Raw genomic sequence first — 325,226 nt, forward strand, 5'->3', positions numbered from 1 at the left:
AAACAACACACGCACATCCGAATTAACCGCACCAAGTAAGGAGCGACAGCATCAGAGGCTGATATTGCTAACAAGTTTGTTTCTTTGGCAGGTCACCCACTCTATCACCTACTGGTGAGAGCTTGGTTCGTGACCCCCTGTGTCAGGCTCCGCTCCGGTCTGACCGGCTCGTTCCGCGCTGACTTGGATAAAGTTACACGGGGCCAAACCTGGGGTCAAATCGCACCCCCAGGGACCCATCACGGGCGGAAACCGCAGGTCACCGCCCCCGTGTGGGCTCTGAAACCAACGTAACCCACCCGATCTCCGGTGTGAATGTGACGGCGATCACACATACTTTCTTTCGGATCGCCGGTATCTGGCCTCTGAGCTGCGGAAACACCGATGGCCGCCGACCCCAGGGGGATCGACGGCCATCAGGAGACCAACTCGGACGGGCTAGACCTGCACCTCGACACCCGCGGTGTTGCGCTTGCCCCGGCGCAGGACCAGCCACTTCCCGTGCAGCAGGTCTTCCTTGGACGGCGTCCACGCCTCGTCGGTGACCTTGCCGTTGTTCACGTACGCGCCGCCCTCCGTGACCGCGCGCCGCGCCGCTCCCCTGCTCTCGGCGAGCCCGCAAGCAAGGAACAGGTCAATGATCGTGGGCTCGTCGGACAACCGGGCGGTTCCGGTGGGCGCCTCGGACATGGCTGCTTCCAGCGTCCCCAGGTCCAGGCCGCCGAACTCGCCGCGGCCGAACAGCGCCTGGCTGGCCGCCACGACCTGGTCGGTCTGGTGTTGGCCGTGCACCAGCGTCGTGAACTCCTCGGCCAGCCGCTTCTGCGCGGCCCGCAGGTGCGGACGCTCCGCGGTGTCGCGCTCCAGCGCCTCGATCTCCTCCCGGTCGAGGAAGGTGAACAGGCGCAGGTAGCGGATGACGTCGGCGTCGCCCACGTTCACGAAGTACTGGTACCAGGCGAACGGCGAGGTCATCTCCGGGTCGAGCCAGACGTTGCCACCGCCGGTGGATTTGCCGAACTTGCGTCCCTCCGCGTCGGTGACCAGCGGGGCGGTCAGCGCGTGCACCGACTCGCCGTCGACCCGGCGGACCAGGTCGACGCCGCCGATGATGTTGCCCCACTGGTCGGAACCGCCCAGTTGGAGCTTGCATCCGTGCGCCCGGTGCAGCTGCAGGTAGTCGTGGGACTGCAAGAGCAGGTAGCTGAATTCGGTGTACGACATGCCGTCGCCTTCGAGGCGGCGCTTGACCGTCTCGCGGGAGAGCATCACGTTGATCGAGAAGTGCTTGCCGACGTCGCGCAGGAACTCCAGGACCGACATCCCGCCGGTCCAGTCGAGGTTGTTGGCCAGGACGGCGCCCGTGCCCTCCCCGTGCGAGTCGTCGAAGTCGACGAAGCGCTCCAGCTGGCCGCGGATCCGGTCGGCCCACTCCGCCACCACGTCGGTGGTGTTCAGGGTGCGCTCACCGCTGTCACGCGGGTCGCCGATCATGCCCGTGGCCCCGCCCGCGAGGACGATCGGCCGGTGCCCGGCGCGCTGGAAGCGGCGCAGCATGAGCAGCGGGACCAGGTTTCCGGCGTGCAGGCTGGGGGCGGTCGGGTCGAATCCGCAATAGAGGGTGAGCGGCCCGGAGTCGAGATCCCGGCGCAGGGCGTCGAGGTCGGTGGACTGCGCGATCAGGCCGCGCCAGGACAGCTCGTCGAGAATGTGCTCACTCACGGGGCCATCCTCCCGCACGTCCCCCACCTGGGCGCGAGCGGATTGCCCGGCACCGGTTGTTCGCCTGACCTTCGCCGTCCACTTAGGCAACACCTATGCACGAATAGCGATACAGGTGCAGGATGCCGAAATCCGTGTTCCACCGACTGGAGGCGACCCCGTGCCAGGTGCAAGACCAGTTCTCCGCTACGCCATGCCCGTCGCGCTCGCCGCGGCCGTCATGGTCGCGATCCCGCTGACCTCACCGTCCAGCGGTCCCCAGGCCGAGGCGTGGACCCCCATGTCGCCGGTCGCGGTCGACTACGCGGCGGAATCGGCCGCGGGCACCGCGCGGGGCAGGCTGTTGGGCTTCAACGACTTCCATGGCGCGCTTGAGCCGCCCGTCGGCAGCGGCGGCCTGGTGAACGGCAACCCCGCCGGTGGCGTGGAGTACCTCGCGACCTACGTGGAGCGGCTGCGCGATCAGGGCAAGGCCAACGGTGAGAAGGTGCTGACCGTCGGCGCGGGCGACCTCGTCGGCGCGACCCCGCTGATCAGCGCCGCGTTCCACGACGAGCCGTCGATCGAGGTGCTCAGCGCACTCGGTCTGAACATCGCCTCGGTCGGCAACCACGAGTTCGACGAGGGTGTCGACGAGCTCAAGCGGCTGCAGAAAGGCGGCTGCCACCCGGTCGACGGCTGCCAGGACGGCGACGGCTTCGAGGGGGCGGACTTCCGCTACCTGTCGGCGAACGTGGTCGACAAGCAGACCCGCAAGCCGATCCTGCGCCCCTACGAGATCAAGATGGTCCAGGGTGTCCCGGTGGCGTTCGTCGGCATGACGCTTGAGGGCACACCCGCCATCGTCAACCCGGCGGGGATCTCGACCGTGGACTTCCTCGACGAGGTGGAGACCGCGAACTCCTACGCCGACCAGCTGAGCAGGCTCGGCATCAAGTCGATGGTGCTGCTGATCCACGAGGGCGGCCAGCAGAACTCCCCGCCCACGCCGCAGGACCCGTCGAGCTGCGCGAACTTCGCGGGGCCGATCACCAACATCGTCGCCGGGCTGCGGCCGGAGTTCGGTCTGGTGGTCTCCGGGCACACGCACCGCTTCTACAGCTGCGCGCTGCCGAACTCCTCGGGCGCGAACAGCGTGGTCACCAGCGCGGGCTCCAACGGCACGCTGGTCACCGACATCGGTGTCAAGCTGGACCGCAAGACCCGCAAGTTCACCAACATCTCCGCGCGCAACGTGATCGTGGAGAACGGCGTCAAGAACGCGGACGGCACCTGGGCGAAGGACGCGCAGGGCAACTTCGTCCGCAACCCGGACCTGGTGAACGCGGCGGCGAAGGCCATCGTGGACAAGTACCGGGCGGCTGTCGCGCCGCTGGCGAACAAGGTGGTCGGGTCGATCACCGCCGACATCACGCGAGTCGCCTCCGCGGCGGGTGAGACCGCGCTCGGCGACGTGATCGCGGACGCTCAGCTGGCGTACACCACCTCGCAGCAGGCGCAGATCGCGCTGATGAACCCGGGCGGCATCCGCGCGGACCTCAGCTACGCGTTCTCGCCGGGCGGTGAGCAGCCGGGCCAGGTCACCTACGGCGAGGCGTTCACGGTGCAGCCGTTCAACAACCTGGTAGTGACGCAGACGCTGACGGGCGCGCAGCTCAAGGAGGTCCTCGAACAGCAGTTCACTGGGTACGCGGGCCAGACGACGACGAAGTTCCTGCAGGTGTCGGCCGGTTTCGCGTACTCCTACGACACCACGCAGACTCTCGGGTCGCGGGTGACGCAGATGTCGCTGAACGGGGTTCCGATCGATCTGGCCGCGAGCTTCAAGGTGACATCGAACGACTTCCTCGCCAACGGTGGGGACGGGTTCACGAAGCTGTCGCTGGGCACGGGCCGGGTCTACGCACCCGGGTTCGACGTGGACGCGCTGGTCGCGCACCTGACGAACGCGGCGCCGGTGGCTCCTGGGCCGCGGGACCGGATCACCAAGATCGCTTGATAGTCGCTGTTCGAACGTGCCCGGCTCGGCCCACCGAGCCGGGCACGTTCGTCTTCAGGTGCGGGTGCGGGCGGCTTTGCCGCCTCGGCGGTAGCCGCTGACGGCGGGTGAGCCGTCGACCCAGAAGCGCCATGGCACGTCCATCGCGACTGCCACGCCGACTCGCGGGCCCGCCTGGATGGAGTCGGCGGGCAGTGGGTCGGCGGCGAGGACGCGGACGGGTGAGGCCGGGTCGGTGAGGTCGACGCCGTTGTGGGGGCGGTGCAGCCCCAGGGCCGTGGTGAGCCTGGCCGGGCCTTTCGCCAGTTCCGCGTCGGTGCGGGCGGTGGGGCGGCGCAGGCGGGCGAGTTCCACCCCGGACACGACTTCCCCGGCGCGCAGGAGGACGGCGCCGGGGACGCCGTCGGTGAGGGAGACGATGTTGGCGCAGAAGTGCATGCCGTAGACGAAGTAGACGTAGAGGTGGCCCGCCGGGCCGAACATGACGTCGTTGCGTGGGGTTCGGCCGCGGTAGCAGTGTGAGGCCGGGTCGTCGCCGCCGCGGTAGGCCTCCACCTCGACCAGGCGGATGGCGACGTTGCCCTCGTCCGTGCGTGATTCCAGGACGCAGCCCAACAGGCGTTGGGCTGCGACGACCGGGTCTACGGCGAGTTCGGCTCGCGTCAGGACGCGGTCGGTGCCTGTTCCGCCCAACTCCGGTGCTCCTCGATCCGCCGCACGACACGGTCACGCTGTTCCGCGACCCGTTGGGGCGCGGTTCCACCGTACGCATCGCGCGAGGCGATGGAGCCGGTGACGGTGAGGACCTCACGGACCTTCGGCGTGAGCGCCGGGTTGACCTCGGCGAGTTCGGCGTCGGTCAGGTCGGCCAAGCCGACTCCCCTGTCCTCGGCGCGGCGGACGCAGTCGCCCGCGGCTTCGTGGGCGACGCGGAACGGGACGCCTTCGCGGACCAGCCACTCGGCGATGTCGGTGGCGAGGGTGAAGCCCGCGGGGGCCAGTTCGGCGAGGCGGTCGGTGTGGAAGGTCAGGGTGGAGAGCATCCCGGCGATCGCGGGAAGCAGGAGCTTGAGCTGGTCGACGGAGTCGAAGACCGGTTCCTTGTCTTCCTGGAGATCACGGTTGTAGGCAAGCGGTTGCGCCTTGAGCGTGGCGAGCAGGCCGGTGAGGTTGCCGATGAGCCGTCCGGACTTGCCGCGGGTCAGTTCGGCGACATCGGGGTTCTTCTTCTGCGGCATGATCGAGCTGCCGGTGGCCCAGGCGTCGTCGAGGGTGGCATAGGCGAACTCGGCGGTGGTCCAGATGATCACTTCTTCGGCGATCCTGGACAGGTTGACGCCGAGCATGGCCACGGCGAAGGCGAACTCGGCGGCGAAGTCACGCGAGGCGGTGCCGTCGATGGAGTTCTCGGCGGGCGCGTCGAACCCGAGTTCGGTGGCGATGGCGGCCGGGTCGAGGCCCAGCGAGGACCCGGCGAGAGCGCCGGAGCCGTAGGGCGAGACGGCGGCGCGTTTGTCCCAGTCGCGCAGGCGGTCGACGTCACGCAGCAGGGACTGGGTGTGGGCCAGCAGGTGGTGTGCGAGCAGCACGGGCTGGGCGTGCTGCAGGTGGGTGCGGCCGGGCATGGCGGCGTCGGGGTGGCGCTGCGCCTGGAAGAGCAGGGCTTCGACGACGTCGAGGACGCCACCGGCGATGAACCGGGCGGCGTCGCGCAGGTACATGCGGAACAGGGTGGCGATCTGGTCGTTGCGGGACCGGCCCGCGCGAAGTTTGCCGCCGAGGTCTTTGCCCGCGCGGTCCATGAGACCGCGTTCGAGAGCGGTGTGGACGTCCTCGTCGGCGAGGACGGGGGTGAACGCCCCGGAGACCACGTCGGCCTCCAGGACGTCCAGCGCCTCGATCATGCCGTGGAGTTCGTCCGCGGTGAGCAGGTTCGCGCCGTGCAGGACGCGGGCGTGGGCTCGGGACCCGGCGATGTCGTAGCGGGCCAGGCGCCAGTCGAAGTGGGTCGACAGGCTCAGGGCCGCCATGGCTTCGGCCGGTCCGGAACTGAACCGCCCACCCCACAGTGCGGTGGGTTCCTGCTCGCTCACGAAAGTGCCTCTCTGCAACGGATTGACGGTCCCGCGCCCGTTCGTCACGAACGCGGGTCCGCCTCGATTTTCGCCGCCTAGTCCAGATAGACAACCCCCACCCGCCCTGGGGGGCTGCCCTTGGCCAGTCTATCGGCGCTGGGGCGGCTGTGGGGCGGTTGAGTGTCGCCTGTGGACAGTTGGGGCGGGGTGTGGACAAGTCGGCGGGTTTGGGTGCGCCGACTTGCCTTCTAGTGCTGTGCGCGCTTGGCGGCGATCTTGCTGGGGAGGCCCCAGAGCTGGACGAAGCCCTTGGCGAGGCCCTGGTCGAAGGTGTCGCCCTCGTCGTAGGTGGCCAGGTTGAAGTCGTACAGCGAGACGTCCGACTTGCGGCCGGTGACGGTGGCGCGGCCGCCGTGCATGGTCATGCGGACGTCGCCGGAGACGTATTCCTGGGTCTCGGCGATGAAGGCGTCCAGGGCGTACTTCAGCGGGGAGAACCAGAGGCCGTCGTAGACGAGTTCGGCCCAGCGCTGGGCGACGGTCTTCTTGAAGCGGGCCAGGTCGCGCTCGACGGTGACGTTCTCGAGTTCCTGGTGCGCGGTGATCAGCGCCATCGCGCCGGGGGCCTCGTAGACCTCGCGGCTCTTGATGCCGACCAGGCGGTCCTCGACGATGTCGATGCGGCCGATGCCCTGGGCGCCCGCGCGCCGGTTGAGCTCCTGGATGGCCTGCAGCATGGTGACGGTCTGGCCGTCGATGGCGACCGGGATGCCCTTGTCGAAGGTGATGACCACCTCGTCGGCGTCGCGCGGCTCGGCCGGGTTCGAGGTGTACTCGTAGACGTCCTCGATCGGGGAGTTCCAGATGTCCTCGAGGAAGCCGGTCTCGACGGCGCGGCCCCAGACGTTCTGGTCGATGGAGTACGGCGACTTCTTCGACACGTCGATGGGCAGGTTGCGGTCCTCGGCCCAGGCGATGGCCTTCTCCCGAGTCCACGCGAAGTCGCGGACCGGGGCGATGACCTTCAGGTCGGGGGCGAGGGCGCCGATGCCGACCTCGAAGCGGACCTGGTCGTTGCCCTTGCCGGTGCAGCCGTGGGAGACCGTGGTGGCGCCGTGGTACTTGGCGGCCTCGACGAGGTGCTTGACGATCACCGGGCGCGAGATGGCCGAGACCAGCGGGTAGCGGTCCATGTAGAGCGCGTTGGCCTGCAGCGTGGGCAGGCAGTACTGCTCCGCGAACTCGTCGCGGGCGTCGGCGACGACCGCTTCGACGGCGCCGCACTCGAGGGCGCGCTTGCGGATCGTGTCGAGGTCCTCGCCGCCCTGGCCGACGTCCACCGCGACCGCGACTACCTCAGCACCGGTCTCCTCGGCGATCCAGCCGATGGCCACCGACGTGTCCAGCCCACCCGAGTAGGCCAACACCACCCTGTCACTCATTGCTCTCTCCTTGTTTTGGCAAGTCTGGGGATCCAGCGGATCCATTGCTGCTGGTGCGTGCGGCCATGGCGGTGAACCGCTCGGCCAGGTCCTGGCCGCACAGCGGCGGGCGGACGATCACCATGAGGGTGTCGTCGCCCGCGATCGTGCCGACGATGTCGATGAGGGCGGCGCGGTCGATGGCGCTGGCGAGGAAGCCCGCCGCGCCGGGTGGGGTGCGCAGGACGGCGAGGTTCGCGGAGCTGTCCGCGGAGACCAGCAGCTCGCTGAGCAGCCGGATCAGCCGGGCGGTGCCGCCCTGGACGCCGCGGACCGGGTTGCCGTCCTCCGGAATGACGTAGACCGGCGCGCCGCCGTCGGCCCCGCGCAGCTTCACGGCGCCGAGTTCGTCGAGGTCGCGCGACAGCGTGGCCTGGGTGACGTCGATGCCTTCGGCGCCGAGCAGGGTGGCCAGTTCGGTCTGGCTGCGGATGGCGCGCTCGGAGACCAGTTCGACGATGCGAGCCTGGCGGGCGGCGCGGGTGGAGGCGGAGGCGGTCATCGTTGCGCCACCAGCCAGGCCATGAGCGCTTTCTGTGCGTGCAGCCGGTTCTCCGCTTCGTCCCACACCGCGCTGGCGGGGCCGTCGATGACCTCGTCGGTGATCTCCCAGCCACGGTGCGCGGGCAGGCAATGCAGCACGATCGCGCCGGGGGCGGCCCGCTCCAGCAGGTCGGTGTTGATCTGCAGCTTGCGGAACGGGGTGACCCGGTCCTTGCCGTCGTTCTCCTGGCCCATCGACGTCCATGTGTCGGTGACGAGCACGTCGGAGCCGTCGACCGCGGCGTGCGGGTCGGTGAGCAGGGTGACGCTGCCACCGGTCTCGGCCGCGCGGCGCTTGGCGTCGAGCACGACCTCCGAGAGCGGCAGGAAGCCTTCGGGGGCGACGACCCGCACGTGCATGCCCGCGGTCGCGCCGCCGAGCAGCATCGAGTGGGACATGTTGTTGGCGCCGTCGCCGAGGTAGGTGGCGGTGAGCCCGGCGAGCTTGCCGTGGCGTTCCTCGATGGTCTGCAGATCGGCGAGGACCTGGCAGGGGTGGAACTCGTCGGACAGCGCGTTGATCACGGGGATGCTCGCGCCCGCGGCCATGGCCTCGATGCGTTTCTGCGCGTAGGTCCGCCAGGCGACCATGTCGACGTAGCGGGACAGCACCCGCGAGGTGTCCTCGATGGTCTCTTCGCGACCCAGCTGCATGGTGCGGCCGTCGACGACGATGGGCTGGCCGCCGAGTTGCTGGATGCCGACCTCGAAGGACAGCCGGGTGCGGGTGGAGTTCTTCTCGAAGATCGTCGCCACCGACAGGCCTTCGAGCGGCCGTTGGGCCAGTGGAGCGCCCTTGAGTTCCTTCGCGAGGGTGAGAACCTCGCGCTGGTCCTCGGGTGAGAGATCGTCGTCGCGCAGGAAGTGCCTGATCATGGTTCAGCTCTCCTGGGCGGTATCGAGGATGCCGGGAAGCGCCGAGAGGAACTCGTCGGCCTCGACGTCGGTGAGGATCAGCGGCGGGGCGAGCCGCAGCGCGTCGGGCTGGACGTTGTTCACAAGGAATCCCTTGTCCAGTGCGGCGGCGGACACGGCGGCGGAGACCGGCTTGGTCAGGCCGACGCCGAGGAGCAGGCCGCGGCCGCGCACGCCGGAGACCAGTGGGTGGTGCAGGTCCTCGATCCCGGCGGTGAGGTGCTTGCCGAGAGCGGCGACGTGGTCGAGCAGGCCGTCGGCGGCGATGGTGCGCAGCACCGCGAGACCGGCGGCGCAGGCGACCGGGTTGCCGCCGAAGGTGGTGCCGTGGTGGCCGGGGGCGAACAGGTCGGCCACCGCGCCGATGCCGACGCAGGCGCCGAGCGGCAGGCCGCCGCCGAGGCCCTTGGCGAGGGTGATGATGTCCGGGGTGATGCCCGCCTGCTGGAAGGCGAACCACTGGCCGAGCCTGCCGACGCCGGTCTGCACCTCGTCGAGGACGAGCAGCGCGCCCGCCTTCGCGGTGATCTCGCGGGCGGCCTGGAGGTAGCCGTCCGGGGCGACGACAACGCCGCCCTCGCCGAGGATCGGCTCGATGAAGACCGCCGCGGTGTCACTGTCCACAGCGGACCGCAGCGCTTCGATGTCGCCGAACGGGATGTGCGTGACGCCGGCGTCGAGCGGCAAGAACGGCGTGCGCTTGGCGGGCTGGCCGGTGAGCGCGAGCGCGCCCATGGTGCGGCCGTGGAAAGCGCCCTCACACGCGATGATCTTGGTCTTGCCGGTGAGGCGGGTGAGCTTGAACGCGGCCTCGTTGGCCTCGGCGCCGGAGTTGCAGAACAGCACCTTGGCCTGGCCGGTCAGGCCCGCGACGTCGAGGATCGCGTCGGCCAATTCCACCGACCGCTGGTTGATGTAGAGGTTCGACGTGTGGCCGAGGGTGGCGATCTGGCTGGTCACGGCCTCGACGACGGCCGGGTGCGCGTGGCCGAGCGCGTTGGTCGCGATGCCGCTGAGCAGGTCGAGGTAGCGGTTGCCGTCGGCGTCCCACACGTGCGAGCCCTCGCCGCGCACGATGGTCAGCTTCGGTGTGCCGTAGTTGTCCATCAGCGCGGACTTCCACCGCGCCTGGCCATCCACATTGGATTCGATCATGACTCCCCCTCGTCCGGCAGCACCATGGTCCCCACACCGCTGGTGGTGAACACCTCGAGCAGCACCGAGTGCGCCAGCCGCCCATCGATGACGTGCGCCTTGGGCACGCCGCCGACGACCGCGCGCAGGCACGCCTCCATCTTCGGCACCATGCCGCTTTCCAGGCGTGGCAACAGTTTTTCGAGTTCGGTCGCGCGGACCTCATGCAGCAGCGACGACTTGTCCGGCCAGTCGGCGTAGAGGCCCTCGACGTCGGTCAACACGACGAGCTTCTCGGCTTCCAGCGCGATGGCGAGCGCGGCGGCGGCAGTATCGGCGTTGACGTTGTGCGGCAAGCCGTCGCGGTCGGGCGCGACGGTCGAGACGACCGGGATGCGGCCCGCGTTGACGATGTCCATCACGGCTTCGGGGTTCACATGCACGACGTCGCCGACCTGGCCGAGGTCGACCTCGACGCCGTCGACCGTCGCGGTGCGGCGCTCGGCGGTGAACAGGTGCGCGTCCTCGCCGGAGATGCCGACCGCGTACGGGCCGTGCTGGTTGATCAGGCCGACCAGCTCGCGGCTGACCTGGCCGGTGAGGACCATCCGGACGACGTCCATCGTCTCGGCGTTGGTGACCCGCAGGCCCGCCTGGAACTCGCCTTCGATGCCGAGCCTGTTGAGCATGGCGCTGATCTGCGGGCCGCCGCCGTGCACGACGACCGGGCGCAGGCCCGCGAGCCGCAGGAACACCATGTCCTCGGCGAACGCGCGCTTGAGCGATTCGTCGACCATGGCGTTGCCGCCGTACTTGATCACCACGAGCGCGCCGTGGAAGCGCTGCAGCCATGGCAACGCCTCAACCAGGACATTTGCCTTTGCTTTCGCTGTGTCAATTCCTATCGCGCTGTTCATGACGAATACGCGCTGTTCTCTTCGACGTACGCGTGGGACAGGTCGGTGGTGAGAATCGTCCCGCTGCCCTCGCCCGCGTGCAGGTCGATCACCACGTCGATGTCGCGGCCGGTCAGGTCGGCGGCGGAGCGGTCCTCGCCCCGGCCGCCCGCGCGGCACACGGTGACACCGTTGATGGTGATGTCGAGCTTCTGCTGGTCGAAGTCGGTCGGCGCGTTGCCCACGGCCATCGCGATGCGGCCCCAGTTGGGGTCGGAGGCGAAGAACGCGGTCTTGCACAGGTTGTCCTGGGCGACGATCCGCGCGGCGGCAAGCGCTTCGCTGTCGTTCGCTGCGCCGTTGACCGTGATCGTGACGTGCTTGGTGACGCCCTCGGCGTCGGCCTGCAACTGCGCGACCAGGTCGGCGCAGACCGCGCTGAGAGCCTCGCTGAACTCGACCTCGGACACCGCGACACCGGACGCGCCGGAGACCAGGAGCAGGACCGTGTCGTTGGTGGAGGTGCCGCCGTCGACGTCGAGCCGGTTGAACGTGAACTCGACCGCGGAGCGCAGTGCGGGCTCGACGGCGGCCGGGTCGATCTGGACATCGGTGGTGATGACCGAGAGCATCGTGGCCATGTTGGGCGCGCACATGCCCGCGCCCTTCGCGAAGCCGCCGATGACCCAGCCGTCCGGGTGGGTGAACGCGGTCGTCTTCGGGACCGTGTCGGTGGTCATCACGGCAGTGGCGGCGGCGAGACCGGCTTCCGCGCCGGGAGCCAGTTCCTTGGCGGCGAGGTCGATGCCGCAGCGGACGGCGTCCATGGGCAGCCGCTCGCCGATCAGGCCGGTGGAGCAGACGGCGACGTCGATCGCGCCGACGCCGAGGACGTCGGCGACCTTCTCGGCGGTGGCGTGGCTGTCCTGGAAGCCCTCGGGGCCGGTGCACGCGTTCGCGCCGCCGGAGTTGAGGACGACGGCCTTGAGCTTGCCGGTGGTCAGGACCTGCTGGGACCAGAGGACGGGCGCGGCCTTGACCTTGTTGCGGGTGAACACACCGGCAGCGTGGGTCGCGGGACCGTCGTTGACGACCAGGGTCAGGTCGGGCTTGCCGTTGGCCTTGATCCCGGCGGCGACACCCGCCGCGCGAAATCCCTGCGCCGACGCGACACCCTGGGCACGGTCGATGGTCACGGTGCGACTCCCACAGTGGACAGGCCGGTGGTCTCCGGCAGGCCGAGCGCGATGTTCATGGATTGCACGGCGGCACCCGCCGTGCCCTTGGTGAGGTTGTCGATGGCGGCGACGACCACGAGCCTGCCGAGGTCGGCGTCGACGGTGACCTGCAACTGCACGGCGTTGGAGCCGAGCACCGCGGCCGTGGTGGGCCAGCGGCCCTCGGGGAGCAGGTGGACGAACGGCTCGTCGGCGTACGCCTTCTCGTAGGCGCCGCGCACGTCGGCGGCCGGGTCGATCAGCTGGGCTGAGCAGGTGGCGAGGATGCCGCGCGGGAGTGGGGCCAGGACCGGGGTGAACGAGACGGCGACCGGCTTGCCCGCGGCGGCGCTGAGGTTCTGGGTGATCTCCGGGGTGTGCCGGTGGGCGCCGCCGACGCCGTACGCGCTCAGCGAGCCCATGACCTCGGAGCCGAGCAGGTTGGGTTTGAGGCTCTTGCCCGCGCCGGACGTGCCGGACACGGCGACCACGACGACTTCGGGCTCGACCAGCGCCATGGCGGGGGCGAGGGCGAGGGAGCTGACGGTCGGGTAGCAGCCGGGGACGGCGACCCTGGTCGCGTGCCGCAGGTTCTCGCGCGCGCCCGGGAGTTCGGGCAGACCGTAGGGCCAGTGGCCTGCGTAGTCGCCGCCGTACCAGCGGTCCCAGGCGTCGGAGTCGGTCAGTCGGTGGTCGGCGCCGCAGTCGACGACGAGGACACCCGCGTCGAGCTGGGCGGCGATGGCGGCGGAGTGGCCGTGGGGCAGGGCGAGGAAGACGACGTCGTGGCCCGCGAGGATCTCGGCAGTGGTCTCCTCGAGGACCCGGTCGGCCAGCGGCAGCAGGTGTGGCTGGTGTTCACCGAGCTTGGAACCCGCGTTGCCGCCCGCCGTGAGCGCGCCGATCTCGACGTCGGGGTGCGCGAGCAGGAGCCGCAGGAGCTCTCCCCCGGCGTATCCGCTGGCGCCCGCGACGGCGATCCGAACCTTCATACGGATGATTATGCACTCTCATGCAAACTCACTCAATCCGTTTCACTCGACCGTGGCGACGGCCACAGCAGGACCGTTCGGGCGAGCCCAGCGAAATCGCGCTCGACCAGGGCACGGAGTCGAAAGTTGGGAGGAGTGAGACGGTCTGCCTGCGGTGAATCAGGGTCCGAACCCGGGCCTGGTCAGCAGGCCGTGGTCGTGATGCCGCACCCGGGCGGACGGCACTGCTCGTGACGACGCGGTCCTGCGCGAGATGGTGCGGGAGTTGGTCTCAGAGCAGGCTCAACTGGAGGGGCGGATGCGGTTTTCGGGGTTGTCGTCGACCGGCGGGTCCAGGTGGAACCGGAGTTTGCTTCGGGCGTGACGGTCGCCTTGTCGTGCGCGGTCCGCGAGTTCGGTGAAGAGGCCCCGCTCCAGGAGGACTTCGGCCAGTCGCCACTGGCCGCGGCCGGTGCGGTCGACGAAGTCGCGCAGTTCGTCGTCCCTGCCCGCTTCGGCGAGGTGGTCGGTCCAGGCGTCCGCGGCGAAGGGGATGTCGGCCTCGGCGCGGGCGCGGAGTTCGTCTTCGCGCCCCATCGCCGACAGGAGCCAGCCGAAGCGCTGGCGGGCGTGATCGTGGTCGAGATCGCGGAATTGGTCTATGTCCTGGCGTTTGGCCAGTCGGTCCATCCACTGGTGCAGCGCGGTGAGGTCCCCTGCCTTCGCTCGGGCGCGGAGGGTGTCGTCGTCGGGGATGGTGGCGGCGAGGAAGCTCGCGGCGTAGGTGTCCCCGGCCTCCGCACGGGCGCGCAGGGACTCGTGCCTGCCTTGGGTGTGCAGCAAGTGGTCGAGTTTGCGCGCGGCGGTGTCGTCGCCCGCGTCCGCGCGAGCGCGGAGGGCGTCCTCGTCGCGGGTGGCCAGGATCTCCGCCAGTTTGCTCGCGGCGTATCCGTTGCCCGAGTCGGCCAGCGCGGCGAGTTCGCTTTCCTGACCCAGGCTGACGTGCAGATCCACCAGTTCGCGACGGGCCCTGGAGTCGCCCGCTTCGGCGAGGGCGCGCAGTTCTTCCGCGCGGCCGAGGACGCCGAGCAGGTCGATCACGCGGATGCGGGCGAGTTCGCCGTCGACCGCACGCAGGTCGTCCACGCGGCGCTGGTTGTAGAGGAGCGTGATCAGGCCGTCGCGGGCTTCCTCTTCGCCGGCGGCGAGGCGTTGGCGGAGTTCGGCTTCCAACCCCTGCTTCGCGAGGAGGGATGCCAGGCGTTCCCGGATGCGGCGGTAAGCGAAGCCTGGTCGCGCGCCCGCGCGGGCGATGTCGGTGGCGGCGTCGAGGTCACCGGTGTCGACCAGGACTGTGATCAGCTGCTCGGTCGCGTACCGGTCTTCGGTGAGCGTGCGGAGTTCGGAGACCTCGGAGTCCTCGGAGTCCTCGGAGACCTCGGAGTCCTCGGAGACCTCGGAGTGTCGGACGAGGTGGTCGACCAGCAGGCGGCGGGAGCGGAAGTCGCCCGCGGTCGCGCGGGCCCGCAACTCGTCGACGAGACCGTGGTCTGCCAGGAGTTGCGGCAACGCCCCGATCGCGGGCGCGTGACCCGCGTCGGCGAGTAGGCGCACCTCGTCCACATGGTCGCGCGCGACCAGCATGCCGACAAGGGCAGGCATCGCGTGCTGAGACTCGGCGGCGAGCGCGCGAAGGTCGTCCAGCCTGCCGTGTTTCGCCAGGACCCGGGACAGCGCGCCCGCGCCTTGCGAGCCCCAGGCGCGGAGGTCCTCGGTTCGGTCGAGGAGTTCGAGGAACTTGATCCACAGCCGGGCGGACGACGGGTCACCGTCCTCCGCCCGGTCCCGGAGTTCGTCGAAGAGGCCGTGGGTGATCAGCAGGCCGGGCAGTTCGCGCTGGGCGGCCCAGTCGCCCGCGTCAGCTCGCCCGCGTATCTCGTCGATCACTTCTTGCGGGCGAGGGTCACGCCGTCGCGCAGGGGGAGCATGACGCTGTCGACGCGGTCGTCGGCGACGACGATGTCATTGATGCGGCGGATCGCGATATCGGCGGGCTCTTGGGCCGAGTCATCGACGACACGGCCGGAGCGCAGGACGTTGTCGAGGGCGATGACGCCGCCGGGGCGCAGGCGCGGGACCAGCTCGGCGTAGTAATCCGGGTAGCCCTCCTTGTCGGCGTCGACGAAAGCGAAGTCGATCACCGGGTCGGTGGGCAGGGCGCGCAGGGTCTCGATGGCGGGAGCGATGCGCAGGTCGATGCGGTCGGTGAGGCCCGCGCGCTCCCAGTACTTGCGGGCGATCGACGTCCATTCCTCGCTGACGTCGCAGGCGATCAGCTTGCCGCCCTCGGCGAGGCCGCGGGCCACGCAGATCGAGGAGTAGCCGGTGAAGACGCCGACCTCGACAGCGTTCTTGGCGCCGAGGATGCGCACGAGCATGGTGAAGAACTCGCCCTCGTCGTGCGAGATCTGCATGACGGCGGCGTCCGGGTACGCCTCGACTGTCTCGGCGGCGAGGTCCCGCAGGATGTCGTCCGCCTGCGTGGAGTGGGCCAGCAGGTAGTCGCTGATGGCGGGATTGAGAATGTCCATTCCGCTATTCAACTACCGATAGAGCTCGAATGTCGCGGCGATTCGGTCGTGGTCGGCGCCGTCGGCGAGGAGCAGTTGCAGCAGGATCCGGGCCTTCGCCGGGTCGAGGAAGCCGCCGTGGATGAGGCCGCGGTCGAACAGGTCGCGCTCGGAGCCCGGGTAGCCGTAGGTGGCGCGCAGGACGGAGCCTGAGCCGGTTCGCGAAGCAAGCACCACAGGGACGCGCTGCGCGAATTCGGCGACCAGCGGGACCATCCCCGCGGGCACGTGGCCCGCGCCGAGGCCCGCGATCACGATGCCGTCGAAGGCGTCCCCGGCGCGGCGCAGGAGTTCGCCGTCGTCGCCGAGGGTCACGGTGACCAGGCCGACGCGCCGGGCGGAGATCTTGTCCGTGGCGGGCAGGACCAGGTTGATCCGCGGAGTGCCGCGCAGCCGCGGTTCGCCCTCGACGATGAGGCCGAGGGGGCCGAAACCTGGGGAGACGAACGCGCCGGTGCTGCTGGTGTGGCTCTTGCGGACGAAGCGAGCGCCGTGGACCTCGTCGGACATCACGACCAAACAGCCGAGCGCGCGCGCGTCATCGGACAGCGCGACGCGGATGGCGGCGTAGAGGTTGGCCGGACCGTCCGCGCCCGCCGAGGCGGGGGCGCGCATGGCGCCGGTGACGACGACGGGGGCCGGGCTGTCGACGGTGAGGTCGAGGAAGAGGGCGGTCTCCTCGATGGTGTCGGTGCCGTGGGTGACCACGACGCCGGTGGCGCCGTTGGCGATCTCCTCGCGGACGGCGTGGCTCAGGGCGGTGAGGTCGTCGAAGCCGAGCGACGGGCTGGGCAGGGAGCGCAGGGTGCTGGCGGTGAGGTCGACGCCGAGGTCGGCCAGGCCGGGGACTGCGGCGATGAGGTCGTCGGCGCCGAGGGCGGGGACGACACCGCCGTCGGCGCTGGGGGCCATGGCGATGGTCCCGCCCATGGCGATGATGGCCACACGAGGCCGCACGATTCCTCCACGTATGTCGAACTCACTTGCCTGACGGGGCGACTCACTTGCCTGAACGGGCGACTCGCGGGTCGAGGAGGTCGAGGAGTGGGGTCCAGGGGTCAGCCACACCGGCGTCGGAAATATAGGCGCCCGCGCTCTGGAGGGTGTCGAGGTGGGACTGCCAGCGGGGGTGGGCGCGCTGGGCCGGGTCGGCTTGGGGGCGGATGACCACGCGGACACCGGGGGTGCCGAGGGCTTCACCCAGTGCGGTGAGGGCCTGGTTGTCGGCGATGCCCAACGCGAGTTTGGCGAGGGAGTTGGCCGTCGCGGGGACGAAGAGGAACGCGTCCGGTGTCGGGTACGGCTTCGGTTGCGACGGGAGACGGCCGGTGCTGCGCAGTGGCAGCTCGGTCAGTGCCCGCAACCGCGGGGTCTCCCCCGCCGCGTCCATCCAGCGGGCCGCGGTCGGGGTCAGCGTGATCGCGAGCCGCCAGCCCGCCTCGGCGGCGGGCTCGGCGATCTCGACCCGCAACCGCTGGTCGACGCCGTAGCCCGCCGCCGCGACCAGGCCGAGCGTCCTCATCGTCGGAGGAGGGCGCAGAACATGGCGTCGGTGCCGTGGCGGTGCGGCCAGAGCTGCACGTACGGGCCGTCGCCGAGGTCCGGGACGTCCGGGAAGTACTCGCGCGCGTCGATGGGGGTCACACCGGTTCGACGGACCACGTCGGAGACGACGCCGATGGTCTCGGCGAGGTGCGGGGAACACACCACGTAGGCCACGACTCCGCCGGGGCGGACCAGGTTGAGCGCGCTGGTCAGCAGAGCGCTCTGCAGGCGCGTCAGGTCCCCGACATCCGACGGCTGCCTGCGCCAGCGGGCCTCCGGCCTGCGCCGCAGGGCACCGAGACCGGTGCACGGGGCGTCGACGAGGACACGGTCGTAGGAGCCCAGTTCCAGGCCCGGGGAGCGGCCGTCGGCGACGTGGATCTTGACCGGCAGACCCGAGGTGATGCGCTCGATGAGCTTCGCGCGGTGCGGAGCCTTCTCGACGGCGTCGAGGGTTCCCGCGTTGATCGCGGCGAGGGCGCCCAGGAGCGCCGCCTTGCCGCCGGGGCCCGCGCACAGGTCGAGCCAGCGCAGGTCGGAGCCCTCGACCTCGGGCCGGGTCAGGGCGAGCGCGCACAGCTGGCTGCCCTCGTCCTGCACGCCCGCGAGCTTCTCCTTGACCGCGTCGAGGTCGCCGGGGTCGCCCGCGCCCGCGTCGAGGCGGACGCCGTAGGGCGAGTACGGCGCGACGTCGCCGCCGGTCATCGCGGCCAACTCTTCCGCGCTGACCTCGCCCGGGCGGGCGACCAAGTGCACGGCGGGGCGCTCGTCGTCGGCGCGCAGGGCGTCCGACAGCTCTTCGCCCGTGGTGCCGAGGGCGTCGGCGAAGGCGCGGGCGATCCAGCGCGGGTGGGCGTTGCGGGCGGCGAGGTTGCCGACCGGGTCCTCGCCCGCGTCGGGGGCGAGCTGGTCGAGCCAGGCGCTCTCGTCCTTCTCCGACACCTTGCGCAGCACGGCGTTGACGAAGCCCGTGGGCCGCGGACCCTGGTCCGCGCGCACCATGTCCACAGTGGACGCGACGGCGGCGTGGGCCGGGATTCGGGTGCGCAGCAGCTGGTAGGCGCCCAGTCGCAGGGAGTCGAGCAGGTACGGCTCCACTTTGGACAGCGGCCGGTCGATGCACTCGGCGAGGATGTCGTCGATGAGGCCCATGGCGCGGCAGGTGCCGTAGGTCAGTTCCGTGGCCAGCGCGGCGTCGCGGCCGGAGATGCGGCGCTCACGCAGCAGCTTGGGCAGCACGAGGTTGGCGTAGGCGTCGTCGGCGCGTACCGCGCGCAGCGTGTCGAGCGCGGCCCGGCGGGCGGGGTCGTCGGTCGGCGGACGGTCGGGCGTGTCCGGCCTGCGCGGCGGTCGCGCGCGGCCCGGTCGTGATGGCCGATGCGCTCGTTTGCCTGGCTGCGTCACGTCAACCGCTCCCCTGCTTCGATGCGGATGCCGCGCGCCCAGTCGGTCGCCTGCATGCGTTTTTTCCCTTGTGCCTGTACTTCGCCCAGCCGCAACGGCCACGTGGCCGTCCCGACCAGGATGCGCTTGCGCTCGACGAGCAGCTCACCCGGGGCGAGTTCGCCTTCGGCCCTCGTCATCGGGCCGAGCTTGATCCGCTCGCCGCGGAACTCCGTCCACGCGCCGGGCTCGGGCGTGACCGCGCGGACGCGGCGGTCGACGGCGAGACCCGGGAGGGTGAAGTCGACCTTCGCGTCCTCGACGGTGATCTTGTGGGCGTAGCTGACGCCGTCGGCGGGTTGCTCGCGCGCGACCAGTTTGCCGTCTTCGATGCCGTCCAGTGTGGACAGCAGCAGACCGGCGCCCGCGACCGCGAGCCGGTCTAGCAGCGCGCCGGAGGTGTCATCGGGCCGGATCGGCTCGGTGAGCACACCGAAGACCGGACCCGCGTCGAGTTCCTTGACGATCTGGAACGTGGTGGCGCCGGTGATCTCGTCGCCGTGGTAGACCGCTGCCTGAACAGGTGCCGCGCCGCGCCACGCGGGCAGCACCGAGAAGTGCAGGTTGACCCAGCCGCGGCGGGGAATGTCCAAAGCGGACTGCGGCAGCATGGCGCCGTAGGCCACGACCGGGCAGCAGTCCGGCTCGATCTCACGCAGCCGGGCCTGGAAAGACTTGCTCGACGCCTTGGCCGGGCTCAGCACCTCGATGCCGTGCTCATCGGCCAGCGCCGCGACAGGCGAGCGGACCAGCTTGCGACCGCGGCCCGCGGGGGCGTCCGGCCGGGTGACGACGGCGGCGACCTCATGGCGGCCGGACTCCAGCAGCGCCCGCAGCGACGGGACGGCGACCTCGGGCGTGCCCGCGAACACCAGCCGCATCAGTGAGCACCGAACAGCGGGTGCGGGCTCTGCTTGAGCGTCGGCACCGCGCCGTCGAACCAGGGCGCGTCGCGGATCTCGCGCATCGCGAGCTTGCGAGTGGCCTCGTCGAGCCGGTCGACGAACAGCACACCGTCGAGATGGTCGGTCTCGTGCTGGATGCAGCGGGCCAGCAGGTCGGTGCCCTCGATCTCGATGGGCTCACCGTGCATGTTGAACCCGCGCGCGACCACGTTGCTGTGGCGGCGGCAGTCCCAGGAGAAGCCGGGGATCGACAGGCAGCCCTCGGGGCCTTCCTGGTAGTCCTCGCCGACCGAGGTCCACACCGGGTTGATCATGTGCCCGGCGAACCCGTCGCAGTGGTAGGTGAACACCCGCAGCCCGACCCCGAGCTGCGGCGCGGCGATCCCGGCGCCACCCTGGGACTCCATCGTGTCCCAGAGGTCCTTGACGAGGTTGTGCAGCTCTCGGTCGAAGTCGACCACCTCGGCGGCGGGCGTGCGCAGCACGGGATCCCCGAAGAGCCGGATCGGCTGAACGGTCACAAAGCTCCTTCGACGTGCGGGCGGTCGTCCCAGTGTATTCAGCTCCGATGCAACGCTTCACGCCGGAGCGGACACCTACCGTCGTGACTACCATCGCGCGATCAAGCTGGGGGGCGGGAGCGCTGGACATCGTTGTGGCCGCTGACAGCGACGCGGTCTTGTGGAGAAAGGCCGCGGACGGCGACCGATCCGCGTTCGGTCTGCTGTTCGAACGGCATGTCCAGGCGGTGTGGAACCACGCATACCGGCTCACCGGGTCATGGGCCCAGGCCGAGGACGTGACGTCGGCCGCGTTCATGACCGGCTGGTCGAGGCGGCGCGAGGTGACCTTGGTCCGGGACAGCGCACTGCCCTGGCTCTACGCGGTGGCGGGCAACCTCGCGCGCACCGAGTACCGGCGCTCGACCAGGTTCCTGCGGGCCGTGCGGAAGGTTCCGGTGGAGCACACCGCCGCCGACCACGCCGACGCCGTCGTCCAGCGGGTCGACGACGACCGGCGCACCAGGGAGGTCGCCGAAGCCGTGCGCTCGCTGCCGAAGGCGGAGCGGGAAGCGGTCGAGCTGTGTCTGTTGGGGGAAGTGTCGACCGCGGACGCGGCCGCGCTGCTCGGGGTCGCGGAGGTCAGCGTGCGATCCCGGCTGTCGCGGGCGCGGGCCCGGCTGCGCACTGTGCTGGAGGAGAGGGCATGACCGAGGAATGGAGGCCGTACGTCGCGCCCCGGCGCGACCTGCCGGACGCGGTCCGCGACCGCATCCGGACCCACGCGCTGGGCGAGGTGAAAGCACCTGGCGGCAGGCGGCGCACACCGTTGGCCGTGGCCGCGGGAGTGGCGCTGCTCGTCGCCGCCGGTTCTTTGGCGGTGGACTCGCTGGCCGGTGTCCAGGCACCCGCGAACGGCCTGCCTGGACCGGAGATCGACATGACCCGCGCGCAGGCCGAGTTGGACCGCTGTTGGGCCGCCGTCGTGGACGCGGGGAAGGCGATGCGGTTCCCACATCGGGCGACCTGGCGGCCGGTGATCGGCTGGCAGGTCGAGGGCCGGTGGATCGTCGCGGCCCGGTCGGATGAGACGCCGATCATCTGCGAGACGACCACGACGTCGGTGACGGTGTCGGACCCGAAGGGCCTGGCGCCTGCCGCGTCGGGGACGGGGACGGCCGCGCTGCTGTTCACCCCTGCGGGCTCCATCGCGGGTGTGGCCGACCCTGCTTGGTCGACGTTGCACGTCAGCTCAGACTCGCCGGGAGGTCCAGCAACGGCGGCCATCGTGAAGGATGGTTTGTGGGTAGGGATGAACCCGCTGCCGCGGGGACAGTTGCGCGTCAGCGCCAATTTCCCCGGTCAAGGCACCTCCGGGCCTGATTTCCGCGATCTTCCCGCGCCCGCGACTCCCGCGGTCTCGGTGGTCGACCGTCCACTTCCGGCAGGCGAACGAGCTTCCCACGAAGGACGCTTCCTGGGCGAATGCCTTAGTTCCGTGGAAACCCCTGTTTCCGATCCTGACGCGTGGCAGCCGGGTGCGATGGCGTCAGTCGGTGCGGACCAGACGGTCATGGCACGGCTCGGTGAGTTGGTCGCGTACTGCACCGGCGACTTCCACCCGTCCGGGGGTGAGCGCCGGTTCTTCTTCACCTTCATCCGGGATGAGGTGATGCTCGCCCGGCCGGTCCAGTTCGTCACCGTAATCAAAGCTGAGCCCGGCGAGGGCGCATGGGCGGTCGGCGCGGTCCAGCCGGAGGTCGCTGCCATGACGATGACCGCGAAGCCCGGGGATGCCCCGGTCTCCGTGCCGATCGTCAGATCGACCTTCGCGGTGCCCATTCCCGAGGAACTGGTCCCAGACCTTCAGTCTGTGCCCTTGGGGATCAACGTGGTGCTGACCGATCGGGACGGAAAACAAATCCGCTCCGGGCAGTTGTTCCCGGGGTGAAGGTCAGATCATTTCCAGCGGATCGAGCTGGACGCGCAGGGGGTCTGGTTCCTTGCGGGCGGTGCGGATGGCTTGGGCCTTGGCCAGGGCGGTGGCAAGGGCCCGGCCTTCGACGCGGGTCACGCGGATCAGGGCGCGCTCGCGGGCCGCCTGGCCGTCGGCGTCCAACTCGCCCAGGGGGACTGGGCCGAGGACTTCGCCCGTCGGGGGCAGGGGGAGGTCGTCCAGGAATGCGGCGAGGGCGCTGGGGGTGCCGTCGACGGAGGCCATGCGGACGGCCGGGGGGAAGCCGAGTTCGGCGCGGGCGGCGAGTTCGCGGGACGCGTGCCAGACCGGGTCCCAGCGGACGAGGGCCTGGACTGTGGGGGCGGCCGAGTCGGCCATCACGACGACTCGGCCGCCTTCGCTCGCTGGTCTGACCAGGGCGGACGCGGTCATCCAGCGGCGGAGGGCCTCCTCGGTGGCGCGCAGGTCGGCGCGGTTGAGCAGGGCCCAGGCGTCGAGGAGGAGGGCGGCGCCGTAGCCGTGCTCGGCCACAGGTTCGGCGCCGGGGGTGGCGACGACCAGGGCGGGTTCGGGGCCGACGGCGGCAAGGACCTCTGGGCCGCCGGAGGTGCGAACGGGGACTCCGGCGAAGGCCCGGCCCAGCTCCTCGGCGGTGCGTTTCGCGCCGATGACGACGGCGCGGAGTTTGCGGGAGCCGCAGGTGGGGCAGCGGTAGTTGGCGTCGGCGGCGGCGCACCAGCGGCAGGCGGGGGGTTTGTTCTCGCCCTGGCTGAGCGGGCCGGCGCAGCGGCGGCAGCGGGCAGGGGTGCGGCATTCCTGGCAAGTCAGGGCGGGGACGTAGCCGCGGCGCGGGACCTGCACGAGGACGGGGTGGCCCGCCTTGAGTGCGGCCCGGGCGGCGTCGAACGCGACGGAGGGGACGCGGGCGGTGCGGGCGGCCGGGTCGCGGGCGAGTTGGGACTCGTGCTCCCCGATGGCGGTGACACGCGGGGCGGCGTCGCGGACGGCTTCTCGGGTGGCGACGATCTCCGGGGCCCAGCCCGAGTCGACGAGGACCTGGGCCTCGGCGGTGCGGGCGAAACCGGCGACGAGAACGCTTGCGTGCCCGAGTGCCCCGCGCTGGATCAGAACGTCGCGGACGTGTGGGTACGGGGAGCGAAGGTCGGAGTGCTGGTCGTCGCCGTCGTCCCAGACGACGAGGATGCCCGGGTTCTCGACCGGGGCGTACGCGCTCGCGCGGGTGCCGACCACGATCCGCGCGCGACCGCGCCGCAGGGAGAGCCAGGCGCGATAGCGCTTCGCGGGACCTTGGTCGGCCGACAACGCGACCACTGCGTCCGCACCCGCGAGTGCCACGCAGGCGCCGTGGACCCGGGTCACGTCACGGTGGTCCGGGACGACGAGGACCGCGCCCCGGCCTGCGGAGGCGGCGGTGGCGGCGAGTTCGGCGAGCCGGGTGGGCCAGTCCTCCCCCGGCAGGGCCTGCCAGACGGCGTGGGCCTGCCTGCCGGTGCGGACGGCGTCGAGGAAGGCGTTGCCGCGCGGGTAACGCGACCAGCCCGCCGAGTCGGGGGCGGCGGGCGGCGGGACGGGTTCGGCGGGGTCCTCGGCTTCGACCCGGCCGTGCCGCGGCGGGATGGCGAGGCGAAGGACGTCGATCATGGTGCCGCCGTACCGGTCGGCGACAGCGCGGCAGAGGCGGGCGATCTCGGGGGCCAGCACCGGTTCGGGTGAGACCACCCGGTCGAGGAACTGGAGGGTGCCGGGGTGGTCGGACTCGGCGATCCGCTCGATCAGGAACCCGTCGACGAGCTGTCCGGCGAAGCGGACCCGGATGCGGCAGCCGGGGACGGCGTCGGGGCTGAGTTTGTCGGGAACGAGGTAGTCGTAGGTGCGGTCGAGGTGCGCGAGGGGCACGTCGACGTAGACCTTGGCCACGGGGAGGTCGGCGGCGGGTTGTTGCTTGCCCTTGGGTGGGGCAGGTTTTTTGGGTGCGGCGACCTCGAACAGGGCGTCGGGGTCGGAGGGCATGTGCGCTGGTTTACCAGAGAGGGCCGACGATCACCCGGTGCGGGCCAGCAGGTGCGGCGCCCAAGAGGAGGCGGGGACGCGGAGGATTCCCCCATCCGGGTTCTTGGAATCACGCACGTGGACCTCCGTGGAATACGACACCTCGACACAGTCCTGGGCACCACTGCCGCTGAAGCTCGACTTCCGCCACTCGCTGTACATGCGTTTCAGCCCCGTTCATGATCGGCCGCCATCCTGGCCATGAAGTTCACCGAATCGGTGGACCCAAGCGCGACCTTCACGAGGGTGGCCGCAACCCCACGGAACGATTCTATGTCGGCCGGGTCGTCGTGGAACCCCGCCGTGCGGTCGAGCTCGGTGTAGACGATGGGCGATGAGCGAGGGAACTGCAGCAGCGAGAAGTAGCCGGGGTTGCGGTATCCGCCGTGGCGGAACGGGATCACATGGATGGTGATGTTGGGGCGCTTGGCCAACTCGATCAGCCAGTGGATCTGCTCGACCATCGCCGCCGAGCCACCATAAGCCCGGCGCAGGGTGGCCTCATCGAGGATGGCCAGGTAGTCGGGGGCAAGCAGTTTGGCGAGCACCTGCTGCCGAGCGAGGCGGGCGGCGACCAGGGCATCGTGGCGGGGTTGGGGGAATTCGCTCGTGGCGGTGATTGCCTGCACATAGGCGGGGGTCTGCAACAGACCCGGCAGGGTTGACGGCGCGAAATTCAGGATCGAGCTGGCTTCCTCTTCGAAGTTCGCCAAGGCGGGGCGGCCACGGGTGAGCGGCACGCCGAGCCAGCCGGGGGCGTTGACCTCTTCCACCATTTCCATGATCCGCTTGCGCTCCGGGCCGGTCACGCCGTAGATCGCCAACAGGGCGGACACGTTGGCCACGCCTGCCATGCGCTTGGCGTTCTCGATGCGATTGAGGGTGGCGATGGAGGTGCCCAGGCGGGCTGCCGCCTGCCGGGTGGTGAGGCCCGCCTTCTCACGGAGGGCCGTAAGTTCCGTTGCCAGCGCTCGCATTCTGGCGGGCAGTCGTTCGCTCATGTGTTCATGAGATCAGCTTCCACCCACGCCGCAAGCGCCACGAATGGCTGAGGTTTCTCAGGGGTCGTAACGCTCATCGTGGAAGGCCGCGTACATCGCGACCACTTCCGCCCGGTCGTGCGGCTCCGCCTCTTCGCGAATCCGGCGATTCAAACCCGCCGGGTATCCGTGCTTCACCAACCGTCGCTCCGACGCGTGCTCCATAAAGGACATCGCGAAGTACAAACCCGTGATATATGCCAGCGCCACCATCGACAACCGCAGCGACAACGGCCCGGGCACGAACATCAACAGCCACCACGGCGCCAACAGCACCAGCGACCTTGCCAGGTGCCGGAAAACCCACGTCTGACAACTCAGGTCCCACAGCACCCAGTGCCGAAACCGGTCGGGCAGCCTGCCCCCGATGGCATACCAGAGCCACCGCAAGGGGCCAGGACGGTCTCGGACCACACCGGACATGCTAAGCGGCCGGTGTCCAGGTGGCTTGATCACCCTGAACACCGGCCGCTTAAGAGAGAACTAGTTACCGACGGCCTGCTTGAGGTCGTCAGCGCGGTCCGTGCGCTCCCACGGCAGGTCCAGCTCCGGGCGACCGAAGTGGCCGTACGCCGCCGTCGGCGCGTAGATGGGCCGCAGCAGGTCCAGGTCGCGGATGATCGCGGCCGGACGGAGGTCGAAGACCTCGCGGATCGCCTGCTGGATCTTCAGCGGGTCGGCGTTCTCGGTGCCGAAGGTCTCGACGAACAGGCCCACGGGCGCGGCCTTGCCGATCGCGTACGCGACCTGCACCTCGATACGCGAGGCAAGGCCCGCCGCGACGGCGTTCTTCGCGACCCAGCGCATCGCGTAGGCAGCCGAACGGTCGACCTTCGACGGGTCCTTGCCGGAGAACGCGCCGCCACCGTGGCGAGACATGCCGCCGTAGGTGTCGACGATGATCTTGCGGCCGGTCAGGCCCGCGTCGCCCATCGGGCCGCCGATGACGAACCGGCCGGTCGGGTTGACCAGGAGCCGCACGTTCTCGGTGTCGAGGTCGAGGTCGGCCAACTCGGGCAGCACGACCTGCTCGCGCACGTCGACGCCGAGCAGCTTCTCCAGGTCGACGCCCTCGGCGTGCTGGCTGGACACGACCACGGTGTCGAGCCGGACGGCGCGGTCGCCGTCGTACTCGATGGTGACCTGGGTCTTGCCGTCCGGACGCAGGTACGGCAGCACACCGTCCTTGCGGACCTTGGTGAGCCGCTTCGCGAGCCGGTGCGCGAGCGCGATCGGCAGCGGCATGAGCTCCGGGGTGTCCGTGCAGGCGTAGCCGAACATCAGACCCTGGTCGCCCGCGCCCTGGCGGTCGATCTCGTCCTCGGCGTGGTCCACCCGCGACTCGTACGCGGTGTCGACACCCTGGGCGATGTCCGGGGACTGCGACCCGATGGCGATGTTCACGCCACACGAGTTGCCGTCGAAGCCCTTGGCGGAGGAGTCATACCCGATCTTGAGGATGACGTCGCGCACGATCGACGGAATGTCCGCGTACGCCTCGGTGGTCACCTCGCCGGCGACATGCACCTGGCCGGTGGTCACCAGCGTCTCGACCGCGACCCGCGAACGCGGGTCCTTGGACAGCAGAGCGTCCAGAACGGAGTCACTGATGGCGTCGCAGATCTTGTCCGGGTGGCCCTCAGTGACCGACTCCGAAGTGAACAGTCGGCGGCTACCTGTCTCACTCACGACTAACCCCACCTCATCCGAAGACTTAACGTCTTCACCTTATCCAGGCGGCGGTTCGCGCCGCGACCGGCTGATTGTGCTCACTACGGCATCCCAGACTTCGGACGCCACTTGCGCTTTTGAGCCGAAGGCGATAGCTCGCTCGGTGCCGTCCGCACTGAGCAACCACCCTTCATTGTCCTCGGTCTCGAACGCTTTGCCTTCTCCCACCCTGTTGACCACCAGCAAGTCGCATCCCTTGCGGGCGAGCTTGGCGCGCGCGTGGTCAAGGACGTCGGACCCGTTGTCGCCGGTCTCGGCGGCGAACCCGACGATGACCTGGTTGGCGACCTGGTCGGAACCCGGTTCGCGGCGGTTCTCGACCAGCTCGGCCAGCACGTCGGCGTTGCGGGTGAGCGCGACCGCGTCCGGGTCCGCTTCGGTCTTCTTGATTTTGAACTCGGCCCGGTGCGTGGGCCGGAAGTCGGCTACCGCGGCGGCCATGACCACCACATCGGCGTCGGCGGCCGCTTTGTGAACAGCGTCGCGCAATTCGGCCGCTGTTGCGGCGTTGACGATGTCCGCGCCCGCGGGCTCGGGCAGTGCGGCGGTGTGCGCGGAGACCAACGTCACCCGCGCGCCGCGCTGCACGGCCGTGCGCGCGAGGGCGTAGCCCTGCTTTCCGGACGAGCGGTTGCCCAGGAAGCGGACCGGGTCGAGCGGCTCACGGGTGCCGCCCGCCGAGACGACGACATGCAAGCCCTCCATGTCGCGCGGGAGGGCGTCGGAGCGGGCCAGCAGGAGCCGGGCCAGGTCGACGATCTCGGCCGGGTCGGCGAGCCTGCCCTTGCCGGTGTCGGCTCCAGTGAGCCTGCCGCTGGCGGGCTCGCTCACCACAACCCCGCGCGAGCGCAGGGTGGCGACGTTGGCCCGCGTGGCCGCGTGCTCCCACATCTCGGTGTGCATGGCCGGGACCATCAGCACCGGGCAGCGCGCTGTCAGCAGGGTGTTCGTGAGCAAGTCGTCGGCCAGGCCGTGGGCGGCCTTGGCCAGCAGGTCGGCCGTCGAGGGCACGACCACCACGATGTCGGCCTCTTGACCGAGGCGGACGTGCGGCACCTCTGGCACATCGGAGAACACACCGGTGTGGGCCTTGTTGCCGGACAGGGCCTCGAAGGTCGCCGCACCGACGAACCGCAGAGCGGCCTCGGTGGGCACCACCCGCACGTCGTGACCGGACTCGGTCAGTCGGCGCAGGACCTCACAGGCCTTGTAGGCGGCGATGCCGCCGCCTACGCCCAGGACGACCCGAGGCCGGGACGTCACTCGCCCTCGGTGTGCTCAAGCAGACCGGAGTGGATTTCGCGCAGCGCGATGGAAAGGGGCTTCTCGCGCGGGCCCGGCTCGACGAGCGGTCCGACGTACTCGAGAAGGCCCTCGCCCAGCTGGGCGTAGTAGTCGTTGATCTGGCGCGCGCGCTTGGCCGCGTAGATCACCAGGGCGTACTTGGAGCTGACCTTGTCGAGCAGGTCATCGATCGGCGGGTTGGTGATGCCTTCGAGGGCAGTCGACGGCTCGCCCAGTGCGCCCAGCTCGGTAGGGGTGATCACTCGCAACAGCTCCAGGTCAATCCGATGATGGCGTGAGTACCAAGGTTAGCAACTCGGTGGCGGCTTGCCGTACATCGGCATTCACCACGACCGCGTCGAACTCCTTCTTCGCGGCGAGTTCCTCCTCCGCGATGGCGAGCCTGCGGGCGACCACGGCCTCCTCCTCGGTGCCACGGCCGGTGAGCCTGCTCACCAGCGTGTCCCAGGACGGCGGCACCAGCATGACCAGCTGGGCCTCCGGCATGGCCGCGCGCACCTGGCGCGCGCCCTGCAGCTCGATCTCCAGCACAGCGGGCTTTCCCGAGGCCAGAGCGGCCTCGACCGGCCCGCGCGGGGTGCCGTAGTGGTTGCCCGCGAACTCCGCGTGCTCCAGCAACTCGCCCGCGGTGACCATGCGGTCGAACTCGGCGCGGGTGACGAAGTGGTAGTGCGCGCCGTCGATCTCGCCGGGGCGCGGGGCCCTGGTCGTGACCGAGACACTGAAGTAGAGGTCGGGGTGGAGCCTGCGCAGTTCGCCGACCACGCTCGACTTGCCCACACCCGACGGACCCGACACGACAGTGAGCCGGGACCGGGTAGCGACACCCGGGCCCGGCTCACGGCCGTTCAAACTGTCATTCACTCGCTGGGGAACTCGGCGAGCAGGGCCTTGCGCTGACGGTCTCCAAGACCGCGCAGACGGCGGCTCGGGGCGATCTCAAGGCGCTCGATGATCTGCTGAGCACGCACCTTGCCGACGCCTGGGAGGGCCTCCAGCAGAGCGGTGACCTTCATCTTGCCGAGGATCTCGTCGTTGTCCGACTGAGTCAGCACGTCCTTGAGGGTGGTGCCACCTCGCTTCAGGCGCTCCTTGAGCTCAGCCCGGACGCGACGGGCGGCAGCCGCCTTCTCCAGCGCTGCGGCCCGCTGCTCCTCGGTCAGCTGGGGAAGGGCCACGATTTCCTCCGTGGGGATTGGTTCTCCGGATCGGTGCCGCGACGTTACCGAGCCCTGGCCTGCGAAGACAACGCGGGTCCCGTCTGTGCGCACGGTGACGACGTGCTAGAAGTTGATCAACGTCCACACCCGGGTGGGGCTGTGACCTGCGTCAATCGTTCCGACGGGGCCGATAAGCCGTTGGTGACGGAGCGCGATCGGCTGCCCACGCGAGGAGAAAGTGTCATTTCCACCACTTTCCGAGTTGTTCTGAACACACCCAGTCAGACCACCCGCCGCCACCTGGGCGAACAGAATCGCGATGACTTGATAGGCCGAATGGCGTAGCGGCAACGATTCGGCGTCCGATTCTCGCGGCGGCGCGCTGTCGTGATGTCGGCGAAACCACCGTGGATCGGGCCCGGGAGCCGAACGCGACGACGGCGCCGTGAGGTTCCACGGCGCCGTCTTGTCTTGTGATGGGTTCAGCGGGCGGCTAGCTCGTCCCTGGCACGCAGCGCGGCGGTCCGCAGTGCGGTGGCGTCCGGGCCGTGTTTGAGGACGTCCCTGGAGCTCGTGGGCAGCACGTGGGCCAGTGGACCGAACACCCGGTCCAAATCCGCCGCGCCCGCGCCCTGGGCGCCCACGCCGGGGGCCAGGATGGGGCCGTTGAGCCTGGACAGGTCCAGGCCCGTCTCCCCCACCGTCGCGCCGATGACCAAGCCGACCGACCCCATGGGGTCGGCGTCCGCGTTTCGCAAAGCCGCTTCGTCAACGACCGTCTGCGCGACGAGCTTGCCGTCGCCGACGGCGCGCTGGACCGACGCGCCCTCCTTGTTCGACGTCAGCGCGAGGACGAACACGCCTCGCCCTGTCCGCTCCGCCTCGTCGATCGCCGGAGCCAGCGAGCCGAACCCCAGGAAGGGCGACAGCGTCACCGCGTCCGCGGCGAGGGGAGAACCCTCACCGAGGTACGCGGCGGCGTAGGCGGCCATCGTGGAGCCGATGTCGCCCCGCTTCACGTCGAGCAGCACGAGGGCGCCCGCGGCCTGGGACTCGGCGATCACGCGTTCCAGGACGGCGACTCCGCGCGACCCGTAGGCCTCGAAGAAAGCCGACTGCGGCTTGAGCACCGAGATCTCCCCCGCCAGCGCCTCGACGCAGGTCAGCGCGAACCGCTCCAGGCCACTGACGTCCTGGGGCAGGCCCCACGCGTCGAGCAGGCCGGGGTGGGGGTCGATGCCGACGCACAGGCGCCCGCGCGCGGCGACCGACTCGGCCAGGCGCTTGCCGAACGGGGCCCTCACTGGCGGCCCTGGGCGGCCACGTCGGCCCGCAGCGACGCCTGCAGCTCCTGCAGGGACCGCACGCCGATGTCGTCGCGGATCAGAGCCTCGATCCCGTGCACCGCCGCGGCAGCGCCCTGGATCGTGGTGATGCACGGGATGTCGCGCGAAACGGCGGCCGTGCGGATCTCGTAGCCGTCGACCCGGGGGCCGGGGTTGCCGTACGGGGTGTTGATCACCATCTCGACGCCGCCGTCGCGGATGATGCCGACGATGTCGACCTCGCCCGGGACCGCCTCGGTGTGCTTGCCGACGACCGAGCATGCGATCCCGTTGCGCCGCAACACCTCCGCCGTGCCCGAGGTCGCCAGGATCTCGAACCCGAGGTCGGCGAGGCGCTTGACCGGGAAGACCATCGCGCGCTTGTCGCGGTTGGCGACGGAGACGAACACCCGGCCCGAGGTGGGCAGCGAGCCGTAGGACGCGGTCTGCGACTTGGCGAACGCCTTGCCGAAGGACACGTCGATGCCCATGACCTCGCCGGTGGACTTCATCTCCGGGCCGAGCAGCGAGTCGACGCCGTGGCCTTCCTTGGTGCGGAAGCGGTGGAAGGGCAGGACCGCCTCCTTGACCGCGACCGGCGCCCCCGGGGGCAGCTGGGCGCCGTCGCCGAACGCGGGAAGCATGCCTTCCTCGCGCAGCTCCGCGATGGTCGCGCCGAGCATGATCCGCGCGGCGGCCTTCGCGAGCGGGGCCGCGGTCGCCTTGGAGACGAACGGGACCGTGCGGCTCGCGCGCGGGTTGGCTTCCAGGACATAAAGCACGTCGTCCTTGAGCGCGTACTGCACGTTGAGCAGGCCGCGCACGCCCACGCCCTTGGCGATCGCCTCCGTGGAGCGGCGGACCGCCTCCAGGTCGGTGCGGCCCAGGGTGATCGGCGGCAGCGCGCACGAGGAGTCGCCGGAGTGGATGCCCGCTTCCTCGATGTGCTCCATCACGCCGCCGAGGTAGACCTCGTCGCCGTCGCACAGGGCGTCGACGTCGATCTCGATGGCGTCGTCGAGGAACCGGTCGACCAGCACCGGGTGCTCCGGGCTGACCTCGGTGGCCCGCTCGATGTAGCCGGCGAGGGTGGCCTCGTCGTAGACGATCTCCATGCCGCGGCCGCCGAGCACGTAGGACGGGCGGACCAGGACCGGGTAGCCGATCTCGTCGGCGATGCGCTTGGCGCCTGCGAACGACGTGGCGGTGCCGTACTTCGGCGCGGGCAGCCCGGCCGAGGTCAGCACCTCGCCGAACGCGCCACGGTCCTCGGCGAGGTGGATCGCCTCGGGCTGGGTGCCCACGATCGGCACGCCCGCGTCGGCCAGCCGCTGCGCAAGGCCCAGCGGGGTCTGGCCGCCGAGCTGGACGATGACGCCGGCCACGGTGCCGGAGCGCTGCTCGGAGTGCACGACCTCCAGGACGTCCTCGAACGTCAGCGGCTCGAAGTACAGCCGGTCGGAGGTGTCGTAGTCGGTGGACACCGTCTCCGGGTTGCAGTTGACCATGACGGTCTCGAACCCGGCTTCGCGCAGGGCCATCGCGGCGTGCACGCACGAGTAGTCGAACTCGATGCCCTGGCCGATGCGGTTCGGGCCGGAGCCCAGGATCAGCACCTTGGGCTTGTCGTGCTGCGGCGCGACCTCGTTCTCGGCTTCGGGGTCGAGCTCGTAGGACGAGTAGTGGTACGGCGTGTTCGCGGCGAACTCGGCGGCGCAGGTGTCGACCGTCTTGTAGACCGGGCGGACGCCGAGGCGGTGGCGCAGCGAGCGGACACCGTCCTCACCGGCGAGTTCGGGGCGCAGCGCGGCGACCTGGCGGTCGGAGAAGCCCGAGCGCTTGACCCGGCGCAGCAGCTGCTCGTCGAGCACGGGCGCGTCCATGACCTCGTCGCGCAGCTCGATCAGCGAGACGATCTGGTCGATGAACCACGGGTCGATGCCGCTGGCCTGGTGCACCGCGTCGACGCTCGCGCCCATCCGCAGCGCGCGCTCGACGGTGTAGAGCCTGCCGTCGTGCGCGGTCCGCAGGGCGTCGAGCGCGGTCTCCTGGGTCATGGTCTCCGGGTCGGGCCGGGTCCAGAAGCTGGCGTCCTTGGTCTCCATCGACCGCAGGGCCTTGCCCAGCGCCTCGACGAAGTTGCGGCCGATCGACATGGCCTCGCCGACGCTCTTCATCGTCGTGGTCAGCGTGGCGTCGGCGCCGGGGAACTTCTCGAACGCGAAGCGCGGGACCTTGACCACGACATAGTCGAGCGTGGGCTCGAACGACGCCGGGGTCTCGCCGGTGATGTCGTTGGTGATCTCGTCGAGCGTGTAGCCGATGGCCAGCTTCGCGGCGATCTTGGCGATCGGGAAGCCGGTCGCCTTCGACGCCAGCGCGCTGGAGCGCGACACCCGCGGGTTCATCTCGATGACGACCATGCGGCCGTTGCCCGGGTGGATGGCGAACTGGATGTTGCAGCCGCCGGTGTCCACGCCGACCGCGCGCAGCACGTCGATGCCGACGTCGCGCATGTGCTGGAACTCGCGGTCGGTGAGCGTCATCGCGGGGGCGACGGTGACCGAGTCGCCGGTGTGCACGCCCATCGGATCGATGTTCTCGATCGAGCAGATGACGACGACGTTGTCCTTGCGGTCGCGCATCAGCTCGAGCTCGTACTCCTTCCAGCCGAGCACGCTCTCCTCGATGAGCACCTCGGTGACCGGGCTCTCGGTGAGGCCGCTGGAAGCGAGCCGCTCCAACTCGTCGTGCGTGTGCGCCATGCCGGAGCCCAGTCCGCCCATGGTGAACGAGGGGCGGATGACGACCGGCAGGCCCAGCTCGGCGACGGTCTCGCGGACCTCCTCCATCGAATGGCACACCCGGCTGCGCGGGGTCTCGGCGCCGATGTCGGCGACGATGTTCTTGAACTTCTGCCGGTCCTCGCCGCGCTGGATGGCCTCGATGTCGGCGCCGATCAGCTCGACGCCGAACTTCTCCAGCACACCCTTCTCGTGCAGGGCGACCGCGGTGTTGAGCGCCGTCTGGCCGCCGAGGGTGGCGAGCACCGAGTCGACGGGGTGGCCCGCGTCGAGCTCGGCCTGTAGGACCTTCTCCACGAACTCGGCCGTGATCGGCTCGATGTAGGTGGCGTCGGCGAACTCCGGATCGGTCATGATCGTCGCCGGGTTGGAGTTGACGAGGCTGACCCGCAGGCCCTCCTCGCGCAGCACGCGGCAGGCCTGGGTGCCGGAGTAGTCGAACTCGCACGCCTGGCCGATGACGATCGGGCCGGACCCGATCACCAGCACGTGCTTGATGTCTTCGCGCTTAGGCATTGTCCTTACCGCCCATCAGGGTCACGAACTGGTCGAACAGGTCGGCGGCGTCGTGGGGACCGGCCGCCGCCTCGGGGTGGTACTGCACGGAGAACGCGGGCACGTCGAGCGCGCGCACACCCTCCACACAGCCGTCGTTGGGGCAGTAGTGGCTGACCTCGGCGGCGCCGAACGGGGTGTCGAAGCGCTCCCCCGCCTCGCCTTCGAGGGCGAAGCCGTGGTTCTGCGAGGTGATCGCGACGCGGCCGGTGGCGACGTCGATGACCGGGATGTTGATGCCGCGGTGGCCGTACTGCATCTTGTAAGTCCCGCGGCCGAGCGCGCGTCCGAGGATCTGGTTACCGAAGCAGATGCCGAACAGCGGGATCCGCCGCTCCAGCACCGACTTGGTCAGCGCGACCGCATGGTCCTGGGTGGCCGGGTCGCCCGGGCCGTTGGACAGGAAGACGCCGTCGGCCTCGATGGCCAGGATGTCGTCGAGCGTGGCGGAGGCGGGCAGCACGTGGGTCTCGATGCCGCGCGCGGCCATCATCCGCGGGGTGTTGGACTTGATGCCCAGGTCGAGGGCGGCGACCCGGAAGCGGCGCTCACCGTCGGCCTTGACCACGTAGGTCTCTTTGGTCGTGACGTCGCGGGCGAGGTCGGCGCCCTTCATCTGCTCGATCTCGCGGACCCGGCCGACCATGTGGTCGACGTCGGCCAGGTCGGCGCCGGAGAACACTCCGGCGCGCATCGCGCCGCGCTCGCGGATGTGCCTGGTCAAAGAGCGGGTGTCGACTCCGCTGATGCCGACGACGGCCTGCTCGACCAGGACCTCGTCGAGGCTGCGGGTCGAACGCCAGTTGGAGGCGATGCGGGCGGGGTCGCGCACGACGTAGCCCGACACCCACACCTTCGTCGACTCGTCGTCCTCGTCGTTCCAGCCGGTGTTGCCGATCTGCGGGGCGGTGGCCACCACGATCTGCCGGTGGTACGACGGGTCGGTCAGGGTCTCCTGGTAGCCGCTCATCGCGGTGCAGAACACCACCTCGCCGAACGTGGTGCCGGTGGCGCCGAAGGATTCGCCGCGGAAGACCCGGCCGTCCTCCAGCACCAACGCGGCGGCAGTCCGCGTGCTCTTACTCACCGTGCGGTACCTCCATGTCGTTCTGCACAGCATCGGTCGCGTTCGTCTGTGCCAGAGTGCGTACAGCTGGCACCCAGGTGTCGTAATCGGTCTTCTCGTCGGCCCGGAAGCCGGTGTCGAACTGGCTGTCGCCGATCGCCCAGCGGATCACGAGCAGGCCGTCGCCACCCATGATCTTTCCAGCGATGCCCGCCTCGGTGCGCGCGTCGACGACCGAGTCGGCGGGGATCCACACGGGACTCGCGCCGATCCGGTCAAAGAGCACGCCCTCGGTAAGCAAGTGGGCGGTCGCGTCGGCGCGGAAGCCGACATCGCCCACGGCGACCCGGTCCTGCCAGCTCTTGTCCGTCACGGTGCTCACGTAGACGCCCGTGCTCGGCGGTAGGAGTTCCTCGGTCTCACACGAACGCACGCGCTCAAGCAAGCCCGCGGGAACCTGGGGGAAAGCGGGGAGCACTGCGGCCTGGCGGCGGCCGCGGTTGCGGTAGCCCCACAGCATCAGGCCGACGAGCAGCAGGAAGATCGCCAGGAAAAGCAGGGACAGTCCAAGCCTGCTCATCGGACCGCCTTCCCGTCGCGCGCGGTGACCTCGCCGCGCAGCAGCGTGGCGACCACGGTGCCCGGCAGCTCCATGCCCTCGTACGGGGTGTTGGCGGCGATGCTGGCCAGGTCGGCGCCGTGGACCGTCCAGCGGCCCGCGGGGTCGACCAGCGTCAGGTTGGCTGGCTCGCCCATCGCGATCGGGCGGCCCTGGTCGGGCAGCCCGGCGATCTCGGCGGGACGCTCGCTCATCACCCGGGCGACACCGCGCCAGTCCAGCAGGCCCGGCTCGACCATGGTCGCCACCACGATCGGCAGCGCGGTCTGCAGACCGAGCATGCCGGGGCGGGCGGCGGACCACTCGCAGTCCTTGTCCTGGTGGGCGTGCGGGGCGTGGTCGGTGGCGACACAGTCGACCGTGCCGTCCGCGAGCGCCGCGCGCAGCGACTTGGCGTCGTTGGCGGTGCGCAGCGGCGGGTTGACCTTGTTGACCGGGTCGTAGGTGTTGAGCCGGTCGTCGTCGAGGAGCAGGTGGTGCGGGGTGACCTCGGCGCTGACCTGGGTGCCGCGGCCCTTGGCCCAGCGCAGGACCTCCGCGGTGCCCTCGGTGGAGACGTGGCAGACGTGCAGCCTGGCGCCCGCGTGCAGGGCCAGCAGGCAGTCGCGGGCGACGATCGACTCCTCGGCGACCGCGGGCCAGCCGGTGAGGCCCAGCCGCGCGGCGGTCTCACCCTCGTGGGCCTGCGCGCCGACGGTCAGCCGCGGCTCCTCGGCGTGCTGGGCGATGACCGCGCCCAGCGCCTTCGTGTATTCCAGGGCGCGGCGCATGATCAGCGGGTCGGCGACGCAGAGGCCGTCGTCGGAGAAAATCCGCACCCCGGCCTTGGCCATGGTGCCCAACTCGGCGAGCTTCTCGCCCTTGAGGCCCACGGTGACCGCTCCGACCGGGTAGACGTCGACGAGGCCGACCTCCTGGCCGCGGCGCCACACGTGCTCGACGATGACCGCGTTGTCGGCGACCGGGTCGGTGTTGGCCATGGCGAACACGGCCGTGTAGCCGCCGAGGGCGGCGGCTCGGGAACCGGTCTCAATGGTTTCGGTGTCTTCGCGACCCGGCTCACGCAAGTGGGTGTGCAGGTCGACGAACCCGGGCAGTGCGACCAGGCCGTCCGCCTCGATGACCTCGTCGCCTTCGAGGCTGCCTATTGCCGCGATGTCGGTAATGACACCGTCACTGATCAACAGGTCTACGGGATCGCCTTCGCCATAGGGCTTGGCGCCGCGGATGACCAGGGTCATGAACCGTCTTCCTCTCCGGCCAGCAGGTGGTACAGCACGGCCATTCGGACATGCACCCCGTTGGCGACCTGTTCGGTGATGGCCGCGCGCGCCGAGTCGGCGACCGCCGGGGCGATCTCCATCCCGCGCAGCATCGGACCGGGGTGCAGCACGACCGCGTGCTCGGGCAGCAACCGTGCCCGGGCTTCGCTTAGGCCATAGGTGATCGAGTACTCCTTGGCGGACGGGAAGAAGCCGCCGTGCATGCGCTCGGCCTGCACCCGCAGCATCATGACCGCGTCCAGCGTCGGCAACTCGGCGTCGAGTTCGTGGCTCACCTGGACCGGCCAGTTCTCGACACCGGCGGGCAGCAGCGTGGGCGGCGCGACGAGGACGACCTCGGCACCGAGCGCGGTGAGCAGGTGCACGTTGGATCGCGCGACCCGGCTGTGCAGAACGTCACCCACGATCGCGACGCGCCTGCCGTCGATCCCGCCGAGCCGGTCGCGCAGCGTCGCCGCGTCGAGCAGGGCCTGCGTCGGGTGCTCGTGGGTTCCGTCACCCGCGTTGATGACGCTCGTGCCCGCCTCGGCGAGCCAGCCCGCGAGACGGTGCGCGGCGCCCGAAGCCGGGTGGCGCACGATCACGCAGTCGGCGCCCGCGGCGGCCAGCGTCAGGCCGGTGTCGCGAAGGGACTCGCCCTTGCCCACAGAGGACCCGCCGGAGGAGACGTTGACCACGTCGGCGCTCATCCACTTCCCCGCGATCTCGAACGAGACGCGGGTGCGGGTGGAGTTCTCGTAGAACATGGTGATCACCGTGCGGCCGCGCAGCGTCGGCAGCTTGCGGACCTCGCGGCCCAGCAGGGTCTTCTTCAGACCGTCGGCGGTGTCCAGAATGGCCAGCGCGGTCGCCGGGTCGAGCCCGTCGGTGCTCAGGAGGTGTTTCACTCGGACTCCTCCGGCCTGCGCAGCAGCACGGCGTCGTGACCGTCGATCTCGGCGAGCAGGACGGCGACCTCCTCGGATCGGGCGGTGGGCACGTTCTTGCCCACGTAGTCGGCACGGATGGGGAGTTCGCGGTGGCCGCGGTCGACAAGGACGGCGAGCTGGACCGCGCGGGGGCGGCCCGCGTCGCGCAGCGCGTCGAGTGCGGCGCGGATGGTGCGGCCGGAGAACAGCACATCGTCGACCAGGATGACCAGAGCGTCATCGATCCCGCCGGGCGGCAGCGCGGTCGCGCCGAGCGGGCGGGTGGGCTTGCGGCGCAGGTCGTCGCGGTAAAGGGTCACGTCCAGCGTGCCCACCGGGACCCGCACATCGACGAATTCGGCGATCTTCGCGGCCAGCCGCTCGGCCAGCGGGCCGCCACGGGTGGGTACGCCCAGCAACACGACCGGGCTCGCCCCGGACGCGCCGAGGGCGGTCTTCTCGATGACCTGATGGGCCATTCGAGCGATGGTGCGCGCGACATCGCCGGCCGAAAGCAGCTCGCGCTGCCCAGCCGGGTCTGCCGCGTCGCGGTCTCGCGACGCCACAGTGGACTCCTTCCCCGCCTCACTGGACGGGCTTTAAAGGATGTCGATCAGCCCAGTTGACCTGGGCTCACGTCGACCGTATCAGGCCGATTCCGGTCACTTTGCGGGTGGTCCGGGCCATGTTCCCCAGGTCTCCTGGTCCGATCAGCTTGACCTGGTGACAACTCTGGGTAACCATTACTCAGCGTGTTGATTTGAAGCTACCCGAGGCTGTCGCTTAGCGCCGTCGGGGCGAACGAACGGAGAACCGCCGCATGGGCGACTACGCCAAGGCGCTAGGAGCCAAGCTCCGCGCCATCCGCCAGCAGCAGGGGCTGTCGCTGCATGGCGTCGAGCAGAAGTCCGGCGGCCGCTGGAAGGCCGTCGTGGTCGGCTCCTACGAACGCGGCGATCGAGCGGTCACCGTGCAGAAGCTGGCCGAACTGGCGGACTTCTACGGCGTGCCGGTGGTGGAACTCCTGCCTGAGGGCCGGGTGCCATCCGGCGCCGAGCCCGCCACGAAGATCGTGATCAACCTGGAGCGGCTGCAGCAGCTGCCCGCGGAGAAGGTCGGCCCACTGGCCCGATACGCGGCGACCATCCAGAGCCAGCGTGGCGACTACAACGGCAAGGTGCTCTCGATCCGCACCGAGGACCTGCGGTCGCTGGCGATCATCTACGACATGACCCCCGGCGAGCTGACCGAGCAGCTCATCGACTGGGGCGTGCTGCCCCCGGAGGCCCGTCCGTCCAAAGAAGATTGATTCGGGACAGTAAAACACCCGACAGCGCGCAGACGGGGATGCTGCGCGGTCGGGTGTTTTTCATTACTGCCTTTGATTACTGCCTTTGATTACTGCCTAGCGGGAAGCGCGGAGCCGGTCGGCGATACCGCCGATGCGGCCCAGCACACCGTTGACGAACCGCGGTGAGTCGTCCGTCGAGAGCGTCTTGGCCAGTTGCACGGCCTCGTCGATCGCGACGGCGTCGGGCACGTCGTCGGCCCAGAGGATCTCGTAGAGGCCCAGCCGCAGGACCGCGAGGTCCACGGCGGGCATCCGATCGAGCGTCCAGCCCTCGGCGTGTTCGGTGAGCAACTCATCGATGCGGGCCTGGTTGGCGCACACGCCCTCGACGAGCGTGATCGTGTAGTCGTTCACCGGGGCGACGTCCGGCGAGCCGACCCGGGTCGCCATCAGGGTGACTGGGTCGTCGCCTCGCAGGGCCGCCTCGAAGAGGAGGTCGACCGCGCGCTTGCGTGCCTTGCTTCGGGCTCCCACGTCAGCTGCTGACCCGGCCGAGGTAGCGCCCGTCGCGGGTGTCGACCTTGACCTTCTCGCCCGTGGTGACGAACAGCGGCACCTGGATCTCGGCGCCGGTCTCCAGCTTGGCGGGCTTGGTGCCGCCGGTGGAACGGTCGCCCTGCAGGCCCGGGTCGGTGTGCTCGATGACGAGCTCGACCGAGACCGGGAGCTCGATGAACAGCGGCGTGCCCTCGTGCGAGGAGACGTTCGCGCTGCTGTTCTCCAGCATGTACTTCGCGGCGTCGCCGACGACCTCGGGCGAGATCGAGATCTGCTCGAAGGTGTCGCCGTCCATGAAGACGTACTCGGAGCCGTCGTTGTACAGGTAGGTCATGTCGCGGCGGTCGACGGTGGCGGTCTCGACCTTGACGCCCGCGTTGAACGTCTTGTCGACCACCTTGCCGGTCATCACGTGCTTGAGCTTGGTCCGCACGAAGGCAGGGCCCTTACCCGGCTTGACGTGCTGGAACTCGGTGACGGTCCAGAGCTGACCCTCGAGGTTGAGCACCAGGCCGTTCTTCAGGTCGTTGGTCGAAGCCACGAGCTAGATCTCCTGTGTTTCGCGCATGGGTGATCGTCCTAGACGACCATGAGCTGCTTGGTGGTCAAGGTGAGGAGCTCGGGTCGGCCATCCCGCACGACCAGCGTGTCCTCGATGCGGACACCGCCCTTGCCGGACAGGTAGACCCCCGGCTCGACCGTGACCGCCATGCCGGCGGAAAGTGTACCTTCACCGGTCTTGGCCAGGGCGGGTGCCTCGTGGATCTCGAGTCCGACGCCGTGACCGAGGCCGTGGAGGAACTCCGCGCCGCGACCCGCGTTCTCGATCACCTCGCGGGCGGCTGCGTCGACGTCCTGTACCCGGGCTCCCGGTTTAAGAGCGGCGCGCCCGGCGGCCTGTGCGGCGGCGACCAGGTCATAGACCTCGCGCTGCCAGTCGGCGGGCCGGCCGAGCACCAGAGTGCGCGTCATGTCGGAGTGGTAGCCGTCGATCAGGGCACCGAAGTCGAGTTTGACGAAGTCGCCCTGGTGCAGGACGGCGTCGGTCGGGCGGTGGTGCGGGACCGCCGAGTTGGCGCCGGTCGCCACGATCGAGTCGAACGCGGGCTTGGTGGCGCCGTGGTCGAGCATCCGGTTCTCCAGGTCGCGGGCCACCTCACGCTCGGTGCGGCCCGCGGTGAGCCCGCCGTGTTCGATCAGGTCGGCGAGCGCCCGGTCGGCCGCGGCGCAGGCCATCCGCAGCGCCTCGACCTCGGTGTCGTCCTTGACCATGCGCAGCCGCTCGACCAGGTTCGGCGCCCGGGTGAACTTGAGCGAGGGGGCGGCCTCGGTCAGGGCGTCGAGGCCGTCGACGGAGACGTGCTGGCTTTCGAATCCGGTGCGGCGGTAGGCGGCGTCCTTGTCCGCCTTCGCGGCGAGGGCCAGTGCGCCGGCGCGGTCGATGAGGTGCTCCAACTCGGGGACCTGCAGGCCCGCCTGCTCCACGTAGCGGCCGTCGGTGCAGAAGACCGTGCGCTCCTCGCCGTCGGCGTGCACGAGCAGCGCGCCGTTGGACCCGGTGAAACCGGTGAGGTAGCGCAGGTTGAGCAGGTCGGCGACCAGCACCGCGTCGAGTCCCTGCTCCCGCAGCAACTCCCGCAGGGTTGCGCGACGGCGAACGTGGGCGTCAGGCATGAAGTGAGCTTACGGCTCACCAGCCTCCCTCGTCGGGTCGTCACGTCCTACTCTGCAGTAATGCAGACGTGGGTTATTCGGGGCGTGGTGTTGGCCGTCGTCCACGCGGTGGCGGCGGTCCTGGTGGCGATGCTCAAGGCGTCCGAGCCGACCGGGCGGACGTTTGTCGAGGCGCTGGTCCTGGGCGTGCTGGTGGGCGTCGCGGCGACCTGGGCGGCGGTGGACGCCTGGCGTGGCGTGGCCGACCGCGCTCGTGCGTGGGTCATCGCGGCCCTGATCGCCGGGTGGGGCTCGGCGGTGCTCACCATCATCGGACGGGCCGTGCTGGTGGACCAGACGGGCACCAGTTCCCTGGGCTCGGCCCTGACCGGCGGCGCCGCCTTCACCGCCTTGCTGGTCCTGATACCCGCGGGCCTGGGCCTGATCGTCGGCACGAAACTCGAACGCCCCTCCCCCACAGCAGGCAAACGCCGCAAGTCCGGCACCTAACTCCGCGAGTCGGTTAGGGGCCCAGGGCGGGGGCGTCGGCGTAGTCGCGCCAGCGGCGTGCGGTGATGGGGGTCGGGACCGACGAGTTCAGGGTGGCCAGCGTGGGGTCGGTGAACGGCCACAGGTGTTCGTCGAGCACGAAGGCCAGGCGGCTGTCTGCGGTGACGACCTTCGCGGCGGCGTCGAGGCGGGCGCGGACCGGCAGGGATTCGAGCGCGGGGACGCGGTGGTCCAGGACGCGGATGGCGAGCCTCTCCGCCACCGCCCGGCGCTCGACCCGCAGCAGCCCGCCCTCGACCACCACGTCGATGGTTCGCTGCGGGGACGGCATCGCGAAGCCCCGCAGCGCCCCGGGAGCGCGGGCGGGGTCGTCGCAGGCGCCCGCGTTGTTGATGTCGGCGCCGAAGTGGACCAGGTCGGTCGGGGCGTGCCCGGTGCGGGTCGCGCGAACCAGGTCGACGGGGACGCGATCACACGGGTCCTCGACCGAGCGGACGGCGTGCCCCTCCGGGTCGCGCACCAGGCCGGGGCCTTCCCGCCACGGGCCCGGGATGTGGATGGGCCGCGCGGGTGACCGGCGGAAGTCCTTGTCCCAGAAGGTGATCGTCGTGCCGTGCTCGGTCTCGTGGGCGATGGCGAACGCACCCAGGGTCGGCACCCACATCAGGTCCGCGCTGAACGCGTCGACCACGGAACGCATCCGGGCGGCGGTACTGCTGAACTCGCGGAAACCGCCTGGGGACAGCGTTTCCACGTCGACGGTGAAGGCCGGGTCCTTGGCGCGCAGCAGGAACTGGCCCGCGCCGTTCCACCCCGCGTCGCTGCCGGTGGTGTCGGTGAACATCAGGTAGAACCAGCCGTCGACGTGCACCGCCGCGGGCTGGCCCGCGCCGTAGATGTTGTCGCGCAGCACATTGCGGGCGGCGGTGACGATCGGCCTGCCGCCGTTGCCTCGGCTCCAGACGCGACCGTCGGGGCTGGTGGCGACCCCGATCGAGTTGCCGTTGGCGTGGTCGCCCGCCGCGCCGGTGTAGTACATGTAGTAGATGCCGCGGACCTTGATCACCGATGGGTCGCAGGTGTGCATGCCGTCGAAACCCGTTGTGCTGCCGGAGAAAACCGGTGTCGCCGGGCTGCCGTCAGGTCCGACGAACCTGCTGTCCAGGGAGGTCGACTCGGCCAGGAGGATGTCGTCGCCCGGCGGGTTGGCCACACCGAGCTGGCTGCACCACCACATGCGGTAGCGGTTGCCGTCGAGCATCAGCGTCGGACCGTAGTTGTACGGGGCGTCACCGCCGCCCGCCGCGACCACGCCCGGGCTCTGCCGCGGGCGGTCGGTGCGCAGGGTCAGCTGCGCGGGCGGCGGCTCCTCCGACGGGGTCACCGACGTCGTGGTGGGCTGGGACGGGCCTGCCTCCCCCACGGCTGCCGTGCAACCTGTGAGGAGACCGCCGATCAGCAGAATCGACGCGGCCCTTCGGCGCGGACTCGACATGCGGGCGTGATCGGCCTTCCGGGCGGGTGACGGGAGGGCCCAGTGTAGGGGTGCCGCGTCGCCCGGATGAGGGAATCGGACGATCAAGGTTTGGCGTTGTCCGCCAACCACCGCAGGGCCAGGGCGTATCCGTCGACACCGAGTCCGACGATCACCCCGGCGGCCAGCGCGGAGAGGTAGCTGTGGTGCCGGAAATCCTCGCGCTTGTGCACATTGGAGATGTGCACCTCGATCAGCGGCGCGGTGAGCTGCGCGGCGGCGTCGCGGACGGCGATCGAGTAGTGCGTCCAGGCGGCGGCGTTGAGCACGACCGGAACCTTGTTCTCGGCGGCCTCGTGCAGCCAGCCGAGCATCTCGCCCTCGTGGTCGGTCTGGCGCACCTCGACGTCGAGACCGAGGTCGGCGCCGGTCTCGACGCAGAGCCGGACCAGGTCGGCGTGAGTGGTGCTGCCGTAGATCTCGGGCTCGCGCGTGCCCAGCCTGCCCAGGTTGGGCCCGTTGAGGACGAGCACCTTCACAGCATCACCCCGGTCGATCCGGTCGGCTCCGCCGCGATCGCCGAGTACGCCGCCGCGAGGAGCGACGGGTCCGGTCCCTCCAGCCTGCTCGGCTTGGCGAGACCGTCGAGGACGACGAACCGCAGGACGCCGGACTTGGTCTTCTTGTCGCTCAGCATGCCCTCGATGAGCTGCGGCAGCGCGTCGGCGTCGTAGGTGACCGGCAGGCCGATGCTGGTCAGGATGCTGCGGTGGCGGTCGGCGGTGGCGTCGTCGAGCTTGCCCGCCAGCCGCGCCAGTTCGGCGACGAAGACCATGCCGACGCTGACCGCGGCGCCGTGGCGCCACTTGTAGCGCTCGCGGCGCTCGATGGCGTGGGCCAGGGTGTGACCGTAGTTGAGGAACTCGCGCAGGTCCGACTCACGCAGGTCGGCGGCGACGATGTCGGCCTTGATCTGGATCTTGCGCCGGACCAGCTCGCCGATGACCTCGCCCTCGGGGTCGAGCGCGGCGGCCGGGTCGGCCTCGATCAGGTCGAGGATGACCGGGTCGGCGATGAAGCCGCCCTTGATCACCTCGGCCATGCCCGCGACCAGCTCCCAGCGCGGCAGGGTGGCGAGGGTGGCGAGGTCGACCAGGACCGCGGACGGCTCGTGGAACGCGCCGACGAGGTTCTTGCCCGCCTCGGTGTTGATGCCGGTCTTGCCGCCGACGGCGGCGTCGACCATGCCGAGCAGCGTGGTCGGGACGTTGACCAGCTTCACGCCGCGCATCCAGGTGGCGGCGACGAAGCCCGCGAGGTCGGTCACCGCGCCGCCGCCGAGGGCGACGACGGTGCCCTGGCGGTCCAGGCCGATGCGGCCCAGCACCTCCCAGCAGAACGCGGCCACGGACAGTGCCTTGCCGTCCTCGGCGTCGGGGATCTCGATCCGGTGCGCGTCGATCCCGGCGGCGACCAACTCGTCGCGGGTCGCCTCCGCCGTGGCGGCGAGGGTGGGCTGGTGGATGATCGCGACCTTGGAGGCGCCCTTGACGGCTTCGACCAGGTCGTCGAGCAGCCCCTTGCCGATGACGACGTCGTAGGGCTTCTCGGTGGCGACCCGGATACGCACCGGCTGCACGGTCATTCTCCTCGGTTCAGGACGGTGGCGAGCTGGGAGACGATCTCGTCCGGCGACTTGGTGTCGGTGTCGACCTCGACGCTCGCTATCTCACGGTAGAGCGGGAGCCGGGCGTCGAGCAGCTCTTTGAACTTGGCGCGCGGGTTGACCCCGGCGAGCAGCGGCCGGGCGGTGGACAGCCCGGTGCGGCGCACGCCTTCGGCCATGCCGACGTTGAGGAACACCACGGTGTGCTCGGCAAGCAGCTTGCGCGACTTCTCCGAGAGGACCGCTCCCCCGCCGAGCGAGAGGACACCGTCGTGCTCACGCAGCGCGACCGCGACGGCCTCCTCCTCGGCGGCGCGGAACGCCGCTTCGCCGCCGTCGGTGAAGATGTCGCTGATCGACTTGCCCACGGTCTCGACGATGTCGGCGTCGGTGTCACGGAACGCGACCCCGAGTGCTTCGGCGAGGGCCGTGCCGATGGTGGTCTTGCCCGCACCCGGCGGGCCGACCACGACGGCGACCGGGCTCACCAGCGGTTCCGGAGCGCTTCGAGGTAGCCCTCGACGTTGCGCTTGGTCTCGGCGAGCGAGTCGCCGCCGAACTTCTCCAGGGCCGCCTCGGCGAGGACGAGCGCGAAGACGGATTCGAGAACTACGCCCGCCCGGGGCACCGCGCACACGTCGGAACGCTGGTGAATGGCGACTGCCGGTTCCCCGGTGACGACGTCGACGGTCGACAGCGCGCGCGGCACGGTCGAAATCGGCTTCATCGCCACCCGGGCGCGCAGCGGCTCGCCGTTGGTGATGCCGCCTTCGAGCCCGCCGGCCCGGTTGGACCGCCTGGTGACGCCCGCGACGGTGCCTTCGGCCCGGTCGATCTCGTCGTGCGCCTGGCTGCCCCACCGGCGGGCGGTGGTGAAGCCGTCGCCGATCTCGACGCCCTTCATGGCCTGCACGCCCATGAGCGCGCCCGCCAGCCGCGCGTCGAGCCTGCGGTCCCAGTGCACGTGCGAGCCGAGGCCCGGGGGCAGGCCGTAGGCGATGACCTCGATGACCCCGCCGACGGTGTCGCCCGCCTTCTTGACGGCCTCCACCTCGGCGACCATGGCCTCGGTGGCGGCCGCGTCGAACGCCCGCACGGGACTCTCGTCGATGGCCGCGAGGTCACCCGGTCCCGGGGTCGGGCCGTCCGGCGAAGCCTCGGCCCCGCCGATGGACACGACGTGGCTGATGACCTCGACGCCGAGGAGCTGGCGCAGGAAGGCCTTCGCCACCGTGCCCAGGGCGGTGCGCCCCGCGGTCTCCCGAGCGCTGGCGCGCTCCAGGACCGGGCGGGCCTCGTCGAAGCCGTACTTCTGCATGCCGGGCAGGTCGGCGTGGCCGGGTCGGGGCCTGGTCAGGGGCTCGTTGCGGCCCAGCTCGGCCAGCTCGGCCGGGTCCACTGGGTCGGCGGACATGACCTTCTCCCACTTGGGCCACTCCGCGTTGTCGATGTGCACCGCGATCGGACCGCCCTGGGTCAGCCCGTGGCGCACCCCGCCGAGAAACTCGACCTTGTCGGTCTCGAAACCCATGCGCGGGCTACGCCCGAACCCAAGCCTGCGGCGAGCAAGCTGCTCGCTCAGGTCCGATGTGGTGACCTCGACCCCCGCCACCATGCCTTCCAGCACGGCGACGAGCGCGGGTCCGTGTGACTCTCCGGCGGTAATCCAACGCAGCACGGCCTGATCCTGTCATGGGACCCCGAACCCCGACCGCCCGGATGGGACGAAGGGAACAGTGACGGATCCGACGAAACGGCTGGTGGAAGGGCTCTGGGTGATCACCTCCTGGTCGCGTTCGGGGAGCGGACACGTTGATTTCGGCGTTCGGACGTTGTCTTGACTGTCGCGGCTGGTGCTGATGTTGCGGGTGTTGGCGTTGAGCGGTGGCGGCGCTCGGCGGGTGAAATGGCTCGTTGGGCTGACAAAGGCCGGGGTGCGGACCAGCGGGTTGACGGATTGCGCGGAGGTAGTGGGGCGGCTAACTGGTGTGGGTTGACCGCTCACGGGGTGGGCGAGCCGGCGGGCTGCCGGGGCTGGTGGGGTTGGCGGGTTTACCGCTCGCGGGGGGTGCGGCGACTGGCGGGGTTGGTGGACTGGCGTGCCGGCGGTTGGCCGCTGACGGTCGGCCGCCGGTGGGCTGGTGGATGGGCGGGGTTGGCGGGATGACCGCTTGAGCCGGTTGACGGGATACCACTGGCGGTCGGCGGCGGTGGGCAGGCGGGCCGCCGGGCAGCCGGGGTCGACAGGCCGGCAGGGCAGCGACGAGGTGGCGGGTCAGTGAGGGGCGGGGCAGTGCGTTCAGAGAACGAACAAGGCCGTGGCCGCGAGCATGCCAGGGGCGTGGGGAATGCCGGATCGCCAACGGGTTCTGAGGGTCCGTGGGGCGGCGACGGCAAGTGCGAGGGTGATGACAGCGGCGAGCGTCAGGGCTAAGGGGAGGGCAATCAGGTCCACCGCGCCGAGGAGTGCGCCGAGGGGCACCGAGAGCTTGACGTCTCCCGCGCCCAGTGAGGGTGGGTGAACCAGGTGGATGGTTGCGTGGATCGCCAGGAAAGCCGTGGCTCCGAGGATCGCGTTCCACACAAGGGGTTTCCATGAGTGTCCCGAGGCCGCGACGGCAACGGCCGCCAAGGTCAGCGTGCAGCCGAACACGGGATAGCCTGCCAGGGTGATCACGTCTGGCACCCGACGCTCTCGGAAGTCGACCACGGCGAGGCTGACGGCGAACCAGGCGTACAGGGCCGCGGTGGGTAGCCACCACGTCGGCAGGTCGCCGATATGCCAGCGCCAGGCGATGAGGCCCCAAAGAATCGCCGTCGGTACTTCACAGCACCCGGCGCGCGCCCTGGTGCCTCTGGGGTGACGGGCGAGAAAACGGCGGGCGACCATTCCCGCCAGGATTCCCGCGGTGGCCGACACCGAAATCAGGATCACAGGGCCTGGCGGACCGAGGAAGTTGTTCAGCATCAACGGTGTCAGCACGAACAAAGGCAACGCGAACAGTGCGATGCGGACAGGGATCGGGCGTGTCGTGGATTTGACGAGCATGTGACCTCCGGTTTCGCTTTCAGGTTAGCGAGCGGGAGGTTGGGTGTCATTTACCCGATAGCATGGGGATGGCCGTTTGACGGGTTTGTTGATTTGTGCTTATCGCGGCGAAAGCGAGTCCTCGACGAGGATCATGGAAGAAGCCACCCAGCAGCGGCGACCGATCGTATTGTTGGCGATCCTGTACCAAGCGGAATTCGGTTGTGGCGCCGTGAAACAGTGCGCGGTGACACCGCGACTGCGGTATCCCAGCCCCACGATCCCGTCATCAATGCCGGGGCCGGTCCGAATGCGGACGCCGTCCTCCCGGAATTCCGCGTGAGCCGAGGGACCGACACCACCACTGCTCGAAGCCTGCGAATACGTGGTGGCACCGACAGTTCCGGCGGTGGCGAACCCCATGACGCAAGCCATTACGGCGATCATGAGACCGCTGGGAATAAATCCAACCATTGGTACACCCCCATGTAACGAAAACAATTCGTAATCCCACCGTGCCGACGGTCAGCGGCATGATCAAGCGCCGGTGACCGGGCTACAGCAGTACGCCGCCCGTGGCCATTCGCAGCGCGTCGCGCATTTCGAGGCGGGGTGCGGGGTGTCCAGTGAAGTGCTCCACCTGCGTGAAAGCCTGGTGCAGCAGCATGTCGAGGCCGGTCGCGAGTCTGCCGCCTGCCGCTGACACCGCTTTGGCCACCGGCGTGGGCCACGGGTGGTAGATGACGTCCAAGACGCACGGCGCCTGCGCCATGGCCCGAGCCAGTGGCGCGACGGCCGAGGCGGGGGCGGTGTTGACGACAACCGCGGCCGACCTCGCCAGGTCCGCGAGGTCCACTGTGGACCAGTCGGCCAACCGCAGTGCCAACGAAAGCCCTGCGGCGCAAGCGATCGCATCGGTAGCGCGCGCTGGATCGCGGACGACGAGAGTCACCTCTTCGACGCCGAGTTCCCTCAGACCCGCCAGGGCGGCGCGGGCCGTGCCCCCCGCGCCGAGGACGACCGCTGTGGGGCCAGCCTCGTATCCCGCGGCACGGAGGGCTCCGGTCACACCGTCGATGTCGGTGCAGTCGGCGTGCCAGGTTCCGTCGGGGCGGTGGATCAACGTGTTCGCGGCGCCGACCGCGAGCGCACGGGCGGTGGCCGTCGTGGCGAAGGTCAACGCCGCGTGCTTTCCGGGCATGGTGACCGACAGGCCCGCCCACTCCGGGCCCATCGACGCGACCAAGCCCGGCAGGCGGGCTTCGTCGCACTCGATTCGTTCGTAGGTCCAATCGGTCAGGCCGAGCGCCGCGTAGGCGGCGTTGTGCAGCACCGGGGAGAGCGAGTGATCGACAGGTGAGCCGAGGACGGCCGCACGTCGGTCAGTACGCACCGTTGGCCTTGGCCTGCTTGATGTTGTCCTCGTGTTGGGCGTAGGTGTCGCCGAAGCAGGAGGTGCCGTTCTTCTGGCACTTCACGAAGAACAGCCACGTGCCCTCGGCCGGGTTCGCCGCCGCCGCCAGGGCCGCCTTGCTGGCCGCCGCGATCGGGGTCGGGGTGAGTCCCGTGTTGAGGTAGCTGTTGTACGGCCCGGGCGTCGCGCGGTCCTCGGCCCTCGTCGTGATCGCGGGGCGGGTCAGCACGTAGTTGATCGTCGAGTCGTACTTCAGCTCCATCGCCTTGACGAGCCGGTTGTACGTGACCCTGGAGACCTTCTTGAAGTCCGCCTCGATGGCCTCGCGCTCGATCAGGGAGGCGATGACCAGGACCTGGTACGGCGTGAACCCGGTGCTCTCGGCCAGCTTCGGCATCCCGTAGCTCTGCAGCCGCGCCGACGACTCGGTGACGAGCTTCGTCCACAGCTCCTCGGCGGTCGACCCCGGCTTGACGTCGTAGACGTCCGGGGCGATCAGGCCTTCGAGCCTGCGCTTGGGCTCCGGCGCGCGGGAGGCGTCGGGGATCGCCCACTCGGGGACACCGAGGGCCTTCAGGTCACCCGTCTCGGCGACCTTGAGCAGCTCCTCGACCGGCACGCAGGTCTTCTTGCCGTCCAGCGTCGCGCACGAAGCGGCGGACAGCTGCGAGATGATGCCGGGGACGACGGTCGCGCCGTTGGCCAGGTCGTCGAGCTGGGTACCGGCCCTGATCTGCAGGTGCCCGACCTTCGAGGTGGGTGTGACGATCTTCTGGACCGCCGCCTCGCCCGAGATCTTCGTCCGCATCACGTAGTAGCCGGGCTGGATCGACCGGACCTTCGTTTCCTTCTGCGCCGCCGCAAGGAACGCCTTGCCGCTCGCGACGATGCCGTCCTCGGCCAGCCGCCCGGCGATGGCTCCCGTGGAGTCGCCGCCCTTGACCTCGAAGATGACGTCACGCTCGCCCGCGCCGGAGAAGTCGTCGTAGCCGCCGAGGCCCGAGAGCTGGCGGAAGCCGAACCACACACCGCCGCCGATCAGCAGCGCCACGACGATACCGAACACGGCGAGCCGGTTGCGGCGCTTCTTTCGCAGTTGCTTGGCCCTGCGCGCGGCCGCCGAAGCGGCGGTGGGCCGTCGTGGTCGCTCCCGGCTGGGGCGTTCCTCGAACAAACCGAGATCGTCGGTCATGAGTCCTCCGCGGATCGAGCGAGTGCCGCGGACCGGGCGTCTAGCCACGACTGCAGGATCTCCACTGCCGCCGCCTGGTCCACCACCGCTCGCTGGCGTTTGCCCTTGACCCCCTGCTTGCTGAGCATGCGTGACGCGGACACCGTGGTCAGCCGCTCGTCGGCGAGCCGCACCGGGACCGGCGCGATCCGCCGCGCCAGCTCCGTGGCGTACGCGTGCGCGCTTTCGGCCGCCGCGCCGTGCCGCGAGGCCAGCGTCCTCGGCAATCCGACCACCACTTCGACCACCTCGTGCTCGGCGACGAGCTCGGTGAGCCGGTCGAGGTCCCCACCCGACCGTTCGTCCCGAGACAGCGTAACGAGCGGTGTGGCGAGGATCGGACCCGGATCGCTCACAGCGACCCCGACCCGGACGGAACCGACGTCCACGGCGAGCCTGCGGCCACGTCCTGGGTCGTCGGTTCCCGGCCGGTCGAATGCGGGAGTCACGATCCGCCCAACGCCCTGCGCAGGGCGTTCACCGCCTCGCCGATACCGTCGGCGTTCGCGCCGCCACCTTGGGCGAGGTCGGGCTTGCCGCCACCGCGCGCGTCGATGGCCGCGGCGAACGACGGGACGAGCTTGCCCGCGGCGAGCCCGTTGTCCCGCGCGGCGGACGTGGTGGCCACGACGAAGGCGACCTTGCCGTCGACCACGGAGAACAGCGCGACCACGCCGGGCCGGGAGCCGAGCCGGTTGCGGACCTCGCCCGCGAGGGAGCGCAGGTCGTTGCCGCCGACGCCGTCGGGCACCTTGAGCGCGATCAGCGCGGTCCCGCCGATGTCCTGTGCCTGGTCGACGAGGGTGCCCGCCGAGGCGAGCAGTTGTCCCGCGCGGAGCCGCTCCAGCTCCTTCTCCGCGCCGCGCAGCCGCTCGATGAGCGCTTCCACACGTGCGGGCACCTCGTTATCGGGCACTTTAAGCATCGAGGCGAGGTTCTGGACCAGGGCGCGCTCCTTGGCGAGGTAGCGCATGGCGTCCATGCCGACGTAGGCCTCCAGGCGCCTGCTGCCGGAGCCGACCGAGGACTCGCCGAGCACGGTGATCGGGCCGATCTGCGAGGAGTGCTCGACGTGCGTGCCACCGCACAGCTCGCGCGACCACGGCCCGCCGATCTCGACCACGCGGACCTGCTCGTCGTAGGTCTCGCCGAACAGCGCGACCGCGCCCATCTCCTGCGCGCCGCCCATGTCGGTGTAGACCACGCGGACCGGCAGGTCCTTGCGGACGGCGAGGTTGGAGACCTCCTCGATCTCGCTCTTGGTCTCCTCGGAGAGCCCACCGGACCAGGCGAAGTCGAGCCGCAGGTAGCCGGGCTTGTTGTACGACCCGCTCTGCAGCGCGGTCGGGCCGAGCACCTGACGCAGCGCGGCGTGCACGACGTGGGTGCCGGAGTGGCCCTGACGTGCGCCGATGCGCCATTCCTGGTCGACCTGGGCTTCCACGTGCTGGCCTTCGCGGACCTCGCCGCTGCGCACGCGCACCTGGTGGACCCACAGCTTGCGGGCGATCTTCTGGACGTCGAGGACCTCCATCTCGACACCCTCGCCGGTGATCGTCCCGGCGTCGCTCTCCTGGCCGCCGGACTCCGCGTAGAGCGGGGTGCGGTCGAGCACGACCTCGACGATGTCGCCCTCGGCCGCGCCGCTGACGCGCTTGCCGTCGAGGACCAGGCCGCGGATGACGGACTCGGACGCGAGGTCGGTGTAGCCGGTGAACTCGGTGCCGCCGAGCGCGAGGAGGTCGCGGTAGACGGACTGGTCGCCGTGGCCGGTCTTACGCGAAGCGGCGTCGGCCTTGGCGCGGGCGCGCTGCTGGGCCATCAGCTCGCGGAAGCCGTTCTCGTCGACCGACAGCCCCTTCTCGGCGGCCATCTCCAGGGTCAGGTCGATCGGGAAGCCGTAGGTGTCGTGCAGCTGGAAGGCCTGGTCGCCGGGCAGCATCGCGCGACCCTCGGCCTTGATCTTGTCCGCGGCGAGGTCGAAGATCTTCGACCCGCTGACCAGGGTCGCGAGGAAGGTCTCCTCTTCCTTGCGCATGACCGACTCGATCCGCGCGAAGTCGCTCGCGAGGTCGGGGTAGGACGGGGACATGGTGTCGCGCACGACCTTGGCGAACTCGCCGAGCACCGGCTCCTGCACGCCGAGCAGGCGCACGGAGCGCACGATGCGGCGCAGCAGGCGGCGCAGGACGTAGCCGCGGGCCTCGTTGCCGGGGGTGACACCGTCGCCGATGATCATCATGCCGGAACGGGCGTGGTCGGCGATGACGCGGAAGCGCACGTCGTCGACGGCGTTGCCCGCGCCGTAGCGGCGGCCGGACATCTCCTCGGCCTTGCTGATCACCGGGCGGACCAGGTCGGTCTCGTAGACGTTGTCGACGCCTTGGAGCAGGTAGGCGACGCGCTCGATGCCCATGCCGGTGTCGATGTTTTTGCGCGGCAGCGAGCCGACCGGCGGGTGGCCCTTCTTCGGGCTCAGCTCGCCGCGCTCGTCCTGCATGAAGACGAGGTTCCAGATTTCGAGGTAGCGGTCCTCGTCGGCCTCGGGCCCACCGTCGCGGCCGTGCTCGGGGCCGCGGTCGTAGTAGATCTCCGAGCAGGGGCCCCCGGGGCCGGGCACGCCCATGTCCCAGTAGTTGTCCTCGCCGCCGCGGCGCTGGATGCGGTCCAGCGGCAGGCCGGCGATCTTCTGCCACAGCTCGAGGGCTTCGTCGTCGTCGTTGTAGACCGTCGCCCAGAGGCGGTCCGGGTCGAAGCCGTAGCCGCCGTCGGCGACGCTGTTGGTCAGCAGCGTCCAGGCGTGCTCGATCGCCCCGGCCTTGAAGTAGTCGCCGAAGGAGAAGTTGCCCGCCATCTGGAAGAACGTGTTGTGGCGGGTCGTCTTGCCGACCTCGTCGATGTCGCCGGTGCGCACGCACTTCTGCACGCTGGTGGCGCGCGGGTACGGGGCCGGGGCGTCGCCGAGGAAGTACGGCTTGAACTGCACCATCCCCGCGTTGACGAACAGCAGGTTGGGGTCTTCGAGGATCAGCGACGCGCTGGCGACCTTGGTGTGGTCGTTGGCGACGAAGTACTCGGTGAAGCGCTTGGAGATCTCGTGGGTCTGCACGGTCTTGGTTCCTAGGGAATCAGTGGGTTCGACGGGCGGTCGGCGCGGCGAACGGCGAAGGCTCGGCTCAGCCGTTCGCCCTGCGCGCTCGCGCGGCGGGTCGGGCGCCCGGGCGGACACCGGAGCGGCGCTCGACGACGTCGGTGAGTTCCTCTTCGCGTTCGACCATGCCCGCGCGCACGTCCGCGCCGAAGGCGCCGATGGCGCCCGCGAGCTCACGCACGGCGTCGCCGACGTTGCCCGCGATGCCCGCGGGGGTCACCGCGTGCGCGGTCTGCTTGGCCTTGCGGGACAGGGCGACACCGGTGGCGACGCCGAGGCCGAGCCAGAAGATCCGCTTCATGCGCGGACTCCCTTGCGCTTGCGGCGGGAGTGCTTGCCCTCGATCTCACCCTTGGCACGGCGGCGGGCCTTGATCGCCTTGCTCACGCCGTAGGACACCGCGGCGAACTTGACCAGGGGACCGCCGAGCGTGGCGGTGAACACCGAGGTCAGGGCGGAGACGTTGCCGGTGACGGCCTGGGCGTTCGAGGTGATGCCGTCGACCCGCTCGAGCTGGGCGTTGACGTGCGTCAGCGTGGTGTTCGCGCCGTTGAAGAGCGGGTCGCTGTTCTCGTGCGCCTTGCGGATCGCGATGGTGGCCTCGTCCAGCGTGCGCCCAAGCTTGAACAGCATGATGCCCAGCAGCACTACCAGCAGCACGAACGCGCCTGCGGCGATCAGCGCGGCGATCTGCCCTGCTGTCACGGGCCCTCCTCGTCAACGGGGTTTTGATCGGCGTCAGGCTACCGCGCCCCGGGCTTCACCTCGGGACAGGCACACCACAGACGGTGATCCCGCCGCTCGGCGCACCGAAACCGAGAACATGGGTGACGGAAACGGTAAGCGCCTTTGCGCCGGGCGGCACTTCTTTATCCAGGGTGATCACGCCACGTCGGGTCTGACCGGCCGGGACATCGGATGACCAGCCGAGCTGGACCGCTTGGTGCGCGCTCAGTCGCCGCGGATGACTCTGCGCAGCTTGGGGACGCGGTCGGCGAGTTGGCGTTCGGCGCCGCGGGCGGTGGGTTCGTAGTAGTCGCGGCCGACTAGTTCCTCCGGCGGGTACTGCTGGGTGAGGACGCCGTCGGGGACGTCGTGGGGGTAGCGGTAGCCGGTGGCGTTGCCGAGCTTCTTGGCGCCCTGGTAGTGCCCGTCGCGCAGGTGGGCGGGGACCAGGCCCGCGCCGCCCGCGCGGACGTCGGCCATGGCGCTGTCGATGGCGTTGATGACGGCGTTGGACTTCGGCGCCGTGGCCAGGTGCACCGTGGCCTGGGCGAGTGCCAGCCGGGCCTCCGGCATGCCGATGAGCTGCACGGCCTGGGCGGCGGCGGTGGCGGTCAACAGGGCCGTCGGGTCGGCCATGCCGATGTCCTCGCTGGCGTGCACGACGAGCCTGCGGGCGATGAAGCGCGCGTCCTCCCCCGCCTCGATCATCCGGGCCAGATAGTGCAGCGCGGCGTCCACGTCGGAGCCGCGGATGGACTTGATGAACGCGCTGATGACGTCGTAGTGCTGGTCGCCGGAGCGGTCGTAGCGCACCGCCGCCTTGTCGACGGTCGCCTCGACGGTGGCCAGGTCGATCGAGCCGTCCCGGGTGGCGACGGCCGTGTCGGCGGCGGCTTCCAGCGCGGTCAGGGCGCGGCGGGCGTCGCCGCTCGCGAGGCGGACGAGGTGGTCCTCGGCGTCGGGATCGAGGGTGACAGCGCCCGCGAGGCCGCGTTCGTCGGCGATCGCGCGGCGGATGAGGTCGCGCAGGTCGGTGTCGGTGAGCGGCTGCAGCTGCAGCACCAGGGAGCGCGACAGGAGCGGGGACACGACGGAGAAGAAGGGGTTCTCGGTGGTCGCGGCGACGAGCAGGACGATGCGGTCTTCGACGGCGCCGAGGAGGGCGTCCTGCTGGGTGCGGGAGAAGCGGTGCACCTCGTCGATGAACAGGACCGTGGACTCGCCGGAGTGGCTGAGCCTGCGTTTCGCGTCGTCGATGACCGCGCGCACCTCTTTGACGCCGGCGGACAGCGCCGACAGGGCGACGAAGCGGCGGCCGATCGCGGAGGAGACCAGGGTGGCCAGCGTCGTCTTTCCGGTGCCGGGCGGGCCGTAGAGCAGGATCGATGCCGGGGCGGCACCTTCGACGAGCCTGCGCAGCGGGGCGCCGGGGCCGAGGAGGTGGTCTTGGCCGACCACCTCGTCGAGGGTCGCCGGGCGCATCCGCACGGCGAGGGGCGCGTTCGGGCGCCGCGCCGAGGCGGTGGGCGCGGCGAACAGATCCAGATCGAACTCCTGTTCCACAGGTATCGACGCTACCCGTTCCGCGCGTGCGACAATTTCCAGCCGTGACCCCGTCTGCGCGTGTCGTGCTGCTCGCGGGCCCTTCGGGCTCTGGGAAATCGACGTTGGCGGCCCGGGCTGGTGTCCCGGTCCTGCGTCTGGACGACTTCTACCGCGAGGGCGACGACCCACTGCTCCCCCGCGACGCGACCGGCCGGGTCGACTGGGATCTGCCCGCCGCCTGGCACGCCGCGGACGCGCTCGACGCGATCGTTCGGCTCGCCACGACGGGGAAGATACACGCGCCGCACTACGAGCTTGGGGCGGACCGGCGGATCGGTGGCTACGACCTCGACCTCGCCGGTTCCCCGGTGTTCGTCGCGGAGGGTCTGTTCGCGGACCGGATCGTCGAGGGCTGCCGCGCCGCGGGTGTGCTCGCCGAAGCCGTGGTGCTCGCGCCGACCGGTGGACGGACGTTCGCACGACGGCTGGTGCGGGATGTGGCGGAGTCCCGGAAGGCGACGCACGTCCTGGTGCGGCGCGGGTTGCGGCTGTGGCGCGAGCACGCGGCGGTTGTTCGGCGGTGTGAGTCGGCGGGGATGCGGCGGCGGACGTCGGCTGAGGTGTTGCGGCTGTTGGAGGAGTTGTCGCGATCGGTTCAAGGCCGCACGGCGGCGAGATAGCGCTGTCCCAGCACCCGTACGTGCTCGACCAGTTCCGGGGGGCCGTCGAGCCGGAAGTCCATTCCCAGCATGCCGACGTAGATCGCGATGGTCTCCAGGGTGTCCGCGCCCGTCACCAGGACGCTGGTGTGTTCATCGACGGCTTCCACGATCCCGACGGTGGGGTTGATCCGCGCGACGACCACCGAGGCGGGGGCAAGGACCGTGATCCGGGCGTGGACTTTCCAGCCCGTCGAGGCGATCTCGCGAAGCACGAACGCGACCAGGTCGTCGTCGGGCAGCAGTCGGGGTGCGAAGCGGCGTTCGCCGGGGACCGCCGTCGTCACCGGTAGGGCGCGCCACGTGTGATCGTCGAGGTCGTAGGCGACGAGGTACCACCGGCGCTGCCAGCTGATCAGGCGGTACGGCTCGACCTCGGTGCCGCCTATCCGCAGGGTCTTGCCGTCGCGCACGGCGGCGGCGATGGTGTCGAGGACCGCGGCGGCGACCGGGGCGTCGGGCTCGCGCGAGCCCGTGACCGCCGGGCCGACCGCGGTGGCGTTCCGGAGAGCTTTCACCTTGCGCTGCAAGCGTTTGGGCATGATCTGGGTGAGCTTGGCCAGCGCCCGGGACGTGCTCTCCCTGATGTCGGCGATGCCCGTCGCCCCCTCCTCGGCGAGGCCGATCGCGACCGCGACCGCCACGGCTTCGTCGTCATCGAGCAGCAGCGGCGGCATGGTGGCGCCCTGGCCGAGGCGGTAGCCGCCGATGGAGCCGCGCTCAGCGTGGATGGGGTAACCGAGTTCGCGCAGTCGCGCGATGTCGTGGCGGAGCGTGCGGTCGGTGACGCCGAGGTGATCGGCCAGGTCACGGCCGGTTCGCGCCCGCTGGTCCTGCAACAGGGACAACAGGCGCAGCAGTCTGGTCGCGGTCTCCGCCACGGTCCTCCGTTCAATTAGGAACGAAAGCAGCCTAATACGGCTTTAGGCTTCAGGTACAGCCCGAACAGCGAGAGGAACGACCATGACGAACACCGCCCCGCGACTCACCTGGCGCCAGACCCTTGCCGAGTCCCACCGGATCCTCGAAGCCGCCGTCGCGGGCGTCGGCGACGACCAGTGGACGCTGCCGACTCCGTGTTCGCAGTGGACGGTCACGCAGGTCGTGCAGCACGCGGCGGGCGACCAGCTGGCTTACGCGTCCACCCTCGGTTTCGGCAGCGGGCCGGACTTCGACCCGTTCGCCCCGTCCGGGTCGGTCGACGGCAGCCCGGTCGCCCTGGTCCGGGACGCCGTGGAGCGCACGGCCGAGGCCTGGGCGCGAACCGACTCGGACACCGCGCCGACGCCCCTCCCCCACGGCGAGTTGCCGATCGCGGTGGCGGCGGGCGCGTGCGCGATGGACGCGGCGGTGCACGCGTGGGACATCGCCGTCGCGACGGGCAGGCCGTCGCCGCTGAGCGAGCCGTTGTGCGTCGAGTTGCTTGAGGTGGCGCACGCGATCGTCGAGCCGCTGAGGCAGTGGGGCGCGTTCGCCGCCGCCGGCGCGACCGAGGCAGGCGACAGCGCGGAGACCCGGCTGCTTCGCTACCTCGGCCGCGAGGTCACGGTCGCAGCAGGGGCTTGATCACCTCTCGGGCGTCCATCGCGGTGTACGCCTCGGCGACCCGGTCCAGCGAGTACTCCGCGTCGAAGACCAACCCGGGGTTGATCTTCCCGTCGAGCACGTCCGCGAGCAGTTCGCTGATATATCCCCGAACCGGCGCCACACCGCCGGCGACAGCGATGTTGTTGCCGAACATCTGACCGACGGGAAGCTCCGGGCCGCCCGCGGGGACGCCGACGTAGCCCACGCGGCCCCCGGGGCGGACCGAGTCGAGCGCCTGCCGCATGGATTCCTTGGTGCCCACGCATTCCAGGACGGCGTCCGCGCCGATGCCGCCGAGCAGCTCGATCACCTTCGCGGCGCCCTCGTCGCCGCGCTCGGTGACGACGTCGTTGGCGCCGAACTCCTTCGCCACCCGCTGGCGGGCGCCATGGCGGGACATGACGATGATCCGTTGCGCGCCCAGGCGGTTGGCGGCGAGGACCGCGCACAGGCCGACCGCGCCGTCGCCGACGACGGCCACCGTGTCGCCCGGCCCGACCCCGGCGGCGATCGCGGCGTGGTGGCCGGTGCCCATGACGTCGGACAGGCTCAGCATGCTCGTCAGGAGGCTCTCGTCGGGCACGCCTGCGGTGGCGACGAGCGTGCCGTCGGCGAACGGGGAGACGACGTACTGCGCCTGCGCGCCATCGATCGGGTCGCCCGCCTTGTCGGTGCTTCCCCAATAACCGCCGCGCAGGCAGGAGGTGTAGACGCCGTTGCGGCAGTGCACGCAGTCGCCGTCGCTGACCGCGAAGGGAGCGATCACGAAGTCGCCCGCCTTGACCGTTCGGACCTCGGAGCCGACTTCCTCGACGATCCCGACGTACTCGTGGCCGATGCGGCGCGGCCTCTCGGTCGGCGAGACCCCGCGGTAGCCCCACAGGTCCGAGCCGCAGACGCACGCCGCGACGACGCGGACGATCGCGTCGGTCGGGTTGCGCAAGGCGGGTTCGGCCACGTCCTCGAGCCGGATGTCACCAGGACCATGCAGGACCGTCGCACGCATCTATCCGAACTCCTATCGGCCGAGGACCCGGCGCAGCGCGCCGAGGACGAGTTCCACCCGGTCGAGCCGGGCGTTGTGGCCCATCAAGCCGATGCGCCACACACTGGTGGCGAACGCGCCCGCACCCGCGCCTATTTCCAGGTTGTATTCCGAGAGCAGGATGTGCCGGATCTTGGCGGAGTCGACGCCGTCCGGGACGCGCACGGTCGTCAGCTCCGGAAGCCGGTGGCCTTCGGCGGCGAACAGCTCCAAGCCGAGCTCGCCGAGTCCTTCCCGCAGCCGCTCCCCCGCGACCCGGTGCCGCTCGAAGACCGCCTCCAAGCCTTCCTCCAGCACCCGCCCGAGCGCGGCGTGCAGCGACGCGATCATGGCCACCGGCGCGGTGTGATGATAAGTCCGTCCGCCGTTGCTTCCGTCGACGTAAGCGCCGATCAGGTTCAAGTCCAAATACCAGGTAGGCGGCTTCGGCAGGCGCCGCTCCCACGCGCGCTCGGACACCGTGAACGGCGCCAGACCCGGCGCGACGCCGAGGCACTTCTGGGTGCCGGAGTAGGCGACGTCCACACCCCAGTGGTCGATGCTGACCGGGATACCGGCCAGCGAGGTCACGCAGTCGGCGACCACGAGCGCACCCGGGTCGCGCGTGTGCACCGCGACGGCGAGGGTGCCGATGTCGCTGCGCACGCCGGTCGAGGTCTCCGCGTGCACCGCGGCGACCATCGTGGGCGCGGGATGCGCGGCGAGGACCCGCTCGACGTCGACGGGCTGTCCCCATTCGTGATCGACCCGCACGACCTCGCCGCCGTAGCGACCGGCGACGTCGACCATCCGCTCACCGAAGAGCCCGTTCACCGCCACCACAACCACGTCGCCGGGCCGGACGAAGTTCGCGAACGCGGCCTCCATGCCGATCGAGCCGGTGCCCGACAGGGGCAGGGTGCGGGCGTTCTGGGTGCCCCACACGACCCGCAAGCGCGCGCATGTCTCGTCGAGCACGCGCAGGAACGCCGGGTCGAGGTGCCCGAGCAGCGGCGCGCCGAGCGCGGCGGTCGCCTCCGGGTACGGGTTCGACGGTCCGGGTCCGAGCAGTACACGGTCAACCAGTGCCATGCCTGCACCTTACGGACGCGCCGGGGCCTCCGCCGGTACGGGCTCGGCGCGGCCCAGCAGGGAGCGCACCATGATCCCGGTGGCGTAGGGCACGAGGTCGCGGCCGCGCCGCCACAGCCACGGGATGCCCTTGATGATCAGCCACGCGAAGTGTTCGACCTTGTTGGCGGGCCTGCCGCCCTCGCAGACCAGGCTGACCGGGTTCGGCACGGCGCAACCCGCGGTTTCCAGCAGGTCGCCGAAACCGGCGGCGAGCATGCGGTGGCCCAACTCGGAGGGGTGCAGCCGGTCGACCGCCCAGACATCGGGGCCGTACGCGCCGGGCATGCGGTCAAGGTCCAGGCAGGGGGCGCCGGTCTCGGCGACGACGTCGTCGATCACCTCGTTGAGGCGGTCGATGCGGTCCTTGAGGGCGCGGCGCAGCGAACCGGGAAGACGGAACACACGGCTGTGGTCGTGGTAGCGGGCGAGCAGGACCATCGCGCCCTGACCGTTGAGCGCGGTCACCACGCGGATGAGGTGTGCGCGCATCTGTTCTGGGTCGAAGTCCGACCGGAGGGTGTCGTTCATCCCGGCGATCACGATGGCCGTGTCCGGCCTTGCTTTGAGCGCGGCCGGGAGTTGCCGGTCGTGGACGCACGCTATGCGCGCGCCGGTGAAGGAGAAGTTGTCGACTTGGGCGCCTAGGGCCTTGCCCAGGAGGGGGCCGACACCGCGCCAGCCGCCTCTGGGGAGAGGGTCGCCTACGCCGAAGGTCGTCGAGTCACCGAGAACGGCGAGCCTGTTCGCCGTCCAAGCCGTGGAAATCGCCACCGCTGTCACGAGGTCAACAATCGGGGGTGCTCGCGCACGGGCGGTGAGGTTGGGGTGTCCGTGGAGGGGCGTGTCAGCGAAGTCTCGGTGCTTCGTGCTCACGCTGCCCGGAACTGTTGTGCGGGGTGCCTAATGAGATCTGTCTAGGTGGTTCGCCTTGATTCGGGGACGCCGGAGAGGGACCTGCTCGGGTAAAGCGGGCAGGGTGAGGAAACTGCCCCGCACCGCGAAGTTCAGGTTGGTGGGCGCTTGAATGTCGTGGGACCGCTCGCCTAACGGAACGCTGGGTAGAGGTCCAAGGTTCCGTCGCCGAACCGTGTCCTCATCGCCACCGCCACGGTTTCGGCGTGGTCTGCGATGGCGGTTGCGCCTGCTCGTTTGGCTGCCTTTGCCAGGTCTGCCCAGCGGGCCACCAAAACCTCGCTCTGGTGTGGGGTGTCCACCGCTCCGCCGGACCCGAGTTGGTCGATGTCCGGAACGGTCAGGTACTGCCACGTCGTCAACCAGACCCAGAAGACCTGGGCGTCCAGCAGCCTGGGGAGCAACACCTCGTCGTCGTCCAGGTCCGGCCACATGACTCGGACCTCCGCCCGCCAGGCGGCCAGCATGGCGTCGGTCATGCCGGGGGGCAGCGCGTAGGCGCACCAGCAGGACGGGAACGGGACCGTCAGGTAGGCGGCGTCGAACATCATGTTTCGGACGCAACCGCCCTCGAAGTCGAGGAAACGGACGCCGCGGTTGGTGATCAGGTTGTTGTCGGGGCAGGAGTCCGACGGGCTGAACGCTCGGTGCCTGCTGTTGTCCAGCAGCGCGACGGTGCCCTGGGCGAACTCGGCGGCGGCGGGGGTTGTCTCGACGCCGAACTCCGCGGCGAGCAAAGCGGGTAGGGCTGCCACGGCGGTGGGGCCGTGTTCGGCCAGGGGGTCCTTGGCGCTCGGAGGGCTCTGCCTGCGCAGCAGGGCGTCGAAGTCGGCTTCACGACCCGCTGTCGTGGCGTGCAGGCGGCCCAGTGAGCGGGCCCAGGACAGCAGCGCGCCCTCGGCGGCGCGCGCGTCGGTGCCGTGCAACTTGCCCGCGAGGGTCGGGGCGCGGCCCAGATCTTCCATGACCAGCAGGCGGCTGTCGCCGTCGTGGGCGAACAGCTCCGGGCACATGCGGTCTTCGGCGGTCAGCGCGGTGAAGAGCTGGTAGCTCACGGCCTCGCGGATCCAGCTGTCGCGCGGCGTGGTGCCCGGCGGCTGGACGTAGCGCTTGACGGCGAGGGTTCGCGGGAGGGAGAAGGGGCTCGACGCCACCTTCACGCGTAAGACGATGGAGCGTTCGCTGCCGCCGAGGTCCTCTGGCTCGCCGAGCTGGATCCGGGCCCCGAACCGCTTGGTGAGCACTGACTCCGCTGCGACGACGGTCGCCAGTACCTCCGCCTGCTGGTCCGGTGACGTCACGGTGTCGTTTGTCTCCGGTGGGTCGGCGGCGATCTCCACACTCATCTCCTCTGACCCTACTCCCGATCGTAGGTCCCCAAGACCGGGCCTTGGGTGTCCCCGAGGACCGTAGTGGTACGCGACGATCCAGAGGGAGGGGGCGGTCGAGAAATCACGGCGCGAAGCCAGAACGGGTGTCGTGCTCCCAGAGCGTGAGACCTAGGTTTAAAACTCAGCCAGGCGATAGCGGGCGTGCCGCGTCGTCGGCGAATCGCCTGCTCCGGCGCACCATGAGCACCGCCGAGGCGGCCAGCACGATGCCCAGCAGGTTGATCGTCAGCTGACCGGCCGAGTCGAGCACCTTCTGCCATTCGCCGAGGATCGCCGCGACCGCGATGTAGCCCGCGGCGGGGACGGTGGTGACCGAGATGAACACGCCGACCAGGGCCGCGGACTTCGCCGACGTCATCGACAGCATGCCCGCGGCGCCCGCCAGCACGGCCACGATCAGCGACCACGGCCCGACCTTGTAGACGAAGTCGACCTGGTGGTCGCCCACGATGACGCTCGCGTCGAACAGCCCGGCCGTCCACCCCAGCCACGTGCCGGCCGCGGTGACCGCGATGGCCACCACGAAGCCCAGTCCCAGCGCCAGGCTCGCGCGCCGCACGAGGTCCCACCGCCCGCGGACCAGTCCGACAGCGATCGCGGCGAGCGGCCCGAACTCCGGTCCGACCACCATCGCGCCGACGATCGTGATCGGCGAGTCGGTGATCACGCCAACGGCGGCGAGCAGACACGCGATGATGAGAAAGGCCAGGTAGGTGACGTTGAGACGGGACTCCTCGCCGGTGCGGGCGACCAGTTCCTCCCACACCACCGCGTCCGCCGCCTCGCCGGGCGAGGCGTGCTCGGCGAGGTCGGCGGCGTCGGACATCACGGTGTCGATCACGTCGAGGGTGATTCCCCCGGTGTGGTCGACGCCCAGCGCGCAGAACACGGCCAGGATCTCGTCCGCCGCCTCGCGGGCGATGTCGGCCTCGATGACATCACCCGCGGGCTGGATCGCGGCGCCCGGGAACAGCACGACATGGGTCGCGCCGACGTGCTCTTGCAGCACGTCGAGCGCGGCCTTGCTGGTCTCGGGCGGACAGACCGCCCGAAGATGGAGCACTTACGCCTCTTCGGGCTTGCCTGCCTGAAGAGTCTCCGCCTTCGCGGGCTTGTCCACGATTTTGAAGTCGACGCCCGCCTCCTTGCGCTGCTCCGGGGTGATCGGCGCGGGCGCGGCCGTCAGCGGGTCGTAGCCGCCGCCGGACTTCGGGAAGGCGATGACCTCGCGGATCGACGGCTCACCGGCGAGCAGGGCCACGATGCGGTCCCAGCCGTAGGCGATGCCGCCGTGCGGGGGTGGGCCGTAGGCGAAGGCGTCGAGCAGGAAGCCGAACTTCTCCCGCGCGTCCTCCTCGCTGATGCCCATCATCTTGAAGACGCGCTCCTGCACGGTCTTGCTGTGGATACGGATCGAGCCGCCGCCGATCTCGTTGCCGTTGCAGACCATGTCGTAGGCGTAGGCCAGGGCGTTGCCCGGGTCTTCCTCGAAGCGGTCGATCCACTCGGGGTTCGGCGAGGTGAAGGCGTGGTGCACGGCCGTCCACTGGCCGGAGCCGACCGCGACGTCGCCGGCGTTGACCGCGGCGGAGGCCTCCTCGAACAGCGGGGCGTCGACGACCCAGACGAACGACCAGGCCGACTCGTCGATCAGACCGCAGCGCTTGCCGATCTCCAGGCGGGCGGCGCCCAGCAGGGCCCGCGCCTCGGACTTGACGCCCGCGCCGAAGAAGATGCAGTCGCCCGGCTCGGCGCCCGCGGCCTTGGCCAGGCCCTCACGCTCGGCGTCGGACAGGTTCTTGGCGACCGGGCCGCCGAGCGTGCCGTCCTCGTTGACCAGCACGTAGCCCAGGCCACGGGCGCCGCGCTGCTTGGCCCACTCCTGCCAGGCGTCGAGCTGCTTGCGGGGCTGGCTCGCGCCGCCCGGCATGACCACGGAGCCGACGTACGGCGCCTGGAACACGCGGAACGGGGTGTCGGCGAAGAACTCGGTCAGCTCGGTGAGCTCGAGGTCGAAGCGCAGGTCGGGCTTGTCGGTGCCGTAGCGGGCCATCGACTCCAGGTACGGGATGCGCTGGATGGGCTTGGGGATCTCGTAGTCCGCCAGTTCCTTCCACAGCGCGGAGATGATCCGCTCGCCGAGGGCGATGACGTCGTCCTGCTCGACGAAGGACATCTCGATGTCGAGCTGGGTGAACTCCGGCTGCCGGTCGGCGCGGAAGTCCTCGTCGCGGTAGCAGCGGGCGAGCTGGTAGTACCGCTCCATGCCGCCGACCATGAGCAGCTGCTTGAACAGCTGCGGGGACTGCGGCAGCGCGTACCAGGAGCCGGGGGCCAGCCGGGCCGGGACGAGGAAGTCGCGGGCTCCCTCGGGGGTGGAGCGGGTCAGCGTCGGGGTCTCGATCTCGAGGAAGTTCTCCTCGTGCAGGACCGTGCGCGCGATGCGGTTGGCCTCGCTGCGCATGCGCATCGCGCGGGCCGGGCCGCTGCGGCGCAGGTCGAGGTAGCGGTGGCGCAGGCGCACCTCTTCGCCGACGGTGACGTTGTCGTCGAGCGGGAAGGGCAGCGGCGCGGACTCGCTGAGCACCACGAGTTCGGTCGCGAGGACCTCGATGGCGCCGGTCGGAAGTTCCGGGTTGTCGTTGCCCTCGGGGCGCGCGGCGACCTCGCCGACGACCTTGACGCAGAACTCCGCGCGCAGGCGGTGTGCGCGCTCGGCCATCTCGCCCTCGCGGAAGACGACCTGGGCCACGCCGGAGCCGTCGCGGAGATCGATGAAGATCACGCCGCCGTGATCGCGCCTGCGGGCCACCCAGCCGCTCAGGGTGATGGTCTGCCCAGCGTGCTCGGCGCGGAGTGTTCCGGCCTCGTGCGTGCGGATCACGGGTGACGCGCTCCTGTCCAGATGGTGGGACGCCGCCAGGCGAATTTTCGACCGGGGCAGCATGTGTAGAGGTCAGGCTAGCCAATGGGCGCCTGGTTCTGTCGAGCAGGTTTCCACCTGGGACTTGACTGCCTTAGCAGTCAACAGAGCGCTATGGCGCGCGACCATCGTAGTCAACCGTTCAGTGGCAGATATTAACCCATTCGGATGCATAGTAGTGGGACCAATAGGCCTATCTAGTCACTGAAGGCAGCGAAACGGTTACCCACGAATTAACACTGTGGCTACCAATGGGGACGCCTACGACGTACTGTGACCACCAGGGCGTAAGGGGTAACCCAGGGAGTGAACATGGGTAGCGGTATCACCCGCGAGCCAGTTCGTGAACTTCACCAGAACGGGAGTGTCCGCCATGCGATGACGGCCGAGCCGGATTCTTTGGCGGCTGACGCGTTCCCCACGGCACTGCGGTCTGCGATCCAGGCCAGCGGTCTCAGTCTGGACCGTATTCAGTACCGACTGCGGGCACGCGGAGTCTCGATCAGCGTGACGGCACTAAGCTACTGGCAGTCGGGAAGACGCAGGCCCGAGCGCGCCGAGTCACTCGCCGCTCTCGGCCATCTCGAAGACGTGCTGTGCGTGCCGACCGGGTCGCTTATCGCCCTGCTCGGACCGCCCCGCCCGCGTGGCCGAGTCAACCGCGAGTCGTCGAGACTGACCGTCGAGGCGCTATGGGGCAACAGCGAGCCCGTCTCGCAGTTGCTCAAGCGCATCGACTTCACGACCGACGCCGCCATGACCAAGCTCAGCCAGCACGACCGCATGGTGATCGCGGCCGACCGCGGCGAGAAGTCGATCAACATCCGCCAGGTCTTCCGCGCCGAACACGATGGCGCGGACCGGACCGTGATGGTCTACGACCTGGAGCGGCCAGGCAGGCCGTTCCCGACGATCACCGCCGGTGAGAGCTGCCGACTGGGCCGATCCGCCCAGGACGCGGGCGCGGGCCTGGTCGCCGCGGAGTTCCTGCTGGACCAACCGCTGAGCCGCGGTGAGACGGCGATCGTCGAATACGAACTGAAGCACCCCGGCCCGCCGTACTCCCGTGGCGACGACAGCTACTGCCGCAAGTTCACCACGCCGGTGCGCGAGTTCGTCCTCGAACTGCGCTTCGACCCGGCCGCGCTGCCCGCGTACCTCGAGCAGTACACCGTCGACAGCGACGACCATGTGACGAACCGACGCAAGCTGGAGTGCACGCCCGACGGGAAGGCGCACACGGTGGCCCTGGACTTCGGTCCCGGGATCCTCTGTGTCCGCTGGGAGTGGCCGGACTAGTCCGCCTCCCCGGAAATTCAAGGTGTTGGTCACCTACCGTGCGACAAGTGCGGATTGGCGGTCACCGTGGTCAATTGCCGTCACGGTCCCCCTAGGTGGCGGCAGGTCGCGGTGAGGGCACGGAGAGCGGGCCGGGGAATGTGCCTCGGCCCGCCGAGTCAGCTCCAGGTCGCTACGTCCAGGGTGAACACGGCCGTGCCTGACTGACCGCGGGCGTTGGTTGCCGAAATGGTGATCGGGTAGCGCCCTGGCGGTGTGTCGGGGGCGGTGAAGATCCAGACCACGGCGCGGCCGCCCTCGTAGACCACCGTGGGGCTGAAGGTCACGCGCGATCCCGCGGGGGCGTCCCGCACCGCCAACCGCACGGCTCCGCCGCCGGTCACCGTCACGCGGGTCTCGGTGGCGAAGCCCGCCTGCGCCCTCTCGCCTGCCGGGTGCAGCCACACCCTCGCGCCGCCAGGCTCACGTTCCGGGGCCGCCACGGTCAGCGAGAAGAAGCAACTGGCCGCCTCCCCGTCGATGTTCGTCGCCGTGATCGTGACCGGGTGGATCCCACCGGGCGTCCAGCTTCCGCACACCAGGGTGAGCCTGCTGGAACCGCCCGCGGCCAGGAGCGGGGGCGAGAAGGTCGCGGTCACCCCGTCCGGCAGCCCGACCGCGGCCATCGTGAGCGTCTGGGGCCGCGATCCCGACGTCGTGCCGACAATCACCGTGACGCTGTCGCGCGCATCCACCTCCACCGACAGGGAGTCGACGGACACGGCGAAGTCGCCCCTGGTGAGACGGGCGGGAAAGATCGACACTGGCTGGGAGTCTCCTGGGCTGGGCGGAGACCCACGATCGGGGCGGGCGGCCCGCTAAACAATCCGTACCTCGGCAGGTATGGGTACGGATTGTTTGATCAACACGTGCCGCGCGCCACCTTCCGACACTTCCTGTCCAATCACGGCCGGCCATTCAGAGCAGGGTCAACTGTTCCCGCACCAAGGGCGCCTCCGTTGGCGAGGAGGGCAGGCTTCCGCGCGGCCAGGAGGGCTCGGCCGAGTCTCGGCCAGCGAAGCCGTGCGCACGCAGCAGCGGGCCGACTCGGACGCCGAGCGCGCGGCGGTAGGCGAGGTCCGCGGTGCTCCTGGTGCCGTAGATACGCCGGTATAACGGGACCAGCCCCGGATGATCACGGGCCAGCCACTTCGCGAACCATTCCTTCGCACCTGGGCGCAGATGCAAAGGAAGCACCGTCACTCCGGTTGCCCCCGCCGCGGCGATCTCCGCGAGGAGGGCGTCGAGTTGTTCCCTGGTGTCGGTGAGGCCGGGCAAAACCGGCGCGACGAAGACCGCGCAGGGCAGGCCCGCGTCGGTGATCCGGCGGACGAGTTCGAGGCGGGCCCGCGGGGACGCGGTGCCGGGTTCCAGCCCGCGCTGCAGTTCGCGGTCGAGCAAGGCGATGGAGACACCGATCCCGACCGGGACGTCGGCGCTCACCGCGCTCAGCAGCGGGAGGTCTCGGAACAGGACCGTGCCCTTGGTGAGGATGGAGAACGGAGTGCCCGAATCCGCCAGCGCGCCGATGATCGCGGGCATCAGCCCATAGCGCCCCTCAGCGCGTTGGTAGGGATCAGTGTTGGTACCCATCGCGACGTGCTCGCGCGCCCAACGTGGGGCGCTGAGTTGATTGGCGAGCACCTCTGCGGCATTGACCTTGACCACGATCTGGCTGTCGAAGTCGTGGCCGGCGTCGAGGTCGAGGTAGGTGTGGGTCTTGCGGGCGAAGCAGTTGTGGCTGACCACGCCGTCGGCGATGAAGTCGCCGGTGCCGGTGGTGATGTCGAACAGCGGCAGGTCGATGCCCAGCGCCTGGACCTCGACCACGCCCAGGCGGGCGGCGGATTTGATCGCGGCGTCGTCGATCGTGCGTTTGGCCGACACGGCGGGTCCGATGGTGTGGAACAGCCGCAGGTGCTCGGCAAGTCCGCCGTCGACGCGCACGCAGCAGCGACCCTCCGGGACCCGGCGCTCTTCCACCGCGTGCTGGAAACCGAAGCGCGTCAACGCTTCGAGGACCGCGGTGGCGGCCTTCGCGCCGAGGTTGCGGAACCGGACGATCCGGTTGGCGAAGGTGCCGTCGCTGTCGAACACACCCGCCAGGACACCTTTGCGCCACTCGTCGGTCGGGGTGTGCGGCCACGGGACCGGCAGGCTCTGCGCCAGGTCGCCGGTCAGGTATTCCCTGACGCGGGCGTGGATCTCGGCGTCGGGCGCTCCCCCGCCGCCGTCGCCGCGGGCGATTCCGCATAAGTAGCCGCGGCGGTAGTCGGCGGTGTCCTTGGGTGGCGCGGCGAAGCGGCCGGTTCCCATGAGCTTGTTGCCCACCGTCAGGTGCGGGCGCCTGCCGGGGCCCGCGACGGTGCCGGTGACGTGCTTCCAGCCGCGTTCGGTGAGGAACCGGTGGTCGCCGCTGGCGATCAGGGACGTCCCGTCCTCCAGGGTGACCCGGTAGGCGGGTTTGACCGTGGACCAGTGGTCGCGCACCTCGGTGGGCACGTAGTGCCGGTAGCTGCCGCGACGCCGCGTGCCGTAGACACGGTCTCCGATCCGCAGTGCCGAGATCGGCTTGGTGGAGCCGTCGGCCATCAGGATCGGGGTGTCGCCGTGCAGGCAGTAGCTGCACGCGTGCGAACACCCGCGATACGGGTTGACCGTCCACTGGAACGGCATCGGCGAGCCGTCCGGAACCCGGTTGAGCACGGACTTGGCCAGCACCTCGTGGAAGACCATGCCCGCGAACTCGGGAGTGCGCACGCTGCGCACCAGACCGGGCAGGCCGGGCAGGGCCTGCTCGTCCGCGCTCTCGACTCGCTGCCCGTCCCATCGCACGGCGTTAGTCGAACACATGTTCGAACATGGTGTCAACGACCCGATCGAAGGTTTACAAAAGCGCAACCCTTGTCAAACTGTCTTTACAAAAGCTATGGTTTTGTCCAATCAGCACCGGGAGGCGAGGGCAATGAGGCCAGGACAGGACACTGGGACCGTTTCGCAGAGCTCGACCGAGACGTGGACCGACCGCAAGCGCTACCTCTGGCTGATCGGCCTGGTGGTGCCGTCGCTGGCCTTCGTCGCGATCGCGATGCACCAGCTCACGGACTGGGCCGTCTGGCTGTGGCTGGGGCCGGTGGTGATCCTGGTGATCGTCCCCGCGATCGACCTCATCGCCGGTCTCGACCGTTCGAACCCGCCCGACGACGTGATCGAGGCACTGGAGAAGGACAAGTACTACCGCTGGATCACCTACGCGTTCCTGCCGATCCAGTACGCGGGTTTCATCACCGCGTTCTACCTCATCAGCGGGGACACCCTGTCGGTGTTCGAGAAGGTCGGCCTGGCGATCTCCATCGGGTGCATCGGCGGCATCGGCATCAACACCGCGCACGAGCTGGGCCACAAGAAGGAGAGTCACGAGCGCTGGCTGTCCAAGATCGCCCTCGCGCAGAGCTTCTACGGCCACTTCTACATCGAGCACAACCGCGGCCACCACGTGCGGGTCGCGACGCCGGAGGACCCGGCGAGCAGCCGGATGGGCGAGAACCTCTACCAGTTCTGGCCGCGCACGGTGTTCGGCTCGGTCAAGAGCGCCTGGCACCTGGAGAAGAAGCGCTACGCCCGCCGCGACCAGCACCCGTTCCGCCTGGGCAACGACGTCCTCAACGCCTGGTTGATGTCCGCGGTGCTGTGGGGCGCGATGATCGTCGCCTTCGGGGTCGGGATCCTCCCCTACCTGCTCATCCAGGCCGTGGTCGGCTTCTCGCTGCTGGAGGTCGTGAACTACCTGGAGCACTACGGGATGCTGCGCCAGCAGGTCGGCCCGCCGGACCGCCGCCGCTACGAGCGGGTCGCCCCGAGCCACAGCTGGAACTCCAACAACATCGCCACCAACGTGCTGCTCTATCATCTGCAGCGGCACAGCGACCACCACGCGAACCCGACTCGGCGCTACCAGACGCTGCGCGACTTCGAGGAGTCCCCGGTGCTGCCGACCGGCTACGCGGGCATGATCGTGCTCGCCATGATCCCGCCCGTGTGGCGCCGGGTCATGGACCCGCGAGTGGTCGCCCACTTCGGCGGCGACCTCACCAAGGCCAACATCTCCCCCCGCAAGCGCGACAAGATCCTCGCGAAGTACGGCACGGCCGCCACGGCGCCGAGCGCGGAGGTTCCCGCCGACACCGCGGTCCGCACACCCGCGAACCTGATCCACGTCGGCAAGTGCCCGGGCTGCGGCTACGTCTACGACGAAGCTGTCGGCGACCCGCGCGAAGGCTTCCCCGCGGGCACACCGTGGAGCGCGGTACCGGACAACTGGTGCTGCCCGGACTGCGGTGTCCGCGAGAAGATCGATTTCCTGCCGGTGACGAAGGTCGGTGTCTGATGCGGATCGTGGCCGATCGAGCCCGCTGCGAGGGCCTGGGCATGTGCGAGGCGATGGCGCCGGATTTCTTCGAGGTCGGCGACGACGGGACCGTGACGATCCTGGATGAGACTCCGGGCGAGGAGCACCGTGCGGCGGTACTCGCCGCGGTGGACGCCTGCCCGGTCCTCGCGCTGAGCCTGGACGGCTGACCCGTGGACCTCGTCGTGGTCGGCGCCTCGCTCGCGGGCCTGCGCGCCGTGGAGTCGGCGCGCCGGGCCGGGCACACCGGGCCGATCACGCTGATCGGCGCCGAACCACACCTGCCCTATGACCGACCGCCGCTGTCCAAGGCGTTCCTTTGCGCCGGCGGGCCCGCGCAGGTCCGGCCATTTCGCGGCGAGGCCGAGCTGCGCGACGAACTGGGCGTGCGGCTGCTGCTGGGCACGCCCGCGCAAACGCTCGACACGGTGGCGTGCGAGGTGTCGGTAGGAGACCAGGCTGTCCCGTACGACGCGCTGATCATCGCGACCGGCGCGTCCCCGCGGCCGTTCCCGGGCACGTCCGGCATCGCGGGGGTGCACCAGTTGCGCACCAGCGACGACGCCGTGGCGATCCGGTCGGCACTCGACGGGGGTGCGCGGACAGTGGTGGTCGGCGCGGGCTTCATCGGCTCGGAAGTGGCCTCGGCGGCTCGGGCTCGCGGGCACGAGGTGACCGTCGTGGAGGCCGCGTCGCTGCCCCTGAGCCGCTCGATCGGCGTGGACGCGGGCACGGTGTGCGCGGACTTGCATCGTGCGAACGGGACGGACCTGCGGTTGGGTGTCGGCGTCGCGGCGATCGAGTCGTCCGACGGCCGGGTGACCGGGGTCCGGCTGGACGACGGGACGGTGCTGGCGGCGGACCTGGTCGTGGTCGGAACCGGGGTGGCGCCCGCGACCGGGTGGCTGCGCGGGAGCGGTGTGCCCCTGCACGAGCGCGACGGCGGGGTGCTCTGCGACGAGACGCTGTGGACCGGTGTGCCGGGCGTGTACGCGGCGGGCGATGTCGCGCACGTCCCCAACCCACTCTTCGACGGCGACCTCATGCGGCTCGAACACTGGACCAGCGCCGCCGAACAGGGCGCGGCCGCTGCCCGGCACGCCCTCGACCCGGCGTCGGCCCGCGGGCTCGCGCCGGTCCCCTACTTCTGGTCGGACTGGTACGGCCACCGCATCCAGTTCGTCGGCACCCCGGACTGCGACGAGGTCCAGGTGGTGGACACCGATACGTTCACGGCTCTCTATCGCCGGGGAGATCGGATCGTGGGTGCGCTGACAGTTGACCGCCCGCGCGAAGTCATGAAGTTCCGCAAGCGCATAGCCGAGCGCGGCGACTGGTCGGAGGCGCTCGCTTTCGCCGGTGTCAGCGCGCGGGAAGGTGCCGCATAACATGAACGTCGTGACGATGGCCGATTCGACCGACGTCGCGGCCGGTGGCCCGCAGCGAGAGCGCATCATCGCGGCCGCGGCCGCCCTCACCACCCGTTCGGGCTGGGCGTCGGTGACGATGTCGCGGCTCGCCGACGAGGTCGGGGTGAGCCGCCAGACGGTGTACAACGAGATCGGGACCAAGCCCGCCCTGGCCAAGGCCATGGTGCACGACGAGTTGGGGCGATTCCTCTCGGTCGTCGACAAGGCCTTCGACGAGCACCCCGACGACCTGATCGCCGCGATCACCGCGGCGGTGCGCGGCGTCCTGGAACTGGCCGAGGGCAACACCCTGCTGCACGCCATCGTCTCCGCGACCCACGGCGCCGATACCGAACTGCTGCCGCTGATCACGACCCACGCGGAGTCGCTGTTGAGCACCGCGAAGGCCGTCGTGGCCGACCGGATGCGTCCGTTCCGGCTCTCCTTCACCGCGTGGGAGTTCGACGCGGCGATCGACACGGTCGTGCGGGTGGTGCTCAGCCATGTGATGCAGCCGTCGGGCAGCCCGGAGGAGACCGCCGCCGACATCGCCTGGATCGCCCGGCGCGTGCTGTTCCCCTGATCCGCGCGGGCCGAACAGTCCTGAGAGGATTGGGCGGTGGATGACTGGGAGACGCGGCCGATCCCGCGCGTGCGCGCGGACGACGAGCCTGAGCGCGCCTCCAGGGGGCGGCACACCGCGGGCCGTGCCCCCGAACCGGATGGCACGGGCCGACGCCGTCGTCGCGATCCCGATGACGACGTCGCGGTGACCGGCCACGGGCACGGACACGGGCCCGCTGCTCCGGCTTCGGCGCCAGTGCGGCGGCTCCTCACGTTCCTGGTGTCGCCGTTCGCCTTGGCCGCGGTCATCGGGATGGTGCTGCTGTTCCCCACCGGCGACGGGCCTGAGGGCGTCGGCTCCGGCCAGGAGCCGGTGCTCGGCACGGTCACCGCGGCGGAGGCCGGATCGTGCCAGTTCGGCGGTCAACCGGGGGCCGAGCCGAGCCCCGACCAATGTCTGACGGTCACGGTCGAGATGACCGACGGGCAGGCCAAGGGCAGTGAGATCCGCACCGCCGTCCCGGTGGAACCGAGCACCCCGCGTTTCGCGGTGGGCGACGACGTCGTGCTCAGCTACGGCGGCGGGGACCCGCTCAGCGGCGGGTCCTACCAACTCGTCGACTTCCAGCGCGGGATGCCGCTCGCCGTGCTCGCCCTCCTGTTCGCCGCCGCGGTGTTGCTCCTCGGACGGTGGCAGGGACTCAAGGCACTGGCGGGCTTGGGGCTGACGTTCGCGGTCCTGCTGCTGTTCGTGCTCCCCGCCATCCTCGGTGGGGAGAACCCGCTGCTGGTGGCGATCGCGGGCGCGGGCGTGATCATGTTCGCGGTTCTCTACCTGACCCACGGCTTCTCCGCGCGGACCACCACCGCGGTCCTGGGGACGATGGTCAGCCTGGCGCTCATCGGCGTGCTGAGCGCGGTCTTCGCGGCGGTGTCGCGGCTGACTGGCTTGGACGAGGAAACAGCGAACCTCGTGGGGGCGCTCGGCACCGGCATAGACACGCGCGGGCTGCTGCTGGCAGGCATCGTGATCGGCGCGCTCGGTGTGCTCGACGACGTGACCGTCACCCAGACCAGCGCCGTGTGGGAACTGCGGGCCGCCAACCCGACCCTGACCTGGCGCGAGTTGTACGCGGCGGGCCTGCGGATCGGCCGCGACCACGTGTCGTCGGCGGTCAACACCCTGGTGATGGCCTACGCGGGCGCGGCCCTGCCGGTGTTGCTGTACTCGTCCCTGTCGGACGTGGGCCTGGGCGCGCTGCTGGGGTCGCAGTCGATCGCGCAGGAGATCGTGCGGACGCTGGTGGGCAGCATCGGTCTGGTGGCGGCGGTTCCGGTCACCACAGCGCTGGCCGCGTTGGTGGCGGTTCGGGAGGAGTGAGTCTGCCGCTACGGCAGATTCGCCACGAACTTGGTGATCGCTTCAGTGCGCAACCGCTGAGCCAACTTCCCCTGCGGCGCAACCGAAGCGAGCTGGAACAGCGGCCGCTCCGGTGCGGCTTCGCCCCGTGCCTCCGCTCGCAGCTGGGCCACAAGCAATTGTGAGAAAACCAATCCGCTGGTGTTCTCGCTCCCGGCGAGCGCGTCCGCCAACCGCCGCAGGGCGAGGATGCCGAGTTCCCGCCCACCCGTGCCCGAGTAGGCCGCGAGCGCGATGTTGATGGACTTTCCCTTGGCCCCGACCAGAAGCCCGACCGTGCGCACACCGCGCACATCCGTCACCAGCAAGTCGAGGCGTTCGACGACGCGGAGGTCGACGATCTTGCTGCCGATCGTCTCCGCCACCACGCGGGTGCCCTGCAGCCAGATCCGGCGACGGGCGGTCATCCAGGTCAGCAGGGCGAGTGTTCCGGCGACCACGGCCGCGGTGACCAAGCCAGGGGTCTGCCCGAAGATCAGCCCGACGACACCGCCGACGGCCGCGCCGAAGAGCAGGGCGACCGCGACGGTCACGCAGCCCCGGCGGCGGGATGGGTCGGCCAGGGTCAGTGGGATCCGCTCCGGCTCGGCCGGAGGCTGGGGGTCGGTCATGGTCAGATGCCTCGCCCGCGGCCGCGGTGCGCCGACGCGGGGTCGGTCAGGTCGACCATCCCGGTGAGGAACGGGTTGCTGACCCGCTCGCGGCCGATCGTCGTGGTCGGGCCGTGTCCCGGGAGCACCACGGTCTCGTCGTCGAGCGGCAGGATCTTCGAGCGCAGCGACGCCGTCATCCGGTCCATCGACCCGCCGGGCAGGTCGGTGCGGCCGATCGATCCCGCGAAGAGGGTGTCGCCGGAGAACAGCAGCAGGCCGCCCTCCTCGGTGGCCGAGCGGAACGCCACCGAGCCCTCGGTGTGGCCGGGGGTGTGGTCGACGGTCAGCTTCAGGCCCGCGAGATCGAGTTCGACCCCGTCGGTCATCTCCTTGACCTCACGCGGCTCGCGCATCTCGAGGCCGCCGAAGAAGGACGCCGACTCGCGGCTCAGGCCGCGCAGCGGGTCGCTGAGCATGTAGCGGTCGTCCGGGTGGATCCACGCGGGCACGTCGTTGCCGTCGCAGACCGGGGTCACCGAATAGGTGTGGTCGAGGTGCCCGTGCGTCAAGAGCACCGCGACGGGCGAGAGCCGGTGCTTGCGCAGCGCCTCGGCGATGGGCTCCTCAGCGTCCTGACCAGGGTCGATGATCACACACTGGCCACCCTCCTCGGGCGCGATGAGGAAGCAGTTGGCCTGGAAGGCCCCAGTCGGAAAGCCGACGACAAGCACAGTGGACCTCCGGTCGGCGGATTCTTGGCAGGTTCTCAGACTATCTGGCAGTACCACCACACGGTTCTTACCGGGGGTCCCCATAGACTGCGCGCCTGCCAGGAACGTGTAGGTCAGGGAGGGTGCCAGGTGCCGACTAACGAGCAGCGCAGAGAGGCGGCCAAGCGCAAGCTGGAACGTCAGCTGGCGAACAGGGCCGAGCGCGCGCGCAAGCGCCGGATCTTCGGTGTGGTGGGCACCGTGGTGGCCGTCGTGGCCGTCGTGGGAGTTGTCTACTGGCTTGCCAACCGCAGTGACGACCCCGTGACCCCGGCGGACGCCTCCACCTCGCCGAGCGCCGAGGCCGACGCGCCGGTGGACACGCCTGCGAACATCCCGACCGAACTCGCGCCCGCGCCCAAGCGGCCACAGCCGCTGCCCGCGAAGGTCACCTGCGAGTACCCGGCCGAGGCGGGCAAGCCCGCCGCCAAGCCCGCGCAGGCGCCGCCCACGGCCGACATCTCCGCCGAGGGCACCGTCGTGGCCACCGCGAACATCGCGGGCGGCGACGTCAAGCTGACCCTGGACCGCGCGCTCGCGCCGTGCGCGGTGAACAGCTTCGTGAGCCTGGCCAAGCAGGGCTACTTCAACGACACCCGCTGCCACCGCCTCACCACCAGCGACGGCCTGCAGGTCCTGCAGTGCGGCGACCCCTCGGCCAGCGGCAGCGGCGGTCCCGGCTACAGCTTCGACGACGAGGTCTTCCCCGAGCTGAAGTACGGCCGCGGCATCCTCGCCATGGCCAACGCCGGCAAGAACCCGCAGACGAACAAGGGCACCAACGGCAGCCAGTTCTTCATCGTCTACGGCACCGCCGAACTGCCCCCGAACTACAGCGCCTTCGGCACGATCGACGCCGAGAGCCTCAAGAAGATCGACGAGATCGCCAAGGCGGGCACCACCCGCAAGGGCTCGCCGGGCGACGGCTCGCCGAAGAACCCGGTCACCATCAGCACCGTGACGGTGGCCTGAGCATGAAGCGCACCGCCACGACCGGGCTGCTCCTCGCCTGCCTGACCCTGACCGCCTGCGGGTCGACGGTGTCGGGCAGCCCGGTCGGGGCGGAGTCCGCCCCAACCACGTCGGAGAAGTCGTCCGCCGCCGCGCCCACGACCTCCGCCGCCGACGGGACGCCCTGCCGGTACAAGACCAGCACCGGCCAGCCCGCCCCCGAGGGCAAGGACGTCGGCAAACCGGCCGAGCGGGCGAAGGACAAGCCCGCCACTGTGACCCTGACGACCAACCTGGGCCCGGTGACGATCGAACTGGCCACCGATACCGCGCCGTGCACCGCACGCAGCTTCGTGCACCTGGCGAGCGAGAAGTACTTCGACGACTCCCCCTGCCACCGCCTCACCGCCGCCGACAGCCTGTCGGTCCTGCAGTGCGGGGACCCGACCGGCCAGGGCACCGGCGGCCCGGGATACACGGTGCAGGACGAGAACCCGGGCAACCTGAAGCCTTCCGGCGCGGGCGAGACGGTGGTCTACCCACGCGGGACGGTCGCGATGGCCAACACCGGTAGGCCGAACAGCGGCGGCAGCCAGTTCTTCCTCGTCTACCGCGATTCGATGCTGCCGCCCACATACGCGGTGCTGGGCACCATCGACGAGGCGGGTCTGGCCACCCTGGACAAGATCGCGGCGGGCGGCATCACCCCGCAGATGGGCGAACAGGACGGCGCGCCGACCGTGCCGGTCAAGATCCAGAAGGCCACGGTCGCGGACTAGCCGGTGACCGACCGCTGGGAGCAGTATCTCTACGAACAGCACTCCGCCGAACAACTCGCCGCGTGGGCGCTCAGCCTGCGCTATTTCCGGTTCTGCCGGGCGGTCGGCGGCCATGCGGGCGACGGAGACCAGCTCAGGGTCGCCCTCGCTGTCGACTCCCGGGACGACCTGGAAACGGTCCTCGCCGCGCTTGGCATCCCGCTGACCATCCTCCCGGCGGACGAGCCGCGACCGGTCACGGGCCAGTCCTACACCGGGGACGAGTACGCCCGGTTCCGGGACGCGATCGGCCGGTTCCCCGACGTCGCCCAGCCCAGCCACGTGCGGCTGGCCGGCGAAAAGGCGTTCGCCTGGGTCGGCACCGACCGGCTCACCGTGTCGATCTCGGATGAGAAAGACATCTGGTCGGTCAGCGATGCGGCTGTCGAGGTGGCGCGGCGGGTGGAGCCGATGATCGACCCGATCGCCCACCACGTGATCGACCCGCCGGGGAAAGACCGACACTGCGTCTGCCCGACGTACTATCCGGAATTCTGGGCGAGCTGACTGTCATACCCCGCCGGCACACTCGGTGGATGACCTACCGTGAGTGGCCCGTCGACCGTCCAGGCATCGCCTGTGTGTGGTCGCGGACCGTTGCGGAGGCAGGAACCCAGCGGGTCGTGCCGGACGGGTGTGCCGACGTCATCTGGCATCAGGTGACCGGCAGGCTGTTCGTGGCGGGACCGGACACTGAGGGGCAGGTGGGTGCCGCGGAACCAGGGACCATGGTCGGGCTGCGGTTCGAGCCCGGAGCCATCGCCTTGGGCGTGCCCGCCGACGAGTTACGGGACGGGCGGATCGACCTTGACGCCTTTCGCCCGGATGGCCGGGAGTTGGCCCAGCGGCTGGCGGAGGCCGAGGATCCGCGTCAGGTCTTGCTCGACGCGTTCCCCGCCCAGGTCGACCCGGTGATCGACCAGGTTCGGGAACTGGCCGGGCACACGGGATCCGTGCGGGCCATCGCGGACACCGTGGGGCTTGGGGAACGTCAGCTCCGGCGGCGCAGTCTCGCCGCTTTCGGCTACGGGCCCAAGGTCCTGCACCGTGTTCTGCGCTTCGACCGGGCGGTGCGGCGGGCCAGAACGGGAATGCCGTTCGCCGAGGTCGCCTACCGCGAGGGCTACACCGACCAGGCGCACCTGGCGCGTGAGGTGAAGGTGCTGGCCGGGACCACGCTCACCGCGTTGACCGGCCGTAGGTCTCCAACGTCCTGAGCGCGTTGACCGTCAGCACCCCGGCCCACTCGAACTCCGTCACCGGCGTCCAGATCGCCCACTTCGGCCGCCACCCGCCGTCCTCGTGCTGGGCCATCTCCAGGGCGTCGAGGCTCACCTCAAGCTCGGCGGAGGTGAACCAGCGGGCCGCGAGACTGTCCGGCGTGGACGCGTAGTCGTGCGGTTCGTGCAGTTCCCCCTCGGCGAAGCCGGGCGGGACGATCCCGGTGCCGCCGAGTCGCACGAGCCCGTTGTCGCGGACCATCGTCCCGATGTGCTCGGCCGCCTTCTCGGCCCGGGCCCGATCCGGGGCGTGGTCGAGGAACTCCACGCAGGCCAGGGCCTCATACGGGTGCGTCGCCGTCAGACCCTCGATGCGGGGCCAGCAGAACTCCGCAGCACGATCTACCCATGGGTGCTCGACACCGGCGCGCCAGAGGGCTCCGACGAGGTTGGCCGTGGGAAGCAGCGAACCAGCGTAGGTCTCCGGGACCTCCCACCACGGCGCCCTCGGGTAGTCGCGGGCATTGGGGTGGACGAACGGGACGCCCCCGTCCGGGGCGCTGATGGACTCCAGGTAGTCCGCGACGCCGTCAGGCCAGGCGCCGACCTCATGCAGGATGTTCAACGCCGACAGGACGGTCACCGGCTGGCTGCCAGGGCCACGGCCGTCGGGCTCCAGCGCGTTGCCGTAGCCACCGTCTGGGTTTCGGTACGCCTCCAGTGCCGCGACGACGGCCTGTGCGTCGCCGGAGCCGAAGAGGAACTCGAACCGCCTGCGGTCGAGCAGCCGGGCGTTGAGGAGGATGAACTTTTCGGCTCGGTCGAAGGAAGTCACCGAACCAACGTAACTCCGCGCGCGCGTCCGGTCTTGTACGAAGCGGACACCGCTACGACGCTGAGGTCACCCGGTAGACGTCGTAGACGCCCTCGATGCTGCGGACCGCCTTGAGCACGTGCCCGAGGTGCTTCGGGTCGCCCATCTCGAACGAGAAGCGCGACACCGCCACCCGGTCACGCGATGTCGTCACCGAGGCGGAGAGGATGTTGACCTTCTCGTCGGCCAGCACCTTCGTCACGTCGGACAGCAGCCGGTGCCGGTCGAGCGCCTCCACCTGGATGGCGACAAGGAACACCGACGACTCCGACGGCGCCCACTCGACCTCCAGCAGCCGCTCCGGGGAGCCCAGCAGGTCGTCGGCGTTGGTGCAGTCCGTGCGGTGGACGCTGACGCCGCCGCCGCGGGTCACGAAGCCGAGGATGTCGTCGCCGGGCACCGGGGTGCAGCAGCGGGCCAGCTTGACCCACACGTCGCTGGCGTCCTTGACCAGCACGCCCGCGTCGCCCGAGCTGCGGCGCCGGGTGATCGTGGACGGCGTCGCGCGCTCGGCCAGCTCCTCCTCGGCGTGCTCGACCCCGCCGAGCAGCGCCACGAGCCGCTGCACGACGTGGCGGGCCGAGGTGTGGCCCTCCCCCACCGCCGCGTACAGGGCGCTGACCTCGGGATAGCGCAGCTCACGAGCCAGGGCGTTCACCGATTCGGCCGACACGAGCCGCTGCATGGGCAGGCCGACCCGGCGCACCTCCTTGGTGATCGCGTCCTTGCCCGCCTCGATCGCCTCTTCCTTGCGCTCCTTGGCGAACCACTGCTTGATCTTCGCCCGCGCACGCGGCGACCCGGCGAAAGCCAGCCAGTCACGCGACGGGCCCGCACCCTCGGCCTTCGAGGTGAAGATCTCGATGACCTCGCCGTTCTCCAGCTTCCGCTCGAGCGCGACGAGCCTGCCGTTGACCCGCGCGCCGATGCACCGGTGTCCGACCTCGGTGTGCACGGCGTAGGCGAAGTCGACGGGCGTGGACCCGGCTGGCAGCGTGACGACGTCGCCCTTCGGGGTGAAGACGAAGATCTCGCGGGCGGCCAGGTCGTAGCGCAGCGACTCCAGGAACTCCCCCGGGTCGGCCGCCTCCCGCTGCCAGTCGAGCAGCTGGCGCATCCAGGCCATCTCGTCGACGTCGGCGCCGCTGTGGGTGCCCCGGGTCTCCTTGTAGCGCCAGTGCGCGGCGATGCCGTACTCGGCGGTGCGGTGCATCTCGTGCGTGCGGATCTGCACTTCCAGCGGCTTGCCGTCGGGGCCGATCACCGTCGTGTGCAGCGACTGGTAGACGCCGAAGCGCGGCTGGGCGATGTAGTCCTTGAACCGGCCCGGCATCGGCTGCCACAGCGCGTGGACCACGCCCATCGCGGCGTAGCAGTCGCGCACGTCGTCGACCAGGATGCGCACGCCGACCAGGTCGTGGATGTCGTCGAAGTCGCGGCCGCGGACGATCATCTTCTGGTGGATCGAGTAGTAGTGCTTGGGCCTGCCCTCGACCTTCGCGGTGATCCGCGAGCCCTGCAGGTCGGCGCCGAGCTGCTCCACCACGGTGCGCAGGTACGTGTCGCGCGAGGGCGCCCGGTTCGCCACGAGCCGAACGATCTCGTCGTACTTCTTGGGCTGCAGGATGGCGAACGCCAGGTCCTCCAGCTCCCACTTGACCGTGGCCATGCCCAGGCGGTGGGCCAGCGGGGCCAGCACCTCGAGGGTCTCGCGGGCCTTCTTGGCCTGCTTCTCCGGCGGCAGGAACCGCATGGTGCGCATGTTGTGCAGCCGGTCGGCCAGCTTGATGACCAGCACGCGCGGGTCCCGCGCCATGGCGATGACCATCTTGCGGATGGTCTCGGCCTCGGCGGCGGAGCCCAGCTGCACCTTGTCGAGCTTGGTGACTCCGTCGACCAGGTGCGCGACCTCGTCGCCGAAGTCGGCGCGCAGGCTGTCGATGGAGTAGTCGGTGTCCTCGACCGTGTCGTGCAGCAGCGCCGCGACCAGTGTCGTGGTGTCCATGCCCAGCTCGGCCAGGATCGTCGCCACAGCCAGCGGGTGGGTGATGTACGGGTCGCCGGACTTGCGCCGCTGACTGCGGTGCGCCTCCTCGGCGACGTCGTAGGCGTGCTGCAACAGCGCCAGGTCGGCCTTGGGGTGCAGCTCGCGGTGGACGGCGGCCAGCGGCTCCAGGACCTGCTTGACCGGGGCGGCGCGCTGTGCGGTGATGCGGCGGGCCAGGCGCGCCCGGACTCGGCGCGTGGCGGACGGCTCCCGTCCTGCGGGCGTCAGCGGCTCATGGGCCCCTGGGGCCGCGCTGTCTACCTCATGGGACAACCGTGCTCCCGGCAAGTTCGGTCGCCAGCGGCGAACGACTCCCGGGTCACTCGTGTGACCCGGATACCGAGGATAACGCCGGAACGGGTGACGAGTTTCCGCTGGGGCGGCGAACAGCCCATGTCAGACGACGAGCAACGACCGCAAGTTGTGCCCTGCAAGTCGCTCGCGACCGCCCAGCGCGGCGATTTCCACGACGACCGTCACCGCCGCGACCTTCGCGCCCGCCCGGTCGACCAGGCCCGCGGCGGCCTCGATCGTGCCGCCGGTGGCCAGCACGTCGTCGATGATGACGACGTTCGCCCCAGGCTCGATGACACCTTCGGGCAGCTCGAAGGTGGCCGTGCCGTACTCGAGGGAGTAGGTGGCGCTGTCGGCCACGACCGGCAGCTTGCCTGGCTTGCGCACCGTGACCAGCCCGAATCCGTGCACGGCGGCCAGCGCGGCGCCGAACAGGAAGCCGCGGGCCTCCAGCGCGACCACCGTGCTGACGCCGTCGGGGATCTCGGCGGCGAAAGCGTCGGTGACCGCGCGGAACGCGTCCGCGTCCGCCAGCAGCGGACTCAGGTCACGGAAGAGCACCCCTGGTTCCGGGAAGTCGGGGACTTCCCGGACCAGGGTGAGCGCGTCTTCCAGGCGCACGTCAGCGCCGCTTCTTGCCCGTCGGCCTGCCGGAGGGCTTGCGCCGAGCGTCGGAGGCCTTCGGTGTGCGAGAGGGGACGCCCGCCGCGATCGCCATGGCCTTCTCGCGGCGCAGTTCGGCGTTGAGCGCCTCGTCGTCGGAGACGTCGGTCTCGGCCTCATCGCCCTCGGCCGTGTCAGCCTTGCGGGCGACGTTCGCGCGGCGCTGGGCCACGCGCTCGGCCTGCTGCTTGAACTTCGGCTCGGTCATCTTCAGGTCGACCAGGAGCGGGGTCGCCAGGAAGATCGACGACAGCACACCCGCGAGCATGCCCGCGGCCATGACGAGCGCCAGGTCGCCGAGGGTGCCGACACCGAGCAGGCCGACACCGATCACCAGCAGCCCCAGGACCGGGAGCAGCGCGATGATCGAGGTGTTGATCGAGCGCATCAGCACCTGGTTCAGGGCCAGGTTCGCGGTTTCGGCGTAGGTGCGCCGGGTCAGTCCGAGCAGGCCGCGGGTGTTCTCCTTGACCTTGTCGAACACCACGACCGTGTCGTAGAGCGAGAAGCCGAGAATGGTCAGCAGACCGATCACCGTCGCGGGCGTGACCTCGAAGCCGACGATCGAGTAGATGCCCGCCGCCACGATGATGTCGTGGAACAGCGCGACGAGCGCCGCGACCGCCATCCACTTCTCGAAATACAGCGCCAGGAAGACCGTCACCAATACGAGGAACACCGCGAGCGCCCACAGCGCCTGCCGCGAGATCTCGCCGCCCCAGGTGCCTGAGACCGCGCTGTCGCTGATCTGCGCGACTGTGGACTCACCATTGGGCGACTGCGGCTTGAGCTGTTCGAACAGCGCGTTCTTGACCAGCCGGACCTCGTCGACGGTCAACGCCTCCGACTTGATCTGGATGGTCTGGTTGGCGCCGGTGCCGACCAACTGGACCGCGGCGGGCTCCTTGTTGATCGCCTCGGTGAAGACGGTCTCCACGCGCTCGACCGAGATCTGGCCGGAAGCGCTCGACGACGGCAACTGGATCTTGGTGCCGCCCTTGAAGTCGATGCCGAAGTTGAATCCGCGCAAGACGATCGACGCGAGGCAGATAAGCATCAGGCCGCCGAAGATCAGGTACCAGCGCTTGCGCTTGCCGACGATGTCGAACGCGCCGTTGCCGATGTAGAGCCGCTCGAAGATGCTCTGCTTCTTGGGGGTGGACACGTCACACTTCCTTCGCGGCGGTGCCCGCGCCGACCCGCGCCGCGCGCAGGGTCTGCTGGTTCCGCTGGACGGCTCCGAGGCCGGAGAGCTTCGAGTTGGACAGCCACTTGGACTTCGAGGCGAGCGCCACCAGCGGGTGGGTCACCAGGAAGACCACGATCAGGTCGAGCACAGTTGCCATGCCCAGGGTGAACGCGAAGCCCTTCACCTGGCCGACGGCCAGGATGTAGAGCACCGCGGCGGCCAGGAACTGGACCGCGTCGGCGGAGAGGATCGTGCGCCGGGCGCGGACCCAGGCCCGCGGCACGCCCGACCGGAACGACCGGCCTTCGCGCACCTCGTCCTTGAGCCGTTCGAAGAAGACGACGAACGAGTCCGCGGTGATGCCGATCGCCACGATGAACCCGGCGATGCCCGCGAGGTCGAGGGTGAACCCGACCCAACGCCCCAGCAGCACGAGGACGCCGTAGACGATCACCGCTGAGAGAACCAGCGACAGGATCGTCAGCACACCGAGCAGGCGGTAGTAGATCAGGCAGTAGATGAAGACCAGCAGCAGACCGATGCCGCCCGCGATCAGACCGGCCTGCATCGAGGCCAGACCCAGCGTCGCGGAGACCGTCTCGGCCTCCGAGGACTCGAAGGACAGCGGCAGCGAGCCGAACTTCAGCACGTTGGCCAGCTTCTGTGCCTCGGCGGTCTTGAAGCCGCCCTCGCCGCCGGTGATCTGGGTGTCGCCGTTGATGGCGCCCTGGATCGTCGGCGCGGAGACGACCGCGGTGTCGAGCACGAACGCGGCGCGCTGCTGGACGTGGCTGGCGGTGTACTCCGACCAGATCCGCGCGCCCTCGCTCTTGAAGCTGACGCTGACGACGTTGCCGACACCCTGCGGGTCCGGCTGCGAGATGGCGTTGTCGATCTGGTTGCCCTCGAGGAACGACGGGCCGAGGATGAACTTCTCGATTCCGTCCTGGTCACACGTGGCCAGCGGGAGCTTCGGGTCGTCGTTGCCGATCAGCGGGTCTTTCTTGCCGCAGTCGAGCGTGGCCAACGCGGCCTGCTGCAGCGCGGCGTCCGCGGGCACCTCCGCGTTGTCGGGGCCCTTGCTCGGCGCGAGCTTCGGGTCCTGGCGGCAGGCCTTGGCAGCGGTGATGAGCTGCCCGACCGGCGTCTTCTGGTCGTTGAGCAGCGCGGTGTACTTGGTGCAGGCGTTGTCCGCGGCGGGCGGCGGCGCGGGCTGCGACGGCGGCGCGGGCTGCGCGGCCGGAGCCGGACGGCCCTGCGGCGCACCCGAGGTGGGCGCACCGGCCGACGGCGCGGGCGCCGACGTCGGGGCACCGCTCGCGGGCGGCTGCACGGTCCCGGAGGCAGGCGGCTGCTGCACGCCTGAGGACGGCGGCGGAGCCTGCTCCGCGGGGGCGGCGGGAAGCGCGCCGATCACGGGACGGAACCGCAGCTGCGCGGGCTGCGCGAGATCCTTGGCCTTCTCACCCTGCTCACCGGGGACGGTGATGACGATGTTGTTGCCATCGAGGACGATCTCGGCGCCACTGACACCGGTGCCGTTGACCCGCTCCTCGATGATCTCGCGAGCCAGGTCGAGCGACTCCTTGGACGGCTCGCCGGTCTCGGTGCGCGCGGTCAGCGAGACACGAGTACCACCCTGCAGGTCGATGCCCAGTTTGGGCTTCGCCTGATGGTCGCCGGTGGCGAACACCAGGGCATACAGGACAACGACGATTGCTATGAAGAACGCCAAATAGCGTCCTGGGCGGATCTGCCCGGCCGGTGGTGCCACGGTCGGTCCGTCTCCTCGGCTAGCTTCGGATGTGAACGCATGACTCCCGCGCGCTGGGGGCCAAGCGAAGTGCGGCTGACCAGTGTGTTTGGTCATGACACTGCGCCCGCACCCGAGTCACACATGTGGGTGAGGGCGCAGCGTACCTCTTGCGGCGTGAACCCAGTGTTGCGCGGGTCACTGTCCGCCTGCGTCGGGTTCCGGGCCGTGACCCGGAACCCGAGGTCGGCTTACTTCTTGTGGTCGAGCGGCGGCGCGACCTGGGCCGTGGAGCCCGAGACCTCAGTGGCCTCGACGGCCTCGTCCGAGTCCTCGACCGTTTCGTCGTCCGCATCGTCTTCCATGTCCGGGCCGACCTTCTCGCGGACGGCCTGGCGCAGCCAGCTGGTCTCCACGCCGGGCGCGATCTCGATGCCGATCGTCGCGTCGTCGGAGATGTCGGAAACCGTGCCGTAGAGACCGGAGGTCGTCATCACCCGGTCGCCGACGGCGAGCGAGTTCTGCAGCTCCTGCTGCTGCGCCACCATCTTCTTCTGCCTGCGCGAGCCGAGGATCAGAGGGATCGCGAGCACCGCCACGAGCAGCAGCGGGAGCAGAGCCTGGTTCATTTCACTCCGTTTCGGGAACGTTCCCCGATGCGGGAAAAGTCCGATTGTTCGGGGTTTGCCTCACCCGAGTGTGCCAGGTGCCAGCCGCTTCATCACAGCTCACACGTGGTCGATCACTCATCGAACAGGGTAGGCCCCGCCTGGCCGAAGGCTTCGATCGGGGCAGGCAGGCCCAGATGCGTCCAAGCCGCCGCCGTCGCCACGCGCCCGCGCGGTGTGCGCGCGAGCATCCCCGCGCGGACCAGGAACGGCTCGCACACTTCTTCGACCGTCGTCGATTCCTCCCCGACCGCCACCGCCAGGGTGGAGACGCCGACCGGCCCGCCGCCGAAGGACTTCACCAGGGCGCCGAGGACCGCGCGGTCGAGCCGATCGAGCCCCAGCTCGTCGACGTCGTAGACCTTCAGCGCGGCCTGGGCGACCTCGCGGGTGACCGCGCCGTCGGCCCGGACCTCGGCGTAGTCGCGGACCCGGCGCAGCAGCCGGTTCGCGATACGGGGTGTTCCCCGAGAGCGGCCCGCGATCTCCTCGGCGCCGTCCTCGTGCAGGTCGACGCCCAGGATGACCGCCGAGCGCCGCAGCACCCGCTCCAGTTCGTGCGGCTCGTAGAACTCCATGTGCGCGGTGAAGCCGAAGCGGTCGCGCAGCGGGCCGGTGAGCGCGCCGGAGCGGGTGGTGGCGCCGACCAGGGTGAACGGCGCGATCTCCAGCGGGATGCTGGTGGCGCCGGGGCCCTTGCCGACGACGACGTCGACTCGGAAGTCCTCCATCGCCAGGTACAGCATCTCCTCGGCGGGCCGGGCGATGCGGTGGATCTCGTCGATGAACATGACCTCGCCATCGACGAGGTTCGACAGCATCGCGGCGAGGTCGCCCGCGCGTTCCAGGGCGGGACCGGAGGTGATCCGGATCGGCCTGCCCAGTTCGGCGGCGATGATCATCGCGAGGCTGGTCTTGCCCAGGCCGGGCGGGCCGGACAGCAACACATGGTCGGGCGGTGAGCCGCGCCGGGTCGCGCCCTGCAAAACCAGATCGAGCTGCTCGCGCACGCGGGGCTGGCCGACGAACTCGGAGAGCCGCTTGGGGCGCAGGGTCGCCTCGTCCTCGCGTTCCTCCGGTTCGGCCACCGGGGACAGCTGGGACTCCCATTCCTCCATGTCGGGCTCCATCAGCGCTTGCGGCCCAAAGTGGCCAACGCCTTGCGCAACACCGCCGAGGTGTCGCTGACGCCGTTCTCCGCGAGCACGCCGTCGACGGCCTGCTCGGCCTGTTTGGCGGCGAAGCCAAGACCGACGAGGGCCTCGACGACCGAGTTGCGGACCTGGCCCGCGGGCGCGGCGGGTGACTCACCGGACGGCACTGTCCCGACCTTGTCGCGCAGTTCGATGATCAGCCGCTCCGCGCCCTTGCGGCCGATGCCGGGGACCTGGGTGAGGATGGTGATGTTGCCGTCGGCCAGCGCGGCGCGCAGCTGGTCGGGTTCGAGGACGGCGAGGGTGGCCAGCGCGAGCCGCGGTCCGATGCCGGACACGGTCTGCAGCAGGCGGAACAGGTCGCGCGCCTCGGTGTCGGCGAAGCCGAACAGGGTCAGCGAGTCCTCGCGCACGACCAGGGCCGTGGCCAGCGAGGTCTCCTCGCCGCGGCGCAGCGTCGCCAGGGTGTGCGGGGTGGACTGCACGGCGAGCCCGACGCCGCCGACCTCGATGACCGCGTGGTCGAGTCCGACCGCTGCCACTGTGCCTCGCACCGAGGAGATCACTTCGTCACCGTCCTGATTTTGGTTGCCTTGGCCGCGGCGGCCAGCCTCGCACGGTGGGTGCGGGCGATCTCCGCCGCCCTCGCCTCGGCCTGCGCCATCCGGTCGCGCATCGGCGCGCGCCACAGGTGGCAGATCGCCAGGGCCAGCGCGTCGGCGGCGTCGGCGGGTTTCGGCGCGACCGTGAGCCCGAGGAGCTTGGTGACCATCACGGTGACCTGGGCTTTGTCGGCTCGACCCGAGCCGGTGACAGCCGCTTTGACCTCGCTCGGGGTGTGGAACATGACCGGGAGCCCGCGGCGCGCGGCCGACAGCGCGACGACACCGGCGGCCTGGGCGGTGCCCATGGCCGTGCGGACGTTGTGCTGGCTGAAGACCCGCTCGATGGCGACGACCTCCGGGCGGTGCTCGTCGAGCCAGGCCTCCACGCCGTCGGCGACCTTGAGCAGGCGCACGGCGAGATCGTCGTCGACCGGGGTGCGGATCACGTCGACCGCGACCGCGCGGACCGCCCGCCCGGCGCCGCCGTCGACCACCGCGATGCCGAGGCGGGTCAGGCCCGGGTCGACTCCCAGCACGCGCACAGCCGCCGCTCCCTAGCTCGCCTTGAACACTCGTTCGAGAGCGTAGGCGGTCAGGGGCGGGCGTCCGCGGTCGACACGCGGGCTACGGTGATCGGCTCTTCGATGAGCTCCGGGCGCAGCGGGTCGCCCTCGGGCTTGAGCCACGGGAGGTGCCGCGCGGCGTCGGGATCGGGGACCCAGGCCCGGCAGGTGGTCTCGACCTTGACCGGGAAGATCGTCAGGCGGCCCTGGTCGTCTATGCGCAGGCGCAGGAAACCCTTGTAGTCCTCGATGCTCTGGCCCGCCATGACCTCGTTGAGGTTGATCCCGAAGCGGCTGGCGATCATCAGGTACACGGCGACGAGTTCGGCGTCGACGAACCCGATCAGCAGTGGGGTGCCACCCATGACGATCACCAGGGTCGCCCAGTCGCCGACCGGTCCGTCGGGCAGGACGGAGCTGTAGAGCCAGATGACGACGAACGACCAGGCGACGCTGAGCAGGATGTGCCCGATGGCGTGCAGGACACCGGCGACGGTCGCGGACAGGCCGCGTTTGGGGTCCTCGATTCTGGCGAACGCCAGGGCGCCGAGAACCAGGCCGAAGCCGACCAGGATCGCGGGGGTCCAGCTCGCGACGAGCCCGAAGAACCCGGACGCGCCGTGGCTGCCGAGGGTCTGCACGAGTCCATAGAGGACAGCCAGGGTCATGAGGGTCTGGAAGATGCCGGTCATCGCCCAGAAACCCGGGTTGCGCCAGGGCAGCCGGACGATCCCGGCGGCGAACCGCTCCGAGGTCCAGCGGTCGGGGTAACGCTCGGCCATCTCGTAGTCCGTGCACGCCGAGGGCTCCCGCACCCGGGAGGTCGGGGGTGGCAGGACCAGCTTCTCGGGGAGTTCGTGGGTGGCGGCCAGGTAGGCGCCCCCGAGGCCGCAGGTGATCCGCTGGCGGTCGCCACCGTTCTCGGCGTAGCGGACGTAGTGGTGGCGGTCGCCGGAGAGCATCACGCGCACCTGCGCGCCCTGCGAGCGGACGATCTCGCGGTCGAAGAACTCGAAGGTGTCGTAGGTCTTGGTGTTCCCGCCCGCGCCCGCGTCGACCCAGGCGGGCGCGGAGGTGCAGAGGATGACGCCGTCGCCGGGTCGCAACTCGGCCGACGCCCGGCGGAAGTACTCCAGCTGCGGGGCGTCGATGTAGTCGTCGAACTGGGTATCGATGGCGAAGAGCCACCAGCGGTGCGGCAGTTCGATGGCGAAGTAGGAGCGGGTCTGCTCGGTGTCCCAGCCGCCGAAGTTGCGCTTCTGCGCGAAGACGCGGAGGAAGGAGGTGAGGCCGTCGTACCAGTCGTGGTTGCCGGGCAGGGCGAACAGCGTGGGGGCGTCGCCGTTGAGCGCGGGGAAGGCGGCACGGTAGACGCCTTTGGTGCGGTCCTCGTAGTTGCGGGTCGACGCGGACGGGTAGACCTGGTCGCCGCCCATGATCAGCAATCGGCCGCGGGGCAGCTCGTGCCCGCCGATGTCGAGCTTCTCGGCGGCCAGAAGGGTGGCGATGGAGTAGGTGGCGTCGAAACCGTCACCGACATCGGCGACGAAGTCGATCCACAGTTCGTCATCGTCGTCGTAGCGGTGGATGGTCGCGGGGAGGCTGCCCTGGAGCTCGCGCTTGTCGGCGTAGGACCCGAAGATGGTCGCGATCACCGACTGGATGCCGGTGCTGACCAGCACCTTGGGCGCGAGCCAGCGGACCGCGGGCTGCGGTTGGAAGCCGAGTTCGGTCTCAGCGCACGTGCGTGGGCGGGGGCGGGACCGGGGTGGTGGAGTCATCGGCCTCCTCTCACTTCGAGGGAAGCCTAGCGACGTGATCACTATCGGGTGACGGCTGTTCGGGCAGAATCCGCGAATGGCCTACCGCCCGGATGAAATTCGCAAGACAACCCTGCGCGAGGCGGTGCGTTCCCGGCCTCGGATGTACTTCGGGGCAGACAGAGACGACCCCGCACTGCCCGGGCTCGTGCTCCGACTGGTGGTGGACGACGCGCGTTGCGATGGGGCGGTTCGGGTGGAGATCCAGGGAGATCCGGACTTCACGGTCACCGATGACGGGGTCGGCATGCCGCTGGTGACGCCTGACGGTCGAGCTTGGCCGCCGGTGGCTGTCCCGGGATCTTTGTCTTGGTGTTCCGGTGATTGACCGGCGGTGAGCTTCGGGGCTCATGGTCGGTCGGCCGCCCCGTGGTTCGCGGACGCGATGGGCTGGTGATTGGCTGATTGGCGGCGCGGGTGTCTGAAGAGAAATACGGCCCGCGCGACCGACCGCGACCTGCCGGCCACATGAGGTCTCATTTCCCAAGATCACGCCGACCCTCCAGGGTCCCCGACGGCTGTTTGGGTGGTTCGCCTCGTTTGGCCAAGGTCGCTCGTTGGGCGACGCCGCCTTGTCGCCTCTCCCCTTAAGGACCGTCGATGCCGGGGCGCCAGCTTTCGGGGCGGCCGGATTCGGTCAGGACGGGTTGCCAGTTCGCGAATCCCGCGGGGGCGTCGGGGCTCCAGGGCCAGTGGCCTTTGGGGGTGGCGACGATGAGTTGCAGGGCCGGGAATTCGCCCGAGGGATACAGGAGGAACGCGCTTCCCAGGTATTCCGGGTAAAAAGCGCGGTGGATGCGTTCGACGACCACGGGTACGCCGTCGAAGAAGTCGAGGTAAGGCAGGCCGGGGAAAAAGCGCTCCCCCGATGCGGCGCGGCGGACGTAGAGATCGATGAGGGGCTGGGCCATGTCCACCGGCAGACCGATGACGACGGCCTCCGGCGCTCCGAAGCGGCGCCAGGCGCCTACGGAGAAGGCGTAGGGGGCGCCGTTCTCGTCGCCTTCGATTTCTATGACGGCGTGGCCGTCCTGGTCCGCCGTGCGCAGCAGCCACTCGCGGAGGTTGTTGTCTTCGGCGGTGATGCCGTCCAGGGCCATGCGCACTCCTCGCCGGTGGGGAACGACTCGGAAACAAAGCGGCCCGGGCAGCGCACCCGCCCGGGCCGTTCAGTTCAGCTTGCCACGGTCTCAGGCGTCCACGGCGGCCATGACGTCGTCGGAAACGTCAAAGTTCGCGTAGACGTTCTGGACGTCGTCGGAATCCTCGAGCGCGTCGATCAGCTTGAAGATCTTGCGGGCGCCCTCGGCCTCCAGCTCCACCGTCACCGACGGCACGAAGCTCGCGTCCGCCGACTCGTAGTCGTAGCCCGCTTCCTGTAGCGCCTTGCGCACGGCGACGAGATCGGTGGCCTCGGAGATGATCTCGTAGCTCTCGCCGAGGTCGTTGACCTCTTCGGCGCCCGCGTCCAGGACCGCCATGAGGACGTCGTCCTCGGACAGGCCGTTCTTCGGCAGGACCACGACACCCTTGCGGTTGAACATGTACGCCACCGAACCCGGGTCGGCCATCGAGCCGCCGTTGCGGGTCATCGCGATGCGCACCTCGCCCGCGGCGCGGTTGCGGTTGTCGGTGAGGCACTCGATCAGCACGGCCACGCCGTTGGGGCCGTAGCCCTCGTACATGATCGTCTGCCAGTCCGCGCCGCCCGCCTCCTCGCCACCGCCGCGCTTGCGGGCGCGCTCGATGTTGTCCTGCGGGACCGAGTTCTTCTTCGCCTTCTGGATCGCGTCGAACAGCGTGGGGTTGCCGTCCGGGTCACCCCCGCCGGTGCGGGCGGCGACCTCGATGTTCTTGATCAGCTTCGCGAAGAGCTTGCCACGCTTGGCGTCGAGGGCGGCCTTCTTGTGCTTGGTTGTCGCCCACTTGGAGTGGCCGCTCATCTCTCCTCCGTCATGATTTCCGAACGATGTCCACGAACAGGCGGTGCACACGGTGGTCGCCGCCCAGTTCCGGGTGGAACGCGGTGGCCAGCACATCGCCCTGCCGAACGGCGACGATCCTACCGGCGGCGGCACCGGCGGCAGGCGTATCCGGAACCGTAGCCAACACCTCGACGGCGGGCGACGCGGACTCCACCCAAGGCGCACGGATGAACACCGCGTGCATCGGCCCGCCGTCGACCCCGGCGACGTCGAGGTCCTCCTCGAAGGAGTCGACCTGCCTGCCGAAGGCGTTGCGGCGCACGATCATGTCGAGACCGCCGAGCTGGTGCTGGTCGGGGCGGCCGTCGAGGACCTTCTCGGCGAGCAGGATCATTCCGGCGCACGAGCCGTAGGTCGGCATGCCCTCGGCGATCCGGGCGCGCAGCGGCTCCAGGAGCTCGAAGGTCTCCAGCAGGCGGGAGATCGTGGTGGACTCCCCGCCGGGCAGCACGAGCCCGTCGACCTCGGCCAGCTCCGACTGCCTGCGCACGGAGATCACCCGGGCGCCGCCCTCGGTCAGGGCGGCGGTGTGCTCCCGAACGTCGCCCTGCAGCGCGAGGACACCGATCAGCGGACGGTCAACGGACATCGAACCCTCTCCCACGTGTGGTTTTCCAGCTTAGTCTCATGCCACCCCGGCGAGCCGGAGCAGCGCGGCGGTCGCGGCCGCGGCGGCCACGACGACGACGAACGGCGCTTTGCGCCAGGCGAGCACGCCACCGACGAGGACCCCCGCGGGCAGCGCCCACCCGGCGAAGGACGGCCCCTTGGCCAGCGACGACGTCGCCACCAGGGCGACGAGCAGGACGATCGCGGCGGTGGAGAGCAACTCGCGGACGTGCTCGGGCATGGTGATCCGCTCGCGCAGCAGGACGCCGCCGAAGCGGAAGGCGAAGGTGCCCAGCGCGAGAACGAGAATCGGGATGAGCGTCATGCGGGCACCTGACCTTTCCGAGGCGGGAAAGCGGGCGCATCGACACAGCGGTCGAACTCGGTTGCCGGACGGCGCGACTCGCGTGTCGGTCGGGGGACGACGACGGGGCGAAGCGGCACGGTGGTCATGCGGGGGCCTCCACTTTGTTCCGGCGCGGCACGGCCAGCAGGCCGAGCAGCGAGAGCAGCACCGGAACCCCGGCGGGCAGGAACGGCGTGGCGGCCAGGGCGATCACCGCGCCGATCAGCGCGGGGCGCAGCTTGCCCGTGTCCTTGAGCGCGGGCAGGACCAGCGCGAGCATCACCGCGGGGAAGACCGCGTCGAGGCCGAGCACCTCCGGGTCGCTGACCAGCTGCCCGGCGAGCGCGCCGCCGAACACTCCGAGGTTCCACGCCAGGAACAGCGACGCCCCGCAGGCCCAGTAGGCGGCGCGGGCGCGCCGGGCGTCGGTCTGGGCCATGGCGAACGCGACCGACTCATCGATCAGCAGGTGGCTGCCCAGGATCCGGGCGGGCCAGGTCCGGCCGATGACGTCGCCGACCGCCAGACCGAACGGCAGGTGCCGCGCGTTGAGGACCAGGCCGCCGAGCACCGCCGCGATCGGACTTCCGCCCGCGGCGACCACACCGATCGCCATGTACTGCGAGCCGCCCGCGAAGATCAGCAGGGACATCACCACCGGAACCCACAGCGGGGTCCCGGCCGCGACCGAGATGGCGCCGAAGGACGCCCCGTTGACCGCCGCGGCGAGGGCGATCGCCAGCACGCCGCGCCACAGCTCGGCATCGAGTGTTCGCCATATCGAACGCATGTGTTTTATCCTGAACCCAGGCCGAAGTGTTCGTCAAGGCGAACACGACGACCGTCACACCGAACGGAGAGCAATGAACCAGCGCGGCGCGCCGTTGGAGGTCATCGCCTACTCGCTGCGGCGGGAGCGGGAGCGGATCGGCCTGTCCCTGTCGGAGCTGGCCAAGCGCGCGGGCATCGCGAAATCCACGCTCTCGCAGCTCGAAGCGGGTGCGGGCAATCCCAGCGTCGAGACCCTGTGGGCACTCGGCGTGGCGCTCGGCGTCCCGTTCAGCAGGCTGGTCGAGCCGCCCACGCCCAAAGTCCAGGTGATCCGGGCGGGCGAAGGGCCGATCGTCTACTCCGAGCGTGCGGACTACACCGCGACCCTGCTGGCGTCCTGTCCCCCGCACGCGCGGCGCGACATCTACCTGATCACCGCCGAACCGGGCAGCAAGCGCGAGTCCGACCCGCACATGCCCGGCGTCATCGAACACGTCGTGATCGCCTCGGGCCGGGCACTGGTCGGCCTGACCGACGAACCGATCGAGGTCGGCCCCGGGGACTACGTCGCCTATCCGGGTGATCTTCCGCATGTGTTCGAGGCCCTCGAAGCGGGCACTACGGCCTGCATGGTCTCCGAACACGTCTGACGGGTGGCCCGAACTCCGGACCACCCGCCCACGGAAGTCACCAGCCGCGCTGGGCCAGGCGGTGCGGCTCCGGAACTTCCTCGACGTTGATGCCGACCATGGCCTCGCCCAGACCGCGGGAGACCTTGGCGATCACGTCGGGGTCGTCGTGGAAGGTGGTGGCCTTCACGATGGCCTCGGCGCGCTGGGCCGGGTTGCCGGACTTGAAGATGCCGGAGCCGACGAACACGCCCTCGGCGCCGAGCTGCATCATCATCGCGGCGTCGGCCGGGGTGGCGATGCCGCCCGCGGTGAACAGCACGACCGGCAGCTTGCCCGCCTGGGCGACCTCGCGAACCAACTCGTACGGCGCCTGCAGCTCCTTGGCCGCGACGTAGAGCTCGTCCTCGGCCAGGTTCTGCAGACGGCGGATCTCGCCGAGGATCTTGCGCATGTGGGTGGTGGCGTTGGAGACGTCGCCGGTGCCCGCCTCACCCTTGGAGCGGATCATCGCCGCGCCCTCGGTGATGCGGCGCAGCGCCTCGCCCAGGTTGGTCGCGCCACAGACGAAGGGCACGGTGAACTGCCACTTGTCGATGTGGTTGGCGTAGTCGGCCGGAGTGAGGACCTCGGACTCGTCGATGTAGTCGACACCGAGCGACTGCAGCACGCGGGCCTCGACGAAGTGGCCGATGCGGGCCTTGGCCATGACCGGGATCGAGACGGCCTCGATGATGCCGTCGATCAGGTCGGGGTCGCTCATCCGGGCCACGCCGCCCTGCGCGCGGATGTCGGCCGGGACGCGCTCGAGCGCCATGACGGCCACGGCGCCCGCGTCCTCGGCGATCTTGGCCTGCTTGGCGTCGACCACGTCCATGATCACGCCGCCCTTGAGCATCTCGGCCATGCCGCGCTTGACGCGGGTGGTGCCGGTCTCGGCGACGGGAGTGGTGGTCTGTGCGTCGGACACGATGTGGGGCCTTTCGAACGTCGGAGCTGGTGCTTTACCCAGCGTACGTCCGATGTGGCCCGCTCCCACATGCCAATCCCGGGCGATCTCGAAAGGCCACTTTCGCCCGCATGGCTGGCCAGTGGCCACATGGGGTTGTCCCGACCGGAGAACAGGTGTGAGATCGAACACAAAGTGCCGATCGGGAGCCCCGGCGGCTCCCCGACGAGTGGGAGGTGGGCGACATGGGAAGCAAGCACTCCGAGAACGGCCAAGCCGAGTCAGGTGTCGCGGCGGACGACCCGGCAAAGGTGCGCAACATCGTCCTCGTCGGTCCATCCGGCTCGGGCAAGACGACACTCACCGAGGCCCTGCTCACGGCGACGGGTGTGCTGCCGCGCGCGGGCTCGGTCACCGAGGGGACGACGGTGTGCGACCACGACCCGGCCGCGGTGCGCCAACAGCGCTCGGTGGGTCTCGCGGTGGCGCCGTTCCTGCACGACGGGATCAAGGTCAACCTGATCGACACCCCGGGGTACGCCGACTTCGTCGGTGAGCTGCGCGCGGGTCTGCGCGCCGCCGACGCCGCCCTGTTCGTGGTGTGCGCCGCGGAGGGCGTCGACTCGGCCACAACCACGCTGTGGGCGGAGTGCGCCGCCGTCGGCATGCCGCGCGCGGTAGTCATCGCGCGTCTCGACCACCCGCGGGCGGACTTCGACGGCGAGTTGGCCCAGTGCCAGGCCGCGTTCGGCCCCAACGTCCTGCCGCTGTACCTGCCCACCGAAACCACCGGCTCCACTGTTGATGACGGCCTGATCGGGCTGATCACCCAGCGCGTGTTCGACGGCCACCCGCCCGCGGTGCGCGACGCCACGCGGGCCGAGTTGGAGCAGATCTCCGACGCCCGCGACGCGCTGTTGGAAGGGATCATCGCCGAGAGCGAGGACGAGTCCCTGATGGACCGCTACCTCGCGGGCGAGTCGATCGACACCGAGACGATCATCGCCGACCTGGAGACCGCCGTCGCGCGCGGCTCGTTCCACCCGGTGATTCCGTTCTGCGCCCAGACCGGTGTCGGCATCCAGCCGCTGCTGGAGGCCCTGACCAGGGCTTTCCCGTCTCCGCTTGAGCACCCGGTGCCGATGGTCACCGACCCGCAGGGCAAGCCGCACGCACCGCTGACCGCCGACCCGAACGGTCCCCTGGCCGCCGAGGTCGTGCGCACGGCCGTCGACTCCTACGTCGGCCGGGTATCACTGGTGCGGGTCTTCTCCGGCACGTTGCGCCCCGAACGGCAGGTGCATGTCTCCGGGCACGGCCTCGCCGACCGCGGCCACGACGACCACGACATCGATGAGCGCGTCGCCCACATCTACTCACCGCTCGGCGCCACCCTGCGCGAAGTCCCCTACTGCGTCGCGGGCGACCTCTGCGCGCTGACGAAGGTCAGCTCGGCCGAGACCGGCGACACGGTGTCCGCGCCGGAGGACCCGATCCTCATGCGGCCGTGGCAGATGCCGGAACCGCTGCTGCCGGTGGCAGTGATCGCGAAGACGCGCAGCGACGAGGACGCGTTGTCGCGCAACCTGTCTCGCCTCGTGGCCGGGGATCCGACGCTGCGGATGGACCGCAATCCGGAGACCCACCAGTTGGTGCTGTGGTGCATGGGCGAGGCGCACGCGGACGTCGTCCTGGCTCGGCTGCGCGCCGGTGGGGCCGAGGTGGAGACCGAGCCGGTGAAGGTGTCGCTGCGGGAGACCTTCGCGGCACCCGCGCGGGGACACGGGCGGCATGTGAAGCAGTCCGGCGGGCACGGGCAGTACGCCGTGTGCGACATCGAGGTCGAACCGCTGCCGACGGGATCGGGGTTCGAGTTCGTGGACAGGGTGGTGGGCGGGGCGGTGCCGCACCAGTTCATCTCGTCGGTGGAGAAAGGCGTGCGGGCTCAGTTGACCCGCGGTGTGCAAGGGCATCCGATGGTGGACATCCGGGTGACGCTGGTCGACGGGAAGTCGCACAGTGTGGACTCCTCGGATGCCGCTTTCCAGACCGCTGGGGCGTTGGCTTTGAAGGACGCCGCGTCGAACGGGCGGATCTCGTTGCTGGAGCCGGTGGACACGGTGGAGATTCGGCTGCCGGACGAGTATTTGGGGACGGTGCTCGGTGATCTGTCGTCGCGCCGCGGTCGCGTGCTCGGCACCGAATCGGACAGCGACGGGTACACGGTGATCCATTCCGAGGTGCCTGCTGCCGCTCTGCCCCGGTATTTGATCGAGCTGCGGTCGATGACGTCCGGGTCGGCGTCGTTCAGCCGCGGATTCGCCCGGTTCGACCCGGTTCCGGAGTCGCTGTCGGCACAGTTCGCGTGATCAGCGGACCGCGCGGAGGGTGCCGTCCCAGGTCGTCGCCGTAGGGAGGAGTTCGGCCAGCTGGACCGGGTACACGGTCTCCTTGGTCTCCTTGAGATCCGCGCACGACCACCACCGGTGTTCGCCGATGGTGCGGGCTTCCAGGTCCGTGAAGCCTGCGGTGTCGATCACCGCGTCGGTCGGGAGCCGGGCGAGGAAGAACCACTCCTCGCCGTCGTAGTTGCGGCCCTCGAAACTGAACGCGACCCTCCGGCGCCACAGCGGGCCTTCGAGGGCGTCCGGCTCGATCTTGACCCCGGTCTCCTCGCACAGTTCGCGCGCGGCCGCCGTGCGCAGGTCCTCCCCCGGCTCGACGCCGCCGCCCGCGGTGAACCAGAACTTGTCCTCGGCGCGGTTGGGGTCGTGCCCGTGGAACAGCAGCACCCGGTCATCGGCGTCCAGCAGGACCACCCGTGCCGACGGCCGCGGCCTGGGGAACTCGTCGAGGGTTGGTTCGGCGATCTCCAGGTAGCCGGGCTCCGGGGCGGTTCCCGCGAGCTTGAACCACCGCACCACGCGCCGTCTGCGCTGGGTCAGGGTGTCCCGGACGGCGTCGCCGTGGACACGGCGGGCGATGACCATGCGGTGTTCGGCGTCGATCAGTTCGGCGGCCAGGGCCAGCGCCAGGGTGGGCCGGTCGACCTCGGCGAGGACCCGGGTGAGTTCGTTCTCCGCGGTCTCACGGTCGGTGCGCGAGGCGCGTTCGGCGCGTTCGGCCACCACCCGCAGGCGGTCGCCGAGGGCGTGGTCGACCACGCCGGACACGGCCCGGGCCACCACCGCTCGGCGCGCGAGGGCGGCGTCGAGGGCGGCCCAGGCCGCGTCGGTGCGCACATGGAGCCGGTCCAGGCGGTTGGCGGTGCCGACGAACCAGACGCCGATGATGACGACCAGCGACAGCACAACGACCAGCGTGGTGAGTTCCCAGCCGGTCATGACACCTCGCCGACCCGGCGCGGGTTGGCGGCCACGGCCTGCTCGTAGACCCGCAGCACCTGGTTCGCCACGACAGACCAGTCGAACGCGGCGACCCGGCGGTCGCCCTCGGCCACCAGCAGCGACCGCCGCGACGGGTCGGTCAGGACCGAGCGGAGGCCGTCGGCCAGCGACACCGGGTCGTTGACGGCGGTGAGCACACCCGCCCGGCCGTCGTCGAGGACGCGGCGGAAGGCGTCGAGGTCGCTGGCGACCACGGCCGTCTCGGCGGACATCGCCTCGGTGAGGATGATGCCGAAGCTCTCGCCGCCGGTGTTCGGCGCGCAGTACACGTCGACGCTGCGCAGGGCGCGGGCCTTGGTCTTGTCGTCGACCTGGCCGAGCAGGTCGAGCCTGCCCGCCAACTCGGGACCGGCCATCCGGCGCAGCTCGTCCTCGTCGCCACGGCCGACCACGAGCAGCCGCACCTCCGGCAAATCCAAGTGCCGCATGGCATCCAGGAGCACCGGCATGCCCTTGCGGGGCTCGGTGTAGCGGCCGACGAAGCCGATCGTGCCGCCCGGGCGCGGGTAGCCGTCGAGCGGTTCGGCGTCACGGAAGAAGTCGACGTCGACCCCGTTGGGGATCTCCACCGCGTCGCCGCCGAGGTGCTCCACCTGCACCCGCCGCGCCAGGGCCGACACGGCGATGCGCGCGGTGACCTTCTCCAGGAACGGCTGCAGCACCCCCTGGAACGCGCTGAGCGTGCGCGAACGCGGGGTCGAGGTGTGGAAGGTCGCCACGATCGGGCCGTCGGCGATCATCAGAGCCAGCATCGCCAGGCTCGGCGCCGTCGGCTCATGCAGGTGCAGGACGTCGAAGTCGTGGTCGCGGATCCAGCGGCGCACCCGGGCGTAGGACACCGGGCCGAACGACAGGCGGGCGACCGAGCCGTTGTACGGGATGCCCACCGCGCGGCCCGCGGGCCGGACGAACTCGGGCAGCGGCGTGTCCTCGTCGGCGGGGGCGAGCACGTCGACGTCGTGGCCGAGGCCGCGCAGCGCCCTGGCCAGGTCCACGACGTGGGCCTGCACTCCTCCGGGTACCTCGAAGGAGTACGGGCAGACAATCCCGATTCTCAACTGACGGTCTCCCCACTGGCCCAGACGTCGATCTATTCGCGCAGCGCTTTCTGGCGGCCGGCAGGCAGGTCGGCGACCCAGAGTTTCTGCAGCATGTGCCAGTCTGCGGGATGCGCGGCGATATCGGCGGCCAAAACGTCGGCGAGGGCCTGCGTGGCGGCCTGGACGCCGTCGGCGCCGCTGACCCGGATCGGCGGGTGCAGGCGCAGGCCCCAGCCGTCCTCGGTGAACCACAGGCCCGCCGGGATCAGCGCGGCGCCGGTCTTCGCGGCCAGATAGGCCGGTCCTGCGGGCATCCGCGTCCGCTCGCCGAAGAAGGTCACCGGAATCCCCGCCGTGGTCAGGTCACGGTCGGCGAGCAGGCAGACGATCCCGTTGGCGCGCAAGCGTTCCGCCAGCACCTCCGACGGCAGCCGACTGCCGCCGGACGACGCCAGGATCTCGAAGCCGAGGGACTCGCGGTACGCCACGAACCGGTGGTACAGCGAGTCGGGCTTGAGCCGCTCGGCGACGGTCGCGAACTTGCCATGCGTGCCGACGAGCCACACGCCCGCCGCGTCCCAGTTGCCCGAGTGGGGCAGCGCGAGAATCACCCCGTTGCCCTCGGCGAGGGCGGCGCTCAGGTTCTCCTTGCCGGTCATCTCGGCGTCGATCGCGGCGTGGACCTCGCTGTGGTCCATCGACGGCAGCCGGAAGGCCTCCATCCAGTACCGCGCGTACGAGCGCAGCGCCTGGCGGACCAGCTCGTCGAGCTCGGACGGGCCGGCCTGGGGCACGACGCGGGCCAGGTTGGCCCGCAGCTGAAGGGTCCCCGGCCCCCCACGGCGGGCGGCGAGGTCGGCGCCGAAGCGGAACAGCCCGCGCGCGATCCCCTCGGGCAGGACGCGGACCAGCCGCCATCCCGCGGCGTAGCCCCAGTCCGCGAGGCGGTGGCCGAAACTCATGCGCTCTCCTCCTTGGCCGCGCGGCGCACCGCGAGCAGCCGCTGGGTGACCGTCGCGACCGACCCCACGGCCAGCAGCCACAGTGCGACGGGCAGCGCGTGCGGGACGCCGAGGCCTGCGAGCATGGCCCCGACGAGAGTGATGATCAGCCGCTCGGCGCGTTCGACGAACCCGCCGTCGGCACTGAGCCCGGTCGCCTCGGCGCGGGCCTTGACATAGGAGATGACCTGGCCGGACACCAGGCAGATCAGCGCGGCCGCGGCCGACGAGCGGTCACCACCGGAGAAGGCGTACCAGGCGATCGCGCTGAACAGGGCGCCGTCGGCGATCCGGTCGCACGTCGCGTCGAGCACCACCCCGAACCGGGTGCCACCGCCCTGCGCCCTGGCCATGGCGCCGTCGAAGAGGTCGAAGAGGACGAACACGGTGACCACGAGGGCGCCGGCGATCAACTGCCCAGTGGAGAACAGCCAGACCGACGCGGCTACCGCGCCCGCCGTGCCGATGAGGGTGACGGCGTCGGGAGTGAGGCCGAGTCGAAGCAGCCACTTGCCGATGGGATCGGTGACGCGCGAGACCGAGGCGCGAGCGAAGAGGTTCAGCATGAGGGCGTCGGTTGCACCTAACAGGTGGGGCTTACAGGCGGGCTCTACAGCGGTAATTGCGGCCCGGGCAGCCTAACTGTCCGCGCCGCACGAGGCCTACCTGGCCTGCGCCGGTGGCGCGGATCAGCAGTCCGTTTCGCGGCAGCCGGGAAGTTGCTTGTCCGGGTCGAGGCCTTCGAGGACCGCCTTGCTGATCTCTCCGAGTGCCTTGACCTGCTCGGGGGTCAGGCGATCGAACAGCTTCTCCCGGACCGCCGTCACGTGGCCTGGGGCGGCGGCGGCCAGGGCGGCGAAGCCCTCGTCGGTGAGGACGGCCAGCGAGCCGCGCTTGTCGGTCGGGCATTCCTGCCTGCGTACCCAGCCCGCCTGCTCCAGCCGGGCGACCGCGTGCGACAACCTGCTTCGCGACGAACCGCGCAGGCCCGCCAACTCGCTCATCCGCATCGAGCGGTCGGGGGCGTGGGAGAGGACGACGAGGATCTCGTAATAGGTGTAAGGCATCTCGGAGTCGCGCTGGAGTTGGCGGTCCAACTGGTCGTTGAGTGCGCCGCTCATGGTGATGAAGGCGCGCCAAACCTCCTGTTCGCCATCGTCCAACCAGCGCGTGTCATCCGTCATGTCTCCCATCGTACCCCATAGTTGAACCCTCAACGGTTCTCGTGTAGGGTCTGCGATTGAGAGTTCAACAACTCAAAGTTCAACTACTTCGCACTCAGGAGACGAACCGCATGAGCACCACCAGCCTCACCGCGATCCCCGGTTTCATCGCGGGCACGTGGGACATCGACGCGTCGCACTCCGATGTCGCCTTCACCGTCCGCCACCTGGTCATCACCAAGGTCCGCGGCCGCTTCGACGACGTGACTGGCTCCATCGTCACCACCGACGACCTGGCCACCGCGGGCGTCGAGGTCGTCATCGGCCTGAACAGCATCAACACGAACAGCGAGCAGCGGGACGGACACCTGAAGTCCGCCGACTTCTTCGAGACCGAGACCTACCCGGAGATGACCTACAAGGCGACCGGCGTCCGCCCGGACGGCGACAAGTACGTCCTCGACGGCGAACTGTCCCTCAAGGGCGTCACGAGGACCGTGCCGGTGACCTTCGAGCTCAATGGCTTCTCCCCCGACCCGTGGGGCGGCACCCGCATCGGCCTGTCCGGCGACGCGTCGATCAACCGCAGGGACTTCGGGGTGAACTTCGAGGGCGTGCAGAACGGCCTCGCCGTGGTCGCCGACAAGATCGACATCCACCTGGAGATCGAGGCCGTGCTGCGTCAGGGCTGAGCCCAGGCCGCCGCGAGCAGAGCGCGGGTTTCGCCGAGCAACTGCGGCAGCACCTTGGTGTGACCGACGACCGGCATGAAGTTGGCGTCGCCGCCCCAGCGCGGCACCAGGTGTTGATGCAGGTGGGCGGCGATACCCGCGCCCGCGACCACTCCCTGGTTCATCCCGATGTTGAACCCGTGCGGCGCCGCCACCCGGCGCGCGACCCGCATCGCCCGTTGGGTGAACTCCCCCAGCTCGACGGTCTCGGGCGCGGTCAGCTCCGTGTAGTCGGCGACGTGCCGGTACGGGACGACCATCAGGTGTCCCGGGTTGTACGGGTAGAGGTTGAGCACCGCGTAGACCAGCTCACCGCGCGCGATGATCAGCGCGTCGGCGTCGTCGAGGTCGACCAGCCCGCAGAACGGGCAGCCGTCCTCCTCGTCGTGCTCGGGCTTGTTCTCGCCGCGGATGTAGGCCATCCGGTGCGGCGTCCACAGCCGTTGGAGGGCGTCCGGCACCCCCACCCCGTTCTGGGCGACGAGCTCGGGCTCTCCGGAGCCAACGGCAGCGGCCATGTCCACGATCCTAGTGGCGGCCGGTTCTCCTGGATTGGCCATGGTCGCGACACCGCACGGTTCCATAAGGTCGGGCGCGTGAGCCTGCTGATCAAATCCCCCGCCGACGTCGAGCGCCTGCGCGCGGTCGTCGGCGAGTACCGAGTCCTGCTGTCTGGCGCCGACACCGGCGGCAGGCTCGCGGTCGTCGAACAGATCCTCCCGCCGGGCGCGCTCGGGGCGGCCCCGCATGTGCACCACGGGCACGAGGAGGACTTCATAGTCACCGCGGGCGCCATCACGTTCGACACCGCGACCGAGGCTCGCGTGGTCGCCGCGGGCGGGGTGGTGTCGGTGCCCAGGGGCGCGGCGCACGGCTTCGGCAACGACTCGGCCGAGACCGCTCGGTGCATCGTGACGTTCACACCCGCCGGGTACGAGGACTACTTCCGCCTGATCGACGAACTGGTCCGGGCGGGCACGTCGCCCGACGCCGACACCCTGGCCCGACTGCGCGCCCGGTTCGCGACCGAGTCAGCGACTCATTAGCGCCCGAATGTAGGCGTTGGCTTCGGCGCGGAACATGAGGACCGTCCCGACGACAGCGGCCGCGGCGACAAGCGTCATCGCCATGAACTCGATTCCGGGGCCGGTGCCGACGAAAGTGCTCGCGGCGAGGTAGAGAAAAAGGGCGGCGATGAGGGCCAGCACGATTCTCGGGCCTCGCCAGCCTTTTCGGAGGTTGCCCGCGCAGAGGACGATCACTATGCCGAAGAAGAAGACCAGGCCGTGGCTGGGGACCGGGTTGGTGTTGAGGATGATGGTGATCAGGACGAAGAGCAGGAGGGCAATGCCCAGGGACAGCCAGACGACATAGGCCTGATCCAGGCACTTCGGGCGCTCGGTCTCCTCCATGAGCCCATGTTATCGATTGTCGCTGCCTTCGGCGTTTCGAGCGCCTGATCGAGTGATCGCCGTACCGGCGTCTTGGTCTCGATGCGCCTGTTTCGACGCATTCGCGCTGATTCAAAGGGGAACCACCCAAAACCGCCCGTCGGGCTCGGCCGGCTATGTTCTTGCCGCGGCCCCGTTCCCGACATGTGGCCTTGACCGGACCCTTGCGGTTTGCCTGCGGCGGGGGCGAACAAGAGAAACGGGCCGTTCTGCTGAACGGCCCGTTTCTTATGGTTGCTTGGTCCTTATTCGGCGGCGACCTTGAAGGTTTCCGCCGACGGGGACGTGTTGTCCCTGCGGGCGATCCATTCGTGGACCGCCTCCACCGCGCGGTCCACGGGGATGCCGTTGACCTGAGATCCGTCCCTGAAGCGGAACGACACCGAGCCGGACTCGACGTCCTTGGCGCCTGCCACCAGGAGGAAGGGCACCTTCTGCAGGGTGTGGTTGCGGATCTTCTTCTGCATCCGGTCGTCGGAGGTGTCGACGTCCACGCGGATGCCCTTGGCGCGCAGGGCTTTGGCTACCTGCTGGAGGTGTTCGACGTGGTCTTCGGCGATGGGGATGCCGACGGCCTGCACTGGGGAGAGCCAAGCCGGGAAGGCGCCCGCGTAGTGCTCGGTCAGAACGCCGAAGAACCGTTCGATGGAGCCGAACAGCGCGCGGTGGATCATGACCGGGCGCTTGCGGGAGCCGTCGTTGGCGGTGTACTCCAGTTCGAAGCGCTCCGGCAGGTTGAAGTCGACCTGGATGGTCGACATCTGCCAGGTGCGGCCGAGGGCGTCCTTGGCCTGCACGGAGATCTTCGGGCCGTAGAAGGCCGCGCCGCCCGGGTCGGGGACGAGCTCGAGGCCGGAGCTCTCCGCGGCGACGCGCAACGCTTCCGTGGCCTGTTCCCAGACCTCGTCGGAGCCGACGTACTTCTCGTCGTTGCGGGTGGACAGCTCCAGGTAGAAGTCGTCCAGGCCGTAGTCGCGCAGCAGGTTGAGCACGAACGACAGCAGCGACTTCAGCTCGTCCTGGACCTGTTCGGGCGAGCAGAAGATGTGCGCGTCGTCCTGCGTCATGCCGCGGACGCGGGTCAGGCCGTGGATCACGCCGGACTTCTCGTAGCGGTACACCGAGCCGAACTCGAACATGCGCAGCGGCAGCTCGCGATAGGACCGGCCGCGCGACCGGAAGATCAGGTCGTGGAACGGGCAGTTCATCGGCTTGAGGTAGTAGTCCTGGCCGGGCTTGCGCAGCACGCCGTTCTCGTCGTACTCGGCGTCGAGGTGCATCGCCGGGTACATGCCGTCGCGGTACCAGTCCAGGTGGCCCGAGGTCTCGAACAGGCCGCCCTTGGTGATGTGCGGCGAGTAGACGAACTCGTAGCCCTCCTCGGTGTGCCTGCGCCGCGAGTAGTCCTCCATCTCCTGGCGGATGATCCCGCCCTTGGGGTGGAAGACCGCCAGGCCGGAGCCGATCTCGTCGGGGAAGCTGAACAGGTCGAGCTCGACGCCGAGCTTGCGGTGGTCGCGGCGCTCGGCCTCGGCGATCAGCTCCAGGTGCGCGTCGAGCGCCTCCTGCGACTCCCACGCCGTGCCGTAGACGCGCTGCAGCTGGGGGTTCTTCTCGTTGCCGCGCCAGTACGCCGCCGCCACCCTGGTCAGCTTGAACGCCGGGATGTGCTTGGTCGTGGGCACGTGCGGCCCGCGGCACAGGTCGCCCCAGACCTGCTCGCCGCTGCGGGGGTCGAGGTTGTCGTAGATCGTCAGCTCGCCGCCGCCGACCTCCATCACCTCGTCGGTGTCGACATCGGACTTGAGGTCGACCAGCTCCAGCTTGAACGGCTCGGCCGCCAGCTCCCGCTTCGCCGCCTCGACCGACTCCACGACGCGCCGGGAGAACCGCTGCGACCCCTTGATGATCGCCTTCATGCGCTTCTCCAGCGCCTGCAGGTCCTCCGGGGTGAACGGCTTGTCCACCGAGAAGTCGTAGTAGAAGCCGTCGCGGACCGGCGGGCCGATGCCGAGCTTGGCCTCGGGGAACTGCTGCTGCACGGCCTGCGCGAGCACGTGCGCGCAGGAGTGGCGGATGACCGCGCGGCCGTCGTCGCTGTTCGCGGCGACCGGCTCGACCGTCGCGTCGGCCTCCGGGGTCCACGACAGGTCGCGGAGATGACCGGCGGAGTCGCGCACGACGACGATCGCGTCCGCGCCCTTGCCCGGGAATCCGGCTTCGCGCACGGCAGCGCCCGCGGTAGTGCCCGCCTGCACCACCACGCTCGTGGCGGGTGCGACGGCTACGGGCTGCTCGGACACGATGACTCCTCGGTTCAGGACACGGGTTGACGAGGAGTGATGTTACTAGTCCGCCTCCCCGGAATTTTTAAGGTTGGTCACCAAGGAGCGAGACCCGCGGACGGTGGGTGACCGTGGTCGGCCGCCGTCACGGTGCCCCTTGGCATCGGTTGGTCGACGCGATGGATTCAGGACCGTGGCCGTCAGGCCCCGAGCATCTGCTGCATGCGGCGGATCTCCGCGGACTGAGAGGCGGTGACGTCGTCGGCCATCTCCTGCACCCGCACGTCAGCGCCCGTGGTCTTCACGGCGTCGGCCATCGTGAGCGCGCCCTGGTGGTGGGCGATCATCAGCCGCAGGAACAGCTTGTCGAACTCGGCGCCCTTGGCCGCCTTGAGCTGGTCCATCTGCTCCGGGGTGGCCATGCCCGGCATGCCCGCATGGGCGTTGTGGCCGCCATGACCGGCCGGGGGCACGGGCGCCTTGTTGTGCTTCTTCAGCCAGGCGTCCATCATCTCGATCTCCGGGCCCTGCGCGTCCGCGATACGCGAAGCGAGCCCCTTGACCTGCCCGTCCGCGCCGCGATCGGGGACCAGCACGGCCATCTCGATGGCCTGCCGGTGGTGCACGATCATTTCGCGCACGTAGGTGACGTCAGCGTCGTTCGGCGGTGTCTCAGGACGCGCGCTGCCCGCTTCCTCAGGGGACAGCGTCCGGTTCGACTCCCCCGGCTTGCCCGGCTGGAGCACCGGCGCGGTCGGCTTCGCGCCGATGGGCTCTTCGCTCCCACTGCACGCGGTCAGCCCCAGCAGTGCGCCGAGCACCACGATTCCGCCCGCCATCCGCCGCAACCTCATCAAGAGCACGCCCTCTCCCGTCCAGCAGCACAACGACCGCAAGGTACTACGACATCCGTTGCCGTTCACTCCTCGACTGGGAAAAAGCCAGGCCAGGAAACGCTTCTGCGAAAGCGTTCACCAGCCAAATAATGTCTTGACCCCACTTCCTGCAGCGAGGGGATCTTCCGTGACCCACTCCAAACGCCGTCTGGCTTGCGCGGCCGCGGCGGGTGTAGCCGTCGCCGCCGTCGTCTCCGTCGTCTCCGTCGGCACTTCCACCGCGGCCGCGGCGCCGCCGCCGCCCGGTCCGGGCGTCGACCAGATCGTCAGCAGCCCGAACATGAAGCAGCTGGCGAACGTCCCCGCCACCGCCCCGCTATCGGGCGCGAGCTCCACCGGCACCGACCTGGCGTTCACCGGCAATTACGCCATCCAGGGCAACTACCTGGGCTTCACCGTCTACGACATCACCACGCCGAGCGCGCCGAGGATCGCCGGCCAGGTGCTGTGCCCCGGCGCGCAGAACGACGTCTCGGTGCACGGGAACCTGCTCTTCCTGTCCACCGACTCGCGGCGCTCGAACGACACGTGTGAGTCGACGTCCTCCTCCAGCGGCACCGTCTACTGGGAGGGGATCAAGATCTTCGACATCGCCGACAAGGCGAACCCCCGCTACATCAAGAGCGTCGAGACGGCCTGCGGGTCGCACACGCACACCCTCGTCCCGGACAAGGCGGGCACGGACGTCTACCTCTATGTCTCCTCTTACAGCCCGTCGACCACGCTGTCGAAGTGCCAGCCGCCGCACGACAAGATCTCGATCGTGAAGGTGCCGCTCGCGGCACCGACCACGGCGTCGGTGGTGGCGACCCCGGTGCTGTTCCCGGACGGCGGCAACGCGGGGAGCAGCAAGACCTCGGCCACCACCGGCTGCCACGACATCACCGCGTACCCGTCGAAAGACCTCGCCGCGGGCGCGTGCATGGGAGACGGTGTCCTGCTCGACATCGCCGACCGGGGCAACCCCCGGGTTATCGACCGCGTCCAGGACAACGCCAACTTCGCGTTCTGGCACTCGGCGACGTTCAACAACGCGGGCACCAAGGTGATCTTCACCGACGAGCTCGGCGGCGGCGGCGCGGCCACCTGCAACAAGAAGACCGGTCCGACCCGCGGCGCGGACGGCATCTACGACATCACCGGCGCGGGCGACACCCGTGACCTGGTGTTCCGCAGTTACTTCAAGATCCCGCGGTATCAGACCAACACCGAGAACTGCGTCGCCCACAACGGCTCGCTGGTCCCGGTCGCGGGCAAGGACATCATGGTCCAGTCCTGGTACCAGGGCGGCGTGTCGGTGTGGGACTTCACCGACTCGGCCGGCCCGCGCGAAATCGCCTTCTGGGAGCGCGGCCCGCTGCCCGACGGTGGCTCGGGCGGCACCTGGTCGGCGTACTACTACAACGGCCACATCTACTCGTCCGACCTGGTGAAGGGCCTCGACGTGCTCGACATCAGCGACCCGGCGACCGACGGCGCGAAGAGCGTGCGGTTCACCGAGCTCAACGTGCAGACGCAGGGCTCCTACGCGGGCTGACCCGGCCGGGTGGTGGTCCTCTCGGATCCCGGGAGGGCCTTCACCCAGGTGCGCCAGATTACCGGTTAAACGGCAAATGGGAAAAATAATCACTGTTTGGAAGTAGATCCACGGGAGAGACTGCGCGGATAGACGTCCCATGAATGAGGGGAACAGCGTGAGGGCGACACGTTTCGGTTCTACATCCAGATACGTCACGGCCGCGGTCATCGGCGCGACCACCATCTCTCTCTCCCTCTGGGGAACCGCGTCCGCGGCAGCCCAGAACGGGCCCGACCTCGGCCAGGAGAACTTCGTCACCAGCCCGAACGTGCGGCAGGTCGCGAACGTTGCGGCCACCGCACCGCTGCTCGGCGGCGGCGCCAGGTCCTCGGACCTCGCGTTCACCGGTGACTACGCCATCGGCGGCAACTACAACGGCTTCACGATCTACGACATCAAGCACCCGAAGAAGCCCACGATCGTCAGCCAGGTGCTCTGCCCCGGCTCGCAGGGCGACGTGAGCGTGCACGGCGACCTGCTCTTCTACTCGGTCGACGCCCGACGCAGCGACGACTCCTGCAACTCCGTGTCCCAGAACGACGGAAGCAAGCCGTACTGGGAGGGCGTGCGGATCTTCGACATCAGCGACAAGGCGAACCCGAAGTACATCAAGGCGGTCGAGACCGACTGCGGCTCGCACACGCACACGATGGTGCCGGACAAGGCGGGCACCGACGTCTACCTCTACGTCTCGTCCTACGCACCGTCGGCCTCGCTGCCGAAGTGCCAGCCGCCGCACGACAAGATCTCCGTCATCAAGGTCCCGCTGGCGAACCCGAGCGCGGCCGCGGTCAACTCCACGCCGGTGCTGTTCCCGGACGGCGGCAACGCCGGAACCCCCGGCAGCTTCCCGAACCACTACGTGCGCCAGACCAGTGGTTGCCACGACATCACCGCGTTCCCCGAGAAGGACCTCGCCGCGGGCGCCTGCATGGGTGACGGCGTGCTGTTCGACATCTCCGACCGCGCGGCTCCCCGCGTGATCGAGAAGATCCAGGACAACGTGAACTTCGCGTTCTGGCACTCGGCGACCTTCAACAACGACGGCACCAAGGTGGTCTTCACCGACGAGCTCGGCGGCGGCGGCGCGGCCACCTGCAAGCCGGAGATCGGCCAGACGCGCGGCGCGAACGGCGTGTACGACATCACGGGCACCGACCTCGGCTTCAAGAGCTACTTCAAGATCCCGCGGCACGACAGCGAGATCTGCGTGGCGCACAACGGCTCGCTGATCCCGGTGGCGGGCAAGGACATCATGGTCCAGTCCTGGTACAAGGGCGGGGTCTCGATCTGGGACTTCACCGACTCGGCCAACCCGCGCGAGATCGGGCACTTCGACCCGCTGCCCTCGCGCATCGGCCCGTCGGGCACGTGGTCGGCGTACTACTACAACGGCTACATCTACTCGAACGACGGCCAGCAGGGCCTTGACGTGCTGCAGATCAACGATCCGCTGACCGATGAGGCGAAGTCGGTTCACCAGAAGGTGTTCAACGCCCAGACCCAGTACTCGCTGCGTCACGGCAACAACTGATCCAGCCACCGTTCTCGGGCTCGTGGATGGCGAAGATCACACCGCCCCGAGATACTGCGTGGTACAGACCTGCAGGTAATGAAGGGAAAAGAGTGAAGTCAATTCACTTCGACAAGAGGTCTCGCAGAGCAGCGCTCGCGGTGCTCGGTGTGGCCGCGGCGGGTCTGTCCGTCGTGGGCGGGCCGGCCGCCGCCGCACAGGACTTCCCCGCCAATGACGAGATCGTCACCAGCGCCAACGTCTCCCATGTCGTCAACGTCGCGCCGACCGGTCCGCTGTCCGGGCCCGCCTCGGTGGGCACGGACCTCGCCTTCAGCGGGGACCACGCCATCGTCGGCAACTACCTCGGATTCACGATCTACGACATCAAGAACCCGAAGAGCCCGACGATCACCAGCCAGGTGCTCTGCCCAGGCGCGCAGAACGACATCTCGGTGAGCGGGAACCTCGTGTTCCTGTCCACCGACGCGCGTCGCAGCGACAACTCGTGCAACTCGACCTCCCAGAACGACGGCACAAAGCCGTACTGGGAGGGCATGAAGATCTTCGACATCACCGACAAGAAGAACCCGAAGTACGTCGCCGCTGTCGAGACCGACTGCGGGTCGCACACCCACACGCTGGTGCCGGACAAGAAGGGCAAGGACGTCTACCTGTACGTCTCGTCCTACGGTCCGTCGGCCGCGCTGCCGAAGTGCCAGCCGCCGCACGACAAGATCACGATCATCAAGGTCCCGGTCAAGAACCCGGCGGCCGCGGCGATCGTGTCCACCCCGGTGCTGTTCCCGGACGGCGGCCACCCGGGCAAGCCCGGCACCGTCGACACCGGCTACGTCGTGCCCACCAGCGGCTGCCACGACATCACCGTGTTCCCGGCCAAGAACCTGGCCGCGGGCGCGTGCATGGGTGAAGGCGTGCTGATGGACATCTCCGACCGGGAGAAGCCGCGGGTGATCAACACCGTGCGCGACGACGATCACTTCGCGTTCTGGCACTCGGCGACGTTCAACAACGCGGGCACCAAGGTCGTCTTCACCGACGAACTCGGCGGCGGCGGCGCGGCGACGTGCAACGCCAAGATCGGCCCGACCCGCGGCGCCAACGGCATCTACGACATCACCGGCCGCGGCGACGAGCGCAAACTCGAGTTCCGCAGCCTGTTCAAGATCGACCGTCACCAGACCGACTCGGAGAACTGCGTCGCGCACAACGGCTCGCTGATCCCCGTTCCCGGCAAGGACATCATGGTCCAGGCCTGGTACATGGGCGGCGTGCAGGTGTTCGACTTCACCGACTCGCGGGCGCCGAAGAAGATCGGCTTCTTCGAGCGGGGCCCGGCCGCCGACCCGAACACCGGTGGCGGAATCTGGTCGTCGTACTACTACAACGGCTACATCTACGCCTCGGACATCGGCAAGGGCTTTGATGTCATCGACATCAACGACCCGGCGACGAACGTGGCGCGCGGTCACAAGTGGACTGAGCTGAACGTCCAGACGCAGTACGGCTACGGCAAGTAGCCTGCTTCACGACGAAAGGGTCCGCGGTCACCCGCGGGCCCTTTTCGTCGGCTCAGACGGTCTCCACGACCTGGTCGTACTCCAGGCGCGGGCCGCGCGGGAAGGCGGCGTTCACACCGGGGTTGCCGATGTTGACCACGACAAGCGAGCGCCTGCGGCCGTCGGGGAAGAACTCGCGGTCGACAGCGGCGGCGTCGAAGCCCGCCATCGGCCCGGCGGCCAGCCCGGCGGCGCGCACCCCGAGCACGAAGTACCCGACCTGCAGCGCGGCGTTGAACCTGGCGTTGTCGGTCCGGTGGGTCTCGTCGGCGTAGTAGTCCTTGGCGCCCGGCAGGTGCGGGAAGAGAGTGGACAGGTGCTCGTGGAAGTCCACGTCGGCGGCCAGGATCGCGACGAGGGGCGCGGCCGCGGTCTTGGCGCGGTTGTTCTCGGAAAGCAGCGGCAGCAGTCGCTCGCGCGCCTCGTCGGACCGCACCAGCGTCACACGCAGCGGCTGACCGTTCATCGCGGTGGGAGCCCACTTGACCAGGTCGTAGATCGCGCGGATCTGGTCGTCGGTCACCGGCTCGGCGGAGAAGGTGTTCGCGGTGCGGGCCTCGCGGAACAGCAGGTCCTGGGCGTCCTGCGGGAGGACGAGGGTGTCGTTCAGGGTGGCGGTCATCAGGTCCCCTAGGTCGGGCGGGAGGTTCACTGATGGCCAACTTGATTGAGAGCTTAACTATTCCAGTTGAGAGCTTGACTATTTGGTGAGCCGCGCCACTCCCTACGTGCGGAGCTTGTAGGGCACCACGTCGGCGAGGAAGTCGTCCGCGATCTTGTCCGCGACCAGCCCCGGATCCAGCGGGCTGCCAAGTCGCTCGGTCAACGCCTGGATCTCCGCCGCCCGCTTCTCGAGGATCTTGGTCAGCGTGCGCTTGCCGCGCAGCCACAGCACGGGAGCGACGAGCGGCCTGAGCAGACCTTTGCCCCGCACGTCCGCCTCGACGTCGACCGTCCAACCGGGACGGACCCAGGCCCTGACATCACCGACCACCCGGTCGTGCTCGATCGAGCCGACCACCTGTGGTTCGGCCCCACGCGGCCCGTCGAGGTCAAGGGCGACGGTTCCCCGCACGGCACCGCCGATGCCCTCGACGCTCCCGTCGAACGTCGCGTCGACCTTGGCGGCACCTTTGGCGACCGTGGCCTCGATCGGCACGTCATCCGCCTGCTCGACCCGCACGCGCACCTCGCCGGGGCTGTCGGCGAGCACCTCGGCGACGTAATGCCCGGGCCGCTCCCCCGCGGTCACGACCTCGTAGCGCGCGCCCGGCTTGGCATGCTCGCCCGCCACCAGCGCCAACCCCTCCCGCCGCCGCCCGTCGACGAGCACGACACCGTCGTCGTCGAACACCGACTCCTGCCACCGTTTCACCAGCAACGGCACGACCTGCGCGATGGAGTCGTCCACTCCGAGCAACGTGACGGCACTTTTGATCCGCATCCGCGCAGCGTAAAGCCGCTCACGCCCACGCGCTCGGGATGATCAGGCCCCGTGCGGACGCGCGACGTCAGAGCTTTCCAGACCATGCCGGAACTCGCCTCCCGACCGGCGGAGCCGGATCGCGCGGCTGACCAAGACGGGCAGCGGACCGACTGCCGAGTTCACCGTCAGCTGGTAGCCGTCTCCCTCGTCCCCCTGCCCGAGCCGGGCAGGGGGACGGGCCGCGCCAGCCGCCTGATTGCTCCGGTTTCGCGTGCTTGCCGAGGTCGGAAGTGCTCACGGCCGCCAATGATCGGCAACCCATGTCGGTGCGCCACCAGTTGGTTGTAGCTTCCGTGGCAGCGGCACGTGTCGGCGATGCCGAGTCGAGTGAAAGGGGGGCCTCGATGCGAGGCATCCTCGTCCGCCTGCCCGCCATCGGCTGCGCCCTGCTCCTCGCCGTCCTCGCCGCACCCGCGGACGCGGTCGCCGCCGCGTCGGATACGCCGGGCACGGTGATCAGCGCGAAGCCACTCGCCGAGTCGGGGTGGTCCAAGCTGAAGCCGGAGGCGACGGCCGCCCAGCACGTCACCTACTGGTCGACCCAGCGGGTGGCGGGCAGGCCGACCACGGTTGCGGTGACCGGTGCGGTGTTCCGACCCGCGGGCACACCGCCGCCGGACGGCTGGCCGGTGGTCGCCTGGGCGCATGGCACGGTCGGCATCGGCGACGGCTGCGCGCCGTCGGCGGGCGAGCGCTCCGACCGGGACGCGGCCTACCTCAAGCACTGGCTCGCGCAGGGCTACGCGGTGGTCGCCACCGACTACGCGGGCCTCGGCACTGCGGGCGTGCACGCGTACCTGGACGGCGCCACGGCCGCGTACAACACGGTGGACATGGTGCGCGCCGCGCAGGACGTCGAGCCGTCGCTGGCGGACAAATGGGTGGTGATCGGCCAGTCTCAGGGCGGCCACGCGGCGCTGTTCACCACCAACCTGGCCGCCGAGTACGCCCCGGAGAGCGACTTCCGCGGTGGCGTGGCGACCGGACCGCCGTCGAACCTGGAGTCCGTGGTCAGCCTGGCGAACCCGCTGCTGCCGGACCTCCAGCAGCCAGGGCTCACCACGTTCCTTGCCTACATCCTGGCCGGTCTGCCGACCGCGCGACCGGACATCGATGTGAACAGCTACCTGACCGAGCTGGGCCGGGCGGTCGTCGCGGACGCGGCGGAACTCTGCTACCCCGAGATGGTCGAGCGGGTGCGTGGCGTGTCCATCGGCAGCCTGTTCGGCAAGCCGTTGACCGATCCGCAGTTCCACAGCGCCATCAGCAGCGTGATGAAGGTGCCCGTGCGCGGCTACGACCAGCCGTTCTTCATCGGCCAGGGCACGTTCGACACCGTGGTCTGGGCGCCGCTGACGGCGAAGCTCGCCGCCGAACTCACTCTCAACTGGCAGCCGTTCACGGTGAAGACCTACCCCGCCGACCATGGCGGGACGATGGCCGCGTCCCTGCCGGACACGACGCCCTACGTGGCGAAGCTGTTGAGGTAGCCGCTCTGGACGCACGTGTGGCCGACGAGCGTGCTGCTCACTTCCACATCCTTGGGTCGTGCGTGGGGTCGGCGTACATGGGTGGGCAGCCGTGTTCGACGGCTTCGGGGCGCAGTTCGTAGTGCCAGGGTTCGTTGGCGTAGATCTGGCACAGCCCGTACCCGGCACCGTGCTCGGACAGCCACGCCCTGGCGGCGGAGGGCCCGAGGTCGACCGCGTCGCCCGACACGTGGGCGGACGTGTCGGGGGTGGCCACCCAGCGGGCGGCCTCCTCGGCTGAGCCGTACTTGGATACCGCCTGACGCAACAGCTGTCGCTGGTATTCCGGGGAACGCCAGCCACCGTTGACGACGAACTCGACCCCGTCCGCCGCGGCATCCTTCGCTGCCCGGCGCAGGGCATCGAGCAGTTCTGGATCGAGGTTGGCCACGGCCGGTGTGTCGTCGTCGAAGACGCTCACGGGCTCGGGGACGGCGCCGTGTGCCTTGCCGAGAGTGCGCGGGACAGTCCAGGTGGTCGAGGACACTACCGATCGGGTGGGTCGGGTCGCTGTTTGTGCTGGTTCGCTGTAGGACATGGCCCCAGCCAAGACAGCGCGGTGTTGCGGGCACGTACGTGGTTTTCGATAAGCCGACGATATGGGTGGGCTCGTAACATCAGGGCATGCGTGTGCTGATCGTCGAGGACGAGCCCTATATGGCCGAGGCCATCCGCGATGGGCTGAGGCTGGAGGCGATCGCCGCCGACATCGCCGGTGACGGCGACACCGCGCTGGAGCTGTTGAGCGTCAACGCCTACGACATCGCCGTCCTCGACCGCGACATTCCCGGGCCCTCCGGTGACGAGGTCGCCGAAAGCATCGTCGCCTCCGGCAGCGGCATGCCGATCCTGATGCTCACCGCCGCCGACCGAATCGACGACAAGGCCACCGGGTTCGGACTCGGCGCCGACGACTACCTCACCAAGCCCTTCGCGCTGCAGGAACTCGTGCTCAGGCTCAGGGCACTCGACCGCAGGCGGGCTCACAACAGGCCACCCGTGCGGGAGATCGCGGGTCTGCGGCTGGATCCGTTCCGCCGCGAGGTCTTCCGTGACGGGCGCTACGTCGCGCTCACCCGCAAACAGTTCGCTGTGCTTGAGGTCCTCGTCGCGGCCGAAGGCGGGGTTGTCAGCGCCGAGGACCTCCTGGAGCGGGCGTGGGACGAGAACGCCGACCCCTTCACCAACGCCGTGCGCATCACCGTCTCGGCGCTGCGCAAACGCCTCGGAGAACCGTGGGTCATCGCCACCGTGGCCGGGTCCGGCTATCGAATCGACATCGGACGTGAGGACGGGGACCGTGGATAGGGAGCCCGGTCTGAGCGTTCGCCTCAAACTCACGCTCAGCTATGCCGGGTTCCTCATGGTCGCGGGCGTCATGCTGCTCGCGGTCGTGTGGCTGTTCCTGCTGCGCTACGTGCCCGAGGAGCTCTACACACCACCGGCTTCCACCGGACCGCCGTCGTGGCCGGGTCCGTTGTTCGTCCCCGACCGCTCCGACCTGCTGGAAGCTTTCGTCCCGAAGGCCGCCGCGATGCTGGCGTTCCTGCTGATGTTCAGCCTGGTGGGCGGGTGGGTCCTCGCGGGCAGCATGCTCGCGCCCCTGACGCGCATCACCAACGCCACCCGCCTGACCGCGAACGGGTCGCTCTCCCACCGGATCCAGCTGGAAGGCCGCCAGGACGAGTTCCGCGAGCTCGCCGACGCCTTCGACACCATGCTCGCGCGGCTGGAAGCACACGACGCCGAACAGCAGAGGTTCGCGGCCAACGCCTCCCACGAACTGCGCACGCCGCTGGCGATCATGCAGACGTTGCTCGACGTGGCACGCAACGATCTGAACCGCGACACCGGCGAACTCGTCGACCGACTCCATCTGATCAACACCCGGGCGATCGACCTCACCGAAGCGCTGCTCCTGCTCAGCCGCGCCAACCAGGGGTCCTTCGCCCGGGAACACGTCGACCTGTCCCTGGCGGCGGAAGAAGCGACCGAGACGCTCCTCCCGCTCGCCGAGAAACACGGCGTCACCATCGAGACCGCAGGCGACCAGGCCCCCACCGTCGGCTCACACGCGCTCCTGCTGCAGCTGACCACGAACCTGGTGCACAACGCGATCGTCCACAATCTGCCCGAACAGGGCACTGTGTGGGTGACGACCAGCGCTCACTCGACGGCGGTGGTGCTCACTGTCGAGAACACCGGCCAGAAACTGGCCCCCCGAATGGCTTCCACGCTTGTCGAGCCGTTCCAACGCGGCACCGGACGCACCCGCACCGACCACGCGGGGGTCGGCCTTGGGCTGGCGATCGTCAAGAGCATCGCCCAGGCGCACGACGGAACCCTCACCCTCACCCCCCGGCCCGGCGGCGGCCTCCGCGTCACGGTGCGGCTGCCCGCCGCGTCACCGCAGTGACCTAGGTGATGGGGAAATCAAAGTAGTCAGCTGGATATGGTTCGTCTTCCAGCGTGTAATGCCACCACTCGCACTCGTATGAGCTGAAACCGCACGCCTCCATGATGGAGCGGAGGTGGCGCCGGTTTCGCGCCTCGCCTTGCGTGATTCCCTCGGCTCCATGATGCGAGAGTGGATCCATCAGGTCATGGCCACCACCCATGGAAGCAAGCTCGCCGGTGGCCAGGTGGTAGAGCGTCAAGTCGACCGTGCTGCCCCGGCTGTGGCCCGACCTGGTGGCCACATACCCCTTTTCGAACATCTCGGCTCTGTCGATATTCGGATAGTGCCGCGGTTTCGTCAGACCATCCTCGGGCAGCTCTGACCAGCGCAGAAAGGCCTCGACGGCGCGTTGCGGGCGGTACCCGTCCCAGAGGAGCAGACCGAAACCCTGGGACGCGGCCTTCTCGCCCGCTTGTTCCAGGGCCACGCACAGAGCCTTCGTGCCGACGATCCGGTTGGCCAGGTAGCCGTCCACGGGCTTGCCGGTGAAGTTGTCCCAGGTGGCGTATTTGGCGTCCCAGCGGATGCCGGGAACGAGCTCGTCCACAAAGGCGAAGTCGTCCTTCATCGGACCTTCCCGGTCACTGCCAGCGACACGAGTTGGTCGATCACCTCGGCGAGGGGCAAGCCCGCCGCCGCCATCATTCTCGGGTACCGGCTGTACGAGGTCAGGCCAGGCAAAGTGTTGACCTCGTTGAGGACCACGGTGCCGTCGTCGGTCAGGAACAGGTCCACTCGCGCCAGTCCCCCGCACCCCAGAGCGCCATAGACCGCCTTCGCCGTCTCCTGGACGAGCAAGCGCGACTCCGCCGAAATCTCGGCGGGAACGGTGATGGTCGAGTTCTCGGAACCGCTCTCCGGGTCTTCCTCCTGATGGATTCTGAAGATGCCGTGAGACAGCGTGATCTGATCCGGCTCGCCCGCGATCAGCTCCAGACCGTTCCCCAAGATCGCGCATCCGACCTCGCCCGCGACGACACCCTCTTCAATCAAGACCTTCGAGTCGTACTGCCGTGCGATCTCCACCGCGCTCCGCAGTTCCTCTCGGCCGGACACCTTGGTGACGCCGAAAGACGACCCCGAGCGGGCCGGCTTGACATAGACCGGATAGGCGAACCGGTCGGGGTCAAGATTCTCGTCCTCCGCGACAACCCAGAAATTGGGCGTGGCGATCCCCGCGCTGCCCGCGACGAGGTAAGTAAGCGACTTGTCCATGCACAGAGCGGAACTCTGGACATCGCAGCCGACATAGGGGATGCCGGAAAGCTCCAACAAGCCCTGGATCGCGCCGTCCTCCCCAAGCTTGCCGTGCAGCACGGGCAACACGACGTCCAACTCGATCGCTTCGTATCGCCCCTGGTCCAGGACAAGCAGTCCCTGGACGTTCCTGTCCGGTGACAGCACGACCGGAGGGCAGCTTTCCAGCTCCGCGGCGGGGCCGTCGCACAGCTTCCAGGCTCCGCTCTTCGTGATCCCGACCCAGAACGGCTCGTACTTCTCGACATCGAGGTGTTTCGCGACCTCCAGCGCGGATTTGACGGAAATCGGGTGCTCTTCGGACGAGCCACCGAATATGATTCCGACCTTCAGCCTACCCATACTGCTTCTCGCCTTCGAATTTCAGACAGTTGATGATGGAGTTCTCGACCGTGTCCCAGAGGGCATGATCCGTGTAGTAGGCCGTGTGCGGGCTGATCAGCACATTCGGCATCTCCTGCAGCCGCAACAGCGACTTGCTTTCGATGACCCTGTTCCTGCAGTCGGCGTAAAATATTCCTTCCTCGCCTTCGAGGACGTCCAACGCCGCACCACCCAGCGCGCCGCTTTCCAGCGCCGAAACAAGAGCGTCGGTATCGAGAAGTGCCCCGCGCCCGGTGTTGACAACGAACGCTCCGTACTTCATCCGCGCGAGACGTTGCCGATTCAAAAGATGACGTGTGTCCGCGTTGAGCGGCGTATGGAGCGTGACAATGTCGCTCAGCCGCAGCACTTCATCAAGAGGAACATGGTCGGCGGAAGTCTCGGGACGGCGGTCACAAGCCACGATGTGACAGCCGAACCCCCGCAGCCTGTCCATGACCGCCGCGCCGATGCGCCCTGTCCCGACCACCCCCACAGTCAGGTCGCGCAGTTCCTTCCCGCGTACGGCGTGCAGTCTGTAATCGTGGACATCCGCCCGCCTGATGGTGGATTTGGCGTTTCGCACCGCCATCAGCATCAGCATTACCGTGTAGTCGGCCACACTGTCGGGCGAATAGGACACATTCCCGACGGTAATGCCAACGCTCTCCGCGTACCGCACATCGATGTGGTTGTACCCGATGCTTCTTGTCGAGAGATACTCCACACCGACGCGACTCAGCGCAAGAAGAGTGGAATTTTCGATGCAGGCCTTATGACCGACACTGACGCATCGGTTTCCCCGGGCCAGTTCGCTATTGGCTTCAGATACCGCGTCCTCGGTGATGGTCGGCACAACGCCACGGCGAGGCGCCAGCTCGCGGAACACCGCGGCCTCGTCCTGTCCGCAGCCATAGACCGTGATTCCGGTTTTCAGGACGGCCGAGGAGGACGGCGGTCGCGTGCGGCGGACAGCTGTTGCCTGCTCGCTGTAGGTCATGCCCCCAGTCAAGCCACAGCGGTGTTGCCAGCACGTATCCGGTTTTCGATATGCCGACAATATGTTGTCGGCAGTCGACGATCTGGGCGGAAGCCCCGGCGTCGGGTCGAGCGATTGTCAGAGGCGCAACTCAGCCGACTGATACGGATAGAGCAGACAGCCGCGGCGCCGTTTGGCGTCGAGCGTGCCGTACCCGTACGACACCTGGGTGACGCCTTTGGCCGGGGCCAGTTCGGCGGGCTGGTAGAACATGGCCGAGAAGTAGCCGTAGTCGGCGTTGGGCTCACCGTAGGCCGTGCCCGTGAGCATCACTGTCCACTCGCGACCGTCCTGGATGAACAGGCTGAAGCTGACCAGCCGGTCGCCGTCGCTGACCGTGAACACCGTGATGTCCTCTGGGGCGACGTACTCCCGGATCATGTCGAAGATCGCCGCCTGATCGGCCCGATTCACCCCGCCGTCGTATTTGGCGATCAACCTGCAGCGCAGGTCCAGCAGTTCCGGTTCGTCGTCGGCAAGCGCCCGGGTGCCGGTGACGAGGCCGCGTTCCCGCATCCGGTTGAGCTCGCGTTTCACCTCGTCGCGGTACTTCTTCGGAAGCGTGGCGAGGTACCCGGGGAAGTCCGACCACGTGACCGGCATGTCGCACCGTTGCCCCATGGCGGCTGTGGCGAACCCGGCCTCGGCCAGCGCGGCAACCAAAGGATCGGCGGGGGGAGTCAGATAGAGCACCGTGATCGACGCGATGTGCTCCGACTTCGCCCAAGCCACCAGCTCGTCGGCGAATTCGCGCAGCCCCGCCGGGTCCGCCGCCTCCGATCCGACCGGGAATGTGCCGTAGTACGGGTACATCAGCATCAGGCACGGGTACACGGCGTCCGGGTCGAGGTCGCCCGGCCACGGATGATCGTCGGCGGTGAACAGGCCGAGGTCCGCGGTCCGCCCGGTCAGGATGTGCCAAGGGTCGCGGCGTGGAACCGCGGCGGGCTCGGGCAGCACCGCGCCGCCCATCGCCACCCGGCACGTCCCGTCCGGGGCGCGCAGCGCAAACGTTTGGTACGGACCGGGAAACCAGGATTGACCGAAGTTGATCCACCGCGCCCGGCCCACCGCGGGACAGTCACCTGCCGCGATGTCCCAGTCGTCGGGGAGACCTGGCGTGACGACGAACTCGCCCATCAGACATCCACCACGTAGGCGTTGAGTTCCTGCGGCACCAGGCCATAGCGCATCTTGAAGTCGCCGTTGCGCCTGCCCGCCTCCAGCCGCGGCAGCCCGAGCTCGTAGCCGAGCTTCATGAATGAGCCCCACATCAGGTAGTACGGGCTGAACGACAGCTTGGTCTCCCGGTCGTATCCCAAAGCCCAGGCGTGCAAACGAGTGTCGTCGGTGAAAAGGATGGCGAATCCGAGGAGCGCGTCGTCGAGGGTGATCTCGATGATCCGCGCGTTGGGCGTCTCGCCGAGGAACGCCGCGAGCTTCTCGGCGTCGTAGTAGCCCGCCGAGCCGACCCGGACCATGGTGACCTCGAGCAGGTTGAGCTTCTCGACGTCCTCGTCGGGCATCGCCATCCGGGACACGATTTTCACCCCGGCCTCGGTCGCGCGGCGCCAGTGGCGGTTGTACTCGCGGCGGTCCGCGGACTTGATCGACGCCAGCAGCCCTTCCTCGCTGCCGTGCGCGGCGAAGTCCAGCCAGTACCTGGTGTCCAGGTGGATGCCTTCGACGCCCGCCGCGGTCAGCGCCTCGGCGCTCGGGGAGCCGTCGGCGATGTTGATGAATCCGGTCCGGGGCAGGTTCAGTGACCGCGCGACCTCCTTCATCGCGTCCAGGAGTTCCGCCGCGATCGCGGGCGTGGTCTCCGCGGCCGCCAGTCGTGTGTCGGAGCAGTGCCACACGTTGCTGAGCAACGCGTGTTCGCCCGCCCGCAAACCAAGAGCGCCCAGCGGATCTCCCTGGACGAAACAGGGCGCGAACGCGACGACGGTGTCGTCATCGTCGAGTAGTTCGATGTAATAGCACCCGTGCACCGGCTGGATCGGGAACCTCTCGTACGCCCGCATGAACTCGATCGAGTAGTTCATGTTGGCCCCGGACGCCGCGATGACGGCGGGGGTGCCCGCGCTCAGGTCATCGACGGTACGCACCACCCGTCTGCGGTAGCGGTCAGAACGTGCCGAAGTACTCACGGTGCTCCCATTCGGTGACGTCGTCGTCCTGGGTCGGCTCCACTTTAGCGAGCCACTGTTCATATCGTGCCCACTCGCTCGCTTTGAGTGCCGACAGGCAGCGGTGCAGCTCAGAGCCGAGAACAGTCTGGTAGAAGCGGCTTTCCGCGAAGGTCTCCAGCGCCTCGTCCAACTGCCGCGGCAGGGCGGCCGCGGTACCCGCGTGCGGGTCGGCCGCGGGCGGACCGGGATCGAGGGTGCGGTCCACGCCGTCCACCCCGGCACTGACCTGCCCGACCAGGTAGAGATACGGGTTGGCGGTGGGTTCACCGATGCGGTTCTCCACGTGGCTGGCCGCGTCGCCGTGAGCGCCCAGCACCCGCAGGAAAGCCCCGCGGTTCTCGGTGCACCACGCGACCCGGTCCGGCGAGAGCGAGAAGCCTTCGCGCATCCGGCGATACCCGTTGACCGTGGGCACGCACAGCAAGCTCGACGCCCCAGCGTGCTCGATCAGTCCACCGAGGTAGGCCATGCCCATCGGTGAGAGCGCCGACCCGCCCGGCTCCGCGGTGAACAGGTTCCGGCCGGTCGACCGCTGGGCGAGTGACTGGTGCAGGTGCCAGCCACTGGGGTCGAACCCGTCGAGCGCGGGCAGCGCCATGAACGACGCGTGGTGGCCAGAGCGGGCCAGGACCTGTTTGGTGATCGTGCGCAGCAGCAACATCGCGTCGGCCGCGGCCAGGCCGGGCATCGGGTTGAAGGTGAACTCTAGCTGCCCAGGACCGGACTCGTGCTCGATGCCGCGCAACGGCAAACCCAGAGCTACCAGCGCTTCCAGGACTGGGTCGATGACCGGCATCACCGCGTCGAGCAGGCTGTCGGAGTTGAACTGGTAGCCGCCGTTGACCGCCTCCACGGTCGGCGGCTCACCCTGCACGCCGAAGCCGCCGATCCGCTTGGGCCTGCCGCCGTCGGTGAAGCGGGTCAGGTACCACTCGACTTCCAGACCGACCACGAATTCCAGGTCGCGCGCGGCGAGCGCGTCGACCTGGCGGCGCAGCGCGGCGCGGCTGGACAGCGGGTGCGGGGTGCCGTCGCGCAAGTATTCGTCGCCGATCACCCAGCCGGTCGGGCGCCCGGTGTGCGGAAGGACGCGGAAGGTCGTCGGGTCGGGCACGACGATGAAGTCGCCCGCCCCGGTCAGTTCGTCGACGCCGATGCCGCCGCCCGAGGCGAAGAAGTCGATCGCGACCGCGTGCCCGGTGTCGAAGACGAACGGGCCGGGGCTGAAGTCCATTCCGTTGCGCAGGACCGTGGCGAACACGGGGGCGCTGATCACCTTCGATCGGGCGATGCCGTGCGGGTCGCCGAAGACCACGCGCACGAACTCCAGCGACTCCAGGCGCGCGAGCACCTCGGCGGCGGCCTCGCGCTGGGCATCGGTCCAGAGTCCGTGTCTGGCAACGAAATCGACGCTGCCGGTCGCGGAGGTCAGGTATGTCTCGCTCACCGTCGCACCTTGTCCTTTCGGGGATCGCGGCCACGCCATGGCCGGTCTGCTTCGAACTGCTCGGCCACTCGCAGGAGGTCTTCGTCCGCGCCGCGCCGCGCCACGAGTTGGAGGCCGACCGGATATCCGGCCGTGGTGAATCCGGCGGGCAGGGAGATGGCGGGATGCCCGGTGAGGTTGAAGGGATACGCGGCCCGGCACCAGGCCAGCCAACCCAGGTCGTCGCCGGGATCGGGGCGCCACGCGTCGACCGGGAAAGGCTCGATCCACACGGTCGGCATGGCCAGGATGTCGAACTCGGCCAGCAGTCGGTCCACCGCCTGGCACAGAACAGTTCGCCGCGATATCGCCCGAGCGAGGTCGGCCGCGGTCAGCGTTCGCCCGTGGGCGACCACGCGCATCCGGTGCGGGTCCGACAGCGCGTCGTCGGCTTCGTCCTGACCGGCATCGAAGCCTGCCAGGATGGTCACCAGAACGTCGTACGGGTCCGCGAACGGGATGTCCACTTCGGACATGTCCCCGGCCAGCGCGGACGCCGCGGCGTGGGCGACGCGTTCGGGCTCGGTGGAGTCCACCGGCCAGCGCAGCCAGGCCACCCTGGCCGTGTCGGAGAAAGCCGCGGGGACCGGCGGCACGGTCGAGAGCGGATCGTCCGGATGCGGACCGCTGATCACCCTGGCGACCAGGCCCGCCGTGGCCACGTCGCGGGCGAGCGGTCCGATGTGCGACAGGCCCTCGGGACTGACCGGAACATAGGGTGCCCGGCCGAATGTCGGCTTGTACCCGACCACGCCGCAGAACGCGGCGGGCACCCGGATCGACCCGGCGCCGTCGGTGCCCAGGGCGGCGACGCCGATCCCGGCCGCGGTGGCCGCGGCCGCGCCCCCGCTTGAGCCGCCCGCGCTGCGGGTGGGATCCCACGGGTTGGCCGCGGCCGGCCCGACCTGGTTCACCGTGCCCGCGCTCCAGCCGCCCTCGGACGTGGTGGTCTTGCCCACCAGCACCGCGCCCGCGTCCTTGAGCCGGGTGACCGCGGGGGCGTCGACCTCGGGAATCCACCGCGCCGTGCGGAGCGAACCGCGCGTCGTGCGCACTCCGGCGGTCGGCGTGAGGTCCTTGACCGACACGGGGACGCCCAGCAGCGGACGGCGGTCCCACGCCGCCGCCCCGAGTTCGCGGATCCGCCGCTCGGCGCGACGGGCCTGGTCCATGGCCAGGTCGGCCGTGACCGTCACGAACGCGTGCAGCACGGGTTCGCGCTCCGCCAGCAGGGCAAGGGTCGCACGGGTGAACTCGGTAGGGGAAAGCTCACCGGCGGCATACCACGCCCTGATCTCGGCCGCCGTGGCGTGCCGCAGTGCCTCATCCATGGACGCGCTGATACCAGTCCTTCCCGAAGTCCGTCACGATCGGCTCGTAGCGGGCCATCGCCTGGTACAGGCCGCGCAGCACGTCGGCGGCCGCGATCGCGCCGCGCAGGTCGGCCACGGTGAACGCGGGCGCGGTGGTGCGCATGAGCCGCAGGTCGTAGAGCCCGGGCAGCGCGCGGCCGTCATAGGTGATGCCGAACGGCGCGCGGATGGCATAGCGCACACCGAAGACGACGTGTCCGGTGTGGTGCTGGTCGGACCACTCGGTGACGTCCGGCATCGTCGGGGCGAAGAACCAGTCGTCGCGCCCAGGCTCGCGCTCCACGATGCCCAGGGTGTGCGGGAGGTAGTGCCACGTGTTGAACCGCATCCGCGCGCTGTAGGCGGCCAGCGCCTTGGCCAGGCCGGCGCGGTCCTGGCCGAACCGGTCCACGAAGGCCTTGCGCGGTGTCACGCAGCAGTAGAAGGCGCCGGTTCCCAGGCCCAGCGGATCGACATCGCCATGGTCGACCCGCAGGGGGTCGAACCGCTGCGGCCCCCGGCTCATCGACACGTCCGCGTCGAACGCCTCCGCCGTGGCGGTCAGCAGACCGTGCAGGGCGCACTCCAGCGCCGTGCCGAACGGCTCGACGGTGGGCGCGCCGACCAGGCTCGCGGCGAAGTCGCTCCACAGTGGACCCAGCGCGTCGATCCGCTCGGGAAGCGGGTCGCGCAGCAGGTCCGCCAGGTGGGCGCGCAGGCGGTCGGGCAAGTCGGCCAGCAGGGCGGGGGTGTCCATCAGGTGCTCGACCTTGTGCAAGGTCAGACCATTGATGACCCGGTACGGCCGCTTTCCCTGGGCGATCGCGTCCTGCCGCGATCCCGCGCATTCCCGGGCGCGGGACTCCAGCTCGGTCAGGTCGGCGGCGGGGGCGGCGGGCGCGGCACAGCCGTACGCCTCGATCCGGGCCCGGAGGAACGCGTCCACAAGGGACGGGAGCAACTGGGCTCCGTTGAACTCCTCGGCCCGCACGGGCGGACCGGACTGCAGCACAGCGGCGAGACAGGCGACGAAGCACGCGTCCTCCGGCGCCCACTCGGCCACCGGGACCCCCCGCAGCCGGTTGAACAGCGAGTTCTCATCTCCGATGCCCATGGACTTGCCCGGCAGGGTGCCGCGCTTGCCGAGGTTGGTGTACACGCGGTCGTTGACGTGGATCAACACCGGCGCCATGTGCACGAGGCAGTACTCGATGCGGTCGACGCGTTCGAGAACCTCCTCGCGCGGGAGCGCCGCGAGTTGCCGGTGGACCGCGGCCACGCTCGCCGCGACGGCTTGCGCCTGAACCTGAGCAGCCGCCTTGACGGCGGGCGCATCCAGCGCGCCCCAACGTAATGCGCCCAGCGGGTGGAGGTCGGCGGGTTCCTCCGCGCCGTCGAGCCGCACCGCGACCCGGCCACTGCCGGTCAGCACCAGTCGGTCGGGGCCGTTCTCGCCGACCGCCACCGCCACCGATCCGGCGCGCACGAGGTCGAGCACGATCCGGTCGGCCGAGGTGACGGCCAACAAGCCGACCCGCTCGTCGAGCCGGTCATCGAGGGTCAACGCGATTCGCACGAGTTTGCTGCCATCACTGGCTAATCGCGCACGGTCCGCGACGTCGGCGACAAGGCCGACGAAGCCTTCGGTCTTCAGCGAAAGCATGGCGTCCTGTTCGGAAAGGTAGCTGGAGCGAGGCGGACGGCCTCAGCGGGGAGACGGGTTCGAGACCCGGGTGATGAACGAGATACCGGCGACGGCCCGCTGCGCCAAGCCAACCGCGTCCGGCGCGGTGTCGGCGACGCATCGGGCGGACGCGGGTCGCGAGTAGGAGCTGACCAGGCCTTGGAACACCGCGCCGGGTAGCACGGAGACACCGATGACGGCATCGGACCCGGACTCGGGCTGGATCACCTCGACCAGCTCGCCGATCGGTGGCGGGGTGGCGAACCAGATCGCGGCCGCCTTCGGCGGTCGCGGCTCGGCCAGCGCCGCCCGGACCTCGGGCAGGACCTTGTGGCCGAGGGACTGTCGCAGCTGCGCTTCGATCAGGTCGACGCCGACGGCGTCGTGCACCAGTTCCCAGATCTCGTCGCCGCCCATGCGCACGTGGGTCTCGATGATCCTCGGCCCGCCGGGGGTGAGGATCATCTCGGTGTGCGAGGCACCGGTCCGGACGCCGATCGCGTCGAGCACTCGCAGGGCAAGGGCTTCGCACTCGACCCGGACGTCGTCGGCCAGCGGGGCCGGGATGACGTGACCGAGTTCCACGCGGGTCGCCGGGTCGGTGTACTTGGCCGTGACCGCGAGGACCACGTGTTCCCCATCTTCCGACAGGGCCTCGACGCTGTACTCCGGACCGTCCAGATAGGACTCGGCGAACACGCCAAGGCTGCGGTGCCACCCGTGGTCGGACGCGTTGTGGGCCCGGTCGAACGCGCCCTCGACGGCGGCCTCGTCGCGCACGACGGACACGCCGAAGCTGGCCAGGCCCCCGACCGGCTTGACCACGACCGGGAAGCCGTGTCGCTTGGCGAAGTGCCGCAACGCATCGACGTCCTGGACGATCTCGGCAGGCGTGTCATCGATGCCCGCCTCGGCCAACCGCAGCCGCATCGCGTCCTTGTGGTGGGCCAGCCGCACGGTCTGCACGCTGTGGGTGGCCACACCGAGCGCCTCGCCGACCGCGGCCGCGCGATCCTGGTCGTGTTCCCCAAGTGTCGCGATATGGGTCACCGGGTCGCCGCGGTGCACGACTTCGGCCAGCCCCACGCACTCCTCAGTGGTCAGATCAGCCGACAGCACCAGCAGGCGCGCGTGGTGCTCCGGGTCGACGAGCCGGTGCAGATGGTCGGGTCGGCACACCAGAGTGGTGCGCACGCCCTCTTCGAGGCCGCGGATTCGGCTGGGTAAGTCTCCGTTGCCGCTGCCGAAGATCATGACGTGTTTGGTCATGTCGATGCCTTTTCGTCGTCGTGATCGGGTACATAACCCTTGACAGCCACCGAGGTGACCACGGCCGCCGCGACGAAGAGGCCGATGACGACCAGCACGCCGGGCATGCCCCACGGCAGCACCACAGCCGTCATGAGGACCGGTCCCACGATGTGCTGGCCGGTGTAGCCGAGGCTGAACAGGCTGAGGTACTGCGCGCGCTTCTCCGGATCGGACAACAGGAACGACAGCTCCCAGCCCGCGACCGCGTGCAGGTTCTCGCCGACCGTGAGCAACGCGACCGCGCCCGCCAGCAGAGCGATCAACTGCCATTTCTCACCGTCGTCGGTCAACCCGAGCAACAGCCCCGCGGCCGCCAGCGCCACGATCGACCACCGCAACATCCGCATCGCGCCGTTGATGCCCCTGGCGTACTTGGCCACGTGCACCTGGACGAGCACGGTGATCACGGTGTTGAGCACGAGCAGTGTCGAACTCGTCGTCGCCGACAGCCCGCTGCGCTGCACCACCCACAAGGGAATGAGGATGAACAACATCGAGTCGTGCATCATCAGGACCGCGTTGGCTATGGCCACGGTGATGAAACGGCCGTCCCGGTAGACGGAACTCGCGCGCCGCTCCCGGATCGGGGCGCTGACGTCCTTGCTCACCGCTCCCTTGGTCGCGCGCACCGTCACCACCGCGACCAGAGCGAAAGCCGCGCCGCACAACGTGAACAGCACCAGGTACCCGGCGTGGGTGTGCATCATCTGCACGAGGCCCGCGACCAGGAAGCCCAACGCGAGACCGATGTTGTTCACCGTCCGCATCGAAGCCATCGTCCTGGTGCGATCCGCCTCGCCCTCCATCTGCCCGATGAGGACCTGCAGCAGCGGCAGCGCCGCCCGGCTCGCCATCGTGAACACACACGTCACGACCAAATAGCGCCAATAGTCGTCGGCCAGGACGTAGGCGGCCATCCCGACGCCGCGAACGGCGAGCAGGGCGATGTAGACGCGCGTCACGCCCAGCGACTGGGTCAGGCGGGCCACCGGCATCGGGACCAGCAGGCCGAATATGTTGGCGATCGCGATGGCCACACCCACCGAGGTCGCCGGAATCCGGACGTACTCGACGAAATAGAGCGTGGCGACGGCGAGGTACACACCGGTGGCGCCCGCGTCGATCAGGGCGCCCAGCGCCAGGACCCGGCCGCGGCGGCTGTGCGGGAGCAGTGCCTTCAACATCGGGCACCCGCCGCGTGGACGAACGCCTTGAACAGGCGGGAATCGCCACCCACCTCGGGGTGCCACTGCACACCGACGACGAAGTCGCGCGTGCTGTGCTGCACGCTCTCCACACCGCCGTCCGCGCACCAACCCGTCGCGACCAGGCCCGCGCCCAACCGCTCGACGCCCTGGTGGTGGTAACAGGAGACCTCGGTGGCCGCGCCCATGAGCGCGCCCGGCATCAGCCGCTCGTCGAGGGTGACCTCGACCGAGCCGAACCTGCTGCCCTCGGGCTGGTGACCTGGCCTGCCGATCTCCTGCCGCAATGTCCCGCCACACACCACGTTCAGCAGCTGAAGTCCCCGACACACGCCCAGAACCGCCAGATCCGCGTCGAGCGCGGCATCGGCGAGGGCGATCTCCCACGAGTCACGGTCGCCCTGCGCGTCGCCGGTCCCGCTTTCCCGTTCGCGGCCGTAGCGCCCCGGGTCGACGTCCGGACCACCGACGAGCAGCAGCCCGTCGAGCCACGCGACCAGATCGTGCGCCGCGGCCCGGTCGCCGTCCGGCGGCAGCAGGATCGGCAGTCCGCCCGCGTCGGCGATGGGATCGAGAAAGTCCCGCGGCACCAGGGAAGCCCGACGGTTCCACCCACGCCAGGACGCGTCCTCCTGGTAGGTGGTCACGCCGATCCTGGGGGCTCGCGAGACCCGTACCGGTGTGCTCATGGGGTCAGCGCATCCATGACCCAGGCCGAGTTGTGCCTGGTGAACCCGATGTGCGGGTAGTAGTCGACCGCGGCGGGCGCCGACAGCAGCACGATCTTGGCGCGCGGGTGGGCCTGGCGGGTCGCCTCGATCAGGTCCCGCCCGATGCCCTGCCGCTGGAACTCCAGATCCACGGCGATGTCCGACAGGTAGGTCACGTACGCGCCGTCGGTGATCGACCGGGAAATGCCGACCATGCGGTCGTCGATCCTGGCCACGACGACGAGGTTGGCGTTGCGCACCATGTCGGCGAACCGCTCGGCGTCGTCCACCGGACGGCGCTCGGCGAGAGTCGAGGCGCGATAGAGCGCGGTGACCTCGGCGACGTCGAGCGCCGCGCCATCGACGATCTCACATTTCCACATCGAACATCTTCTCCATTCGGTCGCGCACCACGTGCGCGCGGGACAGGAACCGGGCGGGCCGGAACTGGTCGTCGGTGGTCGCCACATCTCGGTCGGCGAGCGTCTCGCTCAGGTGCCTGCCGGTCTCGGCCGTCTCGGCCGCGGCGTCCTGCACCACGCGGTATGCCTTCTCCCGGTCCATCCCGCCGTCGACGAGATCGAGCAGGATGTCGGCGCTGTAGATCAGCCCGCGCGTTGATTCGAGATTCGCCAGCATCCGCTCCGGGAAGACCGTCATGCCGTCGACGATCTCCGCGGCCTTGGTCACCTGGTAGTGGGCGATGGTGAACGCGTCAGGGAAGACCACGCGCTCGACCGGCGAGTGGGCAAGGTCCCGCTCGTGCCACAGCGCGACGTTTTCGTACCCCGCGTCGGCGTAGGCGCGCAGAAGTCGGGCCAGCCCACAGATTCGCTCGCTCGACGTCGGGTTGCGCTTGTGCGGCATGGCGCTGGATCCCTGGTACGCGCTGGTCCTCGGCTCCTCCACTTCACGCACCTCGGTGCGCTGCAGCAGCCTCAGCTCCAGCCCGATCTGCTCGACCACGGCGCCCAGGACGGCCAGCACCGAGAGCATCTCGGCGTGCCGGTCGCGGGCGACGACCTGGCTGGGGATCGGCTCGACGCCCAAGCCCAGTTCGGCGCACACGGCGGCCTCGACCATCGGGTCGATCTTGGAGTACGTCCCGACCGGGCCGGAGATGGTGCCCACCGCGACCGCGGACCGGGCCGCGACCAGCCGGGTCAGGCAGCGGTCGACGGCGGCGGCGTGCAGTGCCATCTTCTGGCCGAAGGTGGTCGGTTCGGCGTGGATCCCGTGCGTGCGCGCGACACAGACGGTGTCCCAGTGCCGCAGCGACCGTCGGACCAGGACATCCCGCAGTCTGGTGGCCGCTTCGATCATCAGGTCGCACGACCGCGCCAGGGTGTGGCCCAGCGCGGTGTCGACCAGGTCGTAACTGGTCATGCCGTAGTGCACCCAGCGGCCGTGTCCACCGGGAATCGTCTCGGTGTAGGCCTCCAGGAAAGCCAAGATCTCGTGGTCGCGGGTGACCTCGCACTCGCGGACCCGCGAGACGGTCGGGACGCGGCCCTGCTCGATGGCGGCGATCGCCTCGCGCGGGATCACCCCGAGGTCGGCCTGCGCCCGGCTCGCGAGCACCTCGACCCGAACCCACGAGGCGTACTTCGCCTCGTCGGTCCAGAGGTCCCGCATGACGGGCAGGCAGTATCTGTCGATCATTGCGGTCGACGCCCCCACAGGACCAGGCTCCGCAGGTTCGCGGTCAGCGGGCCCGCGGCGAGGTCGGCGTCGAGCGCGGCCAGGCCGTCGGCGAACTCGTCGTCGCCGATCAAGTGCAGGCACGAGTAGGACTTGTCCCGAAAGCGGGTCGAGTCGGCGAGTTCGTACTCGCTCTCCACGACGTGTTCGTTCAGGTCGCCGAAACCGGCGAGCGCGAGGTCCCCGGACAGCCGCGGGATCGGGTGGTACCGGTCCGCCTCGGCGTCGATCGTGCCGGGGAAGTAGCGCGCCATCGGGATCCTGTTGCGGATGATCCAGTCCGAGTCGGTGACGGTGACGAAGTACCCACCCGGCTTGAGCGCGCCGAACGCGCGCCGGAAGTACTCCAGCGGCTCACGAACGTAATGGATCATGTCGACCGACATGATCAGGTCGAACGTCGCGGCCGGGAAGTCCAGTTCCTGCGCGTAGCCCTGACGCAGATCCAAGTCCTCCGGCTGGGTGCGCGCCACGGCCAGCATCTGCTCCGACGGCTCGACCCCGAAACACTTGGCCCCGGTCTCGCGACGCACCGCCGCGACGTGGTTCGCGGTGCCGCACCCGACTTCCAGCACGGTGTGCTCGGCGGTCACGCCCGCGCGCCGCACGATGTGCTCGATCAGACCCGGGTAGGTGCGACGGTGGCGCGCGTACTCGGTGGCCAGGTCGTCGTAGTTGAGCGTGGTCACGAATCCTTCTTTCCCTTGGAAAAACCGTCTTCCCAAACCTCGCGTGCCATGCGCAGGTACCAGCCCACGTACGCGAACGTGGCCAGCCACGCCTGCGGGCTTCGCAGCGAACGCAGGTATTTGAGCCATCCGGCCAGCGATGTGGCCGCGCCGATGTAGAGCCTGGCTGTGGTGTGCGCGCGCGGCTCGTCGTGCGGGAGCGCGCGCAGCATCCGCTCGATCAGCGCGTCGACGCTGCCGGGGAAGCGCAGGGGGAGCCGCAGGGAGGTCAGGTCGAGCACACCGTCGACCGGCCGCACGTCGTCCACCAGCCGGTCCTGCGTGCCCTCCTCGGCGGCGCGCAGGATCGCGGCCATGGGGAACACCCCGTGCAGCAGCGTGGCGAAGTCGAAGACGGGGTCGCCGTACCCGACGTCGGGGCGGTCGCGGCCCTCCCAGACGGTCCTGGGGTCGATCAGCACCGGGCTCCCGTCAGCGCGCAGCAGCATGTTGGCGGCGTAGATGTCGCCGTGTACCGCGCTTCCCTGGTTCGGCAGCAAGTCCGGCGCCACCTGGTCCAGCCACGAGACCGCGGCTCGGTAACCGTCCATGACGGTCCCGCCGGGCAACACGATCCGGGCTTCGAGCATGTCGTCGAGTCCGGTTTCGGGAAAGAGCGCCGCGAACGTGGCGAGAAAATCGGTTTGCCCACACAGGATGTGGTAGCGCTCCCGGTAGAGGTAGTCGGCGACGGTCGGACGTTGCGTGCCCGCGGTGAGCCGGTACCAGGCGCCGACCTGATCGAGGTGCGGTTCAAGCTGGTCCAGGGCCGCGGCCGCCAGCGTGGTGCGCTCGTCGTCGGCGAACAGCGGCGACAGCGGCAGCGGCAAACCCGCCTCCATCAGGCTCACCGCCTGCGTTCCCTCGTGGTGCACGCCGTGCACCTCCGGGAACAACCCCCGCCTGCCATCCTTGGCCAGCAACGCGTTCACCTCGCAGGCGAACGCGACCTCCCCCGCGATCGCGGCGGCGTCACCGACTTTCGCCACGATATCGGCGCCGTCCACTCGAAACTGGACCACACCCCGCGAGTCGGACCCGGGTTTGTGCATCTTGGTGAACTCGGGCCGAGCCATGGCACCCGCCCATTCCCGCAGGCGGGCCGCCACGGCGAAGTCGACGACGTCGGCGATGCGGCCGTTCGGATCAACGTCCAGTGGAAACCAGGTGCCGTGCAGGGTTCCACCGACGATCAGTGCGCCCACACCACAGGGACAGTCGCGTTCGACCACGGTGAAACCGAACCTGCGCAACCGTTCGACCTGCTCGGGCGCGGGCTCGACCCCGGCGAAGAGAACTGACGGGACAGCTGTGTCGAACGCGCCGTCGCGATCCGCGAGCGCGGTGTAGACCTCAGCCAGTTCACGGGCGTTCACCTGTCGCGAACGCGCGCGCACCACTTCATCCACGATTGTCATGGCCCCTGAAACTCCCCGTCAGGGCAACGATCGCGCCCTTGCTCCTCCGCTCGCCGCCCGAGCACGGGCGGACAATACGCCCTCCGTCACCGACTAGTCGATGAGTCGCCACCTGTTGTTACGCCATCCATAGTGGACATTTGGGCGGGCGCACCGCCTCATCCCCCGGCCCATTCCCGGCGACGAATCGCATCCGGCCGTGCCACTACTCCTGTTGGTTCACAGGTGGACGTCGAACGGACCAGTCGAACGACGCAGCGGCGTGCGATCACGGCGACGCATAGCGCATCGACAGGCCGAACGAAAGGTCCAATCAGCTTGCGCCATTCACAGTGGCCGCCGCGAGACTGGCAAAAGGATCTTTCGCGGACGCCCGCGTGAGCAAGGCCGCGACATCCCCCGCGCACCCCCCGCAACCGGTCGTCGCCCTGGTTCGGCGGGCGACTTCGGAAACCGTGCGTCCCTCGCAGGCGAGGATCGTCTTGGCGGTGACCCCGTTGCACCGGCACACCACCTGCTCGGTGGAATCGCCCGACGTCGCGAGGTCGAACAGCAACGCGGCAGGGTCGGCCGGGGCCGGGCGGGCGCGATCGAACAGGTCCGTCACCGTGCCCATCGTCCCCGTGTCACCCATGAACACCGCGCCCACGATCACCCCGGCTCGCAGGACGAGTTTTTTGTACCGGCGTCGGGCCGGGTCCGCGAACACGACGACTTCCGTGGCGGGGTCGTCCACTTCGTCGACGACCGCGCTGTCCCCCATCGCGGCCAGGTCGATGTCCTGCGCCTTCAACCGCAGCACCGGCAGCACCGGCCGGTCCCGAGGTTCGGGCGACCACCCGCCGATGTCCGCGGCGGCGCGCGACGCCTGCTCCCAAGCGGGTTCCACCAAGCCGTGGACCACGCCGCGGTGTTCGGCGCAGTCGCCGACCGCGTACACCGCCGGATCGGTGATCGACCGCATCCTGTCGTCGACGACGACACCGCCGTTCACCGCCAGTCCGCACGCGCGGGCCAAGGCGACCTCCGGCCGGGTGCCGCAGGCCGCCACCAGCAGTTCGCAGCTCAGTACGGTGTCGTCGGTCAGCCGAACCGCCGACACCCGCTCCTCGCCCGACACCGCCGTCACCGCGGTGTCGAGGTGCACCCGCACGCCGTGCGCGGTCAAGGCCATCGCCAGGATCCGGCCCGCGACCGGGTCGAGGTGTCGTTGCAGCAAATGCGTCTGCTGGTGCACCAGGTCCACCGCCATGCCCCGACCGGCCAACGCCCTGGCGGCCTCGACGCCCAGCGGGCCGCCGCCGAGCACGACCGCGTTGCCACCCGGCCGCGCCGCGGCCAGGATCGCCCGACAATCCGATGCCGTACGGAACGTGAACGCACCCGGCGTGAGCCCGGCGGCCCCACGCAATCCGGGAATGGGCGGCACCACCGGTGTGCTGCCCGTGGCGAACACCAGCACGTCGTATTCGGTGGCCCCGTTCTCGGTCCGCACCACCCGCGCGGCCCGGTCCACTTCGGTGACGGACCGTCCCACCCTCATGTGAACGCCGTCCGGCGCGGCGGGCAGGGCGATGTCGCGCAGTGGAAACGTGTCGGCGAGCACGCTCGACAGCAGGATCCGGTTGTAGGCGGGCTCGGGTTCGGCGCCGAACATGGTGATCTCGTGACGGAACCCGGGATCTCCCGCCCGCAGGTCCGCCGCGAAGCGGACGCCCGCCATCCCGGTGCCGATGACGACGATCCTCATGACGCTCTCTCCCCTGCCCGATCCACTCTGGCAGCGCACACTTTGAACGCGGGCATCCCGGACACGGGGTCCAACTTCGGGTCCGTCAACAGATTCGCCCGTCCATCACCGGCCCAGTGGAACGGCATGAACACCGTGTCGACCGGAACGTCGTCGGTCACCCGGGCCGCCGCGATGGCCGCACCCCGGCGAGTGCGAACCCGGACCATGTCACCGTCGCGGACTCCGAGCTCCGCCGCGTTGGCCGGGTTCAGCTGCACGAACACCGCGCCCTCCGCCGCGGCGAGCTCATCGATTCGCCGGGTCTGCGCACCACTCTGGTAGTGGGCGAGGACCCGGCCTGTGGTGAGCCTGAGCGGAAACTCGGCGTCGGGGCGCTCGGTCACCGGCGCGTACTCGACCGGGTGGAAGACCGCCCGACCGTCCAGGGTGGCGAACCGCTCGGCGAACAGCCGGGGGGTACCGGGATGGTCGGCGGACGGGCATGGCCAGAAGACACCGTCGCCTTGGTCGAGGCGGTCGTAGGTGATGCCTGCGTAGTCCGCCCGGCCGCCGCTGGAGGCCGCGCCGAGTTCGGCGAACACCGTCTCCGGGTCCGCGTCGAAGCCGGGGGCGCCGAGTCTTCGGGCCAGGTCGGCCACAACGTCGAGTTCGTCGCGCACCCCGGGCGGGGCCGGGCGGGCGCGCCTGCGCCGGATCACCCGCCCCTCCAGATTGGTGATCGTGCCGCTCTCCTCCGCCCACTGGCAGACGGGCAACACGACGTCGGCGATCGCGGCGGTCTCGGACAGCACGAAGTCGGCCACCACCAACAAGTCCAGGCCGCGAAGGGCGCGTTCGATGTGCCCGGCGTTCGGCGCGGAGACCACGGGATTGCTGCCGAAGACGAGCAGCGCCCGGGAACCGTCCGCCGTACCGAGCCCGTCGAGCAGCTCGTACGCGGACTGCCCCGGACCTGGCAGGTCGTCCGGGCGGACTCCCCAGACCGCGGCGACGTGGGCACGGTCCGCGTCGTCGCGGATGGACCGGTAGCCCGGAAGCTGATCGGCCTTCTGGCCGTGCTCGCGGCCGCCCTGCCCGTTTCCCTGGCCGGTCACACAGCCGTACCCGGACCCAGGGGCACCCGGGAGGCCAAGCGCGAGCGCCAGGTTGATCCAGGCTTGGACGGTGTCGGTCCCGTTGCTGTGCTGTTCGGTGCCGCGGCCGGTCATGACCAGGGCTGTCCGCGCCCCCGCGAGCGCGGCGGCGGCCGCGCGCTGGGCCGCCACCGGCACCCCGGTGACGCGTTCCACCCGTTCGGGCCAGTAGTGCGCCAACACCCGCCGCAGCGCGTCGAAACCCGTCGTGCGCCGTTCGATGTAGTCCAGGTCGTGGTGGCCGTCGGCGATCACCAGATGCGCCAGCCCGCAGGCGAGGGCCAGGTCGGTGCCCGGGTGGGGCCGCAGGTGCAGGTCGGCCAGCCGCGCGGTGGCGGTGCGCCTGGGGTCCACCACGATCAGGGTTCCGCCCTTGGCCCGCTGCGCGTTGAGGTGTCGGGTGATCGGTGGCATCGTCTCGGCGACATTGCACCCGACCAGCAGGACCGCGCCGGCGTCGGCGATGTCCGCCACCGGGAACGGCAGGCCGCGGTCGATGCCGAACGCTCGGTTCCCCGCCGCGGCGGCCGACGACATGCAGAACCGCCCGTTGTAGTCGATGCGGGAGGTCCGGAGCGCGACGCGGGCGAACTTCCCCAACTGGTAGGCCTTTTCGTTGGTCAGTCCGCCGCCGCCGAACACCGCGACCGCGTCGGGTCCGTGCTCCGCGCGCAAGGCGGCGAGCCGGGCGGCGATCAAGCTCAGTGCCTCGTCCCACTGAGCGGGGCGCAGCGGCCCGTCACGGCCGTCGCGGATCAACGGCGTGGTCAACCGATGCGGCGAGTCCAGCAGCGAACCCGAGGTCCAGCCCTTGACGCAGAGCCCTCCACCAGCGGGAAACGGCCGTGGCCGCACCGTGGCGTCCGGACGCACGGTCATCGCGCACTGCAGAGCGCAGTACGGACAATGCGTGGCGACGCCCGCGGCGACCGAGTCCAGCACCCTGTGTCTCCCCTCGCTGATGCCCACCCAGTCGGGCGACGATACGCAGCCCCCGCCCCCGCGGGATCATCCAGCCCCACCAAGCCGTCAATGTCCTAAAAGGACCATCGGTGGACTTTCCCCATTGCTCCATTTGGGTCTTGGCGGCCACGCCGGAAACCGTCAAGCTCGCCAGTCGGGCGAGCATAGGAGACGAACGGCGTGACGATGGCGTCATCGGTGGAGTCCGCGCCACAGCATGGACGATGGATCGATGAATGGGAACCAGAGGATCCTCGGTTCTGGGAGACCCGGGGGCGGCGAGTGGCCACCAGGAACCTGATCTTCTCGATCTTCACCGAGCATCTCGGATTCTCTGTATGGATCTTGATGAGCGTAGTCGTGGTGTCCCTCCCCCAAGCGGGCATCACCCTTTCGGTGAGTCAGACGTTCTGGCTGCTGATCGTCCCGAACCTGGTCGGCGCGGCGCTGCGCATCCCCTACACGTTCGCCATTCCCCGCTTCGGCGGCCGCGGGTTCACCACGTTCAGCGCGCTGATCCTGCTGGTCCCGACCGGCATGCTCGCGGTGGCCGTGACCATCCCGGATCCGCCGTACTGGTTCTTCCTCGCCACCGCGGCGGCGATGGGACTGGGCGGCGGGAACTTCTCGTCATCCATGGCCAACATCTCGTTCTTCTTTCCCACGAGCAAGAAGGGATTCGCCCTGGGACTCAACGCGGCGGGCGGCAATCTCGGCGTCGCGGTGACCCAGTTCGCGGTGCCACTGGCGATCAGTGCGGGGACCGGGATCAACCTGGTCAACGCCGCGCTGATGTGGATGCCGGTGATCATCCTGGCCGCGGCGTGCGCGTGGTGGTTCATGGACAGCCTCACGTCCGCCAAGTCCGACGGCGAGTCCTACGCCGAGGCGATGCGCGAGGGCCAGACGTGGATCATGTCGGTGCTCTACATCGGCACGTTCGGCTCGTTCATCGGCTTCTCCTTCGCTTTCCCAACGCTGCTCAAGGCCTTGTCCGACGGCCGTTCGAGCTGGGTGGGCGCGGCGTTCACCGGCGCGCTGATCGGGTCGGTGTCGCGACCGCTCGGCGGCTGGCTGGCCGACCGGATGGGCGGAGCCAAGGTCACGATCACCGTGTTCGGCTGCATGGCGGCCTGCACGTACACGACCATCACCGGGCTCGCCGCCAAAAGCGTCCCGGTGTTCTTCGCGTCATCGGTCGCACTGTTCATTCTCGCCGGAATCGGCAACGGCTCGACGTACCGGATGATCCCGCTGATCTTCTCCGCGGCGGTCGGGACCGGTTCCGAGCCGGGCAGGCTCGACGAGGCCATGAAAGCCGCGAGGCGCAAGGCCGCGGCCGCCGTCGGAATCGCCGGGTCGGTCGGAGCCTTCGGCGGTGTCGCGGTGAACCTGGTCTTCAAGAGCTCCTTGGAGAGCGGATCACTTCAGCCCGCCCTCTGGTCCTTCCTCGGGTTCTACATCGTGTGCTGTGCGCTGACGTGGTGGTGCTACCTCCGCAAGACAGTGGCCATCGAATGGTCACCGAGTCTGGCCTACGCCAACGTTTGAGGAGTCGGTCTACTCCGACAGCGCAGATCACCCCGCCCGGACCACGTCCGCGAAGTAGTCCTCCCACCGGCACTCGATCAGCCGCGCCGTCACCCGTCGAGATCCGGTGTCGACACCACGCCCTTCGTCAGCCGCATCGGGGAGAGCTTGCGGTACGGCTCCCCGTCCATGGCCGGGTTCGTGAACAGCCTGCCAGCCGCATCCCGCACCTGGGCCGTTTCGTCGGGCTCGCTGTAAGCGCCCCCAGCATCCCAGCACGACAGCCACCGCGTCCCCGAACAGCCGGGGATTCTCCGATACGAGGTAGTCCCCCTCACCGCATCGAGCTGATGATCATGACGAACTCGTCCCTATGAGGTCTTTCGCATCTGCCGATCAAATCACGACGGAGATCCACGCAAGGTCGCGCCGCCCCAGGATGGACGGTGGCACGGAGACCGGGTCGTGGCCGTTTGTGTTGTCAGGGTGCGTGTTCGGTCGGCCGGTCCGCGGGGTCGGGTGGCGTCTCGGCGGCGATCAGGCGGGTCAGGACGGTGTGGACGTCGTCGAGCGGCTGGGTGGATTTCGCGCTGCGGCTTTGGGCGATGGCGCCTTCGATCGAGCTGACGGCCAAGCTGGCCACGGCGCGGGCGCGGGTCGGGTCCCTGTTCTGATCGGCGATGGCGGCGGCGATCTTGTCGACCCAGGTGGCGAACACGGCGCTGGATGCGACCTGCACCTCCGGCTCGGTCGCGGCCTGCGCGGCAGCGAGGATCGGGCAGCCCATCGTGTACCGGCTGCCCGTGAGGACCTGCTTCCAGTAGTCGATCATGCCGGCGATCGCGCTGGCGGGTGAGCGCGTGGCGAGCAGATCCTCGAGCATGGCGCTGATCGTGCGTCCGGCCGCGTAGGTCGCTTCCGTCATGAGCTCGGATTTGCCGTCGGGAAAGTGCTGGTAGATGGAGGCGCGGGCGGTCTTGCTATGGGTGAGCAGATCGGTGAGACCGGTCGCGTGAACACCGCGCTCGCACATGAGGGTGATCGCACTGAGCACTAGTCGCTGCCGCGGGCTGTTGGCCACAGTCGGATCCTTCCACAGACATTCTATAGACCGATCAGTCCATCGCCTGTAGTGTTACCGCGAGTATAGACCAATCAGTCTAGATCGACGGAGGGTCGAGTTGACTACCACCGAATTGCCCAGCGGGGTCGAACTGCTGCGCGCGATCGCGGCGACGAAGCAGTCCACGGGAATCTGGACCCTGCTCGGTATGGACGCGACCGAAGTCGAGGAGGGCCGCGTGTCGTTCACGATCACCACTCGCCCGGACTTCGCCAACCCGCTCGGTGCCGTGCACGGCGGGATCTGCGCGACCTTGCTCGACTCGGTCATGGGTTGCGCCGTGCATTCGACGCTCGGCCCCGGGGTCGGCTACAGCACGCTCGAGTTGAAGGTCAACTACATCCGCACCGTGCCCACCGACGGCACCCGACTGGTCGGCACCGGCACGGTGCTCCATTCCGGTCGCAGCACCGCCACCGCCGAGGGACGCATCGTCGACGAGCGTGGCCGTCTGGTCGCTCACGGCACCACGACCTGCCTGATCCACCAGCCTCAGCGAGGAGCCCACCCATGAGCGACTGGGACGCGATCGTCGTCGGAAGCGGCATGGGCGGAATGACCGCCGCCGCGTACCTGGCGGCCAACGGCAGGCGCACGTTGGTACTGGAGCAGGGCGACGTGCTCGGCGGGTGCACGCACGTGTTCCGCCGCAAGGGCTACGAGTTCGAGGTCGGCGTGCACTATCTCGGCGACTGCGGACGCCCGGAGGGCAACATCCCGACCATGTTGCGCGGCGTCGGGGTCGACAAGCGCGTCGACTTCCGGGAAATCGACCCCGACGGGTTCGATGTGCTGGCGTTCCCGTCGGTGACGTTCAAGGTGCCCCGCGGCTGGGACGCCTACCGGGACCGACTGATCGAGACCTTCCCGGATGACGCCGCGGCACTGCGGCGCTATGTGCGCGTCATTCGCAAGATCGCCGACGCGGTCGACCGCGCGACCACGCCCGCCTCCAACCGGAACATGGCGGCCATGGCGGTGCGCGCCGGGTGGGCCGCGCCGTTCGCGCTGATGCCGCTGACGACCTTGCTTGACGTGTGCCGGGTCGGGCCCGCGCCGCGCCCGGTGTTGTGCGGGCAGACCCCGGCGTACGCGGCGCCTGCCAGCCGTGCTCCCGCGATCGTGCAGGCCGGGTACCTGAAGAACTATGTCGAGGGCGGCGCGTACTACCCGGTCGGCGGCGGGCAGGTCCTGTCGGCGAGCATGGCCGAGGTCGTGCGCGCCAACGGCGGCGACTTCCGGCTCAACTCCCGCGTTCGCGGGATCGTCGTCCAGGACAATCGGGTGCAGGGGGTCGAGGTCGACGGCGGCGAGTTCATCAGCGCGCCGGTCGTGGTGTCCAACGCCGACCTCAAACGCACCTACCTCGAACTGCTCGACCCGTCGGCCGTCTCCACGCTCAAGCGCAAGCAGGTCTCCGGGTACCGGATGGCGTGGCCGCTGTTCAACACCTACCTCGGTCTGGACATCGACCTGAGCCAAACCATGACCAGCGGCCAGATCTGGAAGTTCCGCACCGATGCCGACTTCGGCCCGATGCAGCAGGCCATCAGCTGGGAAGGCGCCGGGCGCGACCGCGAGCGCTGGCTTGCCGCGGTGCGCAAGAACATTTGCGCGATGATCCACGTCGCCACCAACAAGGACCCGGACACCGCGCTGGCACCCGAGGGCCACTCCGTCGTCGAGATCATGACCTACCTGCCGCCCGACCACGCCCTGTGGGGACTGCGCGGCGGCGGCCCGGTGGACGGTGAGAAGTACCGCACCAACTCCGAGTACGTCGCCGTCAAGGACGCGGTCACCGAGATCCTGATCGACCTGGCCGCCGAGGTCATCCCCAACCTGCGCGACCACATCGTGTGGAAAGAGGCGGGCACACCCATCACCCAGGAGCGCTACACCCACTCCACCGCGGGCGGCTCCTACGGCATCGAGATGAACCTGCGCCAGATCGGCCCCCTGCGCCCCCTTCCCAAGACCGGGATCAACGGGCTGTATCTGGCAGGCGCGAGCCTCGGCTGGGGTCCCGGCGTCGAAGGCGTGATGCTCTCCGGCGTCGGCGCCGCCAGTGCCGTGCTCAAGCGCGACCTGTTCACCGAGATCCGCGACGGCGCCGTCTTCGGCAATGCCGACGCCGTCGCAGAGCACGACACGGACTGGGATCCCCTCGCCGTGGCCACCGACACCACGCTGCGCGGCAAGAAGGCCCGCGCGAACCAGCGCGGTTGACCCGAAACCATGAGGAGGCCGGACTCGATGACCACGACCACCGCGCCGACGGCCCCTGGCCGAGCCCACCCGCTGATGGCGGTCGGCGGCCCCCAGTGCCAGGTGCCCAGCACGATCGGAGCAGTCACATGAAGGCCCGCGAACTGAACCTGGAGACGCTCCGGCTCGACCAGCGCGGCCGGGTCCTGACAGCGTTCTACTCCAGTCCTCCGCTGAACTTCGTCACCACGGCCTTCCTCCGCGATCTCGACCAACTGACCCGCGCCGTGGATCGAGACCGCGGGGTGGGCGCCGTCGTACTGGCAAGTGATGTCGCCGGGCGGTTCCTCACCCACGCCGACGCGGGCGAACTCGGTGCGATGGCCGAGCTACCGCTCCCTGAGCTGCCGGCCGGGGTCGTGCTCGCGTTCTGGAAGGTGGTGAACCGAGTCATCGGCCTGCCGGGTGGCGCCGCCACCGCGCAGCGCCTGGGACCGATGGGGATCGGCCTGCTGTGGGGACATCGGTGGAAGAAGACGATTCTGCGGATGAATCGCTCCGGAGTCGTTTACCTCGCCGCGATCAGCGGACCAACCCTCGGCGGTGGGCACGAGATCGCCCTGGCGTGCGACCTGCGGTACGCCGCCGATGATCCGCGGGTGGTGCTCGGCCAGATCGAGATCCTGGCAGGCATCATTCCCGGTGGCGGCGGCACCCAGCGACTCCCGCGCCTGATCGGCACCGGACGGGCCCTCGAACTCATCCTCGAGGGAGCACCTGTCGACGTTCACCGGGCTCACGAGCTCGGCCTGGTCCATCGGCTCGTCGCCGCTGACGAGCTGTTGGAGCAAACCCAGGCCACGGCCGCACGACTCGCGAACCGCTCGCGGTCAGCGGTGGCGGCAGCCAAGAGCTGCGTGTATTCCGCCACGGACCGCCCGCTGAGCAGGGGCCTCGACCGCGAGCTCGCCGCCTTCCTCGCCACCGGCACGACCGCGTACGCCCGGCGGGCGTTCCAGGAGTTCGCCACGGACTTCCACACCCACGCCGACACCCCGTTCGTGGCCGCCCCTGCGGAATGGGTCGACGGCACCCGCATCCCCCAGGCAGACAGCTGATCACCCCTGGCGCCCCGAGATCCACGGCGACAAACAGCATCCGGCCCCGACCGGCCACACCTGCGAGAAAGCACTGCGGCTCGACCATTACCGGAACGGTCGCGACCGCATCACCTCCCCGCTGCGCCTCGCCGACGACGCGATCAAGGAGGAACACAGCGGCCTTCTATGCCGGGGGCGGCAGCGCGACCACGTCCCGGCCGCCAACGGCCAATCACTTCGCGCCGCATACGGCGGGCCATCCACCCGCATCTCGCTGGCCTTCTCCTGCGCGATCGCCTTGGAGCAGTGGCGCGATCCCAAATCCTTCGGCACGCTCAGTTCTCGGTCACAGTGCAGGCCTCGTGTCGGACGACACGACGCGGGAGGCGCTGCGGAGGCTCGGTGACAGCCTCGACGGCTGAGGCCCACTGCTGTACTTCGCTGCCGCACATATGTCGGCGACACTGGGACCGATCCAGTGACCCCTTCGGCGTGAACTATGCCGGAATCTGCCCTGAACTGTGGAAACACGACTTTCGCAGGTCGGGGTTGGTCCATTGAGGAACGTTCAGCGCGGATCAATGCCGTTCGACGCACACAAGGGCTCCCAGATTGCTCCCAGGCGTGCTTCCAAGCCAAACGTATGGGTGTTCGATTTCGACCCCGGTCGAATCGAACACCCGAAGGACAAGTCGCGCCGATCGGAACTGGACGCCTGGAGCTCAGTCGTCACACTCGGCGAGAAGGTGACGCCACAGGAATGGCTGAGCGCCGGGAGATCGGGCGAGTAGTCGGAGCATCCGGGCCAGCAGGCGGGCTTGATCTAGGCCGAGAGAGCACTGCCCGGCTTGGTGAGTTCGGCGACCGCATCGATGGCGGGTGTGAATGCCATGGTTCGACTTCTTCCAGAAGAGACTGTCCGCACCCCGACGGGCCACGGCCCGCCGGGTCACCGGCGGGCCGTGGAGTCGTGCGTTGTCGGATCTCGATCCCGCTGTCTACGGCTGTTCGAAGACGTTGGGCGCGGGCGCGGTGCGGTCGACGGTGTGAACGACCTTGTCGGACACCGACACCCTTCCCGAGCTGTCGGTCGTGATGGCCTGGAAGGTCACCTCGGTGCCGTCAGCCAGACCCTTGGTGTCGTAGAGCACCTTGTAGTCCGGGTTGTCGTCGGTTCCGACGTGCGTCCACTTGCCGTTCTTGCCGACCTTGACGGCGAAGCTGACCTCGTGGAATCCCTGGCCGTGCACGGTCGCCCGGACGAACGGCCGTCCGTTGATCTTGCCGCCCTGAGCGAGGTCCAGGGTGGTGGCCGCGGCCTTGCCGCCGTTGACGTCGGCCAGCGGCACGGCTGCCCGGTACACGACCGCCGACAGCGGCGGCACGGTCACGGTGAGCTTGCCCCCGGCGTCTGTGTTGTGTGTGCCGTCCGGTGTCGGGTAAAGCCGCACGAACGGCGCGTTCGGCGAGTACGTCGCGACACTGGCGGTCTTCTCGGCCTCGCTGTTGTTCAGCGCGACCACGTACTCCACCTTCTCGTCGCGGTCGATGCGGGAGAAGGCGTAGACACCAGGTCCGTTGTCGGCGTACCGGTGGATCTGCGCGCCGTCGCGCAGGGCGGGGTGCTCGGCGGTGAGCTGGTTGAGCCGCTGCAGGTACCGGTACATCGGGTGGTTCTGGTCGAAGTTGGACGTCGCGGTGGTCGCGTCGGTGCCCAGCAGGTCGTTGTCGTTGTAGCTGCTCACCTTGCTGGGGAACATGTCCTCGCGGGCGTCCTGGTCGTTGCCGTCGCCGGTGAAGCCCTGCTCGTCGCCGTAGTACACCACGGGGTTGCCGCGGGCGAAGTACATCAGCTCGTGCGCCAGCTGCGACCGGCGCAGCGTCTCGGAGTTCGCGATGCCCGGGTTGTCGGCCTGGATCATCCAGCCGATGCGACCGCGGTCGTGGTTGTCGACGAACGTGGGCAACTGGTAGGCGTTGGAGTCGCTGTCGGTGTACATGTCGTCGGTCTGGAAGAAGGTGGCGAGGTCCGCCGCCGACGCCGACTTCGACGCGAAGTTCCGCGCGTTGTCCTGGAAGGTGAAGTCCAGCACGGACTGGTACTTGCCCTCACTGGTGTAGGCCGACAGCTCGACGGGGTCCTCCACCGCGGCCTCGCCGAACATGTAGAAGTCCGGCCTGCCGTTGGCCCTGGCGTAGTCCAGCACACCGGTGATGAACTGCTGCCAGAACGCCATGTTGACGTGGCGGGTGGTGTCGATCCGGTACCCGTCGATGTTGTACTGGGTGATCCAGTCCTGGAAGATCTTCGTCATCCCGGCGACGACCTCGGGCCGCTCGGTGAACACGTCGTCGAGGCCGAAGAAGTCGCCGTAGAGCGAGTTCTCGCCTTGGAACGTGGTCTCGCCACGGTTGTGGTACATCGTCGGGTCGTTGAGCCACGCGGGCGACTTGACCGACTTGTCCGCCTCGGTGCGGAACGTCGGGTTGTAGGGGAAGCTGGTTTCGGGGTCCAGCTTCGGGAAGACCGCGGCGGTCTCGTAGTCGCGGTCGTCGAACTCCTTGCCGTCGGCGTCCTTGTAGGGTTGATCGGTCTTGGAGCGGTAGGGCTGCTGCTCGCCTTCCTCGTAGCTGATGACGTCGCCGGTGTGGTTCACCACGATGTCGAAGAAGACCTTCATCCCGCGGGCGTGCGCCTGCCGGACCAGTTCCTTGAGGTCCTCCGCGGTGCCGACGTGCGGGTCGACCTGATCGAACTTGGTGATCCAGTACCCGTGGTAGGACGCGGTGGTGTTGGTCTCGCCGGTCGGCAGCTTGCCCTCGAAGAGCCAGTCGTTGTACATCGGCGGGGTGATCCAGATGGCGGTCTGGCCGAGCTCCTTGATGTAGTCGAGCCTGCTGGTCAGTCCTTTGAGGTCACCGCCGTGGTAGAAGCCCTTGTGCGTGGGGTCGTATTCGTTGACCGCCTCACTGCTGGCCTGGTCGTCGTTGGTCGGGTCGCCGTTCTCGAACCGGTCGGTCATCAGGGAGTAGATGCGCTCCCTGGTGAGCGGGCTGCGCAGGCTCGGCTGGGCGAGTTGCTTGGCGTTGCCCGCCTCGTCCGGCGCGGGGGCCGCCGCGGCACCGGAGGGCGCCAGGGCCAGGGTCGCGCCGCACGTCCCGGCGAGGGCGGCTGCCACCCAGCGCCGCCGGGCGCGGGTGTCGCTGTGTTTGGTCATGTCTCCGCCTACCGTCAGAAGTGGACCTTGACCGCGGTCGCGGCCGCTGGCGCGGTCACCGTCGCGATCTTGGTGTTGGGGTCGTAGGACACGGTGGCCGCCGTCGCGCCCTTCGGCGCGGGAACGTCGTGCAGGCGCCAGGTCACGGTCGTGACCGTCGAGTCGTACCCGTCGTGGGCCATCCGCTTCTCCAGGGTGATGTCCTGGCCGGAGCGGGTCGCCGAGAACTCGGTCTCGTCGTACTCGCCCTTCTGGTGGTCCTTGGTGGCGCCGTCGTCCTCGTAGAAGGTCGACTTCGCCGCGGTGTCCACCCACGCGTCGAGCACCAGATCGGTCAGCGGCTTCTCGTCGTGGAACTGCTGGACCGCGCGGTTGGCCACGATCGAGTTCGACTGGACGTAGATCGGCAGCACGTCGAGCGGGGCCGCGGCGGTGATCGTCTGGCCGCCCTCGAAGCTCTTGCCGGTCCACCAGTCCGTCCACTTCGAACCCGCGGGCAGGTACACCTCGCGGCTGGTGGCGCCCTGCTGCACCACCGGCGCGACGAGCAGGTCGTCGCCCCACATGAACTCGTGGTCGAGGTCGCGGACCTTCGGGTCGTTCTGGAACTCGTAGACCAGCGGCCGCTGCACGGGCGCGCCGGTCACCGAGGCCTCGTGGAAGGCGGTGACGAGGTACGGCATCAGCTGGTACCGCAGGCTGACGTACTTCTTGGCGATCGCCTCGACCTCGGGCCCGAACGACCAGGGCTCCTGGGAGTAGCCCTCGTTGCCGTGGCCCTGGTAGTGGACGCGGGCGTGCGGGTAGAACGCGCCCGCCTGCAGCCAGCGGGCCATCAGCTCCGGCGTGGCCTGCCCGGCGAAGCCGCCGATGTCGCTGCCGACGTGCGGGACGCCGGAGAGGCCGATGTTCATCTGCATCGGCAGGGACATGGCCAGGTGGTCCCAGGTGCTCACGTTGTCGCCGGTCCACAGCGCGGCGTCGCGCTGCGAGCCCGCGTACATGTCACGGGTCAGGATGAACGGCCGCTGGTTGGGTTGGAACTGCTCGAAGCCCTGCGTGGTCGCGTGGGTCTCCAGCATCCCGTACAGGTTGTGGATCTCGGTCGCCTGCTGGGTGCCGTGGTTGAACTCGGTGTCGTTGGGGATCGTGTGGTACTCGTTGTCGAAGACGGCGGGCTCGTTCATGTCGAGCCAGATGCCTTCGACACCGCGGTCGAGCAGGGTGCCGTGGTGGTTCGCCCACCAGTTGCGCACGTCCTGTCGGGTGAAGTCGGGGAACTTCGACGGGCCGGGCCAGACGGAGCCGACGTAGTCCGAGCCGTCGGGGTTGGTCGCCCACGCGCCGATGTCGTTGCCCGAGTCGTAGACGCTGTAGCCGTCGTCGACCTTCACCGCCGGGTCGTTGATCGTCACCGTGCTGATGCCCATCGACTCCAGCTGCGCGTCGAGCGCCTCGGGGTTCTCGAACCCCTCGCCCCAGGTGAACACACGGAACTCGTCCATGTAGTCGATGTCGAGGTTCATCGTGTCCAGCGGGATACCGCGGTCGCGGTAGCCCTTGGCGACATCGACGATCTTCTGCGCGGGCTCGTAGCCCCAAGAGCTCTGCTGCCAGCCCAGCGACCAGTTCGGCGGCTGCTGGTAGCGGCCGGTGAGCTCGGTGTAGCTCTGCAGCACGTGCGGGATGTCGGGACCGTTGAAGAAGTAGTAGTTCAGGTCGCCGCCGTCGGCGTAGAAGTAGTAGTAGTCGTCGCGCTCACTGGCCATCTCGAAGTACGACCGGTGCGTGTTGTCGAAGAAGACCCCGTACGCGTGGCCGTTGGGCTTGAGGCCCATGAAGAACGGGATGCTGGCGTAGAGGTACTTCTCGGTGGGCGAGTAAGCGTAGTTGTCGGTGTTCCACATGCGGATGCTGTCGCCCCGCTTGTTCAGACCCCTGGTCTGCTCACCGAAGCCGTAGAAATCCTCGCCCGGCTCGGTCTTCTTGAACACGTAGGGCTTGCCCGCCTCGTAGCCCGACCCGTACGCCATGTCGTCGGCGTTGATCACATTTCCCTGGGGGTCCAGGACGCGGACGCCGAAACGGTCCATGGAAATCTCGACGGTGATCTTGTCGGTCTTCAGGGAGTAGTTCTTCTTCGACCGGTTGTGCTTGAACTTCGGGGTACCCCAGTCCTTTTTCTGAATCGCGGGCGAAAAGTATTCGGCTTTCCCCTTGGGTTGCACCGAGATCTTCAGGACGTCTTCGGAATAGAGCCGGACCAACCCGACGTAGCCGCCGAGGTCGAAGGTGGCGCCGTCCGAGGTCGGAGTCACCCCTTGGACCGTGAGGGTTTGCAGGTTGTTCTTGTCCAGCGGGATTTCCGCATGCGGGGTGACCGCGTGAGCGAGCCCCGCGGTGAGCACGGAGGCGCCGAGCAGCGCGACGGTGGCCGCGGCGATGGTCCGCCGCTTTCGCCGCACCGCAGGGCGCACCCCTTGGAAGGTGAGGTTCATGAGCATGCTCCTGCATGATCGGCGGCGCCGCGACCGCCCCGCGCGCGACGCCTGATAAACACGCGAGAATTCCTGGGCGAAATTCCTCGGGGCGAGAAGACTATGCGTGGGAGAATCGCGCGGAGTCAAGCCGACGCCCCCATTTTCCCAGTTGCGCAAATAGCGGCTCCAGAGTTGCGCAAATGAGCGGGGAAACAATTCATAAATGCTGGGATAATACGGTGTCACACCGCCGTCGGCGCAAGGGCGCGCAGGTGTCCGCACCCGCAGCTGGACCGGTGCATTATCTCCGCGGGGTAACGGTTGACCTGCGCGGGCGCGGCGCCGTCGTCGAGGCGCCGCAGCAGCAACTGGGCCGCCCTGGCCCCGATCGTCCCAGCGGGCTGGGCGACAGTCGTCAAACCAGGGTCGAAGTAGTCCGCCCACGGGAAGTCGTCGAACCCGACCACCGCCATCTCGTGCGGCACGTGCACACCGGCGGCGCGCAGCGCGGCGATCGCCCCGATGACCATGTTGTTGTTCGCGGCGAAGACCGCCGTCGGCGGCGGGTTCACCTCCAGCAGGTCCAACATCGCCTTGCGCCCGCCCTCGTAGCTGGACTCGCCGCAGGCCAGCAGCGCGACGTCGGTCGGCACCTGCCGGATCTTGTGGGCCAGTTCGTAGCCGCGCACGCGTTCCTCCGTGGTGGACAGACCACGCAGTCCCGCGATCATGGCGATCCTGGTGTGCCCGATGGCGAGCAGGTGGTCGACCACCGCGGACGCCGACGCCTCGTTCTCGACCCCGACCTGGTCGACCGGCAGTTCGCAGAACCGGTCGACCACGACGAACGGCACCGGCACATCACGCAGGACCGGGCACGGCAGGTCCCGCCAGCCGTGCGCGGGCGCGACGATCAACCCGTCCACACCGCGGTCGAGCAGCGTCGCCACCGCCGACGCCTCATGCCGGGGGTCGTCCCGGGTGTCGACCACGACCAGGCCCAGTCCCGCCGCCTCGGCCGCGGCACTCGCCCCGCGGATCAGGTCGACCCAGTACGCGTCCGACGCCGTCGCCGTCATCGCCAGGCCGATGGCCCTGGTCGCCGCCCTGACGGGCCGGACGCCGACGTCGCGGGCGTAGCCGAGCAGACGCATCGACTCGTGGACCCTGGCCCTGGTCGCGGGCGCGACGGACCTGGTCCCGTTGATCACATGCGAGACGGTCGTGATCGACACCCCCGCCGCGCGGGCGATGTCAACCATCCTGATCGAGAGGGTCATCGCCATCGCTCCCCGCTGACGGTGTCGAAGAAGTGCGCCGCGCCTGGCCGAAGCACCAGCCACACCTGGGATCGCGGCCGCGGCGGGGTGCGTGGGTCGACGCGGGCGACGATCTGCGGGCCGCCCGCGGTGGCACGGCCGTAGAGGAACGCGTCCGCGCCGAGTTCCTCCACGATCTCGACGGTGACGGGGAACGCCTGCCGCGTGGCCCCGGTGACCAGGTCCAGCGACTCCGGGCGGAAACCGACGGTCACCGTCCCCGAACGGCCCGGTGACGAGCGCGGCACCGGAATCTCCGCGGTTCCGGCGATGACCGCTCGGCCGTCGACGACCGGGCACTCGCACAGGTTCATCGCGGGCGAGCCGATGAACCCCGCCACGAACACGTTCGCCGGGGCGTCGTAGAGCTCGCGCGGTGCGCCGCATTGCTGCAGAACACCCTCCCGCAGAACCGCGACGCGATCGCCCATGGTCATCGCCTCCACTTGGTCGTGGGTGACGTACACCGTCGTCACCGCCAGCCTGCGCTGCAGCGCGGCGATCTGCGCGCGGGTCTGCACACGCAGCTTCGCGTCCAGATTGGACAGTGGCTCGTCCATGCAGAACACCTTGGGCGAGCGGACGATGGCGCGGCCCATGGCCACCCGCTGGCGCTGCCCGCCGGACAGGGCCTTGGGTTTGCGGCGCAGATAGTCGGTGAGATCGAGCAGCCGCGCCGCTTCCGCGACCCGCTGGTCGCGCTCGGCGCGCGGCACGCCAGCGATCCGCAGCGCGAATCCCATGTTCTCCGCGACGGTCATGTGCGGGTAGAGCGCGTAGTTCTGGAACACCATGGCGATGTCGCGGTCCTTGGCCGCCAGCCCGGTCACCTCGCGGCCGTCGATGCGGATGCTGCCCGAACGCACCGGCTCCAGCCCGGCGAGCATCCGCAGCGAGGTGGACTTGCCGCACCCGGACGGGCCGACCATGACCAGGAACTCGCCGTCCTGGATCGCCAGGTCCAGCGCGTCCACCGCGGGCTGGACGGCGCTGTCGTACTGGCAGGTGGCTGCTTCAAAGGTCACGGTCGCCATGGCGGCTCCTTTCAGAAGTCGACGACCAGGTGGTCGAGGTTGACGTTGCCGGAATCGGTGGGGCCGTAGGAGAAGGAGATCGTGTTCGCGCCCGCGGTGAGCGCGACCTGGCTGGTCTGGCTGGTCCAGGTGTCCCAGTCGGCCATGGCCGGGACGGTGAGGTGCACGGACTCGCCGTTGACGGTCCTGCTGAGCGTGCGGGCCCCGCCTGTGGCGTTGGCGAAGCGCGCGGTGAGCGGGTAGGTGCCCGCGGCGGGGGCGTGCACGGTGAACGTCACCGTCGCGCCGACGGCGGTGAACCGGTCGACAAAGCCGGTGCCGGAGTAGCCGACATGGTCGGCGACGCGCTGCGCGCCACCGGTCAGCACGCCGGTCTCCGCCTCGACCACCTGCCGACAAGGCGCCGCTCCTGGCAGCACGTCCAGGTGGTCGAGGTTGACGTCGCCGTCGGGCCCGTGCTTGTACGACACCGTGTTGGCGCCCGCGGCGAGCGGGAGCTCGACCCTGTGGTCGCCCCAAGTGTCCCAGTTGGGCAGCGCGGGCAAGGTGATCTCAGAGTGTGCGCCGTTCACGGCGAGGGTCAGCCGCTTCGCCGACCCGGTCGCGTTGGCGTAGCGCAGCGTCGCGGCGTGCGGTCCCGCCGTCGCCGCGTCGACGGTGAAGGTGGTCGTGGCGCCCGTGTTCCAGTACCCGTCGACGAACCCTCCGCCCGAATAGCCGACGTGGTTGGAAGCGCTGCGCGCCCCGCCCGAGTGGGCCGCTGCCTCCGCCTGGTGTCTGGTGCCGCAGCGGGGTGGGCCCGCCGAGAGCGTCAGCGAGTCGAGGTTGACGTCGCCGCTGTCCGCGGGGCCACGCGCGTAGGTGATCGTGTTGGCGCCCGGCTGGAGGGAGACCTGGGTGGTCTGGGTGCCCCAGGTGTCCCAGTTCGCCAGCGGCGGCAGGGTGAGTTGGTCGCGCACCCCGTTGACGGTGATGCTGAGCGTGCGCGGCGCTCCGGTGGCGTTGGCGTAGCGCAGGATCGCGGCGTGGCGGCCCGCGTTCGCCGCGGTGACGGTGAACGCGGTGCTGGCGCCGACGTTCCAGTACCCGTCGACAAAGCCGGAGCCCGAGTGTCCCGCGTGGTTCGTCGCCCGCCCAGCACCGCCGGACAGGGCGGCATTCTCCGCCTCCACGGTCGACGTGGTGGCGGTTCCCGGCGCCGATCCGTCGATGACGACCTGCTTGGCCGTGCCCACGGCGACGCGCACCGCCGTGTACCCGCCGTACTGGTCGGCGCCGGTCGCCCAGCCCTCGCCGGGCGCGGCCTTCAGGGCGGCCAGGCTGTCGTAGCGCTGCGCCCCCGCCCCGTCGATCGTCGCCCCGGCGCCGGACCACTTGTTGACCTTCACGATGTGATGGGTCAACGGCGTGGCATAGGTTCCCGTCTTCGGATCGGTCGTCACCGTGACGGAGTCCGCCGACCGGCGCGCGGTCACCCGCTGCTTGAAGTACGACCCGGACTCATAGCCGTTGGAGACTCCATCATCGTCGTACACAGTGGACTCGGAGGTCGCCGAGCCAGGGAACACGTTGAGTTCCTGCTGCCGCACGACGCTCTCCCCGACGTGCTGCTGGACGTCCTGGGTGGCCACGATCCCGCCCTCCCGCACGAACAGCGGGATGTCGCGCCACGTCGACGCGTTCACCGGGTAGTCGATCGTCACCGGTCCGGTGTAGCTGGTCCCGCGGAACCAATCGGTCCACGTCCCCTCCGGCAGGTAAACCCGCTTGCTCGCCACATCCTGCTCGACCACCGGGGCGACCAGCAGGGAGTCGCCGAACATCCATTCGCTGGTCAGGTTCGCCGCGGTCGGGTCGTCGGGGAACTCGGCGAACAGGGGCCGTACCAGGCCGATCCCGGTCTCGTGGTTCTCCCGGTCGTGCGCGTAGATGTACGGCATCAACTTGCCGCGCAGTTCGATGGCCTCCTTGGCGGCCAGCTCCGCGGTCGGCCCGAACATCCATGGCTGCCGCTGTTTGTTGTGTGTTCCATGGACTCGGTAGAGCGGGACGAACGCGCCGAACTGCATCCACCGGGCGTAGGTCTGCGCGGTCGGGTCGCCGGAGAAGCCGCCGATGTCCATGCCCCACTTGGTCTCGCCGAGATTGACCGCGGTGAGCATTCGGGTCCGCTGGTTCGCCATCGTCGTCGCGTCGGAGTCGATGTCGCCGGACCACATGCCGTAGCCGTAGCGCTGGCCGCCGAGGTAGAAGTTGCGGTTGAGCGACATGACCCGCTTGTCGGTCTGCAGCCGCTGTCCCTCATACAGGGACCGCTGCATGTTGACGTGCTGCAGGCTGTTGAACACATACCCGCCTGCCTCGTCGGCCTCGTCATTCCACCAGCCCGCGATGCCGGTGTCGGCCAACGGCTTGGAGTGCTGCCAGAACCACTCCCGGCAGTGCTGCTTGGCGAAGTCCACGTCGTTCGCCAGCCGCTGGGAGAAGTACTCCGGGTAGTCGGCGCGGCCGGGGTAGAAGCAGTGGTTGTCCTTGCCCCACTGGCCTTGCACGGTGTTCCCGCCGCCCGCCTTCTCCACGATGACCCGCGGCTTCATGATGCCCATGAGCTTCACCCCCGCCGCCGCCATGGTCGCCGCGAACGCCCCCGACGCGCCGTCGGGGAACTTGTTCGGATGGACGTTGCCCGCGCCGGACGTGGAGTTCCAGCGGAACTCGCCGTGGTCGTCCTCACCCCAGGCCTTGAAGTCGAAGTCCAGGGTGAACGCGTCGAGCGGGATGCCGCGGCTGCGGTAACCCTGAACGATCGCCTCGACCTCGGCCTGATCCGTGCCCCACTCGCTGTTGTTGAACCCGAACGCCCATTTCGGTGACATGGCGGGCTTCCCGGAGATCTCCGCGACCGCGCCCATGGTGTTCTTGGGCGCGCCGACAGTCACGTAGTACGAGACATTCACCGTCGACACCCCGCTGTACTCCAGCGCGGTGTCGGTGATCGCGAAGTCGCCGTCGACCGAGTCGACCAGCAGCCCGTACCGGCTCGTGTAGGCCAGCGGAGCACCGGCGTCGCCCTGCTGGTTGGCGCTCACCCGGCCGCCGTCGTTGCGCTGCATGCCCTCGGCGAGGTTCTGCTTCGGGTCGTTCTCCGCCCACGGCACCGGGCTGCTGGTGATGCCGTAGAACCGGTCACCCGCGGCGTGGGTGAACTTCACGCCGTCCGGGTGCACACCTTCGGCGGCCTGCTCCCGCAGGACCAGCGCGCCCACGGAGTCGTAAATGGACAGTCGGGCCGGATTCTTGTCGATCTTGACCGTCAACCGGGAGGTCGTGACGACCATCGGGTCGGACGCGGTGTCGATCGAGGCGGTGTTGCCGCTCCCCCACGTCTTGGCCGGGTCGATCACCTGCGTGGGCGCCTCGAAGTCGCCGCCCGGCCGGTAGTCGACCTTGACGACGTCGGGCCGGAGCACCTGGACGACCAGTTTGTCGGCGCCCACGGAGATGTCGAGGGTGTCGCCGGTGACAGCCACCCCGGTGACCGCGCCGAGTCCCGCCGCGTGCGCGGGAACGGTGGCTATCGCTGTGGTGGCAAGGGCAATGGCGGTGGCGAGCAGCGCTGCTCGGCGCATCGGAGACTCCGCTCAGCTCGAGGTGACGGTCAGGTGGTCGACGTTGATCGCGTTGGTGTCCTGTGGACCGCGCCAGAGCACGACGGTGTGCAGCCCGGCCGAGAGCTGGACGGTCACCGCCAGGTCGGACCACGTGTCCCAGGTGCCCAGGCCACCGAAGGTGGGTCTGGTCTGGATCGCCCCGTCGACCGCCACTGTGCGGACCGCGGGCGCGCCGCCGTTGCCGTAGCGGAAGCTCAGCGTGTAGCTGCCGCTCGTGGGGGCTTGGACGACGAACGAGACGCCGCTGTCGGACGGCCCGAAGTTGTCCACGAACCCGGTGCCGGTGTAGCCGGCGTGGTCGGTGCCGACCGTGACCGCCGTCTTGGTCGCCGTCTCGGCCTCGTGCCGGTCGGCGGCGGGCGGGGAGAAGCCGCGCGGGATGTAGACCAGGTCCCAGTAACGCAGCGACGGCAGGGTGAACTGGAGGTACCGGCCCGCGGAGTCCGTGCCCGTGGTGTACGGGAGTGACGCGCTGACACCGCTGTTGGTGTCCGGGGAGGCGACGTAGACGCCGCTGGGGTTCATGTCCGGGCCGATGTAGTACTTGACCGGGATGTTGTTCAGCGTCGGCGCGGTGCTCGCCGCGTTGCGCCACACGTCGTCGTTGCCGATGAGGTTGACCAGGTTGATCACGTCGTGCGTCGAGGTCCGCGACAGGTTCGTCCACACCGTGTTGCCGGTGGCGTCCGGGCTGGTGGCGACGCCGGTGAGCTTGACGAACTGCGCCCCGGAGTCGGTGTTGACCGCGTCGAACAGCAGGTTCTCGTACGCGGTGGTGAAGTCGTAGTAGTCCTTCATCCACGCCGAGAGCGAGTTCGGCATCTGCTTGTAGTGGTTGGGGAAGTACGGGTGGGTGAGCATCTGCCCGCCCTCCCCCATCTCGATGTGGCTCGCGCCCATCGCCGCGAAGGCCGCGTTGGTCAGCCGCACCGACGCCTCGTCGAACGTGCCCAGCGTCAGGTTGTCGAGGTTGACCCAGCCCGCCGTGTCGACCCGCAGCCGCAGTGTGTGGGTGCCCGGGGTCAGGTGGACGACCTTGTACCCGTCGTAGTCCCAGGTGTCCCAACTGTTGTGCGTCGGTTTGAACGGGAACCGGACGGTCCCGGCGTCGACGCCATCCACGAGCAGGGTGCGCGAGACGGGGGCGCCGGTGGCGTTGGCGTAACCGAAGTTCAGCGAGTAATCGCGTTCCTCGGGGACGGTCACGCTGAACTCGACCCAGTCGCCGACATCGCCGTAGCCGTCGACGAACCCGGTCCCGGTGTAGCCGGTGTGGTTGGTGTTGACGCTGACACCGTTGCGCGTGGCGTTCTCCGCCTCATAGCGCGGGCCGAGGTTCTCGCCGTAGTTCATGTACGCGGCCAGCACCATGGCCTTGCTCGCACCGTCGACCTTCGGCGCGTCGCGTCGCGCGGCGTGCACATAGTTCTTCAGCGACTGGTAGGTGGGCGCCGCGTCCCAGATCTCGGAGTAAAGGAAGTCGACGTCGGCGTTGGCGGTCACGTCGGCGACGCCGAAGCCGCCATCCGCACCGTCGACGAGGTTGAACGCCGTCACCGCGCGGTTCGGGTCGTTCGCGGTGAGCGCCGCCTTGGCCGCGTCCACGATCCCGGAGAAGCCGCTGGTCAGCGGCACGGGGCTGCCGTCGTGGGCATAGTAAGTGCCCTGCCACTCGCCGAGCTGGTCCATGTGGACGCCGTCGAAGCCCATGGTGTCGACCTGGTCGACGTACTCGCCGACGATGTGGTCACGCCAGTTCGGATCCTGCGGGTTGAACATCCACAGATTCGTCTGCGGGTCCATGTCGCCGAAGTCGAACTGCCACTGCTGGGCGTGGGCGGTGTCGTTGAACAACCCCCAGGTCGGGGAGACGCCGGAGATCTGCTCGTAGTCCTGCAGACCCGCGTAGGTCATCGCGTACGGCATCGCGGCCACGCCCGCGTCGTGGGCGGCGTCGATCTGGTTGACCACCGACTGCCGGGCGATCGGGATGCCGGACCAGTCGTCCCACGTGTCGGCGACAACCCCATTGATCCGCTTGATCGGCTTCTCGTGCCGCCACATCCAGTCGTAGAGCTGCACTGCGTTGAGGTGGTAGTCGCGCACGAGCTGCTGGACCTTGGCCCGTGCCTGCTCGGTCGTCTCACCGACCGGGAAGTCGTGCAGGTAGCCGTAGCGCGGATAGCGGGTCCACGTGCTGGAGACGTCGACCGCGGTGACCTCCTTCGAGCCGTCTGCGGTGACCTCGGCGAGGTAGCCGCGGAAGTCGGTCGAGGGGGCGGTCCAGTTCAGGGTGACCGCGACCTGCTGTCCCGCGGGGACGCTCGCCTGCCGCGCGACCGAGCCCGCGGCCTGGGCGAGGTGCGTCATCGACAGCTGCACCGGACCGGTCCAACCGGACCCGGAGTTGTTCTTCAACACGGCGACGACAGGCACTTGGGCGCCGGGCGCGTAGCGCGCCTTGTCGACGTACACGTCGGTGACGAAGACGTCGCCGACGGCGAGCGCGATAGGCGGCGTGGTGAGTGCGACGAGAGCCGCCGTGGAGAGGAGAGTGAGGCCAGTACGCGATAACCGGCGACGAACGACGGACGAGGTGGCTGGCATTGGGCGCCTCCGAGTCGGGAGTCCCGGAAGCGTGACACCATGAATTTCGTGTGTCAAGAAAGTGACGGAACGTGCATGACGTTCCGCCGATTTTCTTGACACACGAAATTTCAGACCTGATGATGGCTCCACTCCGGACGGAGCGGAGGGACTGAGAGGCAGCGATGAACACCGACAGCCCCACCCCCGGCGGCCAATCCCGCGGCCGGAACACAGCACAGGCGACAACCTCGCCCACGCTCACCTTCCCCACCTACGGCAGGCCAGGCGGCGCGGCCGACGTCATCGGCGAGCAGACCCGGGCGCAGGTGTTCGCGGCGCTGCTCAGCGGCGGACCGCTCTCCCGCACCCAGCTGGCCCAGCGCACCGGGCTGTCGGCGTCCAGTGTCACCAAGGTCGTCACCCCGCTATTGGAGTCCGACTACGTGCTCGAAGTGGGCGTGGCACCCGCCGAGGGCGGGGCGGGCAGGCCACAACGGATGCTCGCGGTCAACCCGGAGCGGCACGCGGTCGTCGGGGTCAAGCTGCACCCGTCGCACGTGACGGCGGTGGTCACCGACATGGCCGCCAGGGTAACCGCCCGGGGCTCCCGCAAGCTGCGCAGCTCGCGGCCGGAGCTGGTCCTCGCCGCCGCGACGGAACTGGTCGGCGAGCTGCTGGCCGGCCGCGGACCCGAGGTCCCCACCGTCCTGGGACTCGGCGTCGGCGTCGGCGGGCACGTCGACACCGCGGCCGGTGTCTGTGTCCGCTCCGGCGTGCTCGGCTGGGAATCGGTCGACATCGCCGGCCCGCTGGCGAAGTCGACGGGACTGGGCACGGTCGTCAGCAACGACATGAGCACGCTTGTCATCGCCGAGCACTGGTTCGGCAAGGGCCGCGACACCGCGTCCTTCGCGGTCGTCTCGGTCGGCGCGGGCATCGGCTGCGGGCTGATGATCGGCGGGAACCTGCACACCGGCACGTCCGGGACGGCGGGCGAACTCGGGCACATCCCGCTGTCGCCGCGCGGTCCCAAGTGCACCTGCGGCAACAGGGGCTGCCTGGAGGCGGTCGCCTCGACCGGCGCGATCCTGCGCGGGATCGAGGAGCGCGGCGGCCCGAAGTGCAAGACGCTGGCCCAGGCCATGCGGCTGGCGCACGACGACCATGGCGCGGGCGGGGCCGCCGCCAAGGCCACGTTCGAGAACACCGGTGAGGCGCTCGGCCGCGGCCTCGCCACGCTCTGCAACCTGCTCAACCTGGAAAAGATCATCCTGTCCGGCGAGGGCGCGGTCGCCTACGACCTGTTCGGCCCCTCGCTGCAGGCCGCCTGGCGCGCGCACAGCTTCTCCACCGCCGCGCAGGACTGCGAACTGATCATCGACGTCGTCGATGACGACCTCTGGGCGCGTGGCGCGGCCTGCCTGGTCATCCAGGCCGCCGTCGGGGTGTCGCCCGCGAGCCGCTGAATCCCGGCCTGTCTTGGCCGGTACTGGAAAGGACATGCCATGACAGGCACGAAGGTGCTGGCGATGCTGGCCGCGACGGCGTTGGCCACCGCGGGCTGCTCGTCGGCGGACCCGGCGAGCAGCGGTCCGGTGACCGTCACCTACTGGCACGGATACAACGAGACCGGCGAGGAACTGCAGACGCTGCGTGACGTCGTGATCCCCGCGTTCGAGAAGGCCCACCCGAACATCAAGGTCAAGCAGGTCCCCTTCCCCGACGAGGCCCTGCGGCAGAAGGTGCTCGGCGCCGCGGCGGGCGGGGAGCTGCCCTGCCTGCTGCGCAGCGACATCGTCTGGGTGCCCGAACTGGCCAAGCTCGGTGTGCTGGAACCGCTCGACGCCAAGCTCAAGGACTTCGACGCGCTGGCCAAGCGAACGTTCCCCGGCCCGCTGGAGACGAACAAGTACCGCGACAAGTACTACGGCCTGCCGCTCGACACCAACACCCGGGTGCTGATGTACACCCCCGCCGCGCTCAAGGCCGCGGGCCTGGAGAAGGCGCCGGAGACGTTCGAGGACGTGCGGGCGGCCGCGGCCAAGCTCAAGGGCTCCCCCGTCAAGGCGTTCGCCGACGGTGGCACCGACGGCTGGAACCTGCTTCCATGGATCTGGTCAGCGGGCGGCAACCTGCTCAATCCCGAGCTGACCAAGGCCTCCGGGCATCTCGACTCGCCGGCGAGCGTCGCCGCGGTGCAGCTGCTCGTCGACCTCCGCAACGAGGGCCAACTGCCCGACATCATGCTCGGCGGCACCGGCGGCACCCCGACCGACGAGGGCATCGCCAAGGGCGAGTATCTGTCCACACTTGACGGACCGTGGACCTTCCCGATCTACGAGAAGCAGTTCCCCGGTGTCACCGTGGCCACCTCGAAAATGCCCGCGGGCCCCGGCGGCAGTGTCTCCGTCGTCGGCGGCGAGGACATCGTGATGACGAAGTCCTGCCCGGACAAGGAAGCGGGCGGTGAGTTCATCCGCTACCTGCTCTCCGACGAGGCACAGCTGGAGATGGCCAAGGTCGGCCAGATGCCCGTGCTGGCCGACCTCGGCGCGCGGCTCACCTCGATCAAGCCCTACTACGGGATCTTCGTCGAGCAGCTCAAGACCGCCCGCCCACGCCCGCCGGTGCCGCAGTACAAGAAGATCGAAAGCCTGCTCTCCCAGCACGTGTCGGAGGCGCTCAAGGGCACGGTCAGCCCGAAGCAGGCGCTGACCGACGCCGCCAGGGCCATCGACGCCGTGCTGGCCCAGGACTGACACCGTGTCGGTACTGGCTTCCGAAGCCACCGCGCGACCCGCTCCCGTTCCCGTACGCGGGAGCGGGCCGCGTGGCCCACGGCTGAGCACCAGACTGCGCGCGGCGCGCGTGCCCTACCTGTTCCTGCTGCCGGGGTTCGCCGTGTTCGTCCTGGTCATGGCCTACCCCATGGCGCAGGCGTTCCGGATCAGCCTGCACGAGTGGAACATCCTGCCCGGCGCCGAGAGCACGTTCGTCGGCATCGCGAACTACCTGCGGGCCCTCGAAGACCCGGTGTTCTGGAAAGCATTGGTCAACACCGGGGTCTACATGCTCGCCACAGTGCCCGCCCAGCTCGCGCTCGGCATGCTGGTCGCCCTGCTGCTCAACCGGGCCATCAAGGGACGCACCTGGTTCCGGGCGCTGTACTACCTCCCCGTGGTGACCAGTTGGGTCGTGGTGTCGCTGCTGTTCCGCTACCTGTTCGTCACCGACGCCGGGCTGGTCAACTACGTGCTCGTCGACATCCTGCACGTGACCGACACGCGCATCGCCTGGTTGCAGAACCGGTGGACAGCGATGGTGGCGATCTGCGCGCTGGGCATCTGGAAGGGCGTCGGCTGGTCGATGATCATCTTCCTGGCGGCGCTGCAGAACGTGCCCAAGGAGCTGACCGAGGCCGCCGAACTCGACGGTGCCTCCCCCACCCGGCGGTTCTTCTCGGTGGTCCTGCCGATGCTGCGCGCGGCTGTCGCATTCGTGACGATCATGCTGGTGATCGGCGGGTTCAACGCGTTCACCTCGATCTACCTGATGACCGGCGGCGGACCGGGCAACGACACCCAGGTGCTGCTCACCTACATGTACGAGCAGGCGTTCGACTTCCTCGACTTCGGCTACGGCTCGTCGATCGCCTACATCCTCACACTGATCGTGTTCGCCCTGAGCGTCGTGCAGTTCCGCGTGTTCCGCTATTCCGAGGAGGATTAGCGTGTCTGTCCGCGATGACCGCACAACCCGGCGCGACCCGCTGGTCTACCTGGTGCTCGTCGCCGGGCTGGTGCTGACGATCACCCCGTTCCTGGTGATGATCTCGACATCGTTCACCGACCAGAGCCTCGTGCTGGAGCTGCCGCCCAAGCTGCTGCCTGCCGATCCGACGACCCGCAACTACACCGACGCGCTGAGCTCCAGCGGCTTCGCGCTGTACTTCGCCAACAGCGCGGTGGTCGCCGTGGCGACGGTGGCGGGGGTGCTGCTGCTGTCATCGATGATGGCGTTCGCGTTCGCCCGCTTCACCTTCCCCGGCAAGTCCGTGCTGTTCGGCGCGTTGATGGCGGCGCTGATGATCCCGGGGATGATTCTGATCCTGCCGCAGTTCCTGGTGGCCCGGGACCTCGGCCTGATCGACAGCAGGCTCGGGCTGGTGCTGTTCTACATCGGTGCGCAGCTGGCGTTCATCACGTTCCTGCTGCGCGGTTTCTTCCAGTCCGTGCCCAAGGAACTGGAGGAGGCCATGGAACTCGACGGCGCCGGGCCGTGGCGGGTGTACTGGAACCTGATGCTGCCACTGTCGCGCCCGGCGCTGGCGACCGCGGCGATCTTCACCTTCCTCGGCGCCTGGGACGAGTTCGCCTGGGCGCTGACCATCATCAACGATCCGGACAAGCGCACCCTGCCCATCGCCATCGCACTGTTCCAAGGCCAGTACTCGACTTCGTGGGGCCTGGTATTCGCCGCGTCGGTGATCGCGGTGGTCCCGGTGATCGTCATCTTCGTCTTCTTCCAGAGGCACTTCGTATCCGGGCTCCGCTCTGGCGCCCTGAAAGGCTGAGACCACACCATGACCGCTCTTGGGCAGCACTCCCACACCGCCGCCGACCTGGTCGCCGCGGGCATCAAGGTGATCCGCGACGGCCAACACCCGAGCGGCGGCTACGTCGCCTGTCCGACCTACCCGACCTACGGGTTCGCATGGTTGCGGGATGGGGCTTTCTGCGCCTACGCCATGGACTTGCACGGTGAGCAGGACAGCGCCGCCGCGTTCCACCGGTTCGTCGCGACCACCGTGCTCGACCACGAGGACCGGTTCCGCGCGGCGATCCGGCGGGAGTTCGGCTCCTCCGACCACATGCCGCCCACCCGGTACACCCTGGCGGGCGAGATCGAGGCCGAGGGGACCGCCGACGAGGTCTGGCCGAACTTCCAACTCGACGGCTACGGCACCTGGCTGTGGGTGCTCGCCGACCACACCCGCCGCGGCGGGGTGCTCAGCGAACGTATGCGGCAGGCGGCGGAGCTGGTCACCCGATACCTGTGCGCCGCGGGCCATCTCGCCTGCTACGACTGCTGGGAGGAGTTCGGCGACCTGCGACACACCGCCACGCTGGGCGCGGTGATAGCCGGGTTGGAGGCGTTCGGCGATGAGGCCGCAGCGCGTCGGGCGGCGGAGCTGCGGAAGTTGCTGTATGCCGAACACGTTCGGGACGGGTCGTTCGTCAAGCACGTGGGCAGCTCCGCGGTCGACTCCAGCCTGCTGTGGCTGGCCCTGCCGTTCGGGGTGGTGTCGGTCGACGACCCGGTGATGGCCCGCACGGCGGCGCGGGTGGCCGCGGAGCTGACCGGGCCCTCCGGCGGCACCCGGCGGTACCTGGGCGACACGTTCTACGGCGGCGGCGAGTGGGTGCTGCTCACCGCGTGGCTCGGCTGGTTCCACGCCGAGTCGGGCGACCGGGAGTCCGCGGCCCGGCTGCTGGCGTGGGTCGAGCGGCAGACCGTCGAGTCGGATCACCTGCCGGAACAGGCGATCACCGATCCGCAGGCGCCGGAGCGGGTCGCGGAGTGGGTGGACCGGTGGGGTCCGGTGGCGACTCCGCTGCTGTGGTCCCACGCGATGCACCTGGTGCTGGTCCACGCGCTGGGTGAGGGGTGAGCATGGAGATCTGGCCCACCCAGGCGACCTTCACCTCCGGCAGGCCGGTCGAGCTGGTCGTCTCCGCCGAGACCGCCGCGACCGTGGAAGTCGTGGTGACCAGGCTCGGCGAGCCGGTCGCCTCGCCGACCGCATCAGTACCCGCCGGCGTGTCCACAGTGGAGCTGGGAGTGCTCCGAGACGGCGGCTACGCGGTGACCGCCGGGGACGCGAGCACCGCGTTCGACGTGCTGGCCACGCCGATGCTACGGCCCCGATACGGGTTCCTCACTGACTTCTCCCCTGGCCGCGCCGACGCAGAACACGCTGTCCTGGGTGTTCTGCGACTGCACCAGAACATCGTCCAATTCTACGATTGGATGTACCGGCACGCCGACCTGCTCGGCGCCGACGACGAGTTCACCGACACCTGCGACAGCCCCAAGTCGCACCGGACGACGGCCGACCTGGTCTCGCGGGTGCGGGCCGCCGGCGCGCTGCCGATGGCCTACGCGGCCACTTACGGCGTGGGCAAGGAATACGCGGCGCTGCACCCCGAACAGCTGCTGTACCACGCCGACGGCTCGCCCCGGATGCTGGCGGACCTGTTGTATATCGCCGATCTCTCGGGTCCTTGGACGCCGCACATCGTCGCCGAGTACCGCGCGGCGGTCGACCGGCTGGGCTTCGCGGGCCTGCACCTGGACACCTACGGCACCCCGAAGATCGCCTGGGACGCCTCAGGGGTGGCCGTCGACCTCGCCGAGCAGTTCCCGCCGTTCGTGCGCGCCGTGCGCGACGAACTGCCGTCATCGACGCTGATCTTCAACAACGTCAACGACTACCCGACGTTCGCAACCGGGACCACGCCGCAGGACGCCTGCTACATCGAGGTGTGGGATCCGCACCGTGAGTACAGCCACCTGGTGGGCCTCATCCAGCGAGCGAGGACGTTGGCTCCCGGCCTCCCGGTGATCCTGGCGGCATACCTCGTCCCGTTCGCCGAAGCCCCGGCGGCGGAAGCGGCGTGGGCCGCGCGCCTGTCGCTGGCGACCGTCTTCGCCCACGGCGGCCACTACCTGCTGTGCGGCGAGGGCGACGGCGTGCTGGTGCACCCGTACTACCCGAAGTTCGCCCGAGTCGACGCGGACGCCCAACTCGTGCTCCGCAAGTACTTCGATTTCGCTGTAGCGCAAGGGGATCTGCTCTACGACCCGGCCGCGCACGAGGTCACCCGGTCATACCTTGCGAGCGAGGAGAACGACGAACTGGCGGTATCGGCGGACCTGCCGGTGAGCGCGGACCCGCTGCCCGGGCACCTGTGGGTGATCGTCCGGCGGAGCCCGCTCGGGCTGGTGGTGCACCTGATCGACCTGGGCGGGCAATCCGAGGTGGAGTGGAACCGTGCCAAGTCGGTCGGCGGGCCACGGGACGGTGTGCGGCTGCGGGTGCGGTGGCCGGTCGAGCGCGCGCGGGTCGGCTCCCCTGAGGACGGCCCGAACCTGTGTGAGACCACAGCCACCCGCGACGGCGACTACGTGGAGGTGGCCGTTCCCTCGTTCACCGCCTGGGCGGCGGTGCACCTGCCGTGGGAGGACGAGTCGTGAGGCCGCGCAAAGATCACCCATGATGTGCCCTGGGTTTCGCGGAGTCGGGTTACTGGACTTCATGCTGATCACCTCCAGGAGAGGTCAGCATGCGACCAGACGATCTACACCTGGCGCAGGCAGTCGCTCGTCGACGCCGGCAGGAGCCAGGGCTGACCTCGGTGGAGAAGGCCGAACTGGCCTCGGCCCGACGTCGGATCGCTGTATCCAGATTAATCGCAGCAGATTCGACGGGCGGACGGTCAGCCTCTACCCCCATCCTCAACTCAGTATTCGACGATGCGGCGCCACGCGGTTACCGTCCAAGCCGTGTCGCAGGGCGAGCTCGGTCAGCCACCGCGAGCACGTAGACACCCGGCGTGCCGAACAACGCGGTCGGCAGCCGGTTTCAGCCGCGCCCGCGGCTGGTCAGTGCGGTCCCTGACCGCCCCCGGCCCCGGCCCCGGCCCCGGCCCCGAGATCACACGCGTGGCGCACCGGTACTCGGGACGGCTCACTGTCGGCGAGGTTGTCCCGCAGGGTGGCGTGGCGGAACTGGTACCGGGATCCGACCGTGCGGAGGATGTGCCGTTGGTGGGCGTCCTCGAGGAAGTGGACAAGTCTGCTGGGGGTGCGATACCTCAACGTCAGAAAGGCTTGGGCGGCGGCGGCGAGCCACGTCCGGGACAGGACAAGGCCCATGATGACGCCGAGCGCGATGCTGGCTTCGAAGTTGAACTGCTGGCCGGTGGTGAGGTGGAAGTTGTTCCCGGGGTTGAGGCCGGTCGCGATGCCTGCGACGAGTCCGATGGCGAGCCAGAAGGTGAGGTCCTTTCGCCAGGCCTGGATCGGGTTCACCGGTGAGGTGTCGTCGGCGTGGTCGGCGAACACACCGGTGACCCAGATGGCGACGCCGACGATGAGTGTTGTGGCGGCGAAGGTGAAGAGGACGAATCTGAGGATGTGGGCCGACCCGTGGTGCAGGAGCAGGAACAGCGGTGTGGAAAAGGCGGTGTTCGCGATACCGAACAGGAGTCCGGCGGCGAGCGCCGCGACGATGTTGCGAGGAGAGCGGAGCTGTCGCCACGTACGGATGTTGAGCGCGCGGGGCATGGCGGCGCCGCCGGGCTGACCGGTGGCGAGCCAGTACGTGAGGACGAACGAGATGCCGGAGGTGGACAGGCTGGTGACACCTGCGGATTGGCCGAAGGCGGCCGCCTCCACCACGGCCACGGCGATTCCGGTCGACAGACCGAGGATGTGGTGTGTCGCGATGCGCATCGGTGTGGTCGCGAGCGTTTCGGGGTGACCGGTCCGCAGGTTGTAGGCCAACGCGTTCGCGATTCCGATTGGCGCGCAGAGGATGAGTGTGTGGATGACGGAGGTGTGCACCCAGACCAGCGGGTCGGCTGCGAGCCCGGTGGCGACCACGCACATCAGCACGAACGCGAGAAAGCCCGCGATGGAGCTGAACAGACCGCCGAGGATGATCCGCGCGGTGGCTGGAATCCATCGGGGGAACTGCCACCAGGAGATCTCCCGATCGTTGCACGACTGTCTGGCGATGACGCGGAGAGTGCGGCGAGCAGATTCCGGGGAGCGTGCGGGTAGGGGTTGTCCTGGCCGCGGTGCGTAGGCGGCGGTGATGGCGAGGTCGAGGAAGTGCCGGGAGATGGCGTCGCTGGTGGGGAAGCGGTCGGGATCGAGCAGTTCGGCGAGGTCGGCGGGCTTGGCGCACAGGTAGATGTCGGGGATCAGGGTGAGGTTGAGCGGGCTGGTGAGCGCCCGCGCTGCTGCGCTATCCGGGTTCTCGTCGATGGCGGCGACGAAGTCCTCCCACGGCGGCGGGGTGGGGTCGGGGAGCCAGCGCCGGAGATAGTCGCTGACGTCGCTCTGGGTGAGTGGTCGCAGTTCGATGGCGGCGGCACGGGTGAGGATCGCGGGGCGTCCGGTCGCGGCGCGCAGTTCGTTGGTTCGGCTGAGCAGGACCAGCCGGAACGTGGCTTGGTCGCTGAGCGCTTGCAGCGCGCGGGGCCGGGCGGCTTCGGGCAGGTCGTCGAGCCCGTCGAGGATGACCGCGATCCGGCCCCGGGTGAGCAGCCGGTGGGCGTCACGGCGGCTGTGTCGGCCGCGCAGGACCTGGAGTTCGGTGAGTTTGGCGGTGATCCAGTCGGCGACGGTCATCGTGTCAGGGTTCCAGTCCTGGAGGCCGAACAACACGGGGACCGGGACGCCGGTCCGCTGGCGTTCGTCGAGGCAGGCGCGGTGGTTGAGGGCGTCGAGGAGCAGCAGGATGGCTGCCGACGTCTTGCCGTCGCCGGGGCCGCCGGTGATGATCAGCCGTCCGGAGGCGAGTCCGCCGTACAGGGTGAGCAGGTCGGCGCGATCGCCGAGGTCCAGCGCGGCCGGGGTGACCTGGGTGATGCCGGGCAGGGGTGGGAAGGACGAGCCGTCGTCGTGGACGGTGCTGGCCTCCTCGATCCGTCCGGCCACCGGGTGATCGCTTCGACGCCACCGGATGGGCAGGTTGACGTGCCCGACCAGGCGTCGCTCTCTGGCGGCGCCGAGCCACTGGGTCTGGACGGCGGTGGCCAGCATGTCGCTCAACAGGTCGAGTGGAGACGGTTCGAACAAGCCGGGCACCGGATCGTCCGATGGCGCAGGCGCAGGCATTTGCCCGGGATCGACGGTGCGTTTCTGCCGGTAGGCGGCGGCGAAGAGTTCCCGGGCGCGTTGGGCGTCATCGGCCCCGCCACCGAGCGCCCTGGCCAGTTCGCCCGCCTGGTGATCGTCGGCGGGGAGCCGGTCGCCGCGCAGGATTTGGCCGACTCGTTCGGGGGAGGAAAGCCCGAGCCGGATTCCGCGCTTCCGGTGTTCCTCGGTGTTCAGAATCGCTCGCAGCGACGGCCAGCCGTGGTCATGGTGGATGTGCTCGTAATGCTCGAGCAATTGCCGGTGCGGGCCATCGTGCGGCCATCGTTGCTTGCTGATGGGTCGCCCCTGCCCCTTGCGCGTACCCACTCACCCTCCGGCTCGATGTCACCGCGGACCCCCGAACCGATGGTATGGGGCCGGCGGTTGTTGTCCACCAACTGTCCTGTGTGATGTTGGATCGCCGCAGGTCAGCGGGCATGGACGAGAGTCGTGGACGCTGCCGGGCGGAGGGCGGGCGGCCGTGGGCTTGGCTCTGTCGTAGCGCGGGGCACGCACCCGTGTGATGACCCCTGTGCCGTGCTCCGCCAGAACGTCAGGAAGCCCACCATGATTCTCCGGCTGGAAGACCGCGGCCCAGTCCGTTTTCGCCGCACCTGTGTCGTGCTGGCGGTGCTGGTCGCCCTGCTCGGGTCTGGGCTGGTCGTGCCGGAACTGTTCGGCCCGAGTCCCACGGCCGGTGATGCGAATTCCGCCGTGACGGCGCCCGAGCACCCCGAGGGCACGTCTTTCAACCCGAATCAGATCAAGGACATCAAGGCCGCTGATCCGGCTGCGAACGTGAATCTGATCGCGCCGCCGTCGGCGAACAATTCCGGCGACGCGCGGTTGTCGTTTCCGTTCGAAGTCCCGAAAGGCCGGGCTGATCTGCAGCCGACCCTATCGGTCGCCTACAGCTCGGGAGGTGGGAGCGGCTGGACCGGCGTCGGCTGGGACGTCTCCACCCCGGCTATCACCCTGGACACCCGATGGGGCGTGCCCAGGTATCACACCGGGCTGGAGACGGAGACGTACCTGCTCAACGGCGAGCAGTTGACGCCGGTGGCGCACCGTGGGGAGTTGCAGGCCCGCACGAGCGAGAAGGTGTTCCACACGCGGGTGGAGGGCCAGTTCGATCGGATCGTGCGGCACGGCGACAGCCCGAAGAACTACTGGTGGGAGGTCACTGACAAGTCCGGCACCCGCTCGTTCTACGGCGGCGCGGCGGACACCACGGTGACCGACGCGTCCGGCAACGTCGGCATGTGGGCGCTGCGTGAGGTGCGCGACACGCACGACAACTTCCGGCGCTACCACCACGCGAAGGTGGCCGACGGGGGTACGGCGAACTCGGCGGTGCCGGGGACCAACCTCTACCCGGCCAAGATCACCTACACCGGCAGCGGCGCCACCGAGGGGCGCTACTCGGTCACGTTCATCCGGGACCGGGAGCGGGGTGAGCCGCGACGGGGTGATGTGCAGGTCGACGCCCGGCTGGGATTCAAGAAGGTGACGGCCGATCTGCTGCGCCGGGTCGAGGTGAAACTGGACGGCGATCTGATCCGGGCCTATGAGCTGAACTACCGCACCGGCGCGTACGCGAAGACGCTGCTCGCGTCCGTCTCGCAGTTCGGCGAGGACAACCAGTTGTTCACCACACACACGTTCGACTACTTCGACGACGTGCGGGACACCGCGGGCAACTACAACGCTTTCGCCGCCGCCGCGGAGTGGGCGGTGCCGGACGACGACCTGGGCGTGAACATCCGCGAAGGCGAGGCGTCGGCGATCTCGGCGAATACGACCGCCGGGTTCGGCGCGCACCTGTTCGCCGGATACAACGTGCAAGGGCTGCCGACCAAGGAAGGCTCGGTCGGGTTGAAGGTCGGGTTCAACGCGGGCCAGTCCGACGGACTGGTGGCATTGGCCGATGTGAACGGCGACAACCTGCCGGACAAGGTGTTCCGCAAGAACAACGAAGTGTTCTACCGGCCCAATCTGGCCAAACCCGGCGGTGAACCGAAGTTCGGCGACACCCCGGTCAAGCTGGCGAACCTGCCGGGAATCTCGACCGAACGCACGTTGTCCGGCACCATCGGCGTCGAGGCGTACGTGCTAGCCACGTCGGCACAGCTGGATTTCGTGGGCACCACGACCACGTCGGACCGGTTCTTCAGCGATGTCAACGGTGACGGCATCGTCGACCTGGTCAACAACGGCGGCGTGCTGTTCGGCTACCTCGACGCCAACGGCCTGCCCGCTTACAGCGCGGACTCCGGTCGGACCCCGGCGCCGATCGGGGGCGGTGCGGTGACCGGCGAGATCGTCGGTGACCAGACCGCGCAGGTCAACCAGCAGGTGGACAACTCGCCGCTGCTGGACTCGGTGCGGCGCTGGGTCGCGCCGTTCAACGGCACGGTGCGGGTCGATGGCCGAGTGCGGTTGACCGAGGACACGTCCCCGGCGCGGGCCGCCTACACCAAGGCCGACGGTGTGCGGGTCACCATCCAGCACAAGGACACCGAACTGTGGGCGCAGCGCATCGGCCCGGAAGACCACATCGAGTTCGCCCCGGCCAACGTGGCGTCGATCCCGGTCAAGAAGGGTGAGGCGCTCTACTTCCGCACGCAGTCCATTCTGGACGGCAAGTACGACACGGTGGCGTGGGACCCACAGATCACCTACACCGACATCGCCGCGAGCGCGGACGTGAACGGACTGGCCAACACGGTCTTCAAGGCGTCGAGCGACTTCACCTTCGGCGGCAGGCCGTCACTGGTGACGGTCCCGGTCACCGGCACGCTGCGGCTCACCGGCGACGTGGTCAAGAGCAAGGCCACCTCCGACGACGTGACCGTGGAGATCACAAAGGGCAACGGGGTCCACGCCCCCGCGACCGTGTTCACGAGGGTGCTGCCCGCCGCGTCGACCGGGACCACCGCGATCGACCTCAGCATCCCGGTCAGCATGTTCGAGAAGATGTCGTGGCGGGTGAGGTCCGACTCGCCGATCGACGCGTCCGCGCTGTCCTGGGTGCCCAAGGCCCACTACACGACGGCGCCCGGGGTGGAGCGGCTCGTCGACGACACGGGCCAGCCCACCCTGGTGATCAACCCCCCGTTCGACATGGACATGTTTCCGGCGAACACCCTCACCGCCCCGCAGCAGACCTACAAGGTGACCAAGACCGGCCAGTTGAAGGTGCGGCCGAAGGTCAGCTTCCACTTCGGCCTGTTCGGTGACAGCAAGATCGCGTTCACGGTGAAGAAGCGCGGCGGGCAGTTGCTCGGCAAACGGGTCTTCGCGGCCAAGGACACCTACTTCGGCGGCCAGAACCTGGACCTGACGGTTCAGGCCACCGCGGGCGACGAATTGTTCATCGACTACTCCACGACCGATTCCAGCCTGCTCGGCATGCTCACCGGGCAGTCCGCGTCGGCCACCTACGACGTGTCCTCGCCGTGGCCTGCGTTCCACGCCGCGCCCAGCGCCATGCACGGCTCGGTCGCGCAGGGGGCGTTCGCCCAGCCCTACCGCGGGTGGGGTGTCATCGGTTACCAGGGCAACCGGGACCGCGCCACCCAGCCGATCAAACAGGCCGAACTGGTGCTGGACCAGAGCTTCAAGGACGCGCTGCCCAAGGAACCCAAGGAAGCCGACGTCGCACCGTTCGCCGCGAACCCGCGGGTGGCCATGCCGCGGCTCGCGGTGTTCGCGCCCATCCCCGCCAAGGGCGGCTGGGCCGCGCAGGACGACTCCTCCTGGGTCACCGCCGCGATGGCGACCAGTTCGCGTCTCGGCGCCGACACCATTGACGTCGTCACCGACGCCGACGTGGCGGGCGACCGGGCGGTGATGCGCCGCGGCGTCACCGGCCAGGTCTCCGCCACCCTCGCCGCAGGCCCGTTCGGGGGAACCGTGGTCGGCGGCATCACCGCGGGCTCGGTCGACTACCTCGACCTCAACGGCGACCGTTTCCCCGATGTCGTCGGCGCCAAGGAAATCCAGTTCTCCGACGCCACCGGTGGACTCGGCGGCGGGCGCGGCACCCTGGGTGGCAACGTCCGCGAAACGGACAACGTCTCCGGCAACGTGTCGTACTCGGCGGGCAGTGAGTCCGCCACCATCGCCAGCGCCCTGGGCATGTCCGCGCCCGACGCGGGCACCAGCGCCAACACCTCCTCCACCGGCTCGGTCCAACCCTCTCTCGGCATCGGCGGCAGTCTGGGGGGTGGCGAGTCCGACACCCGCCTCGAACTGATGGACATCAATGGCGACGGGTTGCCGGACAAGGTGTTCGGCAACGGCGACGCCCAGCTGAACCTCGGCTACTCCTTCGCCCCGCGCGAACCGTGGTCGCCCGGAGCGATCAACGACGCGTCGAGCCGCAACGTCGGCGTCAACCTCGGGTTCAACGTCGACCGCTACGGCTTCGCGGGCGGTGTGTCCGCCGAGTTGGGAACCTCGTTCACCAACGTGAGCATGGTGGACCTCAACGGCGACGGCCTCACCGATCGGGTGTTCACCGACGGCGCCAACGCGATCAAGGTCGCCATCAACACCGGCACCGGCTTCACCGCCCCCACCCCGTTCCGGGGCAGCTTCTCCGACATCGCCGTCGACAAGAACGCCAGCCTCGGCGCGGGCGTCTACTTCACCGTGGGCCTGCCCACCCCGGTCGGCGTGTTCGTCTTCAACCCCGGCGCCAACGCCTCCATCGGCATCGGCCGCGCGGAAGTCAGCCTCCAGGACATCAACGGCGACGGGCTCGCCGACCACGTCAGATCCACCCGCGACAACCAACTCACCGTCGCCACCAACAACACCGGCCGCACCAACCTCCTCCGCAGCGTGTCCCGCCCGCTGGGAGCGAGAATCGACCTCGACTACACCCGCACGGGCAACACCACCGACATGCCCGACTCCCAGTGGGCCATGACCAGGGTCGCCGTGTTCGATGGGCTCGCAGGCGACGGTGCGGACACCACGGTGACCACCGTCAAGTACGAGAACGGCAAGTACGACCGCTACGAGAGGGACTTCAACGGCTTCGGCACGGTCACCACCGAGATCCGCGACCCGGCCGCGAGCGAGGCTCTGTACCGGACCGTGACCGACGAGTACCGCACCGACGGGCAATACACCAAGGGTCTGCTGACCCGGACGGTGACGAGGGACGGGGCAGGCAAGCCGTACAAGGAAACGGTCAACACCTACCAGCTGCGCGATGTCGCCACCGGTGGTGACGCCGCCCCGGGGTCCGGCACGGCGACCGCGGTGCCGTTGCTGGCTCGCACCGACACCCGCTGGTTCGAGGGCGATCCCACGCCGCGGAAGTCCACCCATGTGGAGATGTCCTACGACGAGTACGGCAACCTGACCCGGTCGTTCGACGCCGCCGACGACGGCACCGCCGACGACGTGGAAGCCCATTTCGAGTACACCGCGACGGACCAGGCCTGCCGCGACCGCAACATCATCGGCACCGCCCGCGTGGTGTGGGAGAACCGGGCAACCCCGTTCGAGTACCTGCGCTACCGCGATTCCACTGTGGACTGCTCTACGGGCGCCATGACCCAGCTGCGGGAGTTCCTCGCCGAGGACGTCTTTGCCACCACCGACCTGGAGTACTATCCGGACGGAAACCTGAAATCGGTGACCGGCCCGGAGAACAAGACCGGCCAGCGGTACAAGCTGGAGTACGGCTACGACACCGTGGTCGGTGTTCATATCGAGTCCGTCGTGGACAGTTTCGGCTACCGCTCCAACTCGACCCACAACCTGAAGTACGGGCTGGCGGACCGCACAGTCGATCAGAACAACCAGCAGGTGCTGCGCTCGTACGACACGATCGGTCGGCTGAAGACCGTCACCGGCCCGTACGAGATCGGCACCGGCCGGGTGACCATCGACATGGAGTACCACCCCGAAGCCGCCGTGCCGTACGCGATCACTCGGCATGCCGACCGCGCCGCGGCCAGCCTGCGCACCGACACCATCGACACGGTGTCCTTTGTAGACGGCCTGAGGCAGGTCGTGCAGACCAAGAAGGACGCCTCCGTCGCGGCCACCCCGGGAGCCACCCCGGCGGCGGTGATGATCGTCTCGGGTCGGACGAAGGTCGATCTCCTCGGTCGGATCGTGGAGATCTACCAGCCGGTCACCGAGGCGAAGGGCCCGGCGAACACCACGTTCAATCCGGCGTTCGATTCGGTGGCGCCGACCCGGGATTCGTTCGATGTGTTGGACCGCAAGACCAAGATGGTGCTGCCGGACAACACGACCACTCAGTTCGCGTTCGGGTTCGGGCAGGACCGTGGCGGGGTGACCCGGTTCGAGAAGATCGGCACCGACGCCAACGGCAAGCAGCGTCGCACGTACACCGATGTGCGCGAGTTGACCACGGCGGTGAAGGAGTTCAACCCGTCGGGCGGGCAGCCGGTCGTGTGGACCAGCTACGAATACAACCCGCTGGGCGAGCTGACCGCGGTGACCGACGACAAGAACAACGTCACCCGCGCCGAGTACGACGGGTTCGGTAGGCGCACCGTGATCGACAGCCCGGACAACGGGCGCACCGAGACGCGCTACGACATGGCGAACAACATCACCGCCAGGATCACCGCGAACCTGCGCGCCGCGAGCAAGCAGGTCGAGTTCGACTACGACTACACCCGGCTGAAGGGCCTGCGGTACCCGACGTTCCCGGCCAACAACGTGTCCTACACCTACGGCGCCCCCGGCGCGGCGGACAACACCGCCGACCGGATCTCGGAGGTGCGTGACGCGGCGGGCACGATCACCCGCGGCTACGGCGCGCTGGGTGAGCTCACCCGCGAGACCCGCACGGTGTCCCTGCCCAATCAGGCCGCCAAGTCGTTCACCACCCGATGGACCTACGACTCGTTCAACCGGGTACTGCAACTGACCTACCCGGACAACGAGGTGCTGACCTACGACTACGACACCGCGGGCCTGATCAACAAGGCCGCCGGTGTGAAGAACGGCACCAACTACACCTATGTGGCTCGACTGGACTACGACAAGTTCGGGCAGCGGCTGCTACAGGAGACTGGAACCGGCGTCCGCACCACCTACACCTACGACCCGGCCGACCGACAGCTCGCCACGCTGAAGTCGAAGCTGGCCAACGGAACCAGCTTCCAGGACATCAGCTACACCCGCGACGCCACCGGCAACATCACGAAGCTGGCCAACGCCGCCCCGGCGGGCGCCATCGGCGGGCCGAGCACGCAGACCTTCGGTTACGACGAGCTCTACCGGCTCACCTCGGCGAGTGGTGAGTACATCGGCGGCGACAGCAAGCCGAACCGGTACACGCTGGCGATGGGGTACGACTCGATCCACAACGCCACGTCGAAGGTCCAGACGCACACCATCACCGGCAGCCAGTCGCAGTTCACCCTGTCGTCCTACGACAAGGGCCGGCCGCTGGGCCCGATCGAGCCGGTCGAGGACCCGTCGAACCCGACCGAGGTGCAGGACGCGACCAGCTACACGTATCCCTACACCTACGACTCCGGCAGGCCGCACGCGCCGAGCCAGGTTGGACCGATCGCTCACGGGTATGACGCGAACGGCAACCTGACCGACACCGTCAACACCGCGACGGCTCCGGCGAAGCGGCGCCAGTACGTGTGGGACGAGGACAACCGTCTCGCCTGCAACGACGACCACGCCACATCGACCCTCACGCAGGACCCGGCCGGGTGCGCGAACGCGACGGTGAAGTATCTGTACGACGCGAAGGGCGACCGGGTCGTCAAGCAGGGCGACGGCACCACGATCTACCCGAACAACAACTACAGCGAACGCGATGGAACCGGGTACAAGCACATCTTCGTCGGCGACAACCGCCTCACCACCAAAACCGTCGACACCAGCGGTTCGGTCGAGTCCGACCAGCACTACTTCCACGCCGACCACATCGGCTCAGCAGGCTACCTCACCGACAGCCAAGGCCAACTCACCCAGCACCTCGAGTACTTCCCCTTCGGCGAGACCTGGGTCGAGGAACACGCGGGTGGCTCGACCGGCGCACCAGTCCCCTACAAGTTCACCGGGAAGGAACAAGACGAGGAAACCGGCCTCAACTACCACGGCGCCCGCTATTACAACCCCAGAACCCAACTCTGGGCCAGCCCCGACCCCGCGCTGCCCGACTACTTCGACAGCGAGGCAGGCTCCGGCGGGATCCACGAACCCCGCAACCTCGCCGCCTACACCTACGTCCACAACGACCCGCTCGAGCTGATCGACCCGGACGGCAGACTCGGCATGCCCAAGATGCCGAAGATAAAGATGCCGTCGAAGCAAACCCTGAAGAACTTCGGCCACACCGCGCTCGACGTGGCAGGCATGGTTCCGGTGGTCGGCGAGGCGGCGGACGTGGCCAACGCGGGCTGGTACCTGGCCGAAGGCGACAAGACCAACGCCGCCCTGTCCCTGGCCGGAGCGATCCCCGGCGCGGGCAACGTCGCCACCGCCGCCAAACTGGCCAACAAGGCAGTCAACGCCGCCGACACCGTTTCCGACACGGCCAAAGCGACCGACAAGGCCGTGGACGCGGGCAAAGCCGCCCCGAATCCCCCGACAAAGGCGGGCGCACCGAAGCCCGACTCTCCGGGCCCGAAAACGGCAGCCGAGAGCTGTTCGTTCGCCGGCACCACGCTTGTCCTAATGGCAGACGGTTCACGCAAGCCCATTCAGGACGTCGCGGTTGGGGACATAGTCGTCGCCACCGACCCAGAAACCGACGCGCAAGAAGCGAGGACGGTAGAGCACGTCTTCGTGCATGACGACACCGTCATCGACCTGCTCGTCAACGGCGAGGTCATCACCACCACCGAAGACCACCCCTTCTGGTCGGTAACGGATCGGAAGTTCGAGCGTGCCGACGAACTCGAGTCCGGTGAGCTGGCCCTTGCCGCTGACGGTCGTGAAGTCACGGTGTCCGGCCTCCAGCGGGACACCGCGCACGAGGCGCCCGCCTACAACCTGATGGTGGAAGGGATCCATACCTACCACGTCGGCGAGCACGACTTACTTGTTCACAACACATGCCGGAAACCGGTCAAGGCCACCCGGGACGCCGCCGACGCCAATGCCACGGACAGCAACGGCAATATGACTTGCGGGTACTGCGGCCAGTCGATGACGACCACGGCAGGGTCGCCGAACTCCAGGGAGTTCGATCACCGGACGCCACACACGCAGGGTGGTGGGCGGGACATCGACAACATTGACGGTATCTGCCGCACGTGCAACCGGGGCAAGGGCCCGCTGACACCAGTAGAGTGGTTCGGGACGGGGCGCATGCCTTTGCCGAAACAGTGGCATCAAGGGACGATATGAGCGAGCTGATGCCCGGACTTGCCTACGGGACCAAATCTTACGTCTGCACTCATGTGTTCGCCGGTTCCCGGCCGGTGCTCTATGTGACCCGGCCGGACGGCTCCTGGTGTGCCTTGTGCGGAGATAACCACCCAGATGATCCGGCCTACTATCGCGTCGTGGGTCTTGGGCACGTCGTGGACCTGGATCCAACACTGTCGGCAGTCCTCGACCTGCAGCCAGACGAAGAGGCTGAGCGGCCTGACGTTGGCGGGCCGTGGACCAGATCGCGTTGCTAACCCGGATCTTTCGCACGACCAGGAACCCGAAGGTCAGCTCATGTAGTTGATCTCTGGTCGTCAGCTCGTCGTCGCTTGTCGGTGTGGATCAGGGTGAGCTGGACCCACGTACCGGGCAGGGTGGGCGAACGGGCACCAGACCTGACCCGACCCAGGCCGGCGTCGACCCCAGAGACCACTGGGTACCGGCATCGTCGGTGAGTTGGGCCAGTTGAAGGCGCCGAGAGTGGGGTCGTAGTGGCGGGCGCCGATGTCGGTGAGGCCGGTGGTGGTGTTGGTGGGTTTGTTGAGGAAGCCGCGTGTGTCGGGCCACGGACTGTCGTGGTTCGGTGCGGTCGAGCAACCGCAGGCACCTCGATCGAAGATCGTCATCCTGTAGTACCAGGGGGTCCAGGCACGGGGCTGCAGGCAGGAACACCTCCGTCAATGGCTCGCCGCGGTGCTCGCCGACCCAGGCGATCACGGAGTTGAGCAGCCGTGGGCCACGACCAGGCGCGGCCCGCGATGATCGAGGACCGCAGCAGGCCTGTCGCCTTTCCGCAGCCGGTCCGCGGTCTCGACGCACCTGCCGAACCGCTGGCGACGCAGGAGCCGACCGATCCGATCGAGTCGCGCGTATCCCGGCACGCTGCCTGATCTGACGGGGTCGACGCGACCGGCACGGCGGGGTCGCCGTTGACACGGAAGGCGGCACCGAACATTGTCTGAGCGTGTCGGATCAGACGGGTGGTCACCGGTTGCCTCGATCACGGACATGACCTGCCGCATCCGGGTCGCCCGGGGATCGCCGACTTCGCGGTAGAAGAGCAACCCGTCCACGCACAGCAGCAAGGCCGCAGGGTCAGCGCCGTCATGCGACCGGCGTGGCAGGCCAGTCGCAGCCACGGGATCGGGTCAGCCGCCGGGTGGTGGTAGACGACGAAGAAGGCCCAGTCGAACGCCGTGTCGCCCAGCGTCGGCAACAGGTCGAGGAATACCGGGTCGCCGCGATCGTCGAAGGCGATGATCTCTCGGTAGAGGTCACCGTGCAGCTGTCGACGCTCGCCAACGGCCACGTGATACCCGACGTTGGCGCGCCGAAACTGCGCAAGTTGTCCGCTGACGATGTGGACAAGTGGTTGGCCGAGAAGGCGAAGATCCTTTCGACGCGCACGCTGCAAGACGTCCGCCCAATCCTTCAACGCTCAGTCGCACGCGCTCAGGCCCGAGACAAGGTCAAGCGGAACGTCGTGCTGCTCCGCGACTTGCCGACCGGTCAGCCGGGGCGACCGTCGAAGTCGTTGAACTTCGACCAGGCGGAAGCCTTGTTGGCCGCGGCTGAGGTCAACGACTCGACTATTGGGTGCCTACATTGTCGTGTCTGCTGTCCGGGTGCGTACCGAGGAAATGCGTCCACTCACATGGTCGCACGTCGACTTGGCAGGTAGCCCGAAGGCGGAACCGCCTGTTCCGCCTCACGTCATGGTGTGGCGGTCGGTCCGTGCGGGTGGGGATACCAAGACCAAGAAGTCCAAGCGGTCGCCGGCCCTTCCGCAGCGATGCGTGGACGCGCAGAAGGCGCGGCAGGCAGCAACGCGCGCAATCGCCGGGGCACGCTGGCAAGAGCACGGCCTGGTGTTCGCGTCCGAGGTGGGAACGGAGCTGGACGCTCACAACATCCGGCGTGCGTTCGCCGGGTCGCCACGCGGGCCGGTCTCTCGGCTGCGAACTGGACGCCTCGCGAATTGCGGCACAGCTTCGTCTCGCTGCTCTCCGATGGCGGTATACCGATCGAGTAGATCTCTCGCCTCGTTGGACACAGCGGCACGTCGGTGACCGAGCAGGTCTACCGCCATCAGATCCGGCCCGTCGTGCAAGACGGTGCGGACACTATCGACCGGCTGTTCCCCGGTTCGGCGGCTTAGTCAGGCAGTTAGTCAGGCAGGAAAGAAATCAGGCCCCATCCGTCTTGCATGGATGGGGCCTGACCTGCGTGGGCGATACTGGGATCGAACCAGTGACCCCTTCGGTGTGAACGAAGTGCTCTCCCGCTGAGCTAATCGCCCGCCGCGGCTGGGCCGCGTCGTTGGGGTAGACATTACAGGGTCGGGTGGATCATCCAAAAATCGGGGATCGCAACCAGGGCCAGTCGATGCCGACCCAGCCGCCGATCAGGGCAAACCCGTTCAGCAGCCAGATGGTGACGACCACGATCAGTCCCGTCAGCAGCAGGACGAGGATGCGGACCGCCAGGTTCTGGCGGCGCAGCCAGTCGGTCCAGGCGTCGTACTTGCCTCGGGCGTAGGCGAGGACTCGGTGGGCCCAGGTGAACTCGATGGCGAGGATCGCGAGGCCGCCGAAGACGACCAGCCAGCCGGGGCCGGGGTACGGGATCATGACGATGCCCGCGATCAGCACGATCCCGCCGACGACGCCGACGCCGACCCGCCAGATCGTGCGCGTGGTCGCGTTGCGGTCGGCCCAGTCGGGACGCATCGGACCGTCTTCACGAGTGTCGCTCGTCACATGATCCACCTTTCCGGTGTCGCCCCCAGTGTGCAAGACCGTCCGCGGGGCGGCAGGGTGACGCGCGTGACCTGCGGCGACGTGGTACTGCACACAGGGTCCTGGCGACGCGCAGGTCAGCCGCACATTCGAAAACTGGGAATTGTCAGTCGGCCAACAATCAGGTGTCGGGCGCTACCACCTGGGCCAAAAACCAGCCAGTATGGAGGGGCCTCGACAAAGTTCGTAACCGAACGAAGCGGCACGACCGCCCTGCGCGAACGACAGTGGCCCAGATGGGTGACAAAGCTCCATCCGGCGTCCTAATCGTCGTGCTGGAGCGTCACATGTATGGGACTCAGTCGTTTGGCTGGGAAGGGAGCAGAAGGGTAGCGACGATGCGAAACGATCATGTCACGCTTCGGTCGACAGCGGTGTTCGACCTCTTGGCGCCGAGGACCCCAGCGGTCCCGGTGAAGGTCGAGCTGCGCTACGACACGCGTGACCCGTACGCCGTCGTCGCGGCGTTCCGCACCGGCCGCGCCGGTTGGGTCGAGTGGGTCTTCGCCCGCGACCTCCTGGCCGACGGCCTCATCGCCGAGGCGGGGGACGGCGACGTCCGCATCCGCCCGGCGGTCGACGACCCCGAGGTCGTGGTGATCGAGCTGAGCTCCCCGTCGGGCCACGCCGTGTTCGAGGCATCCGCCCAGGAGCTCGCCGACTTCCTCGACCGCACCTACGACGTCGTCGTCCCGGGCAACGAACACCTCTGGGTCGACGTCGACGAGGCGCTCACGCACTTGATCTCCACCGACCTGACCTGAGGGAACAGGCCGAAGTAGACCCCCGATTTGGAAGGTCGAAGACGCGTCCGATAGAGTTCCACTCGTACCAAAGCGGAGGGAACAGGGCGCGAACAACGGCCCACAGTACCGAAAATTTGGGACTGCGGACGTGGCGCAGCTGGTAGCGCATCACCTTGCCAAGGTGAGGGTCGCGAGTTCGAATCTCGTCGTCCGCTCGCAAGTCGATCGGCCTCTGCGCCGGTACTCGAAAGTCTCTTTCGAGGTTCTGACGGAGTGGTCCTATCGGACAGTTCTGTCATGGCGGAGTGGCCGAGTGGCTTAGGCAAGGGCCTGCAAAGCCCTGTACACGGGTTCGATTCCCGTCTCCGCCTCGGGCGATTAGCTCAGTGGGAGAGCACTACCTTGACACGGTAGGGGTCACTGGTTCAATCCCAGTATCGCCCACCAGTTTACAGCTGGTCATAGGCCCTGTTCCTTTATGGAACAGGGCCTCAGCTGTTTTCAGGGGAGCTTGAGCGATGATCGTCGGTCAGGACATCCACATGGTCCCCCGCGACACAGTGACCGATGGCCGATAGGACCCGGACGATCCGCCGGTGCCGTCGGTGAAGCTCGGAAAGCTCCGGCGATAAGACCCAGATCCATAGCCGTTCCTGCCACTCCGAAAGTCGCGGCTTACGTCCACCTGATGGAGTGAGCGGTCAGGCGTATCGGCCGGCCAGTTCCGTGCCGATCCGGGCCAATTCGGCTTGGACGGCGGGCGGGTCGAGGACGTCGACCTGGGTGCCCCAGCCCGCGAGGTTGCGGGCGAGGTCCAGCGGGGTCGGCGCCGCGATCCGCATCCTGGAGCGGCCGTCGTCCAGGTCGGCTTCAGTTTCGCGGTGGCGGCCGAAGTGGTCGCGCAGGATCGGCACGTAGCGGGTCTCGATGAGAACCGTCGCCCAAGTGCGGGACCGCCGTTGTTCGACCTCGCCGACGACCTTGTCCCACGCGGTGGCGAGGGTGAAGTCGTCCGGGCGTTCGGCGGGCTGGTCGGTCGGCTCGGCCTCGACGATCCGGTCCACCCGGAACGTCCGCTGTCCGCGTTCGGTGCCCGCGAGCAAGTACCAGATGTCGTCCTTGTCGACCAGGCCCCACGGATCGATCAGTCGTTCCGAGCGCTCGCGGGCGCCGCTGGTGTAGATCAGGCGGACCTTGCGGCCGCGGACGACGGCCGACTGCAGCAGGTCGACCATTTCCGGTCGGCGCCGGTCGCGCTCGCCCCACCTGGTCGGGTCGATCATCGTGGCGCCCGCGGCGGCCTCGGCGTCCGCGCGGAACGTCGGTGGCAGCGCCCGGACGAGCTTGCGCAGCGCGGCTTTCGCCTTGTCGGACACAGCGGCGGCGGGGCCGACGAGCAGGAACAGAGCCTGCGCCTCGGTGGCGGACAGGCCGCTGAGGTCGGTGCGGGCTCCCCCGACGAGTGACCAGCCACCGCCGCGGCCGGGCTGCGGGTACACCGGGACGCCCGCCGCTGACAGCGCCTCCAGATCGCGGCGAGCGGTGGCGACGGACACCTCCAGTTCCTCGGCCAGTTCGGCGGCGGTCACCCGTCCGCGGGACTGCATGAGCAAGAGGGTGGCTACAAGTCGGTCGGCTCGCATGTCCCCCACCTTCTCCAACAAAGTGCTCAGTGGATGAGCACTTTAGGCGGCAGGATGGTTCTTGTCACCGAATGAGAGAAGGAAACCGCCGATGCTGCGAGGACTCACCACCGTCAGCTTCTTCGCCGACGACGTCCCGGCCCGCCGTGGCCTGGTACACCAAGCTGCTCGGCGTCGAGCCGTACTTCGCCCGCCCGGTCGAGGGAACGCCCGTGTACGTCGAGTTCCGCATCGGGGACTACCAGCACGAACTCGGCATCGTCGACAGCCGCTTCGCCGTGCACACCAAGCCGGACGCGGCGGCGGGCCCGGTCACGTACTGGCACGTGGATGACGTCCAGGGCAGCTTCGGCCGGCTGCTGGCCCTCGGGGCGACGGTGCACGAGAAGCCGATCGAGCGTGGCCCCGGATTTCGTCACCGCGTCGGTCGTCGACCCGTTCGGCAACATCCTGGGCGTCATGTTCAACAAGCACTACCTGGCAGTCCTCGACTCCCGGACGGAGGCCTGAGATGAACACCTTCACCGCGACCAGCGTCGCCGAGTGGCGGGCGTGGCTCACCGAGCACGGGCAGTCCGAGACCGAGGTGTGGCTGGTGATCCACCACAAGGACAGCGGCCCCCCGAGCCCCCGCTATCACGAGGCGGTCGAGCAGGCCCTCTGCTTCGGCTGGATCGACGGCCTCCACCGCAAGCGCGACGCGAACACCTCACAGCTGCGGTTCACGCCACGCAAAGCGCGGAGCACGTGGAGCCAGGTGAACCGGGACCGGGCGGCGGCGATGATCGCTTCCGGGAAGATGACCGCTCATGGGCAGGCGGTGATCGATAAGGCCAAGGTTGATGGGACTTGGGAGGTCGTCCTGGATTCGGGGCTGGCGGAGGCCCTTGTGCGCAACGCGGCGGCTCGGGAGAACTTCGAGAAGTTTCCGCCGTCTTCGAAGCGGTTGATCATGGAGTGGGTTGGTGGCGCCAAGCGGGTGGAGACGAGGGTGCGGCGGATTGAGCGGGCGGTCGAGTTGGCTGCGGTGAATGTTCGGGCCAATCATCCTGGGGTTCGTGCTCGCGGTTGATTGCTTCTCTGAGGCGGGATTCGGGTGGGGTGCTTGGTTGGGGGGGGTGGGGCGCGCTCCTGCGTCCGCCGTTCGGTTCTGCCACTTGCGTTTCGAGAGGGGTGGGCCGTCTTCGGCGCGGGCCGTTCGGCTCTGTCCCCTTGGCGATTCTCGTTGGTCGATTTGGTCAGGTCATCGAGCGTAAGGGGGTTCGTTGCGAGGTGCCCTGCAAGGTTCGGCGGGCGGCAACAGTCACAACGTCGCTGAGGTTGCCGTGGGTGGCCAGGGTTCGGCGTTGCGAGGTGGCTCCGTTGCCTTGGGCCAGGACTTTCCGCAGGAGTTTTTCCACCTGTTGGCGTTCCCCGGATTCCTCCAGCTCATCCCGGATGTGCCTCATCAACCCCACGAGGACCTGGTTCGGGGGCACTCGTTGTGAGGTGGTGACGTCCACCGCCGTTCCCTCCATGCCGTCGCGGGCGGCTCGCCAATAGGCGGCGCGCAGGGCTTCGGGGGGTATCGGCAGTGCCATGGTGCCCGCCTGGGTGGCTCTGGTCGCGGTGGCCACCAAGGCCCGGACTAACGCCGCCAGCAAGGTGGTCTCGTCGACTGTCGCCGGGACGTCGCTGACTCTGATCTCCACGGTCGGCAGGTGGTGTGACGGCCGGATGTCCCAGTACACCATGCCTTTGTCGAGCACCACGCCCGATTCCATCATCATCGCGACCAGTGAGTCGTAGTGCTCGGCCGAGGTGAAGTACGGGGGTGGGCCGCCGCAGGGCCAGCGGGACCACATGATCGAGCGCCAGCTCGCATACCCTGTGTCGCGGCCTCGGTGGATCGCGGAGTTGGCGGTCAGGGCGAGCAGGATGGGGAGCCAGGGACGAAGGTGGTTGCTCACCTGCACCGCCGTCTCCCGGTCGGGGACCGCGACGTGGATGTGGCAGCCGCACACCGCGTGTTCCCGGGCCATGGGGCCGAACACGTCGGCCATCCGCGCGTAGCGCTGTTTGTCGGTCAGTGGTTGGTCGCGGTCGTCGCCAAGGCTGACTCCGGTGGCGACGAGCCGGGCCGACGAGCGCACGGCGGCGGCGCCCGCGGCGGCACGGGTGGCCAGGACCTGGGCTCGGACCTCACGCATGCTCCAGCAGACCGCCGTCTTCGTCTCGACTTGCGCGCCCAGGAGTTCCAGGTCCAGTTCGACGCCGTGCAGGTGCGCCGACTCGACTACGGCCACGTTGCGTGGGAGCAGCTCCCCGGTTGTGGGGTCAACGAGAAAGAACTCCTCCTCCACCCCCACGGAGGGACATGGAGCGGGAGATCGCATGATCACACCCGGCTTTCGCACTGGCGGCGAAGTCGCCGCGGTCTGTCCGACCCGACCTTCGTCCTGCCTTGGGTACCACTCGGGCGGTTTCCTAAACCGGCGCGACCACCACTGGGCAGGGCGCGTGGAACAGGGCCTCGTTGGTGACACGGCCGGTCCCGGCCTGACCGCGGGTGCCGCCACGACCCACGACGAGCAGGTCGGTGTCGGTGATCGCGGCGACGAACTCGTGGGGCAGGCAGCGCCGGGCGTGGATGTCGATCCGCACTTCCGGGTGCAGCTCCGTGGCCCGGGCCAGCGCCCAGGACATCACGTCGTCGTCCGGCCCGGTCTCCGCGTGGATGACGCGCAGGCCCGCGCCTTCACGAGCGGCCATCTCGACTGCCAAGGCCAGCGGCACCTCATCGGTGAGGCGGCCGACGGCGACACTCACCGTCGCGTACCTGCCACGGATCGCGTCCGGGTGCCCCTTCACCACCGCCACCGGACACAGCGCCCGCGCGGCCAGGGGGCGCACCAGGTGGCCCAGGCCAAGGCCCGGGTGGTTGCGTCCGCGCGCGCCCACCGCGACCAGCCGGGCCGCCGTGCCCGCTTCCACCAGGGCCTCCAGCGGATCGGCCGCATCGATGAAATGGCGCTCCACCGAAAGATCCGGGTATGCGTGCACCACCTGGTTGACGCCGTGGGCGACCGCACCCGCGTGGGCGCCGGTCGACTGGTAGACGTGCAGCACGTCGCCGAGCATCGACGCGTGTCGCGCCGCCCAGGCCACCGCGCGGTCCCCCAGGTACGAGCCGTCGGTGCCCACCACCACGCCGGACCCCGGCATCGCCTCGCCCGCCGACCGCCGCGGCCCGGTCTGTTCCGGCAGGGGGACGAACGGGCGGGCGTAGTGCAGGGTGTCTGGCATCGAATTCCTCACGTCAGCAGAGGCTCGGCATCACCGGCATCAACTGTGTCCTATTCCGACAGTGATCGCCATACCGCGAACCGGGAAATACCCCGGACGCGGGACGGTGGCCGGTGCCCGATCGGATGGTCTGTGGTCACCGGGTCGGGTGGTCTGTGCCCGGTGTCGGCCGCGACCGGGTCCTAATTGGGCATGGTGGCGTATCGAGGAAGCGTCGCCCACACAGGTGGCTCTGCCGAAGGGGCGACGCGCTTGGCTTTTCCCGGGAGACTGCGATGAGGCGCGCGGCACCGCAACCGAAGGACGACCCGTCGACGCAGGGACGCGACAGTGCGTCGGTTCTGGAACCCTACGAGGCGCCGGACCACGACTGCCCGACGTGCGGAATGCCCACGACCGGTGTGTTGTGCACTTCCTGCGCGACCCAGTGACCTTCGGATCCGACTAACCCGATGTGGTGATCCTCGTCCGCGATGGGGTGACCCGGCTTTCGCCGCCGAGATCATTTAGCCACAGTGGACGCGCGCGGCCGAGGCGATCGGGAGTAGCGCGGGCCGTCTCGTCACTCGGAAATCCGGAATTCGGCACCCGAGCGGGCGACGTTGTCCGACCATCGCGTGACCCGGTGCGCTCAGAATTCGGATCGGAAAGAATAGAGCTGACTGTGCGCACCGAGAGTCGCCGGACTCATCCCCGATCCACACTCCCCAAGTCCGACCGCATCGTGATCGACGATGTCCTCCCGACCGTCAGCCGCGGCAAAGCCCCGTCGAAGGCCGTCGTGGGCGAGCACGTTCCGCTCAGCGCGACGGTGTGGCGCGAGGGCCACGACGCGGTGGGCGCCACGGCCGCGTGGCGCGGCCCGAAGGACCGGGGCTGGCGGCGGACCCGGATGACCGCGGGCGCACCGGGCCAGGACCAGGTGGTGGCCACCATCGTGCCGGACCAGGTCGGGCTGTGGTCGTTCAAGATCGAGGCGTGGAGCGACCCGTGGACCACGTGGCGGTCCGCGGTCACCGCGAAGGTCGCCGACGGCCAGGACGCGGACGCGCTGGCGAACGACCTGGAGATCGGCGCACGCCTGCTCGACCGGGTCGCCCGCCGCCCCGGTGTGGCGGACAGGCCGATGCTGACCGAGGCCGCCGCCACCCTGCGCGACACCGACCGTCCCCTGACCGAGCGGATCCGGCCCGCGCTCGGCGAGCCGGTCAGCGCCGCGCTCTACGACAACCCGATCCGCGACCTGCTGACCACCGGCGCGCCGCACCACATCTGGGTCGACCGCGACCGCGCCGCGTTCGGCTCCTGGTACGAGTTCTTCCCGCGCTCCACCGGCGGCGTCGACGAGACCGGCGCGCCCGTGCACGGCACGTTCGCCACGGCGGAACGCGCCCTGGACCGGATCGCGGCGATGGGGTTCGACGTGGTGTACCTGCCGCCGATCCACCCGATCGGCGCGGTCAACCGCAAGGGGCGCAACAACTCCGTGCACGCCGAGCCGGGTGACGTCGGGTCTCCCTGGGCGATCGGTTCGGCCGACGGCGGCCACGACGCGGTCCACCCGGACCTGGGCACGCTCGTGGACTTCAAGTCCTTCGTGGCCCGAGCCGACGAGTTGGGCATGGAGGTCGCCCTCGACCTGGCGCTGCAGTGCGCGCCGGACCACCCCTGGGTCACCGAGCACCCCGAGTGGTTCACCACGCTGCCCGACGGCACGATCGCCTACGCCGAGAACCCGCCGAAGAAGTACCAGGACATCTACCCGCTCGACTTCGACACCGCCCCCGCCACCCTCTACGCGGAGATCCTCGAGGTGGTGACCGGCTGGATCGAGCGCGGGGTGCGGATCTTCCGAGTCGACAACCCGCACACCAAGCCGCCGGACTTCTGGCACTGGCTGATCGCGCGGGTCAAGCGCACCTACCCGGACGTGCTGTTCCTGGCGGAGGCGTTCACCCGGCCCGCCCGGCTGCACGGCCTTGCCCGGCTCGGCTTCACCCAGTCCTACACCTACTTCACCTGGCGGACCGGGAAGCAGGAGCTGATCGAGTTCGGCGAGGACCTGGTCGCCCACGCCGACGAGACCAGGCCGAACCTGTTCGTCAACACCCCGGACATCCTCCACGAGTCGCTGCAGCACGGCGGACCGGCGATGTTCGCGATCCGGGCGACGCTGGCCGCGACCCTGGCGCCGACGTGGGGTGTCTACTCGGGGTTCGAGCTCTATGAGCACGAGGCCGTGCGCGAAGGCAGCGAGGAGTACCTCGACTCGGAGAAGTACGAGTTGCGGCCCCGCGACTTCGAGGGAGCACTCACCCAGAACCGTTCGCTGGAGCCGTGGTTGGGCGCCCTCAACGCGATCCGGCGCGCGCACCCGGCGCTGCAGCAGCTGCGGACCCTGCGTTTCCACGACGTCGACGACGACTCGCTGCTGGCCTACAGCTTGGTCGACCCGGCCACCGGCGACACCGTGGTCGTGATCGTCACCCTCGACCCCCACCAACCCCACGAAGGCACGCTGCGCCTGCCCCTGGCCGAGCTCGGACTCCCCGACCGGGTCGCCGTCGTCGACCTGGTCTCCGGGCAGCGCTGGCAGTGGACGGACACCAACTACGTGCGGCTCGACCCGCGACGGGCGGTCGCGCACATCGTCTCGATCCCGAGGAGGACCCATGGGCACTGACGCCCATCCCCGGCGCGCGCGGTCCGTGGCGCCAGAACCCGAGTGGTTCAAAAGCGCGGTCTTCTATGAGGTGCTGGTCCGCGCGTTCAGCGACTCCGACGGCGACGGCACCGGCGACCTGCGCGGCCTCGCCGACAAGCTCGACTACCTGGCGTGGCTCGGCGTCGACTGCCTGTGGCTGCCGCCGTTCTACGACTCGCCGCTGCGCGACGGCGGGTACGACATCAGCGACTTCCGCCGGGTGCTGCCGGAGTTCGGGACGGTCGAGGACTTCGTGTACCTGCTCGACCAGGCGCACTCGCGCGGGATGCGGGTGATCACCGACCTGGTGCTGAACCACACCTCCGACGCCCACCGCTGGTTCCAGGAGTCGCGCCGCGACCCCACGGGCCCGTACGGCGACTTCTACGTGTGGGCGGACACCGACGAGGGCTACTCGGACGCGCGGATCATCTTCGTCGACACCGAGACGTCGAACTGGACGTTCGACCCGGTGCGCGGCCAGTTCTACTGGCACCGGTTCTTCTCCCACCAGCCCGACCTGAACTACGAGAACCCGGCCGTCACCGAGGCGATGATCGACGTCCTGCGGTTCTGGCTCGACCTGGGCATCGACGGCTTCCGGCTCGACGCGGTCCCCTACCTGTTCGAGCAGGAGGGCACCAACTGCGAGAACCTCAAGCCCACGCACGACTTCCTCAGGACGTGCCGCAAGGTCGTCGACGACGAGTACCCCGGCACGGTGCTGCTGGCCGAGGCGAACCAGTGGCCCGCGGACGTGGTCGAGTACTTCGGCGACAAGACCGTGGGGGGCGACGAGTGCCACATGGCGTTCCACTTCCCGCTGATGCCGCGGATCTTCATGGCGGTGCGCCGGGAGTCGCGGTTCCCGATCTCGGAGATCCTGGCCCAGACCCCGGCGATCCCGGACGGGTGCCAGTGGGGGATCTTCCTGCGCAACCACGACGAGCTGACGCTGGAGATGGTCACCGACGACGAGCGTGACTACATGTACGCCGAGTACGCGACCGACCCGCGGATGAAGGCGAACATCGGGATCCGGCGCAGGCTCGCGCCGCTGCTGGACAACGACCGCGACCAGCAGGAGCTGTTCACCGCGATGCTGCTGTCGCTGCCGGGTTCGCCGGTGCTCTACTACGGCGACGAGATCGGCATGGGCGACAACATCTGGCTCGGCGACCGCGACGCCGTGCGCACGCCGATGCAGTGGTCGCCGGACCGCAACGCCGGGTTCTCCCGGTGTGACCCGGCCCGGCTCTACCTGCCGACGATCGCCGACCCGGTCTACGGATACCAGGGCGTCAACATCGAGTCGCAGATGGGCAACACGTCGTCGCTGCTGCACTGGACGCGGCGGATGCTGCAGGTCCGTACCCGGCACACGGCTTTCGGCCTCGGCGAGTTCATCGAGTTGGGCGCGTCGAACCCGACGATCCTGGCGTACCTGCGCAGGCACCGCCGCGAGGACGGCACCGAGGACCTGGTCATGTGCGTGAACAACCTGTCGCGGTTCCCGCAGCCGGTGGAGCTCGACCTCTCGGAGTTCGCCGGGCACACCCCGGTCGAGCTGACCGGGTGCGTGCAGTTCCCGCCCATCGGTGAGCTGCCGTACCTGCTCACGCTGCCCGGGCACGGGTTCTACTGGTTCCAGCTGGCCGAGATCGAGCGCGGGGACGGCTCATGACCGCACTTGTCGACGCCTTGGGAGACACGCTGCGCCAGTGGCTGCCCGCGCAGCGGTGGTTCGCCGCGAAGGACAGCGTGGTCGAGCGGGTGAGCGCCGTGCGGGCCCACGTGCTGCGCGACGCCGATCCGATCCTGGTGCACACGGTGGTGGCGGTCGACCTCGGCGCGGAAACCCAGCACTACCAACTGTTGCTGGGTCTGCGGCCGAGCCTGCCGGAGCACCTCGCGCACGCCTCGATCGGCTGCCACGAGGGCATGGCCGTCTACGACGCGGCGCACGACGCGGAGATGCTCAGTCTGCTGCTGGGACTGATCGCGTCCGACAGCTTGGTCGGTGAGTTGCGGTTCGCCGCCGAACCGGGTGTACGGCTCGACCCGGACCTGCGGCCCCGCCCGGTCCTGGCCGAGCAGAGCAACACCTCGGTCGTCTATGGCCAGCAGTACATCCTGAAGCTGTTCCGCCGCGTCTCCCCCGGTGACAACCCGGACGTCAGCCTGCACCGGGCGCTGCACTCGGTGGACTCCGAGCACATCGCCACACCACTGGGCAGTGTCCGCGCGCCGCTGCTCGGCGTCGACACGGATCTGGTGTTCCTGCAGGAATTCCTGCCCGCGGCGGCCGACGGCTGGCCGATGGCCACGGCGAGCGTGCGCGACCTGCTCGCGGGCACGGGCGGCGACGCGGCCCGGGTCGGCGGGGACTTCGCGGCCGAGTCGTTCCGACTGGGACAGACAGTCGCCGCCCTGCACGCGGATCTGCGGACCGCGCTCGGGGAGACGGTCACCGAGTCGGGGCACGCGGCGGAACTCGCCGCCACCATGCACCGCAGGCTCGACCACGCGCTGGCCCGCGCGCCGGAACTGGGTCGGTATGAGGCGGACATCCGGGCGGTGTACGACCGGGTCGCCGGCGCGCCGGGTCCGATGCGGGTGCAGCGGATCCACGCGGACCTGCACCTGGGGCAGGCTTTGCGCACCCCGGCACGCTGGGTAGTGATCGACTTCGAGGGTGAGCCCGCGGCGTCGAGGCAGGACCGGGAGACGCCGTGCTCACCGTTGCGGGATGTGGCGGGAATGCTCAGATCGTTCGACTACGCGGCCAACCACCTCCTGGTGGGCTGCGCGCCCGCCGGCGGCCTGCACGAGCAGGCCCGGCTGTGGACCGAGCGCAACCGCACCGCGTTCTGCGATGGCTACGCGGATTTGGCCGAAGATCCACGGGCCGACTCCGCCCTGCTTGACGCGTTCGAGTTGGATAAGGCCGTGTACGAGGTGGCCTACGAGCGCACCCACCGGCCCACGTGGGTCGGGATTCCGCTTGCCGCCGTCGATCGACTCCTAGGAACCCAGCCATGACCAAGGCCCTGGCCGACGTCCACCTCACGATCGACACCGCTGCCGCGCCGCTGTCCACCGACGACCTGGGCAGACTTCTGGCGGGCGCGCACCACGACCCGCACTCGGTGCTCGGGCCGCACCGCGTCGCGGAGGGCACCGTGATGCGGGTGCTGCGGCCCGGCGCGAGCGAGGTGCGGGTGCTCGCCGACGGGTCGAGCTACCGGCTTCGTGATCTGGGTGGCGTGTTCGCCGGGGTGGTCCCGCTGGTGTTGGAAGACTACCGACTGGCCGTGGTGTATCCGGAGGGCGCCGCCGAGGTCGACGACCCGTACCGGTGGCTGCCGACGGTGGGCGAGTTCGACCTGCACCTCATCGGCGAGGGCAGGCACGAGCGGCTGTGGGAGGTGCTCGGCGCGCACCCCCGGCAATTCGACACAGCGGCGGGCCCGGTCGAGGGCACGTCGTTCGCGGTGTGGGCGCCGACGGCCCGCGGTGTGCGGGTCACCGGGGACTTCGACCACTGGGACGGACAGGCGACACCGCTGCGGTCGCTGGGTTCTTCGGGCGTGTGGGAGCTGTTCGTGCCCGGCGTCGGCCCAGGAACCCGCTACAAGTTCCGCATTCTCGGCGCCGACGGGAACTGGCACGAGAAGGCCGACCCGATGGCGTTCGCCACCGAGGTCCCCCGCGCGACGGCGTCGGTGGTCTTCCAGTCGGTTCACCAGTGGCACGACGACGAGTGGATGGCCAAGCGGGCGACGACGGAGTGGTCCTCGGAGCCGGTCAGCGTGTACGAAGTCCACTTGGGATCGTGGCGGCCCGGCCTGTCGTATCGGGAGCTGGCAACGGAACTCGGCGATTACGTCTCGCGGCACGGGTTCACCCACGTGCAGCTGATGCCGGTGGCCGGGCACCCCTTCATCGGGTCGTGGGGCTACCAGGTCACTTCCTACTACGCCCCCACACCACGCTTCGGCTCACCGGACGACTTCCGCTTCTTCGTCGACCACCTCCACAACCTCGGTATCGGAGTCCTGGTCGACTGGGTGCCCGCCCACTTCCCGCGCGACGAGTGGGCGCTGGCCAGGTTCGACGGCAGCACCCTGTACGAGCACCCCGACCCCCGGCGCGGCGAGCACCCGGACTGGGGCACCCTGATCTTCGACTTCGGCAGGCCCGAGGTCCGCAACTTCCTGGTCGCCAACGCCCTCTTCTGGCTCGAAGAGTTCCATGTGGACGGACTGCGGGTCGACGCGGTCGCCTCGATGCTGTACCTGGACTACTCCCGCGAAGACGGCCAGTGGTACCCGAACGAGCATGGCGGCCGCGAAAACCTCGACGCGGTCAGCTTCCTCCAGGAACTCAACGCGACGGCCTACAAGAACCACCCCGGCATCATGATGGTGGCCGAGGAGTCGACCTCGTGGCCGGGCGTCACCCGGCCGACTCACCTGGGCGGGCTCGGGTTCGGCTTCAAGTGGAACATGGGCTGGATGCACGACACCCTCAGGTACCTGGCTCATGACCCGATGTACCGCTCCCACCACCACGACGAAATGACGTTCTCGCTGTTGTACGCGTTCAGCGAGAACTTCATGCTCCCGCTCTCCCACGACGAAGTGGTGCACGGCAAGGGCTCCCTGTGGAACCGAATGCCCGGCGATGAGTGGAACAAGGCAGCGGGATTGCGGGCGCTGTACGGATTCATGTGGGCGCATCCAGGCAAGCAACTGCTGTTCATGGGCGGCGAATTCGGCCAGACCGGTGAGTGGTCAGTGGAGGCGTCCCTTGAATGGCCCCTCCTGGACTCCCCCAACCACGCGGGCCTGTCGCGACTCGTGACCGACCTGAACAAGACCTACCGGGACACGCAAGCGCTTTACAGCGTCGACGGATCCCCAGAAGGCTTCTCCTGGATAGCGGCAGATGACTACCAGGGCAACGTCCTGTCCTTCGCGCGCATCGGCAAGGAAGGCTCACAGTTGGTGTGCGTGGCCAATTTCGCGGGCATCCCACACCACGACTACCGAATCGGCCTGCCATCAGGCGGAAACTGGCGCGAAGTACTGAACACCGACGACACGGGCTATGGCGGATCAGGCGTGGTCAACCCGGAGATCAAGGTGGAAGCAGAGGAATGCCACGGCAGGCCGCACTCAACCGAACTGTCACTGCCACCCTCAGGCGTGATCTGGCTGACACCGGCCGACTAGCACCCCAGGAGCCACCAAACGCAAGGGGCAGTACCGAACAGGCACCCGAAGACCAAGACCGCAGGCACCCATCATGCCCACAAGCACCACGAGGTAGACGCAAGGCAGAAAGGACGACGTGGCGAATCGATCGATCAAATACGTCCTAGTCCGAGCCTTCCAACGCCGAATCCTCAACCCCGTCGTCCGAGCGATGGCAAACCGAGACATCCTCCCCCCATCAACAGCCATCCTCGAAACAACGGGCCGCAAAACCCAGAAACCACGCCAGATCCCCGTAACCAATGGCACCATCGGCGACACCTTCTGGATCGTCGCCGAGCACGGCCGCAAAGCCGACTACGTGCGCAACCTCATCGCCAACCCCCGAGTGCGGGTCAAGGTGGGACGCACCTGGCGTGAAGGCACCGCCCACGTCCTCCCCGAAGACGACGCCCGGGCGCGTTCCAAGCAACTCCCACACCAGGTGAACCAGCGAACGGTCCGCATCGTCGGCACCGACCTGCTGACCATTCGGATCGATCTCGAACCCTGAGCGCGACCTGCTGAGAAGAGCGCCATGAACTGGGAGATCGTGGAGTCCGGCCCCATCGACGCGGCGCGCTCCGTGTTGTTGTTGCCGGGTGGGATGTGTACCGCGGCCTTCTATCAGGACCTGATGGCCGAGCCGAGCCTCACCGGGGTCCGCATGGTCGCCGCGACCCTGCCGGGGTTCGGCGGGACTCCCCCGCCCGAGGATCTCGGCTTGGGCAACCACGCCCGGCTCGCCGCCGACCTGGCCGCGGAGCATGGCTGCGACGCGGTGGTGGGACACAGCTTCGGCGCCAACGTCGCCGTGGAGATGGCGGTCTCGGCTGGGTTCACCGGTCCGCTGGTGCTGTTGGCGCCGAGCCTGTCGCGGGGCGACGCGTCGATGGTTCTGCGGGTTTTGAACCAGCTCGGGAAGGTGTTGGGCATCTGCCCTTCGTCGCGGCGCTCAAGGCATTGGGTCCCGCGCTGAAGAAGGAGGTCTCCCCGAAACGCCACGCGGCACGGACGGCGGAGATCGGCCGGAATGGTCCCTGCGTCAACCGGCGCCAGGTCCGCGCGTACCTGGACTATCTGGACCGGCCGGTCGCCGGGCGCTCTGCGCGAGCGGTGTCTCCGCATGGCTGGTGTTCGGCGAGAAGGACGACGTCGGCCTGACCGACGACGAGCGGTCGGAACTCGAAGCCCGCGCACAGACCAAGGTGGTCATGGTCCCCGGCGCCGGTCACATGACCCTGACCTCGCACCCCACCCTGGTGGCCGAGATCCTGCTCGAAGCACTCGCCTCAGTGCACTGATGTGAAAGCCCAACCCACCCCCGCTCGGTCGCGGTGACGTTTCGGGGGTCCCGCTCAAACACGCCATCGAAGTTGGCAGTGTTCGGGCGGGACCCCGAAACGTCACACAAATGCGACCGAGCCGCGCCGGCGGCACGTCACACAGTTACAGGGTGACCGTCCAAGTGTCCAGGACACCGGTGTCGACGGTGGCCGCGTCCTGGACCCGCAGGGTCCAGGTGCCGTTGCGGACTTCGTTGGACAGGTTCACGGTGTAGGTCTTGTCGATGTTGTCCGTGCCGCTTCCGGTGCGGTTGTGCAGGACGTACGCGGTGCCGTCCGGCGCGATCAGGGACACCACGAGGTCACCGATGTAGGTGTGGCGGATGTGGACCTCCACTGTGGACGTCGCCGACGCGTTGCCGGTGCAGCCGGACATCGTGATCGTCGAGTTCACCGTGGTGTTGTCCGGGATGGCCACGTCGGTGCCGTTGGTGTTGGTGCAGCCGCCGCCGACGGTGTTCACCGTCAAGGTGAACGTGGTGCTCCGCGTGGCCGAGGTGGCCGCTCCGGTGATGGTCACCGTGTAGGTGCCCGCCGGGGTGGTCGCCGAGGTGGCGATCGTCGCGGTGGACGAGTTGCCCGCGGTGACCGAAGCCGGGCTGAACGACGCCGTGGCGCCCGTCGGGAGGCCGGTGGCGCTGAGCGTCACCGACTCCGCCGTGCCCGAGACCACCGCGGTGCTGACCGTGGTGGTGGCCGACGCGCCCTGGTTCACCGTGGCGGTGGCCGGGGACGCCGAGAGCGAGAAGTCGTTGCTCGGGGTGGAGGTGGGTCGGATCTGGTAGATGCCGAGGCCGTAGGTGGCCGCCGTCAGCACCGTCTGGCCCGAGGACACCGAGGTCTCCAGGTCCGTGACCGGCACCAGCGGCAGGTCGGTGCCGACCGGCGCCCAGTTCGCGCCGCCGTTGGTGGAGGTGAACGCGCCCACGTCGGTGCCCGCGTAGAGGATGTCGCGGTTCTGCGGGTCCAGGACGATGTCGTTCACCGGGGCGTCGGGCAAGTTGCCCGAGATCGGGGTGTAGCTCGCGCCGCCGTTGGTCGTCTTGAACAGCTGCGCGACGCTGGAGCCGTTGCGGTAGCTGGAAAGGGCGACGTAGGCGAGGTTGGCGTCGGTGGGGTCGACGGTCACCCGGGTGACGTACCTGGTGGGCAGGCCCGCGGTGATGTCGGTCCACGTGGTGCCGGTGTTGCGGGTGACCCACAGCTTGCCGTCGTCGGTGCCCGCGTAGATCACCCGACCGTCGGACTTGGACACGCCGATCGCGCTGACCGTGCCCCATGTGGTGGTGGTCAGGGTCGGGCTGATGACGCTGAAGGTTCCCGCCGAGTTGGTCGAGCGGTTCACCCGGTCACCGGCGTAGTACACGATCGCCGGGTTGGTCGGGTCGAGCACGACCGGGGTGAACCAGTTGCGGCGGCTCGAGGTGGTCGAGCCGAACGACGACATCGAGTTGCCGCCGTTGGTGGACCGGGCGCAGCTGCCGTTCTGGGCGCAGGCGTAGACCTTGAGGTGGTTGGTCGGGTCGATCACGTTCGCCAGACCGTCACCGCCGTAGTACTCGCCCCAGCCCGCCCACGAACGCACGGAACCGTTGTCCTGCAGGCCGCCGTTGATCCTGGTGGGATCCTGCTGGGAGACGCCGACCGAGTAGAACTGCATGTTCGACAGGTTCTGGCTCTTGGTCCAGGTGCCGCTGAGCGAGCCGTTCTGCGTGGAGCGGTAGACGCCGCCGTCGTTGCCGATGTAGACCTTGCCCGCCACCGACGGGTCGAACGCGACCGCGTGCTGGTCGACGTGGAACGAAGAACCGTTGCTGGTCCAGCTCCCGCCCGCGTTGGTGGATTCCAGCATCGGCACGCCCGCGACCCAGATGTGCTGCGAGGCCGTGGGATCGACGACGATCCGACCGAACCACCAGCCGTAGCTGGACTGCGAACTGCTCAGCGACGACGTGCTGGTGATCTTCGTCCAGGTGACGCCGCGGTCGGTGGAGGTCCAGAAGCCGAGGAAGTTGCCGGGGGTGTCCGCGGCGATGACGTAAATCCGGTTCGGGTCACTCTTGGCGACCGCGACGCCCATCCGGCCCAGGTTGCCGCTCGACGCCGGAAGGCCGCCCGCGAGCCGCGTCCAGGTGGCACCGCCGTCGGTGGAGCGGTGGATGCCGGAGCCGGTGCCGCCGTAGACCCGGCCCGCGGGGGTGCGGGTGTGGTCCCACATGGCGGTGTAGATCGCGTTGGAGTCGGCTGGGTTGATCGAGACGTCGATGGCGCCGGTGGTCGTGTTGGCGCCCGCGAGCACCTGCGTCCAGGTCGCGCCGCCGTCGGTGGTGCGGTAGACGCCGCGTTCGCCGCCCGGCTGGTAGAGCTTGCCGGCGGCGGCGACGAAGACGCGGTTGGAGTTGTTCGGGTCGACCGCGATGCGGCCGATGCGGTCGGTGCCGGTCAGGCCGATCGACGTCCAGGTGGCGCCGCCGTCGGTCGACTTGTACATCCCGTTGCCGGGGAAGGAGTACGACGCCGAGCCCGGGTTGCCCTCACCGGTGCCGACGTAGATCGTGCCGTTGGGCGCCACGGCGACCGCGCCGACGCTCTGGGGCAGGTCCCTTCCCCACGAGTAGGCGAAGCTCACGCCGCCGTCGGTGCTCTTCCACAGGCCGCCGGACGCGGCACCCGTGTAGAGCGTGTTGGCCCGCGTGGGATCGGTCGCGATGTCGGAGACGCGACCGCCGCGTCCGGGGCCGAGCGACTGCCACGAGGCGGCGGCTTGCAGGGCGCCCCGCTCGTGGCCCGCTTGGAGGTTCTTCGCGTGCCCACGCGCGCGCGAAAGGTTGCTTGCCAGGTCGACCGTGGGGTCCGGGAACAGCCGCTGGCGGGCGAACCACTCGTCCGCGCCCGCGGGTCCCGCGGCGTCCGCCTCGACCGCCATGACGCCGATCACCCGGTCGGCCTCGTTCGGCGTGGCCGCGGCTGGCAGGACAATTATTCCCATTCCCATTAACAGTGCGAGCGCACTTCTGGACCGCTTCATGACGCCCTTCCCTCGCGATACGGCGTCGCAGGAGACGCCGGGCGTCATGCTGAGGCAAGCGGGGTGAGGTTGGATAGGACCAAACTGACCAATCCGGCATTCCGATTATTGCCGGTCTTCCATTGTGTTAACGCCGATCGTGTGTCACGGTTCCAGCGGCCACGGACGCGCCGCGTCCTTACTTTTCGTTGTCAGGAGCGGCATCGGCGATGAGCACCAAGTCGCTTGGCCGCACGCTCGGCGCGGTCGCGGTGACCCTGGTGTTCGGCGCGTCGCTGGTCCTGCTGCTGTCGGGGTCGCTGCACGAGCCGGGCGGGCCGCCGCCGCTGACTCCGGACCTGGTGCCGGATCCGCTGTCCACCAAGGGGTACGCGGAGGCGACCGAACTCGGCGCGTTGGCTCGGGCCACGCTGAACTCGGTGCTGGTGTGCGTGATCGCGGTGCCACTGAGTGTGCTGGTCGCGGCGACCGCCGGGTTCGCCCTGAGCCAGGTGTCGTCGCGGGTGGCGCGGCCGGTCATCGCGCTGTCGTTGGTGGCGCTCATGGTGCCGGCGATCTCCCTGCTGGTTCCCCGGTTCGCGCTGTTCCGGGTGCTGGACGTGACCGGCACGCTCACGCCGCTGGTCGCGCCCGCGCTGATCGCCACTTCCCCGCTGTACCCGCTGGTTTACTACCTGGCGTTCCGCGCGATTCCCGGGGAACTGTACGACGCGTGCAGACTGGAGGACATGTCGCCGCTGCGGGTGTGGTGGCGAGTGGGGATGCCGTTGGTGCGTCCGGTGACCGCCGGTGTCGCCGCGCTGACGTTCGTGCTCACCTGGTCGAATTTCCTCGACCCGCTGGTGTTCCTCTACGAGCGCGACACCTTCACCCTGCCGCTGGCGCTGCGGTCGCTGGCCACGCTCGACCCGAGCGACTTCCCGGTGTTCCTCGCGGGGGCGGTGCTGGCCACCGCCCCCGCCCTGCTTGTTTTCGCGTTGGCACAACGAGGGTTGCGACTCAGGAAGGACCGATGATGAGGTTGGCGCGAGCCCTGGCCTGCCTTGCGGCGGCGGCGCTGGCCGCCGCGGGCTGCTCGTCGAGCGCGGGCGACGCCGGTCCGGCGGGCACGGTGAGTCTGCTGGTCTTCGGCGACCCGCACGAACTCGCCGCCTACCGCAAGCTTGAGGCGGCGTACGAGAACGCGGTGCCCGGCGCGGACCTGCGGCTGATCGAGGCGAGCGACCGCAAGGACCTCATCACCCGGCTGTCGACGTCGATCGCGGGCGGCAAGCCACCGGACCTGTTCCTGATGAACTACCGCTTCTACGGCCAGTTCGCGAAGCGCAACGCCATCGAGCCCGCGCACGACCTGCTGGAGCGCTCGACCGCGATCCACGCCCGCGACTTCTATCCGCAGGCGCTCTCCGCCTTCCAGGTCGACGGCAGACAGCTCTGCATGCCGCAGAACATGTCCAGCCTGGTTGTCTACTACAACAAGGCGCTGTTCGCGAAGCACGGCGTCGCCGAGCCGAAGGCGGGGTGGGGCTGGCCCGACATGGTCGCCACCGCGGCGGCGCTCACCCGCGACGCCAACGGGGATGTCGCCAAGGGCGCCGACCCCGACGCCATGCCGGGCGCGCCCGTGCCCACCGGCCCACCGCCGGTTTCCTACGGCCTGGGCCTTTCGCCGGAAATCATCCGACTGGCCCCGTTCATTTGGTCCAATGGCGGCACCCTGGTGGACGACGATAAGCGACCGACGCGATTCGCATTGGACGAGCCCGCGATCGAGGCGCTGTCCGAATTCATCGATCTGCGTGGGAAACACGGTGTGGTGCCCACCGATCAGGAAAAGGAAAGCCAGGACGACGAGGCCCGGTTCGCCGCGGGCGGGCTCGGCATGCTGATGTCGTCGCGCCGCTCCACCACCACGTTTCGCAAGATCACCGGCTTCGAGTGGGACGTCGCGCCGCTGCCGGCGCACCGGACGCAGGCCACCGTGCTGCACAGCGACGCCTACTGCCTCACCAAGGGGTCGGCGAACAAGGCGGGCGCGTGGCGGTTCGTGGAGTTCGCCCTGGGCAAGGAGGGGGCTACGATCATGGCGGAGACCGGGCGGACCGTGCCGTCCACTGTGGAGGTGTCGCGCTCCCCCGCGTTCCTGGACCCCGCCAAGCCGCCGCGCAACGCCCAGGTGTTCCTCGACTCCATCCCGGCGATCCGCGCCACCCCCGCGGTGTCCACGTGGCCGGAGATCGAGGACGTCGCCAACGGCATCCTGGAGAACGCCCTGTACTACGGCCATCAGCCACGTGAGGTCGCCCGTCAGCTCGACGAGCAGACCCGGTCCCTGTTCGAGCGTGGCAGATGACCGCGGGGCTGGAACTGGTCGGCGTCCACGCCGCGCACGGCAAAGCCGAGGTGCTGCGCGGGATCGACCTGACCGTGCCGAAGGGCGAGTTGCTGGTGCTGCTCGGCCCGTCCGGCGCGGGCAAGTCGACTCTCCTGCGGGTGATCGCGGGGCTGCACCCGGTGTCGGCGGGCCGGGTGGGGATCGACGGGCGGGATGTGACCGCGCTGAGCCCTGGTCAGCGGGACGTCTCGATGGTGTTCCAGGCGTTCGCGCTGTTCCCGCACCTGAGCGTGGCCGACAACATCGGTTTCGGGCTACAGGTCCGCGGCATGGGCAAGCGCGAGGTGCGGCGGCGCACCGAGGCGGCGGCGGCAATGGTGGGCTGTGAGAAGGTGCTCGACCGGCGGCCCGAGGAGCTTTCCGGCGGGGAGCGGCAGCGGGTCGCGCTGGCCCGGGCGCTGGTCCGCGAGCCCGCCCTGTTCCTGCTGGACGAGCCACTGTCCAATTTGGACGCAGAGTTGCGGGTGCGGACTCGGACCGAGCTGCGGTCCCTGCACGACCGGGTCGGGGCGACCATGGTGCACGTGACCCACGACCAGACCGAGGCGCTGGCCATCGGCGACCGAATCGCGGTGCTGCGCGACGGCCGGATCGAGCAGGTCGGCACCCCGGACGAGATCTGGCGGCGGCCCGCGACGGCGTTCGTGGCCGGGTTCGTCGGGTCCCCGGCGATGAACTTCCTGCCTGGCGACGGTCCGTGGCAGGTACCCGGAGCCATTGCCGGGCAGCAGGTCGGTGTCCGGCCGGAGTCCCTGCGGCTGGACACCTCGGGTGACGGGTTGGCGGCGACGGTCACCGGCGCCGAGGTGATCGGCGAGGACGCCTGGGTGCGGCTGCGGGTCGATGGCCACGCGCTCGTGGCCCGGGTGCCCGCGACCACGCGCCCGACCGAGGGGGCGCAGGTGGTGGCCCGCGCGGACGCCGCCGATCTGCATGTGTTCGACACCGACGGCAACCGGGTCGGCTGATGCTGTCCAGGGAGACCCGCGAGCCGGTCGGGTTCCTGCGGTCGCGCAGGGTGCAGCTCGCGCTCATGCTCGCACCGTTCCTGGTCGGGCTGGCGGCATTGGTGGTCGGCCCCGCGCTGGTCACGTTCGCGCTGGCGTTCGCCGATTACGACCTGATCGAGACCGTGCGGTGGATCGGGTTCGCCAACTTCGTCGAACTGGCGTCAAGCACCGCCTTTCATGAGGCACTGCGCAACTCGCTGGGCTTCGCCGCCGTCGCTGTCCCGCTGCGACTGCTGATCGCCCTCGGCTTGGCGCTGCTGCTGCATCGGCGCGTGGCGGGGGTCGGGGCGGCCCGGACCACCGTCACCTTGCCGTCCGCGGTGCCCGAGGTGGCGTACGGCCTGCTGTGGCTGTGGCTGCTCAATCCGATGTACGGGCCGGTGAACCAGTTCCTGCGGATGTTCGCCGAGCCCGTTTCGATCCCGAACTGGCTGACCGACCCGGCCGACGCTCGGGCCGGGATCGTGCTCATGAGCCTGTTCACCATCGGCGAGACGTTCGTCGTCCTGCTGATCACGCGCCGGGCGCTACCGCCGCACGTGTACGAACTCGCGGCGATCGAGGGAGCCACGGGCTTCCAGGTCTTCCGCCGGGTCACGCTGCCGCTCATGGCGCCGGTGCTCGGGTTGCTCCTGCTGCGGGACACGATCCTGAGTTTCCAGTTCTCGTTCGTCCCCGCGCTGGTGGTGACCGACGGCGGTCCGCCGCCGTACGCGACCACCTACCTGCCGCTTTTCGTCTACCGCAACGCCTTCGAGTACCTGCGCTACGGCTACGCCGCCGCGGCGACCCTGGTCATGCTGGTGTGCACCGGGCTCGCGGTGTTCCTGCAGTGGCGGCTGATCCGCCGGTATCGCTCCCGCTACGAATGGTGACCAGACCGTAACGACTCCGCGCGGTCACTCGATGACCGATCGTGACCCATGGCCGATTATGGATCTTCCTGGTGGTGCTGCTGGCCGCGTCCATGGCGCCGCTGTTGCTCCTGGACCTCGACCGGGCGGGGCAACTCGCCAGCGCGTTGGCGCTGCCGCTCGCGGTGGTCATCTATGCCGTGTCGACGATTCCGCTCAAGGGCAAAGGCGCCATCCCCTGGCGGAAGCTGTCGGTCATCGGCGCCGTCGTGATCGCGACGATCGGCGGAACCGGGGTGCTGTACGCGGTCTGGCAGAACACCCGTGACCTGCCCGTCGAGTTCCCGGACGGTGTAGGGGGAACCTGGAAGGACGGCTACCACGTCCTGGTGCCGGTTCCGGGCAACCCGCCTGAACGCGGCCACCTCACCATGTCCGCGACAGTGGACAACGTCAACAAGACGGGCGACTGCGAGCAGACGGCGACCCTGGAGTACACGCCGGTGATCGACGGGCGACCGCAACCGTCGACGTCGGCCGAACCCGGACGGCAAGTCGACCTTTCGCTCGGGGGCGTGGTCAAGAAGGCGGAAGTCAAGATCACGCTGCACTACGACTCCGGCAACACCGGCTGTGCGGTGAACCTCTACCTGGGTGAGGCGGTACTTCATGACTAGGCGCATCCCCGCGGTCCTGCTCGTTCTGGCGCTGGTCGGGTGCGGCGCGCAGGCCGACGAGCCGCTGTTCGGCAAGACCGTCAACGTCGGCGTGGCGCCCAGCTCCCCCGGTTTGGGGGTCGGGGACAGTGCAGGCAACCGCAGCGGGTTCGACCACGACCTGTCCAACTGGCTCGGCGAGCGCCTCGGGTTCACCCCGGTCCCGGTGGTGGTCCTCGCCCGGGACCGCGAGGCCGAACTGGGACGCGGCACGGTCGGCATGGTCGTGGCCACGTACTCGATCACCGACGAGCGCAAGGACCTGGTCGGCTTCGCCGGTCCATACCTGCTCAGCCACCAGGGCGTGATGGTGCGGACGGCGGACAAGGACAAGTACCGCACGCTGTCGGACCTCACCGGCAAGACCGTGTGCGTCACGGCGGGATCGACGTCGGCCAAGCAGGCGCGCGAACTCGGCTTCCCCGTGTCCCTCGCGGAGAAGGAGGTCTACGAGCAGTGCAGACTCGCCCTGCACGCCAACCAGGTCGACGCGATCAGCACCGACCAACTGATCCTCTACGGCTTGCACCAGGTCGACTCCGACACCTTTGTGGTCCCGGACATCACCTTCGGTCAGCAGGAGCGCTACGGCATCGGCCTGCCCAAGGGCGACAAGGCCAAGTGCGAGGCCGTCACCGCCAAGCTCAGGACCTTCCTCAACGACGGCTACTGGGAGCGGTTCTTCGCCTCCAACCTGCCGAACGTCCCCACAGCCGGACGCAAGCCGAACGTGAACAAGCTGAACCCCTGCTGACCGCCCGCGGCTACTTCCGGTGGAGCGGTGAAACTCTTCGGCGGGTATCGCGATACAGGGAGTGATCATGCCAAGAGTGGGGAGCCAAGTGTGGGCGTCGAGGCCTTCGGCATTGCGAAGGAATTCCTGAAGGACCTGCTGACGCAGGTGGACAAAGGAGAGGCGCAGCTCCCGGAGTTCCAACGCGGCTGGGTGTGGCCCGACCGCAACATCGCCAGCCTCATCGCGTCCATCTCGCTGGGCTACCCGGCGGGAACCGTCATGATGCTCAAGCACGGCGGTGAGGTCAGGTTCAAGACCCGACCGGTGGAAGGCGCGCAGGGGGAGTCGGGCGTGGCCCCCGACCGGCTGATTCTCGACGGCCAGCAGCGGCTGACCTCGCTGTACCAAGCGGCGTTCCGCGACGCCCCGGTGGAGACCCATGATGTCAGGGGCAAGCCCACGCGTGGCTGGTTCTACATCGACATGGAGCGGGCGCTGCTGGACCAGGGCGACCGTGAGGAAGCCATCCTGTTCGTCCCGGAGAGCAAGATCCGGCTCGACTTCCGCAACAGCCCGGTCCTGGACCTCACCACACCGGAACGGGAGTACTCGGCGAAGATGTTCCCCTGCACCGCGTTGCTGAACGCGATGCCGTGGATGATGGGGCTGGTCCAGCACTCGGCTGACCCGAGCGAGAACCTCGAGCTGTGGAAGCACTTCTACGAAGCCGTGGTCCGGCGGTTCGAGCAGTACCAGCTGCCGGTCATCGAACTCGGCAAGGCGACGCCGCGACAGGCGGTGTGCCAGGTCTTCGAGAAGGTGAACACAGGCGGCGTCACGCTGACCGTGTTCGAACTCCTCACTGCGACGTTCGCCGCGGACGACTTCGACCTGCGGCAGGACTGGGTCGACCGCCAGACGCAGTGGACGGGCGGGAAGTACCCGATCCTCGACGAGGTCGCCAACACCGACTTCCTGCAGGCGGTGACGCTGCTCGCGACCCATGAGCGCCATGTCGCGGCGGTGAAGGCGGGCCGGGACGAACTGAACGCCCCACGGATCGGCTGCAGGCGCGCCGACATGCTCAACCTGACCCTCGCGGAGTACCACAAGTGGGCGCCGCAGGTCACCCACGGGCTCAAGGCGGCAGCGCAGTTCCTCCACAGCCAGCACATTTTCGACCAGCGGTTCCTTCCCTACGGCAGCCAGCTGATCCCGCTCGCCGCGGTCCTCGCCCTGCTCGGCAACCAGGCGGAGACCATTGGGGCACGGCAGAAGCTGTCGCGCTGGTACTGGTCCGGGGTGCTGGGCGAGATGTACGGCGGCACGACGGAGACCCGTTTCGCCCGCGACCTGCCGGAGTTGATGGCCTGGATCACCGGGCCGGGCGCCGAGCCCCGCACGGTTCAGGAAGCGCAGTTCTTCTCCTCACGCCTCTGGTCGCTGCGCACTCGGGGATCAGCCGCGTACAAGGGTTTGTACGCCCTGCAGCTCAAGCGGGGGCCGGTCGACTGGTGCACCGGCTCGGACATGGCGACCGAGAACTACTTCGACAACGCGGTCGACATCCACCACATCTTCCCGAAAGCCTGGTGCGAGCGAGAAGGCCTCGCAGCCGCCCACTACAACTCCATCGTGAACAAGACGCCGCTGACGGCCCGCACGAACCGGCTCATCGGCGGGCGGGCGCCCTCGGCCTACCTTCGCAGTCTCGCCAGGAGCGCCGAGACGACCGCCGACGAGATCGACGCGAATCTCACCTCGCACCTGATCTCACCGCTGACACTGCGCGCGGACGACTTCTGGGAAACGCTGAAAGCACGCGAAGCGGCACTGCTCGAGCTTGTCGGGATGGCCATGGGCAAGGAAGCGCAGTACGACACCGACTGGTGAACGCTGCTACTTCCGGTAAAGCTGGTCGATCACGTCCTTGTGGCGTTCCTGGATCACCGTCCGGCGGATCTTCAGGGTGGGGGTGAGTTCGCCCGCGACGACGGAGAAGTCGGTTGGGAGGATGGCGAAGTCGCGGATGCGCTCGGGTGGCGCGTAGTTCTCGTTGGCCGCGGCCAGCAGGTCCCCGATGACCCGGCGGAGTTCCGGGTGGGTCGTGGGGTCGCCGTCGACGGCGTTCTCGGTTGCCCAGCGGGTGGTTTCGTCCGGGTCGAGGGTGATCAGGGCGACCGGGTAGGGCCTGCGGTCGCCGATCATGACCGCGTTGGCGACCCAGCGGGACTGGCGCAGGTCGTTCTCCAGGTTGGCCGGGGTCAGGTTCTTCCCTCCCGCGGTGATGATGATGTCCTTCTTGCGGCCGGTGATGAACAGGTAGCCGTCGTCGTCGACGCGGCCGAGGTCGCCGGTGTGCAGCCAGCCGTCGATGAGGGTTTGGGCGGTGGCCTCGGGGTCGTGGTGGTAGCCGGGGAAGACGTTGACGCCCGCGACCAGGATCTCGCCGTCGTCGGCTATGCGGACGGTGACGCCGGGCAGGGGCTTGCCGACGCTGCCGTAGCGGACCTCGCCTGGGGAGTTGGCCGATACCAGGGCGGTGGACTCGGTCATGCCGTAGGCCTCGTAGATCGGGATTCCGCTGCCCGCGAAGAACTCCAGGATCTCCGGGGCGATCGGCGCCGCGCCGGTGAGGGCCTCGCGGACGCGACCCCCCAGTGCGGCGCGCACCAGCTGTTGGGCCTGTTCGGTGGTGGTGCCCGCACGCTCGATCTCCGCGCGCACCATGCCGTAGGCCTTCTCGAACAGGCGCGGCACCGACGGCAGGTGCGTGGGCTGGACTTCCATCAACTCGGCGACGACCGCGCTGATGTCGCCGCCGAAGTACACCAGGGTGGCGCCGCATTCGAAGGTGGTGAGCTGCACCATCCGGGCGAACAGGTGCGCCAGCGGCAGGTACAGGTAGATCGTGTCGCCTTCGGTGAGGGTGGTCCGCTGCTCGATCGCGTCGAGTGCGGCGCGCCAGTTGCGGTGGGTGAGCACGCAGCCCTTCGGGGGACCGGTGGTGCCGGAGGTGTAGACGATGGTGTTGGCCGTATCCGGGTCCACCTCCACCTGGCCGGCAGTGCCGCCGCTGGTGATCACCTCGTCCAAAGTAGACACACCAGGCCGCTCGACTACGTCGATCACGATGACCGTGCGCAGCAGCGGCAGCCGCGCGCGCACGGCGTCGATCCGGTCGAGGTGCTCGGCCTGCTCGCAGATCACCGTCGTGGCGCCGGAGTCGCCGATGACCCAGGCGCACTCCTCGGCGGAGTTGGTGGGATAAACCGGGACCGACACCGCGCCGAGTGACGCGATCGCCAGGTCGCAGACCGTCCACTCGGGACGGGTCTCGGCAAGGAGCGCGACCCGGTCCCCCTTGACCACTCCTTGAGCGGCGAGCCCGGCGGCGACCGCGTGGACTTCCGCGGCCAGTTCGGCGTAGGTCCGCTCGACCCACTGGCCTGCCGCCCGGTATCGCAGCGCGGGCAGCGGGCCGTAGGTGGCCCCAGCCCACTCGGCGAGACCCGCGAGGCTGGCGGGACGGGTGTCGGTGTCCGGCATGTGCGCACTCCTTGAGTCTGATGTAAACGAGGGCGCCGCGGTGGTGGACGCCCAGCACACCCACCACCGCGGCCACCGCCCCCCGGGAACTAGCAGGACGACGTGGTTGCCTTGCCACCGAAACGGTCGCCGAGCCAGTTGAGGGCGTTGGTTCCCCACGCCGAGATCGCGACGATGTGGCCCGCCAGCGGCAGTGGCGTCCACTGCAGGTCCGCGCCCAGCGCGCAGTAGCGGTCACGGAGCTTCTTGGCGCCCGCGTAGGGAATGAGCTCGTCGACGGTGCCGTGGTAGAGGTAGACCGGCGCGGTGGGCTTCACCGTGCCGAGCTTGTTCTCCACCAGCCGCGCCTGCCAAGCCGGGTTGCTGATCAGGTCAGGTGTCGTGGTGAGGTCGTTGAGCCGGGTGAACGGCGCGGCGAGCGCCAACTGCGCGACACACGAGTCGCGCACCTTCTCCGTGACGTCCTTGCCACGTTGGTTCAGGTGCTCGGCGAAGGGCAGTTCGGGGTAGGCGGTGGAGTACCCGATGGCCGCGGCGACGACCAGACCGGATCCCGGCCCACCGTTGTTGAACGCGGCGACCTCGTTGAGGTCCGACGGCACGCCGCCCTCCGCGATCCCGACCAGGTTCAACTCAGGCGCGTAGGTGGCCTGCAACTCTCCGGCCCACGCCGCCGCCTGGCCGCCCTGCGAGTAGCCGAAGGCTCCGATCGGGGCGCTCGGCGACAGCCGCGCCTCCGGCAGCCGGGTCGCGGCCCGGGCGGTGTCGAGCAGTGCGCGCCCTTCGGACTGACCCACCGCGTAGGTGTGGGTGCCCGGCGTGCCAAGGCCTTCGTAGTCGGTGACCGCGACCGCCCAGCCCTTGAACAGCGCTTGGGCCAGGAACGCGATCTCGACCTCGGTGCCCTTACGCAGGTGGTACGACGGCGCACATTCGTCGGCCATGCCCTGGGTGCCCATGGCGTAGGCGATCAGCGGACGCGGCCCGGCGCCGGTCCAGGCCGTCGGCGGCACCAGCACGGTGGCCGAGACCGCGTTGGGCGTGCCGGTGGCCGACGTCGAACGGTGCAGCACCTGGTACGCCTTCACCGGCGCCGGGAGGATGCGGAACGGCTCGGGGTGCCAGTCCACCTTCCGGCTGCGGATCACATCGCCCGGCGCACCCGCCGGGAGCGGCTTGGGGGCGGTGTAGAAGGGGTCCTGCGACGGGACGGGCAGCTCTTCGGCGGCGTGCACGACGGGGGCGAGACCGCCTGCCAACAACGTGAGCGAGGCGAGGGCGGAGAGCAGAACTGTTCGGCGGGCCATGGTGCCTCCGGAAAGTGGAAAGCTTGATTTCCGGAATGTAGAACCGGCCGAGTACAGTGACAACCCCGATTACCACTTTGTGTCGTCTGAATGAACGGAAGCCCGCATGACCCGGACCAAACGCGCCTACGCGGGCATCGAGGGCGGGCAGCGCCGGGCCGAGCGCCGCGAGCGGCTGTTGCTGGCCGCACTGGAGCTGTTCACCTCCCGCGGCTACCAGCAGACCAAGATCGTCGACCTGTGCACCATGGCCGGGGTGTCCACCCGCAACTTTTACGAGGAGTTCCAGGCCAAGGAGCAGCTACTGCTGGCGTTGCACCGCCGAATCAACGCCGAAGCCCTCCGCCGGGTCACCGCCGTCCTCGACACCATCACCGACGCCGACGTGGTCACCCGTGTCCGCACCCTCCTCGACACCTTCGTCGCCAGCGTCACGGCCGACCCCAGGCTGCCCAAGCTCGCCTACGTCGAGGCCGTCGGTGTGAGCGTGGACATGGAGCGCCAACACCGCGAGTGGCTGACCCACTGGGCGAAGTTCATCGAAGCCGAGGCCCGACACGCGGCCGACCAGGGCGTCGCCCCCGCCCGCGACTACCGCCTCACCGCCATCGCCCTGGTCGGCGCCATCACCGGCCTGCTCCGCGAATGGCAGGCCCACACCCCACCACTGGCGGCGGACGAGATCGCCACCGAGATCAGGGGCCTGATGCTCGCAGCCATCACCCGACCGGCGTGAGCAGCGGGGGCCGTACTCTGCCCGGATGAGGTCATCCCGTGGGTAAGAGCTTCCAGGAACTGGACTGGCGCCAGACGCCGCTCGGCGAGCTGATGCTGCGCAGGCGGTGGGACCGCACGTTCGAGAAGGACGTCTTCGAGATCAAACTCAATGACGAGTTCCTGATGTCGAGCCTATTCACCGTCGCCGAGGAGGAAGTCGCCCGACACGCGCTCGCGGAGCTCAGCGGCACAGACTTCGACGTGGCCGTCGGCGGTCTCGGGCTCGGCTACACGGCACTGACGGTGTTGGAAGACCCACGGGTGCGATCGCTGGCGGTGATCGACGCACTCGGCGAGGTGATCGAGTGGCATGAGCGAGGACTGATCCCGGCAGGCACCACCCTGACCGCCGACTCACGGTGCACGTTGATACACGGCGACTTCTTCGCGATGGCGCGAGCCCCGGAAGGGTCCGCTTTGGACGGAAGGTTTGACGCGATCATCGTGGACATCGATCACTCGCCCCGGCACCTCCTGCACCCTGGCAACGCGGATTTCTATGAGCCGGAGGGAATCCGAAGGCTGGCAGGGCACCTACGACCGGGAGGAGTCTTCAGCCTGTGGTCGAACGACCCACCGGACACCGAATACACCACAGCACTGGAACTGAGCTTCGCCAACGTCAAAGCGGAGATCATAAGTTTCGCGAACCCGTTGCAGGAACGGGAAGCCACCGCCACTGTCTACGTGGCGACGACCGCCGAATAGGCCCGAACCCACCCGAACGCAACGGGCCAGCACCAACTGCCTGTTTGGGTGGTTCGCCTTGATTTGGGCTGAAATGGGCCTAGACTTTCACGGCGCGGGGCAGTTTCCCTATCCTGCCCGCTTTATCCGCGCAGGCCCATTTCCGGGTCCCCCAAATCAAAGCGAACAAACAGACACCCGCGATCAGCCGCCCGGCCGACCCGCAGGCCCACTGCCGGCCGCACCACCGGCGGCACCCGAGCCGGCAGCACCGCCACCGGAAGCACCCTCAGAAGCCGCCATCGTGGAATTCAAATCAGCCCGCATCGACTCGAGCGCCGTCTGAAACGCCTTGCAGATAGCGATGATCGCGCTCACCGCCTGATGAACGGCTTCCTCCGCCGCGGCGCTCTCCCCGCTCACGTCATCCCAGAACCCGCCGTCCAGCACCACCGAGACAGCCGGGTCGTTGCTCTGCGCGATCTCAAGAATCTGCCCGCCCGACTCGTGGGCCAGCTTGTCCATCGACTCGCCGATTTCCCGCACCTTGTCGGACAAGAGGAGCAGCCGCTGCCTTTCCGCCTGCAGCTCCGCGAGTTCCTTGTCCGCCTGCTGCTGCGCCGCGTCCGACGACTCGCCCGACGAACTCTCGGCGTGCTGCGACTGGGCCGCCGAGTGTTCCTCGATCGCCTTGTCGAGCGCCTTCACCGCCTTGTCGATCTGCTCGACATAGGCGTAGATCGCCTCGGGCTGGTAATCGATCTGGCGGATCGCGTCGACCGGGTCCGGTGCGCCGATCTTGGCGGCCGCCGAGGCGAGCCGGGTGCAGCCCTGCATCGCCTGCTGAATAGCCGGGTGGCTCACAGACCCTCTCCTGACCGTTCGACGTCCTGCGTGTTGTCCGACTCGGCGCGGTCGAACGCGTCGGCGTTGGCCTCGATGCCGCCCGCGAGTTCGCCCAGACCGGTCTGGCGCCTGCTGACGCTTTCGCGGCGGCGGCCCATGATGTTGTCCAGGTCGGCCGCGAGCATCGGTCCCGGCCCCGAGATGCCGAAGGTGCCCTCAGGCACCGTGGCCGAGTCCAACTCGCCCCGCGCGGTGCCGACGCGCTCGCCCGCGCTCCGAAACCCCTTGGCGGACCCGCGCATTCCGGTCGTATCGGCCCGGAATCCCGTTCCAGTCATCACTTCCCCCTTCTACTTCGTTCCCAGGTAGTACGAACGCCGTTCGGCCACCAGCGCGCGGGCGTTGCGCTGCGCGGCCGCGGCGGCCTGCAACACCGCGTTGGCCAGCACAGCCGGGTCGACCCGACTCACCAGCGAGGCGTTCACCGCGACCTCGACCACATTCGCCGAGGTGTCCACGCCGACCTCGACCAAATCGCCCGCGTCCCGGCCGTGGACGATCCGCTCGGCCAGATCCCGTTTGAGCGCCAGCCTGGCCTGGTCGAGCCGTTCGGCCTTCGCGGCCATCTCCTCCAGCGAGGGCAGATCACTCATCAGTCCCCAGATCGGTTTCGCGGTTCTGACACTTTCCGACGGAGATCATCGGCACGGGGTTCCATCTTGCCTAACGTATTCTGTGTTTCGTGAACCCCTCGGCGAACGGCTACTGGGTGCGGGCCCGCGCGGGCGACCAGCCGCCCCGCCTGCCGTCGCCGAGCACGGTCGAGCCGACATGGGTGCGGGCGACCACGAACGCCCCGGCCGTCGCCCGTCCACGCGTGATCCGCGAGGACGAGCCCGAGGTGCCCCGAACCTGGCTGGTCGACTCCTTCGACCTCCCGTCGCCGCGTCGGTGACCGCGTGGCCGAAAGCCGCGACACGCCTCGGCCGGACGCGCTCGGGTTAGCATCAACCGAACGTTGATCGCAGAGTTTTCGCTGGTAGATCATCTGGGAGCACGTATGGCCGCGGTGACCGACGGTACGGGCGCGAGCCGGGTGCCGGTCGAGTTGACCAGCTACGTGGGCAGACTCGAGGAGGCGGCGCGGGCCAAGCGGATGCTTGACTCCGGGCATCTGCTGACCTTGAGCGGCACCGGCGGGGTCGGCAAGACTCGGCTGGCGGGCCGGGTCGCCGCCGACGTCGATCGGCTCTTCCAGGGCGACGTGGTGTTCGTGCGACTGGCCGAGTTGCGCGACGCCGAGTTGCTTCCGGACCTGGTGGCCGACGCGCTGGGCCTGCGCGACCAGTCCGGGCGCTCGTCGACCGCGGTGGTGATCGAGCACCTGCGGGACCGCCGGATGTTGCTGCTGCTGGACAACTGCGAGCACCTCGTCGAGGCGTGCGCGAAGTTCGTCACGGCGGTGCTGCGGGAGTGCCCGCACGTGTCGATCCTGGTCACCAGCAGGCAGTCCATCGGAGTGTCCGGCGAGCAGATCCTGCCCGTGCCACCGCTGGCGACCCCGGTCGCCGACGACGTGCGCTCGCCCGCCGACCTGGAGAAGTTCGACTCCGTGCGGCTCTTCGTCGACCGGGCGCGCTCGGTGGTGCCGACGTTCGAGGTGACCGACGACAACTTCGCCGACGTGGCCCGGCTGTGCCAAGACCTCGAGGGGCTGCCGCTGGCGATCGAACTCGCCGCGGTGCGCGTGCGGTCGCTGTCGGTGCGCCAGTTGACCGAGCGCCTCACCGACCGGCTGGCGCTGCTGACCAAGGGCAGGCGGACGGCTCCGCGCAGGCAGCAGACGCTGCGGGCGACCATCGACTGGAGCCACGGGCTGTGTTCGGCGCCGGAGCGGCTGATGTGGGCCCGGGCCGCGGTGTTCTCCGGCACGTTCGGTCTGGCCGCGGCCGAACATGTCTGCGGCGGAGCGGGCGTGGACCCCGACGACGTGCTGAACCTGGTGGACGGCTTGGTGGACAAGTCGATCCTGGTCCGCGAGGAGGAGGGCGGCGAGGTCCGGTACCGGATGCTGGAGACCCTGCGCGAGTACGGCCTGGACCGCCTGGACGAGGCCGCCGACCGGCAGCGGGTGAGTGAGCGGCACCGCGACTGGTACGCCGGTCTGGCCGGTCGGTTCGAGCGCACGTGGATCGGACCGGACCAGGTGCCGCTGATGGCGGCCCTGCGCCGGGAGTACCCGAATATCCGGGTGGCGCTGGACTTCTGCTTCACCGCGCCCGGCGAGGCGGCGGCCGGCGTGCGGATGATCGCCAAGATCATCGACTTTTGGTCGGTCAGCGGCCTGTTCACCGAGCTTCGGGTGTGGATGGACCGGGCGTTGGCCGCCCTGCCCGAGGACGCGCCGGAGCGGGTGACCGCGTTGCGGATCGACGGCTGGACGGCGCTGTTCCAGGGCGATGGCAAGTCCGTCGCCGAACGGTTCGGCGCGGCGGGCGAACTGCTGAAAGACCGGCCTGACGAGGTCGAGGCCGCCTACGTCGCGGCGGGCTGGGGTGTGACGGCTGTGTTCAGCGGCGATCCCGCCGCCGCGGTCGGGCTGACGAAAACCGCGTGGGACGGCTTCCGCGCACACCGGGTCCGGCGCGGCGAGTCGTTCGTCCCGACGGCCCACGGACTCTCCGTCGGCCTCGCCGAGGACTACCAGCGGGGCCGTGCCGTGCTCCAGGAGATCATCGCCCGGTGCGCCGCCCAGGGCGAGACGCACTGGCGGTCGTGGGCGCTGTGCTGCCTGGGGTTCCTCGACATGAAAGCGGTCCGCGACGCGGAGTTGGCCGACACCATCGGCAGGCAGGCGCTGCGGATGGCGCACGAGGTGGGCACCGTCGAGGTCGAGGCGTTCACCACGGAGACGCTCGCGGCGGTGGCCGCGCACAAGGGCGAACACGTCCGGGCGGCGACCCTGCTGGGCATCGCCGAGACCGGGTGGACGGCGATGGGCACGACGCCCGCGGCGTACGTGCCGCTGTTCGAACTCCGCGAGGAGTACGCCGCCCACACCCGCGAGGCGCTGGGCGACACGGCGTTCGAGCGGGCCGTCGCGCTGGGCCGCGCGCTGCCCCCTGAGGCCGCTCTGCGCTACACGCTGGAGGAGGCCAAGCCGCCCCCGCCTGCTGAGCCCAGCACCGGGCTCACCAAGCGCCAGTCGGAGATCGCGAAGTTGATCGCCGAGGGCCTGACCAGCAAGGAGATCGCCGAGCGCCTGGTGATCTCGCAGCGCACCGTCGAGTCCCATGTGGACGCGATCCGCACGAGACTCGGCTTCCACACCCGCTCCGAAATCGCCGCCTGGGTCACGCGCCGCTGAGCGACACGCCCGCCTGCACAGATGTGTTCAACGCGACTCCCTATTTGCGCCGGAGGTCCGTTTACGGCATCTTGACGCCCGGAGCGCCGGGAAGTCTGGTCGGCACGCCCACCTCACAGGGGGTGGGCTGTTAAGCGTCGATTGGGGGTTCGCGATGGCGCTTGCCTTGGTTTTCGGTGTCATTCTGCTGATCAGCGTGTCCTTGTCCGGTGTCGCGGCCCGGACGATCCTGTCCACCGCACTCATGTTCCTGGTCGCCGGAGCGGTGATCGGACAGGGCGGCCTCGGCTTGGTCGACATCCCGTCCGACGGCCTGTTCGTCACCGCCCTGGCCGATCTCGCGTTGTTCACCGTGCTGTTCGTCGACGGCCAGCGCGCAGGTCTGCCGGACCTCAAAGAGGGCTGGCGGATCACCGGCCGCACGCTCGGCCTGGCCATGCCGCTGACCATGATCGGCATCGCCGTCCCGGCCCACTATCTCGCCGGGCTCGACTGGACCACCGCACTGCTCGTCGGCGCGATCCTCTCCCCCACTGACCCGGTTTTCGCCTCGGCGATCGTGGGCCGCCAGGATGTGCCGATTCGGCTGCGCAGACTGCTCAACGTCGAGTCCGGCCTCAATGACGGCTTGGCTCTCCCGTTCGTGCTGATCTTCCTGGCCACCGCGGCGAACCGCGACGCCCACTTGGGCGAGATCGCGCTCGAACTGGTCGCGGGCCTGGCCCTGGGCATCGTCATCCCCGCTGTGGTCGTCCTGGCCTGGCGGGCGAAGATCCTGACCGCCGAACCGCGTCTGCAGGCCCTGGGACCGCTGGCGATCGCGATCATCCTCTACGCGTCGTGCCACCTGACCCACGCCAACCCGTACCTGGCCGCGTTCGCCGCGGGCTCAACCATCGCCACGCTGGACCGGGTGTCCGCGGAGCACTTCGAGCACTTCGGCGACCTGCTGTCGGAGACGACGAAGTTCGCCGCGCTGCTCGTGTTCGGCGCGTTGATCACCCCCGAGCGGATCTCGCACCTGAGCGTGGGCGACTGGGCCGTGGCGGTCCTGGCGATCCTGCTGGTGCGGCCCGCGTCGATGATGCTGTCTCTGCTGCGCACGCCACTGACCACCCACGAGCGCTCGGCCGCGGCCTGGTTCGGCCCCAAGGGATTCGCGTCGGTGGTCTACGGACTGCTGGCCCTGCAGGCGGGGATACCGCAGGGCGACCACGTCTTCGACCTGGTCGCGATCACCATCGCGCTGTCGATCGTGCTGCACTCCTCGACCGACGTGCCGGTGGCGAAGATGCTGCGGATCGAGCCGCCGGACAACCTGCCGACCGGTCAGCCCGCGTCAGCCGCCCGGGCTGAACCCGACGAACCGATGAAGTCGTGACCAGCGTCAATGCCGACTGGTCAGTCGCACGGCGAGCACACCGACCAGGAACACCGCGATGATGAGGATGGTGCCCGTCAGTCCGGACATGGGCGACGCTCCTGGCTGGTAGGTCCCGAAGAACTTCATGTTAGCCCTGCTGTGACGACGGTTACAGCCGACTACGTCGAAGGTGTCCGAGATGCGCGCACGTGATCTTGCTGAGGAATACCCGCTGGTCCAGCTGACCGACAGCGCCTTGGCCGCCGCGGAGCTGATAGCCCGGCAGCGGCGGCCCGGTGTGGTCGTGGTCGACGCGGACAACCATCCGGTGACCGTGCTGCCCGGTTCGCAGGTGCTGCGGTTCATCGTTCCCGGCTACGTCCAGGAGGACCCGTCGCTGGCCCGGGTGTACGACGAGCGTGGCGGCGCGGAGGCGTGCGTCGGCAAGCTCGCCGGACGCACCGTCAAAGAGGTGCTTCCGCCCAAGGACAAGCGGTACGAGCTGCCGCTGGTGTCCGGCGAGGCAACCGTCATGGAGTGCGCGGCGATGATGGCCCGGCTGCACAGCCCCCTGCTCCTCGTCGCCGACGGCGACACGATCCACGGCGTGGTCACCACGTCACACCTGCTCGACGTCCTGCTCAAAACAAACCCGGGGTCCAGCGAATGAGCATCAGCCAGATCCTCTCCATCGTCGTCTTCGTCGGCGCCTACATCCTGATCGCCACCGAACGCGTGCACCGCGTCGCGGCCGCCCTCGGCGGCGCGGCGCTGATGCTCGCGCTCGGCCTGACCAACGGTGAGACGGCGTTTCACTCCCTCGACGCGGGCGTCGACTGGAACGTGGTGTTCCTGCTGCTCGGCATGATGATCATCGTCGGGGTGATCAAGCAGACCGGGCTGTTCGAGTATCTGGCCATCGCCGCGGCCAAACGCGCCAAGGGCAAGCCCTTCGCCGTGATGGTGCTGTTCGTGATCATCACCGCGGTCGCCTCAGCCGCGCTGGACAACGTGACGACGGTGCTGCTGATCGCGCCGGTCACGTTCCTGGTCTGCGACCGGCTCAACCTCAACCCGATCCCGTTCCTGATCGCCGAGGTCCTCGCGTCCAACATCGGTGGCGCGGCGACGCTGATCGGCGACCCACCCAACATCATCATCGCCAGTCGCGCGGGTCTGTCGTTCAACGACTTCCTCATCCACATGGCGCCGTTCGCGATCTTCATGATGGCGGTCTTCGTCCTCGTGTGCCGCTGGCTGTTCCGCAGCGCGTTCAAGTACGACGAGAAGCGCGTGGCCGAGGTCATGGCGCTCAACGAGCGCGACGCGATCCGCGACAGCAAGCTGCTGTGGCAGAGCATGATCGTGCTGGCCCTGGTGATGGTCGGGTTCGTCCTGCACAGCGCGCTGCATGTCGAGCCGTCCGTGGTGGCCCTGCTGGGCGCCGGGGTGCTCGTCATGATCTCCAAGGTCACCACCGAGGAGGCGATCGCCGACGTCGAGTGGGAGACCCTGGTCTTCTTCATGGGCCTGTTCATCATGGTCGGCGCCCTGGTGAAGACCGGCGTCATCGGCGAGGTCTCCAAAGCACTCGCCGACGCCGTGGGCGGTCAGCCGCTGCTCGCGGTCATGGCGCTGCTCGGCATCTCCGCGGTCCTGTCCGCCATCGTCGACAACATCCCCTACGTGGCCACCATGTCGCCGATCGTCGCCGACCTGGTCGCGGCGCAGGGCGGCGGCCCGCAGGCCGAGTCGCTGTGGTGGTCGCTGGCCCTGGGCGCGGACCTCGGCGGCAACGCGACCGCGGTAGGCGCAAGCGCCAACGTGGTGATGCTCGGGCTGGCGGCCCGCAACGGCACGCCGATCAGTTTCTGGAAGTTCACCCGCTACGGCATCATCGTGGCCGCCCTGTCCATCGCTTTGGCGGCGCCGTATCTCTGGCTGCGCTACTTTGTCCTCGCTTGAGTCCGAACGGTTGACATGAGGCCTGGGTGAGTGCACCACTGATCGCGGCGGCGCGGAATCGCGGAATCGCGCTCCTGCGTCACCCGGCGAGGGCGGTCGCCCTGGCATTCGGCGCCGCCACGCTCCTCGGCACGTTCCTGCTCACCCTGCCCGTCGCCTCGGCGTCCGGCTCGGCGACCGATCCGTTCACCGCCTTGTTCACGGCGGTGTCCGCGGTCTGCGTCACCGGGCTGGTCGTCGTGGACACCGCGGGCCACTGGTCCACGTTCGGCGAGGTCGTCATCCTCGGGCTGATCCAGGTCGGCGGCTTCGGGATCATGACCCTGGCCTCCCTGCTGATCCTGCTGGTCTCGCGGCGGATCGGCCTGCGCCTGCAGATGACCGCGCAGGCCGAGACCAAGTCGCTGGGGCTCGGCGAGGTCCGCAGGGTGCTGCTCGGGGTCATCATCACCAGCCTCGCCGTCGAGGCCGTCATCGCGGCGTTCCTCACGGCAGGCTTCGCCGCCGGACACGACTACTCGTTCGGCCGGGCCGTCTACCACGGGATCTACCACTCGGTGTCGGCGTTCAACAACGCAGGCTTCGCGCTCTACAGCGACAGCATGATCGGTTTCGCGACCGATCCGCTGATCTGCGTGCCGATGATGATCGCCACGATCATCGGCGGCCTGGGCTTCCCGGTGCTGCTCGAACTGGCCCGCAGGCGCAAGCGACGAGGCAAGCGGTGGTCGCTGCACACCAAGATCACCATTCCGGTCTACTTCGGACTGCTGCTCTTCGGGGCGCTCGCGTTCCTGGTCTTCGAGTGGCGCAACCCCACCACGCTGGGCCCGGTCGGGACCCTCGACAAGATCCTGATCGGCTTCTTCCACTCGGTGCAGCCGCGCACCGCGGGCTTCAACAGCATCGACATGGCGCAGGTCCAGCCCTCGACCCTGCTGCTGAACGACGTGCTGATGTTCATCGGCGGCGGCAGCGCGGGCACGGCGGGCGGCATCAAGGTCACCACCTTCGCACTGCTGGGCTGGGTCATGCTGGCCGAGATCCGCGCCGAGCCGACCGTGCACATCATGGGCCGCAAGCTGGCGGGCGAGGTCCAGCGGCAGGCCCTGACCGTCGCGCTGCTCGGCGTCGGCGCGGTCATGGCGGGCACGATCGTGCTGCTGTCGATCTCACCGTTCCGGCTCGACGACGTGCTGTTCGAGGCCACCTCCGCGTTCGCGACAGTCGGCATGTCGACCGGCATCACCGCACAGCTGCCCGTGGCGGGACAGGCGGTACTGGTAGTGCTGATGTTCATGGGCAGGCTGGGGCCGATCACCCTGGCCTCGGCACTCGCGCTGCGCGAACGCGCGCGGCGCTACGAACTCCCCGAGGAGCGTCCGATTGTCGGATAAGAAGGCACAGCGCGTCGTCGTCATCGGCCTGGGCCGCTTCGGCACGTCGCTCGCCATGGAACTGATCAGCCGGGGCACGGAGGTGCTCGGCATCGACTCGGATCCGCGCACGGTCCAGCGGCTCTCCGCGGAGCTGACCCATGCCGTCGTCGCGGACACCACCGACGAGGACGTCCTGCGTCAGCTGGGTGTCGACGAGTTCCGCCGCGCCGTGGTGGCGATCGGCACCGATCTGGAAGCCAGCATCCTGACCACGTCGCTGCTGGTCGAGTTCGACATCCCGAACATCTGGGCCAAGGCGATCAGCCGCCAGCACGGGCAGATCCTGCAGCGCATCGGCGCACACCACGTCGTGCTCCCCGAGCACGAGATGGGCGAGCGGGTAGCCCACCTGGTGACCGGCCGGATGCTGGACTACATCGAGTTCGAGGACGACTACGCGATGGTCAAGACCATCGCCCCAGCCGAGGCGGTCGGCCTGCCGCTCGGCGAGAGCAGGCTGCGGTCGAAATACGACGTCACCGTGGTCGGCGTCAAGCGCCCCGGCGAGGACTTCACCTACGCGACCGCCGAGACCGTCGTGTACGAGGGCGACGTGCTCATCGTCGCCGGCCGCACACCCAACGTGGAGCGGGTCGCCGAACTCACGTGAGTACGGACACCCAAAGCTACGTACCCGGATAGGTAATCCCCCCGACGCCCTTGGTCCTTCGCGCGTTCACGCTGGTCAGGGAGTTCAACCAGCGGATCAAGACGGAAGAGGGCCCGCCATGTCGGAGCCGACGACCGACCTGAGCCACCGCGCGGCGGCCCTGCTGCGGGCCGTGGGCGCAGGCCGGGTCGACATGACCTGCGGGTCCGAGCCGGACATGTTCGTCGACGGGCTCAACTGCTGTGACCAGCCGACCGCGCACGCCCTGTTCCACCTGGGCCTGGTCCAGCACACGCGGCTCGGCGCGATCACCGAGCGGGTGCGCGCCGAACTCACCGACGCGGGCCGCGACGTGCTCGGCGCCGAGCCCAAGGTCACCGCGGCCTAGGTCGATTTCCGCGCCGCCTGCCTTGACAACGTGCTACGGTGCTTATGGCGCGAACTATTCGCACGTCTCCCGGTGTGTATCAAAAACTGACGGGAGAAATATGCCCACGATCGACACCCGCGTGACAATTTCCGAGGCACCGGCCGATAGCCTGGCCTCGGCGGCCTGTCCGGCGTGCAGCCACGAGTGGAGCGCGCACGACCAGATCTCCGCCCGGTACTGCAAGGCGACGGCCGCGGGCTCCTACAGCCGCGGATGCGTCTGTCCGGCCGCGAAGTAGCACTGATTATCGTTCGGGGCGGGGGAACTCCTCCCCCGCTTCCGAAGACGAACCGTTCGAGAGGAATTTCACCGTCACCATGACAAATGATTTGTTCAGCCACCCCATCAACGAGCCCACCGAGGACAACGCCGACAAGGCCGCCCTCCGCCCCGCCGCGTACGAACACCTGTTCCGCGAGCCCACCAGCCCCACGGCGACGCCCAGCGACGACTCCTCGAACTGAGGACCCGCCCGATCTCCTGACCGGCATGCTTGATCCCCGCCTTCCCGGGGCATCCGGTGAGATGACGTCCACGCGCGAGCCGGTGGTCCTGCTGTCCGTCGTCGTCGTGGCCGTCGCGGCCTCGGCCATCGCGCCCCGGTCCCACGGGACACGGTTGCTCGAAGTGGCGCCCATCGCCGTGGCCGTGCCAGTCCTCGTGTGGACGTACGCCAAGTTCCCGCCGGCGCCGATCTCCTACCGGATTCTCACGGTCTCGGCCCTGCTGATCGCTCTGGGCGCCCACTACACCTATGCCGAGGTTCCGCTCGGCCACTGGATGCGTGACTGGTTCGACTTCAGCCGCAACCACTACGACCGTATCGGCCACGTCGCCCACGGCGCCACGGCCGCGATCGTGCTCCGCGAACTCCTCATCCGGCTCACGCCGCCGCGTCCGGGTTGGTGGCTCTTCGGCATCGACACCGGCCTCTGCCTGGGCGTAAGCGGCGGTTTCGAAGTCATCGAGGCGTTCGCCGCGAGTCTCAGCGGCAAGTCGGGTCAGGCCTACCTCGGAACCCAGGGTGACGAGTTCGCGCTGAACGCGGCCCACAACCAGCAGCTCTCCGCGATGGACGAACCGATCGGGGATGTCCAGCAGGCATGAGGACGTTGTCCGCGGGGTAACCCGTGGTGGTCGAGAGGAGCCGTTATGCACCGGGAGAGCGACACCCACGGGCCACGCCAGGACGACGAGCTCAAGCACGAGCTCGACGGCACGCTCAAGGGCAACCGCCCCACCCACGCGGAGGACTGGCGGGACCCCGAGCTCAGCGAGGACGAGGAGCCGGATACACCCGGCATCCCCGAGGAGAGCTGAGCCGTACCGGAAGTGTCGGGCTGATCGACTTTGGGTACTCCCCGGGGCATGGATATCTGCCAGGGAGGTCACGATGTCTAAGCACCACGGCTCGAGAAGTCCGACCATGCCCTCGGATGTCGACGGCCACATCTCGATGTTCGACCGGTTCGCGACGACCGCGGCCGAGTTCGTCTCCAAGGCCTGGTTCTTCATGCTCTGCGTGCTGCTGGTGCTGCTGTGGGCGCCGTCTTACTTCCTGCTTCCGGATGTCGACACCTGGCAGCTGATCATCAACACCGCCACCACGATCGTCACCTTCCTACTCGTCGCGCTGCTGCAGAACACCCAGCGCCGGGCCGATGACGCCGTGCAGCACAAGCTCAACGCCATCGCCGACGGCCTGTCCGACCTGATGGGGCACGTCGGCATGGACAGCGCCGATCTGCGCAAGGACCGCAGGGAACTGCGCGCGGCCGTCGGATTGGAAGACCACGAGAGCGCGTCATGAGGGCGCGGCACGTCCGCGAAGCCTTCTCCGGGACGGCTCAGGTCCTGGCCAAGGTGGCCGGTTCGCCGTGGACGAGCGGTCTCAGCGTGCTCGTCGTGTTCACACTGCTCGTTGTCGGTGTGAGCACGAGGTTCACGCCGGGATGGCAGATCACTGTCTACGCCGCGGGTTCCCTGGTGAGCCTGCTGGTGCTGTTCAGCATCCAGCACACCACCAACCGGCAGACGAAGGCGATCCTGCTCAAGCTCGACGAACTCGTCCGGGCCACCGAGGGCGCACACGAGGAACTCATCGCCGTCGAGGACCGGGAACTGCACGAACAGGAAGAACTCCACGATCTCAAACGCCAAGGCGACCTGCGGCCGACCGGCGTGCCCGTCGAGGAAGCGAACAAAGGTGTGTGACCGTCAGTCGCGGTGCGTGGTCGCGCCCGCCCGCAGCCGGGAGTGGTAGCGGGTGTGCGCCTCGGCGACGAGTTCCGCGCTGAGCCAGGCGATCGGGGTGATGTCGACCAGCAGCGGCTCGTTGTCCGGGCCGAAGTCCACCGGCTCGCCGTAGAGGATCCACGGGCGGGCGCCCTCATCGAGCTCGCGCAGGTACTGGCAGACCCGGCGAGCGAGCCAGTCCCGCGGGTCCAGCGACCACCAGCGCGGCACCGCGAGCGGGTTGGCCGACAGGCCGGGCATCCGCAGGCCGCTTTCGTGGTCGGTGCTGGGATGCAGCGCGTCGGCCTCGGGTCCCTGGGAGTAGCGCAGATACACCGGCCTGCCGAGCTGGGTGATCTCCGCCAGCTGGGACAGTCCGTCCACAGTAAACATGACTAGTCCGCCTCCCCGGAATTTCAACGGTTGGTCGCCCTTTGTCGGCATCGCACTTGACGTTGGAACCGTGGTCACGTGGCGTCACGGTCCCCCCAAGGCTGCGGTTGGCGAGTTGATTCGACGGTGTTCTAGGGGTCAGCCTCTTCGAGGCGCAGCGCGCGGTCCTCGGGGCCGCTTGGTCGCGCGGATTCGGTGTCGCGGGCGATTTCGGTGGCCTCGGTGTCGATCAGGTCCCCGGGCAGGCCTTCGCCGTCGGGGTCGGTCGCGGAGACGAAGTTCTCGTCGCGGACGCCCTCGGCCACACCGTCCTGGTCGAGGCCTTCCTGCTGTTCCGAGCGCGGTTCGGTCATGGCTTCCTCCTGGGTCATTCGCGGCCGAGATAGCGCACCAGCTGGCTGGGTAAGTCGTCCTCGGCGACGCACGAGCGCAGCCGGGGCGGGTCCGGGCGGCCGCACTGGCGGCCGGCGGCCACGTCGGCGAGGAACGCGCCGACGACGCGCGGGTCGGGCACCACCTGCCCGCCGAGGTAGCGCAGCACCTGGATGTCGTGGGCCGCGTTGGTCTCGGCGACGGCCGCCCACCCGTTCTCCTCGTCCCACACCAGGGCCAGGTCGCGGTCCGGGTGGGTCGGGTCGTGTTCGTCGACCGCGAGGTAGGCGTTCGAGGGCCGCTCGACCTCCCACCACCCCGACTTCGGGGAGATGCCGACCTCGGCGCAGACGGCGGCGAAGTACCCCTCCAGTGACGCCTGGGCCACGCCGTCGGCGTCCGGGCGCTCGTTGATCTTCATCGACACGGTCACCCTCCCTGCCTCGGCACGGGACCGTGCCGGACGCGGGCTCGCGGCACTCGCGCCTTTTCGGCAGTCATGGCGATCGTATGCCCAGGTAACGGCCTCGCAAACCCGAGACTGGTGTTTTCCCGACGCGGGCCGTGGGCAACCGCTTCGTACAGCCGACGAAGAAAGGGCCTCGTCATGACCACCACCGCTCCCCTCCCCCAGGACCGACGCGGCGCGCCGCTGCGTGCCGTGGTGACCGGAGCCGACTCCGGTATCGGGAAGGCGATCGCGGTCGCCCTGGCCCATGGCGGCGTGGACGTCGGTATCACCTGCCACCGGGATGTGGAGGGGGTCAAGGAGACCAAGCGCGAGATCGAGGAGGCAGGGGTCACCGCGGCTGTCGGCGCGCTGGACCTCACCGACCTGCCCACGTCGGCCAGCGTGATCGACGAGTTGGCCACGGAGCTGGGCGGCATCGATGTGCTGGTGAACTGCGCGGGCACCGGCAGCTCGTGCAAGGTCATGGACATGGACTTCGACGAGTGGCGGTCAGTGCTGTCGGTCGACCTCGACGGCGCCTTCCTGTGCTCGCAGCGCGCGGCCCGGTGGATGATCAACGCCGGGCAGGGCGGGCGGATCATCAACATCACGAGCGTGCACGAACACGCGCCCCGGGTGGGGGCGGCGCCGTACTGCGCGGCCAAAGCCGGACTGGGGATGCTGACGAAGGTGCTGGCCATGGAGCTCTCGGAGCACGCGATCACGGTGAACTCGGTGGCCCCGGGGGAGATCGCCACGCCGATGACGGGCAACGAGGACGTGGACCCCCGGACTCTGAAGCGGCCCGGCCTCCCGTCGGGCAGGCCGGGACACGCGGAAGAAGTCGCCGCGGTGGTGGCGTTCCTGGCTACGCCCGCGGCCGGGTACGTGACCGGCGCGTCCTATGTGGTCGATGGCGGAATGCTGCTGATGGGGCCGCAGGCGAGCGAGCGGGTGCCCGACGCCGAATGGCGCTCCGTCTAGTGGCATGGTCGTGTGCCCGCGGACTGGGCACGACGTCCTAGGGCCGCTTGTGTGTGCCGGGGCGCAGCGCGGGACTGGCGGACACCCCCGCGTTGTCCGCCAGTCCGCCGACCAGGTCGCGCAGTGTCGCCCCCGCGTCCAGCTTCGGCTGCCAGCCCAACTCCCGGCGGGCCAGGTCCGTGTCCAGCACCGGGCTGCCCATCGCCAGGTCGAGCCAGCCCGGCGGAGTCGGCTGCAGGTGCGCCCGCCACGACACCGCGGCCAGGGGCCGCAGCACCCGGTCCGAAGTGGGCAGCAGCCGTCTGCCCACGAGCTCGGCGACAGCGTCGGCGGACAGCGGTGGCTCGGCCGCCAGGTTCACCGGCCCGTCATAGCGTCGCACGACGGCGGCGGCGACGGCGTCGGCCACGTCCATGGCATGCACGAACTGCAGCGTCAGCGACCGAGGCAGCGGCACCACGGGAATCAGCCGCTTCTCCGCCGCTTTGAACAACAACCGCGGTGCCAGCGGGCCGAGGAAGTAACGTGCCACCTCACTGGCGGAACGGCGCTGCAGCACCAACCCCGGCCGCAACCGGGTCACCGTCAGTTCCGGCCGGGCCGCTTGGACGCCGTCCAGGATTCGCTCCACTTCGGACTTGTCCCGGCTGTAGCCCGAAGTCGAGACGCCGTCGGTGGGCCAGTTCTCGTCGATCCGGGTCGAGTCCCTCGCCGGCGAGTAGGCGCCGACGGACGACAGGTAGACCAGGTGCGGCACCTTCGCGTTCACCACCGCGTCGATCACCCGCCTGCTGCCTTCGACGTTGACCCGGTGCAGGTACTCAGGATCGTGGCTGGGCTGGATCGCCCAGGCCGCGTGGACCACGGCGTCGGCGTCGGCGAGCACGCGGACCAGCAGGTCGCTCGATTCCGGTGTCGACACGTCGATGTGGTGCCATTCGGCGCCGTCGTAGGGTGGCTCGCGGTCGGGGAGCCTGCGGCAGACCCCGACCAACTCGTTGCCGCGGAGACGTTCGATGACGGCGGTGCCGATGTTTCCGGTGCCGCCGATGACGACGATCTTCATGTGCGCCCTTTCTGCCAGACCCAGGCGTTACCCCGTGGCGGCCGGGCGAAACGTTTGACCTGCGCGATCGTGGGTATCCGCCGACATGAGAATCGGCGTGATAGACATCGGGTCGAACTCAGCCCAGCTGCAGGTGGTCGACGCCTTCACCGGCTCGCCGCCGCTACCGTCCTACGCCTTCAAACGGCCGACGCTGCTGGGTGAGGAATTCGGGCCGGACGGCGGCATCACCGACGTCGGGGTCCGGCGCGTCGTGGGGGCCGTCGCGGCGGCGCTCGCCAAGGCGCAGAAGCTCGAAATCGAGGAACTGTACGTCTTCGCGACGTCGGCCGTGCGCGACGCCGAGAACCGGGACCAGGTTGTCGACGCCATCGAGCGGCGGACCGGGCTGCGGGTGCAGTTCCTCAGCGGCGAGGACGAAGCGCGCCTGACCTACCACGCGGCGCACCGCTGGTACGGCTGGTCCGCGGGCCGCCTGCTGCTGCTCGACATCGGCGGCGGGTCGATGGAGATCGTCCTGGGCCGCGACGCCGAGCCGGAACTGGCGGTGTCGCTGCCGCTGGGCGCGGGCAGGCTGACCCGGCGGTTCTTCACCGCCGACCCACCCCCGGCCTGCGAGATCAAGGACCTCACCCGCCACGTCCAGGACTCGGTGCGCGAGGTGGCGGACCGGCTGCGGTGGGAGGGTTCGTTCCGCCGGGCGATCGCGACTTCGAAGACGTTCAAACAGCTGGCGCGGATGGCCGGAGCGCCCCCGCAGCGCGCGGGACCGTTCGCGCGGCGGCTGCTGACCGTGGAGGATCTTGAGCAGTGGATCCCCCGGCTCGCCGAACTACCCGCCGCCCAGCGGGCCAAGTTGCGTGGCGTGTCGGGATCGCGGGCGCATCAGATCCTCGCCGGGGCGCTGACGGCCAAGATCACCATGGTGGCGCTTGGCGTGTCCACTGTGGACCTGTGTCCGTGGGCGCTGCGTGAGGGGATCATGTTGCGGCACCTGCAGTGCGTCGACCAGGCCGAGCCGCTGCCTTTGCAGTCGGTTCGCGCTTTGCGGGACGTGGCCCCGGCCTCAGTCATCGCCCCGCGAATGCCGATGAGCTCGCTGCGGGTCGCGCCCTAGATCCAAGCCAGCCCGCGCGCGACAACAACCTCCAACCCACCTCGGGGGGCTGTCCTTGGCCAGTCTGTCGGCGGGCGGCGGGTTTGCGACGGGTCCGGGGATTCCTGTGGATGGATCGGCGGGGCTGTGGACAGCCACCTGGGGCGAACTGGTCGGCCGGGCGCCCGAGCGGCGCCGGTCAACTGCGGACAGAACGAGCAACTGACCCGCACGAGCTGGATCTGTTGCCGCGCGGGCCAGGTGGGCCTAGCGGCCCGCTACCCAGGCGGCGATCTGGGTGCGGTTGCTGAAGCCCAGTTTCGTGCGGATGTGGTCGATGTGGGTTTCCGCCGTGCGCAGGGAGATGACCAGGGACTTGGCGATCTCCCGGTTCGTCATGCCCTTCGCGACGAGTTCGGCGACTTCCATCTCCCGCTTGGTCAGCGGGGCCTCGGCCGCCTCCGGGACTTCCCGGGAGATGTCTTCGCGCAGGGCGTAGGAGATCGCGGTGTCGTTGGGCAGGGCGGCGCCGGTGGTGAATTCCGCGGCGGCGGTTTCCGCGCCCAGGCCCTCGGTCACCAAGACGATGTCGCGCTGCATTGGCTCGACGAACGCCGTGTAGTTGGTCGGTGACGCACCGACTGAATTCCACACTGTTGTTGCCGCGCCCAGCAATCGGGCCGCACGGCGGAGTTCGCCGAGGTGGGTCGAGCAGCCGGCGAGCACGGTCAGGGCGAAGGCCATCACCGCGCGGTCGCCGTAGCGGCGCTGCAGCCGCAGCACCGCAAGGCCCGCTTCCAACGCCTGCTCGTACTGCCCGGCCAGGTACTCCGCGGCGCTGAGCGACCACAGGGCCCAGCACCGCCAGGACACCTCACCCAATTCCGTGTACCGGTCTACGCAGTCGCGCATGACCGCGCGGCCGGTGTCCAGGTCGCCGGTCAGGCTGACGGCCAGGCCGTAGTTGAACCGCGACCACAGCTCACCGCTGAGGTCGCCCATTTCCCGAAACGCGTTGGTCGCCCGGTGGAACAGCTCCGCGGCCTGCTCGCCGTCGTTGCCCATCAGGGCGTGGTAGGCGCGGATGTGGTCGACGTAGGCGCGCGCGCTGTCGTCGCCTATCCGCTCGGCGACCTCGGCCGCTCCGGCCAATGTCGACTCGTAGGCGGGAATGTCGCCCTGGATCAGCGCGAGGAACGCGTCGACCCAGCCCGCCGCCGCGCGCGGCTCGCTGTCGCCGGGGGCGACGCCGACCAGCCGCGCGCACCACATGCGGCCCTCGGTCAGCAGGCCGCGGATGACCCAGTACTCCTTGATGTCGGTCACCATGCGCAGCCCGACCAGGGCCTCCGCCGCGCCGCCGACGCAGTAGTCCAGTGCCTGCCGCAGATTGGCGTGCTCGAAGTCGATCCGGTCGAGCTTGGCCGGGCTGAACCACTCGGCCGCGAACTGCTCCGTCAGCCCGGCGCACCAGTCGCGGTGCCTGCGGCGCATCCGGTCCAGCTCGCCGTTCGCTCGCAGCCGCTCCTCGCCGTACTGCCGGACCGTCTCCAGCATGCGGAACCGGACCAGCCCGTGGTGTTCCTCGCGCAGCAGGATGGACTTGTCGATCAGGCCGTCGAGCACGTCGAGCAGCTCGTCGCGGTCCAGGCCGTCGCCGCAGCACGCCGTCTCGGCCGCCTCGAGATCGAAGCCACCGGTGAACACCGCCGCCCGCGCCCACAGCAGGCGTTCCTGCTCGGTGCAGAGCTGGTGGCTCCAGTCGATCAGGGTCGCCAGGGTCTCGTGCCTGCTCGGCGCGGACCGGTTGGCCTGGGTGAGCAGGGTGAACCGCTTGTTTAGCCGGTCGGCGAGCTGGCGGGCCGACAGCGAGCGCAGCCGGACCGCGGCGAGTTCGATGGCCAGCGGCAGGCCGTCGAGCGCCCGGCACAGCCGGATCACGTCCTCGACGTCGTCCTCGGTGATGGTGAACGACGGGACGACGGCGGTCGCGCGGTCCAGGAAGAGCCGGACCGCGTCGTATTTCTCCATCGCCGCGACGGACTCGCCCGGCTCCGGCACGGCCAGCGGCTGCACCGGCAGCACGTGCTCGCCCGCGACGCCGAGCGACTGCCTGCTCGTCGCCAGGACCACCACGTCCGGGCACGAGGTGAGAATGGCCTCCACCAGCCCCGCGCTCGCCTCGACGAGGTGCTCGCAGTTGTCGAGCACCAGCAACAGCCTGCGCGCCCGCAGGTGGTCGACGACCAGGTCGATCGGCGCCCTGGTGGACCGGTCACCCAGGCCGAGCCGGTCGGCGACCGTGTTCACCAACAGTTTCGGCTCGTGCAGCTCGGCGAGGCCGACGAAGACCACGTCGTCGCCGAACGACGGCCGCACCGCGGCGGCCACCCGCAGCGCCAGCCTCGTCTTGCCCACCCCGCCCGGTCCGGTGAGGGTCACCAGCGGCGCGACTCCGAGCAGCCGTTTGACTTCGCGGATCTCGGTCCCGCGCCCGACGTAGGTCGTGATCTCGGCGGGCAGCCGGGGTCCCGGCAACCGCTGCACAGCCGCGTTCGTCACGCTCACTCACCACCACCCAAGTGCTCGGCGCAACAGTCTGACAGAAGTCAGACATTTCCGACCGCCGCCACTTCGCACTTGATCTTGGCGTGGATGACCCGAACGCGCGAGGCGAGGCTCGCTACAGAGGCGGGCCGAACCCGCAGACCACCGGCTTGGCGGCCGCCGGGTCAAGCCCGTTGATCACCAGCTGTGCGACGCCGCTGTCGAACGCGAGGCCGACATGGCCGACCGGGTCGAGTGGACACACGTCCTGGACGAACAGGTTTCGCACTCCCGGTTCGCGCACGAACGACGTCTCGTGCGGGGTGACCAAGGCGTCGTACTTCGTCGCGATGATCGTGTACTCGACGCCCGGCTGGGCGATCGGTCCGCTGGTCAGAGCCTTGACAGCGGAGCCGCCGACGAGGATCTCCGGGCAGGCCTGGCAGCCGAAGGTGGCGAGCACGATGTCCACGACCGGCCGCAGTCCGAGGAAGTCGCCGACGGTGACCAGGCCGCCGAAGGTGGTGCCGTGGGTGGGCGGAGCCATCGCCACGACGTGGCCGACCTTGCCGCTGTAGCCGAGGACCTTCGGGCCGTAGAGGGAGTGGAAACCGCCCTCGGAGTGGCCCACGATGTCGACCTTGGCCGCACCGGTCGTGGTGAGGACGCGGTCGACGAACGCGGCGATTTCCGGCGCGGACTTGGTGATGGACACCGTCCCACCCACCGGGAAAGCCGGTCCGGCCTGACCGTAGGTGAGCGAGAAGGCGCAGTAGCCCGCCGCCGCGACCCGCGGTCCGAGGTAGGAGTAGTTGCCGGGCCCGTTGCCGCCGAGACCGTGCAGCAGGACCACGGGATTGGGGTGCGCGGCCGAGGGCAGGCATGTCCAGTCGTCGAAGCCCGAGGTCGGCGCCGCGGTGGCCGCTCCCGGGGTCGCGACGAGCATGGAGCCGGTGGCCAGGGCGGCCACCAGGGCGATTCGGAGGATCTTCGGTCGCATCTGCGGCTCCTGTGGCGCGACGGGACGAGACCACGAGTAGAGCACGATGACCAGTTGGTAACAAGAGCTCTTGTTACCAATCAGTCGCCCTGTTTGAACTGTATCGATGCCGGTAGCGTGGAGTCATGACCTCGCCATCCGGGCGCCGCATCCGCGGTCTCGACGCGGAGCAGCGCAAACAGGCGCGGCGCGACCAACTACTCGACGCCGCGCTTGAGCTGTTCGCCACCGACGGCTACCACAACACGTCCATCGAGCAGATCTGCCAAGCCGCCTATGTGGGCACCAAGAGCTTCTATGAGGTCTTCGACAGCCGCGAGGACTGCTACATCGCCCTGCTGCGCCGCATCACCGAGCGCGCCACCGCCGCGATGGTCGAGGCGCTGGGCAACGCGCCCGAGGACGAGGACCGGGCCATGGAGCTGCTGGTCTCCACCTTCGTCCACGCCTTCCTCGACGACCCGCGCATCGCCAAGGCCAGCTTCGGCGAGGCGGCGGGCCTGTCCCCCGCGGTCGAGCGCGAGCGCCGGTCCAACCGCCGGTGGGCGGCGGCCTACATCGAGTCGGTGTGGCGGAAGTACGGCGTGCCGACCGGCGAGCTCGGCGTCGACACCCACCGAATGGCCATCGGCATGATCGGCGGCATGTTCGACATGCTCAGCGACTGGATGCTCGACTCCGACGCCACCTTGCCGTCCGATGTGGACGTCCTGATCGGCGACCTGGTCGACTTCACCCGCGTGGTGCGGGTCGGGCTGACCGCACCCGGCCTGCGCCGGGTGCGGTCGGCCTGATCAGGCGTAGGTGTAGTCGTCCAACGGGAACCGGCCCGCTTCGCGCAGCGCGTTGAGGGTCGACGTCGGGCGCAGGATCGCCGCTTCCCCGTGCTGGTTGAAGTAGTAGCTGCGGGCCGTGGAGCAGCTGCCCGCGTAGAACACCGAGTCGTCGAGCTTGGCCGTGACCCGGTCGAGGAACTGGTCGTTGGCCCGCTCGGTGACCTCGAAGGTGTCGGCCTTGCGGTTGCGCATCTCCCCGAAGAGCCGGTGGATGTGCCGCATCTGGGTCTCGATTGTGGTGAAGTACGACAGACCGCTGTAGGAATACGGGCTGGCCAGGGTGAGGAAGTTCGGGAACTTCGGCACCGTGATGCCCTCGTAGGCCTGGAACCTGGTGTCGCGCCACCACTTCCCGAGGTCGCGGCCCTCGCGCCCGATGATCTCGATGGCGGGGAAGTTGACGTCCCACAGGTTGAAGCCGGTCGCCAGGACCAAAGTGTCGATCTTCGTCTTGGTGCCGTCGCCCGCGACGATGCCGTCCGGCTCGATCCGCTCGATGCCCGAGGTCTCGAGATGCACGTGCGGCTTGGTGAACGCTCGGAAGTAGGTGTTGGAGAACGTCGGGCGCTTGCAGCCGAAGTCGTAGTCGGGGGTGAGCTTGCGCCGCAGCTCCGGGTCGCGCACCTGGTTGCGCAGGTGCCGCTTCGCCAGCGCCGCCGCGGACCGGCCCGCGAACGGGACCTTCTTGTAGTGCAACACGCCCGCCACCATCAGCACTTCGAGCAGGGCGGTGTTGAACAGCCGGGCAACCCGCTGGGTGATCGGCACCTTGGCGAACAGGCGCCGAACCACCGGCGGGATTCGGCCGTCGATCTTGGGGACGACCCAGATCGCGGTCCGCTGGAAGACGGTGAGGTGCTTGACCGTCTTGGCCAGTTCCGGGATCAGCTGCACGGCGGTGGCGCCGGTGCCGATGACCGCGGCACGCTTGCCCGCGAGGTCGTAGGTGTCCTTCCACGCAGTGGTGTGGATGATCTCGCCCGCGAACGTGTCGATGCCTGGGATGTCCGGGGTGTGCGGCTGCGACAGGAACCCGGTGGCGGTCACCAGATAGCGGGTGGTCACCGGGGCCGAACCCGCGACGGCCACCGTCCACAGGTGAGTGTCCTCGTCCCAGCGGGCGCCTTCGACCACCGCGCCGAAGCGCATGTGGCGGCGCAGGTCGTACTTGTCGGCGACGTGCTCGGCGTAGCGCTTGAGTTCCGCGCCGGGCGCGAACAGCCGCGACCAGTGGGGGTTCGGCTCGAAGGAGTACGAGTACGTGACCGACGCGATGTCGACCGCGAGACCCGGGTACCGGTTGACGTGCCAGGTACCGCCCAGGTCGTCCTCACGTTCGAGGATCAGCAGGTCCTTGACGCCTTGGCGCTTGAACTCGATCGCCGCCCCCATGCCGCCGAATCCGGCGCCGACGATGACGACCTCGTGGTCTGGCCTCACAGTTCCTCCTCGATGGCGAGCGCGTGCGCGTGGGCCTGGCCCGCGACTCGGTTCTCATACGCCGCACGGGTTTTGTGGTCCAGGGAGGTGAGGGCCCGGCGGTCGCCGAGCGCCCGCCTCCCCACCCGCATCACCGGTTCCGGGGTCACCGCGTCCAGAATGTCCCAGCCCGCGAGGAAACCGGGGACCGGGATCTCCGCCTTACGGGTCCGGCAACTGCCGAGCACGGCGGCGGCGATCACTTCCGGGTCCACCGTGGGCATGCCGCGGCCGAGCGGGGCGCCGGAGGCGAGTTCGGTGCGGACGGCGCTGGGCAGCACCGCGCTGATACTCACGCCGGTGTCGGCGTACTCGCGGCGCACGGCGGCGGTGAGGCCGACGGCAGCGAACTTGCTGGCGTTGTAGACCGCCATGCCCGGCAGCGGGATCTTGCCCGCCATGGACGCGAGGTTGACGACGTGACCGCGGCCGCGGGCGATCATGCTCGGCATCACCAGGCGCATGCCGTGGATCAGGCCCCAGATGTTGACGTTGAGCGTGGTGCGGGACAGGGCGTCCGACTCCTCCAGGAACCCGCCGAGCGGCATCACGCCCGCGTTGTTGACCAGCACGTCGACGCGGCCGTGCTCGGCGAGCACCTTTTCGGTGAACGCGGCGAACGACGACCGTGACGTCACGTCGAGTTCGTGCGCCCGGACGTCGCCGCCGATGCTCTCGGCCGCTTCCTTGGCCGCCTCGCCGTCGAGATCGCCCACGTGGACAGTCGCGCCGCGGGCGGCGAAGGCGGTCGCGGTGGCACGGCCGATGCCACGGGCGGCGCCGGTGACCACCACCACCGCGTCGCCGAGAGCGATCTTCGGGTACCTGCGCTTGAGAATCGCCACGGTCATCCCTTTCGGACAGTGCGGTCGCGGACAGCGGCGCGGCTGGTGCGCAGCGAGGTCTCCAGGACGCGGGCCGCGCGCCTGCCGTCCATGAGGTTCGCGCCCATCGCGGCCAGGTCCTCGGGACCGGGGTCGAGGCGCAGCACCTTCGTCCCGGCGGCCCGCAGCGCGGCGACTTCGGCGTCGACCCCGCGGGTCATCCGAGCCCGCACCAGCTGCTCGACGCGGCGCAACCCCTTGGGCCGACCGGGATCCACCGAGGCCATCGGCGCGAGCACGACAACCTCGTCGAGTCCCAGCGGGAGCAGCAGGTCGGCGGAGGTGGGTGAGGCGATGCCGCCGTCGGCGAAGCGGCGGCCGTCGATCTCGACCGGCGGGAACCAGCCCGGCACCGCCCAGGACGCGCGGACCGCGTCCCGCAGCGAGGCGGTCGGCGCGGTCGGCGAGCCGAACGCGACCCGCTCGCCGGTGTCGTAGTCGCACCCGACCACCCACGCCGCCGGGTGCTTCACCCAGCCGTCGGCCGGAACCAGGGCGTCGACCAGGTCGATCAGCCAACCGGGATGGCCGGACCCGATCGGGAGCAGCCCGGTCAGTCTGGTCATGCCCGCGACGTCACGACGGCGGGCCAGCTTCAGGGAACCGAGGCGGGCACGCGGGAGCGGCGGAAACCTGCGTGGCGCCGCGGCGAGATGACGACTGACCGCGTCGCGTACTCCGGGAAGCCCTCGGTGCGCGTCGAGCAGTTCCCTCACCCCGACCCCGCTGCCGAGCAGCGTCACGAACTCGGCTCCCGCCGAGGTCCCGACGAGCGCGTCGGCCGTGCGCGGATCCCAGCCGAACGCCTCCTCGACCGCGACCAGCGCGCCGACCGTCCACGCCGCACCCAGCGTGCCGCCACATCCGATGACCAGACCGCGCCGCATGACACCTCCTCGGGTCAATCGGAGACTAACAGTATTCGAATACCACCGGTAGGCGTATCTGAAGACCGCCGGTATCCTGATACCGCAGAGGGTTAGGGTGATGGCATGCCGAGACTGACGCGGGCTGAGAGCCAGGCGCGCACCCGCGCGCACCTGGTGGCCACAGCGAAGGAGATGTTCCTCGCGGAGGGCTACTCGGTGACCTCGCTGGAAAAGGTCGCCGACGCCGCCGGGTATTCGAAGGGCGCGGTGTACTCGAACTTCCGCAACAAGGACGAGCTGTGCCTGGCCGTCCTCGACGACATCCACGCCGAGAAGGCCATGAAGATCGCCGAGGCGATCACCGGGGCCGACACCATCGACGAACGTCTGTCGGCGTTTCAGAAGTGGGCCGAGGAGAACATCGGCAACGTCGGGTGGACGGCTCTGGAGGTCGAGTTCGCCATCAGCGCCCGGCGCGATGAGGTGGTGCGCGAGGAACTGGCGAATCGCGACCGGATGATCCGCGAGCTGATCGCCGCCCTGATCACGGCCCAGGCGGAGGAACTGGGGATCAGGCTTCCCATGCCCGCCGATGCCGCGGCGACGGCGTTGTTGAGCCTGGGGATCGGGTTGGGGCTGCAGCGGGCCATCGATCCGACGATCGAGGTGACCGTGCTGACCGACCTGATCCGGCTGCTTGCCGGCCCATCCAAGTGACTCGCGGCTCGTCTGGTCTGTCCACACACGACAGTGCGCCCCACACCGTCTGGGGTGCGGGGCGCACTGTTGCGTGCCTTACGCCCGGTATGCGGTCCACATGTCGCTCATCCGCTGGCTCTGGCCAGGGGTGAACTGGTTGTAGCAGGAGTCGTAGGAGTAGTCCATGTAGTTGTGGATCGGGTCGAGACCCGGCAGCGAGCAGGAGTCGCGACCTTCGGGGCAGCCGTTGGTGGAGCTGGACTGCGCGGGGGTGTCCGCGACCTCGTCATTGGTGGAGGTGCAGCCGCCCTGGAAGGTGTGGTAGAGCCCCAGCCAGTGGCCCGCCTCGTGCGTGCCGGTCTCGCCCAGGTTGTAGTTGGCGATGCTGCCGCCGGGCAGCGAGTCCCAGTGCACGCGGATGCCGTCCACGGCGGCGCTGCCGCTCCACGGGAACGTGGCGATGCCGAGGTAGTCGAAGTCGACCAGCCAGATGTTGAGCGCGTTCATGCCGCCCTGGCGGGTCTGCGCGCGGTACTTCGAGCTCTGACGGTCCTTGTGCCAGTTGTCGTTGTAGAAGCGGTCGACGCCCGCGAGGGTGAAGGTGAAGCCGGTGTTGGAGGCCTGCGAGGACTCCTGGCCGCCGAACGTCTTGTTGAGGACGTCGATCTGGGCGGCGATCTGCGCGTCAGTGACGTTGCCGTGGCCGTCCTTGCCCGCCATCACGTGGACGTAGGTGGGAATGGTGGCCGCGGCCAAGGCGCCCTGCGGAACGAACTTGCCCTCGGCGCGCTTCTGCTCGAGTAACTTCTTGCTCTGCGATTCGACGCGGGCGATGTCCCAGGCCGTCATCAACTCGTGGTCAGGACCCCAGCCGCCCCTGGCGGAGGAGTTCTGCTGAGGCGTGACGCATTCCGCGGCGGTGTTGCCGTTGACGAACGCGGCGGCCGGTGCGGTCGAGGCCAGCGGGGTCATCGCGAGCGCAGCCGCGGCAAGCGTCGCGATACCTGCTGCGCGCAGGGTGGTTGAGGGACGTCCCATCGCCTTCTCCTTGGGCTTAGGGGGCAGGGGCCGTCGAAACCTATGCGGGAGGGTGAATGTTTGGGAAGACTCTGCTCGGGCGGAAATTTTCCCGTTACCAGAGTTGCGGGAACGCCGATTTGTTGCGGGACCACACTTAGGCAGGATGACTTCGCCAGAGGCCGCAGGGGTGGCCCTGGCGTCGGGTGCAGCCCGACGCGACGTCGACACCGGGTGCGCAAAACCGCCGTCTACTGCCGAACCTAGCAAACGGCCCGCGTCGAATAGTCCGATTCCGACAGATAAACCCGACCTCCGCACGCGTGCGGATCGGCGGCTCGACGTGCCGGAACAGCGTGGATACGCTCGCCGAACCACCTCGCCGAGCGGGAGTGCGGGACCGTTGCCGCCTCGGCTCCCCGGTTGTAGCGGAGGCCAATGATGCTCACCCGAAGCCGCCTCATGTCGAGTGCGGCAGGCGGTGTCACCACGACCGCCATACCGTGGCCGCCTGGTCCGTGGCGCCCGCCGATCGGTGGATTCTCCGGCGGCGACCCGAACGCGGTCCGTTGACCACCGGCGACCGCGCCCGGCTCGACCGGTCCCGCGCGCCGTTCGGCTCGCCGCTGCTCGGAGGCGCCAACCAGGACCAGCGGACACTGCGGATCCGGGTGCAGCTCCTGATCACCGTGAGCCTGGTGCTGGCCAACCTGATCGGCGCCGTGGTCGTCGCCGTGCTGCAGATCGTGGTCCTCCCCGGCCCCGGCCTCGACGACCGCACGCGGCTGATCGCCATCATCGGCGCGCCCACCTATGTGGCGGTGGCACTGGTCATCGGCTGGACCTGGGGCACCCGACGGGCGCTGGGGGTGCTGCGGTGGTCGATGGACCGCCGCGTCCCGACCGCAGCCGACCGCCGCGCGACCGTGCGGGTGCCGATGCGACTCACCCTGATGCAGGCCTCGCTGTGGGGGTTGGCGACGGTGCTGTTCACCGCGACTTTCGCTGTTCTGCAACCGGAGCAGGTCGCGACGGTGGCGTTCACCGTCGGCTTCGCCGGCATCGTGGTCTGCGCGATCGCCTACCTGCTCACGGAATTCGCGCTGCGCCCGGTCGCGGCGAAGGCACTGACGAACGATCCGCCGACCAGGGTCGGCGGCGCGGGCGTGCTGGTGCGGATGCTCGTGTTCTGGTCGCTGGGCACGGGGGTGCCGGTGATCGGTGTGGTGGCGGTGGCCGTGTTCGCCCTGGCCCGCAAGAACGTCTCGACCGACCAGCTCGCCACGACCGTGATCGTCCTCGGCGGCATCGTGCTCGTCGTGGGGCTGCTGGTGATGGTGATCAACGCCCGCGCGACCGTCGCCCCCATCCAGTCGGTGCGCGACGGGCTGTCGCGGGTCCAGCGCGGGCAGCTGGACCTGGAGATCCCGGTCTACGACGGGACCGAGTTGGGCCTGCTGCAGGCGGGCTTCAACCGGATGGCCGCGGGCCTGCGCGAACGCGAACGCATCCGCGATCTGTTCGGCAGACACGTCGGCCACTCGGTCGCCGACGAGGCCGTCGCCGACGGCGGGACCGCACTGGGTGGTGAGGTCTGCGAGGTCGCGGTGATCTTCGTCGACATCGTCGGCTCCACCACCCTGGCGGCGACGCGTCCGCCGGAGGAAGTGGTGGGGCTGCTCAACCGCTTCTTCGCCGTCGTCGTGGACGAGATCGACGCCCACGGCGGCCTGGTCAACAAGTTCGTCGGCGACGCGGCCTTGGGCGTCTTCGGCGCCCCGGTCCCCCTTGACGACAACGCGGGCCGCGCCCTGGCCGCCGCCCGCGCGATCGCCGCACGGTTGCCGGTGGAGGTTCCCGAGTGCCCGGCGGGGATCGGGGTGGCCGCCGGAATGGCGGTGGCGGGCAACATCGGTGACGAACGGCGGTTCGAGTACACGGTGATCGGGGACCCGGTGAACGAGGCGGCCCGCCTGACGGAACTGGCGAAGTCCGTGCCGGGCCGCCTGGTCGCCTCCTCGCGAGCGGCAGCGGCGGCGGCCCCGGAGGAAGCGGCGAGGTGGCGGGCCACCGACACAGTCACGTTGCGCGGGCGGACCGAGGACACCACGGTCGTGGTGCCGATCATTGACCCGGCTGGAGTGGTGACGGGGAACTAGGTTGAGGGGGCCTGCGGGCGTGTTGGTCCTGGGGTTCCCGTTTGGGTGGATGGTGGCGGGAGCCATCCGTCGCGGGGTCTAGGTGATCAGGGTCGCTTTGGGTCGTACGATGCAGAACTCGTTGCCTTCAGGGTCAGCCAAAACCGTCCACGACTCCTCCCCCGTCTGCCCGATCTCCACCCTCGTGGCGCCAAGGGCGAGGATCCGGTCGATCTCCGCCTCGCGGTCCTCCGGCGAGGAAGTCAAGTCGAGGTGCAACCGGTTCTTGGCCACCTTGCGATCGGTCACCGGCATGAAGCACAACCCCACCGAAGCCGTCTCATGCGCACCGACGACAACCTCCCGCTCCCGGACCGAGAGGATCTTCCAGCCCAGCACGTCAGCCCAGAAGCGGGCGAGGCCGGGCAGGTCGTGGGCGTCGATGACGATGTGGTGAAGCGAGACAGGCATGCCACCAGTGTCCCCCGATCCACCGACACCGGCGATCATGCGCACCGCGTATGGTCGGCGCACTGAACGAACGACGAGAGGACTGCCATGTCCCGCCTGCTCGGACTAGCGATCGCCGCTGTCGGCGCCGCCCACTTCATCGCCCCCAAGGCGTTCGAGCCGGTTTCGGTGAAGGCGTTCCCCGAGGACACCGAGCAGTGGATCTACCGCAACGGGGCCACTGAGGTCGTCCTCGGCACGGCGGTCGCCATCAAGCGCACCCGCAAGCTCGGCGTGCTGGGCCTGGCCGTTTACGGCGGGTGGCTGGGCAGCCGGGTTCTCGCGAACCGCTAGTCGGGCCTGCCCAGGGCCCGGCCGACGAAGGCCAGCAGAGCGGGCAGCACCTTCTCGCCGGTGTCCCCACGGGACAGCGGAAGCACCAGCACGTCACTGATCGCGCCGACGATGCCCGCCGCGGTGATCCCCGCGTCCTGGTCGGGGATCTCGCCCGCGGCGATGGCGGCGACGATCGCGCTCGCCAGGATGTCGGAAAACGACTGGTGGAAGACCAGCCGCTCGGCTTCGACGAGCGGGTCGACCGGCTCGGCGATCAGCGCGTACGCCATTTTGGGTGAGCGCATCGCGCGGGTGCAGAACGTCTCGACGGCGGCGAGGATCGACGCGCGGGCCGACGACGTCAGCTTCTCGGCGCCCGCCTGGGACGCGGCGACGACCTCGCGGCTCACCGCGGTGCGGAAGACCTCCGCGAACAGCTCCCCCTTGCTGGGGAAGAACTGGTAGATCGACCCGGTCGCCACCTCTGCCCGCCTGGCGACACCGGCCATCGAGCACCCGGCGTAACCCTCATCGACGACCAACTCGGTCGCCGCGCGGACGATGCGTTCCCGGGTCATGGCCTGCTTCTTGAGCACGGCCTCGGTCTTGCGATACGCCACCCACGCATTCAACCACCGGAAGAATTGAACCTTGCTTCAGACCTACGCCGAGGGCTACCGTCGAAACGCGCCGACACCACCAGACGGAGGAACCCGATGCCCGCCACGCACGAGGTCACCAACCAGGTTCCGCCGCTGACCGGCTACGACGTCGCCGCGTACCCGGCGCTGCTCGAAGGCCTGCGCCGCGAGGGCGCCGGATGGGCCGAGGCGGACCTGCACGCACTCGGCACGCTCGCAGGCGGCGAGCAGGCGCAGGAGTGGGGCCGTCTGGTCGAGAAGTACCCGCCGGCGCTGCGCACCCACGACCGCTTCGGCCACCGGGTCGACGAGGTCGACTTCCACCCGCACTGGCACGACCTGATGACGGTGGCCGTCGAGAACGGGCTGCACGCGGCGCCGTGGCGCGACCAGCGGCCGGGCGCGCATGTGGCCCGCGCGGCGAAGATGTTCGTGTGGGGGCAGACAGATCCCGGGCACCTGTGTCCGATCTCGATGACCTACGCCGCCGTCCCAGCGCTGCGCGTCGAGCCGACGCTGGCCGCGGACTTCGAGCCGCAGCTGACCGCGTCGGTCTACGACTACGGGCTGCGAGAGCCGAGCGGCAAGCGGGGTCTGATCGCGGGCATGTCGATGACCGAGAAGCAGGGCGGCTCCGACGTGCGGGCCAACACCACCCGGGCCACGCCGAACAGCGACGGCACATACACCATCGTCGGCCACAAGTGGTTCACCTCCGCGCCGATGTCGGACCTGTTCCTCACGCTCGCCCAGGCGCCCGGCGGGCTGACCTGCTTCCTGCTGCCACGGGTGCTGCCCGACGGCACCAGGAACGCGCTTCGGTTGCAGCGCCTCAAGGACAAGCTCGGCAACCGGTCCAACGCGTCCTCGGAGATCGAGTACGACGACGCCGTGGGCCGGCGGGTCGGCGAGGAGGGGCGCGGGGTGCCGACGATCATCCAGATGGTCAACCTGACCCGGCTGGACTGCGCGGTCGGCTCGGCGTCCGGCATGCGTCAGGGCGTCGCACAGGCAGTGCACCACGCGACCCACCGCGACGCGTTCGGGGCGAGGCTCATCGAGCAGCCGCTGATGGTCAACGTCCTGGCCGACCTCGCGATCGAGGCCGAGGCGGCGACAGTCGTCGGGATGCGGCTCGCGGGCGCGGTCGACCGCGCCATCGCGGGCGACGAACAGGAGGCGATGGTCCGTCGGGTGGGGCTGGCGGTGACCAAGTACTGGGTCTGCAAGCGCGCCCCCGCTCACGCGGCAGAGACGCTGGAATGCCTGGGCGGCAACGGGTATGTCGAGGAGTCCGGGCTGCCCCGGCTCTACCGGGAGGCGCCGCTGCCGTCCATCTGGGAGGGGTCCGGAAACGTGGCGGCCCTGGACTCGCTGCGGGCGATGGCGAAGCAGCCGGAGTCGGTGGAGGCGTTCTTCGCCGAAGTCGACCTGGCGGCGGGCACCGACGCACGGCTCGACAACGAGGTCGCCCGGGTGCGCAAGGAACTGTCCCACTTCGACGACATCCAATACCGGGCGCGGCGAATCGTCGAGTCGATGGCGTTGGTGCTGCAGGGTTCCCTGCTGGTACGCCACGGAAACCCCGCCGTCGCCGACGCTTTCTGTGCGTCCCGCCTGGACAGCGACTGGGGTGTCGCCTTCGGCACCCTGCCCACGGGGATCGACACCACCACGATCATCGAGCGCGCCAAGCCACGCGGAGGAGACTTCGATGCCTGAGACCCTGCGCACCGAAACCGAGGCGGGCGTCCGATCAATCATCCTGACGCGTGCGGCCGAATACAACACCATCACCTTGGCACTACGCGACGAACTCGGCGCGGCGATAGACGAAGCCGACGACGACCCGGACGTGCGAGTCATCCTGCTAAGGGCCGAGGGCCCCGCCTTCTGCGCAGGCTACGGCCTCGACTGGTCGACGCGACTACAGGCAACCGAGGCGACCATGGACCGGGCGTGGGACTCGGTCATGGACATGCGCGAGATGTCGAGGTTCGTCGACACCTACATGAAGCTCTGGTACGCCACCAAACCCACCATCTCGGCAGTACAGGGCTGGTGCGTCGCGGGCGGAACGGACATGGTGCTGTGCTCGGACATCATCATCGCAGGCGAAGGAGCCTCCTTCGGCTACCCACCCTCCCGGGTGTGGGGCACCCCGACCACCGCGATGTGGGTCTACCGTCTCGGCTTCGAGAAGGCCAAACGGTACCTCCTGACCGGCGACGAGATAAGGGCGAAGGAAGCGGCGGACATAGGCCTGATCCTCGAGTGCGTCCCGGATGACCAACTGCTCGACCACGCGACTGCGCTGGCCAAGAGAATGGCCCAGGTTCCTCTCAACCAACTGCGGATGCTCAAACTGCTGTGCAACCAGACGGCGGAGAACATGGGCATCAACTCCACAAGGACACTGGGAACCCTGTTCGATGGGGTGGCGAGGCACACCCAGGAAGGCCGAGACTTCGTGGAACGTTCCGCAAAGATCGGAATCCGTGAAGCAGTACGAGAACGCGACAACCCGTTCGGCGATTACGGCTCACGCCCACGCTGACATTCGCCGCCGGTCGGCGGTCGGTTCACGGCAGCGCGACGGCTTTCAGGCCACTTGACCCATTCCACCCCTGCCCCGCAAGGTCCACTCTGGACCTGTGACCACCACCGCCCGCCTGTTCACCCCCGCCTTCGTGCTCCTCGGCCTCGCCGACCTGGGCTACTTCACCGCCGTCGGGGTGGCTATCTACACGCTTCCGCTCTACGTCACAGGGCCCGTCGGGTCCGATACCGCTGGGGCGGGGCTCGCGTTCGGGGCGTTCGCTGTGTCCGCGCTCATCCTGCGGCCGTTCGCCGGGCGGTTGTCGGATCGGATCGGGCGGCGGGTGCCGCTCGTCGGTGGGGCTCTGCTGGCCGCCGTGGCCTTGGCTCTTACGCCGCTCGCCGACACCTTGCTGTCGGTTGTGGCGCTGCGCCTGGCACTGGGGGTCGCTGAGGCCGCGTTTGTCGTGGCAGGCTTCGCCGCGTTGGCCGATCTGGCGCCGCCGAGCCGGTTGGGTGAAGCGCTGAGTTACAACTCGCTGGGGCTCTACCTGGGGCTTGCCCTCGGTCCGCCATTGGGCGAACTTCTGTTGGAGCGCGGGAGTTTCACGGTCGCCTGGGTGGGTGCGGCGGTAGTCGTGGGACTCAGTGCGCTCGCTGTGCTCGGCATCGGCGAGACCCGTGCGCCGACCGAGCCCACGAGTGGGCCGGTGCAGCTCATCCACCGCGGCGCCCTCGCCCCCGGCATCGGCTTCTTCACCTCCGTCATGGCGATGAGCGGCTTCCTCGCCTTCGTCTCCCTGCACGCGCGCGAGGTCGGGTTGGCGGCCACGAGCCTGCCGCTGTTCGTCTACGGCGCCGTCGTCGTGGTCTGCCGGATCGTGTTCGCCAAGGTCCCGGACCGGCTGCCCTCGCTGTCGCTGGCCTCGGCCGCGCTGGTGGTCATGGCGGTGGGCTTGTCGACCATGGCGCTCTGGACGACGCCGGTCGGGCTGATCACCGGCGCGGTGCTGATGGCCCTGGGCATCACGTTCAGCACGCCCGCCTTCTTCTCGGCGATCTTCTCGTCCGCCGGACCAGGCGACCGGGGAGCCGCCGCGGGCACCGCCAGCGCGTTCCTCGACCTCGGGCTCGGCGGCGGCCCGATCCTGCTTGGACTGGTGGCCCGCTCGGCGGGCATCCCCTGGGCGTTCGGAGTCGCCGCGGGCGTCGCCCTAGTGGGGTACATGTGGACGGTCACCCTGCTACGACGCAAAGCGACAAGACCCGCCCAGGCGTAGCCCATTCGGGTGAACGGCTTCGACTGACCGGTCCCTCCGTAACGGGTTCCTCCAGCCGGGCGACTACCGCCTTGGTGACCCGGTGCCGAATCGAGTCACCACACGCGAGCCGAATTACCAACTTGACAGCAGTCGTCGGGGGACGCTGTCGTCGAGGGGCGGTCTGGCCATGCTGGTCTCCACGAAGACTCGTCGGTCCACTGGACGGCGGGCCACCGCCGTACTGACCAGCGTCGCGCTGGCGCTCTTCGGACTGTTCGCGACACCGCCGGTCGCGGTGGCCCAGGAAGCGCACGTGACCAAGATCCTCAGCGGGATCAGCGCGTTCGCCGACTTCAGCAAAGCGCTGAAGACCGTGGGCAAGTTCGGCGAGGCGCTGCCGGTGGTCGGGGTGAGTCCCGGCGCGGCGCTCGGTCTCGACGACCTTATCGCCGAGACCGTGCACAAACCCCTCAAGGACAAGCAGACCTTCGCCGACCTCGCGGGCACCTACCCGCTCGCGGGTGGCCGACCCGGCACCCTGACGATCCAGACCAGCGACGTGGCCGGGATCAAGCGGGTCGACGCGACCGTGCAGATGACGACCGTGGCCGACAAGCAGCCGATCAGCGTGGCAGGCGCGAGCCCCGAGATCACCGTCACGACCTCCGGCGCGATCGACGTCACCTTCACCCTCAACGCGACCCTGCGCTTCGCCTACGACGCCCCGCGCGACTGGTTCTACCTGGTCAAGGACGGCGCGTCGCCGAAGTTCACCGTCGGCGCGACCGGCGCGTTCGACCCCGCCGAGGTGCCCACCGCCGGGTTCGGCATCCTCGGCGTCGACCTGAACAAGGCCGCCTCCCACGTCACCGTCGAAGCCAACATGACGGTCTCGGCCGACGACCCGGACGGCGACGGCAGGCTCGCCCTCAGCCCGCCCACCGTGGGCACCGGCACGGCCGAACTGGCGAGCCCCGGCGCGGCGGCCGGCCTGTTCCACATCGGACTCGCCGCCCCCGCGGGCAAGGTCGACGCGGCCCTCGCCTTCACCGCGCAGCCGCTCGCGGGCACCGCCGTCGGCGGCATCAGCGGCACCGTGAACGTGCAGTGGCCCGACATCGCCACCGGTTCCCCCACGGTGAGCGTCACCGGCCCGGACCTCGCCCAGCTGACCCGGTTCACCACCCTGAGCCCGCGCGACCTGGTCGAGGGCCTGAGCCACCTGGCCAGTTCGATCGAGGCCATCCAGCGCGCCCAGTGGGGCGATCCCACCAAGCCGATCGGCAACGTGAACCTGCCCTTCATGCGCGGCACCCTGGCCGACGCGGTCAAGGCGAGCGGCGTGCTGGCGCGGTTCGTCGACGCCAACGTGTTCAAGCCCGAGGAGGACAAGGCCAAGGCAGGCCTGCCGAAGTTCACCTCGGTGCAGAACATGTTCAAACTGCTCAACGTCGGGCCGATCACGGTGACCGGCGTGGCGTTCCACGACACCACCAAGAAGCTTGAATTCACCCTGACCATGAAGCAGGACGCGCCCAACGACCCGGCGCAGCTCAACGACCAGGCCGCGCTGACCTCCGGGCAGGGCACGAACGTCACCTACGAGGCGAACAAGCTCAAGCACCTCAACAAGGGCAAGGACTGGGCGGTCGACTTCTTCAAGGGCCGCATCGTCTCCGCGGGCACGTCCCAGGGCGTGGTGAAGTCCAACACCGTCGACGAGATCACCCTCGAAGAGGCCTGGATCGGCGGCACCCCGGCGCCGGGCGCGACGTACAAGATCACCTCGCCGGATCCGATGATCGGCCAGGTCTCCTTCGGTGACCTGTTCAGCAGCAAGGGTTTGCGCGACGCGAACGCGCTCACCGCGAAGGCCACGGTGAAGCCGAGCTACGAGGCCAAGGCCACCCTGGTCCTCGACCTGCGCGACCCGATCAAGGGTGACGCCTGCAAACCGCTCGACCCCGACGCGGCCGCGGGCGGCTGCCCGTTCGCCGACAAGAACCCCGACGGCACCACCACCCTGGTGTCGAGCCTGCCCCGCACGCCGGACCGGTTCCTGCTGCGCACGGGCGGCGACCTGCTCAAGGCCGACGCGCCGGTCGACACCGCGATCGACGTCAACGGCAGCGTGGGCTACCTGAAGGTGCACCTGTCCGGCGAGCTGAAGCTGTCCAAGAAGGACGGTTCGGCGAACATGCTCACCGTCGGCCTGAAGAAGGTCGGCGACGCCGACGGCGACCTTCCGCTGTCGCAGGTCTTCCCGAAGCTCGTCGACGACCTGACCACCCCGGCGAAGGAGCCGGAGAACCTGCTGACGATCGCGGTCGGCGGCAAGGCCAGCGCCACGGTCGCGCTCGACGTCCCCGGCATCACCGACTTCTTCGGCGGCCCGGTCAGCGTCGGCGTCACCATGCCCGACGTCACCGATCCGACGAACGTGCAGTTCACCGGCCTCGACGCGCTCGACAAGGCCAAGGCGTTCGACTTCGACCCGAACAACCCGCGGGCGATGTTCGGCCAGATCATCAAGGCGCTGCAGGTCCTCAACAGCTCGCTGAAGGTCGTCGACGGCGACGGCGCGGTGAAGTCCGCGCTGACCACGCCGCTGCCGGTCGTCGGCAAGTCGCTCTCGGAACTGCTGGGCAGCGCCGAGACCGGCGGCGGACCCACCGTCTCCTACAGCAACGAGACCTTCAACGGCACCACCCTCGGCGTCATCACCGACACCAGCCGCGAGGGCTCCACCGCGTTCACCCGCGACCTCGAAGGCCGAGCCGTGCTCGTCGGCACCCAGCCCATGATCGTGGCGCTGGCCGACACCGGAAACAAGCGCCTGCTGCTGTCCCAGCCGTGGGCCACACCGCCCGCCAAGGGCACCACGTACACGTTCCGCAGTCCGCTGGAGGACGCGGTCGACAAGCTGACCGCCGCACCCCCGGACTACCTGCAGGACCTCGTGGGCGTGCTGAACAAGGCGCTGCCCGAGGGCAGCGGGATCTCCTTCGCCTACAAGGTTGTCGGCACCACGCCGTCGATCGTGCTCAACGTCGACATGAAGCGGAAGGTCGCGACCTCGCAGCCGGTCCGGTTCTCCTTCACCGACGACCTGGGCACCGGCCGGTCGCTGGTCGGCGCCGAGGGGGCGGCGACGGCGAACCTCGCGCTCACCGGCTCCACCAAGATCGGCTTCGTGCTGCCGCTGGCCGCGGGCGCGGGCCCGGCCGACGCCGCGGCGCTGTCCGTGCTGCCGGACTCCACTGTGGACCTCACCGCGGACGGCGGGATCTCCGGCGTGGTCAAGTCCTCGGTCGGCCCGCTGTCCATCGCGCTCGGCAACCCCGCCGGGCCGGAGAAGGCGGTGGCCAAGGCGCACTACAACGCCCACCTCGGCTACGGACCCGGTGGCACCACGCCGGTCCCGCTGTCGGACTTCGTGAAGAACGTGTCGCTGACGCTCAACGGCGACAACAAGCCGGTCACCTGCGCGGGCGACCCGGCCGCGGGCACCGACCTCGCGCTGTGCGCGGTCATGCCGGTCTACGTCAGCTCCAACAACGTCAACTGGACCAAGCTGTCCGACCCGGGCGACTCGTTCATCGTGCGCCTGCCGCGCACCGGAAACCTGGCCGACGCGTTCTCGTTGAGCCCCGACCTGCCGGGCGGGGTCAAGCGCTTCGAGATGCCCGCGAACATCGGGGACAAGATCCTCAAGGCGCTGCTGGACTTCTCCCAGTTCGGCGACGGCATGGAGAAGTACCTGGCGATGATCGAGGCGGCGCTGCGGCTGGCCGCGTTCGACGGCAAGCTGCCGCTGGTCGGCGACGACATGCAGCAGGGAGCCGACGAGTTCGGCAAGCTGCGCGCCAAGATCCAGGAGGCGATGAAGCACATTCCGGGTGGCGGCCGGGTCGGCAGCACCAACGAACTGGCCGACTGGGTCAACAACCACCTCAAGCCCGCGGTGGGCGACACGCTCACGGTCGGCTTCAGATGTGAGGCGACCCTGCAGCCCGCGACCTCGCCGACCGCGTCGGCGCAGGGCACCAAGGGCACGACCAAGTACCGCTACGGCGTCGTGGCCACCGCGCAGGGCCAGGACGCCCCGCCCGCCGTGGTCGAGGTGCTCGACGGCAACGCCACCATCAGCGCCACGGACTTCAACCGGATCAGCTGGACGAAGTCGCAGTACGCCACCGGGTACAAGATCATCCGACTGGCCGACTTCAACGACCCAGCCAGTTGGAAGGTCGTCGCCGAACCGGGCAAGGACGCGACCAGCCACGACGACAAGGTCGTCACCCCGGTGGGGGCGACCTACGTGCCCGCCACGACCAACCCGAAGCTGGCCGACTGCCCGGACGGCGCCGCGCTGCAGGACATCACCGGCGCCACCTTCACCTTCGACGTCTGCGCTGGCAAGATCACCGAAGGCGACCCGTGCACGAAGGAGGCGCTGGGCCTGACCCGGCCGCTGGACATCGGCATCCCGGGCCTGTCCCTGCGCGAGGCCGCAGACCCGGACAAGCGCAAGGGGGTCAGCGCGAGCCTGGCCTACCGGCTGCACGTCAAGGTCGGTGTGGACAAGAGCAGCGGCTTCTTCGTCGCCACCCAGGACGCGAAACTGCCCGAACTCGGCGTGAAGCTCGGCTTCACCCTGCCCGAGGCGATGAAGGCGCAGCTGGCCTTCCTGGAAGTCGACCTCAAGCAGCACCCCGGCGGCGCGACGGACCTGTTCGCGGGGACGTTCTTCGTCGACCTGCACAAGAAGGGCGGCCCGTCCTGCGTCAAGGGCTGCGCGGCGACCACCGACGACCGGATCTCGCTGGCCGACCTCGCCGACCTCGACGCGGTCACCGACGTCTCGCTCGCGGCCAAGGTCGGCATCGACTGGGACTTCAAGGTCAGCGCCGACTCCGCCCTGCCCGGCATCTCCGGCTGGTTCCACTTGGACTGGGAATGGAAGCTGGGCGCGAAACCGGGCGAGGGCACCCCGAACATCGCGTTCAACGACATCACGCTGAACGCGGGCGACTTCCTCGGCTCGGTCCTCAAGCCGATCGCGGAGAAGATCGCCCTGTTCACCAAGCCGATCCAGCCGGTGATCGACCAGCTCTACGCCCCGATCCCGGTGCTGTCGGACCTCTCACGGGCGGTCGGCGGCGGTGACGTCAACCTGGTCACCATCGCCAAGTCCTACAGCACGATCGCGGGCGGACCCGACCTGGAGTTCGTCGACCGGATCCTGCAGACGATCCAGCTGGTGAACAAGCTCGCCCAGAGCGGCGGGGACGTCGTGATCGGCGACTTCACCGTCAACGGTGACGCGGCCAAGACGACGGTGAACTCGCCGGACAACGCCGCGTCGCTCATCAGCGGCAGCACACCCGAACCCGGCGACCTGGCAAGCCGGATCGACCAGGCGGGCAGCGGCGAGGACGTGCTCGGCGCGGACAAGGCGGGCGGCAAGGCGGGCTTCAGCTTCCCGGTCCTCAGCGACCCCACGAAGCTGTTCGGCCTGATCATGGGCCAGGACGTGGATCTGATCAAGTTCGACTCCGGCCCGCTGCGCCTGGCGTTCTCCTACAGCCAGTCCTTCGGCCCGGTCTACGCCCCGCCGCCGGTGCTGGTGAACATCTCCGGCAGCGCGTCCGTGGAGGCGCGGTTCCGCGCGGGCTTCGACACCTACGGCATCCGCAAGGCCGTGGAGGCGGTGCAGGCGGGCCGGGACATCCCGGTGACGATCCTCGACTCCATCTACCTGGAGACCGTCGACGACGCGGGCAAGCCGCTGCCGGTGGTCACCTTCCGCGGTGAGCTGGCCGCGGGCGCCGCGGTGAGCGTGGTGCTCATCGAGGTGGGCATCAAGGGTGGTGTGGCGCTGACGATCAGCCTGAGCTGGGCGGACCCGAACAACGACGGCAAGTTCCGGTTCTTCGAGTTCTCCAAGCTGGCACTGCGGAATCCGATGTGTCTGTTCAACATGGACGGACGGCTGAGTCTGTTCCTGAAGGTCTACATCACCCTCGGGTTCTCACCGTTCAGCGTGTCCTTCGACTTCACCCTGGCCGACATCACGTTGCTCGACTTCTCGGTGAAACCGAACTGCACACCCCCACCACCGAAGCTCGCCGCGCCGAGCGGCACGACGCTGCTGCTCAACGTCGGCCAGCGGACCGACCAGCGCGGCGACCCCGCGTGGAAGGACCGCACCGCTGAGGAGAAGTGGACGATCACCCAACTGGTCAACAAGGACGGGTCGTTCCGGGGCTTCGCGGTCAGCGCGCTCGGGTTCCGCGAAGAACACCTCGACACCAACCTGACCAAGGTGTCCGGCAACGCCGCGGGCGACACCGGGAAGCGGATCTTCGTCTTCCAGGGTGACGCGGACAAGAGCGAGGCGGGCCAGGACAAGGCCGCCGAGGCCAAGCCGTTCGACAAGGAAGTCGAACTCACCGGCGGCAGCGGCGACGACTCGGTCAAGACCAGCATCGGCAAGGCCACCATCAACGGCGGCCCGGGCAAGGACCAGATCACCACCGGCGACGTGCACAGCGCGTTCGGCGGCAAGGGATCGGTGACGGTCAACGGTGACGGCGAGGACGACACGATCACCGTCGGCGGCGCGGGCAACACGGTCAACGGCGGTGGCGGCATCGACCGCATCGCCGTGGGCCTCGGCGAGAACACCGTCAACGGCGGCGACGGCGACGACGTCATCGGTGTGGGCGCCGACAGCCCGCTCGCGGCGAACAACCCGGGCAAGTCGCAGTACGTGGCGCAGAAGAACATCATCATCGGCGGCCACGGCAGCGACCGGATCTCCGGCGGCTCGGGCCCTGACGTCATCTACACCGGCCAGAAGCTCGGCGTGCCGGACGACGACACCGGCGTGGACGACCCGGGTCACCCGGACAAGACGGTGGTCGACGGCAACATCGTGGACGCGACCAACACGGTCAACACCGGCACCGGGTCGGACACCGTGTTCGGCAGTCAGGGCTTCGACTTCGTCACCGGCGGGTCGCTGCTCAGCGAGGTCGACGACATCCGCGGTGGCGGCAACAAGGACGTCCTCACCGGCGGGTTCGGCAAGGACAAGGTCTATGGCGGACCCGGTGACGACTACGTCATCGCCGAGCCGTCCGATGTCGGCGCCGAGACGGGCAATGGCGTCTTCGGGCCCGAGCGGTCGGTCAACCACCGAACGCTGCCCGCGAACGTGGCCCCGCAGTCGAAGCTGCTGGTCGGCGGATACGGCAACGACCACGTGATCGGCGGCGACGGCGGAGCCGAGATGTTCGGCGACAAGCACGCCAACCCGTGCGCGCCCCCGAGCAACGACCCGGAGTCCAAGCCACCGGCGGAGCCGGAGGACAGCCAGGACGGCCGTGACCTGATGATCGGCGGCGCCGGTGTCGAGACGGCCGCCGCGGGCGGCAAGGCCGACCGGCTGGACCTGCGGTCCAACGCCGACCTCGGCTGCGGGCAGCGCGACGACGACGTCATCGCGGGCGGCAACGACAACGACAAGCTCTACGGCGGCCACGGAAAGGACACCGTCTACGGCGACTCGGGCAGCGACTCGGTCTACGGCAACGACGGCGACGACTCCCTCTATGGCGGCACGCAGAACGACTTCATCGAGGGCAACAACGGCTCCGACCACACCTTCGGCGGCGGCGGCTCCGATGTGCTCGTCGGCGGGACCCGCAAGGCCGGTGAGCCCGACAGCGGCGGCGACCACCTCTACGGTGACGCCGAGAACGACCTGCTCATCGGTGACAACGGCAGCGGCGACGCGGTCGCGGGCACCGGCGGGCCGTTCGACCTCGACGGCGCCAACGCGGCGGCCGGTGGTCCGGACTTCATCTTCGGCGGCGACGCCGACGACCGGGGCTTCGGCGGCCTGGCGCACGACGAGATGTCGGGCGGAGCGAACGACGACTACCTGGAAGGCAACAACGCCGACGACGTCATCCACGGCGACGGCGGCGAGGACCGGGTGGTCGGCGGCAGCGCCGAAGTGGCGTCCACTGTGGACGACCACAAGGTCGGCAGGCCGGACGTCGGCGACAAGCTGTTCGGCGACGCGGGTCCCGACCTGATCGCGGGCGACAACGCGGTTCTGTCCCTTGTGGACGGCACGCAGGCCTCCCCGATGACGCTGGGCAGGCAGTTCGCCAAGGCGCACAAGATCGAGCTGCTCGACCTCGGCTACGCGCCGGCGGCGGGCACCTCGGGCGGCGACGTGATCAGCGGCGGCGGCGACCAGGACGTGATCTCCGGCCAGGGCGGCGAAGACGCGATCGCGGGCGACGACGCTGACGACTACGCCGAGGGCGGACCGGCGCGCGACACCATCTCGGGCAACGGCGGCCAGGACGACCTGGTCGGCGGCAGCTCGACGCAGGAGGCGCCGGGCGTCGGACAGCCCGACGTCGGCGACCTGATCCACGGCAACGCGGAACAGGACCTCGCCTTGGGTGACAACGGTTCACTGGTCCGCTTCGGGCCGCCGAGCAGGCTGACCCAGGAACGCGGGATGACCGGCCGGGCGATCGTGCTCCTGGACCTCGGCCTCACCCCGCACGCCGATTCCTCCGGCGGTGACGAGGTCTTCGGCGACGACGCCACCGACGTCCTGCTCGGCCAGGGCGGTCCGGACCGGCTCCAGGGCAACGCCCACGACGACTACGTCGAGGGCAACCAGGGTGTCGACTGGATCGAGGGCGACAGCGGCAATGACGACCTCGTCGGCGGCAGCAGCGCCCCGCTGTCGGGTTCCGGTGCCACGACTTCCGGTCAGCCGGACGCCGCGGACGCCCTCTACGGCGGCCCCGGTGACGACATCGGCATCGGTGACAACGGTGTCGTGCTGCGGCCGGCGGCGGGCGAGGTCCCGACCAGGGCGACCCAGCGCCTGGCCACGGCGGGCGGCAACCCGATCACCGGGCGGATCGTCCAGCGCTACGACCTGGACAACGGCGGCCTGCTCAACGCCCCGGCCGGCGACCGGTTCGGCGACGACCGGGTGTCCGGCGGGTCCGGTGTGGACGTGCTGTGGGGCCAGGACGGCGGGGACTTCCTCTCCGGCGGCGGCCAGGCCGACTACCTGGAAGGCAACGGCGGCAACGACATGCTGCGCGGTGACCGGATGCTGTCCGAGCCGTCCGGCGAGACCACCTCGGTCCCGCTGGCCGACCCGGGCTGGCCGGGAGCGGCGAGCCCGTTGGAGGAACTGGAAGGCACCGACACGACGTCCGGCCAAGACGACATGATCGGCGGCAGCGCGGCGGCCGGGTTCCGCGACGGCGGCGACGCCTTCGAGGGCAACGGCTCCGACGACGTGCAACTCGGCGACAATGGCTCGCTGGTGCGCACACTGCAGGGCCAGCCGGGCTCGATGTCGGAGAAGGTCTACGCCGAGCGGTACGCCACGGGTCAGGTTCCCGCGGACGCGACGGTGTCGCGCACGCACGATCCTGAGTTGCCGGGCCCGTCGACCAGGTTCTGCACGACCGCACAGGCGACGTGTGAACCGGTGGGCGCCTTCGGCGACGACACCATGTTCGGCAACGACGGCGACGACGGGATGTGGGGCCAGGACGGCGACGACACCATGACCGGGGCGGCCGACGACGACGACATGTACGGCGAACTCGGCAACGACACCATGTTCGGCAATGACGGCCAGGACGCGATGGTCGGCGACCGCGGCGGCGTGGTCAACGAGTTCCTGAACGCCGACGACGTGGCGGCCAAGGGCTTCACGATGACGATGAACTCGGTGCCCCAGGAGACCTTCACCGGTTTCCGGGCGGGTGCGTACGACCGCAGGGTCGACCTGCTCCACGATGTGGACGGCGACGCCTTCATCGGCGGTCCGAGCTACCCGGCCATGCCGCACAACGGCATCGCCGAGGGCGGCGACGACCGCATCCGCGGCGGCCTGGGTGAGGACAACATCCACGCGGGCTTCGGCGACGACATGGCCAACGGCGACAGCGGCGGCGACCAGGTCTTCGGCGGCGACGGCGCGGACGTCCTGTGGGGCGGCAAGGGTTGCGACCCGGTGGTGAACGCCGCGACACCGGACTGCCAGACGAACGGCGCGTTCAATCCGGATTCGCGCGGGACGAACGACCGCTTCATCGACCACGTCTTCGGCGGGATCGGCGGCACCTCGGAGGCGTCACTGCAGGGAGCGGTCGGCTCGGACGTCATCGACTTCAATCCGCGCGGCGCCTACCCGGGCAACTGCGCGGCGGGCCCCTGGCCCCAGACTCTCGGCTCCGGCGCGATCGACCCGTGCCGCTGGTTCGAGATGACGGAGAAGGTCAACGACGACCCGAACAACCTGGCGACGCTGGCCGACAACCAGCACCACCAGGGCACCGACTGGCAGTACGGCGGCTGGGACCGCGACGTCCTCCAGGGCAACGTGGCGGGCAACGGCCCGAACCCGGGCGACCGGCTGATCGACTGGTCGGGCGCGTTCAACCTCTACACCCACTGCAACGCGGCCTATGGCGGGTACAACGACATCCGCCAGTTCAGCCCCGAGATGCAGCTGTTCCTGGAGAAGTTGGCGTGGGCCACCGGAGCGGGCCAAACCGCGTCCGACTCGGTGACCCCGGGAACGTCAGCCTTCAGGGAGTTGGCGCTGGTATACCCGGCGGACTTGAGGCAACACGGCAACGGCAAGGCCTACCCGACCACGCCAGGCCACTTCGACTCCCCCGTCTCCTGCGTCGACTGAACACCGCAGACACGAACCGCCCCACTCGCAAGGTGGGGCGGTTCGTGTTTGTCAGGCGGTCGCCGACACGGACGTGTGGGGGTCGGCGACGACTTCAAGACGACTTCGCCGGATCCGGTCACGACCCCACTCGCCAAGCGGTAGCAGCGCCTCATTGAGCGCAGCGCCCGCTTCGGTCAGCGTGTACTCCACCTTCGGCGGCACTTCCGCGTAGACCGTGCGGTGGATAAGCTCGTCCTCTTCCATTTGACGCAGATGCTGGGTCAGCATCTTCTCGCTGACGCCGGGCAGCGCGCGGCGCAGTTCGGCGAACCGGCGGACACCGTGGGCATGCAGCTCCCACAGGATGAGGCCCTTCCACTTGCCGCTGACGACGTCGAGCGCGGCGTCGATGCCGCAGATGTACGGCCCGAGGCGCGGTGTTCTCGCCATCTCGGATCCTCCCTTCACTTACCAAAAGGTAAGTACCGCAGCAAATAGTGGGTACTTCCGTGATGGTACGCCGTCACACAACATGGATGGTGTGTCTGAAACCAACCGAAATCCGATCCACCCGACCGACCTCACCATGCTCGGCCTCGGCGCGATGGGCAGCGCGCTGACCGCCGCGCTGCTCGACGCCGACCACTCCGTGACCGTGTGGAACCGCACCCCTGGCCGCGACACGGACCTGGTGGCCCGCGGCGCCCATGCCGCGGGCTCCGTCCGCGAGGCCGTCACGGCGAGCCCGGTGGTCGTCGCCTGCTTGCTCAAGCACGACTCAGTGCACGAGACCCTCGACCCGGTCATCGACGCGTTGCGCGGCCGGACGCTGGTCAACGTCACCACCACGACGCCTGAGGAGGCCCGCGAACTCGCGTCCTGGGCGGCGGCTCACGGCGTCGACTACCTCGACGGCGCGATCATGGCCGTGCCCGCCATGATCAGCTCCCGCGCGGGTCAGATCTTCTACAGCGGCTCTCGGGCGGCGTACGACGCGCTGCTGCCGATCATCGACATCTGGGCCACGAGTGAGTTCCACGGCGAGGACGCGGGCCGGGCCTCGCTGGTGGACTTGGCGATGCTGTCGGGGATGTACCAACTGTTCGCCGGCTTCGTCCACGGCGCCGCGATGGTCGGCTCGGTCGGGATGAGCGCGTGCGACTTCGCCGCCCGGCAGGCGCCCTTCCTGGCCGCCATGACCGCCGAACTCGCCGGTTTCGCCAAGGTCATCGATGGGGGCGACTACACCGTCCCGAACCAGCAGAGCCTGGACTTCTCCGACCTTTCGCACATCGTGCGAGCGAGCGAGGGCCAGGGCGTCGATCCCGCTCCCATCGCCGCGGTTCAGGCGCTCATCGACAGGCAGGTCGCCGCGGGCCATGGCTCCGAGGGTTTCGCCCGGATCTACGAGAGCCTGCGGGCTACCGTCTCCACGGGGCAGGTGCGGCGATGAGCGCCACCCCGGTCACCGTGATCGGGCTCGGCCCGATGGGCCAGGCCATGGTCCGCGCACTGCTCGCCGCGGGCCACCCGGTCACGGTCTGGAACCGCACGCCGTCGCGTGCCGAAGGCGTGGTCGCCGACGGCGCCCGACTGGCCGCATCGCCTGCCGACGCCGTGGCGGCGGGCGACCTGGTGATCTTGAGTCTGACCGACTACCAGGCGATGTGGGATGTTCTCGGCGGCGCTACGGCGCGGCTGGCCGGGCGGACGCTGGTCAATCTCAGCTCCGACACCCCCGACAAGACGCGTGAGGCCGCGGCGTGGGCGCGCTCGCACTCGGCGTCGTTCGTGGCAGGCGGCGTCATGGTGCCCGCGCCCATGGTCGGCACCGACCGCGCATATGTGTACTACAGCGGCGACGCGGAGGCGTTCGACGCGCATCGCGCGGCGCTCGCCCACCTCGGCGAGCCGAGCTTCCTCGGCGACGATCCCGCTCGGGCCCAGCTGATGTACCAGGCACATCTCGACGCCTTCCTGACCACGTTGTCGGGGATCGCGCACGCGACCGCGCTCGTCGGCTCGGCGGGCATCACGGCTGAGGAGTTCCTGCCCGAGGTCATGCGGCTGATCGGGGCGATTCCCGACATGCTCGCCGCCGACGGCGTCGCGGCCCTCGGAGCACTGATCGACAGGGGCGAACACCCTGGCGAGGGGGCCGACAACGTCATGTTGGGCGCCACCGCCGACCACATCGTGGCGAGCAGCCGGTCCGCGGGCGTCGACACCGCGCTGCCGCGCGCTGTGCAGGCGCACTACCACCGCGCGATCGACGACGGACACGGAGCCGACGGGTGGACCCGGATCGTCGACGGCATCCGCGCCCCCGCGTGAACCCTTGAGGTCTCCCCGTCGCGGTTGAACCGGGCCGCGGCGGGGAAACCTCTCCGCATGGAAAGACGTGTCCGCACCACCAGAGATGGCCCCGTCCTCATCGAAGGGCCGGTGGAACTCACCACAGAGGACGGCAGGACGGTCCACTCGGACCGCTTCGTCACCGCACTGTGCACCTGCCGCAGAAGCAGCATCTACCCGCTCTGCGACGCCAGCCACCGCAAGAAGGTCCGCGAGGTTTAAACCTGTTACAGCGCAGGGTATCCGGGCGCCATGTTCCTGCTCCGGCCGCCGGGCGTCTACCGGCCACAGTCTGATACGAGTCTGCTGCTGGACGCCTTCGAGGCATCCGCGATCCCACCGGGTGGCACGGTTCTCGACGTGGGCACCGGAACCGGCGCCATCGCCATCGCCGCCGCCAAGGCGGGAGCCAGACACGTCACCGCGGCTGATGTCAGCCTCAAAGCGGTCATCACGGCTCGCCTTAACGCGAAACTCAGGGGCGCGCGCGTCTTCGTCGAACACGGCGATGCCCTGGACTTGGCCGCGGGTCGCAAGTTCGACCTGATCCTGGCGAATCCGCCCTATGTTCCCGCTTCCGCCCCCGAACCGCCCAAGCATGGCCCCGCCCGAGCCTGGGACGCGGGCCACAGCGGGCGAGCCATCCTCGACCGCCTCTGCGTCCTGGCCCCGGACCTGCTCGCCCCGAACGGAACCCTCCTCCTCGTCCACTCAGGACTCTGCGACGCGGACAAGACACTGCACCAACTTCGTGGCGGCGGCCTCAAAGCCGCCGTCGTCGCCCGCCAGGACGAACCGTTCGGGCCGGTCATGAACGGCCGGATCGACCTGCTGGAAAGCCGGGGACTGGTGGCACCGGGGAGCAGGCACGAAGAGTTGGTGGTCATCCGCGCCGACCGGGTCACCCAGCCGCGCTGATCCGCTGGTCCACCAGCAGTGACGTCCGGTCCGCCTGCCACGACGTCAACAGGTGATCGGCCAGCCGCGCCTCCAACAACTCCGTGCCCTGAATGCCGAGCACCACCTCCGCCGCGAGTTCCGGTTCGTCGTCGAGCAGCCCGCCGATGACGTCCTCCCGCATGACCTGCTCGTGGACCGCGTCGGCTTCCACATGCTCGCTGAAGAAGAACCGGCACGCGGGCCCGAATCCGAGCCGATCGATCGCTTTGACCATTCGGCCCGCGCTGGGCGCGGTGGTGATCTCGGCGGCAGCGAAGTGGCCGACCAGGGCACCCCGGTGGGCGCGGTGCAGGCCGAACAGCGACATCAGGTTGACGACGGCGATCGCGGGCGCGGGAACGATGTCGAGGTAGTGCCAGTACCCGGGTTCCAGGCCGGCGTCGGCGAGGAGGTCGGCGTAGAGCCGGGAGTGCATCCGCTCGGCCCGGCCGCCACCGAACTCGTCGAACTCGACCGCCACGAGCGCGGCTTTCGCCCGGCCGCGCAGCCGGGGGATGACCCACGCGTGCGGGTCGGCTTCCTTGAGGTGGTAGACGGAGCGGTGGATGAAGTACTCGCGCAGGTGCCACGCTTCGCCCCGGTCGCGCAGGAAGTGCGACACCCCGGACCCCGGAACCGTCTCGATCAGCAGCTTCGCCAACTCACCGGACACATCGGATCCGCCCACGACGTCAGCGCGGACGGCGTCGAGGAACACGCGCTCCATGGCGGCCCGCAACCGGAGCAGCTCGGGCGACCATTCCAGGTCGCCCAGCCCCTCGGCGAAACCGCGGTAGTGAAGCTCGTAGCAAAGGTGCAGCGCGAGAGTCAGGTCTTCGCCATACGGCTCGGCGGACACGGAAGCGGGCAGCGGCCGGTCGTCGCCCAGAATGGCGGCGCGGACAGCCGCGGAGAGCTCGCCGCGCGCGGCGGGCAGTGCCGGGTCGGTCATCAGGTCCTCCCAAGGGGTTGGGTACCCACACCGTCGAGGTCCACGCCTTCGACCAGCCGGTCGGCGAGCATCGCCACGACCGCCTCCGACCCGGCGGCCCGCTGCAACTCGGCCCCCGTGCCGCGCAGGCGAAGCAGGGACCACGCCACCCGCACGAAGTCCAAGTCGCCTTCGTCCTCCAACGCCGGAGTCACTTTGGCAAGCAGCTCGGCGACCAAGCGGTGCCCGGTCACCAGGACACCGTCGATCGGGTGCACGGCCGGACCGTCCACTCCGTACCGCGCCGCCGACCACACAGCGGCGGCGGCCACCTGCGGGTCGAGCCGGGGACCTTCGCGGCCCACCGCCAGATCCCCGACCGCCGTGCGCACCAGCGCGCGGCTCAAAGCCGCCTGCAGCACCGATTCCCACGCCTCGACCGTCGTGTCGGCGGCCCGGAACTCCACCGTCGGCAGGTGCGGGGACAGGCGCGCGAACCAGAACGTCATCCGGTCGTCGATCAGCACTCCGCAGTCGACGAGCCGTTCGACCGCCCGGTCGTACTCGGCCGCCGACGCGGACCACGGCGGCAGCCCCGAGGCGGGGAACCTCGACTGCTCGACGGCCCGCCAGCTCTGGTAGCCCTGGTCTCGCCCGTGACGCAGGGGCGAGTTCACCGACAGTGACAGCAGCGTGGGCAGCCAGGGCGCGAGGTGGTTGAGCACGCCGACCGCGGTCTCCCGGTCGGGCACGCCGACGTGGACGTGACAGCCGCACGCCTGGTAGTCCCGGACAAGTCCTGTGTGGACACCCTCGATCGCGGCGAACCGGGCGCCCTCGGTCCGCGGCGGCAGCGCGCCGCCTAGCATCGGCACCCCGGTCGCGACCACCCGGACACCGAGTGTGCCCGCGGCCCGGGCAAGCAGCCTGCGGCCGGCGACGAGTTGGGCGGCGAGCTCGTCGAGCGAGCCGCAGATCCCGGTCGCGGCTTCCACCTGGGTCTGGAACAGCTCGGCCTGCCACTGCGTGGGCCCCGGCTCGGCCCGGACCAAGCCCAGCACGGCTTCGGCCTGCGGCACCGGCACCCCGGTGCCCGCGTCCACGAGGAGAAACTCCTCTTCGACCCCCAGCGTCATGCGGGCGGCGTCCTCGTCCGCCGCGCCGAACTCCTCGCGGGGCGCCATGGCGCGGAAGTACCCGTTCACGAAACGTGTGAAACCATGTCGTGAGCCGTCGCCTTGCGGCGCGGCGTTGACCGCGTGGGTCTTCCCGTGGCGGTACCCGTTGCCCGCGTGGTGCGGGTCTTATATGGGTTTCCATCGGGCTCGTTTCGTGTCGCCCCGCAACTCGGGGAGGACATGCCACCCGCGACCTCGTCCACGAGTGCGGCGAGGTCGCGGGCGACGTTCAGATCGCGATCCAGCGTGAATCCGCACTGGTCGCAGTGGAACGTCCGCTCGGATAGGCGCAGTTTGGCTTTCACCACGCCGCAGGCCGAGCAGGTCTTCGATGGCGGATACCAGCGGTCCGCCAGGTGCACGCGACCACCGGCCCACCCAGCCTTGTAGGTGATCTGACGGCGCAACTCGCCCATGCCGACCCCGGCGACGTGCCGGGCGAGGCGGCGGTTGCGGATCATCCCGGCGACATGGAGGTCTTCGAGCACGAAGACACCATGGGTGCGGACCAGGCGGGTGGACAGTTTGTGCAGTCCGTCGCGGCGGGCGTTGGCCACAGCGGTGTGCAGGCGCCGGATGCGTGCTTGGGTCTTGCGCCACCTCGCCGACGGGGCCTGCCTGGTGCGCCGGTCCGGGCCGATGCGGCGGGCCGCCTGCCGCCCCAGCCTGCGCAGCTCCCGCAATGCCACGTCCAGGTGCCTCGGATTGGCGATCACTTCGCCGGTGGAGAGCACCGCCGACGACTTGATCCCGAGATCCACCCCGACCACCGAGTCCGGTCGGACGGGGGCGGGGTCGCGTCGGTCGATCTCCACGGAAAACGAACAGAACCACCGCCCATCCCGATAAGTGATCGTGGCCGAGCGAATCCGGTCGATGCCACACTAGACGTGCCGAGCCAGCTTCCGGGTCGACTCGAGAGTGCGGATGAGACCGATACGGGGAAGCTTCACATGTCTGCGGTCGCCGTCGGCCAACCCGAATGCGCCGGTGGTGAACCGGCACGACAATCCGGCGCGTTTGCCCTTGAACCTGGGGAACCGAACCTTCGGGCCTTTGCGTTTACCGGTCTTCGACGAGCTCCAGTTGGCCAACGCGGTCGCGAGATTCGCCAACCCCGAGGAGTACTCCTCTTTCGAGTTCTCACCCCACCACGGTGCCGCAGCCTCCTTGGCTTGGTTCCAGTCCTTGCGGAGCGAGTACGCCGACCAGTTCAGCCACGGTGTCAGGTCTGCCTCGGCAACACCGTAGGACACCTCCGCCACCCGCTAGGCGAGGTTGGCTTTCACCCGGGCCAACCCCCAGTTGAAGGCGTACCGTTGCCCACCACAATGCGACCGCAACACCGCCTCCTGGGCCACGGTCGGACGCAACGCGAACCGGTACGCCTGCGAGATGATCGTCATCACCGCGGACCGTACCGATCACCACCGACAAACCGGCCACCCACACCAAGGCGTCAGACCGCCAAACTCGGCGACCCGGCCGCTCGGGCCGGGCCACCGAGGCCGGTCAGGCGTGCGGGCAGGTGTCGAGGTACCGCAGGATGGTCGAGTCGGTCGGGCGCGGGCAGAGGAACTGCTCATACCGCACGTCGTTGTCGATGAACCGCTTCGACCAGGAGATCATGTACTTGGCCATCGTCGTGTTCGGCGAGTTCGGGAAGTAGTGGCTGGCCCCGGCCAGTTCCATGTACGCCTTGTCCGGCGCGCTCGTCAGGGAGTCGTAGAACGGCTTCGCGTGGTTCGCGGGCGAGGCGACAGTGTCGTTCTGCCCAGCGATGATGAACGTCGGCACGCGCACGTTGGACCAGTTCTTGGTGGTGTGCCATGGGGCGAGCGGAATCGCGGCCTGCAAAGTGGGCCGCTTGTTGGCCGCCTCAAGGGAACCGCCGCCGCCCATGGAGTGCCCGGCCACGGCGAGCCTCGTGGAGTCGATCCGGGCGCGGACACTGCTCTGCCCGGTGAGGTAGTCCAGCGCCGCCAGCAGCTGGGTGCCGCGGCTCGGCGGGAAGTCGTAGATGCTGAGCGTGTCGATGACGAAGACCACGAAGCCCTGTGACGCCAGCCGAGGCCCGATCCAGGCCACCGACGACTGGGTCCCGGTGTAGCCGGGCACGACCGCCACCGCGCCGAACGTGCCCTGGCTGGTGTCGGTCGGGTAGTAGATCGTCCCGCCACCGAATCCGGTGACACTCGAGCGCGAGACGGTGAGCTGCGCGGTGGCGAAGTAGCCGCTGCTCGCCTCGATGCTCGCGACCGTGGGGGCAGGCCCACGCTCGTAGGGATTCGCCTCGACGGCGGTGGCCGCCGGGGCGGCGACGAGGGCCATCGTCAGAGCGACGAGCGAACCAACTCTTAACAGTCGTGACATAACCACTCCGTAGTCGCAGGGTGACTGTGTGATCAGAGCCACAACGTACTCAGAAGTAATTACCCACCGGTAGTCCTCACTTATCGATGACAACCGACGTTGTCAGTTGATCCCTCGCTCCAAACCTGACCAGTAGGGCTGGCGGAGCTTGAACTTCTGGATCTTGCCAGTGGCCGTGCGCGGGATCGATTCGCGGAACTCGACGCTGGTCGGGGCCTTGTACCCGGCCATCCGCTGCTTGCAGTGGGCGATGATCTCGGCCTCCTCGGCGGTCGCGCCCTCCGCGAGGACCACCAGCGCCTTGATCGTCTCACCCCACTTCTCGTGCGGGACGCCGATAACAGCGACCTCGGCGACCGCCGGGTGGCTGAAGATCGTGTCCTCCACCTCGATCGACGACACGTTCTCGCCGCCGGTGATGATCACGTCCTTCTTCCGGTCGGAGATCGTCAGGTGGCCGTCGGCCGGGTCGATCGTGCCGCCGTCGCCGGTGTGGAACCAGCCGTCCTTGAGCGCGGCCTCGGTCTCCTCCGGCTTGTCCCAGTACCCGTCGAGCACGACGTTCGACTTCGCCAGCACCTCCCCGGACTCCGACACCTTGAGCTTCACGCCCAGCGCGGGAAGACCCGCCCGCGACAGCTTCCGGGCGCGCTCCTCGGCCGGTAGAGCGGCATCGGCGGGCTGGGAGCGGTTGAAGGTGAGCAGCGGCGAGGTCTCGGTGAGGCCGTAGATCTGCGTGAACTCCCAACCCAACTCGTCGCCCACGCGCTGGATGGTCCGGCTCGGCGGCGGCGCGCCCGCGCAGACGATCCGCACCCGGCCGCGGCCGGGGATCTCGCCCTCCCAGGTGGCCGCCGCGTCGAGGACCGCGTTCCATACCGCCGGGGCGCCGCACATCAGGGTGACGCCGTGCTGCTCGACCCGGCGCAGGATCTCCGCGCCGTCGACCTTGCGCAGCACCACCTGCTTGGCGCCGAGCCCGGCCATGGTGAACGGCATTCCCCAGCCGTTGCAGTGGAACATCGGCAGAGTGTGCATGTAGACGTCCTGCTCCCAGGCCCGGGTGTGCAGGCCGAAGGTGAGCCCGTTGACCCAGATGTTGCGGTGGGTCAGCTGCACGCCCTTGGGCCGGGCGGTGGTGCCGGAGGTGTAGTTGATCGTCGCCGTGGCGTCCTCGTCCGGGTTCGACCACGGGCGCGGCTCGACGCCGGGCCGCATCAGCTCGGCCTCGGTCTGCTCGCCGAGCACGAACCGGTGGCTCGCCTTGACGCCGGACAGCGCGCTGTCGAGTTCGGGGTCGACGAGCAGGACCGACGAGCCGCTCTGCCCGACGATGTACTCGATCTCCTCGGGCTTGAGCCGGAAGTTGACCGGCACGCAGATCCGCCCGCTCATGGGCACCGCGAACAGCAGCTCCAGCAGCCGCGCCGAGTTGTGGCTGACCACCGCCACCCGCTCGCCCTCGCCGACGCCGAGCGCGTCCAGGCCCGCCTGCCAGGCCCGGACCCGCTCGCCGAGGCGGCCGTAGGTGGAGTCGGGCACCGCTGGGCCGGGCTGGTCCGGCTCGTCGACCACGCCGGGGCAGTCGGCGAAGCCCAGTTCGGCCCGGTCGAGAAAGTCCCCGACGGTCATCGGTACCCGCATCACACTCTCCTCTTCGGCTTACTTCTGGTGTGGAGCCTGGTACTTGTCGGCGTCCGGCGCCTGGAACAGCGGCTTGACGTACTTGAGTCCACCCTCTGCCGCCGGGTCGATCTGCGCAACATAAACCTTGCGCGTCGGAGGCGCTCCGGGCTTGGAGAAGTCCAGGTCGGCGATCAGGTTGTCGGTCGAGGCCGAATCGGTCTCGGTGAGCGCCTTGGCGATGCCCTCGCGGGTGAGGTCCTTGTTCTCGCAGGCCTTCTTCAGAACCGAACCCCACACCGCGCCGACGGCGTAGCCGTAAGGGATGCCGATGTTGGCGGGCTCCTTGTAGGCCGCCTTGTACTTGGCCGCGACCTCCTTGGCCTTGGGGATGTCCGCGGAGAACGGCACGCCGCTGGCGACGAGATACAGCTTGTCCAGCGCGGCCGCGGCGGGGCTCGACAGCAGCGCCGGGTCGAACACGGGGTTGTTGCCCATCAGCGGCACGTTCAGCCCGAGCGCCTTGTTCGCCGCGGCCACCGAACCGGTCTGCGTCGGTGAGGTGGTCAGCAGGATCGCCTTGACCCCTTCGCCCTTGAGGCCGGTGACGATGTTGGTGAGGTCGGTGTCGGTGGAGGTCACCTTGACCTCCTTGACGTCGAGCTTGTGCTGCTCGGCGTAGTGCTTCGAGCCTCGAAGGCCGTTCTTGCCGTACTCGCCGTCGATGTAGATGTGGCCCACCTTGTCGCCGTCGGCGATCATCCCCTGCTCCTGCAAGTAGGACAGGCCGTCGATCATCTCGACGTCGTAGGTGGTGCCGACGATCATCACGTACGGGTTGTCCAGCAGCTCCGAGGACCACGACGCCGGGGTCACGACCACCTTGTCCGACAGCACGTTCTGCTTCAGCGCGGCCACGACAGGCGAGCCGAGGAGCTGCACGAACCCGAGCACCTTCGGCTCGATCTGCGGGTACAGCGTCTTGGCGGTGTCGGCCTTGTAGCCGTGGTCGACGGTCTCCAGCTTGACCTTGCGCCCGCAGACCCCGCCCTCGGCGTTGAAGTCCTTGGCCCACAGCTCGTTGCCCTGGGTGATGCCGAGCCCGAGGTTCTTGAACACGCCCGTCTTGTCGGTCATGACGCCGAGGGTGATCTCGGCGTCGGTCACGCCGACGCCGGACTTCACCCCGGCGGAGTCCGAACCGGACGCTCCGGAGCTGCCTGCTTTGGTGCTGCACGCGGACAGGGCGAGCGCGGCCGCGAGCGTGACCGCGGCGGTCGTCCGCAACGGATTACGGGTCATGACGTTTCCTCTCGGGTGATTTCACGTGGTCGTGCGCGGAACAGGCCGGTGAGCCGCCTGCCGATCGCCGCGAGACCGCCGGGCTCGAACAGCACGACGACCACGATCGCCGCGCCATAGATGAAGGAGCTGACCAGGATCGGGGTGAGCCCGCCGCCGCCGGTCTCGCCGAACCAGCCGAGGTCGCCGGAGAACAGGGTGAGCGCCTGCGGCAGCCCGTTGACGATGAGCGCGCCGACCACCGCGCCGGGAACGGAGCCGAGACCGCCGATGATCACCATGGCGAGGAAGGCGATGGACACGTTGATGCCGTACGTGCCGTACTCGCTCTCGTCGGGTTTGAGGATGTCGAACCAGAGCACGGTCATCACCCCGGCCAGCCCGGCGAACGCCGAGGAGACCGCGAAAGCACCGGCTTTCGCCCGCGCCACGCCCACACCCATCGCGGTGGCGGCGGCCTCGTTGTCGCGCACAGCCCGCCAGGACCGGCCGACCCGGCCGCGGACCGCGCCGCGGGCGAGGACGAACGCGATGGCGGTGAGGACCAGGAACAAGTACCAGATGCGTTCGGCCTGCCGGATCGGCACGCCGAGCACCTCGATTTCGGGGCCGCCGTTGGAGAACGGGAAGCCGAACAGCTCGAAGGTCGCGGGGGTGCGGCCGGTCGAGGTGCCGCCGGTCAGCGAGTCCAGGGACTGTCCGAAGTAGAGCCCGAGGAAGACCAGCGACAGCGACGCCACGCCGAGGTAGATCCCGCGCAGCCGCCCGGCGACCGGGGCGAACGCCAGGCCCACGAGTGCCGAGATGAGTACCGCGCCCATCAGGGCCAGACCGGGGTCCAATCCGAGGCCGATGACCCGCTCCTCGTCGGTCGGTCCCGCAAGGACGGTGTAGGCGGTGGCGCCCACGAGTAGGAAGAAGGCGTGCGCCAGGGAAAGCTGGCCTGCCTGTCCGGTGAGGAGGGTCAGGCCGATGGCGCCGACCGCGCCGATCATCATGTACTGACCGGCCTTGAGCCAGGCGGTGTCGATGTAGAGCGGCAGCGCGGCCAGCAGCACCGCCAACGCGATCCACGCGGCGGCGCGGACCAGCCGGGCCGGGGAACGCCGCGGCCGGGTGGCGGGCGGCCCGGTGGGGATGAGAGTGGTGGTTTCCATGACGGCCTCAGACACGGGTGCTCTCCCTTGTGCCGAACAACCCCGACGGCCGGGCCACCAGCACGACCAGCATCACCAGGAAGACGGCGGACTTGGAGAAGTCGAAGGAGATGTACTGGGCGGACAGGGCTTCGGTCAGGCCGACGACCAGCCCGCCCACCACTGCGCCCGCGGTGGAGTCCAGGCCGCCGAGGATGGCGGCGGGGAACGCGGCCAGCGCGATCGAGTGGGTGCCGCGGGACAGGCCGGAGCCGGAGAAGTCTTGGGTGGCGATGAACAGGACCGCCACCCCGGCGAGCAGACCGGCGACCAGCCACGCCGTGGCGGTGACCCGGGAGGAGCGGATGCCCATGAGGGCGGCGGCTTCCCGGTTCTCGGCCTGGGCGCGCATGGCCACACCCCAGTCGGAGTAGCGGAACGCGAGGAAGAACGCGGTGACAAGAACCGCGCCGACGCCGATCGCGACCAGGTGCGTGCGGAACAGGGTCAGCCCGCCGACCTGGATCGGCTGCGCGTCCCACGCCTCGCCGAGGAATGGCACGGTGACACCGAGGCGGCGCACGATCTCCTCGGTGATGATCACGTCGAGCCCGATCGTGAGCAACGCCAGACTGTTCGCGTCGGCCAGTTTCGACCGGGACAGCAGCAGCCGCTCGACGAGAATCGCGAGCAGTCCGGCCGACACGATCCCGACCACCGCCGCGCCGACCCAGCCGAGGCTGTCGCGGGTCACCACCACGAGGTAGCCGCCGACCAGCACCAGCGAGCCGTGGGCGAAGTTCACCACCTCGGTCGCCTTGAAGATGACCACGAAGCCCAGGGCAAGCAGTGCGAACACCGCGCCCTTGCCCACCCCGTTGACCACCAGCTGCAGGAATGTCTCCATCAGGCGTCCTCCGATCCGCTGCCCAGGTACGCCTTGACCACTTCGGGATCGGCCTGAACCTCCGACGGCGTGCCGTCGGCGATCCGCTTGCCGAAGTCGAGCACCGTCACCCGGTCGGCGATGCCCATGACGAGGTTCATGTCGTGTTCCACCAACAGAATCGAGATCCCCAGCGCGTCGCGCAGGTCCCGGATCGTGGCGGCCATCTCGGCGGTCTCCACGGCGTTCATGCCCGCGGCGGGCTCGTCGAGCAGCAACAGCGTCGGCTCGATTGCCAGCGCCCTCGCCACGTCCGTCCGCTTGGCCGCGCCGTAGGACAGGGCCGCGACGGGGGCGTGCAGGACCTTGCCGAGACCGAGGAACTCGCAGATCTCCACGGCGCGCTCGGTGTGCCTGCGTTCCTGCCTGACCGTCCAGGGGAGACGCAGGCCGCAGGAGAGGAAGCCGCCGGTGGTGAGGGCGTGCCTGCCGAGCATGACGTTGTCCAGAACGGTGGAATGCGGGGAGAGCGCGGTGTTCTGGAAGGCGCGACCGATCCCGAGCTTGGCCAGCCGGTGTGGCCGTTGGCCGGTCAGCTCGGTGTCCCCGAACCGGACGCGGCCGGAGGTGGCGCGGTAGACGCCGCTGATCACGTTGAAACAGCTGGACTTACCCGCGCCATTGGGCCCGATCAACGCGTGCACGGTGCCGGGCTCGACGGTGAAGGACACATCGTCGAGCGCCCGGAGACCACCGAAGGCGAGGGTCACGGAGTCGACCTGAAGCTCAACCAGGTCCTCCCGCAGCGTCGGCGCGCTCATGCCACCCACCTCGACAACCCACGCACCGCGGCCCGCTGCTCGGCAGCGCCGCGGGCCTCGGCTTCGGCGGTGGCTTCCGACTCGGCGTGGCCGCCCAGGTACAGGCGTTGCACGTCATCGCTTGCCGACAGGTCGGCCGCCGTGCCCGACAGCGCCGTGCGACCGGTCTCCAGGACCACGGCGTGGTCGGCGACCCGCAGGGCCATCACCGCGTTCTGCTCGACCAGCACCACCGCCGTCCCCTGCGCGTGGATCTCACGGATGATCTCGCCGATGCGGTCGACGATCTTCGGCGCCAACCCCAGCGACGGTTCGTCGAGCAGCAGCAGTTTGGGCGCCGACATCAGGGCGCGCCCGATCGCGAGCATCTGCTGCTCCCCGCCCGACAGCAGGCCCGCGCGCTGTTTGGCGCGTTCGGCCAGCACGGGGAACAGTTCGTGGACCCGAGCACGCGCGAGAGTCCGCGCCTGCGCTGTGCGGGCGCCGATGCCACCCGCCCGCAGGTTCTCCTCCACGCTCATCCGGGCGAACACCTGCCTGCCCTCCGGCACCCCCACGACACCGAGCCGGACGATCTCCGCCGGGTCCAGCCGGTCGATCCGCCTGCCCGCGAACTCGACCTCGCCCGCCACGACCGACCCGCGGTGCAGGCGCAGCGTCCCGGAGATCGTTCTGAGCAAAGTGGACTTTCCGGCGCCGTTGCTGCCCAGCACGGCCAGCACACTGTCGGCGGCGATCTGGAGATCGACTCCGTGCAGGGCGGCCACCGAACGGCCGTAGCGCACTCGCAGGTTCCGCACGACCAGCAAGGGGACCTCCTCGTCGCGATGTGGCGGCACTCACATCGGCTTGGGTGTTGCGGCTATGTTGCTTACCGGCCGCGCCCGGCCACACCCCCAGATGGAGAGGTGTACGAATTGCCTACGGCGTGCCATGGTTTCCGTTGTGTCGGCCGAACACCGGGTGAACGCGCAGCGAGCGATCGAGCAGGAATCCGTGCTCGAGGCGCTGCTCCGAGAGCGCGACGGGCTGCTCGGAACGCTCGACCGCGTGGTCACGCTGCACGGCACGGCCCGGCTCATCCGCGACACCATCGGCGTCGACGCCGCGTTCATCGCCGACCTCGACAACTCCGACCGCGCCGTCATCCGCTGGCTCGCGGGCAACAAGACCAACTCGCTGCAGAACCTGGCCGTGCCCCGCGGGCAGGGTGTCGGCGGCACCGTGCTGGCCCTCGGCAGGCCGATGCAGGTCAGCGACTACGTCCAGTCCTCGGCGATCACCCACCAGTTCGACGAGCAGGTCAGCGGCGAGGGCATCTCGGCGATACTGGCCGTGCCGATCATCGACCCGTTCGCCTCCAAGATCGTCGCGGTCGCCTACGCCGCGATGCGCACCTCGGCCCGGTTCGGCGACGACGCGGTGGGCCGGATGGAGACGATCGCCGCGCAGGCGGCCAAGGCGCTGCACGTCGCGGACCAGGTGGAATCCACCCGGGACCGGGCGGTCTCCGCGGAGCGGCAGCGGATGCAGGCCAACCTGCACGACTCCGTCGGCGCGATGCTGTTCTCCATCGGCGCGCAGGTGCGCGACTTGCACACCGCCGTCACCGACAACCCGGGCCTGACGAACCGGCTGACCCGCCTCGAACAGGAGGTGTCGGCGGCCTCGATCGCGCTGCGCGAGTCCCTGCTCGCCCTCTCGGAGTCGACTCCCGAGCGGGCGCTGCCCGTCGAGTTGGCGGAGCACTGCCGCTCCTTCGAGGCGCGCAGCGGCGTGCCCGCCCGGTTCGTCCAGCTCGGGGACCTGCGCCCGCTCGACGCCGAGCGCACGTCGCTGCTGGTGTCGGTGGTGCGGGAGGGGCTGCTGAACGTCGAGAAGCACACGCAGGCCTACTACGTCGTGGTCAGCCTGAGCGCGACCGACGACGGCGTCCAGGTCGTCGTCGCCGACGACGGCACGCCCGATCCCACGGACGAGCCGGTGATGAGCTGCGGAATGGGCGTGCGCGCCCTGTCCGAGCGGGCCGCCCGCCTCGGCGGCCGGGTCAGCCTCGTCCGCGACGAGGACGGCGGCACCACTTTGCGCGCGTGGCTGCCGGGCGTCGAGAAGCGCCCACCGGCATGACGATCCGGATCATGGTGGTCGACGACCACCCGGTCGTCCGCGACGGCGTCTCCCTCCTGCTGCGCTCGGACCCGGCGATGCAACTCGTCGGCGCGGCCGAGTCCGGCCGGACCGCGATCGAGCGGATCGTCGAGCTGGCCCCGGATCTGGTGCTGCTGGACCTGCGGATGCCCGACATGCTCGCCCCGGAGGTGATCATCGAGCTGCGCAAGGTCCAGCCCAGCGCCCGCATCGTCGTGTTCACCGCGCACAGCGACCACCAGGGTCTGCGGGCGGCGCTGGAGGCGGGCGCCAACGGCTGCCTGCTCAAGGACGTGGCGGGCACCGACCTGGTCTCCGCTCTCCGCCGGGTTCTCCGCGACGAACGCGTCATCGACCCGAGAATCCTGCCCAGCGCCGATGTCCAGTCCGACGCCCTGGCCCGCAGCGGCCTGACCCGACGCGAATACGAGGTCCTGCGACTGGCCGCGCAGGGCCAGACCAACCCGGAGATCGCGGAGTCGACCGGCCTGACGCGCAACACGGTGAAGACGTACTTGCAGGCCGCGTTACACAAGCTCGGTGCCCGGAATCGGGTGGAGGCCATCAGCAAGGCGAGTGAGGCCGGGCTGCTCTAGTGGCCCGTCCAGGAACGTGCCACTAGGTCCTGTCCTGTGAGTCCAATGCGCTTGCCATGGCGAGGATCATTCGAACCATGTGCAAGAGGACGTACCCATGAGAGCGCGCCTGCGCGAGATCGCGCGCAGCACCGAAGACATCGTCCACACCGGACACTACCGGTCCCCGCTGGGGCGCGAGGTCACCTTCGCGGCCGAACTCGCGATCGCGCTGGCGGGCACCCGGCTCTATGGCCCGGACCCGGTCCCGGTGCCGCGCCTGGACCACGATCGGCCCACCCGCGTCGAGGTGACCGGCGAGGGCAGCATCCAAGCCGCGCACCGGCTGTCGGCCAAACCAGACCCGTTGGCGGTGCTCAACTTCGCCTCCGCCCGCAACCCCGGTGGCGGCTACCTCAACGGGGCGCAGGCACAGGAGGAAGCGCTGTGCCGGGACTCGGCCCTGTACACAACCCTGTTGCGCGCGCCCGAGTTCTACGCCCACCACCGCGCGAGCCGCGACGCCTTCTACACCGACCGGGTGATCCACTCCCCTGGTGTGCCGGTGTTCCGCGACAGCCAGGGCGAGTTGTTGGAAACCCCCTTCACAGCGGGCTTCCTGACCTCCCCCGCACCCAACGCGGGCGTCATCCGACGGGAGTCGCCGGACGAAGCGCACCGCATCCCCGCCGTCCTCGCGAGCCGCGCGGAGCGGATCCTCGAAGTGGCCGCCGCCAACGACTACCGCCGCCTGGTCCTCGGGGCGTGGGGCTGCGGCGTGTTCCAGAACGACCCCGCGCTGGTGGCGGGCACGTTCCGCGACCTGCTCACGGGCCGGTTCGCCGGTCACTTCGACGAGGTCGTCTTCGCCGTCCTCGACCGCACCGGCGCAGTCCGCGAGACGTTCGCCCGGACATTCGCCTAGACCAGTGTCGCGTCCAGTTCGATCTTCACGCCGGTCAGCGCGGCCGACACGGGGCACGTCTCCTTGGCCTGCTCGGCGACCTCAAGGAACTTCGCCTTGTCGGCGCCCGGCACCTCGGCCCGCACGGTCAGCAGAATCCCCGTGATCCCGAATCCGGCGCCGACCTTCCCGAACCCCACCTTCGCCGAGGTCTCCATCCGGGTCGGCGGCATCCCGGCGCGGGCCAGCAGGGCCGAGAACTGCATGCAGTAACAGGACGAGTGGGCGGCCGCGATCAGCTCCTCGGGGCTGGTCTTCCCACCGGGTTCCTCGGTCCGGGCGGGCCAGGACACACCGAAGGAACCCAGGCCCGAGCTGTCCAGGTTCACCGTGCCCGACCCGCTCGCCAGGTCACCAGTCCACTTCGCGGTCGCCGTGCGGTCGGTCATGTCCGCGCTCCCTTCGTCGATGCGGTCACCGACCAGCGTTGGACACCGGACCCGCCTTGTCCACTCGACCGGGCGAAAGCGCGAGGAAGGCGGTCGGCAGGGCCAGGACGACCGCGCCGACCAGCATCCAGAACCCGAGGCCGACCCCGGACGAGGATTCCATGATCGCGCCGACCGGACTGTCGACCGGACTGTCGACCGGACTGTCGACCGGACTGTCGACCGGCTGGAACGCCTCCTCCCAGCTCACCACCTGGGTGGTCACCGTCGGCTCCCGCCCGACCGACCTCGGTGGTCGGGGTGGATCTTGGGATCAAGTCGCTGGCGGTGCTCTCGACCGGCGAGGGCATCGCCAACCCGAGGCACCTCGAAGTGGCGTTGCGGGAGCTGCGCAGGTTGCAGCGGCAGGCCGCCCGGCGGGTCGGCCCGGACCGGCGCACCCAGCAGGTCCCCTCGGGCCGTGGCGCAAAACGCAGGCTCGCATCCGGCGCCTGCACACGGCCGCCACGGGAACACCCGGCCACTAGGCCGGGCCAACGCCACACCGTAAGGTGACGGCTCACGACACGTTTTACACGGTTCGTGAACGGAGACGCTCATGGCACACCGCGGCGCGCTCTGGCAGCAACGGGTGGCACTGGAGCGCGAGTGGGCACAGTGGGTGCCGACCCAGCGCCCGCCCACGGCGACCTCCCTGCGCGCCGAGGTCGTCCAGTCGTGGATGCGTTCGGTCGACACCGTGGACCCGGCCCGCGACAGCGCCCCGACCACCGACGAGGTCGGCTGGCACGAGTCGCCGCTGCGCGAGCCGATCACCGAGCTGTCGGATGAGCTGAACAGCATCGCCGAGGACGCCGGGTACATCGCCGCGGTGACCGACGAGTCCGGCACGATCCTCTGGACCTGCGGCGGCCGGGTGATGCGACGCAAGGCCGAGCAGGTCAACTTCGCCCCCGGCGGCCAGTGGGACGAGCCGCACATGGGCACCAACGCGCTGTCCCTGGCGCTGCGCACCGGCAAGCCGCACACCGTCTTCTCCGCCGAACACCTGGTCGCGGCCCTGCACGGCTGGGTGTGCCACTGCGCCCCCATCCACGGCCCGGACGGCAGGCGCCTGGGCGTGCTGGACCTGTCGACCACCTGGGACCGCAAGCACCCGCTGGCGATGTCCACCGTCCGCACCCTGGTCTCGACCATCGAAGCCCGTCTGCCGCTCACCGTCGCCGCCGCGGGCACCCAGCTCACCTGCCTGGGAACCGCGGAACTCCTGCGCGACGGGGTGCCGGTGCGGCTGAGCCCGCGCCAGTTGGAGATCCTCACCTTGCTGGTGCTGGAGCCCGAGGGCTTCACCCCAGAGCGCCTGCGCGAGGCCGTCTACGGGGATCGCCCGATCACCGCGACCACGGTCAAAGCCGAGCTGTCCCACCTGCGCCGTGCCCTCAACGGCGGGCTCGCCAACCGCCGCTACGCCCTCACCGTCCCCGTCTTCTGCGACGCCGCCGACGTGCTGCGGGCCATCGAGTCGGGCAACACCGGGGAAGCCGTGCGCAAGTACCGCGGCCCGCTCCTGCCGGAGTCCGACGCCCCAGCCATCGTCGAGTGGCGCCGCTACCTCGACGTCTCGGTCCGCACCGCCGTACTGGCGGGCAAGCAGCCCGACCACGCACTCGCCTACGGCAAGCACGCGCCCTACGACGTGGAGATCCACCAACACGCGCTGCGCCTGCTCCCCCTCGACGACGCCCGCCGCGCGGTCGCCGCCGCCCGGTTGCAGGCCGCGCTCGACTGACCAACCTTTCGCCAACCTTGGTCGGTCACTGTGAGCGCCCTCACCGCTAGACGAACCGAGGAGCGCAGCAATGGTCTACGCGCAGCCAGGCACCGAAGGCAGCATCGTCACCTTCGCCGACCGCTACGACAACTTCATCGGCGGCCAGTGGGTGCCGCCGGTCGACGGCCGCTACTTCGACAACCCGTCCCCGGTGGACGGCAAGGTCTTCTGCCAGGTGGCCCGCTCCTCCGCCGCCGACGTCGAACTGGCGCTCGACGCCGCCCACGCCGCCGCGCCCGCGTGGGGCCGCACCTCCGCGGGTGAGCGCGCCAACATCCTCAACCGCATCGCCGACGAGATCGAGGAGCACCTCGAGATGCTCGCGGTCGCCGAGACCTGGGAGAACGGCAAACCGGTCCGGGAGACGCTGGCCGCGGACCTGCCGCTCGCCGTCGACCATTTCCGCTACTTCGCCGGGGCGATCCGGGCGCAGGAGGGCAGCCTGGCCGAGGTCGACGACGACATGGTCGCCTACCACTTCCACGAACCCCTCGGCGTGGTCGCGCAGATCATCCCGTGGAACTTCCCGATCCTGATGGCCACGTGGAAGCTCGCGCCCGCCCTGGCCGCGGGCAACTGCGTGGTGCTCAAGCCCGCCGAGCAGACCCCGGTGTCGATCCTCAAGGTCGTCGAGCTGATCGCCGACCTGCTTCCGCCGGGTGTCATCAACGTGGTCAACGGGTTCGGTGTGGAGGCGGGCAAGCCGCTCGCGTCGAGTCCGCGGGTCGCGAAGGTCGCGTTCACCGGCGAGACGACGACCGGTCGACTGATCATGCAGTACGCCAGCGAGAACATCATCCCGGTGACGCTGGAGCTGGGTGGCAAGAGCCCGAACATCTTCCTGCCGGACGTGATGGCGGCCGACGACGCGTTCCTGGACAAGGCGATCGAGGGGTTCGTCATGTTCGCCCTCAACCAGGGCGAGGTCTGCACCTGCCCGTCGCGCGCGCTGATCGCGTCGTCGATCTACGACGAGTTCATGGCCCGCTGTCTGGAGCGCACCAAGGCGATTGTGTCCGGCGACCCGCTCGACCCGGCCACCATGATCGGCGCGCAGGCGAGCAACGACCAGTACGAGAAGATCCTTTCCTACATCGACATCGGGAAACGCGAAGGCGCCGAGGTTCTCACCGGCGGCACCCCGCGCGACGTCCCGGGCCGCGAGGGCGGCTACTACGTCGAGCCGACGATCTTCAAGGGCACCAACGACATGCGGATCTTCCAGGAGGAGATCTTCGGTCCCGTGGTGTCGGTGACGACGTTCGACTCGACCGACGAAGCGCTGAAACTGGCCAACGACACCCTTTACGGCCTCGGCGCGGGCGTGTGGAGCCGCGACGGGAACGCCGCCTACCGCTTCGGCCGCGAGATCAAGGCCGGTCGCGTGTGGACGAACTGCTACCACGCCTATCCCGCGCACGCGGCGTTCGGCGGGTACAAGAAGTCCGGCATCGGCCGCGAGAACCACAAGATGATGCTGGAGCACTACCAGCAGACCAAGAACCTGCTGGTCAGCTACTCCCCGAACAAGCTCGGGTTCTTCTGATGCGAGTCGACATCACCCCCGCGGCCGAGGCGGTGCTGCGGGGGTTGGTCGACCGACACGGGCCGGTGATGTTCCACCAGTCCGGCGGCTGCTGCGACGGCAGCTCCCCAATGTGCTACCCGCGCGGTGAGTTCCGCGTCGGGGCCGCCGATGTGCTGCTCGGCGAGGTCGCGGGGGACACACCGTTCTGGATGAGCGCCGACCAGTACGAGTACTGGCGGCACACGCACCTGACCGTGGACGTCGTCAGCGGGCGCGGCGGCGGTTTCTCCCTGGAGGCGCCGCAGGGAGTGCGGTTCCTGATCCGCTCCCGTCTGCTGACCGACGCCGAAGCCGCAAGTCCTCCGGCAGTAAGGGGTACGGGCACCCATTAGATCCGCAACGTTCACTCGATAGTGTGATTTTTTGTGAGAATCTTTTCCTAGACCGTCGGGGAAAGGAACTCACAATGCAGACCAAGAACCGGACCCGCTGGAACCTCTTAGCCCTGGTGACGGCCACTGTGGCCGTCACCGTCGGGCTGCAGGCGCCCACCGTCTCAGCCGCCACGCCACTCACCGTCTCGCAGGCGATCAGCCTGCAGAACGGATCGACGGCCACCGTGCGCGGCTATGTCGTCGGCCAGCCGACCGCGACAACCACCGTCGTGCGCTCGAACTTCCCATCCGACTACGCCATGGCGCTGGCCGACTCGGCGAGCGAGACCGGCACCTCGCGGATGATCTACGTGCAGATCACCTCGGGATTCCGTGCCAGTTATGGCCTCAAGACCAATCCCGGCCTCATGGGCAAGCAACTCGACGTCACCGGGACGCTGAGCGCGTACTTCTCCCACCCGGGCCTGATCTCGACCACCGCGTTCGCGCCGTCCGGCAGCACGCCGACCACCACCACCACGCCCACGACCGGCACACCGGGCGACTACGACGACACGTACTACAAGACCGCGATAGGCAAGACCGGTCCCGCCCTGAAGACCGAGCTGAACCGGATCATCAGCACCCAGACCAAGTTGAGCTACGACCAGGTGTGGAACGCGCTCAAGGCGACCGACCAGGACCCGGCGAACAGCGCGAACGTCATCCTGATCTACAGCGGCCGCTCGCAGAGCAAGACCACCAACGGCGGCGACCCGGACGACTGGAACCGTGAGCACGTCTGGGCCAAGTCGCACGGTGACTTCGGCACCGCGACCGGCCCGGGCACCGACATCCACCACCTGCGCCCGGAGGATGTGTCGGTCAACTCCAACCGCGGCAACAAGGACTTCGACCTGGGCGGCTCCCCCGCCGCCGAGGCGCCGGGCAGCTACACCGACGCCGACTCCTGGGAGCCGCGCAACGCGGTCAAGGGCGATGTCGCACGGATGATCTTCTACATGGCGGTCCGCTACGCGGGCACCGACGGCTTCGCGGATCTGGAGTTGAACGACAGCGTCAACAACGGCACCGCGCCGTACCACGGCAAGCTGTCGATGCTGAAGCAGTGGAACACCCAGGACCCGCCGGACGCCTTCGAGAAGCGGCGCAACCAGGTGATCTACGACCAGTTCCAGCGCAACCGCAACCCGTTCATCGACCACCCCGAATGGGTCAACGCCATCTGGAATTGACGGGAATCCTGTTGGGACACCTGGGTGGTGTCCCAACAGGACTCTTGGCACACCTGTTGATCTACGCCAGACTGCGGCGAGTTGACCTGACTCAAACGCAGGAGGCGCCTCGATGAGGCAGACCAGGACAAATCGATTCAGGCGCAGCGCGGCCGTGGTGGCGGCCGCGCTGCTTCTCTTCCCCCTCAACGCTCCCACGGCTTCCGCTGCCGTGGGCGATCTGGCGTGCACGGGCAACTTCCAGTTCAACTTCACCCCACCCCTGACGGCGAACACCACGACGGCCAACGCGGAGGTGTCGGGCGGACTCGTGGATTGCGTCTCCGCCAACGGTTCCCATACCCGCCTGAAGTCCGGCTACCGAACCGGCGTCGGCACCGTCAGCCGACAACTCGGCACGGCGCCGTGTGCGCCGATCATGACGATCACCGAGGGCGCGGTGCTGGTCTGGAACACCGGTGAGCGCAGCAAATTCGACATCACCGTCAACACCGACCCGACCTCGGGCGATCTCACGATCAGCGCGTACTTCACCCACGGTCCGCTCGCCGGGGACACTGCCAACGCCTACCCGGCCGTCCTGCACCCCAACGCCGACTGCGCCACCAGCGGCCTGTCGTCGCTCACCTCGGATCTCCTCGAAGTTTTCTGGGAGTAGGCCTCAGGCCGAGGTCATGAACTGAGCGCAGTGCTCGCCGATCATCATCGCCGGCGCGTTGGTGTTGCCACCGACAATGCTCGGCATGATCGACGCGTCGGCGACCCGCAGCCCCTCGATGCCACGCACGCGGAGCTGCGGGTCGACGACCGCGCGTTCGTCCACGCCCATCCGGCACGTGCCCACCGGGTGGTAGACCGTCGTGGCGCGGTTGGGCAGTTCCTTTGCCAGGGCGGCGTCATCGGCGTAGTCCGGGCCCGGTGAGAGTTCCGCGGTGACGTCGCCCGCGATGACCTTGTTCGCCATGATCTCGCGGACCAGCTTCATGCTCTCCAGCAACAGCTCGGAGTCGCGGCGCGCGGTCAGGTAGCCCGGGTCGATCAGCGGCGCGGCGGTCGGGTCGGCGGACGCGAGCCGCATCGTGCCGCGGCTCTCGGGGTAGATCAGCGTGGCCATCACGGTCAGCGCGGGCCGCGGGTCGACCGCGTGCCGGATCGGGGCGTCCTGGTTGGGGAACGGGTAGGACCACGGCAGCGCAAGCAGCTGGATGTCGGGCACGGCGCCCGCCCGGGAGCTGCGGACGAAGCCGACGGACTCGAACACGGTGCGGCCCACCCAGGTTCCGCCGGAAACGGCCTCCTTGAGCACCCCTTTGGCGAAGTACGGCCCGGTGCCGCGGTGTCGCGCGCTCTTGGTCAGGTAGGTCATCGGGACGAACATGTGGTCGTGCAGGTTGTCCCCGACCGGCAGGTCCGCGCGGACTTCGATTCCCTTGTCCCGCAAGTGTTCGGCCGGTCCGACACCGGAGAGCATGAGCAGCTGGGCGGAGCCGAACACGCCTGCCGACAGCACAACCTCGCGGGAGGCCTGGATGACCTCGGGGCCGGACTTCGTCAGGATCTCCACCCCGGTTGCCCGGTCGCCTTCGATGACCACGCGGGACACCGTCACCCCCGTGCGCACACGCAGGTTCGGCAGGTCCGCCCCGAGGTATCCGATGGACGAGCTGTAGCGCAGGCCGCCGTCGATGTTCTGCTGGACGACGCTCGCGCCTTCCTGTTCCTCGCCGTTGTAGTCGTCGTTCTTCTTGACCCCGGCGGTCTCGCTCATCGCCTCGATGAAGGCTTCGGACGCCGCGGTCATCCCCTGCTGGCGGGTGACCTTGATGGGCCCGCCCGCGCCGCGCAGGTCGTTGCCGCCGTCGACCCAGTCCTCCATGCGCTTGAAGCTGGGCAGAACCTCGTCGAAGCCCCACCCGGCGCAGCCCTCGGCGGCCCAGTCGTCATAGTTGCGCCGGTTGCCCCGGACGAAGATCATCCCGTTGATCGAGCTGGACCCCCCGAGCACCCGCCCGCGCGTCTGCGGAATCCGCCGATCGAGCGCGCCTGCCTGGGGGACCGAGTAATAGCTCCAGTCGAGTCGCTTCTTGAGCTGCGGGATGTTGTGGAACACCGCGATCATCCCGGGTTTGCGCACCAGCCTGGACTTGTCGGCCGGGCCCGCTTCGAGGAGCACGACCTCCGCCCCGCTCTCGGCGAGCCGGCGGGCCACGGCACAACCCGCGCTGCCCGCGCCTACGACGACATAGTCAGGATGCTTCATACGCCGACCTCCGGAGCCACGGTGAACTCTCACACTAGAACACGTTCTAGCCAGAGCGGAAGCATCTTCGCCTCATGGGCCCGAGAAAGTCGGCATGATCTCCCTATGACCCTCAAGCCACGTCGTGTCGCCGTCCTCGGCCTGCATTGGCAGGTCAACGTCATCAAGCCGGAGGGCTTCTTCGGCGCAATGCTCGCTGAACCAGTGGCCCGCAGCGGCGTGGTCGATCGGGCTGTCGCCTTCCACGCCGCCGCCCGCGCGATCGGAGTGCCGGTCATCTTCACCAGATTCACCGTGCCGGTCGGCGAAGGCGGCTTGGTCCGCAACACCGGCTTCATGACGGCTGTCGCGGGCGCCCAGGAGTCGTTCCGGCCGGACGCCCCCGGAGCGGCTTTGATCCCGGAGCTGGCGGAGCAGGCGGACCACGTCGTCGACAACCAGAAGCTGTCGGGCCTGGCGGGAAACGACCTGCCGAAGTGGCTGGCCGAACACGAGATCGACACGGTGTTCATCACCGGAGTGGCCACGAACCTGACCGTGGAGCAGACCGCCCGACACGGGACGGACCTGGGCCTGACCGTCCACCCCATCAGCGACTGCGTCACGGCCGCGGCGGAGGAAGCCCACGTCGCCTCACTGGCCAACCTGGAGATGACGACAGCGGGCTGCCTTACCGCTGAAGAGGCGCTGGCCCTACTGACCTAGTGGCTCGTCCAGGAACGTTGGCCGGGTATCGGCGTGGTCACGGCGTCGCTGCCAAGGCGCGGGGACAGCGCTCGTACCGGGTTGTACTTGGCTGTTCCCGCAACGCGGGCAGCGGCGTCGTGGGCATGTCGAGACCCGGTCAACGTTCCTGAACGGGCCACTAGCCACGCCCGGCGGACTGTGGTCAGCGTGGACGTCCAGAGTGTTGGGCCGTGACTGGAAGCCACTGAAGCTTGTCCAGCGCGGCCCTGCGCCTGGGGAACGCCTGGGATGGGCCCGCGTCTCGTCGGGGAACCGTCAGGTGCGGAGAGGCTCGCCCGAGTCGTGCAGGTGGCTGAGCACCTGCAGGTAGGACTCGAGCATTCCGCACGCCAGGTACGGGACGCCGATGCTCGCGCAATAGTCCCGCACCATCGGTTGCGCGTGCCGCAGATTGACGCTGGGCATGTTGGGGAACAGGTGGTGTTCGATCTGGTAGTTCAAGCCGCCCAGCATGATGTCGACCCCGTGGTTGCCGAGGATGTCGCGGGAGGTCAGGACCTGCTTGCGGAGGAAGTCGAGCTTCTCGTCCTTCGCGACCAGCGGCATGCCCTTGTGGTTCGGAGCGAACGACAGGCCGAGGTGGACACCCATCACGCCCTGGTGGACCAGGATGAACAGCACCGCCTTGCCCGGGGACAGCACCAGGAACACCGCCGTCAGGTACCCGATCACGTGGACCGCGAACAGCGTGGCCTCCAGCCGAACCGCCCGCACGTCCCGCTTCAGGATCGCTTCGAGGCCCGCGACCTTGAGCAGGATGCCCTGGGTCAGCAGCAGCGGGAGGAACAGGTAGGCCTGGTAGGCCGCGATCCACCGCAGGGGGCCGGTCTTGGTGCGGGCCTGGTCGCGGCTGAACGCCAGGGCCGGGATGTCGATGTCGGGGTCGTCGTCGTGGTTCGGGTTGGCGTGGTGGCGGTTATGCTTGCCCACCCACCAGCCGTAGCTGATGCCCGTGATCGTCCCGCAGATGTAGCCGACCAGGTCGTTGTACCTGCGGGAGGTGAAGATCTGCCGGTGGCCCGCGTCGTGGCCGAGGAAGCCGAACTGGGTGGACACCAACGCCACGCCCACGGCGAGCAGCAGCTGCCACCACGAGTCACCAAGCAGGACGAAACCGACGGTCACACCGGCGAGGGCCAGCACGGTGAGCGCCATCCTGACGGCGTAGTACCCGTACCGCCGGTCGAGCAGGCCCGCGGCCTTGATCGAGCGGGCCAGATCGGCGAAGTCACTGCCTCGCCGTTCAGCCAGAAGTTCGGTCATCGTGGAAACCTCCGTCGACGAACAGGACATCCTTGGCGAAGCCCGTCAGGGAATCGTTCTGCCGTCAGCGGTCGCCGGACTCCAAGCGACCATAAGCCGAACCGGCCGAGAAACCGGACAACAGCGGAGAAACCCCAAGCGACAATCAGCGTTCGTGCGCGTGGACGACCAGAACGTAGTCAAAATCCCACACAGCCGTGGGCGGCGGGACGGGGCCAGCGGCCCGCGTCTACTCCCCAGTTTAGCTTGTCGCGGCGCCGGCCACGGTTTCCTTCCGGCCACGGACCCCGTCGTAGATCAAGAAACGGTCGCTCAGAGCAGCGACAGCCTGCTCGCCGTGCGGGCGAAATCGAGTGCCCGACAGGCGGGGAGCAGCTCCGGGAGCGGACGGTCGCCGACAAGGGTGAGCCGCAGGTCACGGTCACAGAGGACGTCGATGACGTTGGCGAATCGCTGGGCGGCGTCGGGGCTGTCGAGGCCGGTCAGGCCCGCGATGACCCACTCCGGGTACCGGTCGGCCAGTGTCAGGTAGTCCACCGTCGAGGTCGGGGTGTCGCACAGCTCGCCGAAGTCGAACCACACGAGGTCGCCGCGCACCGCCTCAGCGCGCAGGGGCCTGCCGGAGACGGTCAGGGCGCGCCGCTCAGCCGGGCCAGGCGGCACCAGACCCGCGTCCCGCAACTGCTCCGCGGTGCCCGGCCACAGGTACCGGCCGCGCTCGAAGTTCGACCGAGGCTCGCCGCGCTCGGCCCGGTAGTCCCGATCACCAGCCAACTCCACCACGTCCAGCATCTCCTCGATCAGCGCGATCGCCGGTTCGAACAGGTGGTGGTGCAGCGGGTTCGGCAGCAGCCCGGCGGGCGGGTAGTTCGACGTCGTCAGCAACACGACCCCGCGGTCGACCAACGCGCGCAGCATCGCGGCGACGAGCATCGCGTCACCGGGGTCGTGGACGTGGAACTCGTCGAAGCAGAGGAAGCGGCACCGGCCCAGCAACTCGTCGAGGGCCCGCTCGGCGGCACGCGGGCGGTGCCGGTGGCGGGCGTAGGCGGCGTGGAACTCGCGGAAGAACTCGTGGAAGTGCAGCCTGAGCTTGTGTTTGCTGTCGACGGCGGCGAACAGCACGGTCGTCAACCAGCTTTTGCCCCGCCCCACCGGGCCCCACAGGTAAACTCCGCGCGACTTGGGCAACTCCGCGAGCCGACGCGCCGCCCGCCGCTGCTCGTCGTCGAGCACGAACCCCGCCCGCTCGGCGGCGTCGTCGAAGATCCGCATCTCCCACCCCCGCGATCACCTTCGCAGATCGGATTCGCAGCCCTCGCAGCCACCCGGCCCTCGGGTGATCCGCGCCCTATCAGGCGATCGACGGCCCATGGCTGTTGCGCGCCGTGAGTGCCCGGGTCGCGCGCTCGACGACGATCTCCAGCGAGGCTCCGATGTGCTCGTGCAGCAGCCGCAACGCCTTGTCGAGTTCCGCCGCCCGGACCCGTTCCATGATCTCGATGTGCTCGGCGATCGAGGTCTCGATGCGGCCTTCGACCAGGAAGTCGTACATGCGCACGACCCGGATCCGCCGGACCACCGAATTCAGCGCCTCCACCAATTCCGGGTTGCCCGAGCTTGCCAACAGCGCGGCATGGAAGCGCTCATCTTCCAGCACGAACTCCGGCGTGGGCGCGGGCGGATCGGCCCGCAGCGCGTACCAGTGCGCCAACTCCGCCGCCAGTGCCTCGGGATCGTGCCTAACCGACGGATTCTCGATGGCCCGACCGATCCCGCGCAGCTCCACGGCGATCCGCACTTCGTAGAGATCCCGGATCTTGGCCATGCTGGGCACGACGATCGCGTACCCGTAGTCCTCGCGCTGGACAAGCCCGTCGGCGAGCAGCCTGGTCAGCGCCTCCCGCACCGGGGTGCGTGAGACGCCGAGTTCGCGGGCGAGTCTGGGTTCGGTGAACCGGCCGGTCGCCGACCACTGTCCATCGAGGACCTGGTCGCGCAACCGCAGGTAAACCTGATCCCGCAGGGAACCGCTCACCTCAGATCGCCATCGCCGCACGGACATCCCGCGCGGCCGCGGCCCCACCCGTGCCCGTGGCGGAGATACGACCCGCCTCCATCAAGTAGTACGCGCCCGCCGCGCCGAGCGCGAAGCCGATGTGTTGTTCCACCAGCAACACCGCCATATCCGTGGCCAGCGTGCTGATCGTCTGCTCGATCTCGGCCACCACCGACGGCTGAATCCCCTCGGTCGGCTCGTCCAAGATGATCAGTCTCGGCCGAGTGACCAGCGCCCGCGCGATGGCGAGCTGCTGCCGCTGCCCACCGGAGAGCAAACCCGCCCGACGAGCCAAAAGCGGCGGCAACGCGGGAAACCGGTCGAGCACCTCACTGATCGCCTTGCGCCCGCCACCGTTCACATCGGCTACGACCCGGAGATTGTCCCGCACCGTGAGCTGCGGGAAGCACTGCTGCCCTTGGGGAACATAGGCCACACCCCTCCGGACCCTCTCATGTGGACGAAGCCTGGTCACGTCCTCGCCGTCGAGCAGCACCGATCCCGAGGTCGGCCGCAGCAACCCGGCGGCGGCGCGCAGCAGGGTCGTCTTGCCCGCGCCGTTGTGTCCCATCACGGCGACGACCCCGCCCACCGGCACGTCGAGGCGCACCCCATGCACCACGGTTGTCCGCCCGTAGCCGATGTGCACATCACGAAGTTCCAGCATCACGCCCCCACCTCCGCGGCCGTGCCCAGGTAGACCTCCTGGACCCTCGGGTCCGCCTGCACCTGAGCCACCGTCCCCTCGCTGAGCACCTTCCCGGCATGCAGCACCGTCACCGAATCGGCGAAGCACCGCATGAAGTCCATGTCGTGCTCAACCACCACGACAGTCCGCTCCGCCCCGATCCGGCGCAACAACTCCCCCGTGTCCGCGCGTTCCTGTGCGCTCATCCCCGCCACTGGCTCATCGAGCAGCAGCACCCGGGCGTTCTGCACGATCAGCATCCCGATCTCCAGCCACTGCTTCTGCCCGTGTGGCAATACCCCGGCAGGTTTGTCCCGAACGTCAACCAAGCCGACGGTCTCCAATGCCTCCTCGACCTCAGCGGGCACCGACGAGCGCCGCCGCAACAGCGTCAGCGGCCCCCGACCCGCACCGGCGGCGATGTCCAGGTTCTGCAGCACGGTCAGGTTCTCGAACACCGTCGCCGTCTGGAATGTGCGCCCGATGCCCAGCCGGACGATCCGGTGCACCTTGCGTCCCAACAGTTCCGTCCGCCCGAACAGCGCCGATCCGGTAGCGGGCGCCAATCCGGTGATCGCGTCGACCAGCGTCGTCTTTCCCGCGCCGTTCGGCCCGATCAGGAACCGCAAATCCCCCCGCGGCACGGTCATCGTCACGCCGTCGACGGCGACGAAACCGTCGAATGTGACCCGCACGTCGGAGAGTTCGAGGTAGTCGGCGTTCATGTCGCCTCCCTGGTACGGCGCCGCAGGGACGCGACGGTCGACAGCCCGCTGGGCAGGAACGCCACCACGAGCAGGAACAGCGCGCCCTGGAAGTAGATCCAGAACGACGGGAAGCTCTCCGAGAGCGTGGTCTGCGCCCAGGCCACGACGATCGCGCCCACGGCCGGGCCGAACAGCGTCGACCGGCCGCCGATCGCCACGCCGATCAGGAACGCGATCGACGGGACCACACCCACGCTCGCCGGCGAGATGATCCCCACGATCGGCACGAACAGCGCCCCCGCGACACCGGCCATCGCCGCCGCCACGACGTAGGCGACAATCTTGATGTTCGCCGGGTCGTAGCCGAGGAAGCGGACCCGCTCCTCCTGGTCACGCACGGCCATGAGCAGCTCGCCGAAACGGGACCGATAGAGCTGCCAGGCAATCGCCAACACCACCAACAGGGTCGACGCGGCGATGTAGAACAGCATCCGCTTGTTGACCGGGTCGTAGAGGGCGAAGCCGAAGAACGAGCGGAACCCGTTGAGCCCGTTGGTCCCGCCGATCGTGGCATGCTGCCCGACGAGCAGGATCGCGAACGCCGCCGCCAGCGCTTGCGACAGGATCGCGAAGTACGCGCCGCGCACCCGCCTGCGGAACACCGCCGCCCCCAGTCCGAGCGCCACCAGCGACGGGATCGCGATGACGCCGATGACTGTGACGACCGGACTGCGGAACGGCTCCCACCAGCCCGGGACCTCACCGGAGCCGTAGAGCTTCATGAAATCCGGCACCCCGGACGGGCCGGCGTCGGCGAGTTTGAGGTGCATGGCCATGACGTAGGCGCCGAGGCCGAAGAACACGCCTTGGCCCAGGGTCAGCATCCCGCCGCGGCCCCACGCGAGGCCGATGCCGACCGCGACGATGGCGTAGCAGACGAACTTGCCGAGCAGCGAGAGCCGGAAGTCCGACAGCAACGCGGGTGCGAGCACCAGCAGGGCGAGCGCGCCGACGGCGAACCCGATGAGCGCCCCGAGTTCGCGCCTCATGCCAAGCTCCTGGTCCGGACGCTGAAGATGCCCTGCGGCCGGGCCTGCAGGAACACCACGACCAACGCGAACACCGCCACCTTCGCCAGGCTCGCGGTGGTGGAGTACTCGATGCCCGCCTGCAGCAGGCCAAGGCCGAACGCGGCGATGACCGTCCCCTTGATCTGGCCGACGCCGCCCGCCACGACCACGAGGAACGCGTCGACGATGTAGTTGGAGCCCAGCGTCGGGCCGGTCGAGCCGAGCAGGGTCAGCGCCACCCCGGCGATGCCCGCCAGACCGGACCCGATGAAGAAGGTGAGTCGATCGGTGGCCCGGGTGGACACCCCGGCCGTCTCCGCGAGGTCCCGGTTCTGCACCACCGCCCGGATTCGCCTGCCCAGCGCGGTCTTCGTCAGCACCAGCGCCAAGCCGGTCACCGCGACGACGGCGAGTCCGAGGATGAACAGCCGCGCCGCGGGCACCTGGGTGATGCCCAAGTCCACGCTCCCGCTGAGCCAACTCGGCGCGCGAACGTCGACATTGGGCGCGCCGAAGACGTCCCGCGCGACCTGTTGCAGGATCAGGGCCACGCCCCAAGTCACCAGCAGTGTGTCAAGTGGACGGAGATACATCCGGCGGATCAGGGTGGCCTCCAGGACCACCCCCATCACACCGCCGACGACGAATCCGAGCGGGATGGCCAGGATGAGCGCGACCCCGGCGTCGGCGATGACGTTCTGCGCGACGTACGCGGTGTAGGCGCCCGCCATCATGAACTCGCCGTGCGCCATGTTGATCACGCCCATCTGGCCGAACGTCAGCGCCAGGCCGAGCGCCGCGAGGAGCAACACGGAGCCTAGGGACAGTCCCGCGAACAGTTGGCCCAGCACCGCGTCCATATCAGCCCGCCAGTCCCTTGGCCCAGTCGTAGCCCTTGAGGAACGGGTCCGGTTCGATCGGCTTGGCCGAGCTCCACTCGGTGTGGATCAGTCCGTCCGCGCCGACCTTGCCGATCAGCGCGGTCTTGGCGATGTGGTGATTCTCGCCGTTGACCGTGACCATGCCCTCCGGCGCGTCATGGCTGACGCCGCCCGAGGCCTTCTTCACGTCGTCCGGCGTGAACGAATTCGCCTTCTCCACCATGGACTTCCACAGGAAGAGCGAGGTGTAGGCGGCCTCCATCGGGTCCGAGGTCACCCGGCCCTGGCCGTACTTCTCCTTGAACGCGGCCACGAACGTCTTGTTCGCGGGCGAGTCGATGGTCTGGTAGTAGTTCCACGCGGTGAGCTGGCCGACCAGGTTGTCGACACCGACGCCGCCGACCTCTTCCTCCGCGATCGACACCGACACGACCGGCATCGCCGCGGCGGTCAGGCCCGCGTTCCTGTACTCCTTGAAGAACGCCACATTCGAGTCGCCGTTGAGCGTGTTGAACACCGCCGCCGAGCCGGAACCCTTGACCTTGTTGACAATCGTGGCGAAGTCGGTGTGACCGAGCGGGGCGTACTCCTCGCCCTTGACCTCGATGCCGTTCGCCTTCGCGTACGCCTGGATGATCTTGTTGGCGGTGCGTGGGAAGACATAGTCGGAGCCCACCAGGAACAGGGACTTGACGCCCTTCTCCTTGAGGTAGTCCAGCGCGGGCACGATCTGCTGGTTGGTGGTCGCACCGGTGTAGAAGATGTTCGGCGAGGACTCCAGGCCCTCGTACTGCACCGGGTAGAACAGCAGCGCGTTGGCGCCTTCGAACACGGGCAGCATCGCCTTGCGCGAGGACGACGTCCAGCCGCCGAACACCGCGGCGACACAGTCGGAGCTGATCAGCTTGGTCGCCTTCTCGGCGAACACGGTGGGCTCGGACGCGCCGTCCTCGCTGACCACGGACAGCTTCTTGCCGTTGACCCCACCGGCGGCGTTGATCTGGTCGGCGGCGAGCTTGAGCGAGTCGAAGACCGTCTTCTCACTGATCGCCATGGTGCCGGACAGGGAGTTGAGGAATCCGACCTTGACCGAGTCACCCGAGGTGTCCACACAGGACTTGGCCGCGGTCCCCCCGGACCCGGTGTCGGTGCGGCTGCCGCACGCGCTGGTGGCCAGGGCTAATGCGCACAGGATGGCGACGCTTCTGACTGTGTTCACGGTGATGCCTTTCGCGGGGAGGGGAGTACGCCAGATCAGCGCGAGAGATAGGCGCGCCAGCCGCCGTGGCCGGTGATGTCGGCGCACGTGGTGGCGGTGGCCAGATCGCAGTGGAACCCGATGGCTGTCGAGCCGTCGGCGAGGGTGATCCTGCCCAGGCTCATCGGCGCGGGCAGTGCGGCCAGGAAGACGCCGAGCGCCGCGGGCGCGAGCACCCAGCGTTCGCCGGGCAGACAGGCACCGTCCTCCGGTCCGGTGTGGACGATGCCTGGCTTCTCCGGCTGGCCTGGGATGGCGACCATCCGGTATTCGGGCGCGGTGTGGACCTCGCCGGTGAACCGCGCCCCGAGCGCGGTGAGTTGGTGGTTGAGCGGTTCGCCGCGCAGGTGCGCGCCGAACACGATGAGGTCGACACCGCCTACCGGGTACAGTTCGGCCGCCTGTTCGCCGGTGAACACCGCGGCGAGGTCGAACGCGACCTGGTCGTCGAACGCGCGGGTGATCACGCTGACGCCGAACGGGCCGCCGTCGGCGGTCCCGGCGGGCACGGCGATGGCGGCCAGGTCCAGCAGGTTCACGAAGTTGGTGTACGTCCCAAGCCCGCGGTTGACCCCGAGCGGATCGACGGCGACCTCGGCCAGTGTCGGGTGAGACGGCGCGGTGGGAAGCAGCAGCGCCGAACACCCGTCGAGCGTGCGCCCGGCCGACACGCGATAGTGGTCGAGCCGTTCGAGGTCGACCACGTGGTCCCGGGCCGCGAGCGCCGACGCGGCACCGATGATCTTGGCGACACTGGGGTCCAGGTCCGCTGGCCCACTGTCGATGAACTCCCCGACCGCCGCGTGCCTCTCGGCGACGAACGTGCCGTCGTAGAGCAGCTTCGCCGCGTCCAGCAGCCCGGAGACGTCGACCACCTCGGTCCGCGCGCCGGACTCCTCCAGCAGGCTGACAGCCGCGCCGAACGCGCGCCGGGCTTGGCGCGACAGCGGCGCCAGATCCTCGTCCCGGGGGATCGCGATCACCGGCTCGGCGGCGAACCGCACATCAGCGGGCCAGGTCCGGCAGCGCGGGTCGACCCCGTCCGGCCCGGTCATGGTGGCCAGCGCCGACTGCGCCTGCCCCAGCGTCCGGGCGAAGACGGTGACGCAGTCATAGGAGCGGCAAGCCGGGACGACCCCGGTGTTGGGCACCAGACCGAGCGTGGCCTTGACGCCGACGATCCCGTTGAAGGCGGCGGGAATCCGCCCGGAGCCCGCCGTGTCGGTGCCGATGCCGATGTCCACGATGCCCAACGCGACCGCGACCGCCGACCCGGAACTCGACCCCCCGGAGATCTTCGCCGGATCAAGGGCGTTGCGGACCGCGCCATAGGGGCTGCGTGTGCCGACGAGACCGGTGGCGAACTGGTCGAGGTTGGTCTTGCCGAGCACCAACGCACCCGCTTCGACCAGCCGGGCGACGGCCGTGGCGGTTTGGGTTGGCACATAGGCGAACGAGGGACATCCGGCGGTGGTCGGCAGCCCCGCGACGTCGATGTTGTCCTTGACCGCGACCAGCACCCCGGCCAGCGGCGGCCGCTCCCCCGCGGCCATCCGCTCGTCGAGTCTCCCAGCTTCGGCCAGAACCTCGGCCCGCGGCCGCAACGTGATCCACACCTCCGGCCGATCGACCTCGTCGATCCGCAGGTAGGCCTCCCGCACGCGCTGAGCGATGACGTTCACGCCGCCTCCCGACGAGCCACGACCGCGAGCGCATGACCAGCGTCAAGATGCTGCCCAGGCGCCACAAGAATCTCGGCGACGACACCGTCCACCGGCGCCCGCACCACGACCTCCAGCTTCATCGCCTCAAGACGCATAAGCGGTTGACCCGCGACAACCGTGTCCCCGGCACGGGCATCAATCCGCCACACACTCGCACTCAGCGGTGCCTCGACCAGGCTGCCGCCCGGTGGCACCCTCACCTGGAGCGGCGGAACAGGTTCAGGTTCCGGTCGAGGATCGAACTCTCCAGCCATATGCCATGCCTGCCGCTCAGCCTCGAACGCCGAGTTCTGCCGCGCCCTGAACGCCTCGATCCCAGCGGCGTTCGCGGCGAGGAATCGTTCGTGCTCCGCGAGCACGAACTCCCCTTCACCAATGGCGAGTTCGGCGCGTCCCGCCTTGAGGTCCGCGCGCACGTCCAGCAGTTCGCCCGCGCTCACCGGGTAGAAGCTCACCCGGTCGAAGAACCGCAGCAGCCACGGCACCCCGCTCTCGAACGGCCCGTACTGGCGCAACCCGGACCAGATCGGGACCGTGCGCCCGATCAGCTGATACCCGCCGGGGCTTTCCATGCCGTACACACACATGTACGCGCCGCCGATGCCGACACCGCCCTCGGGGGTCCAGGTGCGGGCCGGGTTGTACTTGGTCGTGACGAGCCGATGGCGCGGGTCGAGCGGAGTCGCGGCGGGCGCTCCCAGGTAGACGTCGCCAAGCCCGAGGACAAGGTAGGATGCGTCGAACACGATGTCGCGCACTTCATCCACAGTGGACAGACCGTTGATCCGCCGGATGAACTCGATGTTGTCCGGGTTCCACGGAGCGTCGTCGCGGACGTTGGCCTGGTAGCGCTCGATGGCCTCGTGGATGGACGGGTCATCGAAGGACAGCGGCAGCCGGACCGTGCGGCTCGGCACCGCGAGTTCCGCGGTGGCCGGAATCAAGGCCTCGGCCTCCCGCAGCAGCCCGAGTAAAGTGCGCAGCGGCAACACCTCCGGGTCGGTGTGCAGGTGCAGCGACCGCACCCCCGGGGTGGTGTCGACGATCCCGGCGGGTGCCAGTTCATCGATCGCCGCCATCAGGGCGTGGACCCGCAGGCGCAGCCCGAGGTCGAGTGTCATCGGCCCGTACTCGACCAGCACGTTGTCGTGCCCCGAGCGGCGATAGGTCACCGACGGCGCGGCGTCACGGGCATCAAGCCGGGCGAGCACCCCGTCGTCGCCGTCGCCGCCGACCGCGTGTGGCCGAGCGGGCGCGGTGCGATTGTGCAGGGCCGTCGCCGTCGCCTCGGGCACGGGGACGAAGCGGACGGTGTCGCCCGGTCTGAGCTGCCCGATCTTCCACCGGGCGCCGGACACGACCGTCACCGGGCAGATGAACCCGCCGAGGCTGGGGCCGTCCGGGCCGAGCAGGACGGGCGTGTCGCCGGAGACGTTGACAGCGCCGACGGAATACGCGGTGTCGTGGACGTTCGACGGGTGCAGGCCCGCGTCGCCGCCGTCCGGACGGGCCCACAGCTGCTTGGGCCCGTTGAGCCGCACGCCGTTGCGGGCGGACTGGGTGTGCACACTCCAGTCGGTTCCGTAGAACCGGGCAAGACCGTCGCGGGTGAGGAAGTCGGGGGCGGCGTGCGGGCCTTCGGAGACCTCGATCTCCCAGCGGGAAGGGAACTCCGGTGGCTCGATGGGGACGGACACGGTCCGCGGCGCGGCGCCCGGACGCAGCACGTCGCCGGTGCGCAGGGCACGCCCGCCGTGGCCGCCGAACGCGCCCGCGGTGAAAGTCGCGGCGCTGCCTAGGTAGATGGGGACGTCGAACCCGCCGCGCACCAGCACGTAGGTCCGCATGCCCGGCCCGGGCGGGGTGCCGACCTCGACCACACCACCCGCGGGCACGTCCACCGGTTCCCACTGCGACACCGGGTCACCGTCGACTGTGACGATGGCGGGCGCGCCCGTCACGCACACGGTCGCGGCGGCGCTGAACCGCAGCACCGGACCTTCGAAGGTGCACTCCAGGCCAGGCGTTCCCTCCGGGTTGCCGAGCGCGAGGTTGCCCGCGCGGAAGGAGCGGTCGTCCATCGGGCCGCTCGGTGGGACGCCCACCTGCCAGTACCCGATGCGGCCCGGCCAGTCCTGCACCGTTGTCGAAGTCCCGCCCCGCAGCACGTCGACCCGCGGCTCACTGTCCACAAAGGTGTCCGACGTCGTGTATGTCCTGGGGTCGGCGCAGATCGTGCGCAGCTGCCCAAGGTTGGTCTGCACACCATCGATTCGGGTCTCGGCGAGAGCGGCGCCGAGTCGGGCCAACGCCGTGGCGCGGTCCGGTCCGTGCGCGATCACCTTGGCCAGCAGGGGATCGTAGGCGGCGGACACCGTCTGCCCCGCCTCCACCCACCCGTCGACACGTACCCCCTCGGGGAACTCGGCCCTGGTGACGAGGCCGGAGCTGGGTCGGAAGTCGAGCACCGGGTCCTCGGCGTAGATCCGGGCTTCCACCGCGTGGCCCGCGGGCGTCGCGTCGGTGAGGAACCCGCGTTCGCCCTGGGCCAGGCGCAGCATCCAACCGACGAGGTCGATACCGGTGACCTCCTCGGTGACGGGATGCTCGACCTGCAGCCGAGTGTTGACCTCGAGGAAGGACACCTCGCCGCGGTCGGTGTCGTAGACGAACTCCACGGTCCCCGCGCCGAGGTAGTCGACGGAGGCGCACAACTCGCGGGCCGTGCGATGCAGCCGCTCGCGCACGTCGTCGGGCAGACCCGGCGCGGGCGCCTCCTCCACGATCTTCTGGTTGCGCCGCTGGACGCTGCAGTCCCGGTCTCCCAGGCAGACGACCGTGCCCGCGCCGTCGCCGAAGACCTGCACCTCGACATGGCGGGCCCGGGCGACGAACCGTTCGAGGAACACGCCACCGGACCCGAAGTTCGCCTCGGCGATCCCCCGCACGCCCGGGAACGCCTCCCGCACCTCGATTTCGTCCGCGCAGGGCCTCAGTCCGATGCCGCCACCACCAGCTGTGGCTTTGAGCATCACCGGGTATCCGATCTCCGCGGCCGCCCGCACCGCCTCGTCGGCGTCGGCGAGCAGCCCGCTGCCCGCCAGCAGCGGCACCCCGGCCCGCTCGGCGGCCTGCCGAGCGGAGTGCTTGTCCCCGAACAGCTCCAACTGCTCCGGCGTCGGCCCGACGAAGATCAGCCCGGCGCCGGCCGCGGCCCTGGCGAACGCGGCGCTCTCGGAGAGAAAGCCGTATCCGGGGTGGATGGCCCCGGCCCCGGTCGCCTGGGCCGCGGCGATGATCCGGGCCATGTCGAGGTACGTCTCAGCGGGCGCGGTGCCTACGAGGTGCACGGCGTCGTCGGCGAGCCGGGTGTGCGGCGCCCCCGCGTCGGCGTCGGAGTACACCGCCACCGTCCGCAGCCCGAGTGCCCGCGCGGAGCGGATGATCCGACACGCGATCTCCCCTCGGTTGGCGACGAGCACCGCTGTATACAGCCCTGTCGACTTCGCCGTATCCATGGGCGGAAAATTAGGGAGCCGGTGTTTCCGGCTCGGCGTCCGCGGATGGCGATCATGTGTCCCCCGATTACGGCTCGCCGTGCCCGCACGTAACACGAGGTGGATGATCGACCATATGGACGAACGCTGGCCCCACCAGGTCTACGGCGTGGGCGAGGACCCCGACGCGCGGTTCACCCTCGCCAACGAACGCACCATGCTCGCCTGGATCCGCACGGCCCTGGCGCTGATCGCCGCGGGCGTCCTGGTCGACGCGGTCAACCTGCCCATCGCCGAGGGCCCCCGCCGCTGGCTGGCGGCGGGCTTGGTGCTGCTCGGCGCGATCACCGCGACCGGCGGCTGGTTCCGCTGGGCCCGCACGGAACGCGCGCTGCGCACCGGCACGCCCATGCCCGCGCCCACCTTGGGCGCGGTGATCGTCGGCGGCCTCGTGGTCGCGGCGGCGCTGGTGCTGGCGGTGATCCTGCTCCGATGACCCTGCACGTCGAACGCACCCGTCTCGCGTGGGCGCGGACCACGCTGGCCCTCATCGGCCTCGCCGCCGTGGTGATCCGGCTGCGCATCGACCAGCCGGTCCTGGTCGGCACCGCCACCTTCGCCATCGGCCTGCTGCTGCTCGCCACGCTGCGCGGCAACCGGCGAGCCGACGGCGCCATGCCCGCGGCGGTCGTCGGGCTGGTGCTGGTCGTCGTCGTGGTCGAACTGGTCGGAATCCTCAGCGGCTGAGCAGGCCCGCGTCGACCTTGCCGAGCCGCATGCGCTGCGGGTGGTCGCCGACCGGCACGCTGGAGACTTCCCGGCCGGTGGCGTAGGAGATCGCGGAGACCCGGTCGCTGCCGCTCCAGGAGACGAAGCAATGCGCGCCGTCGCGGCTCGGGGTGGCCCAGTACGGCTTGAGGCCGGTGCTGACCAGGCTCGGGAAGCTGAAGTCGGCCCGGTCGACGATCGCGGCGTAGTCCGACATCGTCCCCGCCACGCAGATCTTCCTGTCTTCGCCGCCTATCGCGATCCCGTGGTGTGCCGAGTCGAGCAGGTACTGCTCCCTCGGCAGGTCCTTCACGTGGTCGGCGATGGGCAGATTCGCGACTCGGGTCACCTTGTCGGCCACGAGGTCGTACTCGACGAAGCCGTGGAAGAACGAGACCTGCAGGTAGGCGTAGCGCTCGTTGTTGGTCAGCGTCATCGGCCGCACCGCGGCGCTCATCCCCGGATACCCGGCCTCGGCGAGCTTGGCCCCCATGTCGATCCGCTTGACCACCTGGTTGGTCACGGCGCGACGACCTGGAAGTACCGCGCCCCCTTGGTCGAGTCGAGCGCAGGAAGGTCGAGCGGGGTGTAGACGGTGCCGATGCTGGCATGGAAGATGCGCGCCGCGTCCCGCGAATACACGTTCTCGTGCGGCGAGTCCCCAGACGGGAAGGTGCCCACCTCACGCCCGGTCGCCACGTCGAGGATGTGCACAACGTTCGCCGTGGAAGCCGACACGGCGACCCGCGTCCCATCCGGCGACAGCGCCATGTGGTCGGACCGCTGCCCTTGGACCACGAACCGCCACACGACGGCGCCGGAGGCCAGGTCGATCGAGACGACGTCGGCCAGACTCGGCCGGGAGACGATCAGCCGTCGCCCGTCCGGCGTGGTGTACATGTCGTCGACGAACTGGTCATGCCCCTCGCCGACGAACTGCCGGATGGCAACGAAGTAGGCCAGGCGCACCGGGTTCAGATAGATCTCGGTCATCCGTTGACGGATGTCCGGGATGACGTCGACTCGCCCCAACCTGCGCAGCGGCAACTCAGTGGAGACGAGGTCGGCGGTGCCGTCCCAGTTGTTGCCGACGAAGAGCACCTCCCTCAGGGGAGCAGCTTGAGCGGGCACAGTCGGCACCACGACCGCCGCCACCACCGCAACCGCGGACAGCTTCGCGACCAGCTTGATCCACATCCGACCCTCGTTTCTCGGCGCCCGCAAAGGTCAACGACCAGCACACAGCCGGGTTACGCGAGGATCGTTCGCATATTGGCCGACAAGGTTTTGGCGAGAATCACCAGGAGCGCGCCCGCCCCGACCAGCAGCACGAGCGTGATCACTCCGAAGACGGCGACCTGGCGATACCGAATTGCGTGTCGCAGGCGGTAGTTGGCGGCCAGGGCAGCCACCGTGCAAGTGATTGGAGCCACCCAAGACCAGTCGGGGTGGACTACGAGTCCGACGACAGCAAGCGCGCCGAGGAAGAAGCTCAAGATCATGGCGTAGAGACTGCCGCTCTTGACGATTCCGTCTTGCCACGCCAGAGGCAGCAGGCTGTCGTCCACCACCATCCAACTCTCGGTCTCGGCCAACCTTCGTTCGGGTTGTTCTACACGTTCCAACCGCACCTTGATCCACCGGAGACTCAAGCGCAAGGTGCCTCTGGGGTTCACGACGAGGGCGGCGACTGCTCACCGCATGAGCGGGAGGTTCAAGCGCCCACCGGCATGAACCAAGCGTGTCGAGCACAGAGTCCGACTGTCAGTTCTGCGGCGCAGGCGTTCCTTCTGGCCAAACGCACGGCGAGGTGGAGATCACGTAGAAACCGCCGACGTCATTAGCCTTCAGCGAGATTCGGAAGCTGTCGTTCTTGTTCTCCGCCCACAGGTACATGTCTTTGGGCCGCGAGTCCTCCAGTATCTGGAAGTTGTGAGTTTCCCACCATTGTTTGATGGTGTCGAAGTAGGCGTTGTAGTCGGCTGGCGGAAGATCGTGTATTTGGTACGAGTGGGATTCCGTGACGCGACCGCGTGGTCCGTTGTCGGTGGGGTCGTCGCAGTTCTGAGGTGTGCTGAGGCGTTGTTCGAGCCGTGCCTCCTTAGGGAGAAGAGCGACGACTGCGTGGATGTTCTCCTCCACCCGTCGTGCGGCCTCCTGTTGTGTGATCGTGTTGCGCATTTCGTCTCCACAGCCAGATATGAGGATGGTCGACAAACCGAGCGTGACGAGCGCCCGTCGACGGGGGCCAGATTTTCTTGTGGCGACTCTGTTCATGTTGTCGGTTTCCCCGCGATGATGTTTCCCATATTATTCAACGCCTTATTCTCTTGGTCCCAGTATTGGCTGTGGGCTTCAGTGCTGTACCCGGTCCAACTTGATGTTCCTGGGTCGGAGGTGAACACGTTGCCGCCGAACATGGGGCCTGCGGGGTCGGGTCCGTGGACGTCGAAGGGTTCTTTGAACACGTTGGTGACCTGGATGACGTCGTGCTTGGCGACGGTGGAGTGGACGTTCTCGGGTGGCAGGCCGAGGTCTTCGGCGCGGCTGACGCCGGTTCCGGGGCTGCCGACGAAGACGACGTCGTCGGCGTTGATGTTCATGTCGCGGGCGGTGTGGCCGATGACGGTGGAGCCGTAGCTGTGTCCGATGACGGTGTTGTGCGAGGGCGTCCCCTGATGGGTGGCGCGTAGGCCGTCCTGGAAGCGGTCCAGGTCCTGGCGGGCGTTCTGTGCGTAGTCCTCATCGGCGGCGGCGACGAGATCCTGCGGGGCGTCGTAGCCGATCCAGGTGATCGACGCGGTGGACGGTGAACCCGCCTGCTTCGCTGCGTCGACCATGCTGTCGGAGCGGCCGATGTCGGTGCCGCAGGTGCCGAGCCTCGCGCCGGTTCCGGGCACGAAGGTCGCGACGTTGGCCGCGGTGTCGGGGTTTCCGATTGCGACGATGGCACGGCCGTTGCCGGAGCTGTCGATACCGAGCAAGTAGGCCTGCTGTTGGCCGGCCTGCGGTGAGGTGAGCCGCTTCTCGATGGTGTCGAGTCCACCGAGCGAGTATGACGCAACCGGCCACGCTCTGGAGCCAGACGACTACAGAAGGGAGTAGAACTACCTACTGCTCTCCCATGCCTCTTGATCATCTGGCCGACAGTCAGGCGCGCCGGTGTCCGACGGACTCACTTCACGAATCGGTTCGCCCGGTGCCAAGCGAAGTACGGTTCCGTGCCTGGCCGGTGCGCAGAGCAGCGCCGGGTGCCCACGAGGGTCACGTGGTCGGCGAACCGTCCACTCGGCATGGCTTCCGCAGTCCGGATCCAGCCGTCCTTGTCGACCGTGATGTACCCCAGTTCGAACAGCATGTCGCAGCCGAAGGCACAGGCGGCCATCGCGACATTGCGCAGGTCGCGGCGCTCTTCGTCGGTACACTGCGACCGGGGCTTGATGTGGGCGGCGACCAGGTAGCGCAGCGGGAACGTGTCTCCGCACAGTGCGCACTGAGCGGTGTCGTCGGTGCCCACGACCAGCTTGCGCAGCTCCGCCTGCTCAACTCGGCGGACGGCGGCGGTCATCTTGTCGAGGGTGTCCGGCGGCAGCGACGGCAGCGTCGCCTTGGTGACCGAGTCGAAGGCCGTGCGGATCTCGATCATCGCCCGCTCCGCCACCCCTGCGAGACCGACCCGGTCAAGCAGGTCGGCTTGATCGGCGAGGTCGGACAAGTGCTCGGTACGCAGGACGTAGATCGATTCGGCCCGCACGACCGGGTTGGCAAGCAGAGCGGCCGCGTCTTCGGTGAACCCGGCGCGGGCGTCCGTGTCCGCTGCGGTCGGCGGGCCAGCCAGGTTATGCCTCTCCCAGAGTGTCGAGTCGCTGCCGAGGTGCCAGAACGGATACCGCGGTGCGGCCGACGCTCCGAAGTCTCGCAGCAGGTCGCCGACCTCCTTGTCGAATTCCGGCCAGTCGAACAACCGGCCCTCACCAGCTGCCAGGCGACCGAGCGCCCAGAGGAGCGCGATCGGCTCGCGAGCGGGCTTCCCACCCGAGTTGTGGACCTTGAGCGACTTCAGGGACGCAATGAGATCATCGACCAGCAGCGGCGCGGCCAGGTCCCGCTCCAATCGCGGGCCGTCCGCGATCCCGTAACCAGGCACTTCGAGGACCAGACGCATGCGTTTGCGGTTGTTGCCCGCCTTCGGAGCGCCCTCTTCCTGGCCGATCCGGCCCTGCGCACTGGTCAGCCGCTTGCGCAGCGCATCGAAGTCGGAGGCCGGACTCAGCTGGATTGAGCCGTCGGTGAGTAATCGTTTGTGGAGCGGCAGGTCGGCAGTCTTCTTCGACTCCACCGCCGCGGAGACGATCACCGCCGACCGCTGGGCCAGTCTGCCGAGGAGCACCACCAGGGCGGGCACGTAGTCCCGGTTACGTGGCCCGTTCTTGGTCCTCCCACCAGCGCTTTCGAAGGTCATCGACAGCTGCCCGTCGTGGGCCTCGACGGCGAACTCCGCGATGAGCGGTGTACCTGAGTCTGTGAACGGTTGCACAGTTCCACCATTCCCGATCAAGGTCACGGTGACGATTCGGTCAGTCCTGGGACAGGAAACCGCCCCAGGGTGTCGGTGCCGCACCTGATCGTGGCACCATCTTGCGCACGCGCGGGCGGCACCTGAGGGAGATCGGATGAACGACCGGACCGAACAGGTCGATGACCTCCAGCTAGTCGCCCTGCCCAGTGCGATCGGCTGTGCCGAGATGTTCGTCCGGTTCTCACTGACCGAGTGGGCGCTGCGGGACATGCGTGACGTGGCCGCGGAGGCGGCCAGGGTCGTCACCACCGCGGTGGTGGACTCGGTCAATCCGGCTGCCCCCGGGATGATGACCGCGCGGGTACGGCTGTCCGGCGCCGACCTGATCTTCGAGGTCGAGTCGCAGCTGCCGGTGCCGACGCCCGCCATTCCCGGTGTGGCGCGGGTGGGGACCACCCAGATCGACCACGGCCGCTACATCGTCTGGTTCGCCCTGGCCCTGCCCAGCGGCATGAACGCCTCGGCGGTGCCGCTGCCCCGACGCCAGCGCAAGGCCTCGCAGGCCGCGCGGGCGGCGGTGCCCGACGAGCCGATGACGACCGACCCGGACGTCATGCGGCGGATCTTGTTCGGCCTCAACGGCTCCCCCGACCAGCGCCGCACCTAGTGGCTCGTCCAGGAACGTTGGCCGGGTATCGGCGTGGTCACGGCGTCGCTGCCAAGGCGCGGGGACAGCGCTCGTACCGGGTTGTACTTGGCTGTTCCCGCAACGCGGGCAGCGGCGTCGTGGGCATGTCGAGACCCGGTCAACGTTCCTGGACGGGCCACTAGCAACAAGGCCTGGGTATCTGGGGGCCGAAAGTCCCCTCTTAAAGTGTGTCGACGCAATCTGGTCACTCTTTGTAACGTCGGCGGGGTGAAGGTCCGATGCAACCTTATGACGGGCTCACGCATCTAACACCTCACCAGCTACGAATACGAAGTAACCCACAGACCAGGGGGGACCCGAAATGTCCGAGCCACACGAACTGAGTCATCGCACCCTCGCAATGCTGCGAGCCGTCGCGGCGGGCCGCGCGCACATCAGCTGCGGGCGCGAACCCGACCTCTACATCGACGGGGTGCCCTTCTGCGACCAGTTCAGCGCCCACTCGCTGACCCACGACGGCTACATCGCCCCGGGCACCGGCCGCTTCGGCCAGCTCGTCGCCGCGACGCTGACCCCCGCGGGCATCCGCGCGCTCGAGTCGGTGGCCGTCGCCGCCTAGGCGACCACGTTCTCCAAGCTGTCGGGCGCGCCGAAGTGCGCGCCCACCGCGTGGTCCGCGCCCGCCCGTCGCCACCAGTCGGCCTGTTCGGCGGTGTCGACGCCGGGCACCAGGACGTCGCGACCGGACTCTCGGACCATCGGCAGCAGCTCCAGCACGGACCGCACGAACATCGACTTGGGGTCCGGCGCCGTCCCGATCCGCTCGACGACCCGGTGGCCCAGCCGCACGGCGTGCACCGGGTGGTCCTCCAGGCAGGCGACGTCGCCGGGGGTCTGGCCGAAGCCGGTCAGCACGATCCGCACGCCGAGGTCGACCAGCACGGACACGTTGTCCTCAGCCTGCGAGTCGGCCAGCGCCGAGACCGGGACACCCAGGTCCAGCCGCTCCAGGCCACCAGCCCGGCGCACGGTGCCCACGAGGTCTTGGTCGGCCGCCTGCTCGTCGGTCAGTTCCATGTACAGCCGCGCGACAACGTTCGCGGTCCGCTCGCAGGCGACGCCGAGTGCCCACTGGTCGACCGGGACGCTGAGCCCGGTGTCGCGCAGTAGTTCGCGGCAGCGGTCGTGGCCAAGGCGCCCGTGGACCGGGCTGTCCCAGTGCAGCAGCGCCTCCACGGCGACCGTCGTGCCGCTCTCCAGCTCCACGACCGGCCGGAAGTCCAGGTCGAGTTCGCCGCTCTCCCACGCGCCCGGGATGGACGCGGTGAGCCGGAGGCGGTCGCGGGCGGCGAGGTCGTCGGCCTCGACGAGACCCCACTGCCTGCGTCCGGACAATTTGAGTCTGCGCAGCGTGATGTCGGTGACCCGCAGCAGCTCCGCGGGTTCGGTGCCTGAGCGCGGTGAACGCAGCACGGCGATCGACGCCGTCACCGCGACGCCCTCACCGTCCACATAGGTCGGTTCGGCCAGCGCGTCGTTGATGTCGGTGGCGACCGCGGCCACATCGTGGCGACCCGGTATCAGCAGGGCGAACTCGTCGCCCGCGATCCGGGCGAGGGCGCCCTCGTACTCGTCGGCGATCACCGCGAGCCTGCCCGCGATGGCGCTGAGCAGCTTGTCGCCCGCGTGCCTGCCTATTCCGTTGTTCACCACACCGAAACCGTCGAGTCCTATGTGGAACAGCGAGACGTCGGCCGCGCCGCCCATCGACTCCTCGAGCCTGCCCTCGAACGCCTGGCGGTTGGCCAGGCCGGTGAGCATGTCGCGGGTGCCCTGGGTGCTGAGCCGGTGTTCGATCAGGTGCAGGTCGGAGATGTCCTCCACCATGGTCACGTGGTGGTCCGGCTTGCCGTCCCGGTCACGCAGCAGGGTCACCGCGACCCGGACCCAGGCCGTGTCACCGTCGGCGCGGAGGAACTGGGTGCGTTCGCGGACCGTGTCGCACTCGCCCGCCAGGAGTTCGGCGTAGCGCTCCCGCAGGAAGTCGGCCTCGTCCGGGTGGAACACGTCGTCGAGGCGCTTGCGGAACAGCGTTCCCTTGCGGTAGCCGAGCATCTGTTCGAGTGCCTCGTTGGCGCGCGCGACACCGCCGCCGAGGTCGCTGATCAGCATGCCCACCGCGGACGTCGCGAACACGTCCTGGAAGCGCGCCTCGCTGACCTGCAGGTCGCGCTCGACGTTCTCCTTCGCCCGCACCAAAGCGTGCCGGACGTCCTCCTGCTCGGAGAACAGCCGGTCGCGGGTGGCGGCGGCGAATCCCGCCGCCACCGACGCGAGCGCGGGGAAGACCTCAGCCGGGGCGACACCCTCCACTTCGGACAGGCCGGTGCCCAGCACGTCGATTGTGGCGCGGATGCAGCCCGCCTTGTTGAACCCGGCCGCGACCAGGTCCTGGCCGATCTCCACCGCCGGGGCCAGGTCGGCTCCGGGGCGCACGCAAGCCGCGAGACGGGCGACAAGTTCGCCCAAGCCACTTTCGATGTCGTCGCGCGAGCGCGAGACATACACGACCTGGTTCAACGCCGCGGCCCATCTCCTGGCCAGCTCAGCACGGTCCACAGCGACCGTCCGGATGGCGGATCATCGGTGTCCTTCTCGACTGCTTACTGAAAGATATGCGCCGGAGAGCTATCACTCTGCACCCATTCGGGTACATCGCGCCACTCGTACCCACGCACAGCGGGCATTCCGCTCAGCCGTTCGAGTGCCCCACCGGCTTCTGGGCGACACCGGCGTACAGATTCGAGCGTTCGGCGTCGGCCGTGTCCTCCGCCCGCTCGGGCCGCCACTGCGGCGTGAGGACCAGACCGGGCTCGACCAGGTCGAAGCCGTCGAACATCCGGGTGATCTCCGCGTGGCTGCGCGGGAAGATCGGGTCCTGACTGTTCTTGAACACCTCGACCGCGCCCGCCATGCCCGCGGGCGCGTGGTCCCACGTGAAGGCCGAGAGCGCGAGGTAGCTGCCGGGCGCGATCGCGTCGCGGTAGCGGGCGGCCAGCGCCCACGGGTCGTCACCGTCGGGGATGAACTGGACGACGCCGACCATGAGCAGGCCCAGCGGCTTGTCCAGGTCGAGCAGCTCCTGGGACCGCGGCGCCTGCAGGATCTTGTCCGGGTCCCGCATGTCGGCCTGCAGGACGGCGGCGTTCTTGTTGCCCTCCAACAGGAGTTCGCTGTGCGCGACCGCGACCGGCTCGTAGTCGACGTAGACGACGCGCGCGTCGGGATTGACGTCCTGGGCGACCTCGTGGACGTTGCCCACGGTCGGGATGCCCGATCCCAGGTCCAGGAACTGGGTGATGCCCTGGTCGAGCAGGTAGAGGACGGCGCGGCGCAGGAAGGCCCGGTTGAGCCTGGCCATGTCGCGCGCGGGGACGACCGTCACCAGCTTTTCGGCCAGGGCGCGGTCGCCGGGGAAGTTGTGGCCGCCGCCGAGCAGGTAGTCATACACCCGCGCGGCGCTGGGCAATTCGGTGTTGACACCCTCGGGCACCCAGCTTGCCGTGTCAGTCACGATCCACCTCGGGATTGGGGTAAAGGTCTAGGCCAGACTAACGACAACTCATGTCGTCCGATCGGGTCATCCTTGGCCAATTGATCTTCACCTAGCGTGATGATCCGGGCAAGCTCTCCCGGAGGAAGAGCGCGGTCTCCTCGACGGCCTTCTTGACGTGCGGCTCGGCGTCGTAGAGGTCGACGTGCCGTTCGCAGTCGAGCCACACCGCGCGCTTGACGCCGGTGGCCCGTTCGTAGAGCCGCTCGGCGAGTTCGGGCGAGCAGTAGTCGTCCACCTTGCCGTGCACGACGAGCAGCGGTGTCGCGGCGAGCAGTTCGGCACAGTTCAGCGCGTCGAACGTCATCAGGGAGTGCAGCGAGCCCCGGGTGACCTCGTTGGTCCAGTGCTCGGCCGCGCCGCGTTCGGTGCCGTAGTAGGAGTACGGCTCCTCCCCCGCCATCGCGGCCTCCCCGTCGTCGGGCGCGACGGCCGGGATGAGGTCGTCGTATCCCGCGAGGAACACGCCCAGCGCGGCCCGGTAGGCGTCGATCCCCATCCGCTCGGCGAAGAACGCGGGACTGTTGTAGGCGCCTGCGATCCCGGCGACAGCCCTGACCCGCGGGTCGGTCGCCGCTGCCCGCATGACGTAGCCGCCGCCCAGGCAGATCCCGACCAGCCCGATGCGGTGCGCGTCGATCTCCGGTCGGGCCGCGAGCAGGCTCACCGCGGCCCGCAGGTCGGCCAGCTTCCCTTGGGTGTCCTCATGTCCGTGCCTGCCGCCGCTCTCACCGAAGCCGCGGTGGTCGAAGGCGAACGTGGCGAACCCGGCCGCGGTGAGCTTCTCCGCGTAGTGGCCGACGACCTGCTCCTTGACCCCGGTGAACGGCCCGCTCAGCGCCACCGCCGCGTGCGGGCCCTCGGTGTCAGGGATCCGCAGCTCGCCGACGATGATCACGCCGTCGGACCAGAACTCCAGCCGTTCGGTGACACTCATGTCGTTTCCTCGGTCTCGGTGATGTGCTCGGGCCGCACCGGCACCCGGGTGAGCGCCTTCCCCGTCGCCGCGCGGATGGCGGCGACGATCGCGGGCGTCGAGGAGATGGTCGGCGGCTCGCCGACGCCACGCAAGCCGTAGGGGGCGTGCGGGTCGGCCAGTTCGAGCACGTCGAGCGGCATCGGCGGCATGTCGAGGATGGTCGGGATCAGGTAGTCGGTGAACGACGGGTTGCGGACCTTGCCGTCGACGACCTGGATCTCCTCCATCACCGCCAGCCCGAGGCCCTGCGCGGAGCCGCCCTGGATCTGGCCTTCCACGGCCTGCGGGTTCATCGCCTTGCCGACGTCCTGCGCGCAGGCGAGTTCGACGACCCGGACCAGGCCCAGTTCGACATCGACGTCGATGACCGCCCGGTGCGCCGCGAAGGCGTACTGCACGTGCGCATTTCCCTGCCCATGCGAATCGAGCGGCCCGGTGGGCCGGTGCCGCCACTCGACAGTGTGCTCGACGACCTTGTCCCCGAGCAGCTCGACGAGGTCGGCGACCACGACGTCGTCGTTGACGATCTTGCCGTCCTCCAGCCGGGCGTCCGGGCTCTCGGCCAGTTCCAGCACCTCCGCGCGGACCTTCTCGCACGCCGCCCGCACCGCCCCGCCGGTCACGTAGCTCTGCCGCGACGCGGAGCTGGAGCCCGCGCTGCCGATGTTGGTGTCGGCGGGCAGGACGGTCACCTGGGCCACGCCCAGCTCCGTCCGGGCGATCTGCGCCTGCAGGGTCACCAGTCCCTGGCCGACCTCCGCGGCGGCGGTGTGCACGGACACGACGGCCTCGCCCGCGACCACCTCCAGCCGGACCCGGGCGGTGGAGTAGTCGTCGAACCCTTCGGAGAAGCCGACATTCTTGATGCCGACCCCGTAGCCCACGCCGCGCACGACCCCTTCGCCGTGCGTCGTGTTCGATACCCCGCCGGGCATCTCCCGCAGGTCGTCGGCGGCAGGCGGGGGCATCGGCTTGTCCCGCACCAGCTTCAGCAGCTGCTCGACCGGCGCGGCGGAGTCGATCACCTGCCCGGTCGGCATCCGTGAGCCCTCGCGGACGGCGTTGCGCAGGCGCAGCTCCACCGGGTCCATGCCGAGCTTCTCGGCCAGCAGGTCCATTTGGGACTCGTAGGCGAAGCACGCCTGCACCGCGCCGAATCCGCGCATCGCACCGCAGGGCGGGTTGTTCGTGTAGACGCCGTACGCGTCCATGTGGACGGACTCGACCTCATACGGTCCGACGCCCAGCGTGGCCGCGTTCGCCACGACGGCCGTAGTGCTCGACGCGTACGCGCCACCGTCGAGGACGATCCGGGCCCGCACGTAGACGAGGTCGCCCGCCTCGGTGGCGCCGTGCTCGTAGCGCAGCCGCGCCGGGTGCCGGTGGACATGGCCGAAGAACGACTCCTCGCGCCCGTAGACCATCTTGACCGGCTTGCCGGTGTGCATCGCCAGCATGCAGGCGTGGACCTGCATCGACAGGTCCTCCCGGGCTCCGAACGCGCCGCCGACGCCCGCGAGGGTGAGCCGCACCTTCTCCTGGGGCAGCCGCAGCGCCTCGGCGACCTGCTTCTGGTCGACGTGCAGCCACTGGGTGGCGACGTAGAGGTCGATCCCGCCGTCCGCCGCGGGGACCGCCAGGCCGGATTCCGGGCCGAGGAACGCCTGGTCCTGCATGCCGACGCTGTACTCGCCGGTGACGACGACCGGGGCCGTCGGCTCGGGGTCGCCGGTGCGGACGCGGACGTGTCGGACGCAGTTGCCCGTCTCGTTATCCGGGTGCAGGACGGTCGCGTCCGGCCGCAGGGCGTGGTCCATGTCGGTGACGGGCTCGAACACCTGGTATTCGACCTCGATCGCGGCGACCGCCCGGCGCGCCGTCTCCGGGTGGTCCGCGGCGACGATCGCGACCGGTTCCCCTTGGTAGCGAACGATGTCCTCGGCCAGGATCGGCTGGTCGGCGTGCTCAAGGCCGTACCGGTTGCGGCCGGGCACGTCCGCCTGGGTCAGCACCGCGTGCACCCCGGGGATCCGCAGCGCGCCGCCGACGCCGATCAGCTTGATCCGGGCGAACGGGTGTGGGCTGCGCAGGGTCGCGCCCCACAGCATCTCGTCGGCCCACAGGTCCGAGGAGTAGGCGAACTCGCCCTTGACCTTCAGCGCGCCGTCCGGGCGGACCGGGCTGTGGCCGACGCCGCCTTCGGTGCGGGTGCGTTCGGAGGAGCGGGTCATCGCAACATCCCCGCCTTGCGGGCCAGCCGGACGCTCGCGGCGTTGAGGTCGCGGGCCACGTCGGCTTCAGTGACCAGGCAGGACTCGTCGTCCTCGATCACCGTGTTGCCGCCCGCCAGCAGCAGCGCGAGCGGTGGCAGTGAGCCGAACACCAGGGCCGCCACCGGGTCGGCGATGCCCGCGTGTTCCACGCCGGTCAGCCGCCACAGGGCGACGTCGGCGAGCTTTCCAGGTTCGAGTGAGCCCAGTTCTCGTTGTCTGCCAAGGCAGGCCGCGCCGCCCATGGTGGCCAGCCACAGCGCGCGGCGGGCGTCGAAAGAGGCAGCGCCATCGCGCAGCCGGGCCAGGTACATGGCCTGCCGAAGCTCGCCGCCGAGTCCACCATCCTCATTGGACGCGGCACCGTCCGCGCCGAGCCCCACGGGGACGCCGGCGGCCAGCATGTCCGCGACCCGGGCGATACCCGCGCCCAGCCGGGCGTTGGACGTCGGGCAGTGCGCGACGCCGGTCCGGCTCTGGCCCAGCGTGCGGATGGCACCGTCGGAGAGGTGCACGCCGTGGGCAAGCCATACGTCCGGCCCGGTCCAGCCGAGGCGTTCGGCGTACTGGACCGGGGTGCAGCCGAACTCCGAGAGGCACTGCTTCTCCTCTTCGAGAGTCTCGGCGAGGTGGGTGTGCATCCGCACGCCCGCGGCTCGGGCGAGTTCGGCGGCGCCGGTCATCAGGTCGGCGCTCACCGAGAACGGGGAGCAGGGGCCGACCGCGACGCGGATGAACGAGGTGGGCGACGGGTCGTGCCACCGCGAGATCGCCTCACCGGTGCCTTCCAGTGCGGCGGCGGTGTCCTCGACGAGGGAGTCCGGGGGAAGGCCGCCGGTGGACGTGCCGCGGTCCATCGAGCCGCGCACGGCGTGCAGGCGGATGCCGACCTCGGCGGCGGCGTGGACGGTCGCGCCGAGCAGGTCGCCTGCGTCGCGGGGGAAGACGTAGTGGTGGTCGGCGGCCGTGGTGCATCCCGTGCGCGCCAACCGAACCAGGCCCGCGGTGGCGGCGGCGCGGGTGGTCTCCTCGTCGATGCCCGCCCACACGGGGTAGAGGCGCACGAGCCAGTCGAACAGGTCCGACTGCTGGGCGAGGCCGCGGGTGGCCCACTGGTAGAGGTGGTGGTGGGTGTTGACGAAACCGGGCGTCGCCAGGCAGCCACGGCCGTCGACCCGGCGGTCGGCGGGCAGGTCGTCCGGGGCCGGGCCGGGGCCGACGGATTCGATCAGCCCGCCGTTGACCACCACATGGCCGTCGGTGAACTCCGTGCCCGCGGCGTCCACAGTGGCCACCGCGGCGCCTTCGATGACCGTCCTCACGAGACACCCTCCATCCGGGACGCCGCGAGGCGCACCGCGTCGAGGATCTTCTCGTATCCGGTACAGCGACAGAGGTTTCCGGCCAGCGACTCGCGGATCTCGGCGTCCGTCGGCTTCGGGACGCGGCGAACGAGGTCGTGCGTGGCGACGATCAGACCCGGGGTGCAGAACCCGCACTGCACGGCGCCGGTCTCGACGAACGCCTCCTGGACCGGGTCGAGCCGGTCGCCGTCGGCGAGCCCCTCGACCGTGCGCACCTCGCGGCCCTCCACCTGCCCGGCCGCGACCAGGCAGGCGCATACCGCGACTTCGTCGAGGAACACCGTGCAGGAGCCACATTCCCCTTGCTCGCAGGCATTCTTGGAGCCCGGCAGGCCCAGTCGCTCGCGCAGCACGTAGAGCAGGCTCTCCCCTTCCCAGACGTCCTCGGCGACCTTCTCCTCGCCGTTGACCAGCACCGTCACCCTCATGTAGACCAGCTCCCAGTCCGGTAGTCCGCCCAAGCCCACGCCAGCGTCCGCCGGGCGAGCACGCCCAGCGCGTGCCGCCGGTACGCCGCGGTGCCCCGCACATCGTCGATCGGGTTGGCCGCTTCGCTCACCAGCTCACCGAAACGGCGCACCATGCTGTCCGGCAACGGTTCCCGCGTGTCCCATAGGCCGTCGATCTCGGTCTCGGCGAAGGCCTCCGCCTCCGGCGCCCGCAGCGGTGTCGGCCCCGCCGAGCCGATACCGGTGCCGACGGAACGCTTGCCCGCGTTCAGCGCGAGGCCGAACGAGCAGACGGCGATCACCATCGCGTTGCGGGTGCCGACCTTCGCGAACTGCTGCGGGCCGGAGGCGATCGGAACCCTTGCCGCCACGATGAGTTCGTCCGGTTCGAGCACGGACCTCTTCGGGCCGATGAAGAACCCACCGGCCGGAATCCGCCTGGTCCCACGGGTCGACGACGCGACTTCGACCTCGGCGGCGCAGGCCAGCAGCGGCGGGTGCGCGTCACCGGCGGGGGACGCGGCGCCGAGGTTGCCGCCGACCGTGCCCCGGTTGCGGATCTGCGGCGACCCGACGGTCCGCGACGCCATCGCCAGGCCGGGCAGCTTGGCGCCCAGCTCGGTGATGATCCGGTTGTACGGCACGCCCGCGCCGAGCCGGACCATGTCGTCGTCGACCTCCCACTCGGCCAGCTCGGCGACGCCGCCGAGGTCCAGCAGCGCGTCGGGCCTGCGGACGTCGAAGTTCAGCTCCACCATCACATCGGTGCCACCCGCGATCGGCACCGCCCGCGGGTTCGCCGCCTTGGCCTCAAGTGCCTCGGCGAGGGTCGTCGGTCGCAAGAAGTCCATTGTGGAATATCCCCTACCACCAAGCCAGGCCCGCATCGGGCGCGTCGGAACGACGGACGGTGCCTTCGATCAGGCCATAGGGGCGGTCGGCGGCGTGGAACACCTCTCCCGGGTTGTCCAGTCCGAACGGTGCGAGGTCGACAAGGAAGTGGTGTTTGTTCGGCAGCGTCAGGCGAACCTCGGCGAGGTCGTCGTCGCCTTCGAGGACCCGCTCGCCCATCGCGTGCAAGGTCTGTTGCAGGGAAAGGCTGTGGGTGTCGGCGAAGGCGGTCAGCAGCCGGTCACGGGCTCCCGCAAAGGCTTGCGCCCAGTCGCGCTCGGTGGACGTGTGCCGCCAGTTCGCGGTGACGGCGGTGGCCAGGATGCGGTCGTGGGTCTCGGGGAGCGTGGTGTAGCGGTCGCGCGGGAAGCCGTGGAACTCCGAGCCGGTCGTGTTGAGCACCACCAGGTCCGCCACACCGGACACCACCCAGGCGGACTCGCCGTCGCAGGTCGCGGTGGCGGTCCGCGTCCCCGCGCCGCGGGCGAAGGAGTGCCCGGTCGCGGCGATGCGGTCCCAGGAGTACTGCTCGATCCGCACCCGGGCCTTCTTGATCTCGTCCGTCGTCGTCACGAAGTGACGGACCAGGCGCAGCGCGAAATCCTCGATCTCGCCGACTCCGTCGCGGGCGAAGGCGTAGACGGTGTTCTTCTGCGTGTCGGTGGGCAGCACGCCGCTGTTGTCGCCGGTCAGGTGGGTCGCGGCGAGATCGCCCGCGAGGGTGGTGGTGACGTTGAGGTCGGAGATCGCGTGGGTGTCGCCGTCGCGGTCGACCCGGACCAGGCGCGTCTCGGCCTTGCCGTACTGGTTGTCGCCAAGTTCGAAGGTCCCCATCAGCTCCCCCGGTAGGTCGAGTAGCCGTAGCCGCTGATCAGCAGGGGCACGTGGTGATGCCGGTCGTCGCGGACCATGAACGCCACCACCACCTCCGGGTAGAACGCGGTCGGGCCAAGGTACTCGCCGGTGTCGAAAACCAGCCGGTGTTCACCCGGATCGGCCGCCCAGCCGAAGATCCGCCCGTCCGTGTCGGTCTCGCCCCGGTCGACCTCCCGCCACTGCCCGTCGCGGCGCTCGTCGTGGCGCACGGGGATGCCCACCGCGGGCTTGCCTCGGGCGGTGTCGAGGACGTGGGTGGAGAGAGTGGTCATGCCTCAGCCAGCTTCACCAGCCGCAACGCGGCGATCTTCCGCAGCTCTTGCCGAACCTCTTCGCGCTCGGCGGCGATGTCGTTACGCAGCCGGCGGCGAGCTTCGGCGAGGATGGCGTCGGCGGTCAGCCCGGTGGCGCAGATGAGGAAGACGTGGCCGAAGCGGTCCTCGTAGTCCACATTCGCCTGTTTGAGCTCGTCACCGGCGCCGACGGCGGCGGCCTGCTCGTCCCGGGACCACCCGGCCTCGCGGTTTTCGCCCACGGCCCGGTCCCCGATGCGGGGGTGGGCGTCGAGGGCGTGGCGCAGGTCGTCCCAAGCGAGCGCCCGGAACACCCGATCGGACCGCTCGACGAGCTGAGTGACGTCACGGTAGGGCCGCCCCACCACCATTTCCCCAGCCCAGCGCCGCGACGAGCAACAAGCCAGCAGGTCCTCGAGAGCACCCGCCGGGTCGGCGTCATTGAATCTCCACAGGAACGAGTCGCCGGGCACCCTGCCAGTAGACACCGCCACGGCACACCCGGCCACCGACGGAGCTGATTCTTGTCCGATTCCGGTCCAGTTGAGATCAAAGTCAGGATTTGATCACCCTGTGGTTGCTTTTGCTAACGGTCGAGAGCGGTGAGGACGGGGTTCCAGCCGGTTCGAATGCACTCGTTCGGGAGGACCTCGACTCCCCAGCTCTCCAGCGATCGCAGGCTGCGGTCGAAGGCCGGGTGCGCGGCGAGGGTGGCCTTCGCGTACGGGCAGACGATGGTGCGAATTCTCAGCCCTATCGACTCGTTGAGAATGCCTAGCGCAAACGAGTCGCTGATGCCCGCCGCCCACTTGTTGATCGTGTTGAACGTGGCCGGGACCGCGACGATCACGTCGGCGTGCGGCCATTCGACGGACTGAAGGTCGTGCCGCACCGGGTTTCCGGTCTGGCGGGTGAGTGCGTCAAGGTCAAGCCAACCCGCGGCTGTCGGCGTGGCCGCGAGGCACACGTCCCATCCGTTGTCCTGCAAGGCATCGATGAGCGTGCCGACCTGAAGGGCGGGCGGTGCGGCGGAAACCACGAGGTAGACGACCTTCATCGAGCTACCTCAGCGCGACGGGCCAGCGCGCGCAGGCCGGGCGTCGTGCCCTGCCGTTCGCGACCGAGCAATGTGACAAGGACGCCGCGCGCAGCGGCGTTGCGCGACACAGACTGCTTCGCCACGCGTTCCGCCTCCAGTAGATGCAGCACGGCGACCGCGTCGCTGCCGTGATCCGCGGCGGCCTGAGCGAGGTCGATATGCACCTGCGACCGGCGGCCACGAAGGACGGCGGGCAGGCGGTCGGTGTCGATCCGCTCCCCGAGCCGCTGCGCCGAAGGGGCGTCGCCGAGCGCGGTCGCCACCGAGAGCTGATGGATCGCCACATTCGTCGGCCCGAACGCCGTCCAGCCATGGTTCGCGTCCACACCAAGGCGAGCCGCAAGCACCTGCGCCTCGATCAGACGGCGGCCGGCTACAGCGGAAGCCCCTTCTCTCGCCGCCAGTACGGCAAGCAACAGGGTCAACGCACCACGCGCCGACAACGCTGCGCGGTCCTTCTTGTCCGACAACGGCTCCAGCGCCACAACTGCGCATTCCTCGGCGGCGGCCCGGTGACCGGCCTTGAGCAAGGCGCATCCGACTTGGTACTGGGCCACGCCCACCAGCGCGGGCCGCTCGCTCTCCATCGCGGACCGCAATGCCCGATCGGCGGCCACGCATGCAAGAGCCGAATCGCCGATCTCCGTGGCCAGCTTCGCAGCGACGACATAGGTGGCCGCAGACGAACTCGAAGGCTGGGGCGTGGTGATCAACGAGGGAAGAACCCTTGCGGTGGCTTCGTAATCAGCCTGCTGGTACAGGCGATGAACGTCGTCGACGGAAGGCAGCGCACGTATGGATGCCATTTCGGCGCCACCAAACATCGCCCGGCGAAGCCCAGCGAGGAGTGGGTGACTTTCCTGCTCAGGCTCGGGGTTTGTCGGTTCGACGAAGGACCTGAGCATTCCGGCGAGTTCGTCGGGCGTGCAACCCAGCTCGGTCGCGAGATGTGGTCGTATCCATGGCTGAGGTTCGATCGTGGTCGTTTCCCACCGCACGACCGTGGACCGTTCGACGCCCAATCGCTGAGCCAGCGCCTCCTGGCCGAGCCCGACCGCCTTCCGTGCACGGGCAAGCCGCACGCGCTTGGGCATTCCACTCCTTCCGACGACCCGCAGTGCGACAACGGTAGCTCAGAGTCGCTGCTCAACGCCGCTTTGCGTCATTTCTGCGCCACTCGCTGCGCCCCAGATGCTGTGGTTCGCGGTGATCAGCAGCGGTTGAGTCAAGTCATGCCACGTCCGACGCCGCCTAAGACGCTTTCGCAGACTCACGAGCTGGTGATGAGCTTCCGGCCCGCCTATTCCGCTCCGCCCGCCGAGTGGAAAGCGTTCCGTGAGAAGGCCGCCAGGCTCTACAACGAGATCGCCGACATCGACCGCCACCATCACCACGAGGCGATGGCATGGGCCAGTTCAGAGCGGGAGAAGGCAGCGGAGATCGGGCGCGCGATGCGGGAAGCGCGGGCGATCGAGGCAAAATGACAAGACTTCGACGGTGTCCTCGGCCGACAATCCATCGCGAACTCCGCCGACTGGAGAGCAGAACCATGAGCCAGGTCAGAACGACCACCCTGTGGCGCCCCACCGGCCCGGAGGAGCTCGACCTGCTGCGCCAGGCGGACTGGCGACGGTGGCCGCCCAGGCTCCCCGAGCAGCCGATTTTCTATCCCGTCCTCAACGAGGACTACGCGGTCAAAATCGCGAAGGAGTGGAACGTTCCGCATCACGGCGTGGGCTACGTAACCCGGTTCGAGGTCGACAGCGACTTCCTGACCCGATACCCGGTCCAGCAGGCGGGCGGCCGAACCATTCTCGAACTGTGGATCCCCGCCGAGGATCTCGACGAGTTCAACGACCACATCGTCGGCCCCATCGAACTCATCCATGAGTTCCGATAGCGAACCGGGCTGCCCACCGCCGAAGGGGTGGGCAGCCCCACATCACCGGCGCGACGGCCAGAGCGTGCAAACCGGGCGTCGGTCCCTGTCGTTCGCAGGCAGGCAATCCCCCGCGGGGCCTCATGATGGCCTGCTGACACGGGCGTCGGACCGAGTCAGGCGGGCCGGGATGGGTCGACGAGTTCGATGCCGATGGCGACGACGCCGAGCGCTTCGCGCTCGGGAGGATAGATCTGTCGGATATTGGCGAGCTGATCTTCGCGGGTCGCGAGCGGGTTGACCGAGGCGACAGTCTCATGGTCGAACATCTCGTCGAACGACTTATAGCGGGCGATTCGGGTGACGCGGGTGAGGACCTCGTCGCCTTGGCAGCGGAATCGGATCAGCGAACCGGGTTTGATCTTCTTGCGGCTGGAGTCGTCGACGCGGATCTCAGTCGTCTTGCGGCCGGTGGCGATGAGGTCGAAGTAGCGCTTGTAGATGCCCATGTCGTGGGTGCGGGCTGGCAGGTTGATCCGTCGGGCGGTCATGAGGCGGCCGAGTTCCTTGATGGTGAACTAACGGAAGAAGCGCTAAAGCCCAGTATAGAAAGGGCTGCCCACCGCCGAAGCGGTGGGCAGCCCCTCATCACCAGCGATTACTCGAAGATCTCGCCCTTCTCAGCCTTCTCCACCAGCGACGCCGGCGGGTTGAACCGGTCGCCGTAGCGCTCGGCCAGCTCGCGGGAGCGGGCGACGAAGGCGGGAATGCCGCCCGGGTAGCCGTTGATGTACTGGATGACACCACCGGTCCAGGGCGGGAAGCCGATGCCGAAGATGGACCCGATGTTGGCGTCCGGCACGGTCCGCAGGACTTCCTCGTCGAAGCACTTCACGGTCTCAAGGGCTTCCGCGAAGAGCATGCGCTCCTGCATGTCCTTGAACGGGACCTCCACGCTGCCCGCGGCGAAGGCGTCGGCGAGTCCGGGCCACAGGCCGGTCCGCTTGCCCTCGTCGTCGTACTCGTAGAAGCCCGCGCCCGAGGAGCGGCCCTTGCGGTCGAACTCGTCGATCAGGCGGTCCAGCACCCCCTCCGACGGGTGCACGTCCCACGTGCCGCCCGCCGCCTCGATGGCCGCACGCGTTTCCTGCCGGATCTTGCGCGGCAGGGTGAAGGTGAGCTCGTCGAGCAGCTGCAGCGGCGCGGCCGGGTAGCCCGCCTGCAGGCCCGCCTGCTCGATCGACGACGGCGCGACGCCCTCGCCGATCATGGCGACGGCCTCGTTGATGAAGGTGCCGATCACGCGGCTGGTGAAGAAGCCGCGGCTGTCGTTGACGACGATCGGGGTCTTCTTGATCTGCAGCGTGTAGTCGAACGCCTTGGCCAGCGCGACATCGCTGGTCTTCTCGCCGACGACGATCTCCACCAGCGGCATCTTGTCGACCGGGGAGAAGAAGTGCAGGCCGATGAAGTCCTCCTGCCGCTTCACCCCGTTCGCCAGGTCGGTGATGGGCAGCGTCGAGGTGTTGGAGCCCAGCAGCGCGTCGGGCGCGACCAGGTCCTCGATCTCGCCGAAGACCTTCTTCTTCAGGTCCGGGGACTCGAAGACGGCCTCCACGACCAGGTCCACCCCGGCCACGTCGGCCGGGTCGGCCGTGGGCGTGATGCGGGCCAGGACCTCGTCGGCCTTCTCCTGGGTCAGCTTGCCCCGGGACACGGCCTTGGCGAGGATCTTCTCCGAGTACGCCTTGCCCTTCTGCGCCGCCTCAAGGGAAACGTCCTTGAGCACGACCTCGATGCCCGCGCGGGCGCTGGAGTACGCGATGCCCGCGCCCATCATTCCGGCACCCAGGACCGCGACACGTCGGGCGGTGTACTGCGGCTGGCCGTCGGGGCGGCTGTTGCCCTTGTTGATGGCCTGCAGGTCGAAGAAGAACGCCTTCGTCATGTTCTTCGCGACCTGGCCGACCACGAGGTCCACGAAGTACTGCGTCTCGATCTTCTGCGCGGTGTCGATGTCGACCTGGCAGCCCTCGATCACGGTCGCGAGGATGTTGCGCGGGGCGGGCATCGGCGCGCCCTTGAGCTGCTTGCGCAGGTTCGCCGGGAACGCGGGCAGGTTCGCCGCGAACGCCGGGTGCGACGGGGCGCCGCCGGGGATCTTGAAGCCCTTGGCGTCCCATGGCTGCGCGGCCTCGGGGTTGGCCTTGATCCACGCCTTCGCCGAGGAGATCAGCTCCTCCGGGGTGGACACGACCTCGTTGACCAGGCCCAGTTCCTTGGCCTTGGCGGGCTTGTGCCGCTGACCCTGCAGCAGCACGTTGAGCAGCGCGCTCTGGATGCCGATCAGGCGCGGCACGCGGACGCAGCCACCGCCACCGGGCAGCAGGCCAAGCGACACCTCGGGCAGGCCGATCTCGCTGCCCTTGACGTCGAGCGCGACCCGGTAGTGCGTGGCCAGCGCGAGCTCAAGGCCGCCGCCGAGGGCGGCGCCGTTGATGGCGGCCACGACGGGCTTGCCGAGGGTCTCCAGCTTGCGGAAGTCGGCCTTCATGCCGTCGCAGCGCTCGGTGATGGCCTGCGCGTCCTCCGGTCCGGCCTGGATCAGCATGCGCAGGTCGCCACCGGCGAAGAAGGTCTTCTTCGCCGAGGTGATCACGACACCGGTGATGGAGTCCTTTTCGGACACCAGGCGGTCGACGGTCTCGGTGAGCGACACGCGGAAGGTGTCGTTCATCGTGTTGGCCGACTGGCCCGGGTCGTCCATCGTCAGGGTCACGATGCCGTCGGCGTCGGACTCCCACTTGAACATGTTCTCAGTCATCTGTGTTCTCTCCGGGATCAAGCTGGCGGGTGGGCGGGTCGACGATCAAAGGCGCTCGATGATGGTCGCGACGCCCATGCCGCCGCCGATGCACAGGGTGATGAGGGCGCGCCGGGCGCCGCGCCGCTCCAGCTCGTCGACCATGGTGCCGGTGATCATCGCGCCGGTCGCGCCAAGCGGGTGGCCCATGGCGATCGAGCCGCCGTTGACGTTGATCTTCTCGTGCGGGATCTTCAGGTCCTTCATGAACTTGAGGACCACCGCGGCGAAGGCCTCGTTGAGTTCCCACAGGTCGATGTCGTCCGGCGTCAGACCGGCCAGCGCCAAGGCCTTCTGCGCGGCCGGGGTGGGGCCGGTGAGCATGATGGTCGGCTCGGCGCCGGTCACCGCGGCGGAGACGATGCGCGCTCGCGGGGTCAGGCCCGCGGCCCGACCGGCTTCCTCGTTGCCGATGAGCACCAGCGCGGCGCCGTCGACGATGCCCGAGGAGTTCGCGGCGGTGTGCACGTGGTTGATCTTCTCGACCCAGTGGTACTTCTGCAGCGCCACCGCGTCGAAGCCGCCCATGTCGCCGATGCCCGCGAACGACGGTCCGAGCTTGCCCAGACCCTCCACAGTGGACTCGGGGCGCATGTGCTCGTCGTGGTCGAGGATCGTCACGCCGTTACGGTCCTTCACCGGGACCACGGACTTGGCGAAGTAACCGGCCGACCACGCGGCCGCCGCGCGCTTCTGCGACTCGACGGCGTAGGAGTCCACGTCGTCGCGACTGAAGCCCTCGATGGTGGCGATGAGGTCGGCGCTGATGCCCTGCGGGACGAAGTACGAGTCGTAGTTCGTCTCCGGGTCGTTGAACCAGGCGCCGCCGTCGGAGCCCATCGGCACACGCGACATCGATTCGACGCCACCGGCGATCATGAGCTGGTTCCAGCCGGAGCGGACCTTCTCGGCCGCGGTGTTGACCGCTTCGAGGCCTGAGGCGCAGAACCGGTCGAGCTGCACACCCGCCACCGTGTCCGGCAGACCGGCGGCGACAGCGGCGGTGCGCGCGATGACCGAGCCCTGGTCGCCGACCGGGGACACCACGCCGAGCACGATGTCGTCGATGGTCGCCGGGTCGAGGTCAGGGTGGCGCGCGGTGAGCTCGTCGATGAGACCGACGACGAGCGAGATGGGCTTGACCCCGTGCAGCGATCCGGTCTTCTTGCCGCGGCCGCGCGGCGTGCGGATCGCCTCGTAGATGAAGGCTTCGGTACTCACGCTCGTCCGATCCTCTCCTCAAGTTCTTGAGCTAATGCCCATTAACATAGTGCCGTTGTTTCGCAGGTTGTCAACCTCTCGGCCCTGCTCTAACGTGGTTAGTCGAGTCTCACTGAAGGGGGTTAGGTGACAGCGGCGCCGGTACGCAGACCACGCAACCGCAAGGCCCAGTTGGCCGAGGCGGCCGCTGACCTGTTCGGCAAGCGTGGCTATCACGCGGTAGGCGTCAACGACATCGCCGCCGCGGCGGGCATCACCGGGCCGGCCGTCTACCGGCATTTCCCCAACAAGCAGGCCGTCCTCGGCCACGTGCTGCTCACGGGCGTCGACGTGCTGACCGACCGGCTCCGCGACGTCGCCGCCGCCGCCGAGGGCGACCCGCACAGCTGCGTGGGACCACTGCTGCACACCGCCGCCGCGGTCTCCATCGAGCAGCGGGAACTGACCGCGCTGTGGCGCTGGCAGGGCCGTCACCTGCACGAAGGCGACCAGAAGGAGATCCGCAGGCGGGTCGGCACCCTGCTCGCGCAGGTCATCGCGGGCCTGCGCGGGCTGCGTCCAGAGCTGTCCGCCGCGGATGCCCACCTGCTCAGTTTCGCCGCGATGAGCGTGTACGGCAGTGTGGGCGACCACCACGTCAACTTCGCCCGCGAGCCGTTCGAGCTGCTGTTGGCCCGGCTGGCCGAGGCCGTCGTGCTCAGCGATGTGGTCCCGGCCACTCAGGACGCCCCCCAGGCAGCGTGGCGTGCCCGCACGCAGATGCCCGCATCTCGGCGTGAAGAAGTCCTCACGGCCGCGACCAGGCTGTTCCGCGACCACGGCTACCACGCGGTGAGCATGGAGGACATCGGCGCGGTCACCGGCATCGCCGGGCCCAGCATCTACCGGCACTTCGCCGCGAAGTCCGACATCCTGCTCGCCGCGAGCCGACGGATGGCCGACCGGCTGCAACTCGGCCTCGACACCGCGCTCGCCGAGGCGGCCGACCCCGCCGACGCGCTGCACCGACTGACCAGGTCTTATGCCGACACCGTGCAGCGTTCCGACGACCTGATCGCGGTGTACACGAGCGAACTGGTCAACCTGCCCGAGCGCGACGCCAAGGAGCTGCGCAGGCTGCAGCGCGGCTACGTCGCCGAGTGGGTCCGGTTGCTGCGCGAGATGGGTCCGGCCCTGACCGAGCCGGAGGCCAGGGTCGCGGTGCACGCGGCGCTGACGGTGGTGAACGACCTGCCCCGCACGGGCAGGGTCAAGTCTCGACCCGCTTTGACAGCGGAGATCGCCGGGTTGGCGATGGCGGTCCTGCGGGAGGCGGCACACGGCTCGTAGACAGGAGGCTCGGGTGTCCGTTGTAGACAGACTCGACCGGTGGATCAGCGACCGGCCATGGCCGGTGCGCGAGCACACTCCCGCTCCTGAGGGCCTACGGCCGATCCTGGGTGACAGCGGCCCGCCCGTGCTCGGCCACACCATCGGCGTCCTGCGCCAGGGCATCGACTTCGGGCTCCGTCGGTATGAGCGCTTCGGCCCGGTGACCTGGGTCCGCGCGTTCGGCACGACGATGGTGTCCGCCGCCGGACCGGAAGCGGCGCAGGTCGTGTTGGCCAACAAGGACAAGGCGTATTCGCAGCAGGGCTGGACGTTCTTCATCGGACCGTTCTTCCACCGCGGGCTGATGCTGCTCGACTTCGAGGAGCACCACCACCACCGCAGGCTGATGCAGGAGGCGTTCACCGCCGACCGGATCGCTGGCTATACCAGGAAAGTCGCGGAGCTCGCGGCCCGGGAGATTCCACTGTGGCCGGAGACGCCGGGGTTCGAGGTGTACCCGGCGTTGAAGAAGTTGACACTCGATGTGGCGACCGAGGTCTTCATGGCCACTGAGATCGGCGCGGAAGCCGCCGTGCTGCGCAAGGCTTTCGTCGACACGGTCCGCGCGGGCACAGCGGTCGTGCGGCACCCGGTGCCGGGCGGCCGATGGAAGGCCGGGCTCGACGGGCGGAAGGTGCTGGAGGACTTCTTCCGGCGCAGCCTGCCTTCGAAGCGGGCGAGCGCGGACGACGACCTGTTCTCCGCCCTGTGCCACGCGAAGACCGACGACGGCGCGGTGTTTTCGGACGACGATGTCGTCAACCACATGATCTTCCTGATGATGGCCGCGCACGACACGTCGACCATCACGACGTCGGCGGTGATGTATTTCCTTGGGAAACACCAGGGGTGGCAGGACAAGGTCCGCGCGGAGGTGCTCGCCGAGGACTCGACGGACACCTTGGAGCTGGTGATCAAGGAGTCCATGCGCCTGGTCGCACCGGTGCCGTCGCTGGTTCGGGAGACGGTCAAGGACACGGACCTGCTGGGCCACTTCGTGCCGGAGGGCACCAAGATCATGGTGACGCCGTGGATCAACCACCTGCTGCCCGAGTACTGGCCCGACCCGATGCGCTTCGACCCGCTGCGGTTCGCCGAGGACAGGCGGGAGGACAAGGTCCACCGGTATGCCTGGATCCCGTTCGGTGGCGGGGTGCACAAGTGCATCGGGATGCACTTCGGCATGTCGGAGGTGAAGACGCTGGTGGCGCAGATGGTCCGCACGTTCCGCTGGTCGTTCCCAGAGGGCTACGAGGTCCGCTGGGACCCCACCGCGCTGCCGATCCCGACCGACGGCCTACCTCTTCGGTTCGAGCGGCTCGAACAGGTGCCGCAGTGACCTCCGCGCCTCGTCCGCGTAGCGCTGGATGCCGGACTGGGTGCCGTAGGCGAGGTCTTCGAGGACGGTGCAGCGGGCGTAGAAAGCCGCCCGTTCGGCGAGCGGTCCGTCGATGAGGACGCCGAGGTCGCGGTAGATCAGGCCGTGGTCGTAGGCGGGGTCGCAGAGGGCGGCGTCGGTCCAGTCGATGATGCCGGTGACGTCGCCGGTGACGGGGTCGATGAGGACGTGCTCGATGCCCAAGTCGTTGTGGGAGAACACGGAGGGCTCGGTTCGGGCGGGCGGCTCGGTGTCGAGGAATCGTTCGACGGAGCGGCGGTACTCCGGCGGAACCTCCACCGCCGCGTAGCTCTCGTGGGCCTCGGCCAGCCACTGGCCGACCGGATCGTCGTCGGTGTCGACCAACCCGGCCACCGCGTCCACCGCAATGGCCTGCAACGTGTCGACGTAGGCGTTGAGCACCTTCGCGATCCCCGGCGGTGGAGTCAGGTCGACCAGCGGGACGCCGGGGAGCTTGCGGTAGGCCATGCACTCGGGTTCCACGAACACCGGCGTCGGCACCGCGAACGGCGAGACCCCGGCGACGACCTCAAGGAGCCTCGCCTCCCGCAGCACGTCGGTGTCCCCTTTGGCGAACCGCACGATCAGCTCACCGTCCACCTCGAAGGCGACGTTGTCCTGCCCCTCGCCCAACCGGGCCACGGAACGACAACCAATCCCATGCGCGGCGAGGACAGCGCGGACGTCATCACTGGTCTTGATCTCGTCGAACGTCACCACAGCGGCAGCCTACTGCGAAAGCCCGCCGAAGGAACGCGATTTCAGCAGTGGTCGGGCCGGTACCCGAGCGCGTCGAGCTGAGCGAGTGCGCGGCCGCACCCACCGGATTCAGGAGCGCTGAACATCCTGGTGGAACGCGCCGCCTGCCACGGCCTGCCCGGAACCGATCGGGACCTCGTCAGACCCGACTGACCACGCGGTGGAGGCACGGCCAGTCGGTCTCACGTTCTCCAGTCAGGCGACAACGCCTCAGGACGCGGATTCGTCGGCGTCCTGAGCCGCGGGTGCGGTCTCGGTCGTCTGCTCGACGTCGTCCTCGACGAAGAGGGGGCCGTCGAAGTGCAGGGTCGCGTCGAGGTCGCTCATGGTGATCCTTCCGTTTGCGGCGGCGCCCAGTACGCCGCCGCGGCAGGCGAAGGGTACTTTCAGTGGCTCACCGCAAGATCAGGACACGCCGGGATCCATTGCAGCGCTTTGGTTGCGACCGTGCATCGTGGTCACCGCCGTGGGCAGCACGGGTTCGACGCCGACCTGCGCGCGCATGAGAAGTGCGGTGACGTTGTCGTGTCCACCGGCGTCGAGGGCGTACCCGACGAGTGACCGCGCGTTATCCAGGCCACTCGGGCCGCAAAGGGTGGCGCGCAAGGATTCGGCGGTCGGGAGGTAACGCCACAGGCCGTCGGTGCACAGCAGGAGCCAACCCGGCCCGCGTGGCCGGTGGCTGCGGATCCGCGGCGCGGGCTCGTCCGCGTCGGCGCCGAGCCAGGCGGCCAGGACTTCGTCGTCCGCGGTGTCGTCCTCGGTCAGGACCATCCCGGGTCCCTCGTCAGGCAGCCAGTAGGCGCGGCTGTCGCCGACACTGCCCGCCCACATACCCGCGGGACCGCAGATACCCGCGACATACGTACAGGCCGGGGCGGCGTGGACCGACTCGGCCAAGGCGCAGACGGCGCGACCCGCCCGCAGGGCCGCGCCCACCAGGGCGACTTCGGGTATGGCCCCACCACGAAGTGTCGCCGCAAGGGCCACCAGACCGGTTTCGGCCGCCACCTGCGCGGCCCGCTCAGCCCGCGGCGACATGGAAACCCCGTCGCACACGACCCCGAGTGTCCAGGTGTCGACCATGCCCAACGCCACCGCGTCGGCGTTGACACCGCGGCGGAGCCCTCGGTCGCTGACCCCGGCCGCACCATTGTCCGCCGTGATCTCCAGGCGGGCACGGAAGCCTGGTTGCCCGGTGCCGCAGTGCCAGCAATAACCGTCCGGGGCCACAGTTCCGCCGCAGCTCACGCAGCCAGTCGTCGTAGTCATGTGCGGGGAACTATAGTCGGCCGCCGCGCCCGGCTGGACTTCGATAACGGAAGTCCACATAGGATCGATCGCACCGCAGCGTTAGCGGTGGATGTCAGGCCAGGACCTCAGGGCCCACACCGAAGCCGTCGTCGGCTCCTCCGCCCGGATTCCGGTAGTCGGATCGGTATACAACGCGGTCTGCCCGGCGGCTGCCGCAAGGTCGGCTTCCACGAACAGTTCGCGGCGCGCAATGCCTCGGCCATCGCTTCAACTGTCGGACGCTCCAACGAAACCACGCCTCGCCTGGGAAACTCCGGCAAACTCGACACGTCCAGGCTCGTCACGAGGCGGCATTGGCACACCGCCAACTCGACGCTCCCGTAGGCGAACCGGTGTGGCCGGCGAAACCGCTTTCTGATCCGCCCGAGGTCGACTGGTGTGCCGCGCACAGCGGCGATCTCACGCAACGACGCACCGCAGCGCGGCGAGGTCGGTCCAACTGTCGCCTTCCAGCGCAAGCCGTCCGTGCCCGACAAAGCCTGCGGACCGACTAGCGTCCCGCGCTGAAGTTGAGGAGGAAGTCGCGGTTGTCGGCGGGAACACGATACCGAACCGCTGCTCCCCAGGCCACGCCCCAGTTCACCGGCCGATGATATGGGCTTGCCTTGACGCGTGCGACAACGTTTACCGTCGACCACATGAGAATCGGCGAACTCGCCAAACGTGCCGGGACGACCACCCGGGCGCTGAGGTTCTACGAGTCCCAAGGCCTGCTCGAGGCGCGGCGCACGGCCAACGGGTACCGGGAGTACGACGAGGACGACGTGCGCCTCGTCGACGAGATCCGGACCTTGCAGGCCGTCGGGCTCACCCTGGACGACACCCGCCCGTTCGTCGAGTGTCTGCGCGCGGGCCACGAGGCCGGGGACTCCTGCGCCGACTCGATCGAGGTCTACCAGCGCAAACTCGCCGAGGTGGACGCCTGCCTCGAACGGCTCGCCGCGGTCCGGGCCGGTCTGGTGACCAAGCTGACCGCCGCCTGGGCACGCCAGCCCGATCCTTGCCGAGTGGCCGAACCATCCGAATTCAAGGAGTAGCCATGTCCCCGACGAGCCTGACCGGCGAGCTCTCGACGGTCACCGACGACACCTTCGAAGCGCGGGTCCTCCGCGGCGACAAGCCCGTCCTGGTCGACTTCTGGGCCCAGTGGTGCCCGCCGTGCCACATGATTGTCCCGGTGCTCCAGCAGATCGCCGTCGAACGAGCCGACTCGCTCACCGTGGTCAAGATCAATAACGATGAGAACCCGCTCACGGGCCGGAAATACCAGGTGATGTCACTGCCGACCCTGATGCTCTTTGTGGACGGTCAGCCGGTGCAAGCGCTGGTGGGAGCACGACCGAAGACCAAACTCCTCGCGGAACTGGACGCCGCCCTGCGCGACCTGAGGTAGCGATCACTGGTCGGGTTTGTCCGGCGAGCGGGTGAGCAAGAGTTCGCTGGCGCGGGTCATGACCTGGACGCGGCTGCGGCCGGGGTGGTCGGCGGCGAGGAAGTGGCTGCCGATCGCCATGCAGAAGGCGAGCAGGCTGCGGGCCTCGACCTCGTCCGGGTCGGGACAGAAGGTGCTGATCGCGTCACGCAGCAGTTGCATGCGCCCGTTGTCCACGCGGCGCAGGCGCTCGGCGACGGCTTGGTCGCGTCGGGCCCAGTCGCGCATGGCCAGGTCGATGGGAAGCAGGCGGTCGCCGGAGAAGGTGAGCTGTCCGGCCAGCCGGACCTTGGCCATCATGTCGCCGCTCTCCTGCTCGACCCGCGCGACGACGTCGTCGAGGCTCTCGCGCTCCCAGGCGTCCAGCATCTCGGTCAGCAGTTCGTCCCGGTCGGCGAAGTGTCCGTAGAACCCGCCCTTGGACACCCCGAGCGACTTGGCCAGCACCTCGACGCGGACGGCATCCACGCCGCCCGAGGCCAGCGCCCGCAGTCCCTCTTCGACCCACTTCTCCCGCGGGGTGCGCAACGCTCCCATGTATGGCACACCTCACCTTCGATTGGTTATACGGTGCCGTATAACCGGGATAGCCTCTCGATGTACGCAACCGTATAACGAGGGGAACGGAGCCACCAGATGATCAAGTGGGCTGAGGTTCCCCCCGCCGACCGGACACCCTGATCCCTGGCTTCGGCTTGGGGAAGGATGTCTCTGTGTCTCGTTCGTCGAAGTATCCCGAGCAGTTCCGTCAGGACGCGGTCGCGTTGGCGCGTTCCTCGACTCGTCCGTTGGCGCAGGTGGCCCGCGAGCTGGGGGTCAATCACGAAACCCTGCGCAACTGGGTCCGCAACGCCGAACGCGGCGAGAGTGCCCCATCGAGCGAGACGACTGTCGGTGAGCAGGAGCGGGAGCTCCGCGAGCTGCGCAAGCGGGTGGCGGAGTTGGAGCTGGAGAAGGAGATTCTGCGGAAGGCAGCCGCGTATTTTGCCAAGGAGATGGGTCGTTGACCTGCAGCTACCGGTTCATCTCCGAACACCGTGACGCCTTCGGCGTCGCCCGGCTGTGTCGTGTCCTGGATGTTCGTCGCCCCGGCTTCTATGAGTGGCTGGCCGCCGCCCCTGCCCGCGACGAACGGGCCGCGCGGGAGGATCGGTTGGCCGGTGAGATCGCCGAGATCCACGCCACCCATCGCGGCGCCTACGGCAGCCCGCGGGTCACCGTGGAGCTGCGCCGCCGCGGCCAAGTGATCAACCACAAACGGGTCGAGCGGATCATGCGTGAGCGTGAGATCGCCGGGATCACCCGACGCCGACGCAGGTCGCTGACCAAGCCCGGTATCGCCGCCGTCGCGGCGCCGGACTTGATCGGCCGTGACTTCACCGCGCAGGCACCGGGTGAGCG

The 325,226-nt window shown here is 69.1% G+C and carries 294 protein-coding genes, 4 tRNA genes and 2 pseudogenes; 112 read left to right on the forward strand and 188 right to left on the reverse strand.

All coding sequences use genetic code 11. The annotated features are described in order from the left end of the window. Positions 1–438 precede the first annotated feature (438 nt). Entirely contained in the window at positions 439–1,722 is a 1,284-nt protein-coding gene (gene tyrS / locus GPZ80_RS15185) for a tyrosine--tRNA ligase (protein ID WP_187221020.1), read from the reverse strand. A 160-nt stretch (positions 1,723–1,882) separates the two neighbouring features. Here tyrS and GPZ80_RS15190 point away from each other — a divergent pair, with 160 nt between their 5' ends. After that, positions 1,883–3,721: a bifunctional metallophosphatase/5'-nucleotidase gene (locus GPZ80_RS15190; RefSeq protein ID WP_222719370.1), complete on the forward strand. Its 1,839-nt coding sequence runs from the start codon at positions 1,883–1,885 to the stop codon at positions 3,719–3,721. A gap of 54 nt (positions 3,722–3,775) precedes the next feature. Here GPZ80_RS15190 and GPZ80_RS15195 read toward each other — a convergent pair whose 3' ends face one another. From GPZ80_RS15195 to def, 16 genes are all read right to left on the reverse strand, one after another. Then, positions 3,776–4,414 carry a DNA-3-methyladenine glycosylase gene (locus tag GPZ80_RS15195; RefSeq protein WP_246477146.1) on the reverse strand — a complete coding sequence of 213 codons (639 nt, stop codon included), beginning with the start codon at positions 4,412–4,414 and terminating at the stop codon, positions 3,776–3,778. Beyond that, positions 4,384–5,814: an argininosuccinate lyase gene (gene argH, locus GPZ80_RS15200; protein ID WP_187221021.1), complete on the reverse strand. Its 1,431-nt coding sequence runs from the start codon at positions 5,812–5,814 to the stop codon at positions 4,384–4,386. The genes GPZ80_RS15195 and argH overlap by 31 nt, the downstream gene beginning before the upstream one ends. 230 nt (positions 5,815–6,044) lie before the next feature. Beyond that, positions 6,045–7,238: an argininosuccinate synthase gene (locus tag GPZ80_RS15205; protein WP_187221022.1), complete on the reverse strand. Its 1,194-nt coding sequence runs from the start codon at positions 7,236–7,238 to the stop codon at positions 6,045–6,047. Further along, positions 7,231–7,779: an arginine repressor gene (locus tag GPZ80_RS15210; RefSeq protein WP_187221023.1), complete on the reverse strand. Its 549-nt coding sequence runs from the start codon at positions 7,777–7,779 to the stop codon at positions 7,231–7,233. Before GPZ80_RS15210 ends, GPZ80_RS15205 begins: the two co-directional genes overlap by 8 nt. After that, on the reverse strand, positions 7,776–8,696 hold the full coding sequence (argF, locus tag GPZ80_RS15215) for an ornithine carbamoyltransferase (RefSeq protein ID WP_187221024.1): 921 nt from the start codon (positions 8,694–8,696) through the stop codon (positions 7,776–7,778). The genes GPZ80_RS15210 and argF overlap by 4 nt, the downstream gene beginning before the upstream one ends. Before the next feature lie 3 nt (positions 8,697–8,699). Continuing rightward, the gene (locus GPZ80_RS15220) at positions 8,700–9,890 is read right to left on the reverse strand and encodes an acetylornithine transaminase (RefSeq protein WP_187221025.1); all 1,191 of its coding nucleotides are present in this window, start codon (positions 9,888–9,890) and stop codon (positions 8,700–8,702) included. Next, positions 9,887–10,786: an acetylglutamate kinase gene (gene argB, locus GPZ80_RS15225; protein ID WP_187221026.1), complete on the reverse strand. Its 900-nt coding sequence runs from the start codon at positions 10,784–10,786 to the stop codon at positions 9,887–9,889. The genes GPZ80_RS15220 and argB overlap by 4 nt, the downstream gene beginning before the upstream one ends. Then, the gene (gene argJ, locus GPZ80_RS15230; protein WP_187221271.1) at positions 10,783–11,955 is read right to left on the reverse strand and encodes a bifunctional glutamate N-acetyltransferase/amino-acid acetyltransferase ArgJ; all 1,173 of its coding nucleotides are present in this window, start codon (positions 11,953–11,955) and stop codon (positions 10,783–10,785) included. Before argJ ends, argB begins: the two co-directional genes overlap by 4 nt. 2 nt (positions 11,956–11,957) lie before the next feature. After that, positions 11,958–12,974: an N-acetyl-gamma-glutamyl-phosphate reductase gene (argC, locus tag GPZ80_RS15235; protein ID WP_187221027.1), complete on the reverse strand. Its 1,017-nt coding sequence runs from the start codon at positions 12,972–12,974 to the stop codon at positions 11,958–11,960. 282 nt (positions 12,975–13,256) lie between these two features. Further along, positions 13,257–14,900, reverse strand: coding sequence for a hypothetical protein (locus GPZ80_RS15240; RefSeq protein ID WP_187221028.1), 1,644 nt, complete (start codon positions 14,898–14,900; stop codon positions 13,257–13,259). Continuing rightward, complete coding sequence (locus GPZ80_RS15245; RefSeq protein WP_187221029.1) at positions 14,897–15,544, reverse strand: O-methyltransferase; 648 nt, start codon at positions 15,542–15,544, stop codon at positions 14,897–14,899. The genes GPZ80_RS15240 and GPZ80_RS15245 overlap by 4 nt, the downstream gene beginning before the upstream one ends. A 12-nt stretch (positions 15,545–15,556) precedes the next feature. Further along, positions 15,557–16,540, reverse strand: coding sequence for an asparaginase (locus GPZ80_RS15250; protein ID WP_312880343.1), 984 nt, complete (start codon positions 16,538–16,540; stop codon positions 15,557–15,559). A gap of 43 nt (positions 16,541–16,583) precedes the next feature. Next, the gene (locus GPZ80_RS15255; protein ID WP_187221030.1) at positions 16,584–17,105 is read right to left on the reverse strand and encodes a flavoprotein; all 522 of its coding nucleotides are present in this window, start codon (positions 17,103–17,105) and stop codon (positions 16,584–16,586) included. Beyond that, the gene (locus GPZ80_RS15260; RefSeq protein ID WP_312880344.1) at positions 17,102–18,532 is read right to left on the reverse strand and encodes an RsmB/NOP family class I SAM-dependent RNA methyltransferase; all 1,431 of its coding nucleotides are present in this window, start codon (positions 18,530–18,532) and stop codon (positions 17,102–17,104) included. Before GPZ80_RS15260 ends, GPZ80_RS15255 begins: the two co-directional genes overlap by 4 nt. Continuing rightward, the gene (gene fmt / locus GPZ80_RS15265) at positions 18,529–19,452 is read right to left on the reverse strand and encodes a methionyl-tRNA formyltransferase (protein WP_187221031.1); all 924 of its coding nucleotides are present in this window, start codon (positions 19,450–19,452) and stop codon (positions 18,529–18,531) included. Before fmt ends, GPZ80_RS15260 begins: the two co-directional genes overlap by 4 nt. Then, positions 19,452–19,997, reverse strand: a complete 546-nt coding sequence (def, locus tag GPZ80_RS15270; RefSeq protein WP_187221032.1) for a peptide deformylase — start codon at positions 19,995–19,997, stop codon at positions 19,452–19,454. The genes fmt and def overlap by 1 nt, the downstream gene beginning before the upstream one ends. A 134-nt stretch (positions 19,998–20,131) precedes the next feature. Between def and GPZ80_RS15275 the strand changes: the two genes are divergently transcribed. After that, a complete protein-coding gene (locus GPZ80_RS15275; protein WP_312880345.1) occupies positions 20,132–20,686 on the forward strand; it encodes an RNA polymerase sigma factor in 555 nt (184 codons plus the stop codon). Continuing rightward, positions 20,683–21,927 (forward strand): hypothetical protein, encoded by a 1,245-nt coding sequence (locus GPZ80_RS15280; protein ID WP_187221034.1) that lies wholly within the window; start codon positions 20,683–20,685, stop codon positions 21,925–21,927. The genes GPZ80_RS15275 and GPZ80_RS15280 overlap by 4 nt, the downstream gene beginning before the upstream one ends. Positions 21,928–21,930: 3 nt before the next feature. Here the strand turns inward: GPZ80_RS15280 and GPZ80_RS15285 are convergent, their stop codons facing one another. The 16 genes from GPZ80_RS15285 to pyrR form a co-directional block, all read right to left on the reverse strand. Beyond that, positions 21,931–23,964 carry a primosomal protein N' gene (locus GPZ80_RS15285; RefSeq protein ID WP_187221035.1) on the reverse strand — a complete coding sequence of 678 codons (2,034 nt, stop codon included), beginning with the start codon at positions 23,962–23,964 and terminating at the stop codon, positions 21,931–21,933. Between the two features lie 30 nt (positions 23,965–23,994). Further along, positions 23,995–24,165, reverse strand: a complete 171-nt coding sequence (locus GPZ80_RS15290; RefSeq protein WP_187221036.1) for a DUF397 domain-containing protein — start codon at positions 24,163–24,165, stop codon at positions 23,995–23,997. Between the two features lie 5 nt (positions 24,166–24,170). Continuing rightward, positions 24,171–25,004: a helix-turn-helix domain-containing protein gene (locus tag GPZ80_RS15295; protein ID WP_187221037.1), complete on the reverse strand. Its 834-nt coding sequence runs from the start codon at positions 25,002–25,004 to the stop codon at positions 24,171–24,173. A 57-nt stretch (positions 25,005–25,061) separates the two neighbouring features. Continuing rightward, positions 25,062–25,466 (reverse strand): DUF5313 family protein, encoded by a 405-nt coding sequence (locus GPZ80_RS15300; RefSeq protein WP_187221038.1) that lies wholly within the window; start codon positions 25,464–25,466, stop codon positions 25,062–25,064. A gap of 60 nt (positions 25,467–25,526) precedes the next feature. Next, the gene (gene metK, locus GPZ80_RS15305; protein ID WP_222719395.1) at positions 25,527–26,708 is read right to left on the reverse strand and encodes a methionine adenosyltransferase; all 1,182 of its coding nucleotides are present in this window, start codon (positions 26,706–26,708) and stop codon (positions 25,527–25,529) included. A gap of 63 nt (positions 26,709–26,771) precedes the next feature. Continuing rightward, positions 26,772–28,037, reverse strand: a complete 1,266-nt coding sequence (gene coaBC / locus GPZ80_RS15310) for a bifunctional phosphopantothenoylcysteine decarboxylase/phosphopantothenate--cysteine ligase CoaBC (protein WP_187221040.1) — start codon at positions 28,035–28,037, stop codon at positions 26,772–26,774. Beyond that, positions 28,034–28,321, reverse strand: coding sequence for a DNA-directed RNA polymerase subunit omega (gene rpoZ, locus GPZ80_RS15315; protein WP_187221041.1), 288 nt, complete (start codon positions 28,319–28,321; stop codon positions 28,034–28,036). Before rpoZ ends, coaBC begins: the two co-directional genes overlap by 4 nt. 16 nt (positions 28,322–28,337) lie before the next feature. Further along, positions 28,338–28,943, reverse strand: a complete 606-nt coding sequence (gmk, locus tag GPZ80_RS15320; protein ID WP_187221042.1) for a guanylate kinase — start codon at positions 28,941–28,943, stop codon at positions 28,338–28,340. After that, a complete protein-coding gene (mihF, locus tag GPZ80_RS15325; RefSeq protein WP_091380708.1) occupies positions 28,940–29,257 on the reverse strand; it encodes an integration host factor, actinobacterial type in 318 nt (105 codons plus the stop codon). Before mihF ends, gmk begins: the two co-directional genes overlap by 4 nt. A gap of 464 nt (positions 29,258–29,721) precedes the next feature. Beyond that, positions 29,722–30,543 carry an orotidine-5'-phosphate decarboxylase gene (pyrF, locus tag GPZ80_RS15330; protein ID WP_187221043.1) on the reverse strand — a complete coding sequence of 274 codons (822 nt, stop codon included), beginning with the start codon at positions 30,541–30,543 and terminating at the stop codon, positions 29,722–29,724. After that, positions 30,540–33,884, reverse strand: coding sequence for a carbamoyl-phosphate synthase large subunit (gene carB, locus GPZ80_RS15335; protein ID WP_187221044.1), 3,345 nt, complete (start codon positions 33,882–33,884; stop codon positions 30,540–30,542). Before carB ends, pyrF begins: the two co-directional genes overlap by 4 nt. Further along, a complete protein-coding gene (carA, locus tag GPZ80_RS15340; protein WP_187221045.1) occupies positions 33,877–35,043 on the reverse strand; it encodes a glutamine-hydrolyzing carbamoyl-phosphate synthase small subunit in 1,167 nt (388 codons plus the stop codon). The genes carB and carA overlap by 8 nt, the downstream gene beginning before the upstream one ends. Then, positions 35,003–35,569 (reverse strand): PH-like domain-containing protein, encoded by a 567-nt coding sequence (locus GPZ80_RS15345; RefSeq protein WP_187221046.1) that lies wholly within the window; start codon positions 35,567–35,569, stop codon positions 35,003–35,005. Before GPZ80_RS15345 ends, carA begins: the two co-directional genes overlap by 41 nt. After that, complete coding sequence (locus GPZ80_RS15350) at positions 35,566–36,849, reverse strand: dihydroorotase (RefSeq protein ID WP_187221047.1); 1,284 nt, start codon at positions 36,847–36,849, stop codon at positions 35,566–35,568. Before GPZ80_RS15350 ends, GPZ80_RS15345 begins: the two co-directional genes overlap by 4 nt. Then, a complete protein-coding gene (locus tag GPZ80_RS15355; RefSeq protein WP_187221048.1) occupies positions 36,846–37,778 on the reverse strand; it encodes an aspartate carbamoyltransferase catalytic subunit in 933 nt (310 codons plus the stop codon). The genes GPZ80_RS15350 and GPZ80_RS15355 overlap by 4 nt, the downstream gene beginning before the upstream one ends. Then, complete coding sequence (pyrR, locus tag GPZ80_RS15360; protein ID WP_187221049.1) at positions 37,775–38,365, reverse strand: bifunctional pyr operon transcriptional regulator/uracil phosphoribosyltransferase PyrR; 591 nt, start codon at positions 38,363–38,365, stop codon at positions 37,775–37,777. Before pyrR ends, GPZ80_RS15355 begins: the two co-directional genes overlap by 4 nt. 254 nt (positions 38,366–38,619) lie before the next feature. On the opposite strand from pyrR, the gene bldD reads away from it, so the two are divergent. Further along, complete coding sequence (bldD, locus tag GPZ80_RS15365) at positions 38,620–39,108, forward strand: transcriptional regulator BldD (protein ID WP_018686187.1); 489 nt, start codon at positions 38,620–38,622, stop codon at positions 39,106–39,108. Between the two features lie 96 nt (positions 39,109–39,204). Here bldD and nusB read toward each other — a convergent pair whose 3' ends face one another. Genes nusB through GPZ80_RS15380 form a run of 3 tightly spaced genes read right to left on the reverse strand, consistent with a single transcriptional unit; the run spans position 39,205 to position 41,322 of the window. Then, the gene (gene nusB / locus GPZ80_RS15370; protein ID WP_091380729.1) at positions 39,205–39,624 is read right to left on the reverse strand and encodes a transcription antitermination factor NusB; all 420 of its coding nucleotides are present in this window, start codon (positions 39,622–39,624) and stop codon (positions 39,205–39,207) included. Between the two features lies 1 nt (position 39,625). Further along, positions 39,626–40,189, reverse strand: a complete 564-nt coding sequence (gene efp, locus GPZ80_RS15375; protein ID WP_187221050.1) for an elongation factor P — start codon at positions 40,187–40,189, stop codon at positions 39,626–39,628. A 38-nt stretch (positions 40,190–40,227) separates the two neighbouring features. After that, positions 40,228–41,322 carry a M24 family metallopeptidase gene (locus GPZ80_RS15380; protein ID WP_187221051.1) on the reverse strand — a complete coding sequence of 365 codons (1,095 nt, stop codon included), beginning with the start codon at positions 41,320–41,322 and terminating at the stop codon, positions 40,228–40,230. A gap of 60 nt (positions 41,323–41,382) precedes the next feature. Here GPZ80_RS15380 and GPZ80_RS15385 point away from each other — a divergent pair, with 60 nt between their 5' ends. Continuing rightward, complete coding sequence (locus GPZ80_RS15385; protein ID WP_187221052.1) at positions 41,383–41,811, forward strand: B-4DMT family transporter; 429 nt, start codon at positions 41,383–41,385, stop codon at positions 41,809–41,811. Positions 41,812–41,824: 13 nt separating this feature from the next. On the opposite strand, the gene GPZ80_RS15390 is transcribed toward GPZ80_RS15385, so the two are convergent. From GPZ80_RS15390 to GPZ80_RS15450, 13 genes are all read right to left on the reverse strand, one after another. Further along, positions 41,825–43,306, reverse strand: coding sequence for a glycoside hydrolase family protein (locus tag GPZ80_RS15390; RefSeq protein ID WP_187221053.1), 1,482 nt, complete (start codon positions 43,304–43,306; stop codon positions 41,825–41,827). 83 nt (positions 43,307–43,389) lie between these two features. Beyond that, entirely contained in the window at positions 43,390–43,824 is a 435-nt protein-coding gene (gene aroQ / locus GPZ80_RS15395; protein WP_187221054.1) for a type II 3-dehydroquinate dehydratase, read from the reverse strand. Beyond that, positions 43,821–44,930: a 3-dehydroquinate synthase gene (gene aroB / locus GPZ80_RS15400; protein WP_187221055.1), complete on the reverse strand. Its 1,110-nt coding sequence runs from the start codon at positions 44,928–44,930 to the stop codon at positions 43,821–43,823. Before aroB ends, aroQ begins: the two co-directional genes overlap by 4 nt. Further along, positions 44,927–45,439 (reverse strand): shikimate kinase, encoded by a 513-nt coding sequence (locus GPZ80_RS15405; protein ID WP_187221056.1) that lies wholly within the window; start codon positions 45,437–45,439, stop codon positions 44,927–44,929. The genes aroB and GPZ80_RS15405 overlap by 4 nt, the downstream gene beginning before the upstream one ends. Next, complete coding sequence (aroC, locus tag GPZ80_RS15410; protein WP_187221057.1) at positions 45,436–46,629, reverse strand: chorismate synthase; 1,194 nt, start codon at positions 46,627–46,629, stop codon at positions 45,436–45,438. Before aroC ends, GPZ80_RS15405 begins: the two co-directional genes overlap by 4 nt. A 621-nt stretch (positions 46,630–47,250) precedes the next feature. After that, positions 47,251–48,000 carry a prepilin peptidase gene (locus GPZ80_RS15415; protein ID WP_187221058.1) on the reverse strand — a complete coding sequence of 250 codons (750 nt, stop codon included), beginning with the start codon at positions 47,998–48,000 and terminating at the stop codon, positions 47,251–47,253. A 535-nt stretch (positions 48,001–48,535) separates the two neighbouring features. Further along, complete coding sequence (locus tag GPZ80_RS15420) at positions 48,536–49,372, reverse strand: shikimate dehydrogenase (protein ID WP_187221059.1); 837 nt, start codon at positions 49,370–49,372, stop codon at positions 48,536–48,538. Beyond that, positions 49,362–50,585: an endolytic transglycosylase MltG gene (gene mltG / locus GPZ80_RS15425; RefSeq protein WP_187221060.1), complete on the reverse strand. Its 1,224-nt coding sequence runs from the start codon at positions 50,583–50,585 to the stop codon at positions 49,362–49,364. Before mltG ends, GPZ80_RS15420 begins: the two co-directional genes overlap by 11 nt. Beyond that, a complete protein-coding gene (gene ruvX, locus GPZ80_RS15430; protein WP_091380795.1) occupies positions 50,582–51,073 on the reverse strand; it encodes a Holliday junction resolvase RuvX in 492 nt (163 codons plus the stop codon). Before ruvX ends, mltG begins: the two co-directional genes overlap by 4 nt. Next, positions 51,070–53,733 carry an alanine--tRNA ligase gene (gene alaS, locus GPZ80_RS15435; RefSeq protein WP_187221061.1) on the reverse strand — a complete coding sequence of 888 codons (2,664 nt, stop codon included), beginning with the start codon at positions 53,731–53,733 and terminating at the stop codon, positions 51,070–51,072. The genes ruvX and alaS overlap by 4 nt, the downstream gene beginning before the upstream one ends. 67 nt (positions 53,734–53,800) lie before the next feature. Next, positions 53,801–54,076, reverse strand: a complete 276-nt coding sequence (locus tag GPZ80_RS15440; protein ID WP_187221062.1) for a hypothetical protein — start codon at positions 54,074–54,076, stop codon at positions 53,801–53,803. Next, entirely contained in the window at positions 54,073–54,480 is a 408-nt protein-coding gene (locus tag GPZ80_RS15445) for a DUF948 domain-containing protein (protein ID WP_187221063.1), read from the reverse strand. The genes GPZ80_RS15440 and GPZ80_RS15445 overlap by 4 nt, the downstream gene beginning before the upstream one ends. Positions 54,481–54,726: 246 nt before the next feature. Further along, positions 54,727–56,064 carry a replication-associated recombination protein A gene (locus GPZ80_RS15450; RefSeq protein WP_376771682.1) on the reverse strand — a complete coding sequence of 446 codons (1,338 nt, stop codon included), beginning with the start codon at positions 56,062–56,064 and terminating at the stop codon, positions 54,727–54,729. Between the two features lie 44 nt (positions 56,065–56,108). Between GPZ80_RS15450 and GPZ80_RS15455 the strand changes: the two genes are divergently transcribed. Then, entirely contained in the window at positions 56,109–56,726 is a 618-nt protein-coding gene (locus GPZ80_RS15455; RefSeq protein ID WP_187221064.1) for a uridine kinase family protein, read from the forward strand. Here the strand turns inward: GPZ80_RS15455 and GPZ80_RS15460 are convergent. Then, positions 56,702–57,646, reverse strand: a complete 945-nt coding sequence (locus GPZ80_RS15460) for a helix-turn-helix transcriptional regulator (RefSeq protein ID WP_187221065.1) — start codon at positions 57,644–57,646, stop codon at positions 56,702–56,704. The genes GPZ80_RS15455 and GPZ80_RS15460 overlap by 25 nt on opposite strands. 82 nt (positions 57,647–57,728) lie before the next feature. On the opposite strand from GPZ80_RS15460, the gene GPZ80_RS15465 reads away from it, so the two are divergent. Further along, entirely contained in the window at positions 57,729–58,331 is a 603-nt protein-coding gene (locus tag GPZ80_RS15465) for a TIGR03086 family metal-binding protein (protein ID WP_187221066.1), read from the forward strand. Here GPZ80_RS15465 and GPZ80_RS15470 read toward each other — a convergent pair. From GPZ80_RS15470 to aspS, 6 genes are all read right to left on the reverse strand, one after another. After that, positions 58,309–59,358 (reverse strand): zinc-dependent alcohol dehydrogenase family protein, encoded by a 1,050-nt coding sequence (locus GPZ80_RS15470; RefSeq protein ID WP_187221067.1) that lies wholly within the window; start codon positions 59,356–59,358, stop codon positions 58,309–58,311. The two genes, GPZ80_RS15465 and GPZ80_RS15470, sit on opposite strands and share 23 nt — an antisense overlap. Positions 59,359–59,370: 12 nt before the next feature. Further along, entirely contained in the window at positions 59,371–60,468 is a 1,098-nt protein-coding gene (locus GPZ80_RS15475) for a pyridoxal-phosphate-dependent aminotransferase family protein (protein ID WP_187221068.1), read from the reverse strand. Between the two features lie 9 nt (positions 60,469–60,477). Next, entirely contained in the window at positions 60,478–61,290 is an 813-nt protein-coding gene (locus GPZ80_RS15480; RefSeq protein WP_312880349.1) for an SGNH/GDSL hydrolase family protein, read from the reverse strand. 263 nt (positions 61,291–61,553) lie between these two features. Continuing rightward, positions 61,554–62,768, reverse strand: coding sequence for a hypothetical protein (locus tag GPZ80_RS15485; protein ID WP_187221069.1), 1,215 nt, complete (start codon positions 62,766–62,768; stop codon positions 61,554–61,556). A 166-nt stretch (positions 62,769–62,934) separates the two neighbouring features. Next, positions 62,935–63,876, reverse strand: a complete 942-nt coding sequence (locus GPZ80_RS15490; RefSeq protein ID WP_187221070.1) for a DUF389 domain-containing protein — start codon at positions 63,874–63,876, stop codon at positions 62,935–62,937. Further along, positions 63,877–65,697, reverse strand: coding sequence for an aspartate--tRNA ligase (aspS, locus tag GPZ80_RS15495; RefSeq protein ID WP_187221071.1), 1,821 nt, complete (start codon positions 65,695–65,697; stop codon positions 63,877–63,879). Between the two features lie 546 nt (positions 65,698–66,243). On the opposite strand from aspS, the gene GPZ80_RS15500 reads away from it, so the two are divergent. Continuing rightward, the gene (locus GPZ80_RS15500) at positions 66,244–67,035 is read left to right on the forward strand and encodes a hypothetical protein (protein WP_312880351.1); all 792 of its coding nucleotides are present in this window, start codon (positions 66,244–66,246) and stop codon (positions 67,033–67,035) included. Between the two features lie 158 nt (positions 67,036–67,193). Here GPZ80_RS15500 and GPZ80_RS15505 read toward each other — a convergent pair whose 3' ends face one another. Further along, on the reverse strand, positions 67,194–67,838 hold the full coding sequence (locus GPZ80_RS15505; protein WP_187221072.1) for a COG1470 family protein: 645 nt from the start codon (positions 67,836–67,838) through the stop codon (positions 67,194–67,196). Positions 67,839–67,992: 154 nt separating this feature from the next. Further along, positions 67,993–69,927: an intein-containing Rv2578c family radical SAM protein gene (locus tag GPZ80_RS15510; protein ID WP_187221073.1), complete on the reverse strand. Its 1,935-nt coding sequence runs from the start codon at positions 69,925–69,927 to the stop codon at positions 67,993–67,995. Positions 69,928–70,039: 112 nt separating this feature from the next. On the opposite strand from GPZ80_RS15510, the gene GPZ80_RS15515 reads away from it, so the two are divergent. Genes GPZ80_RS15515 through GPZ80_RS15535 form a run of 5 tightly spaced genes read left to right on the forward strand, consistent with a single transcriptional unit; the run spans position 70,040 to position 74,836 of the window. Continuing rightward, positions 70,040–71,461 carry a fatty acid desaturase gene (locus GPZ80_RS15515; protein ID WP_187221074.1) on the forward strand — a complete coding sequence of 474 codons (1,422 nt, stop codon included), beginning with the start codon at positions 70,040–70,042 and terminating at the stop codon, positions 71,459–71,461. Next, on the forward strand, positions 71,461–71,652 hold the full coding sequence (locus GPZ80_RS15520; RefSeq protein ID WP_187221075.1) for a ferredoxin: 192 nt from the start codon (positions 71,461–71,463) through the stop codon (positions 71,650–71,652). The genes GPZ80_RS15515 and GPZ80_RS15520 overlap by 1 nt, the downstream gene beginning before the upstream one ends. A gap of 3 nt (positions 71,653–71,655) precedes the next feature. Beyond that, positions 71,656–72,870, forward strand: a complete 1,215-nt coding sequence (locus GPZ80_RS15525) for an NAD(P)/FAD-dependent oxidoreductase (RefSeq protein ID WP_187221076.1) — start codon at positions 71,656–71,658, stop codon at positions 72,868–72,870. Position 72,871: 1 nt separating this feature from the next. Then, positions 72,872–73,474, forward strand: a complete 603-nt coding sequence (locus GPZ80_RS15530; RefSeq protein ID WP_187221077.1) for a TetR/AcrR family transcriptional regulator — start codon at positions 72,872–72,874, stop codon at positions 73,472–73,474. Between the two features lie 36 nt (positions 73,475–73,510). Further along, positions 73,511–74,836, forward strand: coding sequence for a YibE/F family protein (locus GPZ80_RS15535; protein WP_187221078.1), 1,326 nt, complete (start codon positions 73,511–73,513; stop codon positions 74,834–74,836). 8 nt (positions 74,837–74,844) lie between these two features. On the opposite strand, the gene GPZ80_RS15540 is transcribed toward GPZ80_RS15535, so the two are convergent. Next, complete coding sequence (locus GPZ80_RS15540) at positions 74,845–75,486, reverse strand: hypothetical protein (protein WP_187221079.1); 642 nt, start codon at positions 75,484–75,486, stop codon at positions 74,845–74,847. A gap of 2 nt (positions 75,487–75,488) precedes the next feature. Continuing rightward, positions 75,489–76,199, reverse strand: a complete 711-nt coding sequence (locus tag GPZ80_RS15545) for an MBL fold metallo-hydrolase (RefSeq protein WP_187221080.1) — start codon at positions 76,197–76,199, stop codon at positions 75,489–75,491. A 129-nt stretch (positions 76,200–76,328) separates the two neighbouring features. Here GPZ80_RS15545 and GPZ80_RS15550 point away from each other — a divergent pair, with 129 nt between their 5' ends. Genes GPZ80_RS15550 through GPZ80_RS15565 form a run of 4 tightly spaced genes read left to right on the forward strand, consistent with a single transcriptional unit; the run spans position 76,329 to position 79,224 of the window. Beyond that, positions 76,329–77,210, forward strand: coding sequence for a peptidylprolyl isomerase (locus GPZ80_RS15550; protein ID WP_187221081.1), 882 nt, complete (start codon positions 76,329–76,331; stop codon positions 77,208–77,210). A gap of 2 nt (positions 77,211–77,212) precedes the next feature. Further along, the gene (locus tag GPZ80_RS15555; RefSeq protein ID WP_222719375.1) at positions 77,213–77,968 is read left to right on the forward strand and encodes a peptidylprolyl isomerase; all 756 of its coding nucleotides are present in this window, start codon (positions 77,213–77,215) and stop codon (positions 77,966–77,968) included. A 3-nt stretch (positions 77,969–77,971) separates the two neighbouring features. Beyond that, positions 77,972–78,514 (forward strand): hypothetical protein, encoded by a 543-nt coding sequence (locus GPZ80_RS15560; RefSeq protein WP_187221082.1) that lies wholly within the window; start codon positions 77,972–77,974, stop codon positions 78,512–78,514. Between the two features lie 29 nt (positions 78,515–78,543). Beyond that, entirely contained in the window at positions 78,544–79,224 is a 681-nt protein-coding gene (locus GPZ80_RS15565; protein WP_187221083.1) for a helix-turn-helix domain-containing protein, read from the forward strand. Here GPZ80_RS15565 and GPZ80_RS15570 read toward each other — a convergent pair. The 10 genes from GPZ80_RS15570 to GPZ80_RS15615 form a co-directional block, all read right to left on the reverse strand. Next, positions 79,187–80,062 carry a hypothetical protein gene (locus GPZ80_RS15570; RefSeq protein WP_187221084.1) on the reverse strand — a complete coding sequence of 292 codons (876 nt, stop codon included), beginning with the start codon at positions 80,060–80,062 and terminating at the stop codon, positions 79,187–79,189. The genes GPZ80_RS15565 and GPZ80_RS15570 overlap by 38 nt on opposite strands. Before the next feature lie 52 nt (positions 80,063–80,114). Next, the gene (locus GPZ80_RS15575) at positions 80,115–82,421 is read right to left on the reverse strand and encodes a RelA/SpoT family protein (RefSeq protein ID WP_187221085.1); all 2,307 of its coding nucleotides are present in this window, start codon (positions 82,419–82,421) and stop codon (positions 80,115–80,117) included. Positions 82,422–82,544: 123 nt separating this feature from the next. After that, on the reverse strand, positions 82,545–83,063 hold the full coding sequence (locus tag GPZ80_RS15580; protein WP_187221086.1) for an adenine phosphoribosyltransferase: 519 nt from the start codon (positions 83,061–83,063) through the stop codon (positions 82,545–82,547). Between the two features lies 1 nt (position 83,064). After that, complete coding sequence (gene secF / locus GPZ80_RS15585) at positions 83,065–84,270, reverse strand: protein translocase subunit SecF (protein ID WP_187221087.1); 1,206 nt, start codon at positions 84,268–84,270, stop codon at positions 83,065–83,067. 1 nt (position 84,271) lies between these two features. Further along, entirely contained in the window at positions 84,272–86,068 is a 1,797-nt protein-coding gene (gene secD, locus GPZ80_RS15590) for a protein translocase subunit SecD (protein WP_187221088.1), read from the reverse strand. 230 nt (positions 86,069–86,298) lie between these two features. Next, positions 86,299–86,676: a preprotein translocase subunit YajC gene (gene yajC / locus GPZ80_RS15595; protein ID WP_187221089.1), complete on the reverse strand. Its 378-nt coding sequence runs from the start codon at positions 86,674–86,676 to the stop codon at positions 86,299–86,301. A gap of 113 nt (positions 86,677–86,789) precedes the next feature. Next, complete coding sequence (gene ruvB / locus GPZ80_RS15600) at positions 86,790–87,845, reverse strand: Holliday junction branch migration DNA helicase RuvB (protein ID WP_187221090.1); 1,056 nt, start codon at positions 87,843–87,845, stop codon at positions 86,790–86,792. Then, on the reverse strand, positions 87,845–88,435 hold the full coding sequence (ruvA, locus tag GPZ80_RS15605; protein ID WP_187221091.1) for a Holliday junction branch migration protein RuvA: 591 nt from the start codon (positions 88,433–88,435) through the stop codon (positions 87,845–87,847). The genes ruvB and ruvA overlap by 1 nt, the downstream gene beginning before the upstream one ends. After that, positions 88,432–89,016: a crossover junction endodeoxyribonuclease RuvC gene (ruvC, locus tag GPZ80_RS15610; protein WP_187221092.1), complete on the reverse strand. Its 585-nt coding sequence runs from the start codon at positions 89,014–89,016 to the stop codon at positions 88,432–88,434. Before ruvC ends, ruvA begins: the two co-directional genes overlap by 4 nt. A gap of 50 nt (positions 89,017–89,066) precedes the next feature. After that, complete coding sequence (locus GPZ80_RS15615) at positions 89,067–90,818, reverse strand: metallophosphoesterase family protein (RefSeq protein WP_187221093.1); 1,752 nt, start codon at positions 90,816–90,818, stop codon at positions 89,067–89,069. 76 nt (positions 90,819–90,894) lie between these two features. Between GPZ80_RS15615 and GPZ80_RS15620 the strand changes: the two genes are divergently transcribed. After that, complete coding sequence (locus GPZ80_RS15620; RefSeq protein ID WP_187221094.1) at positions 90,895–91,185, forward strand: hypothetical protein; 291 nt, start codon at positions 90,895–90,897, stop codon at positions 91,183–91,185. 259 nt (positions 91,186–91,444) lie between these two features. On the opposite strand, the gene GPZ80_RS15625 is transcribed toward GPZ80_RS15620, so the two are convergent. From GPZ80_RS15625 to GPZ80_RS15645, 5 genes are all read right to left on the reverse strand, one after another. Next, on the reverse strand, positions 91,445–91,957 hold the full coding sequence (locus tag GPZ80_RS15625; RefSeq protein ID WP_187221095.1) for a DUF4262 domain-containing protein: 513 nt from the start codon (positions 91,955–91,957) through the stop codon (positions 91,445–91,447). A gap of 90 nt (positions 91,958–92,047) precedes the next feature. Continuing rightward, positions 92,048–92,800, reverse strand: a complete 753-nt coding sequence (locus tag GPZ80_RS15630) for a YebC/PmpR family DNA-binding transcriptional regulator (RefSeq protein ID WP_187221096.1) — start codon at positions 92,798–92,800, stop codon at positions 92,048–92,050. A gap of 10 nt (positions 92,801–92,810) precedes the next feature. Further along, positions 92,811–93,431 (reverse strand): pyridoxal 5'-phosphate synthase glutaminase subunit PdxT, encoded by a 621-nt coding sequence (pdxT, locus tag GPZ80_RS15635; RefSeq protein WP_187221097.1) that lies wholly within the window; start codon positions 93,429–93,431, stop codon positions 92,811–92,813. A 36-nt stretch (positions 93,432–93,467) separates the two neighbouring features. Beyond that, the gene (locus GPZ80_RS15640; RefSeq protein ID WP_187221098.1) at positions 93,468–93,776 is read right to left on the reverse strand and encodes a branched-chain amino acid transport AzlD family protein; all 309 of its coding nucleotides are present in this window, start codon (positions 93,774–93,776) and stop codon (positions 93,468–93,470) included. A gap of 124 nt (positions 93,777–93,900) precedes the next feature. Beyond that, positions 93,901–94,587 carry an AzlC family ABC transporter permease gene (locus tag GPZ80_RS15645; protein ID WP_187221099.1) on the reverse strand — a complete coding sequence of 229 codons (687 nt, stop codon included), beginning with the start codon at positions 94,585–94,587 and terminating at the stop codon, positions 93,901–93,903. A gap of 73 nt (positions 94,588–94,660) precedes the next feature. On the opposite strand from GPZ80_RS15645, the gene GPZ80_RS15650 reads away from it, so the two are divergent. Next, complete coding sequence (locus GPZ80_RS15650; protein ID WP_187221100.1) at positions 94,661–95,218, forward strand: helix-turn-helix domain-containing protein; 558 nt, start codon at positions 94,661–94,663, stop codon at positions 95,216–95,218. Between the two features lie 37 nt (positions 95,219–95,255). Here GPZ80_RS15650 and pdxS read toward each other — a convergent pair whose 3' ends face one another. Continuing rightward, a complete protein-coding gene (pdxS, locus tag GPZ80_RS15655) occupies positions 95,256–96,167 on the reverse strand; it encodes a pyridoxal 5'-phosphate synthase lyase subunit PdxS (RefSeq protein ID WP_091380926.1) in 912 nt (303 codons plus the stop codon). A gap of 224 nt (positions 96,168–96,391) precedes the next feature. Between pdxS and GPZ80_RS15660 the strand changes: the two genes are divergently transcribed. Beyond that, complete coding sequence (locus GPZ80_RS15660) at positions 96,392–98,515, forward strand: elongation factor G-like protein EF-G2 (RefSeq protein ID WP_187221101.1); 2,124 nt, start codon at positions 96,392–96,394, stop codon at positions 98,513–98,515. Here GPZ80_RS15660 and GPZ80_RS34215 read toward each other — a convergent pair whose 3' ends face one another. The 6 genes and pseudogenes from GPZ80_RS34215 to GPZ80_RS15685 all read right to left on the reverse strand — a co-directional run bounded on the left by GPZ80_RS34215 (position 98,516) and on the right by GPZ80_RS15685 (position 102,787). Continuing rightward, positions 98,516–99,022, reverse strand: coding sequence for an NUDIX hydrolase (locus GPZ80_RS34215; protein ID WP_446678426.1), 507 nt, complete (start codon positions 99,020–99,022; stop codon positions 98,516–98,518). It lies immediately after the preceding gene. Continuing rightward, positions 99,005–99,490: pseudogene (locus tag GPZ80_RS34220) on the reverse strand (exopolyphosphatase); the annotation flags it as partial. The gene GPZ80_RS34215 and the pseudogene GPZ80_RS34220, both read right to left, overlap by 18 nt. After that, positions 99,487–100,611: a glycosyltransferase family 4 protein gene (locus tag GPZ80_RS15670; RefSeq protein ID WP_187221103.1), complete on the reverse strand. Its 1,125-nt coding sequence runs from the start codon at positions 100,609–100,611 to the stop codon at positions 99,487–99,489. The gene GPZ80_RS15670 and the pseudogene GPZ80_RS34220, both read right to left, overlap by 4 nt. A 32-nt stretch (positions 100,612–100,643) precedes the next feature. Continuing rightward, complete coding sequence (locus tag GPZ80_RS15675) at positions 100,644–101,555, reverse strand: phosphatidylinositol mannoside acyltransferase (RefSeq protein ID WP_187221104.1); 912 nt, start codon at positions 101,553–101,555, stop codon at positions 100,644–100,646. Next, on the reverse strand, positions 101,552–102,160 hold the full coding sequence (gene pgsA / locus GPZ80_RS15680; RefSeq protein WP_187221105.1) for a phosphatidylinositol phosphate synthase: 609 nt from the start codon (positions 102,158–102,160) through the stop codon (positions 101,552–101,554). The genes GPZ80_RS15675 and pgsA overlap by 4 nt, the downstream gene beginning before the upstream one ends. 123 nt (positions 102,161–102,283) lie before the next feature. Further along, positions 102,284–102,787, reverse strand: a complete 504-nt coding sequence (locus GPZ80_RS15685; protein ID WP_187221106.1) for a MarR family winged helix-turn-helix transcriptional regulator — start codon at positions 102,785–102,787, stop codon at positions 102,284–102,286. A gap of 101 nt (positions 102,788–102,888) precedes the next feature. On the opposite strand from GPZ80_RS15685, the gene GPZ80_RS15690 reads away from it, so the two are divergent. Next, positions 102,889–103,449 (forward strand): YceI family protein, encoded by a 561-nt coding sequence (locus GPZ80_RS15690; protein WP_187221107.1) that lies wholly within the window; start codon positions 102,889–102,891, stop codon positions 103,447–103,449. Here the strand turns inward: GPZ80_RS15690 and GPZ80_RS15695 are convergent. Next, entirely contained in the window at positions 103,440–104,006 is a 567-nt protein-coding gene (locus GPZ80_RS15695; RefSeq protein ID WP_187221108.1) for an HIT family protein, read from the reverse strand. The two genes, GPZ80_RS15690 and GPZ80_RS15695, sit on opposite strands and share 10 nt — an antisense overlap. Before the next feature lie 78 nt (positions 104,007–104,084). Here GPZ80_RS15695 and GPZ80_RS15700 point away from each other — a divergent pair, with 78 nt between their 5' ends. Then, positions 104,085–104,534, forward strand: coding sequence for a cupin domain-containing protein (locus GPZ80_RS15700; protein ID WP_312880352.1), 450 nt, complete (start codon positions 104,085–104,087; stop codon positions 104,532–104,534). Here GPZ80_RS15700 and GPZ80_RS15705 read toward each other — a convergent pair. From GPZ80_RS15705 to GPZ80_RS15715, 3 genes are all read right to left on the reverse strand, one after another. Continuing rightward, positions 104,520–104,900: a hypothetical protein gene (locus tag GPZ80_RS15705; protein WP_187221109.1), complete on the reverse strand. Its 381-nt coding sequence runs from the start codon at positions 104,898–104,900 to the stop codon at positions 104,520–104,522. The two genes, GPZ80_RS15700 and GPZ80_RS15705, sit on opposite strands and share 15 nt — an antisense overlap. A gap of 284 nt (positions 104,901–105,184) precedes the next feature. Continuing rightward, complete coding sequence (thrS, locus tag GPZ80_RS15710) at positions 105,185–107,203, reverse strand: threonine--tRNA ligase (protein ID WP_187221279.1); 2,019 nt, start codon at positions 107,201–107,203, stop codon at positions 105,185–105,187. Between the two features lie 221 nt (positions 107,204–107,424). Next, positions 107,425–108,063 (reverse strand): DUF305 domain-containing protein, encoded by a 639-nt coding sequence (locus GPZ80_RS15715; RefSeq protein WP_187221110.1) that lies wholly within the window; start codon positions 108,061–108,063, stop codon positions 107,425–107,427. A 184-nt stretch (positions 108,064–108,247) separates the two neighbouring features. Here GPZ80_RS15715 and GPZ80_RS15720 point away from each other — a divergent pair, with 184 nt between their 5' ends. The 3 genes from GPZ80_RS15720 (at position 108,248) to GPZ80_RS15730 (ending at position 112,753) form a co-directional block, all read left to right on the forward strand. Beyond that, positions 108,248–109,657 (forward strand): LVIVD repeat-containing protein, encoded by a 1,410-nt coding sequence (locus GPZ80_RS15720; RefSeq protein WP_376771683.1) that lies wholly within the window; start codon positions 108,248–108,250, stop codon positions 109,655–109,657. Between the two features lie 139 nt (positions 109,658–109,796). Beyond that, the gene (locus tag GPZ80_RS15725; protein ID WP_222719377.1) at positions 109,797–111,233 is read left to right on the forward strand and encodes an LVIVD repeat-containing protein; all 1,437 of its coding nucleotides are present in this window, start codon (positions 109,797–109,799) and stop codon (positions 111,231–111,233) included. Positions 111,234–111,334: 101 nt separating this feature from the next. Then, positions 111,335–112,753, forward strand: a complete 1,419-nt coding sequence (locus GPZ80_RS15730) for an LVIVD repeat-containing protein (protein WP_376771684.1) — start codon at positions 111,335–111,337, stop codon at positions 112,751–112,753. A 52-nt stretch (positions 112,754–112,805) separates the two neighbouring features. Here the strand turns inward: GPZ80_RS15730 and GPZ80_RS15735 are convergent, their stop codons facing one another. Beyond that, complete coding sequence (locus GPZ80_RS15735; protein WP_187221113.1) at positions 112,806–113,414, reverse strand: malonic semialdehyde reductase; 609 nt, start codon at positions 113,412–113,414, stop codon at positions 112,806–112,808. A 102-nt stretch (positions 113,415–113,516) separates the two neighbouring features. Continuing rightward, positions 113,517–114,236, reverse strand: coding sequence for a hypothetical protein (locus GPZ80_RS15740; RefSeq protein WP_187221114.1), 720 nt, complete (start codon positions 114,234–114,236; stop codon positions 113,517–113,519). A gap of 386 nt (positions 114,237–114,622) precedes the next feature. Here GPZ80_RS15740 and GPZ80_RS15745 point away from each other — a divergent pair, with 386 nt between their 5' ends. Then, positions 114,623–115,768, forward strand: coding sequence for an alpha/beta hydrolase family protein (locus GPZ80_RS15745; RefSeq protein ID WP_187221115.1), 1,146 nt, complete (start codon positions 114,623–114,625; stop codon positions 115,766–115,768). Positions 115,769–115,805: 37 nt separating this feature from the next. On the opposite strand, the gene GPZ80_RS15750 is transcribed toward GPZ80_RS15745, so the two are convergent. Further along, positions 115,806–116,294 carry a M15 family metallopeptidase gene (locus GPZ80_RS15750; RefSeq protein ID WP_312880353.1) on the reverse strand — a complete coding sequence of 163 codons (489 nt, stop codon included), beginning with the start codon at positions 116,292–116,294 and terminating at the stop codon, positions 115,806–115,808. A gap of 137 nt (positions 116,295–116,431) precedes the next feature. On the opposite strand from GPZ80_RS15750, the gene GPZ80_RS15755 reads away from it, so the two are divergent. Both GPZ80_RS15755 and GPZ80_RS15760 read left to right on the forward strand, forming a co-directional pair. After that, positions 116,432–117,115 carry a response regulator transcription factor gene (locus GPZ80_RS15755; RefSeq protein ID WP_187221117.1) on the forward strand — a complete coding sequence of 228 codons (684 nt, stop codon included), beginning with the start codon at positions 116,432–116,434 and terminating at the stop codon, positions 117,113–117,115. Beyond that, complete coding sequence (locus tag GPZ80_RS15760; RefSeq protein WP_187221118.1) at positions 117,108–118,223, forward strand: sensor histidine kinase; 1,116 nt, start codon at positions 117,108–117,110, stop codon at positions 118,221–118,223. The genes GPZ80_RS15755 and GPZ80_RS15760 overlap by 8 nt, the downstream gene beginning before the upstream one ends. 1 nt (position 118,224) lies before the next feature. On the opposite strand, the gene vanX is transcribed toward GPZ80_RS15760, so the two are convergent. From vanX to GPZ80_RS15845, 17 genes are all read right to left on the reverse strand, one after another. Continuing rightward, positions 118,225–118,833, reverse strand: a complete 609-nt coding sequence (vanX, locus tag GPZ80_RS15765) for a D-Ala-D-Ala dipeptidase VanX (protein WP_187221119.1) — start codon at positions 118,831–118,833, stop codon at positions 118,225–118,227. Then, positions 118,830–119,864, reverse strand: a complete 1,035-nt coding sequence (gene vanA, locus GPZ80_RS15770) for a D-alanine--(R)-lactate ligase (protein ID WP_187221120.1) — start codon at positions 119,862–119,864, stop codon at positions 118,830–118,832. The genes vanX and vanA overlap by 4 nt, the downstream gene beginning before the upstream one ends. Next, the gene (gene vanH / locus GPZ80_RS15775; RefSeq protein WP_187221121.1) at positions 119,857–120,885 is read right to left on the reverse strand and encodes a D-lactate dehydrogenase VanH; all 1,029 of its coding nucleotides are present in this window, start codon (positions 120,883–120,885) and stop codon (positions 119,857–119,859) included. The genes vanA and vanH overlap by 8 nt, the downstream gene beginning before the upstream one ends. Positions 120,886–121,002: 117 nt before the next feature. Then, a complete protein-coding gene (locus GPZ80_RS15780; protein ID WP_187221122.1) occupies positions 121,003–122,064 on the reverse strand; it encodes a GNAT family N-acetyltransferase in 1,062 nt (353 codons plus the stop codon). After that, the gene (locus GPZ80_RS15785; protein WP_187221123.1) at positions 122,064–123,032 is read right to left on the reverse strand and encodes a GNAT family N-acetyltransferase; all 969 of its coding nucleotides are present in this window, start codon (positions 123,030–123,032) and stop codon (positions 122,064–122,066) included. The genes GPZ80_RS15780 and GPZ80_RS15785 overlap by 1 nt, the downstream gene beginning before the upstream one ends. A 19-nt stretch (positions 123,033–123,051) precedes the next feature. Further along, positions 123,052–124,563, reverse strand: a complete 1,512-nt coding sequence (locus GPZ80_RS15790) for a glutamine synthetase family protein (protein ID WP_222719378.1) — start codon at positions 124,561–124,563, stop codon at positions 123,052–123,054. Then, positions 124,560–125,933 carry an amidase gene (locus GPZ80_RS15795; RefSeq protein WP_187221125.1) on the reverse strand — a complete coding sequence of 458 codons (1,374 nt, stop codon included), beginning with the start codon at positions 125,931–125,933 and terminating at the stop codon, positions 124,560–124,562. Before GPZ80_RS15795 ends, GPZ80_RS15790 begins: the two co-directional genes overlap by 4 nt. Further along, positions 125,926–127,617 carry a hypothetical protein gene (locus GPZ80_RS15800; RefSeq protein WP_187221126.1) on the reverse strand — a complete coding sequence of 564 codons (1,692 nt, stop codon included), beginning with the start codon at positions 127,615–127,617 and terminating at the stop codon, positions 125,926–125,928. The genes GPZ80_RS15795 and GPZ80_RS15800 overlap by 8 nt, the downstream gene beginning before the upstream one ends. A gap of 42 nt (positions 127,618–127,659) precedes the next feature. Beyond that, on the reverse strand, positions 127,660–128,907 hold the full coding sequence (locus GPZ80_RS15805; protein ID WP_187221127.1) for an ATP-grasp domain-containing protein: 1,248 nt from the start codon (positions 128,905–128,907) through the stop codon (positions 127,660–127,662). Beyond that, on the reverse strand, positions 128,904–130,133 hold the full coding sequence (locus tag GPZ80_RS15810) for an MFS transporter (RefSeq protein WP_187221128.1): 1,230 nt from the start codon (positions 130,131–130,133) through the stop codon (positions 128,904–128,906). The genes GPZ80_RS15805 and GPZ80_RS15810 overlap by 4 nt, the downstream gene beginning before the upstream one ends. Next, the gene (locus GPZ80_RS15815; RefSeq protein ID WP_187221129.1) at positions 130,127–130,843 is read right to left on the reverse strand and encodes a gamma-glutamyl-gamma-aminobutyrate hydrolase family protein; all 717 of its coding nucleotides are present in this window, start codon (positions 130,841–130,843) and stop codon (positions 130,127–130,129) included. The genes GPZ80_RS15810 and GPZ80_RS15815 overlap by 7 nt, the downstream gene beginning before the upstream one ends. Then, on the reverse strand, positions 130,840–131,247 hold the full coding sequence (locus GPZ80_RS15820) for a GNAT family N-acetyltransferase (protein ID WP_187221130.1): 408 nt from the start codon (positions 131,245–131,247) through the stop codon (positions 130,840–130,842). The genes GPZ80_RS15815 and GPZ80_RS15820 overlap by 4 nt, the downstream gene beginning before the upstream one ends. Continuing rightward, positions 131,234–132,499: an adenylosuccinate lyase gene (gene purB / locus GPZ80_RS15825; protein ID WP_222719379.1), complete on the reverse strand. Its 1,266-nt coding sequence runs from the start codon at positions 132,497–132,499 to the stop codon at positions 131,234–131,236. Before purB ends, GPZ80_RS15820 begins: the two co-directional genes overlap by 14 nt. Positions 132,500–132,522: 23 nt before the next feature. After that, the gene (locus tag GPZ80_RS15830) at positions 132,523–133,254 is read right to left on the reverse strand and encodes a class I SAM-dependent methyltransferase (RefSeq protein ID WP_187221132.1); all 732 of its coding nucleotides are present in this window, start codon (positions 133,252–133,254) and stop codon (positions 132,523–132,525) included. Beyond that, on the reverse strand, positions 133,251–134,711 hold the full coding sequence (locus tag GPZ80_RS15835) for a phosphotransferase (protein WP_187221133.1): 1,461 nt from the start codon (positions 134,709–134,711) through the stop codon (positions 133,251–133,253). The genes GPZ80_RS15830 and GPZ80_RS15835 overlap by 4 nt, the downstream gene beginning before the upstream one ends. Positions 134,712–135,024: 313 nt before the next feature. Next, positions 135,025–136,461 (reverse strand): FAD-dependent oxidoreductase, encoded by a 1,437-nt coding sequence (locus tag GPZ80_RS15840; RefSeq protein ID WP_187221134.1) that lies wholly within the window; start codon positions 136,459–136,461, stop codon positions 135,025–135,027. Then, positions 136,458–138,476 (reverse strand): molybdopterin oxidoreductase family protein, encoded by a 2,019-nt coding sequence (locus GPZ80_RS15845; protein WP_187221281.1) that lies wholly within the window; start codon positions 138,474–138,476, stop codon positions 136,458–136,460. The genes GPZ80_RS15840 and GPZ80_RS15845 overlap by 4 nt, the downstream gene beginning before the upstream one ends. 270 nt (positions 138,477–138,746) lie before the next feature. Between GPZ80_RS15845 and GPZ80_RS15850 the strand changes: the two genes are divergently transcribed. Next, complete coding sequence (locus GPZ80_RS15850; protein WP_187221282.1) at positions 138,747–140,111, forward strand: MFS transporter; 1,365 nt, start codon at positions 138,747–138,749, stop codon at positions 140,109–140,111. 460 nt (positions 140,112–140,571) lie between these two features. Here the strand turns inward: GPZ80_RS15850 and GPZ80_RS15855 are convergent, their stop codons facing one another. After that, a complete protein-coding gene (locus GPZ80_RS15855; RefSeq protein ID WP_187221135.1) occupies positions 140,572–141,171 on the reverse strand; it encodes a TetR/AcrR family transcriptional regulator in 600 nt (199 codons plus the stop codon). 100 nt (positions 141,172–141,271) lie between these two features. Here GPZ80_RS15855 and GPZ80_RS15860 point away from each other — a divergent pair, with 100 nt between their 5' ends. From GPZ80_RS15860 to GPZ80_RS15870, 3 genes are all read left to right on the forward strand, one after another. Beyond that, positions 141,272–141,727, forward strand: coding sequence for a PaaI family thioesterase (locus tag GPZ80_RS15860; protein ID WP_246477150.1), 456 nt, complete (start codon positions 141,272–141,274; stop codon positions 141,725–141,727). Further along, positions 141,724–143,442, forward strand: coding sequence for a phytoene desaturase family protein (locus tag GPZ80_RS15865; RefSeq protein WP_187221136.1), 1,719 nt, complete (start codon positions 141,724–141,726; stop codon positions 143,440–143,442). Before GPZ80_RS15860 ends, GPZ80_RS15865 begins: the two co-directional genes overlap by 4 nt. A gap of 128 nt (positions 143,443–143,570) precedes the next feature. After that, on the forward strand, positions 143,571–144,539 hold the full coding sequence (locus GPZ80_RS15870) for an enoyl-CoA hydratase/isomerase family protein (protein ID WP_187221137.1): 969 nt from the start codon (positions 143,571–143,573) through the stop codon (positions 144,537–144,539). Positions 144,540–145,519: 980 nt separating this feature from the next. Here GPZ80_RS15870 and GPZ80_RS15875 read toward each other — a convergent pair. The 6 genes from GPZ80_RS15875 to GPZ80_RS15900 all read right to left on the reverse strand — a co-directional run bounded on the left by GPZ80_RS15875 (position 145,520) and on the right by GPZ80_RS15900 (position 158,850). Further along, positions 145,520–147,739 carry an alpha-amylase family glycosyl hydrolase gene (locus GPZ80_RS15875; RefSeq protein ID WP_187221138.1) on the reverse strand — a complete coding sequence of 740 codons (2,220 nt, stop codon included), beginning with the start codon at positions 147,737–147,739 and terminating at the stop codon, positions 145,520–145,522. A gap of 14 nt (positions 147,740–147,753) precedes the next feature. After that, the gene (locus tag GPZ80_RS15880; protein WP_187221139.1) at positions 147,754–150,237 is read right to left on the reverse strand and encodes a glycoside hydrolase family 31 protein; all 2,484 of its coding nucleotides are present in this window, start codon (positions 150,235–150,237) and stop codon (positions 147,754–147,756) included. Positions 150,238–150,461: 224 nt separating this feature from the next. Continuing rightward, positions 150,462–151,499: a LacI family DNA-binding transcriptional regulator gene (locus GPZ80_RS15885; RefSeq protein WP_187221140.1), complete on the reverse strand. Its 1,038-nt coding sequence runs from the start codon at positions 151,497–151,499 to the stop codon at positions 150,462–150,464. Continuing rightward, entirely contained in the window at positions 151,496–152,572 is a 1,077-nt protein-coding gene (locus tag GPZ80_RS15890; protein WP_187221141.1) for an ABC transporter ATP-binding protein, read from the reverse strand. The genes GPZ80_RS15885 and GPZ80_RS15890 overlap by 4 nt, the downstream gene beginning before the upstream one ends. A gap of 11 nt (positions 152,573–152,583) precedes the next feature. After that, positions 152,584–156,201 (reverse strand): TIM-barrel domain-containing protein, encoded by a 3,618-nt coding sequence (locus GPZ80_RS15895; protein ID WP_187221142.1) that lies wholly within the window; start codon positions 156,199–156,201, stop codon positions 152,584–152,586. Positions 156,202–156,213: 12 nt separating this feature from the next. Next, on the reverse strand, positions 156,214–158,850 hold the full coding sequence (locus tag GPZ80_RS15900) for a glycoside hydrolase family 66 protein (RefSeq protein ID WP_187221143.1): 2,637 nt from the start codon (positions 158,848–158,850) through the stop codon (positions 156,214–156,216). A 164-nt stretch (positions 158,851–159,014) separates the two neighbouring features. On the opposite strand from GPZ80_RS15900, the gene GPZ80_RS15905 reads away from it, so the two are divergent. Genes GPZ80_RS15905 through GPZ80_RS15930 form a run of 6 tightly spaced genes read left to right on the forward strand, consistent with a single transcriptional unit; the run spans position 159,015 to position 166,089 of the window. After that, positions 159,015–160,298, forward strand: a complete 1,284-nt coding sequence (locus tag GPZ80_RS15905) for an ROK family transcriptional regulator (RefSeq protein ID WP_187221144.1) — start codon at positions 159,015–159,017, stop codon at positions 160,296–160,298. A gap of 39 nt (positions 160,299–160,337) precedes the next feature. Then, entirely contained in the window at positions 160,338–161,591 is a 1,254-nt protein-coding gene (locus tag GPZ80_RS15910) for an extracellular solute-binding protein (protein ID WP_187221145.1), read from the forward strand. A 4-nt stretch (positions 161,592–161,595) separates the two neighbouring features. Then, positions 161,596–162,561 (forward strand): carbohydrate ABC transporter permease, encoded by a 966-nt coding sequence (locus tag GPZ80_RS15915; protein ID WP_187221146.1) that lies wholly within the window; start codon positions 161,596–161,598, stop codon positions 162,559–162,561. 1 nt (position 162,562) lies between these two features. Next, positions 162,563–163,405, forward strand: a complete 843-nt coding sequence (locus tag GPZ80_RS15920; protein ID WP_222719380.1) for a carbohydrate ABC transporter permease — start codon at positions 162,563–162,565, stop codon at positions 163,403–163,405. 9 nt (positions 163,406–163,414) lie between these two features. Then, positions 163,415–164,503 (forward strand): glycoside hydrolase family 15 protein, encoded by a 1,089-nt coding sequence (locus GPZ80_RS15925; protein WP_187221147.1) that lies wholly within the window; start codon positions 163,415–163,417, stop codon positions 164,501–164,503. A 2-nt stretch (positions 164,504–164,505) separates the two neighbouring features. After that, on the forward strand, positions 164,506–166,089 hold the full coding sequence (locus tag GPZ80_RS15930; RefSeq protein WP_187221148.1) for a glycoside hydrolase family 66 protein: 1,584 nt from the start codon (positions 164,506–164,508) through the stop codon (positions 166,087–166,089). Positions 166,090–166,497: 408 nt separating this feature from the next. Here the strand turns inward: GPZ80_RS15930 and GPZ80_RS15935 are convergent, their stop codons facing one another. Next, positions 166,498–169,089, reverse strand: a complete 2,592-nt coding sequence (locus GPZ80_RS15935) for an NACHT domain-containing protein (RefSeq protein WP_187221149.1) — start codon at positions 169,087–169,089, stop codon at positions 166,498–166,500. 240 nt (positions 169,090–169,329) lie between these two features. Between GPZ80_RS15935 and GPZ80_RS15940 the strand changes: the two genes are divergently transcribed. Next, positions 169,330–178,134, forward strand: a complete 8,805-nt coding sequence (locus tag GPZ80_RS15940) for a SpvB/TcaC N-terminal domain-containing protein (protein WP_187221150.1) — start codon at positions 169,330–169,332, stop codon at positions 178,132–178,134. A 1,141-nt stretch (positions 178,135–179,275) separates the two neighbouring features. Continuing rightward, complete coding sequence (locus tag GPZ80_RS15945; RefSeq protein ID WP_187221151.1) at positions 179,276–179,839, forward strand: hypothetical protein; 564 nt, start codon at positions 179,276–179,278, stop codon at positions 179,837–179,839. A 546-nt stretch (positions 179,840–180,385) separates the two neighbouring features. Here GPZ80_RS15945 and GPZ80_RS15950 read toward each other — a convergent pair. Beyond that, positions 180,386–180,457 (reverse strand) — tRNA-Val (locus GPZ80_RS15950). 49 nt (positions 180,458–180,506) lie between these two features. Beyond that, positions 180,507–180,917: a TIGR02611 family protein gene (locus tag GPZ80_RS15955; protein ID WP_312880356.1), complete on the reverse strand. Its 411-nt coding sequence runs from the start codon at positions 180,915–180,917 to the stop codon at positions 180,507–180,509. 377 nt (positions 180,918–181,294) lie between these two features. Between GPZ80_RS15955 and GPZ80_RS15960 the strand changes: the two genes are divergently transcribed. From GPZ80_RS15960 to GPZ80_RS15975, 4 genes are all read left to right on the forward strand, one after another. Continuing rightward, complete coding sequence (locus GPZ80_RS15960; RefSeq protein ID WP_018687187.1) at positions 181,295–181,720, forward strand: SsgA family sporulation/cell division regulator; 426 nt, start codon at positions 181,295–181,297, stop codon at positions 181,718–181,720. Positions 181,721–181,844: 124 nt separating this feature from the next. Beyond that, positions 181,845–181,917, forward strand: a tRNA-Gly gene (locus tag GPZ80_RS15965). An 84-nt stretch (positions 181,918–182,001) separates the two neighbouring features. Continuing rightward, positions 182,002–182,073 (forward strand) — tRNA-Cys (locus GPZ80_RS15970). A gap of 1 nt (position 182,074) precedes the next feature. Beyond that, positions 182,075–182,149, forward strand: a tRNA-Val gene (locus tag GPZ80_RS15975). A gap of 254 nt (positions 182,150–182,403) precedes the next feature. Here the strand turns inward: GPZ80_RS15975 and GPZ80_RS15980 are convergent. Beyond that, the gene (locus tag GPZ80_RS15980) at positions 182,404–183,345 is read right to left on the reverse strand and encodes a helix-turn-helix transcriptional regulator (protein ID WP_187221152.1); all 942 of its coding nucleotides are present in this window, start codon (positions 183,343–183,345) and stop codon (positions 182,404–182,406) included. A 91-nt stretch (positions 183,346–183,436) separates the two neighbouring features. Between GPZ80_RS15980 and GPZ80_RS15985 the strand changes: the two are divergent. Further along, a pseudogene (locus GPZ80_RS15985) lies at positions 183,437–183,855 on the forward strand (VOC family protein). A gap of 1 nt (position 183,856) precedes the next feature. Then, positions 183,857–184,417 carry a YdeI/OmpD-associated family protein gene (locus GPZ80_RS15990; RefSeq protein WP_187221153.1) on the forward strand — a complete coding sequence of 187 codons (561 nt, stop codon included), beginning with the start codon at positions 183,857–183,859 and terminating at the stop codon, positions 184,415–184,417. A gap of 166 nt (positions 184,418–184,583) precedes the next feature. On the opposite strand, the gene GPZ80_RS15995 is transcribed toward GPZ80_RS15990, so the two are convergent. Together GPZ80_RS15995 and GPZ80_RS16000 are read right to left on the reverse strand one after the other, a co-directional pair. Then, on the reverse strand, positions 184,584–185,720 hold the full coding sequence (locus GPZ80_RS15995; RefSeq protein ID WP_187221154.1) for a carboxylate-amine ligase: 1,137 nt from the start codon (positions 185,718–185,720) through the stop codon (positions 184,584–184,586). A 91-nt stretch (positions 185,721–185,811) separates the two neighbouring features. Further along, positions 185,812–186,630 carry a universal stress protein gene (locus GPZ80_RS16000; RefSeq protein WP_187221155.1) on the reverse strand — a complete coding sequence of 273 codons (819 nt, stop codon included), beginning with the start codon at positions 186,628–186,630 and terminating at the stop codon, positions 185,812–185,814. 724 nt (positions 186,631–187,354) lie between these two features. Between GPZ80_RS16000 and GPZ80_RS16005 the strand changes: the two genes are divergently transcribed. The 7 genes from GPZ80_RS16005 to GPZ80_RS16035 all read left to right on the forward strand — a co-directional run bounded on the left by GPZ80_RS16005 (position 187,355) and on the right by GPZ80_RS16035 (position 195,896). Further along, a complete protein-coding gene (locus GPZ80_RS16005) occupies positions 187,355–189,313 on the forward strand; it encodes an alpha-1,4-glucan--maltose-1-phosphate maltosyltransferase (RefSeq protein ID WP_312880357.1) in 1,959 nt (652 codons plus the stop codon). Next, complete coding sequence (gene treS, locus GPZ80_RS16010) at positions 189,303–191,018, forward strand: maltose alpha-D-glucosyltransferase (protein WP_187221157.1); 1,716 nt, start codon at positions 189,303–189,305, stop codon at positions 191,016–191,018. The genes GPZ80_RS16005 and treS overlap by 11 nt, the downstream gene beginning before the upstream one ends. Then, complete coding sequence (locus GPZ80_RS16015) at positions 191,015–192,376, forward strand: maltokinase N-terminal cap-like domain-containing protein (protein ID WP_187221158.1); 1,362 nt, start codon at positions 191,015–191,017, stop codon at positions 192,374–192,376. The genes treS and GPZ80_RS16015 overlap by 4 nt, the downstream gene beginning before the upstream one ends. Beyond that, complete coding sequence (gene glgB, locus GPZ80_RS16020; RefSeq protein WP_187221159.1) at positions 192,373–194,571, forward strand: 1,4-alpha-glucan branching protein GlgB; 2,199 nt, start codon at positions 192,373–192,375, stop codon at positions 194,569–194,571. Before GPZ80_RS16015 ends, glgB begins: the two co-directional genes overlap by 4 nt. 193 nt (positions 194,572–194,764) lie before the next feature. After that, positions 194,765–195,106: a nitroreductase/quinone reductase family protein gene (locus GPZ80_RS16025; RefSeq protein ID WP_187221160.1), complete on the forward strand. Its 342-nt coding sequence runs from the start codon at positions 194,765–194,767 to the stop codon at positions 195,104–195,106. Positions 195,107–195,130: 24 nt separating this feature from the next. Then, positions 195,131–195,571 carry an alpha/beta fold hydrolase gene (locus GPZ80_RS16030; protein WP_187221161.1) on the forward strand — a complete coding sequence of 147 codons (441 nt, stop codon included), beginning with the start codon at positions 195,131–195,133 and terminating at the stop codon, positions 195,569–195,571. Between the two features lie 154 nt (positions 195,572–195,725). Further along, positions 195,726–195,896 carry an alpha/beta fold hydrolase gene (locus tag GPZ80_RS16035; protein ID WP_187221162.1) on the forward strand — a complete coding sequence of 57 codons (171 nt, stop codon included), beginning with the start codon at positions 195,726–195,728 and terminating at the stop codon, positions 195,894–195,896. A 145-nt stretch (positions 195,897–196,041) separates the two neighbouring features. On the opposite strand, the gene GPZ80_RS16040 is transcribed toward GPZ80_RS16035, so the two are convergent. Beyond that, positions 196,042–198,927, reverse strand: coding sequence for a VPS10 domain-containing protein (locus GPZ80_RS16040; protein ID WP_187221163.1), 2,886 nt, complete (start codon positions 198,925–198,927; stop codon positions 196,042–196,044). 248 nt (positions 198,928–199,175) lie between these two features. On the opposite strand from GPZ80_RS16040, the gene GPZ80_RS16045 reads away from it, so the two are divergent. The 7 genes from GPZ80_RS16045 (at position 199,176) to GPZ80_RS16075 (ending at position 206,570) form a co-directional block, all read left to right on the forward strand. After that, on the forward strand, positions 199,176–199,982 hold the full coding sequence (locus tag GPZ80_RS16045; RefSeq protein ID WP_187221164.1) for a carbohydrate ABC transporter permease: 807 nt from the start codon (positions 199,176–199,178) through the stop codon (positions 199,980–199,982). After that, positions 199,982–201,319: an ABC transporter substrate-binding protein gene (locus GPZ80_RS16050; protein ID WP_187221165.1), complete on the forward strand. Its 1,338-nt coding sequence runs from the start codon at positions 199,982–199,984 to the stop codon at positions 201,317–201,319. The genes GPZ80_RS16045 and GPZ80_RS16050 overlap by 1 nt, the downstream gene beginning before the upstream one ends. Further along, on the forward strand, positions 201,316–202,329 hold the full coding sequence (locus GPZ80_RS16055; RefSeq protein ID WP_187221166.1) for an ABC transporter ATP-binding protein: 1,014 nt from the start codon (positions 201,316–201,318) through the stop codon (positions 202,327–202,329). Before GPZ80_RS16050 ends, GPZ80_RS16055 begins: the two co-directional genes overlap by 4 nt. Then, complete coding sequence (locus GPZ80_RS16060; RefSeq protein WP_222719381.1) at positions 202,329–203,246, forward strand: carbohydrate ABC transporter permease; 918 nt, start codon at positions 202,329–202,331, stop codon at positions 203,244–203,246. Before GPZ80_RS16055 ends, GPZ80_RS16060 begins: the two co-directional genes overlap by 1 nt. 41 nt (positions 203,247–203,287) lie before the next feature. Continuing rightward, positions 203,288–203,902 (forward strand): hypothetical protein, encoded by a 615-nt coding sequence (locus GPZ80_RS16065; RefSeq protein WP_187221167.1) that lies wholly within the window; start codon positions 203,288–203,290, stop codon positions 203,900–203,902. Further along, positions 203,895–204,695, forward strand: a complete 801-nt coding sequence (locus GPZ80_RS16070; protein ID WP_187221168.1) for a transporter substrate-binding domain-containing protein — start codon at positions 203,895–203,897, stop codon at positions 204,693–204,695. Before GPZ80_RS16065 ends, GPZ80_RS16070 begins: the two co-directional genes overlap by 8 nt. 90 nt (positions 204,696–204,785) lie before the next feature. Further along, entirely contained in the window at positions 204,786–206,570 is a 1,785-nt protein-coding gene (locus tag GPZ80_RS16075; protein WP_187221169.1) for a DUF262 domain-containing protein, read from the forward strand. A 6-nt stretch (positions 206,571–206,576) separates the two neighbouring features. Here GPZ80_RS16075 and GPZ80_RS16080 read toward each other — a convergent pair whose 3' ends face one another. Both GPZ80_RS16080 and GPZ80_RS16085 read right to left on the reverse strand, forming a co-directional pair. After that, positions 206,577–208,226: an AMP-dependent synthetase/ligase gene (locus GPZ80_RS16080; RefSeq protein ID WP_187221170.1), complete on the reverse strand. Its 1,650-nt coding sequence runs from the start codon at positions 208,224–208,226 to the stop codon at positions 206,577–206,579. Positions 208,227–208,315: 89 nt separating this feature from the next. Continuing rightward, a complete protein-coding gene (locus GPZ80_RS16085; protein WP_187221171.1) occupies positions 208,316–209,533 on the reverse strand; it encodes a lipase family protein in 1,218 nt (405 codons plus the stop codon). Positions 209,534–209,639: 106 nt separating this feature from the next. Here GPZ80_RS16085 and GPZ80_RS16090 point away from each other — a divergent pair, with 106 nt between their 5' ends. Continuing rightward, positions 209,640–210,269 (forward strand): TetR/AcrR family transcriptional regulator, encoded by a 630-nt coding sequence (locus GPZ80_RS16090; RefSeq protein WP_187221172.1) that lies wholly within the window; start codon positions 209,640–209,642, stop codon positions 210,267–210,269. Positions 210,270–210,307: 38 nt separating this feature from the next. After that, on the forward strand, positions 210,308–211,018 hold the full coding sequence (locus tag GPZ80_RS16095; RefSeq protein ID WP_187221173.1) for a spermidine synthase family protein: 711 nt from the start codon (positions 210,308–210,310) through the stop codon (positions 211,016–211,018). Positions 211,019–211,201: 183 nt separating this feature from the next. Here GPZ80_RS16095 and GPZ80_RS16100 read toward each other — a convergent pair whose 3' ends face one another. Genes GPZ80_RS16100 through GPZ80_RS16110 form a run of 3 tightly spaced genes read right to left on the reverse strand, consistent with a single transcriptional unit; the run spans position 211,202 to position 212,496 of the window. Next, positions 211,202–211,861: a hypothetical protein gene (locus GPZ80_RS16100; RefSeq protein ID WP_187221174.1), complete on the reverse strand. Its 660-nt coding sequence runs from the start codon at positions 211,859–211,861 to the stop codon at positions 211,202–211,204. Next, on the reverse strand, positions 211,858–212,181 hold the full coding sequence (locus GPZ80_RS16105; RefSeq protein WP_187221175.1) for a hypothetical protein: 324 nt from the start codon (positions 212,179–212,181) through the stop codon (positions 211,858–211,860). Before GPZ80_RS16105 ends, GPZ80_RS16100 begins: the two co-directional genes overlap by 4 nt. 12 nt (positions 212,182–212,193) lie before the next feature. Beyond that, positions 212,194–212,496, reverse strand: a complete 303-nt coding sequence (locus GPZ80_RS16110; RefSeq protein ID WP_187221176.1) for a YbaB/EbfC family nucleoid-associated protein — start codon at positions 212,494–212,496, stop codon at positions 212,194–212,196. A gap of 89 nt (positions 212,497–212,585) precedes the next feature. Here GPZ80_RS16110 and GPZ80_RS16115 point away from each other — a divergent pair, with 89 nt between their 5' ends. The 3 genes from GPZ80_RS16115 to GPZ80_RS16125 all read left to right on the forward strand — a co-directional run bounded on the left by GPZ80_RS16115 (position 212,586) and on the right by GPZ80_RS16125 (position 216,591). Next, a complete protein-coding gene (locus GPZ80_RS16115) occupies positions 212,586–212,798 on the forward strand; it encodes a hypothetical protein (RefSeq protein ID WP_187221177.1) in 213 nt (70 codons plus the stop codon). Positions 212,799–212,903: 105 nt separating this feature from the next. Next, a complete protein-coding gene (locus tag GPZ80_RS16120; RefSeq protein WP_187221178.1) occupies positions 212,904–215,210 on the forward strand; it encodes an ATP-binding protein in 2,307 nt (768 codons plus the stop codon). Positions 215,211–215,364: 154 nt separating this feature from the next. Then, entirely contained in the window at positions 215,365–216,591 is a 1,227-nt protein-coding gene (locus GPZ80_RS16125; protein WP_187221179.1) for a cation:proton antiporter, read from the forward strand. A 6-nt stretch (positions 216,592–216,597) separates the two neighbouring features. On the opposite strand, the gene GPZ80_RS33385 is transcribed toward GPZ80_RS16125, so the two are convergent. Beyond that, positions 216,598–216,720: a hypothetical protein gene (locus tag GPZ80_RS33385; protein WP_281401266.1), complete on the reverse strand. Its 123-nt coding sequence runs from the start codon at positions 216,718–216,720 to the stop codon at positions 216,598–216,600. 52 nt (positions 216,721–216,772) lie between these two features. Here GPZ80_RS33385 and GPZ80_RS16130 point away from each other — a divergent pair, with 52 nt between their 5' ends. From GPZ80_RS16130 to GPZ80_RS16180, 11 genes are all read left to right on the forward strand, one after another. Further along, on the forward strand, positions 216,773–217,243 hold the full coding sequence (locus tag GPZ80_RS16130; protein WP_187221180.1) for a CBS domain-containing protein: 471 nt from the start codon (positions 216,773–216,775) through the stop codon (positions 217,241–217,243). 2 nt (positions 217,244–217,245) lie between these two features. Continuing rightward, complete coding sequence (locus tag GPZ80_RS16135; protein WP_312880376.1) at positions 217,246–218,538, forward strand: ArsB/NhaD family transporter; 1,293 nt, start codon at positions 217,246–217,248, stop codon at positions 218,536–218,538. A gap of 26 nt (positions 218,539–218,564) precedes the next feature. Further along, the gene (locus GPZ80_RS16140) at positions 218,565–219,935 is read left to right on the forward strand and encodes a TrkH family potassium uptake protein (protein ID WP_312880360.1); all 1,371 of its coding nucleotides are present in this window, start codon (positions 218,565–218,567) and stop codon (positions 219,933–219,935) included. After that, positions 219,925–220,587 carry a potassium channel family protein gene (locus GPZ80_RS16145; protein ID WP_187221182.1) on the forward strand — a complete coding sequence of 221 codons (663 nt, stop codon included), beginning with the start codon at positions 219,925–219,927 and terminating at the stop codon, positions 220,585–220,587. Before GPZ80_RS16140 ends, GPZ80_RS16145 begins: the two co-directional genes overlap by 11 nt. A gap of 118 nt (positions 220,588–220,705) precedes the next feature. Continuing rightward, positions 220,706–220,975 carry a hypothetical protein gene (locus GPZ80_RS16150; RefSeq protein WP_187221183.1) on the forward strand — a complete coding sequence of 90 codons (270 nt, stop codon included), beginning with the start codon at positions 220,706–220,708 and terminating at the stop codon, positions 220,973–220,975. 100 nt (positions 220,976–221,075) lie between these two features. Further along, positions 221,076–221,255 (forward strand): RGCVC family protein, encoded by a 180-nt coding sequence (locus tag GPZ80_RS16155; protein WP_187221298.1) that lies wholly within the window; start codon positions 221,076–221,078, stop codon positions 221,253–221,255. 79 nt (positions 221,256–221,334) lie between these two features. Next, the gene (locus GPZ80_RS16160) at positions 221,335–221,481 is read left to right on the forward strand and encodes a hypothetical protein (RefSeq protein WP_187221184.1); all 147 of its coding nucleotides are present in this window, start codon (positions 221,335–221,337) and stop codon (positions 221,479–221,481) included. Positions 221,482–221,506: 25 nt separating this feature from the next. Then, entirely contained in the window at positions 221,507–222,124 is a 618-nt protein-coding gene (locus GPZ80_RS16165) for a DUF2238 domain-containing protein (protein ID WP_187221185.1), read from the forward strand. Between the two features lie 45 nt (positions 222,125–222,169). Further along, a complete protein-coding gene (locus GPZ80_RS16170; protein ID WP_187221186.1) occupies positions 222,170–222,337 on the forward strand; it encodes a hypothetical protein in 168 nt (55 codons plus the stop codon). A gap of 73 nt (positions 222,338–222,410) precedes the next feature. Continuing rightward, entirely contained in the window at positions 222,411–222,827 is a 417-nt protein-coding gene (locus GPZ80_RS16175; protein WP_222719382.1) for a low affinity iron permease family protein, read from the forward strand. Then, the gene (locus GPZ80_RS16180) at positions 222,824–223,231 is read left to right on the forward strand and encodes a low affinity iron permease family protein (RefSeq protein ID WP_187221187.1); all 408 of its coding nucleotides are present in this window, start codon (positions 222,824–222,826) and stop codon (positions 223,229–223,231) included. The genes GPZ80_RS16175 and GPZ80_RS16180 overlap by 4 nt, the downstream gene beginning before the upstream one ends. Positions 223,232–223,234: 3 nt before the next feature. Here the strand turns inward: GPZ80_RS16180 and GPZ80_RS16185 are convergent, their stop codons facing one another. The 3 genes from GPZ80_RS16185 to GPZ80_RS16195 form a co-directional block, all read right to left on the reverse strand. Next, complete coding sequence (locus GPZ80_RS16185) at positions 223,235–223,645, reverse strand: DUF6098 family protein (protein WP_187221188.1); 411 nt, start codon at positions 223,643–223,645, stop codon at positions 223,235–223,237. Between the two features lie 131 nt (positions 223,646–223,776). After that, a complete protein-coding gene (locus GPZ80_RS16190) occupies positions 223,777–223,998 on the reverse strand; it encodes a hypothetical protein (protein WP_187221189.1) in 222 nt (73 codons plus the stop codon). Positions 223,999–224,012: 14 nt separating this feature from the next. Beyond that, entirely contained in the window at positions 224,013–224,438 is a 426-nt protein-coding gene (locus GPZ80_RS16195) for a DUF6292 family protein (protein ID WP_246477181.1), read from the reverse strand. 186 nt (positions 224,439–224,624) lie between these two features. Between GPZ80_RS16195 and GPZ80_RS16200 the strand changes: the two genes are divergently transcribed. Then, positions 224,625–225,452 carry an SDR family oxidoreductase gene (locus GPZ80_RS16200; protein WP_187221191.1) on the forward strand — a complete coding sequence of 276 codons (828 nt, stop codon included), beginning with the start codon at positions 224,625–224,627 and terminating at the stop codon, positions 225,450–225,452. Positions 225,453–225,489: 37 nt separating this feature from the next. On the opposite strand, the gene GPZ80_RS16205 is transcribed toward GPZ80_RS16200, so the two are convergent. Beyond that, positions 225,490–226,518, reverse strand: a complete 1,029-nt coding sequence (locus GPZ80_RS16205) for an NAD-dependent epimerase/dehydratase family protein (RefSeq protein ID WP_187221192.1) — start codon at positions 226,516–226,518, stop codon at positions 225,490–225,492. Positions 226,519–226,603: 85 nt separating this feature from the next. Here GPZ80_RS16205 and GPZ80_RS16210 point away from each other — a divergent pair, with 85 nt between their 5' ends. Beyond that, positions 226,604–227,635, forward strand: coding sequence for a Ppx/GppA family phosphatase (locus GPZ80_RS16210; protein ID WP_187221193.1), 1,032 nt, complete (start codon positions 226,604–226,606; stop codon positions 227,633–227,635). A 246-nt stretch (positions 227,636–227,881) separates the two neighbouring features. Here GPZ80_RS16210 and GPZ80_RS16215 read toward each other — a convergent pair whose 3' ends face one another. Beyond that, entirely contained in the window at positions 227,882–230,176 is a 2,295-nt protein-coding gene (locus GPZ80_RS16215; RefSeq protein WP_312880361.1) for an ATP-binding protein, read from the reverse strand. Positions 230,177–230,297: 121 nt separating this feature from the next. Next, positions 230,298–231,161, reverse strand: coding sequence for an esterase/lipase family protein (locus tag GPZ80_RS16220; RefSeq protein WP_187221194.1), 864 nt, complete (start codon positions 231,159–231,161; stop codon positions 230,298–230,300). A gap of 125 nt (positions 231,162–231,286) precedes the next feature. Between GPZ80_RS16220 and GPZ80_RS16225 the strand changes: the two genes are divergently transcribed. Then, positions 231,287–231,955, forward strand: coding sequence for a TetR/AcrR family transcriptional regulator (locus tag GPZ80_RS16225; RefSeq protein WP_187221195.1), 669 nt, complete (start codon positions 231,287–231,289; stop codon positions 231,953–231,955). Here GPZ80_RS16225 and GPZ80_RS16230 read toward each other — a convergent pair whose 3' ends face one another. From GPZ80_RS16230 to GPZ80_RS16240, 3 genes are read right to left on the reverse strand one after another with little or no spacing between them, the layout of a single operon-like run. Then, positions 231,956–233,437 carry a flavin-containing monooxygenase gene (locus GPZ80_RS16230; protein WP_187221196.1) on the reverse strand — a complete coding sequence of 494 codons (1,482 nt, stop codon included), beginning with the start codon at positions 233,435–233,437 and terminating at the stop codon, positions 231,956–231,958. Further along, on the reverse strand, positions 233,434–234,321 hold the full coding sequence (locus GPZ80_RS16235; protein ID WP_312880362.1) for an SDR family oxidoreductase: 888 nt from the start codon (positions 234,319–234,321) through the stop codon (positions 233,434–233,436). Before GPZ80_RS16235 ends, GPZ80_RS16230 begins: the two co-directional genes overlap by 4 nt. A 2-nt stretch (positions 234,322–234,323) precedes the next feature. After that, complete coding sequence (locus tag GPZ80_RS16240) at positions 234,324–235,247, reverse strand: patatin-like phospholipase family protein (RefSeq protein WP_187221198.1); 924 nt, start codon at positions 235,245–235,247, stop codon at positions 234,324–234,326. Between the two features lie 105 nt (positions 235,248–235,352). On the opposite strand from GPZ80_RS16240, the gene GPZ80_RS16245 reads away from it, so the two are divergent. Continuing rightward, a complete protein-coding gene (locus GPZ80_RS16245) occupies positions 235,353–235,946 on the forward strand; it encodes a TetR/AcrR family transcriptional regulator (RefSeq protein ID WP_187221199.1) in 594 nt (197 codons plus the stop codon). 78 nt (positions 235,947–236,024) lie between these two features. Here GPZ80_RS16245 and GPZ80_RS16250 read toward each other — a convergent pair whose 3' ends face one another. Next, positions 236,025–236,966 carry a zinc metalloprotease gene (locus GPZ80_RS16250; RefSeq protein WP_222719383.1) on the reverse strand — a complete coding sequence of 314 codons (942 nt, stop codon included), beginning with the start codon at positions 236,964–236,966 and terminating at the stop codon, positions 236,025–236,027. Positions 236,967–237,514: 548 nt separating this feature from the next. On the opposite strand from GPZ80_RS16250, the gene GPZ80_RS16255 reads away from it, so the two are divergent. Further along, the gene (locus GPZ80_RS16255; RefSeq protein ID WP_222719384.1) at positions 237,515–239,104 is read left to right on the forward strand and encodes an adenylate/guanylate cyclase domain-containing protein; all 1,590 of its coding nucleotides are present in this window, start codon (positions 237,515–237,517) and stop codon (positions 239,102–239,104) included. A gap of 78 nt (positions 239,105–239,182) precedes the next feature. Here the strand turns inward: GPZ80_RS16255 and GPZ80_RS16260 are convergent, their stop codons facing one another. Next, positions 239,183–239,554: a VOC family protein gene (locus GPZ80_RS16260; RefSeq protein ID WP_187221201.1), complete on the reverse strand. Its 372-nt coding sequence runs from the start codon at positions 239,552–239,554 to the stop codon at positions 239,183–239,185. A gap of 87 nt (positions 239,555–239,641) precedes the next feature. On the opposite strand from GPZ80_RS16260, the gene GPZ80_RS16265 reads away from it, so the two are divergent. Beyond that, a complete protein-coding gene (locus tag GPZ80_RS16265; protein WP_187221202.1) occupies positions 239,642–239,887 on the forward strand; it encodes a DoxX-related protein in 246 nt (81 codons plus the stop codon). Here the strand turns inward: GPZ80_RS16265 and GPZ80_RS16270 are convergent. After that, positions 239,884–240,489 carry a TetR/AcrR family transcriptional regulator gene (locus GPZ80_RS16270; RefSeq protein ID WP_187221203.1) on the reverse strand — a complete coding sequence of 202 codons (606 nt, stop codon included), beginning with the start codon at positions 240,487–240,489 and terminating at the stop codon, positions 239,884–239,886. The genes GPZ80_RS16265 and GPZ80_RS16270 overlap by 4 nt on opposite strands. 96 nt (positions 240,490–240,585) lie before the next feature. Here GPZ80_RS16270 and GPZ80_RS16275 point away from each other — a divergent pair, with 96 nt between their 5' ends. The 4 genes from GPZ80_RS16275 to GPZ80_RS16290 all read left to right on the forward strand — a co-directional run bounded on the left by GPZ80_RS16275 (position 240,586) and on the right by GPZ80_RS16290 (position 255,072). Next, positions 240,586–242,232: an acyl-CoA dehydrogenase family protein gene (locus tag GPZ80_RS16275; protein ID WP_187221204.1), complete on the forward strand. Its 1,647-nt coding sequence runs from the start codon at positions 240,586–240,588 to the stop codon at positions 242,230–242,232. Next, the gene (locus GPZ80_RS16280) at positions 242,225–243,067 is read left to right on the forward strand and encodes a crotonase/enoyl-CoA hydratase family protein (protein ID WP_187221205.1); all 843 of its coding nucleotides are present in this window, start codon (positions 242,225–242,227) and stop codon (positions 243,065–243,067) included. Before GPZ80_RS16275 ends, GPZ80_RS16280 begins: the two co-directional genes overlap by 8 nt. A gap of 97 nt (positions 243,068–243,164) precedes the next feature. Continuing rightward, complete coding sequence (locus tag GPZ80_RS16285; RefSeq protein ID WP_187221206.1) at positions 243,165–244,328, forward strand: MFS transporter; 1,164 nt, start codon at positions 243,165–243,167, stop codon at positions 244,326–244,328. A 169-nt stretch (positions 244,329–244,497) separates the two neighbouring features. Further along, a complete protein-coding gene (locus tag GPZ80_RS16290; RefSeq protein ID WP_187221207.1) occupies positions 244,498–255,072 on the forward strand; it encodes a calcium-binding protein in 10,575 nt (3,524 codons plus the stop codon). Positions 255,073–255,123: 51 nt separating this feature from the next. Here GPZ80_RS16290 and GPZ80_RS16295 read toward each other — a convergent pair whose 3' ends face one another. Next, entirely contained in the window at positions 255,124–255,504 is a 381-nt protein-coding gene (locus GPZ80_RS16295; RefSeq protein ID WP_187221208.1) for a winged helix-turn-helix transcriptional regulator, read from the reverse strand. Between the two features lie 91 nt (positions 255,505–255,595). Here GPZ80_RS16295 and GPZ80_RS16300 point away from each other — a divergent pair, with 91 nt between their 5' ends. Genes GPZ80_RS16300 through GPZ80_RS16315 form a run of 4 tightly spaced genes read left to right on the forward strand, consistent with a single transcriptional unit; the run spans position 255,596 to position 258,327 of the window. Beyond that, complete coding sequence (locus GPZ80_RS16300) at positions 255,596–256,507, forward strand: NAD(P)-dependent oxidoreductase (protein WP_312880363.1); 912 nt, start codon at positions 255,596–255,598, stop codon at positions 256,505–256,507. Then, positions 256,504–257,388 carry an NAD(P)-dependent oxidoreductase gene (locus GPZ80_RS16305; RefSeq protein ID WP_187221210.1) on the forward strand — a complete coding sequence of 295 codons (885 nt, stop codon included), beginning with the start codon at positions 256,504–256,506 and terminating at the stop codon, positions 257,386–257,388. Before GPZ80_RS16300 ends, GPZ80_RS16305 begins: the two co-directional genes overlap by 4 nt. Positions 257,389–257,445: 57 nt before the next feature. After that, positions 257,446–257,631, forward strand: coding sequence for a CDGSH iron-sulfur domain-containing protein (locus GPZ80_RS16310; protein WP_091381140.1), 186 nt, complete (start codon positions 257,446–257,448; stop codon positions 257,629–257,631). A 30-nt stretch (positions 257,632–257,661) separates the two neighbouring features. Then, entirely contained in the window at positions 257,662–258,327 is a 666-nt protein-coding gene (locus tag GPZ80_RS16315; RefSeq protein ID WP_187221211.1) for a HemK2/MTQ2 family protein methyltransferase, read from the forward strand. On the opposite strand, the gene GPZ80_RS16320 is transcribed toward GPZ80_RS16315, so the two are convergent. The 12 genes from GPZ80_RS16320 to GPZ80_RS16365 form a co-directional block, all read right to left on the reverse strand. Next, a complete protein-coding gene (locus GPZ80_RS16320; RefSeq protein ID WP_187221212.1) occupies positions 258,311–259,300 on the reverse strand; it encodes an iron-containing redox enzyme family protein in 990 nt (329 codons plus the stop codon). The two genes, GPZ80_RS16315 and GPZ80_RS16320, sit on opposite strands and share 17 nt — an antisense overlap. After that, positions 259,300–260,463 carry a carboxylate-amine ligase gene (locus GPZ80_RS16325; RefSeq protein ID WP_246477184.1) on the reverse strand — a complete coding sequence of 388 codons (1,164 nt, stop codon included), beginning with the start codon at positions 260,461–260,463 and terminating at the stop codon, positions 259,300–259,302. Before GPZ80_RS16325 ends, GPZ80_RS16320 begins: the two co-directional genes overlap by 1 nt. A gap of 17 nt (positions 260,464–260,480) precedes the next feature. Continuing rightward, positions 260,481–261,335, reverse strand: a complete 855-nt coding sequence (locus tag GPZ80_RS32115; protein WP_312880377.1) for an RNA-guided endonuclease TnpB family protein — start codon at positions 261,333–261,335, stop codon at positions 260,481–260,483. 6 nt (positions 261,336–261,341) lie between these two features. Further along, entirely contained in the window at positions 261,342–261,713 is a 372-nt protein-coding gene (locus GPZ80_RS32120) for a hypothetical protein (RefSeq protein ID WP_222719386.1), read from the reverse strand. Positions 261,714–261,725: 12 nt separating this feature from the next. Continuing rightward, positions 261,726–261,863, reverse strand: coding sequence for a helix-turn-helix domain-containing protein (locus tag GPZ80_RS32125; protein WP_222719387.1), 138 nt, complete (start codon positions 261,861–261,863; stop codon positions 261,726–261,728). Positions 261,864–261,969: 106 nt separating this feature from the next. Beyond that, entirely contained in the window at positions 261,970–262,830 is an 861-nt protein-coding gene (locus GPZ80_RS16335) for a dienelactone hydrolase family protein (protein WP_187221213.1), read from the reverse strand. A 102-nt stretch (positions 262,831–262,932) separates the two neighbouring features. Next, on the reverse strand, positions 262,933–264,474 hold the full coding sequence (locus tag GPZ80_RS16340) for an AMP-binding protein (protein ID WP_187221214.1): 1,542 nt from the start codon (positions 264,472–264,474) through the stop codon (positions 262,933–262,935). Between the two features lie 18 nt (positions 264,475–264,492). Next, entirely contained in the window at positions 264,493–265,755 is a 1,263-nt protein-coding gene (locus GPZ80_RS16345) for an ABC transporter substrate-binding protein (protein ID WP_187221215.1), read from the reverse strand. Further along, positions 265,752–266,912 (reverse strand): branched-chain amino acid ABC transporter permease, encoded by a 1,161-nt coding sequence (locus GPZ80_RS16350; RefSeq protein ID WP_187221292.1) that lies wholly within the window; start codon positions 266,910–266,912, stop codon positions 265,752–265,754. Before GPZ80_RS16350 ends, GPZ80_RS16345 begins: the two co-directional genes overlap by 4 nt. 7 nt (positions 266,913–266,919) lie before the next feature. Beyond that, positions 266,920–267,798 carry a branched-chain amino acid ABC transporter permease gene (locus GPZ80_RS16355; RefSeq protein ID WP_187221216.1) on the reverse strand — a complete coding sequence of 293 codons (879 nt, stop codon included), beginning with the start codon at positions 267,796–267,798 and terminating at the stop codon, positions 266,920–266,922. Next, a complete protein-coding gene (locus GPZ80_RS16360) occupies positions 267,798–268,598 on the reverse strand; it encodes an ABC transporter ATP-binding protein (RefSeq protein ID WP_187221217.1) in 801 nt (266 codons plus the stop codon). The genes GPZ80_RS16355 and GPZ80_RS16360 overlap by 1 nt, the downstream gene beginning before the upstream one ends. After that, the gene (locus GPZ80_RS16365; RefSeq protein ID WP_187221218.1) at positions 268,595–269,407 is read right to left on the reverse strand and encodes an ABC transporter ATP-binding protein; all 813 of its coding nucleotides are present in this window, start codon (positions 269,405–269,407) and stop codon (positions 268,595–268,597) included. Before GPZ80_RS16365 ends, GPZ80_RS16360 begins: the two co-directional genes overlap by 4 nt. 136 nt (positions 269,408–269,543) lie before the next feature. On the opposite strand from GPZ80_RS16365, the gene GPZ80_RS16370 reads away from it, so the two are divergent. The 3 genes from GPZ80_RS16370 (at position 269,544) to GPZ80_RS16380 (ending at position 272,246) form a co-directional block, all read left to right on the forward strand. Further along, positions 269,544–270,725: a GAF domain-containing sensor histidine kinase gene (locus GPZ80_RS16370; protein ID WP_312880365.1), complete on the forward strand. Its 1,182-nt coding sequence runs from the start codon at positions 269,544–269,546 to the stop codon at positions 270,723–270,725. Then, the gene (locus tag GPZ80_RS16375; RefSeq protein ID WP_187221220.1) at positions 270,722–271,342 is read left to right on the forward strand and encodes a response regulator; all 621 of its coding nucleotides are present in this window, start codon (positions 270,722–270,724) and stop codon (positions 271,340–271,342) included. The genes GPZ80_RS16370 and GPZ80_RS16375 overlap by 4 nt, the downstream gene beginning before the upstream one ends. A gap of 97 nt (positions 271,343–271,439) precedes the next feature. Next, complete coding sequence (locus GPZ80_RS16380) at positions 271,440–272,246, forward strand: TIGR02452 family protein (protein ID WP_187221221.1); 807 nt, start codon at positions 271,440–271,442, stop codon at positions 272,244–272,246. Here GPZ80_RS16380 and GPZ80_RS16385 read toward each other — a convergent pair. Together GPZ80_RS16385 and GPZ80_RS16390 are read right to left on the reverse strand one after the other, a co-directional pair. Beyond that, positions 272,243–272,674 carry an OsmC family protein gene (locus GPZ80_RS16385; RefSeq protein WP_187221222.1) on the reverse strand — a complete coding sequence of 144 codons (432 nt, stop codon included), beginning with the start codon at positions 272,672–272,674 and terminating at the stop codon, positions 272,243–272,245. The two genes, GPZ80_RS16380 and GPZ80_RS16385, sit on opposite strands and share 4 nt — an antisense overlap. 25 nt (positions 272,675–272,699) lie before the next feature. Further along, positions 272,700–272,939, reverse strand: a complete 240-nt coding sequence (locus tag GPZ80_RS16390) for a hypothetical protein (protein ID WP_187221223.1) — start codon at positions 272,937–272,939, stop codon at positions 272,700–272,702. Between the two features lie 35 nt (positions 272,940–272,974). Here GPZ80_RS16390 and GPZ80_RS32745 point away from each other — a divergent pair, with 35 nt between their 5' ends. From GPZ80_RS32745 to GPZ80_RS16420, 6 genes are all read left to right on the forward strand, one after another. Beyond that, positions 272,975–273,229 carry a hypothetical protein gene (locus GPZ80_RS32745; RefSeq protein ID WP_312880366.1) on the forward strand — a complete coding sequence of 85 codons (255 nt, stop codon included), beginning with the start codon at positions 272,975–272,977 and terminating at the stop codon, positions 273,227–273,229. A gap of 43 nt (positions 273,230–273,272) precedes the next feature. Then, the gene (locus GPZ80_RS16400; RefSeq protein WP_187221224.1) at positions 273,273–274,463 is read left to right on the forward strand and encodes an AfsR/SARP family transcriptional regulator; all 1,191 of its coding nucleotides are present in this window, start codon (positions 273,273–273,275) and stop codon (positions 274,461–274,463) included. Between the two features lie 70 nt (positions 274,464–274,533). Continuing rightward, the gene (gene adh, locus GPZ80_RS16405) at positions 274,534–276,051 is read left to right on the forward strand and encodes an aldehyde dehydrogenase (protein ID WP_187221225.1); all 1,518 of its coding nucleotides are present in this window, start codon (positions 274,534–274,536) and stop codon (positions 276,049–276,051) included. Further along, positions 276,051–276,425, forward strand: a complete 375-nt coding sequence (locus GPZ80_RS16410) for a DUF779 domain-containing protein (protein WP_187221226.1) — start codon at positions 276,051–276,053, stop codon at positions 276,423–276,425. The genes adh and GPZ80_RS16410 overlap by 1 nt, the downstream gene beginning before the upstream one ends. Positions 276,426–276,499: 74 nt before the next feature. Beyond that, positions 276,500–277,663 (forward strand): endonuclease, encoded by a 1,164-nt coding sequence (locus GPZ80_RS34040; RefSeq protein ID WP_187221227.1) that lies wholly within the window; start codon positions 276,500–276,502, stop codon positions 277,661–277,663. A 112-nt stretch (positions 277,664–277,775) separates the two neighbouring features. After that, positions 277,776–278,321, forward strand: a complete 546-nt coding sequence (locus GPZ80_RS16420) for a hypothetical protein (protein ID WP_187221228.1) — start codon at positions 277,776–277,778, stop codon at positions 278,319–278,321. A gap of 3 nt (positions 278,322–278,324) precedes the next feature. On the opposite strand, the gene GPZ80_RS16425 is transcribed toward GPZ80_RS16420, so the two are convergent. Beyond that, complete coding sequence (locus tag GPZ80_RS16425) at positions 278,325–279,923, reverse strand: GMC family oxidoreductase (RefSeq protein WP_187221229.1); 1,599 nt, start codon at positions 279,921–279,923, stop codon at positions 278,325–278,327. Positions 279,924–280,028: 105 nt separating this feature from the next. Between GPZ80_RS16425 and GPZ80_RS16430 the strand changes: the two genes are divergently transcribed. Then, positions 280,029–280,628 (forward strand): cysteine hydrolase family protein, encoded by a 600-nt coding sequence (locus tag GPZ80_RS16430; RefSeq protein ID WP_187221230.1) that lies wholly within the window; start codon positions 280,029–280,031, stop codon positions 280,626–280,628. A gap of 297 nt (positions 280,629–280,925) precedes the next feature. On the opposite strand, the gene GPZ80_RS16435 is transcribed toward GPZ80_RS16430, so the two are convergent. From GPZ80_RS16435 to uca, 10 genes are all read right to left on the reverse strand, one after another. Next, positions 280,926–281,933, reverse strand: coding sequence for a fatty acid desaturase family protein (locus GPZ80_RS16435; protein ID WP_187221231.1), 1,008 nt, complete (start codon positions 281,931–281,933; stop codon positions 280,926–280,928). A 312-nt stretch (positions 281,934–282,245) separates the two neighbouring features. Beyond that, on the reverse strand, positions 282,246–283,208 hold the full coding sequence (gene zapE / locus GPZ80_RS16440; RefSeq protein ID WP_187221232.1) for a cell division protein ZapE: 963 nt from the start codon (positions 283,206–283,208) through the stop codon (positions 282,246–282,248). A 79-nt stretch (positions 283,209–283,287) separates the two neighbouring features. Next, positions 283,288–283,971 (reverse strand): GntR family transcriptional regulator, encoded by a 684-nt coding sequence (locus tag GPZ80_RS16445; protein ID WP_222719388.1) that lies wholly within the window; start codon positions 283,969–283,971, stop codon positions 283,288–283,290. A 1-nt stretch (position 283,972) separates the two neighbouring features. Continuing rightward, complete coding sequence (gene urtE, locus GPZ80_RS16450) at positions 283,973–284,659, reverse strand: urea ABC transporter ATP-binding subunit UrtE (RefSeq protein WP_187221234.1); 687 nt, start codon at positions 284,657–284,659, stop codon at positions 283,973–283,975. Then, positions 284,659–285,405, reverse strand: a complete 747-nt coding sequence (urtD, locus tag GPZ80_RS16455; protein ID WP_187221235.1) for an urea ABC transporter ATP-binding protein UrtD — start codon at positions 285,403–285,405, stop codon at positions 284,659–284,661. The genes urtE and urtD overlap by 1 nt, the downstream gene beginning before the upstream one ends. Beyond that, a complete protein-coding gene (gene urtC / locus GPZ80_RS16460) occupies positions 285,402–286,436 on the reverse strand; it encodes an urea ABC transporter permease subunit UrtC (RefSeq protein WP_187221236.1) in 1,035 nt (344 codons plus the stop codon). Before urtC ends, urtD begins: the two co-directional genes overlap by 4 nt. Next, positions 286,433–287,317 (reverse strand): urea ABC transporter permease subunit UrtB, encoded by an 885-nt coding sequence (gene urtB / locus GPZ80_RS16465; protein ID WP_187221237.1) that lies wholly within the window; start codon positions 287,315–287,317, stop codon positions 286,433–286,435. Before urtB ends, urtC begins: the two co-directional genes overlap by 4 nt. Position 287,318: 1 nt before the next feature. After that, the gene (urtA, locus tag GPZ80_RS16470) at positions 287,319–288,557 is read right to left on the reverse strand and encodes an urea ABC transporter substrate-binding protein (RefSeq protein WP_312880367.1); all 1,239 of its coding nucleotides are present in this window, start codon (positions 288,555–288,557) and stop codon (positions 287,319–287,321) included. A gap of 35 nt (positions 288,558–288,592) precedes the next feature. Beyond that, complete coding sequence (gene atzF, locus GPZ80_RS16475) at positions 288,593–290,278, reverse strand: allophanate hydrolase (RefSeq protein WP_312880369.1); 1,686 nt, start codon at positions 290,276–290,278, stop codon at positions 288,593–288,595. Next, complete coding sequence (uca, locus tag GPZ80_RS16480) at positions 290,275–293,838, reverse strand: urea carboxylase (protein ID WP_222719389.1); 3,564 nt, start codon at positions 293,836–293,838, stop codon at positions 290,275–290,277. The genes atzF and uca overlap by 4 nt, the downstream gene beginning before the upstream one ends. Before the next feature lie 115 nt (positions 293,839–293,953). Between uca and GPZ80_RS16485 the strand changes: the two genes are divergently transcribed. Both GPZ80_RS16485 and GPZ80_RS16490 read left to right on the forward strand, forming a co-directional pair. Continuing rightward, positions 293,954–294,313 (forward strand): YidH family protein, encoded by a 360-nt coding sequence (locus tag GPZ80_RS16485; protein WP_187221238.1) that lies wholly within the window; start codon positions 293,954–293,956, stop codon positions 294,311–294,313. After that, the gene (locus GPZ80_RS16490; RefSeq protein ID WP_187221239.1) at positions 294,310–294,564 is read left to right on the forward strand and encodes a DUF202 domain-containing protein; all 255 of its coding nucleotides are present in this window, start codon (positions 294,310–294,312) and stop codon (positions 294,562–294,564) included. The genes GPZ80_RS16485 and GPZ80_RS16490 overlap by 4 nt, the downstream gene beginning before the upstream one ends. On the opposite strand, the gene GPZ80_RS32750 is transcribed toward GPZ80_RS16490, so the two are convergent. The 6 genes from GPZ80_RS32750 to GPZ80_RS16515 form a co-directional block, all read right to left on the reverse strand. Beyond that, positions 294,554–295,108, reverse strand: a complete 555-nt coding sequence (locus GPZ80_RS32750) for a YncE family protein (RefSeq protein ID WP_246477151.1) — start codon at positions 295,106–295,108, stop codon at positions 294,554–294,556. The genes GPZ80_RS16490 and GPZ80_RS32750 overlap by 11 nt on opposite strands. Further along, a complete protein-coding gene (locus GPZ80_RS32755) occupies positions 295,105–295,782 on the reverse strand; it encodes a YncE family protein (protein ID WP_246477152.1) in 678 nt (225 codons plus the stop codon). Before GPZ80_RS32755 ends, GPZ80_RS32750 begins: the two co-directional genes overlap by 4 nt. A 53-nt stretch (positions 295,783–295,835) precedes the next feature. Continuing rightward, the gene (locus GPZ80_RS16500; RefSeq protein ID WP_187221240.1) at positions 295,836–296,159 is read right to left on the reverse strand and encodes a hypothetical protein; all 324 of its coding nucleotides are present in this window, start codon (positions 296,157–296,159) and stop codon (positions 295,836–295,838) included. Positions 296,160–296,349: 190 nt separating this feature from the next. Beyond that, positions 296,350–296,766 carry a hypothetical protein gene (locus GPZ80_RS16505; protein ID WP_187221241.1) on the reverse strand — a complete coding sequence of 139 codons (417 nt, stop codon included), beginning with the start codon at positions 296,764–296,766 and terminating at the stop codon, positions 296,350–296,352. A 92-nt stretch (positions 296,767–296,858) separates the two neighbouring features. Continuing rightward, positions 296,859–297,569, reverse strand: coding sequence for an alpha/beta hydrolase (locus GPZ80_RS16510; protein ID WP_187221242.1), 711 nt, complete (start codon positions 297,567–297,569; stop codon positions 296,859–296,861). 191 nt (positions 297,570–297,760) lie between these two features. Beyond that, a complete protein-coding gene (locus GPZ80_RS16515; RefSeq protein WP_187221243.1) occupies positions 297,761–299,122 on the reverse strand; it encodes an HNH endonuclease in 1,362 nt (453 codons plus the stop codon). Positions 299,123–299,258: 136 nt separating this feature from the next. Between GPZ80_RS16515 and GPZ80_RS16520 the strand changes: the two genes are divergently transcribed. Together GPZ80_RS16520 and GPZ80_RS16525 are read left to right on the forward strand one after the other, a co-directional pair. Further along, positions 299,259–299,771: an ATP-binding protein gene (locus GPZ80_RS16520; RefSeq protein WP_187221244.1), complete on the forward strand. Its 513-nt coding sequence runs from the start codon at positions 299,259–299,261 to the stop codon at positions 299,769–299,771. 343 nt (positions 299,772–300,114) lie between these two features. Continuing rightward, the gene (locus tag GPZ80_RS16525) at positions 300,115–300,372 is read left to right on the forward strand and encodes a hypothetical protein (protein WP_187221245.1); all 258 of its coding nucleotides are present in this window, start codon (positions 300,115–300,117) and stop codon (positions 300,370–300,372) included. Here GPZ80_RS16525 and GPZ80_RS16530 read toward each other — a convergent pair. The 12 genes from GPZ80_RS16530 to GPZ80_RS16580 form a co-directional block, all read right to left on the reverse strand. Continuing rightward, complete coding sequence (locus GPZ80_RS16530; protein ID WP_187221246.1) at positions 300,369–302,372, reverse strand: EAL domain-containing protein; 2,004 nt, start codon at positions 302,370–302,372, stop codon at positions 300,369–300,371. The genes GPZ80_RS16525 and GPZ80_RS16530 overlap by 4 nt on opposite strands. A 133-nt stretch (positions 302,373–302,505) precedes the next feature. Beyond that, complete coding sequence (locus GPZ80_RS16535) at positions 302,506–303,327, reverse strand: SAM-dependent methyltransferase (protein WP_187221247.1); 822 nt, start codon at positions 303,325–303,327, stop codon at positions 302,506–302,508. Between the two features lie 91 nt (positions 303,328–303,418). After that, entirely contained in the window at positions 303,419–304,303 is an 885-nt protein-coding gene (locus GPZ80_RS16540; RefSeq protein ID WP_187221248.1) for an alpha/beta hydrolase, read from the reverse strand. After that, entirely contained in the window at positions 304,300–306,576 is a 2,277-nt protein-coding gene (gene pucD / locus GPZ80_RS16545) for a xanthine dehydrogenase subunit D (protein WP_187221249.1), read from the reverse strand. Before pucD ends, GPZ80_RS16540 begins: the two co-directional genes overlap by 4 nt. Beyond that, positions 306,573–307,937, reverse strand: a complete 1,365-nt coding sequence (locus GPZ80_RS16550; protein ID WP_312880370.1) for an 8-oxoguanine deaminase — start codon at positions 307,935–307,937, stop codon at positions 306,573–306,575. The genes pucD and GPZ80_RS16550 overlap by 4 nt, the downstream gene beginning before the upstream one ends. Further along, positions 307,934–308,407: a (2Fe-2S)-binding protein gene (locus GPZ80_RS32760; protein WP_246477153.1), complete on the reverse strand. Its 474-nt coding sequence runs from the start codon at positions 308,405–308,407 to the stop codon at positions 307,934–307,936. Before GPZ80_RS32760 ends, GPZ80_RS16550 begins: the two co-directional genes overlap by 4 nt. Beyond that, on the reverse strand, positions 308,404–309,279 hold the full coding sequence (locus GPZ80_RS16555) for an FAD binding domain-containing protein (protein ID WP_187221251.1): 876 nt from the start codon (positions 309,277–309,279) through the stop codon (positions 308,404–308,406). The genes GPZ80_RS32760 and GPZ80_RS16555 overlap by 4 nt, the downstream gene beginning before the upstream one ends. Positions 309,280–309,292: 13 nt before the next feature. Then, the gene (pucL, locus tag GPZ80_RS16560; RefSeq protein ID WP_187221252.1) at positions 309,293–310,153 is read right to left on the reverse strand and encodes a factor-independent urate hydroxylase; all 861 of its coding nucleotides are present in this window, start codon (positions 310,151–310,153) and stop codon (positions 309,293–309,295) included. Then, on the reverse strand, positions 310,153–310,467 hold the full coding sequence (gene uraH / locus GPZ80_RS16565) for a hydroxyisourate hydrolase (RefSeq protein ID WP_187221253.1): 315 nt from the start codon (positions 310,465–310,467) through the stop codon (positions 310,153–310,155). The genes pucL and uraH overlap by 1 nt, the downstream gene beginning before the upstream one ends. Further along, positions 310,464–310,976: a 2-oxo-4-hydroxy-4-carboxy-5-ureidoimidazoline decarboxylase gene (gene uraD / locus GPZ80_RS16570; RefSeq protein ID WP_312880371.1), complete on the reverse strand. Its 513-nt coding sequence runs from the start codon at positions 310,974–310,976 to the stop codon at positions 310,464–310,466. Before uraD ends, uraH begins: the two co-directional genes overlap by 4 nt. Before the next feature lie 98 nt (positions 310,977–311,074). After that, positions 311,075–311,545: a flavoprotein gene (locus GPZ80_RS16575; protein ID WP_187221254.1), complete on the reverse strand. Its 471-nt coding sequence runs from the start codon at positions 311,543–311,545 to the stop codon at positions 311,075–311,077. Next, entirely contained in the window at positions 311,542–312,681 is a 1,140-nt protein-coding gene (locus GPZ80_RS16580; RefSeq protein WP_187221255.1) for a helix-turn-helix transcriptional regulator, read from the reverse strand. The genes GPZ80_RS16575 and GPZ80_RS16580 overlap by 4 nt, the downstream gene beginning before the upstream one ends. Positions 312,682–312,819: 138 nt before the next feature. On the opposite strand from GPZ80_RS16580, the gene GPZ80_RS16585 reads away from it, so the two are divergent. Both GPZ80_RS16585 and GPZ80_RS16590 read left to right on the forward strand, forming a co-directional pair. After that, positions 312,820–313,071, forward strand: a complete 252-nt coding sequence (locus GPZ80_RS16585; RefSeq protein ID WP_187221256.1) for an AMED_5909 family protein — start codon at positions 312,820–312,822, stop codon at positions 313,069–313,071. A 65-nt stretch (positions 313,072–313,136) separates the two neighbouring features. Further along, positions 313,137–313,487, forward strand: a complete 351-nt coding sequence (locus tag GPZ80_RS16590; protein ID WP_187221257.1) for a hypothetical protein — start codon at positions 313,137–313,139, stop codon at positions 313,485–313,487. A gap of 155 nt (positions 313,488–313,642) precedes the next feature. Here the strand turns inward: GPZ80_RS16590 and GPZ80_RS16595 are convergent, their stop codons facing one another. The 3 genes from GPZ80_RS16595 to GPZ80_RS16605 form a co-directional block, all read right to left on the reverse strand. Beyond that, positions 313,643–314,017: an ASCH domain-containing protein gene (locus tag GPZ80_RS16595; RefSeq protein ID WP_187221258.1), complete on the reverse strand. Its 375-nt coding sequence runs from the start codon at positions 314,015–314,017 to the stop codon at positions 313,643–313,645. Positions 314,018–314,124: 107 nt separating this feature from the next. After that, a complete protein-coding gene (locus tag GPZ80_RS16600; protein WP_187221259.1) occupies positions 314,125–316,290 on the reverse strand; it encodes a 3-hydroxyacyl-CoA dehydrogenase NAD-binding domain-containing protein in 2,166 nt (721 codons plus the stop codon). Between the two features lie 45 nt (positions 316,291–316,335). Continuing rightward, positions 316,336–317,550 carry an acetyl-CoA C-acetyltransferase gene (locus tag GPZ80_RS16605; RefSeq protein ID WP_187221260.1) on the reverse strand — a complete coding sequence of 405 codons (1,215 nt, stop codon included), beginning with the start codon at positions 317,548–317,550 and terminating at the stop codon, positions 316,336–316,338. Positions 317,551–317,676: 126 nt separating this feature from the next. On the opposite strand from GPZ80_RS16605, the gene GPZ80_RS16610 reads away from it, so the two are divergent. After that, on the forward strand, positions 317,677–318,879 hold the full coding sequence (locus GPZ80_RS16610; protein ID WP_187221261.1) for a TetR/AcrR family transcriptional regulator: 1,203 nt from the start codon (positions 317,677–317,679) through the stop codon (positions 318,877–318,879). Positions 318,880–318,892: 13 nt separating this feature from the next. Next, positions 318,893–320,260: a cytochrome P450 gene (locus tag GPZ80_RS16615; RefSeq protein WP_187221262.1), complete on the forward strand. Its 1,368-nt coding sequence runs from the start codon at positions 318,893–318,895 to the stop codon at positions 320,258–320,260. On the opposite strand, the gene GPZ80_RS16620 is transcribed toward GPZ80_RS16615, so the two are convergent. Continuing rightward, the gene (locus GPZ80_RS16620; RefSeq protein WP_222719391.1) at positions 320,219–321,040 is read right to left on the reverse strand and encodes a phosphotransferase family protein; all 822 of its coding nucleotides are present in this window, start codon (positions 321,038–321,040) and stop codon (positions 320,219–320,221) included. The genes GPZ80_RS16615 and GPZ80_RS16620 overlap by 42 nt on opposite strands. Positions 321,041–321,484: 444 nt before the next feature. Next, entirely contained in the window at positions 321,485–322,351 is an 867-nt protein-coding gene (locus GPZ80_RS16625; RefSeq protein ID WP_187221263.1) for a PP2C family protein-serine/threonine phosphatase, read from the reverse strand. Between the two features lie 680 nt (positions 322,352–323,031). Between GPZ80_RS16625 and GPZ80_RS16630 the strand changes: the two genes are divergently transcribed. Continuing rightward, a complete protein-coding gene (locus tag GPZ80_RS16630) occupies positions 323,032–323,430 on the forward strand; it encodes a MerR family transcriptional regulator (protein WP_187221264.1) in 399 nt (132 codons plus the stop codon). Between the two features lie 2 nt (positions 323,431–323,432). After that, a complete protein-coding gene (gene trxA / locus GPZ80_RS16635) occupies positions 323,433–323,786 on the forward strand; it encodes a thioredoxin (RefSeq protein WP_187221265.1) in 354 nt (117 codons plus the stop codon). A gap of 3 nt (positions 323,787–323,789) precedes the next feature. Here the strand turns inward: trxA and GPZ80_RS16640 are convergent, their stop codons facing one another. Then, complete coding sequence (locus GPZ80_RS16640) at positions 323,790–324,362, reverse strand: TetR/AcrR family transcriptional regulator (RefSeq protein ID WP_187221266.1); 573 nt, start codon at positions 324,360–324,362, stop codon at positions 323,790–323,792. A gap of 176 nt (positions 324,363–324,538) precedes the next feature. Here GPZ80_RS16640 and GPZ80_RS16645 point away from each other — a divergent pair, with 176 nt between their 5' ends. Together GPZ80_RS16645 and GPZ80_RS16650 are read left to right on the forward strand one after the other, a co-directional pair. Continuing rightward, positions 324,539–324,832: a transposase gene (locus tag GPZ80_RS16645; RefSeq protein WP_187221267.1), complete on the forward strand. Its 294-nt coding sequence runs from the start codon at positions 324,539–324,541 to the stop codon at positions 324,830–324,832. Next, the coding region (locus tag GPZ80_RS16650) for an IS3 family transposase (protein WP_187221268.1) at positions 324,829–325,226 on the forward strand (398 nt) is incomplete at its 3' end. The genes GPZ80_RS16645 and GPZ80_RS16650, both read left to right, overlap by 4 nt.

The organism is Actinokineospora xionganensis (genome assembly GCF_014323725.1).
GTDB lineage: Bacteria > Actinomycetota > Actinomycetes > Mycobacteriales > Pseudonocardiaceae > Actinokineospora > Actinokineospora xionganensis.

Excerpts from the sequence above, each read along its gene's own strand:
- GPZ80_RS15205 (WP_187221022.1), bottom strand. The coding sequence starts at position 7,238 with ATGAGTGACAGGGTGGTGTTGGCCTACTCGGGTGGGCTGGACACGTCG.
- GPZ80_RS15210 (WP_187221023.1), bottom strand. The coding sequence starts at position 7,779 with ATGACCGCCTCCGCCTCCACCCGCGCCGCCCGCCAGGCTCGCATCGTC.
- argF (WP_187221024.1), bottom strand. The coding sequence starts at position 8,696 with ATGATCAGGCACTTCCTGCGCGACGACGATCTCTCACCCGAGGACCAG.
- GPZ80_RS15220 (WP_187221025.1), bottom strand. The coding sequence starts at position 9,890 with ATGATCGAATCCAATGTGGATGGCCAGGCGCGGTGGAAGTCCGCGCTG.
- argB (WP_187221026.1), bottom strand. The coding sequence starts at position 10,786 with ATGAACAGCGCGATAGGAATTGACACAGCGAAAGCAAAGGCAAATGTC.
- argC (WP_187221027.1), bottom strand. The coding sequence starts at position 12,974 with ATGAAGGTTCGGATCGCCGTCGCGGGCGCCAGCGGATACGCCGGGGGA.
- GPZ80_RS15245 (WP_187221029.1), bottom strand. The coding sequence starts at position 15,544 with ATGGACATTCTCAATCCCGCCATCAGCGACTACCTGCTGGCCCACTCC.
- GPZ80_RS15255 (WP_187221030.1), bottom strand. The coding sequence starts at position 17,105 with ATGAGGACGCTCGGCCTGGTCGCGGCGGCGGGCTACGGCGTCGACCAG.
- fmt (WP_187221031.1), bottom strand. The coding sequence starts at position 19,452 with ATGCGGCTGGTGTTCGCGGGCACGCCCGAGGTCGCCGTCCCGTCGCTG.
- GPZ80_RS15280 (WP_187221034.1), top strand. The coding sequence starts at position 20,683 with ATGACCGAGGAATGGAGGCCGTACGTCGCGCCCCGGCGCGACCTGCCG.
- GPZ80_RS15285 (WP_187221035.1), bottom strand. The coding sequence starts at position 23,964 with ATGCCCTCCGACCCCGACGCCCTGTTCGAGGTCGCCGCACCCAAAAAA.
- GPZ80_RS15290 (WP_187221036.1), bottom strand. The coding sequence starts at position 24,165 with ATGTACAGCGAGTGGCGGAAGTCGAGCTTCAGCGGCAGTGGTGCCCAG.
- GPZ80_RS15295 (WP_187221037.1), bottom strand. The coding sequence starts at position 25,004 with ATGAGCGAACGACTGCCCGCCAGAATGCGAGCGCTGGCAACGGAACTT.
- GPZ80_RS15300 (WP_187221038.1), bottom strand. The coding sequence starts at position 25,466 with ATGTCCGGTGTGGTCCGAGACCGTCCTGGCCCCTTGCGGTGGCTCTGG.
- carB (WP_187221044.1), bottom strand. The coding sequence starts at position 33,884 with ATGCCTAAGCGCGAAGACATCAAGCACGTGCTGGTGATCGGGTCCGGC.
- carA (WP_187221045.1), bottom strand. The coding sequence starts at position 35,043 with ATGCTGTGCAGAACGACATGGAGGTACCGCACGGTGAGTAAGAGCACG.
- GPZ80_RS15345 (WP_187221046.1), bottom strand. The coding sequence starts at position 35,569 with ATGAGCAGGCTTGGACTGTCCCTGCTTTTCCTGGCGATCTTCCTGCTG.
- GPZ80_RS15350 (WP_187221047.1), bottom strand. The coding sequence starts at position 36,849 with ATGACCCTGGTCATCCGCGGCGCCAAGCCCTATGGCGAAGGCGATCCC.
- bldD (WP_018686187.1), top strand. The coding sequence starts at position 38,620 with ATGGGCGACTACGCCAAGGCGCTAGGAGCCAAGCTCCGCGCCATCCGC.
- GPZ80_RS15380 (WP_187221051.1), bottom strand. The coding sequence starts at position 41,322 with ATGCCTGACGCCCACGTTCGCCGTCGCGCAACCCTGCGGGAGTTGCTG.
- GPZ80_RS15385 (WP_187221052.1), top strand. The coding sequence starts at position 41,383 with ATGCAGACGTGGGTTATTCGGGGCGTGGTGTTGGCCGTCGTCCACGCG.
- GPZ80_RS15390 (WP_187221053.1), bottom strand. The coding sequence starts at position 43,306 with ATGTCGAGTCCGCGCCGAAGGGCCGCGTCGATTCTGCTGATCGGCGGT.
- aroB (WP_187221055.1), bottom strand. The coding sequence starts at position 44,930 with ATGACCGTGCAGCCGGTGCGTATCCGGGTCGCCACCGAGAAGCCCTAC.
- GPZ80_RS15415 (WP_187221058.1), bottom strand. The coding sequence starts at position 48,000 with ATGCTCGTCAAATCCACGACACGCCCGATCCCTGTCCGCATCGCACTG.
- mltG (WP_187221060.1), bottom strand. The coding sequence starts at position 50,585 with ATGACCGACGATCTCGGTTTGTTCGAGGAACGCCCCAGCCGGGAGCGA.
- GPZ80_RS15440 (WP_187221062.1), bottom strand. The coding sequence starts at position 54,076 with ATGAAGCGGATCTTCTGGCTCGGCCTCGGCGTCGCCACCGGTGTCGCC.
- GPZ80_RS15465 (WP_187221066.1), top strand. The coding sequence starts at position 57,729 with ATGACGAACACCGCCCCGCGACTCACCTGGCGCCAGACCCTTGCCGAG.
- GPZ80_RS15470 (WP_187221067.1), bottom strand. The coding sequence starts at position 59,358 with ATGCGTGCGACGGTCCTGCATGGTCCTGGTGACATCCGGCTCGAGGAC.
- GPZ80_RS15475 (WP_187221068.1), bottom strand. The coding sequence starts at position 60,468 with ATGGCACTGGTTGACCGTGTACTGCTCGGACCCGGACCGTCGAACCCG.
- GPZ80_RS15485 (WP_187221069.1), bottom strand. The coding sequence starts at position 62,768 with ATGAGTGTGGAGATCGCCGCCGACCCACCGGAGACAAACGACACCGTG.
- GPZ80_RS15510 (WP_187221073.1), bottom strand. The coding sequence starts at position 69,927 with ATGTGTTCGACTAACGCCGTGCGATGGGACGGGCAGCGAGTCGAGAGC.
- GPZ80_RS15515 (WP_187221074.1), top strand. The coding sequence starts at position 70,040 with ATGAGGCCAGGACAGGACACTGGGACCGTTTCGCAGAGCTCGACCGAG.
- GPZ80_RS15520 (WP_187221075.1), top strand. The coding sequence starts at position 71,461 with ATGCGGATCGTGGCCGATCGAGCCCGCTGCGAGGGCCTGGGCATGTGC.
- GPZ80_RS15530 (WP_187221077.1), top strand. The coding sequence starts at position 72,872 with ATGAACGTCGTGACGATGGCCGATTCGACCGACGTCGCGGCCGGTGGC.
- GPZ80_RS15540 (WP_187221079.1), bottom strand. The coding sequence starts at position 75,486 with ATGACCGACCCCCAGCCTCCGGCCGAGCCGGAGCGGATCCCACTGACC.
- GPZ80_RS15555 (WP_222719375.1), top strand. The coding sequence starts at position 77,213 with ATGAAGCGCACCGCCACGACCGGGCTGCTCCTCGCCTGCCTGACCCTG.
- GPZ80_RS15565 (WP_187221083.1), top strand. The coding sequence starts at position 78,544 with ATGACCTACCGTGAGTGGCCCGTCGACCGTCCAGGCATCGCCTGTGTG.
- yajC (WP_187221089.1), bottom strand. The coding sequence starts at position 86,676 with ATGAACCAGGCTCTGCTCCCGCTGCTGCTCGTGGCGGTGCTCGCGATC.
- ruvB (WP_187221090.1), bottom strand. The coding sequence starts at position 87,845 with ATGGAGCCCGACATGGAGGAATGGGAGTCCCAGCTGTCCCCGGTGGCC.
- GPZ80_RS15615 (WP_187221093.1), bottom strand. The coding sequence starts at position 90,818 with ATGACTCCACCACCCCGGTCCCGCCCCCGCCCACGCACGTGCGCTGAG.
- GPZ80_RS15620 (WP_187221094.1), top strand. The coding sequence starts at position 90,895 with ATGGCCTACCGCCCGGATGAAATTCGCAAGACAACCCTGCGCGAGGCG.
- GPZ80_RS15625 (WP_187221095.1), bottom strand. The coding sequence starts at position 91,957 with ATGGCCCTGGACGGCATCACCGCCGAAGACAACAACCTCCGCGAGTGG.
- GPZ80_RS15630 (WP_187221096.1), bottom strand. The coding sequence starts at position 92,800 with ATGAGCGGCCACTCCAAGTGGGCGACAACCAAGCACAAGAAGGCCGCC.
- pdxT (WP_187221097.1), bottom strand. The coding sequence starts at position 93,431 with ATGTCCGTTGACCGTCCGCTGATCGGTGTCCTCGCGCTGCAGGGCGAC.
- GPZ80_RS15640 (WP_187221098.1), bottom strand. The coding sequence starts at position 93,776 with ATGACGCTCATCCCGATTCTCGTTCTCGCGCTGGGCACCTTCGCCTTC.
- GPZ80_RS15645 (WP_187221099.1), bottom strand. The coding sequence starts at position 94,587 with ATGCGTTCGATATGGCGAACACTCGATGCCGAGCTGTGGCGCGGCGTG.
- GPZ80_RS15650 (WP_187221100.1), top strand. The coding sequence starts at position 94,661 with ATGAACCAGCGCGGCGCGCCGTTGGAGGTCATCGCCTACTCGCTGCGG.
- GPZ80_RS15660 (WP_187221101.1), top strand. The coding sequence starts at position 96,392 with ATGGGAAGCAAGCACTCCGAGAACGGCCAAGCCGAGTCAGGTGTCGCG.
- GPZ80_RS15675 (WP_187221104.1), bottom strand. The coding sequence starts at position 101,555 with ATGAGTTTCGGCCACCGCCTCGCGGACTGGGGCTACGCCGCGGGATGG.
- pgsA (WP_187221105.1), bottom strand. The coding sequence starts at position 102,160 with ATGCTGAACCTCTTCGCTCGCGCCTCGGTCTCGCGCGTCACCGATCCC.
- GPZ80_RS15685 (WP_187221106.1), bottom strand. The coding sequence starts at position 102,787 with ATGGGAGACATGACGGATGACACGCGCTGGTTGGACGATGGCGAACAG.
- GPZ80_RS15690 (WP_187221107.1), top strand. The coding sequence starts at position 102,889 with ATGAGCACCACCAGCCTCACCGCGATCCCCGGTTTCATCGCGGGCACG.
- GPZ80_RS15695 (WP_187221108.1), bottom strand. The coding sequence starts at position 104,006 with ATGGCCGCTGCCGTTGGCTCCGGAGAGCCCGAGCTCGTCGCCCAGAAC.
- GPZ80_RS15705 (WP_187221109.1), bottom strand. The coding sequence starts at position 104,900 with ATGGAGGAGACCGAGCGCCCGAAGTGCCTGGATCAGGCCTATGTCGTC.
- GPZ80_RS15715 (WP_187221110.1), bottom strand. The coding sequence starts at position 108,063 with ATGGCGGGCGGAATCGTGGTGCTCGGCGCACTGCTGGGGCTGACCGCG.
- GPZ80_RS15725 (WP_222719377.1), top strand. The coding sequence starts at position 109,797 with ATGAATGAGGGGAACAGCGTGAGGGCGACACGTTTCGGTTCTACATCC.
- GPZ80_RS15735 (WP_187221113.1), bottom strand. The coding sequence starts at position 113,414 with ATGACCGCCACCCTGAACGACACCCTCGTCCTCCCGCAGGACGCCCAG.
- GPZ80_RS15740 (WP_187221114.1), bottom strand. The coding sequence starts at position 114,236 with ATGCGGATCAAAAGTGCCGTCACGTTGCTCGGAGTGGACGACTCCATC.
- GPZ80_RS15745 (WP_187221115.1), top strand. The coding sequence starts at position 114,623 with ATGCGAGGCATCCTCGTCCGCCTGCCCGCCATCGGCTGCGCCCTGCTC.
- GPZ80_RS15755 (WP_187221117.1), top strand. The coding sequence starts at position 116,432 with ATGCGTGTGCTGATCGTCGAGGACGAGCCCTATATGGCCGAGGCCATC.
- vanX (WP_187221119.1), bottom strand. The coding sequence starts at position 118,833 with ATGAAGGACGACTTCGCCTTTGTGGACGAGCTCGTTCCCGGCATCCGC.
- vanA (WP_187221120.1), bottom strand. The coding sequence starts at position 119,864 with ATGGGTAGGCTGAAGGTCGGAATCATATTCGGTGGCTCGTCCGAAGAG.
- vanH (WP_187221121.1), bottom strand. The coding sequence starts at position 120,885 with ATGACCTACAGCGAGCAGGCAACAGCTGTCCGCCGCACGCGACCGCCG.
- GPZ80_RS15780 (WP_187221122.1), bottom strand. The coding sequence starts at position 122,064 with ATGGGCGAGTTCGTCGTCACGCCAGGTCTCCCCGACGACTGGGACATC.
- GPZ80_RS15795 (WP_187221125.1), bottom strand. The coding sequence starts at position 125,933 with ATGGATGAGGCACTGCGGCACGCCACGGCGGCCGAGATCAGGGCGTGG.
- GPZ80_RS15800 (WP_187221126.1), bottom strand. The coding sequence starts at position 127,617 with ATGCTTTCGCTGAAGACCGAAGGCTTCGTCGGCCTTGTCGCCGACGTC.
- GPZ80_RS15805 (WP_187221127.1), bottom strand. The coding sequence starts at position 128,907 with ATGACCAAACACGTCATGATCTTCGGCAGCGGCAACGGAGACTTACCC.
- GPZ80_RS15810 (WP_187221128.1), bottom strand. The coding sequence starts at position 130,133 with ATGTTGAAGGCACTGCTCCCGCACAGCCGCCGCGGCCGGGTCCTGGCG.
- GPZ80_RS15815 (WP_187221129.1), bottom strand. The coding sequence starts at position 130,843 with ATGAGCACACCGGTACGGGTCTCGCGAGCCCCCAGGATCGGCGTGACC.
- GPZ80_RS15820 (WP_187221130.1), bottom strand. The coding sequence starts at position 131,247 with ATGTGGAAATGTGAGATCGTCGATGGCGCGGCGCTCGACGTCGCCGAG.
- purB (WP_222719379.1), bottom strand. The coding sequence starts at position 132,499 with ATGCGGGACCTCTGGACCGACGAGGCGAAGTACGCCTCGTGGGTTCGG.
- GPZ80_RS15835 (WP_187221133.1), bottom strand. The coding sequence starts at position 134,711 with ATGACAATCGTGGATGAAGTGGTGCGCGCGCGTTCGCGACAGGTGAAC.
- GPZ80_RS15840 (WP_187221134.1), bottom strand. The coding sequence starts at position 136,461 with ATGAGGATCGTCGTCATCGGCACCGGGATGGCGGGCGTCCGCTTCGCG.
- GPZ80_RS15845 (WP_187221281.1), bottom strand. The coding sequence starts at position 138,476 with ATGACCGTGCGTCCGGACGCCACGGTGCGGCCACGGCCGTTTCCCGCT.
- GPZ80_RS15850 (WP_187221282.1), top strand. The coding sequence starts at position 138,747 with ATGGCGTCATCGGTGGAGTCCGCGCCACAGCATGGACGATGGATCGAT.
- GPZ80_RS15865 (WP_187221136.1), top strand. The coding sequence starts at position 141,724 with ATGAGCGACTGGGACGCGATCGTCGTCGGAAGCGGCATGGGCGGAATG.
- GPZ80_RS15870 (WP_187221137.1), top strand. The coding sequence starts at position 143,571 with ATGAAGGCCCGCGAACTGAACCTGGAGACGCTCCGGCTCGACCAGCGC.
- GPZ80_RS15875 (WP_187221138.1), bottom strand. The coding sequence starts at position 147,739 with ATGACCAAACACAGCGACACCCGCGCCCGGCGGCGCTGGGTGGCAGCC.
- GPZ80_RS15880 (WP_187221139.1), bottom strand. The coding sequence starts at position 150,237 with ATGAACCTCACCTTCCAAGGGGTGCGCCCTGCGGTGCGGCGAAAGCGG.
- GPZ80_RS15885 (WP_187221140.1), bottom strand. The coding sequence starts at position 151,499 with ATGACCCTCTCGATCAGGATGGTTGACATCGCCCGCGCGGCGGGGGTG.
- GPZ80_RS15890 (WP_187221141.1), bottom strand. The coding sequence starts at position 152,572 with ATGGCGACCGTGACCTTTGAAGCAGCCACCTGCCAGTACGACAGCGCC.
- GPZ80_RS15895 (WP_187221142.1), bottom strand. The coding sequence starts at position 156,201 with ATGCGCCGAGCAGCGCTGCTCGCCACCGCCATTGCCCTTGCCACCACA.
- GPZ80_RS15900 (WP_187221143.1), bottom strand. The coding sequence starts at position 158,850 with ATGCCAGCCACCTCGTCCGTCGTTCGTCGCCGGTTATCGCGTACTGGC.
- GPZ80_RS15905 (WP_187221144.1), top strand. The coding sequence starts at position 159,015 with ATGAACACCGACAGCCCCACCCCCGGCGGCCAATCCCGCGGCCGGAAC.
- GPZ80_RS15910 (WP_187221145.1), top strand. The coding sequence starts at position 160,338 with ATGACAGGCACGAAGGTGCTGGCGATGCTGGCCGCGACGGCGTTGGCC.
- GPZ80_RS15925 (WP_187221147.1), top strand. The coding sequence starts at position 163,415 with ATGACCGCTCTTGGGCAGCACTCCCACACCGCCGCCGACCTGGTCGCC.
- GPZ80_RS15930 (WP_187221148.1), top strand. The coding sequence starts at position 164,506 with ATGGAGATCTGGCCCACCCAGGCGACCTTCACCTCCGGCAGGCCGGTC.
- GPZ80_RS15940 (WP_187221150.1), top strand. The coding sequence starts at position 169,330 with ATGATTCTCCGGCTGGAAGACCGCGGCCCAGTCCGTTTTCGCCGCACC.
- GPZ80_RS15960 (WP_018687187.1), top strand. The coding sequence starts at position 181,295 with ATGCGAAACGATCATGTCACGCTTCGGTCGACAGCGGTGTTCGACCTC.
- GPZ80_RS15980 (WP_187221152.1), bottom strand. The coding sequence starts at position 183,345 with ATGCGAGCCGACCGACTTGTAGCCACCCTCTTGCTCATGCAGTCCCGC.
- GPZ80_RS15990 (WP_187221153.1), top strand. The coding sequence starts at position 183,857 with ATGAACACCTTCACCGCGACCAGCGTCGCCGAGTGGCGGGCGTGGCTC.
- GPZ80_RS15995 (WP_187221154.1), bottom strand. The coding sequence starts at position 185,720 with ATGCGATCTCCCGCTCCATGTCCCTCCGTGGGGGTGGAGGAGGAGTTC.
- GPZ80_RS16000 (WP_187221155.1), bottom strand. The coding sequence starts at position 186,630 with ATGCCAGACACCCTGCACTACGCCCGCCCGTTCGTCCCCCTGCCGGAA.
- treS (WP_187221157.1), top strand. The coding sequence starts at position 189,303 with ATGGGCACTGACGCCCATCCCCGGCGCGCGCGGTCCGTGGCGCCAGAA.
- GPZ80_RS16015 (WP_187221158.1), top strand. The coding sequence starts at position 191,015 with ATGACCGCACTTGTCGACGCCTTGGGAGACACGCTGCGCCAGTGGCTG.
- glgB (WP_187221159.1), top strand. The coding sequence starts at position 192,373 with ATGACCAAGGCCCTGGCCGACGTCCACCTCACGATCGACACCGCTGCC.
- GPZ80_RS16025 (WP_187221160.1), top strand. The coding sequence starts at position 194,765 with ATGGCAAACCGAGACATCCTCCCCCCATCAACAGCCATCCTCGAAACA.
- GPZ80_RS16030 (WP_187221161.1), top strand. The coding sequence starts at position 195,131 with ATGAACTGGGAGATCGTGGAGTCCGGCCCCATCGACGCGGCGCGCTCC.
- GPZ80_RS16040 (WP_187221163.1), bottom strand. The coding sequence starts at position 198,927 with ATGGGAATAATTGTCCTGCCAGCCGCGGCCACGCCGAACGAGGCCGAC.
- GPZ80_RS16045 (WP_187221164.1), top strand. The coding sequence starts at position 199,176 with ATGAGCACCAAGTCGCTTGGCCGCACGCTCGGCGCGGTCGCGGTGACC.
- GPZ80_RS16050 (WP_187221165.1), top strand. The coding sequence starts at position 199,982 with ATGAGGTTGGCGCGAGCCCTGGCCTGCCTTGCGGCGGCGGCGCTGGCC.
- GPZ80_RS16055 (WP_187221166.1), top strand. The coding sequence starts at position 201,316 with ATGACCGCGGGGCTGGAACTGGTCGGCGTCCACGCCGCGCACGGCAAA.
- GPZ80_RS16060 (WP_222719381.1), top strand. The coding sequence starts at position 202,329 with ATGCTGTCCAGGGAGACCCGCGAGCCGGTCGGGTTCCTGCGGTCGCGC.
- GPZ80_RS16070 (WP_187221168.1), top strand. The coding sequence starts at position 203,895 with ATGACTAGGCGCATCCCCGCGGTCCTGCTCGTTCTGGCGCTGGTCGGG.
- GPZ80_RS16080 (WP_187221170.1), bottom strand. The coding sequence starts at position 208,226 with ATGCCGGACACCGACACCCGTCCCGCCAGCCTCGCGGGTCTCGCCGAG.
- GPZ80_RS16085 (WP_187221171.1), bottom strand. The coding sequence starts at position 209,533 with ATGGCCCGCCGAACAGTTCTGCTCTCCGCCCTCGCCTCGCTCACGTTG.
- GPZ80_RS16090 (WP_187221172.1), top strand. The coding sequence starts at position 209,640 with ATGACCCGGACCAAACGCGCCTACGCGGGCATCGAGGGCGGGCAGCGC.
- GPZ80_RS16105 (WP_187221175.1), bottom strand. The coding sequence starts at position 212,181 with ATGACTGGAACGGGATTCCGGGCCGATACGACCGGAATGCGCGGGTCC.
- GPZ80_RS16110 (WP_187221176.1), bottom strand. The coding sequence starts at position 212,496 with ATGAGTGATCTGCCCTCGCTGGAGGAGATGGCCGCGAAGGCCGAACGG.
- GPZ80_RS16120 (WP_187221178.1), top strand. The coding sequence starts at position 212,904 with ATGGCCGCGGTGACCGACGGTACGGGCGCGAGCCGGGTGCCGGTCGAG.
- GPZ80_RS16125 (WP_187221179.1), top strand. The coding sequence starts at position 215,365 with ATGGCGCTTGCCTTGGTTTTCGGTGTCATTCTGCTGATCAGCGTGTCC.
- GPZ80_RS33385 (WP_281401266.1), bottom strand. The coding sequence starts at position 216,720 with ATGAAGTTCTTCGGGACCTACCAGCCAGGAGCGTCGCCCATGTCCGGA.
- GPZ80_RS16130 (WP_187221180.1), top strand. The coding sequence starts at position 216,773 with ATGCGCGCACGTGATCTTGCTGAGGAATACCCGCTGGTCCAGCTGACC.
- GPZ80_RS16150 (WP_187221183.1), top strand. The coding sequence starts at position 220,706 with ATGTCGGAGCCGACGACCGACCTGAGCCACCGCGCGGCGGCCCTGCTG.
- GPZ80_RS16155 (WP_187221298.1), top strand. The coding sequence starts at position 221,076 with ATGCCCACGATCGACACCCGCGTGACAATTTCCGAGGCACCGGCCGAT.
- GPZ80_RS16160 (WP_187221184.1), top strand. The coding sequence starts at position 221,335 with ATGACAAATGATTTGTTCAGCCACCCCATCAACGAGCCCACCGAGGAC.
- GPZ80_RS16165 (WP_187221185.1), top strand. The coding sequence starts at position 221,507 with ATGCTTGATCCCCGCCTTCCCGGGGCATCCGGTGAGATGACGTCCACG.
- GPZ80_RS16170 (WP_187221186.1), top strand. The coding sequence starts at position 222,170 with ATGCACCGGGAGAGCGACACCCACGGGCCACGCCAGGACGACGAGCTC.
- GPZ80_RS16175 (WP_222719382.1), top strand. The coding sequence starts at position 222,411 with ATGTCTAAGCACCACGGCTCGAGAAGTCCGACCATGCCCTCGGATGTC.
- GPZ80_RS16180 (WP_187221187.1), top strand. The coding sequence starts at position 222,824 with ATGAGGGCGCGGCACGTCCGCGAAGCCTTCTCCGGGACGGCTCAGGTC.
- GPZ80_RS16185 (WP_187221188.1), bottom strand. The coding sequence starts at position 223,645 with ATGTTTACTGTGGACGGACTGTCCCAGCTGGCGGAGATCACCCAGCTC.
- GPZ80_RS16190 (WP_187221189.1), bottom strand. The coding sequence starts at position 223,998 with ATGACCGAACCGCGCTCGGAACAGCAGGAAGGCCTCGACCAGGACGGT.
- GPZ80_RS16195 (WP_246477181.1), bottom strand. The coding sequence starts at position 224,438 with ATGAAGATCAACGAGCGCCCGGACGCCGACGGCGTGGCCCAGGCGTCA.
- GPZ80_RS16200 (WP_187221191.1), top strand. The coding sequence starts at position 224,625 with ATGACCACCACCGCTCCCCTCCCCCAGGACCGACGCGGCGCGCCGCTG.
- GPZ80_RS16205 (WP_187221192.1), bottom strand. The coding sequence starts at position 226,518 with ATGAAGATCGTCGTCATCGGCGGCACCGGAAACATCGGCACCGCCGTC.
- GPZ80_RS16210 (WP_187221193.1), top strand. The coding sequence starts at position 226,604 with ATGAGAATCGGCGTGATAGACATCGGGTCGAACTCAGCCCAGCTGCAG.
- GPZ80_RS16220 (WP_187221194.1), bottom strand. The coding sequence starts at position 231,161 with ATGCGACCGAAGATCCTCCGAATCGCCCTGGTGGCCGCCCTGGCCACC.
- GPZ80_RS16225 (WP_187221195.1), top strand. The coding sequence starts at position 231,287 with ATGACCTCGCCATCCGGGCGCCGCATCCGCGGTCTCGACGCGGAGCAG.
- GPZ80_RS16240 (WP_187221198.1), bottom strand. The coding sequence starts at position 235,247 with ATGCGGCGCGGTCTGGTCATCGGATGTGGCGGCACGCTGGGTGCGGCG.
- GPZ80_RS16245 (WP_187221199.1), top strand. The coding sequence starts at position 235,353 with ATGCCGAGACTGACGCGGGCTGAGAGCCAGGCGCGCACCCGCGCGCAC.
- GPZ80_RS16250 (WP_222719383.1), bottom strand. The coding sequence starts at position 236,966 with ATGGGACGTCCCTCAACCACCCTGCGCGCAGCAGGTATCGCGACGCTT.
- GPZ80_RS16260 (WP_187221201.1), bottom strand. The coding sequence starts at position 239,554 with ATGCCTGTCTCGCTTCACCACATCGTCATCGACGCCCACGACCTGCCC.
- GPZ80_RS16265 (WP_187221202.1), top strand. The coding sequence starts at position 239,642 with ATGTCCCGCCTGCTCGGACTAGCGATCGCCGCTGTCGGCGCCGCCCAC.
- GPZ80_RS16275 (WP_187221204.1), top strand. The coding sequence starts at position 240,586 with ATGCCCGCCACGCACGAGGTCACCAACCAGGTTCCGCCGCTGACCGGC.
- GPZ80_RS16280 (WP_187221205.1), top strand. The coding sequence starts at position 242,225 with ATGCCTGAGACCCTGCGCACCGAAACCGAGGCGGGCGTCCGATCAATC.
- GPZ80_RS16290 (WP_187221207.1), top strand. The coding sequence starts at position 244,498 with ATGCTGGTCTCCACGAAGACTCGTCGGTCCACTGGACGGCGGGCCACC.
- GPZ80_RS16295 (WP_187221208.1), bottom strand. The coding sequence starts at position 255,504 with ATGGCGAGAACACCGCGCCTCGGGCCGTACATCTGCGGCATCGACGCC.
- GPZ80_RS16305 (WP_187221210.1), top strand. The coding sequence starts at position 256,504 with ATGAGCGCCACCCCGGTCACCGTGATCGGGCTCGGCCCGATGGGCCAG.
- GPZ80_RS16310 (WP_091381140.1), top strand. The coding sequence starts at position 257,446 with ATGGAAAGACGTGTCCGCACCACCAGAGATGGCCCCGTCCTCATCGAA.
- GPZ80_RS16315 (WP_187221211.1), top strand. The coding sequence starts at position 257,662 with ATGTTCCTGCTCCGGCCGCCGGGCGTCTACCGGCCACAGTCTGATACG.
- GPZ80_RS16320 (WP_187221212.1), bottom strand. The coding sequence starts at position 259,300 with ATGACCGACCCGGCACTGCCCGCCGCGCGCGGCGAGCTCTCCGCGGCT.
- GPZ80_RS16325 (WP_246477184.1), bottom strand. The coding sequence starts at position 260,463 with ATGGCGCCCCGCGAGGAGTTCGGCGCGGCGGACGAGGACGCCGCCCGC.
- GPZ80_RS32125 (WP_222719387.1), bottom strand. The coding sequence starts at position 261,863 with ATGACGATCATCTCGCAGGCGTACCGGTTCGCGTTGCGTCCGACCGTG.
- GPZ80_RS16335 (WP_187221213.1), bottom strand. The coding sequence starts at position 262,830 with ATGTCACGACTGTTAAGAGTTGGTTCGCTCGTCGCTCTGACGATGGCC.
- GPZ80_RS16340 (WP_187221214.1), bottom strand. The coding sequence starts at position 264,474 with ATGCGGGTACCGATGACCGTCGGGGACTTTCTCGACCGGGCCGAACTG.
- GPZ80_RS16345 (WP_187221215.1), bottom strand. The coding sequence starts at position 265,755 with ATGACCCGTAATCCGTTGCGGACGACCGCCGCGGTCACGCTCGCGGCC.
- GPZ80_RS16350 (WP_187221292.1), bottom strand. The coding sequence starts at position 266,912 with ATGGAAACCACCACTCTCATCCCCACCGGGCCGCCCGCCACCCGGCCG.
- GPZ80_RS16355 (WP_187221216.1), bottom strand. The coding sequence starts at position 267,798 with ATGGAGACATTCCTGCAGCTGGTGGTCAACGGGGTGGGCAAGGGCGCG.
- GPZ80_RS16360 (WP_187221217.1), bottom strand. The coding sequence starts at position 268,598 with ATGAGCGCGCCGACGCTGCGGGAGGACCTGGTTGAGCTTCAGGTCGAC.
- GPZ80_RS16375 (WP_187221220.1), top strand. The coding sequence starts at position 270,722 with ATGACGATCCGGATCATGGTGGTCGACGACCACCCGGTCGTCCGCGAC.
- GPZ80_RS16380 (WP_187221221.1), top strand. The coding sequence starts at position 271,440 with ATGAGAGCGCGCCTGCGCGAGATCGCGCGCAGCACCGAAGACATCGTC.
- GPZ80_RS16385 (WP_187221222.1), bottom strand. The coding sequence starts at position 272,674 with ATGACCGACCGCACGGCGACCGCGAAGTGGACTGGTGACCTGGCGAGC.
- GPZ80_RS16400 (WP_187221224.1), top strand. The coding sequence starts at position 273,273 with ATGGCACACCGCGGCGCGCTCTGGCAGCAACGGGTGGCACTGGAGCGC.
- adh (WP_187221225.1), top strand. The coding sequence starts at position 274,534 with ATGGTCTACGCGCAGCCAGGCACCGAAGGCAGCATCGTCACCTTCGCC.
- GPZ80_RS16410 (WP_187221226.1), top strand. The coding sequence starts at position 276,051 with ATGCGAGTCGACATCACCCCCGCGGCCGAGGCGGTGCTGCGGGGGTTG.
- GPZ80_RS34040 (WP_187221227.1), top strand. The coding sequence starts at position 276,500 with ATGCAGACCAAGAACCGGACCCGCTGGAACCTCTTAGCCCTGGTGACG.
- GPZ80_RS16420 (WP_187221228.1), top strand. The coding sequence starts at position 277,776 with ATGAGGCAGACCAGGACAAATCGATTCAGGCGCAGCGCGGCCGTGGTG.
- GPZ80_RS16425 (WP_187221229.1), bottom strand. The coding sequence starts at position 279,923 with ATGAAGCATCCTGACTATGTCGTCGTAGGCGCGGGCAGCGCGGGTTGT.
- GPZ80_RS16430 (WP_187221230.1), top strand. The coding sequence starts at position 280,029 with ATGACCCTCAAGCCACGTCGTGTCGCCGTCCTCGGCCTGCATTGGCAG.
- GPZ80_RS16435 (WP_187221231.1), bottom strand. The coding sequence starts at position 281,933 with ATGACCGAACTTCTGGCTGAACGGCGAGGCAGTGACTTCGCCGATCTG.
- zapE (WP_187221232.1), bottom strand. The coding sequence starts at position 283,208 with ATGCGGATCTTCGACGACGCCGCCGAGCGGGCGGGGTTCGTGCTCGAC.
- urtE (WP_187221234.1), bottom strand. The coding sequence starts at position 284,659 with ATGCTGGAACTTCGTGATGTGCACATCGGCTACGGGCGGACAACCGTG.
- urtD (WP_187221235.1), bottom strand. The coding sequence starts at position 285,405 with ATGAACGCCGACTACCTCGAACTCTCCGACGTGCGGGTCACATTCGAC.
- urtC (WP_187221236.1), bottom strand. The coding sequence starts at position 286,436 with ATGAGGCGCGAACTCGGGGCGCTCATCGGGTTCGCCGTCGGCGCGCTC.
- urtB (WP_187221237.1), bottom strand. The coding sequence starts at position 287,317 with ATGGACGCGGTGCTGGGCCAACTGTTCGCGGGACTGTCCCTAGGCTCC.
- uca (WP_222719389.1), bottom strand. The coding sequence starts at position 293,838 with ATGGATACGGCGAAGTCGACAGGGCTGTATACAGCGGTGCTCGTCGCC.
- GPZ80_RS16485 (WP_187221238.1), top strand. The coding sequence starts at position 293,954 with ATGGACGAACGCTGGCCCCACCAGGTCTACGGCGTGGGCGAGGACCCC.
- GPZ80_RS16490 (WP_187221239.1), top strand. The coding sequence starts at position 294,310 with ATGACCCTGCACGTCGAACGCACCCGTCTCGCGTGGGCGCGGACCACG.
- GPZ80_RS32755 (WP_246477152.1), bottom strand. The coding sequence starts at position 295,782 with ATGTGGATCAAGCTGGTCGCGAAGCTGTCCGCGGTTGCGGTGGTGGCG.
- GPZ80_RS16500 (WP_187221240.1), bottom strand. The coding sequence starts at position 296,159 with ATGGTGGTGGACGACAGCCTGCTGCCTCTGGCGTGGCAAGACGGAATC.
- GPZ80_RS16505 (WP_187221241.1), bottom strand. The coding sequence starts at position 296,766 with ATGCGCAACACGATCACACAACAGGAGGCCGCACGACGGGTGGAGGAG.
- GPZ80_RS16520 (WP_187221244.1), top strand. The coding sequence starts at position 299,259 with ATGAACGACCGGACCGAACAGGTCGATGACCTCCAGCTAGTCGCCCTG.
- GPZ80_RS16525 (WP_187221245.1), top strand. The coding sequence starts at position 300,115 with ATGTCCGAGCCACACGAACTGAGTCATCGCACCCTCGCAATGCTGCGA.
- GPZ80_RS16540 (WP_187221248.1), bottom strand. The coding sequence starts at position 304,303 with ATGAGTGTCACCGAACGGCTGGAGTTCTGGTCCGACGGCGTGATCATC.
- pucD (WP_187221249.1), bottom strand. The coding sequence starts at position 306,576 with ATGACCCGCTCCTCCGAACGCACCCGCACCGAAGGCGGCGTCGGCCAC.
- GPZ80_RS32760 (WP_246477153.1), bottom strand. The coding sequence starts at position 308,407 with ATGAGGGTGACGGTGCTGGTCAACGGCGAGGAGAAGGTCGCCGAGGAC.
- GPZ80_RS16555 (WP_187221251.1), bottom strand. The coding sequence starts at position 309,279 with ATGGACTTCTTGCGACCGACGACCCTCGCCGAGGCACTTGAGGCCAAG.
- pucL (WP_187221252.1), bottom strand. The coding sequence starts at position 310,153 with ATGGGGACCTTCGAACTTGGCGACAACCAGTACGGCAAGGCCGAGACG.
- uraH (WP_187221253.1), bottom strand. The coding sequence starts at position 310,467 with ATGACCACTCTCTCCACCCACGTCCTCGACACCGCCCGAGGCAAGCCC.
- GPZ80_RS16575 (WP_187221254.1), bottom strand. The coding sequence starts at position 311,545 with ATGAAGGTCGTCTACCTCGTGGTTTCCGCCGCACCGCCCGCCCTTCAG.
- GPZ80_RS16580 (WP_187221255.1), bottom strand. The coding sequence starts at position 312,681 with ATGCCCAAGCGCGTGCGGCTTGCCCGTGCACGGAAGGCGGTCGGGCTC.
- GPZ80_RS16585 (WP_187221256.1), top strand. The coding sequence starts at position 312,820 with ATGCCACGTCCGACGCCGCCTAAGACGCTTTCGCAGACTCACGAGCTG.
- GPZ80_RS16590 (WP_187221257.1), top strand. The coding sequence starts at position 313,137 with ATGAGCCAGGTCAGAACGACCACCCTGTGGCGCCCCACCGGCCCGGAG.
- GPZ80_RS16595 (WP_187221258.1), bottom strand. The coding sequence starts at position 314,017 with ATGACCGCCCGACGGATCAACCTGCCAGCCCGCACCCACGACATGGGC.
- GPZ80_RS16600 (WP_187221259.1), bottom strand. The coding sequence starts at position 316,290 with ATGACTGAGAACATGTTCAAGTGGGAGTCCGACGCCGACGGCATCGTG.
- GPZ80_RS16625 (WP_187221263.1), bottom strand. The coding sequence starts at position 322,351 with ATGACTACGACGACTGGCTGCGTGAGCTGCGGCGGAACTGTGGCCCCG.
- GPZ80_RS16630 (WP_187221264.1), top strand. The coding sequence starts at position 323,032 with ATGAGAATCGGCGAACTCGCCAAACGTGCCGGGACGACCACCCGGGCG.
- trxA (WP_187221265.1), top strand. The coding sequence starts at position 323,433 with ATGTCCCCGACGAGCCTGACCGGCGAGCTCTCGACGGTCACCGACGAC.
- GPZ80_RS16640 (WP_187221266.1), bottom strand. The coding sequence starts at position 324,362 with ATGGGAGCGTTGCGCACCCCGCGGGAGAAGTGGGTCGAAGAGGGACTG.